Genomic DNA, 437,500 nt, shown 5'->3' on the forward strand with positions numbered 1-437,500 from the left:
GCGAGGCACCGCCGAGCCATCCCGTCCCCGGCGCAGCGCAGCGCTCCTCCCGGTCACCGCACGTCGCCCCCTACGCCCCGCTCCCACACCCCATCAGGCACAAGCACAGGGCAGACGTAAGGTGAGTCAGAGTTCCCGACAGCGTGGAAAACCGCCTCTGAGCTGCGGAAATGCCTGTGGTGGCCGCGCGGGGCCGGTACCCCAAAGACCACCCCGGTCGGAGCCCCAGTCGACACCGTGCAGGACACCCCCAAAGGGAACCCCAAAGCAGCCCGGTCCGCAGGCGGGCCGCGGAGGCGGGCCGGTGGCAGGATCGCAGCCGTCACGGGGAAGCGCCGACAGGCCGAGGGCGAGGCGTCCCGGAGGCTGAGGGGGAAGCAGGATGGGACCTGATCTTGCTGGAGTGCGGCACCATGGATGACAACCCGTCAGTGCCGTCTCCTTGCCGGCAGAACGGCGGGCGGAGGAACGGGGAGGGTGCCCATGGCACGGCATGGAAGATCACGGTGATCGTGGTTGCGGTGGCGGGTATCGCCTCGACACCACTGGTGTGGCTGCTGGACGACCCGGACACCGGGCAGCTGGTCGGCGCCTCGGTCCAGGCCGCTACCGGCATCGCCCGCCCTGCTGTGGGCCCTGCTCCAGCGGCCCCAGGCGCCGGGGCCGCAGGACACAGCCGTCGACACCGGAGCGGCCCGGGCCACCGGCGGAGCCAGCGCGAGCGGTGTACGTCGGCCCGGCGGCACCGGGGCGGTCCGCGCGGCCGAGCGGACCGGGGACGCCACCGCGCACGGCCCCGCAGCCACGCCAGCACCGCATCGACCACAGCTGACCCTCGTCATCCGCCCTTCCGTGCTCTGCTTTTTCATCCTGTTTTGTTCCGTTTTGGAGAAGGTCGTTCTGTCATGAGGTTCCGCAAGCGCCGGCCCGCGCCCGAAACCGGACCCCAGGACTACCGCGATGTGCCGGTGCCGTCGGTGACCGTCACCGACACCGGTGCCGCCGTCGCCGAGGACGGTGGTACGGCGGTGACCGGCCACCGCGGCCCGGTACCCGAGCAGAGCGGCCCCGTCGGCCAGGCCCGGTGCAGGTGGCCCGCAGCGGGTCGGCCGGCGCTTCGCACGGCAGCATCGCCGTCACCGAGCCTTGAGCGTCGGTGGCGACCTGACCGTGAACCCGGCACCGGTGCCGCGGGAGCCGATCTCCTGGCCGGTACTGATCGGCACCGTGCCGACCGAACCCTCCGCCTTCCAATCCCGCACCGATCTGCGCGAGAGGATCGACCGCGCGTGGGCCGACCACACTGCGGTGGTGCTGACCCAGGTCCTGGCCGGCGGCGGCGGGGTGGGCAAGTCCCATCTGGCCGCCGCCTGTGCCCGCCAGGCCCTGGCCCAGCGCACCGACCTGGTGGCCTGGGTCGATGCGAGCCAGGCCGACCGGCTCCTCTCCGCCTACGCCCAAGCCGCGCTCCGCGTCCACGCCCCCGACGCCACCGGCAGGACGCCGAAGCCGACGCCCAGGCATTCCTGGCCTGGCTGGCCACCACCGAGCGCACCTGGCTGGTCGTCCTCGACGACATCACCGACCCCACCGCCATCGGCCCGTGGTGGCCGCCGGCCCCGGCGGGTGGCGCCGGGCGGGTGCTGGCCACACCCGACGCCGCGACGCCCAACTGTCCCGGCGGCCGCACCGTGATCGACGTCGACACCTACACACCTGCCGAGGCCGTCGCCTACCTGCGCCAGCGTCTCGCCGACGCCGCGCGGCGCACCTGCTGGACGAGCAGGCCAGGGTGCTGGTCGAGGAGCTGGGGTGGTTGCCGCTGGCCCTGTCCCACGCCACCGCCTACATGATCAACGAAGACATACCCTGCACCGACTACCTGCGCCTCTTCACCGACCGGCAGCTGCGACTGGACCGGCTGCTGCCCGCCGGGGCCGACGGCGAGGGCTACGGGCGGCAGGTGACCACCGCGCTACTGCTCTCCCTGGACGCCGCCCAAGCCTGCGAACCCGCCGGCCTCGCTCTTCCCGCTCTGCGCCTGGCCGCCGTCCTCGACCCTGCCGGACACCCCCGAGACCTGTGGACCACCACCCCCGTCACCGAATACCTCACCACCCACCGCACCACACCCACCGAAACCGAACCCACTGGCACCGAGGCCGGGGCCGGGCCGGGGCCGGGGCCGGGGCCGGCCAGGGTGGGGAGGGCGCCGACCAGGCCGAGCTCCAGGAGAGGGTCGATGCCGGGCAGGCCCGGGCTGCACTGCGCGTCCTGCACCGCTACGGACTGCTCACCGACGACGCCCGGGCCGGAAACCGGGCCGTGCGGCTGCACGCCCTCACCGCCCGCGCCACCCGCGAAACCACCCCGACGCCGACACCCCCGCCATCGTGAGAACGGCTGCCGACGCTCTTTACGAACTATGGCCCGCAGAAGATCACAGCGACTGGGACCTGGCCGCCAGCTTGCGTGCCAACACCGACGCCCTGGCCGGTCACGCCGCGGACCACCTGTGGACCCCCGACGGCCACCCCGTCCTCCACCGGGCCGGGCGCAGCCTTCTCAACGCCGGCCTGTACGACGCCGCGGTCACCTACTGGGAACGTCTGGCCGCCCAGGCCGAGCGGGTCCTCGACCCGACCACCCCCACACCCTCAACACCCGCAACAACCTCGCCACCTCCTACCGGCAGGCCGGGCGCACCACCGAGGCCATCGCCCTGCTCGAGCAGGTCGCCGCCGACCGCGAGCGGATCCTCGGCCCCGACCACCCCCACACTCTCGGCGCCCGCGGCAACCTCGCCAGCTCCTACTGGCAGGCCGGGCGCACCAGCGAAGCCCTCGCCATCGAGGAGCAGGTCGCCGCCAGCAGCGAGCGGATCCTCGGACCCGACCACCCCCACACCCTCAACACCCGCAACAACCTCGCCACCTCCTACCGGCAGGCCGGGCGCACCACCGAGGCCATCGCCCTGCTGGAGCAGGTGGCCGCCGACAGTGAGCGGATCCTCGGACCCGACCACCCCCACACCCTCGGCGCCCGCGGCAACCTCGCCGCCTCCTACTGGCAGGCCGGGCGCACCAGCGAAGCCCTCGCCATCGAGGAGCAGGTCGCCGTCGGCAGTGAGCGGATCCTCGGACCCGACCACCCCGACACCCTCACTGCCCGCGGCAACCTCGCCGGCTCCTACCGGCAGGCCGGGCGCACCACCGAGGCCATCGCCATCGAGGAGCAGGTCGCCGCCGACAGCGAGCGGATCCTCGGACCCGACCACCCGACACCCTCGGCGCCCGCGCCAACCTCGCCACCTCCTACCAGCAGGCCGGACGCACCAGCGAAGCCATCACCCTGCTCGAACAGGCCGCTGCCGACAGTGAGCGGATCCTCGGACCCGACCACCCCCACTCTGTGGTGGTGGTAGAGGCGCTGCGGGTTTGGGTGCGGGAGGGGAAGCAGCGGGGGCGTCGGTCGTAGCGGGTGGTGGAGTGGGGGTGTCTTCGGTGAGGTCCTGGTCGAGCTGTCCCGTTTCTGCCCCGGCGCAGCGCAGTGCTCCCTGTTGCCGTGCCCTGCGTCTTCTGCCGGTGTGCCATCGCGGCGTCTGGGGCTTCGTGGGCGAGCGGGCCGGCGGACGGGCGGGGGCGCTTCCGTCGGCCCGGCGATCACCGACGACTGCGTCGGCCGGGCCCGTGTGGTGCTGTCGGACCGTTTCCCGATCAGCGTACTGACCGCCCTGCGCCGGGCCCGGCCGGCGCACCGGGCTCACTGCGGCGACAGTTGAGCCATGACCGTTCCCTCCATGGCTGCGTCGTCGGGAGACCTGCGCACCGTGCCGCGCGCAGGCACCACCCCTCACCGCACCGTCGCCTTCGACGGCGGCGCGGTGGGCAGGATTCGGCCCGCGCCGGTGCGGCGGAAACGGACTGGTGAGCGTGTAGAAAAGGCGGACGGGCCGGGGAATGCCCGGGGCCCGTTCGCCTTTTTTGTTGCTCGAATTCCTTGGGACGGAATGTCAGTAGGTGAGGTCGAGGTAGTCGATGTCGGTGAACTCCACGAGCAGGTCATGGGCGCGGCGGCCGACGTCTTGGAAGTACTGCTCCTGCAGGCCTTCGGCGACGATGTCGCGCAGTTGCTGCTCGGTCGCTCCGGTCGCCCGGGCGTGGAAGAGGCGGGCGGCGTAGGCGGGTGGGAGGTGTTGGGTGATGCGGCGGGTGCGGGCGTCGTCGGTGGTGCCGGGGGCGGCGGTGAAGCCGAACCGGGCCCGGGTCTCCACCGTGATGCCACCGGTGGTCGCGGCACGGGTGCGGGCATGCTTGCGGATACAGGGTTGCCAGTCCTTGCGGACCTCGGCCTCCAGGCGGGTGGCGACGGCCGGGGTGGGGTGCTTGCGCCGGCCGGCCAGGTAACGCTGGACGGTGCGCTGGGAGACGCCCAGGCGCTGCGCGACCGCCTTGGTGGAGCCCTTGGCCTGCTTGAGGAGGAAGCGCGTCTGCGCGGCCGCGGTCTTCGGAATCGGGCGGGTGAAGACCTCCTGATCGGCCTGGTCGAGGCTGTCGCCGATGATGCCCACGGGCAGGAGTGCTCCTTTCTTGGGGCGGCTGTGCGGCCCGCAGAGCACCGATTTCCCTCCCGGTCGACTTGGGGGGTGCTGGGAGGGGATCTTGGGGCGTCCTGCGGGCCGTCGGGCGGCTTGTCGGGGGTGGTCAGGGGTGGGGCTATGTCGACGAAGCGGGAGTAGTGCAGCTGGGCGGCCACCGTGATGGTGGCGGTGGGGCCGTTGCGGTGTTTGCCGACGATCAGGTCGACCTCGCCGGCACGGGGGGACTCCTTCTCGTAGACGCCCTCTCGGTGGAGCAGGAGGACCAGGTCGGCGTCTTGTGCGATGGCGCCGGATTCGCGCAGGTCGAAGACCATGGCCAGGCCTCGGCCCTGCCAGTCATCGCTGACCGCGTACGGGATCTTGAGGCCACGAACGGCCCATGGCAGGCTCATGCCGCATGTTCGATGATTTCGCGAAAGACAACCTGCACGGGAGACTGCGGCGGGACCGCGAGGCGCTGCTCTGGAAACTCGATGGCTTGTCTGAATACGACGCCCGCCGACCTTTGACAGCGACCGGGACCAACCTTCTCGGCCTGGTCAAACACGTGGCCACTGTCGAGGCCAGGTACTTCGGCGAGGTCTTCGACCGGCCTTCCTCGGAACCGCTGCCCCGGTGGCAGGACTCCGACGGCAGTGATCTGTGGGCGGCCGAGGACGAGACCCGCGATCAGATCGTCGGGTTCTACCGGCGCACGTGGGAACACTCGGACGCGACGATCACCGCGCTTCCCCTGGACGCCCCCGGCCACGTGCCGTGGTGGCCGGACCCTTAGAAGCCATCTCATTTGGCCCGGTAGGCTGCCGGCCGTGGTGGGAATGGTTGAGCGGCTGGTGCCGGACGAGTTGTGGGAGTTGTTCCAGCGGGTGGTGCCGGAGGCGCCGTCGCGGCCCCAAGGCGGCGGCCGGCGCCGGCACGGGGACCGTGAGGTGCTGGCCGCGATCATCTTCGTGGCGACGTCGGGCTGCACGTGGCAGCAACTGCCCGCGGCGTCGTTCGGGCCGTCCGGGGCGACGGCCCACCGCCGGTTTACCGAGTGGACCAAGGCCCGGGTGTGGGCCAAGCTGTACCGCCTGGTCCTGGACGAACTCGGCTCCCGCGGCGAGTTGGACTGGTCCCGGTGCGCGATCGACTCGGTGAACATGCGGGCGATGAAAAAGGGGACCTGACCGGTCCGAATCCTGTTGACCGGGGCAAGTACGGCTCGAAGATCCACCTGATCACCGAACGGACCGGTCTGCCCCTGTCCGTCGGGATCTCCGGTGCCAACACCCACGACAGCCAGGCCCTGATCCCGCTGGTCAAGGGCATCCCCCCGATCCGCTCCCGCCGCGGCCCGCGCCGGCGCAAGCCCGGCAAGCTCCACGCCGACAAGGGCTACGACTACCGCCACCTGCGCCAATGGCTGTCCGGGCGCGGCATCCGGCACCGCATCGCCCGCAAGGGCGTCGAGACCTCGCAGCGGCTCGGTCGGCACCGCTGGACCATCGAACGGACCATGGCCTGGCTCACCGGCTACCGGCGCCTCCACCGCCGCTACGAGCGCAAAGCCGAGCACTTCCTCGCCTTCACCAGCCTCGCCTGCACCCTCATCTGCTACCGCAGACTCGCCAAATGAGATGGCTTCTTAGACCGACAACCACTCACAACGCCGTCGATGACAACCAGCCCGCCTTGGTGACAGCTATCGTGCTTCGGCTCACATTTTCCCGTTGCTCGAATTCCTCGGGACGAAATGTCAGTAGGTGAGGTCGAGGTAGTCGATGTCGGTGAATTCCACGAGCAGGTCGTGGGCGCGGCGGCTGGCATCTTTGAAGTACTGCTCCTGGAGGCCTTCGGCGACGATGTCGCGCAGTTGCTGCTCACTCGCGCCGGTCGCCTGGGCATGGAAGAGGCGGTGGGCGTAGGCGGGTGGGAGGTGTTGGGTGATGCGGCGGGTGCGGGCGTCGTCGGCCCTGCGGGGACGGGGAGTGGTCATCGGACGGCTCCGGGACGGTCGGCGGCCAGGGCCAGCAGGACAGCGGCGGTGTCGGAGGCGGTGTCGGCCATGGCCTCCAGCGCGGCCAGGGCCCGGGCGCGCTGCTCGGTGGCGGCGCGCTCGTCGGCCTCTCGGCGGCGGGCCCGCTCGGCGCGGGTGCACGGCGCAGGGCCGCGGCGGCGGTCCAGGGCCTTGCCGCGTAGCGCGGCTTTGATCTGCTCCTGGGCCACCCGGGCTGCGGCCTCGGCCGCCGGATCCGCCGTCCGCTCCGCAGCAGGGACGGGGGCGGGCCGGCCGGAACGGCACGGCGGACAGTCATCGACGGGCCGGCCGGGTGGTACAGGCACCGCTCGCCCTCGACCGGACCGTGGGAGGACGCGGCGTTGAGGTGCCGTCCTCTGCGTCGTGCGTCAACGCACTGGGGCCGAGCCCGGCCTCGGGGCTGGTGAGGTCGTATGTTGAGGTGTCGCGTATTCGCGGCCGAAGCCAGCAGCGTCAACGATGCTGAGTGAGTGGTCAGGGGTGACCTGATCATCCCCGTCGACAAGCGCAGGGGCCGAGCGCCCGGCGTCGCCAGGACCTGCCGTGCGCTCGGCCGTGCTCCTGGCCGTGGGACGGCCGACCCTCCGCCAGGCCGAACATTACTGGTCGCCGGAGCGGCGCGGTGCTGTCATGGGTAGGGCGAGACGGCGTGGACGAGCAGGGCAGGGCCGCGGAGGCCGGCGTGCCGCACGTTGTCCGCCCGGGCGGTCCGGCTGCGGCCGCCCCGTCGCAAAGCGGAAGAGGCCGATGCCATGCTGCACCGTCGCACGGTCGGTGACGTGATGACCGAGGAGGTCGTCACCCTCCGCCCCGACACACCGTTCCAGGAGGTCGCCGCGTTGCTGGACGCGAACGACATCGTCGCGGCTCCGGTCGTCGACGACGACGGCGCCCCCGTCGGCGTCGTGTCCGCGTCCGACGTGCTGCGGCACGAGACCGGCATGCCCGATCCGCAGGGGCAGGACGGGAGCGACGAGCGCGCCTGGGGCAAGGCCCGGGCCCGGACTGCGGGCGCGCTCATGAGCAGCCCCGTCTTCACCGCCCGCGCCGACTGGACGATCCCCCGGGCCGCGCGGGAACTCCGCAAGCGGCACGTCAAGCAGCTGCCGGTGGTCGGCGACGACGGGCTCCTCACCGGCATCGTCAGCCGCAGCGACCTGCTCGACGCCTTCGTCCGCCCCGACGTCGAGATCCGCAACGAGGTCGAGCAGGACGTCCTGGGGCGCATCCTCGGCCTGGACGAGGGCACCGTCGCAGTCGATGTCCGGGACGGGGTCGTCGCCCTGCGCGGTCACGTCCCGGAACCGCGTCTCGTCCCGGTCGTCGTGGGCCTCTGCCAGGGCGTCGACGGTGTCGTCGCCGTGGATGCCCACCTCGCCGCCACCCGGACGGGCTAGAAGACTCATGAAAATCTTGGTGAGTGGCTGTCCGGCCGGAAGCCGGGCAGCCACTCCGGTCATCCGGTGGTCGTGCCGAGGTGCCAGGCGTTGTTGGTGTGGGTGAGACCGGGGTTGATCAGCCGGCGGAGACGCGGATGACTGTTCCATACCTGATTGCCCGATCGGGTGATTCACGGCGTGGTGCGCACCGGGACGGAGCGAGAGTTCAGGAAGTGGCCGTGCCGGGCGGGGTGTGGTCGTCACACAGGGCGCCCAGGAAGCGCTCGATGGGCACGTCGAAGGTGCGGGCGAGGGTGTGCCAGGTGGTGACACTGCCGGTGGTGCGGCCGTGTTCGAGGTCGATGAGAGTGCGCCGGGCAAGCCCGCTGCGGTCGGCGAGTTCGTCGAAGGTCCAACCGCGTTCGGCCCGCAGGCGCGCGAGCACGACGCGCAGCGCAGCTTCGCGCGGTCGGCGACGATGGCGGCGTAGTAGCCGGCGTTGGCCGCGGTGGGGGGTGGCCTCGATCAGTTGGTGGAGGTAGGCGGGGCAGTCGAGGCGGGCCAGGTCGCCGCGGCGCCCCAGTTCGGCGGCCACGGTGATCGGGTCGGCCGGCTCGTCCCGGCCGTCCAAACCGGTGATGGCGTCGTAGATCGTGGCGTGCGCCGGGCGGTAGAAGCCGGCGCTCCGGGAGCTTCGGTCTTTCCCGTGTCACCGGCCCTCCGGCCGCTTCCCCTCTACGGCAGGGTTCGGGTTCTGCGGCACCGGTTCGGTTCCGCACGTATGGTCGCGTCGGCATCGGCTCATGCGTCGGGTTCTCGCAGTTCGGTTATCTCACGGTCCCCGACCGTGATGCAGGTGAGCCGGGACGGCGCTTCCTCGTAACGCCAGTTGTCCGGGTCCGACAGGACGGAATCGACCTCGGGCGGTGGAATCTCCCGGCCCTTCAGGTCGGCGGGCCACTCCTCTCCTTGGAAGAGCTTGAGGAACCCCCGGGAGGACCACTGGGAGATCAGCCTGCGGAAGACCGGGATGTGCTCGGTCCACTCCTTCTCGTCCTCGCTGCGGGTGTAGTCCGCCAGGATCATCCACAGCGACGACGCCTCACTGGCGTTGACGTACAGGCAGTACTCCTCGTCCGACCAATCCACGACCTGCCTCCAATTTCTTCCTGCAGCGCGCCCCTTCCGGAAGGTGGCCCCTCCGGAGCCCCGTCCCTTCGTGGGGCGGGCGAAGCAGCATCCACGATCATCCCGGCAATGGTGAGGCAGCCGTCGACGATGCCCACGGGCAAGGGGTACTTCCTTCCTCGGGCTGGTTGTACGGCGTGCGGGGCGACAGTCTCCCTCACGGCTGTCCTGGGAAGGGACCGGGCCACCCGTAGCGATGTCGCCGGCGAGCAGGGCGGCGATCGTCCGGCGCGGCCGGGTGCGCGGCTGGTTACGGGTGGGGCTAGGAGCGGCGCAGGCGGCGGATTGCGGCGCGCAGGAGGAAGTAGAGGGCGGTGGCGGTGGCCCACAGGGCGAGGAACTGCCAGGCCGCCTTCGGGTCTTGCTGGTCCCAGACGATGGCGGTGACGGCGGGGCCGCCCAGCCACCATGTGATCAGCAGGATTCCGAGGAGTCCCTGCAGGAGGTGCTCCAGGAGGTCGGCGAGGAGCTCTTTCACGGTCGTGTCCTCCGTGCGGTCTTGATCGGGGGCGGGATAGTGGGGGTGACGGCCGTGGTTGTGTGGTGGCCGGGTGGGAGACTGAGCGGCCGTGATTGCGCCTTCCTCTCCTCGCCTGCATCAGGTCGAGGTCGTCGATGCGGCCGTGCGCGCCCTGGAGACGTCCACCGGCACGGTGGTTCCGGTGGTGGGGAATTTCCGGGTGGGTCAGCCGTCCAGCCCGGCTTCCCGTTTGCGTCGCCGCAGCGCGTGATCGCTGAACAGGTGCCGGCCGCGGTCGAGCAGCTCGCCCACCTCCGCGTCCCCGCACCGCACCTGCGCCGACGGATGCCAGCGCTGCACGGACTGCCTGGCCCAGGTGCGCAGCTTCACGTCCGAGTCCTCCAGCAGCCCGACCGCCGCTCGCAGCGCCACGACCCCGCCGTGTGCGTCGAGGAGCCGGAACGCGGCAACCCGGACATGCCGCGGGTACTCGGCCCCGGTGCGCTCCAGCAGCCGGCCGATGGGCAGTTGTTTCGTCGACGGCAGCAGGGCGACGGTTGTCTCGCGGACGACCGTGGGGGTCGGGTCGTCGAGCAGCGGCCACAGCCGTTCTGCGTCTGCGAGGTCCAGTGCTCGCAGCCCGGCCACCGCCTGCGCTCGCACTCCGGCTGCCGGGTGTGCGAGCAGCGGCCGCAGCAGACCGGCGTCCGCGCGGTTTCCGCACTCGGCCAGCCCGATGACCGTACCGGGCGGCAGCCCGGGGTCATCGGGTGTCGCGCACCGCTGCCAGTACCAGGGCGCCGGGTCGTCTCCGTGTTGTCGTACCACGTAGCGGGCGCAGGCGCGTACCAGTGCGGAGCGGTCGGCGAGGAACGGCTCCGCCTGCTTCGGTCGTCCCGCCCGCCGCAGCGCGGTGACGCCGGCCGAACGCGTGCGCGGGCTGCGTGCGGTCAGCAGGGGCGTGAGCACTTCGTCGTAGGTGCTGTCCTCGTCCTGCAGGGATGTGAGGGCCGCGGTGGCGCACAGGTCCTGGACCACCGTGTCCTCGTCCCGGGCGGCCGCACGGGCCAGCTCGGCGGGGCGGAGGAGCTGGTGCTCGACGGCCAGCCGGTATCCGAACCGCCTCACGAGGCGGTCGGGGTGGGCGAAGAGAGCGGTGAGCCCCCCGTGAGGTGCCCGGCTCAGGACCTTTCCGAGCAGCTCGACACCGAAGGTGCCCCGGTCGCGGCGGCCGACGCGCAGGATCAGCGGCGCGAGATCGACGGCGGTGTGCGCGTCCAGGACCTGGCGCAGCAGCTTTTGGGCGTGCTCGCGCACGGGTTCGGCCCAGTCGGCGCAGCGGATCACGATCAGCGGCAGCAGGGCGGGGTGCTGCGCCGCCCTGCGCACCGCTTCCTCGCGGATCCGCCCGTCCCGGTGGCACAGGGCGAGGGCGAGCCGGGACTCGCCCAGTTGTGTCAGGTCGGCGGGCAGCGGGGCGGTGTGTTCCCACTCCGGCAGGGGTTGCACCCGGTACCAGGCCACTTCCCGCGCTCCCGCGTCCAGCGCAAGCCAGTCACCGGGGTCGGCGACGACCAGCGCGTCCCGCAGCGGCGCACCTTCCGCCAGGCGCGCCGCCGCCGCTGTCCCGCCCCTGCGGTCCTCACGCATCCCCGCCCCCGCTCCTCCGGCCGTACCGGGGATCGTAGGGCGCGGGCTGCGCGCGGGTCGCGTGAAATATCGCCGGTGACCTTGTCGTGGTGCGCCCGGCCACCCGTAAAAGCCTAGGCCGTGTTGTGTAACGTGCCTCTCTGCCGGGTCGGCCGTCCGGGGAAGTCTCGGGCGGCTAGCCAGAGGATGAGGTCGTGGGCGATTTCGCCGATGTTTGTGTCGGTGGTGACCTTGTGTTCGCGTCGTGCGCTGTCGCGCAGGACGGTTTCGTAACCGCCTTCGTCGAGGACGGCCACGGAGGCGAACCAGGCGGGGTCGTCCTCGTCGGGCTGGATGACGACGAACGTGTTGTCGGAGTCGTTGAGTTCGCTGATCAGGTCGAACAGGGCATCTTCGGACGGGTCGTCGACATGGTCGCCGTTCTCCTGTCGGCGCAGTAGTACCCGGCGGCCACTGGACCTCTCCCCACGGTGTGCTGTCGACCGGCGTCGCCAGCATGCCATGGCTTCGTGTGCGGCGTGGCAGTTCCCTCTCGCGCCGGGACGAGGCGGGACGGGGGTTCAGGGCCGGGGGTTCAGGGCGGTGCAGGGCCCGGTGCGATGCCGGGTGTCGTCGGGGTGGGCGCTGCGGGTGCAGTCGGGTGAGGGCGTGGGGGGCTTCCTTGGCGGTGCCGGTGCTGCTCGATCCCGGTGAGACGCCGGAGGCGATGCTGACCTCGAACAGCTACGACGGGCCGGCGCGGCTGCTGGCCGCGTCGCGCGCCCACGACGCCCGGGTGGTGGAGGTGTCGCCCCGGCTGCAGGTCGCCGCCGGTGGCACCTTGGAGTCGGCGGAGCCGAGGTGCGGCAGGTGCCAGGGGCCTTCCCCCGGGGTGTGGTGGCACGGGGTGGTGGCTGTGGGCTGTCGGTCGGGCGAGGATGGTCCTCATGCGGCTTCCTCGCTCTTCCGATCCTGAACTGCTCGGTCTCATCGACCGTTACGTGAACCCGGCCGTGGGAGGAGTCGTGCGCTACTTGGGCCTGCTGCACGGCAACTTCGCACGGTGCCGGGAGGCCGACCGGACCGTTTTCCTTCAGGCGCTGGGGGTGGCAGCGCGTCGGACAACCGACGAGGAGCTGGAGGTTTTGCTGCAGAGCGAGTGGCGCTCGCGTCTGACCGCGGCCTGGTTGATCGGTGTCGACCGGCGCGCGTACTTCAGCGATGTCCTCGGTGACCTGCTGCTGGACAGCCAGTTGTGCTTCAGCGGTCAGGGCTGTGCCTTCGCGCTGGCCCGGTTCGGCAGCGCCGAGGACGCCGTATATCTGACTACCTACCTGGACCGCTGCCTGCGTAGGCCCGACTGCCGGTACGACCAGCACTGGGCCGTCAGCGCGCTGGCGCACATCGACAGCCGCTCGGGCACCGACCACGCGGCCGGTTTCCTCTCCCCGGCGGGCTGTGGCAGCAGTGGGCCCACGCCCAGCCCTCCCCTGCCGAACCCGCGGACCGGCGCGTCGACGGGCTGTGCGCCCTGGTGGACCGGTACACAGCGCTCCCCCGGTAGGGACGCCGCCGCAGCCACCGGCACCGACCGTGACCCGCCCACACCTTGCCCGGAAGCCGACGACCGGCCCGCCGTCGTCGACACGGCGGGCCGGTCGCCGGCTTCCGGGCCATGTGCGGCGCAGGTAGCGGGCTGCGGTGCGCAGGAGGAAGTAGAGCGCGGTGGGGGTGGCCCACAGGGCGAGGAGTTGCAGGGCCGCCTTCTGGACCTGCTGGTCCCAGGCGATGACAAGGACACGGCGGCGGACGGTTCCCTCGTCGAGCGTTCCGCGGAAAGACCCCAGTGCCTGTGCCGAGGAAGCCCGGTTCAGCCCCGACGCCGTCCCGACATGTGGCGCTACACCGCGTGCTCCAGTCCGCCACGGTCGTGCCCGAGGTGGTCCGCGGCCTGCTCGTACACCTCGCGCAGCTGTGCGTACTCCGTCACCTCGACGCCGGCCCCGCGGGCGAACACCCGCAGGTGCACGTCCACCGCGACGCCGGACCGGCCGGCCAGGGAGCCGAGGTGGTCGACGGTCTTCGCCCCGACCCCGTGGACCGCGCACAGCCCGGACCGATGGGCCTCCTCCTCCAACCACGCGCGCAGGTGGTCGCGGGTGTCGACCTCCGCCAGAGCCAAGTGCTCGGCCAGGGCCGTGACCATGGCCGGCTTGCGGGCATTGGCCAGGCGCAGCACGGTACCGAGATCCTCGGTGGCCAGACGTGCGCGGAAGCCGGTGACCGCGTGCGAGTCAGGCCACGCGGCCTGCAGTACGACGATCCGCAGCCGCACCACAGCCTCGCAGCGCAGGCCGGACTGGAAGACCGCGTCGCAGAGCACAGCACCCATGTGGGTCCAGCCCCCGGCGGGCGGAAAAGGCCCGTCGGCGAGGGCGGCCCGGACATGGGAGGCGAGCTTGAGGGCGGGATCCGGCGCAGTCATGGCGGCAGGACAGGAGTGCAGCAGGGCGTTGGGGGCTCGTTCCCGGGCTCTCGCGGTATCCGCCTTCCGGGCCCGGCCAGGCAGAGCCTGCGGTCGGGCCCGGCCGGGGGGCGCACAGGCGGCGAGGGGTTAGGCGGCGCACGGCCCGAGGGGTGGGAGGTGGAAGACTGGGCGGCTGTGTCTGCGCATCGTCTTCGCCCCCACCAGACCGAGGCCGTCGACGCGGCCGCCCGCGCCCTCCAACTGCCCACCGGCACGACTGCCCCGGCAGCAGGATTGCGGGCGCAGGTGGTCGCCGCCTGCGGAACGGGCAAGACGCGGATCGCCGCAGGGGTGGCCGAGCGGTTGCGAGCGAGTCGGGTGCTGGTTTTGGTACCGACGCTGGATCTGTTGACCCAGACGGTGGCCGCGTGGCAGGAGGCCGGCCGTGGCGGGGCCGTGGTGGGGGTGTGCTCGCTGCGCGGGGACACCGGGCCGGGCTTCCCCTCCACCACGGACGTCGGAGAGCTAGTGGCGTGGTGCAAGGGCCTAAAGCGGGTGACGGTCTTCGCCACCTACGCCTCCCTCGGGTTGGGCACCCTGGAGCGCGCCCACCGCGCCGGGCTGGAGGCGTGGGACCTGGTCGTCGTCGATGAGGCGCACCGCACGTCGGGGACGGCGGGCAAGCCGTGGGCTGCGGTGCACGACCAGCAGCGGGTGTCGGCGGTGCGCCGGTTGTACATGACCGCTACGCCGCGGTTGTGGGAGCCGGACGGGGACTGGGCCGGCGGTTCTGGTTCGGACGGCGGGAACGGGGCGAGCGCGCCGGAGGGTCGTCTGGTGGCCTCGATGGACGACGAGGCCGTGTTCGGGCCGGTGGTCTACGAGTTGTCGCTGTCCGAGGCGATCGAGCGGGGGCTGGTGGCGCCGTATCGGGTGATCTGCGTGGACGTCGCCGACCCCGCCTGGCAGGCCGCCGTCGCGTCGGGTGCGGACGTGCGGTCGGTCCAGGTGCGCGGGGCGCGGCTGGCGGCGGTGCAGACCGCGGTACTCAAGGCTGCGGCGGAGTACGACCTGGGGCGGGTCTTGTCGTTTCACCACCGCACCGCGGAGGCGGAGGCGTTCGCCGCCGGGCTGCCGGCGGTCGCCGAGCAGCTGTGGCGCCGGGAGCCGGGGCTGTACCCGAAGCCGGGTGGGACGTGGGCGCGGTGGTTGTGCGGGGAGCACGATCCGGCGTGGCGGCGGCAGGTGCTGGGTGAGTTCGAGACCGGCCTCACCAGTGAGGGTGATGTCGTCGAGCGGTGCGTGCTCTCGTCGGTGCGCGTGCTCGGGGAGGGCGTGGACACGCGGGCGTGTGACGCGGTGGCGTTCGCGGACGTGCGCGGCTCCATGCCGGACATCGTGCAGGCCGTGGGGCGCGCGCTGCGCATGCAACCGGGCCAGGACAAGGTCGCAAGCCTGGCCGTGCCGGTCCTCCTGGGCCCCGGTGAGACGCCGGAGGCGATGCTCACCTCGAACAGCTACGACGGGCTGGCCCGGCTGCTGGCCGCGCTGCGCGCCCACGACACCCGGGTGGTCGAGGCCCTGGCCGCACCGCAGGCCGCCGGCCGTACGGCCGGAGTCGACACAAAGGGACAGGAGGGTCAGGAGCAGGACGACGACCGGGGTGAGGGCGAGGGGCCGCGCGTGGGCCGGCCCGCCCGCGAACTGCTGGCCTTCTCCACCCCCCGGAACCCGGCGCTGCTGGCCCGGTTCGTCACGTTGCGGGTCCTGCGCCCGGAGCGCGCCGCCTGGCGGCGCGGCCTGGCCGCCGCGGTGGCCTACCACGGCGAGCACGGGGACCTGCGCGTGCCCTACGGGCACGTCGATGCGGAGGGGTTTCCGGTGGGGCGGTGGGTCGCCGAGCAGCGGCGGGCGCACGGCGCCGGGCGGCTGCCGGGCGGGCGGGTGGCCGAGCTGGAGGCGCTGGGCATGGTGTGGTCCCACACCGACGTCGCGTGGCAGGAAGGGCTGGAGGCGGCCCACAGATGGGCCGACCAGCACGGGGTCGGACTGGCCGCCCCGGCCGACGCCGTGTGGCGCGGCTACCCGGTGGGGGTGTGGCTGAAGAACCAGCGTGCTGCCGCGCGCACCGCCGACCAGATCACCCGGCGGCTCGAGGCCGGCCTGCCCGTCGACGGACACGCCGGCGCGCTGACCAAGGAACGCCGGGAGCAGCTGGAGGAGATCGACCCGGCCTGGTGCCCGGCCTGGCCCATCTCCTGGCAGCGGGCCTTTGTGCTGGCGCGGCAGTGGCGCGAAGCCGGCGGCGACCTGGCCGAGATCACGCCCGGGCAGACCGTGGGCGGTGAAGACCTCGGACGGTGGATCCGCGCGCAGCACACCGGGTGGGACAAACTCGCCGCGGCGCAGCAGTGGATGCTCGAACACGTCCTCGGCCTCGACCCCGACAGCGAGGAGAAGCAAGGGTCGCGTCGGACGTCGCACGCGGACAAGTTCGCGACCAACCTCGCCGCCGCCCGCCAATACCACGCCCGCGAGGGACACCTGCGGGTACCCCGCAAGCACATCGAGACCCTGGACGGCGTTGACGGGGGCGAGGGCCAGGCGGTCAAGCTCGGGGTGTGGATCAGCAACCAGCGCAGTCGGCGGGCCAAGCTGCCCGCCGAACGGGTCGCCGCACTGGACGAACTGGGCATGCGATGGGCATAGCACGTTGCTGGTGGCCCGGCGGCGGAAGAGGCAGTCGGGCTCACCACCTATGAGCTCATAACAAGATCTTGTTGAGGTGTCCTGGTCGAGCGTGGCAGGGGCTGATGCAGCCGCTCGCGGCCCTTTTTTGTATCCAGTTCACCGGGCAAGCCCTCCGGGGCGTCCTGCCCGGTACCGATCCCATCGGATGAACCAGGCATCATGATCCGGGCTCCTCGCCGTGCTTGGCACACTGCGGAGAGCCTGGAAGGCTCGCCCCTGATAAGTGATGCCAGGTGTGAATGACGGAGGCAGATCATGGACGCAGACGCGGGTTCGCTGGACTGGGCGAGGGCCTGGATGTGCGCTACGTTCACTCGCGGTCTCGCCCCCGAGGAGGTGTTCGTCCGCTACGGGGCCGATCCGAAGCAGGCGCGACTACTCGGCTGGGATGCAGCCTCAGAGCTACCCTCAGGTGAATCGGGTGACGGGATGGTCTCGCTGCTGCGGGCCGGCAGGATCGGTGGATGGGCCTTCTGCGTCGAGGAGGACGGCAGCATCGGCTTTGGGGAAGAATCGCTCGCTGCGCTGTCTCGGGGAACTGAGACGTACAGCGTGGCGACTACCGAGGGGATCGGCGTCTTCCAGTACTGGCGCGACGGCGAGTGCGTCGAGTACTTCGAGCCCGGCATGGAGCACAGCCGGTCCGAACCGCTCGGCCACTGGTGGGATCGAGTGGAAGAGGCGCTCGCCGCACACAAGGGTGAGGGCGCCGGGATGGCACCGGTGGTGGCGCTCGTACTCGACCACCTCGGCATTACTCTGGACGATGCGGCCCTCGCCGGGCCTTGGCCCAGCCTGACCCTCGCCGAGGACGACGCACCAGCAGCACCCCTGACCAATACCTACGCGGGTGAGGGGCCGGTTCCGCCTGGGACCGTCCTGGATTTCGGGCCTTCAAGTGGACTGTCCTGAACGGCAGGATCGCCTTTCGCCGCCCTGGACCACGACCAGCGCCTGGCCAACGTGCCGGGTGGCGACCGGAGAAGGACAGCGACACGGCGACCGGTCCGAGGGCAAGGCCAACGCGTATCAGCCCGGAGATTTCGTAACGCGATCAGATCCGGCCTTCTTGAGTCGTCTCCAGCAGATCAAGCCGCAGGCGAGTGAGACGAAGGCGTCGTGGAGTTCGGTGCGGCGTTCCCAGCGGACGGCGAGGCGTTTGAAGTGGTGGAGCAGGGCGAAGGTCTGCTCCACCACGTAGCGGAGCTTGCCCAGGCCCTTGATGTTCGGTGATCCCTTGCGGGAGATGACGGGCAGGATTCGCCGGTGACGCAGCTCGTCGCGGTTGGGGTTGGAGTCGTATCCCTTGTCACCGAGCAGGGCGTCAGGTCGGCGGCAGGGCCAGCCGGGGCGGCCCGCGACGGGTGGGATGCCGTCGACCAGGGCGAGGGTCTGGGTGACGTCGTTGACGTTGGCCGCGGTCGTGATGACTTTGAGCGGGGTGCCGCGTCCGTCGCAGATCAGGTGGTGTTTGCTGCCTGTCTTCCGCCGGTCGACCGGCGACGGACCGGTGTCGGCGCCCCCTTTTTCGCGCGGATGTGGGAACCATCCACGCACGCACGTGACCAGTCGAGTTCGCCGGCCGCGTTCAGCTCCACGAGCAGGACCCGGTGGAGCCGGTCGAAGACTCCTGCCTTCTGCCACCGGTCCAGGCGGCGCCAGCAGGTCTGCCCCGAGCCGAACCCCAGCTCCATCGGCAGGAGTTGCCAGGCTATGAGCTCGTAACACGATCTTGTTGAACTGCCCTGGTAGGCCGTGCCCGGTGTGACGATTCGGCCGTTCGAGAGGGTGTGACTACCCGGCCGTGGATCGTGGACGATGACCTGTGGGCGCTGATCGAGCCGCTCCTGCCACCCTGGCCCGAGAAGGCTCCCGGTCCACGGCCCGTGCCGGACCGGCTGTGCCTGCAGGGCATCCTCTACGTCCTGTACAACGACATCGCCTGGCAACTGCTCCCCCTTGAGCTGGGGTTCGGCTCTGGTCAGACCTGCTGGCGGCGCCTCGAGCGCTGGCAACAGGCCGGAGTCTTCGACCAACTGCACCGCGTCCTGCTCGCCAGGCTGCACGCGGCCGGCGAGCTGGACTGGTCCAGAGCATGCGTCGACGGTTCCCACGTCCGCGCCAAAAAGGGGGAGCCGACACCGGTCCGTCGCCGGTCGACCGGCGGAAGACGGGCAGCAAACACCACCTGATCTGCGACGGACGCGGCACCCCGCTCAAGGTCATCACCACCGCGGCCAACGTCAACGACGTCACCCAGACCCTCGCCCTGGTCGACGGAGTCCCACCCGTCGCCGGCCGCCCGGGCCGACCCCGCCGGCGCCCCGAGGCCCTCCTCGGAGACAAGGGCTACGACTCCAACCCCAACCGCCGCGAACTGCGCAAACGCCGGATCCTGCCGGTCATCTCCCGCAAGGGCAGGCCTAACATCAAGGGCCTGGGCAAGCTCCGCTACGTCGTCGAGCAGACCTTCGCCCTCCTCCACCAGTTCAGGCGCCTCGCCGTCCGCTGGGAACGCCGCACCGAGCTCCACGACGCCTTCGTCTCCCTCGCCTGCAGCCTCATCTGCTGGAGACGCCTCAAGAAGGCCAACTCATGATCGTGTTACGAGCTCTATGGCTTGTCCTCTTCGCATGGGTCGGCTGGCGTCGGCGCACGCACGGCGGCGGGGGCGCACCGGCCGTTGAGGCGTGGGACGAACTTTTCCATCCGTCACAGCGACACGTCCGACAAGAGCGGGAACGCCAACTCGTCCTCCAGGACGACGCCGACTCCGGTGCACCGCCCAGCTCTGTCGACCTCGACTCCGGCAAGGTGTTCATCCGCCCCGGGCAGGGCTGCGCGAGCAGGCATGACGCGTCCTGACGGCCCGCCACGTGACCTTGGCCGGGGCATCGACGTGCTGCTTGCCGGTCGGCGAACTGTCTCCAAGTCCTGATCTTGGAGGTGGTCGTGGGACGTCGACCGAGTGTGTTCGTCCGGCCGGTCGGCATGGAGGAGGGTCGGAGACTGCAGCGGATCGTCCGGACCGCGAAGGACCCGGTCCGGCTGCGCCGGGCGGTCGTGGTGCTGATGTCCGCCCAGGGCCGGACGGTCAAGGACATCACCACGCTGATGCAGGTCGGTGAGGACTACGTGCGCGATGTCGTCCACACGTTCAACGGGCGGCGGTCAGGCTGTCGCCGATGACACCCGCCGGCGAAGGGAGGCTCCTTCCCTGGGACGGCTGTAGGACCACAGGGCGTCGGGCTCCCTCAGCGCCTCCGGGAAGGGCCGGGGGCGGTCCCCCGGTCTCGTGCCGGCGGCGGACCGTCACGCGTCTTTTCCCTGACCGGCGGGAAGGCGGTCGACGGCAGGCGACGGCCGCCCCCGCCGGCACGAGACCGGCACCCAGCATCAGGCGGGCGCGCCTGGAGACGCCCGCTCGGCAGATTTTTTCGGGGAGGTGTCGATCCGGCCGCCCCCCCGTTCGTCGTCATGGTGTGCGGCGCCCCGCCGTGCGAGGGAACAACAGGACCTGACAGGAGTCGGACCGTGAAGTACATGCTGCTGATCAATGCCGCTGCGACGGACGAGGAGGGTGCGGCCGCGGAGTGCGGTGTCGAGGACTGGATGGTCTACGACAAGGAGATGAAGGACGCGGGGGTCTGGGTTTTTGGGGAGTCGCTGGCCGATCTGGTCACTTCCACCACGGTCCGGGTCGGCCGGGACGGCGGGCGGACCGTCACCGACGGGCCGTTCGCCGAGACCCGGGAGGTGCTCGGCGGCTTCTACGTCATCGACGTGCCGGACCTGGATGTCGCACTCGACTGGGCCGCCCGCTGTCCCGGCGCGCGCGGCAGCGGGTCGGTCGTGGTCCGTCCGGTCGCCGAGTTCGGGGCCTGACCGTGGAGGACGAGGAAGCCACCGACGAGGAGGGCACCGGGGCCGGGATGCCCGCCGGGCCGGGGCGCGCGTCGTCGGCCCGGTCGTCCGTGGAGTCGGTGTTCCGTGAGGAGCACGGCCGGCTGCTGGCCTCCCTGGTCCGCCGCTTCGGCGATCTCGACCTGGCCGAGGAGGTCGCCTCCGAGGCCGTGGAGGCGGCCCTGGTGCACTGGCCGGTCCGGGGCGTCCCGGCCAGGCCCGGGGCCTGGCTGCTGACCACGGCGCGGCGCAAGGCCGTGGACCGCTTGCGGCGGGACCAGGCGTACGCCGCCCGCCTGGCCGTGATGCAGGTGGAGACGGACCGGGCCGCTCCCGGGCCGCCCGCGGACGGTGACGGGGGCCTGCCCGACGACCGGCTGCAGATGTTCTTCACCTGCGCCCACCCCGCCCTCGCGGCCGAGGACCGCACGGCGCTGACCCTGCGCTGCCTGGCCGGGCTCACCACGCCCGAGGTGGCGCGGGCGTTTCTCGTGCCCACCGCGACGATGGCCCAGCGGATCGTCCGGGCGAAGAAGAAGATCCGCCAGGCCCGTATCCCGTTTCGCGTGCCCGGGGCCGACGAACTGCCCGAACGGCTGCCCGGGGTCCTGCAGGTCGTCTACTCGGTCTTCACCGAGGGGTACGCGGCCAGCTCGGGCCCACAGCTGCAGCGGCTCGACCTTACGCAGGAGGCCGTCCGGCTGGCGCGGATCCTGCGCCGGTTGATGCCCGCGGAGCGGGAAGTCGCCGGCCTGCTCGGGCTCATGCTGCTGGTCCACGCGCGCAGCGCGGCCCGGACCGGTTCCAACGGCGAGCTCGTACTGCTCGAGGACCAGGACCGCGGCCGCTGGGACCGCACGATGATCGAGGAGGGAAGCAGCCTGGCCCGCTTCGCGTTGAGCGGCGGACCGCCCGGCCCGTACGGGGTGCAGGCCGCCATCGCCGCCCTCCACGACGAGGCCACCGGCCTGGCGACCACGGACTGGCCGCAGATCACCGCGCTCTACGACGTGCTGCTCCGGCTCACCTCCTCCCCCGTCGTCGCCTTGAACCGGGCGGTGGCGGTGGCGATGCGTGACGGGCCGCAGGCGGGCCTGGCCCTGCTCGACGAGCTGGCCGACGAACCGGAACTGCGCCACTACCATCCCTGTCCGGCCGCCCGGGCGGACCTGCTGCACCGCCTCGGCCGCCTGCCCGAGGCCGCCACGGCCTACCGGCAAGCACTCGACCTGGTGGGCACCGAACCCGAACGGGCCCACCTGAGACACAGGCTGGACACGGTCCTGGCGGCCGGGCCGGACAGCGAAACCGGCACCTGACGGCACGACACCCCGACCGCCGGGGCGACGTGCGTCACCTGTCCGTGCCGGGCCGCCGGGGCGCACCGCCCCCGGCGGCCGGGCACGGAACCACAAGTGAACCTGCACCCTTTTCGGCCGCGTCCCGGCGAAGCGCCCGCGGCGCACCGCCTCACGGCGGTCGGGCCCGCTGCCCGTGCCGCCCGACGTCAGCAGCGGACCGCCCACGGTGCCGGTCCGCGCAGGCGGCGACCGCGGCGGCTGCCCGGATCGTGGTGCGGGCAAGTGCCGTGGTGTGTGCTGCGGCTGCGCCGTTCGTCAGGTCGATCCGGGGTGGGCGCGGCGGCGGCGGAATGTCGCGCGGTACTCCCCCGGCCGCCGGCCCGTGTGTCTGACGAAGATGCCGGTGAACGCCCCGGAGTCGCGGTATCCGACGTCGGCTGCGATGTCGGCGACGGTCCTGTCGGTCGTCTCCAGCAGGTGTTCGGCTCGGCGCACCCGGGCCGTCTGCAGGTACGCAAGTGGTGTCCGGCCGGTTTCCTCACCGAAACGACGGAGCATGGTCCTCGTGCTCACGTGGAACTCCCGGGCGAGGGCGGGCAGGTCGTAGCGGGCGCCGAGGTTCTGGTCGAGCCACCGTTTGACGCCGAGCGAGAACTCCCTGCCCACCGTGGGCAGGAGTTCCGGGTCGACGTAGGGAGCCTGTGTGGAGCGCGCATCGTCCACGAGCGCGATACGCGCGGTGCTGCGGGCGACGCGGTGGCCGTCGTGCTCCCGGACGAGCTGCAGGGCGAAGTCGTACATGGCGCTGAAGGCGGCTGTGGTCGTCACTCCCCGGTCGGTCACGACCAGGTGCTCCGGGCGCAGGCGCACGTCGGCGTACCGGTCGGTGAACCGGTCCGCGAACAGCCAGGACGTGGTCGCTTCGCGCCCGCGGAGCAGTCCGGCTTCGGCGAGCAGGAAGGCGCCCACGCAGATCGACACGACAGCGGTCCCGGAGGCCGCCTGTGATCGGATCGACGCCGTTTCCGGCTCCAGGTTCGCGAGTGTCGTGTCGAGGTCGAGCGTGGGCGAGAGTTCGAAGCCCGGCACGATCAGCACGTCCACCGGGCGGATCGCCGAGACGTCGAGGACCGAGCCGCCGGATGCGGTCACACGCCGTCGGGGCGAGACGACCGACGTCTCGTAGGTCGGTTGGACGGCCCCTTGCGCCGCGGCGACGTGAGTCGCCATCACCAGGAGGTCGGGGACTCCGAACACCTCCGAGGCGAAGCAGCCGGGGTAGGCCAGCACACCGATTCGCAGCGGGCTCATGCGGTTCCTCCGGCGTCTTTGAACGGGTGGCGGTATCGCCGGGACATGTGGCGATGTCGCCGCTTCTCAGGAGGGCGGCTGCTCGCCATGATCTCGGTCATGACAATCATGCGGGGGCAGAACGACCCCTTGGACGACTTCCTGCGGAGGACCGTCGGCGTCGACGGCGTCGAGAAAACCGTGTACGTCGCCGGGTCGGGGCCGGGCGTCGTCATCATGCCCGAGATGCCGGGGATCAGCCCCGACGTCGTGCGGTTCGCGCGGTGGGTGCGCGATGCCGGCTTCTGCGTGTACCTGCCCTCTCTTTTCGGTGTCGACGGTGCTTATCCGCTCGCCGAGGCGGGCGAGGCCGTCGTTCGACGCGCCTGTGTCAGCGCCGAGTTCCGGGCGTTCGCCGGGGGCGGCACCAGCCCCGTCGCCGCATGGCTGCGCGGCCTCGCCCGCCTGGCGCACGCCGAGTGCGGCGGACCCGGCGTCGGCGCCGTCGGTCTGTGCTTCACCGGCAACTTCGCCCTGACCATGGCGCTCGAACCCGCTGTCGTCGCACCGGTGGTCAACCATCCGTCGCTTCCGCTCGACGACCCCGGCGGTCTGGAGATCAGCGACGAGGACGCCGCTGCGGTGGCTGAACGCGTAGCGCGAGACGGGTTGAAGGTTCTCGCCTACCGCTTCGAGGACGACAGGTGGTGCACCGGTCAGCGGTTCGCGGCCTACCGGGCGCTGCTCGGGGAAGCGTTCGACGGCCGCGTGATCCAAGCCGGGACGGCGAGCACGAACCCCCCGCCGTTCTTCCGCGACGTCGTCGGCTGCGCCCACAGCGTCGTCACGGCGCACCTGGTCGACCAGGACGGTCACCCCACCGTGCAGGCCCGGAACGAGATCATCGCCTTCCTGGCCGAGCGGCTCGGGACGCAGCCGGAATGAGCCCCTGCCGCCCCGGCGGCCGGCAAGGCGACAGGGCGACAAGGATCCGTCGTTTCCCGATGCGATCCGGCCCTCGCCCCGGGGCCGCCCGGCACCGCCCCCTCGGCGACCGCTGGGGGCTGTCCCGTGAGCGGCTGCCGGCGTGCCGGGTGACCTGCGTGTTTGTCCGGTCGGTCGGAGAGAGTGGGGTGGTGGAGGGGGCGGTGCCGGGCACCGCGTGACGGACGACGCCGCCCGGAGACGGCGGTCGCGCAGGGTCCTTCCGGCTCTTCGCCCGGGCGAAGGCGTGCTCGCCTGAAGGGGGGACAGCGCTCAGGACGGGTGGTGCGCGCGCACCAGCAGGGTGTCGGCGGCGCGCGGCCCGCCGGTGGTGGCGGGCAGCACGTCGGTGGTGATCCTGGTGAACCCGGCCTCGCCGAGCAGTTCGGTCCACATGTGCGCCTGGAGTACCCAGCGGTGCATCGTGGCCGTCTCGCCGTCCGGCGTTCTCGCCGGGACGTCGGTGGGCCTCGCGTCGGGGCGGGCGGGCGCCCCGCCCAGGTGGTGGGCGAGGGTTGCGAACACCAGCCGCCCGCCCGGTCGCAGCGCGGCGGCCGCCGCCGGCAGCAGTTCGCGCGGGTCGGTGAAGTCCACGGCGCCGAAGACGCTGTAGAGCACGTCGCAGGTGCCGGTCGTCGCGTGCAGGTGGGACACGGCGTCGGAGGCGATGATGCGCAGGCGTGGCGCGAGGTGGGCGTACAGGCCGGTTGCCGTGGCGTGCTGGGCCGGTGAGGCGTCGACCGCGGCGACCCGGGCGGGCCGGTGGTGTGCCGCCAGGTGCGCGGCGTGCCGGGCCGTCCCGGCGCCGAGGTCGCCCACGTGCCGGCCGGTCAGGTCGCCCAGGACCTCCGGGCCGGGCCCGGCGTCCTGGCCCCAGTTCCAGTAGAAGGCCGGGGGGACGGCGCGGTCACTGCCGTCGCGGGTACGGCCGTAGTGGTGCCAAAGGTCTGGGGCGCGGGTGGTCACCCGCCCCATCCTGGCGGCCTGCCGCCCGGCTGCGGGCCGGTACGGGGAAGTTTCACCCGGGCGCATCTCGGGCCCGGCCCGGTTCGGCAGTTTCGGGGGCACCGGATGCCCGGCCGCCCGCCCGGACCGTGGGACCGTGCTCTCGCCGGCCAGAGGCGTTTTTCGCTTGCCCGGGCGCCTGTCGGGCAGTCAGCTCCTCGAAAGCGCGGGTTTAGGGTACGGCGCATGCAATCGCTGATCACTGCCGTTCTCGAACACGACGAGGCCGTCGACTTCCTGGCCTGGCCCGGCGACTTCGACCTCGACCTCGACCGGGGAGACCATGTCGAGGAGGTCCACCTCGCGTCGGGCGCGGCGCTGGAGGGCTTCGCGGGTGACGGGGCCGGGGGTACGTACTTCTTCTGCGGCGAAGGCGGCGAGGAGCGGCCGGTGCTGTATGCGGATTCCGAGGGCGGTGCGGCTCTGGTCGCGATCGGCTTGCCGGAGCTGCTGCGGCTCCTTCTGGTCGCGCCCTGGTGGCGTGACTGTCGCGCATTCACCGGGGAGGAGAGCCGGGAGCTGGCTGCCGACTACCTGGAGGACATGCCCGACCTGGTGGTTCGGCGGGACCGTGCGGCTGAGGCTCTCGGTATCGACCTTCCCTCCGAGGCCGAGGTCCTGGCCCGCCTGCACGAGGTCGCCACCCGGGCGGGCAGGGATTTCGTCCTGGTCTTCACGCCGGAGAACACGCCGTACACGCCACTCGTCAGGAGCTGAGTGGCATGCCCCTGTCGTCGTCGTTCCGAGGCCGTCGTTCGACGGGGCCGTGCGGCGTGGTCCTCGCCACGATGCGTGCGGGCCGCGGGCAGGCGTCCGGGCGGTCCGGGGGCAGCGCCCGCGTTGCCCCCGGAGGGGCGGATAGTGTGGGCCCGTCAGCGAAGATCGCAGGGAGACGGAGCACATGGCGGACATCGTGGAAACGGCGGCACGGAAGGTCTTCGAGCGGTACGACGTGGACGGGGACGGCCTGGTCACCGCGGACGAGTACCGGAAGGTCGTGACGGAGCTGGAGGGCTCCGCGATCACCGAGTCCGAGGCCCGGGAGCTGATCGATTCACTCGACACCAACGGTGACGGCCGGATGTCCTTCGAGGAGTTCTGGGCAGCCATGAACCGTTGACACCACCGGGCCCGGTACGCGAGCGTGCCGGGCCCGGCCGTTCCGCGTACCGTCGCGGGCGCTCCGGCCGGTCCGTGTCAGGCCGCGGTCTCCCGGTGGGCCCGGTGGGGTCCGGCGGTGGCCAGGTCCGCCGCTCGCCGGACCGAGTCGGCGGAGGCGGCCAGCAGCGGCAGCCGGACGGCCGGGCTGGGGATGCGGCCCTGGGCGTGCAACACCCCCTTGATCACGGTCGGGTTCGGCTCGGCGAAGAGCGCGGCGGACAGCCGGGCCAGCTCGGCCCCCAGCCTGCGGGCCGGTCCGGCGGCGTCGCGCCGCCACAGCGAGATCAGCTCGGCGTAGTCGGCGGTGCGGACATTGGCCGACGCCAGGATGCCGCCGCGGGCGCCCGCCGCGAGCAGCGGCGAGATGACGGCGTCGTCGCCGCCGAGCACCGCGAAGTCCGGTGTCGGCGAGCCGAGCAGTTCCATCGTGGCCGCGTCGACCGCCCCGGTCGCGTACTTGACCCCGACGACCTCCGGCAGGTGCCCGAGCGCTTTCAGCGTGCTGGTGCCGACGGGCTGGCCGGTGCGGTACGGGATGTCGTAGACGACCAGCGGCAGGCCCCCGTGTTCGGCGAGCGCCGTGAAGTGCGCCAGCGTTCCCGCTTCGCCGGGCCGGGTGTAGGGCGGTGTGGGAACCAGGGCCGCCGCGACGTCACCGCGCTGGGCGAGTTCTTGCAGCAGCGTGACGGCGGCGGCGGTGTCGTTGGTGCCGACGCCGACGATCAGCGGAGCTGCGTGTGACCGGCAGACTGCCGAGCAGATGCGGATCACGGCCCGTTTCTCCTCGGCGGTCAGCGTGGCCGCCTCCGCGGTGGTGCCCAGGGCCACGAGTCCGCGGGCGCCGCCGGCCGACAGCGCCTCGTCGGCGAGCCGGGCGAGCGCGTTCGGGGAGAGGCGCAGGTCGTCGGTGAACGGGGTCACCAGGGGGACGAAAAGGCCGGTGAGGTTCGCTTCGGGCTTCATGGGGCCAGCCTGACCGACACGAACCCAGTAGATCCAGTTCATGTTTCTTCGCCCATGCGTAAGCTTGCCTTATGATCGATGTCCGACGTCTCCGCCTGCTGCGCGAACTTGACCGGCGCGGCACCGTCACGGCCGTGGCCGAGGCGCTGGCCTTCACCGCCTCGGCCGTCTCCCAGCAGTTGGGCGTGCTCGAGCGCGAGGCGGGCGTGCCCCTGCTGGAACGAAGCGGCAGACGGGTGGTGCTCACACCCGCGGGCCGCGCCCTCGTCGCCCACGCCGACGCCGTCCTCGAACGCCTGGAACTGGCGGTCTCAGAGCTGGCCGGGGCACGCGAGGGCATCGGCGGGCCGCTGCGGATCGGGACGTTCCCCTCCGGCGGTCCCGCGATCGTGCCCGCCGCGCTGGCCGAACTGGCCCGGCGGCATCCCGCGCTGGAACCGATGGTGCAGGAGATCGACTCGGCGCGGGTCTCCGACGGCCTGCGCGCCGGCGAACTCGACGTGGCCCTCGTCCACGACTACGACTTCGTACCCGCGTCGCCGGACACCGCGGTCGACCAGGTGCCCCTGCTGGAGGAACCGGTGTATCTGGCCACGGGCGGCGCCACCGACAGCGCTCCCGCGACCGGCCCCGCCGCCCGCGGCGACACGCTGGCGGAGCTGCTCGGACCGTGGGCCGCGTCCCCGTGGATCACGGCCCGGAGCGGCACGACCGGCCACGCGATGGCCGTACGCGCCTGCCAGGCGGCCGGCTTTCAGCCGCGCATCCGCCACCAGGTCAACGACTTCCGTACCGTCCTGGCACTGGCCGCCATCGGGCAGGGCGCCGGATTCGTGCCGGAGATGGCCACCGCACACGCCCCCGAGGGCGTGGTCCTGACCCGGCTTCCCCTCTTCCGCCGCTCCAAGGTCGCCTTCCGCGCGGGCGGCGGCACGCACCCGGCGATCGCGGCGTTCGTGGCGGCGGCGCGAACAGCGGTGGGCGGCCTGTGCATGCGCAGCCACGCCTGCAAGTCGGGGTAGGCGGCGATGCTGCTCCTGCAGTCGTGGGCGTGCGCGCGATGTGGCGTTGGGACACATGGCTGACAGTGCACCGCCTCCCGACCGGCGAGAAGTGTTTCCGTAGACTCGTTCCGTCACGGCGGCGAACGTCCGCGGAAGGGGTCGCAAGAGGTGCGAGCAGCCTTGCTGACGGTCACTGGTGTGAGCCGCACCTTCGGTGAGCTCGAGGCGCTGAGAGCCGTCGACCTGGAAGTCGCCGCGGGTGAACGCGTGGCGCTGCTGGGGCCGAACGGCTCGGGGAAGTCGACCCTGCTGCGCATCGTCTGCGGCCGGGACCGGCCCACCACGGGCACCGTCGTGTTCGACGGCGAGCCGATGACCGAGGACGACGTGCGGGTACGCGCGCGGGTGGCGGTCGTCGGCGACGCGCCCGGCTGCTACCCCGACCTGACGGTGCGGCAGCACCTCGAACTGGTCGCCGTGGCGCACGGTGTGCCCGAGGACCGGATCGGCGAACTCCTGTGTGACCACCGGCTGGCGGACCGCGCGGACTCGCTGCCCAGCGCGCTGTCCTCCGGGCAGCTCCAGGCGATGCTGCTCGCGTCGGCGCTTCTGCGCCCCGCGACCTGCTGGTCCTCGACGAGCCGGAGCAGCGGCTCGACCCCCGGGCGCGCGGCCGCCTCGCGGACGTGCTCCGGGCGGAGAGCGACAACGGCACGGCGGTGCTGTTCGCCACTCACCACCGTGAACTGGCGCGAGTGGCGCACCGCGTGATCGTCATGGAGGACGGGGGCCTGGTCGCGGACGGCAGTCCGGACGAGGTGCCGGCGGGGGCGGACGCGTGAGCCGTACGTCGTCAAGGACGAGTGCGGAGGTGGGCAGAGGCCCGGCCGGCGTGGACCGGACCGCCGAGGCGACGGCGTGGTTGCGGGCCCGCCGCGGCGCCGACCGCGTCCGCCGGTTCGTCTACGTCGCCTATGTCGTCCTGCTGTTTCTGCTCGGCTGGTACGGCATGTACGCCATCGGGCTCTTCCACGAGATCGGCCACCGCCGGCCGCTGGCGGAGTTCGCCGGGACCATCGCCCGCGCGCTGCCCTCCGGCCTGGTCTTCGCCGCCTTGGCCGGGCTCTTCGTCACCCTGCGCGACGCCCTGTGGCGGGGGCCGGTGACGCTGCCCCGGCCCGACGTCGACTGGCTGCTCGCGCTGCCGGTCCGGCGTCGCCCGGTGCTGCTGCCCTGGTTCGCGCTCTCCGCCGGAATCTGGGTGCTCGCCGCGCTGCTGCTCGGTTTCGCCGGCGCCCTGCTCGTCGCGGCGGCCGACCTCGGCCGGATCGGCGTCCTGGCCGCCGCCTCCCTGGGCCCGGCGGTCTGCCTGGCACTGTTGGCCGTGGTCGGGGCGGCCGTGGTCGAAAGGTCCCGGAAAGCCGCCGACCGGCTCCACCGGGCCACCCCGGTCCTGCTGCTCGCGGTGCTGCTCAGCGCCGGGCAGGCGGTGGCCGCGGTGCTGGGTCACCGCGTGGAGGTGCTGGAGACGATCGAACTGTGGTCCGGCCCGTGGGGCTGGGCGGCGCAGCCCGTCCTCGCCGCCGCGGGCCGGTCCGCCCCTTTGTGGCCGGTCGCGCTCGCCCTGCTGGTGGCGGCCACGGCGGCCGCTCTCGCGTGCGCGGGGAAGATCGTGGCGGGCGTGCCCGTCGGCGTGCTGCGGGCGCGGGCCCGGGCCTCGGGCGGCGTGCTGGCCGGATTCCTGACCGCGGACATGCGCTCGGCCCGGCTCTCCATGACGAGCGGCCCGGAGATCCGCGGCCGTGGCCGTGTCCAACGGTGGGCCGCGCGGCTGTCCCCGCCGCGCTCGCCCGGCCTGCTCGTCGCCTGGCGTGACGCGATGGCCCTGCTGATGGAACCCAGGCGGCCCGGCCTGACGGTCCTGCTGCTCGTGTCGGCCGGCGCGGCGGCCGGAGCCTCTGCCGAAACCGGGGGCGGGACGGCGTACCTCGCAGCGGCGGTGGCCGCGCTGCTCGGCTACTTCGCCGCGTCACACCTGCTGGAGCCGGCCAGGCTGGACGGCGACGACGTGCGGCGCACGGCGTGGTCGCCCCGGCCCTACGAGGCCATGGCCCTGGAACACGCACTCGTACCGATGCTCGTGCTCGCCGTCACCGGGTGCCTGCTTGCCGTACCAGTCGCGCTGTGGGCCCACCTCGCGGCGCCACTGGTCGTGCTGGCCGCCGCACCGGTGCTGGTCGCCGCCGGGCTGTTGAGCGCGTACCGATCGCCCGTGCCCATCTGGATGCTGTTCAGCGGCCCCGTGCTCGGCGAGGCCGGCCCGCTCCTCGCGATGCTGTGGTACGCCGTCGGCCCGATCGTCGGCGTCGCAGGACTCACCGTGCTGCTCGCCGCGCCCTTCCCGGTCGGGATCCCGCAGCCGGTGGAACCGCTGGGCCGCCTGGCCGCGTGCTGGGTCCTGGCCCTTGCGCTGTTCCGCTGGGTACGGGGACGCGCCCGCAAACGCGCCCGGCCGTAGCCGGCGGGCCGAGCGGCCCGCGGCCGGAGCCGGCGGGGACATCGCGGACCGGCCGGTCGCGGCCCGGAACACGCCGGCCGTCACACCGTGGACCTGGATGCACCGGCACGGGACGGCCCGCTGCCCGAAGGCGACGGGCAGGACGCGCCGGGACGGGTCATGTGGGGGTGCGGCGGTACATACGGCCGAGGGCGCGGGCCTCGCGGCGGCGGCCCGTGGCGGCAAGGCGGCGGACCAGGTTCCTCCTGACCATGGCGAGCTGCGGCCCGTACTCCTCGGGTCGACGGCGGCGAGGCGGGCGGTGACCTCGGCCGCCCGTTCGGTGGCCGGGACGGACTCCGTGTGCTCCCCCTCCCACCACAGCGCGTCGGCCAGCCGGATCAGCGCGTAGGCGTAGTCCGGTTCGTACGCCACGGGGTCGAGCGCGGCCAGTCGGGCGTTCACCTCTGCGGCCTCCCGCAGGGCGGTCGGGTCGTGGAGACTGCCGGGCCGCTCGCTGTCCGCAGCAGTCGGACGGTGCAGGTCCAGCAGCAGCGCGAACTGCGGGCCGTGGGTCGCGAGGTCGGCGGCGGCGAGACAGCGGTAGAGGGCGAGCTCCACGTCGTACAGCACTTCCGTGGCCTGCGGGCCGTACGTCTCGCGGTGCTCGGCGCGGTGCGGCTCGGCTGCGGCGCCGAGCCGGCCGGTCAGCGCCGCGGCCTCCCGCTCGTCGGTCAGCGCTGCGGTCTCCATCCCGCAGGCGCGCCGGACGGCTGCGCTGGTTTGCAGGGCGCCGGCGAGCCCGGCCTCCAGCGCGGCCGGGTTGGCGCGCGCCCGGCGGCGGTCGATCTCCACGGCCTGCTCGATAGCCGCGAGGGCCTCCTCGCGCCAGCCCTGCGGCGGCAGCAGCTCCGGGGTCGGCGCGCCGCCGGAGCGGAGGTGCCAGGTCAGCACTTGCTCCGCGCTCTGTCCCTGCTCGGTCAGCATCGAGGCCAGGTTCTCGAGGCCGATGGCGAGCGTGCCCTCGTGGGCCGCGGGCCGGTCGGCCGCCAGCCGCCGCAGCATCGCCACCGCCTGCCGCGTCGCGTCGATCGCCGCCTCTGTGCGGAGCGCGGCGGAGAGGTCGGAGCCGTGGTTGAGCAGGGCGACGGCCAGGGCGCCCTGGTGCGCGGCGGGGTCGGCCGTGGCCAGCCGGTGATAGCGGACCAGCGCCTCCGAGCCGGCCTGGAGGGATTCCAGCCAGCGGCCGGCGTGCTTGAGGAGGTTGCCGTAGTTGGACAGGTGGAGGGCGAGGTCGGCGGCGTGTCGGCCCACCGGCTCGGTCAGCCGTCGGCGGCCGATCTCCACCGCCCGCTCCATTGCGGCGACGGCCTCGTCGGTCCGCCGCTCGTAGTCGTAGCGCAGGCTGAGATTGTTCAACGCGAGGGCGAGGTCGTGCTCGTACCGGTCGGGATCGGCGCGGGCCAGCGCCTCGTAGCCGGCCACTGCCCGCTCGGCCGCGGCCAGGCTCTCGGCGTAGCGGCCGGCGCCGGCCAGGCTCCAGCCGAGGTTGCGGTGGACGGCGGCCCGCTTCGCGGGGTCGTCGGTGGCTGCGAGCAGGTGATCGGCCAGCCGGACGGCGAGCACGGCCGCCGCCGGGTCGAGGTCGGCGTCGTCCCGGTTCGGCAGGTGGGCGGCGACCGCGTCGAGTACTTCGACGTCGAGGTCTGCCAGGGCGGCGATCGTGCCGAGCGCACCGCCGCCGGCGGCCACGGCCAGCCACGGCGCCTCGCGCAGCAGCGGATCGAGGTACCCGGTGCGCACGTGCGGCCACCGGTCGGCGGCGGCGGCCACAAGGGTCAGGGCGCGCGGTGTCCACGGGGCGGTGGGCGCGCCGGGGGTGTGCGGCAGCAGCGCGCGGAGTACGGACGGCGCCCAGTCGCGGGCCGGGTAGTCGGCGAAGTGGCCGGGCAGGGTGAGCGCGACGAAGTCCTCGGCCAGCCGGTCGGGGGTCAGCGGCTCCAGCTCCGTGGGCCGCGCGGGGTCGGCGGGCGGGTAGTGGGCGGCGTGGTCGGCGAGCGCCCGCTCGGGATGCCGCGGCCCCCGGCGCCCGACGACGTCAGTGCGGCTGCGCCGGTGCCGGGCGCCACGGGGCCGGTGAGGGCGGCGGTGAAGACGATCCGGTTCATCGCGTCCGGCGGCGTCGCGCCGGACGCGGTGTCCGGGGCGGATTCGGCGGAGTGGCGGCTCCACCGCCGGGCCCACTGCCGCTGCTCCCGGTCCAGCAGGTAGGTAGTCAGGCCGGCGGCGTCCCGCGGGGGTCGGCGCCCGGCCCGGTGCGCGTCCACGGCCACCAGCGCCGCCATGTGCACGGTCAGGGTCAGTCCGAAGTCCGGGCCGTGCAGCGGCACGGGGGAGGCGATCCCGGCGGCGGTCGGCAGTCCGTGGCGGGCGGCGAAGCTGTCGCGGGCGGCGCGGAACATCCGGGCCCGCTCCCCCGATCCGGCTGCCGCGTCCGGGCGGTGGTGCTCCCGCGGGTGCGGGTCGTCGGGGGCATCGGCGGGTCGTCGGGGTTGTCCGGGGCATCGGCGGGGAGGGATGGCAGCGGGTGGCCGGCGGTGGCGGCCTGGAGGTCGGCGAGGGTGGCGCGGACCGCCGGCCACATGTCGGCGGTCCGGCCGATCAGCAGCAGCCGGGTCGGCAGGCCGGGGCGGTGCAGCAGGGCGTTGCTGAACAACCAGGTCAGGTGCGGCAGCGGCCACTGGTCGGCGTAGTCGACGACCAGCAGCAGGCCGACGGCGCCGTCGGTGGTCAGGTCCTGGCTGCCCGGTGGGGGCAGCACACTGCCGGGCCCGTGCACCGCGTTGACGACTTTCCAGCCGTCCGCGAGCGACTCCCGGGCGAACCGGGCGGCGAGCCGGGTCTTGCCCTGGCCGCCCGGTCCGTGCAGCCAGCGGGCGGCCAGCCGACGGTCCGTCAGCCGCCATGCGTGCAGGGCCGCGAGGTCCGCCGCGCGGCCGGTGAAGGGAACGATCTCGTGCCGGGCGCTCAGCATCCGGCTGGGCAGCTCCCGCAGCCACGCATCGTCGGCGGACGGTGCGGCCCGCCAGTTCTCCAGGATGTAGACGGGCTGACCGTCACCGAAGACGTGCAGGTCGGCGCCGATCACCCCGTACGCGAATCCGCCTTCCGCGCGTACCGTCTGCCGGGAGCCGGGCCGCCGGACGGCGGGCCGGTCACCCGGGCCGGCCGGTCCCGCCCGTCGGGCCGGAGCCGGCACCGGGCGCCGACGGGAGGTGGACGTGGACGCTGCTGCCGGGCCCTGCGCGCCGAACGCCGTGCCGCCGGCGTGCGCGGTGACGTGCTGCACCCAGTTCTGGGCACCGGGCGGCAGGTCTGCGGCAGCGTCCTCCACCAACAGCCGCAGGTCCTCGCCGGCCTCGGGGTGGTCGTGGAGCAGCGCCGCGAGCCGCCGGGCCCACGGCCGGACCAGGTCCTCGCGGGCCGCCTGCGGGTCGGGGTCGTCGACCACCAGGCTTGCGTCGCCGTCGAGTTGGGCGCCGACCGTCGCCGGCTCGTCCGCGCCGCGGCGGCGGAACAGCTCGGCGGCCCGGCTGCGGGTGACGTCCCACGCGGAGGTGGCCATGGCGGCGACGATCGTCGTCGCACCGGCCATGGCCAGCACACTCATCGGGTCGCTCATCAATTCTCCTGTTCCCCCGGGAGATCGGGTGGCAGTCTAGCTGGGCGCGCGGCGGCATTCGTGCGGATCGGGAGCACAGCACGGGGACGGGCGGGGCGGGGACGGGGACGGGGACGGGGACGGCGGATGGAACGCACTGTCTGGGCGGACGCCGAGCGCATCGACCGGCAGGCCGTCCGTTATCTCGACGGGGGGCATGCCGAGCCGCTGCGCCGGCTGGTCTGCTCGGTGCCGCTGGCCGACGGGGTGCGGCTGGCGAAGCGGCTGCCCGCCCCGCCTCCGGACGGGGCGCCGTCCCTGCTGGCCGCCGCCGACGAGCGGGCGGTCCGCGACGCGGTCGACGCGGCGGCGCTCGCGGTCCGCACCGACCACGGGGGGCTGCCGGGCGCGACGCGGTCGTTGTCGTTCGGTGTCGGGGACCCGGTGCTGACGGTGACCGTCTGCGAGGAGCCCGGCGTCACGCGGGTCCTGATGCTCGACGGCGGCACCTGGCGCGATGTCTACCGCGGGGAGCGGAAGCACCACGCCGTGGGCTGCGTGGACGCGGAGAACGTCGTCGCCGTCCGCGACGACCCGGCGGAAGGGCTGGCGCTGGTGCACTACGCGGCCGGCGCGGAGAAGACGGTGATGACCGGACGGGTACTTCTGGGTACCCGTCCGGCGGGCACCGCGGCGGGCTTCGTCGCGGGCAGCGGGCTCTCTCCCGCGGTCGTGGTGGCCGGGCCGGACCGGCAGCCGGACATCATGGACCTCGCGCCGTTCGGCCTGGAGACCGCCGCCCGGCTGGCGGTGGACCCCGCCGGGAGGGCGGTCGCGTTCGGCGGCAGCTCGGCGGTGGTGGTGACGGACGCGCGCATGGAGCACCTGGTGGCGCGGAACGTGGTGCCGCCGCCGTACGCCCCCGTCCGCGACCTGGTCTTCACCGGCCCCGACACGCTGGTGGCCGGCGGGGCGGCCGGCGGCCTCAGCCGGTGGCGGATCTCCCCGCACGAGGCGCTGGCCCTGGAGGCGATCGCCGAGACACCCGCGCTCGGCGGGCTGTTCGCCGTCCCGGCCTGGGGCGTGGTCGGAGGCCGCGCGGGCGGTGAGCACCGGTACTTCGCCCCGGACACCCTGGTACCTGTGGCCGCGCCGCGGCCGCTGCTGGACGCCGGGTGGAACCCGCGGCTGGTGCACACCGTCGCGGGATCGGCCGACGGCCGGTTCGCGGTCGTGGACGGCTTCCTCGACCCGGGGCCCGACGGCGTGCCCGCGCGCACGACGGCCCTCTACGACTTCCACCCCCGTTGGCCCGTCTGCTGCGCCCCGTGGGATCGCTCGACGAGTCCGACCTGACGGCGGTCGCCGATGCCGCCGCCCCCGGCTCGGGGGTACCGCACCGCGAGACCCTCGCCCGCTGCACGCCGTCGCCACCGCCGCCCGCAGCGGGCGGTGAGCCGGCGGGGCCGTGCGGGCGGCGACCGGCCTGATCGGCGCTTCCTGGGCCCGGCCGGCTCGCCGGCACCGGCGCAGCGGTCGTCACCGGTCTGCCCCGCCGCTGGTGCCTGCTGATCATCTGCACGTCCCTGTGCGAGCGCCTGGCCTTTGCCGCCCCGGGCTTCCTGCCCACCCCGTGGGCGGCGGCCACCTTCCTCGCGGTCCTGGGCGTCGGTGTCGCCCGTTCCAGCGACGTGGCGCTGCCGACCTTCGTGCAGACCCGGACGCCGGCCGGCGGCAACGACGCCGCGCCCGCACCGGCCGGCTGACGCCGGCGCGGGCGCGGCGTCCTCGAGAGGGATCAGGCGGGGCCGGTCTGCCGGACACCGCGCCGCCACACATCGGCGATGCGGCTGACGGCGGTGATGTCCCGGGTCGGGTCGCCGTCGACCAGCAGCAGGTCGGCGCGCAGTCCGGGGGCGATGCGTCCTCGGTCGGTCAGCCCGAAGTGCCGGGCGGGCAGGCTGGTGGCGGAGGTGAGCGCCTCTTCGGCGCCGAGTCCGGCTTCGGTGAGCAGGCGCAGTTCCCGGTGCATGCCGGTGCCGTGGGCGGGCGTGAACGGGGTGACGTCGGTCCCGGCGAGCAGGGGCACACCGGCTTGGCGCAGGGCCCTCAGTGCGCCTGCGGCGTTGTCCGGGCTGCCGGGGCGGGCGCAGTCGGCGGTCGGGGTGTGCCCGGCGGTGACGGCTTCGAAGTAGGCGAGGGTGGTGACGACGAAGACGTTCCGGGCCCGGGCCCGTTCGGCCAGTCGCTGCGAGGCCGGGTGGCCCGGCGGGAGGTCGGTCCACACGTGGGCCAGGCCGTCGACGCCGGCGTCGAGTGCGGTCCCGGCCTCGGACGCGGTGATCGCGTGGGCGACGACTTTCAGTCCGGCGTCGTGCGCCGCCGCAGTGAGGGCGGCGGCGGTCTGCGGGGTCATGGTCGGAAGGCGGGTGCCGTGCACGGTTCCGTCGTCGATGACGATCTTGAGGTAGTCGGCTCCCTCGGCCAGCCGGGCCCGGACGAAGGCGGGTGCCTGCGCGGGGTCGCAGATCGAATCGATCACCGTGTCGCCGAGGCCGTCGAGGACGGTGCCGGCCAGGCTTCCAGCAGTTGGGTGGGGTGCCCGCCGGGTGCGGTGGCCAAGGTGCCCGCGCTGCGCAGGTCGGCCACGTCGTCGTTCTCGGCGGCCAGGCGCCGCTGCCGGGCGAGCAGCGTGGGGAGGCAGAACATGTCGAGCTCGGTGGTGACCCCGTACCGCAGTGCCTGGGCCAGACTGCCGTCGAGGACGTGGGTGTGGGCGTCGATCAGCCCCGGCAGGAGTGTCCTGCCCGTGCCGTCGACCACGGTGCCGGCCGGCCCGCCCGTGTCGGCGTCGGGGCCGGGGCCGGGACCCGTGCCGGGGTCGACCGCGGTGATCAGGCCGTCCTCGATCGTCACGTCGGCTTTCGCGACGGTTCGCTCGCCGTCGAACATCCTGACGTCGCGGATCAGTGTGCGCATCAAAGGCCTCCTCGCCTGGGGGTCGTGCGTTCTCGGACGCCATCGAAGAGGGGGGCCGGGCGGCGGTTGTGACATCCGCACAGAGAGCTGTGGCGTGGATCACATCCGGGGTGTTCGTGTCACACTCGCGGTGCACGGGGCTCTTCTGTCACGGCAGACGAGGAGGCACACCGTGGTACCGACCGCACCGAACACGACCGGCGACGCCGTCACCGAGCAGTTCCTCGACCATCGCAGGCTGCTGTTCTCGGTGGTCTACAACATGCTGGGCAGCGTCGCCGACACCGAGGACGTCCTCCAGGAGGTGTGGCTGGCCTGGTCCGCCAGGCTCCGGGGCCAGGACGCCGGGCCGGTCGGGAACCCCCGGGGCTCCCTGGTGCGGATCGCGGTGAACCAGCGCTGGCCCGCCGCGCGGACATCAACCGCCGGCAGGAGACCTACGTCGGCCCCTGGCTGCCGGAACCGCTGGTCGCCGCCGAGGACGACGTCGTCGGCGCCGCCGAACCGGGCGAATCGCTGTCGACGGCGGTGCTGGTGGTGCTGGAAACCCTGTCGCCGCTGGAGCGGGCGGTGTTCGTGCTGCACGAGGTGTTCGGGTTCGGGCATCCGCAGATCGCGGACATCCTGGGCCGCACGCCGGCGGCGGTCCGCCAGCTCGCGTCCCGCGCGCGCCGTCACGTCCATGCCCGCCGTCCCCGTCACCGGGCCGCCCCGAAGGTCCACGCCCAGGTCACCGAGCGGTTCGTCGCGGCCGCCCTCGGCGGCGACCTGCGGGCCCTGCTGGAGGTACTGGCGCCGGAGGTGACCTTGTGGACCGACGGCGGCGGCAAGGGGCCCGCGGCCGGCCTGCGCCCCGTGCACGGCCGCGACCGGGTGGCCGCGCTGCTGGTCGCGGTCGCCTCGGCGCCGTCCCTCGGCGGGCTGGACGTCCGCCACCGGCAGGCCCGGCGGCCCGTGCGCCGTGGTCTTCTCCGAGGACGGCCCGCTCGCCGTGGTCATGGTGGACCTCGCGCCCGACAGCCACCGGATCACCGGGGTCTACTCGGTCACCAACCCGGACAAGCTCACCGGGATCCGCTGAGCGCGGCACCGTCGACCGCCCGTGCGGCACGAGGCACGGTGCCCCGGTGCCGCGCCGCCCGGGAGGACCGCGGCGTCCCAGGACGGGCGGCGCGGCGACGGCCCTGCCCGGGCGGCGGCCGACGTGCTCCGGCCCGCCTCTTCTCCCCTCCGGCCCTCTCGGGGCGGAGTCAGTACGAGATGTCGATGTAGTCGATGTCGGTGAACTCCACCACCAGGCCGTGGGCGCGGCGTCCGGCGTCCTTGAAGTACTGCTCCTGCAGGCCTTCGGCGACGATGTCGCGCAGCTGCTGCTCGCCCGCGCCGGTCGCCCGGGCGTCGAACAGGCGGGCGGCGTAGGCGGGCGGGAGGTGCTGGGTGATGCGGCGGATGCGGGCGTCGTCGGTGGTGCCGGGGGCGGCGGTGAAACCGAACCGGGCGCGGGTGGCGACGGTCATGCCGCCGGCGGTGGCCGCCTGCCGACGGGCCCGCTGCCGAACGCGGGGCTGCCAGTCCTTGCGGACCTCGGCCTCGAGCCGGGCCGCCACCGCCCTGGTGGGGTGCTTGCGCCGGCCGGACAGGTAGCGCTGGACGGTGCGTTGGGAGACGCCCAGGCGCTGCGCGACGGCCTTGGTGGAACCGCCTTCGCGTTTGAGCAGGAAGCGCATCCGGGCGGCTGCGGTCTTCGGGATCGGGCGGGTGAAGGCGTACTGGTCGGCGGCGGTCAGGCTGTCACCGATGATGCCCACGAGCAGGGGTGCTCCTTCCTCGGGTTGGCTGCACGGCCCGCAGGGGGCCTGTCCTCGGCCCGGCCGCCCGGGCGCAGGGCCCGGCGGGCGCCCGACGGGCCGTCCGGTCACGTGGAAGAGGGCGCCGGCGAGCTGTCGGCCGGTGGGACGGCGTCAGCATAGTCGGCCGGTGGCCGCGAGCCGGGCGGCAACGGCAGCGGCCACGCCCGCGGCCGCCCGGCTCGCGGCAGGGGGCCGCCGCCGGCGCGGGGCGCCCGGGGGCGGGAGGCCACTGGTTCAGGGAGCGGGCGCTGGGCGGGCGGTGCGAGCAGGGCCGATGGGGTTGACCCTCGACCTGGTGCAGGCTGCACGGTTCCGGGGTGCAGGCGCCCTTCGCGGGCCCTGCGGCAAAGCCCACCCGGCGCCCGCGCCCCGACCCCTTGGAGACGTCCCATCAGCAACACCGAACAAATCGGGGAGAGTCCGGCCGCAGCCGGCACCGGGCCGCGCCCCGGCGGCCCGGGCGGCCCGTCGCCGCTGCCCCGTGCGTATCTCGTCTGGCTGTCGGGGGCGCTGGCGTCCCTCGCCGGCGACTCCGTGCTGTACTTCGCGCTGGGCTGGGCCGCGAGCGCGCACGGCGGATCCGTGGCGGGCATCGTGCTCACCGCGATCGTCCTGCCCCGCGTGGCGCTGCTCCTCGTGGGCGGCGCGGTCGGTGACCGGCTCGGCGCGCGCCGCGTGATGATCGCCGGGGACGCGGCGATGATCGCCGTGTCGGTGCTGCTGGCCGCGCTGGCCCACCGCCTGGGTGCCGAGCCCTGGCTGCTGATCGGCGCCGGTGTCGCCGTCGGCTGCGTGGACGCCTTCTACCTGCCTGCCTCGGGGTCGATGCCGCGGCGCCTCGTCAGCAAGGAGCAGCTGCCGCGCGCACTCGCCCTGCGCCAGGTCGGGGCGCAGGTCGTCACTGTGGGCGGCGGCCCGCTGGGCGGTGTCCTCGTGGGGTTCGCAGGGCTGGCCGGGGCGGCGCTGGTCGACGCCGTCACCTTCGTCGTCGTCCTCGCTGTGCTGATCGTGGTCAGGCCGCGTCAGGACGTGCCGGCGGCCCCGGCCGAGAAGCACGTGCTGCGGGAGGCGGCCGACGGCGTGCGGGTGGGCCTCGGCGATGCGGTGCTGCGACCGGGACTGCTGCTCGTCGGGGCGGCGGCCGGGTTCTTGCTGCCCGTGGTGCCGCTGCTGCTGCCGCTGCTCGCCCGCGACCGGGAGTGGGGAGTCGGTGTCGCCGGCCTGGTGGTGAGCGCCCAGGGCGCCGGGATGATCGCGATCACGCTCGGCGTTGCCCGGCGAGGCCCGCTGGGACGTCCCGGAACGCTCGCGGCGTGCGGCCTGACGGTGGCGGGATCCGGCGTGCTGGCGCTCGCCGTGGCACCTGCCGGCGGCGCGGTCCTCGCCGCGGGGCTGGTGATCGGACTCGGCAACGGCCTGTTCGCGTCGCACATCGGCCCGTTGATCGCGACGGTCGCGCCCGAGTCCCACCTGTCGCGGATCCAGGCCCTGCTGGCGCTCGCGCAGAGCCTTCCTCTTCTTGTCATGAACAACGCCCTCGGCAGTCTCGCGGGCCTTGCCGGGACCACCGTCACCGTCGTGGTGTGCGCGATCGCGGTGACCGGCACCGGCCTGCTGGCCCTGCTCTCCCGCCCGCTGCGCACCGCCCGCACCGCCACCGGCCCGGCGTAGGACGGAGGACCTGCGCCCCGGCGCCCCGGCGCCGGCCCGCCCGCCGTGTCTCCTGTCAGGAGCAGAGGTGCGCAGGCGGGCCCTGGGCCGGGCAGTGCCCGAGGACGCCGACAGCGAGCGACCCGGGCTTTGGACCGCGCCCCCCGCCCCCGGGGTCGGGGGGCGGGGGGCGGGACGGGACAGCGGCGGCCGGGCCGGGCCGCCGGGCTCACACCGGTGCCCCCGCCGCCGCGTCCGCGGCAGTGCCGTTCTCGTCCTTCGCCCCGGGCGCCGGGGGCGGTGCCGGCGGGGTGCGGACCAGCAGCGCGACCAGTACGGCCAGTACGCCCAGCACCGCGCCGACGCCGAACCCCCACCGGACGCCGGCGGCCAGCGCCTCTGTGGCGCCGGCGCCGCCGGCCGCCGCGGCGGCGGCCCGCCCCGACATGACGCTGATGACCAAGGCGGTGCCGGCCGCGGCCGCGACCTGCTGCAGCGAGCCCAGGACGGCCGAGCCGTGCGGGTACAGGTGCGGCGGCAGCACGGACAGGCCGGAGGTGAACACCGGGGTGAAGACGAACGCCAGGCCGGCGCTCAGGGTCACGTGCAGGGCGAGCACCAGCCACGGGGAGGTCTGCTCGCCCACGAGGGCGAACAGCGCCAGGCACAGCGCGGTCGTCACGGCGCCGGGCACGACCAGGCGCGGCGCGCCGAACCGGTCGTAGAGCTTGCCGACCTGCGGTCCGAGCAGGCCCGTCGCCAGGCCGCCGGGGATGAGCAGCAGCCCGGTGTGCAGCGAGGTCAGGCCGCGCACCTCCTGCAGGTACATCGGCAGCAGGATGAACGCGCCCATCAGCGCCATGAACGACAGGCACACCAGGGCGAGAGACACGCGGAAGTGACGGAAGGACAGGGTGCGCAGGTCCAGCAGGGGCGCGGAGGAGCGTTGCAGTGCCACCTGCCGCCACCCGAACAGGGCCACCAGCACGGCGCCCGCCAAGGTCGTGGCCAGGGGCGGTATCGGGGCCCGGGCGCTGTCTGCCGCACCGAGCCCGCTCAGGCCGTACACGAGGGCGCCGAAGCCCGCTGCGGCCAGGAGGGCCGAGGGCCAGTCGATCGGGGTGGCCCGCGGCTCGCCGATGTTGACCAGCTTGCGCATGCCGAAGAAGGCCATGGCCGCCGTGATGGGCAGCACGGCCAGGAACAGCAGCCGCCACGTCCCGAGTTGGAGCAGCACGCCCGAGACCGCCGGGCCCAGGGCGGGCGCGACGGAGATGACGAGGGTGACGTTGCCCATGACCCGGCCGCGGTCCTGCACGGGCACCAGGGTCATCAGCGTCGTCATGAGCAGCGGCATCATGACGGCGGTCCCGGCGGCCTGGACCACGCGGGCGGCCAGCAGCACGGAGAAGGCGGGCGCGGCCGCGGCGAGCGCCGTGCCGGTGAGGAACAGCGCCATGGCCAGGCCGAAGGCACTGCGGGTCGAGACCCGTTGGAGGAACCACCCGGTCACGGGGATGACAACGGCCATGGTGAGCATGAACACCGTGGACAGCCATCCGGCGGCCGTGGCGGTGACCTCGAAGTCGTGCATGAGCCGCGGGATCGCGTTGACCATGATCGTCTCGTTGAGGAGGACGACGAAAGTCGACAGCACGAGGACCCGCAGCACGGCGGTGACGTGGGCGGGAGGCAGAGCGGGCGCTGCGGGCGGTGAGGGCATGGTGCCTTCCGTCGTGGGATGTCCTGCACAAGCGGTGGTCACGCCGGCGGGCCACGGCAGTACGGAGAGGCTCACCGGCGGTACCCCGATCCTGTCGGAGGCCACTGACACGCTCAAACCAATTTGCCGGTCCCCGGCCGGGGACCGGCGGTCACGGGCGGTTCCGGCCGGGCGGGCGGGCGTACGGGGCCGGGAGGCCGGGGCCGGCGGCGCAGGTCGTTGACGCGGACCGTCGGCGCGGGCCTGCCCGATTCACCGTGCCGGGAGGTCGCCGCGGCTCAGTGCAGCTTCTTCCGCTGCGCCAGCATGGCGACGAACTTCTCGATGCGGGCCGCCCGGGTCTCCGGCTTCTTGGCGTCCTCGATCCGGTACAGGACCGCGTACCTGTTGCGGCTGTCCAGGGCGGCGAAGAAGTCGCGGGCCTCGGGCGCCGCGTCCAGTGCGGCCCGGAGGTCGTCGGGCACCGTCGCCCTGCTCTGCGCCGCGTACGCCGCCTCCCAGCGGCCGTCCACCTTGGCCTTCTCGACCTCGCGCAGGCCGGCGGGCCGCATCCGTCCGCCTGCGATCAGCCGGGTGGCCTTCTCCCGGTTCACCTTCGACCACTTGCTGCCGGGGCGCCGCGGGGTGAAGCGCTGCAGCCAGTGCTGCTCGTCCAGCTTCTTCTTCTGCCCGTCGATCCAGCCGTAGCACAGGGCCGACTCCAGTGCGTGCGCGTAGTCCACTCCGTCGATCCCGGAGCCGTTCTTCGGGATCTGGAACCAGACGCCCGGTACGTCCCCGTGGTTCTCCTCCAGCCACTTCTCCCACTCCTCCTGCGTGGCGAAGAACAGGACCGGATCCGGTGTTTTCCGTGCTCCAGACATGGGCGTCATGAAATCCCAGCCTCGGTACCGGGTCAACAACCGCGCCGGCAGGGGCGCGTGCCCGTTTCGGGGCGGCGGGCCGGCCGGCCGGGCCGGGCCGCCGGGCCCGGACACCGAACCGGCAGGCGCCGGACGGCGTGCGCGTCCTCGACGTGGACGCGCACGGATCGCCGGTCACCCCGGGGCCGGGGCGGAGGACGTGAAGGGCCGGGCGTCCTGGCGGCAGACGGTGTCCCGGGGCGGCAGCGCGCCGGTGAGGACGTAGCGGACCTCGTGCCGGCCGACGCAGGTGCTGGGGTTCAGCAGCGTGGTGTGCCCGTAGCCGCGGACGGTGATCAGGCGGGCGTTCCCCAGGTGCCGGGTCGCCGCCACCCCCGCCGGGTAGGGGGTCGCCGGGTCGTGGGTGGTGTTGACGGTGAGGACGGGGACGGTCGAACGGTTCCACGGTCCCGTGTAGGGGCGGGCCGCCCGGGCGGGCCAGGTCGCGCACGGTTCGGGCAGCCAGGTCCAGTACCCTGCGACATCGCCCGACCGGGCCCGGGCGTACCGCTCGAACCGGGGGTAGAGCGACGGGTCGCGCGGGTTGGGGCTTTCCGAGCACTCCACGGCGAGCGGCGGTTCCACCTCCGGGTACGACGGTTCCCGGTTCGTCCCCGGCAGCCCGGGGAGCCGGGGGGCCCGCGGGGCGCCGTCGGAGTCCCCGCGGGGAGGTGTGCGGCCCTCCCACAGCGCCTGGAGGTTCTGTGCCAGTTCGCTCCACCCGGGGTCGACGACGTACAGCCCGTTGACGACCGCCGCCACGGTGGCCGCGTAGGTCCACTCCCCCCGGGGGCGCTCGCGCAGACGCCGCAGCAGCTCCTCGTACTTGTCCCGGGTGGCCTGCGGGGTGCCGGCCGAGAAGGCGCAGTGGTCGCGCGTCGTCCGGCCGCACAGTTCGAGGAAGCGGGACAGGGTCCGGGCCGAGCCGGTGTCGGCCGTCTGCCGCAGTTCGGTGGGCAGTTCGGGATTCATCCGCACCCAGCGGACCGGGTCGACGTTGCCGTCCAGGACCATGGCCCGGACCTTGCGGGGGAAGAGGTTGGCGTAGGTGGCGCCGAGGAACGTCCCGTAGGAGACGCCCAGGTAGCTGAGCTTCCGGTCGCCCACCGCGCGGCGCAGGAGGTCCAGGTCGCGGGCGGTGTCCGCGGTGGAGACGTGCCGCAGCAGGGTGGGGGCGCGGCGTTCGCAGAGCCGGCCCAGTTCGGCGAAGGCCGAGGTCCAGGCCTTCTGCTCACGGGCGCCGACGGGGAAACCGTCCGGGACCCGCTCGGCCCAGGCCGTGAACTCCTCCGCGGAGCGGAAGCACCTGACGGCCGTCGAGCGTCCGACACCGCGGGGGTCCCAGCTGACGATGTCGAACCGCTCGCGGAGCTCGCGGGGGAAGAGCCCGTACGCGGCGGGCAGCGCCGCCGTCCCGGCGGCCGCGTTCCCCGGTCCGCCGGGGTTGAAGAACAGCGAACCGACGCGGCGGTCCGGGTCGGTCGCCCGCCGCCTGATGACGGCCAGTTCGATCGTGCGCCCGTCCGGGCGCAGATGGTCGAGCGGAACCCTGGCCGTCGCGCACGAGAAGCCGGGCGCGTCCGCACAGGGGCGCCAGGCCAACGGGGGCACGGTGACCGGTGCGGAACGCCGGGCCGCGGAGGCCGGGGCGGACGCGGGTACGGCGCAGGCCACGGCTGCCGCCACGGCGACGCCCTTCCACCACAGGCCCTTTCGGGGAGCTGACATGCGTGACCCTTCCCGGACATCGGCTCTCGGGCACTCCGCCCTCGCGCACAGCCTGTACGCGCCGGGCGGCCGGTGCCCGCCGAGGTGATCCGTACAGGCGCCACCGGGCGCCCGTACGGATGAGCCGGACGGTCCGCCCGCGCGGGACGGTGTGCGGACCGGGCGGGGTCCGCGCCGGGGGCCCGACAACGGCCGTGCTGCCGGTCCGTGCCGACGGCTCGCGCTGCCGGAGGTCAGGCCGTTCCTGCCGGCGTCACTTCCCGGGCGAGCACCGCGTGGACGTACTCACTGCCCCAGCCGCGCGGGAGGCCTCAACCCCCTTCCAGTACCGCCCGGAGCACGTGGCGGGCGTTGCGCGCCATCGCGGGGTTCGTCCTTCGGTAGTACGGCAGAGCGATCAGCGCCTGCGAGAGAGTCCGCCCCCGGCCGCGCCGCCAGGTCGCGTCGTCCACGCCGAGCGCCTCGCGGAAGACCTCCCTCGCGCCGGCCGGCAGCAGGTTCCAGGCCGGGAACAGGTCGCAGGCCGGGTCGCCCACGCCCATGCACCCGAAGTCGATCACCGCGGCCAGCCTGCCGCTGTCGACGAGCAGGTTGCCCGGCATGAGGTCGGCGTGCAGCCACACCGGCGGCCCGTCCTCGCCGGGGGCCCGCAGCGCGTCCTCCCACACGGCGGTCGCGGCGTCGCAGTCGACGCCCTCCTGCGGAATCCCCCGCAGCTCCTCGATCGCCGCCCGGGTCTGCGCGTCGAGCGAGGCGACCGGCCCGCCCCGGTGGGCCCGCGGCGCCCCCGGCAGGGTGATGCTCCGCATCGCCGCCACGAACCCGGCCAGGTCCTCGGCCAGTTGCACGTGATCGCCCGGCGCGCCCTCCCGGGGGTTCTCCCCCGGCAGCCACCGGTGCACCGACCACGGCCACGGGTACCCCTCGGCGGGCTTCCCCGTCCCGAGCACCTCAGGGACGGCCGTGGGCAGCCGGAGTGCGAGGCGGGGCAGCCACTCCTGCTCCGCCGTCACGTCCGCGGCTCCGCCCGCCGTGAGCGGCAGCCGTACGGCCATGCCTCCGCCCAGCCGGTACACGGCGTTGACCGTGCCGCCGGACGGGAACCGCTCCACCGTCTCCCCCGCCCACTGCGGGAACTGCCCGGCGACCAGCCGCCGTACGAGGTCGTCGTCGACGGGGTACGGGCCGGGCCGCGTCTGACCTGTACTCATGGGGCGCCATCCGACCGCCGGACGGCGGTGGGCGTCAAACACTTTTCCGGCCGGTGCCGGTGGGCGGGCCGGTGCCGGCGGGCGGGCCGGCTCCCGGTGGGTCCGGCTCAGGTGTTGATCAGCGCCTGGAGTGCGTCCCCGTAGCGGGCGGTCAGGAGTCCGCGGTCGGCGGCCAGCAGGACGGGGTCGTGGACGACGTGCAGGGAGGTGAGCAGGCCGCCGATCTGCGCGGCCACCAGGTGGGCGCGTACTTCGGCGTCCTCGGTGCCGAGGCGGCGGACGAGGGGTTCGGCGATGCCCTGCCGGATCGTCTCGCGCAGGGCCGTTTCGACCTCGCTGCGGTCGGAGGCCTGGAAGAGCGCGGCGAGCGAGGTGACCGCCATCTCCCCGGCCCGGGAGGAGGGCAGGGTGACGATGTGCTCCACCAGGGCCCTTCCCAGTCCGTCCAGCGGTCCTTCCATGACCCGGGCCGCCGCCAGGTCGACGGTCATGGTCTCCAGGAAGAGCCTCTCCTTGGAGCCGAAGTGGCGGACCACCAGCGCGGCGTCCACCCCGGCGCGCGCGGCGATCGCCCGGATGCCGACGGCGTCGAAGCCCTCACGGGAGAAGAGTTCGTGGGCCGCGTCGTGGATCGCCTGCCGGGTCTGGGCGGCGGGCCGACGGGGTCTGGAGGCACGTGGCCGCTCGGTCATGCAGAGATCCCCCTTACGCATGTCAGTTAAGTCATCATAGATGACTTACGATGTCATCACTGTTGACAAAGGACCGGAAGGAGCAGGCGATGAACCGCCTCGAGAACAAGGTCGCGATCATCACCGGCGCCGGCAGCGGCATCGGCAGGGCCGCAGCCGAGCTGATGGGCCGCGAGGGCGCGAGGGTCGTGGTCGCCGACCACAACGCCGCCGGGGCCGAGGAGACCGCCCGGGCCGTCGAGGCGGCGGGCGGCCGGGCCCTGCCGGCCACCGTCGACGTCACCGACGACGGCTCGGTGGCCGACATGGTCGCGCAGGCGGTGCGCGAGTTCGGCCGCCTCGACGTGCTGTGCAACCACGTGGGCGGCACCGACCCCCGCAAGGACCTGGACCTGCTGCGCCTGGACATGGCCGAGTTCGACCGGGCCGTGGCCCTGAACATGCGCAGCACCCTCCTGGGGTCGCGGCACGCCGTCCCCCACATGATCCGCGCCGGCGGCGGGTCCGTCATCAACACGGCGTCGGTCGCCGGGCTGGTCGGGGACGTCCTGCAGATCTCCTACGGCGCGGTGAAGGCGGCCGTCGTCAACATCACCAAGTCGATCGCGGTGCAGTACGGCCCGCAGGGGATCCGCTGCAACGCTGTGGCCCCCGGCGCGGTCATGACGCCCGCCCTGCAGGACAACCTGCCCGCCGACGTCGTCGCAGCGCTCGAGGAGGCCAACGCCCTGCCCTACCTGGGCCGACCGGAGGACATCGGCCACACCATGGTCTTCCTCGCCTCCGACGAGTCCCGCTACCTCACCGGCCAGCTGCTGGTCGTGGACGGCGGCATGACCGTGCAGTCCCCCGCCGTTCCCGGGCGGCGCGCCATGCTCCCGGGATGATCCCGCCCGCAGGGGCGGCCGCTCAGTCCCCCTGCGCGGGCCGCCCGGGCGCCAGGTCGCTCCATATGTGGTGGCTCACGGCGACGGCCCGGGCCTCGTCGCGCCCGGCGAGGGCGTCGATCAGCTGCTCGTGCAGACCCACCGAGGCGCGCGCCGCCTCGGTGGAGAAGCGCAGGCACTCCAGCCGGCGCAGCAGCGGGGTCCAGCGGCGCACGGTCTCGGCCAGCGCGCGGTTGCCGCAGACCTGGATGGGCACCGCGTGCAGGGCGTCGTCGGCCGCCATCGCCCCCATCGTGTCGCCGGTGTCCACGGCCGCCGCGAAACGGGCGTTCTCCGCGCGCATCCGCTCGACCGCGGCGGCGTCCATGAGGGGCAGGGCCTCTCTCACCGCCATCTCGTGCAGGGTGCGCACGAGGGCGAGCGCGTCCGCGACGTCGCGCTCGGCGACGGGCGCCACCCGGGTGAAGCTCTGGGGCTTGGACTCCACCAGCCCCTCGGTGGCCAGGCGGGCCAGCGCCTGGCGCACGGGAGCGCGGGAGAGGCCGAGCCGCTCGGCGAGCTCGCCGTCGTTGAGGCGGCTGCCCGGGGCCAGTTCGCCGGAGACGATCGCGGCGAGCAGGGCGTCGTAGGCCCGGTCGCGCAGCAGGCGCCTGGGCACCGGTTCCAATGCGGTCACGGAGGTGATCCTACCCTTGGACCTCAACTAACATTTCAGATGTCAGTTCGTGGCGAGAGTGAGTGGGGCCCTTCATGACGACCGGTACGCCGACACCGGGGAAAAGCACCGGGCCCGCCGCCCGCGGCCCGGCGCGGCCGATGCTGCTGGGCATCGCGGCGGCCGCCGGCTTCGCCGCCACGTTCGTCCTCAACCGCTCGATGAGCGTGCAGGGCGGCTCGTGGATGTGGAGCGCGTGCCTGCGCTTCCTGTTCATGCTGGGGCCGCTGGTGCTGCTCGTCGCACTGCGCGGCGGCCTGCGGCCCGTGCTGCGCAGCCTGGGGTCGCGGCCGGGACTGTGGCTGCTGTGGTCGACCGTGGGGTTCGGGCTGTTCTACGCACCGCTGACGTGGGCCGCGGACGCGGGGCCGGGCTGGCTGACTGCGGCCGCCTGGCAGCTGACGATCGTGGCCGGGATGGGCATAGGGGCGGCGTCCGGGCAGGGCCTGCCCCGCCGCACCCTGGCCGTCTCGGCCCTGATCGTGGCCGGGGTGATGCTGACGCAGGTCCCGCACGCCGGGGACACGGGACCGGCCGCCGCGCTGCGGGTGGTGCTGCCCGTACTGGTCGCCGCCGTCGCCTACCCGCTGGGGAACCGCCGGCTGATCGGCGTGGACGGCCTGGACGGGGTGCAGCGCACCTTGGCCATGACGATCGGCTCCCTGCCCCTGTGGCTGCTGACGGCGGCCGCGGCCGGCGCCGTTGCCGGCGCCCCGCCCGCCGCGCAGGTCGCGCAGTGCCTGGTCGTCGCCCTGCTCTCCGGCGTGGTGGCCACCACCTTGTTCTTCCGGGCGACCGACCGCGCGCGGGGAGACTCGGCCGCGATGGGGGCGGTGGAAGCCACCCAGGCCGCGGAGGTGCCGTTCGCCCTGCTGGCCGAGGTGCTGCTGCTCGGCGCCGCAGCGCCGGACCCGGTGGGGTGGACGGGCCTCGCCCTGGTGCTGGCCGGTCTGACCGCGCACGCCCTGCAGCCCCGCCGCCCGGCACCGCCCGGCACCCCGCCGGGCCCCGGCGGCCCCGGCGACCCCGGTGACCCCGGCGGCGGGACCGTGTGGCCCGGGCGCCGCCCGGCCGCGGTGGGTGCGCCGTAGGGCCTGTCCCGCACATGGTCACCGGGCCGGTTCGCGGGGCCGGAGGGCCGGTCCCGACGGGCCGCGGCAGGCGCTGCGGTGCGGCCGGGCCCTGGGACCGGAGGGCCGGGAGCGGTGGGGGCTCTCAGACGTCGGCCCGGGGCCGTGCCGGGTCGAGGTGGTGCACGGCGGTCCGTTCGGCGTGCGGGGCGAGCAGGTCCCGCAGCTCGTCCGCGGCGGTCTCGAGGAGGTGGCCGTCTCGGCCGGCACGGAGGGTCTCGAGGAGGAAGACGACGCGGGTGGAGTCCTCGGTGACGCGGGTGCGGTGGGCGTCGCGGTGGTTCCAGTGGCGTGTCAGGACGCCTTCGTCGTCGGCGTAGACGATCTCGCCGGGCCCGGGGGTCTCGACGGTTCCGGGTTCGCCGAGCGGGGTGAAGGACTCGGTGCCGTCGGCGTGGCGGACGAAGACGTCGCCGGCGACGTGGTCCAGGTCGAAGGCGCCGGCGGGCAGGCCGTGGCGGACGGAGACGGCGTTGTAGGAGTCGACGGCCGGGTTGATGCGCGGCAGGGCCCCCTTCTTCGCGAGGCGGCGGCCGAGAGCGTCGACGCTGGGGCGGACACGGCGGGGGTTGGTGCCGAAGGAGCGGTAGGCGGTGTGCCACGCCTCGATGCGGGGGTCGGTCTCGTCGGCGGGGCTCCAGGTGCCGTCGGCGAGCTGCCGCTCCAGTTCCTCCACGGCGGCGGCCGTGCGGGGCCAGGATTCACGGCCGCGCAGGCCGTTGGCGGTGACCAGGGCGACGAGGGTGTCGGGGAAGGCCTCCGCGACGGCGGCGGCGAGGTGGAATGCAGTCATGGGAGGGGGCTCCGTTTCCTGGCGTCGGGATCCGGGGGGGGCGGGACTTCCGGGGTCGGGGGATCCGGTGGTCAGGGCTTCCAGGGGCCGATGCGGTCCAGGCGACGGCGCTGCTGGTGCGCGGCGGGGACGTCGAGGCCCCGGCCGCGTTCGGCGAGGTGGTCGGCGACGGCGGTGCGGTGCTCGACGGGCTTGTGGTCGTCGTACTTGAACTTGGCCCGTACCTCGGTGACCTCCAGGCGGAGGCCGCGGATGCCGGGCAGCATCCGGCCGTAGGGCGGCCGGTCGGCGGCGACGGGGGCGTGGTCGCCGTCGGGCTGGAAGTGGGCGAGCTGGCGGCGCAGCAACTCGGCCTTGGCCTCGGGATCGTCGACGACGTGGGCGCGGCAGGTGAACTGGACGGCCGTGTAGTAGCTGGTGGGGACGCCGTCGGCGGGCGGGGCGCCGGCCCCGGCACGCCAGGGGCCGGGCACGAAGGCGTAGTCGCCGAAGACGGTGAAGAGGACGTGCGGGTCGTTCTCGATCGCCTTCCAGACCGGGTTGGGCCGGGCGAGGTGGATCAGGAGGCGGTCGCCGTCGCCGGCGAAGTGGGTGGGAACGGCGACGGGCGCCCCGCCGGGCGGTCCGTTGACGCTCAGGAGGCCGAAGTCGTGGCCTTCGGCGATCCAGGCCTGCCATTCGGCTTCGTCCAAGGAGGCGTCCCAGGGCTGGATGAACATGCGGTTCTCCTTGCGGGGCGGTGGTACGGCGGGCGGTGGCACGGCGGGCGGTGTGGCTCAGGTGAGGGCGAGGAGGCCGACGGCGACGGCGGCGGTCCCCAGGCCGACGGCCTGGCCGCGGTGGATGCGCTCGGCGAGCACGCCGCGGGCGAGCAGGACCGTGCCGGCGGGGTATAGGGCGGTGATCACGGCGACGACGGCGAGGTCCCCGCTGCGGGCGGCGAGCAGGAACAGCAGGTTCGCCACGGAGTCCAGCACGCCCGCGGCGGCCGACACCGCGTACGCGGGCCGCTCGGGGCCCAGCCTGCGGTGCATCACCGTCGCCGCGGCCAGGGTGACCGCCGAGGAGACCGCCCGGCCGACGATCAGCGGGGCCACGCCGCTGTCGGACGGCGCCCGGTGCAGGAAGACCAGTTGCAGGGCGATGGCGGCACCTGCCCCGAGGGCCGACAGCAGCGCCGTGCGCGACGGGCGCGCGGACGCGGCACCGTGCCCGGCGCTGATCAGGACCACCGCCGCCAGCGCGAGCGGCAGCCCCACCAGCCCGGCGGCGGTCAGGCGCTCGCCCTGCAGCAGGCCCACACCGACGGGCAGTGCGGCGGACAGCAGCGCGGTCACGGGTGACAGTACGTTCATCGGGCCGATGGCGAGAGTGCGGTAGAGCAGGGCGAACGCGGCGGCCGAGGCGACCCCGGACGCGGCGCCCCAGCCGAGGGCGCCGGCGCTGAACGATGCGCCGAGGACCGGCCACAGCAGCAGCTCGACCGCGAGGGAGGCCGGGGCCGCGATCATCACGGTGCGCAGCACGTGAGCCCTGCGGGCGCCCAGGCCGCCGAGGAAGTCGGCGCACCCGTAGGCGAGCGAGCTGCCCAGGGCCAGCAGCAGAGCGATCACGTCACACCCCTCGGTGATTCAACAGAACGACCAGAACGTACAACAGACCGACCGACTTGTGTCAATCAAGCGACCGAGCGGTACATTCCAGTGGTCCCCCCGCGAGGATGGTGATCGGATGGCCGAGACAGAGGCAGCCCTGCGGACGCTCGCGCACAACGTCAGGGCGGCCCGCACCCGCGCCGGCCTGTCCCTCGACGAACTCGGCCGGCGCGCCAGGGTCAGCAAGGGCGCCCTGGTCGGGCTGGAGAAGGCCCAGGGCAACCCGAACCTGGCCACCCTGGTCCGGCTGGCCGACACCCTCGGTCTCCCGGTGTCCGCCCTGATGGAAGGACCGGCCGAAGAACGCGTCCGCGTCGTGACCGCCGGGAGCGTCGCACCGTTGTGGACCGGGGCGCAGGGCGGCGAGGCCCGCCTCATGCTGACGACCCCGGGCCCGGCCCCGGTCGAGGTCTGGCGCTGGAGGCTGGAACCGGGCGAGGAGTACCCCAGCCACCCCCACCAGGCCGGGGTCGTCGAAACCGTCAGCGTCACCTCCGGCCGGATGACCCTGATCGTCGACGGCGCCGAGCACACCGTCGAGGCGGGGCAGACCGCCGCCTTCGACGGCGACACCCCCCACGCCTACCGCGGCGCGGGAACCGACACCTGCCACCTGGTCATGACCGTCCACCTGCCGCCCGGCCCCACCTCAACGGCCTGACCCGCACGGGGCCGTCCTTGCGGGCACGATCACGCTCCGGGCATGCTGCCGTCAGGCGTCGGCGTGCCGGCGGCCGTGCACGGAACGGGGCGGGGACGGGGCAGGGACGGGGCAGGGACGGGAGACGGACGATGTGCGTGATGGACGCGGCGACCAGGGAAGCCTCCGTGGCCCTGTTCCTCCGGGAGCACCCGCACCTGGAGCGGCCCGGCCGCGGACATCCCGCGCTGCGGGGCTGCGCCGAGGTCGACTGGTCCCGCATCCCCGGGTGCCCCGCCGGGACGCCGGCCCTGTTCCGCGGCCTGCTCGACCGAAACGCCGCCCCCGAGGCCAAACGGCTGCTGACCAACGTCCTGATGGACGGCGTCTTCCGCATGAGCCCGGCCATGCCGGCCGCCCTGCCGTTCCTGCTGCGCCTCGCGGCCGATCCCGGGGTCCCGGTGCGGTCGGAACTGCTCGACGTCGTGCTGGTCGCCGCCGAACTGTCGCAGCCCGTCGACGCGGACGACGAGCGCGCGGTGCTGCTGCTCGGCAGCGAGGACGAGCGCCCGGAACGCGAGCGGTGCAGGGCCGCGTTCGCCGGGCACGCCTCCTCACTGCACGCCCTGCTGGACGCTGCGACGCGGGACGGGCTGCTCAGCGCAGACGACCGCGCGGCCCTCCTGTCCGCCGCAGGGCCGCACTGACGCCCTCCTCTCCCCGTGCGGCGCCCGGCCCCGGTCGAGCAGGGCCGTGCCGGGCTGCGCGGGCCGTGCCGGGCTGCGCGGGCCGTGCCGGGCCGTGCTGCGCGGGCCGTGCCGCGCGAACCGGGCCGCGTGGGCTGCGCCACATCCGCCGCCCGGGGAGAATATTGAATGTTTGACGGTGGTTCCCCTGGTCGTACCCCCTCCGTCCCACGGGAAGGCCGCACCGATGACCGTCGCCAAGGATCCCCGGCCGGTCCGCGACCCGCGGACGCCGGCGGCAACGTCACACTCCCTGACCTGGCCGCTGCCCCGGGGCGCCGACGCGCCCGCCCGCGCCCGGCGGCTCACCCGCAAGCTCCTGCGGGACTGGGGCCTGGACGACGAGCACACCTGGCGCGCCGAGGCCGTCGTCTCCGAGATGGTCGCCAACGCGGTCACCCGCAGCCGGCCCGACCTCAACCTGACCTGGCAGCTCGTCCGCAAGGCGGGGCGGCCCTCGATCCGCGTGGAGATCTCCGCCGGAGGCTCCGCGGCCGTCTCCTCCTGTTCCGAGCACGGCCCCGGGCATCCGGTCGTGACCGCGCTCGCCCCCCGTTGGGGCACCGCCGCCCAGGACGACCGGCACGGATGCATCCGCTGGGCGGAGATCGACCCCGCCTGAGCACTCCCCCCGCCCCGTCCCGCCCCGCGGGGCGGGACGGTCCGCCGGGCGGCTGCGGCCCACCGCCCTCGGGGCAGGTGGGCCGCAGCCGCCCGGGAACGTCCCCGCGGTCGGCCGGCCGTCAGCACTGGAGCGGCATCGTCCAGCAGTTGGACCCGGCGGGCCTGCCCGAGAGGCGGTCGGTCGGCCAGGAGATCGCGTCGCCCTGATCGGTGAGGAGGGGGTGAGGCGGTTGGTGAGCGCAAGCCGACAGCAAGCTATTACCTCAGGTACCCCGTCGATCGATCGCGCTACGGCAACTGTCGTTCCGGCCGCCCGGTTCACCCCGGGAGGCCTTTCCGCGACGGGGCGGAGGGCCAGTCCAGCACCGTCAACTCGGGCCACTGCCGTCGCCAGCGGGCCGCCTTGGTCTCGTAGACCTCCCGCGGGGCGAGCACCGGATTCGGGCGCACGACGAGGCCGAAAACGTCGGAGAGCCCGTGCGGTGCGTAGATCCGCCACCGGCCCCCGGGCTCCAGGCGCACCCCCAGGCAGCAGGTGGTCGCGACGAAGCAGTCGATGGCCGACTCCGCGGACACGTGCGGAGCGCACGCGACCCCGAACTTCCGCTCGTACCACAGGTGGACCCGGGCCTCGTTGCGGATCTCGACCTCGGCGGGCAGGCCGCCGAAGACCTCCCTCCCCGCCCGGATCACCGCGTCCTCCGCCTCCCAGGACAGGTCCCCGTCGTCGAAGTAGAAGACGTCGTAGTCCTTGATCCCACTGGCGGGAGGCCTGCCGGTGACGACGTTCCACACGGTCTGGAACAGGCACCCTCCCGTCAGGTACCAACCGGGCAGCCCCATTGACGCGGCCCGGTCCAGCACCTCCAGCAGTACGTCGTTGCGGGAGAGCGCCGACTTCAGGGCGGCGGTCCGCTCGTCCGGGGAAAGGTGTCCTGCCACCTCCCGTACCTACCACGCGGCGTACCGGCTTCGCTGCGGAACCAGCGTCGGGGAACTGGGGCTCCGGCCCTGCCCCGGACGACCGGAGGAGGCCCCGGAGAAGGCCCCGGAGCCTTCCCCTCCCGCGGGGCGGACCACCCCGCCGCACGCCCGGCAGGACCGTCGGGCCGTCAATTCCCTTGACCCGAAAGCCCCTTGGGGATACGAAACGGCCAGAGGTGAGAAGTCTCACGAAAAGCCGCTTCCATTCGGAATTCCGCTCCCCCGTCGGTCAGGATCTTCACCGACGACAAGCCCTCGCCACCCCGGCGGGGCGGTCCGGGTGGACGCCGAGTCCTGCCGCCGCCCGGACGACCGGTCGACAGACTGCGGATCGGCAGGAGTGGAGGACCCGGCAAGACCGGGGCGGGAGCACCACGGCCGCCCCTTGGGGTGAAGCCGCGTCAGCGGCCGGGCGACTTCGCCGCCCGAATCCGACAGGTCATCCTTCACAGGCGGACGACGAAGGGTTGCGCATGACCGCGCAGAACCATGTCCCGTCCCTGCTGTCCCGGGCCGGCACCGTCCCGGCCCTGGCCCTCACCGCCCTCGCCGGCACGATGCTGCTGCCCGGCGCCGTGCCCGAAGCACGGGCGGCGACCCCCGGTCACGCCGCCGAGGCGCTGAGCGTGGCGGCCTCGAAGAAGGGGTCCCCCTACAAGTACGGAGCCGCGGGCCCGTCCCGCTTCGACTGCTCCGGCCTGACCCTCTACTCCTACAAGAAGGCCGGCAAGACGCTGCCCCGCACCGCGCAGCAGCAGTACAACAAGACCCGCCACCTGTCGGCGGCCGACCGCCGGAAGGGCGACCTGGTCTTCTTCCGCTCCGGCGGGAGCGTGTACCACGTGGGCATCTACGCCGGGAACCACAAGATCTGGCACTCGCCGAAGGCGGGTTCGGTGGTGAAGCTGGAGCGGATCTGGTCGAAGTCGGTCTCCTACGGCCGCGTGCGCTGACCGTTCCCGCCTCGCGGCGGCCCGGCCGTGCGGCGGCCCGCCGGAGGGCTCGCCGCACGGCCCGGGGACGGCTCCTCACTTCGAGGAGGGGCCGACCTCGTCCGGCGTCAGCGGCGCACGGGTGACGGCGGACCCTGCCTCGAACTGCTCGGCTCCGGCGTTCGCGACCGCCGGCCGGGTGCGCCCGTTGATGTCGGTGCTCACCTGCGGGAACGGGCCCGGCGCCCGTTCCACCGCCGGGATCTTCAAGGAGTCGCGGGTGAGCCGCAGCACCCCTTGCGCGTCGGCCTCGAGCCGGGGGTCGGCCTGCACACCCCCGGAGGCGGGCAGGTCGCCCCGCTGCTTCGTCGCCACGTTGCCCCTCCAGGTGAACCCCTCGGCGGCGGGCACCTGCACGGCCTTGTCCTCGGAGACCAGGATGTTCGCCGCCACCGTCGCCTTCGACGGCGGCACCTCACCGCTCTTGACCCGCAGGGCGGCCTGGCCGCCGGTGGCGACGACGGTGTTGTGGACGATCAGCGTCCGCCGGGCGGGCAGGTGTGCCCGGTCGTTGTCCCCCGGTCCGACGATCAGCTGGCCCTCGCCCTGGATGTGGTTGTTGAACACCTCGTGGTCGTCGCCGTAGACGCGGATGCCGGCCGTGCCGAGCAGGAAGTTGCCGCTGACCGTGGTGCCGTTGCCCGAGCGCAGCACGATCGATCCGCGCTTCCCGCCGGTCACCGTGTTGTTCCGGACGGTGTTGCCGGAACACTTGACGGAGACGACCTCGTCGTCGCCGCTCGCCTCGAGGAAGAGGTTGCCCTCGATCACCGCGTTCGCGACCGCGGGCCCCTTCACCCCGTAGCCCAGCCGGATGGCCTCGCCGCCGTTGCTCCCGCCGTACCGGTGGTCGTGGAAGAGGTTGCGGTCCACGCGCACGCGCCGTGCGACGGTGTCCCCCGGGCCGTTGATCTGGAGGAAGACCCCCTGCGCGGACTTGCGGCGGAAGGTGTTGCGGTCGACGCGGGTGTCGTCGGCCTCCACCAGCAGCCAGCTGTTCTTCGTGCCGGGTTCGTCGAGCTCGAAGAGGTTCCGGGTGATCCTGATGCGCCGGGCGGTGTGCGCCACCGTCAGCGGGGTGCTCTGCCGGAACTGGAAGCCCTGGATCACCAGGTGCTCGGCCCCGGCGAAGGCGAAGCTCGCCCTCCCGTCGAAGACCGCCTTGCCGCGGCGGGCCGAGGCTATGGTGACGGGGGCCTCCTCGGCGCCGGAGACCCGCAGCGTCACGGGCTTGTCCCAGCGGTAGTTCCCCGGGGCCAGCTCCACCCGGTCCCCCGGTGCGGCCCCGGCGAGCGCCTTCGCCAGCGCCTCGGCGCTCTCCACCACGACCCGCCGGCCGGTCGCCGTCGCGCTCGCCGCGGCGTCCTCCTGCGCGGACGGAAGTGTGGTCATCGCAATCCCCCTGTTGTCTGTCGCTCTCGCCGCGGACACGCCTCGCGGCGGCCTGCGGCAGCGGTTCGGTCCGGTGCGGGCGATGTGCACCGGCTGTCGGACGGAGCCATCCTTCTCCGGCCCGCCGACGTCCCGCTAACGTCCGCCGGGGCACCACCGAAAGGGGGCCGGGCACAGACAGTGAAGACGCCCGCCCCGGTGCCCGTACAGCCGGCCTTGGCCGCAGGACCGTTGCACGGGCACGGGAGTACGGGCGGCCGCACTCGCCCTTCACCACCCGAGAGGGCGGCCGTTCCCCCCGGGCCCCGGAGCCTCAGCCGCCGGCCAGGGCGCTGTCCAGGAGAGGGAGCAGGCGGTCCCAGTGGCGCTTCAGCCCGGAGGCGCTGAAGGCGTCGGTGTCGGGCATGGTGAAGCCGTGGACGGTGCCGGGGTAGATCTCGGAGGTGTGGTCGACACCTGCGGCGTCCAAGGCCCGGTTGAGCTCGCCGAGGGCCTCGGGGGTCATGTCGCCTTCAGCGTGGCCGAAGTGGACCCGGGCGGTGAGTTCGGAGAGGAGACCGGGGCCGTCGGCGCCCACGGGGCCGTGGAATGCGGCGACGGCGGCCACCCTGCCGGGGTGGGCCGCGGCGGTGCGCACCGCCAGGAGACCGCCTATGCAGTAGCCGGTCACCGCGACCGGACCGGCGCCGACCTCGGGCCGGGTGGTGAGGAACCCGAGGTAGGCGTCGGCGTCGCTGAGGACGCGTTCGGCGGTGTGCGCCTCGATCAAGGGCATCAACCGGGCCATGACCCGGGGCCGGACTTCTTCTCCGATGTGCTCGGGCAGTTGGATCACAGGTGCCGGGCCGTGCCGGTGGAAGATGTTGGGGACGAGCACGTAGTACCCGTGCCGGGCCAGTTCGTGGGCCATGTCCCGCAGCACGGGACGGATGCCGAAGCCGTCCGCGTACATCAGCACCCCCGGGTGCCGCTCGCCGTGGTCGGGGAAGGCGGCGATTGCATCGGCCTGACCGTCTGCGGTGGGGATCTGCAGCATCTCGACGGGCATGAGTCCTCCTGTCGTGGTTGACGTGTCGAACGCGTGGTCAACACGACGGAGGCGGAGCTCGCGCGGCAGCGCCAGATCCTCGATCGGTCAGCGGGCCCGTATCGACCCGTACGGCGCTCAGGAGAGCACCGGGTCGCCGATCCGTGTGCGGCGCGATGCCGTCCCGGTGGTCATGGCCGCACAGCGTAGCCCACCGGGCCGACGCCGGCGTACAAGTCCACCGTGCGGCCCGCGAGGACGGCCTCGGCCGGTACTTCGGGCCCCGCCCCCGGTCCGTGCGCTGCCCGTGGGGGGAACACCTGCCCCGCGGCTGCACGGCCCCCGGCGCGCTTCGAAACCCTCCCCCGTTCCGGGCGGGCATCCCGGCGTTGCGTCCCGAATGCTGTTCGAAGCCCGTCGCCCGCGAGAGCACGGCGCGGATTCCGAGCACCTACACGGTGCCGTCCTTGATGTGGCGGGCGGGGTTGTGGCCGTTCTCGAGCAGGTCGACGGCCCACAGCATCGGCCCGGTGCCCTCGTGCTTGACCATGCCGGGGCTGACGCCGAGGCGGAAGGTCCCGGGCAGCGGCCTGCCGTCGGGGGTGTGCGGGAGGAGGTCCAGCGGAGAGGGGCCGGAAGAGGGGTAGACGACGCAGTCGGAGAGGACGGCGAGCGGGAAGAGCCCGGCCGTCTCGGCGAGCCTGCGCATCTTGCGGTGCATGCCGGTGCGGGCGGCGGCGATCACCGCGGCGCGGATGTCGGGACGCCAGGTGGGGCGCTCCAGTGCGGACCAGCGCTGCCCGGGGCGGTAGCCGGCGCCCTGGGGCCGTTCGCGGAGCTTGCCGATGCCGCCCTTGACGGTGGCCTTGATCGCGGCCAGGACCGCGGCGGCGACCGGGTCGGACTGCTTGTGGGTGCGCATGGCGGCGAGGAAGGCCCCGGGCTCCAGGTCGGGGGTGACTCCGAGGTCGGCCATGGTGGCCAGGTAGGCGGCGCGCAGACGGTCGTACCAGGGGTCGAGGTAGGGGCCGGCCTCGGGACGGATCCACGCCTGCAGGGGCCGGACGTCGGCGCCGAGCTCGACCGCGTAGGCGAGCGTGGGGGTGGCGTACCAGGCGGGGCCTTCGGGGCGTCGGCCGTGGGGGGTGAAGGGACTGGGCAGGCGGGGGTCGAGGTCGATGCCGGAGAGGTCCGCGTACCAGGCGCCGGGGGTCTTCCTGTCGAAGACGGGGCGGTGGACGTGGAGAGGGGCGCCCAGGCCGACGGTCAGCCGGGAGGCGGCCGCCAGGAAGGCCGCGTTGACGTCCAGGCCGACGGCGAAGGGCTCGAGGCACTCGGCGTCGGAGAGCAGGCCGGGTTCGCGGATCCACTCGTAGGCCTCCTCGTCGAGGACCTCGGCCTCGGAGCGGCCGGCGGCGACGGGGTGCTCGTCCGGGGCCTCGCAGGGGGCGGGGTCGACCGGCGCGGTCAGCGACCCGGTGACCGGCCCGGACGTCCAGGCGCCGGTGGCGCGGTCGCGGACGGGCCGGGTGGGCGGGCGCAGCGCGGTCATCAGCTCCAGGCCGGTGACCGCGGTGGAACCGCACGGGGTCAGCACCCGGGCCGCGTAGGCGCCCAGGGCCCTGGCGAGGTCGGGGGCGGGAAGGGTGCCGGCCGCGGGCCAGGCCCGCTCGTCCAGGGCCCCCCAGGGCAGGACGGCGAGCTGCACGCACAGGCGGCGGCGCCCGTCGGCGGCGCGGTAGACCCGCGCCCACGGGCCGAAGCCGCGGCGGGTCAGCTGCCACTTCGCGCGGGCGAGCTGCTTGACCGCCTTGTGGTCCTCGGGCAGGCGCAGTCCGCGGCGGTCGGCGAGGACGGACGGCAGGCCCAGGCGGCCGGCGGCGGCCTCGGTGACGACCAGCAGCGGGTCGGCGTCCCGTCCGTGCGGGTGCAGCCGCGGCGCTCCCAGCGCGGTGGTCTCCTCCAGCGCCCACCGGACCAGCTCGGGCAGCGCGGTGTCCGGGCAGCGGAGGGTCCGGCCGTCGACCAGATGGGCGATGCCGTCACCGTCGAGGACGGCCAGCGGCCCGTTGGCGAAACGCGGATCGGCCGGGGCCGGCGCGGCGGCCCGCCCCGCCGCGGCGGCCTTTCCCACCGGGCGCCCGGGGCGCCCGGGTCCGGACGGGGGTGAGGTCCGCGCACGGCCGGATGCCGTCGCGGGCCGGGACGCCGGGCGCGTCGGCGCGGCCTCCACGGCGGGGGCCGGGACGGCCGTGGCAGGCGCGGCGGGGGCCGGGGCCGGGGCGGTCGTGGCGGGGGCAGGCGCGGCGGGGGCCGGGGCCGGGGCGGCCGTGGCGGGGGTGGGCGCGGGTGGCGCGGGTGCCGCGGCCGGCGCGGGGTAGCGGGCGGCCAGGCCGTCCAGGAGTCGGATGTAGGCCTCGCGTCGCGGGGGTCGCGGCTCGGCCTTGCCGCTCTCCCAGTTCACGACCGTCGCGCGGCGCACCCCCAGCGCTGCGGCGATCTGTTCCTGGGTCAGACCGGCGGCCCTGCGCAGGCGTTCCCGTTCGGCGGGGGGCGGCAGGTCCGGCTGGTCGACGCGGGCGAGCAGCGCGTCCACCGACGCGAACAGGTCAGGGGCGGCCCCGGTTCCGGCCTCGGACATGCAGCACCTCCACGCGCCAACTGTACGTCGGACCGTACCCCGGAACGTACTTCTCCCCGCCGTGTCCGCACGGGCGCGCCCCGGAGAAGGACGAGGGGGCGGGCCGCGGCCGCCAGTCATGGTCCGCGCAGGCGCCGTGCGGCTTCGCCGACGCCCTTCCCGGGGACGGCGGTTGCCGCCTGCAGCGAGCCCACGGCCCGCCGTCCCGGGGCAACCGCCCTTCGCGGGAACCGTGTTCGCCGCGGGCCCGGTCTCCGGGTATGCGCCCGGCGCTCCCGCCCGTTCAGTACCGTTTCCCCGGGACCACCCGTCCCCGGCCGGACCGCGCGCCGGGTACGCGGGGGTCACGGCCGAGGATCCGGACGGCTCGACGCGCAGTGAACACCGGGCGCCGCCGCGGCCGGCGCCGTAACGTTCCTCCAGCGGAAGGATGCCTCAGTGGCCCAGGGAAAACTGTTCGCCGTCAGCGACCAGCACGTGGCGCACGAGGAGAACCGCCGGATCACCGAGTCGCTGCGTCCGGATTCGGACGAGGACTGGCTGGTCGTCGCCGGGGACGTGGGCGAGAAGTTCGAGGACGTCGGGTGGGCGCTGGAACTGCTCGCCGGCCGTTTCGCCAAGGTCGTCTGGGCGCCGGGCAACCACGAGCTGTGGACGCGCCCCCGTGACCCGGCCGCCCTGCGCGGGGTCGAGCGCTACGAGGCCCTGGTCGGAATGTGCCGTGCCCTGGGCGTGCTGACCCCGGAGGACCCGTACCCGGTGTGGCACGGGCCCGGGGGGCCGGTCACCGTCGCCCCGCTGTTCGTGCTCTACGACTACTCCTTCCTCGCGCCCGGGGCGCGCACCAAGGAGGAGTCCCTGCGCACGGCCCACGACTCGGGGATCGTGTGCACGGACGAGTACCTGCTGCACCCCGACCCGTTCCCCTCGCGGGACGCCTGGTGCCGTGCCCGGGTCGCGCTGACCGAGCAGCGGCTCGCGGCCGTCGACCCGGAGCACCGGACCGTCCTGGTCAACCACTATCCGCTGGTGCGGGAACCCACCCGGATCCTGCGGCACCCCGAGTTCGCCCAGTGGTGCGGCACGGAGCTGACGGCCGACTGGCACACGCGTTTCCGCGCCGAGGCGGTCGTCTACGGCCACCTGCACATCCCGCGGAGCACCCGGCACGACGGGGTGCGCTTCGAGGAGGTCTCGATCGGCTATCCGCGCGAGTGGCGCTCCCGCCCGCCACGCGGACCGCTGCGCCAGATCCCCCCCCACCCCGTGCGGGGGGCGGCGGCATGATCGAGGAGATACTGCCCGGGAGCGTCGCCTGCGCCTCGGCGTTCGGAGACCTGCCGCCCGGGACCGACGGCGGTCTCCTTCCCGCCGAGGCCGCCGCGGTGTCCCGCGCCGTGGCCAAGCGGCGGGCGGAGTTCACCACGGTGCGCGTCTGCGCCCGGCGGGCGCTGAGGGCCCTCGGCCTGCCCGGCGTCGCCCTGGTGCCGGACAGGCGCGGCGCGGTCGCCTGGCCGGAAGGCACCGTCGGGAGCATGACCCACTGCTCCGGCTACCGGGCGGCGGTCGTCGCCCGGACCGGGGACGCGGTCTCGCTGGGCATCGACGCGGAGCCGGACCTGCCGCTGCCCGAGGGGGTGCTGGAGGTCGTCTCCCGCGGACGGGAGCGCGAAGGGCTGGCCGCCCTCGCCGCCCGCCGCCCCGACGTGAGCTGGGACCGGCTGCTGTTCAGCGCCAAGGAGTCGGTGTTCAAAACCTGGTACCCCCTGACGAGGAAGGAACTCGACTTCCAGGAGGCCGAGTTGGAGATCGACCCGGATTCGGGGACCTTCACGGCCCGGCTGCTGGTCCCCGGTCCGGAGGTGGCGGGGAGCCGCGTCGGCGTGTTCCCGGGCCGGTGGCTGGCGCGCAACGGCCTCGTCGTGACCGCGATCGCGCTGCCCGGCCCGGCCGGAGGGCCCGGCCCGCGCACCGACACCGACCGGGCGGGGACGGGGGACACCGCGCCCTGACACCGGCGCCTCCGCCGGTACCGGCGCTTCCGCCGTCGCCGGGCGCCCCGCGCCCCGGCTCGGCTCACGAGCTGCGGCGGGGCCTGCCGCGCTTGGTGTTCCCGGACCCGCGGGAACCGCTGCGGGGCTTCGCGCCGGTGGACCGGCCCGCCGCCTGCTTTCCCGCCGGCTTGCGGCCCCGGCCTGCCCGGTCGGCGTTCTTCTTCGGCTCCTCGGGAGCCGTGCGGCGGCCCCGGGTGCTGTTGACGGTCCGCCCGCGGACGATCCCGATGAAGTCGTCCACCAGGTCGGTGGTCGCTTCCTCCGGCCACGAGAGCGCGACGCCCGACTGCGGCGCGTCCGTCACCGGCCGGTACGTGAGGTCCCTGCGGTGGTGCAGCCGGGCGAGCGACTGCGGGACCACCAGGAGTCCCACCCCCGCCGCCACCAGTTCGACGGCGTCCGCCGTGGTGGCGGGCCGCTCGAACGCCGGTCGCCCCGGCGGGTGCTCCCAGTCGAGCGTGTCGTCGAGCGGGTGGAGCGCGATGTCGTCCGCCAGGTCCTCGACGGACACCTCGTCCGCCGCGGCCACGAAGTGGTCCTTGGGGATCACGACCACGGTCGTCTCGGTGTAGAGGGGGATAGCGCTGAGACCCGTCCGGTCGGTCGGCAGCCGCAGGAGAGCCGCGTCCGCCCCGCGTGCGCGCAGCAGGTCCGACGCCCCGTCGGCGGGAACGGGAACGAGGACCAGCGGTACGTCGGGCAGGCGCTCGTTCCAGATCCGCACCCATTTGGCGGGTGTGGCCCCCGGAACGTACGCGAGCCGGAACGAGGGGGATTCTTCCGAGCCTGTCACCGCGCCAGGCTACCCGCCGTGGTCGGAGGCCGCGCACACGCTCGATATCCTTGGCCCCATGAAGTCGCAGCAGACCGCCCAGACGATGAAGCCCGCCACCGCGGCGAAGAAGCTGGGTGTGTACCTCCGGGCCACCCCTGCAGAGTTCCAGGAGGGCACCGTCTCGCGCACCGAGCTCGCTGCGCTCCAGACCGACCCGCCGGAGTGGCTGCGCGAGTTGCGGCGCAACGGCCCCCACCCCCGCCCGGTGGTCGCGGCCAAGCTGGGCGTCTCCATCTCCGGTCTCGCGCGCGGCGGGATCACCGAGGCGCTCACCACCGCGCAGATCGACGCGCTGAAGGCCGAGAACCCGGAGTGGCTCCAGAAGGAGCGCGCCACCCAGGCCGAGGTCCGCAAGGAGACGGCGCGCCTGAAGAAGCGGAACGCGGAGCAGCAGGAGCAGTCCTCCCCGACGCGTTCCTGACCCCCCGGGAGGGCCTGACGGGCTCCTCCCCCTTCTTCCGTGATCCCGCGGCCGCCGGTGACCCCCAGAGGGTCCCGGCGGCCGCCGGTCGTCCGGCGGCGTCCCGGTGCGGGGCGGCTGCGGACGGGACCGCTGCCCGGGGCGGTCCGCCCCGTAGTGGCCGAGGAGCATGTCGACGCCGCTGGTGACGAGGCGGTCGGTGAGGTCGTCGTCGATCGTCGTGCCGTACTGCCCGAAGACCATGTGCGGGTGCACCAGCAGTGCGTAGAGCTGGATGATCGCGGTCTCCAGGTCGGGGATGTCGAGGCGCCCTCGGTCGACGAGGGCGCGCAGTGCCTCGGCGACGGCCGCGTGGTGGCCGGCGGGGCCGTGGTCGCGCCAGGCGTCGCCCAGGCCGGGGAAGCGGTGGAGTTCGGCCGCCACCAGGGTGCGCAGGGCCGCCACCTCGTGGTCGGTGCGGACGGCGTGGACCCAGGCGCGGGCGACGTCGGTCAGGGCGGCGCGCAGGTCCTCGGCCTCGGCCAGCCGGGCCAGGGCGGCCGAGCCCGCTTCACGGGCGAGAGGCTCGTCGAGGGCTCCCGCGACGACGGCGGTGAACAGGGACTCCTTGCTGCCGAAGTGGTTGTGGACGGTCACCTTGGACACGCCCGCCTCGGCCGCGATGGCGTCCATGCCGACGCCGAACCCCTCCCGGAGGAACAGCGTGCGGGCCGCCGTGGCCGCAGCCACCGGCATCGGCGCGGTCTTCGTCACGGCCACCGCCACGGCGTTGGCCGCGGCCAGCCACGGGGAGGCGGGCCTGGCCTCGGGCGTCGTCAACACCTTCCACGAGGTGGGCGGCTCGGTCGGCGTCGCGGTCGTCTCCACGGTCGCCGCGGCGGGCTTCGAACGGGGCTCGGCCGCCGGATTCGCCGACGCGTTCGCGGTGTGCGCGGCGGCCGCCGCCGTCGCCGCGGTGGCGGCCCCGGGAATCGTCCCGCCCGGCAGGCCGCAGTACTCCGGCGGCCCGCACGCGCACTGACCGGGGGCCGCGGAGGAATCGCGCCACCGGGCGCGGTGGCCGCGACCAGGTCCGATTCCGTTGTGGTTGAAACCGGCTTCTCTGGGCAGAAAACGCCCTAACCGGTGTCGCCGTCGCCCCGCCCCTACCGGTCCTCATTGCGGTTGCGGGCCCCGGGAACCGGTGAACGTGCGGCTGCGCCCTCCGGAAGGAGGAGGGCGCGGCCGCCCCCACTGCCGCAGGAGGCACGCGGTGCGGATCCTCGTGATCGACGCCCATCCCGACGCCGGGAGCTACTGCGACGCCCTGGCCCGCTCCTACGTGGAAGGGGCCCGCTCTGGCGGGCACGACGTGCGCTGCCTCCGCCTCCGGGACATGCGGTTCGACCCCGTCCTCCACGGGGGGTTCGCCTCCCCGCAGCCCCTGGAGCCGGACCTGGCCCGGGCCCGGGACGCCGTCCGGTGGTGCCGGCACCTGGTGATCGTGACCCCCTGCTGGTGGTGGTCCGTCCCCGCGCTCCTCAAGGGGTTCGTCGACCGTGTCTTCCTGCCGGGCTTCGGCGTGGACTACCTGGAGGGGTTCCCGTACGTCCGCAAGCTCCTCAAAGGGCGCTCGGCCCGCGTGGTCTACACCCAGAACGCCCCGCAGTGGCTCGCGGTCCTCGCCCGCGGGGACCTGTTCTGGAAGTACGTGCGCCGCGCCTTCCTGCGGCACTGCGGTTTCCGCCCGGTCCGGCGCACCGTGGTGGCCGGCCCGGGGAGGGCGTCCGCTGCGGAGCGGGAGGAGTGGCTGCAGAAGGTCCGCCGGCTGGGCGTGCGGGGCCGTTGAGGGCCGCTCCGCCCCGGCCGGGCGCCGCGCCCCCGGCGGGAACGGGTCCGCCCCGGCCGGCGGGGTGCCGGCCGGGGCGGACCCGGTGCGGGTGGAGGGGAGGCCCGCCGTGCGGCGGGCGCTCCCCGCGCGGGCGGCGCAGGGGCCCGACGGCTCCTGTCCGCCCGCGTGGCCGCGTCAGCCGAGGGTCGCGACGGCCTGGTTGAAGGTCTTCGACGGACGCATGACGGCCGAGGCCTTGGCCGGGTCGGGCTGGTAGTAGCCGCCGATGTCGGCCGGCGAGCCCTGGACCGCGATCAGCTCGTCGACGATGGTCTGCTCCTGCGCGGCCAGCGTCTCGGCGAGCGGGGCGAACGCCTGCGCCAGCTCCGCGTCGTCGGTCTGCCCCGCCAGCTCCTGGGCCCAGTACATGGCCAGGTAGAAGTGGCTGCCGCGGTTGTCGATGCCGCCGATCCGGCGGGTGGGCGACTTGTCCTCGTTGAGGAAGGTGGCGGTCGCCCGGTCGAGGGTGTCGGCGAGGACCTGGGCGCGCGCGTTGCCCGTGGTCTGCGCGAGGTGCTCGAAGCTGGCCGCCAGCGCGAAGAACTCGCCCAGGCTGTCCCAGCGCAGGTAGTTCTCCTTGACGAGCTGCTGGACGTGCTTGGGGGCGGAGCCGCCGGCGCCCGTCTCGAACAGGCCGCCGCCCGCCATGAGCGGCACGACGGAGAGCATCTTGGCGCTGGTGCCCAGCTCCAGGATCGGGAACAGGTCGGTCAGGTAGTCGCGCAGCACGTTGCCGGTGACCGAGATGGTGTTCTCGCCGCGGCGGATGCGCTCCAGGGAGAACTTCGTGGCCTCGACCGGCGACATGATCTCGATCTGCAGGCCCTCGGTGTCGTGCTCGGGCAGGTACGCCTCGACCTTCTTGATCAGCTCGGCGTCGTGCGCGCGGTTCTCGTCGAGCCAGAACACCGCCGGGTCGCCGGTGGCGCGGGCGCGGGTGACGGCGAGCTTGACCCAGTCGCGGATCGGGTCGTCCTTGGTCTGGCACATGCGGAAGATGTCGCCGGCGGCCACCGCCTGCTCCAGCACGACGTTGCCGTCCTGGTCGACGGCGCGCACGGTGCCGGCGGCCGGGATCTCGAAGGTCTTGTCGTGGCTGCCGTACTCCTCGGCCTTCTGCGCCATCAGGCCGACGTTGGGCACCGAGCCCATCGTGGACGGGTCGAAGGCGCCGTTGGCGCGGCAGTCGTCGATGACGACCTGATAGACGCCGGAGTAGCTGCTGTCCGGCAGGACCGCGAGGGTGTCGGCCTCCTGGCCGTCGGGGCCCCACATGTGGCCGGAGGTGCGGATCATCGCCGGCATGGAGGCGTCGACGATGACGTCGCTGGGCACGTGCAGGTTGGTGATGCCGCGGTCGGAGTCGACCATCGCCAGCGCGGGGCCCTCGGCGATCTCCGCCTCGAAGGACGCCTTGATCGCGTCGCCCTCGGGCAGCGACTCCAGGCCCTTGAGGATGGCGCCCAGGCCGTCGTTCGGGCTCAGGCCGGCCGCGGCGAGGGCCTCGCCGTAGGTCTCGAAGGTCTTCGGGAAGAAGGTGCGCACCACGTGGCCGAAGATGATCGGGTCGGAGACCTTCATCATCGTGGCCTTCAGGTGCACCGAGAACAGCACACCCTCCTCCTTGGCGCGGGCGACCTGCGCCGCCAGGAACTCGCGCAGCGCCGCCGCGCGCATCACCGACGCGTCGACGACCTCGCCGGCCAGCACGGGCACGGACTCGCGCAGCACGGTGGTGGAGCCGTCCTCGGCGGCCAGCTCGATGCGCAGGGAACCGGGCTCGGAGACGACCGCCGACTTCTCGGTGGAGCGGAAGTCGTCCGCGTCCATGGTCGCGACGTTCGTCCTGGAGTCGGCCGACCAGGCGCCCATGCGGTGCGGGTGCGTCTTGGCGTAGTTCTTCACCGAGGCGGGGGCGCGGCGGTCGGAGTTGCCCTCGCGCAGCACCGGGTTGACGGCGCTGCCCTTGACCTTGTCGTAGCGGGCGCGGATCTCGCGCTCCTCGTCGGTCTTGGGGTCGTCCGGGTAGTCCGGGAGCGCGTAGCCCTTCTCCTGCAGCTCGGCGACGGCGGCCTTCAGCTGCGGGATGGAGGCCGAGATGTTCGGGAGCTTGATGATGTTGGCCTCGGGCGTCTTGGCCAGGTCGCCGAGCTCGCCGAGGGCGTCGGCGACGCGCTGCCCCTCCTCGAGGTACTCGGGGAAGTGCGCGAGGATCCGCCCCGCCAGGGAGATGTCCCGGCTCTCCACGGTGACCCCGGCCTTCGAGGCGTACGCCTCGACCACCGGCAGGAACGAATACGTCGCCAGGGCCGGGGCCTCGTCAGTGTGCGTGTAGATGATGGTCGAGTCAGTCACCGGGTGCTCCGCTCCACGTCTGCAACATTGCTCGACATCAAGATATCTCCTACTCGATCTCCGCTCGACAGGACTCCGCCCCCGAGGCGGAAAAACGCTTCTTCCGCCCGCGCCCGCCCGGCGGCGGAACCGGCGGTAACGTGCACCGTGTCATGCCCCTGCCCTTCTCTCGTACGACGGACGGGGGCCCGTCGCGGCCGCAGCCGCCCCCGAGAAGGGCCGACGATGCACCCGAGAGTCTCCGAATCGACAGAGGTGGCGGTGCCGCCCCGCGTCGTGTACGACGCGGTGGCGGACGTGGGCGCCATGGGCCGCTGGAGCCCCGAGTGCACAGGGGCCGACGTCGAGGGCACCGGCGCCGGGGGCACCGGTAGCCCGGAGGTCCGGGTCGGAACGCGCTTCGCCGGACGCAACGCCTCCGGCCGGGTCCGGCGCTGGTCGACCGACTGCACCGTGACCGCCGCGGTCCCCGGGGAGCGGTTCGCCTTCCTCGTGCGCGCCGCCGGCCTGCGCGTCGCCGTCTGGGAGTACCGGTTCGAGCCCGCCGACTCCGGCCGGGCGACCGTGGTCACCGAGACCTGGACCGACCAGCGCGGGCGGCTCATGCACGTCGTCGGCCGGCTCGTCACGGGCGTCCGCGACCGGGCCGCCCACAACCGCGCCACCATGAAGGTCACCCTCCGCCGCCTCAAGGAGGAACTGGAGAGGGAGCACCGGCCGTCCTGACGGGGAACCACCGCACCCGCGCCGGCCGGCTCCGCGGCCCGGCCGGCACCGCGGACGGGCGGGCTCCTCGCGGACGGGCGGGCCCCGCCCGCGACGGTCTCACGCCGGGCCGGACCACCTGGCCAGCGCGGCCGGCAGGCCGTCCGGGCCCCCGTCCGGGGAGGCCCAGCAGACGTGGCCGTCGGGGCGGACGAGGAGGGCCGCCGCGTCCAGTCCGTCGGCGTCGGCGGAGCGCACGCGGAGGACCCGTCCCGCCCACGGCCCGGCGGCCCCGCCGAGGCCCGGCGCGGCGCCGGGCAGTTCCAGCAGCAGGCCGCGGCCGTCGGCCAGCAGTCCGTACAGGCCGGTCTGCCGCCCGTCCACGACCAGGTCGGCGTCGGGGACGCGGGCGCCCAGCAGCGGGTGCGGCGGGGAGCCCGGCACGGGGTAGGAGACGTCCAGCCCGGTGACCGCGCCGGTGGCGTACCGGTTGCCCCCGGGCAGCCGCAGCAGGTCGGTGACGATCTCCCGCAGGGCGACGGCGTCGTCGTCCCGGGCCGCCATCAGCAGCCCCTGGGCCCTGGTGTTCCGCAGGACGCGGGCCCCGACCGGGTGCCGTTCGGCGTGGTAGCTGTCCAGCAGGTCGTCCCCGGCCCCGTACCGCACGGCGGCGGCCAGTTTCCAGCCGAGGTTGAAGGCGTCCTGCATGCCCAGGTTGAGGCCCTGGCCGCCGGTGGGCAGGTGGATGTGGGCGGCGTCGCCGGCCAGGAAGACCCGGCCGGTGCGGTAGCGCTCGGCCTGCCGGGAGGCGTCGGTGAAGCGGGTGGCGTGGCGCACCTCCTTCAGCCCCGCCCGGCCGCCGTAGAGCGCCGCCAGGGCTTCGGCCACCTCGGCCGCGGTGACCGGTTCGGCCCGGTCGCGCCGCTGCTGCGCGGGCCCGGAGAACATGAAGCGGTGCACCCCTTCCCGCAGTGGCAGCATCATCCCGCGCACTCCCCCGCCGGCGCGGGCGGCCTCGCCGACGGAGCGCAGGGCGCCGGGGCGGGCCTCGGACGGGACCTCGGACAGCACGACGTCCGCCGCGACCATGACCACCGTGCCGGGGGTGCCGGGGGTGCCGGGGAAGGGAGTGCCCAGCAGCTTGCGGACGGTGCTGCGGCCCCCGTCGCAGCCGACCAGCCAGCGGCTGCGGACGGTGCCCGGGCGTCCGCCGGGGCCGGTGAAGGCGGCGGTGACGCCCTCGGCGTCCTGGGCCAGGCCGGTCAGCGCGCAGCCGCGCCGCACCGGGACCCCGTTCCCGGCCGGCCCGTCCTCCAGGAACTCCTCCAGGAACTCCTCGACGCGGTTCTGGCCGACGGGAACGGCGCCGGGGTGCCGGGTCCTCCATGGGGTGGTGTCCAGCGGCACCGGCAGCCCGGCGAAGTGGAGGGCGGTCGGGAAGAGGCCCTCGTCGCGGGCGAGCAGGGGCACGAGCAGACCGCGCATCCGCAGGATCTCGGCGGTGCGCGGCTGGAGGCCCAGGGCCCTGGACTGCCCGTTGCGCCCGGTGCGCCGTTCGAGCACGGTGACCCGCACTCCGGCCAGGGCCAGTTCGGTGGCGAGCAGCAGCCCCGTCGGGCCTGCTCCCACCACGGTCACGTCCGTGTCGGCCGTCGCGGTCCTCGCGGTCTTCGCAGTCGTACCCGCGGTCGCGCCGTCGCCCATGTCTCCTCCTCGGTCGGGAGCAGCCATCCAAACATTTACCGAGTCAATAAAACAACCCGGTAAAGAAATTTCTCCGGTTCATGCGCGGCTAGGATCACCCCATGGACACGGCCACCGACGCACGCGGCGGGACGGGCGGACTGCGGGAGCGCAAGAGGCTGCGGACACGGCAGGCGATCTCCGACGCCGCGATCCGCCTCTTCCTCTCCGAAGGGTTCGAGACGGTGTCGGTGGCGCGCGTCGCGGACGCGGCGGAGGTCTCCAAGCCGACCCTGTTCAAGTACTTCCCCACCAAGGAGGACCTGGTCCTCCACCGCTTCGCCGACCACGAGGACGAGGCCGCGCGCACGGTGCGCGGCCGGCCCGCGGACGTCCCGCCGCTGGACGCCCTGCACCGCCACCTCCTCGGCGGGCTGGAGCGGCGCGACCCGATCACCGGGCTGTCCGACCGGCCCGAGGCGGTGGAGCTCTCCCGCCTCCTGCTCGCGACCCCCTCCCTGGTCGCCCGCCTGGCCGACTACACCGCCCGCACCGAGGCCCTGCTCGCCCACGCCCTGGCCGAGGCCGTCGGCGCCGGTCCCGACGACCTCGCCTGCCGCCTGGCGGCCCGTCAGATCGTCGGGACCCAGCAGCTCCTGGGCATGGACAACTGCCGGCGCGTCTCCTCCGGCATGCCCCTGGACGCGGCGCACCGGGAGGCGGTGGCGGACGCCGACCGGGCCTTCGCCCTCCTGCGGGACGGCCTCGGCGGCCTCCTCGGCCGGTAGGGCGGGCGAGTCGCGGCGGCAAACCGCAATGCAAAAAGGGCGGAACAGGCAGTTTTTCCGCGCTTTGCCGCCCCGGCCACGGATGCTCCGGCCGTGCTCACCACCGCCGATTGAGTACTCGTACTCAGGCCCGCCGCCCGCCCCGCGGCGATGCTTTGGCCATGCAGAGTCAGAGCGCAGACGTGGGCGGGCCCCCGAGGGTCGGCATCACCGCCGTCGGCTCCTGCCTTCCGGAACGGGTCCTGACCTCCCGCCGGTTGCAGGAGGAGGTGGCCGGGGCCAGCGGACTGCCCCTGCCCCCGGGGCTGTTCGAGAGGGCCACCGGGATCCGCACCCGCCGCGTGGCCGCGGAGGACGAGTACGCCTCGACCCTGGCGGTGGGGGCCGCCCGCACCGCGCTGGACCGCGCCGGGCTCGACCCGCTCGACGTGGACCTGCTGGTGTTCGCCTCGGCCACCCGCGACGTGGCCGAACCGGCCACCGCGCACATCGTGCAGGCCGAACTGGGCGGCCGGGCGCACGCGCTGGACGTGACCAACGCCTGCAACAGCTTCGTCAACGGCATCGACACCGCGCGGGCGATGATCCTGGCCGGCCGCGCCCGCCGGGCGCTGGTGGTAACCGGGGAGACGCCCGGCCGGGCGGTGCGCCGCAACCCCGGCAGCCTCGCGCAGCTCCGCGACGGGTTCGCGGGCTACACCTTCGGCGACGCGGGCGCGGCCGTCGTCCTCGAGCCCGTGGGCCGCGGCGGCATCCTCGACGTGGACGCCGAGACGCACTCCGAGCACTGGCGGGTCGGCGGGATCCCCGGCGGCGGTTCGCGCCACCCGCGCGGGGACGAGCACACCTACTTCCACGGCGACGGCGGCGAACTGCGGGCGGTCTTCGAGAAGGTGGGCACCTCGGTGCTGGACCGGGTCCGGCACCGCACCGGCCTGGACTGGGGCGACTTCCGGCACGTCCTCGTCCACCAGGTCACGGTGCCCTACCTGGAGCGGTTCGCGGAGGTCACCGGTGTTCCCGAGGACCGGCTGGTGGTCACCGTCGCGGAGCTGGGCAACGTCGCCAGCGCCTCCCTGGGGGTGCAGCTGGACCGCGTGCACGCCGGGCTGCGCCCCGGCGACCGGGTGCTGTTCGTCGGCCTCGGCGGCGGGGTCAGCATCATGACGATGGTCTGGGAGCAGGCGTGAGCGCGCTGTGGGTGGTGGTGCCCGCCCACCAGGAGGAGCAGCGCATCGGCGCCACGCTGGAGGCGCTGGCCGCCCAGACCGACCGGGACTTCGCCCTGGTGGTCGTGGACAACGCCTCCACCGACGGCACCGCCGGCATCGCGCGGGAGTTCGCCCGCACCGCGCCGTTCCCGGTGCACGTCGTCGGCGAGCCCGACAAGGGCGTGGGCTGCGCCGTCGACACCGGGTTCCGGTACGCGATCGGGCGCGGTGCCGTGCTGCTCGCCCGCACCGACGCCGACTGCCTGCCGCACCCCGGGTGGACGGCCGCCGCCCGGGCCGCGCTGGAGGCGGGTGCCGCAATGGTGTGCGGGCGCATCGACGCCCGCCGCGACGAGCACGGGCCGCTGGGCAGGGCCGCGTTCCGGGCCCTGGTCGCCGCCGCCGCGCTCTTCGGCCGGCTGCGGCCCGCCCACCGGCGCCGGCACGGCTACCTGGCGCCGTACCGGATGCACGCGGGCAACAACATGGCGATCACCGCCCGGCTGTACCTGGACGTCGGCGGCATGCCGCGCCGCCCCTCCCCCACCGACCGGGCGTTCCTGAACCGGGTGCGCCGCCGCACCGCCTCCATAACCCGCTCCAGGGCGATGGTCGTGGAGAACTCCACGCGCCGCCTGCGCGCCTACGGGATCGCCGGAACCGCCCGCTGGTACCTCGACGGGGGCAGTGGCCGCCACGGGGAGGACCCGCGCTGATGCTCGCCTCCCTCGCACACACCCTCCGCAGGAACGCCCACCGGCCCGCCGTCCTGGGCACGACCCGCACCGGGGCCGTGCGGACCGCGGCCACCTGCGGCGAACTGGCCGACCTCGCCGACACCTGCGCCGCCGCCCTGCACGCGCGGGGCGTCGAACGCGGCGGCACGGTCGCGGTGGCGGTGCGGCCCGGGCCGCGCGCCCTCGCCGTGATGCTCGCCGTGCACCGCCTCGGGCTGCGGGCCGCGGTCCTGGACCCGGGGGCGGGCCCCGACGTGCTGCGGGCCCGGCTCGCCCTCGCCCGCCCCGACGTGGTGCTCGCCGACGCCGCCGCGCAGGCCGTCGCAGGGTGGGCGCGGCCGCTGGCCCGCCGCGCCCGGCTCGCCCTCCCGGACCTGTCCGGTCTGGGGCCGGTGGCCACGGTCGGCCCCGGCTGCCCGGCTGCGCCCCCTCGCTGGAGGGGTCCGCCCGGGCGGCCGTCCTGCCCCCGCCGGTGGACGGGGACGGGGACGCCGTCATCGTGTTCACCTCCGGCACCACGTCGCGGCCCCGCGCCGTGGTGCACTCCCGGTCCGGGCTCGACGCCGGCATGGCGCAGGTCGCCGGCCTGGTGCGGCCCGCGGCCGGGGAGCCGGTGCTCGGCGGCACTTTCTTCGTGCTCGTCCCCTCCCTGGCGAGCGGCGCCCCGGTCGCACTGCCCGCCCGGTCGCCCCGCGTCCTGGCCCGGCAGCTGCGGCGGCTGCGGCCGCAGGCCGCCTACCTGACCCCGCCCCAGCTGCGGGCCGCACTGGCGGCCGGCGCCGGGTTCACCGGGCGGGTGTGGACCGGTTCCGCCCCGGCGAGCGCCGACCTGCTGACCCGCGTCAAGGCCGCCGGGGCCGACGAGGCGTGGGGGGTGTACGCGCTCACCGAACTGTTCCCCGCGGCCGCCGTCGAACAGGCGGAGAAGGCCGCGTTCACCGGGGACGGGGACCTGGTCGGGGAACCGCTGCCCGGCGTCGGGATGAAGTCCGGACCGGCCGGGGAGCTGATGCTGTCCGGGCCGGCCGCCCGGCACCGCTACCTCGGCGAGGAGCCCGACCCCTGGGTGCGCACGGGCGACCGGGCGCGTCCGGACGGCGGCAGGATCGTGCTCGAGGGCCGCTGCAAGGACATGGTGCTGCGCGGCGCGGAGAACATCTACCCGGGCCTGTACGAGCCCGCCCTGCACGTGCCCGGCGTCGAACTCGCCCTGCTCGTCGGGGTGCCGGTCGGTGACGGCGACGAACGCCTGGTCGCCGTGGTGCAGCCCGCCCCGGGCGCCGACCGCGCCCGGGTGCGCGCCGCCCTGGCCGGCCCGCTGGCCCGGATGGGCACCGCCCGCCCGGACGCGCTGCTGCTGGCCGACGTCCCGCTGGCCGGCCGTTCCCGCAAGCCCGACCGCGCGGCCGCCGCCCGGCTGGCGGCGGCCCGGCTGGGCGCGCCCGGGAGAACCCGGTGAGCGCGGCCCGCCGGCGCGACCGCCGGGTCTACCTGAGCGCCCACCCGGTGCTGTTCGCCCTGCTGGCCGCGGCACGCCGGCGCCCCGCGGTGCGGCTGGGCGGGACCGTGCTCGTGCACGGGAGCGAGGCGTACCGGCAGGTGCTGACCCGGGTCCCGCTGGACCGCTCCGCGGCGGGCACCACCGGCGGCGCCGGCCGGCAGCTGTCCGGCGGAGGGGTGCTGTTCGACCAGGACGGCGGAGGCCACCGCGACTCCCGCCGGGCCGTGTCCGACGGCCTCGGCGCGGCCGGGGTGGAGCGGCTGCGCCCGGTGTGGCGCGAAGTCCTCGGCCGCCGGCTCGCCCCGCTGGCCGCCGGCCGCACCGTCGACCTCGTCCCGGTGGCCCGGGAACTGGCCGGGGCCACGGTCTGCGCGCTGCTGGGGACGGACGCGGACCCGTCGGCCGTCGCCGGCGCGGCCGCGGACGCGGCGGCCGCCGCCGTGCGCGACCACCTGCCCGGGCCGCGCCGCCCCGGGACGGCCCGGGCCGCCGCGCAGGCCGCGGCCCGGCTGACGTCCCTCCTCGGCCCGGTCGGCGACGGCCGCGACGGAGACTGCGGGGAGGGCGGGGACGGGGACGGGGAGGGCGGTGCGGGACTGCGGGCGATGCTCGCCGTAGCCGCGGTCAGTACCACCGCCGCCGCCCTGCCCCGTGCGGCCGCGTGGTGCGCCGACGCCGGCTGGTGGGGCCCGGCCGCCGACGACCGGCTGCGCCCGGCCCTGGTGTCCGAGCTGCTGAGGGTCACCGCCCCGTCCCCGCTGCTCCCCCGGGTCGCCGCGGCCGGTGCCGAGGCGGGCGGCTGCCCGGTGCGGGCCGGGGACCGGCTGCTGCTGGTCGCGCGGCACGCCGCGCTCGCGCACAGCCGCGGGCCCGACCCGTACCGTCCGGCCCCTCCCGCCGTCGCACAGCTGGTGTTCGGGGCCGGCCCGCACGCCTGCCCCGGCGCCCGCCTGGCCCGGGCCCAGCTCGACGACACCCTGGCCGCACTGGCCCCGCACCGGCCGTCCGTGGTGCGCGCGCGGGCGGACCGCGCCGCCGCGCTGCCGGGCTGGCGCTCCCTGACCGTCCGGGCGGGCACCGTCCGGGCGGGCACCGCCCGCGCACCCCTGGAGGACCGTTGATCCGGATCGCCGTGACCGGGGCCGGCGGCTTCTGCGGCTCCCACGTCGCCACTGCCGCGGCGGCCTCGGGCGCCGACGTGGTGTGCGTGGGACGCAGACCGGGCCCGGTGGGGCGGCACGTGCCCTGGGAGGCCTCGGCCGACGTCCCCGACCTGGGAGGCGCCGACGTCGTCGTGCACTGCGCGGCCGCCGTCGGCGACCCCGTACCGGGCTCGCCGGCCGAGGCGTCGATGCGCGCGGTCAACGTCGACGGCACGGCACGGCTGCTGCGGGCCGCCGCCGGACGCCCGGTGGTGTGGGTGAGCAGCGCGAGCGTCTACGCCCCGGGGCCGAAAGGCGGACGGGTCCGCGAGGACCACCCGGTCGGCGGGCACCTGAACGCGTACGGCCGCACCAAGGCGGAGGGCGAGGCCCTGGCCCTCGCGGCGGGCGCGGTGGTGCTCAGGCCCCGTGCCGTGTACGGCACCGGCGACCCGCACCTGGTGCCCCGGCTCCTCGCCGGGGTCCGGGCGGGCCTGCTCCTGCTGCCCGGACCCGACACGGAGCTGAGCCTGACGGCCGTGGAGAACCTCGCCTACGCCTGCCTGGCCGCCGCCGGCTGGCCGCCGGGCGCCTACAACATCGCCGACCCGGCCCCCTACCGGCGCGACGATGCCGTGCGCGCCGTGCTGCACGCCCACGGCGTGCGGGCGCGGATCCGGCACCTGCCGGTGCCGGTGGCGGTGGCCGCGGCGACGGCGGCGCAGGCGCTGACGCGCCTGCGCCCGCACTCCGGGCCCGCACTCACCCGCTACGCCGTCGACCAGCTCGCCCACGGCGTCGTCCTGGACGTCGGAAAGGCCGAGAGCCGGGGCTGGACGGCGCGCCGCGGCCTGGCCGACCACCTCTCCGCGGTGCGGAATTCCGGCACCTGACCCGGCCCCGCCCGGCGCGGACCCCGCCCCGCCGGCCCGTGGGCAGGGACCCCGGCGGCGGTCCTCCGGCCGGACAGGAGAACCACGTGCCGCGGCCGGAGGATGGGAGGAGTTGCGCCGGGCACGTCGGACGTGCCGGGCACGTCGGGCGTGCCGGGAGGACACCTCGTCCGGGAGGAGGGCCGGGCCGTGGGAACGGTGGGACCCCCGCACGGCGGCACGCCGGTCTCCGGGAACACCGCCGCCGTCCCGCCGCCCCGGATGGGGCCGTGGCGGTTCGTGCTGGCCTTCGGAACCGTGAGCCTGCTCGCGGACTTCGTCTACGAGGGCGCCCGCTCCGTCACCGGTCCGCTCCTGGCCCGGCTGGGCGCGAGCGCCGCCGTGGTCGGGGCTGTCACCGGGGCCGGTGAGGCCGCGGCCCTAGTGCTGCGGCTGGCCTCCGGGCCCCTGGCCGACCGCACCCGCCGCTTCTGGGCCTGGACCGTCGCCGGATACGCGCTGTCCGTACTGACCGTGCCCTTCCTCGGCCTGGTCTCCACCCTGTGGGCGGCCGGCGCCCTGGTACTGGCCGAGCGGGTGGGCAAGGCGGTCCGCTCCCCGGCCAAGGACACCCTGCTCTCCCACGCCACCGCCGCCACCGGCCGCGGCCGCGGGTTCGGCGTCCACGAGGCGATGGACCAGATCGGTGCCCTGATCGGCCCCCTGGTGGTGGCCGCGGTGCTCGCCGCCGGCGGCGACGACTACGGCCCGGCGCTGGGCGTGCTGGCCGCTCCGGGAGTTCTGGTCCTGGGCCTGCTGGCGTGGCTGCGGTGGCGGGTTCCGGACCCCGCCTCCTACGAGACCGCCCCGGCCCCTGCCCCTGCCGGGGCTCGGGCCGGGGCCCCCGGGGCCGAGGCCTCCGAGGCCCCGGCCGGCGGCGCGCCCGACGCCGCGGCGGCCCGTACCGGCCCCCTGCCGCGGGCCTTCTGGGTCTTCGCCGCCTTCACCGCCATGACGACGGCGGGCTTCGCCACCTTCGGCGTGCTCTCGTTCCACCTGGTCGAACGCGATCTGCTGTCTCCCGCCGCGGTGCCCGTGGTGTACGCCGCCGCGATGGGCGTCGACGCTCTCGCCGCCCTGGCCGTCGGCTGGGCCTACGACCGTCTCGGCCCCCGGGTGCTCGTGGTGCTGCCACTGCTGTCGGCCGCCGTGCCGGCCCTGGCCTTCTCCGACGCCCTCGTCCCGGCGGTGCTCGGCTCCCTGGCCTGGGGCGCGGCCACCGGCGTGCAGGAGTCCACCCTGCGGGCCACCGTCGCTGATCTGGTCCCCTCCGGCCGCCGGGCCACCGCCTACGGCCTGTTCGCCGCCGTCATGGGCGCCGCCGCCGCGGTCGGCGGGACCCTGGCCGGCGTCCTGTACGAGAGGTCCGTCCCCGCGCTGGTCACCGTCACCGCGTCCGTGCAGGCCGCGGCCCTCCTGCTGCTCGCCGTCCTGCTCCCCCGGCGCCGCACCGGACGGCGGTGAACCCGTCCCCCTCCCCGTGCGGATTCCCGCGGGCAGCCCGGCCGCGATGCCCCCGCCGGGTGACCGGGGTGCCGGGAGACCGGGGTGCCGGATGTGCGCTGGATCGCACCGATACCCGGTTGACGCACCGGCGATCGCAAAGAGAAGCTTCTCAGCAAGATATTCACGTCGAGACGGCGGTGCGCGGGAATCCGGCGGGGATCCGCGGCGTTCCCGTCACCGCGGCCGGGGGTGCCCCCTCGCGCACCGTCCCACGAGCGCGAGGGTCGAACCGATGAACGTCCTGCTGTCCCTGCTGACCCGAGGCGCCGCCGCGGGTGGCGCGGCCGGCCTGGTCAGCGGGGTCTTCTCCTATCTGCTCACCGATCCGGTCAGTGGTCGCCCGGGGTCCTCGGCGGCCGCCGGGAGCCCCCACGGGCACACCGGGATCCTGATGACGGGCACCGTCACCGGCCTGGTCCTCGGCGTGCTCTTCGCCGCCGTCTACGCGCTGCTGCACCGGCGCGACCCGGACAGGGCGATCTGGTCACGGACCCTGCCCCTGGCCGCGGCGGGCTTCGCCGCCGTCGGACTGCTGCCGTTCCTGTGGGACCCGGCCGGCCCGCCGGGCGCGGGCGGCCGGACGCCTGCCGGCCCGGGCGCCGATGCGTGGCCGACCGCGGTCGCCGTGGGGCTGGTCACCCCCGTCCTGGCGCGGTTCCTGCACAGGCTGATGGCCGAGTCCGGCCACGGCGCCACCGTGCGGCGGCTGGCCGTGGCGGCGGTCGTCGTCCTCGGCCTCGGCACCCTGTTCGCGTTCCCGGGCAGCCCGGCGGTGGGCGTCCCGGCCGACGCGCTGCGGGACTTCCGGGTGCTGTCACTGTCCGCCACCGCCGTGCTGTGGGCCGGGCTGGGCCTCGGCTTCGGCGCCCTGGGCCTGCGTTCGGCGCGCACGCGCACCGCACGCGCCGGGACGGCCGTCCCCACCGGGGACTGAACGACCGCAGGTCCGCCCCCGAATTCCGCCTCTGTCAGATACCCCCGACCGGCCACGCAAGAGCCGTCGAACCGGTGGGCGGCATCGGTACGGTCAGCACCTGCGATGCCACCACGCCAACTCCGGGTCTTCTGCCGGCTCGTGATGCGTTCGCCCGAGGAGCACCGCGTCCAGGCGCTCGACCTGCGCCCGAAGTTCACCGGCGGCCCTCGGCGGAAGCATGAACAGAGCATCCTGCATGCTTGTCCCGGGCCCAACCCGCGCCGCAACAGAGGCAGGTGAACTCCGCCTCCCATTGTCTCAACCGGCGCCTCGTGCCGTGGACGCGCACGGACCACACGCTCAGCGCCACCGCCACGACGCCCGGAGACAATCGTTCCCGTTCGAGCACACGGACAGCGGCATTCGCCGCTCCCGACAGATCTGGGACATCCCGATACCGCACCCAGGGTCTGCCCCGGTCGCGTTCCCGCGGCCGAAGTGAAGCCGGTGTTCTACGAGGCACGACCCCTTCGGATGCAAGTCATGGGCGGCATCCTCCCACAGCCCAAGATCGGCCGGACAGAACCTGGTACTCCGGCCGTAGATCATCATGCGCCCTGGTCCTGGGGCTGTCTGCCGCCGGCGGAAACTCAGGTGGCCTCAGCGCACGATCCGGATAGAGTCGGGCGGTGCCCGAGCTGAAGCTGCTGCATGCCGACCACGCCCCGGCGGTCCTGGCCTTCGAGCTGGCGAACCGCACCTACTTCGCTGCCTCGGTCCCCGACCGCGGCGACGACTTCTTCGACCGGTTCACCGACCGGTACAACGCCTTGCTGGCCGAGCAGGAGGACGGCATCTGCGCCTTCTACGTGCTCGTCGCCGAGGACGGCTCGGTACTCGGCAGGTTCAACCTGTACGACTTGGAGGACGGCACTGCGAGCCTCGGCTACCGGGTCGCGCAGCGGGTCGCCGGCCGCGGCGTGGCGACCGCGACCGTCGAGGAGCTTTGCCGGCTGGCGGCGGCGCGGCACGGGCTGCGCACACTACGGGCGGCCACCTCCCACGACAATGTTGCGTCCCGGAAGGTGCTGACCAAGGCCGGGTTCGGCCCGGTCGGCCCGGCCGCCCCGGCCGATCTCGACGGCCGGTCAGGCACCTGGTACCAGCGCGACCTTCAGCCGTAGCCCCTGCCCGCCGGCAGGAAGCGTTCGAGAGCCTGATGGGCCGGGCGGACCGGGAACTCCCGGGGTGCCGTCCACCTCGTCCGTGCGGGTCTGCGCGGGCACGCGGCGGTGGACCGGGAGCGGTACGTCCCGTGCCTCGTGGACGTGCGATCCGCACCGCTGCCGGGCCGCGGGACCGGGCGAGGAGACCGCCTTCGCCACCGAGCCGGACCCGGCAGCCCGCATCATCGGCCGGTTTTTCGACGCCGGGCACCGCGTGGGCCGGGCCTCGGGCGACGAGGTCCACGGCGACAGCCCGAAGCTGCGAACCGCATTGGAAGAGCGCCGGGTCGGCCACGTGCTCACCGTCGCCTGCTCACACGAAGTCACCACCGGCGCGAGGCTGTTCACGACACCGGTCGTCCGGCCCGTGCACGACGCGGCCCACCGGCCCGCCCGGCCCGCCCGGCGACGCCGCCACCGAGCCCGAGCTGGCCATCACCGACGGCAAGCCGCGAATCAGCCATAGGACCACGATCCACGGCTGGAGTACCAGGTCGTTTCTCCCAACTCTTGGGCGTGGAGGCACGAAGGGCTTCGCCGTGCTCGTACGATTTACGACGTGGCATTCATGAGCACCCCGCACTGCTGCTTCCTTTGATCGGAAGGCGCTGAGGGCGATGCCGGACGGCGTCGCCCTCCTCGGTGTGCCTGCTGCGTGAACCACGTCCCCACGCTGCCCGTTCCTTCCCGAGGCAGCGACGCTCTGAGCGCGCGTGCAGGCACGGCCCCTTCCCCTCACCCCTTGCCTGGAGTGCCTCGTGCCCGTGTCGCTTCCCCCTGCCCTTGATCTGTCCCTCGACCTGCTGCGTTGCCCGGCGTGCCGTACGCTCCGCCTGCACCCCGGCCGCGGCGCCCTGCGTTGCGCGGCGGGCCACGCCTTCGACATTGCCCGCCATGGCTATGCCGGCCTGCTGACGGGCACCCGCGCCGCCAGCGGCGACGACGCGGCCATGGTCCGGGCCCGGGAGCGGTTCCTGTCCACCGGCGCCTACGCGCCCGTCCGCGAAGCCGGAGCCCGTCTGGCGGCCACCGCCGTGCCCGAGCAGGCCACGGTTGTGGACGCGGGATGCGGCACGGGCTACTACCTGGCCGGCGTGCTCGACCAACTGCCCGGCGCCCGTGGGCTGGGCCTGGACACATCGGTGCGCGCACTGCGCTCGGCAGCCCGCGCCCACGACCGGGCCGCCGCGGTGGCCTGGGACGTCTTCCGTCCCTTCCCGCTGGCCGACGGAGTGGCCGATGTCGTGCTGAACGTGTTCGCACCGCGCAACCCGGCCGAGTTCCACCGCGTACTGCGCCCGACCGGCCGACTGATCGTGGTCCGACCCACCGGTCGGCACCTGGCCGAGCTGCGCGGCCGGCTGCCTGCCATGGTCACGATCGACCCGGCCAAGGAGCAGCGCCTGCACCGGGCGCTGAACCCCTTCTTCGAGGCCGTCGTCACCGAACAGGTGGAGTACTCCGCGACCCTGGCCAGGCCGGATGCCCTGGACCTGGTGGCGATGACGCCGAGCGCCCGCCACGTAAACCGTTCAGACCTGAACGATGACAGCCTCCTGCCCGATCGGGTCACCGTCTCCGTGCTGGCCACCGCCTACCAACCCCGGTGACCACGAGCAGGCGCATGCGCCTGCTGACCGACGGGCAATGAGCACGCCCGGAGCCCTGCCTTCCCCCCCGGCGCGGGGAAGGCAGGGCGCCCGTTCGCCGACCACCGTCACATCGTCGAAGGGCTCACCCACCGGTACCGCACCGGCATCCCCTGGAGAGATCCGCCCCGCGAAGCATTCGAGCCCTGCCGGACGGTACGGAAGCGCCCTGCAGGTGGGCGGCTGACGGCACCTGGGACACGGCGCTCGCCCAACTGACCGCCCAGGCAGGCTCGATCAACGGGCTCGACTGGACGGTTCCGGTCGACTCGACGATCAACCGGGCTCACCGACACGCCTCGAACACGGCCCGGCCGGAGAAGGACACCAGCGGCGTCACCTGCCGCAGCAAGAGCGAAGCTCCTGCCACCGAAGGCGAGCCGGCCGGTCACGCCACAGGCCGACCCCGGCGAATTTCAGGGCAGGGCGCGCTGTTGGGGCTTCAGTCGAGCCGGTTCGCTTCACTCGGTCATCCAACCCGACGTCACCGGACGACATCAACGCCACCGGACGGCCGCGGACGGATCCTGCTTCTCTTCCTCGTCCGCGGCCGCACAGTGGAGGGCTCTCGGCCGGGCCCCGCCGCCTTCGGGCCGTCGCGCACGGCCCGTGTCAGGCTGTGGCGGGCTCCGGTTCCTCCTTCGTAGCCGGCGGGTGCAGGCGCCCGGTGCGGTGGAGGCCGTACAGTGCGGACGCGCACACCAGGCCCAGCGCGAGGAGCGCGAGCCACGGCAGCGCGGGCAGGCCCGCGGTCCGGGCGGCGTCCAGGGCCGCCCCGGTGAGGAGGTTGCCGACGGTGATGCCGATGCCGCAGACGGTGTTGTACAGCCCGTAGTGGGTGGCGACGAGACGGTCGCCGGAGAGCCTGACGACGGTGTCCATCTCGAACGGGTAGGCGATCATCGTTCCGGCCGCCAGCAGGAGGGCGGCGAGCACGGGCGGAACGGCCGCGAGCAGCCACCGTGCCGCTCCCCCGTCCGGCACGGGCACCGCGGTGGCGAGCAGCAGGGGCACGAACGCCGTACCCATCGTGAGCAGCCCGAGGGCGAGCGCGCGGCCCGGTTCCGTACGGGCCCTGCACCAGGCGGTCACCCTGGTCTGGAGGAGGATCGTGCTCAGGCCGGACACCGCGAAGAGCAAAGCCACCGCGCCCGTGCCGAAGGGGCCCTCGCCGCCCAGGCGCCGCACTTCCAGCGGAAGGGCGAGGTAGATCTGGAAGGTCATCACGTAGGAGCCGGTCATGGCCGCCGAGAACAGCAGGAACGGCCGGTTGGCCAGGATGCCGCGCCACTGCGCCAGGACGCCCGGCCGTCCTTCGTCCCTCCCCTCCTTCGCCCCGTCCGCCCGGCGGGCGGGCAGGGCGCGGATCTGCACGGCGCTCAGCAGCGCGAAGATCCCGGCCGCCACCAGGCAGGTGACGCGGAAGTCGATACCGGTCAGCGCCATGCCCACCAGCGGCCCCAGCAGGATTCCCGCCTGGTAGAAGACGTTGAACAGCGCGAACGCCTCGACCCGCCGCTCCCCGGAGTCCGCGGCGAGGTACGCCCTGACGGCCGGGTTGAACAGGGCCCCGGCCAGACCGGTGGCCGCGGAGGCGGCCAGCAGGGCGGGCAGCGAGTCCACGAGCCCGAGCGCGGCGAACCCGGCGGTGCGCAGCAGGCACCCGGCGACGATCATCGGTTTGCAGCCGAGCCGGTCGGCCAGGGTGCCGCCGACCAGGAACATCCCCTGCTGGCTGAAGTTCCGCACGCCCAGCACGAGGCCGACGGTCCACCCGGCCATTCCCAGCGTGCCCGACAGGTGCGCGGCCAGGTACGGCATCAGCATGTAGAAGCCGAGGTTGATCGTGAACTGGTTCACCATCAGGAGCTGGACGCTGTGTTCGTAGGAGCGCACCTGCGCGAGGATCCCCCTCACCGGTCCCCCTCCGCCCCGGCCCGGGCCGGGGTCCCGGCCGCTCCCGGCCGTTCCGCGGCGCGGGCCTGTTGCCGCGCGCCGGACGGCGCGAGCGGGTCGACCACGGTGGTGCACCGCGTCCAGCGGGTGACCTCCTTCTCGTCCGGGCGGCCGATCTCGTCGGGTTCGTCGGCCGGCGGCGGGGCGAGCAGCCCGTGGGCGGCGCAGTAGTCGTCGTCGTAGACCGTGCCGAGGTAGCGCTGCGGACCGTCGGGGAAGACCGCCACGATCCGGGTGTCCGCGGGCAGGGTGCGGGCCAGCCATCCGGCGACCAGGGCGACCGCGCCCACGCTCCACCCGCCGGTGGCGTAGTGGGATGCTGCGAGTCGGCGGCAGGTCAGCACGGCCTCGGCGGGTGCCACCCAGTGCACCTCGTCGAACCGGTCGTAGGCGACGTTGCGGGGGTGGATGCTCGACCCGAGGCCGCGCATCAGGCGGGTCCGGGCGGGCTGGCCGAAGATCGTCGAGCCGACGGTGTCGACCCCGACGAGCTTCAGCCCGGGGTAGAGCGTCCGAAGGACGCGGGAGACGCCGGCGGAGTGCCCCCCGGTGCCGACGCTGCACACCAGCACGTCGATGTGGCCCAGGCCGGAGGCCAGTTCCAGTGCGAGCGGGGTGTAGGCGGCGGTGTTGTCGGGGTTGTTGTACTGGTCCGGGCACCAGGAGCCGGGGTGCCTCTCCGTCAGCTGCGCCACGCGGTCGCGGCGGGCCTGCTGCCAGCCGCCGGCCGGGTGCGGCTCGGGGACCACGTCGACCCGGGCCCCGTACGCGGCCAGTAACCGGGTCATGGACCGCTCCATACCGGGGTCGGTGACCAGGGTGACCGGGTGGCCGTGGACCATTCCGGCGAGGGCGAGGCCCAGGCCGAGGGTGCCGCTGGTGGACTCGATGATCCTGGCGCCGGGGCGCAGGTCCCCGCGGGCGCGGGCCCGCTCCACCATGTGCAGTCCGGCGCGGTCCTTGATCCCGCCGGGGTTGAATCCTTCCAGCTTCGCCCAGAATCCGCGGCCGGAGGGGGTGAGGGGTTCGGAGATCCGCAGGAGCGGGGTGTTGCCGACCAGGCCCGCCGGACCGGACGCGTCCTGAGCGGGCCCGGCGGGAGGGCCTTGGCGGTGCGGGCGTGCGGGCGAGGGGGGTGTGGGGGTGGTGGAGTGCATCATGTCGCTCTCGGTCGCTGTACGGGGTGCGGGGTGTGGTGCGCGGGGTACGGCGCGCGGGGTGCGGGGTGCGTCGGCTCGCGCCGCGGCGACCGGGATCCGCGGTCGCGCCGGCGGGGCCCGCGTCCGCCTGCGGCGGAGGTGGACGGGCACGTCCCTGCCCGTCCTCTGCGCCTTCGGGCCCTCCTCCGGGCGCACACGCGCGCCCTGGTCCGCCGGCGCCCTCCCGGACGCGGTGGCGGGCGGGGCCGAGGGGACCGGCTTTCAGGCTCGGAGATCTCGGGCCCGTGCCCGCCCGGCGGCGCCGAGCGGCCGTCGGGCAACCGGACGGGCGCGGGCAACCGGACGGGCGCGGGCAGGCAGGGCCGTGCCCGGGGCCGGAGGGCCGGGGGCTGCGTCGGGCCTAGACCTGAAGGACTGTCGAGTCTCTCGGTGGCGCGGGGTCAGCAGGGGCGTCGGCCGGAGGCCGGAGCGTGCGGGCCCGGTCGGGCGGGGGCGCGACGAACTGAAGGGGCGTCGGGCGGGGGACGGGGAGGTCGGCGCTCTGCTGGGGCTTGTCGGACAGGCAGTTCTGCGCCGCGTGGCCCGCCTCGCCGTCGTGGTGGCGCGGCGGGCCGGTCCGGTGCCGGCCGTCGGGGTGCGCGGCGTCCGCGTCGTGCACCGTGGTGTCCGCCGTGTCGTGTGCCGCGGTGTCCGCGTGAGCGGAGGCGGTGGCCGTTGCGGCCGTTGCGGCTGCGCCGGCGGCCACGTGGGTCGCGACGCTCTCGCCGCTCAGGCTGTGCGCGTACAGCAGTCCCAGCAGCAGCGTTCCCCACCACAGCAGGCGCAGTGGCCCTGCTGTCCCCGGGCGGGGGCGCAGCAGGCGGGGAGCCCGCCGGACCGTGATCATGCCGTGATCGTAACGTCCCTTTCCTCCCGTCACACGCGGATCACCCGAACAGTGAGTGAACTGTTCGGTGCGGAAAGTCACCGAATCCCTCCGCAGTCCGGGCGACGGCAGGTGAGGGTTCCGTCACCCACCGCCGCTGCGCCCCGGGGGCTTCCCGCCCTTCCGGCCGGTGCCGGAAGGATTTTCCCCGCGAGTTCCCGGGGCCGGCCGCCGACCCCCGCGGCAGGGCCGGCCGTGGAATCGGCGCAGGAACTTCCCTGCTGAGCAGGCGGGTTGTGTTGCGGGTGGTCGAACTGCCGGGCGGGGAGGCGGTCCTGTCGCATAGCATGGCCCGCCGCACGGGCCCCACCGTTCTCCCCCGGCCCTCAACGGCCGGGTGCCGCTTCGACCGCGCGCCGAAGGCGCCTGCGGACCGGGCCCTGCCCCCCGGAACGGACGGCGGCCGTCGAGGCGGCGCGGCCGCCCGTCCCCGCCTCGACGTGGTCCCGGCCCCTCGACGTGATCCCGTCGCCCTTCGACATGCTGGAGTTTCCTTTTGTCCTCCTTGCCCTCCTTGCCCTCCTCGTCCTCCGACCGAGGCACGTCACCGCGGCCGGTCGGCCGCGGAAGGCCGGGGTGCGGGGTGAGGGCGGCTTCCCCGTCCTCGGCTGCCGTGCTGGCGGCGCTGCTGGACCGGTCGCTGGTGCAGATCGCGGACGCCTCCGCGGACGCCCGGGGCTTCGACCGGGAGACCGTCCGCGCCGTGGCGGACGTGTGGGACAACAACACCTTCCCCCTGTTCGGCGCATTGTCCACGGGCGGGACTGCGGCCTGAGCCGGTACGGCCCGGGCCGGCCGGCGTCAGGCGGCGGTGATGACGAGGGCGGCGCGGTCGTCGTCGTTGGCCTCGCTGCCCTCGGTGAAGGCGCCGAGGGCGCGGGTGACGGCGTCCAGGGCCGCCCGGGCGGTGGTGGGCCGGGGCTCGCACGCGGCGAGGGCCGCGGCCAGCCCCCGCTCGTCGAAGAGCACGCCTGCGGCGGAGCGGGCCTCGGTGATGCCGTCGGTGACCGTAACGAGGCTGTCGCCCGGGCGGAGGACGACGCGTCCGGGGCGCAGCACGGGGTCGGGCGTGACGCCCAGGAGCATCCCGGGGACGTCCAGGATCTCGGTGGTGCCGTCCGCGCGGTGGCGCAGGGGCGGTGTGTGGCCGGCGCGGACGAAGTCGGCGGTGAGCAGACCACCGGTGCGCGCGAGTTCGCCGTAGACGAGGGTGACGAAACCGGTGCCCTGGTGGGGGGAGCGTTCCAGCAGGGCGGCGTTGACCGCCCGGGCGACGGCGACGGGATCGTTCAGGAGGCGGGCGGCGGCGCGGGCGGTGTGGCGGACCAGGCCGGTGGTGGTGGCCGCCAGGGCTCCGCGTCCGCAGACGTCTCCGACCATGAACGCCCAGCGGTCGTCGCCGCGTTCGAACACGTCGTAGAAGTCGCCGCCGATCTCCAGTCCCTCGCCGGCCGGCTCGTAGAAGGCGGCGAGGGTGGCGCCGGGGAGGGACGGCAGTTCGGGCAGGAGCAGGCCCGCCTGCAGGTCCCGGGCGAGCCGTACGCGCTGCGCGTACTGGCGGGCGTTGCGGGCGCTGGCGGCGGCTCGGCGGGCGAGTTCCTCGGCCAGGGCGACGGTGCGGCCGTCGGCGGGGCGCCCGGCGGTGGCCAGGAGGGTGAGGGTGCCCAGGATGCGGCCGCGGTCGGTGAGCGGGACGCACAGGTAGCCGGTGACGCCGAGCTCCTCCCACGGGCCGGGGCCGGCGGGGGCGCGGCGGCCGATCTCGGTGGTGCCGGAGGCCAGGACGCGGGCCACCGCGCCGTCGGCGTCCCCGGCCGGGGAGCGGGACGCCAGGAGGTCCTCCTGCGCGCGGGTGGGCGCCGCGGCGGCGACCCGGCGGACCCGTCCGGCCTGCAGCACGTCGACCGTGCACAGCGGGGCGAGCGCGGGGACCGCCAGCCGGGCGAGGCGCTGCAGGGTCTCGTCCACGTCGAGGTCGCGGGCCAGGACGGTGCTGGCCTCCAGGATGAAGGCGAGGTCCTGGCGGGCGGCCCGTTCCTTGGCCTCGGCCGCCGCGCGTGCCCGCTCGGCGCGGTGGCGTTCGACGGCCAGGGCCGCGGTGCGGGCGAAGACCGCGCTGAGCGCGAGGTCTTCCTCCTGGGGTGCGCGCGGGGCGCGGTGGTACATGGCGAAGGTGCCCAGGAGTTCGCCGTCCGCGGTCAGTATCGGCGTGGACCAGCAGGCGGCCAGGCCCGCCGCTTCCGCCAGGTTCCGGAAGTCCCGCCAGCGCGGGTCGGTGCGGATGTCGGTGACGACGACCGGTTCGCGCCGGTGGGCGGCGGCCCCGCACGAGCCGACGTCCTCGCCGACGGCGACGCCGTCGATGCCGCGGTTGTAGAAGTCCGGAAGGCTCGGGGCCACTCCGTGCCGCAGGTGGCGCCCGTCGGGGTCGGCCAGCAGGACCGAGACGATCACCCCCGGCGAGAGTTCCTCGATCGTGCGGGCCATGCCCTCCAGCACCTGCTCCAGGGGCTGGTCGCGGGCGATCTGCTCCAGCAGGGCGCGCTGCTCGGCGGCCAGCCGCTGGGAGCGCTTGACCTGCGTGGTCTCCACCCCGAGGACGGTGATGCCGACGACGTTGCCCGCCTCGTCGCGGCGGGGGTCGTAGGTGAAGTCGAAGAACGCCTCGCGGGCCGCCCCGTCGGCGCCCAGCACGACCCGGGCGTCCCCGGCGGTGTGCGGGCGGCCGGTGCGGTACACGGTGTCCATCAGGTCGATGAAGCCCTGGGCGGCCAGTTCCGGCATCAGTTCGCCGATCGGCCGCCCCGTCCGGCCGCCGTCGACGCCGACGGCCCTGAGGAACGCGGGGTTGGCCGTCTCCAGTACGTGCGCCGGCCCGGTCAGCAGGGCGAACACCGCGGTGGAGCGGCCGAACAGGGCCCGCAGGTCGTCCCCGCGCCAGCGTCCCCCGGCCGCCCCCGCGGGCAGCATCGGCGACTCCTGTGGTGCCGTCATCCTTCAGCCGCCTCTCTGGCCCCGCGCGTCGTCCGCCGGGTCGGGGACGACTCCCACGCTGCCACAGCCTTCCCCGGTTCCGGAAAGGGAGACCTCGGCGGGACGGGCCCGGCGGGAACGGCGGTCCGGCGGGTCCGGGGGGAACGGCGGCTGCGACCGGGGGCTCCTACCCGTGGTCGTAGACGGTGACGGCGACACCGCGGGCGCACAGGGTGCGTTCGACGATCGGCCCGATCAGCTCCCACCTGCCGCCGGCGAGGCCGCAGCCGATGCGGGGCATGTGCACGGAGGCTCCGTGGGCGAGTGCGTGGTCGGCGACGGTGCGCAGGCACTGCTCGACGGCGTCGTAGCGGATGGGCGGACCGCTGCTCCCGGTCTTCATGCCGTGCTGCGCGACCATGTTCGCGACCTGGACGTCGGGGCGGACGCGGACCAGCTGCACCGCCCCGAGGGCGAAGTCGTTGCCGGCGCGCCCGCGGTGCCACCGGCGGTACTCGCGTTCCGGTTCGGGCCAGCGGCGCGAGAGCGCGACGACGAACCCCCTGCCCCACCCGCCGCGGTCGTTGCAGATGTGCGCGATGATCTTCTGGCCCCCGGCCAGGGGGCAGGTCGCGTCCCCCGCGACGGTCTCCAGTGGTTCCACGGCTCCATGCTGGTCCGCCCGGCCCCGCTCGTCCAGCCGTTTCCGCCGGTGCGCGGGCGGGCGGCGGGCGGCGGGGGCCCAAGCACGGACGGCGCCCGGTCCTGCAGCAACTTCGGCCACAACCAAATCCGTTGTCGCCGGTCTCAGTAATCGGAAGACTCGTTCGGGGCCGGCGGCAAGGACGACGCCGGCGGCCGTTCCGCTTCATCGACCCCGGGGGGACCCATGACGCTCAGCATGCCCGGACGCGCTCTCACCCGCTTGACGGTCGTACTCGTGCTGGCCCTGGCGCTGGCGACCGGTACGACCGGGTGGTGGACGGGCGCCGTCGCACACGCCCGGACCGTCGAGTCCGGATCGCTCGACTTCGCCGGTGACGCCGGCGACTGGATCAGCGGTGGGCAGTCCTACTCCTACTCGACCACCTCGCAGGACCGCTTCGACGTCTCGGGCAGTGCGGACAACCGTGTCGTCTCCCTGTCGGTCGACGGGGCGAACGGCGACTGGTGGTACCTCGACCTCGCGGCACCGTCCGGCAGCACCCTGACGCCGGGCGAGTACACCGACGCGGCCCGGTACCCGTTCAACGAGGGTGACCGGCCCGGGCTCTCCCTGTCCGGCAACGGGCGCGGCTGCAACACCCTCACCGGCTCCTTCACCGTCCTGGACGTGGAGTTCGGGCCGAACGGGTACGTGCAGACGCTCCATGCCACGTTCGAGCAGCACTGCGAGGGGGGCACCGCCGCCCTGCGCGGCGAGGTGCGCGTCGGCAACCCCTCCCCGCCCGCAGAGCTCGGTCTCGGTCTCGACGTCGCGACGGACGGCGGGGCGAGCACGCTGAACGGCAACGCGACCGTGCACGGCACGGTCAGCTGCAACCAGCCGGTCCGGGTGACCGTTTCGGGCAGCGTCACGCAGGTGGCGAAGAAGACCCTCGTCAAGGGCTCGTACTCCACGGCGGTCTCCTGCGAGCCGGGCACCCCCGCCGCGTGGACGGCGGTCGCGGTCCCCTCCGGGAGCGCCCCGTTCATCAAGGGTGACGCGGAGGTCGCGGCACGCGCCTCCGCGACCGACCCGAACTACGGCGGAACCGTGACGGTCGACCGGACCGTGGCGGTCAGCCTCGACAAGGCCTGAGCCGCGCACGCGCACCGTCCCTGCGGGGCGGGCCGCCCCGGGACGGGGCCGGCCCGCCCCGCAGGCCCCGGGGGCGGGCGTCCGGCCGGCGGTCAGGCCAGTTCCAGCACCAGCTTGCCGGTGTTCTCGCCGCGGAAGAGCATCTGCAGGGTCTCGGGGAAGTCGTCCACGGTCCCTTGACCACGTGCTCCTTCACCTTGATCCGGCCCTCGCCGATCCAGCCGGCGATCTCCTGCGCGGCCTGCGCGTAGCGCTTGGCGTAGTCGAAGACGACGAAGCCCTCCATGCGGGCGCGGCGCACGAGCAGCGTCAGGTAGTTCGACGGGCCCTGGACCGGCGTCTCGTTGTTGTACTGGCTGATCGCGCCGCAGATCACGACGCGGGCGTGCATCGCCAGGCGGGTCAGGGCCGCGTCGAGGATCTCCCCTCCGACGTTGTCGAAGTAGACGTCGATGCCGTCGGGGGTCTGCTCGCGCAGCGCCCGCCTGATGTCGCCGGCGCGGTAGTCGATCGCCGCGTCGAAGCCGAGTTCGTCGGTCAGCAGGGCGCACTTCTCCGGTCCCCCGGCGATGCCCACGACCCGGCAGCCCTTGATCTTGGCGATCTGGCCGACCATGGTGCCGACCGCGCCGGCCGCGCCGGAGACCACGACGGTCTCGCCCTCCTTGAGGGCGCCGACGTCGAGCAGGCCGAAGTAGGCGGTCATGCCGGGCATGCCCAGCGCACCCAGACAGGTCGAGGGCGGGGCGAGGGAGGGGTCGATCTTCGTCGCGCCCCTGCCGTCGGAGACGACGTGCTCCTGGACCCCGAAGGTGCCCACCACGAAGTCGCCGGGGCTGTAGCCGGGGTGGTTGGAGGCGGTGACCTCGACCACCGATCCCGCGCGCATGACCTCGCCGATGCCGACGGGCGGCAGGTAGGAGGGGCGGTCGTCGAGCCAGCCGCGCATCGCGGGGTCCAGCGAGACGAAACGCGTCCGGCCGGCGAACTGCCCCTCCCCCGGCTCCTCGGCGGGCACTGCGGCGTGCTCCCAGTCCTCCGGCCGTACGTCGCCCACGGGGCGGGAGGCCAGGCGGATCTGGCGGTTGATCGCTGACATGAAGACTCCTGATCGCTGGTGACGCAGAGCAGCGTACCGACCAGTAGGTACGGGCCGTCGGTGATGCGCGTCACATCGTGCGGTGCGGCCGGGCGGCCGCGATGTCGTCGCCGTTCCCGGTCAGCAGCGCGCGCAGCCGTACGAGCTGCCGCTCGCGCCGGGCCGGGGATTTGGTGCACCCGGTGCAGAGGGCGGCGCGCAGGCGGCCCGCCGGGGCCGGGGCGCGCTCGGCGGTGAAGCCGGTGCCGGTGGGCGTGGTCGTGATCGTGGTCGCGGCCGCGCCGGCGGTCGTCGTCGCGGTCGCGTCCCGTCCTGTTCGGGCGGAAGGCGGAAGAGGGGATCAGCGGGTGGCGGCCGGGGCGCCGAGCAGTCCGGCCAGCAGGGCGTCCGCCGCCGGGTCGAGCAGCCGCTCGCCGTCGGGTGCGGACTCCAGGCCGAGGACGAGGGCGATGCAGATGTCGGCCGCCTGCGCGGGTCCGGCGGGCGCGGTGGTGCCGGCCTCGGCGAACACGCCGGTCAGCAGGTGCCGCAGCTCGTCGGTGAAGCCGTGGCAGATGTCGCCGAACAGGCGGGTCCTCTCGTCGAGGAGTTCGGCGGTGTGCGGGGAGTCCCCGGTCAGTTGCAGCACCAGGGCGAGTCTGGCCCCCAGGACGCCCTTGGCGCGGGCCGCGGGCGGGGCGTCCGCGGCCGCGGCCCGCCGGGCCCGCCCGAGCGCCCGGGCGTGCAGGCGCTCGGCGAGCCGGCGGAAGGCGTCGTCCTTGCCGCGGACGTACTGGTAGACCGCAGACCGGGACACCCCCATGGCGGTGGCGATGTCGTCCACCGTGGTGCGCCGCACGCCGTACCGGGTCAGGCACTCGTAGGCGGCGTCCAGGACCTCGGTGAGCCGGTCGGTGGCCATCGTCAGCCCAGCGCCTTGAGCAGTTCGGCGGCGAGCGGGGCGGAGGAGGCCGGGTTCTGGCCGGTGACGAGGTTGCGGTCGGTCACGACGTTCGGGGCCCAGGGCTCGCCCTCGACGTAGTCCGCGCCCAGCTCGACGAGGCGGTCCTGGAGCAGCCACTTCGCCCTGTCGGCGAAACCGGCCTGGGCCTCCTCGGCGTTGCTGAAGCCGGTCAGCCGGTAGCCGGCGAACGGCGAGCCGCCCTCCTCGCGCGCGGCGGCCAGCATCGCGGCCGGGGCGTGGCACACCACGCCCAGGGGCTTGCCGGACTCCAGGGCGGCGGTCAGCAGGCGGCCGGAGTCGGCGTTGACGGCCAGGTCCTCCATCGGGCCGTGGCCCCCGGGGTAGAACACGGCGTCGTAGTCGGCGAGGTCGACGTCCTCGAGCCGGACGGGCCGCTGCAGCTCCGCCGCGGAGTCGAGGACCTTCTCGATCCTGGCGGCGCCTTCCGGCCCGCCGTTGACCTCGGGGGCCAGGCTCGCCCTGTCGACGGTCGGCACGACGCCGCCGGGGGTGGCGACCACGACCTCGTGGCCCGCGTCCTTGAACGCCTCGTAGGGGACGGCGGCCTCCTCCGCCCAGAAGCCGGTCGGGTGCCGCGTGCCGTCCACCAGTGTCCAGTGGTCGGCCCCGGTCATCACGAACAGGATCCTTGCCATGATGGTGCTCTCCTTCCGGTGCACGCTCCGACGGATCGGGTCCGGAGCGTCAGTTCGTCGACAAGGCCGAACGTAGGCCGGGTCCGCCGCGGGGATCCAATAGGATCCTTGAGGTGAGGGATAGGAATTCCAATGGCGTGCGGGGAATGCCGCAGGGGGCGGAGAGCGTTCCGCCCGCGCCGGTGGACCTGTCCCTGCTGCGCACCTTCCTGGCCGTGCACCGGACCGGCTCCTTCACGGCCGCCGCGCCCCTGCTCGGCCTGTCCCAGCCGACCGTGACCACCCAGATCCGCTCGCTGGAGCGCCGCCTGGGCCGCCAGCTGTTCGACCGCCGGCCGCGCGGCGTGACGCCCACGCCCTTCGCCGACGAGCTCGCCCTGCAGGTCGCGGACCCGATCGACACCCTCGCGGCCGTCGCCGACCGCGGGCCGCTCGGCGGTGACGCGCCGCCGGAGCCGGTGCACCTGGCCGGGCCCGCCGAGTTCATCGGCTCCTGCGCCCTGCGCGCCCTGGCGCCGCTGATCGCGCGGGGCGTGCGGCTGCGGGTCGCCACGGGCCTGGCCGACGAGCTGCTCGACGGGCTGCGCGCCGGCCGGCACGACCTGGTGGTCTCGGCGCGGCGGCCCCGCGGCCGCGCCCTGACCGCCGTCCCGCTCGCGGACGAGGAGTTCGTGCTGGTCGCCTCGCCCGAGTGGGCCGGGCGCATCGGCCCGGACCGGGTCGCCGCGGACGGGCCCGCCGCCCTGCGCGGAGTGCCCCTGGTGACGTACTCGGAGGACCTGCCGATCGCACGCCGGTACTGGCGCCACGTCTTCGGGCAGCGCCTGACCGGGCAGCCCGCCCTGACCGTCCCCGACCTGCGCGCCGTGCTGACCGCCGTGGCCGCCGGGGCCGGCGTCACCGTCCTGCCCGGCTACCTGTGCCGGGCCGAGCTCGCCTCCGGCGCCCTGGTCGCGCTGCTGGAGCCGGAGGACCCGCCCATCAACACGGCCTACCTCGTCCAGCGCCCCGGCACCGCGGACAACCCGCACGTGGCGCTGGTCCGCGACCACCTGCGGCACGAGGCCCGCGGCTGGTGAGGAACCGGCCGGTGAGTGGTCCGCCGGCGGGCGGCGGGGGCCGGCGGGCGGGCGGCCCGCCGGGCCGTCAGCGCCCGGGGTGGGTTTGCAGGTGCTCCAGCAGCAGGCGGTCGAGCGCCTCCGGCGCCTCCTCGGGGATCCAGTGGCCGACGCCCGGGAGGGTCTCGAACCGGTAGGGGCCCTCCACCCAGTGCCCGGTCTTCCGCGCGGCGGCCGGGCCGAACGCCACGTCGTCGGTGCTCCACACGTACAGGACGGGCACGTCGACGGTGCCGATCGCGCCCTCGGGGCGGCCGGAGCGGTACCAGTTCAGCGCAGCGGTGAGGGCTCCCGGTTCCGACAGGTGCCGCAGGTACGCCTCCACGCTGCCCGGCGGGACCTTCTCCCCGTACAGGGCGCGGAGCCCCGCGGCGCCGTCGGCGAGCATGCGGTCCTCGGTCGCGGGCGTCTCGCGCCAGTCGCGCATGTACTGCGACTTCTCCTTCTGGTCCCGGTCGGTCCGCAGCGCCTCGGCCAGGGCCCCCGGGTGGGGGGTCGACACGACCGTCAGGGTGCGCAGGCGGGCGGGGTGGGCGGCGGCGGTCCACCAGGCGACCGCGCCGCCCCAGTCGTGGCCGGCCAGGTCGAAGGAGTCCCAGCCCAGTGCGTCGGCGATCGCGACGACGTCGCCCACCAGGGCGTCCATGCGGTAGTCGGCGGGCCGCTGCGGGCGGACCCCGGGCGAGTAGCCCCGCTGGTCGGGGGCCACCACCCGGTGGCCGCGGGCGGCCAGGGCCTCGATCTGGCGCTCCCAGGCCAGGCCCGTCTGGGGGAAGCCGTGCAGCAGCAGCACCGGACGCCCGCCGGGCGGTCCGGCCGCGATCGCGTCGAACACGCCCGCGGGGGTCGGGATACTCGTACGAACGGCCACGGCCCACCTCTTCATACCGACTGGTCGGTCAGCTTCCGGCGGAGGACGGGGTCCTGTCAAGTCCCGGGTCTCCGGACCGCCTTCCGGCGGCCGGCTCCCGGCGGCAGCCTCCCGTCCTCCGTCGGCCCTTCCCGGAGGCACGGGCGCGGCCGCCCGGGGCACCGCGATATTCGGTGGCGCCCCGGCGGCGGTGCCGCCTAGGCTCCGCCCCATGGCCTTCCGTCAGATCTACGGCTGACGCGCCGGGAACCGTCCCGGACCGTCCGAGCACTCCGCCGCCGACGCCCCGCTGCGCCGCCGCCGCGGCCCCGCGGTGCGCCCGCACGTGCGCACCGGACCGCCGCGCTCCCGCCCCCGCCGATCTGACCCGGAAAAGAGTGATTCCCCCATGTCCCGTCGCCGTGCCCATGTCGCGATGGTCGGCATCCCCGCGATCAGCCACGTCCTCCCGAGCATCGAGGTGATCCGCGAACTGGTCGCCCGCGGCCACCGGGTGACCTGCGCCAACGACCCGGCCGCGGCGGGCCCGATCACCGCCGCCGGCGCCGAGCTCCTCCCGTACGACTCCTCGCTGCCGGTCGCCGACAACGACTGGCCCGAGGACCCCGTCGCCGCGATGGGGGTCTTCCTCGACGACGCGATCCGGGCCCTGCCGCAGTTGCACGCCCTGTACGACGACGACCCGGCCGACCTGTACCTGTACGACATCGGCGCCTACGCCGCCCGCGCCCTCGCCGAGGCCCAGGGCCGCCCCCTCCTGCAGCTCTCCCCCACCTTCGTCGCCTGGGACGGCTACGAGGAGGAGGTCGGGGCGCAGCTGTGGCGGCTTCCGGGCGCCGAGGCGTTCCGGGCGAAGGCCGCCGCGTGGCTGGCCGGCTGCGGGGCGGTCACCACGGACGTGGGCGACTTCCTGGGCCGGCCCCCGCGGGCCCTGGCCCTGATCCCCCGTGCCATGCAGCCGAACGCGGACCGGGTCGACCCCGACGCGGTGACGTTCACCGGCCCCTGCCTCGGGCCGCGGACCGACCAGGGCACGTGGACGCGCCCGGCCGGCGCGGAGAAGGTGCTGCTGGTCTCCCTGGGTTCGGCGGCCACGCGGCAGCCGGAGTTCTACCGGCGCTGCCTGGCGGCCTACGGCGACCTGCCCGGCTGGCACGTCGTGCTCCAGATCGGCAAGTACGTCGCCCCGGCGGAGCTCGGCAGGATCCCGTCCAACGTCGAGGTGCACTCCTGGGTGCCGCAACTGGCGGTCCTGGAACAGGCGGACGCCTTCGTCACCCACGCGGGGATGGGGGGCAGCAGCGAGGGGCTGTTCACCGGCACCCCCATGATCGCCGTCCCCCAGGCCTCCGAACAGCCCCTCAACGCCGACCGCCTCGTGGAACTGGGGGTGGCGCGCCGCATCGACACCACGGACGCCACGCCCGGGGCCCTGCGGACCGCCCTGGCCGAACTGACCGGAGACCCGCGGGTCGCCCGCCGCTCGGCGCTGCTGCGCGAGCAGGTGCGGGCCGAGGGCGGCACGGCGCGCGCCGCGGACCTCGTCGAGGAGACGCTCGGCTGAGCCCGGGTACGCGTACGGGCGGGGCGGCGGCCGGTTTCCGGTCGCCGCCCCGCCCGTACGGTGCGCGAGGAGCCGGGGCCGGCCGCGCGGGCGGGCCGGCCCCGGCGGTGTCAGGAGCGGGGGGCCGGGGGCAGTACGAGGACCGTCACGCCCCGGTCCCGGTCGGCTCCGGCCGCGTCGAGCGCCTCGGCCAGGGCCGCGTACGGGTTCCGGCCGCGGGCGGCGCGGCCGCCGCCCTGCCGGGAGGGCCCGGTGGTGGCGTAGGTGTGCAGCAGGTCCTTGACCATGGTGCGGGTGTCGTCGCTGGCCGGGGCGTTGACCCCGGCGCGCTGCGCGGCGGCGGCCATGTCGGTGTCGGTGATCCGGTCGATGAGGCGGGGGTTGAGGTCGTCGCCGAACTCGGCGTAGAGGGCGAAGGCGACGGCGGTGGCCTTGCGCAGCCGGTTGTGGCGGATGCAGGTGGCACCCGGGGTGCCGACGGGATAGACGTGGCGGGCGGTCGGCAGCACGGTCACGACGGAGGTCCTCCTGGTGTCGTCCGGGAAGCGGGCGGGAATGCGTGCGGCGCGCGCCGCACGGGTGCGGCGGGGGTGGAACGGGACGGGTGCGGCGGGGGTGGAACGGGACGGGTGCGGCGGGGGTGGAACGGGACGGGTGCGGCGGGGGTACGGGGCCGCGGCCGGGCCCGGCGGATGACTGCGGCGGGCGGTTCGCAGAACCGTTCCAGCACTGTTCATTCTACTCCCAACAGCCCTTCTTTCCTACCCCTAAAGCGCCTCTGACCAGCCAAAACATCCTTCAGGGCATCAGTTTTCGCCGTTCACCGAAGAACCGCGCAAAGGACCGCGCGGGTCCGGCGTGCGTGCACGCCGGACCCGCGCGGTCCCGGAGGGGCGAGGGGTCCTCAGCGGATCACCCGGCTCGCTTCTCGGCACGCAGCTCCTGCTCGAAGGCGCGGGCGTGGCGGGCCTCGTCCGCGGCGGCGTCGGTGAACACCTCCGCGGCGCGGACGTCGCCGGCCTTGCGGGCGCGCTCGGCGAACTTCGGGTACATCACCCGGTGGGCATGGTGCTCGGCGGCGACGGAGGCCCTCAAGTTGTCGGCGGTGGTGCCCACCAGGCCGGCCTGCCGGGCCAGGCCGGCGAAGTGCTCGTTGAGTTCGACGTCGGCCAGGCCGGTGAACAGGGCGGCGACCTTGGCGTGGCCGTGGTCCTTGGCGTGTTGGGCGAACAGGGTGTAGGCGGCGTGCGCGAGAGCCTCGCCGTGCATGGCCCTGGCCAGGTTCTCCCGGGTGCGCGGGGAGGAGGCGAGCGGCATTCCTGCCGCGACGGTCTCGTGGCGGGCGGCCGACGCCGCGGGGACGTTCCCCTTGCCGGAGACGACGGCCTTCAGCGCGGCCGTAAGGGCCTTGCGGTGGTCGTTCTCGTCACGGGCGAGCTCGTCGAACAGCTCGGCGGCGGCCGTGTCGCCGTCACGGCGGGCCTGCTCGGCGAACTCCGGGTAGGAGGTGAGGGCCTCGGTGGTCTCGCCCTCGATCGCACGGCGCAGGTTGGACTCGTCGCTCCCGACGAGGTCGGCGAGGCCGGCTTCCCTCTTGAAGTGGTCGTTCAGCTCGTCCTCGGCGGTGTCGGCGAAGAGCTTGGCCGCGCGCGGCAGCTTCTCCCGCTCGGCCTGTTTGCCGAAGAAGCTGTAGGAGGCGTAGGCGAAGGCCTCCTCGCGCATCGAGGCCATCAGGTCTGCCACGGTACTCAGGGCGAGCACGCGGGAGGCGTCCTTTCCGGCCGCAGCATCCGTCCTGCCCGCCGCGCTCCCCTGCGTCCCGACGCCGGGCTTGACGGGGGAGGCGTCCTGCGGGGAACCGACGGGGGAGGAGAAGGCGGGCAGGGCGCCGCCGGCCATCGCGGCCGAGGCCACAACGAGGATCGCGAGCGCGCGAACCGATCGAACGTGCTGCATGCTGACTTCCTTTCCCGGCACCGCGACGGCGCCGGAACCGTGATGCCCCCGGCGGTACTCTCACCCGGTTGAGGAAAGTCATACGGCTACCTGCATACACCCCCGCGAAAGGGTGAAGCCGGTACGCCCGCCTGCTGCATCGCCCCAGGTCGCGCGGGAAGCCCGGGCGGCCAGGAGGCCGCGCCGGACGACGCGGGCCCCGTGCCTCACCGCCTCTTGCGCAGCCGGCTGAAGGCCTGCTTGGCCTGCTCCCGCTTCCTGGGATCGGAGGCCATCCTCCTGCCCTCCTCGGTCAGGCGGCGCCCCTGCGGGCTCCGCGCGAACTCCTTGATCCGGTTCATGATCCCGGGCACGGTCCATCCACTCCTCGACGTCGTCACCGCCCGGACGGCGGTGCGCTCTCGACCGTCCCCTACCCCGCAGAACGCGACAGGCACGCGACGGGCACCGGTTCCGCGCAGGTGTTCGGAGCGGTGGGCGGGCGGACCGGACGCACCTCCCGAAAAATCGCCGGACGTGTCCGGTGGTCTCCGGGGCAGGAGCGGCCGAGGCGGACCGCACGGCGCGGCCGCCCGGGGACAGGACGGCACCGTCGGCGTCCTGTCCCTCACGTGTCCTGTTGAGGAGAGTTCCTGTGCCCGTTTCGGTGGGAGTCGAAGAAGAGTTCCACGTCGTCGACGTGGAGAGCCGGATGCTGGTGCCGCGGGCCCGCGCGGTGCTGGACCGGCTGCCGGAGCACGGCTTCACCACCGAGCTCCAGCAGTCGATCGTCGAGGCCAACAGCGGGGTGCACGTCTCGCTCGACGCGCTCCACGCCGACCTCGCGGAGTCCCGGCGGGCGCTGGACGCGGCCGCCGCGCCGCTGGGCCTGGCCGCCGTCGCGGCCGGCACCGTGCCGCTGGCCCGCGCCGGCTCGGTGGACGCCACCCCCGACCCGCGCTACCGGCGCATGGTCGAGGAGTACCGCACGGTCGCCCACGAGCAGCTGATCTGCGGCGCACAGGTGCACGTCGACGTGCCCGACCGCGACACGGCGGTGCGGGCGATGTGCGCGGTGTCGCCGTGGCTGCCCGCCCTGCTGGCGCTGTCCGCCAGCTCTCCGTTCTGGTTCGGCTCCGACACCGGGTACGCCAGCTGGCGCACCCTGCTGTGGCAGCGCTGGCCCACCACCGGCCCGGCCGGCTGCTTCGGCTCGGCCGCCGAGTACGACGCGGCCGTGGCAGGCCTGGTTCGCTCGGGTGTGATCAGCGACCCGGGGATGGTCTACTACGACGTCCGCCCCTCGGCCCACCAGCAGACCCTGGAGCTGAGACTCTGCGACGCCTGCCCCCGCGCCGAGACCGTGGTGATGATCGCCGGGCTGTTCCGCGCCCTGGTGGTCGACGCCTGCGAGGCCGCGCCGGGGGACTGCGGCGGGGGGCGGGGCCGGCACGAGGGCCTGCGGGCGGCGAACTGGCGGGCCGCCAGGTCCGGGCTGGAGGGCGACCTGATCGATCCGGTCTCCGGGACGGCGGCGCCCGCGCCGCAGGTGGTGCGGTCGATGCTGGCCCGGCTGCGCCCGCGCCTGGAGGAGCTCGGCGACTGGGACGCCGTGTCGGAACTGGCCGAGGACGCCCTGGGCCGCGGCAGCGCCGCCCACCGCCTGCGGCGCGCGGCGGACGACGGCGGCCTGACGGCGGCCGTCGACCTGCTGGTCGACGAGACCCGCGGCGGCCGTGCCGAGGGCCGGCGGCCGCACCGCGGCGGCCCGTCCGCGAACCGCCGGCCGCGGCGCGGCCTGGCGGTGGCCCGCGGCGGCCTGCTCGGGAGCGGCGGGCAGGCCCCGGTACTGCCGGGAAGGCCCGCGGCAGTGCCCGCGACCGTGCCCGCGGCAGTGCCCGCGGCCGCGGGCGGTGCGGGCCGTCCGGGCACGGCCGCCGGCGGCCCGCACCCCCGGCCGAAGAAGCCGGCTCTGCCGCTCGGCAGGACCGTGCTCCCCCTGCACCGGGACGGCCAGGACCCCGTCCCCCGCTGACCGCTCCCGCCGGGACCGTCCCCCGCTGACCGCTCCCGCCGGGACCGTCCCCCGCTGACCGCTCCCGCCGGGACCGGCCCCCGCTGACCGCTCCCGCCGGGACCGTCCCCCGCTGACCGCTCCCGCCGGGACCGGCCCCCGCGGGCCGGTCCCGGCGGGCCGGTCCCGGCGGGGGCGGCGGCCACCGACCGCCGGCGGCGCGCGGCGGACCTGCGGATACGCGGACGCGGAGCGGGCAGGCGTCCCTGTGCGTCAGGGGCCCGGCCCGCCGCCTCCGCGCCCGCCCGCCGAGCGTCCCTGTCACCGATCGAACAAGGAGTGCACGCACATGCGCCACCACAGAGCCCCGTTCCCGTCCCGCCGGTCCGAGGCAGCCGCTTCCCCACCGCCCGCGGAACGGGCTCCGGCAGGAGGGGGTGCCGCATGTGCGGGCTGAGCGGGGAGATCCGCTTCGACGGCGGACGGCCCGACGTCGCGGCCGTGGAACGGATGACCGACCGGCTGGAGGCACGCGGGCCCGACGGCCGGGGCGTGTGGTCGCAGGGCGCGGTGGCGCTCGGCCACCGCCGGTTGAAGATCATCGACCTGTCGGAGCGCGGCGCCCAGCCGATGACCGACCCGCAGGGCCGGCTCACCGGCGTCTTCAACGGCTGCATCTACAACTACCAGGAGCTGCGCCGGGAGCTGGAGGACCTGGGCCACCGCTTCTTCTCCACCTCCGACACGGAGGTGCTGCTGAAGGCCTACCTCCAGTGGGGTGCCGGCTGCGTCGACCGCCTCTTCGGCATGTTCGCCTTCGCCGTGGTCGAGCAGGACACAGGCCGGGTGGTGCTGGCCCGTGACCGGCTGGGCATCAAGCCCCTGTACCTGACGGAGGACTCCCGCCGGCTGCGCTTCGCCTCCTCGCTGCCGGCCCTGCTGGCGGGCGGCGGCGTGGACACCTCGCTCGACCCGGTCGCCCTGCACCAGTACCTGAGCCTGCACGCGACGGTGGCCGCGCCGCGCACCGTGCTGGCCGGGGTGCGCAAGCTGCCCCCGGCGACCGTGCTGACCGTGGAGCCGGACGGCAGCCGCCACGACCACCGCTACTGGCAGCCGTCGTACACCCGCCGTCCCGAGCACGAGGGGATGGACGCCGCCGACTGGCGGGACGCGGTGCTGGAGTCGCTGCGCACCGCCGTGCGCCGGCGCATGGTCGCCGACGTGCCGGTGGGCGTGCTGCTGTCGGGCGGGCTGGACTCCAGCCTGATCGTGGCGCTGCTCGCCGAGGAGGGCCAGAAGGACCTGGCGACGTTCAGCGTCGGCTTCGAGTCGGAGGGCGGCGAGCAGGGCGACGAGTTCTCCTACTCCGACCTGGTCGCGCGGCGCTTCTCGACCGACCACCGCCAGATCATGGTCCCCTCGGACCGGCTGGCGAACGCCCTGGACAGGGCGGTGGCCGCCATGAGCGAGCCGATGATCAGCCACGACACGGTCGCCTTCCACCTGCTGTCGGAGCAGGTCTCCAAGGAGGTCAGGGTCGTCCAGAGCGGGCAGGGCGCCGACGAGGTCTTCGCCGGGTACCACTGGTACCCGGACCTGGCGGCGGTGCCGCGCGAGGAGGAGCCGGAGACGTACGCGCAGGTGTACTTCGACCGGCCGCACGCCGACCTCGCCCGGATGCTGCAGCCGCACGTCCTGGCGGACCACGACGCCTCCTCCGCCCTGGTGCGGGAGCACATGGCGGAGGACGGCGCCGAAACGGCGCTCGACGCGGCGCTGCGGCTGGACACCCACGTGATGCTGGTCGACGACCCGGTCAAGCGGGTCGACAACATGACCATGGACTGGGGCCTGGAGGCGCGGGTGCCGTTCCTGGACCACGAACTGGTGGAACTGGCCGCCGCCTGCCCCCCGAGCTCAAGCTCGCCCAGGACGGCAAGGGCGTGCTCAAGGACGCAGGCCGGCAGGTGCTGCCGCGCGAGGTCGTCGACCGGCCCAAGGGGTACTTCCCGGTGCCGGCGATCCGGCACATGGCGGGACCGGTGCTCGACCGGGTCCGCGAGGCCCTGTCGGCCCCCGAGGCCCGGGCCCGGGGGATCTTCCGGGAGTCGTACGTCTCCGAGCTCCTGGAGGCGCCCGACGCCCACCGCACCAAGCGCGGGGCGAACACCCTGTGGCAGGTAGCTTTGCTGGAGATATGGCTGCAGACGCACGGAATCCACTGACCGGGGCACGGGAGTCGCGGGCCGGTTCCGCGGCTCCCGCCACGCCCGCCTCCGCCACGCCCGCCTCCGCCGCGGCCACGTCCACGACGGCCGGGGCCTCCACGGCCGCGTCCACCGCGGCCGGGCTCCCGGGGCCGGGGCACGGTCCGTCCGGGTACGGCCCGGGCGGGCACGGCGGCCGCGTCCCCGCGACGGCCCCCGTCGCCGTGCCGCTGCCCGAGGTGCACGTGCGCCGGGACACCCCCGCGCCGGTGACCGCCCACGGCTGCTGGTACCCGGCGGCCGATCCCACCGGCCGGCAGGTCGCCTTCATCTGCAACCGCAGCGGCGTGCCGCAGCTGTGGACCGGGCCGGTGGACGGCAGCGAGGCCCGCCTGCTGGACCCGGGCCCCGACCCGGTGACGGAGGTGTCCTGGTCGCCCGACGGCCGCTGGATCGCCTACACCACCGCCCCGGGCGGTGGCGAGCACACCCGGGTGCTGTGCATCCGCCCCGACGGCACCGGCCGCCGGGTGCTGGGCGGCGCCGAACCGGGCAGCTCCGCCTACCCCGGGCGGTGGACGCGCGACGGCTCCGCCCTGGCCGTCACCGTCGCCGCCCCCGCCGTCCGCCCGTTCCCGGACGGCGGCACCGGGCACGCCCCGGGCGAACAGGCCGGCGCCCCGCCGGGCCCGCCCCCGCTGCCCCGTGCCGGGGCGCTCCCGCCCGGGTGGAGCCGCCGGGACGGGCACGCGGTGCTGCTCGGCGGCGTGCACCCCGGCGAGGTCGGGCGGGCCCGCACCCGGTGCTGCCAGTGGACGGCGCCCCGCCGCGGGGCGCCGCGCCGGGGATCGGCACGATCGCGACGCACCCCGCTCCCGGACCGCCCGCGCCGGTCCCGGGCCTCCTCGCCGGGCGGGACCCGGGGGCGGGCGCGGCGCCGGGGAGCGCGAGCTGGCCGCCTACCTGGCCGACCCCGACGGTGTGCGCTCCCCCGAACTGCTGGCCACCGAGGCCGGTGCCGCCACCTTGAGGGTGTGCGACACCACCGCGGACGGGCGGCTGGCGCTGCTGCGCCGCGGGCCCAGGGGCCGGCGCGAGGCGGTGGTGCTGCGCACCGCGAACCTGGAGACGGCGTGCGTGCTGCCGGTGGCCGACGGCGACCCGTGGATCGGGCGCTTCTCCCCCGACGGCCGCACCCTGTGGCTGCGCAGCGACGCCGACCGCGAGTTCGCGGCCCTGCTCGTCGCGGAGCTGGGGCCGGACGGGGACTGCCTGCGCCTGTCCGTGGCGGCCGAGCGGGACGGCGCGGACCTGGAGCTGCTGGCCGTCTCCGACGACGGCCGGTCGGCCGCCCTGGCGTGGAACGTGCAGGGCCGCAGCGAGCTGGAGACCGTCGCGCTGCCCGACGGGGCGGGGCGGGACGGCGTTCCGCTCCCCGCCGGACCCGTGCCGCTGCCGCACGAGGTGGTCACCCGGGTCGTCCCGGTGGAGCCCGGCGGCCCCGGGGGGCCCGGGGGCCTGCTGGCGGCCCTGTCCGGTTCCCGGCGCCGGCCCGGCGTGTGGCGGGCGCCCGGGGGCGGGCCCCCCGTCCGCACCGGCTGGTCCTCCCGCGACGAGGACGTGATCGCCTCGGGCCACCCGCCCGTGCGCCCCGAACCGGTGCGGCTGCGCGCCCGCGACGGCCTGCCGCTGGGCGGCTGGTACTACCGCGCGCCGGGTCGGGACCACGGCCGGCCGGCCCCGTGCGTGATCCACCTGCACGGCGGGCCGGAGGAGCAGGAGCGGCCGGTGTTCAACCCGCTCTACCACGAGCTGCTGGGCCGCGGCCTGGACGTCTTCGCGCCCGACGTGCGCGGGTCCTCCGGTTCGGGCCGGTCCTTCGTCGACGCCGACCTGGGCGCCGGGCGGTTCGCGGCGATCGACGACGTCGCCGACTGCGCGGCCCACGCGGTGGCGGCCGGACTCGCCGACCCCGGGCGGCTGGCGGTGATGGGCCGCTCCTACGGCGGCTACCTGACGCTGGCCTCCCTGGTGTGGCACCCGCACCTGTTCCGCACCGGCGTCGCGGTGTGCGGCATGTCGGACTTCGCGACGTTCTTCGCCGGCACCGAGCCGTGGATCGCGGAGTCGGCCGCCGCCAAGTACGGCCATCCCGAGCACGACCGGGAGCTGCTGCGCGCCCTGTCGCCGATGAGCCGCATCGAGGACCTGCGGGCGCCGCTGCTGGCCGTGCACGGCGAGCACGACACCAACGTGCCCTTCGGCGAGTCGGAGCAGGTGGTGCGGGCGGCCCGCGAGCACGGTGTCCCGGCCGAGCTGCTGGTGCTGCGCAACGAGGGGCACGAGTTCCTGCGCGAGGGCAACCGGCTGCTGTTCCGCCGCACCGCCGCGGAATGGCTGGAGCGGTACCTCAAGGGCTGAACCGCCGGCGGCGGCGCGCAGGCCGCGGCAGCCTGCCGGACCGCCGGCGGCCTGTCAGTTCCGGGAGACCGTGATCGTCGCCGCCTCGTCGTAGAAGGCCACGCAGTCCTTGATCAGGGCGACGCCCTCCAGCGGCTCCGGGTAGCCCACACCGCGTTCGCCCGGGTCTCGCCGGTGTCGCGGTCGACGAACGACCAGTACCTGGCGTCGCCCTTGAACGGGCAGTGGGTGCTCAGACCGGTGGGCTCCAGGAAGGTGAAGTCGACGTCCTCGACGGGCACGTAGAAGCGGGCGGGCAGCCCGGTCTCGGTCACCACGACCGGGTGGTCCGTCTCGGCGACGACCCTGCCGCCGATCTCCACCCTGACGTGCCGGTCCCCCGGTACGGCGTCCACTCGGTGCTGCGACTGGGGCACGGGTCCTCCTGAGCGGTGTCGGGAAAGGGACGTCCCGGCGGTACCGGTACCGACTGTACGTGCCCCCGGGCGCCCTCGCCGCGGTGTTCGCCGCGGGAGCCGCTTCGCGGCGGGCGGCGTGCCCGCGCGGGGCCGTGCCTCGGCACCCGTCACCGCCGGACGCCGGTGAACAGGGCGCCGCCCGGTGCCGGAGAGGCACCGGGCGGCGGTGGCGCGCGGGGAGCCGGTTCATCCGGTCCGGAACGCCGGGGCCCTTGCGACGTGCGGCGTCATTCCGTCCGGGGGGCCGGCGTCACGTCCGTCCGGTTCCGGACCAGGGAGGGGATCCGGCGCACCAGGCGCGTCGCCACGGCGGCGCAGGCGATGCCCGCGGCGAGCGAGGCGAGCAGCGCCAGCAGCGCGGAACGGTCCGCGAGGTGGGGGTAGACCTGCCAGTGCACCAGATAGATGTACAGGGAGCTGCTCGCCAGGACCCCCGCGGCGCGGTTGAGCACCCCCAGGCTCGGCAGGCTCGGCACCCAGATCAGCAGGACGAGCCCGGCCACGACGACCGCCTCCCGCTGCGGCTGGCCGAAGAACCCCGGGACGGTGGCCAGGACCGCGGCGGTCACCAGCAGCCGCTGCCACGCGCTGCTCGCCTTCGCCGCCGCCCAGCCCAGCGCGAACAGCCAGAAGACGACGACCGGCGTCAGGTGCGGGGCGCGCTGGTCGAAACCGGGTAGGTCGTAGCGGGTGACCAGGCCCAGTGCGGCGAGAGCCACGGGGAGGGCGAACGGGAACCGTCTCTCCGCCCGGTCCACCGCCGGGACGGCCAGGAGGGCGGTCACGACGACCAGGATGTGGACGACGGCCTCGACGAACCAGTAGTGCCAGTGCGTCCGGCCCTCGTAGGAGCCGAGGACCGTGTTGAGCAGGAAGACGTTCGCCACCTCGTACTTGTCGGTGACGAGCACCACCAGGGCGATCCAGACCGCGCTCGGCACGGCGATGCGCACGACGCTGTTCACGGCGTGCCGGACCCGCTCGCGGCGCCCCGCCGGGGTCAGGTGGAAGCGGGCGAAGTTGAAGCCCGCGAGGCCCAGCAGCACGTGGGCGCCGCCCTGCACCAGGAACAGCGGTATGTGGGAGCCGACGACGAGGACGATGGCGACGGCGCGCAGCGCGACACCGGTCTCCAGGACGCGCCGCCGGGTCGCGGGCCGCCGCGCGGGCGCCTGCGGGTCGCCTGCTGCCCCCGGGGTTTCCGCCGTTCCCCGGCCGCCCGCCGCCCCCCGGCTGCCTGCCGGTTCCGGGCGCGGCGCCGGCTCGAGGTCGCGTATCGGCAGGGTGTGCCAGTCGGCGGGCAGGTGCCCCAGCGCCTCCTCCAGCCTCAGCGACATCTCCACGTAGCACAGCGAGTCGCCGCCCAGGCCGACGAAGCTGCTGTCCTCGGTGACGTCGGTGCGGTCGAGGATCTCGGCGTAGAGCCGGCACAGCCCGGCCCGGTCGGCGGAAGCCCGCTCCCCCGGTTCCGGTTCCGGCCCCGGCCCCGGCCCCGGTTCCGGAGCAGGTTTCGCTCCCGGAGCCGGCGCGGGCGGCCGTGCTCCCCGGACGGCGCGGGGGCGCCTCCGTCCGCGGAGGCCAGCCGCCGCACGGCCCCGTAGTCGGGCTTGCCCGTGGGCAGCCGTGGCAGTTCGGGGAGGAGGTGGACGCGGACGGCCCGCCGGGGCAAACCGCACGCGTCCGCCACCGTCCGCCGGACCTGCTGGGCGTCCGCGTCGCCGGTGACGGCGACGAGGAGTTCCCCGTCGCCCCCGACGCAGTACGAGGTGATGCCGTGCCGTTCGAGCAGCACCTCGACCTGCTGCGGGTCGACGCGCAGGCCGAGGATCTTCGCGAACCGGCTGCGCCGTCCCACGATCTCGTACAGCCCGTCGGCCGCGCGGCGGGCGACGTCGCCGGTGCGCAGTTCCCGGACGGTGCGGCCCAGGCGCAGGTCGGCCGGGGTCTCGGCGTACCCCAGCATGACGTTGGGCCCCGTGTACACCAGCTCGCCCGTGCCGTCCTCGCCCGTGTCGCCCTCGCCGGGGCGGTCCGGCAGCGGCAGGAGGCGGAAGGAGCCCCCCGGCACGGGGACGCCGACGGCCTGCGGGCGGGACTCCGCCAGGTGCGGGGGCAGGTAGGCCATGCGCGCCGTGGCCTCCGTCTGGCCGTACATGACGAACAGGTCCCAGCCGTTGCGCCTGCCGGTGGCGGCGTACTCGGCCACGCGCTCCGGCGCCAGCCGGCCGCCGGCCTGGGTGACGTAGCGCAGGTGCGGCAGGTCCATACCGGCGAAACCGATGCGGTCGAGCAGGTCGAAGGTGTACGGGACGGCGGCGAACGTGGAGCCCCGGGCGCGGCGGAACAGTTCCCAGAAGCAGCCGTCGGCCACCGACAGGTCGGTGAGGACCAGCCCCGCGCCGCGCAGCAGGTGGCTGTTGATGACGGAGAGCCCGTAGCAGTAGTGCATGGGCAGGGTGGTGGCAGCGCGGTCGCCATCGCGTATGCCCAGGTACTCGGCGATGGACTCGGCGTTCGCCTGGAGGTTCTCGTGCGACAGGCGGACGAGCTTCGGCGACCCCGTCGAACCGGAGGTGCTCAGCAGCAGTGCGAGGTCGGGGTGGAGGTCGTGCGCGGAGACCGGGCGCCGCTCGCGGACCTCCCACTCCCCGCCGGACGGGAGCACCACGACGTCGGGGTCGTAGGCGGCGGTCAGCGACCGCACCGCCTCGTCGTTGTCGCCCGGGACCAGCAGGACCGGGTGGCCGGCGGCCAGCGCCGCGAGGTAGACGACGAGGGCGTCGGCGGTGTTGGCGCCGGCGAGCAGCACCAGCCGCCGTTCCTCGCCGAGGCGTTGCGCCGTGGCCGCCACCCGCGCGGCGAGCTCCCGGTAGGAGGTCTCGCCGTCACGGGTGACGAGGGCCGTCCGGTCACCGTGGGCCGCCAGGGCGCGGGCGAACGGGACCGTCTTGGTTCTGGGGAGCAGGTCGGGCGGATATGTCACCAGCGCATAGTAGGTAAGCCTTCCCTTATGAAGAAGTGAAAGTGTGCCGTCTCACCTTCGCGGACACCCCGGCCCCGCCGGCCGTCGGCGGAGCAGGGGCGGGGCCGGGGGCGAAGCCGGGACTGCGGAATCCGCCAACGGGCTTCCCGGTGGGGCAAGTCGGGCTCGGCCGGCCGGTGACCGGGCCCGCCGGACCGTCGGGGACGGCCCAGGGGGCGGCGGAAGTGGATCAGGGGGCGGCGAGGGCGCCCCCGCCCGGGAGGGGCCCCGCGTCCGTCTCCACCGTGGTGGTGACCCGCACGAGGGCGGGCGAGCGCGGGACCGAGCCGAACCCGAACCGCACGGGGGGATCGACCGGGGCGAGCGGGCCGAGGTCGCTGCCGTCGAAAGCGGCGGCGACCCCGGTCACCGGCCTCAGGTCCCGGGCTCCGTACCACTCCCGCCGCCCTCCGCCCGCACTCCCCCGGGTACGCACCCCGGGGAGCAGGCGGGCGGGGAGGTCCACCAGCGCCGCCCAGGCGGGGAGGGCGGCGAGCGGGCCGGGCACGGCGCGCAGCAGCAGCCCCAGCGGTCCGCGCCTGCCGACGGTGAAGCGCAGGTCCAGCGGGCCGGCCGCGACGGTCCAGACCGGGCCTGCCGCACCCACCACGACGGGGACGGTCCGCACCCGGTCGAAGCGGTAGGTGGCCGCGACGAAGTCCCCGGTCTCCCGGGTCGGGGCGAGCAGGAGGCGCTCCCCGTCCGCGTGCTCGACCATCACGTCGCTGAACGCCCCGAACGGCGACCGCGGCCAGTGCCCCAGCACCACCCTGGTGCCGGAGGCGGTCCCGATGCCGGCGATCCACCCGTCGAACCTCATCCGTGCGGCCCTCACGGTTCCAGGGTTCCCCGGACCGCGCGGAACAGGCAGGGCACGGAGCACGGCCGGCGACGGCTGCGCCCAGGAAGCCGCCGCGCGCTACAGCCGTGCAACCCGGCCGCGGCCCTTGTCCCGGTTCCGGCCGCGCCCGTGGCCGCGCCCGTGCCCCGGCTCGGCGTTCCCCCGCGCCGCCGCGCCGGCCGGCTCCACCGGGGGCGGCGGGGAGAACGGGTCCGTGACCGGTGCGGGCGCCGGTGCGGGCAGCGGCTCGGTGACGTCCGGGTCGGAGAACAGCGGCAGGGTCATTCGAGCACCTCTCGGGTCTGCCGCGGCCGCCTCCCGGAGGGGGAGGCGGCCGCAGTCGTGGAACAGCGCGCGGCCGCGTCCCCGGGAGGGACGCGCCCGCACCGGCATGTGCCCTACCCCGAACGGCGCGGTTCACCGCGGTGAACCGCGCGGCGTCCGCGCGGCGTTGCCCCGCGCACTGCACGGCCGACACCCGACGCCGGGAAACCTGACACAAGGTGTCCGGTTTCCGCGGTTCCCTGGGGGCATGGCAACGAACTGGTCGGAATTCCGCGCGGCGGAGCCCGTCTTCGCCCGAATCGTCGAGGAGCGGTTCCTGGGCCACCGGCACCACGTCCTCGCCACCCTGCGCAAGGACGGCTCCCCCCGGCTCACAGGACTGGAGGTGACCTTCCGCTCCGGCGAACTGTGGCTCGGCATGATGCAGGGCTCCCGCAAGGCCGGGGACCTGCGCCGCGACTCCCGCTTCGCGCTGCACGCGAATCCGGGCGGCGGCACCGGCATGGACGGCGGAGACGTGCGGGTCGCGGGACGCGCCGCCGAGGTGACCGACCCCGCGACGGTCGCCCGGTTCTCGCGGGAGGTCGGGCAGCCGGAGCCGTTCCACCTGTTCCGCGCCGAACTCGCGGAGGTGGTGCGCGTCTCGGTGGAGGGGGACGAACTGGTGGTGCAGGCGTGGCGCCCCGGCCGCGCCGTGCGCACCGTCCGCCGCGGCAGCGACGACGCCGTCCCCCGCGAAGAGGGCCGCGGCGAACCGGCCGGGCGCACCTGAGGACGGGACAGGGCGGGCCGGGCTCCCCGAGGACGTACCCGCGTCCGTCCGCACGACGCCCGGCGATCCGCTCGTCCGGCCGGTGCGATTCGCACGCGGGCCGCCCAGGGCCGGTCGCGGTGCGAGCGGCCCGGGGCGGGAGGCGGTCACCGGCCGGTCACCGAAGGTCGCCGGCGGGCGCCGCGCTACGGACGGGGGCGGCGGGACGGGGCGGCGGCCCGCTCGGGGGCCTCGGACCCCGGCCGCCCGTCGCCGTCCTGCCGGTCGACGGGCTGCTGGTCGCCGTCCTGCCGGTCGCCGTCCTGCCCGCGGGTGGCGGCCAGGGACCAGACGATGGAGACGGTGATGGTGACGACGATGACGCCGAGGGTCACCGGAATGGGCAGCTTGCCGACGGGGGTCTCGGACAGGATCAGCTTCACGCCGGCGAAGGCCAGCAGGACGGCCAGTCCGTAGTGCAGGTACTGGAAGCGCCGCAGCAGTCCGGCGAGGCAGAAGTACAGGCTGCGCAGGCCGAGGACGGCGAAGGCGTTGGCGGTCCAGACGATGAAGGTGTTGGTGGTGATGGCCAGGACGGCGGCGACGGAGTCGACGGCGAAGACCAGGTCGGTCGCCTCGATCGCGATCAGGGCCACGAACAGCAGGGTCGCCGTCCGGCGTCCGTTGATCCGGACGAAGAACCTGTCCTTGTGGAACCGCGCGTCGGTCGGGACGATCCTCTTGACCAGGCGGACCACCGGGTTGCGGTCGGGGTGGACCTCCTCGTCCTTGGAGAAGGCCATCTTCCAGCCGGTCCAGATCAGGAACGCGCCGAACAGGTAGGCGGTCCAGAAGAACACCTGGAGCAGCTCGGCGCCGACGAAGATGAAGACGAGCCGGGCGGCCAGGGCGCCGAGCACGCCCCAGAAGAGCACCTTGTGCTGGTAGGCGGCGGGGACCGCGAAGTAGGAGAACACCAGGGCGAAGACGAAGACGTTGTCGATCGACAGCGCCTTCTCGATGAGGTAGCCGGCGTAGTAGGTGCCGGCCGCGTCCCCGCCCTGCCAGGCCAGCAGCACCAGGCCGAAGGCCAGCCCGGCGGCGATCCACAGCACGCTCCAGGCGGCGGCCTCGCGGAAGCCGATGACGTGGTTGTCGCGGTGGGCGAGGAGGTCGACGGCGAGCATGAGGGCGATGCCGACGGTCAGTGCGGCCCACACCCACAGCGGGACGGCGAAGGTCAGGTCTTCCATCGGGGCACGCTCCTTCTCCCGGGCGGACACGGGAGAGGAAATACGAAGAAACGGACGAATGCCCCCATCGTCACCCGTCCCACGGGGGGCGTCAACGGTTGGGCGAAGTTTTTTTCGTCAATTGCGGAGCGTGAAAAATGGTTCGTACGATGGGGCCATGACGGCTCCCTCGTCCGCCCGCGGCAGCGACCGGTGGACCTTCCTCACCAGCCACGCCCGCGTGCTGCTGCGCATCGCCCGCGAGCCGGACGTCCGGCTGCGCGACATCGCCGCAGGCGCGGGCATCACCGAACGCGCCGCACAGGCGATAGTGGCCGACCTCGAGGCGGCCGGATACCTCACCCGCACGCGCGTCGGCCGCCGCAACCACTACACCGTCGACCCCTCAGTCGGCCTGCGCCACCCCTCCGAGGCCGACCGCCCCGTGGGCGACCTCCTGCAGGCGTTCCTCCGCCGCGAGGACGCACCGCCCGAGGACGCACCGGTCGAGGGCGCACCGGTCGAGGACGTGCCCGCCGGGAGGATCCCTGCCGAGGCGGCACCGGCTCCCGGCGGGCGGACAAGCACGTGAAGCCCCGGACGGACGAATTGCTCCTGGCCAACACCCCGCCCACCAGGAGCTTCACCTTTTACCGGGCACTCCTCGTACCGACGGGTCAACCAATCGGCCGGTCCAAAAAAGGATCATTCTCTTTTTGAGATCAAAGTTGCGGAAATTTTCAGCCAAAAATCAGCCGGAAACGTCCTGCCTGGTAATTCGCCGATACCTTAACGTTTCCTGCGCTCGGAAATTTCCGGAGCTTCGTGACCGAAGGGAACAAGATCCCATGCGCACGAGAACAAAGATCAGCGTCATCCTGGCGGCCAGCGCCGTGGCCGCATTCGGGATGGCAGGGCCGACCTCCGCGTCGACCGAACTCGAAAGCACGATCGCGGCTCAGGCACAAAAGGCAGGGTTGGACAAGAGTGAGCTGGCCGAACTGCAGCGGCAGATCGACAAGCAGATGGCCAAGACCCCCGGCGGGAAGCAGATCGGCGTCAACCAGGTCGCATGGCGCGGCGGCAAGGCCGTCATGACCTTCCCGTTGCCGGGCGAGAAGAAGGCCCGGGCTGTCGATGAACCCCTCGGCGCTCTCGGGACGCCGAACTGCAGCTACCTCTGGACGTGCCTCTACGAGCACTCCAACTTCGACGGGCGCCGCCTGACCTGGTCGGACTGCAACTTCGAGAATCTCGCCAACTGGGGCTTCAACGACCAGACCACGTCCTGGCACAACAACCAGAGCCGGGGCACGCAGACCCACGTCTACAACTGGACAGGGTCGTACTGGGCCCTGCTGTGGTCGTCCACCGCTCCGTCGTCCAGTTCCAACGTCGGCAGCGCAAACAATGACAAGGCCGATGGAATCCGGGTGTGCTGATCAGCAGCGCCGGCCGTTCTCCCGGTCTGCCGAGTAACCGGGAGAAAGACACCAGCCGTTTCACCCCCCTTGCTTTGCGTGGTCCTTCACGCCGCAGCTTTTACTCGGAGGAACTCAACAGGTGAAAGGCACCGCGCCCCTCGGGGCCGCACCCGAACCGGGTGCGGCCCCGAGGGCTGTAAAACACAGCCGGGGAGACCTGCGGAAGCCGAGCGGCAACGAAAGTGTTTCGCAGACGCATTGAGCCGTTTACAACTCGGCCCACCCGCCGGTGCAGGGGTCATCGGCTTTCAACAGGTCGACGGCCACCGAGCCCCGCATCGGCCCGGCCGAACCGTTCCCCAGCAGTTCTGCCCCGACTTCGCGGTCGAGGACCTGGAACAGGACCGAGTCCTGGCTGCTGGAGCCGGGCGCGGGCGAGGCGGGCCACCCGTCGGACGAGGACAGGCAGCGGGTCCTCGTAAACCCGGCCGGGTGTCTCCCCCACCCGGCGAGTGACCGGCAGCTCCCGTCCGGTCCGCCGGCTGCCGTGATCGGTCCCGCCGGGACTTCCGGCAACCCCGGTTGCTCGTGTCCGGAACCCGTCCGGGAGCCCGCGGGGGTCAGTACAGGCTCACGCCGTACTTGGCGAGCGCCTCGGTGACGGGCTGGTAGAAGGTCGTGCCGCCGGTCCTGCAGTCGCCGCTGCCGCCGGAGGTGATGCCGAGCGCCTTGGTGCCGTCGTAGAGCGCGCCGCCGGAGTCCCCGGGTTCGGCGCAGACGTTCGTCTGGATCATGCCGCGGACGGTGCCGCCCCCGCTGTAGCGGACGGTGACGTCGAGCGCGGTGACGGTGCCGCCGTGCGTGCCGGTGGTCGATCCGGTGCGCTTGACGGACTCGCCCACGTAGGCGTCGGCGGCGGTGAAGCCGCCGGGGCGGCTGAGGGAGGTGTTGTCGTAGCGCACCAGGGCGTAGTCGTTGCCGGGGAAGCTGGATCCGGTGGTCGGGCCGACGAGCGTGCGCTGCCCGGAGTCGGCGTACCAGGTGTCGACCACGTTGCCGCAGTGCCCCGCGGTGAGGAAGTGGGGGACGCCGCCCTTGACGACGTTGAAGCCGAGCGAGCAGCGGTATCCGTTGCCGTATATGGCGTCGCCCGCGGAGAGCAGCGGGGTGAAGACGCCGGGGGTCCGTTCCACCTCGATCGCCCCCGCGTCGGCCCCGGCCTCCTTCTCGATCCTGGCGATCTCGGCGCGGGAGACGGTGCTGTCCGCGGTCACGACGACCCGGCCCGCCTCCTCGTCCACGTGCCAGGCGATGCCTCCCACGCCGGCCCGCGTCACTGCGTCGTCCGCCCTGGCGAGCCGGGCCGCGGAGTGGTCCTGCTGGGAGGCCGCGGCGGCGCCGGGCACGGCGGCCGCGGCGATGCCCGCGACCGCGGCGAGGGCGAGCAGGCGGGTGCGCACGGTTCCGGCGTTCCGTGAAGTGGTGTGTCGGGTCGTCACCGGTCTCCTCCTGGGGGCGGGGCCTCCCACGGGTGACGGCTCGTCGGGTGCCGGGTCGGGGCACACGCGGTCCGTCCCACCGCAGGGGACCACAAATGGCGTGTCCCTGACATTTCAATGACGAGTATCGGCCACCCGCACGGCCGCCACAAGAGCGCCTGCAACAAGGGCCCTTCTCGTAGGACTCCTTCCGGCAGGATCCCTTCCGGCAGGAGCCCTTCCGGCAAAGGCCCCGGCGGAGCCGGAGACGGCCGGGAAGCCCTGCCCCCGGCCGCCGCGCACATCCCTGACCGGACGTCGGCTCCCCGACGGGACTCCATCTTCTCGACGGGGCGTCAGGGACGGTCGGCCCGCCCGGCAGGGGCCGGGGGCGCTCGGCCCGGTGGGCCGGTCGGCCCCCGGAGGGGACCTGCGGCCCCTCCTGCCAGGAGCCCGCGGACGCCAGGCTGGGGGCGTCAGGCCCCGTCGCCCGCCTCAGGAGGTACCCACCATGCCGCTTTCCGTCGTCGCCGGAGTGGACGGCTCGCGCGAGAGCCTGGCGGCCGTCGACTGGGCCGCCCGCGAGGCCCTCGTCCGCGGCCTCCCCCTGCACCTGGTGCACGCCCGGGAGTGGCAGCCGTACGCCCACGCTCCCCTCGCGGACCCCGGCGCGCCGAACCTCCGCGGCGAGAGGGCACTGCGCGAGGCGGTCGCCGGGGTCGGGCTCCGCCATCCGGGACTGGAGGTGACCGCGGAGCAGGTCGACGGCCGCCCGGAGGCCGTCCTGGCGGCGGTCGCCGGGGAGGCGGAGCTGCTGGCCCTCGGCTCGCACGGGGTCGGCGGCCTCGCCGGCCTCGTCATGGGCTCCGTGGCCCTGGCCGTCGCGGCCCGCGCCGAGCGGCCGGTCGTCCTGGTGCGGGCGGGCCGGGCGGAGGAGGACGAACGCCGGCCGGACGCCTCGGGGCTCCCCTCGGTCTCGACCCCGTACCGCGACGTGGTCCTCGGAGTGGGCCCGGCCGGGCCGTGCGAGGAGGTGCTGGAGTTCGCCTTCGACGCGGCCGCCCGGCGCGCGGCGGCCCTGCGGATCGCGCACGGCCGGGCCCCGGCCGTGCCCGCGGGGTTCGGGTACGGCGACGCGGACCCGGCGGACGCCGGACCCGGGCGCGGCCCCGGGTACGGGGAGGGCGAGGAGGCGGACGGGCTTCTGCACGTCTGGCGGCGCAAGTTCCCCGAGGTGGAGGTGCGGGAGCAGGCCGTGGTGGGCCGGCCCGGGCGGCATCTGGCGGAGGCCGCCTCCGACGCCTGCCTGGTGGTCGTGGGCAGGCGTGCGCGGCACTCGTCGGCCGGTACGCACATCGGTCCCGTCGCCCAGGCGGTGCTGCACCACTGCGCGGCCCCGGTCGCCGTCGTCCCGCACGGGTGAACCGCGCGGCGCGGGGCCCCGCCGGAGTGACCATCGCCACCTGGTTATGCAACTAGTTGCAAAACCAGGTGGCGATGGTCTAGAACTTGCGCACCGAGACTGCGCGAGGAGGCACCGGATGAGTGCGTACCCCCACCTGACGAGCCCGCTGGACCTGGGCTTCACGACGCTGCCCAACCGTGTGCTGATGGGCTCGATGCACACCGGCCTGGAGGAGGCGCCCGGCGGCTTCGAGCGGCTGGCCCAGTTCTACGCGGCCCGCGCCCGCGGCGGCGTGGGCCTGATCGTCACCGGCGGCATCTCCCCGAACGACCAGGGGCGTCCGTTCGAGGGCGGCGCGAGGATGACCACGGAGGCCGAGGCCGCGCAGCACGAGGCCGTGACCGCCGCGGTCCACCGCGAGGGCGGCCGGATCGCCATGCAGATCCTGCACTTCGGCCGGTACGCGTACCACGCCGACCTGGTGGCCCCCAGCGCGCTGCAGGCCCCGATCAGCCCCCACGTCCCCCGCGCCCTGCGCGAGGACGAGGTCGAGCAGACGATCGAGGACTTCGTCCGGGCCGCGGAGCTGGCGAAGCTGGCCGGCTACGACGGCGTCGAGATCATGGGCTCCGAGGGCTACCTGATCAACGAGTTCGTCGCGAGCGCCACCAACCACCGGCAGGACCGCTGGGGCGGCTCGTACGAGAACCGCATCCGCTTCCCCGTCGAGATCGTGCGCCGCACCCGCGAGCGGGTCGGCCCGGACTTCGTCCTGATCTACCGGCTGTCGATGCTCGACCTGGTGCCGGGCGGCTCCTCCCTGGAGGAGGTGGTCGCCCTCGCCCTGGAGGTCGAGGCGGCCGGCGCGACGATCATCAACACCGGGATCGGCTGGCACGAGGCGCGCATCCCCACCATCGCCACCTCCGTCCCGCGCGGCGCCTACGCCTGGGTGACGAAGAAGGTCATGGGCGCGGTCTCGGTGCCGCTGGTGACGAGCAACCGCATCAACACCCCCGAACTGGCCGAGGAACTGCTCGCCGGCGGCTACGCGGACATGGTGTCGATGGCCCGCCCCTTCCTCGCCGACCCCGACTTCGTCGCCAAGGCCCGGGACGGCCGCGCCGACACCATCAACTCCTGCATCGGCTGCAACCAGGCCTGCCTGGACCACACCTTCAGCGGGAAGATCACCTCCTGCCTGGTGAACCCGCGCGCCTGCCACGAGACCGAGCTCGTCCTCTCCCCCACCCGTGCCGCCAAGCGCATCGGCGTCGTCGGCGCCGGCCCCGCCGGGCTCGCCTTCGCCGTCTCCGCCGCCGAGCGCGGCCACGCGGTCACCCTCTACGAGGCCGCCGGCGAGATCGGCGGGCAGCTCAACCTCGCGCGCAAGGTGCCCGGCAAGGAGGAGTTCGACGAGACGCTGCGCTACTTCCGCGTCCAGCTGGAGCTGCACGGCGTGGACGTCCGGCTGAACACCGCCGTCACCGCGGACGACCTCGCGGGCGCCGGGTACGACGAGATCGTCGTCGCCACCGGCGTCACCCCGCGTGTCCCGGCGATCCCCGGCGTCGACCACCCCAGCGTCGTCAGCTACCTCGACGTCCTGCGCGGGGAGGCCGAGGTCGGCGGGCGCGTCGCGGTCGTCGGGGCGGGCGGCATCGGCTTCGACGTCGCCGAGTTCCTCACCGACGGCGGCGAGTCGGCCTCCCTCGACCCCGAGGCGTACTTCCGCCGGTGGGGCGTCGACACCGAGTACCGCTCCCGCGGCGGGCTGCGCGAGCCCGTCCTGCCGGAACCGCCGCGGACCGTCCACCTGCTGCAGCGCAAGACCACCAAGGTCGGCGCGAACCTGGGCACCACCACCGGCTGGATCCACCGCCTCGAGCTGCGGCACCGCAAGGTCGCCATGGTCGCCGGCGCCTCCTACGAGCGGATCGACGACGAGGGGCTGCACGTGAGGGTCGACGGCGTCGAGTCCGTCCTCCCCGTCGACACGGTCGTGCTGTGCGCCGGCCAGGAGCCGCGCCGCGGCCTGTACGAGGAGCTGATCGCGGCCGGGCACGACGCCCACCTGATCGGCGGCGCCGACGAGGCGGCCGAGCTGGACGCCAAGCGCGCGATCCTGCAGGGCACGAAGCTGGCCGCCGCGCTCTGAGATCCGCCCGGTACGGCCCGTACACCCGGCTGCGGGCCGTACCTAGGATGTGGCGCATGTCCCTCCCCCACGCGATCCTCACCGCCCTGCTCGAGAAGCCGTCGTCGGGGCTGGAGCTGACCCGCAGGTTCGACAAGTCGATCGGCTACTTCTGGTCGGCCACGCACCAGCAGATCTACCGGGAGCTGGGCAGGCTGGAGCAGGCCGGCCACATCCGCGCCCTGCCCTCCGGGCAGCCGGCCCGCGGGCAGCGCAAGGAGTACGAGGTGCTGCCCGCGGGCCGCACCGAACTGGCCTCCTGGGTGGCCGGGCGCGAGGACCCCAAGCCCGTCCGCGACCCGCTGCTGCTGCGCATGCGCGCGGCGGCCGTGGTGGGCTCGCCCGGGCTCGGCGACGAACTGCGGCGGCACCTGGAGCTGCACCGGCGGCAGCTGGCCGAGTACACCGGCATCGAGGAGCGCGACTTCTCCGACCCCGGCCTCACCGAGCAGGACCGGATGCGCCACCTGGTGCTCCGCGCCGGCATCGACCTGGAGACCTTCTGGACCACCTGGCTCGCCCGCGCCCTGTCCGAGCTGGGCGAGGAGTGACCGCGGGAGCGCCGCGCCGTCCGCCGGGAGCGCGGCGGGGACGCGGCGGGGACGCGGCGGGGACGCGGCGGGGGACGGTCAGTGGTGGCCGCGCAGGGAGGGCGGTGTGTAGCCGAGCTTCTGGTAGAGCGGGCAGTGGCCGAGCCCGCCGGTGGCCGTCAGGACGATCCCGACGAGCACCACCACGGCACCCAGGACCACGGACAGGACCGAGCCCGCGGCGGTGAGCAGGGCGATTCCGAGGGCGATCACGACCAGTCCCGCCACCAGGCGGGCCACCCTCTCGGTGCGGACGATGTTCGTGCTGCGCCGGTGGGGCGCGTGCAGCGTGGCGTGTCGGGTGTTCATGGCGGTTCCTCCCGGACCGTGCCGGCGGTGTCGCGCCTTGCCGGGCCGGGCGCGGGGCCCGCCGCCGTCCGGCGCTCCTCGTCGCAGTCCACGTTCGCGCCGCCGCGGCCGACCGCACAGGGCCTTACGTCCCCGGCCCGGGGGCCGGCCGACCCCCGCCGGCCCGGGCGTCCCCGGCCCGGGGGCCGGCCGACCCCCGCCGGCCCGGGCGTCCCCGGCCCGGGGGCCGGCCGGCCTCGGCGGAGGCGGTGCGCCCCCGCAGGGGTCATCCGGCCGCGGCCCCGGCCGGCCGCCACATCGGGTACATCCGCTCCCCCTCGTAGGGGAGGTCGAGCGGTTCCGCGCAGTCGGTGTAGCCGTGTCGCGCGTAGAGCCGGCGGCTGGCGGAGTTGCTGGCCTCCAGGTAGGCCGGGCGGCCCGCGCGGTCGAGCTCGTCGTGGTGCAGCCGGATGAGCTCCGTCCCGATGCCGTGCCCCTGGCGCCCGGGCAGGACGGCGAGGAGGGCGAGGTGGTCGTGGTCCCCGCGGTCGGCGGGGTGCGCCTCGTGCATGGCGTCGTCGAAGCGGCGGAACCGGTCCGCCCACGGGCCGCAGGCCTCCAGGAGCCGCGCGTCGTAGTCGGGGATCTCCGGCGACGGCACCGGGATCCAGACGGCTGCGGCCGACATGTCCTCGGTGACCTGTACCGTCCCGTGCCGGAGGGCGTGCCCGACGATGATCCGGAAGAAGCGGGGGAAGACGTCGTCGTGCCGTTCCCGGTCGGGCACCAGCCACTGGTTGACGTCGAGGTCGCGGAAGGACGTCGCGATCAGGCGCGCGACGTCCTCCTCCTCGCCGTCGGTCGCCTGGCGGATGTGCGTGCTGGTCACTCGGACTCCCGGTGTCGGTGGAAACGGGCCGCTGCACGGCGGCGGCCGCCCCGGAAGCCCGCCAGGGCTCCGGGGCGGCCGCGCCCCGAAGAATATGACCCCAACTCGCTTTCCCAACAGCCGGGTTGGAGTTTTCGGACAGCGGTCACCGGACAGCGGTCACGCGGTGGCCCGGACAGCCCAGGACGCCTGGAACACCCGCGACCCCGCACGGGTCGCCCTCGCCTGCACCGAGGACTCCGAATGGCGCGGCCGCGACCTGTTCCTGCGCGGCCGCGAGGAGATCGTCGAGTCCCTGACCGCCAAGGAGCGGGAACCGGGCTACCGGCTCCGCAAGGAACTGTGGGCGTGCACCGGCGACAGGATCGCCGTCCGGTTCGAGTACGAGTACCACGACGCCTCGGGACAGTGGTTCCGCGCGTACGGCACCGAGGACCGGGAGTTCGACGCGAACGGGCTGATGCGCAGGCGGTACGCCTCCGTCAACGACCCTGCCGTCGCCCCGGAGGAGCGCCGCATCGCCGTCTGACCCGGCCGCATCCGCCGGCGGGGGCCGCATCCGCCGGCGGGCCCGCGGGCGAAGAGAGGAGTGAGGGTCCTCCCTCGCCGCCCCGGCGTCCGCCGCCGGCCGGTCCGACCCGGAAGGAGCAGCGATGCACCGCAGCGGAAACGCCCGCCCCCGGGAGTCGGTCCGGGACTACCCGCGACCGCCCGTGGCCGTACCGGACGAGCGCCGGGTGGTCGTCGAATTCGCCGGCCTCGTGGTGGCCGACAGCGACCGGGCCGTGCGGGTCCTGGAGACCCACCACCCGCCTGTGTTCTACGTGCCGCGGGCGGACGTGCGCACCGATCTGCTGCGCCGGTCGTCCACACGGACCTGGTGCGAGTGGAAGGGCGCGGCCGTCCACTGGGACCTCGTCGCCGGACCCCGCCTGTCCGCCGACGCCGCGTGGAGCTACCCCGACCCCGCCCCCGGCTTCGCCGCCCTCGCCGACCGCCTGGCCTTCTACCCCTCGCGCGTCGACCGCTGCACCGTCGGCGGGGAGACCGTGGCACCCCAGCCCGGCGACTTCTACGGCGGGTGGATCACCTCCGAGGTCGCGGGCCCCTTCAAGGGCGGCCCCGGCACGAGGGGCTGGTGACCGGGACAGGGAACCGGTGAGCAGGACGGGGGCCGGCCGGCCGGAACGGGGCCCGGCGAGGACGACGACGGGAGCGGCGCATGAGCACGGCGGGTTCGAAGGTACTGGTGGTCGGCGCCACCGGTGCGGTCGGCGGCGCCCTGGCCGGCGTGCTGCACGGGCGCGGGGCGCGGCTCGCCGCGGCCGGCCGCGACGCCGGGCGGCTCGCGGAACGGGCGCGCGGCTGGGGTGACTGCCCGGCCCGCGTCTTCGACGCCTACGACGTGGACGGCTGCGCGGCCCTGGCGGGATGGGCCTGGGAGGCGCTGTCCGGCCTGGACGCGGTCGTCACCGCCGTGGGGACGGTGGCCTTCGGCCGTTCGGAGGACACCTCGGACGAGGTCCTCGAGCACTTGGTGGCGGTCAACGCCCTGGCCCCGATCGCGGTGCTGCGGGCCGCCCTGCCCCTGCTGCCGGAGGGCGGTGCGGTCGCGGCCGTCACCGGGGTGGCCGAGCGCCCGATGCCGGGCGCGGCCGACTACAGCGCGTCCAAAGCCGCCCTGAGCGCCTGGCTGACGGCCGTCCGCAGGGAGCAGCGCCGGCGCGGGGTCCACGTGCTGGACGCCCGGCTGCCGCACATGGACACCGGGTTCGCCGACCGGGCGGTGGCCGGCTCCCCTCCGCCCATGCCCCCGGGCGCCGACCTCGGCGCGGCGGTCCGCGCGGTCGTCGACGCGCTCGCCTCCGGAGCCGCCGTGGTGCGGCCGGGGGCCGGCGGGAGCCTCGTCACCGAGACGCGGGAGCGCTGACCGCCCCGCCGGGAGGGGGCGGGGCGGGCCGCGGGGGCCCCGCGGGGGCTCAGCGCACGCAATCCGCCGACACGAGGAGGTCGGGGAGGGAGGGCAGGGTGCGGGCCAGGTCCACGACCCTGGACGGCTGGGCGCCCAGCCCGGTGACCCGCAGACGGCCCCCGTCGAGGCCCACCAGAAGCTCGAGGCGGGCGAGGAAGTGCAGGCCGGCGGAGTCCATGAAGGTCACGCGGGCCATGTCCAGGTGCACCTGCCCGACCGGCCTGCTCAGTGCGTCCAGCGTCCTCTCCAGGGCGGGCCGCGCCTCGTGGTCGATCTCCCCCGCCGGGCTCAGCACGTCGGCCCGGCCCCGGTCGCTGCGGGTGTGGGTGACGGTGAAAGGAATGCGCATGGTGCTCCCTCCCGGAAGGGATCGGAGCCCACCCGCCGGCCGCCCCGGAGGAGCGGAGCGGGTCCGCGTGCCCCCGGGCGTGCCGGGAGCAGCGTGGTCCAGGAGCCGTAGGAGCACCCGGACCCCCGCAGCCGAAGGAGACGGTGCAGGTGGTGAGGTGCTGCTGCGCCGGCCGAACCGGGCCAGCTGTTCGTCCACCGTCTCATGCGGTTCGCCCGACGTGTCAACCCTGCACCGCCCGAAGGAGAATCGGCGGCTCCGCGGCCGCCGCGCGACCGCGGGCGGGAGTCCGCGGAACGGTGCCGGTCACGGCGGGGCGACGGCCGGGGCCTCAGGGCGCCGTGCCGTCCTCGGGAGCCTCCGGTTCGGGGACGATGTGGACGGCGGCCTCCTCCGCCCCGGCGGCGCCGCTGTCGATCCCGACGTCGCTGGCGAACAGTTCCGCGTCGGTGTCGGCGCGGGCGCCCTCGTCCGGGGCGACCAGTCGCCCGGCTCGCGGGCCGCCGACCTCCTCGTCGATCGGCTCGCCGTCGCCCCCGGCCAGGTCGCCGATCCCGTTGCCCTCCGGGACCGCCACGTCGGGCACTTCCCGCGACAGCCGCCGGTCCAGCGTCTCGCCCCGGTGCTGCTCCTCCGCGGTGGTGCCCCACTCGTCCGCCCCCAGGGGTTTCTCGGGCGGGGAGTAGCCCTCGTCCAGGGGCTCCACACCGCGGTCGTTCAGCGTGTCGCCGGAGTCCAGCGGGCCGGCGTCGTCGACCACGTCCTCGCCCTGGGGCTGGTAGACGTCGTCCCCCATGGTGTTGTCGCTCATGGCCACACCTCACTCACACACGGCATCGGACCGGCGGCCGGCCCACACCCGTCGCGTCTCCGGAACGGCGCCGGGCAAACCCGGCGCCCGCGCGCTCCCGGCCCCGCGGACACCCGGGGACGGTGGCCGGGGTCTCAGGCCCCTGCGCCGGAGCCGCGCAGCAGGACGCCCAGTCCGTCGGTCATCGGCAGTTCCTCGCGGGGCACCACGACCAGTTCCGCGCGGGTGCCGACGGCGGCGCGGAGCAGGGCCGCGTCGGCCGGTTCCTCCCAGCCGGAGTGCACCCCGTACGCGTTCAGCTCCGCATCCGACAGGCCGATCTGCTTGGGGGCCGTGCCGACCCACAGCCGCACGGACAGGTCCGCCGGGTCGTTGACCAGGAGTGCGTCCGCCCTGCCCTCGCGCAGCGCCTCGACGACGGCCACGAGTCCCTCCGCGGCGCCGCCGCCGCGGGCCGTGCGGGCCCGGAAAGCCTCGATGCGCGCCTGGTCCCGGGTGTTGGCGCGTCCCCGGAAGAGGTAGTCGAGCTCCTCCTCGAGCAGGGCCCTGCCGGGCTCGGCCGCCCTCCCGTCGCTCTCGATGCCGATGACCCTCTCGCGCAGGCGGCCGGGCAGTTCGCGGGTGAGGACGCCGCGCGCCCACAGGTCGCCGGAGAGCACGATCGTCTCCGCCTCCCCCCGGTCGGCCAGTTCCGCCAGTTCTCCGGCGACCGGGCCCGCCTCCTGCCGCCAGTCCCCCGCCGGCACCCGCCGGAGCGTGCGCTCGCCGGCCGCCACCCTGGCGACGGGCCACCGTCCGGTCTGGAACTCCACCTCCAGGTCCTGCTGCGCCGTCTCGCGCCCGGCCTCGGGGACGCGGCGCATCACGACGGCCGCGTACGGGATGTCCGGGGCGTGCTGCAGCGCCAGCGGCATGGCGTCGGGCACCATCGTGAACCGGGCCCTGTCGCGCGTCGGCGGCCGGGGCAGTTCCTCCGCCAGGGCGAGCCGTCCGTGTGCCGCGAAGACCGCCTGCCCGTGCGGCCCAGGCACGTCCTGGTCCGTGCCCACCGTGCGGGCCAGGGTCCCGGTGGTGGCCGGGTCGGCCCCCTGCGCCTCCAGTTCCTCCTTCAGGTGTCGCCGACGCAGTTCGATCGCCCTGTCCGGGTCCTCGACGTCCCGGGAGGTGTCGACGTACACGCAGGCGAACGGGCCCTGCCTGGCGTACAGCGGGCTGAGGAAGGTCAGTTCCACGGGTGCCTCCTCACCGGACGGCGGGGGCGCCGTCCGATCGGGCGGGCCTTTCGGCCCCGCGTTCCGGCCGTCGGGGCCGGCGCTCCGCGGCGGCCGCCGTCGGAGCCGGCGCCGCGGGCTCCCCTGCCGGGCTCTCCCGCCCGGCCCGCCGGCCACTACCCACACTACGCACGCCCGCTCCGGGCGCGAGGGCCGAAGGGCCCGGCGGCCCGCGCCGGGCGGGAGGTCGCGGGAGGGGGCGGACGGGCCGCCGCGGTCCTCCCCGCCGGCCCCGCGCCGGGTTCCGTCCGGCGCGCTACGGCGGTGCGCCCGCCGCCGCGTCGACGGCGGACCGCGCCCGGGCGTCCGGGCCCTCCGCGGGGGCGGGCAGCGGCTGCTCGGCCCAGATGACCTTGCCCCCGGGGGTGTAGCGGGTGCCCCAGCGTTCGGCTATCCGGGCGACGAGGAACAGTCCCCGGCCGCCCTCGTCCGTCGTCGCCGCGTACCGCAGGTGGGGCGAGGTGCTGCTGCCGTCGGCGACCTCGCAGACGAGGCTGCGGTCGCGCAGCAGCCGCACCCTGATCGGCTCGGAGGCGTAGCGGATGGCGTTGGTGATCAGCTCGCTGAACACCAGTTCCGTGCCGAAGGCCAGCTCCGACAGCCCCCACTCGTCCAGCTTCCCGGAGACGGCGGCGCGCATCCCGGCGACCGCGGCCGGATCGGCGGGCACGTCCCAGTCGGCGACCCGGTCCGCGCCCAGCACCTTGGTCCTGGCGATGAGCAGCGCCACGTCGTCCTTCGGGCGGGCGGGCAGGAGCGCGTCGAGCGCCGCGCGGCAGTTCTCCTCCGGTGTCCGGTCGGAGCCGGCGAGGGCCCGGCGCAGCATCTCCATGCCGACGTCGAAGTCGCGGGTGCGGTCCTCGATCAGGCCGTCGGTGTAGAGCACGAGCTGGCTGCCCTCGGCCAGGTCGAACTCGGCCGTCTCGAACGGCATGCCCCCCAGGCCCAGGGGCGGCCCGGCGGGGAGGTCGAGGAATTCCACGCCTCCGTCGGGGCGGAGGAGCGCGGGCGGGGGGTGCCCGGCCCGTGCGACGGAGCAGCGCCGCGAGACCGGGTCGTAGATCGCGTACAGGCAGGTGGCCCCGATGATGCCGGCGTCCCCGTGGGGGCCGCTCTCGTCCTGGTCGATGCGGCCGACCAGGTCGTCCAGGTGGCCGAGGATCTCGTCGGGCGGCAGGTCGAGGGTGGAGAAGTTGTGCACCGCGGTGCGCAGCCGGCCCATCGTGGCGGCGGCGTGCAGTCCGTGGCCGACGACGTCGCCCACGACCAGTGCGACGCGCGCGCCGGGCAGCGGGATGACGTCGAACCAGTCGCCGCTGACCCCGGACTGCGCCGGCAGGTAGCGGTGGGCGACCTCCAGGGCGTCCTGCTCGGGGAGCGCGTGCGGCAGCAGGCTGCGCTGCAGCGTCACCGCCAGGGCGTGCTCGCGGGTGTAGCGGCGGGCGTTGTCGATGCTGACCGCGGCGCGGGTGACCAGTTCCTCGGCCAGGGACAGGTCCTCCTCGTCGAACGCCCCGGACTCCTGCGAACGCCAGAAGTTGGCCACCCCCAGCACCACGCCCCGGGCCTGGATCGGTGCGGTGATCAGGGAGTGGACCCCGTAGTCGAGCATCCGCGACGCCCGGTCGGGGTCCTGGGCGTACCAGCCGGACGAGCCGGACAGGTCGGTCACCAGTTCCGGCCGGCCGCCGGCGAACACGCGGGCCTGCGGTGTGGAGGGGACGAAGTCGATCAGCCTGCCGAGCGGGTACAGGGGGTGGTCGGCGCGGATCCCGCTGAGGGCGGCGCGCCGCATTCCCTCGGCCCCGTCGCCCGGCTCGTCCCCGTTCAGCACCGGGTCGGCCAGGTCGACGGTGACGAAGTCGGCGAACCGCGGGACGGCGACCTCCGCCAGTTCCTCGGCCGTACGCGTCACGTCGAGGGTGGTGCCGATGCCCACCCCCGCGTCGTAGAGCAGCCTCAGGCGCTCGCGCGCCGTTTCCGCCCTGCCCGAGAGGGCCCGCAGCTCCGTGGAGTCGCGGATCGTGGTGACCGTGCCCGTCGGGCCGCCGTTGCGGTCGGTGGGGCGCTGGTTGACCGCCAGCAGCCGGTCCCCGCCAGGAGGACCTCGTCGGTGGCCGCGCGGCCGGAGGCCAGCAGTTCCGCCATGCCCGGGTCCAGGCCGGGCAGGTCGGCCACGCGCCGCCCCTCGGCGTCGGGGGGCAGGTCGAGCAGCCGCTCGGCCTCGTCGTTCGCCAGCAGCAGCCGGGCGTCCCCGTCGACGATGAGCACCCCCTCCCGCACGGCGTGCAGCACCGCGTCGTGGTGCTCGTACATCCGGGTCATCTCCACCGGGTCCAGGCCGTGGGTCTGCCGGCGGAGCCGCCGGGTCACCAGCGCCGTGCCGGCGGTGGCCAGGGCGAGGGCGACCACGCCGGTGGCGAGGATGAGCGGCAGCCGGCGGTTGACCACGCCGGAGACGCTCTCGGTCTTCATCCCGGCCGAGACCAGGGCGACGACCCTGCCGTCGGAGTCGGTGACGGGGACCACCGCCTGCACCTCGTGCCCCAGGGGGCCGTTGACGCTCTCGACGAGGGTCTTCCCCTCCAGCGACGGCCCGATGGTGCCGACGAACCTCTCGCCGATCCGGCCCGGTTGGGGATGGGTGTAGCGGATCCCCTCGGTGTTCATCACCACGATGAAGTCGACGCCGGCTTTCCTGCGCGTCTTCTCGGTGATCGGCTGGAGCACCTTGGAGGGGTCGGGCGACTCGACCGCCTGCAGCAGACCGGGCGAGTTGGCGAACGTCTGCGCGACCGCGACCGAACGGCTCCGGGCGTCCCGGTCGGTGTTGTACCGGGACTGCAGCACCAGTGCCAGCACGGCTCCGGCCACGAGCAGCACCACCACCGCCGCCTGCAGCACGAAGACCTGCCCGGCGACACTCCGCGGACCCTTGTCGGACAGTGACCGAACCGATGCGTCCCGGAATCGGCCGAAACCATCGACCACGTTGCCTTTTCTAGCACTCTCCGCCCCGCGGCGCCCACGGAAGCACCCCGTCCCCGCCCGGTGACGACGGGCAGGAGTCCGCCGGGCGGGCCGTGGCCGGCCGCCACCCGGCGGCCGGTCGAACCGGTCGCGCCGGTCGCGCCGGTCGCGCCGGTCGCGCCGGAACAAGAACGGGTCGTTCGTCCGTGCGGGACGGTCGGGAACCGCCCTCCGACAGCGGGGGCGGACCGCCGCGGGTCACCCCTCGACGCCGGTGCCGTGGCGCCCGACACCGTCCGCGGGCGCGGGCTCACGGCCAGGACGGCTCGTTGCGCGGCACCACGACCAGTTCCGGCACCACGGAGCCGGCCGGCACCGACAGCGCGTACACGACCGCGTCCGCCACGATGTCCGGGCTCTGCAGCTTGGCCGTGTCGGCGTCGGGGAAGCGCTCGAGCACGAACGGCGTGGCCATGCCGCCGGCGATCACCCCGGTGACCCCGACCCCGAGGCAGTCGCGCTGCGCCTCCTTGAACAGGGTGTGGGTGAACGCGCGCAGCCCGGACTTGCCCGCCGAGTACGGGCCGGCCTCGGTCCAGGTGCGGTTCGACGCGGTCGACAGGATGTTCACGATGTGTCCGCCGCCCCGGGCGACCATGCGGCGGTAGGCCTCCAGGCACAGGTACATCGGGCCCAGCAGGTTGGTGGAGACCACGCGCGTCACCTCCTCCGCCGACAGGTGCTCGATCGGCTTGGAGACGTCCACGGCGGCGTTGTTCACCAGGACGTCCACCTGGAGCGAGGCGGCTTCCCACTCGCGGAAGGCCGCCGCGACCTCATCGGGGTCGCGCACGTCCACAGGGGTGAACCGCACGTCCGCGCCGTCCTCGCCGAGCCGGGCGCACAGCTTCTCGGCCTCCTCGCGGCGGACGTCCACCACGTGCACGGCCGCCCCGGCCCCGGCCAGGCGCCGGGTGATGGCCGCCCCCAGGCCGCGGGCCCCGCCCGTCACCACGGCACGCTTGCCCCGCAGGTCCAACTGCACCGAACCGTCCACAGCACTCTCCTCGTCCTCCGGCGGCGGGCGGGCCCGTGCGCCCGTCCGCCGGGCGGACCGACGGCGGGGACGCGCCTTCCCTGTTCCCGGACCGTCGCGCTTCCTCGGTCCTGAGGTCCCCGAAGACGTGCGCCGCCTGTCGCGGCCGGCCGCCGGTTCAGCCGAACGCACCAAGGCGGTCGGCCCTGCCGCGGAGCCCCTCCCGCCCGCACGGCCCGGCAGCGGGCGTGCGGGGGGCCGGAGGACTCGCCGCCGGTGCGGACGGGGCCCCCGGGGCCGGGCGGGGCCGGAGGGGCGGCCCCGGTCGGGGGCCGCTCACATCCGCGGACGGGGCGTCGGCGCCCCCGCGCGGTGCCGCAGGCCGGACCAGTCCATCGCCCGGGCGACCTCGCGGTGGAGGTGCTCGGCCACGCTGCGGACCTCGGCGACGACGTCCCCGCGCTCGTGTATCAGACGGCTGTAGATCGGCGGGTGACCGGACTCGGCCACAGGTGCACTCACGGCGTTCTTCCTTCTCGTCGGTTCGGCAAGAGCCCCGTCATCCTGACAGAGACCACCGGAACCCGACGCAAGGACCACCCGCAGGACCTGGGAGGGGACCGGGACACGGAGCGGCCCCGTCGACGGGGCTTGGGTTCAAGGGGGGCGACGGGGCCGGAAGGCGCGGCCACGCCCCGGGAGGGGGCTGATGTCGGGGCGGGGCCGCGCCGAGTACGACGTTACGGCCCGGCAGGGCGGGCGTCTCGGTGGAGTGGGCCGGCCGGGTCGGCACGGGCGGCGGGCCGAGGACGCGGCCGGACGGGCCCGCCGGCCGCGGGGGATGCGTGATGACGGCGGGCCCGACCGACACGGAAAGCTATCGCACGAAATCTCTGTGTGACAAACGTGCGCCGCCCCGGGCACCCGCCGCACCGTTCGGCCGCCGCACCGGCCGCCTGCCGCGCCGGCCGCCCGCCGTCGTCCCGGGGGGGGGGCGGCCGGTGCCGGGCGGCCTGCCCGGCGGGGGCACCTGCAGTCCGGGGGCAAGTGACGCATGTCACTCCCGTCCCGCCGGGGACCGGGCGGGAAGGGGTCAGCGGCCGGCGGTACGCAGACCGGTGGTGACCAGTTTGCGCACGGCGATCACCGCGGCCGCCAGCGCGACGGAGTCCCAGGACGGGTCGCCCGCCAGGCGGAGCAGCCCGGCGGCGGTGAGGAAGTCCAGCAGGACGGCCAGCGCGGACCGGATGCTCCCCGACGCCCGGAACGCGGGCAGGACGGCCAGCAGTCCCATGGCGGTGACCGCCAGGGCCGCCGAGTGCAGGACGGCGGTCACCGCGGCGGGGTCCCGGGACGGGCACCGGCCGCCTCCCGTCCAGGGCCGCGGTCCCGCTCGCGGTCGCGTTCGCGTTCGATCTCCTCACGCTCCTGGGCGATCTCCCGGCCGAGGAAGAAGTTCAGCGCGGTACGGATCGCGGCGATCGCCGCGAGCTGCCCGATCTCGGTGAAGCTCGGTGCGACGGCCGTGCGCAGCACGTCCCCCGCGAGCTGGAACTCCAGTCCCAGGGCGAGGAAGCGCCCCAGGCTGAGCCGGATGCCGGTGAACGTGCGGGACCGCCCTCCGCCCCTGGCCCCCGCCGCGACGAAACGGGCGAACGCCCAGACCGCGCCCACGAAGATGATCACGGCGCCGGCCGCCTCCACCAGCCGGACCATCAGGTCCACGGCGTCGCGGAGCACGGACTCCGGCAGCAGTTCTTCCACGGAGATCTCCACGGCCCTGCGACTACCCCTTCCCTCGCGTCCGCACCGGCGGACGTGCGTGCCGCCGCCGTCGCCCGCCCGTTGCCGCCCCGGCCGCCGGGCACGTGACGGCGGAGCGCGGGGCGCCCGGTCCGCAAGGACGGCGTCCGGCGCCCGGCACCGGGCATCCGCGAGGAGGTGTCAGGCCTGTTCCGCCCGTTCCGCCTCTGCGGGCTTCCCGGCCTGCTCCGCCTGCCGGCGCTCGAGGCGTTCCCGCTGCGGCAGGACGGTGTACTTGGGGTCCTCGGCGGACGCCACCCCGGCGTGGAAGACCCCGAAGCGGGTGCAGGCGGACGCCGCGAGCAGCGCCGCGCCGCTCACCGCCGCCGCGGGGCGGCTGCACCGTGCGGGGAGCGCGGCGCCGAGCGCGCCGAGGGCGGTGAGCGCCCGGGCTGCGCGCATCAGCCGGCCTGCCCTGCCGTGCCGGTAGGTCTCGGCGACGACGCCGACACGGCGCTCCATGGCCCGCACCGCGGCCGTCTCCACCGCCGCGCCGAGCAGCGCGGCCCGGCGTGCCGGGCCGTTCTCCTCCGGGGGAGCGGTCATCAGTCCCATGCCCGCGGCCGCGACCGCCGCCGAGCCGGTGAAGACGAAGGGCAGCTCCCGGTAGCCCTCGTGCCACGCGGGGACGGCCGTGTCGGCGGCCAGGACCGCGGTGTAGGCGGCGACCGCGGGGCCGAGGAGGGCGGCGCCGATCGTGGCCGTGCGGCCGGTCCGGGGGAGCAGGCCGGTGACGTCCAGTACGGCGGCCGCCCCGGCGGCCGGGCCGTAGGCCGCCAGCAGCCACGAGCCCATGCTCATCGGCGAGGTGGGTTTGAACACCCGCAGCATGTTGGCGAAGCGTTCCGGGCGGCCCAGGTCGTGGACGAGTGCCGCGGCCGAGCCGGCGATCGCGACCGTGGAGGAGATCTTCAGCGCCCGCGCCGCGGTGCGGCGGCCGGTCAGGTGGCTTCCCGCCGCCAGCACCGAGCCGGCGCCGGCCAGCCCGCCGAGGAAGAAGTAGCCGGCGATGTCCCGCGCCTGCCAGGAGGGCGGGGTGATGACGGGCCTGCCGTAGTAGGAGGTGAACTCGGCCTGCGGCACCATCAGTTCCTCGCCGCGCCTGCCGCGTCGGCCGCGGCGCCCGGGCCGCAGGCCGCGGCCGGCCTCCGCCTCCCGTCCGGGGCGTTCGCCGCGGATGCCGCCCTTGGTCACGTCCGAGGTGCTCATCGGCGGGTCCTTCCGGCGGGGGCGCGGCGGGGGCCGGCGAAGACGGCGGCCAGGCCTCCGGCCAGGGCGAGGGCGGCGGCCCCGGCGTACCGCCACATGGAGGGCAGGTCGCGGGTGGTGACCTGCGGGTCCGGGGGCAGCCCGTAGACCTCGGGCTCGTCCAGCAGGAGGAAGAACGCGCCGTCGCCGCCGACGCCGTCGCCGGGGTCGTGGCCGTACAGCCGGGCGTCGGCGACGCCGGCCTCGTGCAGCTGTCCGACGCGCGCCGCGGCGCGTTCGCGCAGTTCCTCCAGCGGGCCGAACTGGATGGAGTCGGTGGGGCACGCCTTGGCGCAGGCGGGCTCCTGGCCGGCGCCGAGCCGGTCGTAGCACATCGTGCACTTGAAGGCCCGGCCGTCGCCCGGCCGCTGTTCGATGACGCCGTAGGGGCAGGCGGGAACGCAGTAGCCGCAGCCGTTGCAGATGTCCTCCTGCACCACGACCGTGCCGAACTCGGTGCGGAACAGCGAGCCGGTGGGGCACACGTCCAGGCAGGCGGCGTGGGTGCAGTGCTTGCACACGTCGGAGGACATCAGCCAGCGCAGTTCGGTGCGGCCGTCCGGCGAGGGCGGGCCTGGCGTGGTGGGGGTGATCGCGGCCTGCTCCGGCGGGGTGGCCGAGCCCTGGGCGGCCAGGGCGAGCACGTCCACGTCCGTGTGGTCCACCGCGGCCTGCGCGTGGCCGAGGGGCTTGCTCTGCTCGATGAAGGCGACGTGCCGCCAGGTGGAGGCGCCCAGGCCCCGGGTGTTGTCGTAGGACATGCCGGTGAGTTCCAGGCCGTCCTCGGGGATGGCGTTCCACTCCTTGCAGGCCACCTCGCACGCCTTGCAGCCGATGCACACGGAGGTGTCGGTGAAGAACCCGACGCGTTCGGGGTGGTCCTCGTGGCCTGCCCGGCCCGCCGGGTCCTGGTCGGACCCGTCGGACGGGGCCGGGCGGGTGAGGGAGTCGGTCATCCGCGGATCTCCATTCCGGTGTGCTCGGTGATGCCGGCGCGCTCGCGGTACTCCTGGAGGAACTCCCGCAGCCGCGGGCCGCGGGGGCGGCGGCCGGGCCGGATGTCGGCGCTGAGCGCCTTGACCTCCTGGATGTGGACGTTGGGGTCGAGCGCGACCGCCGACAGCTCGTTGGCCGCGTCCCCGCGGCTGTGCCCGTTGGGCCCCCAGTGGTAGGGCAGGCCGATCTGGTGGACGGTGCGGCCCTGCACCGTCAGGGGCGTCATCCGCTCGGTGACCATGACGCGGGCCTCCACCGCCCCGCGGGCGGTGACCACGGTGGCCCAGCCGGCGTGCTCCAGCCCCCGCTCGGCGGCCAGCTGCGGGGAGACCTCGCAGAAGAACTCCGGCTGCAGCTCGGCCAGGTAGGGCGACCAGCGGCTCATGCCGCCGGCGGTGAAGTGCTCGGTGAGGCGGTAGGTGGTGACCACGTAGGGGAACACCTCGGCCCCGGGGTCGTCCCCGCTGGGGTGGAAGCGGTTGTAGGTGCGGGAGAACACCTGCCGCACCGGGTTGCGCTGCTGCCTGCCGTACAGCGGGTTGCGCACGGGCGAGTCCTGGGGCTCGTAGTGGGTGGGCATCGGGCCGTCCGTCAGGCCCGCGGGCGCGTACAGCCAGCCCTTGCCGTCGGACTGCATGATGAACGGGTCGTTGCCGGCGAGGGCGTCCGGTCCCTTCGCGCCCTCGGGCGGGCGGTAGGACGGCGGGCGGTCGGCGATGAAGTCGGGGACGTCGTGGCCGGTCCAGCGCCCTTGTTCGGCGTCCCACCACACCAGCGCCTTGCGGTCGCTCCACGGGTTGCCGTCGGGGTCGGCGGAGCAGCGGTTGTACAGGATGCGGCGGTTGGCCGGCCAGGCCCACGCCCAGTCGGCGGCGATCCAGTCCTGTTCGGTGTGCGGCTTCTTGCGGGCGGCCTGGTTGACGCCGTCGGCGTAGACGCCGCAGTAGATCCAGCAGCCGCAGGAGGTGGAGCCGTCGTCCTTGAGCCGGTCGTAGCCGGACAGCGGCTCGCCGTCGGAGGTGCTGCCGTTGATCTCGGCGAGGACGGCCTCGGCGTCGGGCTCCTGAAGTCGCCCGACGGTCGGGTAGTCCCAGGTCAGGTCGAGGACCGGCCGGTCCATCGGGTCGGTGGAGCCGGCCAGCCGCTCCCTGATGCGCCTGCCGAGGTGGTACATGAACCACAGGTCGCTGCGCGCGTCGCCGTCGGGCTCCTTGGCGGCGAAGTGCCACTGGAGCATGCGGTTGGTGTTGGTGAAGGACCCCTCCTTCTCGGTGTGCGCGGCGGCGGGGAAGAAGAACACCTCGGTGGCGATGTCCTCGGTGCGCAGCTCGCCCGTCTCGGTCTCGGGGCCGTCCTTCCACCAGGTGGCGGACTCCACCAGGGAGAAGTCGCGCACGACGAGCCATTCGAGGTTGGCCATGCCCAGGCGCTGCATCCTGGCGTTGGCCGATCCCACGGCCGGGTTCTCCCCCATGAGGAAGTAGCCCTTGCACTCGCCGTCGATCTGGGCCATGGCGGTCTCGTAGGTGCTGTGCGAGCCGGTCAGGCGCGGCAGGTGGCCGAAGCAGTAGTCGTTGTCGGCGGTGGCCGCGTCCCCCCAGTAGGCCTTCAGCAGGCTCACCAGGTAGGCCTTCATGTTGGCCCAGTAGCCCTTCTGGGCGCCGACCGTCTCCACGAAGGTGCCGAGGTCCTCGTGGTCGTGCGCCTGCGGCACGGGGATGTAGCCGGGCAGCAGGTTGTACAGGGTGGGGATGTCGCTGGAGCCCTGGATGCTGGCGTGGCCGCGCAGGGCCTGGATGCCGCCGCCGGGGCGGCCCATGTTGCCCAGCAGCAGCTGCAGGATGCAGGCGGTGCGGATGTACTGCGCGCCGACGGTGTGCTGGGTCCAGCCCACGGCGTAGGCGAACTCGGTGGTGCGCTCGCGCCCGGAGTTGGCCACCAGGGTGCGGCAGACCTCCGCGAAGAGGTCCTGGGGGATGCCGCAGGTCTCCTCGACCATCTGCGGGGTGTAGCGGGCGTAGTGGCGCTTGAGGATCTGGTAGACGCACCTCGGGTGCTGCAGGGTGGGGTCGTGGCGCGGCTCGCCGGACAGGGCGGGGCCGCCGGCTCCGTGGGACTCGGCCCCGCCGGACTCCCCGGTGCCCCCGCCGCCGTGGGTGCGCGTCCCGTCGGGCGCGTCCCGTTCCCCGGAGGCGGCCCGCACGGGTGCGCCCTCGTACTGCCAGGAGCGGATGTCGTAGCGGCCGGTCTCCTCGTCTAGTCCGGAGAAGACGCCGTCGAGCTCCTCGGTGTCGCGGAAGTCCTCGCTGACGATCGTCGCGGCGTTGGTGTACTCCAGGACGAACTCGCGGAACTCGGAGCCGGTGCTCAGGACGTGGTTGACCAGGCCGCCCAGGAAGGCGATGTCGCTGCCGGCGCGGATGGGCACGTGCAGGTCGGCCAGGGCGCTGGTGCGGGTGAACCGCGGGTCGACGTGGATGACCTTGGCGCCGCGGGCCTTGGCCTCCATGACCCACTGGAAGCCGACCGGGTGGGCCTCGGCGAAGTTGGAGCCCTCGATGACGATGCAGTCGGCGTTCTGCAGGTCCTGCAGGAAGGTGGTGGCGCCGCCGCGGCCGAAGGAGGTGCCGAGGCCGGCGACGGTGGAGCTGTGGCACACCCGGGCCTGGTTCTCGACCTGGACCACGCCCAGGCCGGTGAACAGCTTCTTGATGAGGTAGTTCTCCTCGTTGTCCAGGGCCGCCCCGCCCAGGCTGGCGATGCCCATGGTGCGGTTGACCCGCTTGCCCTCGTGCTCCCACTGCCAGGTCTCGCGCCGGGTGCGGACCACGCGGTCGGCCACCATGTCCATGGCGGTCTCCAGGTCCAGCGGCTCCCACTCGGTGGCGTGGGGGCGGCGGTACAGCACCTGGTGCATGCGGGCGTCCCCGGTGGTCAGCTGGAGCGTCGCCGACCCCTTCGGGCACAGCCGCCCCCGGCTGACGGGCGAGTCCGGGTCGCCCTCGATCTGCACGACCTTCTCGTCCTTGACGTAGACGTTCTGCGCGCAGCCCACCGCGCAGTACGGGCAGACGGATTTGACGACCCGGTCGGCTGTCCCGGTGCGCGGACGCAACCGCCTGGTGCGTTCGGAGGCCGCGGCCGCGCCGCGCCCGGTCCGGTCCTCCCCGGTGATCTGCCGGTACACCGGCCACTCGTGGATCCAGGTGCGTACGCCCATGGCTCGTCCTCCCGGGCAGGTCGTCCGACGGGTCCGCCCCGTGCGGGCGCGGCGTGCGGGGCCCGTCACCGCAGGTGTGCGCGACCGGCCGCCGTGTTCACCGCCCCTGAGGTCCATGGAGTCGCGCATTCGCCGGACGCGCAACCGGAGGAGGCGGCGTGCGCGGGGCCGGCCCCGGCCGCGAGGGCGCGGTCGCGCCGGTTGCGTCGGTGCTGGACGAGCAGCACGCCGGGGAAACACCGCCCGCCGGAAGACCGGGGCACGAGGAGACGGACACCACGGAAACGGGGGTCAGGGACGAGCGGGACGGGGCCCGGCGTACGGGCCCCGGGCGGGCGTCAGTCCAGGGCGTCCAGGTACGTCCACAGGCCTTCCACGCGCACGAAGCGGCTGTTCTCGTGGAGCGAGAAGGCGCGGCCGCCCTCGGTGAAGCGGGCCCGGAACTCCACCGTGCCCTCGGTGTGGAACGGGCCGCCGCCGGTGCCGCCGAGGATCTCCAGGCCGGTCCAGCGCTGCCGCGGGTCGAGTTCGAGGGAGGCCGGGCGCGTGGAGGGGTGCCAGGTCCGCAGCAGGTATTCGGCGTCCCCCGCCGCGAAGGCGCTGTAGCGGGAGCGCATGAGCCGCTCCGCCGTGGGGGCCGCCTCCCGGCTCCGGTGGAGGGCGCCGCAGCAGTCGGCGTAGGACCCGCCGGATTCGCAGGGGCAGGGGCGTTCCGGGGCGGACGCCCGGGGGCGTGCGTTCTTCTTGGGCATCCCCCGATTGTCGCCTCCCCGCGGGCGCGGGCCTCCCCCGGGGCACGGGGGGAGGTCAGGGCGTGCAGGGCGCGTCGCTCCGGGCGCGCCCCCGGGTGATCACCTCTCCTATCCTGGACGGAAGGCCTGGTGATGCGGTGCGGTGCGGTGCGCGCGGCCGACGACGGGCATGCTGCGCGGAAGGGCGGAACCGATGGACCGGGACGAAGGACCGGCACAGCCGGCGGTGCCGCCGCCGGCCGCCTCCCACAGGCCCCTGTCGGCACTGCCCCCCGACGCCGACCCGGGGCGCCTCGGCGAACAGCTCGAGGCCCTGACCCGCGCCCAGGAGAGGCTGCGGGGCCTGCTGGAGGCGGTGCTGGCGATCAGCAGGGAGCTGGAGCTGCCCGTGGTGCTGCGTCGGATCGTGTCCACCGCGATGGAGCTGATCGGCGCCCGCTACGGCGCCATGGGCGTGCTGGACGAGAACGGCGAGGGGCTGTCGGAGTTCATCCCCCTGGGCCTGGAGGAGCAGGAGTACGCCGACCTGGCCGGGTCGGAGTTCCCGCACGGCCGCGGGCTGCTGGGGCACCTGATCCACCACCCCGAGCCGCTGCGGGTCGACGACATCCCCGGGCACCCGGAGTCCGCCGGCTTCCCGCCCGGCCACCCTCCGATGCGCACCCTGCTCGGGGTCGCCGTCCAGGTGCGCGACCGGGTCTACGGGAACCTCTACCTGTCGGACCGGCGCGACGGCCTGCCCTTCGACGCGCAGGACGAGGCCGTCCTGGTCGCCCTGGCCGGTGCCGCCGGGGTGGCGATCGAGAACGCCCGCCTCTACCAGCAGGTCCGGGCCGGCGCCGAGCAGTTCCAGCGGCTGCTGCTGCCCCGGCTGCCCGACCTGCGCCCGTTCGAGGCCGCCGCGGTCTACCGGCCCGCCACCGCCCCCGGCCACCTGGGCGGCGACTGGTACGACGCGCTGCTGCTGCCCGACGGCGCGTGCGGCGCCGTCATCGGCGACGTCGTCGGCCACGACATCAAGGCCGCGGCCGCCATGGCCCAGACCCGCAACATGCTGCGCGCCCTGCTCTACGACCGGCACACCCCGCCCAGCTCGGTCCTCGCCCAGCTGGACCACACCCTCCACGCGATCACCGAGAACCCCGTGACCACGGCCTGCCTGGCCCGCATCGAGCCCGCCGGCGGCGCCTGGACGCTGCACTGGAGCAGTGCCGGCCACCCGCCGCCGCTGCTGGTCGCCCCCGACGGGCGCACCGAGTACCTGCACGCCGACCCCGGTCTGCCGCTGGGCGTGGACACCGCCCTGCCGCGCCCGGACCACACCCGTCCGCTGGAGGCGGGCACCACCGTCGTGATGTTCACCGACGGGCTGGTCGAGCACCCCGGCCACTCCATCGACGCGGGTCTGGACGCCCTCGCCGCCGTCGCCGCCGCCCACGCCGGCCTGCCCCTGGACCGCCTGTGCGAGCTCCTGGCCGACCGGCACCCCAGCGACGGCCACGACGACATGGCCGTGCTGGCCCTGCGCACCCCCTCGGGCCCGCACGCCTGAGCCCTCCCCCGGGCGGCGGCGTCAGTCCAGCTGGATGCCGATCAGGCAGGTGTCGTCGTCGGTGTCGGAGCGGCTGTGGGTCAGCAGGCGGTCCAGCTGCTCCTCCAGGTCCGGGACCGGGGCGCCCGCCGCGGCGAGCAGCTGCTCCAGGGAGCGCTCCACGGAGCGGTCGCGCCGCTCCACCAGGCCGTCGGTGTACATCAGCAGGCGGTCCCCCGACTTCAGGGTGAGCTGCTCCTCCTCGTACTCGGCGTCGGGGACGGCGCCCAGCAGGATGCCGCCAGGCAGGGGCAGCGCCCCGGTGGAGCCGCCCCTGACCAGGACGGGGGGCGGGTGCCCGGCCCGGGCCCAGCGCAGGACGCCCGTCTGCGGGGTGTACAGGCCGCAGATGGCGGTGGCCGTGACCCGCTCGGTCAGGTGGTGGGCGACGGTGTTGAGCCAGCTCAGCAGCTGCGCGGGGCCGGCGCCGGTGGCGGCCAGGCCGCGCAGCGCGTTGCGCAGGACGACCATGCCGGTGGCCGCGTCGATGCCGTGGCCGGCCACGTCGCCGACGGTGAGCAGCACCTGGCTGCTGGGCAGGACCACGGCGTCGTACCAGTCGCCGCCCACCAGGTGGTCCTTCTCGGCCGGCCGGTAGCGCACGGCCACGTGCAGGCCGGACGCGTGGACCGGGGCCGGGGCGGGCGGCATGATCGCCTGCTGGAGCTGCAGGGCCAGCCGGTTGCGCTCGGCCGCGCGCTGCTCGGTGTCGGCGAGCCGGTCGCGGGTGGCGGCCAGGGCGACCTCGGTCCAGTGCTGGGAGGAGACGTCCTGGTAGGCGCCGCGGACGGCGAGCAGGCGGTCGGCCGGGTCCATGACCGGTTCGGCGACGACCCGGATGTGCCGCACGACGCCGTCCGCGCGCTGCAGCCGGAAGGCGGTCGAGGCGGGCCGGTGGTGGTGCAGCAGGGTCCGTACGAACCGGTTGATGGCCACCGAGTCGTCGGGGTGGGCGTGGTGGTGCAGCCGGGCCAGGGGGACCGGGGAGGCGGTCGGCGGCAGGCCGTGGAGGGCGTACAGCTGGCTGTTCCAGATGATCTCCCCGGTGACGGTGTTCTCCTCGAAGCCGCCGATGCGCCCCAGGCGCTGGGCGTGCTGCAGGAGGGTCGCCAGCCGGGTGGCCTCGTCCTCGGTGCGCATGCTGAGCAGCACCGAGTCGCCGTAGCGCCCGATGCCCACCGCGGCGACCGCGGTGATGGTGACCTGGTCGACCAGGGCGGTCAGGGTCATCCGTTCGGCCCGGAACGGCTCGCCGGTGGCGTGCACGCGCAGCACGTGCTCGTGGAGCCCGCCGTTGCGCGCCGCCAGGGGGTACGCCTCCAGCAGGCGCATGCCGGTGACCGCGGCGCGGCTGCGGCCGGCCAGGTCGGTGAAGTGCTCGTTGGTGTAGGCGATGCGGAAGTCGGTGACGTGTCCGCGGTCGTCGAGCACCGGCCGCAGGACCAGGGCGGGGTCGAGGAGGCCGTCGGCGAGGTCGACCAGGGGGCTCTCCGCGTTTCCCGGGACGGCCCCCTCGCCCGTCTCGGGGACGCTGCCCGGCAGCGTGTGGGCGCACAGTTCGGCCAGCGCGTCGAGCTGGCGCTCGACGACGGCGCTCAGCGGCGGCTGCGCGTAGGGCCAGCACACCTCCAGCACCCCCAGCACGCGCCCGGCGACGCGTGCCGGCAGCACGGCGCGGGCTCCGCCGGTGTCGCGGCCGCACCCGATGCCGAGGGCGCCGGCCGGCAGCTCCCCGTGCCAGTGCGGGCGGCGTTCGGCCAGGGCCCGCTGGGCCAGGGTGCCGACGCCGGGCGGGACGTAGCGCCACCGGTCCGCCTCGGCGGGCGGGAACCCGGCGTGGCCGGCCAGGGTCAGCGCGCCCCCGCGGTCCACGGCCCACACCGCCAGCGCGGTGGCGCCCAGCGGCGCGAGCGCCTGCTCCAGCAGGGACTCGGCCGCGGCCTGCGGGTCGCCGTCGAGCGAGCCGGCCTCGGCCGCCCGCATCCGCAGGGCGGCCGCGGGCGTGTGCGGGCCCTCGTCGGCGCGGAACCTCCTGGCCGGCAGGGCGTCGGTGACCGAGTCGTGGGCTGCGGCGTCGACGATGTCGGCGGCCAGCTCCAGCAGGGGCACCCGGGCGTCGGCCGCCAGCTGCTCCAGGTGCCGCGCGGCCTCGGTCGGGCCGCCGTGGCCGCGCTCGACCAGGATGCCGGTGGCGATGCCCACCAGGGTCCTGGCATCCGCGGAGTCCTGGGCCAGCGCCACGTCGTGGCGCAGCTGCTCGACGGTCGCGGCGAGCGCCTCGACGCCCCTCTCGTCCCCGCTCACCGGTTGAGCCAACGGCGCATGCAGGCCACGAGGGCGTCGGCGTCGACCGGCTTGGTGATGTAGTCGCTGGCGCCCGCCGCCAGGGCCTTCTCCCGGTCCCCCTCCATCGCCTTGGCGGTCACGGCGATGATCGGCAGGTGGGCGTGCTCCGGCATGGCCCGGATCGCGGCGGTCGCCGCGTAGCCGTCCATCTCCGGCATCATCACGTCCATCAGGATCAGCTCGACGCCGCCCTCGCGGGAGAGCGTCTCGATGCCCTTGCGGCCGTTGTCGGCGTGCAGCACCTGCATGCCGTGCAGTTCGAGGATGCCGGTGAGGGCGAACACGTTGCGGGCGTCGTCGTCGACCACCAGGACCCTCCGCCCGGCCAGGTCGCCGGACGGCTCCTCCTCGGCGGGGTACCCCTGGTGCGCGGGCGGCACCAGCAGTTCCGGCCGCGCCAGCGGCACGACGTCGCCGGGGGTCTCGGCCGCCAGGTGCAGGGCGATGCGCTCGCGCAGCTCGTCCAGGCTGGGCAGCAGCTCCAGCGGTCCCGCGTGGAGGCGTTCGCGCAGGCCGCGTTCCTGGGCGGGTTCCAGCCTCCTGCTCTGGTGGGCCAGGACGGGCACCTGGCGCAGCGCCGGGTCGCCGGGCAGCGCCTCCAGGAAGCGCAGGGCGGCGTCGTCGGGCATGTCGAGCTGGAGGACGACGCAGTGGCACGGCTCGGACGCCAGCGCGGCGGCCGCCTCCTCCGGGCCCACGACGGTGCGCACGTGGACCGGGCCGCGCGGGTCGGCGCCGCCGGGGTTGTCGGTCAGGTCGGCCACGGCGCTCTCGGCGACCAGCGACAGCAGGCCGCGCGGCCGGTCCTCGATCACCAGCAGGCGGCGCTGCGCCGGAGGGGGCACGGGCACCGGGGCCACCGCGTGCCCGGGGGCCTCGTCCCCGTCCGCGGCCGGGGAGGGCTCGCCGGGGGCCTCGAACCGGGCGACGGGCAGGTAGAGGGTGAAGGTGCTGCCCTCGCCGGGAGCGCTGGCCGCGTCGATGGCGCCGCCGAGCAGGTGGGCGATCTCCCGGCTGATGGACAGGCCCAGCCCGGTGCCGCCGTACTTGCGGCTGGTGGTCCCGTCCGCCTGCTGGAACGCCCCGAAGATCGCCTCCAGCTGCTGCTCGGCGATGCCGATGCCGGTGTCCTGGACGCGGAAGGCCAGGGCCGGGCCCTGCCCGCGCGCGCCGGGCGGCAGTTCGGCCTCGGCGGCGGGCGCGATCCGCAGCTCCACCGCGCCGGCCTCGGTGAACTTGACCGCGTTGGAGAGCAGGTTGCGCAGCACCTGGCGCAGCCGGGAGTCGTCGGTGACCAGTTCGGCCGGGACCCCGGGGGCGACGCTGATGCGGAAGTCCAGGCCCTTCTCGGCGGTCATCGGCCGGAAGGTCGCCTCGACGTAGTCCAGCAGGCGGCGCAGGGGCAGCCGCTCGGGGCTGACGTCCATCTTGCCGGCCTCGACCTTCGACAGGTCGAGGATGTCGTTGATCAGCTGCAGCAGGTCGGAGCCGGCGGAGTGGATGACCCCGGCGTACTCGACCTGCTTGGGCGTCAGGTTGCGGGTGGGGTTCTGGGCCAGCAGCTGGGCCAGGATCAGGAGGCTGTTGAGCGGGGTGCGCAGCTCGTGGCTCATGTTGGCCAGGAACTCCGACTTGTACTTGGAGGCGAGCGAGAGCTGCTGGGCGCGCTCCTCCAGCTCCTGGCGGGCCTGCTCGATCTCGAGGTTCTTGGTCTCGATGTCGCGGTTCTGCGACACCAGCAGGGCGGCCTTCTCCTCCAGTTCGGCGTTGGACCTCTGCAGTTCCTCCTGGCGGGCCTGCAGCTCCTCGGAGCGGACCTGCAGTTCGGAGGTCAGGCGCTGGGACTCGCCGAGCAGTTCCTCGGTGCGGGCGTTGGCCACGATCGTGTTGACGTTGACCCCGAGGGTCTCCATCAGCTGCTCGAGGAAGTCGCGGTGGACGTGGGTGAAGGAGGTGACGGAGGCGAGCTCGATGACGCCGAGCACCTGCTCCTCGGCGAGGATGGGCAGCACGACCAGGCCGGCCGGGTCCGCCGAGCCCAGGCCGGAGGAGACGGTGGCGTAGCCGGCCGGCAGGTCCTCGACCGCGATGGTGCGGCGGCTGCGGGCGGCCTGGCCCACCAGGGACTGGCCGAACCGGAAGCTCACCGGGCGTGCGGGGTCGGCGGGGCCGTCCGCGCGCCCGTAGGAGGCGATCAGGTCCAGCCGGGGGCCGTCGGGGCCCTCCTCGGCGAGGTAGAAGCCGCCGTACTGCGCGCCCACCATGGGGGTGAGCTCGTCCATGACGAGCTCGGCGACGACGGCGAGGTCGCGGCGGCCCTGCATCAGCCGGGAGATGTGCGCCAGGTTGGTCTTGAGCCAGTCCTGCTCCTGGTTGGCGCGGGTGGTCTCGCGCAGGGACTCCACCATGGAGTTGATGTTGTCCTTGAGGTCGGCGACCTCGCCGGACGCCTCCACGCTGATGGAGCGGGTCAGGTCGCCCTCGGCGACGGCGCTGGTGACCTCGGCGATGGCGCGGACCTGGCGGGTGAGGTTGCCGGCCAGTCCGTTGACGTTCTCGGTCAGGCGCTTCCACATGCCCGAGACGCCTTCGACCTCGGCCTGGCCGCCCAGGCGTCCCTCGGTGCCGACCTCGCGGGCGACGCGGGTGACCTCGTCGGCGAACGCGGAGAGCTGGTCGACCATCGTGTTGATGGTGGTCTTCAGCTCCAGGATCTCCCCGCGCGCGTCGACGTCGATCTTGCGCGTCAGGTCTCCCTGGGCCACCGCGGTGGTGACCTGGGCGATGTTGCGCACCTGGTTGGTCAGGTTCGTCGCCATCGAGTTGACGTTGTCGGTCAGGTCCTTCCAGGTGCCGGCCACGTTGGGCACCCGTGCCTGGCCGCCGAGCATGCCCTCGGTGCCGACCTCGCGCGCCACCCGGGTGACCTCGTCGGCGAAGGCGGAGAGGGTGTCGACCATGGTGTTGATCACGCCGGCGAGGGCCGCCACCTCGCCCTTCGCCTCGACCGTGATCTTCTGCGACAGGTCGCCGCGCGCCACCGCGGTGGCGACCTGGGCGATGGAGCGCACCTGGCCCGTGAGGTTGGAGGCCATCACGTTGACGTTGTCGGTGAGGTCCTTCCAGGTGCCCGACACCCCGCGGACGGTGGCCTGCCCGCCGAGGTTGCCCTCGGTGCCGACCTCGCGGGCGACGCGGGTGACCTCGTCGGCGAACGCGGAGAGCTGGTCGACCATCGTGTTGATGGTGGTCTTCAGCTCCAGGATCTCCCCGCGCGCGTCGACGTCGATCTTGCGCGTCAGGTCTCCCTGGGCCACCGCGGTGGCGACCTGGGCGATCGAGCGGACCTGGGCGGTCAGGTTGCCCGCCATGAAGTTCACCGAGTCGGTGAGGTCGCGCCAGGTGCCGCCCACCCCGGGGACCTTGGCCTGGCCGCCCAGGCGCCCCTCGGTGCCGACCTCGCGGGCCACCCGGGTCACCTCGTCGGCGAACGCGGAGAGCTCGTCGACCATCGTGTTGATGGTGTTCTTGAGCTCGTGGATCTCGCCGCGGGCGTCCACCGTGATCTTCTGCGACAGGTCGCCGCGCGCCACCGCGGTGGTGACCTGGGCGATGTTGCGCACCTGGGTCGTCAGGTTGCCCGCCATGGCGTTGACCGAGTCGGTGAGGTCCTTCCAGGTGCCGTCGACGCCGGGCACCTCGGCCTGGCCGCCCAGGCGTCCGTCGGTGCCGACCTCGCGGGCCACCCGGGTCACCTCGGAGGTGAACAGCGACAGCTGGTCCACCATGCCGTTGAAGACCGTGGCGATCTCGCCGAGCAGGCCGTCCCGGTCGGCGGGCAGCCGGGTGCCGAAGTCGCCGTCGCGCACGGCCGTGAGGCCGGCGAGCAGCTGTCTGAGCTCCCGCTCCGCCACCTGGTCGGTCTCCGCCGGTACCACGTCGTGCGTGGCCGTCGACCCGCCCGTTCCCGCGCCTGCCGCCTTGGTCATTACCGCCCTCTTGTCCTGGTGACCGGTTCTCGAGCGGCCGGACGGAGGGCCGGCCCGCAGGCCCCGCCCCGTCCGCGCAGGCGGGTGCCTCCGGGCATTCTTGCACGTTTGCCACTTGACAATGATTGACCAGCAAGCTTCTTCACTGACAGGACTTGTCGGCACCTGACCTTTTTGCCCTGTTCAGAGAGCCGGGGGCCGGCTCCCCTGCCGGACGGGGCATCGACCGTACCCCACCGCCAGTGACGATGATCACGGGCGGGCGCCGGGAACCGAACACCGGTCGCCCGCGTCACGCCCCTCGTGGCCGCAGGGGAGCGGCCCGCTCGACCGGGGGGAGACCCGTCCATGTTCCGTACACGTGCCGCCACTGCGTGCCGCACGCTCGCCGTCGCCGCGCTGACCGCGGCAGTACTGGCCGGATGCCGGTCCGGGGACGACGCGGCGCCGACGCCGGACGGCCCGGCGACGCCCGCCACGGCTCCGGCGGCGCCCTCCGCGGCGGCGTCCTCGGCGCCGACGGCCCCGGCCGCCACCGCCGCCCCGGCGGGCGGGCGGAGGCTGGTCGACGCCGCCGAGGCGGGGGGCCTGAAGAAGCTGACCGGCCCGGGGGCCCTGTCCGACGTACCGGTCGACCCGGGCGAAATGACCGACGGCATGAACCTCGTGGCGGGCAACTTCGCCGCCCCCGGCTCCGGGGACGGCGAACCGGTGCTCTTCGAGGGCGTCGACAACGTCCCCGAGGACACCGTCAAGCGGCGCGAACACCTGTTCCGAGGGATGCTCGACCACGTCCGGTGGGACTTCGAGCTGGGCGTGCCCGAGGCGGAGCCCGTGGACGCCGGCCCGCTGGGCGGCTCGGTGGAGTGCCTGCTCGCCTCGCTCGCCGAGGACGGCAACGTCGTCTGCGGATGGGCGGACGAGGGCACCGCGGCCGTGGCCCTGTTCCCGGACAGTACGACGGCGGAGGCCGCCGAGCGGTTCGTGGCCATGCGCGCAGACCTCGAGCGCTGAGCGGGCCCCGAGCGCTGAGCGGGCCCCGAGCACCGGGAAACCTGGAGCGCCGGGGGGCGCCGGGCCGCCGGGGGGGGGCCGGCCGCGGCGGGGACGCCGGGCCGACGAGGGCCCGGCGCCTCGTCCGTCCCCCGCCGGGGCGGCGCCGCGAGGGGGTGCGGACGGCTCCCGGAGGTCCGCCGCCGTCCCTGCGTCAGTAGTAGTGGCGGCGCCCTCCGACCGCGTGGCCCATGGCCCCGAGGATCCACAGGACCGCGCCGATGACGATCAGGATGATCCCGATGGTCGTCAGGATGCTGATGCCGGCGACGAGTCCGATGACGAGCAGGACGACTCCGAGGATGATCATGACGCCCTCCGATTTCGGGCCGTTCCCCCTTTACTCACTGTGGTCCCCGACCACCGGACCCCGCAAGCGGAGGCCGCGCCCCGCCCCGGGCCGGCCCGGGAGTCCTCCCCCGCCCGGGGCGCGGGGAACTGCTGGACAATCACCCGGGGACGACGGAACCGGCGGAACGGGCGGCGGCCGCCGGGCGGAGCCGGGAGGAAGGCGGACGCGATGACCGACGGGACGGAGCTCTCCCCCGCGCAGCGGCGGGCCGTGCTGGACTCGGACCCGCACACCGGCGAGGTGCGGGCGGCACCGGCCACCCTGGCGGCGCTGGCCGGGAAGGGGCTGGCCGTCGCGCACGGACGCCTGGGGGCGCACTACCTGAACCGGCTCGGCCTGCACGTGCGGGCCGAACTGCGCGACGGGACGCCCTCCGCGGCAACGGCCCACGAGGCCCCCGGCGGCGGCTCGTTCACCGCGGACACCGGAGACGGTCCCCCCGCGGGGGACCCGGAGGCGCGGGCCCGCGAGGTCGCCCGGGCGTGGGCGGGGCTGCTGGAGATCCGCAGGGTGGGCAACGCCGGCCGCCCGGAACCGCTGCGGGCGCCCGCCGCGTGGGAGCGTCACCGGCCGCTCCACGCCGTGGCACTGGCCCTCGAGGCCGCGGGCCTCCCCGCCTCCGCGGTCGGCGCCGCCGGACGGCGGGTCCGCGGCGGTTACCGGGTCGTCCCCGCCGACCGGCCGGAGGACGTGCGCGTGGAGTGGAGGCGGGCCGCGGGCCCGGGGCCGCAGCCGGACGCCGGGGAGCGGTTGGACTCCTGCGCACGCGTGCTCGCCGACCACGGCTGGGAGGCCGTCCGGTACCGGGGCTCCGGGGGTGTCCGGTACCTGCTGGTCTCCCCCGCGGCCCGGTGAGCCGGGGTGCGGGACGCGGCCGGGCCGCACGGCGCCCCGCGGACCGGGCGGCGCCGTGCGGCGGACTCACACCCGGGCGAGCGCGGTGAGCAGGTCGCGGTACTGCTGCAGGACGAGGCGCAGGTGCTCGGTGTCGGCGGCGCCCTCCCGGCCCTGCCATCCGTCGCTCAGGGCCCGGCGCCGTTCCTCCAGGGCCTCGGCGAGGCGGGCGGAGACCTCCCCGAGCAGGGCGTCGGCCTCCTCGACCGCGTGCTGCGGGGAGTCCACGAACCCGCCCTTGACCTGACGGAGTCTCGACTCCGCCTGTTCGAGCACGTCGTGGGGCAGGAGCCGGTCCGCTTCCGCGGTCTCCCCCGCGCTGCCGGACTGCCCGCCGGACGGCGCGGGGTCGTCCGGGTGGGCGGTACGGGCCGGCCGGGCACGCCCCTGCTCCCGGGACCGGCCGGGCCCCGGGTCCGGCACCGCTTCCCGGTCCCGGTCCCGGCCGGGGAGGTGCTCCGGGGAGGCGCTGCCCGTGGAGAGGCGGTCCGCGGAGAGGCGGTCCGCGGAGGGGCGGTCCGCGGAGGTGCGGTCCGTGCCCGTGGTGGAGGTGTGCTCGGTCATGGGGCTCCTCGGTCGGTGCCGGCGGGTCGGTCAGGCGTGGCGGTGGCTGCTGCCGGGGCGGAGGAGGCCGCCTGCGCGGTCGCGGCCGTCGTCGTCCCTGCCGCCGGGGGTCCTCCTTCCGGCGGCCTCGGTGCGCGCGCCGCGCCGGGAGGGGCCGGCGTGGTGGGCGGTGTCCGCGGGGACGGCCTCGACCAGCTCCTCGAACAGCTCGCGGACCCGCACCACGGCGGTGCGCAGTTCCTCGGTGGAGGCGCGGCCGTCCCGCGCCCGGTGGGCGACGGCCTGCGCGTCGCGGTAGCTCTGCACGGTCCGCGCGTGGCGCACGGACAGGGCGGCCATCTGCTCGTCGTGCTCCTCGACCGGGTAGCCGCGGTCGCGCATGAGGCTGCCCAGCAGGCGGTCCGCCCGGACCAGCGTCTCGGCCGGGGCGTCGACGAAGCGCTCCTGCAGGCCGGCCCACCGGGCGACGTACTGCTCGCGGGCCTCGGCGCTCAGCGGCTGCGGCTCCAGGTTCCCGTAGCGGCGCAGCCGGCCCTCCAGTTCCTTCTCCGCCGCCTTGCTGTTCCCCTCGTGCCGGGCGACGACCCGGTCGTACTCGGGGCCGAACCGCCTTCTGAGGCGGCCGGACCGCATCGCGGGCCGGGCCGCCACGAGGGCGAGGGCCGCGACGACGACCGCGGCCGCGACGACGAGGACGATGACCGTACCTGTGGACATGGAGAACCTTCCTGTGCACCGACTGTCCGTGCGCAGGGCGCGCCCGACCACGCACGCAGCCGAGGGCTGTGTGTTCCTGACGACGGTTTGACTGCTGTGCTCTGCCGGCCGGCTGGTTCATCGACTTGCCGTCATCCGCGTCCTCAAACGCGCCCGGGTCCGGGGAGGGGACTCCCCGGACCCGGTGGTGCGCGGCCGTGCGCGGTCCGGCCCGCGCGGACTACTCGCACTGCTCGCACTGCTCGTGCTGCTCGTGCTGCTCGTGCTGCTCAGGAAGGACCGGCCGGGTGGGGCCCGGCCGGAAGGGTGTCACTCGTCGTCCTCGTCCCTTTCCCCCTCCGCCTGGGAGGGTGTGGTCCGGGGGCTCTGGGAGGACTGCTCCTGCTCGGTCTCCTCCTCGCGCTCGCCCTCCGCCTGGGAGGGCGTCTGCTCGCTCATGGGGCCTCCTCGTGGGTCCGGGTCCCCCTTCTCACGTCAGCTCTGCTGCTCGCCGCCCGGCGGATCAAACGGTGCGCCCGCGGCGCGGTGCGACGGCCCCCGGCGGCGGGGGGCCGGCCGGCGGCGGGGCGGCAGCCGGTGCAGTTCGACCCCGGTGAGTTCGCCGTCCCGCACCTCCGCCGTCATGCAGGTGCAGTGCGGCTGGCGCCGGCGGTCGGTGGGGGAACCGGGGTTGAGCAGGCGCAGCCCTCCCGGGGCGGTGGTGTCCCAGGGGATGTGGCTGTGGCCGAAGACCAGGACGTCCAGGTCGGGGAACCGCTCGGCGCAGCGGCGTTCCCGGCCCGCGGCGGGGCCGGTCTCGTGGACGACGCCCAGGCGCACTCCGTCCAGTTCGGCGCGGGCCGTCTCCGGCAGCCGGGCCCGCAGGTCGGGGCCGTCGTTGTTCCCGTGGACCCCGATGAGGCGCCGCGCCCGTGCCTCCAGCAGGTCGAGGGTGGCGGTGTCCACCCAGTCCCCCGCGTGGACGACCACGTCGGCGAGTTCCACCTCGTGGAGGAGTTCCGCGGGGAGCTCCTTCGCGCGCTCGGGCAGGTGGGTGTCGGAGGTCAGGAGCAGGCGCATCCGTCCACCGTATCGCCGGGGCACGCCCGTGGCCCGGCCGTCCGCGCCGGGCCACGGCCCCGGTCCCCGGCGGGTGCGGGGCCGGGGCCGTGGCCGGGCCGGGGCCGTCAGGTGCCGGGCTTGCGCCCGTACACGAAGACGTCGTCGCCGGTCCTGAGCAGCTCCCAGTACTTCTGGGAGTCGCCGGGCCGCATGTTGACGCAGCCGTGCGAGCCGGGCGGTGACCAGACGCTGCCGCTGATGGAGTGGAAGGCCTGCCCGCCGTCGAAGAACTGGCTGTTGGGCATCGGCACGTCGTAGATCGTCGACACGTGGTTCTTGTTGCGCCAGTAGATCTTCTTCAGGCCGCGGCGGGTCTCGTAGCCGTCCCGGCCGGTGCGCACCGGCACCGGTCCCATGACCAGCTTCTTGCCGTCCTGGATCCAGCTCAGCTGACGGGTCAGGTCGACGCAGGCGATCCGGCCCTTGTCGGTGGGGCAGTCCCCCGCCTTGTTCGGTGTGCTCCCTGCCGCCTTCTGGGCCTTCATGATGCTCATGACCCCCCAGGTGACGGGGCCGGCGTAGCCGATGTTCGGGCTTATGCCGTGCCGGGTCTGGAAGTCCCTGGTGGCCCTGCAGTCCGCGGCGGACTGCCTGCCGTCCACCGGGCGGCCGAGGAAGGCCTCCACCTGGCGCTGGTACGGCCCGGTGGAGGTGGTGCACGAGGCGGCCTGGGCCGACGGGGCCAGCGCCACCGTCAGCGGCAGGAGCGTGCCCGCCAGTCCCAGTGCCGCGCCCGCGCGCACCCGTGTCGTGGTTGTTGTCGTCATCGGTTCCGCCGTCTCCCCTCCGGGGGGCGCTCGGCCCCCCGCCGTGCGGGCACCGTGCCCGCGACACCACGGGGGACGAGGGACGAGCGGGCCCCGGTTGCGGGCCGGGGCGGAGAGGGTGCCGGCCCCGGCGGGAAGCCGGGGCCGGCGGCGGTCGGGCCGGCTGCGCCCGCCCGAACGGCAGGGCGTAGCCGGCGGGGAGCCGGGCGATCAGGCGGTCGAGGAGGTCGCGGTCGGTCGGGTCGGCCAGGTCCGCGACGACACCCAGGACGGAGCTGACGTCCCACCGGGCGGTGGCGGCGGTGGCCCCGGGCCGTGCGCCGGCCGCGCCGGCGGGGGTCAGCCGGTGATCTGCCGGGGCGCGCTGCCGCCGGCGATCCGGATCTTCCGGGGCTTGGCCTGCTCGGCCACCGGGATCCTCAGTGTCAGGACGCCGGCGTCGTAGGAGGCGTCGATGCGTTCGGCGTCGAGGGTGTCGCCGAGGAACAGCTGGCGGCTGAAGGTGCCGGAGGGCCGTTCGGAGGCGATCGTCTCCGCCCCCTCGGGGGCCGGGGAGCGCCGCTCCGCGCGGACGGTCAGCACGTTGCGCTCGACGTCGAGGTCGATCGTCTCCGGGTCGACCCCGGGGATGTCGAAGTGGACCACGAACTCCTCGCCCGACCGGTAGGCGTCCATGGGCATGGCCGCGGGCCGGGAGGCGGTGCCGAGCACCTGCTGGGCGAGGCGGTCGAACTCGCGGAACGGGTCGGTGCGCATGAGCATCACGGGTCATCTCCTTCCGTGGGGTACCGAGCTGCGATGCCCTACGGCTTTTTATATAGCGGGAGGACGGAAAATTGACAAGCCCCGACTCAGGTTAGGTGAGGGCTCTGTTCACCCGCCGCAGGCCGGGGGCCGGGCCGGGCGGCGCCTTCGCACGCCCGGCCGATTCGCGCGGGGGCTGCTAGCGTTCCGGAAGGGGGCATTGCACATCCCCGCCCGTGCCCGGCCCCCGACCCCCGACCCCCGACCGCTAGGAGCCCGATCCGATGACACCCCCGCACCAAACCGCCGACATCTCCGACCCGGCGCTGGGCCAGGTCTATCGCGAGGTCCTGCGGCGCAACCCCGGAGAGGCGGAGTTCCACCAGGCGGTGCGCGAGGTCCTGGAGTCCCTGGCCCCGGTGTTCACCAGGCGCCCGGAGTTCGTGGACGCGAGGATCCTCGAGCTGGTCTGCGAACCCGAGCGGCAGATAATGTTCCGGGTCCCCTGGACCGACGACCAGGGCCGCATCCACGTCAACCGCGGCTTCCGGGTGGAGTTCAACAGCGCCCTGGGCCCGTTCAAGGGCGGGCTGCGCTTCCACCCCTCGGTGAACCTGGGCATCATCAAGTTCCTCGGCTTCGAGCAGATCTTCAAGAACGCGCTCACCGGCCTGAACCTGGGCGGCGGCAAGGGCGGCAGCGACTTCGACCCCAAGGGCCGCTCCGACACCGAGATCATGCGCTTCTGCCAGTCGTTCATGACCGAGCTGCACCGCCACCTGGGCGAGTACACCGACGTCCCGGCCGGCGACATCGGCGTGGGCAGCCGGGAGATCGGCTACCTGTTCGGCCAGTACAAGCGGATCACCAACCGCTGGGAGGCCGGCGTCCTGACCGGCAAGGGGCTCGGCTGGGGCGGCTCGAAGGTGCGCACCGAGGCCACCGGGTACGGCACGGTGCTCTTCACCGACCAGATGCTCAAGGCCCGCGGCGAGGACTTCGACGGCCAGCAGGTCGTCGTCTCCGGGTCCGGCAACGTCGCGATCTACGCGGTCGAGAAGGCTCAGCAGCTGGGGGCGAACGTACTGACCGCCTCGGACTCCAGCGGCTACGTCCTGGACGACAAGGGCATCGACCTGGCACTGCTCAAGCAGGTCAAGGAGGTCGAGCGCGGCCGCGTCTCCGACTACGCGCAGCGCCGCGGCCCCTCCGCGCGCTTCGTCCCCGAGGGCCGGGTGTGGGACGTCCCGTGCGACGTGGCACTCCCCTGCGCGACCCAGAACGAGCTCGACGGCGCGGCGGCCGCGGTGCTGGTGCGCAACGGCGTCAAGGCCGTCGCGGAGGGCGCCAACATGCCGACCACCCCGGAGGGCGTGCGCGTCTTCCAGGAGGCGGGCGTCGCCTACGGCCCGGGCAAGGCGGCCAACGCCGGCGGAGTGGCCACCAGCGCGCTGGAGATGCAGCAGAACGCCGGACGCGACTCGTGGACGTTCGAGCACACCGAGCAGCGGCTGACCGAGATCATGCAGGACATCCACGCCTCCTGCTACGAGACCGCCGCCCGCTACGGCGCACCCGGCGACTACGTCTTGGGCGCCAACATCACCGGTTTCGAGCGGGTCGCCGAGGCGATGCTCGCCCAGGGCCTGGTGTAGGACCCGCTGCGGGCCCCGGTCCGGCCGGGGCTCCGACCCGGGATCCGGCCGCAGGCCCCGGTCACCGGCCCTGCAGCCGGGCGGCCTTCTGCCTGATCTCCGGCAGCCGCTCGGCCATCTCGGCCCCCGGGCAGTCGGTCGGGTCGCCGTCGCGGTGGCCGGAGACGGTGTCGAAGACCGCCCGGGCGCCCTTGCGGTACCGGCTCATGCTGTTCGTCGAGACGAGGGCGGCCCGGCCCCGGGGGTCGACGCCGGCCAGGCCCAGTTTCCAGGCCACCAGCCGGGCGATCGCGTCGGTGAGCGCGGCCGGCACCGGGGTGCCCTCGTGGAAGGTGCCGATCGCGGCGATGCCCGCGCTGCCCTTGTTGAAGCCCTGGGCGTGCGCGCCGACCACGGGCCGGTCGGTGCCCCCGGCCCGGCCCTCGTAGACGGTGCCGCACCGGTCGACCAGGAAGTTGTAGCCGATGTCGTCCCAGTCGCGGCCCGTGGCGTGGTCCCCGTACATCGCGCGCAGCAGCGAGGGGACCTCGGCGCAGTCGTAGTCGTTGGGGTTGTCGGTGTGGTGGACGAAGACCACCCGCACGGCGTGCGCGTACTCGCCGGGCTCGTGCCGCAGCCGCTCGTCCGCCCCCCACTGCTCGCGGGAGACGATCGGCGGACGCGGGGCGGAGTGGGGGCCGGAGGCAGGGCTCCACGCGCCGGGGCCGACCACGAACTCCGTCTGCTGCAGGGCGTACGGCGTGGAGGACGGCTCGTCCGGCCCGGCCTGCTCGGCCCCGGTGCGCGCCGGGGCCCGTCCGGCGTGCGACGGCTCGGAGGTGTTCCGCACGTTCCAGCCCGCGGCTGCCGCCAGGAGTGCGGCGAGGACGGCGGCCGCGGCCGGGACGGCGGCGCGCAGGGCGCCGGGGCCGCCGACCGCCGACCGGAGGCCGGCGCGGGGACGGGGGCGGGGACGGGAGCGCGCCGCCCCCGGGGGCGGCGCCGGGCCCCGCCGGGCGGGGCCGCTCACGGACGGCTGAGCAGTGCGGCGCGGCGCAGCGCGCGGTGGACCAGGGCCTCGTGCACGTGCGGCTGGTCGTTCCACACCCAGAACGGCCCGGACTGCCCCATGGCGGCCAGCGCACGGTCGATGTGCTCCCCCGCGCGCCGGGCGGTCTCGACGTCCCCGTAACCGAGGGAGTGCAGCAGGTGCTGTGCGCCCAGGATGCACCGGCGTCCGCCGGCGGTGCGGTCCCGGCGGCCGGTGGCCGCCCAGCCGGTGCGCCGCAGGACCCGTTCGGTGAGCAGCAGGTGCTGCTCGACTGTGACCGGGCGCCGGCGCCGGGTGCCGAGCCCGGAGTGGACCCAGTGGGGCAGGCAGGCCCGCATGCGGCCGGGCAGGTCCCCGTCCGGGACCGGGAGGGCGCCGGGGGGCGGGGAGGGGACGCCCGGGGCCGCGGGGAGGGCCCCGGGGGATGCGGGGGCCGCCGCGGCGAGGGCCTCGGCGACCAGGCTCGCGGTGTCCTTCGACACCAGCGGGTGGGCGGTGGCCGCGGGCCGTCGTGCACGGGCGGGCCCCTCCCGTCCGTCCCGGGGGGCCGGGTCGCGCGGGAGGGGATCCGCGGCAGGGCCGAGGAGGGCGGCGAGGTCCGCCTCGATCTCCGCCTCGATCTCCGCGCCGATGTCCGTGCCGGCGTACTCGCCGGTGGCGGCGTCGAGGAGAGCGGGGCGGTCGAGGAGGGCGGCGTGCTGGACGTCGGCTACGGGCACGGCGTCGGCTCCCGGTCGTTCGGAGGGCGTGGACCAGACGGCGCCGGCGCGGCCGACCACCGCCGGTGGTCGTGCCGGTCACCACCTAGGTCCTATCCCGGCGGGAGCGGGAGGGGCAGCGGCGTTCGGCCGGTGGGAGCAGCACGATCACCCTCGGGCGCGCACGACCGCGGCCGCCGGGCCGGAGGGCCGGGCGGCCGCGGGGGCGCGCAGGAGCAACGCGGAGTGCCGGGTCAGCGGCCGGAGATCCGGCGGCAGCCGGCCCGCTGCTCCTCCGTCAGCCGGCCGTGCCGCTCCCCCTGTTCGCACAGTTCCGCCAGCCCCAGCGGCGGGCGGGGGGCCGGAGGGTTCGGGAGGGTCTCGCGGGGCGCGTGGTCCGGCCGTGCGGGAGCGGGAACAGCCGGCCGGGGGGCGGCGGTCCGGGAGGCGGCCGGCCGCGGCGCGGCGGGGCGGGTGGCCGTCTCCCGCGGACGGCCGGCCCGCGGGGACGGCGGGCGCGGGGCGCCGTCGTCCTCTCCGTTTTCCGCCCGCTCGTGCGCCCGGGCGGACGGGGAGCCGGAGGGCGGCCCGGCCGCGGAGGACGGCGTGCCGGCGACCGGGGAGACGCCGACCTCGACGGCGGGCGCGGGCACGGCCGGCGCGGGCACGGCGGGCGCGGTCGTCTCGGGGGGAACGACCTCGGCGCAGCCCGCGACCGCGGCCAGGGGTACGAGGGCCAGCAGGACCAGGGGGCGGCGCAGGAACATGCGGCCACTGTGGCGGGACGGGGCCCGCGGTTCACGCGCACCCGCCGCGAGTCACCCGCACGGACGACGGCGGCGGGCGCACCGGTGACGCCGGCGCCGCGGCCGGCCGCCTCCCGGACCGCGCGGCCTCCGGCGTGCCGTGCCCCGGGCGCCCGCGGCAGGGGGCGGGGTGGTGCGGGAGCGGGCCGGCTCCCCGTGGAATCCTTTGGGCGGGGGCCGGAGAACCGGCTGCCCGAGGACCTTCCCCGCCCGCGCCCGCGGACGGGGCCCGTGGAACGGCGCGTCGAACGTGTACCGGTACGAGCACCGCACCGCCAGGACGTGGTGGTGCGTCCTGCTGTCGATCCTGGTCGTCGCCTGCACCGCGGCCGCCGTGACGGCCGGCCGCCGGCACGACGCCGGGCCCGCCCCCGCGGGCGGCTCCGGCGACCGGGGCCCCGGTCGGGCGCAGGCCGACCGGGTCGCCGCGCCGCGCTGGGTCGGCACCTGGTCCGCCGCCGCCTCCGGGACCGGGCCGGACGCCCCGCGGGAGCACGGCGGCACGTCCCTGCGCAGCGTGGTGCGCATCAGCGTGGGGGGTTCCCGGGTGCGCGTGGAGCTGTCCAACGCGGCCGGGCGCGAGCCGCTGGCCGTCGCGCACGCCACGGTCGCCCTGGCCGCTCCCGAGGGCGGCCCGGACACGGAGGCGGGCACGATGCGCCGCCTGGCCTTCGGCGGCCGGCCGTCGGTGACGGTCCCGGCCGCGGGCACGGTGACCAGCGACGGGGCCGCACTGACGGTCCCCGACGGGGCGGACCTGGTCGTCACCACGTACGTCCCGGTGACGGCCGGGGGCCTGACGCACCATCCCCACGCCCTGCGGACCTCGTACTCGGCCCGCGGCGACCGTGCCGCGGACCCGTCCGGGCGGGCGTTCACCGGCCGCAGCTCCTCCTGGCGCCTCCTGGCCGGCGTGGAGGTGTGGACCGCCCGCGCCGAGGGGGCGGTGGTGGCCCTGGGCGACTCCCTGACCGACGGCATCGGCTCGACCCCGGAGGCGAACCGGCGCTGGACGGACGTGCTGGCCCGGCGGCTGCTCTCGCAGCGGCAGGGCCCCCGCTGGGGCGTGCTCAACCAGGGCATCGCCGGCAACCGGGTGCTGCCGCGCGGCACGGGCCCGGCGCCGGTGACCAACCCCAGCGGGACGGAGCGCCTGGAACGGGACGTGCTGCACGAGGCCGGGGCGCGGGTGGTGGTGGTCGAGCTCGGCCTCAACGACATCCTGATCCCCCCGCCGGAGAACCGTCCGCCCGACGCGCGGCGGATCGTGGCGGGCCTGAGGGCGCTGACGGAACGGGCGCGGGGGGAGGGCCTGCGCGTGGTCGGCTCGACCCTCACCCCCTTCGGGGGGAGCCGGGCGTGGAACCCGCGGCTGGAGGAGGTGCGGCAGGAGGTCAACCGGCAGATCCGGGCAGGGCGGGTGTTCGATGCCGTCGTCGACTTCGACCGGGCGCTGCGCGACCCCTCGCACCCCTCCCGCCTGCTCCGGGCCCACGACAGCGGCGACCGCGTCCACCCCGGCGACTCGGGCCACCGGGCGATGGCGGACGCGGTGGCGGCGGCACTGGGCCTGCTGCCGGCCGCCGCCGGCGGCGCTCCGGCCGTGCCGGTGCACGGGTCCGGGCCGTGACGGCGGGGTGCGGGCACTCCGGCCGCCAAGGCCGCGCGGCCCCGCGCGGGGCCCGGGAGCGTGCCTGTGCTCCCGGGCCCGGCGTGCTGCTGTCCCGCGTCAGTCGACGCCGTTGAGGATGTGGGGTTCGGCCAGATCGTCCTCGTACCCGGCCAGGCGGATCGGGGCCGACTTCGACCACGCCTCCAGGCTGAGCATCTTCTGCGGCTGGTCGGAGCCGGGCCGCAGGGCCGGGGCAGAGGGTTCCTCGGTGATGTTCTTGGTGGTCACCGCGCACTCCTTCGTGTCGGGTGATGCGGTCGGGCCGTCGGCGCACGGGAACGGGCGCGGGCGGACGACCGCGGTGGCTCGGGGGGACCGTGCGACGCGGTCGGCGTCGACCAGGGCGGTGCGGGGCGGCCTCGGTGATCGGCCGTGCCCGGGCGCGGTCCCCCGGGATGCCGGGGTGTGCGTCGCTCCCCTTCTCGGGGATGCCCATGGCGGACAGCCTAAGCGGCCGCTTCCTCTTTGACCATTCGGTTCGGTCCGGTCAGGTGCCACGCGGCGGTGACGGCCTTGCCGCCGGCCGCGGGGCGGACCTCCACCCGGTCGGCCAGGCGGTTGACCATCGGCCAGCCGAAGCCCCCCGTGCCGTTCAGGTCCGGGACGCGCTGCTCGGGGACCCGGGCGGTGCCGTCGAAGACCTCGACCCGCAGCAGCCCGGGGGTGGAACGCAGTTCCAGGCACCATGCGCCCCCGGCGTGCCGCACGGCGTTGGTCACCAGTTCGGAGACCACCAGCAGGACGGCCTCCGCGTCCACCGCGGGGCGGACGCGGCGCAGGAAGGCCGCGGTCCCGTCGCGCGCGTCCCCCGCGGTCAGCCCCGTGCCGTCGATCCTTCGTCCGGCCATCAGCATCACATCACCTCGCCGGCCACTCGGTGGTTCCCGGGCAGGAGGTCGTCTTCCCGCGCGGAGGCGCCGCAATCGGCCGCGGCCGTGCCGGGAGGGCCGCGCGGGCGGAACGGTTCACCCGGTCGGCGGAATCCGTACGGGGGCGGGGCCCGGCGGGGGCGGGGCCCGGCCGGAGGGCGCGGGCCGCCCCTCGGGGCCGCGGAGGCGGCCTCAGGCGCCGGCGGCCGGTTCGGTCAGCCGTACGCCGTCGAGCTCGGCGACGTAGCGGGGGCCGAAGGCGCGCGAGGGCGTGAGGGTGCCCGGTTCCAGTTCCCGCAGACGGGTGACGGCCCGGACGACGGAGTCCGCGGTCAGGTCGTAGGGGTCGGGGCCGGTCAGGGAGGCGGTGGCGGTGCGCCCGTCGGCGCGGGAGGCCCGGCCCCACACCTGGGTGCGGGTGCGGGACCGCCGCCGCTCCCCCGGGCCGGGCAGGAACCGGGAGACCGCCGCCCGGGCCAGGGCCTGCACGGGAGCGGGCCGCAGCAGGCCCTGCAGGCGCACGGCGGCCCGGGGCACGGCGGTGTAGGTGGTGATGTCGGGGATGCCGGTGGAGTGGTAGGCCGTGGAGACGTCCCCCCAGGGGACGGAGGAGACGGTGCGCGGGCCGTCGGGGAAGTCCGCGCGGATGCGGCGGCCGCCCACGGGGACGGCGGTGATGCGGCCGCCGACGCGTTCCCTGCCCCCGGCCCGGATTCCCTCGAGGGCCGTGCGGGCCGTGCCGGGGCTCATTCCGCCGCCGGGCAGGAAGGCCAGGTCGAGGCGGTCGGCGCCGGGCAGTGCCCGGGCCAGCAGCAGGGCCAGGCAGTCGGTGGGCACGACGTCGAAGCCGGCGCCGGGCAGGAGGACGACACCGGCGTCCCGCGCCTGCTCCGACATGGCGTGCAGCTGCTCGAAGACCTCGATCTCCCCCGTGACGTCGAGGTAGTGCACCCCGGTGGCCAGGCAGGCCCGGACCATGGGCGCGGCCGTGGCGGAGAAGGGCCCCGCGCAGTGGGCGACGGCTTCGACGCCGGCCAGGCCGGCTTCGGCGGCCCGTGGATCGGTCAGGTCGAACACCCGGTGTTCCAGGCCGAGTTCGGCCGCAAGGCGGGAGACGGGACCGGCGGACCGGCCGGCCAGCACCGGACGCTCCCCGCGGGCAACGGCCCTGCGGGCCACCAGGGTTCCCGTGTAGCCGTTGGCCCCGTACAGCAGCCAGGTCATCGCTCACCGACCTCCCGCCCGGGGGGCGCGGCCCGCCCGGGTGTGTGTTCCGGCCCCGCAACCTACCGCAGGGCCACCGCCCCCCGTCCAGAGCAGGAACGTTTCGCCCCAGCTTGCCGGAGTCCTCGCCTCCGCAGGGCGGCCTGGTGTCCTGCCTGCGGGAGAGGTGCGGCAGGATGGAGCAACTCGGCAAGGTCTCTTGGCAGTTGTCGAGCCCACCGACCCGTGCGATCACCTTCTCGAGGGAAAGGCCGGACGAACCGTGGATGTCCACAATCAGCGCTTACCCGGAGGCGCCGTGCTCCTGGTGGTGCGCGGTCACGCGGACCAGGCCGCGATGGACGTGCTGTCGGACGTCATCTGGCAGCACACCGCGGGGTACCGTCCGACCGTGCTGGTCGACCTCCGGGACGTGGAGAGCATCGACCGCAGAGCCCTCGACCCGCTGCTGCACGCGGCGTTGAGGCTGTACACCAGCGGCGGCAACATCGGGCTCATAGCCCCCAGCGAACCGGTGCGCGACGTGGTCGCACGCACCGGCACCGCTCCCCTGCTCCCGGCCTACGACGACGCCGACTGCGCGTTGAAGGACCTGGCGGAGCGTTCGCCGGCGCACCGCCGGTAGGCGAGCACTCGCCAGGGGGCCGGAACCACCCGTTCCGGCCCCCTTCGCGCTGCCCGGCCCGGTGCGGAGGCCGGGCCCGGGGGAACACCGGGCCGATACGCAATTGCGCTCTTGCGAACCCTTGACGCGGGGCCTGGGGCAGGAGTCCGATGATCCTGTTTCGTATGCTTCCGGCCGCAGGCGGGAAGCGCCTGCCCTCACCGCACCTAAGGAACAGCGATGCCCCTCACCCGAAGACACTTCCTCCAGGCGACGGGGCTGGCCGCGGGCGGCACGGCCCTGACCGCCTGCGGCGGCGGGCAGGCCGAGAAGACGGCGACGCCGCTGTCGGTGTACTCGTGGTGGACCGGGGGCGGCGAGGAGGCCGGCCTGAAGGCCCTGGTGGAGGACTTCAGGAAGAACAACCCGGACGTGAAGTTCGTCAACGAGGCGGTGGCCGGGGGCGCCGGCGACGCCGCCAGGAAGAAGCTGGCCTCCCGGCTGGCCGCGGGCAATCCGCCCGACACCTTCCAGGGGCACGCCGGCGCGGAGCTGAACGGCTACATCGAGGCCGGCCAGCTGGAGGACATCAGCTTCCTGTACGTGGAGGAGGGCTGGCGGCAGGTCCTGCCGGTCTCGCTGCGGTCGCTGATATCCGACGGCGCCACCTCGTACTCGGTGCCGGTCAACGTCCACCGGGCGAACATGATGTGGCACAGCCCCAAGGTCCTCGAGCGGGCCGGGGTCTCCGACGTGCCCACCACGTTCGACGCCCTGCTCGAGGCGATGGACCGGGTGAAGGCGGCCGGGGCCGCACCGCTGGCGCTCGGTGAGCAGTGGACCGTGCAGCACCTGCTGGAGACGGTCCTCCTGGGCGTGCTCGGCCCCCGCGACTACGGCAAGCTGTGGACGGGCAGGCTCGGCTGGGAGAGCGGCAGGACCCGCGACGCCCTGGAGACCTTCGACGCGGTCCTGGACTTCGGCGGCACCTACGCCCCGGGCCGCACCTGGCAGGCCGCCTCCAAGCAGCTGGCCGACGGCCGGGCGGCGTTCCAGATCATGGGCGACTGGGTCGACGCCTACCTGGGCCGCGACCTGTCCCTGACACCGAAGAAGGACTACCACTGGTCCCCGGTGCCGCAGACGGCCGGCGCCTACCAGTTCCTGTCGGACTCCTTCGTGCTGCCCAAGGGGGCCGCGCACCGCGAGGCGGCGCTGGCCTGGCTGAGGACGTGCGGCAGCCGCAGCGGCCAGCAGGCGTTCAACGTCAAGAAGGGCTCCATCCCCGCCCGCACCGACACCGACCCCGCCCCCTACGGGCCGTACCTGCAGTGGGCGCTGTCGCAGTGGCGCACCGACGAGATCGTGGGATCGCTGACCCACGGCGTGGTGGCCAAGAACGAGTGGGTGGCCGACATCGGCACGGCCCTGGGCGGCTTCCTGAAGCGGCGGAACGTGCCCGCCTTCCAGGAGGCCCTGGCCCGGGCGGCGGACAAGCACATCTGAGGGCCCCGGCCGCGGACCGGGGCGCCCCGGTCCGCGGCCGGCCGCGGCCGCCCCGGGTCAGGCCGGCGGCTCGCCGTGCCAGACGGTCGTGACGTTGCAGAACTCGCGGATGCCGTGGCCGGCCAGCTCCCGGCCGTAGCCGGAGCGCTTGACGCCGCCGAAGGGCAGGGCGGGGTGCGAGGCGGTCATCCCGTTGAAGAAGACCGCTCCGGCCTGGAGGTCGGTGGCCAGCCGCTCCTGCTCGTAGCGGTTGGCGGTCCAGGCGTTGGAGCTCAGGCCGAACGAGGTGTCGTTGGCCAGGGTGATCGCGTCGTCCAGGTCGGCCACCCGGTACAGGGTGGCGACCGGCCCGAACGCCTCCTCGTGGTGGATGCGCATGTCGGGGGTGACGTCGACGAGCACGGTGGGCTCGTAGAACCAGCCGTGCTCGCGGCCGGGGGGCCTGCGTCCGCCGCACAGGGCGGTCGCGCCCTTGGCTGTGGCGTCGCGGACCAGTTCCTCCAGGTCCTCGAGGCCCGAGCGCAGCGCGAGGGGGCCGATGTCGGTGTCCTCCTCCATCGGGTCGCCGACCTTCAGCGCCTCCATGGCCCGGGTGAAGCGGGCGACGAAGTCGTCGTAGACCTCGGTGTGGACGATGAAGCGCTTGGCCGCGATGCAGGACTGCCCGTTGTTCTGGGTGCGCGCGGTCACGGCGGTCGCCGCCGCGGCGGCGACGTCCGCGGAGGGCAGGACGATGAAGGGGTCGCTGCCGCCCAGTTCCAGGACGGTCTTCTTGATCTCGTCCCCGGCGACCGAGGCGACCGCGCGGCCCGCCGGTTCGCTGCCGGTGAGGGTCGCGGCGGCCACCCGGCGGTCGCGCAGCACGGCCTCGACGGCGCCGGAACCGATCAGGAGGGTCTGGAAGCATCCGGTGGGGAAGCCGGCCCGCAGGAAGAGGTCCTCCAGGTACAGGGCGGTCTGCGGGACGTTGGAGGCGTGCTTGAGCAGTGCGACGTTGCCGGCCATGAGCGCCGGGGCCGCGAAGCGGATCACCTGCCACAGCGGGAAGTTCCAGGGCATCACCGCCAGGACCGGCCCGAGGGGCCGGTAGCGGACGTGGGCGGCGGCGCCGCCGGAGTCCCGCACGTCGGCGGGGTCGGGGTGCTCGTCGGCCAGGAGCCGCGGGGCGTGCTCGGCGTACCAGCGCAGGGCCTTGACGCACTTGGCCGCCTCCGCCCGGGCCGCGGTGACCGGCTTGCCCATCTCGGTGGTCATGGTCCGCGCGATCTCGTCGGTGTCCGCCTCGAGCAGGTCCGCGGCCCGGCGGACCAGTCCGGCACGGTGCTCGAAGCCGGTGGTGCGGTACTCCGCGAAGGCCGAGGAGGCACGGGACAGCCGGGTCTCGATCTCCTCGGGGCCGAGTGCGTCGAAGGTCTTCAGGGTCTCCCCGGTCGCGGGGTTGACGGTCGCGACGGTCATGGTGGCGGCTCCCTTCCTGTGCCGCCCGTCGCCTGCCCAGCCCCCGGCGGATGATGTGCGGCTCAGGCCCGGTCGAGGAGTTCCCGGACGAACGCCTCGGTCTCGGCGGGCGTGGCCGCCTCGACGCACAGCCGGTCCATCACGGCCAGGTAGTGGTCGACCTCGTCGCGCTTGTCCAGGTAGAGCGCGCTGGTGAGCTGCTCGAGGTAGACGATGTCGGGAAGGTCCTGGTCCTCGAACCGCAGGAGCGTGATCGGCCCGCCCGCCGCGGCGTGGCCGCCCGCGTGGAAGGGGACGACCTGCAGGGTGACGTTGGGCTGCCGGGTGACCTCGAGGAGGTGCTTGAGCTGGGCCTGCATGACTTCATGCCCGCCCATCGGGCGGCGCAGCGCGGCCTCGTCGACGACGGCCCACAGCCTGACCGGGTCGGAACCTGTGAGCACGCGCTGCCGCTCGGTGCGCAGCGCGACGCGCCGCTCGACCTCGGCCCGGGGCGCCTTGGGGTGCCCGAGCCGGATCACGGCGCGCGCGTAGTCCTCGGTCTGCAGCAGGCCGGGGAGGAACTGCACCTCGTAGGTGCGGATGAGCGAGGCCGCGCCCTCGAGGCCGAGGTGCTGCTCGAACCAGCCGGGCAGGACGTCGTGGTACTTGTGCCACCAGCCCGGAGCGTTGGCGCGGCGGGCCAGCGTCAGCAGGGCGCCGCGCTCCTCCTCGTCGTGCACGCCGTACAGGGTCAGCAGGTCGGCCACGTCGCGTTCCTTGAAACCGACGCGGCCGAGCTCCATCCGGCTGATCTTGGGGTGGGAGGCCCGGATGGCGCCGGCCGCCTCGCTCACGGAGATGTTCCGCTCCTCGCGGAGCCTGCGCAGCTGGCCGCCGAGCACCATGCGCAGCGCGGTGGGCCCCGGGTCCTGCCGCTGCAGGTCGAGGACGCGCGCCCACTGCGGATCGCGCTCCGGAACGGCTGCGGTCATCGGACGGCTCCCTTGTCGAGACGGAGAGTGCCAGCTTCTCATCCCCGGGCGGCAGAAGTACAGACCGTCATCGCCGCCCACCTCAGCGTGCGGGAGGGCCCGCGGGCGGCGCGGCCCGCCTCAGCGGACCAGGTCGTCGAAGTCGCCGTCCTTGGCTCCGCCGACGAACGCCGCGATCTCCGCCCTGGTGTAGACCAGCACGGGGCCCTCCGGGTAGCGGGAGTTGCGCACGGCGACCTCCCCTCCGGGCAGGGGCGCCACCTCGACGCAGTTGCCGCTGGGGTTGCTGCGCCGGCTCTTGCGCCAGCTGACGTCCCGCAGCAGGTTCGCCGGGGCCCCGTTCTGTATGCGCTGCATCTGCGCTCCTTACGCGTTCATCAGGCATGACGTGGCGTCATGTACGTTCGCACGTGCATCTGTTCGTGCAGATGCACTTGCAGCAGCACGTGCGCGTAGCGGAGGATATCCCGCATGCAGGCAGATCCAGCACTCCGGAGCCCGGCGTTGCCGGAAGAGGACCCGGCCGGGTCCGGTTTCGCCGCCCACTCCGTCGGCGAGGGCCCCCGTGCCGTCCCCGACGTGCGGGAATTCGTCCGGCGCACCCTGTTCGTGTGGGGCCTGGACGAGATCGGCCACGACGTGTGCCTGGCCGTGACCGAACTCACGGCGAACGCCCTGCGCCACGGGTGCCGCGGCGCGTTGGGCCGTGCGGGCGCGCGCCCGGTGTGGGTGGGGCTGCTGCGCCAGGGGCACGGGGTGCTGTGCGTGGTGGCCGACCCGGGCCGGGGGGTGCCCCGCCTGCGGGAGCCCGACTTCACGGCCGAGTCGGGACGGGGCCTGCAGGTGGTCGCGGCACTGAGCGACAGCTGGGGCTGGACGGAGCCGGACTGCGACGGCAAGGCCGTCTGGGCGGTCTTCTCCGGAGGCTGCGCCGCCGAGGAGCCCTCCGCCCCGCGGCTGGGGTGGCCGGCCGCACTCCTGCCCGCCTGCTGACCCTCCTGCGGTGCACACGAAACCACCCGCCCCCGGCCTCCCGGCCACGGGCGGGTGGTTTCGTGTGCACCGACCGGCCCAACAGGACCGGCCAATATCTTCTGGGATCTTCTGACGAGCGGACGATCGGGCATGAATGTCGGGCACTACCGCCCGGCCGGCCCACCCCCGCTCGAAGGAGCCCCCGGATGACGACCAGTCTGGAAGCCCTGCACCGCTGCCGCCTCGCCGTGGACCTCGGCACCTCCCGAACCCGCGTGCACGTGCGGGGCGCGGGAATCGTGGTGGACGAACCGACCGTGGCCGCGGTGAACATGCGCACCGGGGGGCTGATGGCGGTGGGCGCCGTCGCCGAGCGGATGGTGGGCCGGACCCCGCCTCACATCCAGGTGATCCACCCGGTCGGCGGCGGCTCGATCACCCACCCCGGGATCGCCCGCCGCATGCTGCGCTACCTGCTGGGCGACCACCTCCCCCGCCGCCGCCCCTTCCGTGCCGCGGTGTGCACCCCCTACGGGTCCAACGAACTCGAGCAGCGGGCCGCGATCGAGACGTTGACCGGGCTGGGGGCCAGGCGCGTCGAACTCCTCGAGGCCCCCGTGGCCGCCGCGGTGGGCTGCCGGCTGCCGGTCCAGGAGGCAGCCGCCTCGATGGTGGTGGTCTGCGGTGCCGCCGTGACCGACGTGGTGATCTTCTCCCTGGGCGGAGTCGTGGCGGCCCGCTCGGTGCGGATGGCCGGCGACGCGCTCGCCCAGGCGGTGGCCCGGCACGCCCAGACGGACCACTCGGTCTGGCTGCCCGCGCGCTCCATCCGCCAGATCCTGAGCGACCTCAGGACCGCCGAGGGGTCCCAGGAGGAGATCCAGGCGTGGGGGCGCGACATGGCCACCGGGATGCCGCGGTGCGTGGGACTGAGCCCCAAGGAGGTCAACACCGCCCTGGAGGCGCCGGTCAACGCGATCGTGGAGGCGATCTCGGTGGTGCTGCACGACTGCCCCCCCGAGCTGTCGGGCGACCTGCTCGACCGCGGCATCGTGCTCACCGGCGGCACCGCGCTGATCCGCGGGCTGGAGGAGCGCCTGAGCGAGGCGACGGGGCTGTGCGTGCACGTCCCCGAGCGTCCCCTGACCTGCACGGTCGAGGGGCTGGGGGCGCTCACCGAGGGCGCGGTCGCCCAGCAGCACACGGCCGCCGTGGCCTGAGACGGACCGGTGCCGGCGCTCCCGGGCCGGGGCGCCGGCACCCGGCCTCGGCGGTCCGGGGGACGGCCGTGCCCCGCGGGCGCGGTGCGCGGACGGGCGGCACGGACGGGCAGCGCGGACGGGCGTCGCTCAGGCCCTGCGCCACCAGGTGGCGCGCACGGCCTTCCCCCTCCAGGGCAGGCGCACCACCTCGATGCGGTCCGCGAGTTCGTGGACCATGTGCCAGCCGAACCCGCCGGTGCCGTGCTCCATGTCCGGCAGCCGCGGGCGGGGCATTCCCCGTCCGCGGTCCCGCACCTCCAGCCGCACGTCCGACGCGTCCGCGTGCAGCCGCAGGTTCCACACTCCCCCGCCGTGGCGCACCGCGTTGGTGACGAGTTCTGAGACGGTCAGCAGGACGGCGTCGCCGTCCACCCAGCCGGATCCGGCCCGCGCCAGGAGGTCCGCGGCGGCGCGGCGCGCGTCCCCGACCCCGCGGCCGTCCCCGGACAGCCGCAGGGTCGCGGGCGGTGCCGTGGCGGTCAACATGCTCATGGTGTTCGCTTCCGTTCCCCCGTGCGGATCTTCCTGCGCGGTGCTCCCCCTGCCCTGTGCCCGGCGGGAACCCCGGTCAACCCTGCACCGGACCGTTCTTCCTCCGGCGCGGGCATACCGGAGCGGAGGGCACGGGCACGTCCAGGCCGTCCTCCGGCCCGCCGCCGCCGAAGGCCGCGGCGACGAGGGCCGGGTACGGGCCGGCGCCGGCCGCCGCGCAGGCGGCGTCCGCGGCCAGGCGGTGCCACACGGCCGCGCGGGCGAGCATCGCGTGGTCGCCGCCGGGGACCACGAGCCGGGCGACGTCGGCGCCCGCGGCCCTGGCCCGCCGGGCGAAGCACAGCGAGGCCTCCGGGCCGGTCACCCGGTCGCGGCTGCCGTGGACGATCACGACCGCGGCGCCGGACAGGTGGGCCACGGGTTCGCCCGCCGGTGTCCACGGGGCGAGGACGACGGCGCCGGCGACCTGCGGGTCCCCCGCCAGGCGCAGGGCGGTGCGGCCGCCCATGGAGTGGCCGAGCAGCACCACCGGCAGCCCGGGCAGGCGCGCCCGCAGTTCCGCCAGTGCCTCCCGGGCGTCGTGCACCGGGTCGCTGCGGTCGCGGTTCCAGCCGCGCACCCGGTAGCGGACGGAGGCGAGGGCGAGGGACCCGCCGTGCGGGGAGCGGCGCACCGCGGACAGGAAGGGACGCATCCGCAGGGCGGCGGCGTGCCAGGGCCTGCTCGGCCGCACGGAGTGCTCCCTGCCGCCGTGGAGGACGAGGAGGACCGCCGCGGGGCGGGCGGGGACGCGGTGGGTGCGCAGGCGACCGGAAGCGGCGCGGGCCCCCGGACCGTCGGCGGGTTTCGGCATCGTCACACCCAGGGGTTCGGAACCGGGCCGTTCCCGGATCGGAACGCGGGACCGCAGCGGACCCCCGTGCCGCTGCGGCCCTGCGTCCTCCCCCGTGGCCGCGGCATCCCCCGGTGCCGCGGTGGTCCGCCGACGGGGCCGCGGTGTCCGCGCCCGGCGACGTGCAGTCAGAATGACGGGGAGTGATAAACAAACGATGAACGCCTCCGGGGCCGGGGCCGGCCCCGCCGGAGGCGGTTGGGTTCCGGGCGCCCGCCCGGGCCCGGGGTCTCGGACATCCAGGGGAGCAGCGACATGCCGTCAGCATCGGCCGGGGCGGGCCGGGGAAGGACCGACTGGCGCAGGTTCGCGGTGGTGACGGTGGTGTCGGTCTCCGCCTCCGCGGCGGTCCTGACGGGCATGGGGGAAGGAGCCCTGGCCGCATCCTTCCAGGTTTCGGGGCAGTCGTTCGCGGTTTCCTTCGACCACCTCACCGGCGAGGGGTTCCAGCAGTACGCCGCCGTCGACGCCGGGGCCGACGGCGCCGTGCACCCGGTCGCCCAGACGGGCATCCGGCGGATGACGGCGCGGCGGATGTGCCAGTCCGTCGCCGTTCCGCTGCCGGCCGTGGGGGACGTGGTCCTGCGGATGACCGCCGGCGACAGAGGGGAGCCGGTGACGGCCAGGAACCTGGTGGTGGACACGGAGACGCTGCGGGCCGAGGCGGAGTTCACCGGTGTCGAGATCGGCCGGGACGCCGGCACCGTGCGCGAGCTGCCCGGGGGGACGGGGCCGGCGGGGGCGTTCGCGCAGCGCGCGGACCGGGTGGAGATGTCCCACCTGCGGCAGCGGGCGCGGGCGGCCACCGCGGGGACCTTCCTGCTGCCGGACCTGAGCATGCGCACCGGCACCGACGTGCCCGAGTGCCGGTGACCCCGCCGGACGCGGCCCGGGGAGGAGGCAGGGCCGGGGTCAGCCGCCCCGGAGCCGGCGACCGACGGCCCCGAGGCCCTCGGCGAGCAGCGCGAGCTGGTCGCGGGTCAGCACGTCGATGAGCGCCTCGCGCACCGCCGCCACGTGTCCCGGCTCCGCGTCGCGCAGCTTCTCCCGCCCCTGCTCGGTCAGTCCGGCGATCACGCCGCGGTCGTCGGTGGGGCAGCTGCGGCGCCGCACGAACCCCGCCTTCTCCAACTGGCCCACCTGGTAGGACAGGCCGCTCTTGGAGGTCACCAGCAGGCCGGCCAGCTCGGTCATGCGCAGTTCGCCCCGGGTGCCCCGGAGAGGTGCACGAGGATCTCGTACTGCGGGTGGGAGAGGCCCGCGTCCTCCTTCAGCTGCTGCTCGACGCGCCGGGCCACCAGGTGGCTGGCGGCCAGGAAGCTCGTCCAGACCGCCATCTCCCGGTCGTCCAGCCATCGGGGTTCCGTCATGCGTCGATCCTACCCATGTTGTTCAAATTCGAATCACCAGGTACGGTCACCCCCATGAGTGATTCGAATTTGAACAACAAGTGGGTCGTCGACTCCGGACTCCTGCTGCTGCGCCTGGCCCTCGGCACGACGATGTTCCTGCACGGCGCGCAGAAGCTGTTCGGCTGGTTCGGCGGAGGCGGCATCGAGGGCACCGGGCAGTTCTTCGCCATGAGCGGCTACCCCGCCGGCACGGCCATGGCCGTGGTCGCCGGACTGGCCGAGACCCTCGGCGGCCTCGGACTGGTCCTCGGCCTGCTCACCCCCCTGGCCGCGGCGGCCGTGGTGGGCACGATGATCAACGCCGTTGCCGTGAAGTGGTCCGGCGGGTTCTTCGCGCCCGCCGGGGTGGAGTACGAGCTGCTGCTGGCCGCGGCCGCCGCCGCGCTCGCCCTGACCGGTCCGGGCGGGTTCGCGGCCGACCGCGCCGTGCCCCGGCTGCGGGGCGCCGCCCCCGCCTTCGCCGTCGGCTCCCTGGCGCTGGGCGTGCTGTCGGCCGTCGCCGTCCTGCTGGTCCGCGGCTGAACCGCGGGCGCCCCGGCGCCGCCGGTGCCGCGGGGGTGGACCCGCGGCGGGCGGCGCCGGGGCTGCGGACCGGGGTCAGGCCACCGCGGGGGCGTCGGGGACGTCTCCCCCGCGCCGGCGCCTCTTGGCCCGCGGCACCGGCGGCAGCAACGGCTCCTGCCCCGTGCCGCGCACGCTCCCGGCGGGCGGGGCGGGCGGGGCGGGCGGCCCCGTCGCCGCCGCGGGGAGCGCCGCGGGCGCCCGGTCGCCCATCACGGCCTCGCGCAGCCTCGCCGCGTCCACCGGGAGGTCGCGGCGCCAGGCCATGGCCACCACCGGCACCATCAGGGCGAGTCCGCCGTGCAGCACACAGGTGACGGACATCACGACCTCGGTGCCCTCGGCGTGCGGGACGAGCCGGAAGGCGTACTCGGGGACCTGGGTCCCCAGGGGGGTCCACATGCGACGGCCCCGGAACGCTATGGCCTCGGGCGGCAGGTAGGTGGAGCAGACCAGCACGCTGTCGCGGTGGCGCCCCGGGAAGCGGAACGCGTACTCGGCGTCGCGGCCGGGCCGCACGTGCTCGGACGCCACCCTGTCGACCCCGGAACTCCACAGGGCGAGGTTGCGCGCGTCGGCCAGAAAATCGAAGACCTCGTCGGCGGGCCTGGGAACGACCACGCTGGTGGACACCGTCGGCATCTCGTACCTCCCCGGCATCGATGCGCCCGGCTCTCCTGGGCCGGCCCGGGCGGACACCGCTCCCGCGGGACAAGCACACCCTCTCGCGGACGAACGGCCGACTCCGGGACTGCTGCGGCGGCGAACCACGTTGTTCGGCACCTCATCGAACAGCTTCCGCCCCCGGCCCCGGCGTGTCCTGGCGCAGAGGGCCGTACGGGTGACAACCGGTCGGACGCACCCGCACGGCATGACGCTGCGTGACGTCCGTGGTGCCCGGCCGCGCCCGGCCGGGCCCGGCCGCTCACCCGCCGGCGGCGCCCTTGCCCTGGACGCCCCGGTGCGCGGGGCGCCGTCCGGGGGGCTGCTTGGGCTCGGGGAGCACCGGGAGGGGCGGCAGCGGCCTCGTGACGGGCTCCTTGTCGTCGACCGTCAGCGTCTCCCCGTAGTGCGCCATCTCCAGCGGCTCGCCGTCGAGGAGGAAGTACGAGGCCTCGCCGGGGGTGATCTCCACCCGCAGGTGCCGGTCGAGCACCGTCATGCGGAAGCACAGGCGGGCGAGGCGCTCCGGGAGCCGGGGCCGGAAGGAGAGGGCCTGCCCGTAGTGCCGCATCCCGCCCAGGCCGGCGACCAGCGCGATCCAGCTGCCGGCCAGCGAGGCGACGTGCAGGCCGTTGCGGGTGTTGCTCTCCAGGTCCTTGAGGTCCATCATCGCCGCCTCGCCCAGGTAGTCGTAGGCCAGGCGCAGGTGGCCCACCTCCGCGGCGATGACCGCCTGGCAGCAGGCGGACAGCGAGGAGTCGCGCACGGTCAGCGACTCGTAGTAGGCGAAGTTGCGGGCCTTCTCCTCCGGGGTGAAGGCGTCGCCGCGCAGGTACATGGCCAGCACCAGGTCGGCCTGCTTGACCACCTGCTTGCGGTACAGGTCGAAGTAGGGGAAGTTCAGCAGCAGCGGGTACTGCTCGGGCCCGGTGCCGGCGAAGTCCCACACCTGGTGGCGGGTGAAGCCGGCCGACTGCTCGTGCACCCCCAGCAGCTCGTTGCGCAGCACCGTCATCCGGTCGGCCGCGTCCCGCCAGTCGGCGGCCTCCTCGACGTCGACCTCCATGGCCGCGGCGAGGTCGGGGTGGCGTTCGGCCGCCTCGGCTGCCGCGCGCAGGTTGGCCTGGGCCATGAGGTTGGTGTACAGGTTGTCGTCGGCCACGGCGCTGTACTCGTCCGGCCCGGTCACACCGTCGATGTGGAATCCGCCGCGGTGGTCGTGGTGGCCCAGGGAACGCCACAGCCGGGCGGTCTCGACGAGGATCTCCAGGCCCGTCTCGTACTCGAAGCGCATGTCACCGGTGGCCGAGACGTAGCGCACCACGGCGTCGGCGACGTCGGCGTTGACGTGGAAGGCCGCGGTCCCGGCGGGCCAGTAGGCCGAGCACTCCTCGCCGGTGATGGTCCGCCAGGGGAACGCGGCGCCCCGCAGCCCCAGCTGCCGTGCGCGCTCCTTGGCGGTGGGCAGGGTGGCGTGCCGCCAGCGCAGCGCCTGCGCCACCGCGCCGGGCGCGGTGTAGGTGAGCACCGGCAGCACGAAGGTCTCCGTGTCCCAGAAGGAGTGGCCGTCGTAGCCGGAGCCGGTCAGGCCCTTGGCCGGGATGGCGCGCTCCTCCGCACGGGCCCCGGCCTGCAGGACGTGGAAGAGGGCGAACCTGACGGCCTGCTGTATCTCGGCGTCGCCGTCGACCTCCACGTCGGCCCGGCCCCAGAAGTCGTCCAGGTACGCGCGCTGGGCGGCCAGCAGGCCCGACCAGCCCGTGCTGCGGGCCGCGGCCAGGGCCGCGTCGGCCTGGTCGCGCATGGCGGGCAGGGACCGGGTGGAGGACCATCCGTAGGCGACGAACTTCTCCAGCCTCAGGGCCTGTCCGGGCTCCAGGACCGAGGTGACGGTGAAGCGCGCCACGTCGTCGGTGGCCTCCGTGGAGGAGCGGGTGCTCTGGGGGCCCTCCACCGTGTGGTCGGCCGCGACGGCGATCCGCTGGCCGCTGCGCCGCGTGGAGTGGATCAGCTGCAGGCGGGTGTCCTGGGCGAACCGCTGCTCGGCCTCCAGGGGCGACTCCAGTGCGGCGGCGACCCGCGGGTCCCCTCCGGCCTCGGGCATCTGCTCGTTGGCCACCAGCTCGGACTGGACGACGACCCGGGCCTCCCCGTCGAGCGGCTCCACCTCGTAGGCCAGGGCGGCGATCGAGCGCTGGGTGAAGGAGACCAGGCGCGTGGAGCGCACCCGCACAGTGCGCCCGGCCGGCGAGGTCCACACCGCGGTGCGGTGCAGCACCCCGGCGCGGAAGTCCAGGACGCGCTCGTGGAAGTCCAGGCGGCCGTAGCGCAGGTCGAACGGCTCGTCGTCGACCAGCAGGCGCACCAGTTTGCCGTTGGTGACGTTGATGACGGTCTGCCCGGCCTCCGGGTAGCCGTAGCCGGCCTCCGCGTAGGGCAGGGGGCGCAGTTCGTGCACGCCGTTGAGGTAGGAGCCGGGCAGTCCGTGCGGCTCGCCCTCGTCGAGGTTGCCGCGCCAGCCCACGTGGCCGTTGGAGAGCGCGAAGACGGACTCGCTCTGGGGGAGGACGTCCAGGTGCAGGGTGTGCTCGCGCAGACGCCAGGCCTCGCAGTCGTACGCCGGGTCGGTGATCATCCGCGGTCCTCCATCAACTCGGAGAGGTCCTTGACCACAGTGTCCGCGCCGTGCTCGCGCAGCGCCTGTTCCTGCCCGGTGCGGTCCACCCCCACGACCAGCCCGAAGTGCCCGGCCCGGCCGGCCTCCACCCCCGCGAGGGCGTCCTCGAAGACGACGGCCTCCCCAGGGGCGGCGCCGAGCCGGCGGGCGGCCTCGAGGAAGGTGTCCGGGCGGGGCTTGCCGGGCAGCCCCAGGCGCGCCGCGACGAGGCCGTCGACACGCTCCTCGAACAGGTCCTCGATCCCGGCCGCGGCCAGGATCTCGCGGCAGTTGGCGCTGGAGGAGACGACCGCGCGGCGCAGTCCGGCGTCGCGGACGGCCCTGACGTAGGCCACGGAGCCGGGATAGGTCTCGACCCCGTCCTTCCTGATCCGCTCCAGCAGCAGGACGTTCTTCCGGTTGCCCAGGCCGTTGACGGTGGGCCGCTCGGGCGGGTCGCCGGGGTCCCCCTCGGGCAGGACGATGCCCCGGGAGGCGAGGAAGGTGCGGACACCGTCGGCCCGCGGGCGCCCGTCGACCCACCGGTCGTAGTCGTGGTGCGCGTCGAAGGGCCGCCGGTCCCCCGCGCCCCACCCGGCCAGGAACTCGTCGAACATCTGCTTCCAGGCGGCGGCGTGCGCGACGGCGGTGCGGGTGAGCACCCCGTCGAGGTCGAACAGGCAGGCCCGCACGGCGGCGGGCAGCCCCGGGCCGCCGCTCACGGCGTCCGGCCCCCCGCTCTCCCGCCGTGCGGGGGCCGTGCCGTCCGCCCCGGCGGCGGGTCCTGCGCCGCCCGGGGGCCGGCCCGACGGGCGGCCGCGGGCGGTGCGGGCGGTGCGGCGGGCACCTTCCTCACCCCTTGGCCAGCAGGGCCGCGCTGTGCTTGCGGACCTGCTCCGGCGTCAGATAGGCGTCGGTGTACTCGAAGTCGTGCAGTGCCGCGGGCCGGCGGGCCAGGAACCCGGTGCGCACGAAGTCGTCCCCGGCGGTCGCGTTGAGCAGCCAGTTGGCCAGGGTGCGGTACTTGGCGGCGCCGGTGGGCAGCGCCATCAGGTGGTAGCCGCGGGCCACGGCCTGCGCCGGGACGCCGGTCATCTCCACGCCCAGCGGCTTGGAGACCGCGTCCTTGCCCCCCAGGTCGACGACCAGGCCGAGGTCGTGGTGGTGGTAGTCGCCCAGGGGCAGGCCCCGCAGGGCGGCGACCACGTTGTCCGCGGCCTTCTTGCCCTGGCGGTGCGCGTGCTGGGCGGTCGGCGGGCAGATCGCCCCGTCGTTCTTCGCCAGGTCGGGCACGGCCGCCGCGTCGCCGAGGGCGAACACGCCGTCGGCTCCGGGGACGGTCATGTCGGCCTTCACCAGCAGCCGGCCCTTGACCGTCTCTCGCTCCAGGGTGGCCATCAGCGGGCTGGCCGCCACGCCGGCCGTCCAGATCAGGGTCCGGCAGGGCAGCACCCGGCCGTCCGTGAGGGTGACGGTGTCCTCGGTGACCTGCTGCACCGAGACGCCGAGGGAGATCTCGACGCCGCGCCGCTGCAGGAGCTCCATCGCGGTCCTGCCGAGCTTGTCCCCCAGCTCAGGCATGAGCTTGGGCGCGATGTCCACGATGTGCCACTTGATCAGTCCCGGGTCGAGCCGGGGGTAGCGGCGGCAGGCCGCGCTGGTGAGGCGCTGCAGGCAGGCCGCCGTCTCGGTGCCGGCGTAGCCGCCCCCGACCACGACGAACTGCAGGCGGGAGGCGCGTTCGGCCTCGTCCTGGCTGGCGGCGGACAGGTCGAGCTGGGCGATCACGTGGTCGCGCACGTAGACCGCCTCGGCCAGGGTCTTCATTCCCCGGGCGTGCTCGTCGAGCCCGGGGATGTCGAAGGTCCGGGTGATGCTGCCGGGCGCGAGCACCAGGTGGTCGTAGTGCACCGGGACCACCTCGTCGGTGATCTTGCGGACCACCACGACCTTGGCGGCGGTGTCCACGCCGATCGCCCCGCCCGGCACGATCGAGACGCAGCTCAGGAGGCGGCGCAGCGAGACGGCCACGGACTGCGGCGTCACCACGCCGGCCGCGAGGTGCGGCAGCAGCGGCAGGTACAGGCTGTAACTGAACGGGGACACGAGGATGATCTCGGCCTCGTCCCGGGACAGTTTGCGGGCGAGGCGGCGGGCGCACGCCACAGCGGCGAAGCCCCCTCCCACCACGACGATCCTCGGTCGCGCCATTGAGCCCTCCCTCGTAGAGCGGGTGCCGTCCCGCGGGACGCGCATGTCGGTGACGGGGGCCGGGCCGGTGCGGACCACGCCCGCACCGGTTCGTGCGCCCCGCCACTGCTCCGCTACCCGGGCTCGCCGGGGGAATTCCCTCGTCCTGCCCGGTTTTCCCCCGGTGCGGCCGCCCGGTCCGGAATCCTGGGGCCATGACGGACACCACCGGAACACGGGAAGGCTCGACGGGGGACGCCCTTGGGGGGAACCCGCTGTGGGGCGACGACTGGCCGCGGGTGCGCGCACTGTGGTCCCTGGACGAGACGGTGCTGCACCTCAACCACGGGTCGTTCGGCGGCGTGCCGGCCGCCGTGCGGGAGGAACAGGACCGGCTGCGGGCCGAGGCCGAGAACAACCCGGACGCCTGGTTCCGCCGGCTGCCCGCCCGGATCGCGGCGGCGCGCACGGAGCTCGCCGGGGTGTGCGGCGCCCCCGTGGAGGCGTTCTCCCTGGTGCTCAACGCCAGCGCCGGGACGACCTCGGCGCTGGCCTCGCTCCCGCTGCGGGAGGGGTCGCACCTCCTGCTCACCGACCACGCCTACGGGGCGGCGGCCATGGCGGCCGCCCGGTTCGCCCGGGCGCGGGGGGCGTCGGTGCGCCGGCTCGAGGTGCCCCTGGACGCCCCCGCCGAACAGGTGCTGCGGCTGCTGGAGGAGGCGGTGGACGAGCGCACCGGCGCCGTGCTCATGGACCAGGTCTCCTCGGCGACGGCCCGGACGTTCCCGGTGGCCGGGGCGGCCGCGGTGTGCCGGGAGCGCGGGGTCCCGCTGCTGGTGGACGGGGCCCACGCGCCCGGGATGCTGGACGGCCCGGCGGACTGCGGGGCCGACTTCTGGGTGGGGAACCTGCACAAGTGGGCCTGCGCGCCGCGCGGCACCGCGGGCTTCGCGGTGTCCGGGGAGCACCGCGGGCGGGTGCGCGGGCCGATCGCCTCCTGGGGCGAGGAGGAGCCCTACCCCGCGGCGTTCGACCAGCAGGGGACCTGGGACGCCACGGGCTGGCTGACGGCCCCGTTGTCGGCCGCCCTGCTGGGGGGCCTGGGGTGGGAGCGGGTGCGGGCGCACAACGCGGCCCTGGCCGAGTACGGGCAGGCCGTGGTGTGCGAGGCGCTGGGCACCGCCCCCGCGGGTCGCCGATCCGGCTCCGTCGATGCGGCTGGTGCCGCTGCCGCCCGGAACGGCCGGCACGTTCGAGGCCGCCCGGGCCCTGCAGTGCGCGCTTGTGGAGCGGGCGGGCTGCGAGACGGCGGTCACCACGTGGAACGGGCGCGGGTTCCTGCGCGTCAGCGCCCAGGTGTACAACCGGCCGGGCGAGTACGAGGTGCTCGCCCGCGGCCTGCGGGAGGTGCTGTCCTGAGCAGCCGCCGGGGTGACGGGGCGGGGCCCGACCGCCGGGAGGACGGGGCGGGGCCCCGCGGCCGGGCACCCGGGTGAGTTGATCCTTCAACGACATGCGCGGCGGCCCTAGGCTGGCACGGAAGGAGCCGCGGCGGCCGCTTCACGCGGCGCCGCGGGCCGCGCCGTCCGCACGAACCGAAGGAGTCCGGCCATGGCCAAACCCGAGGGCAGGGAGCTGGAGCTGCTGCGCGAGCGCCGCGAGGAACTGCGCGGACGCTACCTGCGGGATCCGGGCGAACGGCCGGCCACGACCGCGCGCGGGGTCCACCACGTGGCCTTCATCTGCCGGGACGTGGAGGAGACCGTCCGCTACTACCAGGAGTTCCTCGGCTTCCCCCTGGTGGAACTGGTGGAGAACCGCGACTACCCCGGCTCCAGCCACTTCTTCTTCGACATCGGGCACCGCAACCTGCTGGGGTTCTTCGACTTCCCCGGCCACGACCACCCGGAGTTCACCGAGACGATCGGCGGACTGCAGCACCTGGCCCTGTCCGTGGGCCGGGAGCAGTTCGACGCGGCCAAGCAGCGGCTGGACGCTGCCGGAGTGCCCTACCTGGGGCCGGACCGGGGCGTGGAGAACAGCCTCTACCTGCGCGACCCCAACGGGGTGAACGTGGAGCTGTACGCGGAGGAGCTCGGACGGTTCGAGGGCCAGGAGCTGCTGGGGTCCTGAGCGTCCGCCACCCGTGCGGGGGCGGAGGACGCGCCCCGCACGGGCACGGGCCCGGCGGGGCGCGGGCGGGGCCGGAGCCCCTACGCGGTCTCCGCCGCCGCGGGGGCGGTGCCGGAGCCGGCCGTCCGGTCGGCGACGTCCTTCGGGCCGGGGCCGGCGCCGGGGGACGGCGGCGCCGTCCGGGAGGGCCCGGGCGTGGGTTTGACGAGGCCCAGACGGCGGGCGAGCGGTTCGGTGTAGCGGGCCGAGAGCGGCCCGATGATCACCAGGAGCAGGACGTAGGCGGTGGCCAGCGGGCCGATCCGCGGTTCCACACCGGTCGCCAGGCCCGCGATGACGATGGAGAACTCGCCGCGGGCCACCAGGGTGCCGCCGGCCCTCCAGCGCCCCGCGCTGCCGACCCCCGCCCGGCGGGCGGCGTACCAGCCGGTGCCGATCTTGGTGGCGGTCGTGACCAGGGCGAGCAGGACCGCGGGGACGATCACCGGCGGTATGGCGGACGGGTCGGTGCTGAGCCCGAAGAAGACGAAGAAGACCGCGGCGAACAGGTCGCGCAGGGGGCTGAGCAGGTTGCGGGCGCCCTCGGCGACCTCGCCGGAGAGCGCGATGCCCACCAGGAACGCGCCGACGGCCGCGGAGACCTGCAGTTCCTGGGCGATGCCCGCGACCAGCAGGGTGAGGCCGAAGACCACCAGGAGCAGCATCTCGGCGCTCTCGGAGGAGACCGCCCGGCTGATGTGGCGTCCGTGGCGCAGGGCGACGTACAGGACCGCCCCGACCGTGCCGAGGGAGACCAGCAGGGTGACGCTGCCGCCGGCCAGGCCGACGCCGGACAGGACCGTGGTGAGGATCGGCAGGTAGACGGCCATGCACAGGTCCTCGATGACCAGGATGCCGAGCACCACCGGTGTCTCCCGGTTGCCCAGCCGGCCCAGGTCGGCAAGGACCTTGGCGATCACCCCGGAGGAGGAGATCCAGGTGACGCCGGCCAGGACGACGGCGCCGACCGGGCCCCAGCCCAGGAGCAGTGCCACCGCCGCTCCCGGCAGGGCGTTGAGCACGAAGTCGACGGCACCGGAGGGGTACTGGGTCTTGAGGCTGGTGACCAGTTCCGCGGCGCTGTACTCCAGCCCGAGCAGGAGCAGCAGGAGGATGACGCCGATCTCGGCCCCGGTGGCGGTGAACTCCTCGCTGGCGTCCAGCTGCACCAGTCCGCCGTGGCCGAAGGCCAGTCCGGCGAGGAGGTACAGGGGGATCGGCGACAGGCCGAAGCGTCCGGCGATCCTGCCCAGGATCCCCAGGCACAAAATGAGGGCGCCCAGTTCGATGAGCAGTGCGGTGGTGTCGTGCACGGGCGTCTATCCTCCGGCGATGATCTCGGCGAGGGCGTCGACGCCCTCTCGGGTGCCCACGACGACGAGGATGTCGCCCGTGGCGAAGCGGAAGTCGGGGGTGGGCGAGGGGACCGCGGCGGTGCGGCGCAGGACGGCGACGATCGAGGCCCCGGTACGGGTGCGGGCGGCGGTGTCGCCCAGGAGCCGGCCGGTGTACGGGGACCTGGCGGCGACCGGGATCTGCTCGGTGACCAGGTCCAGGTCGATGCCGAGTTCGCCGAGGGGGTTGGCCGGGTCGGGCGCCAGGAGCCGTGCGAGCGCAGCTGATTCGGCGATGCTCAGCGGTACGGTCGCCTGGCAGGCGTCGTCGTCCTCGGGGTCGTGGAAGGCCAGGAAGCGGCGGCCGTCGCTGTGCACCACGACGGAGACGTGACGGCCCTCCTCGGTGACCAGGTCGTAGCGGGCGCCGACGCCCGGGAGTGCGGTGCGGCTGGGGCGGGCTGCGTGTTCCATGTCTCGGTTCTCCCGTGAGGGGGCGTGCGGGCCGGGCGACCCGGGCGGCCGGGCGGGCCGGGCGGGCCGGGCGGGTCGTCCGGCCCGCCCGCCCGGAGGTTCTTCAGGGGCCGGTGCGGGGCCGGTGCCGGGGGGTCACCCCTTCCCGGACGGCGCGCTGTCGGCCTCCCGGGAACCGAGCGGCATGATACGGGCGACCAGGGAGGACCGCCCGGAGGCCAGCGGCGACAGGACCGCCAGCAGGAGGACGTAGCCGGCGATGAACGGGGCCAGGCGCCCGTCGAGTCCGGCCGCGGCCGCCATGGTGGCCAGGATCAGGGCGAACTCCCCGCGGGCCACCAGGGTCGTGGCGATCCTCGCGGCCGGTTCGGCGCCGAAGCCGTACAGGCGGGCGGTGAAGACCCCGGACAGCAGGTTCGCGGTGATCGTCAGGAGGACGGCGACCAGCACCGGCACCATCACCGTGGGGAAGTCCCCCGGGTCGACGGCGAGTCCGAAGGCGAAGAAGAAGATCGCCCCGAAGGCGTCGCGCAGCGGGTGGACGAGGCCGCGGATGCGGTCGCCGGAGGTGGTGCTGCCGAGGACGAGGCCGACCATGAAGGCGCCGATGGCGTCGGCGACGCCGAACTCCTCGGCCACGCCCGCGACGAGCACGGCGGCGCCCAGGAAGCTCACGACCAGCAGTTCGTTGTCCCGGGTGGCGATGATCCTGCCGACGATCCCGGTGCCCCAGCGGGCGACCGCGGCGAGTACGAGCAGGAAGCCGAACGCCTTGGCGGCCTGCAGCGCCCCGGCCGCCGGGCTGTCCGCCCCGGACAGGACCGGTTGCAGGGCCGCCAGGTACAGGGCCAGGAAGATGTCGTCGATGACGATGATGCCCAGGATCGGTTTGGTCTCGGGGCTGCCGAGGCGGCCGAAGTCGACCAGGATCTTGGTCACGATCGCCGAGGACGAGATCCCGACGACCCCCGCCAGGACCAGGGCCTCGCTGGTGCCCCAGCCGAGGGCGAACCCGAAGGCGAGGCCGGCGCCGACGCTCAGCAGGAGGTAGACGCCGCCGGCCGCGAGCAGGCGGCGGCCGCCCGCCCTGAGGTCGTCGAGGTGGAACTCCAGGCCGAGGTAGAACAGCAGGAGCACCAGGCCGAGCGCGGAGAGCATCTCGAACTCGTGCGGGTCGTGGACCAGCACGTAGCCGGGGGTGTTGGGGCCGAGCAGGATGCCGGCGAGGATGAACAGGGGGATCGTCGGCAGGCCGATGCGGCGGCCGACGCGGGCCAGGAGGGCGGCCGCCACGAAGGCTCCGCCCATGGCGAGCAGGGTGTCGGCGTGCCCCATCAGCCTCCACCCCCCGGCGGCGCGCCGGGGCTGCGACGGACGGGTTCGTGGTAGGCGTGCGTGCGGAAGCGGATGGCTCCTCCTCGGGTGCGAAGGCCTTCGGGTTTACGATTACTTTACCGTAAAGCTTCCTGGCGAAGAGTTGAAGTACTGAACACGAAAAGGGGCCGACCGCGTCCTGCGACGCGGTCGGCCCCGGAGAAGCCGGGGGATGCCGGGGATGCCGGGCTCCCGCCCGGTCAGATCGGGCGCGGCTGGGGTTCCGGCTCCGGGAGCGGCGGCTCGGGCTCCGGGCCGGGCCCCGGGCCGGGCGTGGGCATGGGGGGCTCGGGCTCGGGCGGCACCGGCTCGGGCACCGGGGTGGGCACCGGGTTCGGCGGTGTCGGCGCCGGCATCGGCGGTGGTTGCGGGATCACGCCGCCGGGCGCGGGCCGGGCGGCACCGGCGGGCACGGGCCGGGCGGGCGCTGGTTCGGTGGGCACGGTGTCCTCCAGGCGCGGTCGCGTACGGGTCGCGGTGCGCCTACCCGGGGAGTTCCCGGGGATGCCGCGACCGGTCACCCGCACGGGAACGCCACCGGGGCCGGGGCGGGGCCGTCGCCGTCCGGTGCCGCCGGGCCCTACTCCTGGGGGCACAGGGTGGTCCGGGCCGCGGTGACGAAGGCCGAGGCCTTGTCCCGGCTTGTGCCGAGGGCCTCGGCCGTGCCGTCCCGCACCGTCCCCTCGTCCTCGCCGCGGGCCAGGTCCTCGCAGGCGGTGCGCGCCTGCTCGACGGACTTGTCCTCGTCCGCCGCCAGGCCGCCGTCCACCAGGCGCAGCGCGGCCAGGAACGCCTGGCGCCGCGCGTCGTCGAAGGAGGGGACGGACGAGGGCAGGGTGCTCACCGGGGGCTGCGAGGCCGGGGACGAGGCGGGCGGCCGCGGCGCGGGCTCCTGCTGCGACTCCCCCGCGCACGCGCTCGCCCCGGCCAGGGCCAGGGCGCAGACGACGACGGCGGTGGCTGCGGTTCGTTTCACAAGGTCCTCCCACGGCGGCGGACGGGTCCGGAGAGGATCGTCCCGCATCGGGGGCGGACTGCACAGCGGTACCGCGGAAGCGGTGCGCGCCGCGGCGGACCCGTCCGGGCCCGCGGCGGCGCGCACCGCCCCGGGGCGGCCGGGGTCAGCGGATCGGCATGCCCGAGATCGTGCGGGCGATGACCAGGCGCTGGATCTCGCTGGTGCCTTCGAAGATGGTGTAGATCGCGGCGTCGCGGTGCATGCGCTCGACCGGGTACTCGCGGGTGAAGCCGTTGCCGCCCAGGATCTGCATGGCGGAGGCGGTGACCCACTTGGCGGTCTCGCCCGCGTACAGCTTGGACATCGACCCCTCGGCCGCGGTGAACGGCTTGCCCGCCGTGGCCATCCAGGAGGCGCGCCAGACCAGCAGCCGGGCCGCGTCGATGCGGGTGCGCATGTCGGCCAGGGTGAACGCCACCCCCTGGTTGTCGATGATCGGACGGCCGAACTGCACCCGGGTCTTCGCGTAGTCCAGGGCGACCTCGTAGGCGGCGCGGGCGATGCCGACGGCCTGCGCGCCCACCGCGGGGCGGGACGCCTCGAAGGTGGCCATCGCGGCGTTCTTGACCCGCTCGCCGCCGCGCTGCCGCTCCCGGGCCCGGGCCAGGCGCTCGTCGAGCTTCTCCTTGCCGCCGAGCAGGCACGAGCCGGGGACGCGGACGCCGTCGAGCACCACCTCGGCGGTGTGCGAGGCCCGGATCCCGTGCTTCTTGAACTTCTGCCCCTGCGACAGGCCCGGGGTGTTCGGCGGGACGATGAACGACGCCTGGCCGCGTGTGCCCAGCTCCGGGTCGACCACGGCGACGACCACGTGGACGTTGGCGATGCCGCCGTTGGTGGCCCAGGTCTTGGTGCCGTTGAGCACCCACTCGTCCTTGGCCTCGTCGTAGACCGCGCGGGTGCGCATCGCGCCCACGTCCGAGCCCGCGTCCGGCTCGGAGGAGCAGAAGGCCGCCACCTTGACGTCGTCGGGGGTGCCGAACATCTGCGGGACCCAGGTGCCGATCTGCTCCTCGGTGCCGTTGGCCAGCACGCCGACCGCCGCGAGCGTGGTGCCCACGATGGACAGGCCGATGCCCGCGTCGCCCCAGAACAGCTCCTCCATGGCGACCGGGATCCCGAGCCCGCTGGGGTCGAAGAAGGCCTGCGCGTAGAAGTCCATGGAGTACAGGCCGACCTTGGCCGCCTCCTGGATCACCGGCCAGGGCGTCTCCTCGCGCTCGTCCCACTCGGCCGCCGCCGGGCGGATGACGTCGGCGGCGAATCCGTGGATCCAGTCGCGCACGTCCTTCTGGTCGTCGCTAAGCTCGAGCGTGAAGTCGCCCATTGTCCCCTCCACCTGCTTGTTACCTGCGGTAACAGTACCTTCTTACCGGTCGGCGAGGAATGTCAACCCGCCCACGGCCCCGGAGGGCACCACCGGCCACCGCTGCCCGGGAAGAGGTTCCGGCGACGGGGCGACGGGAGGCCGAGGCACAGCCGCATTCGACCGGTCGGTCGCAGTCGCGTTCGGTCAAAGGACTGCCGCCCGGCCGGGCCCCGCGGGTGCCCCCGGATTTCTCCACGGAACGACCGGCAATGCCCGCCGATCGCGGGAATTCGCGGGAAAACCCTGAAGGCTTTTCGGAGGCAGGCCCCGGGACGCCGGCCACCTGGGAAAACCGAGGAAATCAATGGCATTTACGCAGGTAGGAGGCATGATCACCCGGAGTGTGTTACGTTGCGCCACGTGGGAATTCGGACGGGCGGGGAGGCTCGGGTGGAGACCAGTCACCGACTGGACCAGCAGGAAGCGGCAGAGCGCCGCCGCAAGGAGCTCCTCGAGGCCGCGGACCGGGTCGTACTGCGGGACGGTCCCGAGGCGTCCATGAACGCGATCGCCGCGGAGGCCGGCATCACCAAGCCGATCCTGTACCGGCACTTCGGGGACAAGGGCGGCCTCTACCGCGCGCTGGCCATCCGCCACACCGACGCACTGCTGGCCACGCTGCGCGCCGCCCTCGACGCGCCCGCCCCCACCCGCCGCGACCGCGTCGAGGCGACCCTGAACGCCTACCTCGACGCGATCGAGAGCCGCCCCCAGGTCTACCGCTTCCTGATGCACCCGGCCGAGGGCGCGGGCGAGACCGACAAGGGCTTCGACGTGGGCCGGCACTCCGCACCGGTGCTGCGCAGGCTCGGCGAGGAACTGGCCGTCGTCATCGCCGAACGGGTCGACCTGGACGCCGAGGACGCCGCGCTGGCCCGCGTCTGGGGCCACGGGATCGTGGGCATGATGCACGCCGCCGGCGACTGGTGGCTCGGCGAACGGCCCGTCTCCCGGGAGAAGCTGGTGCGCCACCTGGCCGACCTGCTGTGGGGGCGGCTGGCCGAGGCCGGGGACCGCCCCGGCGGCCCGGTGTTCTGACCGACCCTCCCCCGCGGGACCCCGGCCCCGACTCCCGGCCCAAACTCCCGGTCCCGGCCCGGACCCCCGGTCCCGGCGGATCCCTTCGGCGGCGGCGCTCCCGTCCCCGCCGGTCCCGCCCGCCCGGCACCGGCTCAGCGGTACGGGCTTCCCGGGGCGCCCGGGAGCACCCTCTCCGAGCCCGCCCACGGGGCGCGCCGCGCCGCTCTCAGGGCACGCCTGCGGCGCAGGCCGGCGAGCCGGTCGGTGAACAGGCCGCCGTCGAGGTGGTCGCACTCGTGCTGCAGGCAGCGGGCGAAGAACCCGGTGCCCTCGACGCGCACCGGCGCGCCGGACAGGTCCTGGCCGACCACCACCGCACGGTCGTACCGGGGCGTGGACGCGCGCACGCCCGGCAGCGACAGGCAGCCCTCGGTGCCGGCGACGACGACCCCGTCGGCCTCCACCAGCCGCGGGTTGACCACGTACCCCAGGTGGCGGCGGTCCTCGTCGTCGGGGCAGTCGTGGACGAAGACCCGCACCCCTTCACCGATCTGGTTGGCCGCCAGCCCCACCCCGTCGGCGGCGTACATGGTGGCGAACATGTCCTCCACGAGCCGCGCGAGGCGGTCGTCGAAGACGGTCACCGGGGCGCAGGGCGCGGTGAGCACGGGGTCCCCCGGCAGCAGGATCGCGCGGACGGACCCGGAGCTGCCCGGGATGGCGGCGTGTCGCATGGGCGCAAGCCTATGTGCGCCCCCGGGCGGCACACGGGGACGGGTGTACGGGCGGCGTACGGCCGGAGTACGGGCGATGTACGGGCGATGTACGGGCGGAGCGGGCGGATCGGACGGCCCGGGGGCGCCCCGGGGGTGGTTCGGGAGCGGCCCCGGGACGGGCGGAAGCACGCTCCGGCACCGGAACGCGAAGTCTCCGGACGGCGCCGGGATTCGGGCAGGTGGGCCGGAGTCGATAGGCTGCTCCGCGGCGGCCGCGGGGCAGGCGGCGCCGGATGCGAGGAGGAGCACTGACGATGGCAGGCAACATGGCCCCAGGGCCGGATTCGCTGTCGCCGCGGGCCAAGCTCGCGGTGACTGCGGGCAGGACGGCGGCGGCGATCTCCCGGGCGGCGGGCCGCGGGAGCGGCTCGGTGATCGGCGGCCGCGTCGCGCTCCGGGTCGACCCGGACCTGCTGTCGCGGCTGGCCGGCCACCTCGAGGTGGTCCTGGTCTCCGCGACCAACGGCAAGACCACCACCACCAGGCTGATCGCCGAAGCGCTGCGCGCGGGCGGCAAGGTGGTCTCCAACGCGCTCGGCGCCAACATGCCCGCGGGCATCACCTCCGCCCTGTCCGGCGGCTTCGACGCCCGCTTCGGCGTCATCGAGGTGGACGAGAAGTACCTGGTCTCGGTCGCCGAGGACGTCCGCCCCAAGGCGATCGCGCTGCTGAACCTCTCCCGCGACCAGCTCGACCGCGCCGCCGAGACCCGGATGATGGCCGAGAACTGGCGCGAGGGCCTGGCCGGCACCGACGCCGTCGTCGTGGCCAACGCCGACGACCCGCTGGTGGCGTGGGCCGCGTCCTCCTGCCCGACGGTGGTGTGGGTCGCGGCCGGGCAGATGTGGAAGGACGACGCCTGGTCCTGCCCCTCCTGCGGCGGTGTGCTCCAGCGCCCGGGCGACGACTGGTTCTGCGAGGAGTGCGGCTTCCGCCGCCCGATGCCGACCTGGGCGCTGTCCGGCGACTACGTGCTCGACCCGAACGGCACCGCCTGGCCGATCCGGCTGCAGCTGCCCGGCCGGGCCAACAAGGCCAACGCGGCCTCCTCCGCGGCGGTGGCCGCCGTCTTCGGCGTGCAGCCGGAGGTGGCGCTGGAGCGGATGTACTCGGTGGCGGCGGTGGCCGGCCGCTACGACGTCGTCTCCCACCTCGGCCGCGACCTGCGGCTGCTGCTGGCGAAGAACCCCGCCGGCTGGCTGGAGACGTTCTCGCTGATCGACGGCCCGCCCGCGCCGGTCATCCTGTCGGTCAACGCCCGCGGCGCCGACGGCACCGACACCTCGTGGCTGTGGGACGTCGACTACACCAGGCTCGCCGGCCACCCGATCTTCGTCCTCGGCGACCGCAAGCTGGACCTCGCGGTGCGCCTGGAGGTCGCCGGCCTGGACTTCCGCGTCTGCGAGGACCTGGGCGAGGCGGTGCGCTCCGCGCCCGCGGGCCGGATCGAGGTCATCGCCAACTACACCGCGTTCCAGGACCTGCGCCGCCAGGTCGGCAACTGACGCCCCGGAAGGTACCGAGAGAGACCATGAGCGACTCCAGCCTGCGACTGGTGTGGATCTACCCCGACCTGCTGAGCACCTACGGGGACCAGGGCAACGCCCTGGTGGTGGAGCGGCGCGCCCGGCAGCGCCGTCTCAACGTCACGCGGATCGACGTGCGGTCGGACCAGCCGGTGCCGACCTCCGGCGACATCTACCTGATCGGCGGCGGCGAGGACCGGCCGCAGCGGCTGGCCGCCGAGCGGCTGCGCCGGGACGGCGGCCTGCAGCGGGCCGTGGACAACGGCGCGATCGTCTTCTCGGTGTGCGCCGGCTACCAGATCCTGGGGCACGAGTTCGTCAACGACCTGGGCCGCCCCGAGCCGGGCCTGGGCCTGCTGGACGTGCACAGCACCCGCGGCGAGGGCGCGCGGTGCGTGGGCGACGTGCTGGCCGACATCGACGAGCGGCTGAACCTGCCGCCGCTGACCGGCTTCGAGAACCACCAGGGCGTCACCCACCTGGGGCCCACGGCGCGGCCGTTCGCCAAGGTCAGGTTCGGCCGGGGCAACGGGACCGGGGACGGCACCGAGGGCGCGTGGAACGACACCGTCTTCGGCACCTACATGCACGGCCCGGTGATGGCGCGGAACCCTCAGATCGCCGACCTGCTCATCAAGTTGGCCCTGGACGTCAACGCCCTGCCCCCGGTCGACGAGACGTGGTACGAGGCGCTGCGCGACGAGCGGATCGCCGCGGCCACGGCGGCGACCTGAGTATGTTCCGCCTTGTAACATAACCTTCGTCAATCCATCCGGACGACGTGGTCCGGCCCCCCGGTCGAGTCGCGAAGGTAGTTGGGGCAATGCGTATAGGCGTGCTGACGTCCGGGGGCGACTGCCCCGGTCTGAACGCGGTGATCCGCTCGGTCGTGCACCGGGCGGTCGTCGACCACGGCGACGAGGTCGTCGGGTTCCTCGACGGCTGGCGGGGGCTCCTGGAGTGCGACTACCGCCCCCTCGACCTGGAGGCGGTCGGCGGCATCCTGGCCCGCGGCGGCACGATCCTGGGCTCCTCCCGCGTCCAGCCCGCCCACCTGCGCGACGGGGTGGAGCGAGCCCGGGAGCACGTGGCCGACCTGGGGCTGGACGCGGTGATCCCGATCGGCGGCGAGGGCACCCTCAAGGCGGCCCGGCTGCTCTCCGACGCCGGGCTGCCGATCGTCGGCGTACCCAAGACGATCGACAACGACATCGCCGCCACCGACGTCACCTTCGGCTTCGACACCGCCGTCGGGGTGGCCACCGAGGCGCTGGACCGGCTCAAGACCACCGCCGAGTCGCACCAGCGGGTGCTCATCGTGGAGGTCATGGGCCGGCACACCGGGTGGATCGCGCTGCACTCGGGCATGGCCGCGGGCGCGCACGCCATCGTGGTCCCCGAGCGCCCGTTCGACATCGAGGAGCTGACCGAACTGGTCGGCAAGCGGTTCGCCGCGGGCAAGCGGTTCGCCATCGTGGTGGTCTCCGAGGGCGCCAAGCCCAGGCCCGGCACGATGGCGTTCGACGAGGGCGGCAAGGACGTCTACGGCCACGAGCGGTTCGCCGGCGTGGCGCGGCAGCTGTCCGCGGAACTGGAGCAGCGCCTGGGCAAGGAGGCCCGCCCGGTGATCCTGGGCCACGTCCAGCGCGGCGGCACCCCGACCGCCTACGACCGGGTGCTGGCGACCCGCTTCGGCTGGCACGCGGTGGAGGCGGTGCACGACGGCGCCTTCGGGATGATGACCGCGCTGCGCGGCACCGACATCACCCTGGTCCCGCTCGCCGAGGCCGTGAAGACCCTCAAGACCGTTCCCGCCGAGCGCTACACCGAGGCCGAGTGCGTGCTGTGAGCGCGGGCCGCCGACGGCCTTCCCCTCAAGAACCGCCCCCGGCCGGGCCCCCGGCCGGGGGCGGTTCTAGGCTGGTGCGGGCACAAGCCCTGCGAAACGGCGCATTGCGGCGCGCACGACGGGAGAGATGACGGCCATGGACCACAGCGGGCACGGCATGCCGGGGATGGACCTGCCGCCCTTCACCCTGGGGCGGGGCCTCGCCTTCAGCCCCGACCTGTTCTGGCTCACCGGCTGCCTGGTCGCCCTGCTCCTCTACGGGTGGGCCGTGGCGCGGCTGCACCGGCGCGGCGACTCCTGGCCGGTCAACCGGACGGTCTGGTTCGTCACGGGTGTGCTGACCGTCGTGCTGGTCACCTGCACCGGGCTCAACGACTACGGCATGGTCATGTTCAGCGTGCACATGGTGCAGCACATGATCATCAGCATGCTCTCCCCCATCATGATCCTGCTCGGCTCCCCGGTGACGCTGGCCCTGCGGGCGCTGCCGTCCGCGGGCCGGGGCCGCAAGGGGCCGCGCGAGCTGCTGGTGGCGCTGCTGCACAGCCGCTACATGCGGGTGATCACGCACGCGGGGTTCACCATCCCGATGTTCATCGCCAGCCTGTACGTGCTCTACTTCACCCCGCTGTTCGACTTCCTGATGGAGAGCAGGACCGGTCACATCGTGATGATGGTCCACTTCCTGGCCGTGGGCCTGTCCTTCTTCTGGCCGATCATGGGCGTGGACCCGGGGCCGAACCGCCCGGGCCACGTGATGCGCATGCTGGAGCTGTTCATCGGGATGCCCTTCCACGCGTTCTTCGGCATCGCCTTCATGATGTCGTCCGCGGTGATGGTGGACACCTTCGCGAACCCGCCCGCCTCGCTGGGCATCGACCCGCTGGCCGACCAGCAGGCGGGCGGCGGCATCGCCTGGGCGTTCAGCGAGATCCCCACGCTGGTGGTGCTGCTGGCACTGATGGCCCAGTGGTCGAAGTCGGAGGCCCGCAGGGCCAAGCGTTCGGACCGGGCGGCCGACCGCGACGGGGACGCCGAGCTGAACGCCTACAACGCCTACCTGGCCTCCCTGGAGGCCCGCAGCCGCGACGCCGGCCTGTCCGGCAGCTCCGGCTGAACCCGGCCCCGCCCCGGCGGCACGCCCCCCGCGGCCCCGGTTCCCGCCCTCCCGGCGGGAACCGGGGCCGCGCGCTGTGGCCGCGCCGCCGTCCGCGCGCCACCATGGGAGCAGGGAGGAGGGCGACGATGCCTGTTTCCTTGAAGGCCATGACGGTGCTCACCCTGGTGACCCTGGTGGTGCTGTCGCTGTACAGCGCCGCGGTCGGCGGCAACGGCTGGCTGTGGTTCGCCTGGGTGGTGCTGGGAGCCGCCACGGCTGCCGCGGCGACGACCCCCCGAAGCTGAAGGGCGGCGCCGGCCGCGGAACACGCGGGGGCGCCGCCCGGGCCGTCAGAAGCGGAAGACCGGGCCGGTCGCGGACTCGAGCTCGCAGGCGTTGCCGTAGGTGCGCCGCCATTCGATCCTCCGGCCGCGCCAGGTGCCGGTGGCGGCGGCCGTCACCGGGTCGTGCACGGCCGTGCACATGCCCGCTCTCCCGCGCAGCGCGCCGAAGTCGCCGCGGGCCCTCTCGATCGCCGCGCACGCCCGGGCGGCCCGCGGGTGCCGGCCGCCGGGCGGCCTGCAGTCCAGCTCCACCCCGCGCCACCAGGTGCGCTCGCTTCCGGAGACGCTGAGCTGCAGGTGGTCGGCGGCCTGCGGGCCCGCGCCCGGCGCGCGGTCCGCCGCCGCGGCAGGGCCCGGGGCGGCGGGGCCGGCAGCCAGGGCGGCGAGGAGCGCGAGGGGTGCGGCGAGGGTACGGGCGGCGTTCAACGGTGCCTCCGGGCAAGAGGGCGGGCGGACGTGTGCGCCCCATGATCAGCCGCCGCGGTCCCGGGGGAACGGCTCGCGGTCCGCGTCACCCGGAAGGCCGTGCCGGTTCATCCGTCGGGCGGACAACCGGCCGGGCACCGCCGACCGGTTCGGTGGCCGCTCGCTGCGCTGCGCACCGCGAGGAGCGCGGTCCGCTGCTCACCGCGTGCGGGAGGGCGGACGGTTCGCGGGCCGGTCCGGGCAGGTGGCCCGCACGGCGCCGGTCCACCGCGGCCGCCGGGGTCACAGGAAGCGCCGGACGGGCGTGACGGCCGCCTCCAGGAGCCGCTGGGGAAGGGCGCGTCTGCGCCAGCGGCGTTCCTCGATCGGGTCGCTGAGGGCCGCGTCCTCCTCGAAGTGCTCGTCCAGGCGCGCGGTGAAGTCGTCGTCGATCACCGCGAGCATGACCTCCTCGTCGTGGTCGAGGGAGCGGCGGTTGAAGTTGGTGGAGCCGATCAGGGAGGCGATGCCGTCCACCGTGAGGATCTTGGCGTGCATCATCGTCGGCCGGTAGTGCAGGATCCGCACGCCGCAGGCGAGCAGGTCCTCGTAGAAGTTCTGGCCGGCCAGCTGGCAGACCCGCTTGTCGGTGTGCGGGCCGGGCAGCAGGATCTCGACCTGCACCCCGCGCCGCGCGGCCGCGCACAGCAGGTCGACGAAGTAGGCGTCCGGGGCGAAGTACGCGGTGGCCAGGCGCAGCCTGTGCTCCGCCGACTCCAGGACCACGCGCAGCAGTGTCTGCATGTCCTGCCAGCCGAAGCTGGCCGACCCGCGGACCACCTGGACGACGGCGCCGCCCTCCTCGCCGTCGCGGGGCACGTGCTGGACGAACCGGTCCCGGTCGTCGAACAGGTCGGGGCGGCACTCGGCCCAGTTCTGGGCGAACGCCGCCGCGATGCCGTCGACCGCGGGGCCGCGCACCTCGACGTGGGTGTCGCGCCACTCCCCCGGGTTGCGGGCGTCGCCGCACCACTCCTCGGCGATGCCGACGCCCCCGGTGAAGGCGACCTCCTCGTCCACGACCAGCACCTTGCGGTGGCAGCGGTGGTTCTGCTTGAACGGCGACAGCCACAGCGGCTTGCGGAACCAGGCGACCTCGACGCCGGCGCCGTCCATGAGGTCGAGCAGGTCCTTCTCGATCAGCCGGCTGCCGAAGCCGTCCAGCAGCAGGCGCACGCGCACCCCGCCCGGGCCCGGTCGGCCAGCGCGCGGGCGAACCGCCGGGCTATCTCCCCGCGCCAGTAGACGAAGGTCATCATGTCCACGGTGTGGCGGGCCGCCTCGACGGCGCCGAGCATGGCGGGGAAGATCTCGTCGCCGTTGCGCAGGGGGACCAAGGTGTTCCCCTCGGTCGCCGCGATGCCGATGAGCCGTTCCAGGCGGCGGCGCATGCGCTGCCGCGGGTCGCCGAGTACGGGGGCCGCGGCGCCCTGTTCCGGTCCGTTCGCCTGCACGGTGGTCATCGTCGTCGTTCCTCCTGCGGGGTCGGCCCGGTGCACGACCGGACACGGCCGCCCGGACGGGCGGCCACCAGGCACGTTCCCCAGTTCGATTTTTCCATTCCCCCCGTGCCCCGGTGTGCCCCCTGTCCGCCGGCCGGGAAGGGGTGGTTCGGGGGCCGTCGCCGCACCCACGAACCGCACCCACGAACCGCACCCACGACAGGAGAGAGCCATGGCCGGAGAACTCGCCCGCTGCCCGGGGACTGGCAGCGGGCCCTGGCGGTCGCCGCCCATCCCGACGACCTGGAGTACGGTGCCGCGTCCGCGGTCGCCGCCTGGACCGGCGAGGGCAAGGAGGTGTCCTACCTGCTGGCCACCAGGGGCGAGGCCGGCATCGACGGCCTGGAGCCGGACAGGGCCGCGCCGCTGCGCGAGCGCGAGCAGCGGGCCAGCGCCGCGGTGGTGGGGGTGTCCTCGGTGGAGTTCCTCGACCACCGCGACGGGGTGATCGAGTACGGGACCGCGCTGCGCCGGGACCTGGCCGCGGCGGTCCGCCGCCACCGCCCCGAGCTGCTGGTGACGGTCAACCACCGCGACACCTGGGAGCAGGGCGCGTGGAACACCCCCGACCACCGGGCGGTGGGCCGGGCCGCCCTGGACGCGGCGGCGGACGCGGGCAACCGGTGGATCTTCCCCGAGCTGCTGGACGAGGCGGGGCTGCAGCCGTGGGACGGGGTGCGGTGGGTGGCCGTGGCGGGTTCCCCGCGGCCCACGCACGCCGTGGACGTCACCGGCACCCTGGAGCGCGGCGTGCGGTCGCTGATGGAGCACCGCGCCTACGTCGGGGCGCTCACCGACGAGGACCCCGAGCGCTACTGCCGGGCCTTCCTGGAGGGGACCACCGGGGGCGCGGCCGGCCGGTTCGGCGGACGCCCCGCGGTGGCGTTCGAGCTCTTCCCCCGCTGAGGGCTCCCCCGCCCGCCGCCGGGCGGCCGCGGGCGGGGCGGAGGGGCGGCCGGTGCGCGGACGGGCGGGGCGCGCCGGGCGGGGCGCTCAGCGTGCGCCGGGGCGCCGGGGGCCGTCCTCGCCCCGGCCCGGGGCGCCGTCCCCGGGGGCGGGGTCCCGGCGGTGGGCGGCGATGCCGAAGCGCCGCTGTTCGCCCGGCGCGGAATCCACCGGCCGGAAGGCGGAGACGGTGCTGATCACCTGATCGTCCTCCGCCGGGTCCGGCTCCTGGAGTCGTTCCAGGTCGGAGGCGGAGACGAGGGCGACGAGCGGTTTGCCGTGGCGGGTCAGGACCACGCGCTCACCGCCGTAGACGACGCGGTTGATCAGCTCGGCGAGTTCGGCTCGGGCTTGCGTCACGGGAATCTCGTGGGCCATGCTCCCCATCATACGTTCTGTACGTCCTGTACATTTTGACGTGCGGGGGCGGTCCTGCCCCCGCGCCAGCACCGGAGGTGCCCGATGCAGCGCCCTGCCGCCCGCCACGTCCTGCCGCAGTTCACCGAGCGCACCCCGCAGGGGGTGCGCACCCTCGACCCGTACTCCAAGCTCCTGGAGGAGCGCATCGTCGTCCTGGGGACGGTCGTCGACGACACCGCCGCCAACGACGTCATGGCGCAGCTGATCCACCTGGAGGGGGCCGCGCCGGAGCGCGACGTCTCCCTGTACATCAACTCCCCCGGCGGCTCGCTGACCGCGATGACCGCGATCCTCGACACCATGCAGTTCGTCTCCTGCGACGTCGCCACCGTCTGCATCGGCCAGGCCGCCTCGGCCGCCGCCGTGCTGCTCGCCGCCGGGGCACCGGGCAAGCGCCTGGCCACTCCCGGGTCGCGGGTGCTGATCCACCAGCCCTCCCTGGCCGAACCGGTCCGGGGGACGGCCGAGGAGCTGAGGATCCACGCCGGGGAGATCGCGCGGCAGGCGCGGATGCTGGAGGACCTGCTGGTGCGTCACACCGGCGGGAGCCGCGAGCGGGTGCGTGCCGCCCTGGAGCGGGACACCGTGCTGGACGCGCAGGAAGCACTGCGCCACGGGCTGGTCGACCACGTCGTCTCGAAGCGGTGAACCGCCGTGCTGCCCGAACTCCCTCCCCTGCCGGCCCTGACCGGCGCCGAGGCGGAGGTGATCGACCGCTTCCTGGAGGTCGTCGACCTCCTCGGAAGGGCCAACCCCGCCCGCAGCCGCGACACCTACTCGGCCCTGCGCGCCGCCCAGGCACTGCCGGGACGCGCGGCGGCGCTGCGCGACGCGCTCGAACTGATGCACCGGCGCGGGGAGCGCGAACTGCACACCGCGACCATGGCCCGCGCCCTGCGGGTGCTGGACGCGGAACGGCGCACCTCGTCGGTGACCCTCCCTCCCCCGCACCCCCGTTGAGAGCACATCAGGTAACCCTTTCGGTGATGATCGAACCGACACACCGACAACGGGAGTGCATGAATTCGCGCCCGGGAGGTTTGATCACGCGAATAAAAAAGCGCTGGTGAGAGCGGTTTCCCGTCACCCGGGAGCGGCTCGTCGCCGTCGGCCGGCCACCCGATCGGCCCGGGGGCGGACAGAAATCACCTGAATCCCCCTCCACTCGAATACGGGCACATTCACGAGCGACGATCACCAGCGACGACAAGCCCCCGTCACCACGGCGGGGCGGTCCGGGCGGACGCCGAGTCCTGCCGCCGCACCGGACGACAGATCGACACACCTCGAATCGGCAGGAACGGAGGACCCGGCACGGCGGGGCCGCCCGTGAGGGACGGCTCCTTGGGGTGAAGCCGCGTCAGCGGCCGGGCAACTTCGCCGGCCCGAACCCGACAGGCAATCCTTCGCAGGCGGATGACGAAGGGCTCGTGCATGAGTGCACGCACTGTTCTTCCCGCTCTCCCCCCGCTGCTCACCAGGGCGGGCGCGGCCTCCGCGGTGGCCGCTGCCGTCCTCGCCGGCTCCGTGCTGGTGCCCGGGGCCGCGGCCGAGGCCGAGGCGGCGGGCGTCTCGTCCAAGGCACTGAAGGTCGCGGCCTCGAAGAAGGGGTCCCCCTACCGGTGGGGCGGCGCGGGACCGAACCAGTTCGACTGCTCGGGGCTGATCCTCTACGCCTACAAGAAGGCCGGCAGGTCCCTGCCCCGCACCGCGGCCGCCCAGTACACCAGGGCCCGGCACATCTCCAAGAAGAGCCGCAAGCCCGGTGACCTGGTCTTCTTCCACGGCAGGGGCCGTGTCTACCACGTGGCCCTCTACGCGGGGAAGGACCGCGTCTGGCACGCCGCCAAGCCCGGCACTCGCGTGAAGAAGGAGAGGCTGTGGACCACCAGCGTCTCCTACGGGCGGGTGCGCTGACCCGCGGGGAGCCCCGCGGCCGGGCGGACGGGGGCGTCCCGGTGGCTCAGGAACCACCGGCGGGGGACGTCCAGGGCAGGAGAGCCCACACCGTCTTGCCGCCCCCGGCGGCCGGGGCGGCGCAGAACCTGCCCCCGGCCGCGGCGGTCAGGGTGCGGACGATCAGCAGTCCGCGGCCGTTGTCCGGGCGGTCCGGGCGGGAGGGCCTGCGGGGCAGGCGCGGGTGACCGTCGGTCACCCCGATCCGCAGCCATGCGTCGCGCTCCAGCCGGACCTCGACGGTGAGGACGGGCGAGCGGCCCCGGGTGTGCTGGACTGCGTTGGTGGCCAGTTCGGAGACGATCAGCCGCACGACGTCGGCCTCCTCGGACCGCTCGGACAGGCCCCATCCGGCCAGGACTCCCGTGACGTACCTGCGGGCCGTGCCGACCGAGGCCGGATCGCTCGGCAGGGTGACGGATGCTTCCCTGAGGTGTGCCACGGCGACGTCTCCCTCTCCCGCCGGACCCGCGCCGGGCAGGACGCGCCCGGCTCCGGGCAGCAGGTCCCGCGCTCACCGCGGACACGGGGAGGACGCGGCTCCGGACGGCTGCCCCGGCCCCGGCGTGCCCCTCATCGTGCACGCGGGGGGACCCGCCCACAAAGACACGCACACATCTGTCGCCCGATGCGGTGAACGTTGGTGTGAGCGGTCGCGCGGCGCGGTCCGGACCTCACCGGACGCGGGGCGCGGTGGCGGCCACCGTGCCCACCACCGTGCGCAGTTGGGCGTCGGTCAGGTCGGCCCGCGCGGTCAGCCGGATCCTGGAGACGCCGTCGGGGACGGACGGCGGCCGGAAGCAGCCCACGGCCAGCCCCGCGGCCCGGCAGTCCGCCGCCCAGCGCACGGCCGCCTCCGGGGACGGCGCGCGCACCGAGACCACCGCCGCGTCGGGCTCGCAGACCTGCAGCCCCTCCCCGGCCAGCATGCGCGCCGTCTCCCGGGCGACCTCCCGGGCCCGGGCGGCGCGCTGCGGCTCGGCGCGGGCCAGGCGCAGCGCGGCGAGCGCGCCGCCGGCCGCGGCCGGGGCCAGAGCGGTGTCGAAGATGAACGTGCGCGCGGTGTTGACGAGGTGGCGGATCACCCGGGCGGGGCCGAGGACCGCGCCGCCCTGGCTGCCCAGGGACTTGGACAGGGTGGCCGTGACCACCACGTCGGCGTCCCCGGCCAGTCCCGCCGCCGCGGCCGCGCCCCGGCCGCCCTCGCCCAGGACGCCCAGGCCGTGCGCGTCGTCGACCAGCAGCCCCGCGCCGGCGGCCCGGCACACCCGGGCCAGCGCGGGGAGGTCGGCGGCGTCGCCGTCGACGGAGAAGACCGAGTCGGTGACGGCCACCGCCGGCCCGCCGTGGACGGCGAACTCCTTGGCCGCCGCCAGCGGGTCGCGGTGCGGGACGACCGCGGTGCGGGCCCGGGAGAGCCGGCAGCCGTCGATCAGCGAGGCGTGGTTGTACGCGTCGGAGACGACCAGGGTTTCCGGGCGGGCGGTGAGCGCGGTGACCGCGGCGAGGTTGGCGGCGTAGCCGGAGGCGAGGACGAGGGCGGCCTCGAAACCGCAGAAGTCGGCCAGTTCGGACTCGAGTTCGGCGTGCAGTTCGGTGGTGCCGGTGACCAGGCGCGAGCCGGTCGAGCCGGCTCCCCAGCGCAGGGCGGCATCGGCCGCGGCCCGGGCCACCGCCGGGTGGCGGGTCAGGCCCAGGTAGTCGTTGCCGGCCAGGTCCAGCAGCGGCGACGCCGCGGGACGGGGCGTCAGGGTGCGCAGCAGTCCCGCCCGTCGGCGGGCCTCCGCCTGCTCGTCGAGCCAGTCGAACGGATGGGTGTGCATGACTCGTCCCGGTGGTGTGCGGCGAAGTGTTCCCCTGCAACGTAGCGCCGGGGAAACTCCGGCGGAGTGTGGCAATGTACACAGCCGTACGGGCGCGTCTTGTGCGGTCCGTCATTGGCCACACACGCCGCGCTGCGTCAGGATCACTGTCATGGATCTGCTGAACACGCTGGTGGAAAAGGGGCTGCGGCGGGAGCTGCCGACCCGTGACGAGGCGCTGGCCGTACTGGCCACCGCCGACGACGACCTGCTCGACGTGGTGGCGGCCGCCGGCCGGGTGCGCCGCCAGTGGTTCGGGCGCCGGGTGAAGCTGAACTACCTGGTCAACCTCAAGTCGGGCCTGTGCCCGGAGGACTGCTCCTACTGCTCCCAGCGCCTGGGGTCGAAGGCGGAGATCCTCAAGTACACCTGGCTCAAGCCCGAGCAGGCCGCCGAGGCGGCGCGCGCCGGGGTGGCGGGCGGGGCCAAGCGGGTGTGCCTGGTGGCCAGCGGCCGCGGTCCGACGGACCGGGACGTGGAGCGGGTCTCGCAGACCATCGCGGCCATCAAGGAGGAGAACGAGGGCGTCGAGGTGTGCGCCTGCCTGGGCCTGCTGTCCGACGGTCAGGCCGGGCGGCTGCGGGAGGCCGGCGCAGACGCCTACAACCACAACCTCAACACCTCCGAGGCCACCTACGGGGACATCTGCACCACCCACGACTACGCGGACCGGGTGAGCACCGTCCAGCAGGCCCAGGCCGCCGGGATGTCCGCCTGCTCCGGCCTGATCGCCGGGATGGGCGAGTCGGACGAGGACCTGGTCGACGTGGTGTTCGCACTGCGGGAGCTGGACCCGGACTCGGTGCCGGTCAACTTCCTCATCCCCTTCGAGGGGACGCCCCTGGCCCAGGAGTGGGCGCTCACCCCGCAGCGCTGCCTGCGGATCCTGGCGATGGTCCGCTTCGTGTGCCCGGACGTGGAGGTGCGCCTGGCCGGCGGGCGGGAGATCCACCTGCGGTCGATGCAGCCGCTGGCGCTGCACCTGGTCAACTCCGTCTTCCTGGGCGACTACCTGACCAGCGAGGGCCAGGCCGGCAAGGCCGACCTGGAGATGATCGCCGACGCCGGGTTCGAGGTGGAGGGCGCGGGAACGGTGACGCTCCCCGGTCACCGGGCGGCGTCCGGGGCCGGTGCGGGCTGCGGTGCGCACGCCGCCGGGCCGGACGAGGAGGGCGCCGGCTGCGGTGCGCACGGCGGCGGCTGCTCGCCGTGCGGCGGGGCGGCCGGTGAGCCGGGCGCCGCGGACGAGCCGGCCGCGGCGGCCGCCGCCGCTCCGGCAGCCGGGGGACGGGCCGACCTGGTCTCGGTGCGCCGCCGCGGCGCGGGCACCGACCTGCCGCCCAATGCCTGAGCCCGCCCTTCCGTACGACGGGCCGGGGGCCTTCGCCGCCCCCGGCCCCGGCCCCGCCGTCGGCGTCGGCGCGGGCCCGTCCGGCAGCACCACGGAGCAGCTGCTCGACCTGGACCGGGACCACGTGTGGCACCCTACGGCCCGATGCCCGGACGGCAGCGCCCGCTGCTGATCGAGTCGGCCTCGGGTGTGCGGCTGCGGCCGGCCGAGCCGGCCGAGGGCCACGAGGAACTGGTCGACGGCATGTCGTCGTGGTGGGCGGCGGTGCACGGCTACAACCACCCGGTGCTCAACGAGGCCGTGCGCACCCAGCTGGACCGGATGAGCCACGTGATGTTCGGCGGGCTCACCCACGAGCCGGCCGTGCGGCTGGCCGCCCGGCTGGTGGAGATCACCCCCGAGCCGCTGCGGCACGTCTTCCTGGCCGACTCCGGCTCGGTGGCGGTCGAGGTGGCGGCGAAGATGTGCCTGCAGTACTGGCGCAGCCTCGGGCGGCCGGAGAAGCGGCGCCTGATGACCTGGCGGGGCGGCTACCACGGCGACACCTGGCAGCCGATGTCGGTGTGCGACCCGGACGGCGGCATGCACCACCTGTGGTCGGGGGTGCTGCCGCGGCAGGTCTTCGCCGACGCCCCGCCCGGCGGGTTCGACGACGCCCCCGACCCGGCGTACTGCGCGCACCTGCGGGAGCTGGTGGCCCGTCACGCCGACGAGCTGGCGGCCGTGGTGGTCGAGCCGGTGGTCCAGGGGGCGGGCGGGATGCGCTTCCACTCCCCCGGCTACCTGAAGGTGCTCCGGGAGGCCTGCGACGAGCACGGGGTGCTGCTGGTCCTGGACGAGATCGCCACCGGCTTCGGCCGCACCGGCGAGCTGTTCGCGGCCGGCCACGCCGGGATCTCGCCCGACGTGATGTGCCTGGGCAAGGCCCTGACCGGCGGTTACCTGACGATGGCGGCGACCCTGTGCACCACCGGGGTGGCCGAGGGGATCAGCCGCGGCGAGGTGCCGGTGCTCGCCCACGGGCCGACGTTCATGGGGAACCCGCTGGCCGCCGCCGTGGCGTGCGCCTCGGTCGACCTGCTGCTGGAGCAGGACTGGCGGCAGGAGGTGAAGCGGATCGAGTCCGGGCTGCGCGAGGGCCTGGCCCCGGCCGCGGGCCTGCCGGGAGTGGCGGACGTGCGGGTGCTGGGCGCGATCGGCGTGGTCCAGCTGGACCACGAGGTGGACATGGCGGCGGCCACCCGCGCGGCGGTGCGGGCCGGGGTGTGGCTGCGCCCGTTCCGCGACCTGGTGTACACGATGCCGCCGTACGTCACGGGCGACGAGGACCTGGCCCGGATCTGCGCCGCCGTGGTCGCCGCGGCGCGCGAGGGATGACGGCACGGAACACGGACCGGAACACGGGACGGAACGAGGAGAGGGTGCAGGCACCATGGCAGTACTGGTGGTCACGGGGACCGGCACGGAGGTCGGCAAGACCGTCGTGACGGCGGCGCTCGCCGCGGCGGCGTGCGCCGCCGGCCGGTCGGTGGCCGTGCTCAAGCCCGCGCAGACCGGGGTGCGGCCCGGCGAGCCCGGGGACGCGGCGGAGGTCGGGCGGCTGGCCGGGCCGGTGACCACGGCCGAGCTGGCCCGGTACCCGGAGCCGCTGGCGCCGGCGACGGCGGCCCGCCGGGCCGGCCGGGAGCCGGTGCGGCCGCCGCAGGTCGCCGAGGCGGCGGAGAAGCTGGCCGCCGAGCACGACCTGGTGCTGGTCGAGGGCGCGGGCGGCCTGCTCGTGCACTTCGACGACGACGGCGCCACGCTGGCGGACGCCGCCCGGCTGCTGGGGGCCCCGGTGCTGGTGGTGGCCTCCGCCGGGCTGGGCACCCTCAACTCCGCCGCGCTGACCGCGGAGGCGCTGCGGTCCCGGGAGCTGGAGTGCGCGGGCGTGGTGATCGGCAGCTGGCCGCGGCACCCCGGGCTGGCCGAGCTGTGCAACCTGCGGGACTTCCCCCGTGCGGCCGGTTCCCCGCTGGCCGGGGCCGTGCCCGAGGGGGCGGGGTCGCTGGAGCCGGAGGCGTTCCGGGCGCAGGCCCCGTCCTGGCTGGCCCCGCGGCTGGGAGGGGTCTGGGACGCGGAGGGCTTCGAGGAGGCCCAGCTGCGCCGTCCGATGCCCTGAGGCGCCACCGGACGGGGGGAGTCCGGATGGCAGGCCGACGGCGGAGGGGGCATCGTTTCACGGGTACAGGCCGCGAGACGTGACAGGGGTGCTTTCCATGGCCGAGCATCGCGGGTCCGGGTTCCCGGAGGGCGCCGGAACCCCCGGCCCCGACGACGGCGAGGACCTCCGGGAGGCCGGGCGGGGCTTCGTCGCGGCGCAGGTTCCGGGAGCGGTCCGGGACGCGGACGGCCGGGTGGTCTGGGACGCCGACGCCTACGGCTTCCTCACCGGCCCGCCCCCGGACACCGCCGACCCGCTGCTGTGGCGGCAGGGCCGGCTCCGCTCCCGGCAGGGACTGTACGAGGTCACCGACGGCGTCTACCAGGTGCGCGGCCTGGACCTGGCCCACATGACCCTGGTGGAGTCCGGGCACGGGGTGGTCGTGGTCGACCCGCTGGGCTCCGCCGAGACCGCGGCGGCGGCGCTGGCGCTGTACCGCGGGCACCGGGGGCCGCGCCCGGTCACCGGCGTGGTCCTGGCCCAGGCGCACACCGACCACTTCGGCGGGGTCGGAGGGGTGCTCCCCCCGGGGGAGGAGGGCGTCCCCGTGCTCGCGCCCGCCGGGTTCCTCGAGCACGCGGTCTCCGAGACCGTGTACGCGGGCCCGGTGGCGGCACGCGGCGCCGTGCGCGCCTACGGCACCGTGCTGCCCAAGGCGCCCGACGGGCAGATCGGCGCCGGGCCCGGCCCGACCGCCTCCACCGGCACCCTCACCCTGGTGCGGCCCACCGTGGAGGTCGTCCGCGCCGGCCAGGAGGAGGTGGTGGACGGAGTGCGGTTCGTCCTCCAGCCCGCCCCGGGCGCCGGGGCGCCGGCCGCGACGAACTTCCTGCTGCCCGAGCGCCGGGCGCTGTTCGTGGTGGAGAACGCCGCGCACGCCCTCCAGGACGTGCCGGCCCTGTGCGGAGCCCGGGCGGGCGACGCCAGGGCGTGGGCGCGGTTCCTGGACGCGACGGTCCGGCTCCTGGCCGGGTCCGCGGATGTCCTGCTGTCCTCCCACCACTGGCCCACCTGGGGGCGGGAGCGGGTGGAGCGGCTGCTGTGCGGCCAGCGCGACCTGTTCGCCTACCTGCACGACCAGACGCTGCGGCTGGCCAACCAGGGGCTGACCGCGGCGGAGGCGGCCGAGAGGTTCCGGCTGCCGCCGCCCCTGGAGCGGCTGTGGCGCTCCCGCGGCCACTACGGCCCGCTCGACGACGCCGTCAGGGCTGTCCACCGGCGGTGGACGGGGAGCGGGGAGGACGGCCCCGCCCGCCGCTGGGGGCACCCCCCGGCGGACGCGGGCAGACGGTACGTGGAGTGCCTGGGGGGCGGCGACGCGGTCGTGGCCAGGGCCCGGGAGTACGCCGCCGCCGGCGACCTGCGCTTCGCGGCGACGCTGCTGGACCACGTGGTGCTCGCCGAACCCGGCCACTCGGGGGCCCGCGGGGAACTGGCCTCGGTCTACCGGCGGCTCGGGTACGCCTCGGCCGACGGCGGGCGGCGCAACGCCTACCTGACGGCCGCCCTGGAACTGCAGGGGGAACTGCCGAAGACCGACAGGGCCGTGGCCCCGGAGGCGGTCTCGGCGCTGGCGGTCGACCAGATCGTCGACTCTCTGGCGGCGCGGGTGAACGGGCCGCGGGCCTGGGAGATGCACCTGGTCATGGACTGGTCCCTGGTGGAGGAGTCCCGGGTGTGGCGGCTGACCCTGTCCAACGGGGCGCTGACCTCGCGCAGCTTCGCCGAGGGCGAGCAGCCGCCCGGGGCCCCGGCCGGGCTGTCCCTGACGCTCAGCCGCACCCAGCTGATGGCCATGCTGGGCGGCGCGCCGCTGGAGGGCGTCGACCTGCAGGGGGACCCGGCGATCCTGGGACGGCTGGTGTCCGTCCTGGACGCCCCGGACCTGATGCCGGGGCCGCTCGCCCCCTGACGGCCGGCCCCCGGGGCTGTTCTCGGGCCGGGGCACCCGGGCGGCCCGGGGCGGGGCGGGAGGGGCTCAGGCGGCCAGGCCCGGGAGCACCTCGGCCCCGGGGAGCCGGGCCACCGCGCTGCCCGGGAGGATCAGCTTGCCGCGCCGCAGCCCGCTGCCGACCAGGACGTACGGGGCGGCGGCCACCGCCTCGTCGACCAGCAGCGGCCATCCCCCGGGGAGCCCGACGGGGTGATGCCGCCGTACTCCATGCCCGTCTCCGCGACGGCGGCGTCCACGGGGGCGAAGGACGCCTTCCGGGCGCCCAGGTGCTTGCGCACCGTCCTGTTGACGTCGACGCGGGTGTGGGCGAGGGCGAGGCAGGCGGCCGGGGTGGTGTCCGCCCCGCGCCGGGCCGCGACGACGACGCAGTTCGCGGACGCCTCGAGCGGCACGCCGTAGGCCTCGCAGAAGACGGCTGTGTCGGCCTTGGCGGGGTCGGTGTCCACGTACAGCACGGACTCGGCCGCACGGCGGTCGTCCCAGTTCTTCAGCGCGTCGGCGACTGGCCGGGCGAGGAGGTCGCAGGCGTCCAGCGCCGTGCGGACGGTCTCGAAGTTCCCGAAGGGAGGTGTCGGGTGATCGCTCATGGGACGCACTGTAGACGCGGGGCGCACCGCCCCCGGGGCGGGTCCGGGCCGGGGCGGGTCCGGGCCGGGGCGCCGGCGGCTCATCCGGGGCCGGCGGGCGGGGTGGTCCAGGTGCGCAGCTCGTCGGCGATGCGCGGCAGGTCCGCGGTGCCGTCGTGGACCAGGCGGGCGAGGTCGCGCACCTGCTCGGGGGAGGTGGTGACCTTCAGTCCGCTCGCCACCAGGTAGGCGTAGGCGACGGCGGAGGCGTACATGGCGTTGGACCTCTCCAGCGCGGGCAGCCGTATGAGAAGTTGCAGCAGGGAGGCGGCGCGCTGGTGGGGGTCGTCGTAGACCGGCACGCCGAAGATCTCCGCCCGGTGGCGGCCGACCGCCGCGACCAGGGCGCCCCAGTCGGTCACCTGGGGGTCGCCGGGGGTGTTCCTCTCCGCGACCAGCAGCAGCCAGGCGAGGTCGATGCGCAGACTCAACGCGGACCTTCGTGCTCCCGGCCGAACTCCTCCACGAACACCGACTCGTACTGCTTCATGAAGTCGGCGGCGGCCTCGACGAAGGCCCGCCCGTTCTCGCCCGCGTCGCGCTGCACGAGCCGCTCGATGTAGCGGTTGACGCTGATGCCCTGCTCCGAGGCCCGTTCCCGGGCCGTCTCCGCCGTGGCGGCGTCCACGCGGACGTTCAGTTGCGTCTTGGCCATACCGTCACGCTAGCGCCGCCGCGCTAGCAGCGGCAAGCGGCGGCCGCGGCACGCGCCGCGGTCCGCGCCCGCGCCCGCTCCCCCCGCCGCGCCCCGTCGTCCGCGCCCGCGCCGGGGGCGGGGGCGGGGGCGGGCGCGTCCCCCCGTCCGCACTGCGGAACCCGCTCGACACCGCCGGGCAGCTCCTGCTGGGGTGGCGGGCATGGACGATCCGCCGGTTACGCGCCCGAACCGCAGTGGTCCCGTTGGACGAAGCCGCTGACGGGGTAGGCGGCCCGCACACCGGGGTCCGAACGCCCCGGACCGTCCCCGCTCCGCGTCCCCTCCCGCCCCCGACCCCTACCTCCGTCCCCGATCCCCGATCCCGAAGCCCCCTCCCCCACCGTGCGAAAGGTGTGACCGTCCCTCGATGGACGCTCCCGGCATCCGACGTCTCGCGAGCACCGCGCCCCTCACCGACGATGGGAGCGAGGTGCGACGATGACCGAGGTCCTTCTTCTCCTGCTGGCCCTGGCCCTCACGCTCGCCTGCGGCGTGTTCGTGGCGGCGGAGTTCTCGCTGACCACCGTCGAACGCAGCGAGGTCGAACGCGCCGCCGAGGCCGGCGACCGCGGCGCGGCCGGCGTCCTGCAGGCCGTGCGCAACCTGACCTTCCAGCTCTCCGGCGCCCAACTGGGCATCACCGTGACCGGCCTGGTCATCGGCATGCTCGCCGAGCCCTCCCTGGGCAGGCTGCTGTCCGGGCCGCTGCGGGCCGTCGGCCTGCCGGAGGCCGCCGCGTCCTCCACCGCCCTGGTGCTGAGCACCGCGGTCTCCACGGTGCTGCTGATGGTGGTCGGTGAGCTCGTGCCCAAGAACTGGGCCATCTCCAGCCCCCTGCCGGTGGCCCGGAGGGTGGCGCCGGCGCAGCGCGGCTTCAGCGCCGTCTTCCGGCCGCTGATCGGGCACCTGAACAACACCGCCAACCGCATCCTGCACCGGATGGGCATCGAACCGGCCGAGGAGCTGGCCTCCGCCCGCACCCCGGCCGAGCTCGTCGCGCTGGCCCGCCACTCCGCCCGGGAGGGCGCGCTGGAGGCCGACACCGCGGAGCTGTTCGTGCGCACCCTGGGCCTGGCCGAGCTGTCGGCGGAGAACGTGATGACCCCGCGGGTGCAGGTCACCGCGCTCGACGTGCGCGCCACCGCCGAGGACGTGGCCAACGCCAGCCGCGCCACCGGCCTGTCCCGCTTCCCCGTCTACCGGGGCAGCCTGGACAGCGTGGTCGGCGTCGTGCACGTCAAGGACGCGCTGACCGTGCCGGCCGAGCGGCGGCCCCGCCACCCGGTCTCCGAGCTGATGCGCGATCCCCTGCTGGTGCCCGAGTCCCTGACCGTGGACAGGCTGCTGGACCGCCTGTCCGCCCGGCACGGCATGGCGGTCGTCATAGACGAGTACGGCGGCACCGCCGGGGTCGCCACCATGGAGGACATCGTCGAGGAGGTCGTCGGCGAGGTCCGCGACGAGCACGACCCCGAGGAGCTGCCCGACCTGGTGTTCACCGGGGAGGACGAGCAGGGGCAGCGTGTGGGAGGCGGACGGCGCCACCCGCACCGACCAGGTCGGCAGGATCGGCCTGCGCGCGCCCGACGGCCCGTTCGAGACCCTCGCCGGGCTGGTGGCCCACCGTCTGGGCCGCATCCCCGGGGCCGGCGACCGGGTGGAGGCGGACGGCTGGGTCCTGGAGGTCACCGAGGCCTCCCACCACCGGGCCGGGCGGCTCCTGATGACCTCGCCGGTCCCGGGGGCCGGCACCGGGGACGACGACACCGACGACGCCGACGACGAGGACCGCCGATGACCGCCGTCCAACTGCTGATCGGTGCCCTCACCCTGGTGGTCAACGCCTTCTTCGTGGGCGCCGAGTTCGCGTTGATCTCGGTGCGCCGCAGCCAGATCGAGCCGCACGCCGAGGCGGGCGACGCCCGGGCGAAGCGGGTGCTGTGGGGCCTGGAGCACGTCTCCCACCTGATGGCCACCGCCCAGCTGGGGATCACGCTGTGCACCCTGGTCCTGGGCGTCGTGGCGGAGCCGGCCATCGCCCACCTGCTGGAACCGGTCTTCCACGCCCTGCACGTGCCCGAGGGCCTGATCCACCCGATCGCCTTCGTCATCGCCCTGTCGGTGGCCACCTACCTGCACATGCTGCTGGGCGAGATGGTGCCCAAGAACATCGCGCTGGCCGCGCCGGACCGCGCCGCCCTGCGCCTGGGCCCGCCGCTGGTGCAGCTCACCCGGGCCCTGCGCCCGGTCATCTTCGGCATCAACGCCTTCGCCAGCGCCCTGCTGAGGCTGCTGCGCGTGGAGGCCAGGGACGAGGTGTCCGCGGTCTTCTCCGACGCCGAGCTGGCCCGGATGGTCAAGGACTCCTCCGAGGCCGGCCTGCTGGACGAGCGGGCCACGGAGCGGCTGCGCGACGCGCTCGAGCTGGGGCGCAGGCCCGTCGGCGAGGTCGTCCTGCCGGCGGAGAGGGTGGTCAGCGCCCGCCTGGGCATCACCCCGACGGGCTGGAGCAGCTCGCCGCGAGCTCGGGCTTCTCCCGCTTCCCCGTCGTCGACGCCGCAGGGCGCATCATGGGCTACCTGCACGTCAAGGACGCCCTCGACGCCGAGCTGCGGGACCGCCCGTTCCCGCTGAGGGCGATGCGCCGGATCAGCCGGGTGCCCTCCTCGGCCCCCTGGACGACGTGCTCACCGCGATGCGCTCCACCAGCGCCCACCTGGCCGCCGTCACCGGCGACGACGGGCGGCTGGTCGGCCTGGTCACCATGGAGGACGTGCTCAAGGAGCTGGTCGGCCCCTCGCCCGTCGGGGACGCCCCGTGACGTCCCAGCTGGTCCTGCGGCACGTCGGCCACGGCTATCCGGGCAGGCCGGTCCTGGAGGACGTGTCGCTGACCGTGCGGCCCGGCGAGCACGTCGGGGTCATCGGGGAGAACGGCGCGGGCAAGTCCACGCTCCTGCGGCTGATCGCAGGCCGGGAGCGTCCCGACCGGGGGGAGGTGACGGTGGTGGCCGACGGCGGCATCGGCCACCTCGACCAGGTGCTCGCCCTCCCCGCCGGGGCCACCGTCCAGGACGCGGCCGACGCCGCGCTGGCCGGGCTGCGGGAGCTGGAGCGGCGGATCAGGGCCGCCGAGGCCGGCCTGGGCTCCGCCGGCGAGGCCGGGCTCGCCGCCTACGCCGAGCTGGTCACCGCCTTCGAGGCGCGCGACGGGTACCGCGCCGACGCCCGCCTGGACGCGGCGCTGTACGGCCTGGGGCTGGGGCACGTCGACCGCGGCCGGCGGATCGGCTCGCTCTCCGGCGGCGAGCAGTCCCGGCTGGCACTGGCGTGCGTGCTCGCCCCGTCCCCGGAGCTGCTGCTGCTGGACGAGCCGACCAACCACCTGGACGACGCGGCGGTGGGCTGGCTGGAGAACCGGATCCGGGGCCACCGCGGGACGGTGGTCGCCGTCACCCACGACCGGGAGTTCCTGGACCGCACCGCGCAGGTGATCGTCGAGGTGGACGGGGACCGCAGGTCGGTTGCCCGCTACGGCGGCGGCTGGAACGGCTACCTGGCGCAGAAGGCGGCGGCGCGGCACCGCTGGGAGCAGCGGTACGCCGAGTGGCGGGCCGAGGTCGAGCGGCAGAGCGCGCTGGCGGAGTCCGGCGCGCAGCGGCTGTCCGAGGGGTGGCGGATGAGCCAGCGCCCCGAGTGGGGCAGGCATCAGCGGTCGGTGGAGGGGCAGCTGTCGGGGCGCGTGCGCAACGCGCGCGAGCGGCTGCGCAGGCTCCGCGAGGACCCGGTGCCCCCTCCCCCGGCTCCCCTGCGCTTCACCGCCTCGGTCGCCGTCGGCTCTCCCGCCGCCGTCGCCGTCGGCTCCCCCGGCGGCGGTGCGGCCGCCGAGCCGCTGGTGCGGCTGGAAGGGGTGGCCGTGGGCGACCGGCTGGCCGTGGACCGGCTGGAGCTGGAGCCGGGCGGGCGCGTGCTGGTGACCGGGCCGAACGGAGCGGGCAAGACCACGCTGCTGCGGGTCCTGGCCGGTGTCCAGCCCGTGGACCGGGGCACGGCCGAGCTGCCGCGGCTGATCGGCTACCTGCCGCAGGAGATCCCCTTCGGCGCGTCGCGCCGCACCCTGCTGGAGCTCTTCGGCGAGGGACTGCCCGGCCTCCCGGAGGAGCACGCGCAGGCCCTGCTCGCGCTGGGCCTGTTCCGCGAGGAGAGCTTCGGCACCGCCGAGTGCGACCTGTCGGTGGGCCAGCGCCGCAGGCTGGCGCTGGCCCGCCTGGTGGTGCGCCCCGCCGACCTGCTGCTGCTGGACGAGCCGACCAACCACCTCTCCCTGGCCCTGGTGGAGGAGCTGGAGCAGGCGCTCGGTTCCTACCGCGGCGCGCTCGTCGTCGTCTCGCACGACCGCCGACTGCGTTCCCGGTTCCGGGGAAGGCGCCTGGCCATGCGGTCGGGACGGCTGCTGCAGCCGGCCTGATAATCTCCGGACCCCGGCCGCCACCTGCCCGTTACGCGCCCCCGCGCGTCCGCCCGCGGGCCGTCACCGGCCCCCGAACCCCCTCTGGAGCGCCCCCGGCATGCCCTTCGCCACCCTCGCCTCCGCGTCCGTCGCCGCAGCCGCCGCCTCCGGCGCCCAGGAGTCCGTCGGGGGTGGCATCGTCGGCTGGGCCGCCGGGCTGATGGAGACCCTGGGCGGCCCCGGCGCCGGCCTGATCGTCGCCCTGGAGAACGTCTTCCCGCCCCTGCCGAGTGAGCTGTTCCTGCCCCTGGCCGGCTTCACCGCCGGGCGCGGCGGGATGTCCCTGGCCTCCGCGCTGGTGTGGACCACGGTCGGGTCGGTGGTGGGGGCGCTGGTGCTGTACTGGACCGGCGCGCTGCTGGGCCCGGAGCGCACCCGGGCGCTGGCCGCCCGGATACCGCTGCTCAAGGCGGAGGACATCGACCGCAACACGGAGTGGTTCGACCGGCACGGCTCCAAGGCGGTCTTCTTCGGCCGCATGGTCCCGGTCTTCCGCAGTTTCATCTCGGTGCCGGCGGGGATCGGGCGGATGCGCATGCCGGTCTTCCTGCTGTACACGACGCTCGGCAGTGCGGTGTGGAACACCACCCTGGTGCTGGCCGGCTACTTCCTGGGCGAGCAGTGGACGCTGGTGGAGCAGTACGTGGGGATCGTCTCCAAGGTCGTGCTGGCCGCGGTGGCCGTGGCGGTGGTGGTGTGGGGCGTGCGGCGCGGCCGTTCGCTGCGTCGGGCGCGCGCGGCCCGCGAACGGCAGGAGGAGCGGCAGGAGGAGCGGCGGGAGGGGCTGCGGGAGGGCCGTCCGGAGCACGGCGGGGACCGCGAGCGGGAGCGCAGCGGGGGCCGGGGCGACTGAGACCTCCCCCACTGGGGCCTCCCCTTGCGTACCGTCCGGTCGGTACCCGCCGGTAGGATCTCAGCCGCCATGCAGACCACACCTCAGTTCACCAGTTTCGTCGCCGTGGGCGACTCCTTCACCGAGGGCATGTCCGACGAGCTGCCCGACGGCTCCTACCGCGGCTGGGCCGACCTGGTGGCCGCCCGCCTGGCGGCGCGCGCCCCGGGCTTCCGCTACGCCAACCTCGCCGTCCGCGGCAAGCTGATCGGCCAGATCGCCGACGAGCAGGTGGAGCCGGCCGCCGCCTTCGGCGCGGACCTGGTCTCACTGATGGGCGGCCTGAACGACGTGATGCGCCCGCGCTGCGACGTGGACGCGGTGTGCGCCCGCTTCGAGGAGTCGGCGGCGAAACTGGCCGCCTCCTCGGGCCGCCTGGTGCTCTTCCGCAGCGCCGACCCCACCCGGCGCAGCCCGCGCACCGCGCGGCTGATGCCGCGCATCCGACGCCTGCTCGACGTGATCGACCGCACCGCCGAGCGGCACGACGCGGTGGTGGTCCCCCTGTTCGACACCGACGTCTTCGACGACCCGCGGCTGTGGGCCGAGGACCGGCTGCACCTGTCGGCCGAGGGGCACCGCCGGGTCGCCGAGGCCGTGCTGGAGGCGCTGGGCCTGCGGCCGGAGTTCGACTGGCGCGAGCCGCTGCCCGCCGCCGCGGCGGTGCGCTGGACCGCGCAGCGCCGCGCGGACCTGCGCTGGGCGCGGGTGCACCTGCTGCCGTGGGTCGGCCGCCGGCTGACCGGGCGGTCCTCCGGCGACGGCCGCCCGCCCAAGCGCCCCGACCTGCTGCCGCTGGTCGGGGAGGACGCGACGTAGAATCCGGTCACGTGACTGCCAAGCCCCGCATCCCGAACGTCCTCGCCGGCCGCTACGCGTCCCCCGAGCTGACCGTCATCTGGTCCCCCGAGCACAAGGTGGTGCTGGAGCGCCGCCTGTGGCTGGCCGTGCTGCGCGCCCAGAAGGACCTGGGGATCGAGGTCCCCGAGCAGGCGCTCGCCGACTACGAGCGGGTCCTCGAGCAGGTCGACCTGGCCTCGATCGCCGAGCGCGAGAAGGTCACCCGGCACGACGTGAAGGCCCGCATCGAGGAGTTCAACGCCCTGGCGGGCCACGAGCAGGTCCACAAGGGCATGACCTCGCGCGACCTGACCGAGAACGTCGAGCAGTTGCAGGTCCGCCTCAGCCTGGAGCACGTGCGCGACCGGACGGTGGCCGTCCTGGCCCGGCTGGCCGGCTGGCCGCCGAGAACGCCGAGCTGGTGATGGCCGGCCGCTCCCACAACGTCGCGGCGCAGGCCACGACGCTGGGCAAGCGGTTCGCCACCGCCGCCGACGAACTGCTGGTCGCCTTCGCCCGCCTGGAGGACCTGCTCGGGCGCTACCCGCTGCGCGGCATCAAGGGCCCGGTGGGCACCGCGCAGGACATGCTGGACCTGCTGGGCGGGGACACCGCCAAGCTCGCCGAGCTGGAGGGGCGCATCGCCTCCCACCTGGGCTTCGCCCGGGCCTTCACCTCGGTCGGCCAGGTCTACCCGCGCTCGCTGGACTTCGACGTGCTCACCGCGCTGGTGCAGCTGGCCGCCGCCCCGTCCTCCCTGGCGAAGACGATCCGGCTGATGGCCGGGCACGAGCTGGTCACCGAAGGCTTCAAGCCGGGCCAGGTGGGCTCCTCGGCGATGCCGCACAAGATGAACACCCGGTCCTGCGAGCGGGTCAACGGCCTGGCGGTGATCCTGCGCGGGTACGCCTCGATGACCGGCGAGCTGGCCGGCGACCAGTGGAACGAGGGCGACGTGTCCTGCTCGGTGGTGCGCCGGGTCGCGCTGCCGGACGCCTTCTTCGCCTTCGACGGCCTGCTGGAGACCTTCCTGACGGTGCTGGACGAGTTCGGCGCCTTCCCCGCCGTCGTCTCGCGCGAGCTGGACCGCTACCTGCCGTTCCTGGCCACCACCAAGGTGCTCATGGGCGCGGTGCGCGCCGGCGTCGGCCGGGAGACCGCCCACGAGGTCGTCAAGGAGCACGCGGTGGCCTCGGCGCTGGCCATGCGCGAGAAGGGCGCCGAGCGCAACGAGCTGCTGGACCGCCTGGCCGGCGACGAGCGCATCCCGCTGGACCGCGCGCAGCTGGACGCCCTGATGGCCGACCGCCTCTCCTTCACCGGTGCGGCCGCCTCGCAGGTCGCCGAGGTGGTGCGGCGCGTCGAGGAGGTCACCGCGCGCCACCCGCAGGCCGCCGCCTACGCCCCGGGGGCGATCCTCTGACCCCGGAGGAGCTCGAGGCCGCCCGCGACCGCGTCGTCCCCGACGTGATCGCGGACGGCCTGCGCGTGCTGTTCTGCGGCATCAACCCGGGGCTGATGTCGGCGGCGACCGGTCACCACTTCGCCCGGCCGGGCAACCGCTTCTGGCCCGCCCTGCACGCCTCCGGGTTCACCGGCCGGCTGCTGAAGCCGTCGGAGGAGCGCGAGCTGCTCCCGTACGGCCTGGGCATCACCAACGTGGCGGCGCGGGCGTCGGCACGGGCCGACGAGCTCTCCCGGGAGGAGATGGTCGCCGGCGGCCGGCTGCTGGTGGAGAAGGTGCGGCGGCACCGGCCCCGGTGGCTGGCGGTCCTGGGGATCACCGCCTACCGGGTGGCGTTCGACGACCGGCGCGCGGTGGTCGGCCCGCAGGAGCTGCGGATCGGGGAGACCCGGGTGTGGGCCCTGCCCAACCCCAGCGGGCTGAACGCGCACTGGACGGCACGCACGCTGGCCGAGGAGTTCGCCCGCCTGCGCGAGGCCGCCGACGCGCAGGGCTGAGGCGCAGGGCTGAGGCGCGGGACCGGGCCGCCGGGCGGGACCACGGGGCCACGGGACAGGGAGGCCTGGGTGCGCGGGGCCGGCTGCCTCCCGGGGGCGGCCCGTCCCGTCCCCGGGAGGCGGCCGGCCCCGCGCACCCCGGTCAGGACGTCGTGCGGGTGCGCCCCGCGGCGGTCTCCTTCTTCGCCGCCGTCTCCTTCGCCGCCGTCTTCTTCTTCGCCGCGGCCTTGCCGGTGGTGCTCCTGCGGGCGGCGGTACCGGTGCGCACGGCCCCCCGCTCGGTGGGGGCGGCCCGCCGAGCGGGCTCGGCAGCCTTCCGCGGGGTGCGCCGCCGCGCGCCGGCCCCGGCCCCGGTCAGGCTGCGCTCCAGCGCGTCCGTCAGGCCCTCGGCCTTCTGCCGCGCCCGGCCGCCGGGGGCCCGCCCGGGGGTCCCGGCGCCCCAGACCTTGGTGGCGACGAGGTCCTCGACGGCCTTGCGGTAGGTGTCCGTCAGCTCGCCGATCTCGACGCCGCCGAGCTGGTCCATCAGGGCGTCGGCGAGCCGGAGGTCCTTGGGGCGGACGGCGACCGAGGTGTCGGGGACGACCCCGTCCGGCGGGCGCAGCTCGTCGGGCCACAGCATGGTGTGCAGCACCAGCACGCCGTCGCGGGCCCGCAGCAGGGCCAGGGTCTCCCTGTTCCGCAGCGCCATCCTGGCGATCGCGGCCCGGTGGGAGCGGGCCAGTGCGCGGGCGAGGAGCGCGTAGGGCCGCGAGGCCGGGGCGTCGGGCCGGGCGTAGTAGGCGCGGGCGAGCAGGACCGGGTCGACGTCGCCCTCGTCCACGAAGGCCACGACCTCGACGACGTCCTTGTCCGGCAGCGGCAGGGACTCCCAGTCCTCCTCCTCGAGGACGACGACCCGGCCGTCGGAGGTGCGGTACCCCTTGGCGATCTCGCTCTGGGGGACCTCCTTGCCCTCCTCCTCGCAGACCCTGCGGTAGCGGATGGGCGAGCCGTCCTTCGCGTGCACCTGGTGGAACCGCACCCCCTGCTCCTCGGTGGCCGGGACGAGCTGGACGGGGATGCTCACCAACCCGAAGAGGATCGACCCTTTCCAGACGGTTCTCATGCATACGCCCTTCTCCTGCTGGTTCCTCAGGATAGTTCCGGTCCCGTCCGCGGTCCTGCCGGGCGGACCGCGGCCTCCCCTCCCGGCCGCGGACCGGGCGGGCCGGGCGGACCGGGCCCGGACGGGTAGCATCCGCCTCACCCGGACGTACGAGGGCGAGGAGGGGCATTGACGCGGCTCACCGGCGGCGACCCCTCGCTGCTGCGGCGGATCAACTCCGCCGTGGTCCTGCACGCCCTGCGGGAGGCCCGGACGGCGACGCTGACCGAGCTGGCGGGCGGCACGGGGCTGTCCCGGCCCACCGTCGAGGGCGTGGTCGAGGACCTGGTGGCCTCCGGCCTGGCCGCCGAGGCGCCGACGGAACGGGAGGACGCGCGGCGGCAGGGCCGCCCCGCCCGCCGCTTCCGCTTCCGCGCCGAGGCCGGCCACCTGCTGGGGATCGAGATCGGGGCGCACCGCGTGCGGGTGGTCCTGTCGGACCTGGAAGGGCGCGTGCTGGGCCGGCACGGGCGCGCGGTGGACGAGTCCCTCCCCGCCGGCGAGCGGCTGGAGCGGGCGCGGGCCGCCGTCACCGAGCTGCTGCGCAGGTCCGGGGTGGCACGCGACTCGCTGCGGGCGGTCGGGGTGGGCAGCCCCGGGATCGTGGAGGCCGACGGGACGGTGCGGCTGTGCACCGCGCTGCCGGGGTGGAGCGGGCTGCCGCTGGCCGACCGGCTGCGCCGCTCGTTCCGCTGCCCGGTGCTGGTGGAGAACGACGCCAACGCGGCGGTGGTGGCCGAGCACTGGCAGGGGGCCGCGGCCGGGGTGGACGACGTCGTCCTGGTGCTGGCGGGCCTGAGCCCCGGGGCGGGCTCGCTGATCGGGGGCCGGCTGCACCGCGGCCACGGCGGGGCGGCCGGGGAGATCGGCGCCCTGCACCTGCTGGGGCGCGAGGACCGGCCGGAGCGGCTGCTGTCGACCACCGGGACCCCGCTGGAGCCGCTGGACGAGGCCGCGGTGGCCCGCGTCTTCGCCCTGGCCAAGGAGGGTGACGCCGCGGCGTGCGGGGCCAGGGACCGGTTCGTGGAGCGGCTGGTGCACGACGTGGCCGCGCTGGTGCTCGCCCTGGACCCGGAGCTGGTGGTGGTGGGCGGCTGGGCCGCCGGGCTGGAGCAGGTGCTCGGACCGGTGCGCGAGCGGCTGTCCCGGTACTGCCTGCGCACTCCGCGGGTGGCGCTGTCGACACTGGGCGGGGAGGCGGTCGCCACGGGCGCGCTGCGCCTGGCGCTGGACCACGTCGAGGAGCGCATGTTCCCGGTGGGGCCGGCCGCGCGGGGCGGCTGACCGCCCCTCCCGCGCCCGCCCCGGCCGGGGCGGGCGCGGGAGGGGCGGACCCGTGAGCGGGTCAGGAGGCGCGGGCGGCCTCGTGGTGGGTTATGTCCACCGCGCCGCCGTCGCCGAAGGTCAGGCGGCAGGTGTCGGCGCGGTAGGTGGAGACGGCGACCGCCGCGGTGGCCCCGCCGGCCCGGTAGCGGGTGGTGACGACGAGCACGGGCGCGCCCGGCAGCCGGTCCAGCTGCTTGGCGTCCTCGGCCCGGGCCGACCCCAGTTCGACCGCGCTCTCCGCGCCCGACAGCTCCAGCAGCCGCAGCTCCCGCAGGACGGCCGGGGCGTGCTCGGCCGGCGACAGCGCCCGCGGCAGGCCGGGGACGGAGGCGGCGGGGACGTACAGGATCTCGGTGCCGACCGTCCGGTCGCCGACCGTGCGCACCCGGCGCACGGTGTGGACGGACTCGCCGGCGGCGGTGCCCAGAGCCTCGGCGACCTGCGCGGGGGCGGCGGCCTCGGCGCAGCCGACGGTGCGCCAGCCGTCGTGGTCCGCACCGGGCCAGGTCCCGGGGGACGGCGCGACGGAGACGGCCGTGCGGGGCGGGGCAACCGTGGTGCCGACGCCGCGGCGCCGCTGCAGGCGGCCCTCGAGCTCCAGCTGCTCCAGCGCCTGGCGCAGGGTGGCCCGGGCGACGCCGAAGCGGGCGGCCAGCTCGCGCTCGTTGGGCAGGATCTCGCCCACCTCGAACTCCCGCTCCAGGGCGTCGTCGAGCACGGTCCTCAGGTGCCAGTACTTCGGCTCCTGCGCGGTCTCCGGCCTCGTGGTGGTCACCCTGTCCTCCGTCCGGGGCGCACGGACCCGCGCGCCCTCGAGGTTATTGCGCCCTTGTTTATTAAAGGTTGTTGCACTGTCGAGCGACAGTAGGGACGCCCGGGGAGTTGGTCAAGACCAATCCCCCGGAGGGGTGCGCGGGCCGGTACGGTGGGGCCGTCCCGGAGGTTCTCGCGGAAGTTGGGGTGCTCGCTTTGGCTGCTGTCACCGTCGTCACCGGCGGCTCGCGCGGTATCGGGGCCGCCGTCGCCCTGCGCCTGGCCGGGGAGGGGCACGCGGTCGGCATCGGCTATCTGCAGGCCCGGCAGGAGGCCGAGGAGGTCGCGGCGAAGGTGCGCGCGGCGGGCGCGCGGTGCGTGGTGCACCGGGTGGAGACCGCCGACGAGGAGCAGGTGGACGCGTTCTTCGACGCCGTGGCCGGGGAGCTGGGCCCGGTGACCGGGCTGGTCAACAACGCCGGGATCACCGGTCCGCTGGGGCGGTTCACCGAGACCCCGGTCGAGGTCGTGCGGCGGGTGGTGGACGTCAACGTCGTCGGGGCCATGCTCTGCGCGCGGCGCGCGGCGCGGGAGATGTCCACCCGGCACGGCGGGCGGGGCGGGGCGATCGTCAACATCTCCTCCGGCGCGGCGACCCTCGGCAGCCCCGGGGAGTACGTGCACTACGCGGCGACCAAGGCCGCGGTCGACACGCTCACCCTCGGGTTGGCCAAGGAGCTGGCCGGCGAGGGGGTGCGGGTGAACTCCGTGCAGCCGGGGATGGTGGTGACCGGTATCCACGCGGCGATGGGCGACCCGCAGCGGCCGTGGCGCGACGCGGGCCGCGTGCCGATGGGACGCCCCGGGGAGCCGGAGGAGGTCGCCGGGGCGGTGGCCTGGCTGCTCTCCCCCGACGCCTCCTACACCACGGGCGCCGTGCTGCGGGTGGCCGGCGGGCTTTGAACGGCCCGCCCCCTGACCGGTTGCCCGGCCCGTCGGCGGACCGGGTGCCCGGCCCGCCGGCGGACCGCCGGGCGGCGGGCCGCCGCCGCCCGGGTCAGGCGCGGGTGCGGGCCCGGACGCGCACCGCGGCCACCGCCAGGGGGGCCAGCAGCAGCGCGGCCGAGGCGTTGAGCCAGGAGTAGCCCGCGGTGGCGGTGATCACGCCCGCCAGCACGCCCCCGACGGCCGCGGCCACGTTCATCACCAGGTCGGACAGGCCCTGGGCGGCGGCCCGGGCGGGCTGCGGCACCGTGTCGGTCAGCAGTGCCGAGCCGGCGACCAGCCCGGCCGACCAGCCCAGCCCCAGCAGGAACAGTCCCGCCGCGCTGCGCACGTGGCTGTGGCCGGCCGTGCCGGCCAGGAGGGCCGCCAGGCCGAGCAGCACCACGGCCAGCAGGATCACCGGCGGGCGCCCGAAGCGGTCGCTCAGCCTGCCCATGACGGGCGAGAAGGCGTACATGCCGGCGATGTGGATGCTGATCACCAGGCCGATCAGTTCGATGCTCGCGCCGTGGTGCCCCAGGTCCACCGGGGTCATCACCATGATCGAGACCATCACCGCGTGGGAGATCGCGACCGCCGCCACGGCCAGCAGCGCGCCGGACGAACCGGTCACCGCCGCCAGGCCGTCCCGCAGCGTGCCGTGCTTCGCCCCGCCGGGGGCCTGCGGCTCCAGCGACCGGGCCACCAGCAGCGGGTCGGGGCGCAGCAGCAGGAAGACGCCGGCGCCCGCCACGAGGAACACCGCGGCCGCCCACAGGAAGGGCCCCGCCATGGGCGGGACGCCCAGCCCCGCGACCGAGCGGTCCGCGGGGCCCGCGATGTTCGGCCCCAGGACCGAGCCGACGGTGGTGGACCACACCACCAGCGAGATGGCGCGGCCCCGGCGGTCGGGCTCGGCCAGGTCGACCGCGCCGTAGCGGGCCTGGAGCCCGGCCGCCGACGCCGCGCCGAAGGCCGCCATGCCGGCCAGCATCAGGGGGAAGACCTCCAGCACCGCGGCCAGGACGACGACCACCGCCCCCACCGCGGCCGTCAGGTAGCCCAGCACCAGGCCGGGCCTGCGTCCCTTGCGGGCCATGAGCGCGGCCATCGGCAGTGCGGCCATCGCGCTGCCGACCACCGAGGCGGTCATCGCGAGGCCGGCCATGGCGTCCGAACCGCTCAGGTCGCGGGCGAGGAGGGCGGCGAGGGCGACGCCGGTGGCCACGCCCAGGCCCCCGAGCACCTGGCTGCCCACCAGCACCGCCGTGGTGCGGCGGCGGACGGCGGCCAGGTCCGCGGGGGGCTCGGGTATGAGCGGGGGGACATCCTGTGCGGGGGGCTGAACCGGTTCGGTCTCTTTGGTCACCCCGGCAGTGTGCCAGGCGGGCCGGTAAGGGGCACGGGTGGGTGGCGCCACCGACGCGGCCGGCCCCGGGCGGGCCTCCGCCACCCTCCCGGCCCGGTTTGTCCGTATCCGGCCCGGGCAGACGGCCCGCATGGTGCAATGGGGCTACACGATGATGACCGAGCAGGCCGGCCCGCGTCAGCTGGTGGAGGACGTCGTCCACGCCGAGCGGGCGGGTTTCGACTTCTCCGTCACCTCCGACCACTACTTCCCGTGGCTGGCCTCCCAGGGCCACGCCCCCTACGCCTGGGCGGTCCTGGGCGCGGCGGCGCAGGCGACCGACGCGATCCCGCTGATGACGTACGTGACCTGCCCGACCGTCCGCTACCACCCGGCGGTGGTGGCGCAGAAGGCGGCCACCCTGCAGCTGCTGTCCGGCGGCCGCTTCCGCCTCGGGCTGGGCTCCGGGGAGAACCTCAACGAGCACGTGGTGGGCCGGGGCTGGCCCTCCGCGGACGTCCGCCAGGCGATGCTCGCGGAGGCCGTGGAGATCATCCGCGCGCTCTTCGCGGGCGGGTACGTCAACCACCACGGCGAGTACTTCGACGTGGACTCGGCCAAGCTGTGGGACCTTCCCGAGACCGCCCCGCCCATCGGGATCGCCGTCTCCGGGGAGCAGGGGTGCGCGCTGGCCGGGCGGCTGGCCGACCTGGTGATCGCCACCGAGCCGAAGGCGGAGCTGCCGGAGGCGTTCGACCGCCACGGCGGCCGGGGCAAGCCGCGCGTGGGCCAGGTCCCGGTGTGCTACGACACGGACCGGGAGGCGGCGCTGGAGCGCGCCCACGAGCAGTTCCGCTGGTCGGCGGGCAGTTGGAAGGTCAACTCCGAGCTGCCCGGGCCGAAGTCGTTCGAGGCGGCGACGGAGACGGTGCGGCCCGAGGACGTCGCGCAGTCCGTGCCCTGCGGCAGCGACGTGGACGAGTTCGTCGAACGCGTCCGCCCCTACGTGGAGGCCGGCTACACCGAGGTGGCCCTGGTGCAGATCGGCGGCGGCCACCAGCGGCCTTTCCTGGACTGGGCGAAGGCCGAACTGCTCCCGGCGCTGCGGGAGCTGTGAGGACCGCGGACGGGGCGGTGGGCGAGGGGCGCCCCCGGGAACCGCCCCGTCCGCGCACGAAGGGCGCGGCCCCGGTCGTACCGGGGCCGCGCCCTTGATGGGGCGTGCACGGTGTCAGACCTGGCCGCGCCAGGCGCCCGTCTCGACGCCGCGCTTCTCGATCAGCTCCTTGAAGCGCTCCAGGTCGCCCTTGACCTGGCGGCGGACGAAGCCGAGCTTGTCGCCGACGGTGTCCAGCAGCCCCTCCGGGGAGTGGTCCATCTGCAGCATGACCTTGGTGCGGCTGTCGTCCAGCCGGTGGAACGTGACCACGCCGGCCTGGTCGGGCCCGGTGGTGCTCCTCCAGGCGACCCGCTCGTCGGGGATCTGCTCGGTGATGTCGGCGTCGAACTCGCGCTCCACGCCGTCGACCTTCGTCACCCAGTGGGTGCGGGTGTCGGTGACCTGGTCGACCCGCTCGACCCCCTTCATGAACCGGGGGAAATCGGCGAACTGGGTCCACTGGTTGTACGCCGTGCGCACGGGGACCGCGACCTCGATCGACTCCTCCACCTGCGACATGGGGCATTCACCTCGTTCTGTGTCAGATTCGATCCCTTGCTGACGGTTCGCGTGCCCGTGTTCGCGCGGCGGAAACCTGAATTCCCGTCAGGGGGTGCGGCCGCCGGTCACGGGAGGCGGGCCAGGGCGGCCATCGTGCGGCCGATCAGCCCGGGCGCGTCGGCGTCCCGATTTCCCTCCAGCATCCAGGTGCCCAGCTGCACGGAGTTGTCGACCACCATGCGCACGCGGGGCAGGCGCCGGTCGCGGTACTCGGTGAGCAGGGCGTCGTCGAGGGTGTCGCGGGTGGTGAGCAGTTCGGCGAGGACGAGGACGTCCTCCAGGGACATCGCGGCGCCCTGGGCGATGGTGGGCGGGCAGGCGTGGGCGGCGTCGCCGGCCAGGACGACCCGGCCCCGGTGCCAGGGGCCCTCGACCAGCAGCCGCTGGGTCCAGGTGTAGTTGACCCGCGCCGGGTCGGTGATGTGCCCGGCTATCTCCTTCCACGCGCCGCCGTACCCCTCGGCCAGGCGCCGCATCTCGTCCGCGTACGAGGCGGGGTCCAGCGCGTCGCGGCCGCGCCCGGGCTCGACCAGGTAGGCGTAGAGGGTGTCCTCGCCGGTGGGGCAGTAGCCGGCGAGGAAGCACGGCCCGCCGTGGGCGAGGTCGGTGCGCACCACCGAGGCCGGGCGCGGGGCGGGGACGCGCCAGACGCCCATTCCGGTGGGCTCGGGCCGGTCGGTGATGCCGATCGCCTCCCGTACCGCGGAGTTGACGCCGTCGGCGGCCACCACCAGGTCGTAGCGGCCGGTCGTGCCGTCGGTGAAGGCCACGTCGACGCCGGTGCCGTCCTGCTCCAGGGAGGTCACCGTGCAGCCCAGGCGGACCCCGGCGCCGCAGGCGCGCACCGCGTCGGCGAGGATCTCCTGCAGCCGGGGGCGCTGCATGCCCACGGTGGCGGGGAGGTCGTCGCCGCCGGCGCGGAGGTCGCGCTGCACGTGCACCACGGTGCCGTCCGGGGTGGTGATGCCCAGGTCGTCGAAGCCGAAGCCGTCGGCCTCGACGCGCTCCCACACGCCGACCTCGCGCAGCACCCGCAGCGCGTTGCCCTGCAGGGTGATGCCGGAGCCGGAGACGTTCCATTCGGGGTCGACCTCGACGAGGTCCACCTCGACACCGGCCCGGCTGAGCAGCACGGCCAGGCTGTTGCCCGCCGTGCCGCCGCCGACGACGAGAACGGTGCTGACGCTGGTCATGGGCTTCCTTCCCTCAGGGGCCCCATCCCCGGGGCCCTCGGTGGGCAAGTCTGCGGGCAGCCCCGGGGCGGCCCTTGGCCGGGGTCGGCAACCGTGCTTTCCGAAAAGGGCAGTTGACGGGGCCCGGCGGTGCGGGAATACGCACTTCGGGGGCGCTGTTGGACCGGTCCGGGGGCCGACCGGCGAGGGAAGGGAACCCCATGGCGAGCACCGTCGAACTCACCCGCGACAGCTTCGTGGACACCGTCCGGGGCGACGGCATCCACCTGGTCGACTTCTGGGCCGCCTGGTGCGGCCCGTGCCGGGCCTTCGCCCCGGTCTTCGAGCAGGTCGCGCAGCAGAACCCGGACGTGACCTTCGGCAAGGTCGACACCGAGCAGGAGCCGGAGCTGTCCGCGGCCCTGGAGATCAGCTCGATCCCGACGCTGATGGCCTTCCGCGACGGCGTGCTGGTCTTCTCCCAGCCCGGCGCGCTGCCCCGTCCCGCGCTGGAGGACCTGCTCTCCCAGGTGCGCGCGCTGGACATGGACGAGGTCAGGGCCCAGATCGCCGAGCAGCAGAGCTGACCGCCGGGGCCGCCCCCCGGCGCTCCTCGGTGCGGCTTGCCCCGGTGCGTCCGGCGCGCCCCGGGCCGCCGCGTCCTGCGTCCGGCCGGGGGTCACGGGCCGGGCGGACTGGTGCGAACGGCCCCCCGCAGGGCATGGTTCCGGCATGGCAGCGGTATCGGTCTCCAAGGTGACGGGGAACCCGGCGGGGCTTCCCCCGGTGAGCGTGTGGTACGAGCGGCAGGGCTCCGGCGAACCGGTGGTCCTGCTGCACGGGATAGGGCACCACCGGCAGGCGTGGGACCCGGTGGTCCCGCTCCTGGCCGCCGAGCGCGAGGTGATCGCCCTGGACCTGCCGGGCTTCGGCGACTCCCCCTCCCCCGGCTCCGGCGCGCCCCACGACCTGCCGACGGCGGTCGCGCAGCTGGGCGCGGTGTTCGACGCGCTCGGCCTGGAGCGCCCGCACGTGGCCGGCAACTCCCTGGGCGGCCTGATCGCCCTGCGGCTGGCCCAGGCGGGCCTGGTGCGCAGCGTCACCGCGCTGGCGCCCGCGGGTTTCTGGACGGAGGCGGAGCGCCGGTACGCCTACGCGCTGCTGAACGCGATGCGGCTGGGCGCCCGGTCCCTGCCGGAGACCGCGGTGGAGCGGCTGGCCCGCAGCGCGGCCGGTCGCGCCGCGCTCACCTCGGTGATCTACGCCCGGCCCGGCCGGCGCTCCCCCGGCGCGGTGGTGGCCGAGACGCGGGCCCTGCGCGAGGCCCGGGCCTTCGGGGCCACCCTGGCGGCGGGCCGGTCCCCGGGCCTGTTCAGCGGCGGCATCGAGGGGGTGCCGGTGACCGTGGCCTGGGGCACTCACGACCGGATCCTGCTGCGGCGGCAGGGGGTGCGGGCCAAGCAGGCCCTGCCCGGGGCGCGCCTGGTCCGGCTGCCGGGCTGCGGGCACGTGCCGATGAACGACGACCCGCAGCTGGTGGCCAGGGTGATCCTCGACGGCAGCCGCCCGGCGGGTCGGGCCGCCGGCCCCGGCACGGACGGGGGGACCCGGGCCGCGGCGCGTTGAGCGCGTCCGGACGGGCCGCGGCGCGCCGCGCCGGCGCCCGCCCGTGCGGTCAGCCGCCCAGGGCGGTGAGGACCTTGTCCGGGTGCAGGGGCAGGTCGCGCAGCCGCACGCCGGTCGCGTGGTGGAAGGCGTTGCCGACGGCGGCCGCCGTGCCGACGACGCCCAGCTCCCCGATGCCCTTGGAGCCCATGGGGTTGAGGCGGGGGTCCTCCTCCTCCACCCAGTGGGCCTCGATGCCGTGCACGTCCGCGCAGGTGGCCACGTGGTAGGACGCCAGGTCGCTCTCCACGAAGTCCCCGAAGGCCGCGTCCACGGTGCTGCCCTCCAGCAGCGCCATGGACAGGCCCATCGTCATGCCGCCGACGAGCTGCGAGCGGGCGGTGCGGGCGTTGAGGATGCGCCCGGCGGCGAAGACCCCCAGCAGCCGCCGCACCCGCGTCTCGCCGGTGCGGGTGTCCACCTGCACCTCGGCGAACTGCGCGCCGAAGGAGTGGCGGGCGAACTCCTCGAGCCCGGCCAGGTCCCCGGCGGTGTCGGCGCGGGCCGACAGCCCGGCCCTCGGCACGGTGCCCCCGTGCTCGCCGATGCGGGCCCGCAGGGCGCGGCAGGCCTTGTCGACCGCCCAGCCCCACGAGGCGGTCCCGGAGGACCCGCCGGCCAGCGGGGCCCGGGGCAGGTCGCTGCTGCCGATCTCGATGCGGACCGCGGCCAGCGGCGCGCACAGTGCGTCGGCGGCGATCTGGGCGAGCACGGTGCGCGCCCCGGTGCCGATGTCGGTGGCGTTGACCAGGACGCGGTAGCCGCCGTCCTCGGCGCGCGCCTCGGCCGAGGACGGCGCGGTCATCACCGGGTAGGTGGAGGCGGCCACCCCGGTGCCCAGCAGGAGGGGGCCCTCGCGCCGCACCCCCGGGCGGGGGTCCCGGCCCTCCCAGCCGAACCGGCGGGCCCCCTCGCGCAGGCACCGCGCCAGGCCACGGCTGCTGAACGGCAGGCCGCTGTCCGGCTCGGTCCCGGGGTCGTTGCGCAGCCTCAGCTCGACCGGGTCCAGGCCGCAGGCCCCGGCGAGCTCGTCCATCGCCGACTCCAGCGCGTACATTCCGGGGGCCTCCCCGGGGGCGCGCATCCACGACGGGGTGGGCACGTCCAGCCGGACGACGCGGTGCACGGTGCGGCTGTGCGGCGAGGTGTACATGACGCGGGCGGGCACGGCGGCCTGCTCCACGAACTCCTTGACCGCGGAGGTGTGGGTGACCGCCTCGTGCTCGAGGGCGCGGATCACCCCGTCGTGCCCGGCGCCGAGGCGCACCCGCTGCACCGTGGGCGCCCGGTGCCCGACGACGGCGGCCATCTGCCGCCGCGGCAGCGCCAGCTTCACCGGCCGCCCGGTGCGGCGGGCCGCCATGGCTGCCAGGACGACCTGGGGGCGCGGGGTGCCCTTGGAGCCGAACCCGCCGCCGACGTGCTCGGTGACGACGGTGACCTGCTCCTCGTCGAGGCCGAAGAGCCCGGCCAGGGTCCTGCGGACCGCGGAGGAGCCCTGGTTGGAGTCGTGCACGACCAGCCTGCCGTCCTCCCAGCGGGCGGTGGAGGCGTGCGGTTCCATGGGGTGGTTGTGCAGGGGCGGGACCGTCCAGGTGCCGTCGACCCGCACGGGCGCCCGTTCCCACGCGGCCTCGAAGTCGCCGCGCACCCGGGTGCCCGGGTTCCCGCCGTTGGCCTGCTCCGGGGCGTACAGGCCGGGGTGGTCCGCGGTGAGCACGCAGTCGTGCTCCTCGGCGGCGTAGGACAGGCGCACCGCGGCCGCCGCCTCGCAGGCCGCCTCGAAGGTCTCGGCGACGGCCAGGGCGACCGGCCAGCCGCGGTGCGGGACTCCGGGGCCCTGCAGGACCTGCAGGACCGGGTCGTCGCCGGGGTGCAGGCGGGGGGCGTCCTCGTGGGTGAGGACCGCGACCGCCCCGGGCACCGCGAGGGCGTCCGAGGTGTCCACGGAGGTGATCCGGCCCCTGGCGACGGTGGCCGGCACGGTCTGCGCCCAGAGGGTGCCGGGCGGGGTGTGCTCGGCCGCGTACCGGGCCCGGCCGGTGACCTTGTCCCGGCCCTCCAGCCGTTCCACGGAGGTTCCGAGGACGGGTCGGCGTGTGCTCATCGCGCTGCTCCCGGTGCTCCGGCCGCCAGGTGGGTGAGGACGTCGACGGCGAGGTTGCGGGCCAGCGGCACCTTGAAGCCGTTGCCCGGGAAGCCGTTGCCCGGCAGGGGCCGGGCGGCGGCCAGTTCGGCGTCGGCGGCGCGGGCGAAGGACTCCTCGGTGGCCGGGGCGCCGCGCAGCGCGTCCTCGGCGGTGCGGGCGCGCCAGGGCCGGTGGGCCAGGCCGCCGAAGGCGAGCCGCACCTCGCGCACGGTGCCGTCGCGCACGTCGAGTGCGGCGGCCGCGGAGGCCAGGGCGAAGGCGTAGGAGGCCCGGTCGCGGGCCTTGCGGTAGGCCGAGCGCACGGCCGCGGGGGCGGGCAGTTCGACGGCGGTGACCAGTTCGGCGGGGCCGGCGACGGTGTCGCGCTCGGGGTGCTCGCCGGGCAGCCGGTGGAAGTCGGTGACGGCGACCGTGCGGGCGCCGCCGGGGCCCAGCAGGTGCACCACGGCGTCGAGGGCGGCCAGGGCGACGGCCATGTCGGAGGGGTGGGTGGCCACGCAGTGCTCGGAGGCGCCCAGGACGGCCGCGTCCCGGTGGACGCCCCCGCGGGCCGAGCAGCCGCTGCCGGGGGCGCGTTTGTTGCAGGGTTTGGAGACGTCCTGGAAGTACGGGCAGCGGGTGCGCTGCAGGAGGTTTCCCGCCGTGGTGGCGGTGTTGCGCAGCTGCCCCGAGGCGCCGGCGAGCAGGGCCTGGGACAGCGCCGGGTAGCGGGCGCGCACGGCGGGGTGGGCGGCCAGGTCGCTGTTGCGCACGGTGGCGCCGATCCGCAGGCCGCCGCCGTCGGTCTCCTCCACCGCGTCCAGCGGCAGGCGGGAGACGTCGACGAGGGTCCCGGGCGCTTCCACCCCGAGCTTCATCAGGTCCACCAGGTTGGTGCCGCCCGCCAGCGGACGGGCCCCGGGGCGGGCCGCCAGGGCCCCGACCGCGTCCTCGGGCGTGGCGGGACGCAGGTACGCGAAGGGCTTCACGGCGCCACGTCCCGGACTGCGCGGACGATGCCGGGGCAGGCGCCGCACCGGCACAGGTTGCCGCTCATCCGCTCGGCGACCTCCTCCTCCGTCAGCTCCACGGGCCGGTCGGGCGGGGCCGCGGGGTCGGTGACGGCGCTGGGGCGGCCGTCGGCGGCCTCGGCGAGCACGCCGGCGGCGGAGCACAGCTGGCCGGGGGTGCAGTAGCCGCACTGGAAGGCGTCCCGGTCGAGGAACGCCCGCTGGAGGGGGTGGAGCGCGTCCCCGTCGGCCAGGCCCTCCACGGTGGTGATCCGCGCCCCGTCGCAGGCGGCGGCCAGCAGCAGGCAGGCGTTGGCGCGGCGGCCGTCGACCAGGACCGTGCAGGCCCCGCACTGGCCGTGGTCGCAGCCCTTCTTGGAGCCGGTCAGCGCCAGGTGCTCGCGCAGCATGTCGAGCACGGTGGTGCGGTTGTCCAGCTCCAGGCGGCGCCGCTCCCCGTTCACCTCCACGGTGACGGCCGAGCGGTACGCGTCCGGGAGCGCCCCGGGGGCCGGTGCCGGGGCCGCCCTGCCGTCCGTACCGGCCGTGCCGGGCCTGCCGTCCGTACCGGCCGTGCCGGGCCTGCCGTCCGTACCGGTCCTGCCGGTCCTCGTCGTCACAGCGCCACGTCCTTCGCCGTCCGCCCCGTCGGCCTCTCACGGGTCGGCTTGCCGGTGGCGCACCGGCGAAACCCCGTCCGGGCCTTTGTCCCCGTTCCGCGGCGCGGGGCGGGCGGGAGCGGCAGGATCTGTTCACCGCCGGTTCGGGCGTCCGGCACCTTGATCCGTTCGAATCGGCGCGACACCGGTCCGCCCACCTGGAAGCAAGGGGAACAAGACGATGGCGCACGATTGGGGAACGACGTCCGCGCCCGGACGCCGCACCGTACTGCGCGGGGCCCTGGCCGCCTCGGCCGTGGCCCTGCCCGCCCTGGGCGCGGTGCGCCCCGCACCGGCGACGGCGCTGTCCGGGCGGCCCTCGGCCGACTGGGGCGTGCAGGTGGGCGACGTCACCACCACCTCCGGCCTGGTGTGGGTGCGCTCGGACCGCCCCGCCCGGATGGTCGTGCAGACCGCGGCCACCGAGTCCTTCCGCGGCGCCCGTACCTGGGCGGGCCCGCTGCTGGGGCCGGACAGCGACTTCACCGGCACGACGGCGCTGCGCGGCCTGCCGCCGGGCGAGCAGGTCCACTACCGGGTGCTGCTGGCCGACCCCGACGACCCGCGCCGCACCTCCCGGCCCGTGGCCGGCACCTTCCGCACCGCCTCCGCCCGCCGCCGCGACGGGGCGCGCTTCGTGTGGTCCGGGGACATCGCCGGCCAGGGCTGGGGCATCAACCCCGACCTCGGCGGCTACCGGATCTTCGAGGAGATGCGCCGGCTGGACCCGGACTTCTTCCTGTGCAGCGGCGACACGGTGTACGCGGACGGCCCGCTGCAGCCCACCGCGGCGCTGCCGGACGGCTCGGTGTGGCGCAACGTCACCACCGAGGAGAAGTCGAAGGTCGCCGAGACCCTGGCCGAGTACCGGGGCAACTTCCGCTACAACCTGCTCGACGAGAACTTCCGCGCGTTCAACGCCCAGGTGCCCTCGGTCGTGCAGTGGGACGACCACGAGGTCGTCAACAACTGGTACCCCGGGGAGATCCTGGAGGACGCCCGCTACACGGAGAAGAGGGTCGACGTGCTGGCGGCCCGCGCGCGGCGGGCGTTCGGCGAGTACTTCCCCGTCTCCTCCCTGAACCGCCGCGGCGACGGCCGGATGTACCGGGTGGTGCACCACGGCCCGCTGCTGGACGTGTTCGTGCTGGACATGCGCACCCACCGCAACGCCAACTCGGAGAACCGGCAGACCGAGGACTCCCGCGGCATCCTGGGCGAGGAGCAGCTGGCCTGGCTCAAGCGGGAGCTGTCGCGCTCGCGGGCGACGTGGAAGGTGATCGCCGCCGACATGCCGCTGGGGCTGGTCGTGCCGGACGGGGCGGTGAACTCCGAGGGGGTCTCGCAGGGCGACCCGGGCGCGCCGCTGGGCCGCGAGCTGCAGATCGCCGAGGTGCTGCGGCACGTCAAGCACCGAAGGATCACCGGCACGGTGTGGCTGACCGCGGACGTGCACCACACCTCGGCGCAGCACTACGCGCCGGAGCGGGCCGCGTTCTCCGACTTCGAGCCGTTCTGGGAGTTCGTGACCGGCCCGCTGAACGCCGGGGCGTTCCCCGCGAGCCGGCTGGACGCCACCTTCGGGCCGGAGCGGGTGTTCGTCAAGGCGCCGCAGGTCGGCAACGTCTCCCCCGCCGGCGGCTTCCAGTTCTTCGGCGAGGCCGAGATCGACGGCGCCTCCGGTGAATTGACGGTGCGCCTGCGGGAGCTGGGCGGGGCGGTGCTGTTCACCAAGGTCCTGCAGCCCGGCCTGGTGGGCCAGTAGGGGCGGGCGGTGGCCCGGCAGCCCTGCCGGGCCACCGCCGCAGCCGTCCCGACTCCCCTGTGACCCGGTCTTCTTACGGCTCCCCCGTCGAGGTGGCGGAAGAGGCGCGGGTTAGGCTTGCGGCACGGGAGGTGGGGGTCGTGGGCCCGTTCGACTACCCCGGGGTGGGGGCGACGCGGGATCCGGCCCTGCTGCCGCCGGCGGGTTACCGGCTGCTGCGGGTCCGCACCCGGATCGGCTCCGGCGAGGGCCTGGTGGCCGCCGCCGGGCAGGCGGTCCTGGACTGGCGGATGCACCGGGCGGTGGGGGTGCGGATCGAGGCGTCCGCCCCCGTGGCCGCGCCGGGCGTGCGGGTGACGGTCGGCCTCGGGTTCGGCCCGTTGCTGCTGCGGGCCCCCTGCGAGGTGGTCTGGAGCGTGCGGGAGGACGACCGCGTCGGCTTCGCCTACGGCACCCTGCCCGGCCACCCGGAGTGCGGCGAGGAGGCATTCGTCGTCGAGCGGGACACCGACGGGACCGTCCGGCTGTCCGTCACCGCCTTCAGCCGCCCCGCCCTGTGGTACACCCGTGCCGCGGGTCCCGCCGTGCGCCTGTTCCAGCGGGCATATGCCGGACGTTGCGGGACGGTCCTGCGCGAACTGACCGGACAATTCGACGGAAAGTGAAATGAACCTCCTTTTACCCGTAGGTCACAATGCGTTCGTGGCCGGGCAACACGCCTCGTGCACGGTGGTGTCATGACCGAGATGACGCACGACCGCGCGAACCACGACCGGACCTGCCGGAACACCCACGACACCCGGGCGGGACTGCTGGCACGACTGGCCGGGCTGCGCCCGGCACGCTCACGCCGCCAGGAGGAGTCCCCGCCCCCGGCGCCGGACGGCACGGCCTCCGATACCGCGCCGGGAGCGCCCCGGGACACCCCGGCACCGTCCCGGCCACCCTGCTGAGGCTGCGCACCACCGTGCGGGACGCCCCCGGCAGCCTGGCGTCCCTGTGCGCGGTACTGGCCCGGCTCGGGGTCGACATCCTCACCCTGCAGACCCACCCGCTCTCGGACGGGACGGTCGACGAGTTCCTGGTGCGGGCCCCCCGGACCCTCTCCTGCGACGAGCTGCGGCAGGCCGTCGAGGAGGCCGGCGGCCGGGACACCTGGATGGAGAACGCCGACACGCACGACCTCGTCGACGTCCCCACCCGGATGCTCGACCTGGCCGCCCGCACCGCGCTGGACGCCGCCGAGCTCCCCCTCGCACTGCGCCGGCTGTTCGGCCGGTGCACGATCCGCTCGCTGCCGCCGCACAGGGTGCCCGGCGAGCACCCGGCCGAGGACGTCCTGGAGGACACCGTCATGCGCCTGCGCGACCCCTCCGGCGGGTCGATCACCGTGGAACGCCCCTACCTGCCCTTCACCCCCACCGAGTTCGCCCGCGCCCGCGCGCTGGTCGAACTGGACGCCCGGCTGGGCCTGCGGGTCCCCCGCGCGCGCGACGTGCTGACCCTGGCCGAGGGCAACGAGGTCACGGTGCGCCGGGGCGGCCCGGAGGACCTGGGCGCGGCCGTCGCCATGCACCGGCGGTGCTCGAGGCTGACGCTGGCCCGCCGCTACCACGGCCCGGTCAAGGACGCCGACCTCTTCCTCAAGCACCTGCTCAGCCCCCGCTTCGGGCAGACGCTGGTCGCCGAGGCCGCCGACGGCACGATCGTCGCGCTGGCCCACCTGATGTGGGACGGCGACGAGACCGAGATCGCCCTGATGGTCGAGGACGACTGGCAGCGGCGCGGCATCGGCGGAGAACTGCTGCGCCGCCTCGTCGCCCTGGCCCGCCGGGCCGGCTGCGGGAGCGTCTACGCCGTCACCCAGCACGACAACACCGGCATGGTCGCCGCCATGCGCGGCCTGCAGCTCCCCCTGGACTACCAGGTCGAGGAGGGCACCCTGGTCATCACCGCCTCCCTCGACGACCACGAGCGGCAGGGCGCCGACGAGGGCACCGGCAACGGTCTGAGCGCCGGCCCGGTCGGGGCGCGCCCCCGGTAGGGGCCGGAGCGGCCCGGCGGCAGGAGAAGGAACGGGAGCGGGGACCGGGGCGCGCCCCGGTCCCCGCTCCCGTTCCCGCCCGGACCCCGGCCCCGGCCCCGGGCTCCGGGCTCCGGGCTCCGGGCAGAGTTCTTCTCAGCGGAACGCCGATCTGCCTAGTATTCCGCGTGAGGAATTCAGGAAGACCCGAGAGCACCGCGGGCGCCCCCTCCGCCGCTGCCGGACCGGGCCAGGGGCTGGAGTCCGTGGACAACGCCCTGGCACTGCTGATCCTGCTGCGCAGGAACGGCCGTCTGCGGCTGAGCGAGGCCGCCGACCACCTCGGCGTCGCCCGCTCCACCGCCCACCGGCTGCTCACCACCCTGCGCGGCCGCGGCTTCGCGGTGCAGGGCGCCGACAAGGCCTACCGTCCCGGGCCCGAGCTCTACCGGCTCGGCATGTCGCACCGCTCCGACTACGAGCTGGTCGAGACGGCCCGCCCGCACATGCTGTGGCTCAGCGGCAAGCTGGACGAGACCGTGCACCTGGAGGTGCGGTCCGGGCCCGAGGTGCGCTTCCTGCACAGCGTCGAGGGCACGCACGTGCTCCGGGTCGGCAGCCGCGCGGGCGCCGTCCTGCCGGCGCACCTGGCCTCGGGCGGCAAGGCGCTGCTCGCCGAACTGACCGTCGCCGAACTGGCCGAGGTCTACGGTCCCGGGGGCGGGGCGCAGCCGGACACCGACCCCGAGGCGCTGCACCGCAGGCTCGCCGTCGTGCGCCGCCGCGGCCATGCGCTCAACATCGGTGAGACCGAGCGGGGCATCTCCGCCGTGGGGGCCGCGGTACGGGATCCCTGCGGGCGCGCCGTGGCGGCCCTCGCCGTGTCGGCGCCGTCGCTGCGCTTCACACGGACCCACCTCGACGAGGCCGCGGAGGTGCTGCGGGAGGCCGTGCGGCGGATGGAGGCCGCGCTCTGAGGCTCGGGGGAAGCCATGCATCGTACGGGCACGGAGGCCCGTCGCAAAGAAACAGATCCCGCTGTACCGCAGAGCGGAATTGCGGACATGTTCTGTTGCCCTGTGCGTAACCGCACTGCTTCCATCCCGTTCACCACGCAGGTTGCCGAGCGGTGCCGCAGGGACAGCGGCACCGCGCGTCGTGCCCTGCCGGCTTCCCTTCCGCCTCGTGACAGGACATGGCCGCATGACCGTCGAAGCTCAGCCGTCCGCCCTCACCCACCCGGCCCCGCCGCGCACACCGGCACTGATGTGGGCGGTCGTCGCCCTGTGCACCGCGGCGATCACCGTGGAAGGGTTCGACCTCATCGTCTACGGCGTGGCCCTGCCCGCGATGCTCGCCGACGGGTCGCTGGGCCTCGACAAGTCACTGGCCGGGACCCTCGGCAGCCTCGCCTACGCGGGCATGCTCGTGGGCGCCGTGGTCTGCGGCCCGCTCGCGGACCGGCTCGGCAGGCGGCGCCTGGTCCTCGCCTCCGGCGCGGTCTTCACCGTCTTCACGGTGGCGTGCGCGCTGGTCACCGAACCCTGGCAGTTCGGGGCCGCCCGGCTGCTCGCGGGCATCGGCATGGGCGGTGTGATGCCGTCCTGCGTGGCCCTGAGCAAGGAGTACGCGCCGCGGGGCCGTTCCGCCCTGGTGGCGACCGTGGTCCTCGCCGGCATCCCGGTGGGCGGGGTGCTGGCCGCGCTGACGGCCGCCGCGTGGGGCGGCCCGCTGGGCTGGCGCGGTCTGTTCGGCGTCGGCGCGGCCCTCTCGGCGATCATGATGACGGCCGCGTACTTCCTGCTGCCCGACTCGGTGCCTTCCCGGCCCGCCACCGGCACGACCGTCCAGGACGCCGGCCGGGACACCGCCCGGGACACCGTCCGGGACGCCGGCCGGGACACCGTCCGGAATCCGCAGGACGGCGGGGAAACCGGTGTCCGCACGATCCTGTCCGGGCCCTACGCCCGCCGCACCGTCCTGTTCATCATCGCCAACTTCGCGGTGCTGCTCTCCTGGTACGGCCTGAACACCTGGCTCACCCAGCTGATGCGCGAGATGGACTACCCGCTCGGCTCGGCGCTGCGCTTCACCCTGGTCCTGAACCTCGGCGCCGTCGTCGGCTCCTTCGCGCTGGCCGCCCTGGCCGACCGGATCGGGCCCCGCCCGGTCACCATCGGCAGCGCCGCGCTCGCCGGCCTCGCCGTCCTCGGTCTGTCGCAGGGCGGCAGCACGGTGGTGGTCCTCGGCATCACCGCACTGGCCGGGGTCGGCGCCCACTCGTCTCTGACCATGCTGAACGACTGGGTCGCGTCCAGCTATCCGGCCACGGCCCGCGCCACCGCACTGGGCTGGGCCTCCGGCTTCGGACGCGGCGGCGCGATCGTGGCACCGCTGGTCGGCGGCTGGATCCTCCAGGCCGCCCTGGGGCCGACCGTCGTGTTCCACGTGTTCGCCGCGGCCGCGCTGCTGTGCGCCGTGACCCTCCTCGCCGTCCCCGCACACCGGGACTGACACCCCGGCGGGGCCTGCGGCACGGCCGCCCCGCGCACCGGGGCGGCCGGCGGCAGTAGGGTGCCGTGCCATGGGGGCTTCGTTCGTCTTCTGCTCGGACCCGCTCGACCCGCGCCGCGTCGACCCGCACTTCGCCCGCGAGGCGCAGGCGGTGCGCGCCTCGGGCGGCCGGGTGTGCCTGGTCGACCACGACGCGCTGCTGGCCGGCGACGCCGCCGGGGCCGTGGCCCGGGTGCCCCGGGACGCCGGGCCGGTCCGCTACCGGGGATGGATGGTGCCCTCCGCCGGCTACGCGGCGCTGGCCGGCGCCCTCGCCGCACGCGGCGCGGCCCTGCTCACCTCCCCGGACGCCTACCGCAGGGCGCACGAGCTGCCCGGCTGGTACGCGGTCTTCGAGGCGGTGACCCCGCGCAGCGTGTGGCTGCCCGCCGAACCGGGCCGGGCGCCGGCCCCGCAGGAACTGGCGGCGGCGGTGGCCCCGCTCGGCGGCGGCCCGGCCGTGGTCAAGGACTACGTCAAGTCGCGCAAGCACGAGTGGCGGGAGGCGTGCTGGGTGCCGGAGCTGTCCGACACCCGGGCGCTCTCCCGGGTCGTGGAGCGGTTCGTGGAGCTCCAGGAGGACCACCTGGCGGGCGGGATCGTGGTCCGCGCCTTCGAACCGTTCACCGACGGCGGGGAGGCCCGGGTGTGGTGGGCGGACGGCGAGCCGGTGCTGGTGACCGCACACCCGGACACCCCCGGCGCACGGCCCGACCCCGGCCCCGCCCTGGACGCGCTGCGGCCCCTGGTCGCGGCCCTGGGCTGCCCCTTCGTCACCACCGACACGGCGCTGCGCGCCGACGGGGTGTGGCGGGTGGTGGAGGTCGGGGACGGGCAGGTCAGCGGCCTGCCAGGGTCCGCGGACCCGGTAGGGCTGATCAAACCGCTTATGCAGAACGCCACCGGCCAGTACAGTTCCGCGCATGCTGCGTGGAGAGCGGATTTCGCTGCACGAACTGCCGCCCGGTGAGGCCGCCGTCCTGGCCGACGGCGAGTCCGGCGACCTGACCTGGCTCGACGGCTCCCCCACCCCGGGCAGCCGGGCGGGCGCCACGATCGTGGTCCGGGCCGCCGCCGCGGGCCTGTACCGGCCGGGCTGGGGCATCTACACGATCCAACGCGCCGACGGGGTGACGGTGGGCGCCATCGGCTTCAACTCGCCCCCCGAGGGCGGCCGGGCGGAGATCGGCTACAACCTGTCCGACTCGGCCCGGGGCAACGGCTACGCCACCGACGCGGTGCGCACCCTGGCCGCCTGGGCCCTGGGGCAGCCGGAGGCGGAGGCCGTCACGGCCCTGACCGAGCCGGGCAACCTCCCCTCCCAGCAGGTGCTGGAGCGCGCCGGCTTCCGGCGCGGCCCCGACACCGACACCGGCCTGCGCTCCTACGAACTGACCGCGGCCGGCCTCCGGGCCTGCGACCGGGCCGCCTGACGGCTTCCCCCGCGGGGCCGGGACGGACGCACGACGTCCGCCGCAGCAGATCCGGCGTCTGCTGCGGCGGACACGGATCTTCCGCCGACGGCGCGGGTCACCCGCTCGATGGCTCGCGTGGTCCCCGTCCGTCCGCGACTGCGAGTTCGTAGCCCGCTTCCTCGATCGCGGTACGTACGTCTGCGACGTCGAGATCCCTGTCGCTGGTCACCGACACCCTGCCGCTGTCGACGTTCACCCTCACGGCGGTGACACCGGCCATGCGCTCGATCTCCTCGGTGACGAATGCCGCGCAGTGCCCGCACACCATGCCGGTGACGGTGTAGCCGCTCTCCGTCATGCCGCCCCCTCGTTCCCGTCGGGCGCCCCGGGGCCCGGCTGCCGGGGACCGGCATTGCCGCCGCGGGCGGGGACGGTGCGGGTGAGCATGTGAGCCCGGCGCATCCGCCCGTCGGGGGCGAACCGTCCGAAGAAGCAGACCTCGATCGCGAGATCCTTGCTGCGCTGCCGCACGTGCATGGTGTAGCGGGCGGCGATCCGGTCGCCGTCGACGATCGCCTCGTGAACCTCCATCCGGCTGCTGGGCCGGTTCTTGCGCACCGGGCGGGTGTGCGCGACGAGCTTGTCGCGATCCATCCGGTGCCCGTCGGCGATCTGGACGATGTCCGGGGTGTGGTACCTGTCGACGATCAGCGCCGGATCCTCGTCGCTCTCCAGCAACTCCTCGGTGAAGGAGGTGAAGAAGTCGGCGATGAACTGCTTGGGGTCGGCGTCACCGAGCGGGTGCATGGCACTCCTTGCAGCCTGGGACTCACGAGCCATCTCTTACACGCTGTAAGGTATGCGAGGGCCAGTAACTCTGACAAGGTGTAAGAGATGACCTCGTTCCCGGCTCGTAACCGCCGTGCCGATGCCCGCCGCAGCAGGACCGCCATCCTGGATGCCGCCGCCCGCGTCCTCAACGCCGACCCCGATGCCGGCCTGGAAGCGATCGCCACTGCCGCGGGCGTGACCCGCCAGACCGTCTACGCCCACTTCCCCTCGCGAGAGCAACTGCTGATCGCGGTCGTCGACCGGCTCACGCAGGAGGCCGTCGCCGCGATGGACGCCGCCGAGCCCGATGCCGGACCGGCCGCCGACGCTCTGCTGCGGCTGCTCGACGCGAGCGCGGGGACGCTCCGGCGCTTTCCCGTACTGCTGCGGAAGATCAGCTCACTGCCTGTCGGTCCGCAGGCGGACCACGACCGGCACACGCCCGTCGCCGACCGGATCAAACGAGTTGTTCAACGTGGCCGGCAGGCCGGGGAATTCGATGACCGGCTCCCACTCGACTGGCTGGTCACGGCAACCATCAGGCTCGCTCACGCCGCGAGCGAAGAACGAGATGCCGGCCGGCTGTCCGGCGACGAGGCGGAGGACGCCCTCCGCACCAGCCTGCTCCGCATACTTGGCGCGGCCTCAGGAGACGGCTGCCCGCCTCGGCCCCGGTGACGGTGAGCTCCGCCTCGTGCACGGCTCTCACACCGAGCCGGGCCGGGCGCCCGCGCCGCAGGAAATGACAGCGGCGGCCCCGCTCGGCGGCCCGGCCGTGGTCAAGGACTACGTCAGGTCGCGCAAGCACGAGTGGCGGGAGGCGTGCCGGGTGCCGGAGCTGTCCGACACCCGGGCGCTCTCCCGGGTCGTGGAGCGGTTCGTGGAGCTCCAGGAGGACCACCTGGCGGGCGGGATCGTGGTCCGCGCCTTCGAACCGTTCACCGACGGCGGGGAGGCCCGGGTGTGGTGGGCGGCGGGGTCCGGTCGTCCTCGGTCCGGGTCGGCGGGCGGCCCATGACCCGTCTCAGCCCGGCAGAGCGTCCTCGAGCTGCACCAGCTCCTCCGTGCTCAGCGCGAGCTCCGCGGCCCTGGCGGAGTCGGTGATGGAGGCCGGGCGACCGGCTCCCGGTATCGGGATCACCGCCGGGGAACGGGCGAGCAGCCAGGCAAGGGCGATCCGCTGCGGGCTGACACCGTGCTCGGCCGCGACGCGGTGGAAGGCGGTGCCGGCGGAGGTGGGGCCGGAGGGGCCGTCGAGGGAGCTGCGCGAGATGCCGCCGAGCGGGCTCCAGGGCAGGAAGGCCAGGCCCAGCCGGGTGCTCAGCCGCAGCTCGGGCTCGCTGTCGCGTACGGCGGGCGAGTACTGGTTCTGCACGGAGACGAGTCCGTCGCCGAGGATCCGATGCGCCTGGAGGATCTGCGTGGTGGTGACGTTGGAGATCCCGGCGGCGCGGATCGTGCCGGCGTCGAGCAGCTCGAGCAGCGCGCCGACGGACTCCTCCCAGGGCACGGCCGGGTCCGGCTTGTGCAGCTGGTACAGGCCGATCGCGTCGACCCCCAGACGCCTGGCGGATGCCTCGGCGGCCTGTTTGAGATGTTCCGGGGTGGCGGTGACGGTCCAGCTGCCGTCGCCGGGGCGGCCGCGGCCGCCCTTGGTGGCCACGAGGACGTCGGAGGTGTCGCCGCCGTAGCGGGCCAGGGCGCGGGCGATCAGCAGTTCGTTGTGACCGGTCTCGCCGGCGTGCCAGTGGTAGCTGTCGGCGGTGTCGATGAGCGTGACGCCGGCGTCGAGGGCGGCGTGGACGGTGGCGACGGCCTGCGCCTCGTCGGGGCGGTGTTCGACGGACAGCGGCATGGCGCCCAGCCCGACGGCGCTGACAGCGGTGCGGGCGATGGTGCGGTATCGCATGGCGGCTCGGGCTCCTCAGGCGGTGGGGGACGGCTCGGCGGCGAGGGCTTCGGCGACGGCGCCGGGCAGCCAGTCGGTGGTGCGGGAGAAGGAGAACCCGAGGGCCTTCGCGCGGGCGTTGCTCATGGCGTAGTGGCGGTCGAAGGAGAACGGCGAGGCCGCCTCGCCCGCGGCGACGGTCCGGCGGACGGCCTCCCGGCCCACCTGCGCGGCGGTGATCGCGACGAGGTCGTGCACATCGAGTCGGCCGTCGGAGCAGGCGTTGACCGGGCCGGTGAAGCCGGCCGCGGCCGCCCGCAGCAGCAGCTCCGCCAGTTCCTCGTAGTGGATGAAGACCGTGGGCAGCGCCTGCGCATGCACGGCGATCTCCTCGCCCCGGGTGATGCGCCCGACGTAGTGCGCCAGCCTGCCGGTGAACTCCTGCGCGCCGCCGCCGAGCACATGGGCGCTGCGCACACTGGCGCACTCGAAGCCGTCGGCGCGGGCGAGGACGGCCTCCGCCTGGCGCTTGCCCTCGGCGTAGTGCGCCTCCAGGTACGCGCCGTCGTGCCAGGGAAGGTCCGCGGCCACCGGCCAGGTGGCCGGGTCCACGATCTCCTCCGGCACCGGCGTGCCGGGAGGCACGGCCGGCAGCGCGGCGGTCGCGGGGTCGTAGACCTCGATCGTGGAGGTCATGACGTAGCGCCGGGTGCGGTCGGCAAAGGTGCGCGCGGCGATTGCGGCCTGCACCGGGGTGTAGCAGACCTGGTCCACCACGACGTCGAAGGTGCGGGAGCCGAGCACGGCCGTCAGGGCGGCCTCGTCGTTCCGGTCGGCAACGAGGTGCTCGATGCCGGCGGGCGGCGGGGTGGAGCCACGATTGATCACAGTGACCCGGTGGCCGGCCGCCCGCAGGCGCTTCACCAGGAGCTTTCCGAAGTACCGGCTTCCGCCGATGACGCAGACCCTTTGCATGCCCCCATCCTGGGGACCTATCGTCACCAGCAGAAGTACCGGCCTTCTTGACGGGTGTTAAGGAAAACTGTTGATCGATGTTCAGCGGCTCCGCGTCCTGCGGGCGGTGGCGGAACACGGCAGCTTCAACCGGGCGGCCACGGCTCTCCGCCTCACCCCCTCGGCCGTCTCCCAGCACGTGGCCGCCCTGGAGCGCAGCCTCGGCGCCCGGGTCGTCACCCGCAGCACCCGCGGCGCCACCCTCACACAAGCGGGCCGCATCATGGTCGGCGCCGCCGAGTCCGTCGCGGCAGAGCTCGAACACGCACAGCGGCAGGTCGCACAGCTCAGCACCGGTCTCACCCGACTCACCGTCGCCACCTTCACCAGCGGCGGCCGACTGCTGCTGCCCGCCGCTCTCACCCGGCTCACGGCAGTCCATCCCCGCACCGTGCTCCACATCAGGGAGGGCGAACCCGAGGACACCCTGCCGCTCGTTCGGCAGGGCGCCGTGGACCTCGCCCTCGCCTACCACTTCGACGGCCCGCTGCCCGTCGGCCCGGTCCCCGGCTCCGGCTCCGGCTCCGGCTCCGGCCTGGAGTGGACGCCGCTCCTGGAGGACCCGCTGTTCGTCGTCCTGCCGCCGGGGCACCGGTTCGCCGACCGCGACGCGCTCGACCTCGCCGAGCTGGCTGCCGAACCCTGGGTGCTCGGCTGCCTGAAGACCGAGGCGTACCTGCGCCGCTACGCCGAGCGCGCCGGCTTCGATCCGGAAGTGCGCGGGACCACGACCGACTACTTCTTCGCCCGCTCACTGGTCGCCGCAGGTGTGGGGATCTCTCTGATCCCCTCCGTCGCGCTCGCTCCGGAGATCCCCGGCCTGCACACCGTCCCGGTCACGCCGCCGGGGCCGATCCGGCACATCGGCGTCGCCGCGATCGGCCGCGGCGACCGGCCCCACGTCACGACGCTCGTCGACGCCCTTCGCGAGCAGGCGATCAGGATCTCCGGCAGGAGCGCGGTACGTCCGGAACATCCGGCCGATCCGGCCTCGGGACCGGCGTCCCGATCCGGGTAGGGGCGGACGCGGCCCCGGACGTCGCCGGACCCCGGCTCCACTCGCTGCGCTGCACGCGCAAGGTGCCCTCACCCGCGTCCGGTCCCGGCCTTCGACAAGTCGGACCGCTGCGGGCCGCGGGGCACCTTTCCAGCTTGTTTTCCAGCTTGTGACGGACAGCCACCAGCCCCGGAACCCGCGGTGGAGCGCCGAGGCCGGAGGTTCCGTTCCGGTCTGCGGCGGAGGCCCGGCACCAATGGCCACCGGAGTCGCCGGGGAGCCCGCGGCACAACCGGAACCACGGAGGCCCTCAGCGGGTCGGCTGCAGTCGACAACGCAGCACGAGGCGTCGTGCGTCCGTTCTACGTGTACGCCGTGCTCGCCAACACGCTGTTCCAGCGCGGCGTACCTGAAACAGTCCGTCCCGAGCAGCGCCCTGCCCGACGGCAGGGCGTTGCTCGTCGACGGGTCGCGCCACTGCGGCAGCTGTTCGGCCCGGACCGCAGAGGGCGCCGGGCTCAGGCGGACAGTGCCTGGCCGTCGCCGTCGACCGGGGGCGCGCAGGCGGCGGCCAGCTCGTCCAGGGACAGCCCCAGAGCGCCGGCCAGGGCCGCCACGGTGAAGAAGGCGGGGGTCGGCGCCCGGCCGGTCTCGATCTTCCGCAGCGTCTCCGCGGACACCCCGGCCGCCGCGGCGACCTCCGTCATGCTGCGCCCGCCGCGGGCCCGGCGCAGCAGTGCGCCGAACCGCTCGCCGCGCTGCCGTTCCCACGGGGTCAGAGGAGTTCTCACCATGCCCGTGATACTAATACCGGTATAAGTATTGGGTGCCGTTGCCGGACGGAACACGGAACGAGGAGTGGAGCAGGACATGGTGGAGATCAAGACCGACGCGGCGCTGGAGGCCATGCGGGAGGCCGGACGGGTGGTGGCCCGCGCGCTCGCCGCCGTCCGGGAGGCCGCGGGCGTCGGGGTGTCCCTGCTGGAGCTGGACGAGGCGGCCCGCGCCGTCCTGGACGGGGCCGGGGCGCGCTCGCCCTTCCTGGGCTACCGGCCCTCGTTCGCCCCCACTCCCTTCCCGGCGGTGATCTGTGCGTCGGTCAACGACGCCCTCGTGCACGGCATCCCCACCGGCTACCGCCTGCGGGACGGCGACCTGGTCAGCATCGACTGCGGCGCGGAACTCGACGGCTGGAACGGCGACGCCGCTGTCAGCTTCACCGTCGGCACACCCCGCCCCGAGGACCTGCGGCTGATCGGCACCGCCCGGGAGGCGCTCGACGCCGGGATCGCCGCGGCCGTCCCCGGGAACCGCATCGGCGACATCTCCCACGCCGTCGGCACCGTCGCCCGGGCGGCCCGCTGCGGCATGCCCGCCGAGTTCGGCGGGCACGGCATCGGCCGCCGCATGCACGAGGACCCCCACATCCCCAACCGGGGCCGTCCCGGCCGCGGTCTCCTCCTGCGCCACGGCATGGTGCTCGCCGTCGAGCCGATGCTCATGGCCGGCGGGCGCGACGCCTACCGCACCAACGCCGACGGATGGACCCTGCACACCGTCGACGGCAGCCGGGCCGCCCACGTCGAGCACACGGTCGCCGTCACCGAGGACGGCCCGCGCGTCCTGACCCTGCCCTGACCGGGTCGCGCCCGGCCCCGGACCGGCGACAAACCGGCGACGGGCAGCGCCGGCCGTCGAGCACGCGGGCCCGGCCGCCACCGGGCACCTGCCCGGCCGCCGGTCCCGGGACCTCCCTGCGGCCTCGCCGCCCGGGAGGCCGCCGGCGTCCCCGGAGGCCGCCGTTCCCGTTCACGTGCCGCCGGATTCCGTGCCCGCCGCACCCCGCAGGCGTATCACGGAGCCGTCGCGGCCCTTGACGACCCGCAGGCGGACGGGGATGCGCCGGCGCAGGTCGGCGACGTGGCTGACGATGCCCACCGCCCGGTCGCGTTCGCGCAGCGAGTCGAGGACGTCGAGGACCTCGTCGAGGGCCTCCTCGTCGAGGCTGCCGAAGCCCTCGTCGATGAAGAGGGTGTCCAGGCGCAGGCCGCCGGCCTCGTCGGTGACGACGTCGGCCAGGCCGAGGGCGAGGGCGAGGGAGGCGAAGAAGGTCTCGCCGCCGGAGAGGGTCGAGGTGTCGCGCTCGGCGCCGGTCCAGGCGTCGACGACCCGCAGGCCCAGGCCGGAGCGGCCGCGGCCGGTCACCCGCTCGTCGGTGTGCACGAGGGTGTAGCGGCCCGAGGACATGCGCCGCAGCCGCACGCTCGCCGCGGCGGCCACCTGCTCCAGGCGGGCCGCCAGGACGTAGGACTCCAGGCGCATGCGCAGTTCGTTGTCGCCGGCGGTCCCGGCGGTCAGCTGCGCCAGGCGGTGCAGCCGGGCGAACTCCTCGCGGGCGGGGGCGAGGCGGCGGGTGGCCGCCTCGGCCTGCTCCCCGAGCCGGTCGAGCTGCTCGCAGCGCGAGCGGGCGGCGGCGTCGGCGGTGGAGGCGGCCCGCAGGCGGTCCGCGGCCGCCTCCCAGGCCGCGCGCGCGGCGCCCGGGTCCGCGGGCGGGGCGGCGGCCGCATCGGCCAGGCCGGGCGAGGCTAGTTCCTCGGTGACGGCGGCGCGTTCGGCCCGCCACTGCTCCAGACGGGCCTGGAGCCGGTTGTGGTCGGCGTCGGGCAGGGCCGCGGCGGCCGCCTCGCCGGCGGTGCGGAACCCGGCGCGGAAGGCGGCGGCGTCGACTGCGGCGTCGGCCTCCTTCAGCCGGCGGGCCGCCTCGTCCGCCGCCCGCGCCGCCCCGGCGGCACGGGCGAGGAGGTCCGCCTCGCGGGTGAGCCGGGCGATGCGCTCGCCGATGCCGGCCGCGCCCGCCCTGGCCCGTGCGATCTCCTCGGCGAGCCCGGCGTGTTCGCGCTCGAGGAGTTCGCGGCGGGAGGTGCGGGCGGCGGCGCGCTGCTCCACGTCGCGGTGGACGCCCGTGCGGCGGGCGTGCTCGGCCTCGGCCCGGGCGAGTGCCTCGCGGGCCGCGTGGAGTTCGCGGGCGGCGGCGCGGGCGGCGGTCAGCTCCTGCTCCAGTTCCCGCTCCGCGGCGGCGAGTTCCGCCACCGCCGGGCCGGAGTGCACCGCCGTCCCGGCGGTGGCGTCCGCCGGAACACCCGCCGCAACGCCTGCCGCAGCGTCGTCCTCGCCGCGGCCCGGGGTGCCGTCCGCGGCCTCCGCCGCGGCGTCGGCCAGGGCCTGGTGCAGGGCCGCGGCTTCCCGTTCGGCCTTCTCGCGTTCGGCGCGGGCGGCGTCGTAGGCGGCCTGCGCGGCGTCCTCGTGCTCCTTGGTGACCGGGCGGGGGCCCGGCGCCGCCGGCGCCGGGTGCCGGACCGAGCCGCACACCATGCAGGCGCGGCCGTCGGCGAGTTCGGCGGCCAGCTCGGCGGCGACCGCCTCCAGGCGCTGCTCGCGCAGGTCCTGCCACCGCCCGCGGGCGGCGAGTTCGGCGTCGAGCGCCGCGCGGCAGCGGTCCTGCGCCTCGGCGGTCCTGCCGCGCAGGGCGTCGCGGCGGCGGGCGGCGGCGAGCCGCCGCCGTGCCGTCCCCAGCCGGGCGGCGAGCTGCTCGGCCAGGGCGGCGGCCTCCTGCGCCTCGTCGATGCGCCGGCGGTGGGCGCGTGCGGCCTCCTCCCAGCCGGCCTGCCACTGGGCGGCTTCGGCCAGGCGTTCCTCGTCGTCGCGCGCCTCGCGGTCCAGCCGGTCCAGTTCGGCGCCCACCTCGGCGTGGCGCCGTTCGGCCGACAGGGCGCTGCGGAGGCCGCCGAGGTCCTGCCGCCGGGCGCGTTCGAGCCCGGCCAGTTCCTCGGCGCCGGCCTGCGCGTGGGACGGGTCGAGCGCGGCCCGGGCGGCGCGTTCGGCCGCGCAGGCGGCCGTGTGCTCGTGGGCGGCGCGCTCGCGCAGGGCCAGGGCCGGGGCGACCCGGGCTGCCGCCCCGGCACGCTCCAGGCGGACGGCGTCCGCCTCGTACTGCTCGCGCTGCCGGTCCAGCTCGTCCGCCCGCTGCCGGGCCCGCCGGTGGCGTTCCTGGCGCCCCGCCAGTTCCTGCGCGTCCTCCAGGGCCCGCCGGGCCCCGGTGTGCGCGGCCTCGGCCGCGGCGAGCGCGACGGCGGCGGCCGTGCGCCGTTCGCGGGCGTCGGCGCGCAGGACGGCCGCCCACTGCAGGACGTGCGGGGCGAGGTCCGGGTGGCCGGCGGCGCGGGCCTCCTCGGGCAGCCGGTCCTCCAGTGGCTCGGCGCCCTCCCCCGCCGCCTGCCGGGCCCGGTGGGCCAGGGCCAGGAGCTGTTCGTCGCCGACGCGCACCCGGCCCTCGGCCTCCTTGCGGCGGTCGGCCAGCCAGCGTTCGACGTCGCGGAAACGGGCGGTGTCGAACAGACGGCCCAGCAGCTCGGCCCGGCGGCCCGCGTCCGCGCGCAGGAAGGCGGCGAACTCGCCCTGCGGGAGCAGCACGACCTGGCAGAACTGCTCGCGGCTCATGCCCAGCAGGTTGCCGATCTCCTCGCCGATCTCCTGGTGGGAGCGGCTCAGCGCCCGCCAGTTCCCCGTCCGCGGGTCGTACTCGCGCAGGTGGCTGACCGCCTTGTCCCGGGTGGTCCCGGTGCCCCGCTTCTTGGGGCGTTCCTGCTCGGGGCGGCGGGTGACCTCCAGGCGGCGTCCGGCCAGGGTCAGTTCCAGGACGACCTCGGTGGGGGTGCCGGGGTCGGCGTGGTCGCTGCGCAGCCGGGCCCCGGCGCCCTGCCGTGCCCCGGGGAGCCCGGCGTACAGGGCGTAGCAGACGGCGTCGAGGACGGAGGTCTTGCCCGCACCGGTGGGGCCGTGCAGCAGGAACAGCCCGGCCGAGGAGAGGGCGTCGAAGTCGACGGTCTCGGTGCCGGGGAAGGGGCCGAACGCCTGGACCGTCAGGCGGTGCAGTCTCATCGGGTCAGGCCTCCCCGGTGCGCGCGGTGCCGGCTGCCGCGGACCCGGCGCCGCGCGCCCCGGCGCCCTGCGTCCCGGCGCCCTCCGCCCCGGGGCGCACGGCGTCGAACGCGGCGTGCAGCACGGCGCGTTCGTGCTCGTCCGGCCCGGTGCCGCGCACGTGCGCGACGAAGTCCTCGGCGATCTGGCGGTCGGTGCGGCCGCGCAGCCGGGTGGCGTAGGAGGCCAGGGGGTCGTCGTCGGACCGCTCGGGGTCGAGGACGAGGCTGAGCACGTGGGGGAAGCGCTTCCGCAGCCGCGCCATGGGCTCGTGGGGCCGGTGCGGGTCGGTGACGGTGGCCTCCAGCCAGGCGTCGGCGTGGCGGTCCAGGGACGGGTCGGCCAGCAGGTCCTCGAGGCGGCCGCGGACGCGGGCCAGGCGGCGGGGCACGGGGCAGTCGACGCGTTCGGCGGACACCTCGCCGCGGGGGCCGAGGTCGACCAGCCACATGCTCTTGCGGTGGTCGGCCTCGGAGAAGGAGTAGGCCAGGGGGGAGCCGCTGTAGCGCAGCCGCTCCGTCAGGACCTGGCTGCCGTGCAGGTGTCCCAGGGCCACGTAGTCGACACCGTCGAAGACGGACGGCGGGACGGCGGCCACTCCCCCGGCGGTGATGTCGCGTTCGCTGTCGCTGGACGCCCCGCCAGCGACGAAGGCGTGGGCGAGGACGACCGAGCGGGTTCCGGCGGGACGGGCGGCGAGGTCGGCGCGGACCCGGTCCATGGCGGCGCCGAGAACCGCGGCGTGGTCGGCGCGGCGCACCCCGAACTCCTCCCGGACCATGGCCGGTTCCAGGTAGGGCAGCCCGTACAGGGCGACGTCGCCGTGCTCGTCGGCCAGGACGACCGGCACCGCGCAGCCTGCCGGGTCGGTGCGCAGGTGGATGCCGGCGCGGCCCATCAGGCCGGCGCCGACGCCCAGGCGTCGGGCGGAGTCGTGGTTGCCGGAGATCATCACGGTGGGCACGCCGAGGGCGGCCAGGCGGTGCAGGGCCCGGTCGTAGAGCGCGACCGCGTCCAGGGAGGGCAGTGCCCGGTCGTAGACGTCGCCCGCCACCACGACCGCGTCGACGCGTTCGGACCGCGCGGTGTCCACGAGGTGGTCGACGAAGGCCTCCTGCGCGTCGAGGAGCCCCACCCGGTGGAAGGAGCGCCCCAAGTGCCAGTCGGAGGTGTGGAGAATCCTCAAGAGACCACTCCGGCCCGCATGCTTGTCCTTCCCTACTGCCCCGTGGTACGCGCCGGGCGGGCGCGGGAGCGCCGCCCGGCACCGCACTACCGTAGCGGCGGCAGGCACCCGGTCCGTGCCGGTCCCCCGGATCAGCCGCCCTCAGGCCTGCCCGGGGCGGACCACGGCCACGGGGCAGTGCGCGTGGTGGAGGAGGGCCTGGCTGACCGAGCCGAGCAGCAGTCCGGCGAAGCCGCCGCGTCCGCGCGCCCCGACCACCACGAGCTGGGCGCTGCCGGAGGCGTCGATCAGTGCCTGGCGCGTGCGGGCCCGCAGGAGGCGGCGGTGCACCTCCAGGTCCGGGTGCTCCTCCCGCCGGCCCGCGAGGGCCTCGGTGAGCACCCGCTCCTCCTCGTCGCGGATCCAGTCCGCGTCGTACACCGGGGGGACGGGCAGGTCGGGTGCGCCGGGGTCCGGGGGCCTCCAGGCGTTCCAGGTGTGCAGGGCGACCAGGTCCGTGCCGCGCAGCGACGCCTCGGCGAACGCGAAGGCGACCGCGGCCGCCCCCTCCGGGGAGCCGTCGACGCCGAGCAGCACGGGCCCGGTGGGGTCCGGCCGACCGCGCACCACCATCACCGGGCAGCGCCCGCGGGCGGACAGGTGCACGGCCGTCGACCCCAGCAGCAGTCCGCTGAAGCCGCCCAGTCCCCGGCTGCCGACCACGACGAGCACCGCGTCCTTCGACTGCGCCTCCAGGACCGCCAGGGGTTCGCCGGCGACGGCCGCGCCCGTGACCTGCGTCCCCGGCACCGTGCTGCGGGCCCGCTGCACGGCCTCGGCCAGCGAGAGCTCGACCTCCTGGCGCAGCCCGCCCCCGACGGGCCCCAGGGGCGACGGGCCGAGCGGCACGTGGGTGCCCGGCCGGTCGAAGGCGCGCACCGCCTTCAGGCCGGTCCCGCGCATCCGGGCCTCGCGGGCGGCGACCTCCACCGCCTCCATGCTCGAGGGTGAACCGTCCACTCCCACCACGACCGGCGCGCTCATGCCGGTACTCCCGTCCTCGCACACGACACGGACCGGGCCCGCCGCACGCGCGGGGCCCGGCGGCGGCGCCGGCGGGCCCGTGGCGGCCGCGCAGGTGTTCCGGGGACCGCCGCGGCGCCGCCCCTCACCTGCCAGAGTCCTCCCTGCGGCCCGCCTCCGCCATCGGCGGGGGCACGTCCGGCACCGCGGGCCGGGCGTGCTCGCGGGAGGCCCGCCGCCGGTGCGGACCGAACCGGTGATTTACCAGTCCTTTACTATTCTTGTGCGGACACCGTCCCGCCGAGACAGACCAGGACCGACCGCGGTCCACCGAGAGAAGAAGGAGCAGCGGACCCGCAATGGGTGAACCTCCCAGTTCAGGCCGTGCCACGGCCGACCCCCGGCCCGTCGACCAGAGGGCGGAGGTGGCACGGTGACCGAAGTGCTGCTGCTCCTCCTCGCCCTCGCACTCACGCTGGCGTGCGCGGTTTTCGTCGCGGCCGAGTTCTCCCTCACCACCGTCGAGCGCGGCGACCTCGAGCGCGCGGCCGAGGCCGGTGAGCGGGGCGCCCCCGGTGCCCTGAAGGCCGTCAGGCGCCTGACCTTCCAGCTCTCCGGGGCCCAGCTGGGCATCACGGTGACCTCACTGGTGATCGGCATGCTCGCCGAACCGTCGCTGGCGGTCCTGCTCCGCGTCCCGCTGGAGGCCGTGGGCCTGCCCGCCGGGGCGGTCCCCGCCGTCGCCACCCTCCTGGGCGTCGCCCTGTCGACCGTGGTGCTGATGGTGGTCGGCGAACTGGTGCCGAAGAACTGGGCGATCTCCAGCCCGCTGGCGGTGGCCAAGGTGGTGGCGGGCCCGCAGCGCGCCTTCACCGCCGCGTTCGCGCCGCTGATCCGGCACCTGAACAACACCGCCAACCGCCTGGTGCGCAAGCTGGGCCTCGAGCCCCAGGAGGAGCTGGCCTCGGCCCGCACCCCCGAGGAGCTGGTCTCGCTCGCGCAGCACTCGGCCCGAGGGCGCGATCGAGAAGGACTCCGCCGAGCTGTTCGTGCGCACCCTGCACCTGGGCGAACTGACCGCGGAGAACGTGATGACGCCGCGCATCGACGTCCGGGCCCTGGAGGCGCACGCGACCGCCGCGGACGCGGCGGAGCTGGCGCTGGCCACCGGCCTGTCCCGCTTCCCCCGTCCACCGCGGCAGCCTGGACGAGGTGATCGGCACCGTCCACATCCGCGACGTCCTCGCCCTGGAGGAGGAGGACCGGGCCCGGACCCCGGTCGTCGACCTGGCCACCGAGCCCCTGCTGGTCCCGCACTCCCTGCCCGTGGACAAGCTGCTCGGGCGGCTGCGCCGCTCCCGCACCATGGCCGTGGTCGTCGACGAGTACGGCGGCACCGCCGGCGTGGCCACGGTCGAGGACATCGTCGAGGAGGTCGTCGGCGAGGTCCGCGACGAGCACGACCCCGACGAGACCCCCGACCTGGCGCCCGCCGGACCGACGGCGGACGGCCGCGCGGGAGGCGGACGGCAGCGTCCGCCTGGACCAGCTCGAGGAGATCGGCTTCACCGCCCCGGAGGGCCCCTACGAGACGCTGGCCGGCCTGGTCGCCACCCGCCTGGAGCGCATCCCCGCCCCCGGCGACCGCCTGGAGGCGGACGGCTGGCAGCTGGCCGTGCTCGACGTCGACCACCACCGGGCCGACCGGGTGCACCTGACCGCCCCGGCCGCCGCCCTGCACGAGGCGGAGGACGCCCGATGACCACGGTCCAGCTCCTGGTCGGAGCCTTCACCCTCGTCACCAACGCCTTCTTCGTCGGCGCCGAGTTCGCCCTGATCTCGGTCCGCCGCAGCCAGGTCGAACCGGCCGCGCTCAAGGGGGACCGGCGCGCCGTCACCACGCTGTGGGGCCTGCAGCACCTGTCCGCGCTGATGGCCACCGCCCAGCTGGGCATCACCGTCTCCTCGCTGGTGCTCGGCGCGGTCGCCGAACCGGCCGTCGCCCACCTGCTGGAACCGCCCCTGGAGGCCGCCGGCGTCCCCGGTGCGCTGATCCACCCGATCGCCTTCGTCGTCGCGCTGACCCTGGCCACCTACCTGCACATGCTGCTGGGCGAGATGGTCCCCAAGAACATCGCCCTGGCTGCGCCCCGCCGACCGCGCTGCTGCTCGGCCCCCCGCTGGTCGCCCTCACCCGCGCCCTGCGGCCGGTGGTCTTCTCGGTCAACGCGTTCGCCAACGCCCTGCTGCGCCTGATGAGGGTCGAGCCGAAGGACGAGGTGTCGGCGGTCTTCACCGACGACGAGCTCGCCCGGCTGGTCAAGGACTCCAGCGAGGCCGGCCTGCTCGCCCCCGAGGACGGCGAGCGCCTGCAGGACGCCCTGGAGCTGGGCACCCGGCCCGTCGGCGAGGTGATGGTGCCGCTGAACAGAGTGGTCTCCGTCGGCCACGACATCACCCCGCAGCAGCTGGAACGCGCGGCGGTCGCCGCACGGTTCTCCCGCCTACCGGTCATCGGCCCCGGCGACACGATCCTGGGCTACCTGCACGTCAAGGACGCCCTCGGCGTCACCGACCGCACCCGCCCCTTCCCCCGGACCGCGCTGCGGCCGGTGGTCCGGGTCGCCCTCGACACCCCGCTGGACGACACCATGACCGCCATGCGCGCCGCCGGCACCCACCTCGCCGCCGTCACCGGCAACAAGGGCACCGTCATCGGGTTCGTCACGATGGAGGACGTCCTGGAGGAACTGGTCGGCCCCGCGGCGGACCCGGCGGGCTGAGCGGACCCGGCGGGCCGGGAGGCGCGAACGGCCGGGGCCGGGCCCTGCGGGGCCCGGCCTCAGCCGAGGATCTTCTCCTTGGCCCGCCGGAACTCCGACTCGGAGATCTCGCCCCTGTTCTTGAGGTCGGTGAGCGTGGCCAGCTGCTCCACGCCGCCCGCGGAGCCCGCGGCGGCCTGCCGGACGTAGGCGTCGAACGCCTTCTGCTGCTCCTGCATGTGGTGGATCTCGCGCTCGCCCATCTGCCGGCCCCGCGCGATCAGGTACACGAGGACGCCGAGGAAGGGCAGGACCAGGATGAGCAGCAGCCACCCGGCCTTGGCCCAGCCGTTCAGCCTCCGGTCGCGGAAGATGTCGGTGATGATGCGGAACAGCAGCATCAGCCACATGATCCACAGGAAGATCCACATCACGGTCCAGAAGGCACCGAGCAGCGGGTAGTCGTACGCCAGGTGCACGTGGTCGGCCATCGTTCCACTTCCTGTCTGTCGCTCGCCCTCCGCGGGCCCCGCTCCTGCGGCCGGATGTGCCGGGCGGGAGGGCGCGTGCGCCGCGGGCGTCCCGGGCTCCTCCATCCTGGCCCCCGGCCGTCGCCGCGGGCACACGTTCCTCGGCCGATCGGGGGACGACGGGCCGCGGACCCGCACCCGGGGCCCGCAGGTACGGGTCCCGGGTGCGGATCCGGTCACGGGCGCGGCGCGGGTGCGGGTGCGCGGTCAGGTGGCGGTGTACTCGGTGCCGGCCATGCGCAGGGTCGCCGCGCCGGCGGTGGTGTCGGCCAGCCACGTGCCGAAGGCGCCGGCCTCGGCCGAGGGCAGCCCCACCTCTATGCGCACGCCCCGGGCCCCGTAGTGCACCGCGCGCACCGGCCGCCCCGAGGCCCGCAGGTCGTTCTCCAGCCTGCCGGCGCGCTGGTGGTCCACCTCCACCTCGGCCAGGAGCATGCGCTCCCGGGTGACGGTGCCGACCGCGTCGAGGGCCTTGCCGACGGCGCCCCCGTAGGCGCGGACCAGCCCGCCGGCGCCCAGCAGGGTGCCGCCGAAGTAGCGGGTGACCCACGGCCGCCACGTCGCGCACCCCGCGGCGCATCAGCATCTGCAGCATGGGGGTCCCGGCGGTGCCGCCGGGCTCGCCGTCGTCGTCGCTCCTCTGGATCCGGCCGTCGGCGCCGATGACGTACGCGGCGCAGTTGTGGGTGGCGTTGGGGTGCAGGGCCCGGATCTCGCGGACGAACTCCTGGGCCGCCCGCTCGGAGTCCGCGGGGGCGAGGGCGCAGATGAACCGCGATCCCTTGACCTCGGTCTCGTGCGTCCCGCGCCGTGCGACCGTGGTGTACCGCTGCGGCATGCCGTCGTCCATCGTCCCTCTTCCGCCGTTTCCGCTCCCCTCGAGCCTACGCGGGGCCGGTCCGGGGGAATCGGGCGGCGGGAACCGGTGTTGCCGCGCTTCGACAGGTGAAGGAGCAGCGGTGACGGAAACGGACCACGGAGGCGATGTGTACGCGGACGAGGCGACGGCGCGGGAGATCCTGACCGGGGCGGGCGACACCTGGGCGGTGGTCGGGCTGTCCGACAACGCCTCACGGGCCGCGTACGGGGTGGCGTCGGTGCTGCAGCGGTACGGCAAGCGGATCGTGCCGGTGCACCCGAAGGCGGAGACGGTGCACGGCGAACGGGGGTACGCCTCCCTCGCCGAGATCCCCTTCCCCGTCGACGTGGTCGACGTCTTCGTCAACTCCTCGCTGGCCGGCGAGGTGGCCGACCGGGCGGTGGAGATCGGGGCGAAGGCGGTGTGGTTCCAGCTCGGGGTGGTCGACCGGGCCGCGTACGAGCGGGTGCGGGCGGCGGGCCTGCTGATGGTGATGGACCGCTGCCCGGCCATCGACATCCCCCGGCTGGGCTGAGGCCGGGCGGGCCGGCCCTGCCCGGGGCCTCCTGCGAAGGCTCCCTGCGGGGAGCCTCCTGCGGAGGCGGCCGGGCGGGCCGGGCACCGGCGGCGGTCAGCGGCGCCCGGGCGGGGAGGCCCGGGGCCGGGTGCCGGCCCCGAACCGTTCGAGGGCGCCGAGCACGTGGCCGCGGGTCGCGGCACTGCCCAGGTGGCCCGCCTCCTCCACGACGACCAGCTCCGCGTCCTGCCACGCCCGGGCCAGCTCCCAGGCGGTGTGGAGGGGGCTGCCCATGTCGAGCCGGCCGTGGACGAGGAGGCCGGGGATCCCGGCCAGGCGGCCGGCGTCGCGCAGCAGCGCGCCCTCCTCCAGCCACGCCCCGTGGGAGAAGTAGCGGGCGCAGATCCGCACCAGCGCGAGCCGGTCGGCCGTGGGCCTGTCGCCGAACGGGTTGGAGGAGCCCTTCGTCTCGCCGGACAGGACCGCGTCCTCCCAGGCGCACCAGTCGGCCGTGGCCCTGTCCCGTACCGCGGCGTCGGGGTGCTCCGTCAGGCGGGCGTAGGCCCCGACGACGTCACCGTCGCGCGGTGTGCCCGGGGCGCCGGCGAGGAAGCGCTCCCACTCCTCGGGGAAGAACCGGCCGACGCCCCGGTAGAGCCAGTCGATCTCCGAGCGCCGGGTGGTGGTGACGCCGGAGACCACGATCTCCGTGACCCGCTGCGGGTGCTGCTCGGCGTAGGCCAGGAGAAGCGTGGAGCCCCACGATCCGCCGTACAGCAGCCAGCGGTCGATGCCCAGGTGCTCCCTGAGGCGTTCCATGTCGGCGACCAGGTGCCAGGTGGTGTTGTGCCGCATGTCGGTCGCGGGGTCGCTCGCGTGCGGAGTGCTGCGGCCGCAGCCCCGCTGGTCGAACAGCACCACGCGGTACCGGTCGGGGTCGAAGTACCGGCGCGCGCGGGGCCCGCACCCCGATCCCGGGCCGCCGTGCACGACGAGCGCGGGCTTTCCCTCCGGATTGCCGCAGACCTCCCAGTGCACGAGGTTGCCGTCGCCGACGTCGAGCATCCCCTGGTCGTACGGCTCGATCGGCGGATGCAGTTCGCCCATGGCCGGATCCCCTCCCCCTCGAATACAACAGCGCTGTTATATTACGGCACATGCCTTCCCACGCACCCGGCCCCGAACTTCTCGGCACACGGCTGCGCCATCTCCTGGAACTCCTGGACGGCGACGTCGCAGCCGTCCACGCGGACCTCGGGCTGAGCGGGGTCCGCCCGCGGTTCGTCCCCGTCGTCCGGGCGCTGGCGTCCGCGGGCCCGAGCTCGATCCGGGACCTGGCCCGGACCACCGGCGTGACCCATTCGGCCGCGAGCCAGACCGTGGCCCGGATGGCCGAGGAAGGCCTCGTCAGCCTCGCCCCCGGCCAGGACGGGCGGCAGCGCATCGTCCACCTGACCGCGAAGGCCGAGTCGCTCCTGCCGGTGCTGAACGCCGAATGGGCCGCCACCGCGCAAGCGGCCGCGGAGTTCGAGGCGGAGCTCTCGTTCCCCTTGAGCCGGCTGGTCGGGGAGGCGCTCGACGCCCTGCACCGGCGCCCGATGCGCCGGCGGATCGCCGAGGCGGCGCCCCACCTCCTCCCCCACCGCCCGGAGGAGGACACACCGGCGCCCCGGACCGGGCACGGCTCACCGCCGCAGGGTGCGAGCGGGCCGGGGAGTTGACTCCCGCCGGTCCTACCGGGGCCGGCGCGGCGGGACCGGCGACCGGACCGAACGGCACAACCTCCCTGCCCGCTCACACCCTCCACACGGCCACACCCTCCGGCGGTCACACCCTCCGCACGGTCACTCCGGCCGCGGCCAGCGCCTCGACCTGCTCCTCCGGGGCCGCCTCCTCCGTGACCACCGCGTCCAGGGCTGTGACCGGGGCGACGCGGGCAAGGGCGGTCCGGGTGAACTTGGCCGCGTCGGCGACGGCGACGACGCGGCGGGCCGAGGCGATCGCGGCGCGCTTGACCGCCGCGTCGGCGAGGTCGTAGGCGGTCAGGCCGTCGGCCGCGCCGATCCCGCAGCAGCCGACGACGGCGGTGTCGAAGCGCAGGGCCGCCAGTGACGCCTCGGCCAGGGGGCCGGTCAGCGCCAGCTCGCCCGGCCGCGGCTCCCCGCCGGGCAGCAGCAGCTTCAGCCGGGGGGCGCCGACGAGCGCGTTGGCCGCGTGCAGGGACAGGGGCATCACGGTCAGCCGGCGGTTCCGCAGGGCCCGGGCCACCTCCAGGCAGGTGGTGCCGCTGTCGACGACGACCGACTCGCCGTCGGCGATCAGCCCGGCGACCTCGGCGGCGATGCGCCGCTTGGCCTCCGCCCCCTCCTGCACCCGCAGCGCGAACGGGGGCTCCTCGCCCCTGAGCAGCAGGCTGCTGGCACCGCCGCGATAGCGCTCCAGGACCCCCTGGTCCGCCAGGACCTCCAGGTCGCGGCGGACGGTCATCTCGGACGCCCCGGTGAGCTCCGCCAGTTCCGCCACGCTCAGCCGGCCGGCCTCGCGCACGGCTTCGGTGATCCGCCTCAGTCTGTCTGCACTCGTCGCCATGCCCACATCGAACACGAGAAGCGTTCGGAAAACAACCTATCGAACACCTTACATGTTTGTTATGTTCAAAATCATGGAGAGATCGCTGCGGTACGCGCGCCTGGCCACCTTCGCCTTCTTCGCCCTCAACGGCTTCCTGATGGGTATGTGGATCGTCCACATCCCCGCGGTGGAGCACCGCGCGGGAATCAGCCACGCCGTGCTCGGCTGGCTCCTGCTGCTGCTCGGCGGCGGCGCCCTCGCGGGCATGCGGTCGACCGGGCCGCTCACCGACCGCCTCGGTGCCCGCGCGGTCGTGCCGGCGGGCGCGGTCCTGTGCAGCACGGCCCTGGTCCTGCCGGGGCTCGCCACCGGCCCCTGGACGCTGGGCGCGGCGTTGCTGGTGTTCGGCTTCGGCAACGGCTGCCTGGACGTCGGCATGAACACCCATGCCGTCCAGGTCGAACGCGGATACGGACGGCCCGTCATGTCCGCGTTCCACGCCGTGTTCTCGGTCGGAGGCGTGCTCGCCGCACTCGCCGGCGCGGGAACCCTCGACCGGGGCTGGGACGCGGCCACCACCCTCACCGGTGCGAGCGCTCTCGGACTCGCCGTCACCGCGCTCGCGTCCCGGGCACTCCTGCGTCCCGAGCCCACCGGGCGGCCCGAACACCCCTCCCCCGACGCCTCCGGCACCCCCGCCCCCGACTCCACCTCCGGGGCCGCGCCGGGGACCGGGGCCGGCCCCCGGCGCGGAGTGGCCGCCCGCGTCCGGGCCCTGGCCCTGCTGGCGCTGATGCTCATGCTCTGCGAGGGCGTCGCCAACGACTGGAGCGTGCTCGCCGTTCAGGACGTCCTGGGAGCCCCCGCCGCCACCGCGGCCCTGGCCTACGGCGCCTTCTCCACCGCCATGACCGTCGGGCGGCTGCTCGCCGACCGGGTGGCCGCGCGCCTCGGCCCGGTCGCCGTCGTCCGCCACGGCGCCCTCGTGGGCGCGCTCGGACTGGCGGTGGCCGCGCTGTCCCCCTGGATCCCCCTGGCCCTGGCCGGCTGGACGGTCTTCGGGCTCGGCCTGTCAGGCTGCGTCCCCCAGCTCTTCAGCGCGGCGGGCCACGCCGACCCGTCCGCCGCGGGTGCCAACGTCTCCCGCGTGGCCGGTCTCGGCTACCTCGGCATGCTCGCCGGACCCGCCGTCATCGGACCGCTCACCCACCTCGTCCCGCTGAACCTGACGTTCTTCCTGCCCGTGGCCCTCTGCCTGGTGGCGGCCGCCGCGGCCCCGGTCCTGCGCCCCCGGCCCGCGGAGACGGCCGGGAGCCGCGAGCCCGCCCTCCCACCGGCCTCGGGCCGATGATCCTCCCGGCTCCGCCCGGACGGCAACGGCCGGACACCGCCGGGCTCCCTACCGGCGGTGCGGGCCCGCCACCGGGTCACCGGCGCTGGAGGACGTACAGCAGGAGGGCCAGGCCGTTGAGTGCCACGGCCGCCGCCAGCAGGATGCGCAGGATGCGCAGCGCACGCGGGCTCATGCGGTCGTCCCCCTTCCTCGCCCGGCCGTCACGGTCGGGGCGCGAGCCGGGTCACGGGTCACGGGTCACGGCAGGTGCTCCGCCGGAACCTCCAGTGTGCCCGCCCGCGCGCCGGGTCCGCGCTGCGGGGCCGGGGCGTCCGGTCCGTCCTGCTGCTCCGGGTGCTCCGGGTGCTCCGGGCCGTCCTGGGGGTCTGCCGCGGCGAGCCGTTCCAGTTCCTCCTCGTCCAGCTCGGCCAGGGCGAGCAGCTGCCCCGCCGTGACGTCACGGGGCAGCGCCGCCGGGGCCGGGGTGCGCAGCGGGGGCTGCCAGCCGTCCTCCTGCGTCCAGCGGCGCACGACCTTCGCCGGGGCACCGGCGACGACGCTGTGGTCGGGCACCTCCCCGCGCACCACCGACCCGGCCGCCACGACGACGTTGCGGCCCAGGCGCGCTCCGGGCAGGATCACCGCCCCGGTGCCCAGCCAGCTGCCGGAGCCGATCTCCACCGGCGCGTGGCGCGGCCATTGGCGGCCTATCGGCTCGTGCGGGTCGTCGAAGGAGTGGTTGGTGTCGGTGACGTAGACGCCGGGCCCGCAGAAGACGTCGTTGCCGAAGACCACCGAGTGCATGGCCACCACGTGGCTGCCCCGGCCGAGGACCACTCCGTCGCCCAGCTGTATGACGGGGTCGGGGCCGAGTTCGAGGTCCGGCATGATGCCGGCGGTGAGGGTGACCTGCTCGGCGATGATGCAGCACCCGCCCATCCGGATGGCCTGCTCCCCGAAGATCGTGCCCTGGGGGAACGCCAGACGGGTGCCCTCCCCGATGCTGCCGAAGCGGTACCGCCCGGGGTGCTCGGCGGAGACGGCGCCGGCGAACTGCAGCCACCGCCAGCCGTTCTGGATCAGGCGGGCGACGGTGCGGCGGCGCCAGGCCGTCAGGGAGGAGAACAGGTTCTCGTTTCGTGGCACCCGATCACGGTACAGAGGCGGCCGCGAGCCGTCAGTGCACATCGGTGTGATGTTCACCCCGCCCGTGCCCGGAGACCGCCGTGCGGCTACGGTGCTCCCTTCGGAAGCTTCCCCGGACGCGGCCGGGCACGGTGCCCGGCACGGCGCGGCCCGGAGGACGAGGGACGAGGGGCACGGTCATGGCGGGACGGGCGTTGGTCGCGGCGGTGGGCGGGGCGGAACCCGCGGTGGACCCGGACGCGTTCACCGCGCCCGGGTCGGTGGTCGTCGGCGACGTGCGCCTGGCCGCCGGGGCGAGCGTCTGGTACAACGCGGTGCTGCGCGCGGACGCCGAGTCGGTGTCGGTCGGCGCCGGCAGCAACATCCAGGACAACTGCACGGTGCACGCCGACCCGGGGTTCCCCGCCGTCGTCGGCGAGCGCGTCTCGGTCGGCCACAACGCGGTCCTGCACGGCTGCACCGTCGAGGACGACTGCCTGGTGGGGATGGGCGCGACCGTGCTCAACGGCGCCCGCATCGGCGCCGGGTCGATGGTGGCCGCCGCGGCCCTGGTCCCCCAGGGGATGCAGGTGCCGCCGGGCTCCCTGGTAGCCGGCGTCCCGGCCAGGGTCCGCCGGGAGCTGACCGAGGACGAGAAGACGATGATCCGGGTCAACGCCGAGCACTACACCGGTCTGGCCCGCGCCCACCGCGACGCGGTCGGCGACTGACCCGGCCCGCCCCTGCCGCACGCCGTGCCCGTCGTGCCCTCCGCAGTCGCACGGCGGGCGCGGAGGGCACGGCGGGCGGGCCGGGCGGTCAGTCTGCGGTCGCGGCGCCGACGGGCTTCGGCCCCGCACCCTCCCCGGCAGGGGCGGCGGCGCTTTCCTCCCGGTCGGCGCGCGCCGCGGCGCGGCGCCGCACGTACAGCGTGGAGGCGATGCCGAACAGCACCGCCAGGGCCAGCCCCAGCCAGGAGAACCGCTTGAGCCAGGCCTCCGCGACAATGCCGACCGTGTAGATCACCGCGGTCGTCCCGGCGGCCCAGACGATGCCGCCCAGGACGTTGGCGGTCAGGAACTTCCAGTACGGCATGCGCAGTACACCGGCCAGCGGGCCGGCGAAGATGCGCAGCAGGGCGATGAAGCGGCCGAAGAAGACCGCCCACATGCCCCAGCGGTGGAAGGCCCGTTCCGCCTGGACGACCTGCACCGGCCCGAAGTGCTTGGGGAACCGTCTGGCCAGCCGGTCCAGGAGCGGCCGGCCGCCCTTGCGTCCGATGCTGTAGCCGATGGAGTCGCCGACGATGGCACCGGCCGTGGCGCAGGCGGCCACCAGCACCGGATCCACCACTCCCTGGGAGGACAGCAGGGCGGAGCTGACCAGGACGATCTCGCCGGGCAGCGGGATGCCCAGGCTCTCCAGGCCGATCACCACGCCGACCAGGACGTAGACGCCGAGCGGCGGGACGGCCTGGAGCCATTCTTGGACGTGCACCTGCGCGGGTCCTCTCTACGGCGGGGCGGCGGGACTGCGGCGGGACGGCGGTCCGCGGCGGACGGCGGGCCGGCATCCCGGGCGGAACGTCGCTTTCGTCCGCCCTTGCGCGCGCAGACCCGCAGCGTAGCCGACCGCCGGCCGCCGGCCGGAGCCCCGCCTCCCCCGTCACAGCCAGGCGGGCACGGACCGCCCCCAGCGCACGGGCGGCTGCGCCCAGGTCCTCGGCCCTCCGTCGAAGGCCAGGGGCGGCAGGGCGTGGCGGATCCGGCCCAGCTCGCTGTCGGTCTCCGCCAGCCACCGCCGCGGGTCGCCCCCCTCGCCGGAGGGGGCCGGGCCGGTTCCGATGCCGTGCATCAGCCAGGACGCCGTCCGGGCGAGGGAGAGTTGCACCAGGCGTGACCCGCCGTACTCCGTCTGGTCGGTGACGGCCCGCAGGACGGCCGCCGCCATCAGGTAGCCGGAGCCGTGGTCCAGCGCCTGGGCCGGCAGCGCCCCCGGGACGCCGTCCGGGCCGGCCTCGGTCGCGGCGATGCCGGAGGCCGCCTGGACGAGACTGTCGAACCCGCGGCGCCCCGCCCAGGGGCCCTCGGTCCCCCAGGCGCGGATCTGCACCACGACCAGGCCGGGGCGGCGCTCGGCCATGTCGTGGGCGGACAGGCCGTACTCGTCCAGCGCTCCCGGGCGGTAGCCGGTGACGACGACGTCGGCCAGGGCCAGCAGCTTCTCCAGGAGGGCCCGGTCCCCGCCGTCGGAGCGGTCCTCCAGGTCGAGCAGGGCGGAGCGCTTGCCGAACCCGGTGTCGGCGTGCTGGTCCTCGAGCTCGGGCAGCAGGGGCGAGTCGACGCGCAGCACGTCGGCACCGAGCAGGCCCAGGGTGCGGGTGGCCACCGGGCCCGCCAGCACCCGGGTCAGGTCCAGCACGCGCAGTCCGGCGGCCGGCAGCAGCGGACCGGACGGGGCGGGCGGCAGGGTCCGGGCGGGGGCGTCCGCGATCCGCTCCCGGGCCACCAGCGGCTGCGCGGCGGCCGCCCTCCCCTGCGGGTGGGCGTCCCACTCCTGCGGGGAGCGGACCGCGACCGCCAGGCCGCCGGCGGCGTACACCGCCTCCTCCACCGTGCGCGCCGGGAGGGCCTCGATCAGCTTCCCCACGACGTCCGGTCCGGCCCCGGCGGGTGCTCCGAGGGCGGCGAGCAGGCGGGCGCGGTGGTGCGGGTAGTTGGCGTGGGTGCGCACCCAGCCGTCGGCGGCCCGCCAGAACTTCGACAGCGGTGCGAAGGTGACGGCGGGCCGTCCGTCCAGGCGCAGGTGCCGTTCGCTGGTGAACGCGGTGGCCACCGCGCCGTCCTCGACCCGGACGGCGGGCACGGGGCCGCCGTTGCGGCGGGCCGCCAGTTCGGCGGCGGCCAGCGAGCAGGAGGTGACGCAGGCCCGGGCGAGGTCCATGACCGGCAGCGCCGACTGCAGGCCGTCCGCGGCTCCGCCGGCGGCAGGGGCCACGCGCCGCAGGAGGTCGGGCGGCCCGTCCAGGGCGGCCCAGGCCTGCTCCTGCGCGGTCACCGGGCTGCGATCTTTTGTCATGGGCATCATTGTGCTCCCGGCCGCGGCGGACGCTTCCGCCCGGACGCGGCATGTGTCGGGCCTCACGGCGCAGCCTTCCGCCCCACTCCCTGCCATTGAACCGCGGTCGTGGCGCACCGGCACGGCCCCGGCTGTACCGCTTGGCACAGTTTTTCTCTCCCGGGGCCGCAGGTCCGCCCTCCCCGCGGGGCGCTGTCCTCTCCCCCGCGGCGGCGCGGCGCCGCTCAGCCGATGCCGAACGCGCCGGCCGGCGGCTGCGGGGACCGCACGGCGCGGGCGTCCGGCACCGGCCGGGCCCCGCCGACGAACCGCTCCAGCGCCGGCCCGTGCTCGACCCGCGCGGGGAAGGCGTCGCCCGCCGCCCGGCGGGCCAGCGCCCCGACGGGCAGCTCCCGGTGCCCGGCGACCAGCACCACGTTGCCGAACCGGCGGCCCCGCAGCACCGGCGGCTCGGCTACCAGGCACACGTGCCCGAACGCCTCCGCCAGCCCCGCCGTCTGAGGGCGCACGAAGTCGAACGGGGCCCCGTCGGCGAGGTTGGCCGCGTACAGGCCGCCGGGGCGCAGGACCCGCGCGGCGTGCCGGGCGAACTCCAGCGAGGCCAGGCCGGCCGGGGTGCGCGAACCGTCGAAGACGTCGGCGATCAGCAGGTCGAAGGAGGCGTCCGGGAGGGTCTCCAGGACGGAACGGGCGTCCCCGACCCGCACGGTGACCGGCTGCCCGGACGGCAGGGGGAGGTGCTCGGCCACCAGGGCGGCCAGGGGGCCGTCCGCCTCGACGACGAGCTGGCGCGAGCCGGGCCGGACGGCCGCGACGTACCGGGGCAGGGTCAGCGCACCGCCGCCGAGGTGGAGGACGTCCAGCGGGCGGCCCCCGGGCGCGGCGAGGTCGGCGACGTGCCCCATCCTGCGGACGTACTCGAACTCCAGGTGCTCCGGGTCCCCGAGGTCGACGTAGGACTGCGGGGCCTCCTCGACGGTGAGCAGCCAGGCGTCCGGCCGGTCGATGTCCGGCATGAGCCTGGCCGTGCCGTAATCCGTGCGCCGCACCACCGGTACGGCCTGTTCCCACTGCTCCTCGTCCACCGGCCCATTGTCCCGCCCCGGCCCTCCCCCTGGCCGACCGCCCGCGACCGCCCCCCTCCGCCCGGACGTGCACCCCTCACCGGACCGCCCGCACACCGTCGGCGGGCCCGCACCCAAAGCATTCCGGGCAGACCTCACGAGGCGTCGTTGCAGAGTTCGGCCTTGTGGACCTTCGCACCGGTTCCGACGATCTCCATCCTCGACGATGCGGCCCTGGCGAAAGATTTCGGCGCGCTCCCCTCCTCCAGGGACGTCTGCGTGCGCATCCACTCCACTCCCCTGGTGTCGGTGAAATGCATGGAAACGGGAGCCCAAACACCTTCTTCACCGGAAAGCGTCTCCGACTCCCCTCCTTCCTCCCGGAAGTACCCCCGATGCAGTTCGGATTCTTGGTACTCGATGTGGGAACAGGGAGGGATGCTGCTCAACGACATGACCCACACCTCGCTCCGTATCTCGCCGTCGGGGCTTTTTCCGGTGATCTCAACGGCGATGCTCGCGCGGGGAACCGGGTCGGGCGACCTGTTCAGTATGTGGAGGGCCCCCGACCCGTCACCCGCGGAGGGGAGCGTTCCCGTACCACCCCACTTGAAGGCGGAACCGCCGCCGCCCCAGTACGTCACCTTCGCCGCTTGATTCCGGACCCGGCGGACGTCTTCTTCTTCGGACTGGGACAGTTGGTCTTTTGCCGTCTGCTGACTCCAGTACGTGGCGACGGCCTGAGCCCAGAGCCCTCCTACGGCAGCAACGGCGGCGAGCACCGTCCCGGCAACGGCGACGACGTGCGTCCAGCCGACCCGCCGCGCCCGTTGCCAGGCGTGTCGCACTTGCGAGGTCCCGGCGTCGGAAACCGCCTCAAAACGCTCCTTGCGCAGCCGTGCTCGGATGCGGTTCGGAGCCGACCGTTGCCGTGCGAGACGCAGTCGGCTCTGTCTCTGTGATCCGTTGGTCACTGGTCCCTCCCGATGCGTCAGAGGTTTCGACCTTGATCATCCATGACTTCCGGTGGCCCGGTGACCCCTTTGACGAGAGGCGGGCGGGGCGCGCGGGGGCGTGTGAAGGTGCGCACATCCCCTCGGCGGCGGCGCGCCGGGGCGGTTACGCTCCCTGAATGCCCGACCACGCCGTGACGGTCCGCCCCGACGACCTCGCCGTGCCGTTCCGCCCCGGGCCGGCAGGGCTCGTTCGCGCGGACGGGCTCGGTGCCCGCTGTTCCCGCGCCCTGCTCTCCCCCTGGTCACGGCTGGCGCTCCTCGTCACCCTGTTGGCCGCCGCGGCGTCCTCGGCCGTGGTGTGGGAGCCGCAGCGGCTGCTGTCCGGCGACGCGGTGCTGTGGACCGGTCCCGCCGCGCTGGCGCTGTTCGCCCTCGTCTACGGACTGTGCACCCTCGCCTTCGTCCCCAAGCCGCTGCTGAACGTGGCCGCGGGGGCGCTGTTCGGCACCCAGGCCGGGCTGCCGCTGGCCGTGGCGGGCACGACCCTGGGCGCCTTCCTGGCGTTCGGGCTGGGCCGCGCCCTGGGGCGGGACGCGCTGCGGCCGATGCTGCGGGGCAAGGTGGCGGCCGCGCTGGACCGGCAGCTGAGCCGGCACGGCTTCCGCAGCGTGCTGCTGATGCGCCTGCTGCCCGGGGTGCCGTTCGCCGCGGCGAACTACGGCGCGGCGCTGTCCTCGACGCGCTGCGCGCCGTTCCTGGTGGCCACGGCGGTGGGCGTGGTGCCGAACACGGCGGCGTACGTCCTGGCCGGAAGCCGTGCCGACACCCCGGGCTCCCCGGTGTTCTGGATCTCCCTGGGCGCGATCGCCGTCACCTCCGTGCTGACCGCAGTGGCCGGGTGGCGCGCCCACGTCCGGCACCGCCGCGCCCGGACGGCCTGACCGGCCCCGGACGGCCCGACCTCCCGGACGGCCCGACCGCCCCGGACGGCCCAATCGGCCCCGTGCGGCCGCGCCTCCGTGCGCCGCCGCGGTCAACGGGGCGGCGCCGGCCCGGCGCCGCCCGCACCGCCCCGCCGCTCCTCGGGAACCCCGGCGGGACCCAGCGTCACGCCGAGCCAGCTCGCCCATCCGACCGGCTGCAGCGCCCAGTAGCTGATCGCCCGGTAGAGGAAGGTGGCGGCGAACGCCTGCCCCGGGGGCAGGCCTTGGGCGACCAGCAGCGCCGACAGGCTCGCCTCGACGATCCCCAGGCTCCCGGGGGTCAGGCGCAGGCTGCCCGTGACCTGCGTGAGGGCGTACGAGAGCAGGAGGCCGTGCCAGGGCACGGCGATGCCCAGCGCCCACAGGACGGCCGCCAGGCACGCGCCGTCGAACACCCAGTTGCCCAAGGAGTAGGCGAACGGCCGCACCCACGGCAGGAACCCGGGCTGTACGCTGCGGGCCCGGCCGGCCAGGCGCACCAGTGCCGTCTCGGCCTCCCGGACCCGCCGGAACCGCCTCCCCAGGGCGGTCACCGCGTTGTGCACCGCACGGCGGGAGCCCGCGAACCGGAACAGGCCCAGGACGAGGGCCGCCGTGCCGGCCACCGCCGCCAGCAGGCCGAGCACCGGGCGCACGAAGGCGTCCGGCCCGGTCGAGCCGGCCGCGAGCACACCGGCCACCAGGAGGACGAACAGGCTGACCACCGCCAGTGCTCCGGCCACCGCCAGCACGGCGGCCGCGAGCGCCTGTTCCACGCCCCGGCGGCGCATCTGGCGGAAGACCCACGCCGTCGCGAAGGCCGCCCCGCCCGGCAGGGCGCCGGCCACGGCGTTGGCTGCCGCGACGACGGCGGTCGTCAGCCCCATGCCCCACCGGACGCCGCCGGTCCGCAGCAGCCAGCGCTGCACGGCGGCGAAGCACACGACGGACACGGCCTCGCACGCCGCGGCGAGCAGCAGCCCGGGGCGGCTGACCTCGGTGACGATGCGGTACGCCTCCACCAGTTCGCGGTGCCTGGACCGGGCGACCAGCACTGCGGCCGTCAGGAGGACGGCGGCACCCAGCCACCGCACCGGGCCGAGCCACCGCAGCGGGCCCGGCCGGGCGGGCCGGGCCTGTTCGGGCCCGTCGTTCGCAGCCCGGTCCCCCGCAGGTCGCGGCACGGCGGGTCACCTCCGGGGGTCGTCGGCGCGCGACGCGGACGGGCGGGGACGGCCGCGGGGTCCTCGGGACCGCGAGCCGGCCCCGGGCGGGGCCGGGCCGGACCGGTGGCGGGTGAGGGCGAGGAGCGCGACGTCGTCGGTGAGCCCCCCGGCGGCGTGCCGGTCGAGGTCGGCGAGGAGTGCGTCCAGGACGCGGCCGGGGTCCGGCGGGAGGGGGCGGGACAGCGCGGGGACGGGGTCGTAGAAGGTCCCGTCGCGGTCGCGGGCCTCGGTCACTCCGTCGGTGAACAGCACCAGGACCGCGTCCTCCGGCAGGTCGTACCGGTCGACCGTCACCGGGGCCCTCGGGCCGCCCAGGTCGGCGAGGCCCAGGGGCAGCGCCGGGACGGCCGGCTCCAGCGGGCGCACCAGGCCGCGGTGGACCAGCAGCGGCGCGGGGTGGCCCCGGTTGACCACGCGCAGCACGGTGCCGCCGACGGGCAGCTCGGCGACGACCGCGGTGGCGAACGTCTCCCCCTCCGCCCCGTCGGGCGGGGTGTTCAGCCGCCGCATCCGCTCCTCCAGGCGGCGGACCACCGCGGGCAGGTCGGGCAGGTGGACGGCGGCCTCGTCGAAGGCGCCGAGCAGCGCGTTGACGGCCCGGACCGCGCCCAGGCCCTTGCCCCGGACGTCGCCGATCATCAGCCGCACGCCGTGGCGGGTGGCGTGGACGGCGTACAGGTCGCCGCCGACCGCGGCCTCGCGGGCGGCGGCCTGGTAGCGGGCGGCCACGGTCAGCGGCCCGACCCGGCCGGCCGGGGCGGGCAGCACCGCGCGCTGGACGGCCTCGGCCACCTCGCGGGCGGTGCGCAGCTGCTGCCGGTCGCGGGCCATCACCCGGTTGAGGAAGACGGCCAGCACGGTCAGCACGACGATGCTCGCGAAGGGCACGGCCTCGGAGGCGCTGAACAGGTCCCTGCCCTCCAGCACCACGTCGAGCAGGCCGGTGACGACCGCGGCCGCGCCGACGGCGAGGGTTCCGCGCCGGGAGAGGACGGGCGCGGCCATCACGGGGGCGGCCGCCAGCAGCGGGAAGGTGCTCACGTCCGGCGGAGTGAGCAGGTCGAGCCCGAGCGAGCCGACGAGCACCGCGGCGGGCAGCCACCGGAGCCACCGCTTCCCGGTGGGCGTGCCGTCGTGTCCCATGGCCCCGCGTTCCCTCGACGACCTCGAAGAGCCCCGGCTTCCAGTCTGGGGCGGCTCCCCGGCCCCGGCGACCCGGGCGGGCCGTGCGGGAGGCCCCGCGCGGTCCTCCTGCGGCTGCGAGGGGCCCGCCCCTGCCGGACAGTGGGAAGTCCGGTGCGGATGCCCCGCGGAGTACGGAGGTGCACGTGGGCGAGACGGTGAAGACCGGGCGGACCGGCACGGCCCCCGACCCGGAGGAGCGCGTCGAACTGCTCCTGCGCGACCTGCGCACCTCCCGCTCGGGGCTGTCCTCGCGGGAGGCCGAGCGCCGTCTGCTCCACCACGGGCCGAACGAGCTGCAGCGCCGCGGCGGACGCCGCTGGCCGAAGGAGCTGGCGCGGCAGGTCACCCACCCGCTGGCCCTGCTGCTGTGGGTCGCGGCGGCGCTGGCGTGGGTGGCGGGGATCGCGACGGTGGCCGTGGCGATCGTCGTGGTGATCGTCGTCAACGCGGCGTTCGCGTTCGTCCAGGAGGCGCAGGCCGAGCGGGCGGTCGAGGCCCTGGCCGCCTACCTGCCCCACCGCGCGAAGGTGGTGCGCGACGGCCGGGAGGAGGAGGTGGAGGCGACCCGGCTGGTGCCCGGCGACCTGCTCGTGATCGAGGAGGGGGACCGCGTCTCGGCGGACGCGCGGCTGATCGACGGCGGCGTCGAGGTCGACCTGTCGTCGCTGACCGGCGAGTCGGTCCCGGCCTACCGTTCCGCCTCCCTCGCGGACACCGGGGTTCCGCTGATCCAGGCCCGCGACCTGGTGTTCAGCGGCACCACGTGCACCGAGGGCGAGGCGCGGGCCGTGGTCTTCGCCACCGGGATGCGCACGGAGCTGGGGCGGATCGCGGCGCTGTCGGAACGGGTCGGGCGGGAGGAGAGCCCGCTGGAGACCCAGGTGCGCAAGGTGGCGTGGCTGATCGCGCTGATCGCCGTGGTCATCGGCGCGGCGTTCACCCCGGTGGCGGTGTTCGCCGCCGGCCTGTCGCTGGAGCAGGCCGTGGTGTTCGCCGTGGCGCTGCTCGTGGGCAACGTGCCCGAGGGCCTCCTGCCCGTGATCACCCTGGCCCTGGCGATCGGGGTGCGCGGCCTCGCACGCCGGGGGGCGGTGGTCAAACGTCTCAGCGCGGTGGAGACCCTCGGCTCCACCGACGTGATCTGCACGGACAAGACCGGCACGCTCACCGAGAACCGCATGCGGGTCACAGCGGTGTGGACCGACCCCGGGAGCAGCCGATCGGCACCCCGGCCGGCCCGGGGAACACCGGTCCCGGCAGCGCCGGTCCCGACAGCGCCGCCGTCCGGGCCCTGGCCGAGGCCGTGGCCGCCTGCAACAACGCCCACGCCGACGCCGGGGACGGCACGCTCGGGGACCCCACGGAGGTGGCGCTGCTGGAGGCCGCCCGGGCCCTGGGAGAGCCCCTCGACCCCGCGCGGCGCGAACGGCAGCGGCGCCGCCACTTCCACTTCGACCCCGTCCTGAAACTCATGTCGACCGTCGACGAGCGCGACGGCGCCGTGTGGGTCCACACCAAAGGAGCCCCGGAGGCGCTGCTCCCCCTCTGCACCGCCGTCGCCGAACCCGACGGCGGAACGGTCCTGCTCACTCCCGAACGCCTCCGCCGCGTCGAGGAACGCGTGGACGCCTACGCCCGGCAGGGGATGCGCGTCCTCGCCGTCGCCCGGCGCCGGCTGGAGCCGGGCCGCCCGCTGCCCGACCGGCGGGAGGAGGCCGAGCGCGGCCTCACCCTGCTCGGCCTCACCGCCATGATCGACCCGCCCCGCCCGCAGGTGGCCGACGCGGTCGCCCACTGCCGTGCCGCCGGCATCCGGATCATCGTCGTCACCGGCGACCACCCGCTGACCGCGGCCGCCGTCGCCCGGCAGGTGGGCATCACCGGCGACCACCCCACCGTCGTCAACGGCGAGGACCTCGACGCCATGAGCGAGGACGACCTCGACGCGCTGCTGCGCGGGCAGCGGGAACTGATCTTCTCCCGCAGCTCGCCGGAGGCGAAGCTGCGCATCGCCGACGCGCTGCGCGCCGAGGGGCACGTGGTGGCGATGACCGGGGACGGGGTCAACGACGCCCCCGCCCTGCGCCGCGCGGACATCGGCGTCGCCATGGGCCGCTCCGGCACCGACGTGGCCCGCGAGGCGTCCACCATGGTGCTCACCGACGACGACTTCGCCACGATCGTCGCCGCCGTGCGGGCGGGCCGCCAGGGCTACGACAACATCCGCAAGTTCATCTGCTACATCTTCGCCCACTCCACCCCCGAGATCACCCCCGCCGTGGTCTTCGCCCTCAGCGGCGGCGCCGTGCCCCTCCCGCTCACCGTCCTGCAGCTGCTCGCCTTCGACGTCGGCACCGAGACCCTGCCCGCCCTGGCCCTCGGCCGCGAACCCGCCGAACCGGGCCTGATGAACCGGCCGCCGCGCAGGCGGACCGAGAGCATCATCCGCGCTCCCATGCTGCTGCGCGCCTGGCTCTTCCTGGGCGTGATCTGCGCGGCCCTGGCCATGTCCGGCTTCTTCTTCGTCCTGCTGCGCGCCGGATGGCGGCCCGGCGACCCCACCGGCCCCGGGGAACCCCTGAACCACGCCTACCGGCAGGCCACCACCATGACCTTCCTCGGCATGATCACCGGGCAGATCGGCACCGCCTTCGCCGCCCGCACCGAGCGGGTCTCCCTGCGCTCCATCGGCGTCTTCTCCAACCGTCTGCTGCTGTGGGGCATCGCCTTCGAGCTCGCCCTCGCGGCCCTGTTCATCTACACCCCGCCGTTCCAGTCCCTCCTCGGCACCGCCGCCCTCACCCCCGCCATGCTCGCCCTCACCGTCCCCTTCCCCTTCGTCGTCTGGGGGGCGGACGAGATCCGCCGCTGGCTGCTGCGCCGCCGCGCGGCGGACGGCCGGACGCCGCCGGAAGGACTCGCCGCGTGACTCCCGGGGGCCGGCGCGTCCGGGAGGACCGGCGGATCCGGCAGGCCGCCGCTCACCCTTGTGCACCGCTGCGACGGTGAGCGGGGACGGCAGATGGTTCCGTAGTGGCAGCACTGTGACAGCACTCGAGTTCCGGCGGTCCGCCAGGAGGTACGAAGGATGAAACGTCGATCCGGTGGGGGCCCTGCCGTCCGGTCCCTCGCAACCCTCGCGACGGGCCTGGCCGTGGCGGCGGTGCTGCCGATCGCGGCGGCCTGTTCGAACGACGGCGGGAACGGCGGGGGCGGGGGCGGTTCGGGCAGCCCGAGTGCTTCGGGCAGCCCCGGCGCCTCCGCGTCCGCCGGTGTGCTCACCGCGGCGGGGGCGAGGAGCGCGCTGATCACCGAAGCCGACCTGGGGTACGGCTGGAACGAGGAGAAGGGCGCGGCCGGCTGGCGGGACTCCCTGCCCGTCGGCAAGGTGGACGTCGCGGAGTTCCTCGACGACAAGGCGAGCGCGGCCGTCTGCCAGAAGTTCGTCGACGCCCTCTACACCGACGAACTCCTGGGCAAGCCGTCCGGGGCGAGTGCCCTGACCGGTTTCTCGGACGCCGACCGGGCCCGGATGCTCTACCAGGTCGCCTCCTACGACCGGAACCGGCTGGACGACTCGATGGCCTGGCTGAGGACGGTCCCGTCGGCGTGCGACCAATTCACGATCACGGGCGACGGCGGGGGGAAGCGGACCGTCCAGGTCGTCGAGGCCCCGCTGCCGAAGACCGGGGACGCACGGCAGGGGCTGAACATGACGGTGAAGGGCACCGTGGACGGCGAGCCCCTGACGTTCACGGCGGACATCGCCGCCGTGCGGGTCGGCTCCAGCGCCATCACCGTCACCAACGGCGGACTCGACGGCGTCGAGCCCGGCTCGACCCGGCAGGCGGTCGAGCAGGGCACCCGGCGGCTCGAGGCCGTCCTGGCCGGCAAAACCCCTCCCGAGCAGCCCCCCGGGCCGCAGGACTGAAGCACGCCGGGGCCGCACGCCGGCACGGGGCACCCCTTTCGGCGACCCTCCCGGCCGGGGCCCTCCCGCCCCGGCCCCCGCCCGGCCGGCGGCCCCGCCGGCCGGGCGGGTCACCGCTCGGCGGGGCGCCGCTCAGTGGCCTCCCGCGGAGGACACGGGCAGGCGCTCGGTGAACGTCCTGCCGCCGTCGCGGGACTCGTAGACCCCGTCCTGCGTGGCGGCGAGGACGTGCTCGTCGTCGACGGCGGTCAGTGCCTGGGGCTGCCCGCCCGGGACGGTGCCCGCCTTCCGCCAGGTGGCGCCTCCGTCGGCGCTGCGGTGCAGGCCGCCGGCCGGGTCGACGCCGTACAGGGCGTCGGCGGCGGGCCACGACAGGAAGGCCAGCACCTGCCCGGAACCGGCGCCGAAGGTCCGGCCGCCGTCGGTGCTCCCGGCGACGCCGTCCTCGGTCGTGGCCAGCACGACGTCCCGGTCCTTCGGGCTGACGGCGATGTCCGTGGCGGCGATCTCGGCGCGGGTGTCCCAGGTGGTCCGGTCGGTGCTGACACGCAGGAGGCCGCGGGTGCTGTCGTAGCCGTAGACGGTGCCGTGCGCGTACTTCAGTGAGTGGAAGTCGGCGGCGCCGCCCAGCGAGAGGGTCTTCCAGGTCCTGCCGGAGTCGGTGGACCGGAGCAGGCCCCGGTTGGCGTGGCCGCCGCTGCCCTCCGCGGGGTGGCCGCTGCCGAGGAAGGTCTTCGGGCCGATGACGGTGAAACTCATGTAGTCGGCCGTGTCGCCGACCCGCTCGGCCTCGCCCGTCCGCGCCACGGCGATGACGCCTTCGTGGGTGGCGACGTACAGGCGTCCGTCGGCCGGGTCGATGCCCAGCCCGTGGACATGGCTGACGGCGAGCCCGCCGGGGCCGCCGTCCGGCTCGGCGGAGGCGTCGGGGCCGGAGGAGCAGGCGGCCGTAACGACCGCCAGAACGGCCGCGGTGACGGCTGCGGCCGCGCGGGAACGAATCTTCATGCTGAGGACCTCTCGGTGGCGGCCGTCCTTGCGGCACCCTCGGGGTGCTCGGCCGTCGTGGTCGGGAACATCGGGGCGAAGCCCCTGCCGGACCCTTTCGTCGGCCCGGCGCGGCCGGGGCCGTACGACCGGCGGCCGCGGCACGCGCGGCAGCGGCGGACACGGCCCGGTCCCGGCCTATGTCCGCAGGAGTTGCAGCTCGGCGAGCGACAAGGACGCGCGGCCGCCCTCCGGTGCGGCCGCCGTGGACGGGCGGCCGTCCGCCGGTTCCCCCGCCCGGCCGGTGGGGTCGGGGGCCGGGCGGGAAGGACCGGGCCCGTGCCCACGGCTCCCGAGGAGCACGTCGCATCTGCGTGCTCCGCGTGCCCGCGGTCGTCACCGCCGCCGCAGGCGGATTCGGCGTTCGGGAGCGCCGGGTCCGCGTGGTGCGCGGCGGCCGAGGAGCGGGAGGAGTGGTCGCCGGTGACGGCGGTCGCCCCGCCCGGCGCGAGGCCGTGCATGCCGAACAACCCGACCAGCAGCCCGAGCACCAGCAGCGCCGGCCACCGCCTCGGCGGCGACGGCACGCGGCGGGACTGTGCACGGACTGTCACGGTCCCCATGCTACGGAACCCGCCGGCCCCGCCGGCGAGCGGGTACGTCGCCGGAGCAGGCCCAGGGTCCCGGCGACGGTGAACATCACCGCGGCGAACAGCACCAGTCCGGCGGCGGCCCCGGAGCTGTCGGTGTCGGGGTTGGGCGTGCCGGGCATGGCGGTGCCTCTTCTCACCGGGCGGTCCTGTCCGTGTTCCGCGGCCGGCCGGGCGGAGGCGGCAGGGGCGTCCGTGTGCGGTCGTCCCCGCCGCTGCCCGTCGGGCCGAGAACGGTCAGTGCAGGATCCTCTCCTTGGCGCGCCGGAACTCCTCCTCCGACAGGTCGCCCCTGGAGCGGATCTCGGAGAGCTTGGCGAGTTCCTCCGCCTCGCTGAGGGGCCGGCCCGCGGTCCCGGCGGTCCTGCGGATGTAGGCGTCGACCTCCGCCTGCCGGGCCCGGGCGTGCTGCACTTCGCGCGCGCCCATGTTCCTGCCCCGGGCGAGGAGGTAGACGAAGACGCCGAGGAAGGGCAGGACGAGGACGAAGACGAGCCATCCCGTCTTGCCCCATCCGCCCAGGGCGTCGTCGCGGAAGATGTCGGTGATGACCCGGAAGAGCAGGAAGATCCACAGGACCCACAGGAAGATCCACATGGTGGTCCAGAATGCTCCCAGGAGCGGGTAGTCGTAAGCCAGGTACGTGGAGCCTTCCATTGCCTTCTCCCGTTTCCTTCGGTTTCGGCCCGTCCGACCGGTGCGGATGAATCCTCGGCCGGGCGGTTCGTCATGGGCCCTTCCGGCGGAGGGGACCGCGGTGCCTCCGCCTCCCCTCTCAACCGCCGGGGCCCGTGTCGCGGTCGGAGCCCGTGTCTCGGTCGGGGGGTGCGCCGGGGGGGGGCGTGCGGCGCCGGTGCCCGTCGCGAGGCCGGTACGGGACGGACCCGGCCCGTCGGCCGCCGCGGCGAGGACGCCCAGGACCACCAGCGCGAGCAGGACCAGGCCGAGAACGAGCGCCACGAACGCAGGTGTGGGGTAGTTGCGCAGGATCAGGGCGAGCGCGCCGAGCGCGATGACGGCGCCGGTGGTCCAGCCGCGGTGCGCCTCCAGCCAGCGGCCCGCGCCGTCGGTGCGCAGGCCGGAGCGGGCCGCGGCCCGGCCGAGGGCGCCGGTGCCCCGGGCGGCTGCCGAGCGCAGGGCACGGGCGGCGCGGTCCGGCCCGTACAGGTAGGCGGTCAGCGCGGTGAGCACCGCGACGACGAGGATCGTGAGGGTGCTCTGGCGCAGGAAGCGCACGAGGGTGTCGTAGATGGCGGTGGCCGCGTCCCGGGGCAGCGTGGTGGGCGGTACGGAGTTCACGTAGACCTGGCGCATCACCGCGAGGCCGGCGAGCAGGAGGAGCATCATCACGCCGATGCCGATCGCGGCCGCCAGCAGCGCGGCCCGGTGCCTGGGCGCCGTCCAGACGGCCAGGGCGGCCAGGGCGATCGTCACGGGGGGCAGCCAGGGGCCGAGGACGTTGATCAGCTGCATGGCGGTCTGGGCCTGGCTGAGCTTGTCGGTCTGCAGCAGCGGAATCGTCCGGTCGACGTCGGGGATGTTCGCCGCCCTCTCGTATCCCGCGTCGACCAGCCGCCGCTGGACCTCGTCGACGACGGTGCCCAGGTCCAGTACGACGGTGTCTCCCCTGGCCTGGACGGCGCTGGTTCCTTCGCCGGTGAGGGTCTTGACCACGGCGGCGTGGGCGCGGCGGTTGGCGTTCTCCCAGAACTGGGGGAACCGGTCGCCGGTCACCACCTTGGTCACCACGTTGTCGACGGCTGCGGCCAGGGCGTTCTTGAGCGGGCCGGCCAGGGCCGGGACGTTGTCCACCACCCTGGGGGGCGCGTCGGCCCGTTCCAGGGCCTTGGCGAGGGCGGCGGTGAAGGCGTCGACGTCGACGTTGTCGACCACCCGGTCGGTCAGCCGGTCGGAGACCGCATCCTGCACCGCGGGGTCGGTGGCGAGCGGCGCGACGGTTTCGACGTACCGGTCGACGTCGGAGATCTGCGAGTCCATCCATGCGGCCACGACGGCGACCGGTGAGAGCAGGAAGGCCAGCGCCAGCAGCACGGACGCGAACGTCCAGCGCAGTCGGCGCCGGTTCCTGTCCGCGGTCTCGCGCAGCCGCTCGTCCTCCGCGCGTCCGGGCGCGCTCGGGGGGCGCGGCCCGCCGGGACGGTCGCGGTCGGCGGGAATCTCGGACGGATCCACGGTTCCTCCCTTCGCCCAGGACTGCGCGGGGCTGCCGGCTTCCGGCTCGCGGACGCAAGGGTCCGGCCGCGGCTGCCGTCCCGCCCCTCGGGGGATAAGGAGTGCGTGTCACGGGACGCGCCGTACCGGACGGCGGCCGTCCGGCGGTGCGTTTTCCCGCCGGTGCCGCCGGCGTGTTCGGTGTCGTCGGGAGGAGCCCTCGCCGACGGCACCTTCATGGTCACCCTCTCGGTCGGCGACCGCCAGGCGGGGGCGGGGCATCGGCCCCGGATCACCCGGTCGGACGAACGCGCGCCCCGGGCCGTGCCCGGGGACAGTGGAACCCGAGGGGGATCCGGCGCAGTCGCCCCTGTGCGGGCCCTACCGGGGTGGAGGAGCCATGGGTGAGGAACCACGTCCGTACGGCCGCGCGGACCGGCGCCGGGCTGCCCGTCTGGCACTGGCGGCAGGGACGGGCGCGGTGCTCGTCCTGCTGGTGTTCGCCGGGCTGCGGAGCGTCGTGCTGGTGGGTGCGGGAGTGGCCGGACTGGCGCTGACGGCGGCCGGGGCGTGGTGGGTGCTCGCCCGCTCCGGCCCGGTGCGGGCCCTGGCCCTGGTCATGGTGGTGGCCGCGCCGACCACGGTTGTTGTCCTGTACATGTCTGCCGGACTGTTGTGGGTGGTGCTCGTCTCGCTCGCCCTGTGGGTTCTGGCCCTCCGCACGGGCAGGGCCGCATTGGCGGAGGACGTCGAACCGGCGGGGGCGCGGGAGGTTCCGGCGGCTCCTCCCCGGCGGCCCTTCCTGATCATGAACCCGCGTTCGGGCGGCGGGAAGGTCGGCAGGTTCGACCTGGTGGAGAAGGCCGAGGCCCTCGGGGCCGAGGTCGTGGTGCTCGACCCCGACCGTCCGCAGGACGTGGCGGAGCTGGCGCGACGCGCCGTCGCCGACGGCGCGGACCTGCTGGGGGTGGCCGGCGGGGACGGCACGCAGGCCCTGGTCGCCGGCGTGGCGGCGGAGCACGACGTCCCGTTCCTGGTCGTCTCCGCGGGGACGCGGAATCACTTCGCGCTGGACCTGGGCCTGGACCGGGACGACCCCTCGACGTGCTTGGAGGCCCTCGCCGACGGCGTCGAGTTCCGCGTCGACCTGGGCCTGGCCGACGGGCGCGTCTTCGTCAACAACGCCTCCTTCGGCGCCTACGCGGCCGTGGTGCAGAGCCCGGCATACCGCGACGACAAGGTTCGCACCACCTTGCGGACGCTGCCGGACCTGCTGGCCGGCGAGAGCGGCCCGCATCTGGTCGTGCGGGTCGGCACCGTGACGATCGACGGCCCCCAGGCCCTGCTGGTGAGCAACAACCCCTACCGGACGGACGACCCGGCGGGTCTGGGGCGCCGGGAACGACTGGACCGGGGCGTGCTTGGGGTGCTGGGCGTCAGGGTCGAAAACGCGAGGCAGGCGGCCTGGCTGCTCCGCGGTGGGCACGCGCCCGGGCTGACTGCGACGACCGCCCGCGAGGTCGTCGTCGAGGCCGACGCACCGACCGTTCCGGCCGGGATCGACGGGGAGGCCCTGACCCTGCCGGTCCCCGTGCGCTGCCGGATCGCACCGGGTGCCCTGCGCGTACGGGTCCCCCGCGACCGCCCCGGCGTGCCGCCCGTGAAGCCGCCGATGGACTGGCGCAGGGTTCGCCGACTGGCCCTGACCACGGTGCGCACCGCAGCCGGGCGTGAGGCCGGCAGGTCGGCGCCGACTCGTGGCGGGCCGTGACACCGGACCGCCGCGGCCACGGCCGGGGGCCCGAGCTCCGGCGAACCCCGGAACCTGCCGGAACGTTCCACGGGCCTGCCGGGCGGCACGCGGAGTATTCCACGGCCCTTTGGGCAAAGATCGTGAAAGGTCACGATCGGCGAGCTTTGCTCCTTTCCTCACTCTTTGCTCGCCCGAGGACGCCTGGTACGGCCCCGGTGGAGGTGGCGGATGACGAGACGCTGGCGGCCTCTGCTGATCCTGGGGACCGCACAGTTCCTGATGGTGCTGGACACCTCCGTGATGAACGTGTCGATCAGCCAACTGGTCGAGGACTTCGACACCGAGGTGACCGCGATCCAGTCGGTCATCACCCTCTACACCCTGGTCATGGCGGCCTTCATGCTCACCGGCGGCAAGCTGGGGGACATGTTCGGGCGCCGCCGCGTCTTCGGTGTCGGGCTGGTCGTCTACGGCACGGGGTCCGCAATGACCGCGCTGGCCCCCACCCTGGGAGTGCTCACGCTCGGATGGTCGGTGACCGAGGGGCTCGGCGCGGCCCTGGTGCTCCCGGCCCTGGCGGCCCTGGTGGCCGGAACCTACCGCGGCCGGGACCGGTCCGTCGCCTACGGCGTCATCGGCGGGCTGGCCGGGGCGGGCATCGCACTGGGGCCGCTGATCGGCGGGTGGGTGACCACCTACCTGACCTGGCGGCTGGTCTTCGCCGCCGAGGTCGTCGTGGTCGTGGGCATCCTCGTCCTCCTGCGATGGGTCGAGGAACCCCCGCGGCCGGCGGGCCGGCCGCGGCTCGACACCGTCGGAGCGCTGCTGTCGGTCACGGGGCTGGCGCTCATCGTCCTGGGGGTCCTGCAGAGCAGCGCCTGGGGGTGGCTGGAGCCGCGCAACCCCCCGTTCACCGTCCTCGGCTTCTCCCCGACCCTGTTCGTCGTCTGCGCCGGCGGCATCCTCTTGAGGCTGTTCCACGACTGGGAGCGCCACCGGGAGGCCGAACAGCGGGACCCGTTGGTGCGCTTCTCCCTGTTCGGCATCCCGGCGCTGCGGTCCGGCCTGGCCATGCTGCTCGGCCAGAACCTCATCCTCCTGGGCCTGTTCTTCGTCATCCCCCTGTACCTGCAGGTCGTCCAGGGCTACACCGCGTTCCAGACCGGCCTGCAGTTGCTGCCGGCGTCGGTCACCATGTTCGCGACCGCCATGAGCGGCCCGCTCGTCGGGCGGGCCGTCGGCCCCCGGGCAGTGGTGCGCATCGCCTTGGGCGTGCTGCTCGGCTCCGTGCTGTGGCTGCTGGCCGGCATCGAGCCGAACATCGACACCGGACAGTTCGCCGGGGCGATGGCGGCGATGGGAGTGGGTATGGGACTGCTCGCCTCACAACTGGGCAACATCGTGCAGTCCAGCGTCGGGGAGGCGGAGCGGAGCGAGGTGGGAGGGCTGCAGTACACCGCCCAGAACCTGGGCTCCTCCCTGGGTACCGCGCTCATCGGCGCCATCCTGATCGGCGCCCTGGTGAACGTGTTCACCGCCCGGATCACCGAGAACCCGCAGATCTCGGACCAGGTGCGCCGGCAGACCGGGGTCGCGATCGCCGGCGGCGTCAGCTTCGTCAGCACCGACCACGTGCGCGAGGCCGCCGAACACTCCGGCCTCCCCCCGGCCGAGGCGGACGCCTACGTGGACGCCTACGCCCAGGCCCAGCTCCACAGTCTCAAGGCCGCCGTCCTGGCCGTCGGCGGGATCACCCTCGTCAGCTTCGCGTTCACCCGGCGGCTGCCCGTCGAGCCCCTGACCCCGCGAGTGCGTCCCGCAGCGGCGGAGCGCTGACTCACCCGCGGGAAAGACGGCGGTAAAGAGGAGCCGCGGCAACCCCGATCCCCGCCACGGGGAAGGAGGGCGCGCCGAAGGCGACCGAGCCGCACGACAAGCCCGGTGCTCCCGGTGCTCCGGAAGGACAGCCGGCCTGCCTTCCCCGGACGCGGGCAAGCCCGGCGCCCCGGGCCCACAGGCCCCCCGGGGCTGCGGCCCCCGGGGAACACCGCGGTCGGCGCCGCCCTAGGCTGGTCGCATGGACGACGCTTCCACCGGCGGGAACGACGGCTCGCTGCCGCTGATCGCGGTGCTCACCGGGGCCGGGATCAGCACCGACTCGGGGATCCCGGACTACCGCGGCCCGCAGGGCGTGTGGCGGAGGAACCCGGAGGCCGAGCGCCTGGTCACCTACCAGGACTACATGGCCGATCCCGAGGTCCGGCGCGCCTCGTGGCTGGCGCGCCGCGACAATCCGGTCTGGCACGCCGAGCCCAACGCCGCACACCGGGCCCTCGCCGACCTGGAGCGGTCCGGGGTCCCGGTGAGGATCATCACCCAGAACGTGGACGGCCTGCACCAGAAGGCCGGCTCCGACCCCCGCAAGGTCCTCGAGCTGCACGGCACGCTGTTCGCCGTGGTCTGCACCTCCTGCGGTGCCCGCAGCACCATGCGCGAGGCGCTGGACCGGGTGGGGGCCGGGGAGCCCGACCCGGCGTGCCGGGCCTGCGGCGGCGTCCTGAAGTCGGCGACGGTGATGTTCGGGCAGGCCCTGGACGGCGAGGTGCTGCGGACCGCGGCGCACGTCGCGCAGGTCTGCGACTGGTTCCTGGCCGTCGGCAGCTCGCTGCAGGTCGAGCCGGCCGCGTCGCTGTGCCGGGTCGCGGCGGAGGCGGGCGCGAGGCTGGTGGTGGTCAACGCCGAGCCCACCCCCTACGACGACCTGGCGGCCGAGGTGGTCCGCGAGCCCATCGGCACGGCCCTGCCGGCCCTGCTGGAGCGCATCGCCGGTTGAACGGCGCCTCCGCGGGCCGGGACACGGCGGTGCCCTCCGGGACCTTCCGGGTGAACACGGGGCAACAACGCCGCATACGGAGCATGTACGGACCACCCGCGCGGAGGAGCCCGCCGGCGAAGGCCATAGAGTGCAATCCCTGCGATGCCCGCTCCACGATCTCTTAAGGACATGTGCACCCGGCCATGAGTTGGTTTGAGTCGTTCATTCTCGGACTGGTCCAGGGACTGACCGAGTTCCTCCCGATCTCCTCCAGCGCGCACCTGCGGCTGACCGCGTCGTTCGCCGGGTGGTCGGATCCCGGGGCGGCCTTCACCGCCATCACCCAGATCGGCACCGAGGCGGCCGTGCTGATCTACTTCCGCCGGGACATCGGGCGGATCGTGCTCGCCTGGTTCCGTTCCCTGCGCGACCGGGAGATGCGCCGCGACCCGGACGCGCGCATGGGCTGGCTGGTGATCGTCGGCAGCATCCCGATCGGCGTGCTGGGGCTCGCCTTCCAGGACACCATCGAGGGCCCGTTCCGCGACCTGCGGCTGATCGCCACCACGCTGATCGTGCTGGGCCTGGTGCTGGGCTACGCCGACTACCGCGCGGCCCAGCAGGAGAAGGGCGGGCGGCACCGGGCGGTCGTGGAGCGCAAGGAGCTGCACCACCTGAGCGTCAAGGACGGCCTGATATACGGCATGTGCCAGGCGATGGCGCTGATCCCGGGCGTCTCCCGCTCCGGCGCGACGATCAGCGGCGGCCTGTTCATGAACTACAGCCGCGCGTCCGCGGCCCGCTACTCCTTCCTGCTGGCGATCCCGGCCGTGCTGGCCTCGGGCGTCTTCGAGCTCAAGGACGTGGTCGAGCACCCGCACATCGACTGGGGGCCGGTGCTGCTGGCGACCGCGGTCGCGTTCGGCGTCGGCTACGCGGTCATCGCCTGGTTCATGAAGTTCATCACCACCAAGAGCTTCATGCCGTTCGTCATATACCGCGTGCTGCTCGGCATAGTGGTGTTCGTCCTGGTCGGGCTGGGCGTGCTGGACGCGGAGGCGGGCGCGACGGTGGGGTAGCCGCGGCCCCCGTACGACGGCGGTGCCCCCGGGTCCTCGACGGCCCGGGGGCACCGCCGTTCCGCGGCCCGGCGGCGGGCCGGTCGCGGCGGCGGGTCAGGCCCAGTACAGGCCGCGGGCGCGGCGGGTGTCGATGACGGCGGCGGCGGTGTCGTCCGGGGCGGCCGGGAAGTACGCGACCTCGAACTGCAGCTTCTCCGCCGCCCTGATGGACCCCTTGCCGGGGAAGTCCAGGAAGGACTTGCCGCCGCTCGTGCCGCGCTCGACGATGCCGCCGGTCCAGCGGCTGCCGTCCGCGCGCAGGTGGAAGAAGCGGCCCTGCACCGTACCGCCCGCCGGGGCCGTCAGGGTGAGCTGCACCAGCACGTCGTAGACCGTCGCGCCGGTCAGCAGGGTGGTCCTCTCCACGGGCAGGGTGGTCCACCCGCCCGGGGCCAGCTTGCGGTTGTCGGCGTCGTACAGGCCGATCGTCTTCGGCACGGGGTCCTCCTCGGCGTCGGGGGGGCCGTCCAGGCGGTCGCCGATCCGGGTGCGCATGGACGACATGGTGAAGCCCTTGGGGTCGACCTTGCCGGGCTGCCACTCCAGGTGGCCGATCACCGACCGCTCGGACCAGCCGTGGGCGCGGCAGACCGCGGCGGAGGCCTTCTCGATCGCCTCCAGTTGCGCGGCGGGCCACGGGTCCCTGCCGTCCCCGAGGTTGACGCACTCGAAGCCGTAGAACCGGGCGTTGCCGTCGGTGTTGGCCTCATTGTCCGCGGGCAGGGTGGCGGCCTCGTTGATCACGGCGCGCAGCACGTCGTCGTCGCCCAGGCCGGCGTGGTTGGCCCGCCCGTTGCCGACCAGGTACACCGTGCCGTCCTTGGCGATGACGCCGTGGCACAGCGGGCCGGGCAGCGAGCTGTGCCCCTCGTAGCACAGGCGCACGGAGGCGTCGGTGCCCTCGGTGACGGTGTGGTGGATCATCACCCCGTGCACCGGGCCCCACGCGCCCTTGCTGTTGCGGTTGTTGGTCCGCCAGGAGCGGTACTCGACGACCTTCAGGCCCTCGGCGCGCAGCGCCGCGACCAGCCGGTCGGCCGACAGTGGAGTGGCCATCACGCCTCCCGGGGCCGTCGGCGGGCGCGGACGCCGCGCGGCGGTCCGCCCGGTGACGGGTTCGAGGTGTTCGCTGTCATCGCCAGGCCTCCGTGGGGTCGAGGCCGCGCTCTCGGTGGCGCCGCCGGTCGGAGTCGGGATCACAGGGATCCTTCCCGCATTCGGAGCCTTTCGATCCGCCTCGCCGGAAGTTCCCCGCCGGCGCCGGGGCCGGTGCCGGGGCCGCCGCGCGGGGCGCGTGCGCCGCGGCGCACCCGCGGCGGCGGGGCGACCCTCCGACGGCCGGTCACGTGGCGGCCCGGGCCGCCTTCCCGACCCGCCGTCGGGCGGCCGTCCTCCGTCGCCGGGGCACGGAGCGTCCCGCTCCACGGTGTTCGGGGAGCGGGCCGCCGACGGTACCGTGACGGGCGGTGCCGCCGTCAGCCGAGCAGCCGGCCGCCCGAGGCCCCCCAGGGGGTGGCCGAGCGCGATGGCGCCGCGGGTGTTGACGGTCCCCGGGCCGATGCCCCACGCGTCCACGCAGGCCAGGGACTGGACGGCGAACGCCTCGTTCGGCTCGACCGCGGACACTCCGCGGCCCGCGATGCGTGCGACGGGGTCCAGTCCGATGCGGTCGGCCGCGTCCGCGGTGCCGAGGAGCAGGGCCGACGCTCCGTCACTCAGGGGTGAGGCGTTGCCCGCGGTGATGGTCCCGTCCGGGCGGAACGACGGCTTGAGCGCCGCCGATTCGGCCTCGTCGGTGCCGGGGCGGACGGTCTCGTCGCGGGTGAGTTCTGCGGCCGGGACGACCAGGTCGTCGTAGAACCCGTCGTCCCGGGCCGCTGCCCGATCCCGGCCGGGTCGAGGCCGGGGGTCTTGGACAGCACGCCGGTCAGGGCGGTGGCGGCCAGGTCGTCGGGGCGGACGCCGGCCGGCGCGCCGTTGAAGCGGCCGAACGGCGTCCGGGACGCCGCGTAGAGGTAGGCGCCGGTCACTGTGCAAGACCTCCGGCGAGCGCCGCGGCGCCCGCGCCGGCGCCGTCCTTCTCCGCGGCGTCCTCCTCCGCGCCGTCCTCGATCGCGGCCGAGGCGAGCGGGACGGGGGTGAACATGGGGGGCTCCTCGTCCGGGGTGAGCGCGGTGGGGCCGTACACCCAGTCGGTGAAGTGGTAGTCGTAGGTGTCCCGCGCCCGCATGATCGCGTTGCGCTGCAGCCGCTCGACCCCGCCGAGGTGCCACAGCTCGCCCCAGGCGCGCCCGGTCGTCAGGATCCGCCGGCAGTGCTCGACGCGGACCGCCTCGTAGGCGGCCAGGGCGGCGTCCCAGTCCGGCCGGACGTCGCCGTCGGCGGCGGTGGCGGTGGCGGTGGCGATGGGGGTGGCGGCGTGGCGGGCGTAGTGCTTGGCGAGCACCCAGCCGTCCTCGATCGCCATGATCGCGCCCTGCGCCATGTACTGCAGCGGCGGGTGGGCGGCGTCGCCGAGGAGGGCGATGCGCCCGTGCACCCAGGTCTCGATCGGGTCGCGGTCGAGCATCTGCCACCAGCGGTCCCGCCACATCAGCGGGATGCCCTTGCGCACGGTGTCGCAGGTGCCGGCGAAGGCCGCGTCGAGCTCGTCGGGCGTGCCCCAGTCCTCCTGGCCGGCCAGGGCCTTCGGGGACTCGAACACGGCGACCTGGTTGAACATCTCGCCGCCGCGCAGCGCGTACTGGACGAAGTGGCAGCGGGGGCCGACGTGGACGGTGACGTCCTTCTCCGCGACGCCGTTCTCCCGCACCTGCTCGATCGGGACGGCGGCCCGGTAGGCGACGTAGTCGGAGCTGACCACCTCGTCGCCGACCAGCTTGCGCCTCGCCACGGAGTGGAGTCCGTCGGCGGCGACGACCAGCGGCGCCTCCTCGGTCCGGCCGTCCTCGAGGCGGACCCGGGCCCCGGTCCCGGTGTTCTCGTAGTCGACGACCTTCCGGTCGGTCAGCAGCTCCACGTCGGCCCTGCGGCAGGCGCGCAGGAAGATGCCGTGCAGGTCGCTGCGGTGGATGACCATGTAGGGGAAGCCGTAGCGCCGCTCCAGGTCCCGCAGGTCGAGCCGGGTCAGCTCGCGGGAGTCGACCGCGTCGCGCATGACGATGTTCTCGGGGAGCACGCCCAGGCTCTTCGCCTCGTCGAGCAGGCCGTACTCGTCGAGGATGCGGGTGCAGTTGGGGGCGATCTGGATGCCCGCGCCGACCTCCCCGAACTCCTTGGCCCGCTCGAGGACGCGCACGCGCAGCCCCTCCCGGGCGAGGGCGAAGGCGGTGCTGAGGCCACCGATGCCGCCCCCGACGACGATCACGTCGGGCTTGCCGCCGGTGGAGGGTTCTGCAGGGTTCATCATCTCTTCCTCGGGAGTAGCAGGAGCCGCGGGGAGGGGTTGCGGGGGTCGCCGCGGGCGGGTGTCAGAGCCAGGCGGCCAGGGCCGGGGCGGGTCCGCCGTCGGGGGCGGTGGGGCCGCCGTCCCGTCCGGTGAGGTAGGCGGTGATCCTGTGGAGTTCCCCGGCGAGCGCGACCGGGTCCCCCTCGCCGGGGAGCTCCCAGCGGTCGCCGGTGTCCGTCGCCTCCAGGGTGAGGGCGGGGCCGGGGGCGGCGCCGCGCTTGCCGACGACGTCGTCGCACAGGGCGGCGAGGAAGTCTGCGGGCAGGTCGGCGAAGGACGGGCCGGCCGCCAGGTCGACCGCGTGCACGCACACCTCGCGCGAGCGCATCCACGGCAGTTCGGTCGCGGGCACGGTCCGGCCCTGCGCCGTCACGACGGACGACTTCCACTGCTCGTCGCCGAGCGCGGCCATCCCCTCCTCGAGGGCGTCCGCGGAGCGGCGCAGCCAGGCCGTCAGTTCGGCGGCCGGCATGCGGGCGCCGCACTCGATCCCGGCGGCGCGCTCCTCGGGGGAGGCGTACATCGGGGTCGGCTCGCCGGTGGCGGCCCAGTGGACGAGGTTGGACAGGGCGTCGGCGTTGGCCGCGACGTGGGCGACCACGTGCTTGCGGGTCCAGCCGGGCAGGGCGCTGGGGGCGTCCAGCCCGGCGTCGTCGAGGTCCGCCGCGCCGACGAGCAGGCCGGTGCCGAGCCGCGCCCAGCGGCGGGCGTCGTCGAAGGTCCGGGGCATCAGGCGGACTTCTCCTCTGCGACCTTGTTCTCCAGGCGCCCGAGGCCGTCGATCTCGGCGACGACGGTCTCGCCGCCCGTGAGGTAGCGCTGCGGCCTGCGGGCGTGGCCGACGCCGCCGGGGGTGCCGGTGGCGATGATGTCGCCGGGGTTGAGGCGGACGATCGTGGAGACGTACTCGACCAGGGCGACCGGGTCGAAGAGCAGGTCCGCGGTGGTGTCGGACTGCATGACCTCGCCGTCGACGGTCAGGCGGACGTCGAGGGCGGGGCGGACGCCGCCCGGCAGTTCGTCGGGGGTGACCAGGTACGGGCCGACGGGGGTGGTGGAGTCCCACATCTTGCCCTGGAGCCACTCGCGGGTGCGGAACTGCCAGTCGCGGCAGGTGATGTCGTTCAGGACGGTGAACCCGGCAATGGCCTGCTCGGCCTCCTCGCCGCGGGCGCGGCGCACGGGCGCGCCGACGACCACCGCGAGCTCGACCTCCCAGTCGAACTGCTCGGTCTCGTGCGGGCGGACGATGTCGTCGCCGGCGCCGACGAGCGCGTCGGCGAACTTGGCGAACAGGGTGGGGTACTCCGGCAGGTCCCGGCCCATCTCCTGGATGTGGTTGCGGTAGTTGAGGCCGACGCACACCACCTTGGACGGCCGCGGTACGACGGGGGCGAAGTCGGCGCCGGCCGCGGGGTACACGGTGGCGGTCGCGGGGGTCGCGGCGGCGGCCTTCCCCGCCCAGTCGTCCTGGGCGAGCAGGGTGCCCACGTCGGGGGTGCCGAGGTCGACGAGGACGTCGCCGTCGAGCTTCACGGCCCGGGTCGTTCCGTCGATCCGGACGGTCGCGAGCTTCATCGGGTGGTGGTTCCTTCCACGTGGGTGCGGTTGAGCCGGAGGGCCTCGAAGACCGGGGAGTCGCTGAACCGGAAGAGGTCCAGGGCCCCGGAGTCGGAGTCGGTGGAGCCGGCCTCGGAGCGGATCGAGAGCGGCTGCCAGGAGGGGACGACGAACAGGTCGCCGCGGGTCACGGTCCAGGACGTCTCCCCGACGGTGACGGTGCCGGAGCCGTCGAAGACCTGGTGGACCGACGATCCGGTCTCGCGCACCGGCGCGGTCTCGGCGCCCCGCGCGATGCGGTGCATCTCGGCCCGGACGGTGGGCAGCACGTCCGCGCCGGTGGCCGGGTCGCTGAACCGGACGGCGGCGTGGCCGGGCTCGACGGTGCCGCCGAAGCCCTCGGCCTCCAGGGCGAGCTGGTCGGCCAGGGCGCGGTCGGTGTGCTCCCAGCGGTAGGCGAGCAGCGGCGAGCCGGGGCCGGTGGTGCCGGCCGAGAGGGGCCGCAGGCCGGGGTGGCCCCACAGTCGCTCGGAGCGCGAGCGGTCGGGGGTGATCCGCTCGGCGTCGCTGATCCCGTCCCGGCCGAACTCGAAGAACTGGGTCTCGGTGGCGTACTGGAACGGGATGTCGAGGCCGTCGATCCAGGCCATCGGCTCGGAGGTGGCGTTGTGGTGGGCGTGCCAGTTCCACCCGGCCTGCGGGAGGAAGTCGCCGCGCCGCATGGCCACCGGGTCGCGTCCGACGACCGTCCACACGCCCTCGCCCTCGACGACGAACCGGAAGGCGTGCTGGGTGTGCCGGTGCTCCGGGGCGTCCTCGCCGGGCATGAGGTACTGGATGGCCGCCCACAGCGTCGGGGTGGCGAACGGCCTCCCGCCGAGGGAGGGGTTGGCCAGTGCGATGGCGCGGCGCTCGCCGCCGCGGCCGACGGGCACGAGGTCGCCGGCCCGGGCCGCCAGCTCCCGCAGCCGCTCCCAGCGCCACAGGTGCGGCACGGCGCGCGAGCGCGGGTGGGCCGGCATCAGGTCGCCGATCTCGGTCCACAGCGGGACGAGCAGCTCGCTCTCGAAACCCCGGTACAGCTCTTCGAGCGCCGGGGTGACCTCGGGCCGGTCCTCCCCGGAGACGGCCTGCAGGCGCACGGGGGATCCCGTGGCGGCGTCTGTGGTGGTGGTGTCAGTCACGGGTTCAGCATGCGTTGCGTTCTCTGTGAAGACATGTAGATTCTGTGGAGCAGAACAAGGGGAGCTCCGTTGGACAAGCCGCTCAAGACGCCGCCGCCGTACGCGATCGCCAGCGTCGACCACGCCCTCAGGACGGCGGCCATGCTGCAGCTGGAGGGCGGGCTGACCGTCTCGCAGGTCGCCGAGCGGCTGGGGGTGGCCCGGTCGACCGCGCACCGGCTGCTGGCGATGCTCGTCTACCGGGACTTCGCGGTGCAGGACGAGAACCGGGTCTACCACGCGGGCCCCGTGCTCGAGCTCGCCGCGCACTCCCGGTCGCAGGTGTCCCTGCTGCGGGCCGCCGCCCTGCCCCACCTGCGCAGGCTGGTCGACCTGCTGAACGAGACCGCCAACCTGAGCATCCGCACGGGCGACACGGTCCGGTTCATCGCCAGCGCGGAGTGCACTCAGGCGCTGCGCGTCGGCTCCAGGGAGGGCATGGTCTTCCCCGCCCACCGCACGACCGCCGGCCTGCTGCTCCTCGCCGGGCTCACCGACTCCGAGCTGGACGAGGTGTACGCCCCCGAGCGCCACCTCGACCGCCCCGGGGACCGCCCGGACCCGGCGGTGCTGCGCACCGAGCTGGCGCGCGTCGGCCGCAGCGGGTTCGCCGTGAACAAGGAACGCTCCGAACGCGGGCTCGTCGCCGTGGGGGTCCCGGTGCGCGGCAGGGACGGCACCGCGCAGGCGGGCCTGTCCGTGTCCATGCCCGGCGTGCGCTACGAGCCGCGCCGGCTCGAGTCGCTGGTCGCGACCCTGGAGGCCGCGGCCCGCGCCCTGGAGGCCGACCTCGCGACGGCGTACTGATCCGGGCGGCAGTGCCGGGCCGGGAGCGCCGGGCCGGGGGCACGGCCCGGCGCCGGGCGGTCAGCCGGCCGGGGTCGCGCCCGTCCCGGTCCACTCGTGGTAGGGGAGGCGCTTGATCTCCAGCACCTCGCCGAGGACGCCCCACTCGTTCTTGCCCATGCGGGTCAGCGGGCGCAGCTTGGTGATCTCGGGGTGGTCGCCGTCCAGCACGGCCTCGGAGACCGCGGCGTGCACGACCCGGCCGAAGACGACGGTGGAGTCCCCCAGCAGCACGGTGCTGTGCAGGCGACACTCCAGGGCGACCGGGGAGGCGGCCACCCTCGGCGGCCGCACCTTCCTGCCGGGCTCGCGGGCGATGCCCACCGCGTCGAACTCGCTCACCCCCGGCGGGAAGTCGGTGCCGGTGGCGTTGATCTGCTCGAACAGGTGCTCCGGGGCGAAGTTGACGGTGAACTCGCCGGTGGCCTCGATGTTGCGCAGGGAGTCCTTGCGGCCCACCGAGCTGAACTGGACGACGGGCGGGCTCGCGCAGGAGATGGTGAAGAACGAGTGCGGGGCCAGGTTGTCGACGCCGTCCGCGGACGTGGTGGACACCCAGGCGATGGGCCGCGGCACGACCGTCGAGGTCAGCAGCCGGTGGACCGCGGTCGCGTCCATGGCATCGGGATCGAACTCTTTTCGCATGCGGCCAGTATCCCGGCAGCCCGTTGCGCGGGCACCGGCGGGCGCGGCCGCCGCCCCGGCCTCCCGGAAGAGGCTGGTTTGACAGCCTTGAATATTCGCCCGCATGGTTGCTTCACGTCATTGAAGTTTTCAGATTGTCCGAATCGGTCCGGTCGGCGCCGGCCGGCACCACCGGCCCGGTACGCCGGACCGCCCGCGCGGCGCGGAGGGATCCTCCGTCCTGCGCCCCACACCCCGGAGGGAAACCGAACATGCGCGTCGAGGTATGGAGCGACATCGCCTGCCCCTGGTGCTACGTGGGCAAGGCCCGCTTCGAGAAGGCGCTGGCGGCCTTCCCGCACCGCGACGAGGTCGAGGTGGTGCACCGCTCCTTCGAGCTGGACCCGAACTTCCCCAAGGACGACGTCGGCCCCGTCGTCCCCCTGATCGCCAAGAAGTACGGCATCACGGAGGAGCAGGCGCAGGCCAACGAGCGCAACATCGGCGCGAACGCCGCCGCGGAGGGCCTGGAGTACCGCGCCGAGGGCCGCGACCACGGCAACACCTTCGACATGCACCGCCTGCTGCACTTCGCCGGGGAGCGGGGCCGGCGGGACGAGCTGATCTCCCTCCTCTACCGCGCGAACTTCGCCGGGGAGCGCTCCGTCTTCGGGGACGACGCCCACCTGGTGGAGCTGGCGGCCGCCGCCGGCCTCGACGCCGACGAGGCGCGCGCGGTGCTCGCCGACCCGGACCGGTACGCCGACGAGGTGCGCGCCGACGAGCGCGAGGCCGCGGCACTGGGCGCGACCGGCGTGCCGTTCTTCGTCCTCGACCGCAGGTACGGCATCTCCGGCGCCCAGCCCGCCGAGGTGTTCGCCCAGGCACTGGCCCGGGCCTGGGACGAACGCGCACCGCTGAAGACGATCGCCGACCCGGCGCGGCCCGGCGACGACGCGTCGGTGTGCGGCCCCGACGGCTGCGCGGTCCCCGGGCAGTCCTGACCCCCGCCCCCTCCCCCGGGCCGATCCTCCCCCGGGCCGCCGCAGCAGCCGGCGGCCCGGCTGGCCGCCCCGCGCCGGACAGGGCCCGCCTCTGCGCAACGTGAAATTGTAGGGTGGGACCACACATCCGTGGAGGGGAATCCATGAGCGAGCCCAGAAGCCGCCCACTCGTCTCGGTCCAGGCCCACCTGCGCGACCAGGTGGCCAACGCCCTCCGTGCCGCGCTGATCGCGGGCGAGCTCCAGCCCGGGGTCGTCTACTCCGCCCCCTCCCTCGCCTCCGAGTACGGCGTCTCCGCGACCCCCGTCCGCGAGGCCATGCTGGAGCTGGCGCGCGAGGGGCTGGTGGAGGCCGTGCGCAACAAGGGCTTCCGCGTGACCGAACTGTCCGAGCGGGACCTGGACGAGTTCACGGAGCTCCGCTCCCTGATCGAGATCCCGACCGTCGGCCGGGTGACCCGGTCGGCCGCGCGGGAGCAGCTGGAGGCACTGCGCCCCGTCGCCGAGGAGATCGTGGCCGCCGCGAAGGCCGGGGACCTCATCGGCTACCTGGAGGCGGACCGCCGCTTCCACCTCGGCCTGCTCTCCCTGGCCGGCAATGCCCGGCTCGTCGAAACGGTGGGCGACCTGCGCAAGCGCTCCCGGCTCTACGGCCTCGCCGACCTCGCGGAAGCAGGCGCGCTGGTGGCCTCCGCCCAGGAGCACACCGAACTGCTGGACATCATGCTCACCGGCGACGCGGAGGCCGCCGAGGCGTACATGCGCCGGCACCTGGCGCACGTGCGGTCCCTGTGGGCGGCGCAGCAGCAGGGGAAGCTCCGGAAGAACCCGCAGGTCCGGGAGCCGGGCGCCCGCTGACCGGGCCGCGGGCCGCCGACGGCCCGCGCACGGCGGGAGGCGGCGGTCACCGCAGGCCTTCCTCCGTGATCAGGCCGTCGCGCAGTTCCAGGACCCGGTCGGCGGCCGCGATCAGGCCGTCGTCGTGCGTGGCGACCAGGGCGGTGACGCCCTCGCCCGCTACGACGGCGCGCAGGAGTTCCGTCACCGCCGCGCGGGTCTCCGCGTCCAACTGCCCCGTCGGCTCGTCCGCGATCAGCAGCGCGGGCCGGTTCGCCAGCGCCCGGGCGACCGCCACCCGCTGCTGCTGGCCCCCGGAGAGCTCCCCGGGGCGCTGCTCGGCGTGGTCGCCCAGTCCGACCATCTCGAGCAGGAGCCGCACCCTCTCCTCGCGTTCGCGCCAGGGGGTCCGGCGCAGCCGCAGCGGCACGCCCACGTTCTCGGCGGCCGTCAGCACCGGGACGAGGCCGAAGGACTGGAATACGAAGCCGATGCGCTCGCGCCACAGGGCCGACAGTTGCTTCTCGCTCAGCCCGGTGAGCTCCACGCCGTCGAGGAGAACGCTTCCGGAGTCGGGCCGGTCGAGGCCGCCGACCAGGTTGAGCAGCGTCGTCTTGCCGGCCCCGGAGCGCCCTCTGACCGCGACGAGCTCGCCGCGCGGGACGTCGAGGTCCACCCCCCTCAGGGCGCGGACCGCGGTGCGGCCGCTGCCGTAGGTGCGCACCAGGCCGCGGACGGTGATCATCGTCTCCGGTGCCGGGCCCGGGGTGCTCCCCCGCCGGGCGGGGGTCTTCGCGTCGTGCGTGGCGGACATGCCCGTCATCTCCTTCCGAGGCAGGGGGGGCGCCGGCGCGGGCCGGTCAGTCGTCACCGGAACCGCCCGGACGGTCGGTGACGCGGTCCGGACGGTCGGCGACGCGGTCCGGGTGGACGGCGATGTGGTCCGGCCGGAGCGCGAGCCGGACCCGTTCCGCGATGCCCAGGGTCTCGGTGAACCCCCGGGGCAGCTGGAGGCGGCCGGCCCGGTCGACCGTGGCGTACTCCTGGGTGACGACGCGCTCCGCACCGTGCTCGTCGACCTCGGAGCGGAGCACCACCTCGGACGCGGCCCGCCCGTTGCGGACGGCGATCGCGCGGCGGACGGAGGAGGCGACCGCGGCGTCGTGGGTGACCACCACGACCGTGGTTCCCAGTTCCTCGTTCGCGGTCCGCAAGGAGGCGAGGACCTGCTCGGCGCCGGAGGAGTCCAGCTCGCCCGTGGGCTCGTCCGCCAGCAGCAGGGACGGCGAGTTCGCCAGGGCCACCGCGATCGCCGTGCGCTGCTGCTCGCCCCCGGACATGTGCCGCGGCAGGCGGTCGCGGCAGTGGCCGACGCCGAGCAGGTCCAGCAGCTCCCGGGCGCGCGCAGTCCGCTCGCGCCGACGCGTCCTCCTCCCGGCCAACTGCATCGGCAGCAGGACGTTCTGCTCCGCCGTCAGGTACGGCAGGAGGTTGCGCGAGGTCTCCTGCCGCACGAAGCCGACGACCTCCCGCCGGTAGCGCAGCCGTGAGGCGGCGTCCATGGCCAGCAGGTCGTGTCCGCCGACCCTGGCGGCACCGGCCGTCGGCACGTCGAGCCCCGCGAGGATGTTCAGCAGCGTCGACTTCCCGCTTCCTGAGGCCCCGACGAGGGCCGTCAGCTCGCCGTGCCCGATGAGCAGGTCGAGCCCTTGCAGCGCCTGCACCTCGACCCCCTCGGCGGTGAAGATCCGCACCAGCCGGTCGCAGACGACCAGCGCGTCCTGCCCGTAGCCGGGGCGTTCCCGGGCGGCCTCCGCACGTTGTTCCAGGTCCGCCAGCGTCGCCGGCACCGTCCGCTCCGTCACGTGTGCTCCTCGGTTCTCAACTCCGTGCCGGGGCCCCGCAGACCGCTCAGCCAGGTCTGGAGCGCCAGTACCGTGCAGGCCAGCACCAGCACGCCCGCCGGCGGCCACAGGAGCGTCCCCGGGTCGGGTGTCAGAACGGCCTGCACCGTGGCCCCCTTCCCGCGGGCGTCGGCGCTGAAGGCCAGGGCGGTCAGGTCCACGCCCGGGCGCAGCAGCAGGACGGCGGCGAGGCCGGTCAGGATCCCTCCCGCGGCCGCCAGCACGATCGGCGGGAGGGCTTCGAGGAAGGCCAGCGCGTGGGCCTGCCGCCGGCTCGTGCCCATGGTCCGCAGGCGTGCCAGCAGCGCCCGGCGGCCGGGGGCCGTCCGGAGCAGGGCCAGCAGCAGGGCCAGCGCGCCGTACCCGGCGCAGGCGGCGACGGCGGCGAGGTAGAGGAGCCGCGCGCCCGTCTGCAGCGGGGTGCTCTCGTACCGGGCCAGTTCCTCGGAGTACAGCTTCACGGCGAGGCCGGTCCCGGCCCCGCGGGCCGCGTCCCGCAGTCGCGCGCCGTCGAGGTGCGCGCCGCCGACCAGCAGCACGGTCGGCTCGGTGCCGTCGGTGCCGTCGGTGCCGTCGGTGCGGCCGGGGCCGTCGGGGCGCGACCGTGCCAGGGAGGCGGCCGAGACGACGGCGAAGTCCCCCTCGACGGCGGGTGCGGCGGCACGGACGGCCGCGGCGCGGATGCCGACGGACCCCGAGTCCGTCGCGACGGTGGCCGCCCCGCCGCCGAGGTCCTCGGCCAGGCCGGGCGAGACGACGGCCGGCAGCGGGCCGGTGCCGCCGTACCGGCCCAGGGCCGCCGCGGGGAAGCCGCCGCCGTCCGGCCCGGTGCGGGCAGCCAGCCGCGCGTACGAGGAGGGGTCGACTGCGACGAGGGCGAACGGGCGCGAGAAGCCGGCCGTGCGCAGCCCGTACTCGACGCGGACCGCGGCCGCCTCCTCCACCCCGTCCACCCGGCGGATCCGGGCCGCCAGCCCTTCCGGCAGCGAGGCGGGGGCCTCGATCCGGGCGTCGGCCCCGACGGCCGCCCGTGCGGCGCGTGAACGGCCGTCGGCAACCCCGGCCAGCACGGAGCCGCCGAACGAGGCGACCGTGAGGGCGACCAGCACGGCCGCCAGCGGCATCACGGCCGCGGCGGGGGCGCGGCCGGCACGGACGACGGCCAGGTGGACGACCGCTCCGGACAGGCGGTCCGTGGCGCGGGCGAGCAGCCGCAGGGGAATCGGGTGGATCCGCCGCAGCAGCAGCGCGGCCGCCGTGGCGATCAGGACCGGGGCGGCGGCGGTCAGCACGCCCGCGGACGCGCCGCTGCGGGACGCGGCCAGTGCGCCGGCCACGAGGACCACCACCGTCAGCTCCACGACCACGCGCCGGCGGGAGGGGCGCGCGGCGGTGAGGTCCTCGCGCGCGGCCGCCCACGGTGTGCGGTGGGCGACGACGGCCCGCAACGGCAGCGCCAGGCAGGCCGTGGCGGCCACCGCGGCACCCAGGAGGAGCGCCGCCGCCCACCGCCGGGACGGCACCAGCAGCAGGGCGCACAGCACGCCCGCGGCGGCCGCGGGAACGGCGACGACCGCGGTCTCGGCGGCCAGGAGGCGTGCGATGCCGGGCAGGCTGCCGCCGCGGGCGCGCAGCAGTGCCGTCTCGGTGCGGCGGCCGGCGGCCGCCAGCCCGCCGGCCATGAGCAGGACGACCGCGGCGACCGAGGCGACGCCGACGGCGGCGACGAGCACGAGTGGTCCGGCGGCCCGCCGCTCCGCGGCGAAGGCCGCCAGCAGGGCGTCGAGCCCGTCGCCGTCGACGACCGCTCCCTCCACGGGCGAGCGGGCCTGGAGCCGGGCCGCGTCCGAGCCGCCGCTCAGCGAGGCGAGGGCCCGCTGCGCTGCGGGGACCTCGTCCGGGGTCAGGTCCTCCAGCCGCAGCGGATGGTGCCAGAAGGCGACCGCTCCCCCCTCCAGGCGCAGCAGCGCCTCCCGGGCCCCGCCGCCGGACAGGAGCCCGAAGTGCCAGTAGCCCCTGGGATCGCCGCGGCCGGGCACCCACACCATGGCGGGGCCGCGCACGACCGGCACGGCCGTCCACAGCGCCGGCCGCGGGCCACGGGGTTCGACGGTCCCGGTGATCCGCACGGTCAGGGGCGCGCCGTCGACGGTCGCCAGGCGGACGGACGACCCGGCCTCCAGGCCCATCACCTCGGCGGTGCGGGCGGTGAGCACCGCCTCGACGACGTCGTCGCCCGGGGCCTCGGCGGGCAGCCGGCCGGTCACCGTCCTCAGGCCGGACAGCACCTCGCGCGGTGGGACGACGACGGTGGCGCGCGGGTCGAGCTGCGCCGGCCGGGGCAGTGCGCGGCCGAGCGTCGGCGCCGGGGTGCCGTTGCGCACCCCGTGCACGTCCGCGCCCGGCTGCGGCACCACCGGCGGGCGGACGACGTCGCGGAACGCCTCGGCGGTCGCGGCGAGTTCCGCGTCCGAGGGGACCGGGCTCCGCCCCGGCGAGGCGTCCCGGGCGAGGACGTCGGCGGTGACGGTCACGCTGCGCCGGTCGGCCTGTGCCCGTGCCAGCGCCTCCCGGAGCGCGCCGCTCTCGTAGGAGTCGACCGCGCGGGGCAGGGCGGCGAGGAGGAACGCGGTGACCATCACCAGTACCCCCGTCGCCAGGGCCTGCCCCGGCGCGGCCCGCAGCCGGGCGCGGATCCAGGGCACGGCGCCGGGCCCGGCCTCCCGGGGACGCGCGGCTCGGCGGGCCCTGCGGGCCGCGCCTTTCTCCGGGGCGGGGACGGGCACCTCAGGACGCTCCTTCCCGCAGGGCGGCGGCATCGGGGCGACGGCCGACGGCGGCCGCGGCGATCAGGGGGACCACGGCCACGACGGCCGCCAGGACGGCGACGAGACCGGGCGGGAGGACCACGACGGCCTCCGGGACGGGGCGTGCGGCGCCGTCGGTCAGGACGGTCAGCGGCACGAGGAGGTGGGCCAGGAACGTACCGAGCACGACACCGGCGGAGACCGTCGCCGCGGCCAGCAGTCCGTACTCGGCGGCGACGGCGGCCCTGATCCGGCGGTGGCGGACGCCCAGGGCGCGCAGGACGGTGAACTCGTCCGCGCGTTCGCGCAGGGAGCCGAGGGCGGCGACCGCGAGGCCCGCGGCGGCCAGGGCCGCCGCGGCCGTGGCGACGGCCGGCAGGGCCGCCCGCGGTCCCGCCCCGAGCGGGTCGGTGGCCGACTCGTGCGCCCGTTCGTCCCGGACGAGCAGCGAGACGCCGTCCGGCCGGGCCCGCAGCACGGCGGCGACCGACCGGGCCTCACCAGGTTCGGCGGCCAGCCACCACTCGCCGGGCCGGAGCCCGCCGGCGGAGCGGGCGAGCAGGGCCCGGTTGACGGCGTCCAGGTCCAGCAGCACCGCTCCCCCGGCGGCGTCGGGTCCGTGCGTCGGCGCGGTCGGCAGGCTGCGCACGGAGCCCGTGACGCGCACGGTGAGCCGGGCCCCGGGGATTTCGAGGACGGCCGTTCCGCCGACCCCGGTCCCGGTGGCCTCCAGGAAGGCGTCGGTGGCGACCGCGGAGATCTCGGCCCCCCGCCCGGGGCGGGCCCCGGCGCCGAGGTGTTCTCCGGGCCGGTGGCGGCCCGCAGGGTCACCGTGCCCAGGGTGCGGTCGAGGCCTGCCGGGACGGGGGGTTCCGCCCCGGTGCCGTAGGCCGCGCGCAGGACGGCCCCCGCACCGCCGACGACGGGGGTCCCCGCCTCCGCGGCCGTCCGCCCGCTGCCCGGCGAGGGGCGGAAGTCGGGGTCGTCGACCGTCGCCTCGGCGGCCCACCGCGCCCGCGGCGGAACCGGGACGTCCTCGACGCCGCCCTCGGCGGTGACGGCCCGCAGCGCGGTGACGGTCAGCCGGCGCTGCTCCGGCTCCTGCGGCAGCGGACGGCTCGCCCGCAGCTGCGTCAGCCGCAGCGGCCCGGCGGGGGTGCCGAACGGGCCGGCCGCCCCGGAGAGGTCCAGCCGCAGCACGCGGGCCTCACCGTCGGCGGCCAGATCACCTGCGGCGAAGGTGTACGGCACGCCGTAACGGTCCTGGACGACAGCGGTGAGGCTTTCGGGCGCCGGGCCGCGGACGCGGCGGCCGTCGGCGCCCGCGGCCTCCAGGCGGACGGTGATCCGCAGCTGCCGCGCACCGTCCGGCAGGACGAAGCCCTCCGCGGCGTCCGCGCGCGGACGGCCCGGGTGCAGCGGTTCGAGAAGCTGCCGCAGCGGACGGTCCGCCTGGTCGTGCCGCATCCGCACCACTTCCGCCGCGCGGGCCGTGTCCATCGCCAGCACGGTGGCCGTGCGGCCGCCGGGCAGCGCCACCTGCGTCCGCGCCGCCGGGGTGAGCGCCTCGATGCCCGGCACCGCGTCGTACACCCCGCCCTGTCCGAACCCGGGGGTCGTGGTGCCGGTGACCCGCAGGTCGGCACCGGTCTCGAAGTCGGCCCGGTCGGCCAGGGAACGGTCCCGGCTCGCGCCCTGCCCGGCGGAGAGGGTGATCGTCGCCACGGCCAGCACCCCCAGCAGCAGCGTGCCCGCGAACCGCCCCGGCCTCCGCGCCGCCTGCCACCGCGCCAGGGCCGGCCCCCGGGACCGCCGCGCGGACCACCCGGCCAGCCGGGCGGCCGGCGGCAGCAGCCGGACCACCAGTACCGCCCCGGCCAGCAGGCAGCACGCCGGAACCGCCACCAGCAGCGGGTCCGCGCCCGGAGTACCGCCGTCGGCCACCTCCTGCGACGCCTGCCAGTACGTCACCGCCGCGACGGCCAGCAGCGCCACGTCCGCCCCGGCCCGCACCGCGGCGTTGAGCGCCGGCCGCCGGACCCTGACCGTGCCCTCGTCGGCGGGCGCACCCCTGCGGCGCAGTTCCGGCGCGACCAGCGCACCGACGCACACCCCGGCGGCGGCTGCGGCCAGGGCCCAGGACGTGCCGGACACCGGTCCGGCGACCCGCAGGCCCGCCACCGCCTGCGACCCGTGCCCGGCCAGACGTACCAACGGCCCGGCCAGCACCACGGCCGCCGCCGCGGCCGGGGCCACCAGGAGCAGCGCCTCACCGACCGCCACCGCGGCCAGCTGCCGGCGCGACGCCCCGCGGGCCCGCAAAAGGGTCCTCTCCGCCGAGCGTTCCCCGGCCAGCACCCCGGCGACCAGCAACAGCGCGACCCCCGCCAGGACCACCAGCTGCAGTGCGCCGGCCAGCAGTGCGGAACGGCTCGCCGCCAGTGACCGTTCCACCTCGGACAGCAGGCCGGGCAGGCCGGTGGCCACCTGCACGCCCTCGCCCTGCTCCCCGCCGTCCAGCCGCTCGGCCGCCTCCTGCGCGCCCGCGCGCAACCGGTCGACGTGCCCGGCCGTCGCCGTCGAGAAGTCCGCGCGCGCCTGCCAGGACCTCTCCGCCGGGGCGACGCGCCCGGAGGCGAACACCGAGGGGTCGGTGAGCAGGGGCCCGTAGGTCGTGAAGACGGAGAAGCCGACCCCGCGTCCGCCCAGCGGGTCGAGCCTCCAGTACAGCGCGTCCCGGTCGGCCGGCCGGTAGACCCCGGTCACCCGGATCCGCAGGTCCGGGCCGCCGCGCCGGTCGGCGAGGACCACCCGGTCCCCGGGGCCCACCCGCAGCCGCCGCGCCGCGGCCTCGGGCACGGCTACGGGGACGTCCTCCCCCGCCGAGGGCCGGCCGGGAACCTGCCCGGACACCATCTCCACCCGGGAGGTGTCGAGCGTGGCCAGCCTTGTCAGGTCCGGGCGGTCGTCACCGGCCGCGGCCGCACCGCCCCCGTCGCCGCCCGGGCCGTCCGCGTCGTCCGGGGTGCGCGTGCCGCTTCCGCCCGGCAGTTCGAAGGGGCCCGAACGGGTGCTGGACCCGACGTGCACCGGCAGCCCGCCGTAGGCGGCTTGCGCGGCCGCGCGCACGGCTGCGTCCAGTTCCTCCAGGTCCCGCCCCTCGACGTCCGCGTCCACTTCCAGCAGCGCCCGCGACGCCGACCGGTCCCCGAGGGCACGACGCACACCGGCGTCGGCGACCGCATCGCCGTACGCCCCGAGCGCGGCCAGTACACAGCTCGTCAGGACCACGGTGAGCAGCGCGACCGCCAGCAGCGACCGGTAGGCGCGCGCCCTGAGCAGGACGAATCCCGTCACCCCGACCCCCGTTCGAGCGGCGTCCCCGTCCCCGGGCCGCCCGTAGTGTTGTGCGAGGTTAACGAACCGACCGTTCGAACGTCCAGAACTTCCTTGTTCCTCGATGCAGCCGGGGGCCTACGACGGCCGCGGGCCTCCCGCCGCCTCCGGCCGGTGCGCCCGCCGGTGCGCCCGCCACTCCGGGGCGAGGACCGACCAGACCTCCATGTCGTGCCGCTTCCCCCTGTAGAGGTAGCTCTCCCGCAGCACGCCCTCCCTGGTCATCCCCAGCCGCCGGGCGACGGCGATGCTCGGCCCGTTCGCCGACGAGACGTGCCACTCGACGCGGTGGATGCCCCGCTCCTCGACGGCCCAGTCGACGAGCACGCGCACGGCCCTGGTCACCAGTCCCCTGCCGGCCGCGGACGGCTCCAGCCAGCAGCCCGCCTCGGCGACGCCGTTCTCCACGTCCATCGTCCGCAGGAGGACCCCGCCGACCAGCTTGCCGTCCACCCGGATGCCGTGGACGCACCCGGCGTCGGCGGCGGCCTTCTCCGCGTACGCCCGCAGGTACGAGCGGCTCGACTCCAGGTCCGTGACGACGTCCGGCAGCCCGACGTACTGCCCGATGAACTCCCGCCCCCGGTCCATGTGGGCCAGGAACTCCTCCGCCTGCCACGGTTCGAGGGGGCGCAGCTCCGCGCCGTCGTCGCCCAGGGATGTCGCGTACATCGTCGTCCTCGTCGTCCTTCGTCGCCGGAGCCGGTCCGCACTGCGACGGGATCCTCCCACGGCGGGGCGCGGGCGTCCGCGGAATACGGCCGGCGGATTCCCCACCTGCCGATTCCCACCTGCCGATTCCCACCTGCGGTTTCCGCACCGAACCAGGTACGGGGAGGCCGCCCTTCCGACATGATCGCCTTCATGCCGGACACTTCATCGATGACGTACGCACGGGTGGGCGCGGTCCTCCACGGGATCGGCATGATCTCCGAGGAGAGGATGCGCGGCGTCCTGGAGGAAGCCGCCTCCTACGCGCACGAGGAACTGGACCACTACGAGGCGGCCTGCGCCCTCGAGGAGTTCGGCGTGGCGGTCTCGGTCCACGCCGACGACATCGACTCCATCCACCACGACTACGCGTCCCTGCTGGACGATGCCCTCCGGGTCGCCGGCAACAAGGTCGCCATCACCGACGTGCGGCTCGTCGAGGGCGAGGGCCCCCTCGAGAACGGCCGTTTCGACAAGCTGGAGTTCCGGCGCAACGGCAGGCTCGTGTCCGTCCCCGCCGAGCACTTCGCGGACGACTACTACGACCAGGGGGCGGCCTGCGACGCCGTCGCCGAGACCGCCGCCGACGACGACCCCCGCGCGTGGCACTGGGTCGAGTTCGAGCACAAGCCGCACGCCGGCCACGACAGCATCATGGTCCTCGCCACGCCGGAGCAGCTGAAGGCGCTGCACGAGCACCTGGGTTTCACGTTCCCCGACTCGGACGGCTGGCAGGCCCCCGCGGACCCGCCGACGGTGCGCCGCGCCCGGGGTGACATACAGCGAAACGATCCGGGGGCGCCCGGCCCCCGGTGACCGGACCGGGCGGCCCCGGCGGGGCGCCGGCCGCCGCTACCCGGCGGCGTGGACGACGGCGAACAGGGCGCGTGCCGCGGTGCCGTCCGGCATCAGCCAGCCGGCGGTGACGTCGCCCGGGGCCTGCCCCGCGGGGGCGGACGGCTCGTCCCGCAGCGGTTCGAGGACGCGGTTCACCCGGAGGGTCAGCCGGCCCGGCCCGGTGGCGGCGCCCCGCGCGTGGACGTCGGTGCCGTGCGGCCCGTCGGTGACGTCCGTGACCTCGGCGGGACTCAGGGGCCCGGCTCCGGTGAAACGGGCGGTGACGGTCGGGTCGGGGGTGTTGCTGATGCTCTGCTGCTGCGGCTCGGCCTCGCCGTCGAGGAGGGCGAACAGCCGGGCGAGGAGGACCGGGTCGTGGACGCCGTCGTAGATCCACCGGCGGCCCAGCACGCCGTGCTCGGAGGTTCCGACGAGCGCGTGCTCGGCGCCGTCGAGCGGGGCCCCGCGGTAGGTCAGCGGCACCTGGTAGGCGACGGGCCGGTCCCCGGACTCGTCGACGGCCACCATGAACTCGATGCCGACCTCGCCCTGCGGGTCGTCGAGCCGGAAGCCGCCGGCCCGGGCCAGCCGCGGTTCACCGCCCGCGCCGAGGTACCAGGGCCGCCCGGGGAGCCACGGGGCGAGGAGTTCCAGCTTGGTGGGCTTCATCGTGGTGCGGTGGATGACGGACATGTCGCAGTGCCTCTCCCGTTTTTCACGCGTCCCGTGGGTGCGTGGTCATCCTGCCACCCGGACCGGGCCTCCGTGCCCGAACGGGAGGTCTCAGCGGACCGGCCGGTCTCCTCGGCCGGGCGGTCCGGCGGTGTCCGGGGCGGCCGTCCGCGACCGGGCGCCCGCCGCGCCCCGCTCCGTGGCCGCTCCCCGCTCCGTGGCCGCGTCCCGCTCCGTGGCCGCGGGCGCGGCGCGGCCCGGACGGGTGCGCACGGCGGCGCCGGCGCAGGCGATCACGGCGAGACCGCCGAGGACGGTGGGCCAGGTGATCCGTTCGTTCAGGAGCAGCGCGGCCCAGCAGATGCTCATCACCGGCTGGACGAGCTGCGTCTGGCCGACCTGCGCCATCGGGCCGGCCGCGAGCCCGCGGTACCAGGCGAAGAAGCCGAGGAACATGCTCACCGCCCCGAGGTAGGCGAACGCGGCCCACTCGGCCGGGGTGCCGGTCGGGGGGTGCTGCGACATCGAGACGCCCGCGAGGACGGCCATCACCGGGGCGGAGAGCACGAGCGCCCAGGAGATGGTCTGCCAGGCGCCGAGTTCGCGGGCGAGGAGCCCGCCCTCCGCGTAGCCGGCGCCGGCCGCGACGACGGCTCCGAGCAGGAGCAGGTCGGACCGGTGGAGGCCGCCGGGTCCGCCGCCCCGTACCGAGGCGAACGCGACCGCGGCGATAGCGCCGACGGCCGCCGCGGCCCAGAACGGGGCCGGGGGGCGTTCGTGCCCGCGGAGCACGGCCGCCACCGCGGTCGCGGCCGGCAGGAGTGCGATCACGACGGCGCCGTGGGCGGCCGGGGCGGTGGTCAGCGCGTAGGAGGTCAGCACGGGGAAGCCGACGACCACGCCGGCGGCGACGACCGCCAGCCGGAGCCAGTGGGCGCCGCGGGGCGGGCGCTGCCCCGTGGCCGCCAGCGCGGCGGCCGCGAGCAGCGCGGCGACCACCGCGCGGCCGGATCCGACGAACAGCGGCGACATCCCGCCGCCCCCGACGGCGACCCGGGTGAACGGGACGGTGAACGAGAACGCCGCGACCCCGAGCAGGCCCCACCGGAGACCGGTGCGGGAGGTGGATAGCACCGGTGTCGCATGACGGGTAGCGCTACTGTTGCTCTTCATGGACAACGGTAGCAGTTCGAGGATCGTCGCCGGGCTCCGCGCGTGGATGGAGACGGCCGCGCCGGGCGCGAGGCTGCCGTCCACACGGGCGCTGACCGCGCAGTACGGAGCAAGCCCGGTCACGGTGCAGAAGGCACTGCGGACCCTGGCCGCGCAGGGGGCGGTGGAGACCCGGCCCGGCGTGGGGACCTTCGTCCGCGCGGTCCGCGCGGCCCGCCCGAACGACTACGGGTGGCAGACCGCGGCGCTCGGGGCGCCGCGGAACCGCGTTCCGCAGCTGTCCACGGCGCTGCGGACCGTCCAGAACGACGTGATCGCGCTGCACTCGGGCTACCCGGACCGGGAACTGCTGCCCGAGCGCCTGGTGCGGGCCGCGTTCGCCCGTGCGGCCCGCGGCGACACCGCCGTCGGCCGCCCGCCGGCCGCGGGACTTCCCGAGCTGCAGGCGTGGTTCGCGGCCGAGCTCGGCGCCGCGGCGCCGGCCGGGGTCGCGCCGCCGTCGCCGGGCGACGTCGTCGTGTTCCCCGGCAGCCAGAGCGGCCTCAGCACCGTCTTCCGCGCCCTCGTCGGCGCGGGCCGCCCGCTGCTGGTGGAGTCACCGACCTACTGGGGGGCGATCCTCGCCGCCGCGCAGGCGGGCGTGCGGCTCGTGCCCGTCCCCAGCGGGGCGCACGGCCCCGACCAGGACGAGCTGGCGCGGGCGTTCGAGCAGACCGGGGCTCGGGCCTTCTACGCCCAGCCGAACTTCGCCAACCCCACCGGCGCCCAGTGGCCGCCCGGCCTGGCCGACCGGGTCCTCGGCATCGTCCGCGAGCACGGCGCATTCCTGATCGAGGACGACTGGGCGCACGACTTCGGCATCACCGCCGACCCGGTCCCGGTCGCCGCCCGGGACGACAGCGGGCACGTCGTCCACCTGCGTTCCCTGACCAAGAGCGTCTCCCCGGCCGTCCGCATCGCCGGGGTGGTCGCCCGCGGCCCGGCGCGGACGCGTCTCCTCGCCGACGCCCAGGCCGAGTCCGTGTACGTCAGCGGCGTCCTCCAGGCCGTCGCGCTCAACGTCGTCACCCAGTCCGCCTGGCGCACGCACCTGCGGAGCCTGCGTCACCGGCTCGCCGCCCGCCGGGACCTCCTCGTCGGAGCGCTCCGGGAGCACGCCCCCACCGCCCGCGTCGAAGCCGTGCCGCAGGGAGGGCTGAACCTGTGGGTCCGGCTGCCGGACGCCACCGACCTGGCGCGGCTCGTCCGGGACTGCGAGGAGGCCGGAGTCGTCGTGGCCCCCGGCAACGAGTGGTTCCCCGCCGAGCCGACCGGTGCCTACCTCCGGCTCAACTACTCGGGGCCGAATCCCGGCGCCTTCCCGGACGGCGCGCGCGTCATCGGGCAGGCACTCGCACGCCGGCAGGGGCGGTAGCGGTCGCGGCGGGCGCGGGCCCGCCGCGGCGGCTACGCGTCGGCGCCGGCCGGCGAGGCCGTGCGGCGGACCAGGTCCCGGAGCCCGGCGGTGGCCTGCCGGTGCAGGCCGCCGCCGAAGGTGACCCGCGAGGCGCCGAGCCTTCCCAGGCGGGCCGGCGCCGGGCCGCCGGGGAGGCACAGGGCGTTGACCGGGACGCGGAGGCCCTCGGCCAGGTCGGGCAGCACCTCGGCCGGGGCGAGGATCGGGTAGACGACGTCCGCGCCCGCCCCTGCGTACAGCCGGCCGCGGCGGACCGCCGACTCCACCGAGCCGTCCCCGTGCAGGAAGGTGTCGACGCGGGCGTTGATCACCAGGCGGCCGGCGGCCGCCGCGCTCACCTCGGCGAGCCGGTCGGCGTGCTCCCGCGGATCCTCGAGCTCGCCGGTGGCCGGATCGGAGTCCTCCAGGTTGCAGCCGACGACGCCCGCCTCCAGGAGCCGTTCGACGATCTCTGCGGGGGCGAGCCCGTACCCGGCCTCGATGTCGGCGGTCACCGGCACGTCCACCGCGCGGACGATCCTGCGCAGAGCGGCGAACATCTCGTCGGGCGGGGTGTGCTCGCCGTCCTCGTACCCCAGCACCGCGGCGACCGCCGAGCTGGAGGTGGCCAGGGCGGGGAAGCCGCCGTCGGCGAAGGCCCGGGCGCTGACCGCGTCCCAGACGTTGGGGAGCACCAGCGGGTCGTCGGGCTCGGCTCGGTCGTGCAGCGCCCGGAACGCCTCGGCGCTCGTCCTGGCAGGCATCAGTCGTCTCCCACAGTCGTCGGGCGCTCGTCGCCCGGGTCCGTCCGGCGGAGGCAACTCTGCACGCCTCCGGGCCGTCCGGAGAAGATCTGGGATGCTTCGGGTCGGCGCACTGCCGTGAGGCGGGGGATGCACACGCATGCGCGCCGCAAGGAACCGGACTCCCCGGGCACCGGCCCGGGGCCGCTGCCGGCACCGGTGCACAGAAAGGATCGTGGCATGTCCAGCGACCGCCTCATGCGCATCCACAGCGCCGAGTTCAAGGCCATGGCCGAGCGGGTCCTGCGGGTCACCGAGCTCACCTCCCGCCTGAACGTCCTGCCCTTCGAGGACGAGGCGGGCAAGGCGGAACTGTTCGAGCAGATCCTCGGCAGGCCGCTGCCCCCGAGGGTCACGATCTATCCGCCCTTCTACACGGACCACGGCCTGAACCTCGACCTCGCCGAGCGCGTCTTCATCAACCAGAACTGCACGTTCCTGGACTACGCCGGTATCCGGCTCGGCGAGCGCGTGATGATCGGACCGAAGGTCACGTTCATCACCAGCGGCCACCCGGTCGATCCCGGGGAGCGGCGGCTGTACCTCACCGGCGCACCCATCGACGTGGCGGAGAACGTGTGGATCGGTGCCGGTGCCACGATCCTGCCCGGCGTCAGCATCGGCCGTGACGCCGTGGTCGCCGCCGGCGCGGTCGTGGCCGACGACGTCCCGCCGGCAAGCCTGGTGACCGGCAGCAAGGCGACCGTGCACCGGAGCTGGTGACGGCCCCTTCGACGCCACGCCGGATCCGGCTGCGGGCAGCCACCGCGTCCCGCGGCCCGGGCCCGGGCAGTCCCGGGGCCGGGCCGTCCCGGAGCCGGGCCGTCCGCGCCCCGGGCCGCACGGCGGCGGGTCAGTCGAAGTCGAGCTCTCCGGTGCGGGTCCTCTTCAGTTCGAAGAAGTCGGGGTACGCGGCCAGGGTGCGGGCGGCGTCGAAGAGGCGCGCGGCCTCCTCGCCCCGGGGGATCGAGTTCAGGACGGGCCCGAAGAAGGCCACGCCGTCGATGTGGATGGTGGGCGTGCCCACGTCCTCGCCCACCGGGTCCATGCCCTCGTGGTGGCTCTTGCGCAGCGCCTCGTCGTACTCCTCGCTGTCGCCCGCGGCCAGCAGGTCCGCCGGCAGGCCGACCTCGGCCAGCGCCTGCGCGGCGACCTCCGCGAAGTCCTTGCTGCCGCCGTTGTGGATGCGGGTACCGAGCGCGGTGTAGAGGGCGGGCAGCACCTGCTCGCCGTGCTCGAGCCCGGCGGCGGTGCAGATGCGGACCAGGGACAGCGAGTCGTCGACCAGTTCGCGGTACCAGTCGGGCAGTTCCCGGCCCTCGTTGAGCACGTACAGGCTCATCACCCGGAACCGCAGGTCCAGGTCGCGGTGCTTTTGGACCTCGAGGATCCAGCGCGAGGTGATCCAGGCGAAGGGACAGACCGGGTCGAAGTAGAAGTCGACCCTGGCAGGGCGGTCGGTTGCAGCCGTCATGCAAAGGCTCCTGTGGTGTTCATGGTGAGGTGTTCGCCGTCGGCCTGCTCACCATAGGGCGCCGACGGGGCGTTCCTCCTGCGGATTTGACGCTTGATCACTTGTATCCGGTCGTCCCGTCCTGCCTCCGCCCCGCTCCTGCCCCTGCCCCTGCCCCAACTCCCGCTTCCGCCGTACGGATCCGGCCACACCCGCGGCGGGACGGAAGCGTTTTCGGCCACGCAGGGAAGGATTCGAGCCACTGTCATATGCCTGACAGGACAACGGTGCTGGTGGAACCGATGATGTTGCTGCGCCGACCCGGCCGGAACCGTGCGTGTCACGGCGCGCGCGCCCTGTACGGACGGCCACAACCGTCCCGAGGAGGGCGCACATGCCCCTGGAACCGACCCGCCGCAATGCTCTGCACGGCTTCGCCGCGATGGCCGTGGTGATCGGCTTCGACCCCCTGAACCGCCTGTGGGTCACCGACGACGGCCGGCAGGAGGGGGGCGCCCGCCGGGCCGCCTCGGCCACCCTGGAGGCGCTGCCCCCGCTCGACGGGACGCTGCTCGTCGACGAGGCGTCGCTGGCCGCGGCGGCGGACGACTACGGCCACATCGTGCACCGCACGCCCTCCGCCGTCCTGCGCCCGGGGTCGGTCGCCGACATCGTCGCGATGGTCCGGTACTGCAACACCCGCGGCCTGAAGGTCGCCCCCAGGGGCCAGGGCCACACCACCTACGGCCAGGCCCAGACCGAGGGCGGCCTCGTCGTCGAGACCTCCCCCCTGGACCGGATCGGCCAGGTGAGCGGGAACACCGTGACCGTCGGCGCGGGCGCCCTGTGGAGCTCGGTGGCCAAGGCCACCCTGGCCCACGGCCTCACTCCCCCGGTGTTCACCGACTACATCGAGCTCTCGGTCGGCGGGACCCTGTCCGTCGGCGGCCTCGGCGGGCAGACCCACCGCCACGGCTCCCAGCTCGACACCGTGACCGAGCTGAAGGTGGTCACCGGCGCCGGTGAGCTGATCACCTGCTCCCCCACCCGCCGCGCCGACCTGTTCCGGGCCGTCCTCGGCGGGCTCGGCCAGTGCGCGATCATCGTCGGCGCCACCCTCCGACTGGTCACCGCACCCGAGACCGTGCGCCACTACCAGCTGCCCTACTCCGACCTGGAGACCTTCCTGGCCGACCAGCGCCGGCTCGTCACGGAGGGCCGCTTCGCCTACGTCGAGGGGCAGGTCTCCGCCGCCGAGGACGGCTCCTTCAGCAAGTACGTGCTGGAGGCCGTCGCCTACGGTCCCCCGGCCGGCCCGGCCCCCGACGACACGCAGCTGCTGGCCGGCCTGCGCCACGACCCCGCCGGCGCGCAGATCGCCGACATGGGCTACTACGCGTTCCTCGACCGGCTCGCGGCGGGCGTGGCGGCCCTGAAGGAGGCGGGGCTGTGGGACTGGGCCCACCCGTGGCTCAACGTCATGCTGCCCGGCGACTCCGCCGCCCCCCTGGCCGCGTCCCTGCTCCAGGACCTCGGCCCCGACGACGTCGGCCCCGGCGGCGTCGTCCTGCTCTACCCGCTGCTGCGCGAGCGGCTGCGCCTGCCGATGCTGCGGACCCCCGACGACCCGGTCCCCTACCTGATGTCGGTGCTGCGCTCCTGCCCGCCCGGCGACAAGGAGACGGTCGACCGCCTGCTCGCGGCCAACCGCACCGCCTACGAGACGGTGCGCGACAGCGGCGGCCTCCAGTACCCGGTCGGCTCGATCCCGTTCACCGCCGCCGACTGGCGCGACCACTTCGGGTCGGCGTGGCCGCAGCTGGCCGCCGCCCGCAAGTGCTACGACCCGCGCGGCGTCCTCACCCCGGGCCAGGGCGTCTTCTGACGACACCCGGCCCCGGCCGGGTGCGGCCCCTGAACGAGCCGCGCCCGGCCCCGCCCCCGCCCGCCGTCCCCGCCTCCCCGCGCCCGCCGGCCCCAACGCCACGGGGCCGCGGGGCCACGGGGCCGGCAGGCGCGGGGAGGCGAAGTCCGCATTGCCGACGGTGACAGCGCGTCCGTTCGCCCGCACGCCGTGCGGTAGTGTGGCCGTCCCACGCAGTGAACGCACCGAGGAGGTGAGCCCCATTACCGCTGCAGCAGGCCGGGCGCTCCCCCCTCACGGCCGTACGGTCCCTCAGGCGTAGGCGACCGCGGAGCGCCCTTCGACGTCCCGAAAGGCACTCATGCCGGCTTCGCCGTCACTTCTCACCCTCCCGACCGTCATCGCCCGGCTCCGGGCCGCGGGCTGCGTCTTCGCCGAGGACGAGGCGCGGTTGATCCTCTCCGCGGCACGCACCCCCGGTGAACTCGCCTCCGCGGTGGACCGGCGCGTCGCCGGACTGCCCCTCGAACACGTCCTGGGCCGGGCCGAGTTCCGCGGCCTGCGGATCCTCGTGGACCCCGGGGTGTTCGTGCCCCGCCGCCGCACCGAGTTCCTCGTCGACCGGGCCGCCGCCCTCGCGCGGCCGGGGGCCGTCGTCGTCGACCTGTGCTGCGGCTCGGGCGCGCTGGGCGCGGCGCTGGCCGCGGCCGTGGACTGCGTCGAACTGCACGCCGCCGACATCGACCCCGCAGCGGTGCGGTGCGCCCGGCGCAACGTCGTCCCCGCCGGGGCCGCGTGTACGAGGGAGACCTGTACGAACCGCTGCCCGCCGCGCTGCGGGGCCGCGTCGACGTCCTGCTCGCCAACGTGCCCTACGTGCCCACAGGCGAGATCGGGCTGCTGCCCGCGGAGGCCCGCGAGCACGAGGCCCGGGTGGCGCTCGACGGCGGCGAGGACGGACTCGACGTCCTGCGGCGGGTGGCCGCGCAGGCGCCGCAGTGGCTGGCGCCGGGCGGCAGCCTGCTGTTCGAGACGAGTGAGGGCCAGGCACCGGCGGCCGCGGAGACCGTCGCCCGCAGCGCTCTGGTCCCGCGGGTGGCCGTCGACGAGGAGCTGCACGCCACCGTCGTCGTCGCGACCCGGCCCGGCGCCGGCGGAGCCTGCACCGACGTGCCCGGCGCCGTGCGCGGTCCGGGCACTCCGCACGGCGGCTGACCCGCCGGGACCGCGGCGAGGTCCTTGGGCCGGCGGGCCGGACACTCAGCCCGCCTGCCCCGCCGGGGTGGTCGGGAGCAGGTCGTTCACCCGCGGACGCGGGCGGCCACCGGTCTCCTCGGAGCGGCGTATGCGGTCGGCCGCCCACGGCGTCGGGTTGTCGTGGACCGGGCGGGTCATGCGGCGGACACCCCCGCGTGCGTCCGGTGCAGGGTCGGCGTCTCGGCCTCGTCCAGCAGCGCGCGGGCGAAGTCCCCGGGCGTGATCAGGCTGTCGGCGGCCGCCGGGGCGACCGCGTAGCCCCCCGAGGGCTCGCCCTCGCGGTCGAAGTCCCCCGCCGGGCTCAACACCACCCAGTCCAGCGCCTGCGGCGCCGCCGCCCGCAGCGCCTCGGTGCCGGCTGCGTGGCCGACGTAGAACTCCCGCCACTCCTGCGGGTACCCGGGAGTGTCCATCAGCAGGTCCCCGGACGCGGTGGGCAGTACGGACGCCAGCCCGACCGACACCAGCCGCTCCACCCCGGCCGCCGTGAGCCCCTCTGCGAGAGCCCGGGCGGCGGCGGGGAAGAACTCCCCGGGGCGTGCCCCGGGTTCGTACACGGCGACGATCGCCGCGTCGTGCCCGGCCGCGAGCCGCGCCACGGCCGCCGGGTCCGTCACGTCCCCGTCGGCCCGCCGGGCAGCGGTGACGTCGTGGCCCCGCCGCCGGGCCTCCGCCACGGCCTCCCGGCCGACTCGTCCACTCGATCCGAACACGATGATCCTGCGGTTCTTCGATTCCATGGGCGGGAGCCTAGGCAAGTGGCTGGTTTCCGATCGGATACCGCCCTACGGTGTGGACCATGACCGAGCCGGAAGCAGAACGGGCGCCGCTGGACCCGGAGATGTTCGACCCCGTCTGCCCGTCGCCGCTGGCGCCGTTCCGCGTGGGCGACAAGTGGGCACCGATGGTCCTCCGGTGCCTGCAGGACGGCCCGCGCCGGTTCTCGGAGCTCAAGGTCCCGCTGGGCGGCGTCACGGCCAAGTCGCTGACCCGGTCCCTGCGCGGCCTGGAGCAGGCCGGTTTCGTCGCACGGGAGGAGCACGGGGGAACGGAGCGCCGCGTCGAGTACTCCCTGACCCCGCTCGGCCGGGGCCTGCTGGGGGCGCTGGACGCGGCCTGCGAGTGGACCCGGGAGCACTGGGACGAGCTGATCGACGCGCAGGAGGCAGGCCTTTCGGGCACCGCCGGTCGTTGACCGGCCCGGGACACGGTCGCGCGCCCGCACCCACTGCCCTGCCCTCCGGATCGGCCCACGACAGCCTCCCTTCACGTTCCGGGACCGGGCCGCACCGCGGCGGGCGGCGGCGTCACCCACCGCGGCCGGGATCTCGTGCCACTCCTTTATGAGCAACGGACTCCAGCGACCGGGACGGCGAAGCCGCGGACCGCCAACGGCGACCGGACCTCGCGGACCGCGTTCGAGATGGTGGAACGGTCCGCCACGTACAAATCGGCGAGCGCCGCATGCGGCAAACCGAGCCGCAAGTGCACCAACGCAACCAGCAGCCGGTCCGCGAAGACCAGCCGCCGCTTCGGTCCGGCACCTGCCGCCCGACGTCGGCCCTGGCCATGCCGCCGGCGCAGCGCCGGCTCACGGGCAGCCTCCCGACGCGGAGCAAGCTCTTCGAGCAACTCGCCGAAGTGTGCACGGGAGACCCCGGACAGGGCAGGACGGGAACAGGCCGCACGGGCCCGGGCAAGCGTCACGACTCGCCCAACCCGTGCGGTCCTTCTCGTGTCACGGGCAGGCCGCGACCGCAAGTCCTACGACTGTGCCGGCCATACCACCGCTTGGGCGACGATGACCCTCTCACCGTTGAAAGCGACAGCAGGGCCTTCGTGCAGTTCGTAGCCAAGAGCCATCGCTTCGCTCACACGATGGCAGAACGAGGCATCGTCCGGGCCGGTCAAGACTCGGTAGATGGGCAATCCGTCTGGTGGTGTACTCATGCAGAGGAAGATCTCATGCGCGCCCGTCCACCGAGCCAGGCGGCCGGCCTTCCCCGGGCCAATCGCTCCCAAAGTCGTTGGCCGCCATCAACGAGTGGCTGCGACCAGCACTTTCGAAACGCACCCCGGCAGGATCCGGTCCTCCGGTGCCAGACTCCACGGCCGGCCCTTGCGTACCGGGTTCACGCCCTCGCGCCGCATCGCAGTGACCGGCTTGCCGAACTGCCGCGGGTTCAGCCCGGTGAACGGGGATTTCCAGGACGGCTCCGACGACGTGACTGCATCAGTCACCACGGGATCACCTCATTCGTGACCAACAGTTACCGGATAACCCTTAAACTCCCCCCGTGAGCACGGAACCGCGTATCGCCTGGCGGCAGTCCACCCTCCGGATCATCCGCGTCCACCCGCCCTACGGCGCCCCCTACGACCAGCACACCGTCCGCCGCGCGCCGGCCCACGACCCGGTGCGCGCCCGCGCCGTCGTCGCCGGACTCCCCACCGTCGCCACGGTCGCCGAAGAACTCGGACCCGTGCTCCGCCGGCACACGGGACACCCCCAGGACATCGGCGACCTCGACCACGTCACCGTCGGCTGCTGGGGTGACGTCGTCCAGATCTGCGACCCGGCCTTCGGCGAGGACGGAATCCTCTCCACCAACCTCGACGACGCGTTCGACGCCCAGGTCGAGGCCCACCCCGAGGCCCGCATCACCGCCGTCTGCGAGATGTACTCGTTCGAGAGCTACGGCAAGTACCTCGCCCACGTCCCCGGACAGCCCCGCCTCTCCGCCGACGGCTGGCACGACCAGTACGTCACCGGCGACCCCGCGCAGCTCCTGCGGGCCGTCGGCGTCGACCCCCGCACCTCGGGCGTCGAGTACCTCGGCACCGGTGAGGACGATCCCTTCGTCGGCACCGAGTACCTCGACCTCCTCGCCCGCGGCCTGCACTCCGTCTACAGCAAGGAGAACCTGGCGGTGTCCGTCTTCAGGGTCACCCGCACCGAGGACGTCCGGGACTCCCTCGCCGACGTCTGGCTCCGGAAGGACTGAAGCCGGCGAACGGCTGCCCCGGGAGCCCGCGAGCGGGTAGGTTCCGGCCGTGGTCGACGACTGGCGGACGGACCGGATCGGCAGTGCTCTGCGGGGCGAGAACCCCACCGTCCTGCGGCGCTTGGACGCGGGGTTCGCGGTGATCGGCGATGTGCAGTTCCTGCCGGGTTACTCGGTGCTCCTGGTGGACGACCCGGCGGTGGAGAGGCTGTCGGACCTGCCCAGGGACAAACGACTGGCGTTCTTGTCGGACATGGACCGGCTCGGAGAGGCGGTCGAACGCGCCTGCCGCCGTTCGGACACGGCGTTCCGCCGGGTCAACCTGGAGATCCTGGGCAACACCGACGCGTTCCTCCACGCCCATGTGTGGCCCCGGTTCGAGTGGGAGCCGCCCCACCTGGTCGGCAGACCCGTGTGGCTCCATCCGCGCAGCAGATGGGGCGACGCGCGGTTCGCGCTCGGCCCGCGGCACGACCCGCTGCGCGAGGCGATCGGCTCGGAGCTGGACCGGCTGCGCCCGGCGCGCTGACGGCGGAGCGGTCACGGATTGCGTCTTCCCGAGGGCCCGGCACGGCCTGCGCGCGCCGGGAACCGCGCCGCGCCGCCCGGGGTCCCGCCCCGAAGGGCGCCCGCACGGGCATCGTGGTCCTCGCACGCGTGCGAGTCCGACACCGCGTCGTCCGCCCTGCGTGCACGGGCGCGGGCGCGGGCGCGCCGAGCAGAGTGAAGCGAAAGGGGCCGTTCCGCATCATGGAAGCAGACGTCACACCCGGTCAGGGCGAGGACACCCGCGGGATCCTCGTCGTCACCGGCATCTCCGCCTCCGGGAAGTCCACCGTCGCGCAGGCGCTCGCCGAGCGCATGACCCGGTCCGTGCACGTGCGCGGTGACCTCTTCCGCCGCATGGTCGTCCGGGGGCAGGTGCACATGACGCCGGACGCCCCGCCCGAGGCCGTCGCCCAGCTCCGGCTGCGCCACCGGCTGACCGCCACGGTGGCGGACGCCTACTGCGGGGCGGGGTTCACCGTCGTCGTGCAGGACGTCCTCCTCGGGGAGCACCTGACCGACATCACCCGGGCGATCCGGAGCCGTCCGTTGGCGGTCGTCGTGCTGGCGCCGGACCCGGCCGCCGTCGCGGAGCGCGAGGAGCGCCGCGGGAAGACGGGGTACGGCCCCTACTGGACGCCGGCCGACCTGGACGAGGAACTCCGCTGCAACACGCCCCGCATCGGGCTGTGGCTCGACACCTCCTCCTGGACGGTGGACGAGACGGTGGACGAGATCCTGAAGCGGGCCTGGACCGAGGGCCTGGTCCCCTGACGCCTTCCCGTCCGGCCGGGCCGCCGCGGGGAAGCGCGAGGAGACCCCGCAGGCTCCCCGCGGAGGCCGGACGCCGGGGGCGGGGCAGCGACCCGCCCCCGGCAGGGCCACGCGGGGCCCGCCCCCGGCAGGATTACGCGGGGCCCGCGCCCGCGGAGGCGGGGAAGCGTTCCCAGACGCGGTGGCGGGCCAGGAGGCCGGTGACCTCCTCCAGCACGGCGTCCGCCGAGGCGCCGACGACCACGCCGGGCGCCGCGGGCGGGCAGGCCGCCGCGACGAGTGCCCGCTCGGCGTCCGCCCAGCCGCCGACCGGCTTGGCGTGCCGGTACGCCTCGGCGAGCATCAGCAGCACGCGCGGGTCGACGGTGCCGGGACCTGCCGTGCCGTTGCCGGCCTTGGCGTCGCGCGAGCCGTGGGCGTCCGCGCCCGATCCGGGGGTGCCGGCCAGCAGGATCGCGTCGAACTCGACCGACCGGGCGGTGGTGAAGGTCCGCTGGACGGTGACCGGGTCGCCGCTGTCGGCCCCGAGCACCCCGCCGGCCGGGGCCACGACCAGCGGCACCATGCCGGCGTCGAGAACCGCCTGCCGCGCCGAGCGCACCGCGTCCAGGTCGCTGCCCCCGTCGGCGACGATGCCGATGATCCGGCCCTGCACCGGCCACTCCTTCCCCACCTGGGACAGGGCGGGGCTCGGCACGGCCTCCGGCAGGGGGCCGGACGGCTGCGGGGCGGGCAGGCCCAGCCCTTGGGCGACCTTCTCGCACAGTTCGGGGTCGATGTCGGCCAGCACCCGCAGGGTGCGCTCCTTGACGGCCTGCTCGTAGCACTTGCCGAGTTCGAAGGTGTAGGCGGCGATCAGGTGTTCGCGCTCGACCGGGGTCAGGCTCAGCCAGAACATCCTGGGCTGGCCGGTGTGGTCGGCGAACGACGCGGGCGCCTCGCGGACCTTGGCCGAGGCGGGGATCTCCCGGGGCACCTCGACGTACCCGCCGGCGTCCGCCCCGGCGGTGAACGGGCATCCGCCGTCGAGGGAGTTGGGCCGGTAGGGGGCGGTGCCGGTGTGCACGGCGGTCTGGTGCATGCCGTCGCGCAGCATGTCGTTGACCGGGGCGTGCGGCCGGTTGACCGGGATCTGGGCGAAGTTGGGGCCGCCGAGCCGGCTGATCTGGGTGTCGAGGTAGGAGAAGAGCCGCCCGGCGAGCAGCGGGTCGTCGGTGATGTCGATGCCGGGCACCAAGTGGCCCGGGTGGAAGGCGACCTGTTCGGTCTCGGCGAAGTAGTTGGTGGGGTTGGCGTCGAGGGTGAGCAGGCCGATCGGCTGCACGGGGGCGAGTTCCTCGGGCACGATCTTCGTCGGGTCCAGCAGGTCGATGCCCTCGAAGGTCTGCTCGGGGGTGTCGGGGAAGGTCTGGATGCCCAGTTCCCACTGGGGGTGGGCGCCGCTCTCGATGGCGTCGGCGAGGTCGCGGCGGTGGAAGTCGGGGTCGATGCCGTTGATCAGCTGCGCCTCCTCCCAGGTGAGGGAGTGCACGCCGAGCTTCGGCTTCCAGTGGAACTTCACCAGCGTGGTCCTGCCGGCGTCGTCGACCAGGCGGAAGGTGTGGACGCCGAAACCCTCCATCATGCGGTAGGAGCGCGGGACGCCCCGGTCGCTCATGTTCCACATCGTGTGGAACGTGGCCTCGGTGTGCAGGGAGACGAAGTCCCAGAAGGTGTCGTGGGCGCTCTGCGCCTGCGGGATCTCCCGGTCCGGGTGCGGCTTGCCCGCGTGGATGATGTCGGGGAACTTGATCGCGTCCTGGATGAAGAAGACCGGGATGTTGTTGCCGACGAGGTCGAAGGTGCCCTCGGAGGTGTAGAACTTCGTGGCGAACCCGCGGGTGTCGCGCACGGTGTCGGCCGAGCCGCGCGACCCCAGGACGGTGGAGAAGCGCACGAACACCGGGGCCTCGACGTCCTTGCGCAGGAAGGCGGCCTTGGTGACGCTCGCGGCGGTGCCGTAGCCGCGGAAGACGCCGTGCGCCGCGGCGCCCCGGGCGTGCACCACCCGCTCGGGGATCCGCTCGTGGTCGAAGTGGGTGATCTTCTCGCGCAGGTGGTGGTCCTGGAGCAGGACCGGGCCGCGGGGCCCGGCCTTGAGCGAGTGGTCGGTGTCCGGCAGCCGCGCCCCCTGGGCGGTGGTGAGGCGGTCGCCGCCCTGGGCACGCGGGCGCGGGCCGTCCTGCGGGGTGCGTCCCGTCGCGGACCGCAGCCCGGGCGAACGCTGGTCGGGCTTGGGCGGCAGCGGACCGTGCGGCTCGACGGGCTCCTCCACCTGCGCAGCCCGGGCCCCCGGGCGTCCGGGGACCCCCTCCGCCGGGCCGTCTTCCCGGCCCTCCCCGCCGGTGACCTTGTCGACGAGGTTCCTGACCGCCTTGGGCTCTTCCACTGTTCCTCCGGAGGCGTGGGGGTGTCGTGCACGTACCGCAGATCCGCCTCACCACTCCCCGCCCCGCCAAACAGGCACCCCGCGCGGCGCAACCGCCGTTCCCCCTCACGGCGCAACCGGGCGCCCCGCCCGCCCGGAAACGACCGGGGGCACCGCCTCAGCCGGGGACGGCCGCCCCCGACGGCTCCAGCCGCACCAGGCGCACGGAGACGTGCGGCGGCCGGGAGAACGCCCGCACCGCGGGCACCGGGGACGAGGCCCGCATCCGCGTCCCGCCGTCCACCTCCACGATCTCCGCGTGGTCCTCGAACTCCAGCCCCCACGCGGCGACCCGGGCGTCCACCCGCTCCCCGTACTCCTGCACCACCGCGAACAGGCGCGGCGCCGTGTCCAGCACGAGTTCGCCGACCAGGCCGGCGAACTCCGCCTCCCCGCACAACGGCGCACCCACCTGCTCCCGCCGCTCCCCCAACTCCCCCGCACCGCCGCTGTGTCCGTCGACCGACATGATGAACTCCTCACTCTGGGAAACGGATCCGTTGCCCTGCGTGCGGATATGCTTGCACGGAAGATGCACTCAGAAAAATGGACTTCCATTTTTCACCGTAAGGACTGACACCGCAGGAGAGGTTGATGGCGATGCAGGATGTCGGCAACGGGTCCTCCGTGGTACGGCGTTGGCAACTTGCCGCCACCATGAAGGAGATGCGCGAGAAGGCCGACCTCACCCAGGACGAGGCGGTCGACCGCCTGCGGAAGAGCGGCGGCCGCTGGTCGCACGCGAAGCTCTCCCGGATCGAGAACCGCGTGCACCGCCTCAAGCCCCGGGAGGTGGAGCAGCTCCTCGACGTGTACGGGGTCTCCGACACCGCGCGCCGCGAGGAACTGGTGCGCATGGCCGCCGAGTCCAAGGACAGAGGATGGTGGGTCCGCTTCGGGGCCGATCTCCCCGACGTGACCAAGCCTCTGCTCAGCATGGAGGACGGCCTGGTGCAACTGCGCGACTTCCAGAACCAGCTCGTACACGGCCTGCTGCAGACGTCGGACTACGCGCGTGCCGTGATGACGGCCGTCAACCCCGGCCAGGATTCGCCCGAGGAGCTGGAACGGCGGGTGGCCGCCCGCATGATCCGGCAGCACGTGCTGCGCAAACAGCCTCCTCCCCGCATGCACTTCATCCTGGACCAAGGCGTCCTGGAGCGCCCGGTCGGAGGGTCGTCGGTCATGCAAGGACAGCTGCTGAAGCTGCTGGAACTGACGGCCAGTCCGAACATCACCATCCAGATCCTCCCCGTCGAAGCGGGAGGCAGCCCGGGACTGGTCGGCCCCTTCTCCCTCCTGACCCTGCCCGACCCCATCCCCGACATCTGCTACGCCGAAGGCCCGGCCGGTACCTTCTATCTGGAGGACCGCGAACACGTGCGAACCTGCACACTGCGGTTCGGAATCCTCACCGAACTGGCGCTCTCCCGCGCCGAATCCGTCAAGGCGATGAACAGGGCGATGAAGAGATATGAGTGAGCGGCAAGAGACCGAGAAGGCAGACATACCCCGGGCGGACGCCCCCGCAGGGCCCCACTGGCGCAAGAGCAGCTTCTCCACCGGCGGCGGGAACGGCGGGGGCGACTGCGTCGAGGTCGCCGCGTTGCCGGACGGGCGGATAGCCGTGCGCAACAGCAAGCGCCCCGAGGCCGGGACGGCGTTCTTCACCCGCTCTGAGATGGCGGCCTGGGTCGCGGGCGCCAAGGCCGGCGAGTTCGACGACCTCACCTGAGCCCGAACACCCCGCAGCCCCGCGGCGCCGGGCGGAGCGCGCGGACCACGGCGGCAAACCGTAAAGAGAAAAGGGCGAAACGGACAGGATTTCTACGTTTTGCCGCCCCGGTTGCCACCCCGGTTCTTCGGTGGCGGCCGCGGCGGCAGGGTGCCCGGCGGGGGTGCGAACCGGCCCGCCCCCGGCTCGCACCCCCGCCCCGTACGCGAACCTGCGGCGCCTTCGGTGCGGCGTTGCAGCCCTTCGGGCCGTCAGGCCGACGCGAGGGTACGCGCGTCCCCGGAAACACCCGCTCAACTCCGTTGAGTGACCGTGGCTATACTCACCCCCCACAGCGTGTACGCGTCAAATATCACCACCTTCCACCCTGCGCGGACACAAGAAGACATGAAAGACATGGGGGACACGGCATGTCGACCGGGACGGAAATCGAGGATCCGGCAGCGCTCAACCGTGCGGGAAGCGGCGCACGCGACCTCGCGGGGCAGACGCGAACCGCCGGCGCCCATCCGGTGGACGAGACGCGCTCGGCATCCCGGGACTTCGGCGCCGGCAACTGGGACGGCAAGCTGGGCGGGACGCTCGCCGACCTGGCGGAGGTCTGGTCGGCCCAGGTCTCCGCGCTCGCGTCCGACTGCGACAGACTCGCCGACCAGTGCGGCGGTTCGGGGCTGCTGTACCAGAACACCGAAACCGCGAACACGCAGAACATGCTCTCGCTGTCGGCCGAGCCCTCGCCCTTCGGCTGAACCGGGCCTTTCCGTCCGCCGCCGCGCCGGCCCGACAAGAATCACGACTCCACGGGGGAATCGCCCAGCTCATGCCGACGTACGAGCACCTGTACCACCTCAATCTCGGCAACCTCAAAGCGGCCGCTGCCCGCTGGGAGGACACAGCCGACAAGTTCAAGGGGCTGCACACCACATACGGCAGCCAGGTCTCCCGCCCCTTCCGGCAGGCCGGCTGGGTCCAGCCGTTCCTGACTGCGACCAAGGCCGACAGCGACGTACGCGCCGCCCAGCAGCAGTTCGAGAGCGCCCACAAGGAGGCGAACGGCATCGCCGGCGTCCTCGCCTCACTGCACGCCGAGCTGAAGAAGGCCAAGGACGACCTCCACCACCTCGCCGACGTCGAGGCCAAGGAACAGGGCCTCCACGTCGGCGCCGACGGCACCGTCACCCCGCGCGACGACCTCTCCCGGAACACCGCCGCCCGCCACGACCCCGACGGCCAGACCGCCATCCGCGAACAGCAGGAAGCCTGCGAGGCGTTCGTCCGCCGTATCGAACGCGTCCTGCAGCGCGCCGCCGACGCCGACGAGACCGCCTGCTGGGCGCTGCGCCGCGATCTCGGCGGAAGCCGAAGCGACTTCAACCCCAAGGTCGTCACCTCCCTCGCCGACGCCGACTCCACCCGCGCGGCGGAGGCGAAGAAAAAGAAGGACGACGGCACGAAGGACGACGGGTGGGTCGCCGAAGGCGAGGCCGAGGCGTCCGGGCCCGGTGTCGGGTCGTCGGCCAGTGGGCCCGACGCCAAGACCGGCAAGCTGGGCGAGGCCGAGGCGCACGCCGACCTGGGCCGCGCGAGCGCGGAGGGCAAGCTCACCAACGGCCCGATGCAACTCGCCGGGGACGCCGAAGCCTACGTGGGCGCCAAGGCATCCGCTGCCGGCGGCGTCACCAACGAGGGCATCAGGGGCGAGGCCGGCGCCTTCGCGGGCGCCGAGGCCTCGGCCGGCGGCCGCGCCGACGTCGGCCCCGCCGGAGTGTACGGACGGGCGGAGGCCAAGGCGGGCGCCGAGGTCGGCGTCAGTGCCGGGGTCGGCCGCGACGGGGTGCAGGCGGGCGCGGAGGCGTTCGCCGGCGCGAAGGCCGGTGTCGCGGGAGGCGCGGACATCGGGGGCATCGGCGTGGGCGCGACGGCCGAGGGATGGGCCGGTGTCGGAGCCGAGGCCGAGGCGTCCCTCGGCAAGGGCAATGACGGCAAGTGGCACATCGGCGCGCACGCGGGCGTCGCCCTCGGGCTCGGCGGCCAGGTAGGTTTCGAGTTCACCGTCGACCCGGGGAAGGTCACCGACACCGTGGGCGATGCGGCCGACGCCCTGGGCGATGCGGCCGGCGCGGTCGGCGACGCGATCGGCAGCCTGTTCTGATGCACCTCTTCACCGCCCCACTGCCGCAGTAAGGAAGGCCCGAGATGCCCACGACCCTGCCCGTGCCGATCGAGTTCGAGCTTCCGGAAGGCTGGCGCGCCGCACCGCCGGACGACGTCGGCGCACCGGGTGCGGCGTTCGTCGCGCTGCACCCGCTGCCCGACGACGGATTCACCGCGAACATCACGATCGACGGCGAGTACCGCCCTGACGGGGCGACGCTGTCCGAGATCGCCGACGCCTCCGTGGAACGCCTGCGCCGGGCCTCCATGTCGGTCGTGGTCACCGGCCACCGCGAAGTCGGCTCCGCGGATGCGCCCGGTTTCACGCAGACGCTGGCCGTCTCGGGAATCGTCGGCGGCGTGCACCGCGACCTCGTCCAGTCGCAGGTGTACCTCTCCCTGCTGGACGTCGCCGATCCCCGCAAGCGGGTGGTGATCCGCCTGGTCCTGACCGCCACCGCGTCCCAACACCCTTCCGTCCTGGACGACTTCCAGGAATTCGTGCGGACGGTCCGTCCGGACGACGGCGCGGCTTCGTAGTGCGGGCCGCGGAAGCGGCGGACCTCGCACTGTCCATCCGACTCCTCATAGGTTGATCTCATGGGACTCTTCGACAAACTGACCGGAACCAAGCACCCCGCCGACGGTGTCGCCCCGCGGTCCGCCGCCGAGGTCCACGCGGCCCTGCTCGGCCTCAACCGCCCCGACGTCCCGTACGCCGTCCGGGACGGCCGTGAGGAAGAGGCCGACCTGGTGGCCGAGTGGCGCATCCTGGAACCGGCCTGGCAGATGTTCTTCAGCCGCGAGCAGGTGAGCCGGGTGTGGCAGGTCCGCATGCGCCTGGTCCCGGAGAAGCACGAGGTCCGCTCCCTCGACCAGCAGTACGAGGTCACCTGGGTGAACGGCGTCGCCAGCCTGTCCGTCTCGTCCGAGGTCCAGCGCGGCCAGGTGCGGACGGTCTCGACGCGCCGGGTGATCGGCGGCGGCGGGGACGACCCCGGCTCGACCGAGACGTTCAGCTTCGACAGCGCCGACCTGAAGAACCCCCTGCAGGAGACCGTCCTGGGCATGGGGTGGACCTGGCGCGGAGTCGTCTTCGGCAAGCTGTGAGACCGGCCGACGAGGCGGACCGGGGCGGCAAACCGTAGAAGGAAAAGGGCGAAACGGACGGATTTTCTGCGTTTTGCCACCCCGGTTCCGCCGGGGCGTCAGCCGGGGGCCGGGCGGTCGGCGGGTTCGGGGTCGCCGTGTTCACCGAGCCAGCGGGCGAGCCTGCCGCGCCGGCCGATCGCGCGGATCCGCCGCTCGGCGGCCTCCCGCACCGCGGGGGTGGTGATCAGGAGGAGCTCGTCCCCCTCGCGCAGCACGGTGTCGCGGGCGGGGACCATGGCTGCGCCCTCGCGGACGACCAGGGTGACGGCGGTCGGCGGCGGCAGCCTCAGCTCGAAGACCGCCACCCCCGACAAGCCCGATTCCGCGGGGACGGTCACGGTGAGCAGGTCGGCGTCGAGCACGTCCAGCGGGGCGGTCTCCACCTGGACGTCGCGCATCGCCCCGGGCCGGGTCAGGCCGAGGCGCCGGGCGGCGGCGGGCAGGGTGGGCCCCTGGAGCAGGGTGAAGGCGACCACCAGGACGAACACGATGTTGAGCAGGCCGTCCGCGCCGGCCACGCCCGACACGACGGGGAAGGTGGCGAGCACGATCGGCACGGCGCCGCGCAGTCCGGCCCAGGAGATGAACGCCTGTTCGCGTCGGGGCACGCGGAAGGGCAGCAGGCAGAGCGCGACCGAGACGGGGCGGGCCACCAGCAGCAGGAACAGGCCGATGACGAGGGCCGGTACGACCGCGGAGGGCAGTTCGCCGGGGGTCACCAGCAGGCCGAGCATGACGAACAGCCCGATCTGGGCGAGCCACCCGGCTCCCTCCGCGAAGGACCGCGTGGCGGCACGGTGCGGCAGCTTGGAGTTGCCCAGCACCATGGAGGCCAGGTAGGCGGCGATGATGCCGCTGGCGCCGGCCGCCCCCGCGGCGGCGAAGGCGACGATGCCGAAGCCCACGGTGGCCAGCGGGTACAGGCCCGTGGCCGGCAGGGCGATGTGCCGCAGCGCGACGGCGCCCAGCCTGCCGGTCACCAGCCCGAGCGCGCCGCCCGCGGCCAGTTGGTAGACGAGGTTGCCCGCGATGTCCAGCGGGGCGGGCGACTCGGTGGCCGCGGTGCTGAAGACCATCACCAGGATGATGGTGGGGGCGTCGTTGAAGCCGGACTCGGCCTCCAGCAGACCGGTGACCTTCTGCGGCAGGGGCAGTGACCGCAGCACGGCGAACACCGCGGCGGCGTCGGTGGAGGAGACGATCGCGCCGAGCAGCAGCGCCAGGTTCCAGTCCATGCCCAGCAGCCAGTGCGCACCGGCCGCGGTGACCGTCACGGAGATGCCCACGCCCGCGGTGGCGAGGATCCCGGCGGGCAGCAGCAGCCGTCTGACGTCGCTCCACCGGGTGCTCAGGCCGCCCTCGACGAGGATGACGCCGAGGGCGGCCGTGCCCAGGGCCTGCGCCATCCGGGCGTCGTCGAACTGCAGGCCGATCACGTCCTCGCCCAGGACCACTCCGACGGCCAGGAACAGCAGCAGGCTGGGCAGTCCGATCCGGTGGGCGGCGCGGGCGGCGGCGATGCTGACCAGCAGCACGGCGCCGCCCACGAGCAGTACCAGGTAGAGGTCCTCCAACCTCACCGGGCCGCTCCCCCGGGCGGCCCGGTGGTCCGGCCGGCCGCTTCACCGGCGGCTCCGGGAAGCCCTGCACCGCGGGTGGTCGCGATGAGGGTCGAACAGGTGCCCGGCGGCCCCTGCCAGGACCAGGCCCAGTGCGACGAGCAGGCCCTGCCCGACGACGAGGCCGGGCAGCAGCACCGCGACGGCGAGCGCCAGCACGGACCAGGCCGGCCCGCGCCGGTACTCGCGCGGGCTGCACGGGCGGCCGTCCGCCAGGGCGCGGGTGAACCGGGGGTCCTCCCGTCGCACGAGGTCCTCCAGCCCCGCCAGCGACTCTTCGTCGGACCGGCCCACGGCTCACCCTCCTCCTCCGAGGGGCGGCAGGTGTCCGCGCCCGTCCGGGCGGTGGCTGCTTTTCCGCGGGTCACGTTCTCCTCCTCGTCCGGCGGCCGGCCGGTGCGGCGTCGGCGGCCGACGCGGCACCGGCGGGGGAACGACCGCCACGACAGACGGCGTCAGGTGCACGGAGGGCAGGGCGCCCCGGCCGGCGCGTCGCTGTCGCGGGCCGGGCTGCGGGCCGCGCTCCGGCCCCCGCGCGTCCTGCCCTTCTCCCATCGTTGTCGGCCGCCCGGGCTCCGGCCATCGGGCCCGACACCCATCTTTCGAGGTGGACGACGTGCAGTTCCGCCCGCCGTCGGCGCGGTCGGGTCACGCACCCGTACCCGCCCGCGGCCGGTTCCGTCCGTCCCCGGCCGGTCAGGGCGCCGGCGCGGGTAATCCGGGTGCGGTCCGGCCGCCCCGCGTGATACTCGACCCGCATGGACGACGTGATGACGGCACGGCTCGTGCTTCACCCGATCAGCCCAGCGGAGGCCGAGCGGGTGGTGGCGGGGCGACCGGGCGACGGCGACCGGTGGGCCCCCGGATACCCCGCCGAGGGCGACGTGTCGGGAGCCGGGCGCCTGCTGAGGGCCTGCACGGAGACCGGCGACCCCCGGCCGTTCGGCACCTACGAGATCCGCCTCCGCGAGGACGGGTGCGCCGTCGGCGGTGTGGACTTCCTCGGTCCCCCGGACGAGGACGGCGTCGTCGCGATCGGCTACAGCCTGGTCCCCTCCGCCCGTGGCAGGGGGTACGCCTCCGAAGCCCTGCGCGCACTGCTGCACCTGGCCCGGGAGCTCGGTGTCAGCCGTCTGCGGGGGGACGCCGACCACGGCAATGCCGCCTCCCAGCGCGTCATGGCCGCGGCCGGCATGCGACTGGTCGCGGAGGACGAGCGGGTGAAGTACTACGAGATCTCCTGGGACGGCCCGGACCGGCAGGAGGACCCGTCGGAGGACCAACCGGAGGGCCCGTCGGAAGGCCCGTCGGAAGGCCCGTCGGAGGGCCGGCCGCTCTCCCGGTGACACCGGCCGACGCACACGACTCCCTCCCGGCCACCGCGCGAGGGCTCCGGCCGCGTTGCGGGCTCCCGCCCGCAAGGGGACACGCGGCCCCGACTGCGTCCGGGGGCGTCCGGGGGCAGCGCGGTTGCGCGGGATGCCGGGTATGCCCACCTGTGCCACGGTGGAGGTGCGGTACCGCCGTCCGGGCGAGAGCCGGACGGCGGCCGGTCCTCCTCACCCCCTAGGAGAACGACATGGCCAGTCATGTCAGCGGAGCCGGAGCTCGTGCCGGTGCCGCGTCCAGGACCGCCACGACCGGCGGGGTCACCGGCGGGCGGGTCGCGTTCGCCGCGACCGTGATGGTCATCGGCGGCCTCATGCACCTGCTCGCGGGCATCGCGGCGATCTCCAACGACTCGGTGTTCGTCACCAGCGGCGAGACGGCGAACTACGTCTACGCCTTCAACCTCACCGGCTGGGGCTGGGCCCACGTGATCCTCGGCGTCTTCGTCGCCGTCGTCGGTTTCGCCCTGTTCAGCGGGGCCACCTGGGCCGTGTACACCGGTGTCGCCCTGGCGGGTCTGGCCGCGATCGCCGACTTCCTGTGGCTGCCCTACACCCCGGTGTGGGCAACGGTGCTGATGGCGCTCAACATCTTCATCATCTGGGCCCTGGTCACCGGCCAGCAGACCGCCCAGCGGGAAACCTGATCCGCGGACCGGGCCCGGACGGTCCCGGCCCCGGGCCGGGCGGCCCTGCCCCAACGACCCCAACCCTCAGTCGGCCGTGCCCCGCACCGTTCGCACGACACCGTTCGCACGGCACCTTCCGTGGGACGGGCAGGACGCGGGGCGGGCACGGGCCGCGACCCCATCGGAAGGTGGGTGACTCATGGCCGAGAAAGCCGAGACATCCGGCAACGAGCACAGGTCGGGGCTGATCGGCGAACTGGCTTCGGAGTTCGCCGGCACCATGGTCCTCATCCTCTTCGGCTGCGGCGTGGTGGCGCAGGTCGTCGCCGGCGGCGCACTGACCGACGGGGGGCTGGGGAACCACGACTCCATCGCCTGGGCGTGGGGGCTGGGCGTGACCTTCGGCGTGTACGTCGCGGCGCGCCTGAGCGGCGCCCACATCAACCCGGCGGTCACTCTCACCCTGGCCGCGTTCAAGGGCTTCCCGTGGCGCAAGGTGCTCCCGTACACCGTGGCGCAGACGGCCGGGGCGTTCGTGGCGGCGCTGCTGGTGCGCTGGAACTACACCGAGGCGCTGGCCGCGGCGGACCCCGGGCACACCACCAAGACCCAGATCGTGTTCTCCACGCTCCCCGGTAACGGGGCCACGTCCATCCCGGTCACCGAGTGGGGCGCCCTGCGCGACCAGGTGATCGGCACCGCGATCCTGCTCATGCTGGTGCTCGCGGTCACCGACATGCTCAACACCCCGCCGCAGGCCAACCTCGGCCCGTTCGTCATCGGCCTGATCGTGGTGGCGATCGGCATGGCCTTCGGCACCAACGCCGGGTACGCGATCAACCCCGCCCGCGACTTCGGCCCCCGGCTCGCCAGCTTCCTCACCGGCTACGGCGGGGCCTGGCGGGACCAGTACGGGAACTTCTACTTCTGGGTGCCCATCGTCGGCCCGTTCGTCGGCGGACTGGTCGGCGGACTCGTGTACAAGGTGCTGGTCAGCAGGTTCCTCCCGGCGGCCGGGCCGCAGGAGGTGGGCCGCACCCCGACGCCGGACGAGTGACCCGGGCCGGGGCTGCCCGTACGAGTTGAGGACGAGAGGCGGAAGAGATGCCGGAATTCGTCGGCGCGGTTGACCAGGGGACCACCAGCAGCCGCTTCATGATCTTCGACCACGACGGCAACGAGGTGGCCAGGCACCAGCTGGAGCACGCCCAGATCCTGCCGCGCCCGGGATGGGTCGAGCACGACCCGGTGGAGATCTGGGAGCGCACCAACAACGTGATGCAGAACGCCGTGCGGACCTCCGGCCTGGACGCCTCCGACCTGGCCGCGATCGGCATCACCAACCAGCGCGAGACGACGGTGGTGTGGGACCCGCGCACCGGCCGCCCGTACTACAACGCGATCGTCTGGCAGGACACCCGCACCGACTCCATCGCGGCCGCCCTGGAACGCGACGGGCACGGCGAGGTGATCCGCCGGAAGGCGGGGCTGCCGCCGGCCACGTACTTCTCCGGCGGCAAGCTGAAGTGGCTGCTGGAGAACGTCGACGGGCTGCGGCAGGCGGCCGAGCAGGGGCACGCGGTGTTCGGCAACACCGACAGCTGGGTCCTGTGGAACCTCACCGGCGGCCCGGACGGCGGCGTCCACGCCACCGACGTGACCAACGCCAGCCGCACCATGCTGATGAACCTGGAGACCCTGGACTGGGACGACGAACTGCTGGAGATCTTCGGCGTCCCGCGCACGATGCTGCCGCGCATCCACTCCTCCTCGCACCCGGAGGCGTTCGGGCGCACCCGCACCTCCCGGCCGCTGCGCACCGCCGTGCCGGTCACCGGGGTGCTCGGCGACCAGCACGCGGCGACCGTGGGCCAGGTGTGCTTCCTGCCCGGGGAGGCGAAGAACACCTACGGCACCGGCAACTTCCTGGTCCTCAACACCGGCACCGAGCTCGTGCGCTCGCAGCACGGGCTGCTGACCACGGTGGCGTACCGGTTCGGCGACGAGCCGGCGGTCTACGCCCTGGAGGGCTCGATCGCCGTCACGGGGTCGGCCGTGCAGTGGCTGCGCGACCAGCTGAAGATCATCAAGCACGCCGCCGAGAGCGAGTGGCTGGCCCGCACCGTCGAGGACAGCGGCGGCATCTACTTCGTGCCGGCCTTCTCCGGCCTGTTCGCCCCCTACTGGCGCTCCGACGCCCGCGGCGCGATCGTGGGCCTGGCCCGCTACCACACGGACGGCCACCTGGCGCGGGCCGCGCTGGAGGCCATCTGCTACCAGAGCCGCGACGTGGTGGACGCCATGGAGCAGGACTCCGGGGTGCGCCTGGACGTGCTGAAGGTGGACGGCGGGGTGACCGCCAACGACCTGTGCATGCAGATCCAGGCGGACGTCCTGGGCGTTCCGGTCAGCCGCCCGGTCGTGGCCGAGACCACCGCGCTGGGCGCCGCCTACGCGGCCGGACTGGCCACCGGCTTCTGGCAGGACACCGACGAGCTGCGCTCCCACTGGCAGGAGTCCAAGCGCTGGGAGCCGCAGTGGAGCGAGGAGCAGCGCGAGGAGGGGTACGCGGGCTGGAGGAGGGCCGTGGAGCGCACCCTCGACTGGGTGAAGGTCGGGTGAGGGTCGCCCGACCGGCGCAGCAGCGGCCCCCGTGGACACCGGTCCCGTGGACGCCGGTCCCGTGGACGTTCCGCCGGGCCGTGCGCCCTGTCGGCCCGGGCGCGCCCGGGCCGGCAGGTGTGGGAGCGCCCGGCCGGGGAAGCCGCGCCCACAAGCTGCACCCCACCACGTACGAGAGCACTGCCCGGCCGGGCCGGGCGGGCGGAACGGATGCCCATGACCAGCGGTTACAGGGGCCCCGAGGACTACGGTCGGGACCCGCTCGGAGACTTCCTCGCACGCTTCTTCGGCTCCACGCCGTCGGGACAGCGGCCCGGCCCGCGGTACCTCGACTTCAGCCGGCTGATGAGCGCGCCGGCCCGGCAGCTCTTCTCCGACGCGGCCTCGTACGCCGCCCAGCACGGCAGCGCCGACCTCGACACCGAGCACCTGCTGCGGGCCGCGCTCGCCGCCGAGCCGACCCGCTCGATGGTCTCCCGGGCCGGGGCCGACCCCGACACGATCGCCGCCGAGATCGACCGGCAGGCCGGTGAAGGGCCCCCGCGCAGCTCCATCGCCGTGACGCCGGCCGTCAAGCGGGCCCTGCTCGACGCCCACGACATCGCCCGGTCCTCCGGCGCCTCCTACATCGGCCCCGAGCACGTGCTGACGGCGCTCGCGGCCAACCGGGACTCGGCGGCGGGGCAGATCCTCAACGCGGCCCACTTCGGCCCGCGCCCGGCCCCCGCCTCCGGCGGGACCCCGGCCGCCGCGCCGGGCGCCGAGCAGCAGCCCGGCCCGAGCGGCCGCAACACCCCCAACCTGGACAAGTTCGGCCGCGACCTGACCGACCAGGCCCGCCAGGGCCGCATCGACCCGGTGATCGGCCGCGAGGAGCAGATCGAGCAGACGATCGAGGTCCTCGCCCGGCGGGGCAAGAACAACCCGGTGCTCATCGGCGAGGCAGGGGTCGGCAAGACCGCCGTGGTGGAGGGCCTGGCGCAGCGCATCGCCGACGGCGACGTCCCCGACCCGCTGCTGGGCCGGTCCCTGATCCAGCTCGACCTGTCCGGCATGGTCGCCGGCACCCGCTACCGCGGGGACTTCGAGGAGCGGATGACGGGGCTGATGGACGAGATCCGCGCCCACTCCGAGGAGCTGATCGTCTTCATCGACGAGCTGCACACCGTGGTGGGGGCCGGCGGCGGCAGTGAGGGCGGCCCGATGGACGCGAGCAACATGCTCAAGCCGGCCCTGGCCCGCGGCGAGCTGCACGTCATCGGCGCCACCACGCTCGAGGAGCACCGCCGCTACATCGAGAAGGACGCGGCGCTGGCCCGCCGCTTCCAGCCGATCATGGTGCCCGAGCCCACGCCCGGCGACGCCGTGGAGATCCTGCGGGGGCTGCGCGACCGGTACGAGGCGCACCACCAGGTCCGCTACACCGACGAGGCGCTGCTGGCCGCCGTGGAGCTGTCCGACCGCTACCTGACCGACCGCTACCTGCCCGACAAGGCGATCGACCTGATGGACCAGGCCGGCGCCCGGGTCCGGCTGCGCTCGTCGACCAAGGGCACCGACGTGCGCGCCCTGGAGCAGGAGGTCGAGCAGCTGGCCCGGGACAAGGCGCAGGCCGTGGCGGCCGAGGACTACGAGGGCGCCACCCGGCTGCGCGACCGCATCGCCGAGGTGGAGAAGCAGATCGAGGAGGGGAGCCGCAGGCCGCAGGGCGGCGGCGGCCGGGTCGCCGAGGTCACCGTCGAGGACATCGCCGACATCGTCTCCCGGCAGACCGGGATCCCCGTCAGCAGCCTCACCCAGGAGGAGAAGGACCGCCTGCTCGGCCTGGAGGAGCACCTGCACCACCGGGTCGTCGGCCAGGAGGAGGCGGTCACGGCCGTGGCCGACGCGGTGCTGCGGTCGAGGGCCGGCCTGGCCAGCCCCGACCGCCCGATCGGTTCCTTCCTGTTCCTGGGGCCGACCGGCGTCGGCAAGACCGAACTGGCCCGGGCGCTGGCGGAGGCGCTCTTCGGCAGCGAGGACCGCATGGTCCGCCTCGACATGAGCGAGTACCAGGAGCGGCACACCGTCAGCCGGCTGGTCGGCGCTCCCCCCGGGTACGTCGGGCACGAGGAGGCCGGGCAGTTCACCGAGGCGGTGCGCCGCCACCCGTACTCGCTGCTGCTGCTGGACGAGGTGGAGAAGGCGCACCCGGACGTCTTCAACATCCTGCTGCAGGTCCTCGACGACGGGCGGCTGACCGACTCCCAGGGCCGCACCGTCGACTTCACCAACACCGTGATCGTGATGACCAGCAACCTCGGCTCGGAGGCGATCACCGGACGCGCCGGGACGCTCGGGTTCGGCTCGGTCGGCGAGGAGGCCGACGAGGAGGCGCGCCGGGAACGGGTGCTGCGCCCGCTGCGCGAGCACTTCCGCCCGGAGTTCCTCAACCGCATCGACGAGGTCGTGATCTTCCGCCGGCTCACCGACGAGCAGCTGCGGCGGATCACCGACCTGCTGCTGGACGAGACCCGGCGGCGGCTGCACGCCCAGGACGTGGACGTCGTCTTCACCCCGGAGGCCGTCGACTGGATCGCCCACCGCGGCTACCAGCCCGAGTACGGCGCCCGCCCCCTGCGCCGCACCATCCAGCGCGAGGTCGACAACCGGCTCTCCAGGATGCTGCTGGGCGGGGAGCTGAAGCCGCACAGCCGCCTGCGGATCGACACCGAGGACGGACGGCTGGCGTTCCGTCAGGACGCCGGGCCCGTGGGTGGGGACGCGGGAGGGGACGGCGGGGAGGCGGGCGGCGCCGCTCCCGCGAACCCGCGGAGCGGGTGACCCGGTTGCCCTGACGGACGTACCGCCCCGGCCCCACCGGCCGGGGCGGTCTTCTTTACCCACAGCCCAACTCCGCCGTTAGAGAGGACAGTTGACGCTCCGACCGGTAAAGAAGGTGCCTCAAAGCGCACAGGTCACCCGAAAGGCGCATTGTGCCGGGGCGTTCGGGTACGCGACATTCCCAGAAGCCCTCCGGGCCGCGCATCGCCGGTCCGGCACGACCGCGAACGGAGGACCGAGTGATGAACTGGCGCGACCACGCCGCCTGCCGTACCGAGGACCCCGAGCTGTTCTTCCCCGTGGGCAGCTCCGGATCCGCCCTGCTGCAGACCGAGCGGGCCAAGAAGGTCTGCCGGAGCTGTCCGGCCAAGGATCCCTGCCTGGAGTGGGCCATGACGCACAGCCAGGAGTCGGGAGTGTGGGGCGGCACCGACGAGGACGAGCGGCGCGCGCTCAAGCGACGAGCCGCGCGCCGCAGTTCGTAGCCCGGGCGCCGCATCGGTCGGCCGTCGGGAACTTCCGTCCGCCGTCGGCCGTGACGGGGGCCCGTCGGCGGCACCGCGGCCACCGATGTCCCGGATCCGGCCGCAACCCCGGCCCCGGCCCGGACACTCCTTGAACACGGTTCCTGACTCCGGGTCGGGCTCCGACCCTTGACTGGTACATACCAATCCGGTTGAGTGCCCCGTGCGACCCCCACCGCACGAAGGAGCTGATCGGATGTCAGGGAAGCGCATGGCGGCCTCTGCCGCCGCCGTGACCGCCGCCGTGGCCGTGGCGAGTGCACTGACGGTCTTCCTGCCCCTGCCCTCCGCCGCCGCGGCGGACTGCGCGGCGGCGTGGAGTTCCGCCACCGCCTACCAGGGCGGCGCGACCGTCTCGCACGGCGGCCGCAACTGGTCGGCGAAGTGGTGGACGCAGAACGAGACGCCCGGCGGGTCCTCCGGCGTGTGGGCGGACCGGGGAGCCTGCGGGACCACGTCCCCCGACCCCGACCCCGACCCCGATCCCTCGGGGTTCGTCGTCAGCGAGGCGCAGTTCGAGCAGATGTTCCCGAACCGGAGCGCCTTCTACACCTACAGCGGCCTGACCGCGGCGCTGAACGCGTACCCCGGCTTCACGAACACCGGCAGCGACACCGTCAGGAAGCAGGAGGCCGCGGCCTTCCTCGCCAACGTCAACCACGAGACGGGCGGGCTGGTCCACGTCGTCGAGCAGAACCGGGACAACTACCCGCACTACTGCGACAACAGCCTGCCCTACGGCTGCCCCGCCGGGCAGGCCGCCTACTACGGCCGCGGACCGATCCAGCTGAGCTGGAACTTCAACTACAAGGCGGCGGGTGACGCGCTCGGCCTCGACCTGCTGCGCGACCCGTACCTGGTGGAACGGGACTCGGCCGTGGCCTGGAAGACCGCCCTGTGGTACTGGAACACCCAGCGCGGCCCGGGCCGGATGACCCCGCACGACGCCATGGTCGGCGGCCACGGGTTCGGGGAGACGATACGCAGCATCAACGGCGCCCTGGAGTGCGACGGGAGGAATCCGGCCCAGGTGCAGAGCCGGATCGACTCCTACCAGCGGTTCACGCAGATCCTGGGCACCACTCCGGGCGGCAACCTCAGCTGCTGAGGGGCCGTTGCGGAAAAGGACCGTTGCCCGGACCCGCCCGGCCGGGGCCGGAGAACACCGCGGCTCCCGCCCTCCGCTCGGGGAGGGCGGGAGCCGCGGTGCCGCTCAGGCGAAGATGTTGTACTGGTTCCAGCCGGTGCCGATCTTCACCCGGTCGGCGAAGATCCCGCTGGAGGCCTTGCCCGTCCCCGGGTACAGGTAGAGCGTGCCGCCGGAGGTGCGGGCCACGAAGTCGGCCCGGCCGTCGCCGGTGACGTCGCCGGGGGCGGCGAAGGCGTTGTAGGAGTCCCAGTCGCGGACCTGGATGCCGCGCTCGAACGGGGCGGACGCCTTCCCGGTGCCCTTGAGCAGGTAGACCGCTCCCCCGCTGCCGCGGGCGATCAGGTCGGGCCTGCCGTCGCCGGTGAAGTCGCCCTTGCCGCGCAGGGAGTTGAAGGTCCCGTAGCCGGTCCCGGCGGTGATGCGGGTGCCGTAGGTGCCGTTGCCCCTGCCCGGGTAGACGTAGAGCGTGCCGCCGGAGGTGACGGACAGCAGGTCGGGCAGCTGGTCGCCGGTGACGTCGCCGGGGGTGATGATCCGCTTGCGCGTCGACCAGTCACTGGCGATCTTGGTGTTGGTGTAGGTGGAGCTGGTGGCCGTGCGGTGCCGCCAGTAGACGGCCCCGGTGGACCTGCTGCGCAGGATGAAGTCCTGGTGGCCGTCGCGGTCCATGTCGGCCTGGAGCACCATGTTGTAGGCGCCGAAGTCGCCCACGTAGGTGCGGGTGGAGGAGAAGCCGCTGCCGGTGGAGTTGTACCGGTAGGCCTTGCCGCCGGTGGCGGCGCGGACCAGCAGGTCGGCCTTGCCGTTGCGGGTCAGGTCGGTGTCGTCCACCCGCGGCTTCACCTTGGACGCGTAGCTGGACACCTTGGTGAACACGTCGTAGGAACCGGAGACGTTGCACGAGGTGGTCTGGGTGCCGACGCCCCAGGAGACGACGCCGACGACGCGCCCGCCGGCCACCAGCGGGCCGCCGGAGTCGCCGGGGCAGGTGCTGATGCCGGTCGCGTCGCTGCCGGTGCCCGGCTCGCCCGCGCACAGCATGGCGCCGGGCCGGAAGGTGCCCTCGCCCAGGATGCCGTCCAGGGCGGTGGCGCACTCGGCGTCGGCGTTGATCGGCATCGACGCCTTGAGCAGCGTCGGGGACAGCTTCCCGGTCTCACTGTCGGCGCTGGTCATGCCCCACCCGTAGGTGGTGGCGGCGGTGCCGGGCGTGTACAGGGCCGCGTCCGCGCTGTCGGCCACGGGCAGCGTGGCGTAGGGCAGCGGCTTGGCCAGCGTCAGCACGGCGATGTCGTTGACGATCGTCGCGTCGTCGTATCCGGAGCGCACCCAGCTGCGGGTGACGTCGACGGCCGTCCCGGCGCTGTTGTCCGCGCCGCCGAGGAGCTTGCCGGTTCCGCCGAGCACCAGGCCGTAACGGCCCCAGTCCTGCCGGTTGCCGTTGCCGTCGTGCAGGCAGTGGGCGGCGGTGAGCACCTTGTTGGGCGCCACGAGCGTGCCGCCGCAGGTGAAGTAGTACTGCCCGTCGCGGTTCCAGTCGAACAGCAGCTGGACCATCCACGGCGCGCTGCTGAAGGAGGCGGAGGTGCCGCCGACGATCTGCGGAGTGACCTCCGCGGTCTCCTGCGGGTCCGCGACCGTGAACCCCTCGGGCACCTTGAAGGCGGGCTCGGTCTCGGACGCCTGCGAGGCCGCGGCGAACACGCCGCCGCCGACGAGTGCCAGCACGAGGCCGGCGGCCGGTATGAACCGGCGCACTGATCTCACTCGGGTCCCCCCTGGAGAAGAAATGTGAGCGGTGATCGTAGCCGGTGGGCGGAGGGCGGGATGCAGCCGGGGGGACGGAAGGTGTCCGCGGGGTGCACGGCGGCGGGCCGGGGCCGGGCGGGGAGCGGGCGGCATTTTCTGTTTTGCCAATTGACAACACGTCATCCTCCTCCTAGGTTCCTGCCGTGTCCGAGACAAGAGGGCGGGGACGCCCCCGCAAGGACCCCGAGAAGCTGGCCCGCTGGACGCCGCCGGAGGGCTGGTCCCGGCTGGTGGCGTGGGTCTCCCCCGAGGAGAAGAAGGCCCTCAAGCACGTCGCGGTCGAGGCGGAGGTGTCGGTCGCCGATCTGGTGCGTTCCCTGGCGGGCGGGCTGGCGGCCGGGGTGATCGACGTGGAAGAGCTCGTACGACAGGTCCGGAAGGGCAGGCAGGTCATGGAGAAGATCCCCACGCTGTTCGAACGGGACAGCCGCTTCCGGGTCGTCGACCGGCCCCGCGCCGAATGCGCGTGGGTCTTCGAGGGCGAAGGTACCCCGACCGAGAAGCTCGACGGCACGAACGTCCGGATCACCGTCCGCTCCGGCCTGCTCGTACGGGTGGAGAAGCGCCGCAACCCCAGCAAGTCGCAGAAGCTGCAGGGCATCGTCGACGGCTGGTACGTCGACACGGACGAGCAGGCGGCCGAGGACAAGTGGATCCTCGCCGCCGCCCGCAACACCGACGTCTCCGGGTGGCCGGACGGCGAGCACCCCTGCGAGGCGCTCGGCCCGCGGATCCAGGGCAACCCGCTGGCGCTGGACGACCACCTGTGCGTGCCGTTCAACCTCGAGGTCCCGGCCTACCGGGACGTGCCGCGCAGCTACACGGGGCTGAGGGACTTCCTCGCCGAACTCGAGAGCCGGTACGCCCCGGGGCACCTGGCCGAAGGGATCGTCTTCCACCATCCCGACGGGCGCCGCGCCAAGATCAAGCGCAAGGACTTCCCGCGGACCGCCTGACGCCCACCGCGCCCCGCCGCCCACCCCCCGGCGGAGCGACCGGGCCCGGAGGTCGTGGCGCCGAACCGGTTTCGAAGAGCCCCGGGCGGTCATCCGGTGGGAAGCAGGAGAAACCGGGCGGTGGGCACCGGTGCCCACCGCCCCCCCGGCGAGCGCAAGGAGCACCGGCGATGACCACCCAGCAGAGTTCGGCCCATGTCGGCGTCCACCTCGTCGGCTGCACGCAGCAGGACGCGGACGCCGTGTTCGACACCCTGGAGGCGGCCTTCCCCCTCCCCCTCGACCCGCACACGCACGGCACTCCCGTCGCGCGCCCCGACCCCGAGCGCCCGACGGTGTGGTCGATGTCGTTCGACGTGCGGTTTCCCGGCAGGGCCGCGACTCCCCCCGAGCGGCTGGACTGCCCCGTCGTCGTCGACCTGTTCGGCAGCAAGCCGCCCGTCGACCGGGTGCGCGAGGCGCTGGCGCGGGTGTTCTCCGTGGAGGACCTGGGATCGGTCCCGGGCGACCAGGAGATGGAGGCCCGGTTGCGCCTGTCCCCGCTCGGCCGGGAGCAGTAGGGGCGCACCCGGCCTTCCCGGAGCCTTGCCCGGGGCGGCGCAGGGGCGGAGGCCGGCACCGGTGACCGGTGCCGGCCTCCGCCCCTGCCCGTCCCGGTCAGTCCGCGGCCGGGCCGGCGTCCCCGCTGTGGGAGAGCTCGACCAGGAAGCGGTGGCACTGGGCCGCCCGCCGGGAGTCCTCCTCCATCACGCTGCGGAAGAACTCCGCGATCTCCTGCTTGCCCGCGTTCTCCGCGTCGCGCACGTACTGGCCGTAGTCGTGCCCCGCCTTCAGCGCGTGGTACTGCACGGACACCAGGTCGTAGGCGACGTCGCTGAATCCGGTCTCACCCGTGGCCATGGCTCTCACCCCTTTGCCGTACCGGTCTTCCCGGTCCCGTCCGGCTTCTGCCGCGCCCCGCCGACCGCAGGGCTCCCGGCGCTCTTGCCCAGTGGCCGACATTTCATGACGACAGGGGTGATTCACCCGTTCGTGCGCGGGAAGGAGTCCGGACGCGATGAGGCACCAGAGGCAGACGGGCCCCCTGCGGGGCCGGCTCCCGGTAACGGCCAGGGCTCGCGAGCGGTTCTTCCGCCACGGCGAGTCCCCGGCCGGCGGCGAGGTGCGCGAGGAGATCCTCGCCTCGTGGCGGCGTTCCCGGCTGCTCGGGATCGACCAGGACGCCCCGGTCATCCCCACCGAGTCCGACCTCGACCCCGACACCCGTCTGATCCGGGCCTCAAGGCCCGCCCTGGAGTGGCTGTACGGGCATTTCCGCGGGGCCCCGGTCACCGTGGTGCTCGCCGACTCCCGGGCGAGGATCGTGTACCGGGTGGGCGCTCCGGGGGCGCTGGAGCTGATGGACGCCGCGGGGCTGGTGCTCGGCGCGAGCAGCGACGAGCAGTTCATGGGCACCAGCAGCGTCAGCATGGTGCTGAGCACCCAGGAGCCGTTCACCGTCGTCGGCGAGGAGCACTTCGTCCACGGCCTGCAGGTCCTGACCTGCATGGCCTCACCGGTCCGCAACCCGATCGGCGGAGGGCTGGAGGGAGCGGTCAACCTCTCCGTCCCGTCCCGTCTCGCCGACCACCGGATGGCGCTCGCCCTCCACGAGGCCACCGGGCGCATCGAACGCCGACTGCTGGAGCTGAGCACGCAGCGCGAACGCGCCCTGGTCGAGGATTTCCTGCGCTCACGGACGCGGAGCGGCCACACCGTGCTGGACCTGGGCACGGGCCGGCTGCTGCCCGGTGCGGCCGGGGAGCGCCCCGTCAGCGCGGCCGAGCACTCCCTGCTGCTGGAGAAGGCGGCCGAACTGCTCTCCGCCGGGCGGACCGCCCTGCTCGACGTGCCTCTGCCCGGCGGCCGGACGGCCGTGCTCCGCCGCCGCCCGCTGCGGCACGGCGAGGTCGAGGGCGCCACCGTCGAGGTCGGCTTCCGGGACCGGGGCGGCCCGCGCTCCGTGCCCCTGGCCTCCCCGCCCGGGGGCGGCCCGCAGGTGCCCCTGCTGACTCCGGCCGGCGTCCCGGCGGCAGCGGTGGGGGCAGGGCCGGAGGAGGAGGCCGCCGCGGGGACGGACGCGCGCACCGGTGCCCCGGCCGCGGAGAGCGGGGCGGACCGGGCGGACAGGGCGGAGAACGGGGCGGACAGGTGGCTGCTCATCGTCGGGGAGTCCCGCGCGGGCAGGCTCGCCCTGGAGGCACGCAGGCGGCTGTCCCTGCTCAACGAGGCCGGGCTGCGCATCGGCACCACCCTGGACGTGCGGCGCACCGCGGAGGAACTGACCGAGGTCGCCGTCCCGCGGTTCGCGGACGTCGCCGTGGTCGACCTGATGCAGGGGGTGGAGCAGGGGGAGGAGCCCCCGCCCGGGGGGACCGCCGTCCGGGGGGCGGTGCGGCGCAGCGCGGCCGGCGCCGAGGGGGCCCCGGAGGCCGCGGCGGCCTGCGGCGTCGGGCAGGTCTTCCGCCTCCCCTCCGGCAGCCCGCAGGCCCGGTGCCTGGCCGCCGGGCAGCCCGTCCCGGACTCCGCGCTGCACATCCCCGGCACGACCCCGAACCCGCTCGGGCGGCCCGTCGCGCTCCTCGGCGAGGGCCTCCACTCCTGTCTGGCCGTGCCGCTGCGGGCACGCGGCACGGTGCTGGGCGTGGCGGTCTTCTACCGGCGGGGCAAGGACCGGCCGTTCGAGGAGGACGACCTCGCCCTGGGCGGCGAGCTGGGCGCCCGCGCGGCGGTGGCGGTCGACAGTGCCCGCCGGTTCACCCACGAGCGGGAGACCGCCCTCGCCCTCCAGCGCAGCCTGCTGCCGACCTGCCTGCCCCGGCTGAGCGGGGTGGAGGTGGCGAGCCGCTACCTGCCGGCCCGCGGGGCCTGCGGCGTCGGCGGCGACTGGTTCGACGTGATCCCGCTGCCGGGGACGCGGGTCGCCCTGGTGGTCGGGGACGTGGCGGGCCACGGCGTGCACGCGACCGCCACCATGGGGCGGCTGCGCACCGCCGTGCACACCCTGGCCGACCTCGACCTGCCTCCCGAGGAGGTACTGGCCCACCTGGACAGCCTGGTCAGCCGCCGGCCCGCCGGCGACGACGGGGAGGACGCGGCCGTCGGGGCCACCTGCCTGTACCTCGTCCACGACCCGGTGTCGCGGCGCTGCACCGCGGCCCGCGCCGGGCACCCGCCGCCCGCCGTGATCCCTCCCGGCGGCGGGCGCCCGTACCTGCTGGACGTGCCCGCCGGGCCGCCGCTGGGCCTGGGCGGGCTGATGCCCTACGAGGCGTTCGAGGCCGAACTCCCCGGCGGCAGCCTGCTGGCCCTGTACACCAACGGCCTCACCCGGGCCAGGGACCGGTACGCGGTGGACCGGGAGGAGCGGCTGCTGGACGCCCTCGGGCGGCCCGCCCCCTCCCTGGACGCCCTGTGCGACAGCACGATCGGCGAGCTGCTGCCCGAGGAGGCGCGCGAGGAGCAGCGCGACGACATCGCGCTGCTCGTGGCCCGCCCCCGCGCCCTGGCCGACGAGAAGGTGGCGGCGTGGGAACTCCCCTCGGACCCGGCCGTGGTCCGCACGTCCCGCGCCCTGGTCGCCCGGCAGCTGCGGGACTGGGACCTGCCGTACCTGGAGGACAGCACCGAGCTCGTGGTCAGCGAGCTGGTCACCAACGCCGTGCGCTACGGCGGGGACGGGCCGGTCCGGCTGCGCCTGCTGCGCGACACGACGCTGATCTGCGAGGTCTCCGACACCAGCAGCAGCTCGCCGCGGATACGCCGCGCGGGCACCACCGAGGAGGGCGGCAGGGGCCTGTTCCTGGTGGCCCGGTTCTCCCAGGACTGGGGCGCCCGCTACACGCCCGGGGGCAAGACCGTGTGGGCCGAGCAGTCCCTGTCCGCCTCCCGGGGGCCCGGCACCCTCGACGAGGACTCCCTGCTGGACCTGTTCGACACCGACGCCCCGGCCGCCTGACACCGGGGGCCCGACGCCGGGCCGCCCGGCACCGGGGACCCGGACGGCCCGGACGGCCCGGACGGCTACGGCGCCGGGGCGCCGACTCCCCCGCCGGCCCCGGGCTGGGGGCCGTCGCCCGCAACCGGGACCGGAGTCTCCGGGGAGGCCGCGGGAGACGGGACCGCCGGGGTCTCGGCGCCCCTGTCCGCGGCCCCGGTTCCCGGTCCGGCGTGCGTTCCCGGTTCGGCGTACTGGTCCGCCTGCATGCGGAACAGCTCCCGGTACAGGCCGCCCGGGAGCGCCATCAGCTCCCGGTGGGTGCCCTGTTCGACCAGGCGGCCCCGGCGCAGGACGCAGATGGTGTCCGCGTGCTGGACGGAGGCGAGCCGGTGGGTGACCAGGACCACGGTCCTCCCGGTGCCGGCCAGCCCCCGGATCCGGTCGAAGGTCTCGATCTCCGCGCGGGGGTCCAGTGCGCTGGTGGGCTCGTCGCAGATCAGGACGGGGGCGGAGCGGTAGTGGGCGCGGGCGATGCCGAACCGCTGCCACTGCCCGCCGGAGAGTTCGTGGCCGCCGCGGAACTGCCGGGCCAGGAGGGTGCGCCAGCCCTTGGGGAGGGTGGGCAGGACCTCGTCCACGCCGGAGTAGGCGGCGGACTCCTCCAGGCGTTCGCGGTCGCCGGGGCGGGAGGGCAGGCCGATGACGACGTTGGACTCGGCGGTGAAGGGCCAGCGCTGGAAGTCCTGGGTGACCAGGGCGACGCGGGAGAACAGGTCGTCGCGGTCGGCCTCGGCCGCGTCCACCCCGTCCCACAGGACGCGGCCGGAGTCGGGGCGGTAGAGCCCGGCGAGGAGCTTGGCCAGGGTGGACTTGCCGGAGCCGTTCTCCCCGACCAGCGCGACCACCTTCCCCGTCTCGACGGTCAGGTCGACCTCCCGCAGCGCGGGGCGGTCGCTGCCGGGATAGGTGAAGGTGACGTTCTCGAAGCGGACGTGCCGGGGACGCTCGGGCAGGGGGTGCCCGCCCTCGGGGATCGTCCGCCGGCCGGCCTCGGCGATCAGCCGGTCCAGGTCGCCCACGAACAGGCTCTCCTCGTACAGGCGGTTGACGTGCTGGACCAGCGCGGCCAGGCTCGACGAGCCGGTCCTGATCGCCAGTACGGCGGTGCCGGCCACGGAGATCTCCATGGCCCCGGCCAGCAGGAGCGCGGCCAGGGCGCCGTAGGTGGCCAGGGACGCCGCGCCGGCCATCGCGGCCGCGGCCAGCTCGGTGGCCGCCCGGTGCCGGGCCAGGCGGGTCTGCTCGGTCTCCGCGGTCTCCGACATCGTGCGGTAGTGGCCGAGCAGGAACCGCCCCACCGCGTGCACCCGCACCTCCTGGGCCGCGGTCCGCTCGGTCAGCAGGTGCCCCAGGAGGCGGGCGGCGCGGGTGTGCTCCATCCACGTGTGGGTGCTGACGTACCGCTGCCGGGCCACCCGCAGCGCGCCCCAGGTGCGCGGCAGGGCGATCAGGACCAGCAGGGGCAGCAGCACCGGGTGCAGCACGCCCAGCACTCCGGCGGCGGCGACGAAGGCGATCAGGCCGTTGAGGGTGGAGACGCAGTGGCCCACCATGTACCGGCAGGACGCGGCCCCGAACTGGGCGCCGTCCAGGAGGCGGTGGAACTCGGCGTCCTCCACGGCGCCCAGTTCCACCCGGGTGGCGCACTCGAGGTACTGCTCGGTGGCCAGCCGTTCCACCTTCGGCTCGACCCGGCCCGTGCCGGCCACCGACGCGCAGGCCAGCAGCGTGGTGGCCACCGACGCGGCGGTGGCCAGGACCAGTGCGGGCAGTGCGGTGTGCAGCCGTTCGGCGATCGGGCCCGCGGCGAACAGCGCCCGCAGCACCTCGTTGGCGGCCAGCAGTCCGACGGCCTGCGTGACCCCGCGGCCCAGCTCGGCCGCGCCGACGAGCAGCAGGGCGTTGCGGTCGGCCCGCCAGGCCAGGCGCACCGCGCCGCGCACCATCGCGGGCAGCCGGCGGGCCACCGTCACCAGGCCCAGTCGGAGGAAGGCCTGTTCGTGCCGGGCCCACCGGGTGTCGTAGCGCAGCGGGCCGCCGAACAGCGCCTCCTCGCTCGTGCTGGTCGTGCGCTCCGTCGCCGGGCGCCGTTCCCGTCGTCTTCCCGTCCGTCCCACGGTCGTTCCCCCTTGTGGTGTCGAGCGGCAGCGTCGACGGGACAACGAGCCGCCCGCCGGATCGTCACCCTCCCGGGGGACGGCGCGGAGCGGGGGCCGGGGGTTTCGCGGCCGCGGTCCCCGCGGGGGCGGGGCCGTCCCCGGCCGGGCCCGCGGCAAGGAGCCGGGCCGCGTTGTCGTGGCAGACCGCCCGCAGCCAGTCGTCGCCGAGGCCGAGGCGGGCGAGGGAGTCCAGGGCGTGGGCGTAGGGGTAGGGGATGTTGGGGAAGTCGGTGCCGAGCAGGATGCGGTCCCCAAGGTCCGCCAGGCGGTGCAGGGCGTCCCGGGGGAAGGGGGCGGCCGCCTCGGTGAAGTCGGTGAAGGCCATCGTGGTGTCCAGGTGGACGCCGGGGTGGCGGTCGGCCAGGTCGAGGAAGTCGGTGTACTCGGGCATCCCCATGTGGGCGACGACCAGGCGCAGCCGGGGGTGGCGGGCCGTCAGCCGGCGCACGGGGCCTGGCCCGGTGTGCCGCCCCGGCACGGGGCCGGAGCCGCAGTGGGTGACGACCGGCACGCCGGCCTCGGCCAGCAGGCCCCAGACGGGGTCGAGGAGCGCGTCGTTGGGGTCGTAGCCGCCGACCTGGAGGTGGGCCTTGAAGACGCGCGCCCCGTCGTCGAGGGCCGTCCGCACGTACCCGGCGGCGCCCTCCTCGGGGAAGAAGGTGGCGGTGTGCAGGCAGTCGGGCGTGCGGGCGGCGAAGTCCGCGGCCCAGGAGTTCAGCCAGGCTGCCATGGCCGGCTTGTGGGGGTAGAGCATGGAGGTGAAGACCCGGACGCCGAAGCCGCGCAGGATCTCGACCCGCTCCTCCTCCGCGGCCCGGTAGGTGATGGGCCAGGTGCGCCCGACGAGGGGGCCCGCGGCGTCGAAGTAGTCCCAGACCTTGGCCAGGACCCGTTCCGGCATGAAGTGGGTGTGCACGTCGATCAGGCCGGGCAGTCCCAGCCGCCGCCAGAACGCCCGCACCTCCTCCGTGCCGCCGTCCGCCGCCGTGCCGCAGCCCGCCACCGTGCCGCCCGCCCCGTCCGCCGCTGTCATCGCGTCCACCTCCGTGACGGCGATCCTCTCAGAGGGCGTCCGGCAGGGGGATCCCGGCCGCACCGTCTGGGCAGGGACGGGCGGGACGCTCTAGAGTTCGCCGGTGCCGGACGGCGGAGGGGGACGACGTGGGCGACGTGCCGTTGATCGAGTTGAGGATTCCGCGGGGAGCACTGCCCCGGCGGATGCTGATGGCGTTCCTCGGGATCTGCGGGGGGTGCGGGGCTCTCGCACTGCTGCTGAAGGCGTCGGGCCTGCCCGGCGGTAGAACCGCGGGCGCGCTCGCCCTGGCCTTCCTGCTCGCCTCCGTGGGGGCCGCGGCCGCGATGCGGGGCGACGACCCCGCGTTCACCGCGGACGGCGTCCGCCTGAAGGCCTTCGCCTGGGACCGGGGTCAGGTCCTCGTGCCGTGGTCGGAGATCGACCGCGTGTGGATCGGCCGGTTCAGGGGCTACGACTACCTGTACGTGCTGCCGCGGGACCCGGAGCGCCACGTGCGCGCGGGCGGCCTCCTCCGCGCCCGCATCATGGCCCGCGTCGCGGCCGACCGGGGCAGCGCCCTGCAGATCCACCTCCCGGCGGACGGCCTTCCTCCGGACCGTGTCCGTACCGCGGTCGAGGAGTTCAGCGGGGGGACCGTGCGCCTCGGCCCGGCCCCTCGCACCGCCCGGGCGGGGTCTCCGAACCAGCCCGGGCGGCGGACCACGGTGTCGTGGTCCGCCGCCGTGGACCGTTCGACGCCGCGGCGGGTTCTCCGCAGCGGTCGTGCCGGGGTCAGCGGCTGCCGTGGAGCGCGAGGAAGGGGGCGATCCGCGGGCGGCCGATTCCGTGACGGATCTGCGTGATGTTGGTGTACGTCCGCCTGTCGACCGTCACGGGAGCGGAGCTTCCGCCGTTCACGGTCCGGTGGGCGAGGCGGGACAGGTCGTCCCACGCGGTCTGCAGTTCGACTCCGAAGTTGCCCAGGTAGTCCGGGTTGTTCGGGTCGGTCGTGTCGTGTCCCACGTTGATGGAAGCGGCGATGCGGTGTTCGATCCAGCCGAAACGGGCGGCTTCGGCGGTGGCACCGATGAAGTAGGCCAGGGTGCTGCGGTAGTGGTACCGGTTCTCGTAGGAGAAGTGGCTCAGGGAGTCCATGCTCATCTGCATGGTCAGGGCGTTGTAGTGGAAGGCGCCGCGAACCTCGTTGGGGTCCAGGGTGCCGTAGTTCCCCCGGTAGATGCTCGTGAAGAGCGGCGGGTTCGTGTGTCCGTAGTGGTTCTGGATCTCGCGCGCCAGCGGGAGGTCGGCGTCCGAGAACCTCCAGTTGTGACCGCGGTTGGTGAAGCCGAGGAGGTACAGGTTGTCCACGCTGAAGTACAGCCTCACGTGGGACTGGGCGGGGCTGCCGTACTCGTTGGTCCAGACGCGGACTTCGATGACGCGGTTCGTGTTCGTCCGCGTCGGGGTGTCGAGCATGTCGCCGCCGCCGGCCCCGGCCATCTGGTGGCCCGAGGCGGCACGGAGCTGCGCGATCATGTCCCGGTACCGGACCGCACGGTCCGCGCCCGCGCTGCCGCCGTCACCGGCGTCGTAGCCCTCCATGTGCCAGTCGATGACGGTGTACCGCCGACTGGTCTCGGCATGGGCCGGCACGGTGCCGACGGACACCAGGGCGCAGGTGGCGAGGAGGGCCAGTAACAGAGCGCCCAGGCGTCTGCCCGCGCGGCGTACGACGGAGATCGGATTCATCTGTGGCTTCCCTGAGGTGGTCGGCGCGGGCCCACGTGCTGGTGCGGGGGCTCCGCGGAGAGAGGAATGACGGCTTCTCGGACGCCGGTGGCCCCGGTTCCTCGTCCGCGCCTCGAGCCAACCCGACGGAACGAAGGCAGAACAGGAATTCTCCCCGGCAGAATCAGAGCCGGGCATACTTCTGCCGGACGGTTTCGCCGTTCCTGCCGGGGCCACGTCGATCGGGGGGCGCACAGATGGACACCGGGACACCGGCCGGTGGCGGCTTCGGCGCGCACCTGCGCGCGTTACGCACCGGCGCGGGGCTGAGTCAGGAGGAGCTGGCGCAGACCGCGGGGGTGAGCGTGCGCGGGCTGTCGGACATGGAACGGGGCCGTTCCCGCGGTCCGCAGCGCCGGACCGTGCAGGCCTTGGCCGCCGCCCTGCGCCTGGACCCCGCGGCCGCCCGGGAGTTGGAGCGCCTCGCGAGTCTGGGCCGCCCCCGCCCGGCCGGCGTGAGGGCCGCACGCCCGGCCGCCGGGCCCGTCGGCGCTTCCGGCGCCACCGCCCCGAAGACGCAGTCCCCACGGGCGGCCGTGCACCACACGCTCGCCCTCCCCCGTGACCTGAGTGACTTCACTGCGCGCGGCGCGGCCCTCGACCGGCTCCTCGCCCTGGTGGAAGACATCGACCCGGCCTGTCCGCCGGTCGCAGTGATCTGCGGGCAGCCGGGGCTGGGCAAGACCAGCTTCGCCGTGCACGCCGCCCACACGCTCGCCCCGCACTTCCCCGACGGGCAGTTCGCCCTCGACCTCCGCGGCATGGACCCCCGTCCCGTCTCCCCACGCGACGCGCTCGCCCGGCTGCTGCGCTCCTCGGGAATCCCCGAGAACGCGGTCCCCGCCGGCACCGAGGACCGCGCCGGCCTGCTGCGCTCCGTCCTGCGCGAGCGGCGCGTGCTGCTCCTCCTCGACAACGCCGCCGACGAGGACCAGGTCCGCCCCCTGCTGCCCGGCCGCGGCCCCTCGCTGACCCTGGTCACCAGCCGCCACGCCCTGGCCGGCCTCGAAGCCGTCCACCGCACCGAACTCGCACTGCTGCGCCGCGAAGAAGCCGTCGAACTGCTGACCCGGATCATCGGGCCCGAGCGCGTCCTGCGCGAGGCACAGGCCGCCCGTGACCTCGCGGACCTGTGCGGGCACCTGCCCCTGGCCGTCCGCATCGCCGCGCAGCGCCTCGCCTCCCGCCCGGGCGAGAGCATCGCCAAACTCGCAACCCGGCTCGCCGCCCAGGACGACCGCCTCGACACCCTGCGGGCCGGCTCCCTCCAGGTCCGGGCCGCCTTCGCCCTGTCCTACCGGCAACTGGACGAAGACACCCGAACCGTCTTCCGCCGCGCCGCCCTCGCCCCGGGGCCCGACTTCGGCCCCGAGACCGCCGCCCTCCTGGCCGGCCTGCCCCCGCGCCGGGCCGCCCGCTGCCTGCAGAACCTCACCGACGCAGGCCTCCTCCAGCCCCACCCCGCCTCCGACCGCTACCGCTTCCACGACCTCCTCCGCCTGTTCGCCACCGAACAGGCCGCCGAAGAGGACACGCCGGCCGACATCGCCCTCGCCCACGCCCGCACCGACGCCTGGATGCTGCGCCGCGCCACCGCGGCAGCACAGCTCTTCAACCCCGACCACCAGGCCGACAACCCCGACGGCGACCCCGACCCGGCCACCGCGCCCACCGGCCACGAACAGGCCCACGCCTGGCTGGAGGCCGAACGGGCCCAGTGGCTCGCAGCACTCCACCGGGCCCGGGCCGCCGGCCGGCACCAGCAGGTCCTCGACACCGCCGAGGCGATGCACTGGTTCTCCGACCGCGTCCTGCACTGGGAACTGTGGGCCGAGGTCTTCCAGCAGGGCGTCGAATCCGCCCGCGCCCTGGGCAGCGGACGCGACGAGGCCGTGCACCTCAACTACCTGTCGTGGGCACACAGCTCGTGCCTCCACGACCACACCACCGCCCTGGCCACCGCCCGGACCGCCCTGGACGTGGCACGCGCCGTCGACGACCGGCTCCAGACCGGCTGGGCCCTCAACTACGCGGCAACGGCGCTCATCGGGCTCGGGCGCACCGACGAGGCCATCGCCCATCTCCACCGGGCCGCCGACTGCCTCAGCGGGGAGAACGACACACAAGGCCGCTTCGCCGAGCTGTCCGTCCTCAACACCCTCGGCCGGCACCTGCGCCGGAGCGGCCGGGCTGCCGCGGCCCTCGCCGTCCACCGGCGCAGCGAAGCCCTGTGCCGGGAGGACCTCCCCGGACAGCCGCACGAACTCCTCGGCCTCTACCTGGCGTCGGCCCGGCAGCACATCGGCAACGACCTCGCCGCACTCCACCGCTGGAACGAGGCCGAAGCCCCGCTGCGCCACGCCGTCGCCCGCTTCGAAGCAGCCCGGATGCCCGCCTGGAGCGAGACGGCCCGCCTCGACCTCGGCATCGCCCTGCGCCGCCTCGACCGGATCGAGGAAGCCCGCGAAACCCTGACCGCCGCCCACGCCGGCCTCAGCCGGCTGAACAACCCCCGCCGGTTCGAAGCCGCCGACCACCTCCGTGCCCTGACCGTGTCCGACCCCGCAGCCCCGCACGCCGGCACCGTCTGAAGCGTGCCGCAGAAGGCCGTGTCCGGGCAGGCCGTGTCCGGGCAGGTCGGGGCGGGGTTTCGGTCGGTCCGGTCACGCGGTGGGGCGGGCGGGGTTGGCACACGGCCGGCCGGGGCCGACGCGGGGGCGCGGGCCGAGGCGGGCGGCGGGGAGACCGCCCGCATCCCGACGGGCGCCTCCGTATTCCGGTGGCGGGCGGGGTCCCGCCGGGGGCATGATCGCGCGCATGGCCTCAACGGTGACGAACATAGCGATCGACTGTGCGGACGCCTACCGACTGGCGCAGTTCTGGGCCGAGGTGACCGGGCATCCGCTCGACCCCGAGGACGGGCCGGGCAGCGAGGAGACCGAGATCATGCTGCCCGGCGGCCCGGCCCTGTACTTCAACCAGGTCCCGGAGCCCAAGTCGGTCAAGAACAGGCTCCATCTGTGCCTGCGCCCCGACACCTCGCGGGACGCGGAGGTCCAGCGGCTGCTGGAACTGGGCGCCACCCTGGTCGCCGACCGCCGCAAGCCCGACGGCTGGGGCTGGGTCGTTCTCGCCGACCCGGAGGGCAACGAGTTCTGCGTGCTGCTGGCCGAGTCGGAGCGGGCCGCACTGTCCTCGTGACCCCGGCACCCGTCCGCTGCCACGGCGTGAGCCCCGCGGGAAGTGCCGCCGCAGTGCCGGGCCACCGCCCGGGCGGCCGGCGGCCCGTGCTCACGAGCCGTACCCCTCGGGGGCCTCGACCGCGTGCTCGGCGGCGCGGCTGACCTCCTCCCACGCCGCCCAGGTGGCCGCGCGCCTGCGCGAGACGTCGAGGGCGAGGTCGTAGGCGGTGCCGCCGAGCAGCAGCCGCAGCGGCGGGTCCTCGCTGTCGACGAGCTTCATGACGGCCTCGGCGGCGAGGTGCGGCATGCTGTCCGACGACCCCTCGGCGAACTGCTTCTCCAGTTCGGCCCGCAGCGGCGCGTACTCCTCCATCGGCTCGGTGGCGGCCAGTCCCGTGGTGTACAGGTCCGTCCAGTAGCCGCCGGGTTCGACGACGGTGAGCCGGACGCCGAAGCCCGCGGCCTCCGCGGCGAGGGCCTCGCTCATCCCCTCCAGGGCGGCCTTGCTCGCGCTGTACATCCCGGTGAGGGGGAAGCCGGCCAGCGCGCCGATGCTGGAGATCTGCAGGATGTGCCCGGACCTGCGGGCGCGCAGGTGGGGCAGCACGGCCTGGGCGACCCACAGGGCGCCGAAGAAGTTGGTCTCCATCTGGGCGCGGGCCTCGGCCTCGGTGAACTCCTCGACCATTCCCATGGCGAGGAAGCCGGCGTTGTTCACGACGACGTCGAGCCGGCCGAAGTGCCGCACCGCCTCGTCGACGGCGGCGTGCACCGCCGCGCGGTCGGTGACGTCCAGCGGGAGGGCGAGCAGGCGGTCGCCGTGTTCGGCGGCCAGTGCTTCCAGGGCGCCGGCGGTGCGGGCCGCGGCGGCCACGCGGTCGCCGGCGGCGAGCGCGGCCTCCGCGAAGGCCCGGCCCAGGCCCCGGCTCGCCCCGGTGACGAACCAGACACGGCCGGCGGGCGAGGGGGTTGCGACGGACATGGGCATGGACGACCTCCCGAAGAGACATTGCGAGACGGTACGTCTCGTCTTGTTGGCGTCAACATACCCGCCCCGCCCCCGGGAAACAAGACGGTCCGTCTCGTCTTTTCCCGTCGGTACGATGTCCCGCATGACGACGCGGCGCAGAACCCCCGACGCCACCCGGCGCAGCCAGGCCACCCGGCGGGCCATCCTCACCGCCGCGCTGGAGCTTGCCGGGGAGGTCGGGTACGAGCGGCTGACGATCGAGGGCATCGCCGCCAGGGCCGGTGCGGGCAAGCAGACGATCTACCGCTGGTGGCCGTCGAAGGGCGCGGTCCTGTTCGACGCGCTGCTGATGCTCAGCGAGGGTCAGGGGGACGAGCCCGCGGAACTGCCCGACACCGGCGACCTGGAGGCCGATCTCAAGACGGTGCTCCGCGCCACCGTCGACGAACTCAACGACCCGCGCCGCAGCGAGCCGATGCGCGCCCTGGCCGTCGAGACCCTCCTCGACCCGGCCCTCGCCGCCGACTTCGCCGAGCGGCTGGACGAGCCGGTCAGGCAGATCAAGCTCCGCCGGCTCCGCCGCGCCCAGCAGGCCGGGCAGCTCGCCCCCGACGCGGACCTCGACGTGGCCGTGGACATGATCTGGGGGCCGCTGGAAAGGCGCTGGCTGCACCGCCGGGGCCCGCTCACGGCCGGATTCGCCGACGCCGTGGTCGAAACCGCCCTGGACGGGCTGCGCCGGCGGTGACCAAGGGGATCCGAACGTCGTCGGCCCGGACCGGGCCGCGTGACGCCGGGTGCGGCCACGAGCGGTGAGGCGGCGAGCGGTGGGGCGGCGAGCAGCCCCGTACGCGCGGGCCGGTGTCCGTACCGCGCCGGGTGCGCCCGCGGCGACGACGCGGGCGCCGAGCCGTCAGGCGGGCCGGACGGTGACGGTGCAGAGGCGCTTGGTGGCCCGGGTCAGGGCTACGTACAAGTCCCTTTCCCCACCGGGGCGGGCTGTGACGATTTCCTCGGGGTCCACGACGACGACCCCGTCGAACTCCAGGCCGCGTGCTTCGGACGCCGGCACGACGCGTGCCCGGTGAGCGATGCCCCGGACCGTCAGCTCGCCCGTCCTGGTGTCCGCGCAGATCACTCCCAGGAGCTCGCCCGGGTGCGCGGTGCTCTGGGCGCGGAGTTCCCGGACGACGGCGGCGACCAGCCCGTCCGGAGAGGTGGTCACGGTGCGGGGGCTCTCGCCGCTTCGCAGTGACCGTGTGCGCCTCTGGTCCGGAGCGATCCGCGTGAGCAGGTCCCGGACGCTCTCCAGGATCTCCTGCGTGGTGCGGTAGCCGACCGTCAGGTTGTGCAGTTTGAACCGCGGTCCGACGTGGGGGCCCAGTGCTTCCTTCCAGTCGCGTGCTGCCGCGACCGGGCCTGCCTGGGCGAAGTCGCCCACCAGCGTCATCGCCCTTGCCGGGCAGCGGCGGACGATCATCCGCCACTGCATGGCGGTCAGTTCCTGCGCCTCGTCGACGACGACGTGCCCGTACGTCCGCCCGGGAGGGCCGTCGACCAGACTCGCCGCCTCGTCCAGCAACGGCACATCGGCATCGGTCCACGGGTCGTCCGAACCGCGCAGCAGAAGGGACCGCTCCTGCGCGGTCAGGCCGGGCAGGTGCTCGGCGAGAGCGTCGGGGTCCGTCAGGAGCGCCTTCACGAGGTCGCCGGGTAACAGCCGCGGCCACAGCACCTCGACCGCCCGGTCGACGCCGGCGTCGTCGAGGAGATCGGCCCGGACGGCGTCCAGGTCCAGCTCGTGGACCGGACCCGGGTCGGCCGCACCTTCGGCACGGCGCCGGGCGGCTCCGGTGAACCGGTCGAGGTCGATGCCCGTCATCCTTTCGGCATCGGCGTCGATCTGCTCCAGGAGGTCGACCATGCCTTGTTGCATCGCGTCGGTGACGGCGTCGACCAGGAGCTCTTTGAACACCTGGCGCGCGGGATTGTGCCCCGGTACGGCCGTCACGGCGGCGTCGCGTGCCGCGGCGACCTCCTCGCCGGACAGGCGGACCGGTTCCCGTCCGACACGCACGGTGAAGTCACCGGCGGGGGCCCGGTGGGCGCGCAGCAGGCCGGCCAGGGCGTCGGCGAGGTCGGTGCTGCCCTTGAGCCGCGCCGTGCCGAACGGGTCCACCGCGTCCGTGGACACTCCGGCCAGTTCTCGGCAGGTCGCCAGAACGACGTCGTTCTCCCCGAGCGAGGGGAGGACCTGGGAGATGTAGTCGAGGAACCGGGCGTTCGGGCCCACCACCAGGACACCCTCCTCCGCGGCGCGCGGGAACGCGTACAGGACGTAGGCCGCCCGATGCAGGGCAACCACCGTCTTGCCGGTGCCGGGCCCGCCCTGCACCACGGTCACCCCGCGGTGGGCGGAGCGGACGATCTCGTCCTGCTCGGCCTGCAGCGTCGCGACGGCCGCGTGCATCCTGCCCGTACGCCGCGCCGACAGGGCCTCGGTCAACGGGCCGTCCCCCACGACGTCCCCGTCGGTCGGGGCGGTCCCGTCCAGCAGTTCGTCGCTCACCGAGACGACCGTGCGCTCCTCGAGGCGCAGGTGCCGGCGCCGCCGCAGACCCATCGAGTGGGCCGGTGTCGCCTCGTAGAAGGGCCGCGCCGCGTTCGCACGCCAGTCCACGAGCAGGGGCAGGTCGTCCTCTTCCGTGTGCAGTCCGATCCGCCCGATGCGCAGGACCGTGCCGTCCGTCCGGTCGATGCGCCCGAAGACCAGTCCCTTTTCGGCGCCCTCCAGCCGGCCGATTTCCTCGGCCAGACGCTCGGCGGCGATTTCTCTCTCGTACGCCTCACCGGCGCTTTCCGCCGGGGCCTTCAGTACATTCGCCCGGTGCGCTCGCGCCTCGGAAAGCCGCTCGGCGAGCAACTCGCACAAGGAGGACACATAATCCTGCTCCGATTCAACCGCACGCACAGCGGGGTCATTCGTTTTCGCCAACAGGAGACTCCTTCGATTCGGGCAACACCATACGGCCGAATTTCTCCGGAGGTAAGTCTTGACTTACTTGGCGAAGCCGCGTCTCCACGGCCGAATCCATGACGGCCGACCGTACGGCGCATCGGGAAGACCCAAGCTTCCGCGTGGGCGAATCCCGCGCTTCCGAGCGCGAGAGCAACAGTCCCGGCGCACAGGGAAACCGCTGCAAGAACACGACGCACGGGAACATCCTCGGGTCGAATCGGTCGGGCAACCAGCCAATTGGATCCCCGTTCGGCACCCTGCCGTCGGCATTCCCCCGATTGCGGGCACGTCACGCTCACCGTCACCAAGGGCACTCAACGGCTGAGGAACACGGGACTCCCGGTTATGCGGGGTCGCCGGTTCGCCGTCCCAGGGAGGCGTGCACCGCGCGGTGCACCGCGCGCGCCAGCCGGGCGCCCCACACCGAGCGCGGGCCGGCGAAGAGTTCCGGGGCCTCTCCGGGGGCCGGGGTGCGCGCGGCGACGCACACCGCGTCGGTGGGGGTGCCCGAGCAGTGGTGGCCCGCCTCCAGCAGCGCCTGCACCTTGGCCTCGGTGGCGGTGGCCACCGCGTTGACCAGTGCGGCGTCCGCCAGGGGCGCGGGGACGGCCACGACGATGTTGATCGTGCCCGGGTCCGGCACTCCGGGGGCCCCGGGGCCCGGGGCGGCGGCCCAGGCGGTGACGCCGATCCCGGCGGTGGCCACCGCCCGCACGCCCTCGTCCTCCGCCTCCCCGTACTCCCCCACGTGCGCGGCCGTCATCAGCCCCACGCCGGGGCCGGCCGCCCCCGCGGACCGGGCGATCCCGGCGAGGTGCTCGGCCGGGTCGGTGCGCGCGTAGCCGGGCCGCACCTGGGCGTTGAGCACCCAGGCGCGCTCGCCCAGGCCCCCGCCCAGGACGGCGCTGCTGACCATCCGCCAGCCCGGCCCGGCCCGCCACAGCAGGGCGTCCCAGCTCCCGCCGTCCTCGGTGCGGGTCAGGTGCTCCACGCGCAGGAGCGGGTCGGTGGTGACGGTCATCAGGGCTCTCCAGGGGTCGGTCCGCGCCGACCCTACCGGCCGCCGGGACGGGCACACGGCGGTGGGCCCGCGCCGCGGCGCGGGCCCACCTGTGACGCGGGCCCTCCCCGTGCCCGCCCGGTCCGTGTGCGCCCCGGACTGTGTGCGCCCGGCCCGTGTGCGTCCGGGTGGGAGGAGGGCACGTCCGGGCGGTGTCAGCCGGGCCAGGTGCCGGTCAGACGGCGCACGCCGGCCGCGCCGCCGCGGTCCACGGCGGCCTTGACCACACCGAATATCAGGCCCTGGAGTCCCGCGGCCACGAGCACCTCCGTCCAGCCGCGGTGCTCGTCGGTCGCGTCGGGGGCGTCGTCGTCGTGGCCGGCCATCTTCCACACCTGCTTGAAGAGCGCGCCGGCCAGGGCGCCGCCGGCCGCGCCGAGCACCATGCCGACCGGCTTGTAGAGGATCTTCCCGGCCATCAGCCCTCTCCCCCGCCGCGACGGCGCACGCCCAGCAGGAGGACGAGGGCCGTCACCGCCACCGCGGCCGACAGGGCCGGGTTGCGGCGGCCGGTCGCCACCGCCTGCGCGGCCTTCTCCCGCACCGGTTCAGGGGCGCGGTCGCGCACCGTCGTTCCCAGCACGGCGGCCCTGTCCGCCGTCTGCCGGGCGGCCTGCGAGACCTTCTCACGCACCGGCTCGGGGGTGCGCCGGCGTACCGAGTCGGCGGTGCGACCGGCCTGTTCCCTCACCTGCGTGCGCGCCCGGGCGGCCATCCCGCGGGCCCTGGCCCGCACGTCGGTCTTCGCGGCCAACTCCTCCACCGTCCCGCCCAGTTCCCGGCGGGTCTCCTCGACCCGGCGGCGCAGGTCCTCCGGGGTCGGAGTCGTCGTGCCGTTCTCGTGCCGTGCGTCCGTCATCGGTGCGCCCTCTCCCTGATCTCCGCCATGTCCGCCTTCGCGCTGTGCAGTGCCTCCTCGGGAACCGGGGGCGAGGCCCGGTCCACCTCCTTCTTCCCGAGCGCGCCCATCACGGCGGCCGCGGCGAACAGAAGGACCGCGACGATCGCGGCCGCCGCCCACCAGGGCACGGCCAGGGCCAGTGCGGCGATCACCGCGGCCACGGCCGCCTGGGCCCCGAACAGCGCGGCCGTCCCGGCTCCGCCGAACAGCCCTCCGCCCCGGCCGAAGCGCTTGCCCTTGTCCTTCATCTCCCTCTGCGCCAGGCGCAGTTCGGCCCGGACCAGTTCGGTCAGCTGCTCCGAGGCCCGGGAGACCAGTTCGCCCACCGGGCGTTCCGCGCCCTCCCGGGCCGTGCGCCCTCCTACCGGCTCGCTCACCGTCACCATCCTTCCCTCGTGCGGCACACGGGGCGGCTACCCCTGCTCCCCCGCCTCATTCGGGCCTTCCGGACGGCACGCACCGCCCTGCGGCGGGTCCGCCCGCGGGCGGACTGCCGCGCCCGCGGGCGGGTACGCGCAACCTGTCGGTCCGACCCCGAGGAGGACCGTTGCGACTGCGTTCCACCAGCCCGGACGACCCCGGCCTCACCCGCAGGCGGCACGGCCGCGGCTTCCGCTACCTCGACGCCTCGGGCAATCCCCTGCGCGACCGGGCCGAGCTGGAGCGGATCAGGGGCCTGGCCGTCCCGCCGGCCTGGGAGGACGTGTGGATCTGCGCCCGGGCCGACGGGCACCTGCAGGCCGTGGGCACCGATGCGGCCGGGCGCCGCCAGTACCTGTACCACCCGCAGTTCAGGGCCGAGCAGGAGCAGGCCAAGCACGACCACGTCCTGGAGGTCGCCGCCGCCCTGCCCCGCATCCGCGAGGGCGCCGAGGCGGGGCTGGGCGAGCGGGGGCTCACCCGCAACCGTGTCCTGGGAGCGGCCGTGCGCCTGCTCGACCTGGGGTTCTTCCGCGTCGGCGGCGAGCGGTACACGCAGGAGAACCAGAGCTACGGGCTGACCACCCTGCTGCGCGAGCACACCCGGTGCGGCCGGGGCGAAGTCGCCTTCACCTACCCGGGCAAGCACGGCAAGGAGCAGGTGCGGGCCGTGGCCGACACCGCGACCTGCCGGGCGGTGACCGCGCTGGTGCGGCGGCGCGGGGGCGGCGACCGCCTCCTCGCGTACTGGGAGCGCCCCGAGTGGCACGAGGTGACCGGGGAGGAGCTCAACGCCCACCTGCGGGAGCCCGGCCGGGTGGAGATCAGCGCGAAGGACTTCCGCACCTGGCACGCCACCGTCCTGGCCGCGGTGGCCCTGGCCGTCTCCGCGCCCGCGGCGGGCAGCGAGGCCTCCCGGCGCCGGGCCGTCGCACGGGCCGTCCGGGAGGTGTCCGAGTACCTCGGCAACACCCCGGCGGTGTGCCGCGCCTCCTACATCGACCCGCGGGTGGTGGAGCTGTACGAGGAGGGCGTCACGATCGCCCCCGCGCTGCACCGGCCCGGCGAGCAGGGGGCGTTCGGCGTCCCCGCCACCCAGGGGGCCGTCGAGGAGGCCGTGCGGCGCATGCTGCTCACCGGCCGTCCCCCGGCGGGCCGCTGACCGGCGGGCGCGGGGGCCGCTCGGCGCCCTCGTCGTGGAGGACGGGGCACCCGGAGGGGAAGGTACCGAGCTCGGCGATGCGGTAACCGTCCGGGTAGCCGCGGACGTTGGGGTTCTGCCGGGCGTACCGGGGGCGTCTGCGCGGGGGCATCAGGCGCACCGCCCTGCCGCGCAGCCGCAGGGCCGAGCGGACGGCCCGCCGCAGCGCGGCGGAGGGCGCCGGGTAGCCGAACGCCTCGCGCAGGGCGTCGTCCATCAGGCACAGGGACGCCTTGCGCATCGCGGTGCCGAGCGGCCCGGGGTACCAGGAGGCGAACAGGTCCAGGGTGGCGTCGGAGACCGCCCGGCCGCCGGCGTCGAAGGCGAAGTGGCGGCGCTCGTAGTCGTCGAGGAGCCGCTCGAACCCCGCGTAGTCGTCGGGGACGTCCGGGATGTTCATGCGCCGGCCCAGAGCGCGGTAGTAGTTGGTGGCCGCGCGCACCTCGTGCTCGCTGTAGGGGCGCCAGCCGTAGTCGTCGAGCCAGCGCTTGGGCACGACGACGAAGGTGGCGAGGACGTAGCGGAAGTCGTCGTCGGGGATGTCGTAGTGGCGGTGCATGCGGTTCATGCGCCGGATCGCCTCGCGCCCCGGCACGGAGTCGAAGCCGTGCTCGAGGACCGCGTCCAGGATGAGGGCGGTGTCGTCGTAGCGCTTCTGGGTCCGCCCGGTGAACTCGCCGGTCCCGGCGAGGAGCCGGCCGATGCCGGGCACGGCGTAGGTGCGGTAGAGGGCGAAGCCGAGGGCCTGGACGGTGTCCCAGGGGAATTCGTGGGCGCTGCTGATCCGGTAGATCTCGTGGAAGTCGCGGTCGGGGTCGAGCCGCCTGATGCGCTCGAGCCACTCGTGGCGTCGCACGGTCCCCCCTCCGGGCCGTCCGGGCCCTCAGCTCCCGCTCCGGGGCTCCGGGGCCCCGGGACGTGCCGGTCCCTGTGCCTGCCGTCCACACGGTAGGGACACCCGGGGTGGAGGTCAACGCCCCCTGTGGGGAGGGCCGTCCGCGGGTGCTCCGTCACGTCGGCCCGCAGCTTCAGCAGGGTCGGCATGAACTGCGGGTCTTCCGTGTCCATGCCGTCCAGCCGGGCGAGGACCTCCTTGGCGGCCCTCTCCTCCCCCGGGCGTCCGGCGGCCACGTCGCGCTCGGCGTCCGGCGGCGCGCGGGGCGCGGGGCGGCGTCCGGAGCGAGGAGAGCACTGCGGTCAGAGGACGCGCAGGCCCAGCGCCGCGCAGATCACAGCCGCCTGGTCCGGCTCGATCACCGCTCCCGACAGCTCCACCGTCAGCGGGTCGAGGGCCGAAAGGTCGCTGCCCCGCAGGTCCGTCCCGGCGAGCTTCGAACCGTGCAGCATGGCGGCCGACAGGTCGCAGGAGGTGACGGACGCCTTCTCCAGGCGTGCCGCCGTCAGGTCCGCCTCCCGCATCCGCACTCCGTCGAAGACGGCCCGACGCAGATCGGCGCCGGGCAGACCGACGAAGGACCAGTCCCCGCCGTGCACTTCGAGGAGGGTGAAGGCCGACCGCTGGAAGAGGCTGCCGACGAACTTGCAGTCGGTGAAGACCGTGTCGAAGAAGGTGCAGCGGTGGAACGTGCAGTTGGTGAAAGCGGCCCCGGTGTGGCGTGAGGCGTTGAACCGCACCCCGGAGAAGGTGCACTCGTCGAAGACGGCCCCCTCGTCCACGGCCTCGGTCAAGTCGGTGTCGACGAACGAGCAGCGGGTCCAGGACTGCCCGGACAGGTCACGGCCGTACCAGTCCTCGTCCCCGATCACCCGTTCCCCGTCCGGCACCGGGGGGCGGGGGGAAACCGGATCGATGTTCGCGCGTGCGGGTCCGACGGGCATGGGCCCCAGTCTCGGGCCCCGGCCTCGGGCGGGGCAACCGGGTTGCCACGGGGCGCCCGTCGGAGAGGGCGGCGTGCCCGCCCTCAGGCGTACTCCATGACGATCACCGCGGTGGTGCCGGGCTCGAGCGCCTCGAAGACGTGCGGGGCGTCGCCGGGATAGGTGACGTAGTCGCCGGGGCCGATCTCGACCGGCTCCCCGGCCGGGCCGGCCAGCGCCCGGCCGGCGCCGAGCACGACGTGCTCCACGGTTCCGGGAAGGTGCGGTTCGGACAGCCGCGGCCTTCCGGGGTGCACCTGCATGCGGTAGAGGTCCCGCCGGGCGTGGAGCGGGCAGGAGGCCAGCAGCGTGGCCGCGTAGTCCGCCTGGTCCGAACGGGTGGCCGGGCCCTCGCCCGCACGGATCACGTGCACCCTCGGCCGCGGCGGGTCGACCAGTCGGCCGAGCGGCACGCCGAGCTCGACGGCCAGGGCCCACAGCGTCTCCACGTCCGGGGTGCCGGCGCCCGACTCCAGCCGGGAGAGCGCGGACTCGGCGATTCCGGCCCGCCCGGCCAGTTCGGCCACGGACAGGCCGGCGCGCTCGCGTTCCCGGCGGACCGACGTCGCGATCAGTGCGGCCAGGTCGAGGTGCGGCCTCTCCCCGCCCGGTGAACCGTTGCCCATCTGCCAGCTCCCAGGGTCGTGCCGTGCGGCCCGGCGGACACCGTCCGCCGTGTTCGCGGCGGTAGCCGCCCGTTCGCTCCCGCGGTCCCGGGCGCGGTGCACCCGGGGTTCCTGCTCCGTCCACCCGGGGGCGGCGCGGGCCGCTTCGGCGTCCTACGGGGTCGCCGGGGGCTGCCGGCGGCCCCTCCTGCTCACCGGGCGCACTTCGCCCCGGCCGTCCTGGCCCTCGCCGCCCCGGCCCTGACCGCCTTGGCCTTGGCCGCCTTGGCCTTGGCCGCCTTGGCCCTCGCCGCGGACGGCGCGGCGCCCCGGGCCGCCTTGGCGCCGACCGGGACGGTGACGCGCACGGCCTTGGCCTTCGCCACTGCCGGCGCGGCGGCCCGCGCCGCCGTCGCCCTCGCGGCGCCCGGGGCGGTGACCCGGGCGGCCTTCGCGGCCACCGGGGCGGTGACGCGGGCGGTTCCCGCGGCCAGCCGCACCTCGCGGCGGGCGGTGCGCGCGGCCTGCTGCGCCTCGCGGCGGACCGCCCGCGCGGTGTGCCGCGCCTGCCAGTTCAGCGACGGCTTGCCCGCGGTGTCCACCGAGGCGAGCAGGAGCCCTCCGAGCATGGACAGGTTCTTGAAGAAGTGGATCTGCTGCTGGGCCCGTTCCTGCGGGTCCTCGGCCTCCCAGAACCGGTGGCCGGCCAGCGTGGTGGGGACCAGCGTGCCCGCCAGGACGAGCGCGGAGAGCCGCGGGAACCTGCCCAGGGCAAGGAGGCCCCCTGCCACCACGTGCACGGCGCCGTTGATGCGGACCGCCTGCTCGGGGTCGGAGGGCACCAGGGAGACGTTCGCGGCCAGCGGGTCGATCACGCGCTTGGCGGCGGGGGCCATCATCTCGGGATGCTTGAGGGAGTTGATGCCGCCGTATACGAACATGGAGGCCAACAGGGGCCTGGCCAGTCGTCGTACTGTAGTCATGCACCAACCGGTACCCGGCCGCGGTGCCCCCATGCCGCTCCGCGCCCGGACTGCGCCGACCGGGTGACGCCGTACCGGGGCCCGCTCACGCCTCACCCCAGGAGCGTGGCGACGGGCGGCCGCGGTGACTGGTGGCCCCCGCTGGCCAGCATCCGCACTTCTCCCCTGCTGCTGATCTCGGCCCGCACTATCCCGGTGTCGTCGCAGTAGACCGGGTGCCCGCCCGGTCCCGTGGCCTCCGTGCGGTGCACCACCACGGTGTCCCTGCCCGCGTCGGACCCGAGCCCGGGCTGCTCGAACACCAACTCCACCCGCTCGGCGTGATCCATGGCAATTCACCCATCTCAGATACAAGGGACAAACCCCTTTTTCCATGATGCACCCGAACGGAGGACGGGCCCTTGCGGCGGCACGGAGGGGCCGCGGCACCGCGGCAGGGCCGGACGGGGGGCGGGGGCGAGCGGGGCGTTAGGCGCCCCGGGGGCTGGGCACGCGCATGGCGGGTGCGCCGGGAACCGGCGCACGATCCGTGCACACCGGAAGGACCTGCAGCGATGGGACACGGCGGAGACGTCATCGACGAACTGACCACCGACCACCGGGAGGTGGAGGATCTCTTCGGGAAGATCGAACGCCTTCCCTCCGGGGACGGGCGGCGCAAGACCTACGTGGACCAGGTCACCATGGAACTGGTGCGCCACTCGGTCGCCGAGGAGGAGTACCTGTACCCGGCCGTGCGCAGGAGCGTCACCGGCGGCGGGGACATCGCCGACAAGGAGCTGGAGGACCATGCCTCCGCCGAGCGGATCATGAAGGACCTCGAGGGCCGCGGCGCGGACGACCCGAGTTCGACCGCCTCGTCGGCGAGCTGATGCGCGAGATCCGGGCGCACATCGCGGACGAGGAGGGAAACCTCTTCCCGCAGCTGCGCGCCGCGGCCGGGCCCGGGGACATGGAGGAGCTGGGCGAGAAGGTGCGGCGGGCCAAGAAGACGGCACCGACCCGCCCCACCCCACCGCCCCGGACAAGCCCCCGGCCAACAAGCTCCTCGCGCCGGGCGCCGGCCTGGTGGACCGGGTGCGCGACGCCCTCAGCGGCCGCGGCAAGGAGGGCTGAGGACCGGCGCGGCGGCGCGGCGGTGCGGCGGTGCGGCGGGGGACGCCGGAGCGCCCCGGACCGGCCGGCGGAGGAGTCCTGGACGGATGAGGGCGGACGAGGTCGACACCGTGCTGCAGGAGGCACTGCAGCGCCTGGCCCTTCTCGCGGAGGCCACGACCGCGCTGTCGAGCACCCTGGACGTGGAGGAGGGCCTCCGCCGGTTGTGCCGCATCCTGCTGCCCAGGCTGGCGACTGGTGCGCGGCGGACCTGCTGGACGAGCGCGGGCGGCTGCACCGGATGGTGGTCGCCCACCGCAACCCGGTGCGCCTGCCCACCGGCCACCTCGAGGGGCGCATGCCCCCGGTCCCGGAGTCCTCCTCCGACCCGCTGGCCCGGGTGCTGCGCGGCGCGGGGCCCCTGCTGCTGGACCGGGAGTCCCTCACGGAGGAGGGGAGGAGGCGGACGGCGCGCCGCACTCCGCCCAGCGCGAGCTGTTCGAGCGGTTCGGCACCCGCACGGCGGTCGTCGCGCCGCTGCGCGCCCGCCGCCAGGTCCTCGGCGCGCTGCCCCTGGGCCGCAGCGGCCCGGCGCCGCCGCTGACCGCCGACGACCTGCCACTGGTGGAGGACCTGGCCCACCGCACCGCCCTGGCCGTGGACAACGCGCGCCTGTACGCCTCGGTGCAGGGCATCGCCGAACGCCTGCAGCGTTCGCTGCTGCCCGAGCTGCCCCACGTGGACCACCTGCAGCCGGCAGCCCGCTACACCCCGGCCCGCAGCACGGCGGAGGTCGGCGGCGACCGGTACGACAGCTTCGTGCTGCCCGACGGGACCACCTCGATGATCATCGGGGACGTCGCCGGCCACGACCTGCCGACGGCGGTCGCCATGGCCCAGCTGCGCAACATGCTGCGCGCACTGGCCTGCGACGGCGCGAGCCGCCGGGGGAGATCCTGGCGCGCCTGGACGCGATCAACGACAGCCTGTACGGGGGGCGCACCGCCACCTGCGTCTTCGCCCGCATCGAGGGCCCGGAGGCGGGCCCTGGCGGCTGAACCACAGCAACGCGGGCCACCCGCCCCCGCTGCTGGTCACCCACGACGGGGACCCCGCTACCTGCAGGAGGGCCACGGCATGCTGCTCGGCGTGGAGCCGGGCACCGCCCGCCCCAGCGCGACCACGCCGATGCCGGAGCGCCCCACCCTGCTGCTGTACACCGACGGCCTCGTGGAGCGGCCGGCGAGAGCCTGGACCACAGTCTGGCCCGGCTGCGGGCAGCACGCCGCCGCACTGGCCCGGGAACCGCTGGACGTCTTCTGCGACGAGCTGCTGAAGGGCCTGTACGAGGCCGCCGTCGACGACGTGGCGCTGCCGGCCCTGCGACTGCCGCCGACCGGGGCGGGGGCCGGCGCGGGGCCGAGCGGGGGCCGAGCCCGGGCCTCTCCCCTGTCCCCCGAATGCACCAGCCGAAAGTCCTTTTTGGATGGTTTTCCGGACACGGGGCACCTGGCTGGGGACACTCCCTCCCTGAAGGAGCTCTCTCCATGATCGTCAAGAAGTTGCACGACAAGGGCGTCACCAGCGAGCACGCCTACATGGCGGCATTCGCCTCCATCGGGCTGTCGATCCTGTCCTGGGCCGGCTCGCTGAAGGCGGAACCCCGGCCTCGACCGCGCCGACCGCTGGGGCATCTTCGTGGGCGAATGGGCCCCGACCTTCTTCGGCCTGGGGATCGCCCTGGCCCAGTACGAGCAGAAGGAAGCGCCCTTCGGCACCACTCCGTGAGGCACCGGCCGCAGACCGCTGCGAGCAGGCCCTTCCGGGGCGCGGGGCACGGCCCCGTGCCCCGGAGGGCGTCAGCCGCTCCCCCGACGGCGGCCAGGCCCGCCCCGACCGTCCGCCGGGCGCGGGGCAGGCCGCGCAGCAGGCCCTCCAGCAGCCGCAGCCCGGCGGCGAGGGAGGCCGTCGGAAGGCCGCGGGCGGAGAGGACCGCCGCGGTCCAGGCGACGAAGTCGGTGAACAGCCGCTCGTCGTCCACGTACAGGGACGCCGCGAGGAAGTCGACGATGTGCGCCAGGTCCTCCGCGGTGCTCTCCCACTGGCGGGAGGTGCACGAACGCGTCCCGGGCAGTTCCTCGCGCAGCGCCTCCAGGGCCTCCGCGACCAGCCGGGAACGGGCCTCGGCCACCCGCACGTACTCCCGGCCGGCCAGGTGCCCGGCCTTCCCGTCCGCCGGCCGCACGGGCGGCGGCCAGTCCCGCTCCAGCCGGTCGGCGGCGTCCGTCGCGCTCGCGGCCCAGGCGTCGGCCCCGAGCAGTCGGGCGTAGCGGCCGTCGGCGCCGAAGCCCGGCCCGCCGCCAGCACGGGCACCCCCGGCCCGGCAGGCGGTGATCGCGGCGTGCGCGGCGGGCAGCCGGGTGGGGATCGAGCAGGACAGGGCCACGGCGTCCGGTCCCGTGGCGTGCAGGTACTGGACCAGGTGCTGCGGCGGCACGTGCGCACCGAGGAAGTCCACCCGCCAGCCGCGCAGGCGCAGCGTCTCCGCGACCAGCCGGGCGGGCAGCGCGTGCCACTCCCCGTCGACGCAGGCCATCGTCACGCGCCCGCGCCGCGGGGCGGCACGGGCGGCCGGGTGGACGGACAGCGCGGCGATCGCGCGGTCGCTGACGGCGCTGGCCGCGTGCTCCCGTGCCACGGAGAGGCGGGCGGCCGCCCACTCCTCGCCCACCCTGGCCTGCGCCGGGGCGATGACGTCCAGCAGCACCCGTTCCGGGGGCAGGCCCGCCTCCAGCGCCCGGTGGACCAGGGCGACGGCCGCTTCCTCGTCGGCCGCCGTGGCCGCGTCGAAGAACTCCCGCACGAGATCGTCGTGATCCTGCCGGGCCGGGACCGCTTCCGGGTGCGGTGCCGGGCCCGGGTGCGGTGCCGGGCCCGGGCCCGGGGGGAAGGCGGCGCCGTCCGTCATGCCGTGTCTGCTCGGGCCGCGGGCGCGCGGGGGCCGGCGGGCGGGCGCGGGCGGCGGGGCGCGCCGATGCCCAGCAGCACGATGTCGTCGTGGTCGTTGCCCGCCAGCCACTGGGAGACGGCCACCCCCGCCCGTTCGACCACCGCCCCGGCCGGCATGTCCGCGCATCCCTCCAGGGCCGCGCGCAGCCGCTCCTCGCCGAACATCTCCCCTCCGGCGGGCCCGCCCCTGGCCTCGGTGACGCCGTCGGAGAACAGCAGGCAGGTCTCCCCCGGCTCCAGCACCGTGGTCCAGGTGGTGGCGGTGACCAGGGGCACCGCGCCCACCAGGGTCCCCCGGGTCGGGGCCTCCTCGACGGTGCCGTCGCGCCGGACCAGCAGCGGCGCCGGGTGCCCGGCCGCCGTCAGGCGCAGCAGGATCCCGCCGCCGGGCCGGTCCCCGTCCGGCGCCCGCGGGGTGGCGCCGGCCAGCACCAGGGTGGCGAACCGGTCGTCCTCGCCGTCCTCCGCCCCCTCCTCCAGCAGTGCGCCGTTCAGGTGCTGGAGGAGGCGCTCGTGGTCGTCCTCGACCCGGCGCAGCGCGGCGAGGGTGTTGCGGATCTTGCCCGTCAGGACCGCCGCCTCCGGGCCCTTCCCGCAGACGTCCCCGAGGACCACGGCGGTCTCCCCGCCGGGCCGCGGGGACGGGTGGACGTCGTAGAAGTCGCCGCCGATCAGGTCCGCCGCCCGGGCCGGACGGTAGGAGGCGGCGAGGTCGATCCCGGCGGTGCTCCTCAGGACCGGGGGCAGCAGGTTGCGCTGCAGGACGGTCATGGTCTCCGTCCGGTCCTCGTACAGGGCCGCGGCGGAGATCGCGCCGCCGGCGCGGGCGGCGAAGACGCGGGCGAACACCTCCTCCTCCGCGGTGAAGGCGCCGTTGCCGGGGCGGCGCACGAGGAGCAGCGCCCCCACCGGGGCGCCGCTCCCCGGGAGGGGGACGAGCAGCGCGGAGCCCGCGGCGCCGAAGCCGTCGGGGAGGAGGCGGGCGGGGACCCGTCCGGCGGCGAGGCAGCGCGAGGGCGCGGGCGGGAAGCGGGCCAGCGCCTCCGCGATGCCGGGCAGCGCCAGTTCCGCCCCGGGCACCGCGACCGCGGCCGGCCGGCCCCGTCCGCCGACCACGGTCGCCTCGGCGCCGTACGCGCGGGAGGAGGTGATCACCGCGGCGGCGTCCGCCAGCTCCGCGGCCAGTTCGGCGGTGGCCGCCACGGACCTGCGCCGGTTCAGGGAGGCCAGCAGCCTGGCCGAGGCCCGGTCCAGGAACTCCATCCGCCCGTGCTCGTCGTCCGGGTGCCGTCCGGCCGCGTCGCGGGGGGCGGCGTCGACGAGGGTCCAGGCCCGGAAGCCTCCGGGCAGGGCGGTGGAGCGCGCGGTGGCCGTGCGGCCGGCCAGGTCCCCCCGCACCTCGACCGGGCCGTCGCCCGCGGCGGCGGCGAGCTCCTGCCCGCGGGCGAGCCAGGCGGGAACGGTGCCGGGGCCGAGGACGGTTCCCTCCTCCAGGCCGGGCAGCAGCGCGGCGGCCGCCTCGCCGACCAGGACCGCCCGGCCGGCGCCGTCGCAGACCACGACCGGGGAGGGGCCCCGGCGCGCCAGGGCCTCCAGCACCTCCGGAGCGGGCCGCACGGTGCTGCGGGAGGGCGGCACGGCGGCCGCGTGCGGCGCCCGGAGGGCGGGGAGGCGGGGTTCACGGTGAGGAGGGGTGCGGCCGCCGGACGCGGTGCGCCCCCGTCCCTCCTCTCGGAAGGTGGCTGCGGGAGGCCGGTGACCGGCTCTCTCCGGCAACGGTCCCCCGCCACCGCGCGGATTGCAAACGACACCGGCGCGGGGGCGGCCGGAACCCGGGAGTTCCCGCCCGTCCGGGAGCACGTCCGGGAGCGCGTCCTCCGGGGGGTCCGCCGGATCCGTCACGGGGCGCTTCCCGCGGGCCGGGGGCGCACGGACGGGCGCAGGCGCGCCCTCACCGCGCCGTACCGCTGGTTTCCCGTACCAGGAAAATACGCCCACCCGGCGGGGACGACACACGGTCGGGGCCGGGCGGCGGTACGGGCACGGCGGGCGGGGCCGGCTCCGGGCGGGGACGCCGCGCCCCGGCCCCGCCCGGGCTACTTCCCCCGCGGCAGGCGGATCCGCGACCACCACCCCGTCGGCCGCGGCGGCGGGCCGGATTCCGGCAGGACGCGGCCGTGCGCAGTGTCCTCCCCGAGCTCTGCCGGGACCGTGGCGGCGGCGGGGCGGGGCCGCGGCTGCGGCAGGCGGAGGCCGCCCGCGAGGGTCGGCGGGCGGGCGGCGAACGCGACGGGCAGTTCGACCAGCCGGCGCGAGACCCACGAGGAGGCCCGGGCCGGCTCCTCCTCCCCGCCCTCCGGGGCGACGTCGGGCAGCCGCAGGAGCAGGGTGTCCACGGCGGTGTCGGTGACGGCCCGGCCGATGTCCTGGCCCGGGCACTCGTGCGGGCCTCGGCTGAAGGCCAGGTGGGAGCGGTTCCCGTGCATGGGCGTGCCGCGGTCGGGGCGCACGGCGGGGTCGACGTTGCCCGCCGCCAGCCCGAGGAGGAGCATGTCGCCGGCCCTGATCGGCTGCCCCGCGATCTCGGTGTCGCCGGTGGCCCAGCGCGCCGGGCAGATCATCAGCGGCGGCTCGTCCCACAGCACCTGCTCGACCGCGTCGGGGACGGTCATGCGCACACCGGCCAGGGAGGCGCGGAAACGCCGGTCGGTGAGCACCATCCGCAGCGTGTTGGCGATCAGGTTGGTGGTGGTCTCGTGGGCGGAGAGCAGCAGCAGCCGCAGGTGCTGCACGACCTCCTCGTCGGTGAGGCCGGCGGGGTGCTCCATCAGCCACGAGGCCAGGTCGGCCCCGGGCGCGGCGCGTTTGCGTTCCACCAGCAGCCGCAGGGTCTCCAGGATGTAGCGGTCGCCCTCCAGCGCCTCCCGCGACCCCATGATCAGTTCCAGGCTGGCCCGCACCAGGCGCGGGCCGTCCGCCTCGGGCATGCCGAACAGGCTCGTCATGACGAGCATCGGCAGCTGCTGCGCGTACTCGCCCATCAGCTCGGCCCGGCCCCGGGCCGCGAAGCCGTCGATCAGCCCGTTGGCGAGGCGGTGACCCGGCGGCGGATGCCGCGGCGGTCGAAGCGCTCCATGCTCTCGGTGAGCGCCCGGCGCAGCCGTTCGTGCTCCTCGCCGTCGGCGAACGTGCACACCGGCTCCCAGCGGACGACCGGCAGGATCGGGGAGTCCTCGGGGACCCGCCCCTCCTTCCAGTCCCGCCACCGGCGCGAGTCCCGGGAGAACCGGGTGGGGGTGCGGGCGACCTCCAGGTTCTCCCGGTAGCCCAGGACCAGCCAGGCGGGCAGGTCGCCGTCGAGGAGGACGGGGGCCACCGGGCCGTACTCGGCACGCAGCCTCTCGTACAGGCCCATCGGGTCGGTTCCCGCCTCGGGCCCGTACAGGCGGGCCGGTTCGGGGCCGGCCGGGCCGGAGCCGGCGTGGGCGGGGCATCCCGGGGGCGGGGCGGGCGCGGGGCCGGCGCGGAAGGGGTCGGGCGGCGGGGCGGTCACTGCGGCTCCGGGGTGACGGTGAGGGAGTGGAGGTAGCGCATCAGCGCCATCAGGACGTCGCGGCTGGAGGAGCGGTCGCGGGCGTCGCACTCGACCAGGGGCACGTAGTCGGGCAGGTCCAGGGCGGTGCGCAGCTCCTCCACCGGGTACCGGGGCGCCCCGGGGAAGGTGTTGACCGCGACCACGAAGGGGACCCCGCGGTCCTCCAGGCGGCCGATCACGTCGAAGCTGACCTCCAGGCGGCGGGTGTCCACGAGCACCACGGCGCCCAGCGCGCCGTCGAACAGGCCGTTCCACAGGAACCAGAAGCGCTCCTGGCCGGGGGTGCCGAACAGGTAGAGCACCAGCCGTTCGTCGATGCTGATGCGGCCGAAGTCCATCGCCACGGTGGTCTCGGTCTTGCGCTCCACCCCGGCGACGTCGTCCACGCCGACCCCGGCCCGGGTCATCGTCTCCTCGGTGGTCAGCGGACGGATCTCGCTCACCGAGCCGACCAGGGTCGTCTTGCCGACCCCGAAGCCGCCCACGACGACGATCTTGACGGCCGCGGCCGCCGAGGACGGCAGCGCGTCCTCACACCGCGGACCGGGCAGGGTGTCAGAGCCTTTGAAGTCCATGCATCACCGCCTCGAGGAGTTCGGCGTCGGGCAGGGAGGCAGCCGGGATCGGCGCCCGGGCCTCCACCCTGCCGTCCGCCAGGAGGTCCGCGAGCAGCACCGTGACGGCGCTGGCCGGTAACCGCAGGTACGCGGAGATCTCCGCGACGGACAACGGGTAGTGGCACATCCGCACGATGGCGGTGTGCTCGGGCTGTGCGCCCGGCTGGGGCTCGGACCGGGACACGACGAGCGTGACCAGGTCGAGCGCGTCCTGCTCGGACGTGCCGCTGCGGCCGCCCGTGATCACGTACAGCCGCTCGGGGCTGTTCTCCTCCCAGTCCTGTGCCGGTCCGCTCATGCGGCCGGCCCGTCGGCCCTGGGCGGACTGCTCAGGTGCTGCCCGATGCGGGCCACCAGGTCCCTCATGCGCTGCCCCATCAGCCCGGCGTCCACCCCCTCGTCGGCCAGGACCGCCAGGTAGGCCCCGGCACCGGCCGCCATGAGGTAGAAGAAGCCCCCGCTGATCTCGATGACGACCATGCGCATGCGTCCGTCGCCGTGCGGGAACTCGGCGGCGACCGCCGCCGAGAGGCTCTGCAGGCCCGCGCAGGCGGCGGCCAGGCGGTCTGCGGTGTCGTCGTCCGTGCCGAACTGCGCCATGCGCAGGCCGTCCGAGGACAGCAGCACCACGTGCCGGGTCTGCGGAACGCTGCTCGCCAGGTCCTTGAGCATCCAGTCCATGTTGGGCCGCTGCTGGGTCACTGCTACTCACTTTCGTCCAACGTCTCGTCACCGTTGCGGTGCACAGGGGTCGTCGACGGCTCGCCGGAGACGCCGCTCTGGAAGGCGGACAGCCACAGGCCGGGCTGCACCGCGGGCTCGGAGGGGGCCGCCTCCTGCACGGCCCGGCCGGGCGCGGCGGTGCGTCCCAGCGCCGGGCGGGGCCGGGGGGCGGACTCCCGGCGGCGGCCGGGGCAGGCCGCCCCGGTCCGCTCGGTCACCACGGACTCCTGCCGCACCGGGCCGGTGGGGGCCGGTGCGGGGTCCGCGGGCGCCGGCGGGGCGGACCGCAGGGCCGTGGAGCGGGGCGGCGCGGTCCGCACCGCCCCGGCGGGCGCCCTGCCGCCGTGGGTCCGCCCGGGGCTGCGAGGTGGGGCAGCGGGGCGTGCGGGAGCGCACCGGCGTGGCCGCGGGGCATGCCGGCGGGCGCGGCGGACGCGGTGATCTGGTCCTGCGGGATCACCAGGACCGCGCGGACGCCCGCGTACGCCGAGGGGCGCAGGGAGACCTGGAAGTTGTTCGTCTCCGCGAGCCGGCCCACCACGGCCAGGCCCAGTCGCGGGGTCTCCCCCAGGTCGGTGATGTCCAGTCCGGACCAGGCCCGGGTGAGCACCCGCTCGGCCCTGGCCGCGGCCTCCTCGGTCAGGCCGACGCCGCCGTCCTCGATCTCGACGGCCACCCCGGACTGGATCTCGGTGGCGGTCAGGTGGACCCGGGTCTGCGGCGGCGAGTAGCGCGTGGCGTTGTCCAGCAGCTCCGCCAGGGCGTGGATCAGCGGTTCGACCGCGGGCCCGACGACGGCGACCTCGGCCACCGAGTGCAGCTCCACCCTGGTAGTCGATGATCCGCGACATGGCGCCGCGCAGCACGCTGAACAGCGGCACGTTCTGGCTCCACTGGCGGCCCGGGCGGGCACCGCCAGGACCGCGATGCTGTCGGCCAGGCGGCCGATCAGCGCGGTCCCGTGGTCCAGGTGCAGCAGGTCGCCGAAGACGTCCGGGTCGCGTCCGTGGCGGTCCTCCATCTCCCGCAGGTCCTGCGCCTGCTGGTGGACGATGGCCTGCACCCGGCGGGCGATGTTGACGAAGGCCCGCTGCGCGGACTCGCGCAGGTCCTCCTCCGCGGTGACGGCCTCGAGCACCGAGCTCAGCACCGCGCGGTGTGCGGCGGCGAAGGCCGGGCCGGAGCCGCGTCCGATCTCGTCGTCGAGCTCCTCGAGCACCCGTTCCGGGGTCGCCCCCTGCCGGAGCCTGTCCAGCGCCTCGGGCAGGAGCACGTCGGCCAGCCGGACCGCCTCGGTCTCCTGCCGGTCCAGACGCCGCCTCAACTCCGCCTCGCGCTCGGCCTGCCGGTGGCGCAGGGCCGCCAGGGCCCGCCCCCGGCGCGCGGCCTCGGCCGCGACGACGGCCGTGGCCGCCGTCGCCACCGCGCCGCACCAGGCGACCGCCGCCCCCGCCCCGTCGGGCACGGCCGTCGCGGCGACGAACGCGGCGACGGCGGTCACCAGCGGAGGGAGCAGCCAGACGACGGCGGAGGGAGGCCGTTGGGCTCCGGGGGAAGATCCAGCGCGAACCATCGGCATCCTCGAACAGATTGGTACGAACAGAACATCGGCCGGCGCACGGCGGCGCCGGCGCCCGCAACGGCGCCGGGCCGGCACCGGGACACCGGCCGGTCGCGGCGGGCCGGGAACGGCCCCGGACGCGCCTGCGGCGGCGGGGCACGGAGCCCGGCCCCGCGGGGCGCACGAACGGGCCCGGCCGCACGGACTGCGACCCGCCCATCCAGGAGTCACCTGACGTGATCACTCCAACGCTTTGCGCCACAAGGAGCATAGCCGTTTCCGAAGTGCCGGGGGCAAGTTCTTCATACTCTCCGAACTGCACGAATGTCTGATTTTCTTGATGTGCCGAAGTGCCACGAAATGCCGTTCGAAGAAGGGCTCGTACGGCGCGAGGAGGAGACTGGAACGCACACCGGGTAACCGGCGGCCGCCGGACGGGAGTGCCGGCCCGGTGCGCGGGCACGGTCAACGGGCGGGCACCGCCGGACGGCGGACGCGTGCAGCGGCCCGGCGCGGGCGGACGGGCGGACGGGCGGACGGGCGGACGGCGGAGGAGGCGCGGGATGCGGGTGGCCACCGAGGACGGCAGCGGGACCGGGGGATCCGGCGGACCCGGCCCCGGCGAGCCCCGCCGTCTGCTCCCCCGCCCGTTCCGGAAACCCTCCCGAAGTCCCTCCCGAAGGCCCTCCCGCAAGAGCTCCCGGCCGCCCGGCGGTCCGGCCGGGGGCGGCGCCCGGCGCTGCGCGGCAGCCGTCGTGGCGGGCGCCCTGCCGGCGCTCGCCTTCCCCGCGCCGGCGCTGTGGTGGTGGGCCTGGTTCGCCCTGGTCCCGCTGCTGCTGCTGGTGCGTTCGGCCCCCACCGGCCGGCGGGCCGCGCTGACCGCGTGGCTGGGCGCGGTGGGGTTCATGGTGTCCGTGCACCACTGGCTGGCGCCGAGCCTGCACGTGTTCGTCGTGGTGCTGGCCGGGCTGCTCGCCCTGCTGTGGGTGCCGTGGGGATGGCTGGTGTGGCGGCTGCTGCACGGCGCGCCCCCGCCCGGGCGGGCCCTGGCCGCCGTCCTCCTGGTCCCCTCGGCCTGGTCGCTGGTGGAAACGGCCCGCTCCTGGGAGGGGCTGGGAGGCCCGTGGGCCCTGCTGGGGGCGAGCCAGTGGCAGGTCCCTCCCGCCCTGGTGCTGGCCTCGGTGGGCGGGGTGTGGCTGGTCGGTTTCCTCGTGGTGGCGGTCAACACCGCCCTCGCCGTGCTCGTCGCGGTCCCCGGGGCGCGCCGCCCGGCGCTGGCCGCGCTGGCGGGCACGGCGGTACTGGTCTGCGCGACGTGGGCGTGGGCGCCGCGCCCGGCGGAGACCGGCCGCACCGTGCGCGTGGCCGTGGTCCAGCCGGGGGTGATCGACGGGCCCGTGGCCCGGTTCGACCGGGGCGAGGAGCTGACCCGGGGCCTGGCCGGGCGCGGGGTCGACCTGGTGGTGTGGGGGGAGAGCAGCGTCGGTTTCGACCTGGCCTCCCGTCCCGACCTCGCCGCGCGACTGGCCCGTCTCTCCTCGGCGGTGGGGGCGGACGTCCTGGTCAACGTCGACGCCAGGCGGTCGGACCGGCCCGGGATCTTCAAGAGCTCGGTCCTGGTCGGCCCGGACGGACCCACCGGCGACCGGTACGACAAGATGCGGCTGGTGCCGTTCGGCGAGTACGTGCCTGCCCGCCCGCTGCTGGGCTGGGCCACCTCGGTGGGCAAGGCCGCGAAGGAGGACCGCCGCCGAGGGAAGGAGCCGGTGGTCATGGACTCCGGGGGACTGCGGATCGGCCCCCTGGTGTGCTTCGAGTCGGCCTTCCCCGACATGAGCCGGCACCTGGCGGCCTCCGGCGCGCAGGTCGTCGTCGTCCAGTCGGCGACCTCCACGTTCCAGAAGAGCTGGGCGCCGCAGCAGCACGCCACGCTCGGCGCGCTGCGGGCCGCCGAGACCTGGCGCCCGGTGGTGCACGCCACGCTCACCGGGGTGAGCGCGGCCTACGGCCCCGACGGCCGGCCGGTGGGGCCGCCCCTGGGCACGGACCGGTCGGCGGCAGCGGTGTACGAGGTGCCGCTCGCCTCCGGCACCAGCCCCTACGTCCGCTTCGGGAACTGGGTTCCCGTGCTGTCGGCCTGCGCGCTCGCGGCGGCGGGGGCCGTGGCCGCCCTGCGCCGCACCCGCCGGTGACCCGCACCGCCCGCCCGGCCGCCCCGCGCATCCCCGGGGCCCGGCCCGGGCGGTCCGGCAGGCCCTGCCGGCGCGGGGCAGCCGACCCCGTCGGCACTGGTGCAGCCGGTTGTTCCCCGCCGACGCCGACCACTCCTCCGGTCAGCGGGCCGCGGGAGGGCTCCAGTCGGCGATGCCGTCGAGGCCGCGCAGCGCCAGGTCCGGGGCGAGCCGGCCGGCCGCCGCGAACAATGCGGTGCGCGCGGCGACCGCGGGTGCCGAGCGCAGGGCGGTCAGCCGGGCGATGCGTTCGGAGCGCCGTACGACGGCGGTGGTGCGGGGCAGTCGCAGCGCGGTGTGGGCGGCCAGGGCCGCGTCGAGGTCGGTCTCCGCGTCGCCCGGCCCCACCAGGTGGGCCAGGACGACGGCGTCCTCGACCGCCTGGCACCCGCCCTGCCCCAGGTTGGGCGGCATGGCGTGGGCGGCGTCGCCGATCAGCACGGTGCGGCCCACGTGGTGGGCGGGCAGCGGCGCGGCAGCGGAGTGGACGTCGTGCCGCAGGACCGTTCCGGAGCCCATGGCGTCGATCAGGGCGGGGACGGGGTGGTGCCAGGAGCCGAAGAGGCGCCGCAGCGCGTCCCGTTCGTCGGGCTCGCTCCCGCCCTCGGGGACCGCGGCGGTGGCGTAGCAGTAGACGCGCCCGTCGGCGAGCGGAATGCTGCCCCACAGCCGGCCGCGCCCCCAGGTCTCGTGCGGTTCGAAGGGTTCGGCCGGCGGCTCGACCACGGCGCGCCAGCTGGTACTGCCGGTGTAGCGGGGGCCGGGGTGGCGGGGGAAGAGCTGCTGCCGGACGCCGGAGTGGATGCCGTCGGCGGCGACCACCAGGTCGGCCTCCAGCTCGCCGTCCGCGGTGCCGACGACGGCGGGTTCCGCGCCGCCGCCCGGCCGGACGGAGAGCGCCGGCACCCCGGTGCGCAGGGTTCCCGCGGGCAGCAGGCCGGTCAGCAGCGCGACCACGTCGGCGCGGTGCACGACGACGACCGGCCCGCCGAACCGCTCGGCCGCCGCGGCCTGCGAGGAGCGCGAGATCCAGCGGCCTCCGGGCAGCCGCAGTCCGGCGCTGCCGTGGAAGGAGGCCATGGCGCGCACCCGGTCCCCGGCCCGCCGGTCCCCGCCGAGGGTGTCCAGGCAGCGCTGCGCGTTGGGGGCCAGGGCGATGCCGGCGCCCACCGGCTCCAGGGCCGGGGCCCGTTCCAGGACGGTGGTGCGCCACCCGCGTTCGCACAGCGCGGCGGCCGCGGTGAGCCCCCCGATCCCGGCACCTACGACGACGGCACGGCGTGCGGCCATGGCAACCCCCTTTTCACTACACCTGTAGTGACAATGTACTACAGGTGTAGTGAGAAGGTAGGTTCTTCCCATGGCACCCGCCCGCGCCGACCTGCCCCGCACCGGTCCCTCCCCCCGCACCGGCCCGTCCCCCCGCGCCGCTCTCGTGGCCGACACCGCCCTGGCACTGATCGCCGAGCGCGGACTGCGCGGACTGACCCATCGCGCGGTCGACGAGGCCGCCGGCCTGCCCCAGGGCTCGACCTCCAACCACGCCCGCACCCGCGCCGCCCTCCTGGAGACCGCGCTGCGCCGCCTGGCCGACCTGGAGGCCCGGATGTTCTCCCCCCGGGACGCGCACCCGGCCCCCGACCCGACGACCCCCGACGGCCTGCACGCCTCGGCCGGCCTGCTGGCCGACGCCCTGCACCGGTCGATGACCGAGGGCCGGCAGCTGCTCCTGGCCCGGTTCGAACTGGCCCTGGAGGCCACCCGCCGCCCCGAGCTGCGCCGGGCGTACGACGACCTGGGCCGCGGGTTCCGGGACTCGCTGGAAGCGGTGCTGCGCGCCGCCGGCTCGCCGGACTCCGGGCGCCACGCCCGGTCGCTCGTCTCCTGGTTCGAGGGCGTGCTGTTCCACTTCACCGCGGGCTCCTCCTCGGCCCGGCCCCCGGACCGGGAGGAACTGCGCACCGGGGCGGCGGAGGTCCTGCGCGGCATGCTCCGGCAGGACGTGCGGGACGGGCAGGACGGGCCCGGCTCACCGGACGGGCCCACCGCTTAACCGGTGGCGGCGGCCCCCTGCGTCCGGAAGACTGACCGGCCATGACGACTGATCAGCGCATCGATCCGCCCTTCATCGCCGACGAACGCCCCATGCTGGAGAACTGGTTGGAGTACCACCGTCAGACCCTGGCGGTGAAGTGCGAGGGGCTGACGCCCGAACAGCTGCGGCTGCGCTCGGTCTCCCCCTCGTCCCTGAGCCTGCTGGGCCTGGTGCGGCACATGGCCGACGTGGAGCTCAACTGGTTCCGCAGGGTGCTGGGGGGCGAGGACGCCTCGCCCCTGTTCTGGAACGACGAGCACCCGGACGGCGACTTCGACCTGGTCGACGACGCCGAGGCGGACGAGGCGTTCGCCACCTGGAGCGCGGAGTGCGAGCGGGCCCGCGAGATCGCCGCGAAGCACTCGCTGGACGACACCGGCCTGCGGCGCGGGGAGCCCGTCTCGCTGCGCTGGATCTACATCCACATGATCGAGGAGTACGCCCGGCACAACGGCCACGCCGACCTGCTGCGCGAGCGGATCGACGGCGTCACCGGAGACTGAGGCCCCGGCGGGCCCGCTCCGGACCCCGCCCGTCCCGCCGCGGGCCTCACCCGTAGCGGGCGGCGAGCACCGCGACCGCGCCCGCCACCGCCTCCCGCAGTTCCGGCGGCCCCAGCACCTCCGCCTCCGCCCCCAGCCCCAGCAGGTCCCCCACCGCCACGGCGGGCTTCTCCACCTCCAGCTCCACCCGCACCCACCCCTGCGCGTCCGGCTCCCCGGCCCCGGCCGCCGCCCTCTCGCCGGCCTCGCCGAACTTCACCGGCAGCAGGCGCAGGGCGCCCGGGGACACCCGAAGCCGCGCCGTCCCCCGGAGCATCCGTGCCCGCAGCTCCTCGGCCGCCGCGTTCCAACTGGCGGCCAGGTCGAAGCCGGCCGGCCGGTCGAAGGTCCTCTCCAGCATCCGCGCGGACAGCACCCGCGAGACCCGGTAGGTGCGCACGGCCTCCCCTCCCCGGGCCACCAGGTACCAGTTCCCGGCCTTGAGCACCAGTCCGAGCGGATCCACCTCGCGGCGCGCCTCCCCCTTCCAGCTCCGGTAGTGCAGCTCCAGGGCGCGGTCCTGCCAGACCGCCTCCGCCACCGTCGCCAGGTGGGGCGCAGCGTCGGCGCGGCGGAACCAGGCGGACGCGTCGAGGTGGAAGCGCTCCTGGACGCGCAGTGCGCGCGAGCCGAGTTCCTCCGGCAGCGCGGCCAGCAGTTTGAGCCGCGCGGTGGCCATGCCCGCGCCGAGGCCGAGTTCGGCGGCGGCCGCGGGCATGCCGGCCAGGAACAGGGAGCCGGCCTCGTCGCGGGTCAGCCCGGTCAGCCGGGTGCGGTAGCCGTCCACGAGCCGGTAGCCGCCCTCCGGGCCCCGCTCGGCCAGGACCGGGATCCCCGCGGCGGCCAGGGCCTCGACGTCCCGGTAGACGGTGCGGACCGAGACCTCCAGTTCCCCGGCGAGGGCGGCGGCGGTCGTCCGGCCGCGGTTCTGGAGCAGCAGCAGGAGGGCGATCAGGCGGTCGGCGCGCATGGTCCGCATTCTGCTCCGCCGTACCTGACAGGGGGTGTCAGGTACGGCGGGAACCATGGTCCGGGCCGGGCCGCGGGGCCCGGCCCGGACCACGAGAGGGGCGCTGCACCATGACCGGGCAGACCGCCGGCAGCTTCAGCTTCGCCGATTGGAAGGAGGAGAACGTCGTCGCGGCCGAGGGCGGGGCCGGGATCGCCCGCGCCTCGGTCGTCAACGTCTACTCCGGGACGATCGAGGCACGGGGGGCCTGCGAGTACACGATCGTCTACCACCGCGAGGGCGGCACCGACGGGGTGTTCGCCGGCCACGAGCGCCTGTCCGGCAGCATCGCCGGGCGCAGCGGCTCCGTGGTGCTCGAGCACCGGGGCACCTTCGAGGGAGACACCGTGCACTGCACCGTGTCGGTGGTTCCGGGGACCGGCAGCGGGGAGCTGGCCGGCGTCACCGGCACCGGGGGGTTCACCGCCCGGCACGGCGAGGAGTCGATCCCCTACGCCTTCGAGCACTCCCTGGGCTGACGGCCCGCAGGGGCTGACGGCCCGCAGGGGCTGACGGTCTGCGGGGGCTTCCGGCTTCCGCGTCCGCCCGCTCCCTCGCCGCTCCCCGCCCGCGGCGGCCGTTCCCGGCCGCCGCGGGCACGGTCCGGCTCAGTCGGCCAGGTTCGGGATCCGCCAGTCGATCGGAGTGTGGCCCTGTGCCTCGATCGCCTCGTTGATCTGCGTGAAGGGCCGGCTGCCGAAGAAGCGCTTGGCGGACAGCGGCGAGGGGTGGGCGCCCTGGACGACGGCGTGCCGCTCGGTGTCGATCAGCGGCAGCTTCTTCTTGGCGTGGTTGCCCCACAGCACGAACACCGCCGGGTCCTCGCGGTCGCTGACCGCGCGGATCACCTCGTCGGTGAACCTCTCCCAACCCTTGCCCTTGTGGGAGTTGGCCTCGTGCGCCCGCACCGTCAGCACCGTGTTGAGGAGCAGGACGCCCTGCTTCGCCCACGGCATCAGGTAGCCGTTGTCCGGGATCGGCAGGCCCAGTTCCTCGTGCATCTCCTTGAAGATGTTGCGCAGCGACGGCGGGATCCGCACGCCCGGGCGCACCGAGAAGCACATGCCGTGGGCCTGGCCGTTGTCGTGGTACGGGTCCTGGCCGAGGATCACGACCTCGACGTCCTCGTACGGGGTGGCCTCCAGCGCGGAGAAGACCTCCCCCCGGGGCGGGAAGACCTCGTGCTCGGCGCGCTCCTTCTCCACGAACTCGGTGAGCTGCTTGAAGTACGGCTTCTCCAACTCCTCGCCGAGGACGGGCAGCCACGATTCGGGCAGGATGCTGGGCACGTCAGGGACCTCCGGGTGCATGTGCTGTGCGACACCGCAGAACCTACCGGGGGCCACCGACAACGCCCGAATCCGCAGGCAGGTGCTGCGGATCCGGGCGCAGGCGCGGGGTGCGGGGCCGGAATCAGCCCACGCCGGCGTGCAGGAAGATGCCGCCGTCGACCACCAGGGTCTGGCCGGTGATCCAGCCCGCCTGGTCGGAGAGGAGGAAGGCGGCTGCGCCGCCGATGTCCTCGGGCACGCCGAGCCGCTTCATCGGGTAGGCGGCGGCCGCCGCCTCCTCGTTGTCCTTGTACAGGGCCTCGGCGAACTTCGTCTTGACCACCGCCGGGGCGATGGCGTTGGCCCGCACCGACGGGGCGAGCTCGACGGCCAGCTGCTGCGTGAGGTTGATCATCGCGGCCTTGCTGACGCCGTACAGGCCGATGAAGGGCGAGGAGCTGATGCCGGCGATCGAGGCGATGTTCAGGATCGCCCCGCCGTTCTCCTTCTGCCAGGCCTTCCACGCCTTCTGGGCGAAGCCGAGGGCGGAGACGACGTTGGTCTCGAAGACCTTGCGCGCCACGTCCGGGCTCTGGTCGACGATGGGGGCGAAGACCGGGTTGGTGCCGGCGTTGTTGGCCAGGTAGTCCAGGCGGCCGAATGCCTCCAGGGTGCGGCCGATCGCCTCGTCCTGGTGGGCCTCGTCGTGCGCCTTGCCGGCCACGCCGATCACGCGGTCGGGGCCGAGGCGCTCGACGGCCTCCTTGAGGGAGTCCTCGTTGCGTCCGGTGATGCACACCCGGTCGCCGCGGGCGACCAGGGCCTCGGCTATGCCGTACCCGATGCCGCGGCTGGCGCCGGTGACGAGGGCGACGCGCCCGCTGTCCGTTGCAGTCATGATGGGGAGGTGTCCGTTTCTCAGTTGAGCGGGCCGCCGGCCACGTACAGGACCTGGCCGGAGACGAAGCCGGCCGCCTCGCCGGTGAAGAAGGCGATGGCGTTGGCGATGTCCTCGGGGCGTCCGACGCGCTGGACCGGGATCTGCGTGGCGGCCGCGGCCTGGAACTCCTCGAAGCCCATGCCGACGCGCGCCGCGGTGGCCGCGGTCATGTCGGTGGCGATGAAGCCGGGGGCGACGGCGTTGGCGGTGATGCCGAACTTGCCCAGCTCGATGGCGAGGGTCTTGGTGAAGCCCTGGAGGCCGGCCTTGGCGGCGGAGTAGTTGGCCTGGCCGCGGTTGCCCAGCGCGGAGCTGCTGGAGAGGTTGACGATCCGGCCGAACTTGGCGTCGACCATGTGCTTCTGCACGGCCTTGGTCATCAGGAACGCACCGCGCAGGTGGACGTTCATGACCGTGTCCCAGTCGGAGGCGCTCATCTTGAACAGCAGGTTGTCGCGGAGCACGCCGGCGTTGTTGACGAGGATCGTCGGGGCGCCGAGCTCGGCGGCGACCCGGGCGACGGCGGCCTCGACCTGCTCGGGGTCGGAGACGTCCGCGCCCACGGCGAGGGCCCGGCCCCCGGCCGCGGTGATCTTCTCGACGGTCTCCTTGCAGGCCGCCTCGTCGAGGTCGAGGACGGCGACGGCGTGGCCCTCTGCGGCCAGGCGCACGGCGGTGGCCGCGCCGATGCCTCGGGCCGCACCGGTGACGATCGCTGTGCGCTGCTCGGTGGTGGACATGGGACTCCTCGCCCTCTCGTGCTGCTCATGCGCCGTTCGTGAACATGAGCGACCGCTTAGTACGTCTGGATGCCGAAACCGTAGAATCCCGCTGATCGGGTGTCAACGCCATCGCCGCCGGTGTGGCTCACCGCACGAGCAGTTCCAGCAGCCGGCGGCCTCCGCCTCGGGGTCGGCGGTGAGCCCGGTGTGCACCGGCCCCGGCTGCACGACCGTGCTGCGCGGCGCGGTGAGCCAGCGGAAACGCCGCCCCGGGTCGTCGCCCGCGGCCTGCCCGGCCCGCTCCCCGCCCAGGCACACGCCCTCCACCGCGCACAGCGCCGCCCGGACCCCGGCCACGTCGACGGCCGGGTCCAGGGCCAGCAGCCGGGCCTCGTCCAGATGGGTGCGGGCGGTGACGAACGAACGGGCGCGGCAGTAGAGCAGCACCCCGGCGTTGATCATCTCGCCCCGCTCCACCCGCGGCACCACCCGCAGCAGCGCGTACTCGAAGACCTCCCGGCCCCCCTGCCGCCCCGCGGCACCTCCCGCGTCCACCCGCACCGTCTCCGCCCGCACCGTCTCCGCCCGCACCGTCCCGGCCCGCACCGTCCCGGCCCGCTCCGTCTCCGCCCGCTCCGCCGCGGCTCCCGCCGCCGGCGCCCGCCGTGCTCCCTGTCCCCCGCTCACCGGGCGGCCTTCCCTTCCACCCACACGCGCAGCCACTCCGGCGGCCGCGACCTGCTCTCCCGCCGCTCCCCCAGGACGATCCGCCCGCCGACCGAGGCCGCCCGCTCCTGAAGGACCTCGACATAGGCGCGGCGCACCGCGTCGGGGCCGTCGAACCCGGGCTCGTCGGCCAGCCACACGTCGGGGACGTCCGCGACCACCTCGGCCAGCAGGTCCCCGGTGACCTTCGGCGCCAGCTCCTGCTCCGCGGCGGCCAGGTCCGGGGAGAAGGGGGCCAGCGCGTGGTCGGAGGCGTCGTACGGCTTGGCCGAGGCGGAGTGCGCGGTCGGCCAGTTGTGGTGCCAGATCATGCTCGCGCCGTGGTCGATCAGCCACAGGTCGCCGTGCCACACCAGCATGTTGGGGTTGCGCCAGGAGCGGTCGACGTTGCCGATCAACGCGTCGAACCAGACGACCCGGCCCGCCAGGACCGGGTCGGCCCCGAAACCGGCCGGGTCGAAGCCGAGCGAGCCCGGCAGGTAGTCCATGCCCAGGTTCAGCCCCCCGCTGGCCCGCAGCAGGGCCTGCACCTCCTCGTCGGGCTCGCCCAGCCCGACCACCGGGTCCAGGTGGATGCCCACCAGCTCCGGCACCCGCAGGCCCAGGCGCTGCGCGAGGCGGCCGCAGACGACCTCGGCGACCAGGCTCTTGCGGCCCTGCCCGGCCCCGGTGAACTTCATGACGTAGGTGCCCAGGTCGTCGGCCTCGACGATCCCGGGCAGCGATCCGCCCTCGCGCAGAGGCGTCACATAGCGCGTGGCGGTGACTTCGGGAAGCATTTCCCCAGGCTATCCGGCCTCGCGGCCCTTCGGTCCACGGTCGGCTCCCCGCCTTCGTCGGCGGCCGGGGCGGGGCCGTGGTGCCGTACGCGGGCCGGCTGCGGCCGTGTGCGGGACGCCGGTTGCGGCCGTGTCCTCCGTTGCGGTCACGGGCCCGGGGAGGCCGTCGGGCGGGGGCGGCCGTACGCGACGGCCACCCCCGCCCTCGGCGGAGCTCAGCGACGGCGCTCGCGCGGTCGCGGCACCTCCATCTCCCTCGGCTGCGGTCCGTCCCCGTCCAGGACCCGCTGCCAGGCCTCGCGGTAGAGCTCGGCGACGGGGCGGAGGGGCGCCACGACGCCCAGGACGGGATCCCCGCCCTCGACCAGGTCGTACATCGGCAGTTTCCACTGCTCCAGCGGCAGATGGGGGTTGGGGAGCCGGGTCCAGCCGCCGGGCAGGAACAGCGAGCGTCCGGCCCTGGGGCGGCTGCCCTCGACGACGAGGCCACCGGCGGCGAGCTCGGCGCGGGCGGCCCGCAGTCTCGCCGTTCCGCCGCGCCGCTCGCCCCAGCCGGTCCAGCGGGCGGTGTTGCGGTCGGTGGGGTCCGGCATGGCGAGCAGCATCAGGTAGAGGACGGCGGCGTCCTCACCGGTGCCGTGCCGCCCGGCCACCTCTGTGACCAGGTCGGGCACGGACCGGGCGGGGTCCTGCGGCCACCAGAGGCCGTCCGCGTCGCGCCCGCCCGCCACCGGGTCCCCGGGGTCGGCGAGCAGTTCGGCGAACGTCCGGGCGTGGACCAGGCGCAGCGCCGTCTCCACGGCGTTCGGGCGTTCGCCGGCGGACACCGCCGTCAGGTGCGGGTCGGTTCCGGCCGCGTCCAGCAGCGCGGGCCGGACGGCGGGGAACGGGGGGAGGGTCCCGGTGCCCAGCACGACCGCGCCGTACCGCACGAAGCCGTCGCCGGTCTCCGTGGGGTCCCCGGCGGCCTTCCGGTACGCCTCCCAGTCGGTCGACTCGCGGTCGAGACCGATCAGCAGGCCGGGGTGGGCGAGCCGGTCGCGCAGCGCGCCCAGCACTCCGGGCAGGACGGCGCGGACCGGGTCGCCGGAGGGGAGACGGTGGGCGAGCCGGGCTGCCAGGGCCACCGAGCCCTTGAGGACGGCGCCGTCGAAGCCGGGTGCCTGCTCGACCGGTTCCAGGCAGCGATAACCGAACTTCCAGGTCAGGTCCGAGGTCAGCCCGGCCGCGGCGGCCGGGTCGAGGAAGACCCGCAGTGTCGCGGCCGGTGCCAGCCCCGGGGACGCCACGGAGAGGACCGCGTCGTGGAGGATCTCCTCGGGTAGGGGGGTGCGCCGGCCCAGCCGCTCGTTCCAGACCTCCGCGGCGCGGGCGGCGTCGGGACCGTGGGTCCACAGCCGGGACGGCTCGGCGGGAAGCAGGGCCGCCACGACGGCCTGCCGGGCGGCCGCGTCGAGGGACTTCAGCTCCTCCTTGGCCACCCGCGCGTCGGCCGGCTTCACCCCGATCGTCCTCAGCGTCGCGGAGGGCACCGCCTCCCGCTGGTCGTCGATCCTGGGCAGGCCCGCGACGACTAGCCGCGCCATGGTCGGGGTGACACCGGTGAGCCGCGCGAACTCCTCGGCGGCCGCCGGGAACCAGGGCGCCGGGCCGCGCTCGGCGAGCTCGGCGCGGAACCTCGCCACCCAGCCGGCCGGCCGTGCCGTCTCCGGCACGAACGGCCGCTCGGCGAGCAGCGTGGAGGGAGCGGGGGCCTCGAAGCGGCCGGACGGGTCGTGGAAGAGCGCTCCGCAGTGCTTGCCCGTGGGTTCGTCCACGTGCAAATCGGCGAGGAAGGAGTACGACCGGTGGGGGAAGACGAGGAAGGCGCCGCCGTCGAGGTTCAGCACGGTGTCGTCCGTGTACCCCTGCACCGCGTCGGGCCCCTCGAACAGGCTCGCGTCCAGCCGCAGCCGGACGCACCGCCAGTGGTCCGGGTTCAGGTCCGTGAGGTTCTGCGCGTCGCACTCCGCGAGGAACGCGTCCAGCGCCTGCCGGTGCTCCTCCACGACGGCTTCCGAGCCGGCCCGCAGGGCCAGTATCTCGGGCAGCACGGGCAGCGCCAGGAGGTCCAGGGACTCCAGCGACCACTGCTTCTCCAGCTCGGCGTGGGTCCGCTCTGCGGGAACCGACCGCCCCTCGCCCCGCATGGACCGGCCGATCAGGCCCGGCAGTTCGAAGAGCCGGTAGAAGCAGTCGTGGTACCTCCCCCCGGAGTCTCGCCCGGTCAGGCCGACGCCGTTCAGCGCCGCCTCGAGCAGGCTGTCGCCCGCCTTGGGCCGCGGCTCGTCCGGGACGGCGACGGCGGTCGCGGCGTCGAGCCGGGCGCGCACGGCGTCCAGGGTGCGCTGCTGCTCGGCGGCGAACCGCACCACCCCGGCGATGCCGGCGCGCAGCGCCTCGTGGCCGACCTGCGGCAGCAGGGTGCGCACCAGGGCGGGCACCTGCTCCGCGGGCCGCGCGGCCGGCTCCGTGCCCGGCCCGTCCTGGTTCCCGGTGTCCCGCGGCTCCTCCTCCACGGCCGCGGCCAGAAGCGCCGCCGCGGTGTCCTCGCCGATCCGGCGGAGCGCCGCGGAGCCCTCGGGGTCGCGGGTCCGGAGCAGGTGCCAGTAGCGCAGGGGCGGCATCAGCGGGGTGCCTGCGGTGAAGGCTCCCGAGCCGTGGTCGTCACGGACTTCGGCGACCACCGCGCCGGCCGGGTCGACCAGTTTGACGTTGCCGTGCTTCCAGGTCACCGCGAGGAGCCGGTCGGTGCCGGGGAACCTCAGGGCGTGGCGCGGGAGCTCTTCCGTGTCGTACGGCACGACGACCGAGCGTCCGGACAGGTCCTCGCCCCGCAGCGAGCCGTCGGGCAGCCTGACCACCCGCCAGCCGAGCACGCCGTCCACCGGACCGCACACCGGCCCCTCCGCGGCCGAGGGGGCGGGATGCAGCCAGGCGGTCTCCAGCCGGCTGCCCTCCGGCGCGCCGGCCAGGGCTCCGCCGATCCATTCGGGGGCTCCGGGTGCGCCAGTCGTGTCGCCGACCGGGTCGTAGGCCCGCCAGATCAGGGAATCGCCCTCGTGGTCCTGCACCCAGTACGACGTCCCGTCGCCCAGGACCTTCCGCCGCAGCGGGACGACGGTGTCCCCCCGGCGCAGCACGCCGTGGCCGGTGGTGCGGCCGCCGCCGGGCAGCGGAAGCGAGACCGGGGCCATGTCGCCGCCGCGTCCCAGGCGCCCGTCCACCGTGGTGACGCAGGAACCGAAGCGGTGGTCGACCGGTTTCGGCGGAGCGTCCGAGGTGTGGTGCCAGTAGCCCTGCATGCCGGACCGGTAGGACTGCCACCAGACGAACAACTCGCCGTCCACGTAGTGGCAGTCGACGCTGTTCCAGGATTCCCTGACGACTTCGGCCGGGAGGCGTGTCCTGTGGGTGAGGAGCGTGCCCTCTGCGCCGATCACCCGCATCTGTTCGCGGTCCAGGACGACGAGATGGGGCCAGGCCTCGGCGACGTGGATCTGCGTGGCCGCGTCGTGCGGTGCCATGGCCTCGATGGCCTCGTCCCAGGCGGGCCAGCCCAGCTCGTCGAGGATGCCGGTGCGCAGGGCACGGACGAGAGCGGGTGCGAGCCCGACGGACAGTGCCTCCCGGACCTCGTCCTCGGCGACCGCCAGTACCTCGCCCGGCAGGGAGGACAGCACTGTCAGCGCGCCGGGGACCCCGGGGAGTGCGCTGTCGAGGTGGCTCCGGCACACCTCACCCGCCCATGCCGCGAGCATCGGCCGCCCGCCGGGGGACCGGGCCAGTAGGACGAGGGTCCGCTTGTCCCGTTCCCAGGTCGGACAGCCTTCCTGGAACGCCTGCTGGAAGCGGCCGTCGGCCTCCAGCGCGACGAGATCACGCCGCTGCTCGGCGCAGGCCCATGCGTAGAGGCCGAGGCTCTGGCAGGGGTGGGGCCGGGCCACCGGTACGCCCAGGGACAGCAGCTGGTCGAGCAGGTTCACGTCACCGACCGGGGGAGGCAGCATGTCTCCGGCCGCTTCGAGTTCGGTGCGCAGCGCGCCGGCCATGCGGTCGACGAGCGGGTACAGCTCCGCCGGGGCGGTGCGGTTGCAGTCGGCTGCGCACAGTCCGCAGACTCTGCGCAGCCATCCGGCCGCACCGTCGGGGGCACGCTCCTCCGCGGGCAGCGTGACGTCGCACAGTCCGGCCGCGGCCCCCGTCTGCTCCAGCAGGTCGAACCACTGGCCCAGCTCCGCCGGTTCCCAGCCCGTGGGCAGCAGCCGCAGCAGGGTGCCCCGGACGGCGGGTTCCTGCCGGGCCAGCCGCAGGAGGGCCTGCCGGTGGGCCTTCCACCAGCCGGGCGGCGCCTCGACCGTGCCGGGCAGCGCCAGCATCTCGCGCAGGTAGGCCGTCTCCTCCGCCTGCGCGTTCTTGCCCGCGGCCGCCTTCGCCAGTCTGCGCAGGTCGCCGGCGCCGGGGCCGGACGGGGGCACTCCGTGCGCGGCCAGCCGGACGAAGAGCCCTCGCAGGTGCCGGAACGCCGTCGCGGCCGGGACCCGGGAGGACAGCCCCTTGGCGTAGCCGGAGAGGACCTTCGCCGGCACGGCGCCGGCGAGGGCGAACTCCAGGAAGACGGCGTCCGTGCGGGCCTCGTCGAACGGCAGCGCGTACGCCGTCTCGGCCTTGCGCGCGTTGACGAACATCAGGGACGCGTAGGACTGTTCACCGGCGGCCAGGAACACCCGGCCCGCCTGCTCGTAGAAGGTCGGCAGGAAGTGCGGTACGGAGCCCGCGAGCCGTTCACCGATCGACTCGTAGGCGGCGCGGGCCTTCTTCGGCCGGGATCTCACCGTCCGCGCGACCTCGTCCATCTCCTCGACGAGGGACATGGCCAGGTGGCCGTCCGCGGGTGACGGGCCAGGATCCACTCGGGGAAGCCGAGGGCCCGGTGCTGCCCGACCCCGACCTCCACCGGCTCGCCCTCGGGCACCAGGCCGAGGAAGCCGGATCGCGGGTCGCCCGTGCGGTCCTCCGCGATCAGGCGTACGACGATCCGCCCGTCCAGGCCCGGGTGACGGTAGGCCTGGGTGAACACGGGCACGGCCCGGTCCCCTCCCCCGGCGGTGCCCGGTGGCAGGACCGCGCCGGCCCGCAGCAGCTCCGCCACCTGCTCCGTCGCCCCGTCCGCCCCGTCGTGAGCCGCACCGTCGTGTGTCGCCCCGTCGTGTGTCGCCCCGTCGCTCATGCTCGCGTGCCTTTCGTGGGTGTGGGTTCCGCCGCGCCGTTCACCGGCCGCCGTCCTCGGTGACGGGGCGGCCGGCGTGCAGGGCCGCAGCCATGCGCATGCCTTCGGACCAGGCGACGGGGCCGACCTCGGTCAGCGGGAGCGGCCGCTGCTGTGCCTCGTCGATCCAGGTGAGGTCGCCGGTCCAGGCCCGTTCCTCGGGGTAGGGGGTGCTGAGGGCGACCGAGGCGGTGACCGTGCGCCCGGCCTCCCGGACCCGGTTCGTGACGCTCTTGCCGGAGGCCTTGTAACCGAGGGACGCGGCGCGGGAGGCGAGGTGGGACCACCAGCGGTACTCGGCGCCGGCGAATTCGCCGACCGAGTGGGCGGCCATGTCGATTCCGGCGGGCTTGTGCCAGGTGGTGCGGTGGATCTGCTCGACGCCCTGCACCACGCCCAGCCCGTCGGCGAGGAGGCGCAGCTTCTCCAGGTCCGGGAGGAGGACGGGGTGGGGGAGGGTGACCGTCCGGGGGGCCAGGCGGACGGTCCCGCCGTCCGGGTTCACCACATGCAGTTCGCCGGACTCGCCGACGTCGCGCAGGAAGCCGGCCCCGCCGGGGCCGTCACCGACCACCACGACGTCGCGCAGCGCCGCCCGCCACGCCTCGTCGGGCCAGACCCGGGCCAGCAGGCCGGTGGGCACCGGCAGCGAGGACACCATCCAGGTGGTGACCTGCGCCGCGCACTCCGAGGCGTGCCGGTCCAGCCACTCGGCGAACCGCTGGAGTTCGATCACTTCGGGACGGTCGCGTATCTCCGCGGGCAGGTTCGGCTCCTGTCCGCGTCCCTGCCCGGCCGGGGACTGCGCCGACGTCGGCCGGGCCACCACCCTGCCGTCCACCAGAGCGACTTCGTAGGTGTCGCCCGCTGCCAGCCAACCCATGGGGTCTTCGCCTCTCCCACCGTTCGGAAACGGCACAGGCCGTCCGGGCGACCCGGACCGGGCCGCCCCGCTGTGACGTTGATCGAAAGACTAGGGACACCCACCGACAGTCCTGCTCACCGCGGTCCGCCGCGCACACGAGGACGGCGGGCCCCGCTCCGGCAACGCGGAGGCGTACGGACGGGGCAACGGCTGGAAGCCGCCCGACCGGCACCTCGCGCCGGTCCGCGGCACGGTGACGACCGCATCGAAGTTCGGCCCTGCCGGGCGTTCGGCCGCAACTCGGGACCGGGGCACGTCCGCGTGGACGCTCCGGGTCGGGCAAAGGCCCCACGCGCAGGCTCCGGCCGCCGGTCGGTACTCAGCCGGCCGGGTCCGTCAGGGACGCGGCCACCGTGGCCCCCAGCTCCCAGCACGCCTCCAGGTCCGCCCTGCCCGGTTCCCCGGTGACCGTCACCGGCTCGGCCACGCGGCGCCAGCCGAGGCCGGTGGTGACGGCGTCGATGCCGCGCAGCGCGCCGGTGACGTCGTTGCCGCCGTGCACGAAGCAGCCGAAGGGCCGGCCGCGGGTGGAGTCCAGGCAGGGGTAGTAGACCTGGTCGAAGAAGTGCTTCAGCGCCCCGGACATGTAGCCGAGGTTCGCCGGGGTGCCCAGCAGGTACCCGTCGGCCTCCAGGACGTCGCTCGCGGTGGCGGCGAGGGCCGCCCGCCGCACCACGTGCACCCCTTCGATCCCGGGCGCGGTCGCGCCGGAGACGACGGACTCGAACATCGCCCGGCAGTTGGGCGAGGGGGTGTGATGCACGATCAGCAGGGTGGCCACACCCGTACCCTGCCCGCCCGCGCCCGACCGCGCAAACCCCGGGCGGCCGCGGGCCCCGGTCAGCCCGGTCCCGGGGGCACCGTTCCGAACTCGCCCGGCGGGCGGGCGGTCGTGAAGGCGCGGGCCGCCCACCTCTGGAGGTGCGGGGCGCGGGCCAGCAGGTCGCGGTGGGCGCGGGCGGCGTGGTGGTGCAGGACCTCGACCACGGGCGCCCCGACGGCCTCCCGGCGCCAGACGAGCAGGTACCGCTGCCAGAGGGGGTCCCCGGCCAGCGGCTTGACCAGGACCCCTTCGGCGGGGCGCACGGTGGGCTGGACGGCGGTCACCCCGAGGCCCTTGGCGATCATCGACTGCAGCTGGTCGAGCACGTGGAACTCGTGCGTGCGGGCGGGCAGGAATCCCGCGGCCCGGCAGGCGTCGTAGAAGGCGCCGGGCCACCCCGCCCCGTCGTCGGAGGTGACGAACCAGGTCTCCTCGGACAGCTCCTCCAGCGGGACCTCGGCGCGGTGTGCCAGCGGGTGGCCGGCCCCCAGCGCCACGAAGACCGGGACGGTGCTGAGGGCGCGGTGCGCCAGGGCGGAGGAGTGCCGCACCGGAAGCCCGGGGTAGTCGACGCCCAGCGCGGCGTCGAGTTCACCGGCCTCCAGGAGCGCGAGGAGTTCGCCGGTGGCGTACACGCTGCAGACGGAGACCTCGAGGTCCGGGCAGGCCCGGCCGAGGGCGTCCAGCAGCGCAGGCACCACCGGTGTGTTGGTGACGCCGAGCCGGAGCGGGCCGGCCGCCGCGGCCGGGCGGCCCGTGCTCCCCCGCCCGAGTGCGTCGGCACGGGCCAGGATGTCGCGGGCCTGGCTGACGACCTGCGCCCCGTAGGCGGTCAGCTCCATGCCCGTGCCGCTGCGCACGAACAGCCCGTCGCCGAGCAGCCGCTCGATCCGGCGCAGCTGCGTGCTCATCGCGGGCTGGGTGAACCCCAGTGCGGCCGCCGCCCGTCCGACGCTCCCGAAGTCGGCGATCGCGCACACCACTCGCAGGTGGCGCAGCTCCAGTTCCATCCCCACACCTCGCTGGGCGGCAGAAACGGCACTCATTATGCGCGCGGTCCGGCGGGCACGGCACTCGGCGGTACCGGCCGCCGGAGCCGGCCGCCGGAGCCGTACGTCCCGTCGGCCCGGCCGGTGCCGCCGCGTGTTATGCCCGGCCCGCTCGTTCTCCTATGCCCCGACCCGTTGTCCCGGAGGAGCCGGCCGTGGAAATCTCCACTTCGCGGCCCGTTCCGCCGAGGTGGAGCGGGTCCGCTCCCTGCGACCCCGGCATCCCCGTGGCGCGTCGCCCGCCGCAAGGGGTGATCGTGCGCCGCATTGGCCGTGGCGTCCGGTGAACGCCGAAACGCCTCGTCACCGAGGAGGGACACCATGCCTCACACCCGGGTCGGCTTCACCGTCGAAGCGACGGCGGCCGCGGTTCGCAGCGCCCGTCACCGTGTCTCCGCGGCGGTGAGGTCGTGGGGCGTGCCGTGCGACGGCGACATGTTCCCCCGTCTGGAACTGGTGGTTTCGGAACTGCTCACCAACGGCCTTCTGCACGCGGACGGTCCCATGACCGTCGAGGTGGCCCTGGAGCAGGGTCTCCTCGTCGTCGGAGTCCTCGACGGCAGCCCGGCGTTACCGCAGCCCCGTGAGGCGGAGGCCGGCGACGAGCGCGGGCGCGGCCTCGCCCTCGTCGATGCCCTCTGCCTGCTCCGGGGTGCTGAACCCACCGCGTCCGGAAAGCGCTGCTGGGCGGTTCTTCCCGTGGCGGCGGCACCCGGTCCGGCCGACGGCGGTTCGCCGGGCGGCGCCCAGGACGACGGCGTCCCGGTGGATTCCGCGCGCTGGTCGGTGACCCCCGCCGGGACGAGGCTGCTGTCGATCCTGTTCCCGGCACCGTGACGCCGCGGTTCCCGGGGACGTGACGCGGACCGTGCGCACCGGTCCGCGCGAGACGGTCCGTACGGGGCGGCCCGTGCGAGAAGAGCGCAATGCGCAAGGAGGTACGTCCATGACCGATTCGACCCAGGAGGCGGCGGTGACCGCGGAGGCGGACGAGAACAGGCAGCGGAAGAACGGCCTGTACGGGCGGGTGAGTGCCGAGCTCGCCGAGAACATGAAGCGGGGCTGGGCGGACACCGAGCGCCGCGGCCTCGAACCGGTCGCGCAGGCGGAGTACGCCGCGCGCCGCCGGGAGGCGCTGTCCGCCCGCTTCCCCGGGGAGCTGCTGGTGGTCCCGGCCGGCAACGCGAAGGTCCGCGCCAACGACACGAACTACCCCTTCCGGCCCTCCTCGGACTACGTCTACCTGACCGGTGACCAGTCCCAGGACGCCGTGCTCGTCCTGGAGCCCGCCGGGCACGACGGGCGCGACGGGCACCGGGCGACCCTCTACCTGCTCCCGCGGTCCGACCGCGAGAACGGCGAGTTCTGGCTCGACTACCACGGCGAGCTCTGGGACGGCCGCCGCAACAGCCTCGAGGAGAACGAGCAGCTCCTGGGCCTGCCCTGCCGCGACGTGCGCACGCTCGCCGACCGGCTCGCCGCGGCCGCCGGCCCGGTCCGCCTGCTGCGCGGCCACGACGCAGGCGTCGACGCCGCCCTCGCCGGGACGGCGACGGCCGGGCACGACGACGAGTTCCGCTCGTTCCTCTCCGGGATGCGCCTGGTCAAGGACGAGTTCGAGATCGCCGACCTGCGCTTCGCCTGCGAGGCCACCGTGCGCGGCTTCGAGGACGTCGTCCGCACCCTGGGCACCGACACGCCGACGCCCGAGCGCCTCGTGGAGGGCACGTTCTTCACCCGCGCACGGATCGAGGGCAACGACGTCGGCTACGCGTCGATCTGCGCGGCGGGGCCCCACGCCACGACCCTGCACTGGGTCCGCAACGACGGCGAGGCCCGCCCCGGCGACCTCCTGCTGCTCGACGCCGGCGTGGAGACCCGCAACCTCTACACCGCCGACGTCACCCGCACCCTGCCCGTCGACGGCCGCTTCACCCCGGTCCAGCGCAGGGTCTACGAGGCGGTGCACGCGGCGCAGGAGGCCGGCATCGCCGCGGTCAAGCCGGGCGCCGCGTACCGGGACTTCCACGACGCCGCCCAGCGGGTCCTGGCCGAGCACCTGGCCGCCTGGGGCCTGTTCGGGGACCGTTCGGCGGACGAGGCCTGGGAGCTCGGGCTGCAGCGCCGCTGGAGCCTGGCCGGCACCGGCCACATGCTCGGCCTGGACGTCCACGACTGCGCGAAGGCCCGGACCGGGATGTACGTGGACGGAACGCTGGAGGCGGGCATGGTGCTCACCGTCGAGCCGGGCCTCTACTTCCAGTCCGACGACCTGACCGTCCCGGAGGAGTACCGCGGGATCGGCGTGCGGATCGAGGACGACCTCCTGGTCACCGAGGAGGGCAACGAGAACCTCTCGGCCGGCCTGCCGCGGACCGCGGACGAGGTGGAGGCCTGGATGACCCGGCTGCGCGGCTGACGTCTTCTCGCCGGTCCCGCCCCGCGGGACGGGACCGGCCAGGGGCCGGCCGCACCACGAGGTGCGGCCGACTGCGGTGCACCGCGGTCCGCGCCGGGGCGCGGCCGACCACGACACTCAGGGAGTCATGCGATGGAAGAACAGGGCGGCCCGCGCGGTGCGGGCGAGGACGACCGCGACGCACCGGCCGCGGAGGCCGGCCCCTTCCGGGGCGGGTGGGCGGACACGGGCCCGAGGCTGCCGCCCGTGCCGGGGGCGGCGTGGGCGGCCGGGCGGCGCTCGGCGTTGTCCGAACGGTTCCCCGGCGAGCGGATCGTCGTCCCGTCCGGCGGGCTGAAGGTCAGGAGCAACGACTTCGACTACGCGTTCCGGCCGCACTCCGCGTTCGTCCATCTCACCGCCGAGCAGGGGACGCAGGCCGTCCCCGACTCCGTCCTCGTCCTCGAACCCACCGGGACCGGGCACGCGGCGACCCTGTTCACCCGGCCGCGGTCGCCGCGCGACGGCGGCCCGAACGGTGCGGAGTTCCACAGCGACCGGCAGCACGGCGAGTTCTGGACCGGCCGGCGCCGCACGCTCGCCGAGACCGCGGACGCCCTGGGCGTCGAGGCCGCCGCGCGCGACGACCTGGAAAGGGCCCTCGGCGGGAACGTCCCGACCCGGGTCCTGCGGGGCGAGGACGCGCACGTCGACGCGCTGGTGCCGCCCTCGCCCCGGGCCGACGCCGAACTGCTCTCCTTCCTGTCGGAGTTGCGGCTGGTCAAGGACGAGTGGGAGATCGACCAGCTGCGCGCGGCCGTGGACTGCACGGTCGCCGGGTTCCACGACGTCGTCGGCGAACTGCCCCGTGCCACGCGCCTCGCGCGGGGAGAGCGGTGGATCGAGGGCACCTTCAACCGGCGTGCCCGGCTGGGCGGTTACGGCCTGGGCTTCGAGACCATCGCGGCGGCCGGGGCGCACGCCTGCGTCCTGCACTGGACGCGCAACGACGGCCCGGTCCGGGAGGGAGACCTGCTCCTGCTGGACGCGGGCGTCGAGGCCGACTCCTTCTACACCGGGGACGTCACCCGGACACTGCCGGTCGGCGGACGCTTCGGCGACGTCCAACGGCGCGTCTACGACCTGGTGTTCGCCGCCCAGTCGGCGGGGATCGCCGCGCTGCGCCCCGGCGCCCGGTACGGCGGCTTCCACGACGCCGCGATGCGCGTAATCGCCGAGGGCCTCGACGCCTGGGGCCTGCGGCCGCACGGCAGCACGGCCTCGACCCCCGTGTCCGAGCTGTACCGCCGGTACACCGTGTGCGGAACGGGCCACATGCTCGGTCTGGACTGCCACGACTGCGCCGGTGCCCGCCGCGAGACCTACCTGGACGGTGTGCTCGAGGCCGGACACGTCCTCACCGTCGAGCCCGGCCTGTACTTCCAGCCCGACGACCTGACGGTGCCCGAGGAACTGCGCGGCATCGGGGTGCGGATCGAGGACGACTTCGTCGTCACGGCCGACGGGGCCGTGTGCCTGTCGTCGGGCCTGCCGCGCAGCGCTGACGACGTGGAGGCGTGGATGGCGTCCCTGCGCTGAACCCGTCCGGTGCGCGGGCACAGCCCGCGGAACACGCCCGGTCCGTACCCGGTCCGTACCGAGCGCCCTCCCGGAGGCACTGGGGCGCCGCCGGACCTTTAAGCAACGTGACATTGTATAGTGGGAGGACTTTGGGCTGGCCACACGGAGGAGCGACGATGCCTCATCTCGAACCGCGGGCGATCTCCGTCCAGGCCAATCTGCGCGACCAGGTCGCCAACGCGCTCCGGGCGGCTCTCATAGCGGGCGAGCTCCGCCCGGGTGTCATCTACTCCGCGCCCACCCTGGCGGCGGAACTCGGCGTCTCCGCCACCCCGGTGCGCGAGGCCATGCTGGACCTGGCCAGGGAGGGCCTGGTCGAAGCGGTGCGCAACAAGGGGTTCCGCGTCACGGAGATGACCGACCAGGACCTCGACGAGTTCACCGGGATCCGCACCCTGATCGAGGTCCCCACCGTGGGCCGCGTCGCCGCGTCGGCCGGCGTCGAGCAGCTGGAGAGGCTGCGTCCGCTGGCGCAGCGGATTGTCACGGCGGCCCGGGGCACGACGTCCTCGAGTACCTCGAAGCCGATCACCGGTTCCACCTGGAACTGCTCGCCCTGGCCGGCAACCACCACCTCGTGGAGGTGGTGGCCGACCTGCGCAAGCGGTCGCGCCTGTTCGGACTGGGCAGCCTGAACGAGACGGGGCGCCTGGTCGCCTCCGCCCAGGAGCACGTCGAGCTCCTCGACCTGATGGTGGCCGGCCGGGTCCAGGAGGCGGAGGACTGCATGCACCGCCACCTCACGCACGTCCGCACCCTGTGGGCGGACGGCCGGACGGACGCCGAGGACCGCGGACCGGCACTCCGGTCCGGCGTCCGGTAGGTCTCCCCGGCGTCCGACAGGTCACCCGCCCGCTCCGGGAGGACGGCGCCGCGCGCGGCGGTCCGGGCGGCCGCACCGGCGCGCGTACGGCCGCCGCACACCGTGCCGTCGCTCCCCCGGCCGCCGCGCACCAAGCCGTCGTGCACCAAGCCGCCGCGCGCCGGGCCGCCGCGCGCCGGGCCGCTGAAGGCGTTGCGGCGACGCCTCCCCGGGCGGTTCGGCGGGCTCGACCCCTGTCGCGTTCTCCCCGTTCACCGGCGCGCGTTCCCCCTGCTCACCGGCGCGTCCTCCGCGATCGGGGGTCGCGCCGAACTCGGGTCGGACACAGCTCGGTAACGAGATGCCGCAACCCTTGGCTATAAAATTTCACATTACTATGTTACCGGTCACACCTCACGGGACGGATCATCCGCCCCGCCTAGCAAGGAGTGACCATGGCCCGTCAGAGCCGTGCCCTGTCCGCCTCGTTGAGTGCCTCGCTCGCACTCGCCCTGCTGAGCGCCTGTGCGGGCCAGGCGGCCGAAGGCGGTTCCGAGGAGCGCGCGAGGCCCGGTGTCGCCACCGGGACGATCATCGGCGGCACCCCGAAGAAGGGCGGCACGCTCACCGTGCTGTCCAACCAGGACTTCGGCCACCTGGACCCGGCACGCAACTGGGTGATGCCGACCATGGACTTCGGCACCCGCCTGCTCTACCGCACGCTGACCACGTTCAAGGCCGCCCCGGGCAAGCGCGGCAGCGAGCTCGCCCCCGACCTCGCCACCGACCTCGGCAGGCCCTCCGACGGCGGCCGGACGTGGACGTTCACGCTCAAGCCCGGTCTGAAGTACGAGGACGGGACCCCGATCAGGGCCCGGGACATCAAGTACAACGTCGAGCGCTCCTTCGCCCCGGACCTGGTCGGAGGCCCCGACTACGCCCAGCGGTACCTGGACGGCGCCGAGGGCTACACCGGGCCGTTGGAGGGCGAGCACCTGAAGTCGATCCGGACCCCCGACGACCGCACCATCGTCTTCTCCCTGCGCAGGCCGGTCGCCGAGTTCTCCTACACGGTCACGCTGCCCACCTTCTCCCCCGTGCCCAAGTCCCGGGAGAAGGGCGTCCAGTACGACCTGCGCCCGTTCTCCTCGGGGCCGTACCGGATCGAGAGCTACGCCCGGGGCAAGAAGCTGGTGCTGGTGCGCAACCCGCACTGGGACCCGGCCACGGACACGGTGCGCAAGGCCTACCCCGACCGGATCGTCGTGCAGCAGGGCCTGAAGGGCGGCCAGATCGACGACCGCGTCATCGCCAGTGCGGGCGCCGACGCCTCCGCCGTCGAGTGGTCCGACATGCAGCCGGCCAGCATCGCCAAGGTGCTGCCGCGGCCGGAGGTCAGGAAGAGGCTGTCCGCCGAGCAGACCGGCTGCACCGACATGCTCGCCCTGAACACCTCCCGTCCGCCGTTCGACAACCTGAAGCTGCGCCAGGCCATGCAGTACGCCGTCGACAAGTCGGCCCAGGTGACCGCCGCCGGCGGTCCCGCCCTCAACGACGTCGCCACCGGCTACCTCCCGCCGGCCCTCACCGGCGGGCGTGCCGTCGACTCCCCCTACGGGACGTCGCCCACCGGTGACGTGAAGAAAGCCGGGAAGCTCCTCGCCGAGGGCGGAAAGCCCGACGGCTTCTCCACCACGATCACGGTGTCGACGGGCGACAAGACCCGGGCCGAGGCGCTCCAGCAGAGCCTGTCCCGGGTCGGCGTCCGCCTGCGGATCCAGAGCGTCGACCCGTCGGTCTACTACGACACCATCGGCGACACGAAGAACGCGCCGGACATGGCCATCAGCGGCTGGTGCCCCGACTACCCCTCGGGTTCGACCTTCCTGCCCTTCGTGTTCGACGGCCGGACCATCAAGGAGAAGGGCAACCAGGGCAACGTCTCCCAGTTCCGCGACGAGGCGGTGCAGAAGCGCATGGACGAGATCGCCGCGATGTCCGACGCCGAGAGCGCCGACAAGGCCTGGATCGACCTCGACTCCGTCGTCCTGCGCAAGTCGCCGGCCGTCCCGCTGCTGTGGAAGCGCAAGCCCCTGCTGGTCGGCGACAACGTCGCCGGGGCGTTCGGCCACCCCGCCTGGACCGGTCAGTTCGACTTCGCGGTGATCGGTCTGAAGGACCCGTCCAGGAGCAAGGGCTGAGGACGAGGACCGTGACGATCACACCGAACACCACCGCGCGGACCGGGCCGTCGGCCCTGCCCGAGCACCCGTTGCGGGCCGCGTTGCGCAAGCTGTGGGGCGACCGGGGCAGCAGGGCCGCCCTGATCGCCGTCGCACTGCTGGTCCTGGTCGCCCTGACCGCGCCGCTGCTCAGCCGGCTGGGCGGCTGGTCGCCCACCGCCTTCGACAGCAGCGCCATCGACCCCTACCTCGGCGGCATGCCCCGCGGACCGCTCGGCGGCGTCAGCGCCGAGCACTGGCTGGGGGTGGAGCCCGCCACCGGCCGCGACCTGTTCGCGCGGGTCGTCCACGGGGCCCGGGTCTCGCTGCTGATCGCGTTCGCCGCGACCGCGATCGTCGTCGTGGCGGGAACCGCCGCGGGCATCGCGGCCGGCTACTTCGGGGGCCGCGTCGACACCGTGCTGAGCCGGCTCATGGACCTGACCATGTCCTTCCCCTCGCTGATCTTCATGATCGCCGTGATGTCCGTGGCCCAGGACGTCAACCGGGTCGTGCTGATGACCGCCGTGATCGGCGTCTTCGGCTGGCCCGGCATCGCCCGCGTGGTGCGGGGCGAGACCCTCTCCCTGCGGCACCGCGAGTACGTCGAGGCGGCCCGCGTGGCCGGCTCGGGGTCGTGGCGCATCCTGACCCGGGAGATCCTCCCCAACATCTCCGGGCCCGTCATCGCCTACACCACGCTGCTGATCCCCGGAATGATCAGCACGGAGGCCGCACTGAGCTTCCTCGGGGTGGGCGTGCGCCCGCCGACCTCCTCCTGGGGCCAGATGATCGCCGAGGCCGTCACCTACTACGAGACGGACCCCATGTACTTCCTCGTCCCGAGCACCTTCCTCTTCGTCGCGGTGCTGGCCTTCACGGTGCTGGGCGACGCCCTGCGCGACATCCTCGACCCCCGGGGAGGCCGCTCGTGATCGCCTACCTGGTCCGCAGGTGCCTCGGCGTGGCCGGCGTGCTGTTCGCCATCTGCGCCGTCACCTTCGTGATCTTCTACCTCCTGCCCGCGGACCCGGCCGCGGCCGCCTGCGGCAAGACGTGCAGCCCGGAGCGGCTGGCCGAGGTGCGTCACTACATGGGCCTGGACCAGCCGGTGTGGCGCCGGTTCGCCGACTACCTCGTCGGCATCTTCGCCGGGCGGGACCTGGGTACCGGGCCGCACGCGCTGCACTGCGGCTTCCCGTGCCTGGGCTACTCCTACGAGAACGCCCTGCCGGTGTGGGACCTGCTGATGGACCGCCTGCCCGTCTCCGCCTCGCTCGCCCTCGGCGCCGCCTGCATGTGGCTCGTACTGGGCCTGGGCGCCGGGGTGACCGCGGCCCTGAAGAAGGGCGGGCTGCTCGACCGGACGCTCATGGTCGGCGCCGTCGCCACGGCCTCGCTCCCCGTGTACTTCACGGCCGTCGTGCTCATCTACGCCCTGGTCCGCGTCGGCGGGCTCCTGCCCTACCCCACCTACACCCCGCTCACCGCCGACCCGATGGGCTGGGCGGCCAACCTGCTGCTGCCCTGGACCGCGCTGGCCCTGCTCTACGCCGCGATGTACGCCCGCCAGAGCCGCAGCTCCATGATCGAGGCCATGGACCAGCCCTTCATCCGCACCGCCAGGGCGAAGGGCATGCCCGGGCGCGTCGTGGTGGCCAAGCACGGTCTGCGGTCCGCGATGATGCCGGTGCTCACCATCTTCGGCATGGACCTCGGCGCCCTGCTCGCCGGGGCCGTCATCACCGAGTCCGTCTTCGGCATCCCCGGGGTGGGCCGGCTCTTCTACGACGCCCTGCAGCGCTCCGACCAGCCGGTCGTGCTGGGCGTCACCCTCCTGGCCGCCTTCTTCATCGTGGTGGCGAACGTCGTCATCGACCTGTTGTACGCCGTCGTCGACCCGAGGGCGAGGAGCTAGCCGTGCCGTCCACCACCGCAACCGAAGCACCCCTGCTGCGCGTGCGCGACCTGTGCGTGCGGTTCGACACCCCGGCCGGAACCGTCCGGGCGGTCGACGGGGTCTCCTTCACCGTCGAGGCCGGCCGCACCCTCGGGCTGGTCGGCGAGTCCGGGTCCGGCAAGTCCGTGACGTCCATGGCCGTCATGGGCCTGCACCGGCAGGCCCGGGTCGACGGATCGATCACCCTGAACGGGCAGGAGCTCCTCGCCCTGACCGACCGGCGGCTGAGCCGGCTGCGCGGCCGGCGCATGGCCATGGTCTTCCAGGACCCGCTGTCCGCGCTGCACCCCGCCTACACGGTCGGCGAGCAGATCGCCGAGGCGCACCGCCGCCACTTCGGCACCGGCCGCCGGGCGGCCCACCGGCAGGCCGTGGACATGCTCGGCGAGGTCGGCATCCCGGAACCGGCCCGCAGGGCGAGGGAGTACCCCCACCAGTTCTCCGGCGGCATGCGGCAGAGAGCCGTGATCGCCATGGCGCTGTCCTGCGAACCCGAGCTGCTCATCGCCGACGAGCCCACCACGGCCCTCGACGTCACCGTCCAGGCCCAGATCCTCGAACTCGTCGCCCGGATCCAGGAACAGCGGCGGCTGGGCGTCCTGATGATCACCCACGACCTGGGCGTGGTGGCCCGCGTCGCCCACGACGTGCTCGTCATGTACGGCGGGCGCGCCGCCGAACAGGCCCCGGTCGACGACCTGTTCCGGCAGCCCGCCCACCCCTACACCCGCGGCCTGCTCGACTCCCTGCCGCGGCTGGACGACCCGACGACGCCCCGCTGCGCGCCATTCCGGGCAGCCCGCCCTCGCTCGCCGCGCCGCTGCCGGGGTGCGCCTTCGCCCCGCGCTGCGCCCGGGCGGCCGGGGCCGACGAGGCCGTCCGCCTGCGCTGCGCCGACGAGCGTCCCGGGCTCGCGCACCACGCTCCGGGCCGGTTGGTCGCCTGCCACCTGCCCCTGGGCGCTCCCGCGAGCCCCGCGCCCCGCAACGGCACCCGAATCACGGCCGAGGAGCCCCGATGAGCCACCCGAACGCCCCGGCCCCCGCGGAGCGGACCGGCACCGCGCTGCTGTCCGTGCGCGACCTGACCAAGACGTTTCCCGGCCGGCGGCGCCTCGGCCGCCCCTCCGCCCCGGTGCGGGCGGTGGACGGGGTGAGTTTCGACCTGGCGGCGGGCGAGACGCTGGGGCTGGTCGGCGAGTCCGGATGCGGCAAGTCCACCACCGGCCGGATGCTCGTGCGGCTGCTGGAGCCGACCGCCGGCACCGTCGCCTTCGACGGCCGGGACATCACCCACGTCGCGCAACGCCGGCTCAGACCGACGCGGCGGCACCTGCAGATGATCTTCCAGGACCCGTACGCGTCCCTCAACCCCCGGCAGACCGTCGCCCGCATCGTCTCCGAGCCGCTGCTGATCCAGGGCAGCTCCGTGGCGGCCGCGCGCCGGAGGGCCGCGGAACTGCTGGACCTGGTGGGCCTGGACCCGGAGCACCTGGACCGCCACCCGCACCAGTTCTCCGGCGGACAGGCCCAGCGCATCGGAATCGCCCGCGCGCTGGCCACCGGTCCCCGGCTCGTCGTCGCCGACGAGCCCGTCTCCGCGCTCGACGTCTCCGTGCAGGCCCAGATCGTCAACCTGCTGGAGCGCCTGCAGCGCGAGCTCGGCCTCACCCTGCTCTTCGTCGCCCACGACCTGTCGGTCGTCAAGCGGGTGTGCGACCGGGTGGCGGTGATGTACCTCGGCCGCATCGTCGAGATCGGCGACAAGCGGGACGTGTACGAGGCGCCGGCCCACCCGTACACCCGGGCGCTGCTCTCAGCCGTCCCGCTCCCCGACCCCGTCGCGGAGCGGCGTCGCGAACGCATCGTGCTCCTGGGCGATCCGCCGAGCCCGGCCGCGCCGCCCAGTGGCTGCAGCTTCCATCCGCGGTGCCCCAAGGCGCAGGAGATCTGCCGCACCCGGCGGCCCGCCCTGGCGGTCGTCGGGTCCGGGGCCCGGGAGGCGGCCTGCCACTTCCCCGAGAACGGCTGACCGAACGGCCGTCTCCCCCGGGCCCGGGGGAGACGGCCGGGGGCGGGGTCCGGAGGTTCCGGGCCCCGCCCCTTCCGCGTTCACCGGACCGCATTCCCGCCGTGCGGGCGGCATCACGGCCCCGGGACACCGATCGGCAACTTTCAGTTCCGCCCGACGACTTCCCCAGGACATGCCACATGTGCAATGGTACATGTCACAAGTCGTGGCCATGTCAATGCTGGCACCGGCCGTGCCCCCGTCGACTCCACGGCACGGCCCTTCCGATCCACGACTCCCTCGTCCCGCGGACCGCGCACCGCGTGGTCCGGACCCTCCTGGGAGGCGCAGTGAAAAAATCCCTCGTCCGGCGAAGTCTGGGAGCGGCGCTGCCGCTGGCCCTGACCCTCGCCATGGGCTCAGGCCTGCTCGCGCAGCCGGCCGGCGCGCAGACGCGGACCTCCGTGTCCGCCGTGTCGGCCGCACAGGCCGCGGCGGGAGGCGGGAAGCAGTCCGGTCCCCCGCCCGCGGCGCAGTCCGTCACCGCCGACGTCGAGCACGTCGGCAAGGGACGGCTGAAGGCGTCCGAGCTCCCGCCGCTGGCAGCGAGCAAGGACGCCCTCAAGAAGGCGTACGGCCAGCCGGAGAAAACGCCGCTCCGGCCCTCCGAGTCGGCCAAGAAGGCGGGCAGGGGGAAGGCCGGGAAGACGGCCGCCGCAACGGCCGCCGCGTGCAACGTCTCCGACTTCACCGGCCGCACCGGCAGCGCACTGGTCCAGCAGATCAAGGCGTCCACGACCGACTGCGTCAACACGCTGTTCAAGCTGACCGGAAGCGACGCGTACAACGCCTTCCGGGAGTCCCAGATGACCTCCGTCGCGTACGCGCTGCGCGACGGCTCGGCCTCCTACCCCGGCGACTCCACCACGGGCATGCCCCAGCTCGTGCTCTACCTGCGGGCCGGCTACTACGTCCACTACTACAACCCGGACGCCGTGGGCCCCTACGGCAGCTCCCTGCGGACCGCGATCCGCTCGGGCCTGGACGCCTTCTTCGCCAGCCCCCGCTCGCGGGACGTCAGCGACGCCAACGGCGAGACGCTCGCCGAGGCCGTCACCCTCATCGACAGCTCCGAGGAGAACGCCCGCTACATCTACGTCCTCAAGCGGCTGCTGGCGGACTACGACTCCTCGTGGAACAGCTCCTGGTGGATGCTCAACGCGGCCAACAACGTCTACGTCGTGACGTTCCGCGGCCACCAGGTGCCGGCGTTCGTGACGGCCGTGCAGTCCGACCCGAGCCTGATCGACGCGCTGTACAACTTCGCCTCCGGCCACCTCGCGCTCCTGGGCACCGACCAGTCGTACCTCACGTCGAACGCCGGACGTGAACTCGGCAGGTTCCTCCAGCACTCCGCCCTGCGGAGCAAGGTCCGCCCGCTGGCGACGGGGCTGCTGAAGTCGAGCTCGATCACGGGACGCACCGCACCGCTGTGGGTCGGCGTGGCCGAGATGACCGACTACTACGACAAGGCGAACTGCTCCTCCTACGGCACCTGCGACCTGCAGGCGCAGCTGGCGGCGGCCGTACTGCCGGTGACCTACGCCTGCAGCTCCAGCATCACCATCAAGGCCCAGCAGATGACCTCGGGCGAGCTGTCCTCCTCCTGCAACAGCCTGCGCAACCAGGACGCCTACTTCCACAACGTCGCCCGGGACAGCGGTCCCGTCGCGGGAGACCGCAACGACACCATCGAGGTCGTGGTCTTCGACTCCAGCACCGACTACCAGACCTACGCCGGCGCCATGTACGGCATCGACACCAACAACGGCGGCATGTACCTCGAGGGCGACCCGGCCGCCGCCGGCAACCAGCCCCGCTTCATCGCCTACGAGGCAGAGTGGCTCCGTCCGGACTTCCAGATCTGGAACCTGAACCACGAGTACACCCACTACCTCGACGGCCGCTTCGACATGTACGGCGACTTCGGCGCCAACATCACCACCCCGACCATCTGGTGGATCGAGGGCTTCGCGGAGTACGTCTCCTACTCCTACCGGGGCGTCCCCTACACCGCGGCGATGACCGAGGCCGGCCGCAAGACCTACGCCCTGAGCACGCTGTTCGACACCACGTACAACAACGACACCACGCGCATCTACCGCTGGGGCTACCTCGCCACCCGGTACATGCTGGAGAACCACCGCGCCGACGTGGACACGGTGCTCGGCCACTACCGTTCCGGCAACTGGAACGCCGCCCGCGCCCACCTGACCAGCACCATCGGCACCCGCTACGACAGCGACTGGTACACCTGGCTGGCCGGCTGCGCGGCGGGCACCTGCGGAGGGAACACCAACCCGCCCGGCAACCAGGCCCCCACCGCCGCGTTCACCAGCTCCGCGCAGGGCCTGAAGGTCACCTTCACCGACGAGTCCACCGATCCCGACGGCACCATCGCCTCCAGGTCCTGGAACTTCGGCGACAGCACCACCTCGACCGCCGCCAACCCCGGCAAGACCTACGGCGCCGCCGGCACCTACACGGTGAAGCTGACCGTCACCGACGACAAGGGGGCCACCGCCACCGCCACGAGGACGGTCACCGTCAGCAGCGACGGCGGCACCCTCACCGAGTGCACCGGCACCGACACCAGGGAGCTGGGCCAGAACTGCCGGCGGAGCAACCAGTCCGCCACCACCGGGAACTACGCCTACCTCTACCTCTACGTCCCGGCCGGCACCACCCAGCTGAAGATCACCACCTCCGGCGGCACGGGTGACGCCGACCTGTACTACAGCCACAGCGGCTGGCCCAGCACCAGCAGCCACACCCAGCGCGCCACGGGTGCCGGCAACAGCCACACCCTGACCGTCAACAACCCGCCGGCGGGGGCCAACTACATCAGCCTGTACGCCGTGAGCAGTTTCGGCGGAGTCACCGTCAGCACCAGCTACTGACGGCGCGCCGCGGGAGCGACAGCTCCCCCACGGCCCGGGGCGGCTCCCCCCGCCCCGGGCCCCGGCGGCCCGGCCCGGCGCACCACCGCGGCCGGGAGGCCGCCGAAGCCGTGCGGCCCGGGGCCTGCTCCTTCGAGCAGGCCCCGGGCCGCACGGCTTCTCCCCTCCGGTCCCGACCCCTTCCCGGCGCCGCCGGAAGGGGTCGGGACGGACGTCCACCGGGACTCACGTCCTCCCGCCGCCGCCCCGCCGGTACGCCGCGACGGCCACCACCAGGTCCTCCCACGCCATCCCGCTGGTCTTCACGACCATCGGACGGTCGGCGCGGACGGCCGCCCCGCGGCCGAGCAGCTCGGCCATGGTCACCAGCGACCCCGGGTCGAGCAGGCCCTCCCGCACCGCGAGGACGACGTCCCCGGCCTCGCGGAGCGCGACGTCGCGGCTCTCGACGACGACCGTCGCGCGTCCCACAAGCGCACCGTCGAGCTCGCGCACCGACGGCTCGTGGGACCCGACGGCCAGCACGACCGCCCGGTCGCGCACCAGGCGCCCGTCAAGGACCGGTTCGCGGGCCGAGGTCGCCGTGACGACGACGTCCGCGCCGCGGACGCGGCCGGCGACCGCCGCGTCGTCGGCCGCCAGGTGGCGGTCCGCCCACGCCGGGGCCGCGCCGCCGCGGCGGGTGACGGCCGTGACGTCGGCGACCGGTACGTGCGCCCGGACCGTGTGCACGTGCCCCTCGCCCTGCGGGCCGGTGCCGAAGACCACGAGCCGCAGCCCCCGGGGGGAGGAGTCCGCGAGGGCCCGCAGCCGGTCCAGGCAGGCCGCGACCGCGACCGCGGGCGTGCGCAGGGTCGTCAGCGCGACCCCGTCGAGGATCGCGACGGGGGTCAGCGTCGCACTGTCGTGCAGGAGGTAGGTCGCGTTGATCCGCCGCAGGCCGCGCGCGGCGTTGCCGGGGGCGACCGTTGCGACCTTCACCCCGAACCAGCCGCCCGCCTCCGCCGGCATGAGCAGCCCCTGGCCGTTGGCCAGGGGGAGGACGGCGCGCGGCACGTCGCCGTCCGGGTCGAGCCCGCCGGCCAGTGCGTCGCGGATAGCGGCGACGGCGGCGACGGGCCCGAGGGCGAGGACGTCCTCTGCGTCGAGCATCACGGTCATCGCAGCACGAACCCGGGGACGAGGGTGTCGCGGGCGTCGACGGTGAAGCGGCAGGTCCCCACCGCGTGGGCCGTGCCCGTCACCGCCGGGACCACCGCCGGGACCCCGTGCGCCGTGGTCCGTCGCGCGATCCGGGCGCGGAAGACGGAGCCCACCACGGACTCGTGCAGCAGTTCGTCGCCGGGGCGCAGCTCCCCGGCGTCGGCGAGCAGGGCGACCCTGGCCGACGTGCCCGAACCGCACGGGGACCGGTCGACCTCGCCGTCGGCGAACACCGTGACGTTGCGCTGGTGCAGCTGCCGGCTGCCGTCGGCCCGGAGCTCCGGAGGGCGGACCTCCTCGGTGAGGATCGTCCCGTAGACGCCGGAGAGCCGGGTGTCGCCCGGGTGTTCGGCGGCGCCGGCGGCGTCGAGTGCGTTGCGGATCTCGCGTCCCACCGCGACGAGGTCCGTGACGTCCTCCGGCCGGACCCGCAGGCCCACCTCCCCGGCCGGCAGCACGGCGTACATCGCGCCGCCGAAGGCGATGTCGACGGTGACCGTCCCGCGCGAGGTCGCCACCTCGACGCCCCGGGCGTGGACGTGGCTGGCGACGTTGGTGAACGTCACGTCCTCGACCAGGCCCGAGACGGTGCGGACGCCCGCCGTGACGCGGCCCGAGGGGACGTCGACCACCACGTCGGTCACCCCGTCGGCGGGGGCCGGGACCAGGCCCGAGGCCACCGCCCAGGCGCCGAGGGCGATCGTGCCGTGGCCGCACGCCGTCGAGAACCCGTCCTTGTGCCAGAACAGGACCCCCAGGTGGGCGCCGGCGTCGTCCGGCGGCACCAGGAAGCCGCCGTACATGTCCGCGTGCCCGCGGGGCTCGCTGCACAGCAGCGCCCGCACCCACTGCACGTGCGCGCTCTGCGCCGCGACGATCCGCCGCTCGGCGACGGTGAGCCCGCCGCCGGTCACCTCGGCGGGGCTGTCCCGCACGATCCGGAACGGTTCGCCGCCGGTGTGCCAGTCGATCGTTTCGATCGGCTCGGTCGTTGTGCTCATTCGCCTCACACTCCCAGGTATGCCTCGACGACCCGCGGGCCGACCGCGGATCCGGCCGGCATCACGCGGCCGGGCCCGAGGACGAAGCCGCAGCCGGCGGCCTTCGACGCGACCCGCGCGTTCGGCCGGGCGGGGGGGCGCCGACGCCCGCGGCGAAGGCGCACTCCCGTGCCGCGGCCCCGGGATCCGGCCCGGGGCCGCGGCGGGCGCACGACCCGCCCGCGCACCGCCACACGTTGTATCGTGTGACATTTCATGGGCGGTGGCGGTCGGCCCCGTCGTGCGGAGGGCTTTCCGGCGCCCGTGCCGAACGCGCGGGCCCCGGCCGTTCCCGTGTGCCGCGCGGGCGGCGCACGGGGTCGCTCAGAAGCTGAAACCCGCCGGGTAGGGGTCCGACGGATCGAGCAGGTACTGCGCGGTACCGGTGATCCAGGCGCGGCCGGTGACGGACGGCAGGACGGCCGGCCGGCCGCCGACCGTCGTCTCCCCCAGGATCCGTCCGACGAACCGGGAGCCGATGAACGACTCGTTGACGAAGTCCCGGCCGACCGGCAGCTGCCCGCGTGCGTGCAGCTGCGCCATCCGGGCGCTGGTGCCCGTGCCGCAGGGCGACCGGTCGAACCACCCGGGGTGGATCGCCATGGCGTGCCGGGAGTGCTCCGCGGTCGACCCGGGGGCCTCCAGGTAGACGTGGTGGCACACGTCGATCTCCGGGTTCTCCGGGTGCACAACCGGGTTCTGCGTGTTGATCGCGTCCATGACGGCCAGTCCGGCGTCGAGCAGCCGCTGCTTCTCCGCCCGGTCGAAGGGGATGCCGAGGTCCTCGGTCCGGACGAAGGCGTAGAAGTTGCCGCCGTAGGCGATGTCGTACCGCACCTCCCCGTACCCGGGGACGTCGACGACCTGGTCGAGCGCGTGGCAGTACGACGCGACGTTCTCCAGGGTCACCGACTCGGCGCGGCCGTCGCGGACCCGCACCCGGGCCGTGACCAGTCCCGCCGGCGTGTCGAGCCGCACCAGGGTCTCCGGCTCGACGGCCTCGACCATTCCGGTCTCGACGAGGACCGTGGCGACGCCGATGGTCCCGTGCCCGCACATCGGCAGGCAGCCGGAGACCTCGATGAAGAGCACGCCGAAGTCGGCGTCCGGCCGGGTCGGGGGCTGCAGGACGGCCCCCGACATCGACGCGTGCCCGCGCGGCTCGCACATCAGCAGGGTGCGCAGGTGGTCGCGTTCCGCGAGGAACCGCTGCCGCCTCTCGAACATCGTCGCCCCGGGGAGGACGCCCACGCCCCCCGTGATCACGCGGGTCGGCATCCCCTCGGTGTGCGAGTCGACGGCGTGGTAACAGACGGTCGAGCGCATCGTCACTTCACCCCGGCGTCGACGAGGGCCTGGGTGGCGGCGCGCACGACGGCCTCCGTCTCCGGGTCGAGCGGCTGACGCGGCGGGCGGCAGGCGCCGCCGCGGCGGCCGATCATCTCCTGGCCGAGCTTGATGGCCTGGACGAACTCCGTCTTGCTGTCCCACCGCAGGACCGGGTGCAGTTGGCGGTAGAGCGGCAGCGCCGTCTCCAGGTCACCGGCGACCGACGCGTTGTACAGCGCGAGGCAGGCCTCGGGGAACACCTGCGGGTAACCGGCGACCCAGCCCTTGGCGCCGGCGAGGCCGACCTCCAGGAGGGTGTCGTCGGTGCCGATCATGAGGTCGAGCCCGGGCGCGAGCTCGGAGATCTCGTAGCAGCGCCGCACGTCGCCGGAGAACTCCTTGACGCCGACGACGAACCCCTCGGCGTGCAGCTTGGCCAGCAGTTCCGGGCGCAGGTCGACCTTGGTGTCGACGGGGTTGTTGTACGCGGTGACGGGCAGGCCGACCGAGGCCACCAGCTCGAAGTGCTGGAGGACCGCGCGGTCGTCGGCACGGTAGGCGTTGGGCGGCAGGCACATGACGGCCTGGCAGCCCGCGTCCTTGGCGAACTGGGCGTGCCGCTTGGCCTCGAGACCGCCGTATGCGCCGACGCCCGGCATCACCGTGAACCCCTCGGGGGCGTTCGCGACGGCCGTCTCGACGACGCGGTCGCGCTCCTCGTGCGTCAGCGTCTGGTACTCGCCCAGCGACCCGTTGGGCGCGACGCCGTGCAGGCCCTGCTCGGCGAGCCAGGCGACGTTCTCCCCGTAGGCGCCGAAGTCGATCGTGAAGTCGTCGTCGAACGGCAGGCCGGTCGCGACGATGACGCCGTGCCAGGGCTTGCGGATTTCAGTCATGAGCACTCCTTGTCGGTCTTCACTGTCGGTCTTCACTGTGGTCCGCCGGTTCCGGCGGCTGTTCGTCCAGGTCGGCGAGCGCACCGAGGGTGACGGGCGTCGCGACGAGTCGTTCCGCGGGCACGTAGGCCCGCTCCCGTGCCACGAGGCAGTGCACGGCAGGCCCGCACATCCGCCCCTGGCACCAGCCCATACCGGCCCGGGTCAACTGCTTGACCTGCCGGTGGTCGTGTGCGCCGCCGTCGGCGCAGGCGGCGCGGACCGCTCCCGCGGTCACCTCCTCGCAACGGCACACGACGGTGTCGTCGGTCAGCCACGAGGACCACGCCGGGGGGATCGGGTGGGCCAGGCCCATCGCCCGGGCGAAGGCGCGCTGCCGGTCCACCGCGGCGCGCACCGCGGCCGTGCGGGCCGTGCGGGCCGTGCGCCTCCTCCCCGGCGCGGGCGCCGCGCCGGAATCGGCGAGCACCGACTCCCCGGCGAGGCGTCCCTCGGCGGCGGCGAGTGCCGCCCCGCCCACGCCGCACGCCTCGCCCGCGGCGTAGAGGCCGGGGACGGTGGTGCGCTGCCCGGCGTCGACGGCGACGACCGCGTTGCCGTCCGCCGAGTCCGCGAGTTCGCAGCCGAGGGGGAGGAACAGGTCGAGCTGCGGTGCGAAGCCCCAGCCGACGCCGACGGCGTCGACCTCGACCCGGCGCTCCGTGCCCGGGCGCGGGCTGCCGTCGGGGGCCAGCGAGGCGATCCGGACCGACGTCACCCGGTCGTCCCCCTCGGCGGCGACGATCGCCGTGCGCGGGCGGACCCGGACGCGGTGGCGCACGAGCGCGGCGGCGTACCCGGCGCCCTCGGCCCACTTGCCCGGGTTGCGCAGCAGCGCGCCCGGGTGCCGCAGCCACGCCCGCGGGTCGGCCGCCTCGCACACCGCGACCACCTCCACCCCGCGCGCCGCGAGGCCGGCGGCCACCGGCAGCAGGAACGGGCCGGTGCCGCCCAGCGCCACGCGGCTCCCGGCCGCGACCCCGCCGCCCTTGAGCAGGGCCTGGAGGCCGCCGACGGTGAGCACTCCCGGCAGGTCCCAGCCGGGGAACGGCAGTTGCCGGTCGTGGGCCCCGGTCGCCACGAGGAGCCCGGGGGCGCGCAGGACCACGGCGGTCTCCCGCGGCGCCTCCCGCCGGTCGACCGCGTGGACCGCGAATCCGCCGTCCTCCCGGACGGCGGACCACACGTGGTGCGCCGTCCGCAGGTCGAGCCGTCCCGCCGCCCTGCCCTCCTCCAGCGCCGCGCACAGGGCGCGGTACTCGCGCAGTCCGTGGTGCAGGTCCTCGGTCGGGATCGCCGCCCGGGCGTGCTCCGGCGGGTGCCGCCAGTACTGGCCGCCGACGGCGGTGCCGGAGTCCACCAGGGCCACGCGCAGCCCCCCGGCCAGGGCCGTGACCGCGGCGGCCGCTCCGGCCGGTCCCGCGCCCACGACGACGAGGTCCGCCGGCTCACTCATCGCCGCCCTCCCCGGTCGTGACGGTCGTAGCGGTCGTGACGGTCGCTCCCGGACGCGACGGCACCAGGCAGGCGCGCTGCCCGCCGACCCCGTCGATCGTCACGAGGCAGTCGAAGCAGACGCCGATGCCGCAGAAGACTCCGCGCGGGCGGCGCCCGGTGCGGGTGGTGCGCCAGGCGACCCGGCCCGCGGCGACGAGGGCCGCGGCGACGGTCTGTCCCTCGACGAACGGCAGGGGCTCGCCGTCGACGGTGATCTCGTTCACTCGGGTGCACCTCCAAGGGTGAGGAAGCGGTCGGGCAGAAGGGCGGTGTGCGCGGCCGGATCGGCGCCGCGCCACGGACGGCCGAGCAGGTGGGCCGTCACGAGCGCGCCGGTCGCGGGGGCGAGGCCGATGCCCGCCCCCTCGTGGCCGCACGCGTGGACGACCCCCGGCACCCGCGGGTCGGGGCCGACGACCGGCAGGTGGTCCGGGCAGTACGGCCGGAAGCCGCGGTAGGCGCGGATCAGGTGGACTCCGCGCAGGAAGGGGAACAGCGCGCACGCCTGCGCGGCGAGCCTGGCGACCACGGCGGTGTTCATCGCCCGGTCGAAGCCGACGCGCTCCCGGCTGGCACCGATGAGGATCGTGCCGCCGCGCGTGCCCTCCACGACGCACGAGGTCTCCAGTCCGGCGTCGGACGAGGCGACGTTCGCGACGTAGTCGGCCGAGTAGACCTTGTGCCGGACCATCGGCGGCAGCGGTTCGGTCACCAGGACGAAGCCGCGGCGCGGAAGCACCTCGACGGGCGCTCCGAGCCGGCGGCCGACCTCGCCGCCCCAGGTCCCGGCGGCGTTGACCACGGCGTCGGCGGGCAGGACGTCGCCGGACGCCGTCCGGACGCCGGTGATCCGGCCGTCCCGGCCGGTCACCGCGCCGGTGACCTCGCCGGTGACCTCGCCCGTGCGGAAGCGCGCGCCGCGCCGCACGGCGGCGCGCAGCAGCGCGGCCGCCGCCAGGACCGGCTGCACCTGGGCGTCCTGCGGGTAGTGGACGCCGCCGGGGATCCCGGGCGCCAGGTGGGGTTCGAGGTCCCGCACTCGGTCGACCGGCTCGGTGCGGACGCCGGCCGCCTCCTGCCGCGCGGCGAACTCCCGGAGCGCCGCGAGGCCCTCGGGGCTGCTCGCGACGACCAGGCCGCCCTTGGACTCGAGTTCGAAGGAGTCGGGCCCGAGCTCCTCCCCCGCCTCGTCCCACAGCGTGCGGCTCAACCGCGCCAGGTCGAGTTCGGGGCCGGGTTCCTTGTCGGAGAGGAGGATGTTGCCCTCCCCTCGACTTGTCGTGCCGGCTCCGACGGGTCCGCGGTCGACGACCGTGACGTCCATGCCCGCCGAGGCGGCGTGGAAGGCGCACGCGGCGCCGACGACGCCCGCTCCCACGACGACGACCTTCGAAGTCACCGGCTCCCCCTCTGTGAAATGTCACATGCCATTACTTAGGCTATACACCCGAGGGGTCCTGGGACAACGCCGAGTCCGGCGTGACATCGTTGAGACCTGAACGAAGGTGGAACTCTGTGAACCTGACCGGAAACTCGATCGTGGCCGGCCGTGACGTCCCCGGTACGGGCGAGGCGTGGCGCGGCGTCGCGGCGGCGACGGGCGAGCCCATGGGCCCGAACCTGCGGGACGCCTCACCGGACCACGTGGCGCGGGCGGCGGAACTGGCCGCCGCGGCCGCACGCGACTACCGCACCCTGCCCGCGCACCGGCGGGCCGCGTTCCTCGACGCCTGCGCGGAGGAGATCGAGGCCCTGGGCGACGACCTCCTGCGGCTCGCCGCGAGCGAGTCCGGCCTCCCGCTCGACCGCCTGACCGGTGAACGCGGGCGCACGTGCGGGCAGTTGCGCATGTTCGCCGCCCTCGTCCGGAGCGGGGACGCGCTCGGTGTCCGCGTCGACCCCGCGCTCCCCGGGCGCCGGCCGCTGCCCCGGGCGGACCTGCGTCTGCGCAAGGTGCCCGTCGGCCCCGTGGCCGTCTTCGGCGCGAGCAACTTCCCGCTGGCCTTCTCCGTCGCCGGCGGCGACACCGCGTCCGCGCTCGCCGCGGGCTGTCCCGTCGTCGCCAAGGCGCACCCGGCCCACCCGGGCACGTGCGAGCTCGTCGCCCGCGCCCTCACCGCCGCCGCCGGGCGCACCGGCATGCCCGCCGGCGTCTTCTCGCTGCTCGTCGGCCGCGGCACCGAGGTGGGGCTGGCGCTGGTGCGCGACCCGCGGATCGCGGCCGTCGGGTTCACCGGTTCCCGGGCCGGCGGGCTCGCCCTGGTAGAGGCGGCGAACTCCCGGCCCGTGCCCGTTCCCGTCCACGCCGAGATGTCGGCGGTCAACCCGGTGATCGTCCTCGACGGCGCCCTGTCCGACCCCGTGCCGCTCGCCACCGCGTACGTGGGGTCGCTGACCAACGGCGCGGGCCAGTTCTGCACGAACCCGGGCCTGCTGCTGCTGCCGTCGGGCGACGCGGGCGACGCCTTCCTCGCGGCCGCGGCCCGGGCCGTGGCGGAGGCGACGGGACAGGTCATGCTCACCCCGGGCATCGCGAGGGCCTGCGTCGAGGGAGTGGCGCGGTGGGCGGCCACCGGGGGCGTCTCGGTGGTGGCGCAGGGCGCGCCCGGCGACGGCCCGTACGCGCCGGCCCCCGTGCTCCTCGAGTGCGACGCGTCGACCTACACGGCCCACGAGGACCTGACCGGAGAGGTGTTCGGCGCCGCCGGGCTCGTCGTGCGGTGGTCCGGGACCGACGAGCTCGTCGCCCTGCTCGAACGCGTCGAGGGGCAGCTGACGGCCACCCTGCACGGGACGGACGCCGACCTGGCGACGGCCGGGCGGATCCTGCCGGTGCTGGAGGAGCGGGCGGGGCGCATCCTGTGGGGCGGCTGGCCGACGGGGGTCGAGGTCTGCCACGCCGTGGTGCACGGCGGCCCGTGGCCCGCCACGTCCTCGCCCGGCACGACCAGCGTCGGGACCCTGGCGGTCGAGCGCTGGCTCCGGCCCGTCTCCTACCAGTCGTTCCCCGACGCCCTCCTGCCCGAGGAACTGCGCACGGACAACCCCCTGGGCGTCACCCGGCTCGTCGACGGCGTGCTCGAACCGCGGCCGAGGTAGCGCCACCGCCGCGCCCTCCCCGGGAGCCGCGGCGGTCCCCGCCCCGTGGGCGGCCGGCGCAGGGCCCCGAGGGGCCCGCGGACGGAGGGCACCGGTCACGGCGGACCGGTGCCCTCCGCCGTTCCCGGCCGCGGGAGGCCGGCCCGGTCCCTGCGTGCCCGGCTGCCGTTTCGCGCCCCCGGGCGGTACGCGGCCGGCGGGCACGGGAGCGCCGGCGGGACACTCTCCCGGAACGAAGGAGGACTACGTTGTCCGTCACGACTCCCGACCCGGCCGAGGCCCGGGCGAACCGGCCCCTGCAGCCGGGCGGAAGGAAGAGCTCACCGGTGTACGCGGCCCTGGACATCGGCGGGACGAAGATCGCGGGGGCCCTGGTCGACGAGGGGGGATCCGTCGTGCGGCGCGCCGAACTGCCCACACCGGCACGCGAGTCCGCCTCACGGCTGGCCGGGACCGTGCATGCGGTGATCGACGAACTGGCCGCAGGCCCCGCCTGGGCCGCGGTGCGCGGTCTGGGGATCGCCAGCGCGGGCCCCGTCGACACGGCGGCGGGCACGGTGAGCCCCGTGAACATCCCGAACTGGCGCGCGTTCCCGCTGGTGGAGAACGTGCGCGCACACCCGGCGCTGTCCGGCGGCATCGAGCCGGTGCTGCTGGGCGACGCCGTGGCGGTGGCGGCCGCCGAGCACTGGCGCGGTGCCGCGCAGGGGGTCGGCAACGCACTGTGCATGGTCGTCTCGACCGGGGTGGGCGGCGGGTTCGTCCTGAACGGCCGGCTGCACCCGGGCCCCTCGGGCAACGCCGGGCACATCGGCCACGTCACCGTCGACATGGACGGCCCGCCCTGCCCGTGCGGCGCACGGGGATGCCTCGAGGGGTACGCCAGCGGCACCGCGATCGCCCGCTGCGCCGTACAGGCGGGCTGGACGCCTCCGCCCGGTACGGAACCGACGGCCGCCGCCGTCGCCGCCGCGGCACGCGAGGGCGACGGACGCGCCGTGGCCGCCTACGACCGGTCCGCCCGGGCGCTGGCCGCCGCGATCGCCGGGAGCGCCACGCTGCTGGAGATCGAGGTGGCCGTCATCGGCGGAGGCGTCGCCCAGGCCGGTGACGTCCTGTTCGTCCCTCTGCGCCGCCACCTGAGGACCTTCGCGACCCTCGGCTTCACCCGCGGGCTGGAGGTGCGGCCCGCCGCGCTGGCGCGGGACGCCGGGCTCGTCGGCGCGGCCGCCGAAGCACGCCGGCGGGACCGCGCGTCCGGCGTCCCGCCCGCCGTCCGGTGAGGAGCACGGGGGCCCCCGCCGGCCCGTCGAGGACGGCTCGACCGGTCGGTGCCGGGCGGCGCCGGTCGGTGCCGGTCGGTGCCGGTCGGTGCCGGTCGGTGCCGGTCGGCGGGCCGCCTTCGGACGGGAGGCGGCGCAACGGACGGTTGACGCCCCGACGGTTGACGCCCCGGAAGGTGCGCGCCCGGGGGCAGGGCGTGACGGGGCCGGTGATCCTGCCGATGCGTACGGCCGCGGGGCGGGGCCACGATGCGGGCTGTCGTCGAACGGCGACTCCCCTGCGACCTTGGAGAAGACTCCGTGACGTCTCTGCCCTCCTCCGCCCCCGGACAGCGCCGCGCCGGCTCCCGCGTCGGTCGCTCCGCCACCGAACTGGCCGTGGCCCTCGCCCTGGTCGGCGGCATCACCGGCGCCGGCGCCGCCACCGCCGACGCCGCGGAGAACCCCTACGAGCGCGGCCCCGCCCCGACCGTCTCCAGCATCGAGGCCCTGCGCGGCCCGTACTCGGTCGCCGACACCAGCGTCTCCTCCCTGGTCAGCGGTTTCGGCGGCGGCACGATCTACTACCCGACCAGCACCGCCGACGGCACCTTCGGCGCCGTGGTCGTCTCCCCCGGCTACACCGCCTACCAGTCCAGCATCGCCTGGCTCGGCCCGCGCCTGGCCTCCCAGGGCTTCGTCGTCTTCACCATCGACACCAACACCACGCTGGACCAGCCGGCCAGCCGCGGCGACCAACTGCTGGCCGCCGCGGACTACCTGACCGGGCAGAGCTCCGTCCGCAGCCGGATCGACCGCAACCGGGTCGCCGTCATGGGCCACTCCATGGGCGGCGGCGGCAGCCTGGAAGCGGCCAAGGACCGGCCGAGCCTGAAGGCCGCGATCCCGCTCACCCCCTGGAATCTCGACAAGACCTGGCCCGAGGTGACCGTTCCCACCCTCGTCGTCGGCGCCGAGAACGACTCCGTCGCCCCCGTCGCCACGCACTCCGAGCCGTTCTACCAGAACCTGCCGGCCACGCTGGACAAGGCGTACCTGGAGCTGAACAACGCGAACCACTTCGCGCCCAACAGCAACAACACCACGATCGCGAAGTACAGCATTTCCTGGCTGAAGCGCTTCGTGGACGACGACACCCGCTACGAGCAGTTCCTGTGCCCCGCGCCGAGCCCCGACTACTACATCGAGGAGTACCGGGACACCTGCCCGCACTCCTGAGCCGGGCGGCCTCCGCGTCGTCCCCCGCGGCACGCCCGGGACGGAGCGCGACGCCGCCGGCGGCGGCCGCCTTGCACGGCGGCCGGCGTCGGCGGCGCCGCCGTACGCGTGCGCGGGGGCGTGCGCGGGGGCGGGGGCGGGGGCGGGGACAGTGGCGGGGACGGGGCGCGCGTCCGCCCGGGGCCGGGGCGGGCATCGGCGGCACGGGTGAACATCGGTGTGACCCGGCGTCACCGGGGGCAACGGTCAGTAACGACCTCGGACACCGCCGGACGGCACCCCCGCCGCCCGGTGTCCCCCGACCTCGCACACAGGGAGACCCGACATGGCCGACACTCACCGCACCCCCGCCGGGCCCGCCTCCCGCCGCACCGTGGTGGCGGCCGCAGGAGCGGCGGGGCTGACCGCCGCCCTGGCGGCGTGCGGCGCGACGGAGGAGCCGACGGTGCGGAGCGCCGACCCGGCGGCCCCCGAGCAGCCGCGGGCCGGCCGGGCCCCCGCCCCGGCGAAGTCCCCGGCCGGCGGTGGGACCGGGACGAAACTGGCGAAGACCTCCGACATCCCGGAGGGGGGCGGAAAGATCTTCGAAGACCGGGGCGTGGTCGTCACCCAGCCCGCCGCCGGCCGGTACAAGGCGTTCTCCTCGGCGTGCACCCACCAGGGGTGCGCGGTCACCGACGTGGCGGACGGCACGATCAACTGCGCGTGCCACGGCAGCAGGTTCAGGATCGAGGACGGCAGCGTCTCGGCCGGGCCCGCCACCGAGCCCCTGGAGCCCGCCGGCAAGGTGACGGTGGAGGGCGACTCCGTCGTGATCTCCTGACCGCGGCACGCCCCCGCCGCCGCGGGGCCCAGGCCCCGCCGGGTTCCGGTTGATCCGCCGGGCCCCGGCGCCCGGCGGATCAGCCGGGGCCGCCGGACGTTTCCGCGGCCCTCTCCCCCGCCCGCCGCAGGACGTCCACCACCGCGCGGACCGACGGGCGGCGGTCGGTGTCGGCGCGCCAGACGGCGTAGACGTGACGGCTCATGGGGTGCCGCACCGGCAGCACCCGCACCCCGTCGGGCAGCGGGCCGCGTCCGAGCCGGGGGGCGACCACCACGCCGAGGCCGGCCGCGACCAGGGCGAGCTGGGTGTGGTGCTCGGCCGCCGCGTGCTGGACGCGCGGCTCGATCCCCTTGCTCCGCAGGGTGAACAGCAGCCAGTCGTGGCAGAACTCCCCGGAGGGCCACGAGATCCACTCGTCGTCGGCGAGTTCCTCCAGGGCGACGTCCGCCCGGCCGGCCAGCCGGTGGTCCGCGGGGACGACCACGTCGGCCGGGTCGTCCAGCAGCGGCGCCTTGGCCAGGTCCCCGGGCAGCGCGAGCGGACGGTTGTACCAGTCCAGGACGACGGCCACGTCCAGGTCGCCGCGCTGGAGCCGGGTGAGCGCCTCCTCCGGTTCCGTCTCGCGCAGGCGGGGCCGCAACTGCGGATGCTCCCGGCGCAGTTCGACCAGCACCTGCGGGAGGAGCCCGCGCGCGGCCGTGGGGAAGACGCCCATGACGACCTCCCCGACGGCGGCGCCGCGGTGCGCCTCCAGGTCGGAGTGCGCCAGTTCCACCTGGGAGAGGATGCGCGCGGCGTGGCCGGCCAGCAGCCGCCCGGCGTCGGTGAGCCGTACCCCGCGCCCGTTCCTGGCCAGGAGTTGCTGACCGGTCTCCCGCTCGAGCTTGCCCATCTGCTGCGAGACCGCGGAGGTCGTCACGTGCAGGACGTCGGCCGCGGCGCCGACCGAGCCGTGGACGGCGATCGCGTGCAGGGTCCGCAGGCGCTCCAGGTTCATCACCTAAGCGATGCTACGCGTTCACCGACATGTTTTCTCACTTGTCCTAAGAGATCCGGGGCGTCAGAGTTGCCCCCATGACCGCACCCGCCGCACCCGGAGGCGCAGTTCCCGCTCCGGCCTCCCCCTCCTCGCCCGCCCCGCTCCGGCCATCGCCGGTCCGGCGGTGGCCGTCTCCCCGCCCGCGCCGCGCCGGGGCAGGGCGCTCGACTGGCGGATCTCCTTCGCCGCGCTCTCGCTGATCTGGGGCTTCAGCTTCCTGCTGATCAAGGTCGGCGGGGAGGGATTCGCCCCGCTGCAGGTGACGCTGGGCCGGCTGGCCCTGGGCACCGCGGTCCTGGTCGCGGCGCTCGTGCTCAGGCGGGAGAGGTTCCCCAGGGGGCTGCGCACCTGGGGGCACCTGGCCGTCGCCGCCTTCCTGCTGAACTCCCTGCCGTTCTCGCTGTTCGCCTACGCCGAGGAGACCATCCCCTCGATGCTGGCGGGCATCTGCAACTCCACCACGCCGCTGTTCAGCATGGTGCTGTCGCTGGTCGCCCTGTCCGAGGACCGGCCGACCCGCCGCCGCGCGGCCGGCCTCGGCCTGGGCTTCGCCGGCGTACTGACCGTGCTCGGCGCCTGGCAGGGCTTCTCCGGACACGACGCGGCGGGCACGGTGATGGCGCTGGCCGCGTCCCTCAGCTACGCCGTCGGCTGGATCTACGTACGGCGCTTCCTCAGCGGCACCGGTCACTCCAGTCTGTCGATGTCGTCCGCCCAGTTGACCCTCGGCACCCTCCAGCTCGCCCTGGTGACGCCGCTGTTCACCTCCGTGCCCGACAGCTTCCCGCTGCTGCCGGTCCTCGCGGTGGTCGCCCTGGGCGCACTGGGCACCGGCCTGGCGTTCCTTCTGCAGTACGGGATCGTCGCGGAGGCCGGGCCGACGGTCGCCACGATGGTCACCTACCTGATCCCGGTGGTGGCGACGGCGGCCGGCGTGCTGCTCCTCGGCGAACCGCTGGGCTGGAACGAACCGGTGGGCGCCGTGATCGTCCTGATCGGTGCCGCGCTCGCCCAGTCCCGTCCCAGGCCTGCTCCCCCGAAGTCCTCCTGACGCCCCGCCGGCCCGCCGGCCCGGCCCGGACCGGAGCGCCCCCGGCCCGTCGGCCCCCGTCGGTCCCGCCCCGCCCGGCCGGGGCCGACGGGTCAGCCGAACCGGCCGGGCCCGGACGGCCGGACCGCGTCGGCCACCGCGTCCGACAGCGGCTCGACGTCGGCGGCGTCCAGCCCGGAGACCGTCAGGCGCAGGCCCGGCGGCGAGGCCAGCCGGAAGCGCGCCCCCGGGGCCGCCACCCATCCGCCGGCGAGCAGCCGGGTGACCGCACCGGTCTCGTCCGCCACCGGGACCCAGACGTTCATGCCGCTGCGGCCGCGGGCCGCGATCCCGCGGCGGCGCAGGCCGCGCACCAGTGCGTCCCGCCGGGCGGAGTAGGAGGCGGCCACCGCCCGCGGGTCGACCGCGCCGGACTCCCACAGGTGCACCACCGCGGTCTGCAGCAGCCGGCTGACCCAGCCGGGGCCGAGGCGGTGGCGGCCGGACACCCGGTCCACGGTCACCGGGTCGCCGGTGAGCACGGCCAGCCGCAGGTCCGGCCCGTAGGCCTTGGCGGTGGAGCGGACCAGCGCCCAGTGCCGGGTGGCCCCGGCGAGGGGGTGCAGCGGCTGCGCGACGATGTCGTGGCCGTGGTCGTCGTCGATCACCAGCACCTCGGGGTGGCGGGCGAGCACGGCCCGGAGCTCGGCCGCGCGCTCCGGCCCGATCGCCGCGCCCGTCGGGTTCTGGGCCCGGTCGGTGACGATCAGCGCCCGGGCGCCGTCGTCCAGCGCGCGGGCCACGTCCTGCGGCAGCGGCCCGTCGTCGTCCAGCCCGACGGGCACCGGCCGCAACCCGAGCGCCGGGACCAGGTCGAGCAGGCTCCCCCAGCCCGGGTCCTCCACGGCCACCGCGTCCCCGGGGCGCAGGTGCGCGGCGAGCACCCTTTCAATGGCGTCCAGTGCGCCGGAGGTCACGGTGACCTGCCCGGGGGGCACGCCGTCGGCCTCCAGGCGGGCACGGGCGGTCCGGGCCAGGTCCGGGTCGACGGCGGAGCAGCCGTACAGGGCGGGGGCCTCGGCGTGGCGCGCGGCGGCCGCGGCCAGTGCGGCCCCCAGGCCGGGCAGCAGCCGCGGGTCGGGGTTGCCGTCGGCGAGGTTCCGGGCGCCGGGTGGCACCTCGATCCGCACCTGGTCGCGCGCGACGCTGGCGGGGCGGGCCCGCACCCGGGTGCCGCGGCGGCCGGCCGTCTCCACCACGCCCCGGTCCCGCAGCAGGCGGTAGGCGGCGGCCACGGTGTTGGGGTTGACGCCGAGTTCGGCGGCCAGTTCGCGCAGGGGCGGCAGAGCCCGGCCCGGCTCGAGGAGTCCCTCGCCGACCGCGCGTTCGATGTCGGCCGCGATCTCCGATGCGCGCCGACCGGTGAACCGATATCCTTCTAGCACAAAAAGCAGTATGCACTATTACGAAAGAGGTCGCAATGTCCGCCGACACTGCTGCGCCGTACGAGCCCACCGCCCGCACCGTCCCCACCCGCAACGGCCGACGCGCCTCCTACGACCGCGACCTGGTGCACTCGGTCCTCGACGAGGGCTGGGTCTGCCACATGGGCTTCGTCCGCGACGGCGCCCCGGTGGTGCTGCCGACGCTGTACGCCCGGGTCGGCGAGCGGCTGTACGTGCACGGCTCGACCGGATCGCGCCCCCTGCGGGGCGCGAGCGGGGAGCAGGGCCTGCCCGTGTGCCTGACCGTCACCCTGGTCGACGGCATCGTCCTGGCGCGCTCGGCCTTCCACCACTCGGTCAACTACCGCTCGGTGGTCGTGCACGGCACCGCCTTCCGGGTCACCGACCCCGCCGAGCTGGCCGAGGCCCTGGACGCCCTGGTCGACCACTCCGTCCCCGGCCGCAGCCGCGACTGCCGCCCGGCCGACGCCAAGGAGCTGGCCGCCACCGCCGTGATCCGCCTCGACCTGCGCGAGGTCTCCGCCAAGGTCCGTTCCGGCGGCCCCAACGACGAGCCGGAGGATTTGGACCTGCCCCACTGGACCGGTGTCCTGCCCGTCACGACGTCCTACGGCGCCCCCGTCCCCGCGGACGACCTCGACCCCGCCGTCCCCCTGCCCGACTACCTGGCCGCCCGCTGACCCGCGGGGCCGTCGGGACGGCACCGCGGCCGCGGCCGGCTCCACCGCGTCGCCGCCGCAGTACATCAGCTGCGTCCCCGCCCTCAGGTCCGCGGCGGGAAACGCGGTGCCCGGCGGGCCACCGGCGCACCCTCGCCACCGCGACGCCCGGCGGCGGCCCGCAGGTCCCCCTACGCGGCGGCCGCAGCGTCCGCCGCACGGCGCGCCCCGGCGGCCGAACGCGCTTCGGCCAGCCCCAGCGCCGTCACCGAGCCCAACAGCACCGCGGTGCCGACCACGGTCCCCGCGCTCAGGCGCTCGCCCAGCAGGACCACCGCGATCAGGGCCGCCGTCGCCGGCTCGACCAGGGCGATCACCGAGGCCGTCGCGGCCCGCACGACCGTCAGTCCCGCGAAGTACAGCCCGTAGGCGAGCGCTGTCGGTACAGCGGCCATGTAGACCAGCAGCCACAGTGTCTCGGCGGGCCGGCGCACGGACGGGAGGAGCCCCTCCGCGACGGCGAGCGGCAGCAGGCAGACGGATCCGACCACGAAGGACTCCAATGCCGCGCGGTAGGGGTCGGTTCCCGTCCCGCCGCGTCCGGACCGGCGAGTCAGGAGGGTGACGCAGGCGTAGCCCGCGGCGGACACCAGCGCGCAGGCGACGCCCGACGGACGGACGGTCCCGCCGTCCCCGTCCCCCAGGATCAGGACCACCAGCCCGGCCAGGGCGCCCGCGACGGCGAACGCCCCGGACCGGCCGAGGCGCTCCCCCATGGTCAGCCGTGCGCCGGCGGCGACGAGCAGCGGGCCGGAGCCGAGGGTGACGACGGTGGCCACGGCCAGACCGGTCTCCACGACCGCCGCGAAGTAGGCGGTCTGGAAGATCGCCAGTCCGAGGCCGACCGCGAGCACGTGCGGCCACCTGCGGCGGTAGGGGGTGACGGAACCCCGCGGCCGCGGACCGCGGCCCGCGGCGAACGCCAGCAGCAGCACGGCGCCCCCGGCGCACCGCCAGAAGGACAGTGCCACCGGCCCGGCGTCACTGGTGCGGGCCAGCAGGGCTGCCGCCGCGCCCGCGGTGCCCCAGGCCGTGGCGGCGACGGTTACGCAGATCAGACCCCGGGCTGCGGACAGGGTCGTCGAAGGTACGGATACGGACACGAGTGTTCTCCCGCGAAGGTGGAGGAGCGGTCGCCGACGATCCGGTTGCGGGCAGCGACGACGTGCTCGGGGCGCGGACCGCGCCCCGGGCCGAGTCCTTCGGGGTCTCGCCGCCCGCGCTACGCGGGAGGCGGCAGAACAGTCGAATGCATGGTCGGCACCCTAGGCCCCCCGGGCCCGGCGGACAACTGCCTCGGGCGCCGCGGGTCCCGCGGGCGAGCGGCTCGGAGAGCCGGGTGCGACGCGTTTCCCGGGCGCGGTGCCGCGCGGCGGCTCAGGCGCGGCCGGGACGCTCCGCCCGCGGCTCGCCCCCGACGGCCGCCCCGGCCTCCGCCCTCCCCGCGTCCTCGGGGAGCGGCTCCACTGTCGGGGCCGTTCCCGGGACGGCGGTCTGCGCGACGGCCGCGCCCGCGAGCACCAGCACGCCGCCCACGACCTGGGGCGCCGACAGGTGCTCCCCCAGGAGGACCCAGGCCAGCACCGTGGCGATCACCGCCTCCAGGCAGGCGACCACCGCCGCCACCTGCGGTGAGAGCCGCCGCACCGACAGCACGCCGGTCAGGTAGGCGACCACGGTCGCCACCAGGACCACCCAGGCCACCAGCAGCACGGCCGGCACATTCTTGTCGCCGAGCGCGGCCCGGCCGGCCAGGACCGTCCAGTCCATCTCCCAGGGGCGGGCGACGACGGTGAGCAGCGCCGCACCGACCAGGAGCCCGTGGGCGATCACCGCCGTCGGGTCCACGGCGTCCTCGCCGCGACCGCCGTGGTCGGAGAGCACGAAGTAGCCCACCTGGCAGCCCGCCGCGCCGAGCGCGAACAGCAGGCCGAGCACGTCGAAGGCCAGGCCCGACCAGACCTCGACCACGCAGGCGAGCCCGGCGACGGCGAGGACCACGCCCAGGGCGGCGGACCGGGTGACGTGCCGGCGCTGGACGAAGCGCACCCAGCCGAGCACCAGCGCCGGCGCCAGGTACTCCACGAGCAGGGCCACCCCCACGGGTACGCGGGAGATCGCGGCGAAGTAGAACGCCTGCACGCCGGCGACCGCGAGGAGGCCGAAGCCGGCCAGCAGTCCCGGGTTGCGCAGCAGCGCCCTCCTGTGGCTCACGGCCACCGGGAGCATGACCAGCGCGGCGCCGGCCACCCTGAGCCAGACCACGTGCAGCGGGTCGAGCCCCGCACCGATCAGCGGCTTGGCCGCCACCCCCGAACCGCCGAACGCGAAAGCCGAGGCCAGGGCCAGCGCCAGCCCCGATCCCCTCCCCTGAGTACCGTGCATCGGGCCATCCTCGCACCCCGCCCCGGCGCCCCCGCCGCACACCCCTCGTCCCGCCGCCCGGGGCCGCGGAGGGCGGGGTGCGGACGGCGGGGTGCGCGGGTGTGCGCGGGTGTGCGGCTGCTCAGGGCCAGAGCAGGCCGCGCGTCCAGCCGTCGCCCTCCCGCAGGTAGCGCAGCCGGACGTGGTGGCGGTCGGCGGAGCCCTGCCAGAACTCGATCTCGTCCGCCCGCACCGTGCAGACCGTGTGGTCGGGCGGCACCGCCAGGGGGTCGGCCTCGAGGTGCTCGCGCGCCCTGGCCCGCGCGTGCTCGTACTCGCGGGCCCCGGACAGGGGTGCGCTGGTGCGTCCGGTGAACGCGGCCTCGCGGGAGGCGGGGCTGCGGCCGAGGAAGTCCTCGCGGGCGGTTGGCTGCGGTGCGGTCTCCACCCGTCCCGTCACGCGGACCTGGCGGCCCTGGGCCGGCCAGTACCAGGTGAGCGCGGCCCGGGGGTTGTCCGCCAGTTCCCTGCCCTTGCGGCTGGCCGAGCTGGTGGCGAAGACGAACCCGCAGTCCTCGACGTCGACGTCCCTCAGCAGCAGCACCCGGGCGGAGGGCCGCCCCTGCCGGTCTGCCGTGCTCAGCGTCATCACCTGGGGTTCGCCCGTACCCGCGTCCAGCGCCTCGCCGATCCAGCGGACGAACAGCTCCCCCGGCCTCTCCGGTGCCCGCCCGGTGTCGAACGGGGGCAGCGGCCCCGCCAGCGCGGGCGCCCGCAGCAGACGGCTCCTCAACGACTCGTCGGCTTCCATGCCACGATCCTCACACACCGCCCGGCCCCGCCGGACCGAGCAGTCCACCGGGTGCGGAGCGGCCCTCTCCTGCCGGTGGGCCAACGGCTATATTCGCAGGTCATGAGGATCCGTATCGTCGACGCGTTCACCGACCGCCCCTTCGCCGGCAACCCGGCGGGCGTGGTCCTGCTGGAGGAGGACCGCTTCCCGGACGACGCCTGGCTGCAGCGGGTGGCAGCCGAGGTCAACCTGTCGGAGACCGCCTTCGCCCACCGCGTCCCGCAGGACCCGGAGGCGGACTGGGCCCTGCGCTGGCTCACCCCGTCCACCGAGGTGGACCTGTGCGGGCACGCCACCCTGGCCACCGCCCACGTGCTGCACACCACCGGCGCGGCGACCGGCACCGTCCGCTTCACCACCCGCGGCGGGATCCTCACCGCGACGGCGGAGCCGGACGGCACGATCGCCCTGGACTTCCCCGCCGCCCCGCTGACCGCCGTCGACGTCCCCGGGGACTTGGCGGACGCGCTGGGCGCCGAACCGCTCTCCGCCCACGACACCGGCCCCGTGGTCGGGGACCTGCTGGTCGAACTCGCCGACGAGAGGACCGTGCGCGGTCTCGACCCGGACCTCGCCGCCGTCGCCCGGCTCTCCCACCGGGGCGTCATCGTGACGGCCCGGGCCGGGGAGCCGGGTTGCGGCTACGACTTCGTCTCCCGCTTCTTCGGGCCCGCGGTCGGCGTCCCCGAGGACCCGGTGACCGGCAGCGCCCACACCGCCCTGGCCCCGTTCTGGGCGGCCCGGACGGGCCGCACCGAGGCCGTCGGCCTGCAGGCCTCGGCCCGCACCGGCCTGGTGTCCACGGCGCTGCGCGGCGACCGGGTGCACCTGCGGGGCACGGCGGTGACCGTGGTCGACGGCGAACTGCTCGCCCGGCCCTGACCGCCGCGGGGACGGGACGGCCGGTCGCCCCCTCCCCCGGTCCCGCCCCCTCCCCCGCCTCCGTCCCCGGCGCGTGCGCTCAGGAGGGGACGGGGAGCCAGCCGACCCTCCCCGCCAGCAGTGCGTAGCCGGCGAAGGCGACGACGTCGATGAGGGCGTGGGCCGCCACCAGCGGGCCGACCCGTCCCCAGCGGCGGTACAGCAGGACGAAGACGACGCCCATCGCCATGTTGCCGACCATCCCGCCGACGCCCTGGTAGAGGTGGTAGGTGCCGCGCAGCACGGAGGAGGCCGCCAGCGACCGCCCGGGGCTCCAGCCCAGCATGTCCAGGCGCCGCAGCAGGTAGCCGACGACGATCACCTCCTCGAGCACCGAGTTCTGCACGGCGGAGGCGATCAGCACCGGGAACTTCCACCACACCTCGGGCAGGGCCTCGGGCACCACCGTGAGGTTGAACCCGGCCGCCCGCATGCCGAGGTAGAACAGCAGCCCGGTGCCCCCGACGCCCGCCGCCAGGGCCGCGCCCCGCCTCAGGTCGCCCAGGGGGCGGCGCAGGTCGAAGCCGATCGAGGAGGCCGAGGCTCCCTCGCGCAGCAGCAGGTGCAGGACGAGCGCGACGGGCACCAGCGCGGTGGAGATGCCGAACAGCTGCCAGGCCAGGTCCAGCCAGGGCCGGCCCGGGGCCCGCGACCCGTTGAGGGTGGCGGCCTGGTCGGCGAGCCCGCCGGGTCGGGTGAGCGAGCCGGTGAAGCTGATCAGCGAGGAGACCGCGCTGGCGCCCAGCGAGAGGCCGAGGACCAGCAGGAGTTCGGTGCGCAGCACGCGCCGGCCGGGACCGGCCGCGGGTTCGAGCGTTGGCGTCGTCACAGGAGACACCCTGCCCCACGGTCCCGCGGACCGGGAGCGCGGGGCACGGCGGCGCGGGCCGGGCCGGTCAGGCGGACGGCCAGGCGTGCACGGGCTCCCCGGTCCGCATCAGCTCGCAGTAGCGCCTGGTCATCGCGGCGAGCGCCTCGGTGCGGCCGAGGCCGAGGTCGTCGACCGCGTGGTGGAAGTACGCGCTCTGCCAGGAGGCCCCGTTGGTCCTGCGGCGGCAGCGCTCCTCGATGATGCCGAGGTAGTGGTCGCGGTCGACCGGCTCGACCCCCCAGGAGTCGAGCCCCGCCGCGGCCATCGGCAGCAGGTCGTCGAGGACGAGCCTGACCGCCGGGACCTCGGCGAGCCCGCCGCCGCGGCCGGACCGGGGCCAGCGCAGGACAGTGTCGATGCCGTCCCGGCAGGCGGTGTCGAAGTTGTCGGCCGCGACGGCGAACGGCAGCCTGGCCCACACCGGGCGCTGGGACTCGGCGAGGGTGCGCACCAGGCCGTAGTAGAAGGCGGCGTTGGCGATGACGTCGTCGACGGTGGGCCCGGCGGGCAGCACGCGGTTCTCCACCCGCAGGTGCGGGGCGCCGTCCGCCACGTCGTAGACGGGCCGGTTCCACCGGTAGATCGTGCCGTTGTGCAGGGTCAGTTCCTTCAGCCTCGGCACCCCGCCCTGCCCGATCACCCGCAGCGGGTCCTCTTCGTCGCAGATCGGCAGCAGCGAGGGGAAGTAGCGCACGTTCTCCTCGAACAGGTCCAGGGCGGAGTCGATCCACCGCTCGCCGAACCAGGTCACCGGGCGCACGCCCTGGGCCTCCAGTTCGGGCGGCCGGGTGTCCGTGGCCTGGCCGAACAGCGGCACCCGGGTCTCGCTCCACAGCTCCTTGCCGAACAGGAACGGCGAGTTGGCGCCCAGGGCGACCTGCACCGGGGCGATCACCTGGGCGGCGTTCCACACGGCGGCGAACCGGGCGGGAGTGACCTGCAGGTGCATCTGCATCGAGGTGCAGGCCGCCTCCGGCGCGATGGAGGGCGAGGCGTACACGAGCCTCTCCACGCCGTCGATGTCGAGTGCGATGTTCTCCCCGCGGGCGGCGAGGATCCGTTCGTTGAGCAGGTGGTAGCGGTCCACCCGGGAAAGGTTGGCGGACACCAGGTCGTCCGCCGTGAGCGTGGGGAGAATGCCGACCATCACGATCCGCGCTTCGCACTCCTGCGCCTTGCGGTCGGCATAGGCCAGGCCGATCCTCAGTTCCTCGGCCAGTTGGTCGAAGACCCGCCCCGAGAGCCTGTGCGGGGCGATATTCACTTCGATGTTGAACTGGCCGAGCTCGGTCTGGAAATCCCGGCTCGCGATGCGCTCGAGGACTTCGTGGTTCATCATGCGCGGCATGCCGGAGGAATCCGCCAGATTCAGCTCGATCTCCAGGCCCATGAGATTGCGCGGCCGGTCGAAGCTCTTCTCCTCCAGCATCCTCTCCAGCCCGGCGAGGCAGAGTTGCAACTTGCGCCGGTAGCGCTGCCGGTCGGAAAGATCGAAGCCTGTGGCGGCGACCTTCTCCCCCATGGAAGCGTCCCTCCTCGCGTGGACCGTGCCCGGATGATGCCCGGCCCGTGAGATCGATAACGCCCCGCATCTGCCCCGAACGGGGTACTGTCACACCAGGAGGCTTCCGGCACATTCCCCGGGCACGCACGCCGCCCCCGGAACCGCGGGAATATCCCGGAGGAAAATCACCGGTTGGAACCAGCCGGGCGGCTTCCTGGGAAAACGGCGGCCCCGGGCCCCCGGAACCGCCGGGCACCTGGGGAAACCCTCTCCGGAGCAAAGTCCGGTTTCCTGCTTGTACGACACGGCGCGTGTCGCTAGACGAAACACCCCGGGAACACACGTCGTATAGGATTCGGCGCACCCGGCGGAAATCCGCTTGGACTCCGGCGCCAGTGGGCAGTACCTGTCCTGCACCCCGTGCCGCGTGATGCCGACAGCGACGTCCGCACCCGCACCACCCCGCAATTCCGCACGTCTGGGCTCCTACGCGAGAGGCGACCCGTCATGCCGCTGCATGTCCCCGTAGCACCCGCATCCGCACTGCACAGTGTCCGTACGGCGCTGGGCTCGTCGGCCGGCGCACCGGAACACGCACTTCCCGTCCACGTCCTGCACCTGGGCACCGCCCGGGGCGGGCTGCCGCACGCCGAGCGCACCGGATGGCAGTTCCTCGTCCGCGACGGCGAGCGCGTCGTCGCGGCGGAGACCGTCCGCTCCGCCGACGGCTGGGCGTTCTCGCACGTCAGTGAGGGCCCCTTCGTGTCCTCCACCGTGCGCGCCCTGCGCCAGGCCGAGGCCCTGGCCGGCCAGTACGAGCCGCGGGTGCTGTCGGTCCCCGGGCTGTACATGGTGGCGCTGTGGCTGCACAGCGACGCCGCGGGGGACGACACCGCCCCGGGCGAGGCCGACCTGCTGGTCCCCCTCGCCCCTGCCCCGCCCGGCATCGCCGCGCACCGCCCGCACCGGGTGGCCGACCTGATCCCGGTGCTCAGCCTGCGGTTCGCCCCGGCCCCCTCCGGGCCCCTGCTCACCACCCCCGCGTAGGGCCCGCACCGGCCCCGTCCGGCCGCTGCGGGCCGGCCCCGCGGCGGCCCCGCCTCGCGCGGCGGCCCGCGGCGCACGGATACGCCCCTCCCACCGTCCGGCGGGAGGGGCGCGCAATGCGTTCCGGGCCCCCCGCCGGCCCGTTCCGGCCCCCCGGGGACCACCCGGGCGGGCGGTGCGCCGACGGGCAGCCACCCACACGGGTGACGCGTTCTGGCTCCACGAGGAGAGCTCACCGGAAATGCCTGCGGAAACGCGGCCGGGAGGCAACACTGGGACCGTTCCAGCTATGGGGGGAGGCGGCCGTGCCGAACGGGTCCGACCGTGCCACAGACCGAAACCAGCGAAAGACGCCCACGCCCATGTGCCAGCACCAGCCACAGTGTCCCACCGCGGAGTCGGCCGACCGGGACGCCGCCCACGTCGTGGTCCGCCATCCCGAGCAGGGCTGGAGCCTGCTGTGCAACGGCGTCCTGCTCTTCGACGACACCGGCGAGCTGCTCCCGGACGGACGGATCATCGCCCCGCACCGCGCGCCCGCCGGCGCCTTCACCGCGGCCTGACGCCCCCGTCCCGGCCCGGTGAGGGGCCGGGACGGGGGTGCCGCCGGTGTCAGGAGTCGTACTCCTCCATCGGGGGGCAGGAGCAGACCAGGTTGCGGTCGCCGTAGGCGCCGTCGATGCGGCGCACCGGGGGCCAGTACTTGTCCGCCGGCGTGACGCCCGCCGGGAAGACCGCCTCCTCGCGGGAGTAGGGGTGGTCCCACTCGGCCGCGCCGATCGTCGCGGCGGTGTGCGGGGCGTTGCGCAGCGGGTTGTCCTCGGCGGTCCACTCCCCCGAGGCGACCCGGTCGATCTCCGCGCGGATGGCGATCATCGCCTCGCAGAAGCGGTCCAGCTCCGCGAGGTCCTCGCTCTCGGTGGGCTCGATCATCAGCGTGCCGGCGACCGGGAACGACATGGTCGGGGCGTGGAAGCCGTAGTCGATCAGCCGCTTGGCCACGTCGTCCACACTGACCCCGGTCGCCTTCGTCAGCGGCCGCAGGTCCACGATGCACTCGTGCGCGACCAGCCCGTTCGGACCGGTGTAGAGCACCGGGTAGTACGGGGCGAGCCGCTTGGCGACGTAGTTGGCGCCGAGCACCGCCACCTGCGTGGCGCGCCGCAGCCCCTCGCCGCCCATCAGGCGCACGTACGCCCAGGAGATCGGCAGGATGCCGGCCGAGCCCCACGGCGCCGCCGAGACCGGACCCACCCCGGTGGCCGGGCCCGCGGTGGGCTGCAGCGGGTGGTTGGGCAGGTAGGGCGCCAGGTGGGCGCGGACCGCGACCGGGCCCACCCCGGGGCCGCCGCCGCCGTGCGGGATGCAGAAGGTCTTGTGCAGGTTCAGGTGGGAGACGTCCGCGCCGAACCTGCCGGGCCGGGCCAGGCCCACCAGGGCGTTGAGGTTGGCCCCGTCGACGTAGACCTGCCCGCCGGCGTCGTGCACCGCGGCGCACACGTCGGTGATGTGCTCCTCGAACACGCCGTGCGTGGACGGGTAGGTGACCATGAGCACGGCGAGCTCGTCGCGGTGCTTGTCGATCTTGGCGTGCAGGTCCTCGAGGTCGACGTCGCCGTTCTCCCCGGTGGCGACCACGACGACCTTCATGCCGGCCATCACGGCGCTGGCCGCGTTGGTGCCGTGCGCCGAGGAGGGGATGAGGCAGACGGTGCGCTGCTCCTGGCCGTTGGCGCGGTGGAAGGCGCGCACCGCGAGCAGGCCCGCGAACTCGCCCTGGGACCCGGCGTTGGGCTGGATGCTGACCTTGTCGTACCCGGTGACCTCGGCGAGCCGCTCCTCCAGCTCGCGCACCAGGGTCAGGTAGCCCTCCGCCTGCTCGACCGGGGCGAAGGGGTGCATCTCCCCGAACTGGGGCCAGGTGATCGGCTCCATCTCGGTGGTGGCGTTGAGCTTCATCGTGCACGAGCCGAGCGGGATCATGCCGCGGTCCAGCGCGTAGTCGCGGTCCGCCAGGCGCCGCAGGTAGCGCAGCATGGCGGTCTCGGAGCGGTGCTGGTGGAAGACCGGGTGGGTCAGGTAGTCGCTCGTGCGCAGCAGCCGCTCGGGCAGCGCGTCGGGGGTGGCCGCGTCCAGCTCGTCGACGTCGGCCTCGACGCCGAAGGCGCCCCAGACGGCCCGGAGGTGCTCGCGGCCGGTGGTCTCGTCGCAGGCGATGCCGACGGTGTCGTCGTCGGTCAGGCGCAGGTTGACGCCGGCCGCGCGGGCCGCCTCGACGACCTGGGCGGCGCGTCCGGGCACCCGGGCCGTCACGGTGTCGAAGAACTCCCCGTGCACGACCTGCACGCCGCCCGCCCGCAGACCGGCGGCCAGGACCGCCGCGTACCGGTGGGTGCGGCGGGCCGTGGCGGCCAGGCCCTGCGGGCCGTGGTAGACGGCGTACATGCCCGCCATGACGGCGAGGAGCACCTGGGCGGTGCAGATGTTGCTGGTGGCCTTCTCCCGGCGGATGTGCTGCTCGCGGGTCTGCAGGGCCAGCCGGTAGGCGCGGGAGCCGTCGGCGTCGACCGAGACGCCGACCAGACGGCCCGGCAGGCTGCGGGCGTACTTGTCGCGCACCGCCATGAACCCGGCGTGCGGGCCGCCGAAGCCCATGGGCACGCCGAAGCGCTGGCTGGAGCCGACGGCGATGTCGGCGCCCAGCTCGCCCGGCGGGGTCAGCAGGGTCAGCGCGAGCAGGTCGGCCGCCATGGTGACGACGGCACCCAGCCCGTGGGCCTGCTCGATCACCGGGGCGAGGTCGCGCACCGCGCCGCCGGCCCCGGGGTACTGCAGGAGGACACCGAAGACGCCCCGGTCCTCCAGCCCCGCGGGGAGGCCCTCGGAGAGGTCGGCGACCAGCACGTCTATGCCCTGCGGTTCCGCCCGGGTGCGCACCACGGCGACGGTCTGCGGCAGGCAGTCGGCGTCGACGACGAAGAGGCCCTGCGAACCGGCGGGCGCCTTCGTGCGGCACACCCGGCGGGACAGCGACATCGCCTCCGCCGCGGCGGTGCCCTCGTCCAGCAGGGAGGCGCCGGAGGTGGGCAGGCCGGTCAGGTCGGCGACGACCGTCTGGAAGTTGATAAGCGCCTCGAGGCGGCCCTGGGAGATCTCCGGCTGGTACGGGGTGTAGGCGGTGTACCAGGCCGGGTTCTCCATCACGTTGCGCAGGATCACCGGCGGGGTGAAGGTGCCGTGGTACCCCAGGCCGATCATCGGCTGGAGGACCTGGTTGCGGTCGGCCAGGGAACGCAGTTCGGCGAGCACCTGCTCCTCGGTGCGCGCCTCGGGCAGGTCCAGGGCGGCGGCGCTCTTGATGGCGTCCGGCACGGCGGCGGCGGTGAGCTCGTCGAGGGAGCCGTAGCCGACCTGCGCCAGCATCTTGGCCCGCGCCGCGTCGTCGGGGCCGATGTGGCGCTGCTCGAACGGCGTGCCGCGCTCCAGCTCGCTCAGGGGAATCCGGTTGGCGGTCATCTGCGAAAGGCCTCCTGGTCGTCGCGACCTTCGAGGGGCACCACGGCGCGGGTGCCCGGACGGCCTCCCCCTCTGTCATCTCAACCTGAGAGTTTCACCGGGCCGCCGGGGGCGGTCCGGTTTTCACCGTCGGTGAGGAAGGGTTCCGGCAGTACCGCGTCCGACGCCCGCCCTGCTTTCCAGAGTGACCTCGCCCGTGCGGTACGGATGCCTGAGAGATTCCGGGGAGGATTTGCTCCTTCGGCGCCCCCGCCGGTGGTCGACGAGGGACTCTCCCGCACAGGGTCAGCAGCCTGATTCGCAGCCTACCAGCGAGGATGCCTCCGCAGCCGTGCCCCGTCCCGCCCTTTCAGGTCGACAGGGAGGGAAAAGTGTCTTTTCGTAGGTTCCGTCACACCGCACGCGATCAGCTGGAGGAGCCGTGCAGACGGACATCGATCCGCGCAGCCTCATCGGGCGCAAGGCGTACGACCGCAACGGCGCCAGGCTCGGCGTCGTCGACGAGGTCTACCTGGACGACGCCACCGGCGAGCCCGACTGGGCCGCCGTGCGCACGGGACTGTTCAGCCGGGACGTCCTGGTCCCCCTCGAGCCCAGCGAACTGGTCGGGGAGGAGCTGCGGGTGCCGTTCGAGAAGGCGCTCGTCAAGAGCGCACCGGACTACGGCGTCGGCCGCCACCTCTCCCCCGAGCAGGAGATGGAGCTCTACCGCCACTACGGCATCGACGTCATGGGGGCCGAGCCCCCCTCCGCGCCGGACCGGGACTTCGGGACCCTGGCCGGGAATCCCCGGACGGCCGGGTCGGAGGCGGCCGGAGCGGGCGCGCCCGCTCCCGAACCGCCCCGGCCCGAGGCCGCCCCGGGCCCGGAGACGCCCCGCAGCGACCACATCTGAGGCCGCGCCGGACCGGCTCACCGCTCCGGCGGCGGCAGCACTCCGGGGGCCAGGGGCAGCGGGTCCGCCGGCTCCAGCTCCGCGTCGTCGTCGCGGAAGGTCCTGACGCGGCCGGGCGGCGAGTCCGGCTCCTCGAAGCGCACCGTCACCCTGCCCAGGCCGCTGCCCTGCACCCAGCCGTGCCCGTGCCGGGCGTGCCGCACGTCCCGGCCGGGCCACCAGCGCCCGCCCGCGGAGCGGACCGCGCCGCCGGGGGCGGACGGCGGTGCGGCACCGGCGCCCGGGCCCCCGCCGTCCGAGCCGCCGCCGGACCCGCCGCCGCTCCCACTGCCGGCTCCGCCGCCGCTTCCGGGAGTTCTCCGCTCCCAGCCGCCGCGGGGCCGCCGGGCCCCGCGACCGCAACGGCCGCACCGTCCGCACCGGTGCCGCCGTCGGCGCTCCGGGCCGCCGCGGCCTGCGCGAACAGGTCCTCCTGCGTGAAGTCCGCCAGGCCCGCCACCCCCACCCCCAGCAGCCGCACCCCTCCGGTGGTGTCCACCCCCTCCAGCAGCCGCTGCGCCGTCTCCGTGACCACCGCCGGGTCGTCCGTCGGCGCCCGCAGGGTGTCCGAGCGGGTCAGGGTGGAGAAGTCGTACCGGCGCACCTTGAGCACCACCGTGCGGCCGGACCGCCCCGCGTCGCGCAGGCGCCGCACGCACCGCTCGGCGAGCCGGGAGACCTCGGCCCGGACCTGCGCCCGGTCGGTGAGGTCGACTTCGAAGGTGTCCTCGGCCGAGACCGACTTCGCGTCCCGTTCGGCCACCACGGGGCGGTCGTCGCGCCCGGTGGCCATGGCGAACAGCGAGGCGCCGTGGGCCCTGCCGAGGAGGCGGACCAGTTCGGCCTCCCCGGCCTCCTCGACCTCGGCGACCGTCGCGATGCCGGCCCTGCGCAGGTGTTCGGCGGTCGCCGGCCCGACCCCGGGCAGGGTACGGACCGTCAGCGGGCCGAGCAGCGCCCGCTCGGTGCCCGGCTCGATGACCACGAGCCCGTCGGGCTTGGCCCGCTCCGAGGCGATCTTGGCGAGCATCTTGGACCCGGCGACGCCCACCGAGGCCGCCAGCCCCGTGGCCAGCCGGATGTCGCGCCGCAGCTCCCGGCCGATCCCGCGCACCGCCTCGACCACCTCGGCCGGCTCCAGCCCCGCGAGCCGGGAGCCCTCCCCGCCCGCTTCCAGGTCCACGAACGCCTCGTCCAGGCTCAACGGCTCCACCAGGGGGGACAGCTCCCGCAGCCGCCCCATCACCGTCTCGCTCACCCGCCGGTACAGGTCGAACCGGGGCGCCAGGTACGCCGCGTTGGGACACAGCCTCCTGGCCTGCGCCGTCGCCATCGCCGAGTGCACGCCGAACCGGCGCGCCTCGTAGGAGGCCGTGGCCACGACCCCCCGCGGACCGATCCCGCCCACGATCACCGGCCTGCCGCGCAGACTGGGTTTGGACGCCTGCTCGACGGCCGCGTAGAACGCGTCCATGTCCAGGTGCAGGATGGTCGGCACACTTCTCACACGCCGATGCTGCCGCATCGCACCGACAACCGCCGCGCAGGGCGGCCAGGGGAACGCTCCCCGGTCAGACCGCGCGGTTGCGCCGCCTGGCCAGTTCGTCGCCCGGGTGGAAACCGACCAGCGTCTCGCCGGTGTCCACCTGCTCGCCGTGCAACTGGGCCAGTGCGTTCTCCACGTCCCGCCACACCACCCCGACTGCGATGCCGAAGACGCCCTGGCCGCCCTGGAGCAGGTCGACGACCTGGTCCGGCGAGGAGCACTCGTACACCGTGGCGCCGTCGCACATCAGGGTCATCCGGGCCAGGTCCGGCGGTTCGCTGTCGCGCAGGTGCCGCACGGCGGTGCGGATGTTCTGCAGGGAGACGCCGGTGTCCAGCAGCCGCTTGACGATCTTCAGGACCAGAACGTCCTGGAAGCTGTAGAGGCGGTGGGCGCCGGCGCCGCGCTCGGGGCGCACGCTCGGCTCGACCAGCCCCGTACGCGCCCAGTAGTCCAACTGGCGGTAGGTGATTCCCGCGGCCGCGCAGGCGGCCGGTCCGCGGTAGCCGACCGCGGCGCGGTCGTGCCCGCAGGCCGTCCGCCGGTCCTCGTTGCCGGCGGGGGGCCGGGGCGTGCAGCGGTCCGCGACACTGCGGACCGGTGGGGGGCCGCTCGCGGCCATACCGTCGCCGGTACTTCTCACGCCGACCTCCGTCCGTCCGACCTTGCTCCTCGACGGTAGGCAGTCACGGGGGGTGCGTCAACGATCGCCACGCTCACCACGCCGAGTGATACCACCCCCAAGAGTGGTTTACCGTGACTCGACGCGTGGAACGGATTACTGGTTGCTCGTCCCGAAGTCCTCGGGCGAGATCTGGTCCAGGAACTCCCGGAACTTCTCGACCTCGTCCTCCTGCTCGTCCGGGATGGCGATCCCGGCGTCGTCGAGGACCTCCTCGCTGCCGAAGATCGGCGTACCGGTGCGCAGCGCCAGTGCTATCGCGTCGGACGGACGGGCACTGACCTCCACCCCGCTGGCGAAGACCAGCTCGGCGTAGAAGACGCCCTCCCGCAGATCCGTGATCCGGACCTGGGTGAGCTCTTGGCCCACGGCCTCGAGGACATCCTTGAAGAGGTCGTGCGTGAGGGGGCGCGCAGGCGTCATCCCCTGCTGTGCGAACGCGATGGCGGTCGCCTCCCCCGGACCGATCCAGATGGGGAGGTACCGGTCGCCACCGACTTCTCGCAGCAGCACGATCGGCTGGTTGGAAGGCATTTCGACCCGGACACCCACGACGTCGAGCTCGTTCACACAGCAACCCTAGGCCGTGCCCGTGGGGTTTGGGTAGTCGAGCCCCGCCGTCCGCGCCTGCGGGCGACCCCTGCGGGCGACCCCGGAAGGCCCGCACGGCCGCCGTACGGCCCTCGGGCAGACCCTGCGGCGGGCCGCCGGAACCCGGTACCGCAGGAGGGCCGTCAGGCCGTCCGCATCCGCAGTCCGGCCCGCACCAGCGCCGCGTGCAGCCGCGTCGACAGGGCTGCGATCTCGCGGGCCGTGGCCTCCGCGTGGGCCCGGGTCTGCGGGTTCCGGTGGCGGCGCAGCGGCGCCACCACCTGCTCCACCAGGCCGACCTCCCGGTCCGCGGCGGCCTTCACGGCCCGCAGGTGCCTGGGCCCGATGCCGAACCGGCCGAGCTCGGCGACCAACTGGGCCACCTTGACCACGTCGGAGTCGTAGCGGCCGTCCGGCCCCGGCCCGAACAGGCCGTAGGACTCCCACTCCTCCAGCTCCGCCTCGCCGACCCCGACCGCGGCGAGCAGCTCCTCGCGCCCGACCCGGTAGACCGCTCCGGCCTGCGGGCACTCCTCGCCCGCCGGCTCCTGCGGCTCGCCGGGGGCGGGAGCGGGCAGACGCACCGGCTCGCCGCGGTCCAGGGCGTCCAGGTGCTCGCGGATGACCTTCAACGGCATGTAGTGGTCGCGCTGCATCCGCAGCACGTATCCGAGGCGCTCCAGGTCCTTCTGGCTGAACTTGCGGTAACCGGACGGAGTGCGCCGGGGCTCCACGAGGCCCTCCGTCTCCAGGAAGCGGATCTTGGAGACGGTGACCTCGGGGAACTCGTCGCGCAGCAGGTTGAGCACTGCGCCGATGCTCAGCAGACTTCCGTCCGCGGCGGCGGTGCCGTTGCCGGCACCGCCCGACGGTGTACGAAGCATGGACCTTCCCTGACGGGTCAGACGCCCCGCTGGCTCGCGTAGAAGACCAGCCGGTACTTGCCGATCTGGACCTCGTCGCCGTTGGCGAGCGCCGTGGAGTCGATCCGCTCCCGGTTGACGTACGTGCCGTTGAGGCTGCCGACGTCGCTCACCGTGAAACCGCCCGCTCGCGCCGGAACTCCACATGGCGGCGGGACACCGTCACGTCGTCGAGGAAGATGTCGCTCTCCGGGTGGCGGCCCGCCGTCGTCAGGTCGCTGTCCAGGAGGAAGCGGCTTCCCGAGTTGGGGCCCCGGCGCACCACCAGCAGGGCCGAACCGGCCGGGAGCGCGTCCACGGCGGCCTGCGCCTCCGGGGACAGGGCCGGCACCGTCTGCCCCTGTACGTCGGCCTCGTACGCCTCCAGCCCGGAGATCGAGATGGTGGACGTCGTCTCCGAGGCCCGCTCCGCCGGGGCTCCGGCGCGCAGCGGCGCGCCGCAGTTGGAGCAGAAGCGGCTGGCCTCCGCGTTGCGGTGACCGCACCTGGTACACACCGGCATGGACTCGGCCTCCTGCCGCGGCTCGCCCGCGGGAGCGTTGGACGCATACGCGGTGGAGCCGAACTCTCCACCGGTACTCGAGGTTGATGATTCCTCGGAACCTATGCGCCCGGCACCGGCAGGGTCAACGGAAACCGCGCCGGGAGACCCCGGAGTGTCACCGCTCGGAGTAACCCTCTCGTCACGGAACAGCGGCTTGCTCTCCCCCTCACCCTCCTGGGCCCGGTGACGGCCTGACGCACCGTCGGACTCCTGGCGAGCACTCTTGCCGAACAGCTTTCCAAACAACTTCACGGGCGATTCCCCTTGAACGACACAGACCCGCCCGTGGGGCAGGACACACCCTCATCAATGCCTTGATCGGCCACGCCGGCCTGCCGGAGCACCGCTCCGGTCATCACACAGTCTCCACCACGCACCGCTCCACGGCTGCGGCGACCCCCCGCAACCCGATGCCCCTGACGAGCACCTTTCACACCTGTGCGCCTCACTCCGTCGACGACCGAGCGTAGTCAGGCTGCTCCGCGGCACGCAAGGCGTCCACAACGATCTTGTTCGCACGTCGCACCGACACCACGGCCTGCTCCTTCTCCAGACTCTGAACGACCCCTCCCGGGATGTTCAACGCCGGTTCCAGGTCCTGCGGATTGCCGATGACCTCGAACCGGTACGGCTCGGACACCGCACGCCCGTCGATCCTCACCCCGGAGTCGAGGTCGTCGGAGAAGTAGGTGTCCGCCACGACGCGCACGTCGTTGATCTGGATCGCCTCCGCCCCTGCCGCCCGCAGCTCCTGCAGCGTGTTGAGCAGCATATCGGCCTCGACGGTCCCCGCACGGTCGTTGATCGTCAAAGTGATCCCCGGGCCCTGCGCCGCGACCGTCCCCGCCAGCACGCCGAGCTCCCGGGCCTTCTGCTCGGTCTGCCTGCGGGCCTCCTCGGCCTGGTCGGAGCTGTTCTCCAGTTCCGTGCGCTGGTCCTCCAGGCGCCGCTCCTCGTCCTCCAGGCGCCGGGCGCGGTCGTCGACCTCGTCGAGCAGCCGGACCAGGTCCTCCTGGCGGGCGCCGCGCAGCACACTGTCGTCGCTGGTGGACCGGACCTGGATGGCCAGCCCGAGTCCCAGGACGAACAGCAGCAGGGCGACGATCAGCTGGGCCCTGGTCACCCTGGGCGGCCACAGCGCGGCCTTCAGGCGCTGCCTGCCGGTCACCCCGGACGGAGCACTCCCACGCCCGGGCCCGCCGGGACCGTCGGGACCGCCAAGGCCGCCGGCCTGCGCCCCGGGCCGGCCGGGGACGGGCCCCGGGCTCGCGGGGGGCAGCGGCCCCGGACCCCGGCGGGCCTGCGGGCCCGCGGCACCCGGCGGCAGAGCCGCCCGGGGAGCCCGGTGCGCTCCCGCGGGCCCCGGCGCCCGGCCGGGCTGCCGGGGAGCGGGGCCGCCACCCGGCCCACGTCCGCCCCCCTGCACACGCCCGGCCGCCGGGCCCCGCCCGCCCTGCGGGCCCCTCGGCGGCTCCCCGGCCCGCCCGGGGCCCTCCTGCGGGACCGCCCGCTCCTGCTCGTTCCTGCCTTCGTCCCTGTCCCGGTCGCCCATCGCCCTCACGCCCTGAAGACGTGCCGGCGGATGGCCGCGGCATTGGAGAAGATCCGGATTCCGAGCACCACGACCACCCCGGTGGACAGCTGCGAGCCCACGCCCAGCTTGTCGCCGAGGAAGACGATCAGCGCGGCGACCACGACGTTCGACAGGAAGGACACGACGAAGACCTTGTCGTCGAAGATTCCGTCCAGCATCGCCCGCAGGCCGCCGAAGACCGCGTCGAGCGCGGCCACCACCGCGATGGGCAGGTACGGCTCCACCACGTCCGGCACCACAGGCCGGACGACGAGCCCCACCACGACTCCCACGACGAGGCCGAGTACCGCGATCACGATGTGCCCTTCCCTGTGTCCCCAGTGTCCCCTGCGTCCCCGGAACCGCCGTCGCCCCGTCACCGCCGCCTTTTCCGCCGCCACCGTCGGGAGCCACCGGTTCGGCGGAGCGCACGTTCAGGCTCGGCGCCGCGGGCAGTTCGAGTTCCGCGCGGGCCGCGGTGCTCACCCGCACTCCGTAGTTCTCCTCCAGCACGTGCAGGTGCCGCCCGCCCGCGCTGTCCCGGAACCTGTCGGCGAGCCGCTGCCCGTCACCGATCGCGAGCACCTCGTACGGAGCGCCAGCGGGCGGTTGTCGACCAGTATGGCGTCACCGGCGGCCCTGATCGCCGACAGTGCCGTCAGCCGCTGGCCGTTGATCGCGACCGCCTCCGCCCCGAGGCCCACAGCCCGTTGACCACCCGCTGCAGGTCCCGGTCGCGCACCCGGCCGGAGTCGGAGAAGCGCTGCTGCCCCGGGGGCCGTCGTCCCCGCCCCCGGAGCCCCTGGCGTCGTCGACGAACCCGCTCGGACACCCTGGGCGCCGACGGACGACCGGCGGTGGTCACGGAGACGGCGCAGCGGCTGCTGGAGGGGGTGGACACCACCGGAGGGGTGCGGCTGCTGGGGGTGGGGGTGGCGGGCCTGGCGGACTTCACGCAGGAGGACCTGTTCGCGCAGGCCGCGGCGGCCCGGAGCGCCGACGGCGGCACGGTGCGGACGGTGCGGCCGTTGCGGTCGCGGGGCCCGGCGGCCCCGCGGCGGCTGGGAGCGGAGAACTCCCGGAAGCGGCGGCGGAGCCGGCAGTGGGAGCGGCGGCGGGTCCGGCGGCGGCTCGGACGGCGGGGGCCCGGGCGCCGGTGCCGCACCGCCGTCCGCCCCCGGCGGCGCGGTCCGCTCCGCGGGCGGGCGCTGGTGGCCCGGCCGGGACGTGCGGCACGCCCGGCACGGGCACGGCTGGGTGCAGGGCAGCGGCCTGGGCAGGGTGACGGTGCGCTTCGAGGAGCCGGACTCGCCGCCCGGCCGCGTCAGGACCTTCCGCGACGACGACGCGGAGCTGGAGCCGGCGGACCCGCTGCCCCTGGCCCCGGAGTGCTGCCGCCGCCGGAGCGGTGAGCCGGTCCGGCGCGGCCTCAGATGTGGTCGCTGCGGGGCGTCTCCGGGCCCGGGGCGGCCTCGGGCCGGGGCGGTTCGGGAGCGGGCGCGCCCGCTCCGGCCGCCTCCGACCCGGCCGTCCGGGGATTCCCGGCCAGGGTCCCGAAGTCCCGGTCCGGCGCGGAGGGGGGCTCGGCCCCCATGACGTCGATGCCGTAGTGGCGGTAGAGCTCCATCTCCTGCTCGGGGGAGAGGTGGCGGCCGACGCCGTAGTCCGGTGCGTCTTGACGAGCGCCTTCTCGAACGGCACCCGCAGCTCCTCCCGACCAGTTCGCTGGGCTCGAGGGGACCAGGACGTCCCGGCTGAACAGTCCCGTGCGCACGGCGGCCCAGTCGGGCTCGCCGGTGGCGTCGTCCAGGTAGACCTCGTCGACGACGCCGAGCCTGGCGCCGTTGCGGTCGTACGCCTTGCGCCCGATGAGGCTGCGCGGATCGATGTCCGTCTGCACGGCTCCTCCACTGATCGCGTGCGGTGTGACGGAACCTACGAAAAGACACTTTCCCTCCCTGTCGACCTGAAAGGGCGGGACGGGGCACGGCTGCGGAGGCATCCTCGCTGGTAGGCTGCGAATCAGGCTGCTGACCCTGTGCGGGAGAGTCCCTCGTCGACCACCGGCGGGGGCGCCGAAGGAGCAAATCCTCCCCGGAATCTCTCAGGCATCCGTACCGCACGGGCGAGGTCACTCTGGAAAGCAGGGGGGCGTCGGACGCGGTACTGCGGAACCCTTCCTCACCGACGGTGAAAACCGGACCGCCCCCGGCGGCCCGGTGAAACTCTCAGGTTGAGATGACAGAGGGGGAGGCCGTCCGGGCACCCGCGCCGTGGTGCCCCTCGAAGGTCGCGACGACCAGGAGGCCTTTCGCAGATGACCGCCAACCGGATTCCCCTGAGCGAGCTGGAGCGCGGCACGCCGTTCGAGCAGCGCCACATCGGCCCCGACGACGCGGCGCGGGCCAAGATGCTGGCGCAGGTCGGCTACGGCTCCCTCGACGAGCTCACCGCCGCCGCCGTGCCGGACGCCATCAAGAGCGCCGCCGCCTGGACCTGCCCGAGGCGCGCACCGAGGAGCAGGTGCTCGCCGAACTGCGTTCCCTGGCCGACCGCAACCAGGTCCTCCAGCCGATGATCGGCCTGGGGTACCACGGCACCTTCACCCCGCCGGTGATCTGCGCAACGTGATGGAGAACCGGCCTGGTACACCGCCTACACCCCGTACCAGCCGGAGATCTCCCAGGGCCGCCTCGAGGCGCTTATCAACTTCCAGACGGTCGTCGCCGACCTGACCGGCCTGCCCACCTCCGGCGCCTCCCTGCTGGACGAGGGCACCGCCGCGGCGGAGGCGATGTCGCTGTCCCGCCGGGGGTGCCGCACGAAGGCGCCCGCCGGTTCGCAGGGCCTCTTCGTCGTCGACGCCGACTGCCTGCCGCAGACCGTCGCCGTGGTGCGCACCCGGGCGGAACCGCAGGGCATAGACGTGCTGGTCGCCGACCTCTCCGAGGGCCTCCCCGCGGGGCTGGAGGACCGGGGCGTCTTCGGTGTCCTCCTGCAGTACCCCGGGGCCGGCGGCGCGGTGCGACCTCGCCCCGGTGATCGAGCAGGCCCACGGGCTGGGTGCCGTCGTCACCATGGCGGCCGACCTGCTCGCGCTGACCCTGCTGACCCCGCCGGGCGAGCTGGGCGCCGACATCGCCGTCGGCTCCAGCCAGCGCTTCGGCGTGCCCATGGGCTTCGGCGGCCCGCACGCCGGGTTCATGGCGGTGCGCGACAAGTACGCCCGCAGCCTGCCGGGCCGTCTGGTCGGCGTCTCGGTCGACGCCGACGGCTCCCGCGCCTACCGGCTGGCCCTGCAGACCGCGAGCAGCACATCCGCCGGGAGAAGGCACCACCAGCAACATCTGCACCGCCCAGGTGCTCCTCGCCGTCATGGCGGGCATGTACGCCGTCTACCACGGCCCGCAGGGCCTGGCCGCCACGGCCCGCCGCACCCACCGGTACGCGGCGGTCCTGGCCGCCGGTCTGCGGGCGGGCGGCGTGCAGGTCGTGCACGGGGAGTTCTTCGACACCGTGACGGCCCGGGTGCCCGGACGCCGCCCAGGTCGTCGAGGCGGCCCGCGCGGCCGGCGTCAACCTGCGCCTGACCGACGACGACACCGTCGGCATCGCCTGCGACGAGACCACCGGCCGCGAGCACCTCCGGGCCGTCTGGGGCGCCTTCGGCGTCGAGGCCGACGTCGACGAGCTGGACGCGGCCACCCCCGACGCGCTGCCCGAGCGGCTGCTGCGCACGAGCGACTACCTGACCCACCCGGTCTTCCACCAGCACCGCTCCGAGACCGCCATGCTGCGCTACCTGCGGCGCCTGGCGGACCGCGACTACGCGCTGGACCGCGGCATGATCCCGCTCGGCTCGTGCACGATGAAGCTCAACGCCACCACCGAGATGGAGCCGATCACCTGGCCCAGTTCGGGGAGATGCCCCCTTCGCCCGGTCGAGCAGGCGGAGGGCTACCTGACCCTGGTGCGCGAGCTGGAGGAGCGGCTCGCCGAGGTCACCGGGTACGACAAGGTCAGCATCCAGCCCAACGCCGGGTCCCAGGGCGAGTTCGCGGGCCTGCTCGCGGTGCGCGCCTTCCACCGCGCCAACGGCCAGGAGCAGCGCACCGTCTGCCTCATCCCCTCCTCGGCGCACGGCACCAACGCGGCCAGCGCCGTGATGGCCGGCATGAAGGTCGTCGTGGTCGCCACCGGGGAGAACGGCGACGTCGACCTCGAGGACCTGCACGCCAAGATCGACAAGCACCGCGACGAGCTCGCCGTGCTCATGGTCACCTACCCGTCCACGCACGGCGTGTTCGAGGAGCACATCACCGACGTGTGCGCCGCGGTGCACGACGCCGGCGGGCAGGTCTACGTCGACGGGGCCAACCTCAACGCCCTGGTGGGCCTGGCCCGGCCCGGCAGGTTCGGCGCGGACGTCTCCCACCTGAACCTGCACAAGACCTTCTGCATCCCGCACGGCGGCGGCGGCCCCGGGGTGGGCCCGGTCGCGGTCCGCGCCCACCTGGCGCCCTACCTGCCCAACCACCCGCTGCAGCCCACCGCGGGCCCGGCCACCGGGGTGGGTCCGGTCTCGGCGGCGCCGTGGGGCTCGGCCGGCATCCTGCCGATCTCCTGGGCGTACGTGCGCCTGATGGGCGGCGAGGGGCTGCGGCGCGCCACGCAGGTGGCGGTGCTCGGCGCCAACTACGTCGCCAAGCGGCTCGCCCCGTACTACCCGGTGCTCTACACCGTCCGAACGGCTGGTCGCGCACGAGTGCATCGTGGACCTGCGGCCGCTGACGAAGGCGACCGGGGTCAGTGTGGACGACGTGGCCAAGCGGCTGATCGACTACGGCTTCCACGCCCCGACCATGTCGTTCCCGGTCGCCGGCACGCTGATGATCGAGCCCACCGAGAGCGTACCAGTCAGCTCCACCGGTTGCCCGGCTTCCACATCTGGCCTATCAACCCAGTCGTCTACTGGGAGCCTTACCCCCTCACGGGGTGGGAGCCCTCATCTCGAAGCAAGCAGGCTTCCCGCTTAGATGCTTTCAGCGGTTATCCCTCCCGAACGTAGCCAACCAGCCATGCCCTTGGCAGGACAACTGGCACACCAGAGGTTCGTCCGTCCCGGTCCTCTCGTACTAGGGACAGCCCTTCTCAAGACTCCTACGCGCACAGCGGATAGGGACCGAACTGTCTCACGACGTTCTAAACCCAGCTCGCGTACCGCTTTAATGGGCGAACAGCCCAACCCTTGGGACCGACTCCAGCCCCAGGATGCGACGAGCCGACATCGAGGTGCCAAACCATCCCGTCGATATGGACTCTTGGGGAAGATCAGCCTGTTATCCCGGGGTACCTTTTATCCGTTGAGCGACGGCGCTTCCACAAGCCACCGCCGGATCACTAGTCCCTACTTCGTACCTGCTCGACCCGTCGGTCTCACAGTCAAGCTCCCTTGTGCACTTACACTCAACACCTGATTGCCAACCAGGCTGAGGGAACCTTTGGGCGCCTCCGTTACCCTTTAGGAGGCAACCGCCCCAGTTAAACTACCCACCAGACACTGTCCCTGATCCGGATCACGGACCCAGGTTAGACATCCAGCACGACCAGAGTGGTATTTCAACGACGCCTCCACACGCACTGGCGTGCATGCTTCACCGGCTCCCACCTATCCTACACAAGCCGAACCGAACACCAATATCAAGCTGTAGTGAAGGTCCCGGGGTCTTTCCGTCCTGCTGCGCGAAACGAGCATCTTTACTCGTAGTGCAATTTCACCGGGCCCGTGGTTGAGACAGTCGAGAAGTCGTTACGCCATTCGTGCAGGTCGGAACTTACCCGACAAGGAATTTCGCTACCTTAGGATGGTTATAGTTACCACCGCCGTTTACTGGCGCTTAAGTTCTCAGCTTCGCCCGTCCGAAGACGAGCTAACCGGTCCCCTTAACGTTCCAGCACCGGGCAGGCGTCAGTCCGTATACATCGCCTTACGGCTTCGCACGGACCTGTGTTTTTAGTAAACAGTCGCTTCTCGCTGGTCTCTGCGGCCACCACCAGCTCAGGGCGCAAAGCCCGTCACCGGCCGTGGCCCCCCTTCTCCGAAGTTACGGGGGCATTTTGCCGAGTTCCTTAACCACGGTTCACCCGAACGCCTCGGTATTCTAACCTGACCACCTGAGTCGGTTTAGGGTACGGGCGCTTCGCTGCTCGCTAGAGGCTTTCTCGACAGCATAGGATCATCCACTTCACCACAATCGGCTCGGCATCAGGTCTCACCTGCATGGAGGACGGATTTGCCTATCCTCCGGGCTACAACCTTACCCCGGGACAACCACCGCCCGGGCTGGACTACCTTCCTGCGTCACCCATCGCTCACCTACTACCCCCTCGGGCCGGCGGCTCC

At 74.7% G+C, this 437,500-nt stretch carries 378 protein-coding genes, 1 rRNA gene, 45 pseudogenes and 3 riboswitches (1 of these 427 cut by a window edge); of the genes and pseudogenes, 193 read left to right on the plus strand and 231 right to left on the minus strand.

Annotated features, from left to right (window positions below):
- Nucleotides 1-1,146: 1,146 nt before the first annotated feature.
- The 4 genes and pseudogenes from GQS52_RS26900 to GQS52_RS27130 all read left to right on the plus strand — a co-directional run.
- Nucleotides 1,147-1,695 carry a hypothetical protein gene (locus tag GQS52_RS26900; protein WP_220472717.1) on the plus strand — a complete coding sequence of 183 codons (549 nt, stop codon included), beginning with the start codon at nucleotides 1,147-1,149 and terminating at the stop codon, nucleotides 1,693-1,695.
- A 387-nt stretch (nucleotides 1,696-2,082) separates the two neighbouring features.
- Entirely contained in the window at nucleotides 2,083-2,397 is a 315-nt protein-coding gene (locus GQS52_RS26905; protein ID WP_220472718.1) for a hypothetical protein, read from the plus strand.
- A gap of 28 nt (nucleotides 2,398-2,425) precedes the next feature.
- Nucleotides 2,426-3,222, plus strand: a pseudogene (locus tag GQS52_RS26910) (tetratricopeptide repeat protein); the annotation flags it as partial.
- Between the two features lie 120 nt (nucleotides 3,223-3,342).
- Nucleotides 3,343-3,477 (plus strand): annotated as a pseudogene (locus GQS52_RS27130) (tetratricopeptide repeat protein); the annotation flags it as partial.
- A 535-nt stretch (nucleotides 3,478-4,012) separates the two neighbouring features.
- Here GQS52_RS27130 and GQS52_RS00010 read toward each other — a convergent pair.
- Nucleotides 4,013-4,570 (minus strand): helix-turn-helix transcriptional regulator, encoded by a 558-nt coding sequence (locus GQS52_RS00010; RefSeq protein ID WP_182311065.1) that lies wholly within the window; start codon nucleotides 4,568-4,570, stop codon nucleotides 4,013-4,015.
- A gap of 143 nt (nucleotides 4,571-4,713) precedes the next feature.
- A pseudogene (locus GQS52_RS00015) lies at nucleotides 4,714-4,914 on the minus strand (DnaB-like helicase C-terminal domain-containing protein); the annotation flags it as partial.
- 83 nt (nucleotides 4,915-4,997) lie between these two features.
- Between GQS52_RS00015 and GQS52_RS00020 the strand changes: the two are divergent.
- Nucleotides 4,998-5,372 (plus strand): annotated as a pseudogene (locus GQS52_RS00020) (DinB family protein); the annotation flags it as partial.
- A 46-nt stretch (nucleotides 5,373-5,418) separates the two neighbouring features.
- A protein-coding gene (locus GQS52_RS00025) for an IS5 family transposase (RefSeq protein ID WP_182316116.1) occupies nucleotides 5,419-6,218 on the plus strand; the annotation gives its coding sequence in 2 pieces (ribosomal slippage) (nucleotides 5,419-5,758 and nucleotides 5,758-6,218; 801 coding nt in all).
- Between the two features lie 120 nt (nucleotides 6,219-6,338).
- Here the strand turns inward: GQS52_RS00025 and GQS52_RS00030 are convergent.
- Nucleotides 6,339-6,551 (minus strand): annotated as a pseudogene (locus GQS52_RS00030) (XRE family transcriptional regulator); the annotation flags it as partial.
- 23 nt (nucleotides 6,552-6,574) lie between these two features.
- Complete coding sequence (locus tag GQS52_RS00035; RefSeq protein ID WP_182311066.1) at nucleotides 6,575-6,808, minus strand: hypothetical protein; 234 nt, start codon at nucleotides 6,806-6,808, stop codon at nucleotides 6,575-6,577.
- Between the two features lie 564 nt (nucleotides 6,809-7,372).
- Here GQS52_RS00035 and GQS52_RS00040 point away from each other — a divergent pair.
- A complete protein-coding gene (locus GQS52_RS00040) occupies nucleotides 7,373-8,017 on the plus strand; it encodes a CBS domain-containing protein (protein WP_182311067.1) in 645 nt (214 codons plus the stop codon).
- A gap of 208 nt (nucleotides 8,018-8,225) precedes the next feature.
- On the opposite strand, the gene GQS52_RS00045 is transcribed toward GQS52_RS00040, so the two are convergent.
- The 7 genes and pseudogenes from GQS52_RS00045 to GQS52_RS00075 form a co-directional block, all read right to left on the minus strand.
- Entirely contained in the window at nucleotides 8,226-8,453 is a 228-nt protein-coding gene (locus GQS52_RS00045) for a helix-turn-helix transcriptional regulator (protein ID WP_182316117.1), read from the minus strand.
- Between the two features lie 114 nt (nucleotides 8,454-8,567).
- Nucleotides 8,568-8,630: pseudogene (locus GQS52_RS27135) on the minus strand (hypothetical protein); the annotation flags it as partial.
- Nucleotides 8,631-8,800: 170 nt separating this feature from the next.
- Nucleotides 8,801-9,148 carry a hypothetical protein gene (locus GQS52_RS00055; RefSeq protein WP_182311068.1) on the minus strand — a complete coding sequence of 116 codons (348 nt, stop codon included), beginning with the start codon at nucleotides 9,146-9,148 and terminating at the stop codon, nucleotides 8,801-8,803.
- Between the two features lie 301 nt (nucleotides 9,149-9,449).
- The gene (locus GQS52_RS00060) at nucleotides 9,450-9,665 is read right to left on the minus strand and encodes a hypothetical protein (protein WP_182311069.1); all 216 of its coding nucleotides are present in this window, start codon (nucleotides 9,663-9,665) and stop codon (nucleotides 9,450-9,452) included.
- 207 nt (nucleotides 9,666-9,872) lie between these two features.
- Nucleotides 9,873-11,297, minus strand: a complete 1,425-nt coding sequence (locus GQS52_RS00065) for a hypothetical protein (protein WP_259370469.1) — start codon at nucleotides 11,295-11,297, stop codon at nucleotides 9,873-9,875.
- A gap of 113 nt (nucleotides 11,298-11,410) precedes the next feature.
- Nucleotides 11,411-11,751 (minus strand): annotated as a pseudogene (locus GQS52_RS27140) (hypothetical protein).
- Nucleotides 11,752-13,176: 1,425 nt separating this feature from the next.
- Nucleotides 13,177-13,761: a hypothetical protein gene (locus GQS52_RS00075; RefSeq protein WP_182311071.1), complete on the minus strand. Its 585-nt coding sequence runs from the start codon at nucleotides 13,759-13,761 to the stop codon at nucleotides 13,177-13,179.
- A 177-nt stretch (nucleotides 13,762-13,938) separates the two neighbouring features.
- Between GQS52_RS00075 and GQS52_RS00080 the strand changes: the two genes are divergently transcribed.
- Both GQS52_RS00080 and GQS52_RS00085 read left to right on the plus strand, forming a co-directional pair.
- Complete coding sequence (locus GQS52_RS00080) at nucleotides 13,939-16,452, plus strand: DEAD/DEAH box helicase (protein ID WP_259370470.1); 2,514 nt, start codon at nucleotides 13,939-13,941, stop codon at nucleotides 16,450-16,452.
- Between the two features lie 297 nt (nucleotides 16,453-16,749).
- Nucleotides 16,750-17,406 (plus strand): DUF6461 domain-containing protein, encoded by a 657-nt coding sequence (locus GQS52_RS00085; RefSeq protein ID WP_182311073.1) that lies wholly within the window; start codon nucleotides 16,750-16,752, stop codon nucleotides 17,404-17,406.
- Nucleotides 17,407-17,523: 117 nt separating this feature from the next.
- Here the strand turns inward: GQS52_RS00085 and GQS52_RS00090 are convergent, their stop codons facing one another.
- On the minus strand, nucleotides 17,524-18,051 hold the full coding sequence (locus GQS52_RS00090) for an IS5 family transposase (protein WP_182311074.1): 528 nt from the start codon (nucleotides 18,049-18,051) through the stop codon (nucleotides 17,524-17,526).
- 233 nt (nucleotides 18,052-18,284) lie between these two features.
- Here GQS52_RS00090 and GQS52_RS00095 point away from each other — a divergent pair.
- From GQS52_RS00095 to GQS52_RS00115, 5 genes are all read left to right on the plus strand, one after another.
- Nucleotides 18,285-19,093 (plus strand): IS5 family transposase gene (locus GQS52_RS00095; RefSeq protein WP_259370471.1). Its coding sequence is split into 2 segments (ribosomal slippage): nucleotides 18,285-18,618 and nucleotides 18,618-19,093, totalling 810 coding nucleotides; the frame shifts between segments, so codons are not numbered across the junction.
- Nucleotides 19,090-19,359 (plus strand): DUF6191 domain-containing protein, encoded by a 270-nt coding sequence (locus tag GQS52_RS26915; protein ID WP_220472720.1) that lies wholly within the window; start codon nucleotides 19,090-19,092, stop codon nucleotides 19,357-19,359. The genes GQS52_RS00095 and GQS52_RS26915 overlap by 4 nt, the downstream gene beginning before the upstream one ends.
- 87 nt (nucleotides 19,360-19,446) lie before the next feature.
- A complete protein-coding gene (locus GQS52_RS00105; protein ID WP_259370472.1) occupies nucleotides 19,447-19,683 on the plus strand; it encodes a helix-turn-helix domain-containing protein in 237 nt (78 codons plus the stop codon).
- 345 nt (nucleotides 19,684-20,028) lie between these two features.
- On the plus strand, nucleotides 20,029-20,379 hold the full coding sequence (locus GQS52_RS00110; RefSeq protein WP_182311076.1) for a YciI family protein: 351 nt from the start codon (nucleotides 20,029-20,031) through the stop codon (nucleotides 20,377-20,379).
- 47 nt (nucleotides 20,380-20,426) lie between these two features.
- Nucleotides 20,427-21,716, plus strand: a complete 1,290-nt coding sequence (locus tag GQS52_RS00115; protein ID WP_182316119.1) for an RNA polymerase sigma factor — start codon at nucleotides 20,427-20,429, stop codon at nucleotides 21,714-21,716.
- 297 nt (nucleotides 21,717-22,013) lie between these two features.
- Here the strand turns inward: GQS52_RS00115 and GQS52_RS00120 are convergent, their stop codons facing one another.
- On the minus strand, nucleotides 22,014-23,009 hold the full coding sequence (locus tag GQS52_RS00120) for a helix-turn-helix domain-containing protein (protein ID WP_182311077.1): 996 nt from the start codon (nucleotides 23,007-23,009) through the stop codon (nucleotides 22,014-22,016).
- 87 nt (nucleotides 23,010-23,096) lie between these two features.
- Here GQS52_RS00120 and GQS52_RS00125 point away from each other — a divergent pair, with 87 nt between their 5' ends.
- Nucleotides 23,097-23,933, plus strand: a complete 837-nt coding sequence (locus GQS52_RS00125) for a dienelactone hydrolase family protein (RefSeq protein ID WP_259370473.1) — start codon at nucleotides 23,097-23,099, stop codon at nucleotides 23,931-23,933.
- A gap of 312 nt (nucleotides 23,934-24,245) precedes the next feature.
- On the opposite strand, the gene GQS52_RS00130 is transcribed toward GQS52_RS00125, so the two are convergent.
- Nucleotides 24,246-24,947, minus strand: coding sequence for a class I SAM-dependent methyltransferase (locus GQS52_RS00130; RefSeq protein ID WP_182311078.1), 702 nt, complete (start codon nucleotides 24,945-24,947; stop codon nucleotides 24,246-24,248).
- Between the two features lie 216 nt (nucleotides 24,948-25,163).
- Between GQS52_RS00130 and GQS52_RS00135 the strand changes: the two genes are divergently transcribed.
- Together GQS52_RS00135 and GQS52_RS00140 are read left to right on the plus strand one after the other, a co-directional pair.
- Complete coding sequence (locus GQS52_RS00135; RefSeq protein WP_182311079.1) at nucleotides 25,164-25,694, plus strand: hypothetical protein; 531 nt, start codon at nucleotides 25,164-25,166, stop codon at nucleotides 25,692-25,694.
- Nucleotides 25,695-25,878: 184 nt separating this feature from the next.
- The gene (locus tag GQS52_RS00140; protein ID WP_182311080.1) at nucleotides 25,879-26,097 is read left to right on the plus strand and encodes an EF-hand domain-containing protein; all 219 of its coding nucleotides are present in this window, start codon (nucleotides 25,879-25,881) and stop codon (nucleotides 26,095-26,097) included.
- Nucleotides 26,098-26,174: 77 nt separating this feature from the next.
- On the opposite strand, the gene GQS52_RS00145 is transcribed toward GQS52_RS00140, so the two are convergent.
- Nucleotides 26,175-27,101 carry a dihydrodipicolinate synthase family protein gene (locus GQS52_RS00145; RefSeq protein ID WP_259370474.1) on the minus strand — a complete coding sequence of 309 codons (927 nt, stop codon included), beginning with the start codon at nucleotides 27,099-27,101 and terminating at the stop codon, nucleotides 26,175-26,177.
- A gap of 71 nt (nucleotides 27,102-27,172) precedes the next feature.
- Between GQS52_RS00145 and GQS52_RS00150 the strand changes: the two genes are divergently transcribed.
- Together GQS52_RS00150 and GQS52_RS00155 are read left to right on the plus strand one after the other, a co-directional pair.
- The gene (locus GQS52_RS00150) at nucleotides 27,173-28,123 is read left to right on the plus strand and encodes a LysR family transcriptional regulator (RefSeq protein ID WP_182311082.1); all 951 of its coding nucleotides are present in this window, start codon (nucleotides 27,173-27,175) and stop codon (nucleotides 28,121-28,123) included.
- 150 nt (nucleotides 28,124-28,273) lie between these two features.
- A pseudogene (locus tag GQS52_RS00155) lies at nucleotides 28,274-28,947 on the plus strand (ABC transporter ATP-binding protein).
- Between the two features lie 1,187 nt (nucleotides 28,948-30,134).
- Here GQS52_RS00155 and GQS52_RS00160 read toward each other — a convergent pair.
- Nucleotides 30,135-32,834 carry a tetratricopeptide repeat protein gene (locus GQS52_RS00160; RefSeq protein WP_182311083.1) on the minus strand — a complete coding sequence of 900 codons (2,700 nt, stop codon included), beginning with the start codon at nucleotides 32,832-32,834 and terminating at the stop codon, nucleotides 30,135-30,137.
- Nucleotides 32,835-32,961: 127 nt separating this feature from the next.
- Nucleotides 32,962-34,284, minus strand: a complete 1,323-nt coding sequence (locus tag GQS52_RS00165; protein ID WP_182311084.1) for a hypothetical protein — start codon at nucleotides 34,282-34,284, stop codon at nucleotides 32,962-32,964.
- 126 nt (nucleotides 34,285-34,410) lie between these two features.
- On the opposite strand from GQS52_RS00165, the gene GQS52_RS00170 reads away from it, so the two are divergent.
- Entirely contained in the window at nucleotides 34,411-35,619 is a 1,209-nt protein-coding gene (locus GQS52_RS00170; protein ID WP_182311085.1) for a hypothetical protein, read from the plus strand.
- 442 nt (nucleotides 35,620-36,061) lie between these two features.
- On the opposite strand, the gene GQS52_RS26920 is transcribed toward GQS52_RS00170, so the two are convergent.
- Nucleotides 36,062-36,805 (minus strand): amidohydrolase family protein, encoded by a 744-nt coding sequence (locus GQS52_RS26920; protein ID WP_220472721.1) that lies wholly within the window; start codon nucleotides 36,803-36,805, stop codon nucleotides 36,062-36,064.
- Nucleotides 36,802-37,242 (minus strand): hypothetical protein, encoded by a 441-nt coding sequence (locus tag GQS52_RS26925; protein WP_220472722.1) that lies wholly within the window; start codon nucleotides 37,240-37,242, stop codon nucleotides 36,802-36,804. The genes GQS52_RS26920 and GQS52_RS26925 overlap by 4 nt, the downstream gene beginning before the upstream one ends.
- Nucleotides 37,243-37,504: 262 nt before the next feature.
- On the opposite strand from GQS52_RS26925, the pseudogene GQS52_RS28295 reads away from it, so the two are divergent.
- A pseudogene (locus tag GQS52_RS28295) lies at nucleotides 37,505-37,579 on the plus strand (hypothetical protein); the annotation flags it as partial.
- Between the two features lie 913 nt (nucleotides 37,580-38,492).
- Here GQS52_RS28295 and GQS52_RS00185 read toward each other — a convergent pair.
- Entirely contained in the window at nucleotides 38,493-39,050 is a 558-nt protein-coding gene (locus tag GQS52_RS00185) for a helix-turn-helix transcriptional regulator (protein ID WP_259370475.1), read from the minus strand.
- A gap of 516 nt (nucleotides 39,051-39,566) precedes the next feature.
- Between GQS52_RS00185 and GQS52_RS00190 the strand changes: the two genes are divergently transcribed.
- The gene (locus GQS52_RS00190; protein ID WP_182316122.1) at nucleotides 39,567-40,763 is read left to right on the plus strand and encodes an MFS transporter; all 1,197 of its coding nucleotides are present in this window, start codon (nucleotides 39,567-39,569) and stop codon (nucleotides 40,761-40,763) included.
- A gap of 208 nt (nucleotides 40,764-40,971) precedes the next feature.
- On the opposite strand, the gene GQS52_RS00195 is transcribed toward GQS52_RS00190, so the two are convergent.
- The 5 genes from GQS52_RS00195 to GQS52_RS00215 form a co-directional block, all read right to left on the minus strand.
- A complete protein-coding gene (locus tag GQS52_RS00195) occupies nucleotides 40,972-42,465 on the minus strand; it encodes a DHA2 family efflux MFS transporter permease subunit (protein WP_182311086.1) in 1,494 nt (497 codons plus the stop codon).
- Between the two features lie 278 nt (nucleotides 42,466-42,743).
- Entirely contained in the window at nucleotides 42,744-43,337 is a 594-nt protein-coding gene (locus GQS52_RS00200; RefSeq protein WP_182311087.1) for a YdeI/OmpD-associated family protein, read from the minus strand.
- Between the two features lie 165 nt (nucleotides 43,338-43,502).
- The gene (locus GQS52_RS00205; protein ID WP_259370476.1) at nucleotides 43,503-45,095 is read right to left on the minus strand and encodes an alpha/beta hydrolase; all 1,593 of its coding nucleotides are present in this window, start codon (nucleotides 45,093-45,095) and stop codon (nucleotides 43,503-43,505) included.
- 311 nt (nucleotides 45,096-45,406) lie between these two features.
- Complete coding sequence (locus GQS52_RS00210; protein ID WP_182311088.1) at nucleotides 45,407-46,306, minus strand: aminoglycoside phosphotransferase family protein; 900 nt, start codon at nucleotides 46,304-46,306, stop codon at nucleotides 45,407-45,409.
- 107 nt (nucleotides 46,307-46,413) lie between these two features.
- A complete protein-coding gene (locus GQS52_RS00215) occupies nucleotides 46,414-46,998 on the minus strand; it encodes a TetR/AcrR family transcriptional regulator (RefSeq protein ID WP_182311089.1) in 585 nt (194 codons plus the stop codon).
- Between the two features lie 89 nt (nucleotides 46,999-47,087).
- On the opposite strand from GQS52_RS00215, the gene GQS52_RS00220 reads away from it, so the two are divergent.
- Nucleotides 47,088-47,885, plus strand: coding sequence for an SDR family NAD(P)-dependent oxidoreductase (locus tag GQS52_RS00220; RefSeq protein ID WP_182311090.1), 798 nt, complete (start codon nucleotides 47,088-47,090; stop codon nucleotides 47,883-47,885).
- A 22-nt stretch (nucleotides 47,886-47,907) separates the two neighbouring features.
- Here GQS52_RS00220 and GQS52_RS00225 read toward each other — a convergent pair whose 3' ends face one another.
- The gene (locus GQS52_RS00225; RefSeq protein WP_182311091.1) at nucleotides 47,908-48,561 is read right to left on the minus strand and encodes a GntR family transcriptional regulator; all 654 of its coding nucleotides are present in this window, start codon (nucleotides 48,559-48,561) and stop codon (nucleotides 47,908-47,910) included.
- Between the two features lie 74 nt (nucleotides 48,562-48,635).
- On the opposite strand from GQS52_RS00225, the gene GQS52_RS00230 reads away from it, so the two are divergent.
- Nucleotides 48,636-49,691: a multidrug resistance efflux transporter family protein gene (locus tag GQS52_RS00230; protein ID WP_182311092.1), complete on the plus strand. Its 1,056-nt coding sequence runs from the start codon at nucleotides 48,636-48,638 to the stop codon at nucleotides 49,689-49,691.
- Nucleotides 49,692-49,815: 124 nt separating this feature from the next.
- Here GQS52_RS00230 and GQS52_RS00235 read toward each other — a convergent pair whose 3' ends face one another.
- The 3 genes from GQS52_RS00235 to GQS52_RS00245 form a co-directional block, all read right to left on the minus strand.
- A complete protein-coding gene (locus GQS52_RS00235; RefSeq protein WP_182311093.1) occupies nucleotides 49,816-50,523 on the minus strand; it encodes a phenylalanine--tRNA ligase beta subunit-related protein in 708 nt (235 codons plus the stop codon).
- Between the two features lie 71 nt (nucleotides 50,524-50,594).
- Nucleotides 50,595-51,242, minus strand: coding sequence for an FMN-binding negative transcriptional regulator (locus tag GQS52_RS00240; protein ID WP_182311094.1), 648 nt, complete (start codon nucleotides 51,240-51,242; stop codon nucleotides 50,595-50,597).
- Nucleotides 51,243-51,299: 57 nt separating this feature from the next.
- The gene (locus GQS52_RS00245) at nucleotides 51,300-52,136 is read right to left on the minus strand and encodes an EamA family transporter (RefSeq protein ID WP_182311095.1); all 837 of its coding nucleotides are present in this window, start codon (nucleotides 52,134-52,136) and stop codon (nucleotides 51,300-51,302) included.
- 118 nt (nucleotides 52,137-52,254) lie between these two features.
- Here GQS52_RS00245 and GQS52_RS00250 point away from each other — a divergent pair, with 118 nt between their 5' ends.
- The 4 genes from GQS52_RS00250 (at nucleotide 52,255) to GQS52_RS28160 (ending at nucleotide 54,395) form a co-directional block, all read left to right on the plus strand.
- On the plus strand, nucleotides 52,255-52,839 hold the full coding sequence (locus GQS52_RS00250) for an XRE family transcriptional regulator (RefSeq protein ID WP_182311096.1): 585 nt from the start codon (nucleotides 52,255-52,257) through the stop codon (nucleotides 52,837-52,839).
- Nucleotides 52,840-53,006: 167 nt separating this feature from the next.
- The gene (locus tag GQS52_RS00255; RefSeq protein ID WP_182311097.1) at nucleotides 53,007-53,525 is read left to right on the plus strand and encodes a hypothetical protein; all 519 of its coding nucleotides are present in this window, start codon (nucleotides 53,007-53,009) and stop codon (nucleotides 53,523-53,525) included.
- 226 nt (nucleotides 53,526-53,751) lie between these two features.
- Nucleotides 53,752-54,186: a hypothetical protein gene (locus GQS52_RS00260; RefSeq protein WP_182311098.1), complete on the plus strand. Its 435-nt coding sequence runs from the start codon at nucleotides 53,752-53,754 to the stop codon at nucleotides 54,184-54,186.
- A 77-nt stretch (nucleotides 54,187-54,263) separates the two neighbouring features.
- A complete protein-coding gene (locus GQS52_RS28160) occupies nucleotides 54,264-54,395 on the plus strand; it encodes a hypothetical protein (protein ID WP_275946495.1) in 132 nt (43 codons plus the stop codon).
- 111 nt (nucleotides 54,396-54,506) lie between these two features.
- On the opposite strand, the gene GQS52_RS00265 is transcribed toward GQS52_RS28160, so the two are convergent.
- A complete protein-coding gene (locus tag GQS52_RS00265; protein WP_259370477.1) occupies nucleotides 54,507-55,130 on the minus strand; it encodes a nucleotidyltransferase family protein in 624 nt (207 codons plus the stop codon).
- 515 nt (nucleotides 55,131-55,645) lie between these two features.
- Between GQS52_RS00265 and GQS52_RS00270 the strand changes: the two genes are divergently transcribed.
- Complete coding sequence (locus GQS52_RS00270) at nucleotides 55,646-56,125, plus strand: C40 family peptidase (protein ID WP_182311099.1); 480 nt, start codon at nucleotides 55,646-55,648, stop codon at nucleotides 56,123-56,125.
- A gap of 75 nt (nucleotides 56,126-56,200) precedes the next feature.
- On the opposite strand, the gene GQS52_RS00275 is transcribed toward GQS52_RS00270, so the two are convergent.
- The 3 genes from GQS52_RS00275 to GQS52_RS00285 all read right to left on the minus strand — a co-directional run bounded on the left by GQS52_RS00275 (nucleotide 56,201) and on the right by GQS52_RS00285 (nucleotide 61,224).
- On the minus strand, nucleotides 56,201-57,556 hold the full coding sequence (locus GQS52_RS00275) for a polysaccharide lyase 6 family protein (RefSeq protein WP_182311100.1): 1,356 nt from the start codon (nucleotides 57,554-57,556) through the stop codon (nucleotides 56,201-56,203).
- A 313-nt stretch (nucleotides 57,557-57,869) separates the two neighbouring features.
- Nucleotides 57,870-58,604 carry a dienelactone hydrolase family protein gene (locus GQS52_RS00280; protein ID WP_182311101.1) on the minus strand — a complete coding sequence of 245 codons (735 nt, stop codon included), beginning with the start codon at nucleotides 58,602-58,604 and terminating at the stop codon, nucleotides 57,870-57,872.
- A gap of 430 nt (nucleotides 58,605-59,034) precedes the next feature.
- Nucleotides 59,035-61,224 (minus strand): helix-turn-helix transcriptional regulator, encoded by a 2,190-nt coding sequence (locus GQS52_RS00285; RefSeq protein WP_182311102.1) that lies wholly within the window; start codon nucleotides 61,222-61,224, stop codon nucleotides 59,035-59,037.
- Nucleotides 61,225-61,662: 438 nt separating this feature from the next.
- On the opposite strand from GQS52_RS00285, the gene GQS52_RS00290 reads away from it, so the two are divergent.
- Together GQS52_RS00290 and GQS52_RS00295 are read left to right on the plus strand one after the other, a co-directional pair.
- Nucleotides 61,663-62,511 (plus strand): metallophosphoesterase, encoded by an 849-nt coding sequence (locus GQS52_RS00290; RefSeq protein WP_182311103.1) that lies wholly within the window; start codon nucleotides 61,663-61,665, stop codon nucleotides 62,509-62,511.
- A complete protein-coding gene (locus GQS52_RS00295) occupies nucleotides 62,508-63,236 on the plus strand; it encodes a 4'-phosphopantetheinyl transferase superfamily protein (RefSeq protein ID WP_182311104.1) in 729 nt (242 codons plus the stop codon). Before GQS52_RS00290 ends, GQS52_RS00295 begins: the two co-directional genes overlap by 4 nt.
- Nucleotides 63,237-63,300: 64 nt before the next feature.
- Here the strand turns inward: GQS52_RS00295 and GQS52_RS00300 are convergent, their stop codons facing one another.
- On the minus strand, nucleotides 63,301-64,071 hold the full coding sequence (locus GQS52_RS00300) for a LysR family substrate-binding domain-containing protein (RefSeq protein ID WP_182311105.1): 771 nt from the start codon (nucleotides 64,069-64,071) through the stop codon (nucleotides 63,301-63,303).
- A gap of 58 nt (nucleotides 64,072-64,129) precedes the next feature.
- Between GQS52_RS00300 and GQS52_RS00305 the strand changes: the two genes are divergently transcribed.
- Nucleotides 64,130-64,534: a DUF5997 family protein gene (locus GQS52_RS00305; RefSeq protein ID WP_182311106.1), complete on the plus strand. Its 405-nt coding sequence runs from the start codon at nucleotides 64,130-64,132 to the stop codon at nucleotides 64,532-64,534.
- A gap of 159 nt (nucleotides 64,535-64,693) precedes the next feature.
- Here the strand turns inward: GQS52_RS00305 and GQS52_RS00310 are convergent.
- A pseudogene (locus GQS52_RS00310) lies at nucleotides 64,694-65,269 on the minus strand (TetR/AcrR family transcriptional regulator); the annotation flags it as partial.
- On the opposite strand from GQS52_RS00310, the gene GQS52_RS00315 reads away from it, so the two are divergent.
- On the plus strand, nucleotides 65,205-65,555 hold the full coding sequence (locus tag GQS52_RS00315) for a hypothetical protein (RefSeq protein ID WP_259370478.1): 351 nt from the start codon (nucleotides 65,205-65,207) through the stop codon (nucleotides 65,553-65,555). The pseudogene GQS52_RS00310 and the gene GQS52_RS00315 sit on opposite strands and share 65 nt — an antisense overlap.
- A gap of 231 nt (nucleotides 65,556-65,786) precedes the next feature.
- Entirely contained in the window at nucleotides 65,787-66,362 is a 576-nt protein-coding gene (locus GQS52_RS00320) for an NAD(P)H-dependent oxidoreductase (protein WP_182311107.1), read from the plus strand.
- 177 nt (nucleotides 66,363-66,539) lie between these two features.
- Here GQS52_RS00320 and GQS52_RS00325 read toward each other — a convergent pair whose 3' ends face one another.
- Nucleotides 66,540-68,759: an NADP-dependent isocitrate dehydrogenase gene (locus GQS52_RS00325; RefSeq protein WP_182311108.1), complete on the minus strand. Its 2,220-nt coding sequence runs from the start codon at nucleotides 68,757-68,759 to the stop codon at nucleotides 66,540-66,542.
- Nucleotides 68,760-68,984: 225 nt separating this feature from the next.
- Between GQS52_RS00325 and GQS52_RS00330 the strand changes: the two genes are divergently transcribed.
- Entirely contained in the window at nucleotides 68,985-69,485 is a 501-nt protein-coding gene (locus GQS52_RS00330; RefSeq protein WP_182311109.1) for an SRPBCC family protein, read from the plus strand.
- Between the two features lie 99 nt (nucleotides 69,486-69,584).
- On the opposite strand, the gene GQS52_RS00335 is transcribed toward GQS52_RS00330, so the two are convergent.
- Nucleotides 69,585-71,168: an FAD-dependent oxidoreductase gene (locus tag GQS52_RS00335; protein ID WP_182311110.1), complete on the minus strand. Its 1,584-nt coding sequence runs from the start codon at nucleotides 71,166-71,168 to the stop codon at nucleotides 69,585-69,587.
- A 101-nt stretch (nucleotides 71,169-71,269) separates the two neighbouring features.
- Here GQS52_RS00335 and GQS52_RS00340 point away from each other — a divergent pair, with 101 nt between their 5' ends.
- From GQS52_RS00340 to GQS52_RS27160, 13 genes and pseudogenes are all read left to right on the plus strand, one after another.
- On the plus strand, nucleotides 71,270-71,935 hold the full coding sequence (locus GQS52_RS00340; protein ID WP_182311111.1) for a TetR/AcrR family transcriptional regulator: 666 nt from the start codon (nucleotides 71,270-71,272) through the stop codon (nucleotides 71,933-71,935).
- A gap of 161 nt (nucleotides 71,936-72,096) precedes the next feature.
- The gene (locus GQS52_RS00345; protein WP_182311112.1) at nucleotides 72,097-73,125 is read left to right on the plus strand and encodes a ketoacyl-ACP synthase III; all 1,029 of its coding nucleotides are present in this window, start codon (nucleotides 72,097-72,099) and stop codon (nucleotides 73,123-73,125) included.
- Nucleotides 73,122-73,862, plus strand: coding sequence for a glycosyltransferase (locus GQS52_RS00350; RefSeq protein ID WP_259370479.1), 741 nt, complete (start codon nucleotides 73,122-73,124; stop codon nucleotides 73,860-73,862). The genes GQS52_RS00345 and GQS52_RS00350 overlap by 4 nt, the downstream gene beginning before the upstream one ends.
- Nucleotides 73,862-74,131, plus strand: a pseudogene (locus tag GQS52_RS27150) (AMP-binding protein); the annotation flags it as partial. The gene GQS52_RS00350 and the pseudogene GQS52_RS27150, both read left to right, overlap by 1 nt.
- A gap of 224 nt (nucleotides 74,132-74,355) precedes the next feature.
- Nucleotides 74,356-75,342 (plus strand): AMP-binding protein, encoded by a 987-nt coding sequence (locus GQS52_RS00355; RefSeq protein WP_259370480.1) that lies wholly within the window; start codon nucleotides 74,356-74,358, stop codon nucleotides 75,340-75,342.
- The gene (locus GQS52_RS00360) at nucleotides 75,339-76,505 is read left to right on the plus strand and encodes a cytochrome P450 (protein ID WP_182311113.1); all 1,167 of its coding nucleotides are present in this window, start codon (nucleotides 75,339-75,341) and stop codon (nucleotides 76,503-76,505) included. The genes GQS52_RS00355 and GQS52_RS00360 overlap by 4 nt, the downstream gene beginning before the upstream one ends.
- Complete coding sequence (locus GQS52_RS00365; RefSeq protein WP_182311114.1) at nucleotides 76,502-77,419, plus strand: NAD(P)-dependent oxidoreductase; 918 nt, start codon at nucleotides 76,502-76,504, stop codon at nucleotides 77,417-77,419. The genes GQS52_RS00360 and GQS52_RS00365 overlap by 4 nt, the downstream gene beginning before the upstream one ends.
- A 189-nt stretch (nucleotides 77,420-77,608) precedes the next feature.
- Nucleotides 77,609-78,922, plus strand: coding sequence for an MFS transporter (locus GQS52_RS00370; protein ID WP_259370481.1), 1,314 nt, complete (start codon nucleotides 77,609-77,611; stop codon nucleotides 78,920-78,922).
- Between the two features lie 274 nt (nucleotides 78,923-79,196).
- A complete protein-coding gene (locus tag GQS52_RS00375; RefSeq protein ID WP_182311115.1) occupies nucleotides 79,197-79,898 on the plus strand; it encodes a CbtA family protein in 702 nt (233 codons plus the stop codon).
- 671 nt (nucleotides 79,899-80,569) lie between these two features.
- Nucleotides 80,570-81,064: a GNAT family N-acetyltransferase gene (locus GQS52_RS00380; protein ID WP_182311116.1), complete on the plus strand. Its 495-nt coding sequence runs from the start codon at nucleotides 80,570-80,572 to the stop codon at nucleotides 81,062-81,064.
- A 39-nt stretch (nucleotides 81,065-81,103) separates the two neighbouring features.
- Nucleotides 81,104-81,443: pseudogene (locus tag GQS52_RS27155) on the plus strand (transposase); the annotation flags it as partial.
- Nucleotides 81,444-81,864: 421 nt separating this feature from the next.
- The gene (locus GQS52_RS00385; RefSeq protein WP_182311117.1) at nucleotides 81,865-82,716 is read left to right on the plus strand and encodes a methyltransferase domain-containing protein; all 852 of its coding nucleotides are present in this window, start codon (nucleotides 81,865-81,867) and stop codon (nucleotides 82,714-82,716) included.
- Nucleotides 82,713-83,105: pseudogene (locus GQS52_RS27160) on the plus strand (transposase); the annotation flags it as partial. The gene GQS52_RS00385 and the pseudogene GQS52_RS27160, both read left to right, overlap by 4 nt.
- Before the next feature lie 262 nt (nucleotides 83,106-83,367).
- On the opposite strand, the gene GQS52_RS00395 reads toward GQS52_RS27160, so the two are convergent.
- The 3 genes from GQS52_RS00395 to GQS52_RS00405 all read right to left on the minus strand — a co-directional run bounded on the left by GQS52_RS00395 (nucleotide 83,368) and on the right by GQS52_RS00405 (nucleotide 86,757).
- On the minus strand, nucleotides 83,368-84,672 hold the full coding sequence (locus tag GQS52_RS00395) for an MFS transporter (protein WP_182311118.1): 1,305 nt from the start codon (nucleotides 84,670-84,672) through the stop codon (nucleotides 83,368-83,370).
- Nucleotides 84,669-85,868, minus strand: coding sequence for a PLP-dependent cysteine synthase family protein (locus tag GQS52_RS00400; RefSeq protein WP_182316126.1), 1,200 nt, complete (start codon nucleotides 85,866-85,868; stop codon nucleotides 84,669-84,671). Before GQS52_RS00400 ends, GQS52_RS00395 begins: the two co-directional genes overlap by 4 nt.
- Nucleotides 85,869-86,271: 403 nt before the next feature.
- The gene (locus GQS52_RS00405; protein ID WP_182311119.1) at nucleotides 86,272-86,757 is read right to left on the minus strand and encodes a hypothetical protein; all 486 of its coding nucleotides are present in this window, start codon (nucleotides 86,755-86,757) and stop codon (nucleotides 86,272-86,274) included.
- A gap of 622 nt (nucleotides 86,758-87,379) precedes the next feature.
- Here GQS52_RS00405 and GQS52_RS00410 point away from each other — a divergent pair.
- Nucleotides 87,380-87,571: a hypothetical protein gene (locus GQS52_RS00410; protein ID WP_182311120.1), complete on the plus strand. Its 192-nt coding sequence runs from the start codon at nucleotides 87,380-87,382 to the stop codon at nucleotides 87,569-87,571.
- A 26-nt stretch (nucleotides 87,572-87,597) separates the two neighbouring features.
- Here GQS52_RS00410 and GQS52_RS00415 read toward each other — a convergent pair whose 3' ends face one another.
- Nucleotides 87,598-89,790 carry a SpoIIE family protein phosphatase gene (locus GQS52_RS00415; protein WP_182311121.1) on the minus strand — a complete coding sequence of 731 codons (2,193 nt, stop codon included), beginning with the start codon at nucleotides 89,788-89,790 and terminating at the stop codon, nucleotides 87,598-87,600.
- A gap of 166 nt (nucleotides 89,791-89,956) precedes the next feature.
- Nucleotides 89,957-90,433, minus strand: a complete 477-nt coding sequence (locus GQS52_RS00420; protein WP_182311122.1) for a macro domain-containing protein — start codon at nucleotides 90,431-90,433, stop codon at nucleotides 89,957-89,959.
- 261 nt (nucleotides 90,434-90,694) lie between these two features.
- Between GQS52_RS00420 and GQS52_RS00425 the strand changes: the two genes are divergently transcribed.
- On the plus strand, nucleotides 90,695-91,570 hold the full coding sequence (locus tag GQS52_RS00425; protein ID WP_259370482.1) for a hypothetical protein: 876 nt from the start codon (nucleotides 90,695-90,697) through the stop codon (nucleotides 91,568-91,570).
- A 92-nt stretch (nucleotides 91,571-91,662) separates the two neighbouring features.
- Here the strand turns inward: GQS52_RS00425 and GQS52_RS00430 are convergent.
- From GQS52_RS00430 to GQS52_RS00440, 3 genes and pseudogenes are all read right to left on the minus strand, one after another.
- Nucleotides 91,663-92,669, minus strand: a pseudogene (locus GQS52_RS00430) (NADP-dependent oxidoreductase).
- A gap of 340 nt (nucleotides 92,670-93,009) precedes the next feature.
- Nucleotides 93,010-93,570 (minus strand): helix-turn-helix domain-containing protein, encoded by a 561-nt coding sequence (locus tag GQS52_RS00435; RefSeq protein ID WP_182311124.1) that lies wholly within the window; start codon nucleotides 93,568-93,570, stop codon nucleotides 93,010-93,012.
- A gap of 2 nt (nucleotides 93,571-93,572) precedes the next feature.
- Nucleotides 93,573-94,268 carry a type 1 glutamine amidotransferase domain-containing protein gene (locus GQS52_RS00440; RefSeq protein WP_182311125.1) on the minus strand — a complete coding sequence of 232 codons (696 nt, stop codon included), beginning with the start codon at nucleotides 94,266-94,268 and terminating at the stop codon, nucleotides 93,573-93,575.
- Between the two features lie 146 nt (nucleotides 94,269-94,414).
- Here GQS52_RS00440 and GQS52_RS00445 point away from each other — a divergent pair, with 146 nt between their 5' ends.
- Nucleotides 94,415-95,347 (plus strand): LysR family transcriptional regulator, encoded by a 933-nt coding sequence (locus tag GQS52_RS00445; protein ID WP_182316127.1) that lies wholly within the window; start codon nucleotides 94,415-94,417, stop codon nucleotides 95,345-95,347.
- Nucleotides 95,348-95,414: 67 nt separating this feature from the next.
- Here the strand turns inward: GQS52_RS00445 and GQS52_RS00450 are convergent, their stop codons facing one another.
- A complete protein-coding gene (locus tag GQS52_RS00450; RefSeq protein WP_259370483.1) occupies nucleotides 95,415-96,257 on the minus strand; it encodes an alpha/beta hydrolase in 843 nt (280 codons plus the stop codon).
- A gap of 388 nt (nucleotides 96,258-96,645) precedes the next feature.
- Between GQS52_RS00450 and GQS52_RS00455 the strand changes: the two genes are divergently transcribed.
- Nucleotides 96,646-97,821: a macrolide family glycosyltransferase gene (locus tag GQS52_RS00455; RefSeq protein WP_182311127.1), complete on the plus strand. Its 1,176-nt coding sequence runs from the start codon at nucleotides 96,646-96,648 to the stop codon at nucleotides 97,819-97,821.
- Nucleotides 97,822-97,931: 110 nt separating this feature from the next.
- Here GQS52_RS00455 and GQS52_RS00460 read toward each other — a convergent pair whose 3' ends face one another.
- The 3 genes from GQS52_RS00460 to GQS52_RS00470 form a co-directional block, all read right to left on the minus strand.
- On the minus strand, nucleotides 97,932-98,336 hold the full coding sequence (locus tag GQS52_RS00460; RefSeq protein WP_182311128.1) for a hypothetical protein: 405 nt from the start codon (nucleotides 98,334-98,336) through the stop codon (nucleotides 97,932-97,934).
- A gap of 397 nt (nucleotides 98,337-98,733) precedes the next feature.
- On the minus strand, nucleotides 98,734-99,777 hold the full coding sequence (locus tag GQS52_RS00465; RefSeq protein WP_259370484.1) for a ferritin family protein: 1,044 nt from the start codon (nucleotides 99,775-99,777) through the stop codon (nucleotides 98,734-98,736).
- A gap of 206 nt (nucleotides 99,778-99,983) precedes the next feature.
- Entirely contained in the window at nucleotides 99,984-100,130 is a 147-nt protein-coding gene (locus tag GQS52_RS00470) for a hypothetical protein (protein WP_182311129.1), read from the minus strand.
- Between the two features lie 281 nt (nucleotides 100,131-100,411).
- Here GQS52_RS00470 and GQS52_RS00475 point away from each other — a divergent pair, with 281 nt between their 5' ends.
- From GQS52_RS00475 to GQS52_RS00490, 3 genes and pseudogenes are all read left to right on the plus strand, one after another.
- The gene (locus GQS52_RS00475; protein ID WP_182311130.1) at nucleotides 100,412-101,791 is read left to right on the plus strand and encodes a glutamate--cysteine ligase; all 1,380 of its coding nucleotides are present in this window, start codon (nucleotides 100,412-100,414) and stop codon (nucleotides 101,789-101,791) included.
- 423 nt (nucleotides 101,792-102,214) lie between these two features.
- A pseudogene (locus GQS52_RS00480) lies at nucleotides 102,215-103,998 on the plus strand (N-acetylglutaminylglutamine amidotransferase).
- Nucleotides 103,971-106,401 (plus strand): annotated as a pseudogene (locus tag GQS52_RS00490) (prolyl oligopeptidase family serine peptidase). The pseudogenes GQS52_RS00480 and GQS52_RS00490 overlap by 28 nt, the downstream one beginning before the upstream one ends.
- Before the next feature lie 54 nt (nucleotides 106,402-106,455).
- Here the strand turns inward: GQS52_RS00490 and GQS52_RS27165 are convergent.
- The 6 genes from GQS52_RS27165 to GQS52_RS00515 form a co-directional block, all read right to left on the minus strand.
- A complete protein-coding gene (locus GQS52_RS27165) occupies nucleotides 106,456-106,551 on the minus strand; it encodes a DUF427 domain-containing protein (RefSeq protein WP_259370485.1) in 96 nt (31 codons plus the stop codon).
- Nucleotides 106,515-106,817 carry a DUF427 domain-containing protein gene (locus GQS52_RS00495; protein ID WP_259370486.1) on the minus strand — a complete coding sequence of 101 codons (303 nt, stop codon included), beginning with the start codon at nucleotides 106,815-106,817 and terminating at the stop codon, nucleotides 106,515-106,517. The genes GQS52_RS27165 and GQS52_RS00495 overlap by 37 nt, the downstream gene beginning before the upstream one ends.
- A gap of 269 nt (nucleotides 106,818-107,086) precedes the next feature.
- Complete coding sequence (locus tag GQS52_RS27170; protein WP_346268267.1) at nucleotides 107,087-108,292, minus strand: acyltransferase family protein; 1,206 nt, start codon at nucleotides 108,290-108,292, stop codon at nucleotides 107,087-107,089.
- Nucleotides 108,187-109,842 carry an AMP-binding protein gene (locus GQS52_RS27175; protein ID WP_182311133.1) on the minus strand — a complete coding sequence of 552 codons (1,656 nt, stop codon included), beginning with the start codon at nucleotides 109,840-109,842 and terminating at the stop codon, nucleotides 108,187-108,189. Before GQS52_RS27175 ends, GQS52_RS27170 begins: the two co-directional genes overlap by 106 nt.
- A 229-nt stretch (nucleotides 109,843-110,071) precedes the next feature.
- Nucleotides 110,072-110,716 (minus strand): hypothetical protein, encoded by a 645-nt coding sequence (locus tag GQS52_RS00510; protein WP_182311134.1) that lies wholly within the window; start codon nucleotides 110,714-110,716, stop codon nucleotides 110,072-110,074.
- A gap of 84 nt (nucleotides 110,717-110,800) precedes the next feature.
- Nucleotides 110,801-111,007: a hypothetical protein gene (locus GQS52_RS00515; protein WP_182311135.1), complete on the minus strand. Its 207-nt coding sequence runs from the start codon at nucleotides 111,005-111,007 to the stop codon at nucleotides 110,801-110,803.
- A gap of 247 nt (nucleotides 111,008-111,254) precedes the next feature.
- Here GQS52_RS00515 and GQS52_RS00520 point away from each other — a divergent pair, with 247 nt between their 5' ends.
- Nucleotides 111,255-111,779, plus strand: coding sequence for a pyridoxamine 5'-phosphate oxidase family protein (locus GQS52_RS00520; protein WP_182311136.1), 525 nt, complete (start codon nucleotides 111,255-111,257; stop codon nucleotides 111,777-111,779).
- Between the two features lie 185 nt (nucleotides 111,780-111,964).
- Here GQS52_RS00520 and GQS52_RS00525 read toward each other — a convergent pair whose 3' ends face one another.
- Entirely contained in the window at nucleotides 111,965-113,011 is a 1,047-nt protein-coding gene (locus GQS52_RS00525) for a TerC family protein (RefSeq protein ID WP_182311137.1), read from the minus strand.
- 157 nt (nucleotides 113,012-113,168) lie between these two features.
- Here GQS52_RS00525 and GQS52_RS00530 point away from each other — a divergent pair, with 157 nt between their 5' ends.
- Both GQS52_RS00530 and GQS52_RS00535 read left to right on the plus strand, forming a co-directional pair.
- The gene (locus tag GQS52_RS00530) at nucleotides 113,169-113,582 is read left to right on the plus strand and encodes a helix-turn-helix domain-containing protein (protein ID WP_182311138.1); all 414 of its coding nucleotides are present in this window, start codon (nucleotides 113,169-113,171) and stop codon (nucleotides 113,580-113,582) included.
- A 256-nt stretch (nucleotides 113,583-113,838) separates the two neighbouring features.
- Nucleotides 113,839-114,432 (plus strand): peptidase inhibitor family I36 protein, encoded by a 594-nt coding sequence (locus tag GQS52_RS00535; RefSeq protein WP_182311139.1) that lies wholly within the window; start codon nucleotides 113,839-113,841, stop codon nucleotides 114,430-114,432.
- Nucleotides 114,433-115,034: 602 nt separating this feature from the next.
- Here the strand turns inward: GQS52_RS00535 and GQS52_RS00540 are convergent.
- A complete protein-coding gene (locus tag GQS52_RS00540; protein ID WP_182311140.1) occupies nucleotides 115,035-115,913 on the minus strand; it encodes a S1 family peptidase in 879 nt (292 codons plus the stop codon).
- Between the two features lie 490 nt (nucleotides 115,914-116,403).
- Here GQS52_RS00540 and GQS52_RS00545 point away from each other — a divergent pair, with 490 nt between their 5' ends.
- From GQS52_RS00545 to GQS52_RS00555, 3 genes are all read left to right on the plus strand, one after another.
- A complete protein-coding gene (locus GQS52_RS00545) occupies nucleotides 116,404-117,315 on the plus strand; it encodes a universal stress protein (protein WP_182311141.1) in 912 nt (303 codons plus the stop codon).
- A 118-nt stretch (nucleotides 117,316-117,433) separates the two neighbouring features.
- On the plus strand, nucleotides 117,434-119,455 hold the full coding sequence (locus GQS52_RS00550; RefSeq protein WP_182311142.1) for an NADPH-dependent 2,4-dienoyl-CoA reductase: 2,022 nt from the start codon (nucleotides 117,434-117,436) through the stop codon (nucleotides 119,453-119,455).
- 56 nt (nucleotides 119,456-119,511) lie between these two features.
- Nucleotides 119,512-120,045, plus strand: a complete 534-nt coding sequence (locus GQS52_RS00555; protein ID WP_182311143.1) for a PadR family transcriptional regulator — start codon at nucleotides 119,512-119,514, stop codon at nucleotides 120,043-120,045.
- A 78-nt stretch (nucleotides 120,046-120,123) separates the two neighbouring features.
- Here the strand turns inward: GQS52_RS00555 and GQS52_RS00560 are convergent, their stop codons facing one another.
- Entirely contained in the window at nucleotides 120,124-120,393 is a 270-nt protein-coding gene (locus GQS52_RS00560; protein ID WP_182311144.1) for a DUF2892 domain-containing protein, read from the minus strand.
- A gap of 265 nt (nucleotides 120,394-120,658) precedes the next feature.
- Nucleotides 120,659-121,261: a GNAT family N-acetyltransferase gene (locus tag GQS52_RS00565; protein WP_182311145.1), complete on the minus strand. Its 603-nt coding sequence runs from the start codon at nucleotides 121,259-121,261 to the stop codon at nucleotides 120,659-120,661.
- A 166-nt stretch (nucleotides 121,262-121,427) separates the two neighbouring features.
- On the opposite strand from GQS52_RS00565, the gene GQS52_RS00570 reads away from it, so the two are divergent.
- From GQS52_RS00570 to GQS52_RS00580, 3 genes are all read left to right on the plus strand, one after another.
- A complete protein-coding gene (locus GQS52_RS00570; protein WP_259370487.1) occupies nucleotides 121,428-121,790 on the plus strand; it encodes a nuclear transport factor 2 family protein in 363 nt (120 codons plus the stop codon).
- A gap of 124 nt (nucleotides 121,791-121,914) precedes the next feature.
- The gene (locus tag GQS52_RS00575) at nucleotides 121,915-122,403 is read left to right on the plus strand and encodes a DUF427 domain-containing protein (RefSeq protein ID WP_182311147.1); all 489 of its coding nucleotides are present in this window, start codon (nucleotides 121,915-121,917) and stop codon (nucleotides 122,401-122,403) included.
- Nucleotides 122,404-122,483: 80 nt separating this feature from the next.
- Nucleotides 122,484-123,191, plus strand: a complete 708-nt coding sequence (locus GQS52_RS00580) for an SDR family NAD(P)-dependent oxidoreductase (protein WP_182311148.1) — start codon at nucleotides 122,484-122,486, stop codon at nucleotides 123,189-123,191.
- A gap of 49 nt (nucleotides 123,192-123,240) precedes the next feature.
- Here the strand turns inward: GQS52_RS00580 and GQS52_RS00585 are convergent, their stop codons facing one another.
- From GQS52_RS00585 to GQS52_RS00640, 12 genes and pseudogenes are all read right to left on the minus strand, one after another.
- The gene (locus GQS52_RS00585; protein WP_182311149.1) at nucleotides 123,241-123,582 is read right to left on the minus strand and encodes an STAS domain-containing protein; all 342 of its coding nucleotides are present in this window, start codon (nucleotides 123,580-123,582) and stop codon (nucleotides 123,241-123,243) included.
- Between the two features lie 331 nt (nucleotides 123,583-123,913).
- Nucleotides 123,914-124,393, minus strand: coding sequence for a DUF5709 domain-containing protein (locus GQS52_RS00590; protein WP_182311150.1), 480 nt, complete (start codon nucleotides 124,391-124,393; stop codon nucleotides 123,914-123,916).
- Between the two features lie 134 nt (nucleotides 124,394-124,527).
- The gene (locus tag GQS52_RS00595; RefSeq protein WP_182311151.1) at nucleotides 124,528-125,625 is read right to left on the minus strand and encodes a hypothetical protein; all 1,098 of its coding nucleotides are present in this window, start codon (nucleotides 125,623-125,625) and stop codon (nucleotides 124,528-124,530) included.
- Between the two features lie 295 nt (nucleotides 125,626-125,920).
- A pseudogene (locus tag GQS52_RS00600) lies at nucleotides 125,921-128,610 on the minus strand (SpoIIE family protein phosphatase).
- Between the two features lie 334 nt (nucleotides 128,611-128,944).
- Complete coding sequence (locus GQS52_RS00605; RefSeq protein ID WP_182311152.1) at nucleotides 128,945-129,691, minus strand: SDR family oxidoreductase; 747 nt, start codon at nucleotides 129,689-129,691, stop codon at nucleotides 128,945-128,947.
- A 315-nt stretch (nucleotides 129,692-130,006) separates the two neighbouring features.
- Entirely contained in the window at nucleotides 130,007-130,192 is a 186-nt protein-coding gene (locus GQS52_RS00610; protein ID WP_182311153.1) for a hypothetical protein, read from the minus strand.
- Nucleotides 130,193-130,763: 571 nt separating this feature from the next.
- Nucleotides 130,764-131,006 carry a DUF1622 domain-containing protein gene (locus GQS52_RS00615; RefSeq protein ID WP_182311154.1) on the minus strand — a complete coding sequence of 81 codons (243 nt, stop codon included), beginning with the start codon at nucleotides 131,004-131,006 and terminating at the stop codon, nucleotides 130,764-130,766.
- Nucleotides 131,003-131,386: a DUF1622 domain-containing protein gene (locus GQS52_RS00620; protein WP_182316129.1), complete on the minus strand. Its 384-nt coding sequence runs from the start codon at nucleotides 131,384-131,386 to the stop codon at nucleotides 131,003-131,005. The genes GQS52_RS00615 and GQS52_RS00620 overlap by 4 nt, the downstream gene beginning before the upstream one ends.
- A gap of 228 nt (nucleotides 131,387-131,614) precedes the next feature.
- Nucleotides 131,615-132,682, minus strand: coding sequence for an NrfD/PsrC family molybdoenzyme membrane anchor subunit (nrfD, locus tag GQS52_RS00625; RefSeq protein ID WP_182311155.1), 1,068 nt, complete (start codon nucleotides 132,680-132,682; stop codon nucleotides 131,615-131,617).
- A complete protein-coding gene (locus tag GQS52_RS00630) occupies nucleotides 132,679-133,677 on the minus strand; it encodes a 4Fe-4S dicluster domain-containing protein (RefSeq protein ID WP_182311156.1) in 999 nt (332 codons plus the stop codon). Before GQS52_RS00630 ends, nrfD begins: the two co-directional genes overlap by 4 nt.
- Nucleotides 133,674-136,937, minus strand: coding sequence for a formate dehydrogenase (gene fdh, locus GQS52_RS00635; protein WP_182311157.1), 3,264 nt, complete (start codon nucleotides 136,935-136,937; stop codon nucleotides 133,674-133,676). The genes GQS52_RS00630 and fdh overlap by 4 nt, the downstream gene beginning before the upstream one ends.
- 338 nt (nucleotides 136,938-137,275) lie before the next feature.
- Entirely contained in the window at nucleotides 137,276-137,689 is a 414-nt protein-coding gene (locus tag GQS52_RS00640; RefSeq protein ID WP_182311158.1) for a YchJ family protein, read from the minus strand.
- A 193-nt stretch (nucleotides 137,690-137,882) separates the two neighbouring features.
- Here GQS52_RS00640 and GQS52_RS00645 point away from each other — a divergent pair, with 193 nt between their 5' ends.
- Complete coding sequence (locus GQS52_RS00645; RefSeq protein WP_182311159.1) at nucleotides 137,883-139,241, plus strand: GAF domain-containing SpoIIE family protein phosphatase; 1,359 nt, start codon at nucleotides 137,883-137,885, stop codon at nucleotides 139,239-139,241.
- 21 nt (nucleotides 139,242-139,262) lie between these two features.
- Here the strand turns inward: GQS52_RS00645 and GQS52_RS00650 are convergent, their stop codons facing one another.
- Together GQS52_RS00650 and GQS52_RS00655 are read right to left on the minus strand one after the other, a co-directional pair.
- Nucleotides 139,263-141,584 carry a SpoIIE family protein phosphatase gene (locus GQS52_RS00650; RefSeq protein ID WP_182311160.1) on the minus strand — a complete coding sequence of 774 codons (2,322 nt, stop codon included), beginning with the start codon at nucleotides 141,582-141,584 and terminating at the stop codon, nucleotides 139,263-139,265.
- Nucleotides 141,581-145,615: a HAMP domain-containing protein gene (locus GQS52_RS00655; protein WP_182311161.1), complete on the minus strand. Its 4,035-nt coding sequence runs from the start codon at nucleotides 145,613-145,615 to the stop codon at nucleotides 141,581-141,583. The genes GQS52_RS00650 and GQS52_RS00655 overlap by 4 nt, the downstream gene beginning before the upstream one ends.
- 348 nt (nucleotides 145,616-145,963) lie before the next feature.
- On the opposite strand from GQS52_RS00655, the gene GQS52_RS00660 reads away from it, so the two are divergent.
- Entirely contained in the window at nucleotides 145,964-146,629 is a 666-nt protein-coding gene (locus GQS52_RS00660) for a hypothetical protein (RefSeq protein ID WP_182311162.1), read from the plus strand.
- A 193-nt stretch (nucleotides 146,630-146,822) separates the two neighbouring features.
- On the opposite strand, the gene GQS52_RS00665 is transcribed toward GQS52_RS00660, so the two are convergent.
- Nucleotides 146,823-146,978 (minus strand): DUF6131 family protein, encoded by a 156-nt coding sequence (locus GQS52_RS00665; protein ID WP_182311163.1) that lies wholly within the window; start codon nucleotides 146,976-146,978, stop codon nucleotides 146,823-146,825.
- Between the two features lie 210 nt (nucleotides 146,979-147,188).
- Between GQS52_RS00665 and GQS52_RS00670 the strand changes: the two genes are divergently transcribed.
- A complete protein-coding gene (locus GQS52_RS00670) occupies nucleotides 147,189-147,875 on the plus strand; it encodes a hypothetical protein (protein ID WP_259370488.1) in 687 nt (228 codons plus the stop codon).
- 66 nt (nucleotides 147,876-147,941) lie between these two features.
- On the opposite strand, the gene GQS52_RS00675 is transcribed toward GQS52_RS00670, so the two are convergent.
- The 6 genes from GQS52_RS00675 to GQS52_RS00695 all read right to left on the minus strand — a co-directional run bounded on the left by GQS52_RS00675 (nucleotide 147,942) and on the right by GQS52_RS00695 (nucleotide 151,825).
- Complete coding sequence (locus GQS52_RS00675) at nucleotides 147,942-148,478, minus strand: hypothetical protein (protein WP_182311164.1); 537 nt, start codon at nucleotides 148,476-148,478, stop codon at nucleotides 147,942-147,944.
- A 30-nt stretch (nucleotides 148,479-148,508) separates the two neighbouring features.
- Nucleotides 148,509-149,195 carry a hypothetical protein gene (locus tag GQS52_RS00680; protein ID WP_182311165.1) on the minus strand — a complete coding sequence of 229 codons (687 nt, stop codon included), beginning with the start codon at nucleotides 149,193-149,195 and terminating at the stop codon, nucleotides 148,509-148,511.
- A 309-nt stretch (nucleotides 149,196-149,504) separates the two neighbouring features.
- Nucleotides 149,505-149,633 (minus strand): hypothetical protein, encoded by a 129-nt coding sequence (locus GQS52_RS27180; RefSeq protein ID WP_259370489.1) that lies wholly within the window; start codon nucleotides 149,631-149,633, stop codon nucleotides 149,505-149,507.
- Between the two features lie 36 nt (nucleotides 149,634-149,669).
- A complete protein-coding gene (locus tag GQS52_RS00685; RefSeq protein WP_182311166.1) occupies nucleotides 149,670-150,254 on the minus strand; it encodes a metallophosphoesterase in 585 nt (194 codons plus the stop codon).
- A 107-nt stretch (nucleotides 150,255-150,361) separates the two neighbouring features.
- Nucleotides 150,362-151,063, minus strand: a complete 702-nt coding sequence (locus tag GQS52_RS00690) for a L,D-transpeptidase (RefSeq protein WP_182311167.1) — start codon at nucleotides 151,061-151,063, stop codon at nucleotides 150,362-150,364.
- Nucleotides 151,064-151,402: 339 nt separating this feature from the next.
- The gene (locus GQS52_RS00695; protein ID WP_182316131.1) at nucleotides 151,403-151,825 is read right to left on the minus strand and encodes an Hsp20/alpha crystallin family protein; all 423 of its coding nucleotides are present in this window, start codon (nucleotides 151,823-151,825) and stop codon (nucleotides 151,403-151,405) included.
- Between the two features lie 266 nt (nucleotides 151,826-152,091).
- Here GQS52_RS00695 and gdhA point away from each other — a divergent pair, with 266 nt between their 5' ends.
- A complete protein-coding gene (gene gdhA, locus GQS52_RS00700) occupies nucleotides 152,092-153,462 on the plus strand; it encodes an NADP-specific glutamate dehydrogenase (RefSeq protein WP_182311168.1) in 1,371 nt (456 codons plus the stop codon).
- A gap of 61 nt (nucleotides 153,463-153,523) precedes the next feature.
- Here gdhA and GQS52_RS00705 read toward each other — a convergent pair whose 3' ends face one another.
- The 3 genes from GQS52_RS00705 to GQS52_RS00715 form a co-directional block, all read right to left on the minus strand.
- Entirely contained in the window at nucleotides 153,524-154,471 is a 948-nt protein-coding gene (locus GQS52_RS00705; RefSeq protein WP_259370490.1) for a peptidoglycan recognition protein, read from the minus strand.
- Nucleotides 154,468-155,211 (minus strand): hypothetical protein, encoded by a 744-nt coding sequence (locus GQS52_RS00710; protein ID WP_182311169.1) that lies wholly within the window; start codon nucleotides 155,209-155,211, stop codon nucleotides 154,468-154,470. The genes GQS52_RS00705 and GQS52_RS00710 overlap by 4 nt, the downstream gene beginning before the upstream one ends.
- A gap of 233 nt (nucleotides 155,212-155,444) precedes the next feature.
- On the minus strand, nucleotides 155,445-155,957 hold the full coding sequence (locus tag GQS52_RS00715) for a hypothetical protein (RefSeq protein ID WP_182311170.1): 513 nt from the start codon (nucleotides 155,955-155,957) through the stop codon (nucleotides 155,445-155,447).
- 289 nt (nucleotides 155,958-156,246) lie between these two features.
- Between GQS52_RS00715 and GQS52_RS00720 the strand changes: the two genes are divergently transcribed.
- Nucleotides 156,247-157,626, plus strand: coding sequence for an SGNH/GDSL hydrolase family protein (locus tag GQS52_RS00720; protein WP_182311171.1), 1,380 nt, complete (start codon nucleotides 156,247-156,249; stop codon nucleotides 157,624-157,626).
- Nucleotides 157,627-157,725: 99 nt separating this feature from the next.
- On the opposite strand, the gene GQS52_RS00725 is transcribed toward GQS52_RS00720, so the two are convergent.
- The 3 genes from GQS52_RS00725 to GQS52_RS00735 all read right to left on the minus strand — a co-directional run bounded on the left by GQS52_RS00725 (nucleotide 157,726) and on the right by GQS52_RS00735 (nucleotide 159,761).
- On the minus strand, nucleotides 157,726-157,896 hold the full coding sequence (locus GQS52_RS00725) for a hypothetical protein (protein WP_182311172.1): 171 nt from the start codon (nucleotides 157,894-157,896) through the stop codon (nucleotides 157,726-157,728).
- Between the two features lie 218 nt (nucleotides 157,897-158,114).
- On the minus strand, nucleotides 158,115-158,516 hold the full coding sequence (locus GQS52_RS00730; RefSeq protein ID WP_259370491.1) for an ATP-binding protein: 402 nt from the start codon (nucleotides 158,514-158,516) through the stop codon (nucleotides 158,115-158,117).
- A gap of 213 nt (nucleotides 158,517-158,729) precedes the next feature.
- Entirely contained in the window at nucleotides 158,730-159,761 is a 1,032-nt protein-coding gene (locus GQS52_RS00735) for a saccharopine dehydrogenase NADP-binding domain-containing protein (RefSeq protein WP_182311174.1), read from the minus strand.
- Between the two features lie 298 nt (nucleotides 159,762-160,059).
- Here GQS52_RS00735 and GQS52_RS00740 point away from each other — a divergent pair, with 298 nt between their 5' ends.
- Both GQS52_RS00740 and GQS52_RS00745 read left to right on the plus strand, forming a co-directional pair.
- A complete protein-coding gene (locus GQS52_RS00740; RefSeq protein ID WP_182311175.1) occupies nucleotides 160,060-160,386 on the plus strand; it encodes an STAS domain-containing protein in 327 nt (108 codons plus the stop codon).
- A 219-nt stretch (nucleotides 160,387-160,605) separates the two neighbouring features.
- Nucleotides 160,606-161,871 (plus strand): ABC transporter substrate-binding protein, encoded by a 1,266-nt coding sequence (locus GQS52_RS00745; protein ID WP_182311176.1) that lies wholly within the window; start codon nucleotides 160,606-160,608, stop codon nucleotides 161,869-161,871.
- A gap of 57 nt (nucleotides 161,872-161,928) precedes the next feature.
- Here the strand turns inward: GQS52_RS00745 and GQS52_RS00750 are convergent, their stop codons facing one another.
- The 3 genes from GQS52_RS00750 to GQS52_RS00760 all read right to left on the minus strand — a co-directional run bounded on the left by GQS52_RS00750 (nucleotide 161,929) and on the right by GQS52_RS00760 (nucleotide 164,660).
- On the minus strand, nucleotides 161,929-163,329 hold the full coding sequence (locus tag GQS52_RS00750; protein WP_182311177.1) for an NADP-dependent succinic semialdehyde dehydrogenase: 1,401 nt from the start codon (nucleotides 163,327-163,329) through the stop codon (nucleotides 161,929-161,931).
- 62 nt (nucleotides 163,330-163,391) lie between these two features.
- Nucleotides 163,392-164,303: a helix-turn-helix transcriptional regulator gene (locus GQS52_RS00755; RefSeq protein WP_182311178.1), complete on the minus strand. Its 912-nt coding sequence runs from the start codon at nucleotides 164,301-164,303 to the stop codon at nucleotides 163,392-163,394.
- A 120-nt stretch (nucleotides 164,304-164,423) separates the two neighbouring features.
- Entirely contained in the window at nucleotides 164,424-164,660 is a 237-nt protein-coding gene (locus GQS52_RS00760; protein ID WP_182311179.1) for a DUF397 domain-containing protein, read from the minus strand.
- Nucleotides 164,661-164,774: 114 nt separating this feature from the next.
- On the opposite strand from GQS52_RS00760, the gene GQS52_RS00765 reads away from it, so the two are divergent.
- Together GQS52_RS00765 and GQS52_RS00770 are read left to right on the plus strand one after the other, a co-directional pair.
- Nucleotides 164,775-165,296, plus strand: coding sequence for an ATP-binding protein (locus GQS52_RS00765; protein WP_182311180.1), 522 nt, complete (start codon nucleotides 164,775-164,777; stop codon nucleotides 165,294-165,296).
- 188 nt (nucleotides 165,297-165,484) lie between these two features.
- A complete protein-coding gene (locus GQS52_RS00770) occupies nucleotides 165,485-166,498 on the plus strand; it encodes a rod shape-determining protein (RefSeq protein WP_182311181.1) in 1,014 nt (337 codons plus the stop codon).
- A 129-nt stretch (nucleotides 166,499-166,627) separates the two neighbouring features.
- Here the strand turns inward: GQS52_RS00770 and GQS52_RS00775 are convergent, their stop codons facing one another.
- Nucleotides 166,628-167,032, minus strand: coding sequence for an ATP-binding protein (locus GQS52_RS00775; protein ID WP_182311182.1), 405 nt, complete (start codon nucleotides 167,030-167,032; stop codon nucleotides 166,628-166,630).
- A 76-nt stretch (nucleotides 167,033-167,108) separates the two neighbouring features.
- Nucleotides 167,109-167,885: an alpha/beta fold hydrolase gene (locus tag GQS52_RS00780; RefSeq protein ID WP_182311183.1), complete on the minus strand. Its 777-nt coding sequence runs from the start codon at nucleotides 167,883-167,885 to the stop codon at nucleotides 167,109-167,111.
- Nucleotides 167,886-168,179: 294 nt separating this feature from the next.
- Here GQS52_RS00780 and GQS52_RS00785 point away from each other — a divergent pair, with 294 nt between their 5' ends.
- Nucleotides 168,180-168,797: a DUF6230 family protein gene (locus GQS52_RS00785; RefSeq protein WP_182311184.1), complete on the plus strand. Its 618-nt coding sequence runs from the start codon at nucleotides 168,180-168,182 to the stop codon at nucleotides 168,795-168,797.
- A gap of 39 nt (nucleotides 168,798-168,836) precedes the next feature.
- Here the strand turns inward: GQS52_RS00785 and GQS52_RS00790 are convergent.
- Nucleotides 168,837-169,294, minus strand: a pseudogene (locus GQS52_RS00790) (MarR family transcriptional regulator).
- Between the two features lie 54 nt (nucleotides 169,295-169,348).
- Here GQS52_RS00790 and GQS52_RS00795 point away from each other — a divergent pair.
- Nucleotides 169,349-169,858: a DoxX family membrane protein gene (locus GQS52_RS00795; RefSeq protein WP_259370492.1), complete on the plus strand. Its 510-nt coding sequence runs from the start codon at nucleotides 169,349-169,351 to the stop codon at nucleotides 169,856-169,858.
- A gap of 75 nt (nucleotides 169,859-169,933) precedes the next feature.
- On the opposite strand, the gene GQS52_RS00800 is transcribed toward GQS52_RS00795, so the two are convergent.
- The 4 genes from GQS52_RS00800 to GQS52_RS00815 form a co-directional block, all read right to left on the minus strand.
- On the minus strand, nucleotides 169,934-170,539 hold the full coding sequence (locus GQS52_RS00800; protein ID WP_182311186.1) for an SRPBCC family protein: 606 nt from the start codon (nucleotides 170,537-170,539) through the stop codon (nucleotides 169,934-169,936).
- 283 nt (nucleotides 170,540-170,822) lie between these two features.
- On the minus strand, nucleotides 170,823-173,195 hold the full coding sequence (locus tag GQS52_RS00805; protein ID WP_182311187.1) for a glycosyl hydrolase family 65 protein: 2,373 nt from the start codon (nucleotides 173,193-173,195) through the stop codon (nucleotides 170,823-170,825).
- Entirely contained in the window at nucleotides 173,192-173,938 is a 747-nt protein-coding gene (locus tag GQS52_RS00810) for a beta-phosphoglucomutase family hydrolase (RefSeq protein WP_182311188.1), read from the minus strand. Before GQS52_RS00810 ends, GQS52_RS00805 begins: the two co-directional genes overlap by 4 nt.
- A gap of 130 nt (nucleotides 173,939-174,068) precedes the next feature.
- Nucleotides 174,069-175,427, minus strand: a complete 1,359-nt coding sequence (locus GQS52_RS00815) for an NAD(P)/FAD-dependent oxidoreductase (RefSeq protein WP_182311189.1) — start codon at nucleotides 175,425-175,427, stop codon at nucleotides 174,069-174,071.
- Nucleotides 175,428-175,621: 194 nt separating this feature from the next.
- Here GQS52_RS00815 and GQS52_RS00820 point away from each other — a divergent pair, with 194 nt between their 5' ends.
- Together GQS52_RS00820 and GQS52_RS00825 are read left to right on the plus strand one after the other, a co-directional pair.
- The gene (locus GQS52_RS00820; RefSeq protein WP_220472723.1) at nucleotides 175,622-176,902 is read left to right on the plus strand and encodes an aminotransferase class V-fold PLP-dependent enzyme; all 1,281 of its coding nucleotides are present in this window, start codon (nucleotides 175,622-175,624) and stop codon (nucleotides 176,900-176,902) included.
- Nucleotides 176,903-177,017: 115 nt separating this feature from the next.
- Nucleotides 177,018-177,539, plus strand: coding sequence for a VOC family protein (locus GQS52_RS00825; RefSeq protein ID WP_182311190.1), 522 nt, complete (start codon nucleotides 177,018-177,020; stop codon nucleotides 177,537-177,539).
- Nucleotides 177,540-177,619: 80 nt separating this feature from the next.
- Here the strand turns inward: GQS52_RS00825 and GQS52_RS00830 are convergent, their stop codons facing one another.
- From GQS52_RS00830 to GQS52_RS00850, 5 genes are all read right to left on the minus strand, one after another.
- Nucleotides 177,620-178,891, minus strand: coding sequence for a cation:proton antiporter (locus tag GQS52_RS00830; protein ID WP_182311191.1), 1,272 nt, complete (start codon nucleotides 178,889-178,891; stop codon nucleotides 177,620-177,622).
- A 6-nt stretch (nucleotides 178,892-178,897) separates the two neighbouring features.
- On the minus strand, nucleotides 178,898-179,386 hold the full coding sequence (locus GQS52_RS00835) for a TrkA C-terminal domain-containing protein (protein WP_182311192.1): 489 nt from the start codon (nucleotides 179,384-179,386) through the stop codon (nucleotides 178,898-178,900).
- Between the two features lie 135 nt (nucleotides 179,387-179,521).
- Nucleotides 179,522-180,694: a cation:proton antiporter gene (locus tag GQS52_RS00840; RefSeq protein ID WP_182316133.1), complete on the minus strand. Its 1,173-nt coding sequence runs from the start codon at nucleotides 180,692-180,694 to the stop codon at nucleotides 179,522-179,524.
- 646 nt (nucleotides 180,695-181,340) lie between these two features.
- Complete coding sequence (locus GQS52_RS00845) at nucleotides 181,341-181,736, minus strand: DUF732 domain-containing protein (RefSeq protein ID WP_182311193.1); 396 nt, start codon at nucleotides 181,734-181,736, stop codon at nucleotides 181,341-181,343.
- Nucleotides 181,737-181,881: 145 nt separating this feature from the next.
- Nucleotides 181,882-183,105: an acyl-CoA dehydrogenase family protein gene (locus tag GQS52_RS00850; RefSeq protein ID WP_182311194.1), complete on the minus strand. Its 1,224-nt coding sequence runs from the start codon at nucleotides 183,103-183,105 to the stop codon at nucleotides 181,882-181,884.
- A gap of 432 nt (nucleotides 183,106-183,537) precedes the next feature.
- On the opposite strand from GQS52_RS00850, the gene GQS52_RS00855 reads away from it, so the two are divergent.
- Nucleotides 183,538-184,185: a TetR family transcriptional regulator gene (locus GQS52_RS00855; RefSeq protein ID WP_182311195.1), complete on the plus strand. Its 648-nt coding sequence runs from the start codon at nucleotides 183,538-183,540 to the stop codon at nucleotides 184,183-184,185.
- 134 nt (nucleotides 184,186-184,319) lie between these two features.
- On the opposite strand, the gene def is transcribed toward GQS52_RS00855, so the two are convergent.
- Nucleotides 184,320-184,901 carry a peptide deformylase gene (def, locus tag GQS52_RS00860; RefSeq protein ID WP_182311196.1) on the minus strand — a complete coding sequence of 194 codons (582 nt, stop codon included), beginning with the start codon at nucleotides 184,899-184,901 and terminating at the stop codon, nucleotides 184,320-184,322.
- A 296-nt stretch (nucleotides 184,902-185,197) separates the two neighbouring features.
- Between def and GQS52_RS00865 the strand changes: the two genes are divergently transcribed.
- The 5 genes from GQS52_RS00865 (at nucleotide 185,198) to GQS52_RS00885 (ending at nucleotide 189,722) form a co-directional block, all read left to right on the plus strand.
- Nucleotides 185,198-186,448: a MurT ligase domain-containing protein gene (locus tag GQS52_RS00865; protein ID WP_182311197.1), complete on the plus strand. Its 1,251-nt coding sequence runs from the start codon at nucleotides 185,198-185,200 to the stop codon at nucleotides 186,446-186,448.
- Between the two features lie 26 nt (nucleotides 186,449-186,474).
- Nucleotides 186,475-187,203 (plus strand): glutamine amidotransferase, encoded by a 729-nt coding sequence (locus GQS52_RS00870; protein WP_182311198.1) that lies wholly within the window; start codon nucleotides 186,475-186,477, stop codon nucleotides 187,201-187,203.
- Between the two features lie 89 nt (nucleotides 187,204-187,292).
- Nucleotides 187,293-188,318, plus strand: coding sequence for a 6-phosphofructokinase (locus GQS52_RS00875; RefSeq protein WP_182311199.1), 1,026 nt, complete (start codon nucleotides 187,293-187,295; stop codon nucleotides 188,316-188,318).
- Nucleotides 188,319-188,454: 136 nt separating this feature from the next.
- Entirely contained in the window at nucleotides 188,455-189,435 is a 981-nt protein-coding gene (locus GQS52_RS00880; protein WP_182316134.1) for a cytochrome c oxidase assembly protein, read from the plus strand.
- 128 nt (nucleotides 189,436-189,563) lie between these two features.
- Nucleotides 189,564-189,722, plus strand: a complete 159-nt coding sequence (locus GQS52_RS00885) for a hypothetical protein (RefSeq protein ID WP_182311200.1) — start codon at nucleotides 189,564-189,566, stop codon at nucleotides 189,720-189,722.
- A gap of 45 nt (nucleotides 189,723-189,767) precedes the next feature.
- Here GQS52_RS00885 and GQS52_RS00890 read toward each other — a convergent pair whose 3' ends face one another.
- A complete protein-coding gene (locus GQS52_RS00890) occupies nucleotides 189,768-190,187 on the minus strand; it encodes an SSI family serine proteinase inhibitor (protein WP_182311201.1) in 420 nt (139 codons plus the stop codon).
- Nucleotides 190,188-190,469: 282 nt separating this feature from the next.
- Nucleotides 190,470-191,617 (minus strand): annotated as a pseudogene (locus tag GQS52_RS00895) (phospholipase D-like domain-containing protein).
- A 303-nt stretch (nucleotides 191,618-191,920) separates the two neighbouring features.
- On the opposite strand from GQS52_RS00895, the gene GQS52_RS00900 reads away from it, so the two are divergent.
- Nucleotides 191,921-192,634: a PIG-L deacetylase family protein gene (locus GQS52_RS00900; RefSeq protein WP_182316135.1), complete on the plus strand. Its 714-nt coding sequence runs from the start codon at nucleotides 191,921-191,923 to the stop codon at nucleotides 192,632-192,634.
- Nucleotides 192,635-192,721: 87 nt separating this feature from the next.
- On the opposite strand, the gene GQS52_RS00905 is transcribed toward GQS52_RS00900, so the two are convergent.
- On the minus strand, nucleotides 192,722-193,051 hold the full coding sequence (locus GQS52_RS00905) for a type II toxin-antitoxin system Phd/YefM family antitoxin (RefSeq protein ID WP_182311202.1): 330 nt from the start codon (nucleotides 193,049-193,051) through the stop codon (nucleotides 192,722-192,724).
- Between the two features lie 84 nt (nucleotides 193,052-193,135).
- Between GQS52_RS00905 and GQS52_RS00910 the strand changes: the two genes are divergently transcribed.
- The 3 genes from GQS52_RS00910 (at nucleotide 193,136) to GQS52_RS00920 (ending at nucleotide 195,010) form a co-directional block, all read left to right on the plus strand.
- The gene (locus tag GQS52_RS00910) at nucleotides 193,136-193,741 is read left to right on the plus strand and encodes an ATP-dependent Clp protease proteolytic subunit (RefSeq protein WP_182311203.1); all 606 of its coding nucleotides are present in this window, start codon (nucleotides 193,136-193,138) and stop codon (nucleotides 193,739-193,741) included.
- A 6-nt stretch (nucleotides 193,742-193,747) separates the two neighbouring features.
- Nucleotides 193,748-194,053 (plus strand): hypothetical protein, encoded by a 306-nt coding sequence (locus GQS52_RS00915; RefSeq protein WP_182311204.1) that lies wholly within the window; start codon nucleotides 193,748-193,750, stop codon nucleotides 194,051-194,053.
- Between the two features lie 314 nt (nucleotides 194,054-194,367).
- A riboswitch (cyclic di-AMP (ydaO/yuaA leader) is annotated at nucleotides 194,368-194,523 on the plus strand.
- Between the two features lie 4 nt (nucleotides 194,524-194,527).
- Complete coding sequence (locus tag GQS52_RS00920; protein ID WP_182311205.1) at nucleotides 194,528-195,010, plus strand: C40 family peptidase; 483 nt, start codon at nucleotides 194,528-194,530, stop codon at nucleotides 195,008-195,010.
- A 46-nt stretch (nucleotides 195,011-195,056) separates the two neighbouring features.
- On the opposite strand, the gene GQS52_RS00925 is transcribed toward GQS52_RS00920, so the two are convergent.
- Both GQS52_RS00925 and GQS52_RS00930 read right to left on the minus strand, forming a co-directional pair.
- A complete protein-coding gene (locus GQS52_RS00925; protein WP_182311206.1) occupies nucleotides 195,057-195,491 on the minus strand; it encodes an ATP-binding protein in 435 nt (144 codons plus the stop codon).
- Between the two features lie 232 nt (nucleotides 195,492-195,723).
- The gene (locus tag GQS52_RS00930) at nucleotides 195,724-196,872 is read right to left on the minus strand and encodes an 8-amino-7-oxononanoate synthase (RefSeq protein ID WP_182311207.1); all 1,149 of its coding nucleotides are present in this window, start codon (nucleotides 196,870-196,872) and stop codon (nucleotides 195,724-195,726) included.
- Nucleotides 196,873-197,023: 151 nt separating this feature from the next.
- Between GQS52_RS00930 and bioB the strand changes: the two genes are divergently transcribed.
- The 4 genes and pseudogenes from bioB to GQS52_RS00950 all read left to right on the plus strand — a co-directional run bounded on the left by bioB (nucleotide 197,024) and on the right by GQS52_RS00950 (nucleotide 202,377).
- Nucleotides 197,024-198,262, plus strand: a complete 1,239-nt coding sequence (bioB, locus tag GQS52_RS00935; RefSeq protein WP_182311208.1) for a biotin synthase BioB — start codon at nucleotides 197,024-197,026, stop codon at nucleotides 198,260-198,262.
- A gap of 100 nt (nucleotides 198,263-198,362) precedes the next feature.
- A pseudogene (locus GQS52_RS00940) lies at nucleotides 198,363-199,639 on the plus strand (adenosylmethionine--8-amino-7-oxononanoate transaminase).
- Nucleotides 199,640-199,694: 55 nt separating this feature from the next.
- The gene (gene bioD / locus GQS52_RS00945) at nucleotides 199,695-200,423 is read left to right on the plus strand and encodes a dethiobiotin synthase (protein ID WP_182311209.1); all 729 of its coding nucleotides are present in this window, start codon (nucleotides 199,695-199,697) and stop codon (nucleotides 200,421-200,423) included.
- Between the two features lie 97 nt (nucleotides 200,424-200,520).
- Nucleotides 200,521-202,377, plus strand: a complete 1,857-nt coding sequence (locus GQS52_RS00950; RefSeq protein WP_182311210.1) for an alkyl sulfatase dimerization domain-containing protein — start codon at nucleotides 200,521-200,523, stop codon at nucleotides 202,375-202,377.
- Nucleotides 202,378-202,443: 66 nt separating this feature from the next.
- On the opposite strand, the pseudogene GQS52_RS00955 reads toward GQS52_RS00950, so the two are convergent.
- From GQS52_RS00955 to GQS52_RS00965, 3 genes and pseudogenes are all read right to left on the minus strand, one after another.
- A pseudogene (locus tag GQS52_RS00955) lies at nucleotides 202,444-203,006 on the minus strand (YbaK/EbsC family protein).
- Nucleotides 203,007-203,086: 80 nt separating this feature from the next.
- Nucleotides 203,087-203,476: a fic family toxin-antitoxin system, toxin component gene (locus GQS52_RS00960; protein WP_182311211.1), complete on the minus strand. Its 390-nt coding sequence runs from the start codon at nucleotides 203,474-203,476 to the stop codon at nucleotides 203,087-203,089.
- Entirely contained in the window at nucleotides 203,473-203,700 is a 228-nt protein-coding gene (locus tag GQS52_RS00965; RefSeq protein ID WP_182311212.1) for a toxin-antitoxin system HicB family antitoxin, read from the minus strand. Before GQS52_RS00965 ends, GQS52_RS00960 begins: the two co-directional genes overlap by 4 nt.
- A 480-nt stretch (nucleotides 203,701-204,180) precedes the next feature.
- Between GQS52_RS00965 and GQS52_RS00970 the strand changes: the two are divergent.
- The 7 genes and pseudogenes from GQS52_RS00970 (at nucleotide 204,181) to mug (ending at nucleotide 211,945) form a co-directional block, all read left to right on the plus strand.
- A pseudogene (locus GQS52_RS00970) lies at nucleotides 204,181-205,540 on the plus strand (hemolysin family protein).
- Nucleotides 205,537-206,563 (plus strand): annotated as a pseudogene (locus GQS52_RS00975) (hemolysin family protein). Before GQS52_RS00970 ends, GQS52_RS00975 begins: the two co-directional pseudogenes overlap by 4 nt.
- Nucleotides 206,560-208,209 (plus strand): ribosomal protection-like ABC-F family protein, encoded by a 1,650-nt coding sequence (gene abc-f, locus GQS52_RS00980; RefSeq protein ID WP_182311213.1) that lies wholly within the window; start codon nucleotides 206,560-206,562, stop codon nucleotides 208,207-208,209. The pseudogene GQS52_RS00975 and the gene abc-f overlap by 4 nt, the downstream one beginning before the upstream one ends.
- A gap of 100 nt (nucleotides 208,210-208,309) precedes the next feature.
- Nucleotides 208,310-209,104, plus strand: a complete 795-nt coding sequence (locus tag GQS52_RS00985) for a DedA family protein (protein ID WP_182311214.1) — start codon at nucleotides 208,310-208,312, stop codon at nucleotides 209,102-209,104.
- Between the two features lie 69 nt (nucleotides 209,105-209,173).
- Nucleotides 209,174-209,962 carry an SGNH/GDSL hydrolase family protein gene (locus GQS52_RS00990; RefSeq protein ID WP_182311215.1) on the plus strand — a complete coding sequence of 263 codons (789 nt, stop codon included), beginning with the start codon at nucleotides 209,174-209,176 and terminating at the stop codon, nucleotides 209,960-209,962.
- Nucleotides 209,963-209,973: 11 nt separating this feature from the next.
- Nucleotides 209,974-211,406, plus strand: a pseudogene (gene purB / locus GQS52_RS00995) (adenylosuccinate lyase).
- The gene (gene mug, locus GQS52_RS01000; protein ID WP_182316136.1) at nucleotides 211,403-211,945 is read left to right on the plus strand and encodes a G/U mismatch-specific DNA glycosylase; all 543 of its coding nucleotides are present in this window, start codon (nucleotides 211,403-211,405) and stop codon (nucleotides 211,943-211,945) included. The pseudogene purB and the gene mug overlap by 4 nt, the downstream one beginning before the upstream one ends.
- A 142-nt stretch (nucleotides 211,946-212,087) precedes the next feature.
- Here the strand turns inward: mug and GQS52_RS01005 are convergent, their stop codons facing one another.
- A complete protein-coding gene (locus tag GQS52_RS01005; protein WP_182311216.1) occupies nucleotides 212,088-213,053 on the minus strand; it encodes a Ku protein in 966 nt (321 codons plus the stop codon).
- Nucleotides 213,054-213,221: 168 nt separating this feature from the next.
- On the opposite strand from GQS52_RS01005, the gene GQS52_RS01010 reads away from it, so the two are divergent.
- Complete coding sequence (locus GQS52_RS01010) at nucleotides 213,222-214,376, plus strand: ROK family protein (RefSeq protein WP_182311217.1); 1,155 nt, start codon at nucleotides 213,222-213,224, stop codon at nucleotides 214,374-214,376.
- Nucleotides 214,377-214,437: 61 nt separating this feature from the next.
- Here the strand turns inward: GQS52_RS01010 and GQS52_RS01015 are convergent, their stop codons facing one another.
- The gene (locus tag GQS52_RS01015) at nucleotides 214,438-215,193 is read right to left on the minus strand and encodes a GntR family transcriptional regulator (RefSeq protein ID WP_182311218.1); all 756 of its coding nucleotides are present in this window, start codon (nucleotides 215,191-215,193) and stop codon (nucleotides 214,438-214,440) included.
- Nucleotides 215,194-215,387: 194 nt separating this feature from the next.
- Here GQS52_RS01015 and GQS52_RS01020 point away from each other — a divergent pair, with 194 nt between their 5' ends.
- Nucleotides 215,388-216,134 carry an SDR family oxidoreductase gene (locus GQS52_RS01020; protein WP_182311219.1) on the plus strand — a complete coding sequence of 249 codons (747 nt, stop codon included), beginning with the start codon at nucleotides 215,388-215,390 and terminating at the stop codon, nucleotides 216,132-216,134.
- A 94-nt stretch (nucleotides 216,135-216,228) separates the two neighbouring features.
- On the opposite strand, the gene GQS52_RS01025 is transcribed toward GQS52_RS01020, so the two are convergent.
- Nucleotides 216,229-217,470, minus strand: a complete 1,242-nt coding sequence (locus GQS52_RS01025; RefSeq protein ID WP_259371011.1) for an MFS transporter — start codon at nucleotides 217,468-217,470, stop codon at nucleotides 216,229-216,231.
- 184 nt (nucleotides 217,471-217,654) lie between these two features.
- On the opposite strand from GQS52_RS01025, the gene GQS52_RS01030 reads away from it, so the two are divergent.
- Nucleotides 217,655-218,620 carry an LLM class F420-dependent oxidoreductase gene (locus GQS52_RS01030; RefSeq protein ID WP_182311221.1) on the plus strand — a complete coding sequence of 322 codons (966 nt, stop codon included), beginning with the start codon at nucleotides 217,655-217,657 and terminating at the stop codon, nucleotides 218,618-218,620.
- A gap of 114 nt (nucleotides 218,621-218,734) precedes the next feature.
- Here GQS52_RS01030 and GQS52_RS01035 read toward each other — a convergent pair whose 3' ends face one another.
- Nucleotides 218,735-219,181 carry an SRPBCC family protein gene (locus GQS52_RS01035; protein ID WP_182311222.1) on the minus strand — a complete coding sequence of 149 codons (447 nt, stop codon included), beginning with the start codon at nucleotides 219,179-219,181 and terminating at the stop codon, nucleotides 218,735-218,737.
- A 107-nt stretch (nucleotides 219,182-219,288) separates the two neighbouring features.
- On the minus strand, nucleotides 219,289-220,416 hold the full coding sequence (locus GQS52_RS01040) for an FAD-dependent oxidoreductase (RefSeq protein ID WP_182311223.1): 1,128 nt from the start codon (nucleotides 220,414-220,416) through the stop codon (nucleotides 219,289-219,291).
- Nucleotides 220,417-220,616: 200 nt separating this feature from the next.
- Between GQS52_RS01040 and trxA the strand changes: the two genes are divergently transcribed.
- Both trxA and GQS52_RS01050 read left to right on the plus strand, forming a co-directional pair.
- A complete protein-coding gene (trxA, locus tag GQS52_RS01045; RefSeq protein WP_182311224.1) occupies nucleotides 220,617-220,982 on the plus strand; it encodes a thioredoxin in 366 nt (121 codons plus the stop codon).
- Nucleotides 220,983-221,127: 145 nt separating this feature from the next.
- The gene (locus tag GQS52_RS01050; protein WP_182311225.1) at nucleotides 221,128-222,021 is read left to right on the plus strand and encodes an alpha/beta fold hydrolase; all 894 of its coding nucleotides are present in this window, start codon (nucleotides 221,128-221,130) and stop codon (nucleotides 222,019-222,021) included.
- Between the two features lie 49 nt (nucleotides 222,022-222,070).
- Here GQS52_RS01050 and GQS52_RS01055 read toward each other — a convergent pair whose 3' ends face one another.
- From GQS52_RS01055 to GQS52_RS01065, 3 genes are read right to left on the minus strand one after another with little or no spacing between them, the layout of a single operon-like run.
- Nucleotides 222,071-224,167: a xanthine dehydrogenase family protein molybdopterin-binding subunit gene (locus GQS52_RS01055; RefSeq protein WP_182311226.1), complete on the minus strand. Its 2,097-nt coding sequence runs from the start codon at nucleotides 224,165-224,167 to the stop codon at nucleotides 222,071-222,073.
- Nucleotides 224,164-225,177, minus strand: a complete 1,014-nt coding sequence (locus GQS52_RS01060; protein ID WP_182311227.1) for a xanthine dehydrogenase family protein subunit M — start codon at nucleotides 225,175-225,177, stop codon at nucleotides 224,164-224,166. The genes GQS52_RS01055 and GQS52_RS01060 overlap by 4 nt, the downstream gene beginning before the upstream one ends.
- Nucleotides 225,174-225,668, minus strand: a complete 495-nt coding sequence (locus tag GQS52_RS01065; protein WP_259371012.1) for a 2Fe-2S iron-sulfur cluster-binding protein — start codon at nucleotides 225,666-225,668, stop codon at nucleotides 225,174-225,176. Before GQS52_RS01065 ends, GQS52_RS01060 begins: the two co-directional genes overlap by 4 nt.
- 370 nt (nucleotides 225,669-226,038) lie before the next feature.
- Between GQS52_RS01065 and GQS52_RS01070 the strand changes: the two genes are divergently transcribed.
- From GQS52_RS01070 to GQS52_RS01100, 8 genes and pseudogenes are all read left to right on the plus strand, one after another.
- Nucleotides 226,039-227,622: an alkaline phosphatase D family protein gene (locus GQS52_RS01070; protein ID WP_182311229.1), complete on the plus strand. Its 1,584-nt coding sequence runs from the start codon at nucleotides 226,039-226,041 to the stop codon at nucleotides 227,620-227,622.
- Nucleotides 227,623-227,762: 140 nt separating this feature from the next.
- Complete coding sequence (locus GQS52_RS01075) at nucleotides 227,763-228,287, plus strand: DUF1990 domain-containing protein (protein ID WP_182311230.1); 525 nt, start codon at nucleotides 227,763-227,765, stop codon at nucleotides 228,285-228,287.
- Nucleotides 228,288-228,359: 72 nt separating this feature from the next.
- Nucleotides 228,360-228,575 carry a hypothetical protein gene (locus tag GQS52_RS27185; RefSeq protein WP_259371213.1) on the plus strand — a complete coding sequence of 72 codons (216 nt, stop codon included), beginning with the start codon at nucleotides 228,360-228,362 and terminating at the stop codon, nucleotides 228,573-228,575.
- Nucleotides 228,566-229,666, plus strand: a pseudogene (locus tag GQS52_RS01080) (GNAT family N-acetyltransferase); the annotation flags it as partial. The gene GQS52_RS27185 and the pseudogene GQS52_RS01080, both read left to right, overlap by 10 nt.
- A 167-nt stretch (nucleotides 229,667-229,833) precedes the next feature.
- A complete protein-coding gene (locus GQS52_RS01085; RefSeq protein WP_182311232.1) occupies nucleotides 229,834-230,622 on the plus strand; it encodes an IclR family transcriptional regulator in 789 nt (262 codons plus the stop codon).
- A gap of 226 nt (nucleotides 230,623-230,848) precedes the next feature.
- The gene (locus GQS52_RS01090) at nucleotides 230,849-232,159 is read left to right on the plus strand and encodes an aromatic acid/H+ symport family MFS transporter (RefSeq protein WP_182311233.1); all 1,311 of its coding nucleotides are present in this window, start codon (nucleotides 230,849-230,851) and stop codon (nucleotides 232,157-232,159) included.
- A gap of 70 nt (nucleotides 232,160-232,229) precedes the next feature.
- Nucleotides 232,230-233,168, plus strand: a complete 939-nt coding sequence (locus tag GQS52_RS01095) for an ATP-grasp domain-containing protein (protein WP_182311234.1) — start codon at nucleotides 232,230-232,232, stop codon at nucleotides 233,166-233,168.
- Nucleotides 233,122-233,631 carry a GNAT family N-acetyltransferase gene (locus GQS52_RS01100; protein WP_182311235.1) on the plus strand — a complete coding sequence of 170 codons (510 nt, stop codon included), beginning with the start codon at nucleotides 233,122-233,124 and terminating at the stop codon, nucleotides 233,629-233,631. The genes GQS52_RS01095 and GQS52_RS01100 overlap by 47 nt, the downstream gene beginning before the upstream one ends.
- Nucleotides 233,632-233,728: 97 nt before the next feature.
- On the opposite strand, the gene GQS52_RS01105 is transcribed toward GQS52_RS01100, so the two are convergent.
- A complete protein-coding gene (locus GQS52_RS01105) occupies nucleotides 233,729-233,971 on the minus strand; it encodes a heavy-metal-associated domain-containing protein (protein ID WP_182311236.1) in 243 nt (80 codons plus the stop codon).
- Nucleotides 233,968-234,420, minus strand: a complete 453-nt coding sequence (locus GQS52_RS01110) for a nuclear transport factor 2 family protein (protein WP_182311237.1) — start codon at nucleotides 234,418-234,420, stop codon at nucleotides 233,968-233,970. The genes GQS52_RS01105 and GQS52_RS01110 overlap by 4 nt, the downstream gene beginning before the upstream one ends.
- Before the next feature lie 87 nt (nucleotides 234,421-234,507).
- Here GQS52_RS01110 and GQS52_RS01115 point away from each other — a divergent pair, with 87 nt between their 5' ends.
- Both GQS52_RS01115 and GQS52_RS27190 read left to right on the plus strand, forming a co-directional pair.
- Nucleotides 234,508-235,122 carry a TetR/AcrR family transcriptional regulator gene (locus tag GQS52_RS01115; protein ID WP_182311238.1) on the plus strand — a complete coding sequence of 205 codons (615 nt, stop codon included), beginning with the start codon at nucleotides 234,508-234,510 and terminating at the stop codon, nucleotides 235,120-235,122.
- 73 nt (nucleotides 235,123-235,195) lie between these two features.
- Nucleotides 235,196-235,414: pseudogene (locus tag GQS52_RS27190) on the plus strand (ATP-grasp domain-containing protein); the annotation flags it as partial.
- Between the two features lie 54 nt (nucleotides 235,415-235,468).
- On the opposite strand, the gene GQS52_RS01125 reads toward GQS52_RS27190, so the two are convergent.
- Both GQS52_RS01125 and GQS52_RS01130 read right to left on the minus strand, forming a co-directional pair.
- On the minus strand, nucleotides 235,469-236,353 hold the full coding sequence (locus GQS52_RS01125; RefSeq protein WP_182311240.1) for an aldo/keto reductase: 885 nt from the start codon (nucleotides 236,351-236,353) through the stop codon (nucleotides 235,469-235,471).
- Between the two features lie 15 nt (nucleotides 236,354-236,368).
- A complete protein-coding gene (locus GQS52_RS01130; protein WP_182311241.1) occupies nucleotides 236,369-237,307 on the minus strand; it encodes an NAD-dependent epimerase/dehydratase family protein in 939 nt (312 codons plus the stop codon).
- A gap of 70 nt (nucleotides 237,308-237,377) precedes the next feature.
- Between GQS52_RS01130 and GQS52_RS01135 the strand changes: the two genes are divergently transcribed.
- On the plus strand, nucleotides 237,378-238,364 hold the full coding sequence (locus GQS52_RS01135) for a LysR family transcriptional regulator (protein ID WP_182311242.1): 987 nt from the start codon (nucleotides 237,378-237,380) through the stop codon (nucleotides 238,362-238,364).
- Between the two features lie 497 nt (nucleotides 238,365-238,861).
- Here GQS52_RS01135 and GQS52_RS01140 read toward each other — a convergent pair whose 3' ends face one another.
- A complete protein-coding gene (locus GQS52_RS01140) occupies nucleotides 238,862-239,137 on the minus strand; it encodes a helix-turn-helix transcriptional regulator (RefSeq protein ID WP_182311243.1) in 276 nt (91 codons plus the stop codon).
- A gap of 76 nt (nucleotides 239,138-239,213) precedes the next feature.
- Between GQS52_RS01140 and map the strand changes: the two genes are divergently transcribed.
- Nucleotides 239,214-239,981 (plus strand): type I methionyl aminopeptidase, encoded by a 768-nt coding sequence (gene map, locus GQS52_RS01145; protein ID WP_182316137.1) that lies wholly within the window; start codon nucleotides 239,214-239,216, stop codon nucleotides 239,979-239,981.
- Between the two features lie 171 nt (nucleotides 239,982-240,152).
- On the opposite strand, the gene GQS52_RS01150 is transcribed toward map, so the two are convergent.
- The 3 genes from GQS52_RS01150 to GQS52_RS01160 form a co-directional block, all read right to left on the minus strand.
- The gene (locus GQS52_RS01150) at nucleotides 240,153-243,281 is read right to left on the minus strand and encodes an SMC family ATPase (RefSeq protein WP_182311244.1); all 3,129 of its coding nucleotides are present in this window, start codon (nucleotides 243,279-243,281) and stop codon (nucleotides 240,153-240,155) included.
- Between the two features lie 4 nt (nucleotides 243,282-243,285).
- A complete protein-coding gene (locus GQS52_RS01155; RefSeq protein WP_182311245.1) occupies nucleotides 243,286-244,506 on the minus strand; it encodes an exonuclease SbcCD subunit D in 1,221 nt (406 codons plus the stop codon).
- Nucleotides 244,507-244,647: 141 nt separating this feature from the next.
- A complete protein-coding gene (locus GQS52_RS01160; RefSeq protein WP_182311246.1) occupies nucleotides 244,648-245,529 on the minus strand; it encodes a universal stress protein in 882 nt (293 codons plus the stop codon).
- Between the two features lie 412 nt (nucleotides 245,530-245,941).
- On the opposite strand from GQS52_RS01160, the pseudogene GQS52_RS01165 reads away from it, so the two are divergent.
- Nucleotides 245,942-247,270, plus strand: a pseudogene (locus GQS52_RS01165) (hemolysin family protein).
- Nucleotides 247,267-248,291, plus strand: a pseudogene (locus GQS52_RS01170) (hemolysin family protein). Before GQS52_RS01165 ends, GQS52_RS01170 begins: the two co-directional pseudogenes overlap by 4 nt.
- Nucleotides 248,292-248,350: 59 nt before the next feature.
- On the opposite strand, the gene GQS52_RS01175 reads toward GQS52_RS01170, so the two are convergent.
- Both GQS52_RS01175 and GQS52_RS01180 read right to left on the minus strand, forming a co-directional pair.
- On the minus strand, nucleotides 248,351-248,761 hold the full coding sequence (locus GQS52_RS01175) for an SHOCT domain-containing protein (RefSeq protein WP_182311247.1): 411 nt from the start codon (nucleotides 248,759-248,761) through the stop codon (nucleotides 248,351-248,353).
- 246 nt (nucleotides 248,762-249,007) lie between these two features.
- A pseudogene (locus tag GQS52_RS01180) lies at nucleotides 249,008-249,638 on the minus strand (YigZ family protein).
- A 148-nt stretch (nucleotides 249,639-249,786) separates the two neighbouring features.
- Here GQS52_RS01180 and GQS52_RS01185 point away from each other — a divergent pair.
- On the plus strand, nucleotides 249,787-250,194 hold the full coding sequence (locus tag GQS52_RS01185; protein WP_182316138.1) for a CoA-binding protein: 408 nt from the start codon (nucleotides 249,787-249,789) through the stop codon (nucleotides 250,192-250,194).
- Between the two features lie 96 nt (nucleotides 250,195-250,290).
- Here the strand turns inward: GQS52_RS01185 and pip are convergent, their stop codons facing one another.
- Entirely contained in the window at nucleotides 250,291-251,283 is a 993-nt protein-coding gene (gene pip / locus GQS52_RS01190) for a prolyl aminopeptidase (protein WP_182311248.1), read from the minus strand.
- 50 nt (nucleotides 251,284-251,333) lie between these two features.
- Between pip and GQS52_RS01195 the strand changes: the two genes are divergently transcribed.
- On the plus strand, nucleotides 251,334-251,897 hold the full coding sequence (locus GQS52_RS01195; protein ID WP_182311249.1) for a MarR family transcriptional regulator: 564 nt from the start codon (nucleotides 251,334-251,336) through the stop codon (nucleotides 251,895-251,897).
- Nucleotides 251,898-252,003: 106 nt separating this feature from the next.
- Here the strand turns inward: GQS52_RS01195 and GQS52_RS01200 are convergent, their stop codons facing one another.
- Entirely contained in the window at nucleotides 252,004-252,765 is a 762-nt protein-coding gene (locus GQS52_RS01200) for a DeoR/GlpR family DNA-binding transcription regulator (RefSeq protein WP_182311250.1), read from the minus strand.
- A gap of 73 nt (nucleotides 252,766-252,838) precedes the next feature.
- Between GQS52_RS01200 and GQS52_RS01205 the strand changes: the two genes are divergently transcribed.
- The gene (locus GQS52_RS01205; protein WP_182311251.1) at nucleotides 252,839-254,098 is read left to right on the plus strand and encodes an MFS transporter; all 1,260 of its coding nucleotides are present in this window, start codon (nucleotides 252,839-252,841) and stop codon (nucleotides 254,096-254,098) included.
- Nucleotides 254,099-254,488: 390 nt separating this feature from the next.
- Here GQS52_RS01205 and GQS52_RS28165 read toward each other — a convergent pair.
- Nucleotides 254,489-255,226 (minus strand): annotated as a pseudogene (locus tag GQS52_RS28165) (acyltransferase); the annotation flags it as partial.
- A 179-nt stretch (nucleotides 255,227-255,405) separates the two neighbouring features.
- Here GQS52_RS28165 and GQS52_RS01215 point away from each other — a divergent pair.
- Nucleotides 255,406-255,936: a gamma carbonic anhydrase family protein gene (locus GQS52_RS01215; protein WP_182311253.1), complete on the plus strand. Its 531-nt coding sequence runs from the start codon at nucleotides 255,406-255,408 to the stop codon at nucleotides 255,934-255,936.
- Between the two features lie 88 nt (nucleotides 255,937-256,024).
- On the opposite strand, the gene GQS52_RS01220 is transcribed toward GQS52_RS01215, so the two are convergent.
- The 4 genes from GQS52_RS01220 to GQS52_RS01235 all read right to left on the minus strand — a co-directional run bounded on the left by GQS52_RS01220 (nucleotide 256,025) and on the right by GQS52_RS01235 (nucleotide 260,195).
- On the minus strand, nucleotides 256,025-256,702 hold the full coding sequence (locus GQS52_RS01220; protein WP_182311254.1) for a DedA family protein: 678 nt from the start codon (nucleotides 256,700-256,702) through the stop codon (nucleotides 256,025-256,027).
- 168 nt (nucleotides 256,703-256,870) lie between these two features.
- A complete protein-coding gene (locus tag GQS52_RS01225) occupies nucleotides 256,871-258,283 on the minus strand; it encodes a CoA transferase (RefSeq protein ID WP_259370493.1) in 1,413 nt (470 codons plus the stop codon).
- A 224-nt stretch (nucleotides 258,284-258,507) separates the two neighbouring features.
- Complete coding sequence (locus tag GQS52_RS01230) at nucleotides 258,508-259,299, minus strand: fused MFS/spermidine synthase (protein ID WP_182316140.1); 792 nt, start codon at nucleotides 259,297-259,299, stop codon at nucleotides 258,508-258,510.
- Nucleotides 259,300-259,502: 203 nt separating this feature from the next.
- A complete protein-coding gene (locus GQS52_RS01235) occupies nucleotides 259,503-260,195 on the minus strand; it encodes a hypothetical protein (protein WP_182311255.1) in 693 nt (230 codons plus the stop codon).
- A gap of 284 nt (nucleotides 260,196-260,479) precedes the next feature.
- Here GQS52_RS01235 and GQS52_RS01240 point away from each other — a divergent pair, with 284 nt between their 5' ends.
- Nucleotides 260,480-261,244 (plus strand): TVP38/TMEM64 family protein, encoded by a 765-nt coding sequence (locus GQS52_RS01240; protein WP_182311256.1) that lies wholly within the window; start codon nucleotides 260,480-260,482, stop codon nucleotides 261,242-261,244.
- 92 nt (nucleotides 261,245-261,336) lie between these two features.
- Here the strand turns inward: GQS52_RS01240 and GQS52_RS01245 are convergent, their stop codons facing one another.
- Entirely contained in the window at nucleotides 261,337-262,449 is a 1,113-nt protein-coding gene (locus GQS52_RS01245) for a lysylphosphatidylglycerol synthase transmembrane domain-containing protein (protein ID WP_259370494.1), read from the minus strand.
- Nucleotides 262,450-262,455: 6 nt separating this feature from the next.
- A complete protein-coding gene (locus GQS52_RS01250; protein ID WP_182311257.1) occupies nucleotides 262,456-263,634 on the minus strand; it encodes a PP2C family protein-serine/threonine phosphatase in 1,179 nt (392 codons plus the stop codon).
- Nucleotides 263,635-263,819: 185 nt separating this feature from the next.
- Between GQS52_RS01250 and GQS52_RS27205 the strand changes: the two genes are divergently transcribed.
- From GQS52_RS27205 to GQS52_RS01265, 3 genes are all read left to right on the plus strand, one after another.
- On the plus strand, nucleotides 263,820-265,142 hold the full coding sequence (locus GQS52_RS27205) for an HAD-IC family P-type ATPase (protein ID WP_182311258.1): 1,323 nt from the start codon (nucleotides 263,820-263,822) through the stop codon (nucleotides 265,140-265,142).
- Nucleotides 265,043-266,605, plus strand: a complete 1,563-nt coding sequence (locus tag GQS52_RS27210) for an HAD-IC family P-type ATPase (protein ID WP_259371013.1) — start codon at nucleotides 265,043-265,045, stop codon at nucleotides 266,603-266,605. Before GQS52_RS27205 ends, GQS52_RS27210 begins: the two co-directional genes overlap by 100 nt.
- Before the next feature lie 159 nt (nucleotides 266,606-266,764).
- Nucleotides 266,765-267,607: a hypothetical protein gene (locus GQS52_RS01265; RefSeq protein WP_182311259.1), complete on the plus strand. Its 843-nt coding sequence runs from the start codon at nucleotides 266,765-266,767 to the stop codon at nucleotides 267,605-267,607.
- Between the two features lie 132 nt (nucleotides 267,608-267,739).
- Here GQS52_RS01265 and GQS52_RS01270 read toward each other — a convergent pair whose 3' ends face one another.
- From GQS52_RS01270 to GQS52_RS26945, 4 genes are all read right to left on the minus strand, one after another.
- The gene (locus GQS52_RS01270) at nucleotides 267,740-268,615 is read right to left on the minus strand and encodes a F510_1955 family glycosylhydrolase (RefSeq protein ID WP_182311260.1); all 876 of its coding nucleotides are present in this window, start codon (nucleotides 268,613-268,615) and stop codon (nucleotides 267,740-267,742) included.
- 177 nt (nucleotides 268,616-268,792) lie between these two features.
- Nucleotides 268,793-268,957: a DUF6153 family protein gene (locus GQS52_RS28300; protein ID WP_346268211.1), complete on the minus strand. Its 165-nt coding sequence runs from the start codon at nucleotides 268,955-268,957 to the stop codon at nucleotides 268,793-268,795.
- A gap of 247 nt (nucleotides 268,958-269,204) precedes the next feature.
- Entirely contained in the window at nucleotides 269,205-269,384 is a 180-nt protein-coding gene (locus GQS52_RS01275) for a hypothetical protein (RefSeq protein ID WP_182311261.1), read from the minus strand.
- Between the two features lie 97 nt (nucleotides 269,385-269,481).
- A complete protein-coding gene (locus tag GQS52_RS26945; RefSeq protein WP_220472816.1) occupies nucleotides 269,482-269,901 on the minus strand; it encodes an SHOCT domain-containing protein in 420 nt (139 codons plus the stop codon).
- Between the two features lie 1,915 nt (nucleotides 269,902-271,816).
- On the opposite strand from GQS52_RS26945, the gene GQS52_RS01285 reads away from it, so the two are divergent.
- The 4 genes from GQS52_RS01285 (at nucleotide 271,817) to GQS52_RS01300 (ending at nucleotide 277,063) form a co-directional block, all read left to right on the plus strand.
- The gene (locus tag GQS52_RS01285) at nucleotides 271,817-273,187 is read left to right on the plus strand and encodes a diacylglycerol kinase family protein (protein ID WP_182311263.1); all 1,371 of its coding nucleotides are present in this window, start codon (nucleotides 271,817-271,819) and stop codon (nucleotides 273,185-273,187) included.
- Nucleotides 273,188-273,397: 210 nt separating this feature from the next.
- Entirely contained in the window at nucleotides 273,398-275,005 is a 1,608-nt protein-coding gene (locus GQS52_RS01290) for an MFS transporter (protein ID WP_182311264.1), read from the plus strand.
- Between the two features lie 241 nt (nucleotides 275,006-275,246).
- Nucleotides 275,247-276,002 (plus strand): Sir2 family NAD-dependent protein deacetylase, encoded by a 756-nt coding sequence (locus GQS52_RS01295; RefSeq protein ID WP_182311265.1) that lies wholly within the window; start codon nucleotides 275,247-275,249, stop codon nucleotides 276,000-276,002.
- Nucleotides 276,003-276,187: 185 nt separating this feature from the next.
- Complete coding sequence (locus GQS52_RS01300; protein ID WP_182311266.1) at nucleotides 276,188-277,063, plus strand: undecaprenyl-diphosphate phosphatase; 876 nt, start codon at nucleotides 276,188-276,190, stop codon at nucleotides 277,061-277,063.
- 96 nt (nucleotides 277,064-277,159) lie between these two features.
- Here GQS52_RS01300 and GQS52_RS26950 read toward each other — a convergent pair whose 3' ends face one another.
- The 6 genes and pseudogenes from GQS52_RS26950 to GQS52_RS01325 form a co-directional block, all read right to left on the minus strand.
- The gene (locus GQS52_RS26950) at nucleotides 277,160-278,161 is read right to left on the minus strand and encodes a peptidoglycan recognition family protein (protein WP_220472724.1); all 1,002 of its coding nucleotides are present in this window, start codon (nucleotides 278,159-278,161) and stop codon (nucleotides 277,160-277,162) included.
- A gap of 498 nt (nucleotides 278,162-278,659) precedes the next feature.
- Nucleotides 278,660-279,142: pseudogene (locus GQS52_RS26955) on the minus strand (hypothetical protein); the annotation flags it as partial.
- Nucleotides 279,132-280,514: an FAD-dependent oxidoreductase gene (locus GQS52_RS01310; protein ID WP_182311268.1), complete on the minus strand. Its 1,383-nt coding sequence runs from the start codon at nucleotides 280,512-280,514 to the stop codon at nucleotides 279,132-279,134. The pseudogene GQS52_RS26955 and the gene GQS52_RS01310, both read right to left, overlap by 11 nt.
- Nucleotides 280,515-280,575: 61 nt before the next feature.
- Nucleotides 280,576-281,283 carry a maleylpyruvate isomerase family mycothiol-dependent enzyme gene (locus tag GQS52_RS01315; protein WP_182311269.1) on the minus strand — a complete coding sequence of 236 codons (708 nt, stop codon included), beginning with the start codon at nucleotides 281,281-281,283 and terminating at the stop codon, nucleotides 280,576-280,578.
- Complete coding sequence (locus GQS52_RS01320) at nucleotides 281,283-282,131, minus strand: fumarylacetoacetate hydrolase family protein (protein WP_182311270.1); 849 nt, start codon at nucleotides 282,129-282,131, stop codon at nucleotides 281,283-281,285. The genes GQS52_RS01315 and GQS52_RS01320 overlap by 1 nt, the downstream gene beginning before the upstream one ends.
- The gene (locus GQS52_RS01325; protein WP_182311271.1) at nucleotides 282,128-283,297 is read right to left on the minus strand and encodes a cupin domain-containing protein; all 1,170 of its coding nucleotides are present in this window, start codon (nucleotides 283,295-283,297) and stop codon (nucleotides 282,128-282,130) included. Before GQS52_RS01325 ends, GQS52_RS01320 begins: the two co-directional genes overlap by 4 nt.
- Before the next feature lie 69 nt (nucleotides 283,298-283,366).
- On the opposite strand from GQS52_RS01325, the gene GQS52_RS01330 reads away from it, so the two are divergent.
- The gene (locus GQS52_RS01330; RefSeq protein ID WP_182311272.1) at nucleotides 283,367-284,143 is read left to right on the plus strand and encodes an IclR family transcriptional regulator; all 777 of its coding nucleotides are present in this window, start codon (nucleotides 283,367-283,369) and stop codon (nucleotides 284,141-284,143) included.
- A 60-nt stretch (nucleotides 284,144-284,203) separates the two neighbouring features.
- Here the strand turns inward: GQS52_RS01330 and GQS52_RS01335 are convergent, their stop codons facing one another.
- Nucleotides 284,204-284,827 (minus strand): flavin reductase family protein, encoded by a 624-nt coding sequence (locus GQS52_RS01335; RefSeq protein WP_182311273.1) that lies wholly within the window; start codon nucleotides 284,825-284,827, stop codon nucleotides 284,204-284,206.
- A 251-nt stretch (nucleotides 284,828-285,078) separates the two neighbouring features.
- Here GQS52_RS01335 and GQS52_RS01340 point away from each other — a divergent pair, with 251 nt between their 5' ends.
- Together GQS52_RS01340 and GQS52_RS01345 are read left to right on the plus strand one after the other, a co-directional pair.
- The gene (locus GQS52_RS01340; RefSeq protein WP_182311274.1) at nucleotides 285,079-285,810 is read left to right on the plus strand and encodes a DsbA family oxidoreductase; all 732 of its coding nucleotides are present in this window, start codon (nucleotides 285,079-285,081) and stop codon (nucleotides 285,808-285,810) included.
- Nucleotides 285,811-285,953: 143 nt separating this feature from the next.
- A complete protein-coding gene (locus GQS52_RS01345; protein WP_182311275.1) occupies nucleotides 285,954-286,667 on the plus strand; it encodes a GntR family transcriptional regulator in 714 nt (237 codons plus the stop codon).
- Between the two features lie 46 nt (nucleotides 286,668-286,713).
- Here the strand turns inward: GQS52_RS01345 and GQS52_RS01350 are convergent, their stop codons facing one another.
- From GQS52_RS01350 to GQS52_RS01370, 6 genes and pseudogenes are all read right to left on the minus strand, one after another.
- A complete protein-coding gene (locus GQS52_RS01350; RefSeq protein WP_259371014.1) occupies nucleotides 286,714-287,391 on the minus strand; it encodes an ABC transporter ATP-binding protein in 678 nt (225 codons plus the stop codon).
- 115 nt (nucleotides 287,392-287,506) lie between these two features.
- Nucleotides 287,507-288,511, minus strand: coding sequence for an ABC transporter ATP-binding protein (locus tag GQS52_RS01355; protein WP_259370495.1), 1,005 nt, complete (start codon nucleotides 288,509-288,511; stop codon nucleotides 287,507-287,509).
- Nucleotides 288,508-291,336, minus strand: coding sequence for an ABC transporter permease (locus GQS52_RS01360; protein ID WP_182311277.1), 2,829 nt, complete (start codon nucleotides 291,334-291,336; stop codon nucleotides 288,508-288,510). The genes GQS52_RS01355 and GQS52_RS01360 overlap by 4 nt, the downstream gene beginning before the upstream one ends.
- Before the next feature lies 1 nt (nucleotide 291,337).
- The gene (locus tag GQS52_RS28305) at nucleotides 291,338-292,366 is read right to left on the minus strand and encodes an ABC transporter permease (protein ID WP_346268268.1); all 1,029 of its coding nucleotides are present in this window, start codon (nucleotides 292,364-292,366) and stop codon (nucleotides 291,338-291,340) included.
- A 1,136-nt stretch (nucleotides 292,367-293,502) separates the two neighbouring features.
- A pseudogene (locus GQS52_RS28310) lies at nucleotides 293,503-294,273 on the minus strand (FtsX-like permease family protein); the annotation flags it as partial.
- 558 nt (nucleotides 294,274-294,831) lie between these two features.
- Nucleotides 294,832-295,425 (minus strand): GNAT family protein, encoded by a 594-nt coding sequence (locus tag GQS52_RS01370; protein WP_182311279.1) that lies wholly within the window; start codon nucleotides 295,423-295,425, stop codon nucleotides 294,832-294,834.
- Between the two features lie 210 nt (nucleotides 295,426-295,635).
- Between GQS52_RS01370 and GQS52_RS01375 the strand changes: the two genes are divergently transcribed.
- On the plus strand, nucleotides 295,636-296,280 hold the full coding sequence (locus GQS52_RS01375; RefSeq protein WP_259370496.1) for a hypothetical protein: 645 nt from the start codon (nucleotides 295,636-295,638) through the stop codon (nucleotides 296,278-296,280).
- 36 nt (nucleotides 296,281-296,316) lie between these two features.
- Here GQS52_RS01375 and GQS52_RS01380 read toward each other — a convergent pair whose 3' ends face one another.
- Both GQS52_RS01380 and GQS52_RS01385 read right to left on the minus strand, forming a co-directional pair.
- The gene (locus GQS52_RS01380) at nucleotides 296,317-296,994 is read right to left on the minus strand and encodes a 1,4-alpha-glucan branching protein (RefSeq protein ID WP_182311280.1); all 678 of its coding nucleotides are present in this window, start codon (nucleotides 296,992-296,994) and stop codon (nucleotides 296,317-296,319) included.
- Between the two features lie 90 nt (nucleotides 296,995-297,084).
- On the minus strand, nucleotides 297,085-298,107 hold the full coding sequence (locus tag GQS52_RS01385; RefSeq protein ID WP_259370497.1) for a DMT family transporter: 1,023 nt from the start codon (nucleotides 298,105-298,107) through the stop codon (nucleotides 297,085-297,087).
- Between the two features lie 37 nt (nucleotides 298,108-298,144).
- On the opposite strand from GQS52_RS01385, the gene GQS52_RS01390 reads away from it, so the two are divergent.
- Nucleotides 298,145-299,560, plus strand: coding sequence for a PLP-dependent aminotransferase family protein (locus GQS52_RS01390; protein ID WP_182311282.1), 1,416 nt, complete (start codon nucleotides 298,145-298,147; stop codon nucleotides 299,558-299,560).
- A 32-nt stretch (nucleotides 299,561-299,592) separates the two neighbouring features.
- On the opposite strand, the gene GQS52_RS01395 is transcribed toward GQS52_RS01390, so the two are convergent.
- Complete coding sequence (locus GQS52_RS01395) at nucleotides 299,593-300,345, minus strand: isocitrate lyase/phosphoenolpyruvate mutase family protein (RefSeq protein WP_182311283.1); 753 nt, start codon at nucleotides 300,343-300,345, stop codon at nucleotides 299,593-299,595.
- A 219-nt stretch (nucleotides 300,346-300,564) separates the two neighbouring features.
- On the opposite strand from GQS52_RS01395, the gene GQS52_RS01400 reads away from it, so the two are divergent.
- Nucleotides 300,565-301,107, plus strand: coding sequence for a DapH/DapD/GlmU-related protein (locus tag GQS52_RS01400; RefSeq protein WP_182311284.1), 543 nt, complete (start codon nucleotides 300,565-300,567; stop codon nucleotides 301,105-301,107).
- Nucleotides 301,108-301,237: 130 nt separating this feature from the next.
- Here the strand turns inward: GQS52_RS01400 and GQS52_RS01405 are convergent, their stop codons facing one another.
- Entirely contained in the window at nucleotides 301,238-301,858 is a 621-nt protein-coding gene (locus GQS52_RS01405; protein ID WP_182311285.1) for a DsbA family protein, read from the minus strand.
- A gap of 373 nt (nucleotides 301,859-302,231) precedes the next feature.
- On the opposite strand from GQS52_RS01405, the gene GQS52_RS01410 reads away from it, so the two are divergent.
- Both GQS52_RS01410 and GQS52_RS01415 read left to right on the plus strand, forming a co-directional pair.
- A complete protein-coding gene (locus GQS52_RS01410; protein WP_182311286.1) occupies nucleotides 302,232-303,722 on the plus strand; it encodes an FAD-binding protein in 1,491 nt (496 codons plus the stop codon).
- 340 nt (nucleotides 303,723-304,062) lie between these two features.
- A pseudogene (locus tag GQS52_RS01415) lies at nucleotides 304,063-304,916 on the plus strand (putative protein N(5)-glutamine methyltransferase).
- 45 nt (nucleotides 304,917-304,961) lie between these two features.
- Here the strand turns inward: GQS52_RS01415 and GQS52_RS27215 are convergent.
- Nucleotides 304,962-305,096, minus strand: coding sequence for a hypothetical protein (locus tag GQS52_RS27215; protein WP_259370498.1), 135 nt, complete (start codon nucleotides 305,094-305,096; stop codon nucleotides 304,962-304,964).
- Complete coding sequence (locus GQS52_RS01420; protein ID WP_182311287.1) at nucleotides 305,093-305,698, minus strand: NAD(P)H-binding protein; 606 nt, start codon at nucleotides 305,696-305,698, stop codon at nucleotides 305,093-305,095. Before GQS52_RS01420 ends, GQS52_RS27215 begins: the two co-directional genes overlap by 4 nt.
- 59 nt (nucleotides 305,699-305,757) lie before the next feature.
- Between GQS52_RS01420 and GQS52_RS01425 the strand changes: the two genes are divergently transcribed.
- Nucleotides 305,758-306,153 carry a helix-turn-helix domain-containing protein gene (locus GQS52_RS01425; protein ID WP_182311288.1) on the plus strand — a complete coding sequence of 132 codons (396 nt, stop codon included), beginning with the start codon at nucleotides 305,758-305,760 and terminating at the stop codon, nucleotides 306,151-306,153.
- Nucleotides 306,154-306,299: 146 nt separating this feature from the next.
- Here the strand turns inward: GQS52_RS01425 and GQS52_RS01430 are convergent, their stop codons facing one another.
- The 3 genes and pseudogenes from GQS52_RS01430 to GQS52_RS01440 all read right to left on the minus strand — a co-directional run.
- On the minus strand, nucleotides 306,300-306,665 hold the full coding sequence (locus GQS52_RS01430) for a transposase family protein (protein ID WP_259370499.1): 366 nt from the start codon (nucleotides 306,663-306,665) through the stop codon (nucleotides 306,300-306,302).
- A 57-nt stretch (nucleotides 306,666-306,722) separates the two neighbouring features.
- A complete protein-coding gene (locus GQS52_RS01435) occupies nucleotides 306,723-306,908 on the minus strand; it encodes a DUF1737 domain-containing protein (RefSeq protein WP_182311290.1) in 186 nt (61 codons plus the stop codon).
- A gap of 129 nt (nucleotides 306,909-307,037) precedes the next feature.
- A pseudogene (locus GQS52_RS01440) lies at nucleotides 307,038-307,199 on the minus strand (IS5/IS1182 family transposase); the annotation flags it as partial.
- A 56-nt stretch (nucleotides 307,200-307,255) separates the two neighbouring features.
- Here GQS52_RS01440 and GQS52_RS01445 point away from each other — a divergent pair.
- From GQS52_RS01445 to GQS52_RS01455, 3 genes are all read left to right on the plus strand, one after another.
- Complete coding sequence (locus GQS52_RS01445; protein ID WP_182311291.1) at nucleotides 307,256-307,963, plus strand: DUF6333 family protein; 708 nt, start codon at nucleotides 307,256-307,258, stop codon at nucleotides 307,961-307,963.
- Nucleotides 307,964-308,012: 49 nt separating this feature from the next.
- Nucleotides 308,013-308,492 (plus strand): diadenosine tetraphosphate hydrolase, encoded by a 480-nt coding sequence (locus GQS52_RS01450; protein ID WP_182311292.1) that lies wholly within the window; start codon nucleotides 308,013-308,015, stop codon nucleotides 308,490-308,492.
- Between the two features lie 221 nt (nucleotides 308,493-308,713).
- Nucleotides 308,714-309,283: an AAA family ATPase gene (locus GQS52_RS01455; protein ID WP_182311293.1), complete on the plus strand. Its 570-nt coding sequence runs from the start codon at nucleotides 308,714-308,716 to the stop codon at nucleotides 309,281-309,283.
- 133 nt (nucleotides 309,284-309,416) lie between these two features.
- On the opposite strand, the gene GQS52_RS01460 is transcribed toward GQS52_RS01455, so the two are convergent.
- On the minus strand, nucleotides 309,417-311,597 hold the full coding sequence (locus tag GQS52_RS01460; protein ID WP_259371015.1) for a catalase: 2,181 nt from the start codon (nucleotides 311,595-311,597) through the stop codon (nucleotides 309,417-309,419).
- A 271-nt stretch (nucleotides 311,598-311,868) separates the two neighbouring features.
- Nucleotides 311,869-312,219 carry a hypothetical protein gene (locus tag GQS52_RS01465; protein ID WP_220472725.1) on the minus strand — a complete coding sequence of 117 codons (351 nt, stop codon included), beginning with the start codon at nucleotides 312,217-312,219 and terminating at the stop codon, nucleotides 311,869-311,871.
- A 125-nt stretch (nucleotides 312,220-312,344) separates the two neighbouring features.
- Here GQS52_RS01465 and GQS52_RS01470 point away from each other — a divergent pair, with 125 nt between their 5' ends.
- The 6 genes from GQS52_RS01470 (at nucleotide 312,345) to GQS52_RS01495 (ending at nucleotide 316,749) form a co-directional block, all read left to right on the plus strand.
- A complete protein-coding gene (locus GQS52_RS01470) occupies nucleotides 312,345-313,232 on the plus strand; it encodes a helix-turn-helix transcriptional regulator (RefSeq protein WP_220472726.1) in 888 nt (295 codons plus the stop codon).
- A complete protein-coding gene (locus GQS52_RS01475; RefSeq protein WP_182311295.1) occupies nucleotides 313,225-313,485 on the plus strand; it encodes a DUF397 domain-containing protein in 261 nt (86 codons plus the stop codon). The genes GQS52_RS01470 and GQS52_RS01475 overlap by 8 nt, the downstream gene beginning before the upstream one ends.
- Nucleotides 313,486-313,895: 410 nt before the next feature.
- The gene (locus GQS52_RS01480; RefSeq protein ID WP_182311296.1) at nucleotides 313,896-314,234 is read left to right on the plus strand and encodes a hypothetical protein; all 339 of its coding nucleotides are present in this window, start codon (nucleotides 313,896-313,898) and stop codon (nucleotides 314,232-314,234) included.
- Between the two features lie 71 nt (nucleotides 314,235-314,305).
- A complete protein-coding gene (locus GQS52_RS01485) occupies nucleotides 314,306-315,637 on the plus strand; it encodes a hypothetical protein (RefSeq protein WP_182311297.1) in 1,332 nt (443 codons plus the stop codon).
- A 44-nt stretch (nucleotides 315,638-315,681) separates the two neighbouring features.
- Nucleotides 315,682-316,179: a hypothetical protein gene (locus tag GQS52_RS01490; RefSeq protein ID WP_182311298.1), complete on the plus strand. Its 498-nt coding sequence runs from the start codon at nucleotides 315,682-315,684 to the stop codon at nucleotides 316,177-316,179.
- Nucleotides 316,180-316,239: 60 nt separating this feature from the next.
- A complete protein-coding gene (locus GQS52_RS01495) occupies nucleotides 316,240-316,749 on the plus strand; it encodes a hypothetical protein (RefSeq protein ID WP_182311299.1) in 510 nt (169 codons plus the stop codon).
- A 98-nt stretch (nucleotides 316,750-316,847) separates the two neighbouring features.
- Here the strand turns inward: GQS52_RS01495 and GQS52_RS01500 are convergent, their stop codons facing one another.
- Complete coding sequence (locus GQS52_RS01500) at nucleotides 316,848-318,371, minus strand: potassium/proton antiporter (RefSeq protein WP_182311300.1); 1,524 nt, start codon at nucleotides 318,369-318,371, stop codon at nucleotides 316,848-316,850.
- A 42-nt stretch (nucleotides 318,372-318,413) separates the two neighbouring features.
- The gene (locus GQS52_RS01505; RefSeq protein WP_182311301.1) at nucleotides 318,414-318,704 is read right to left on the minus strand and encodes a DUF3040 domain-containing protein; all 291 of its coding nucleotides are present in this window, start codon (nucleotides 318,702-318,704) and stop codon (nucleotides 318,414-318,416) included.
- Nucleotides 318,705-319,168: 464 nt separating this feature from the next.
- Here GQS52_RS01505 and GQS52_RS01510 point away from each other — a divergent pair, with 464 nt between their 5' ends.
- The 7 genes from GQS52_RS01510 (at nucleotide 319,169) to GQS52_RS01540 (ending at nucleotide 327,504) form a co-directional block, all read left to right on the plus strand.
- Nucleotides 319,169-319,756, plus strand: a complete 588-nt coding sequence (locus GQS52_RS01510; protein WP_182311302.1) for a GNAT family N-acetyltransferase — start codon at nucleotides 319,169-319,171, stop codon at nucleotides 319,754-319,756.
- A 233-nt stretch (nucleotides 319,757-319,989) separates the two neighbouring features.
- Nucleotides 319,990-320,445 (plus strand): hypothetical protein, encoded by a 456-nt coding sequence (locus GQS52_RS01515; RefSeq protein ID WP_182311303.1) that lies wholly within the window; start codon nucleotides 319,990-319,992, stop codon nucleotides 320,443-320,445.
- A 181-nt stretch (nucleotides 320,446-320,626) separates the two neighbouring features.
- On the plus strand, nucleotides 320,627-321,484 hold the full coding sequence (locus GQS52_RS01520) for an MIP/aquaporin family protein (protein ID WP_182311304.1): 858 nt from the start codon (nucleotides 320,627-320,629) through the stop codon (nucleotides 321,482-321,484).
- Nucleotides 321,485-321,531: 47 nt separating this feature from the next.
- Complete coding sequence (gene glpK, locus GQS52_RS01525; RefSeq protein WP_182311305.1) at nucleotides 321,532-323,049, plus strand: glycerol kinase GlpK; 1,518 nt, start codon at nucleotides 321,532-321,534, stop codon at nucleotides 323,047-323,049.
- 216 nt (nucleotides 323,050-323,265) lie between these two features.
- Nucleotides 323,266-325,872 (plus strand): ATP-dependent Clp protease ATP-binding subunit, encoded by a 2,607-nt coding sequence (locus GQS52_RS01530; RefSeq protein ID WP_182311306.1) that lies wholly within the window; start codon nucleotides 323,266-323,268, stop codon nucleotides 325,870-325,872.
- A gap of 239 nt (nucleotides 325,873-326,111) precedes the next feature.
- Nucleotides 326,112-326,357, plus strand: coding sequence for a WhiB family transcriptional regulator (locus tag GQS52_RS01535; protein WP_275946448.1), 246 nt, complete (start codon nucleotides 326,112-326,114; stop codon nucleotides 326,355-326,357).
- 250 nt (nucleotides 326,358-326,607) lie between these two features.
- Nucleotides 326,608-327,504, plus strand: a complete 897-nt coding sequence (locus GQS52_RS01540) for a glycoside hydrolase family 19 protein (RefSeq protein ID WP_220472818.1) — start codon at nucleotides 326,608-326,610, stop codon at nucleotides 327,502-327,504.
- 105 nt (nucleotides 327,505-327,609) lie between these two features.
- Here the strand turns inward: GQS52_RS01540 and GQS52_RS01545 are convergent, their stop codons facing one another.
- The gene (locus GQS52_RS01545; protein ID WP_182311309.1) at nucleotides 327,610-329,304 is read right to left on the minus strand and encodes a trypsin-like serine protease; all 1,695 of its coding nucleotides are present in this window, start codon (nucleotides 329,302-329,304) and stop codon (nucleotides 327,610-327,612) included.
- 194 nt (nucleotides 329,305-329,498) lie between these two features.
- Between GQS52_RS01545 and GQS52_RS01550 the strand changes: the two genes are divergently transcribed.
- Both GQS52_RS01550 and GQS52_RS01555 read left to right on the plus strand, forming a co-directional pair.
- A complete protein-coding gene (locus GQS52_RS01550) occupies nucleotides 329,499-330,311 on the plus strand; it encodes an RNA ligase family protein (RefSeq protein WP_182311310.1) in 813 nt (270 codons plus the stop codon).
- 170 nt (nucleotides 330,312-330,481) lie between these two features.
- Nucleotides 330,482-330,871 (plus strand): hypothetical protein, encoded by a 390-nt coding sequence (locus tag GQS52_RS01555; RefSeq protein WP_182311311.1) that lies wholly within the window; start codon nucleotides 330,482-330,484, stop codon nucleotides 330,869-330,871.
- Between the two features lie 97 nt (nucleotides 330,872-330,968).
- Here the strand turns inward: GQS52_RS01555 and GQS52_RS01560 are convergent, their stop codons facing one another.
- Complete coding sequence (locus GQS52_RS01560; protein ID WP_182311312.1) at nucleotides 330,969-331,211, minus strand: acyl carrier protein; 243 nt, start codon at nucleotides 331,209-331,211, stop codon at nucleotides 330,969-330,971.
- A gap of 157 nt (nucleotides 331,212-331,368) precedes the next feature.
- Between GQS52_RS01560 and GQS52_RS01565 the strand changes: the two genes are divergently transcribed.
- Entirely contained in the window at nucleotides 331,369-334,308 is a 2,940-nt protein-coding gene (locus GQS52_RS01565) for a SpoIIE family protein phosphatase (RefSeq protein WP_259370500.1), read from the plus strand.
- A gap of 65 nt (nucleotides 334,309-334,373) precedes the next feature.
- Here the strand turns inward: GQS52_RS01565 and GQS52_RS01570 are convergent, their stop codons facing one another.
- Nucleotides 334,374-336,467, minus strand: a complete 2,094-nt coding sequence (locus GQS52_RS01570; RefSeq protein WP_259370501.1) for an ABC transporter ATP-binding protein — start codon at nucleotides 336,465-336,467, stop codon at nucleotides 334,374-334,376.
- Nucleotides 336,468-336,531: 64 nt separating this feature from the next.
- Nucleotides 336,532-337,542, minus strand: a complete 1,011-nt coding sequence (locus tag GQS52_RS01575) for an amidohydrolase family protein (RefSeq protein ID WP_182316148.1) — start codon at nucleotides 337,540-337,542, stop codon at nucleotides 336,532-336,534.
- A 128-nt stretch (nucleotides 337,543-337,670) separates the two neighbouring features.
- Here GQS52_RS01575 and GQS52_RS01580 point away from each other — a divergent pair, with 128 nt between their 5' ends.
- Nucleotides 337,671-338,387: a hypothetical protein gene (locus GQS52_RS01580; RefSeq protein ID WP_182311313.1), complete on the plus strand. Its 717-nt coding sequence runs from the start codon at nucleotides 337,671-337,673 to the stop codon at nucleotides 338,385-338,387.
- On the opposite strand, the gene GQS52_RS01585 is transcribed toward GQS52_RS01580, so the two are convergent.
- Complete coding sequence (locus GQS52_RS01585) at nucleotides 338,317-339,273, minus strand: ribosome-inactivating family protein (protein ID WP_182311314.1); 957 nt, start codon at nucleotides 339,271-339,273, stop codon at nucleotides 338,317-338,319. The genes GQS52_RS01580 and GQS52_RS01585 overlap by 71 nt on opposite strands.
- A gap of 236 nt (nucleotides 339,274-339,509) precedes the next feature.
- Here GQS52_RS01585 and GQS52_RS01590 point away from each other — a divergent pair, with 236 nt between their 5' ends.
- Together GQS52_RS01590 and GQS52_RS01595 are read left to right on the plus strand one after the other, a co-directional pair.
- Complete coding sequence (locus GQS52_RS01590; protein WP_182311315.1) at nucleotides 339,510-341,903, plus strand: helix-turn-helix domain-containing protein; 2,394 nt, start codon at nucleotides 339,510-339,512, stop codon at nucleotides 341,901-341,903.
- Between the two features lie 226 nt (nucleotides 341,904-342,129).
- Entirely contained in the window at nucleotides 342,130-342,513 is a 384-nt protein-coding gene (locus GQS52_RS01595; RefSeq protein WP_182311316.1) for a VOC family protein, read from the plus strand.
- A gap of 90 nt (nucleotides 342,514-342,603) precedes the next feature.
- On the opposite strand, the gene GQS52_RS01600 is transcribed toward GQS52_RS01595, so the two are convergent.
- Nucleotides 342,604-343,476 carry an SDR family NAD(P)-dependent oxidoreductase gene (locus tag GQS52_RS01600; RefSeq protein ID WP_182311317.1) on the minus strand — a complete coding sequence of 291 codons (873 nt, stop codon included), beginning with the start codon at nucleotides 343,474-343,476 and terminating at the stop codon, nucleotides 342,604-342,606.
- 130 nt (nucleotides 343,477-343,606) lie between these two features.
- Here GQS52_RS01600 and GQS52_RS01605 point away from each other — a divergent pair, with 130 nt between their 5' ends.
- Nucleotides 343,607-344,212, plus strand: a complete 606-nt coding sequence (locus GQS52_RS01605) for a TetR/AcrR family transcriptional regulator (RefSeq protein WP_182311318.1) — start codon at nucleotides 343,607-343,609, stop codon at nucleotides 344,210-344,212.
- 165 nt (nucleotides 344,213-344,377) lie between these two features.
- On the opposite strand, the gene GQS52_RS01610 is transcribed toward GQS52_RS01605, so the two are convergent.
- From GQS52_RS01610 to GQS52_RS01630, 5 genes are all read right to left on the minus strand, one after another.
- Nucleotides 344,378-346,405 (minus strand): AAA family ATPase, encoded by a 2,028-nt coding sequence (locus tag GQS52_RS01610; protein ID WP_182311319.1) that lies wholly within the window; start codon nucleotides 346,403-346,405, stop codon nucleotides 344,378-344,380.
- Between the two features lie 421 nt (nucleotides 346,406-346,826).
- Nucleotides 346,827-347,504, minus strand: coding sequence for an adenosylcobinamide amidohydrolase (locus GQS52_RS01615; RefSeq protein WP_182311320.1), 678 nt, complete (start codon nucleotides 347,502-347,504; stop codon nucleotides 346,827-346,829).
- Between the two features lie 194 nt (nucleotides 347,505-347,698).
- Nucleotides 347,699-347,965: a DUF4235 domain-containing protein gene (locus tag GQS52_RS01620; RefSeq protein ID WP_220472820.1), complete on the minus strand. Its 267-nt coding sequence runs from the start codon at nucleotides 347,963-347,965 to the stop codon at nucleotides 347,699-347,701.
- On the minus strand, nucleotides 347,962-348,402 hold the full coding sequence (locus GQS52_RS01625; RefSeq protein WP_182311322.1) for a DUF3618 domain-containing protein: 441 nt from the start codon (nucleotides 348,400-348,402) through the stop codon (nucleotides 347,962-347,964). Before GQS52_RS01625 ends, GQS52_RS01620 begins: the two co-directional genes overlap by 4 nt.
- Entirely contained in the window at nucleotides 348,399-348,821 is a 423-nt protein-coding gene (locus tag GQS52_RS01630; protein ID WP_259370502.1) for a phage holin family protein, read from the minus strand. The genes GQS52_RS01625 and GQS52_RS01630 overlap by 4 nt, the downstream gene beginning before the upstream one ends.
- A gap of 170 nt (nucleotides 348,822-348,991) precedes the next feature.
- Between GQS52_RS01630 and GQS52_RS01635 the strand changes: the two genes are divergently transcribed.
- Nucleotides 348,992-350,026 (plus strand): DNA topoisomerase IB, encoded by a 1,035-nt coding sequence (locus tag GQS52_RS01635; RefSeq protein ID WP_182311324.1) that lies wholly within the window; start codon nucleotides 348,992-348,994, stop codon nucleotides 350,024-350,026.
- Here GQS52_RS01635 and GQS52_RS01640 read toward each other — a convergent pair.
- The 5 genes from GQS52_RS01640 to GQS52_RS01660 form a co-directional block, all read right to left on the minus strand.
- A complete protein-coding gene (locus GQS52_RS01640; protein ID WP_182311325.1) occupies nucleotides 349,998-350,921 on the minus strand; it encodes an oxygenase MpaB family protein in 924 nt (307 codons plus the stop codon). The genes GQS52_RS01635 and GQS52_RS01640 overlap by 29 nt on opposite strands.
- Nucleotides 350,922-351,262: 341 nt before the next feature.
- Complete coding sequence (locus GQS52_RS01645; protein WP_182311326.1) at nucleotides 351,263-351,904, minus strand: pentapeptide repeat-containing protein; 642 nt, start codon at nucleotides 351,902-351,904, stop codon at nucleotides 351,263-351,265.
- A gap of 83 nt (nucleotides 351,905-351,987) precedes the next feature.
- Entirely contained in the window at nucleotides 351,988-352,569 is a 582-nt protein-coding gene (locus GQS52_RS01650; protein ID WP_182311327.1) for an XRE family transcriptional regulator, read from the minus strand.
- 191 nt (nucleotides 352,570-352,760) lie between these two features.
- Complete coding sequence (locus GQS52_RS28315) at nucleotides 352,761-353,531, minus strand: DoxX family protein (RefSeq protein WP_182311328.1); 771 nt, start codon at nucleotides 353,529-353,531, stop codon at nucleotides 352,761-352,763.
- 92 nt (nucleotides 353,532-353,623) lie between these two features.
- Nucleotides 353,624-353,860 (minus strand): DUF6296 family protein, encoded by a 237-nt coding sequence (locus GQS52_RS01660; RefSeq protein ID WP_182311329.1) that lies wholly within the window; start codon nucleotides 353,858-353,860, stop codon nucleotides 353,624-353,626.
- 225 nt (nucleotides 353,861-354,085) lie between these two features.
- On the opposite strand from GQS52_RS01660, the pseudogene GQS52_RS01665 reads away from it, so the two are divergent.
- The 4 genes and pseudogenes from GQS52_RS01665 to GQS52_RS27230 all read left to right on the plus strand — a co-directional run bounded on the left by GQS52_RS01665 (nucleotide 354,086) and on the right by GQS52_RS27230 (nucleotide 356,414).
- Nucleotides 354,086-354,647 (plus strand): annotated as a pseudogene (locus GQS52_RS01665) (hemerythrin domain-containing protein).
- Between the two features lie 205 nt (nucleotides 354,648-354,852).
- The gene (locus GQS52_RS27225; protein WP_259370503.1) at nucleotides 354,853-355,230 is read left to right on the plus strand and encodes a hypothetical protein; all 378 of its coding nucleotides are present in this window, start codon (nucleotides 354,853-354,855) and stop codon (nucleotides 355,228-355,230) included.
- 20 nt (nucleotides 355,231-355,250) lie between these two features.
- The gene (locus GQS52_RS01670) at nucleotides 355,251-356,177 is read left to right on the plus strand and encodes a SpoIIE family protein phosphatase (protein ID WP_259370504.1); all 927 of its coding nucleotides are present in this window, start codon (nucleotides 355,251-355,253) and stop codon (nucleotides 356,175-356,177) included.
- Nucleotides 356,174-356,414 (plus strand): annotated as a pseudogene (locus GQS52_RS27230) (hypothetical protein). Before GQS52_RS01670 ends, GQS52_RS27230 begins: the two are co-directional and overlap by 4 nt.
- Nucleotides 356,415-356,910: 496 nt before the next feature.
- Here the strand turns inward: GQS52_RS27230 and GQS52_RS27235 are convergent.
- From GQS52_RS27235 to GQS52_RS01705, 8 genes and pseudogenes are all read right to left on the minus strand, one after another.
- Nucleotides 356,911-357,594: pseudogene (locus tag GQS52_RS27235) on the minus strand (cobalamin-dependent protein); the annotation flags it as partial.
- Entirely contained in the window at nucleotides 357,591-359,273 is a 1,683-nt protein-coding gene (locus tag GQS52_RS01680) for a GAF domain-containing SpoIIE family protein phosphatase (protein WP_259370505.1), read from the minus strand. The pseudogene GQS52_RS27235 and the gene GQS52_RS01680, both read right to left, overlap by 4 nt.
- Before the next feature lie 458 nt (nucleotides 359,274-359,731).
- A pseudogene (locus tag GQS52_RS01685) lies at nucleotides 359,732-361,050 on the minus strand (cytochrome P450).
- A gap of 134 nt (nucleotides 361,051-361,184) precedes the next feature.
- A complete protein-coding gene (locus GQS52_RS01690; RefSeq protein WP_182311331.1) occupies nucleotides 361,185-361,805 on the minus strand; it encodes an ATP/GTP-binding protein in 621 nt (206 codons plus the stop codon).
- Nucleotides 361,786-362,145, minus strand: coding sequence for a DUF742 domain-containing protein (locus tag GQS52_RS01695; protein ID WP_182311332.1), 360 nt, complete (start codon nucleotides 362,143-362,145; stop codon nucleotides 361,786-361,788). The genes GQS52_RS01690 and GQS52_RS01695 overlap by 20 nt, the downstream gene beginning before the upstream one ends.
- A complete protein-coding gene (locus tag GQS52_RS01700; protein WP_259370506.1) occupies nucleotides 362,142-362,549 on the minus strand; it encodes a roadblock/LC7 domain-containing protein in 408 nt (135 codons plus the stop codon). The genes GQS52_RS01695 and GQS52_RS01700 overlap by 4 nt, the downstream gene beginning before the upstream one ends.
- A 2-nt stretch (nucleotides 362,550-362,551) precedes the next feature.
- Entirely contained in the window at nucleotides 362,552-362,788 is a 237-nt protein-coding gene (locus tag GQS52_RS27240; protein WP_259370507.1) for a hypothetical protein, read from the minus strand.
- Nucleotides 362,785-364,143: an ATP-binding protein gene (locus GQS52_RS01705; protein ID WP_259370508.1), complete on the minus strand. Its 1,359-nt coding sequence runs from the start codon at nucleotides 364,141-364,143 to the stop codon at nucleotides 362,785-362,787. The genes GQS52_RS27240 and GQS52_RS01705 overlap by 4 nt, the downstream gene beginning before the upstream one ends.
- A gap of 743 nt (nucleotides 364,144-364,886) precedes the next feature.
- Here GQS52_RS01705 and lnt point away from each other — a divergent pair.
- A complete protein-coding gene (gene lnt, locus GQS52_RS01710; protein WP_259370509.1) occupies nucleotides 364,887-366,323 on the plus strand; it encodes an apolipoprotein N-acyltransferase in 1,437 nt (478 codons plus the stop codon).
- Nucleotides 366,324-366,464: 141 nt separating this feature from the next.
- On the opposite strand, the gene GQS52_RS01715 is transcribed toward lnt, so the two are convergent.
- Nucleotides 366,465-367,652 carry an FAD-dependent monooxygenase gene (locus tag GQS52_RS01715; protein ID WP_182311334.1) on the minus strand — a complete coding sequence of 396 codons (1,188 nt, stop codon included), beginning with the start codon at nucleotides 367,650-367,652 and terminating at the stop codon, nucleotides 366,465-366,467.
- A 70-nt stretch (nucleotides 367,653-367,722) separates the two neighbouring features.
- Between GQS52_RS01715 and GQS52_RS01720 the strand changes: the two genes are divergently transcribed.
- Both GQS52_RS01720 and GQS52_RS01725 read left to right on the plus strand, forming a co-directional pair.
- Nucleotides 367,723-368,415, plus strand: a complete 693-nt coding sequence (locus GQS52_RS01720) for a TetR/AcrR family transcriptional regulator (RefSeq protein WP_182311335.1) — start codon at nucleotides 367,723-367,725, stop codon at nucleotides 368,413-368,415.
- Between the two features lie 41 nt (nucleotides 368,416-368,456).
- Nucleotides 368,457-368,960, plus strand: coding sequence for a DinB family protein (locus GQS52_RS01725; RefSeq protein WP_182311336.1), 504 nt, complete (start codon nucleotides 368,457-368,459; stop codon nucleotides 368,958-368,960).
- A 46-nt stretch (nucleotides 368,961-369,006) separates the two neighbouring features.
- On the opposite strand, the gene GQS52_RS01730 is transcribed toward GQS52_RS01725, so the two are convergent.
- A complete protein-coding gene (locus GQS52_RS01730) occupies nucleotides 369,007-369,969 on the minus strand; it encodes a YafY family protein (RefSeq protein WP_182311337.1) in 963 nt (320 codons plus the stop codon).
- Between the two features lie 110 nt (nucleotides 369,970-370,079).
- Here GQS52_RS01730 and GQS52_RS01735 point away from each other — a divergent pair, with 110 nt between their 5' ends.
- Nucleotides 370,080-370,487 (plus strand): DUF3224 domain-containing protein, encoded by a 408-nt coding sequence (locus GQS52_RS01735; protein WP_182311338.1) that lies wholly within the window; start codon nucleotides 370,080-370,082, stop codon nucleotides 370,485-370,487.
- A 129-nt stretch (nucleotides 370,488-370,616) separates the two neighbouring features.
- Here the strand turns inward: GQS52_RS01735 and GQS52_RS01740 are convergent, their stop codons facing one another.
- The 10 genes and pseudogenes from GQS52_RS01740 to GQS52_RS01780 all read right to left on the minus strand — a co-directional run bounded on the left by GQS52_RS01740 (nucleotide 370,617) and on the right by GQS52_RS01780 (nucleotide 382,512).
- Nucleotides 370,617-371,297: a uracil-DNA glycosylase gene (locus GQS52_RS01740; protein WP_259370510.1), complete on the minus strand. Its 681-nt coding sequence runs from the start codon at nucleotides 371,295-371,297 to the stop codon at nucleotides 370,617-370,619.
- A gap of 124 nt (nucleotides 371,298-371,421) precedes the next feature.
- The gene (locus tag GQS52_RS01745) at nucleotides 371,422-372,177 is read right to left on the minus strand and encodes an SDR family oxidoreductase (RefSeq protein WP_182311340.1); all 756 of its coding nucleotides are present in this window, start codon (nucleotides 372,175-372,177) and stop codon (nucleotides 371,422-371,424) included.
- Between the two features lie 20 nt (nucleotides 372,178-372,197).
- Nucleotides 372,198-372,959, minus strand: a complete 762-nt coding sequence (fabG, locus tag GQS52_RS01750; RefSeq protein WP_182311341.1) for a 3-oxoacyl-ACP reductase FabG — start codon at nucleotides 372,957-372,959, stop codon at nucleotides 372,198-372,200.
- A gap of 127 nt (nucleotides 372,960-373,086) precedes the next feature.
- A pseudogene (locus tag GQS52_RS01755) lies at nucleotides 373,087-373,496 on the minus strand (DUF3037 domain-containing protein).
- 128 nt (nucleotides 373,497-373,624) lie between these two features.
- The gene (locus GQS52_RS01760) at nucleotides 373,625-374,446 is read right to left on the minus strand and encodes a HipA family kinase (protein WP_182311342.1); all 822 of its coding nucleotides are present in this window, start codon (nucleotides 374,444-374,446) and stop codon (nucleotides 373,625-373,627) included.
- A gap of 215 nt (nucleotides 374,447-374,661) precedes the next feature.
- Nucleotides 374,662-379,398, minus strand: coding sequence for a DNA-binding protein (locus GQS52_RS01765; protein ID WP_346268212.1), 4,737 nt, complete (start codon nucleotides 379,396-379,398; stop codon nucleotides 374,662-374,664).
- Complete coding sequence (locus GQS52_RS28320) at nucleotides 379,317-379,715, minus strand: hypothetical protein (RefSeq protein ID WP_346268213.1); 399 nt, start codon at nucleotides 379,713-379,715, stop codon at nucleotides 379,317-379,319. The genes GQS52_RS01765 and GQS52_RS28320 overlap by 82 nt, the downstream gene beginning before the upstream one ends.
- Nucleotides 379,716-379,755: 40 nt before the next feature.
- On the minus strand, nucleotides 379,756-380,637 hold the full coding sequence (locus GQS52_RS01770) for a DUF4132 domain-containing protein (RefSeq protein WP_182311343.1): 882 nt from the start codon (nucleotides 380,635-380,637) through the stop codon (nucleotides 379,756-379,758).
- 361 nt (nucleotides 380,638-380,998) lie between these two features.
- A complete protein-coding gene (locus GQS52_RS01775) occupies nucleotides 380,999-381,460 on the minus strand; it encodes an NAD(P)H-dependent oxidoreductase (protein ID WP_182311344.1) in 462 nt (153 codons plus the stop codon).
- Nucleotides 381,461-381,519: 59 nt separating this feature from the next.
- Complete coding sequence (locus GQS52_RS01780; protein ID WP_182311345.1) at nucleotides 381,520-382,512, minus strand: LysR family transcriptional regulator; 993 nt, start codon at nucleotides 382,510-382,512, stop codon at nucleotides 381,520-381,522.
- Between the two features lie 360 nt (nucleotides 382,513-382,872).
- Here GQS52_RS01780 and GQS52_RS01785 point away from each other — a divergent pair, with 360 nt between their 5' ends.
- From GQS52_RS01785 to GQS52_RS01830, 10 genes and pseudogenes are all read left to right on the plus strand, one after another.
- The gene (locus GQS52_RS01785) at nucleotides 382,873-383,388 is read left to right on the plus strand and encodes an ATP-binding protein (protein WP_182311346.1); all 516 of its coding nucleotides are present in this window, start codon (nucleotides 382,873-382,875) and stop codon (nucleotides 383,386-383,388) included.
- Between the two features lie 109 nt (nucleotides 383,389-383,497).
- Entirely contained in the window at nucleotides 383,498-384,970 is a 1,473-nt protein-coding gene (locus GQS52_RS01790; protein ID WP_182311347.1) for an aminopeptidase P family protein, read from the plus strand.
- Nucleotides 384,971-385,102: 132 nt separating this feature from the next.
- Nucleotides 385,103-386,548 carry an aminopeptidase P family protein gene (locus GQS52_RS01795; RefSeq protein ID WP_182311348.1) on the plus strand — a complete coding sequence of 482 codons (1,446 nt, stop codon included), beginning with the start codon at nucleotides 385,103-385,105 and terminating at the stop codon, nucleotides 386,546-386,548.
- Nucleotides 386,549-386,706: 158 nt separating this feature from the next.
- Nucleotides 386,707-387,413 (plus strand): annotated as a pseudogene (locus GQS52_RS01800) (GntR family transcriptional regulator).
- A gap of 434 nt (nucleotides 387,414-387,847) precedes the next feature.
- Complete coding sequence (locus GQS52_RS01805) at nucleotides 387,848-389,593, plus strand: ABC transporter substrate-binding protein (RefSeq protein ID WP_182311349.1); 1,746 nt, start codon at nucleotides 387,848-387,850, stop codon at nucleotides 389,591-389,593.
- A 56-nt stretch (nucleotides 389,594-389,649) separates the two neighbouring features.
- The gene (locus tag GQS52_RS01810; RefSeq protein ID WP_259371016.1) at nucleotides 389,650-390,549 is read left to right on the plus strand and encodes an ABC transporter permease; all 900 of its coding nucleotides are present in this window, start codon (nucleotides 389,650-389,652) and stop codon (nucleotides 390,547-390,549) included.
- Nucleotides 390,546-391,532 (plus strand): ABC transporter permease, encoded by a 987-nt coding sequence (locus GQS52_RS01815; RefSeq protein WP_182311350.1) that lies wholly within the window; start codon nucleotides 390,546-390,548, stop codon nucleotides 391,530-391,532. Before GQS52_RS01810 ends, GQS52_RS01815 begins: the two co-directional genes overlap by 4 nt.
- Nucleotides 391,533-391,534: 2 nt before the next feature.
- Nucleotides 391,535-392,595: pseudogene (locus GQS52_RS01820) on the plus strand (ABC transporter ATP-binding protein).
- The gene (locus tag GQS52_RS01825) at nucleotides 392,592-393,605 is read left to right on the plus strand and encodes an ABC transporter ATP-binding protein (protein ID WP_182311351.1); all 1,014 of its coding nucleotides are present in this window, start codon (nucleotides 392,592-392,594) and stop codon (nucleotides 393,603-393,605) included. The pseudogene GQS52_RS01820 and the gene GQS52_RS01825 overlap by 4 nt, the downstream one beginning before the upstream one ends.
- 329 nt (nucleotides 393,606-393,934) lie before the next feature.
- Entirely contained in the window at nucleotides 393,935-396,544 is a 2,610-nt protein-coding gene (locus GQS52_RS01830; protein ID WP_182311352.1) for a collagenase, read from the plus strand.
- Between the two features lie 225 nt (nucleotides 396,545-396,769).
- Here GQS52_RS01830 and GQS52_RS01835 read toward each other — a convergent pair whose 3' ends face one another.
- The 7 genes from GQS52_RS01835 to GQS52_RS01865 all read right to left on the minus strand — a co-directional run bounded on the left by GQS52_RS01835 (nucleotide 396,770) and on the right by GQS52_RS01865 (nucleotide 403,947).
- Complete coding sequence (locus tag GQS52_RS01835; protein ID WP_182311353.1) at nucleotides 396,770-397,705, minus strand: ornithine cyclodeaminase family protein; 936 nt, start codon at nucleotides 397,703-397,705, stop codon at nucleotides 396,770-396,772.
- Nucleotides 397,702-398,748, minus strand: a complete 1,047-nt coding sequence (locus GQS52_RS01840) for a proline racemase family protein (protein WP_182311354.1) — start codon at nucleotides 398,746-398,748, stop codon at nucleotides 397,702-397,704. The genes GQS52_RS01835 and GQS52_RS01840 overlap by 4 nt, the downstream gene beginning before the upstream one ends.
- A 363-nt stretch (nucleotides 398,749-399,111) precedes the next feature.
- A complete protein-coding gene (locus GQS52_RS01845) occupies nucleotides 399,112-400,113 on the minus strand; it encodes a proline racemase family protein (protein ID WP_182311355.1) in 1,002 nt (333 codons plus the stop codon).
- A 2-nt stretch (nucleotides 400,114-400,115) separates the two neighbouring features.
- A complete protein-coding gene (locus GQS52_RS01850) occupies nucleotides 400,116-401,012 on the minus strand; it encodes a dihydrodipicolinate synthase family protein (protein WP_182311356.1) in 897 nt (298 codons plus the stop codon).
- Between the two features lie 19 nt (nucleotides 401,013-401,031).
- Nucleotides 401,032-402,507: an NAD(P)/FAD-dependent oxidoreductase gene (locus GQS52_RS01855; RefSeq protein ID WP_182311357.1), complete on the minus strand. Its 1,476-nt coding sequence runs from the start codon at nucleotides 402,505-402,507 to the stop codon at nucleotides 401,032-401,034.
- A complete protein-coding gene (locus tag GQS52_RS01860) occupies nucleotides 402,500-402,772 on the minus strand; it encodes a (2Fe-2S)-binding protein (protein WP_182311358.1) in 273 nt (90 codons plus the stop codon). The genes GQS52_RS01855 and GQS52_RS01860 overlap by 8 nt, the downstream gene beginning before the upstream one ends.
- Nucleotides 402,769-403,947: an FAD-dependent oxidoreductase gene (locus GQS52_RS01865; RefSeq protein WP_182311359.1), complete on the minus strand. Its 1,179-nt coding sequence runs from the start codon at nucleotides 403,945-403,947 to the stop codon at nucleotides 402,769-402,771. The genes GQS52_RS01860 and GQS52_RS01865 overlap by 4 nt, the downstream gene beginning before the upstream one ends.
- Before the next feature lie 116 nt (nucleotides 403,948-404,063).
- Between GQS52_RS01865 and GQS52_RS01870 the strand changes: the two genes are divergently transcribed.
- From GQS52_RS01870 to GQS52_RS01885, 4 genes are all read left to right on the plus strand, one after another.
- Nucleotides 404,064-405,647, plus strand: a complete 1,584-nt coding sequence (locus tag GQS52_RS01870) for an aldehyde dehydrogenase (NADP(+)) (RefSeq protein WP_182311360.1) — start codon at nucleotides 404,064-404,066, stop codon at nucleotides 405,645-405,647.
- Between the two features lie 296 nt (nucleotides 405,648-405,943).
- The gene (locus GQS52_RS01875; protein WP_182316152.1) at nucleotides 405,944-406,930 is read left to right on the plus strand and encodes an ROK family protein; all 987 of its coding nucleotides are present in this window, start codon (nucleotides 405,944-405,946) and stop codon (nucleotides 406,928-406,930) included.
- Nucleotides 406,931-407,302: 372 nt separating this feature from the next.
- Nucleotides 407,303-408,148 (plus strand): alpha/beta hydrolase, encoded by an 846-nt coding sequence (locus tag GQS52_RS01880; RefSeq protein WP_259371017.1) that lies wholly within the window; start codon nucleotides 407,303-407,305, stop codon nucleotides 408,146-408,148.
- 325 nt (nucleotides 408,149-408,473) lie between these two features.
- Nucleotides 408,474-408,971, plus strand: coding sequence for a Rieske (2Fe-2S) protein (locus tag GQS52_RS01885; RefSeq protein ID WP_182311362.1), 498 nt, complete (start codon nucleotides 408,474-408,476; stop codon nucleotides 408,969-408,971).
- A 79-nt stretch (nucleotides 408,972-409,050) separates the two neighbouring features.
- Here GQS52_RS01885 and GQS52_RS01890 read toward each other — a convergent pair whose 3' ends face one another.
- Complete coding sequence (locus GQS52_RS01890) at nucleotides 409,051-409,974, minus strand: LysR family transcriptional regulator (RefSeq protein ID WP_182311363.1); 924 nt, start codon at nucleotides 409,972-409,974, stop codon at nucleotides 409,051-409,053.
- Between the two features lie 163 nt (nucleotides 409,975-410,137).
- On the opposite strand from GQS52_RS01890, the gene GQS52_RS01895 reads away from it, so the two are divergent.
- On the plus strand, nucleotides 410,138-411,064 hold the full coding sequence (locus GQS52_RS01895; RefSeq protein ID WP_259370512.1) for a DMT family transporter: 927 nt from the start codon (nucleotides 410,138-410,140) through the stop codon (nucleotides 411,062-411,064).
- 92 nt (nucleotides 411,065-411,156) lie between these two features.
- Here GQS52_RS01895 and GQS52_RS01900 read toward each other — a convergent pair whose 3' ends face one another.
- Nucleotides 411,157-412,488, minus strand: coding sequence for an aminotransferase class I/II-fold pyridoxal phosphate-dependent enzyme (locus GQS52_RS01900; protein ID WP_182311365.1), 1,332 nt, complete (start codon nucleotides 412,486-412,488; stop codon nucleotides 411,157-411,159).
- A 35-nt stretch (nucleotides 412,489-412,523) separates the two neighbouring features.
- Between GQS52_RS01900 and GQS52_RS01905 the strand changes: the two genes are divergently transcribed.
- Nucleotides 412,524-413,189, plus strand: a complete 666-nt coding sequence (locus GQS52_RS01905; RefSeq protein ID WP_182311366.1) for a pyridoxamine 5'-phosphate oxidase family protein — start codon at nucleotides 412,524-412,526, stop codon at nucleotides 413,187-413,189.
- Between the two features lie 170 nt (nucleotides 413,190-413,359).
- Here the strand turns inward: GQS52_RS01905 and GQS52_RS01910 are convergent, their stop codons facing one another.
- The 3 genes from GQS52_RS01910 to GQS52_RS01920 all read right to left on the minus strand — a co-directional run bounded on the left by GQS52_RS01910 (nucleotide 413,360) and on the right by GQS52_RS01920 (nucleotide 416,403).
- Nucleotides 413,360-414,331 (minus strand): DMT family transporter, encoded by a 972-nt coding sequence (locus GQS52_RS01910; protein ID WP_182311367.1) that lies wholly within the window; start codon nucleotides 414,329-414,331, stop codon nucleotides 413,360-413,362.
- Nucleotides 414,332-414,605: 274 nt separating this feature from the next.
- Complete coding sequence (locus GQS52_RS01915; RefSeq protein ID WP_182311368.1) at nucleotides 414,606-415,613, minus strand: EamA family transporter; 1,008 nt, start codon at nucleotides 415,611-415,613, stop codon at nucleotides 414,606-414,608.
- A 121-nt stretch (nucleotides 415,614-415,734) separates the two neighbouring features.
- The gene (locus GQS52_RS01920) at nucleotides 415,735-416,403 is read right to left on the minus strand and encodes a pyridoxal 5'-phosphate synthase (protein ID WP_182311369.1); all 669 of its coding nucleotides are present in this window, start codon (nucleotides 416,401-416,403) and stop codon (nucleotides 415,735-415,737) included.
- A gap of 102 nt (nucleotides 416,404-416,505) precedes the next feature.
- Between GQS52_RS01920 and GQS52_RS01925 the strand changes: the two genes are divergently transcribed.
- Entirely contained in the window at nucleotides 416,506-417,327 is an 822-nt protein-coding gene (locus tag GQS52_RS01925) for a PhzF family phenazine biosynthesis isomerase (RefSeq protein ID WP_182311370.1), read from the plus strand.
- 79 nt (nucleotides 417,328-417,406) lie between these two features.
- Here GQS52_RS01925 and GQS52_RS01930 read toward each other — a convergent pair whose 3' ends face one another.
- Both GQS52_RS01930 and GQS52_RS01935 read right to left on the minus strand, forming a co-directional pair.
- Nucleotides 417,407-418,195 (minus strand): CPBP family intramembrane glutamic endopeptidase, encoded by a 789-nt coding sequence (locus tag GQS52_RS01930; protein ID WP_259370513.1) that lies wholly within the window; start codon nucleotides 418,193-418,195, stop codon nucleotides 417,407-417,409.
- A 67-nt stretch (nucleotides 418,196-418,262) separates the two neighbouring features.
- Nucleotides 418,263-419,759: a glutamate-cysteine ligase family protein gene (locus tag GQS52_RS01935; protein ID WP_182311372.1), complete on the minus strand. Its 1,497-nt coding sequence runs from the start codon at nucleotides 419,757-419,759 to the stop codon at nucleotides 418,263-418,265.
- Between the two features lie 489 nt (nucleotides 419,760-420,248).
- On the opposite strand from GQS52_RS01935, the gene GQS52_RS01940 reads away from it, so the two are divergent.
- Both GQS52_RS01940 and GQS52_RS01945 read left to right on the plus strand, forming a co-directional pair.
- Nucleotides 420,249-420,788 carry a hypothetical protein gene (locus GQS52_RS01940; RefSeq protein ID WP_182311373.1) on the plus strand — a complete coding sequence of 180 codons (540 nt, stop codon included), beginning with the start codon at nucleotides 420,249-420,251 and terminating at the stop codon, nucleotides 420,786-420,788.
- A 362-nt stretch (nucleotides 420,789-421,150) separates the two neighbouring features.
- Nucleotides 421,151-421,351, plus strand: coding sequence for a DUF5999 family protein (locus GQS52_RS01945; protein WP_182311374.1), 201 nt, complete (start codon nucleotides 421,151-421,153; stop codon nucleotides 421,349-421,351).
- Nucleotides 421,352-421,400: 49 nt separating this feature from the next.
- Here GQS52_RS01945 and gcvP read toward each other — a convergent pair whose 3' ends face one another.
- On the minus strand, nucleotides 421,401-424,304 hold the full coding sequence (gcvP, locus tag GQS52_RS01950; RefSeq protein ID WP_182311375.1) for an aminomethyl-transferring glycine dehydrogenase: 2,904 nt from the start codon (nucleotides 424,302-424,304) through the stop codon (nucleotides 421,401-421,403).
- A gap of 189 nt (nucleotides 424,305-424,493) precedes the next feature.
- A riboswitch (glycine riboswitch) is annotated at nucleotides 424,494-424,592 on the minus strand.
- A gap of 133 nt (nucleotides 424,593-424,725) precedes the next feature.
- Between gcvP and GQS52_RS01955 the strand changes: the two genes are divergently transcribed.
- Nucleotides 424,726-425,199 (plus strand): PRC-barrel domain-containing protein, encoded by a 474-nt coding sequence (locus tag GQS52_RS01955; RefSeq protein ID WP_182311376.1) that lies wholly within the window; start codon nucleotides 424,726-424,728, stop codon nucleotides 425,197-425,199.
- A gap of 17 nt (nucleotides 425,200-425,216) precedes the next feature.
- Here GQS52_RS01955 and GQS52_RS27245 read toward each other — a convergent pair.
- From GQS52_RS27245 to GQS52_RS01995, 9 genes and pseudogenes are all read right to left on the minus strand, one after another.
- A pseudogene (locus GQS52_RS27245) lies at nucleotides 425,217-425,423 on the minus strand (DNA polymerase IV); the annotation flags it as partial.
- The gene (locus tag GQS52_RS01960) at nucleotides 425,345-426,745 is read right to left on the minus strand and encodes a DNA polymerase IV (RefSeq protein ID WP_259370514.1); all 1,401 of its coding nucleotides are present in this window, start codon (nucleotides 426,743-426,745) and stop codon (nucleotides 425,345-425,347) included. The gene GQS52_RS01960 and the pseudogene GQS52_RS27245, both read right to left, overlap by 79 nt.
- Nucleotides 426,746-426,809: 64 nt before the next feature.
- Nucleotides 426,810-427,427, minus strand: coding sequence for a MerR family transcriptional regulator (locus tag GQS52_RS01965; protein ID WP_182311377.1), 618 nt, complete (start codon nucleotides 427,425-427,427; stop codon nucleotides 426,810-426,812).
- A gap of 135 nt (nucleotides 427,428-427,562) precedes the next feature.
- On the minus strand, nucleotides 427,563-428,036 hold the full coding sequence (locus GQS52_RS01970) for a bifunctional nuclease family protein (protein ID WP_182311378.1): 474 nt from the start codon (nucleotides 428,034-428,036) through the stop codon (nucleotides 427,563-427,565).
- Nucleotides 428,037-428,200: 164 nt separating this feature from the next.
- Nucleotides 428,201-428,941 (minus strand): MerR family transcriptional regulator, encoded by a 741-nt coding sequence (locus GQS52_RS01975; RefSeq protein WP_182311379.1) that lies wholly within the window; start codon nucleotides 428,939-428,941, stop codon nucleotides 428,201-428,203.
- 17 nt (nucleotides 428,942-428,958) lie between these two features.
- Nucleotides 428,959-429,482 (minus strand): annotated as a pseudogene (locus GQS52_RS01980) (FHA domain-containing protein).
- A gap of 487 nt (nucleotides 429,483-429,969) precedes the next feature.
- Nucleotides 429,970-430,851 carry a DUF881 domain-containing protein gene (locus GQS52_RS01985; RefSeq protein WP_259371018.1) on the minus strand — a complete coding sequence of 294 codons (882 nt, stop codon included), beginning with the start codon at nucleotides 430,849-430,851 and terminating at the stop codon, nucleotides 429,970-429,972.
- A 230-nt stretch (nucleotides 430,852-431,081) separates the two neighbouring features.
- A complete protein-coding gene (locus GQS52_RS01990) occupies nucleotides 431,082-431,414 on the minus strand; it encodes a small basic family protein (RefSeq protein ID WP_182311380.1) in 333 nt (110 codons plus the stop codon).
- Nucleotides 431,415-431,508: 94 nt separating this feature from the next.
- Nucleotides 431,509-431,857: pseudogene (locus GQS52_RS01995) on the minus strand (DUF881 domain-containing protein); the annotation flags it as partial.
- 58 nt (nucleotides 431,858-431,915) lie between these two features.
- On the opposite strand from GQS52_RS01995, the pseudogene GQS52_RS27250 reads away from it, so the two are divergent.
- Nucleotides 431,916-432,441 (plus strand): annotated as a pseudogene (locus GQS52_RS27250) (DNA polymerase IV); the annotation flags it as partial.
- 85 nt (nucleotides 432,442-432,526) lie between these two features.
- On the opposite strand, the gene GQS52_RS02000 reads toward GQS52_RS27250, so the two are convergent.
- Nucleotides 432,527-432,997, minus strand: coding sequence for a PRC-barrel domain-containing protein (locus GQS52_RS02000; RefSeq protein ID WP_182311381.1), 471 nt, complete (start codon nucleotides 432,995-432,997; stop codon nucleotides 432,527-432,529).
- A gap of 131 nt (nucleotides 432,998-433,128) precedes the next feature.
- A riboswitch (glycine riboswitch) is annotated at nucleotides 433,129-433,227 on the plus strand.
- Nucleotides 433,228-433,414: 187 nt separating this feature from the next.
- On the opposite strand from GQS52_RS02000, the gene GQS52_RS26960 reads away from it, so the two are divergent.
- Nucleotides 433,415-433,675 (plus strand): hypothetical protein, encoded by a 261-nt coding sequence (locus tag GQS52_RS26960; protein ID WP_220472727.1) that lies wholly within the window; start codon nucleotides 433,415-433,417, stop codon nucleotides 433,673-433,675.
- 77 nt (nucleotides 433,676-433,752) lie between these two features.
- Here GQS52_RS26960 and GQS52_RS27255 read toward each other — a convergent pair whose 3' ends face one another.
- Nucleotides 433,753-434,019 (minus strand): hypothetical protein, encoded by a 267-nt coding sequence (locus tag GQS52_RS27255; protein ID WP_259370515.1) that lies wholly within the window; start codon nucleotides 434,017-434,019, stop codon nucleotides 433,753-433,755.
- A gap of 65 nt (nucleotides 434,020-434,084) precedes the next feature.
- Here GQS52_RS27255 and GQS52_RS27260 point away from each other — a divergent pair, with 65 nt between their 5' ends.
- Nucleotides 434,085-434,687, plus strand: a complete 603-nt coding sequence (locus GQS52_RS27260; protein WP_259370516.1) for a hypothetical protein — start codon at nucleotides 434,085-434,087, stop codon at nucleotides 434,685-434,687.
- A 367-nt stretch (nucleotides 434,688-435,054) separates the two neighbouring features.
- On the opposite strand, the gene GQS52_RS27265 is transcribed toward GQS52_RS27260, so the two are convergent.
- Nucleotides 435,055-435,294 (minus strand): hypothetical protein, encoded by a 240-nt coding sequence (locus GQS52_RS27265; RefSeq protein WP_259370517.1) that lies wholly within the window; start codon nucleotides 435,292-435,294, stop codon nucleotides 435,055-435,057.
- Between the two features lie 692 nt (nucleotides 435,295-435,986).
- A 23S ribosomal RNA gene (locus GQS52_RS02010) occupies nucleotides 435,987-437,500 on the minus strand (it continues 1,569 nt past the right edge of the window).

Source organism: Streptomyces sp. SCUT-3, from assembly GCF_014083985.1.
GTDB lineage: Bacteria > Actinomycetota > Actinomycetes > Streptomycetales > Streptomycetaceae > Streptomyces_H > Streptomyces_H thermolineatus.

Coding starts and splice junctions, on each gene's coding strand:
- GQS52_RS00535 (WP_182311139.1), top strand. CDS start 113,839: ATGCGCACGAGAACAAAGATCAGCGTCATCCTGGCGGCCAGCGCCGTG.
- map (WP_182316137.1), top strand. CDS start 239,214: ATGGTGGAGATCAAGACCGACGCGGCGCTGGAGGCCATGCGGGAGGCC.
- GQS52_RS01215 (WP_182311253.1), top strand. CDS start 255,406: ATGGCGGGACGGGCGTTGGTCGCGGCGGTGGGCGGGGCGGAACCCGCG.
- GQS52_RS00530 (WP_182311138.1), top strand. CDS start 113,169: ATGACGGCTCCCTCGTCCGCCCGCGGCAGCGACCGGTGGACCTTCCTC.
- GQS52_RS00670 (WP_259370488.1), top strand. CDS start 147,189: ATGACCGACGGGACGGAGCTCTCCCCCGCGCAGCGGCGGGCCGTGCTG.
- GQS52_RS01455 (WP_182311293.1), top strand. CDS start 308,714: ATGGAAGCAGACGTCACACCCGGTCAGGGCGAGGACACCCGCGGGATC.
- trxA (WP_182311224.1), top strand. CDS start 220,617: ATGGCGAGCACCGTCGAACTCACCCGCGACAGCTTCGTGGACACCGTC.
- GQS52_RS01565 (WP_259370500.1), top strand. CDS start 331,369: ATGAGGCACCAGAGGCAGACGGGCCCCCTGCGGGGCCGGCTCCCGGTA.
- GQS52_RS01005 (WP_182311216.1), bottom strand. CDS start 213,053: ATGAGAACCGTCTGGAAAGGGTCGATCCTCTTCGGGTTGGTGAGCATC.
- GQS52_RS00730 (WP_259370491.1), bottom strand. CDS start 158,516: ATGGCCGGACGAAGGATCGACGGCACGGGGCTGACCGCGGGGGACGCG.
- GQS52_RS01590 (WP_182311315.1), top strand. CDS start 339,510: ATGGACACCGGGACACCGGCCGGTGGCGGCTTCGGCGCGCACCTGCGC.
- GQS52_RS00250 (WP_182311096.1), top strand. CDS start 52,255: ATGGCCGAGACAGAGGCAGCCCTGCGGACGCTCGCGCACAACGTCAGG.
- GQS52_RS00865 (WP_182311197.1), top strand. CDS start 185,198: ATGGCAGGCAACATGGCCCCAGGGCCGGATTCGCTGTCGCCGCGGGCC.
- GQS52_RS01290 (WP_182311264.1), top strand. CDS start 273,398: ATGACGAGACGCTGGCGGCCTCTGCTGATCCTGGGGACCGCACAGTTC.
- GQS52_RS00875 (WP_182311199.1), top strand. CDS start 187,293: ATGCGTATAGGCGTGCTGACGTCCGGGGGCGACTGCCCCGGTCTGAAC.
- GQS52_RS01410 (WP_182311286.1), top strand. CDS start 302,232: ATGCCCCTGGAACCGACCCGCCGCAATGCTCTGCACGGCTTCGCCGCG.
- GQS52_RS00820 (WP_220472723.1), top strand. CDS start 175,622: ATGACGGACACCACCGGAACACGGGAAGGCTCGACGGGGGACGCCCTT.
- GQS52_RS00280 (WP_182311101.1), bottom strand. CDS start 58,604: ATGCCCGTCGAGATGCTGCAGATCCCCACCGCAGACGGTCAGGCCGAT.
- GQS52_RS00455 (WP_182311127.1), top strand. CDS start 96,646: ATGTCCCGTCGCCGTGCCCATGTCGCGATGGTCGGCATCCCCGCGATC.
- GQS52_RS01270 (WP_182311260.1), bottom strand. CDS start 268,615: ATGAAGATTCGTTCCCGCGCGGCCGCAGCCGTCACCGCGGCCGTTCTG.
- GQS52_RS01030 (WP_182311221.1), top strand. CDS start 217,655: ATGGTGCAATGGGGCTACACGATGATGACCGAGCAGGCCGGCCCGCGT.
- GQS52_RS01370 (WP_182311279.1), bottom strand. CDS start 295,425: ATGTACGCGACATCCCTGGGCGACGACGGCGCGGAGCTGCGCCCCCTC.
- GQS52_RS00435 (WP_182311124.1), bottom strand. CDS start 93,570: ATGGCCACCGACCGGCTCACCGAGGTCCTGGACGCCGCCTACGAGTGC.
- GQS52_RS00125 (WP_259370473.1), top strand. CDS start 23,097: ATGATCTCGGTCATGACAATCATGCGGGGGCAGAACGACCCCTTGGAC.
- GQS52_RS26950 (WP_220472724.1), bottom strand. CDS start 278,161: ATGGCCACTCCACTGTCGGCCGACCGGCTGGTCGCGGCGCTGCGCGCC.
- GQS52_RS01295 (WP_182311265.1), top strand. CDS start 275,247: ATGGACGACGCTTCCACCGGCGGGAACGACGGCTCGCTGCCGCTGATC.
- GQS52_RS01735 (WP_182311338.1), top strand. CDS start 370,080: ATGACCGGGCAGACCGCCGGCAGCTTCAGCTTCGCCGATTGGAAGGAG.
- GQS52_RS01720 (WP_182311335.1), top strand. CDS start 367,723: ATGGCACCCGCCCGCGCCGACCTGCCCCGCACCGGTCCCTCCCCCCGC.
- gdhA (WP_182311168.1), top strand. CDS start 152,092: ATGACACCCCCGCACCAAACCGCCGACATCTCCGACCCGGCGCTGGGC.
- GQS52_RS00765 (WP_182311180.1), top strand. CDS start 164,775: ATGCAGGCAGATCCAGCACTCCGGAGCCCGGCGTTGCCGGAAGAGGAC.
- GQS52_RS01745 (WP_182311340.1), bottom strand. CDS start 372,177: ATGACTGCAACGGACAGCGGGCGCGTCGCCCTCGTCACCGGCGCCAGC.
- GQS52_RS00800 (WP_182311186.1), bottom strand. CDS start 170,539: ATGCCGACGGTGTCCACCAGCGTGGTCGTTCCCAGGCCCGCCGACGAG.
- GQS52_RS01070 (WP_182311229.1), top strand. CDS start 226,039: ATGGCGCACGATTGGGGAACGACGTCCGCGCCCGGACGCCGCACCGTA.
- GQS52_RS01405 (WP_182311285.1), bottom strand. CDS start 301,858: ATGACGGCTGCAACCGACCGCCCTGCCAGGGTCGACTTCTACTTCGAC.
- GQS52_RS27255 (WP_259370515.1), bottom strand. CDS start 434,019: ATGCCCTGCGGTTCCGCCCGGGTGCGCACCACGGCGACGGTCTGCGGC.
- GQS52_RS01915 (WP_182311368.1), bottom strand. CDS start 415,613: ATGCACGGTACTCAGGGGAGGGGATCGGGGCTGGCGCTGGCCCTGGCC.
- GQS52_RS00985 (WP_182311214.1), top strand. CDS start 208,310: ATGCCCTTCGCCACCCTCGCCTCCGCGTCCGTCGCCGCAGCCGCCGCC.
- GQS52_RS00735 (WP_182311174.1), bottom strand. CDS start 159,761: ATGACCTGGCTGCTGTACGGGGCCAACGGCTACACGGGAACCCTGGTG.
- GQS52_RS01475 (WP_182311295.1), top strand. CDS start 313,225: ATGAGTGAGCGGCAAGAGACCGAGAAGGCAGACATACCCCGGGCGGAC.
- GQS52_RS01770 (WP_182311343.1), bottom strand. CDS start 380,637: ATGGGTTGGCTGGCAGCGGGCGACACCTACGAAGTCGCTCTGGTGGAC.
- GQS52_RS00630 (WP_182311156.1), bottom strand. CDS start 133,677: ATGACCGACTCCCTCACCCGCCCGGCCCCGTCCGACGGGTCCGACCAG.
- GQS52_RS26960 (WP_220472727.1), top strand. CDS start 433,415: ATGACCGCCAACCGGATTCCCCTGAGCGAGCTGGAGCGCGGCACGCCG.
- bioB (WP_182311208.1), top strand. CDS start 197,024: ATGGATCTGCTGAACACGCTGGTGGAAAAGGGGCTGCGGCGGGAGCTG.
- GQS52_RS01725 (WP_182311336.1), top strand. CDS start 368,457: ATGACGACTGATCAGCGCATCGATCCGCCCTTCATCGCCGACGAACGC.
- GQS52_RS01510 (WP_182311302.1), top strand. CDS start 319,169: ATGGACGACGTGATGACGGCACGGCTCGTGCTTCACCCGATCAGCCCA.
- GQS52_RS00445 (WP_182316127.1), top strand. CDS start 94,415: ATGCCGCAGGGGGCGGAGAGCGTTCCGCCCGCGCCGGTGGACCTGTCC.
- GQS52_RS00120 (WP_182311077.1), bottom strand. CDS start 23,009: ATGAGCCCGCTGCGAATCGGTGTGCTGGCCTACCCCGGCTGCTTCGCC.
- GQS52_RS00400 (WP_182316126.1), bottom strand. CDS start 85,868: ATGCACTCCACCACCCCCACACCCCCCTCGCCCGCACGCCCGCACCGC.
- GQS52_RS01490 (WP_182311298.1), top strand. CDS start 315,682: ATGCCCACGACCCTGCCCGTGCCGATCGAGTTCGAGCTTCCGGAAGGC.
- GQS52_RS01310 (WP_182311268.1), bottom strand. CDS start 280,514: ATGATGAACCCTGCAGAACCCTCCACCGGCGGCAAGCCCGACGTGATC.
- GQS52_RS00440 (WP_182311125.1), bottom strand. CDS start 94,268: ATGGCAAGGATCCTGTTCGTGATGACCGGGGCCGACCACTGGACACTG.
- GQS52_RS01095 (WP_182311234.1), top strand. CDS start 232,230: ATGGGGGCTTCGTTCGTCTTCTGCTCGGACCCGCTCGACCCGCGCCGC.
- GQS52_RS01585 (WP_182311314.1), bottom strand. CDS start 339,273: ATGAATCCGATCTCCGTCGTACGCCGCGCGGGCAGACGCCTGGGCGCT.
- GQS52_RS00210 (WP_182311088.1), bottom strand. CDS start 46,306: ATGAGTACAGGTCAGACGCGGCCCGGCCCGTACCCCGTCGACGACGAC.
- GQS52_RS01560 (WP_182311312.1), bottom strand. CDS start 331,211: ATGGCCACGGGTGAGACCGGATTCAGCGACGTCGCCTACGACCTGGTG.
- GQS52_RS00685 (WP_182311166.1), bottom strand. CDS start 150,254: ATGCGCCTGCTCCTGACCTCCGACACCCACCTGCCCGAGCGCGCGAAG.
- GQS52_RS01285 (WP_182311263.1), top strand. CDS start 271,817: ATGGGTGAGGAACCACGTCCGTACGGCCGCGCGGACCGGCGCCGGGCT.
- GQS52_RS00795 (WP_259370492.1), top strand. CDS start 169,349: ATGAGTGATTCGAATTTGAACAACAAGTGGGTCGTCGACTCCGGACTC.
- GQS52_RS01690 (WP_182311331.1), bottom strand. CDS start 361,805: ATGGACTTCAAAGGCTCTGACACCCTGCCCGGTCCGCGGTGTGAGGAC.
- GQS52_RS00550 (WP_182311142.1), top strand. CDS start 117,434: ATGAGTGCGTACCCCCACCTGACGAGCCCGCTGGACCTGGGCTTCACG.
- GQS52_RS00695 (WP_182316131.1), bottom strand. CDS start 151,825: ATGCTCATGCGCACCGACCCGTTCCGCGAGTTCGACCGCCTCGCCCAG.
- GQS52_RS01520 (WP_182311304.1), top strand. CDS start 320,627: ATGGCCGAGAAAGCCGAGACATCCGGCAACGAGCACAGGTCGGGGCTG.
- GQS52_RS01575 (WP_182316148.1), bottom strand. CDS start 337,542: ATGACAGCGGCGGACGGGGCGGGCGGCACGGTGGCGGGCTGCGGCACG.
- GQS52_RS01855 (WP_182311357.1), bottom strand. CDS start 402,507: ATGAGTGAGCCGGCGGACCTCGTCGTCGTGGGCGCGGGACCGGCCGGA.
- GQS52_RS00520 (WP_182311136.1), top strand. CDS start 111,255: ATGGCAACGAACTGGTCGGAATTCCGCGCGGCGGAGCCCGTCTTCGCC.
- GQS52_RS01795 (WP_182311348.1), top strand. CDS start 385,103: ATGGAAGAACAGGGCGGCCCGCGCGGTGCGGGCGAGGACGACCGCGAC.
- GQS52_RS01600 (WP_182311317.1), bottom strand. CDS start 343,476: ATGTCCGTCGCAACCCCCTCGCCCGCCGGCCGTGTCTGGTTCGTCACC.
- GQS52_RS00240 (WP_182311094.1), bottom strand. CDS start 51,242: ATGTTCATCCAGCCCTGGGACGCCTCCTTGGACGAAGCCGAATGGCAG.
- GQS52_RS00645 (WP_182311159.1), top strand. CDS start 137,883: ATGGACCGGGACGAAGGACCGGCACAGCCGGCGGTGCCGCCGCCGGCC.
- GQS52_RS01110 (WP_182311237.1), bottom strand. CDS start 234,420: ATGCACCCGCTCGGTGACGCCGACCCCAAGCAGTTCATCGCCGACTTC.
- fdh (WP_182311157.1), bottom strand. CDS start 136,937: ATGGGCGTACGCACCTGGATCCACGAGTGGCCGGTGTACCGGCAGATC.
- GQS52_RS00200 (WP_182311087.1), bottom strand. CDS start 43,337: ATGACGCCCATGTCTGGAGCACGGAAAACACCGGATCCGGTCCTGTTC.
- GQS52_RS00085 (WP_182311073.1), top strand. CDS start 16,750: ATGGACGCAGACGCGGGTTCGCTGGACTGGGCGAGGGCCTGGATGTGC.
- GQS52_RS01435 (WP_182311290.1), bottom strand. CDS start 306,908: ATGAGTACACCACCAGACGGATTGCCCATCTACCGAGTCTTGACCGGC.
- GQS52_RS00580 (WP_182311148.1), top strand. CDS start 122,484: ATGAGCACGGCGGGTTCGAAGGTACTGGTGGTCGGCGCCACCGGTGCG.
- GQS52_RS01595 (WP_182311316.1), top strand. CDS start 342,130: ATGGCCTCAACGGTGACGAACATAGCGATCGACTGTGCGGACGCCTAC.
- GQS52_RS00585 (WP_182311149.1), bottom strand. CDS start 123,582: ATGCGCATTCCTTTCACCGTCACCCACACCCGCAGCGACCGGGGCCGG.
- GQS52_RS01090 (WP_182311233.1), top strand. CDS start 230,849: ATGACCGTCGAAGCTCAGCCGTCCGCCCTCACCCACCCGGCCCCGCCG.
- GQS52_RS00835 (WP_182311192.1), bottom strand. CDS start 179,386: ATGGAACACGCAGCCCGCCCCAGCCGCACCGCACTCCCGGGCGTCGGC.
- GQS52_RS00235 (WP_182311093.1), bottom strand. CDS start 50,523: ATGACTGCATTCCACCTCGCCGCCGCCGTCGCGGAGGCCTTCCCCGAC.
- GQS52_RS00545 (WP_182311141.1), top strand. CDS start 116,404: ATGCCGCTTTCCGTCGTCGCCGGAGTGGACGGCTCGCGCGAGAGCCTG.
- GQS52_RS00930 (WP_182311207.1), bottom strand. CDS start 196,872: ATGCACACCCATCCGTTCGACTGGCTCGACGAGCAGGCGGAGGCCCGC.
- GQS52_RS00375 (WP_182311115.1), top strand. CDS start 79,197: ATGAACGTCCTGCTGTCCCTGCTGACCCGAGGCGCCGCCGCGGGTGGC.
- GQS52_RS01340 (WP_182311274.1), top strand. CDS start 285,079: ATGCGCGTCGAGGTATGGAGCGACATCGCCTGCCCCTGGTGCTACGTG.
- GQS52_RS01300 (WP_182311266.1), top strand. CDS start 276,188: ATGAGTTGGTTTGAGTCGTTCATTCTCGGACTGGTCCAGGGACTGACC.
- GQS52_RS01790 (WP_182311347.1), top strand. CDS start 383,498: ATGACCGATTCGACCCAGGAGGCGGCGGTGACCGCGGAGGCGGACGAG.
- fabG (WP_182311341.1), bottom strand. CDS start 372,959: ATGTCCACCACCGAGCAGCGCACAGCGATCGTCACCGGTGCGGCCCGA.
- GQS52_RS00905 (WP_182311202.1), bottom strand. CDS start 193,051: ATGGCCCACGAGATTCCCGTGACGCAAGCCCGAGCCGAACTCGCCGAG.
- GQS52_RS00345 (WP_182311112.1), top strand. CDS start 72,097: ATGCAGAGTCAGAGCGCAGACGTGGGCGGGCCCCCGAGGGTCGGCATC.
- GQS52_RS01695 (WP_182311332.1), bottom strand. CDS start 362,145: ATGAGCGGACCGGCACAGGACTGGGAGGAGAACAGCCCCGAGCGGCTG.
- GQS52_RS00135 (WP_182311079.1), top strand. CDS start 25,164: ATGCAATCGCTGATCACTGCCGTTCTCGAACACGACGAGGCCGTCGAC.
- GQS52_RS01400 (WP_182311284.1), top strand. CDS start 300,565: ATGTCCAGCGACCGCCTCATGCGCATCCACAGCGCCGAGTTCAAGGCC.
- GQS52_RS01705 (WP_259370508.1), bottom strand. CDS start 364,143: ATGGTTCGCGCTGGATCTTCCCCCGGAGCCCAACGGCCTCCCTCCGCC.
- GQS52_RS00330 (WP_182311109.1), top strand. CDS start 68,985: ATGCACCCGAGAGTCTCCGAATCGACAGAGGTGGCGGTGCCGCCCCGC.
- GQS52_RS01940 (WP_182311373.1), top strand. CDS start 420,249: ATGCCGCTGCATGTCCCCGTAGCACCCGCATCCGCACTGCACAGTGTC.
- nrfD (WP_182311155.1), bottom strand. CDS start 132,682: ATGAGCACCTCGGACGTGACCAAGGGCGGCATCCGCGGCGAACGCCCC.
- GQS52_RS01175 (WP_182311247.1), bottom strand. CDS start 248,761: ATGGCCGACCACGTGCACCTGGCGTACGACTACCCGCTGCTCGGTGCC.
- GQS52_RS00870 (WP_182311198.1), top strand. CDS start 186,475: ATGAGCGACTCCAGCCTGCGACTGGTGTGGATCTACCCCGACCTGCTG.
- GQS52_RS01240 (WP_182311256.1), top strand. CDS start 260,480: ATGCCCGACCACGCCGTGACGGTCCGCCCCGACGACCTCGCCGTGCCG.
- GQS52_RS01730 (WP_182311337.1), bottom strand. CDS start 369,969: ATGCGCGCCGACCGCCTGATCGCCCTCCTGCTGCTGCTCCAGAACCGC.
- GQS52_RS01825 (WP_182311351.1), top strand. CDS start 392,592: ATGAGCCACCCGAACGCCCCGGCCCCCGCGGAGCGGACCGGCACCGCG.
- GQS52_RS00965 (WP_182311212.1), bottom strand. CDS start 203,700: ATGGCCAAGACGCAACTGAACGTCCGCGTGGACGCCGCCACGGCGGAG.
- GQS52_RS00295 (WP_182311104.1), top strand. CDS start 62,508: ATGATCGAGGAGATACTGCCCGGGAGCGTCGCCTGCGCCTCGGCGTTC.
- GQS52_RS01835 (WP_182311353.1), bottom strand. CDS start 397,705: ATGACCGTGATGCTCGACGCAGAGGACGTCCTCGCCCTCGGGCCCGTC.
- GQS52_RS00275 (WP_182311100.1), bottom strand. CDS start 57,556: ATGACCACACTTCCGTCCGCGCAGGAGGACGCCGCGGCGAGCGCGACG.
- GQS52_RS01320 (WP_182311270.1), bottom strand. CDS start 282,131: ATGAAGCTCGCGACCGTCCGGATCGACGGAACGACCCGGGCCGTGAAG.
- GQS52_RS27215 (WP_259370498.1), bottom strand. CDS start 305,096: ATGACCCGCCCGGTCCACGACAACCCGACGCCGTGGGCGGCCGACCGC.
- GQS52_RS01375 (WP_259370496.1), top strand. CDS start 295,636: ATGACGTACGCACGGGTGGGCGCGGTCCTCCACGGGATCGGCATGATC.
- GQS52_RS00885 (WP_182311200.1), top strand. CDS start 189,564: ATGCCTGTTTCCTTGAAGGCCATGACGGTGCTCACCCTGGTGACCCTG.
- GQS52_RS00910 (WP_182311203.1), top strand. CDS start 193,136: ATGCAGCGCCCTGCCGCCCGCCACGTCCTGCCGCAGTTCACCGAGCGC.
- GQS52_RS00785 (WP_182311184.1), top strand. CDS start 168,180: ATGCCGTCAGCATCGGCCGGGGCGGGCCGGGGAAGGACCGACTGGCGC.
- GQS52_RS01935 (WP_182311372.1), bottom strand. CDS start 419,759: ATGGGGGAGAAGGTCGCCGCCACAGGCTTCGATCTTTCCGACCGGCAG.
- GQS52_RS01225 (WP_259370493.1), bottom strand. CDS start 258,283: ATGACAAAAGATCGCAGCCCGGTGACCGCGCAGGAGCAGGCCTGGGCC.
- GQS52_RS01115 (WP_182311238.1), top strand. CDS start 234,508: ATGACCTCGTTCCCGGCTCGTAACCGCCGTGCCGATGCCCGCCGCAGC.
- GQS52_RS00220 (WP_182311090.1), top strand. CDS start 47,088: ATGAACCGCCTCGAGAACAAGGTCGCGATCATCACCGGCGCCGGCAGC.
- GQS52_RS00770 (WP_182311181.1), top strand. CDS start 165,485: ATGACGACCAGTCTGGAAGCCCTGCACCGCTGCCGCCTCGCCGTGGAC.
- GQS52_RS00145 (WP_259370474.1), bottom strand. CDS start 27,101: ATGAAGCCCGAAGCGAACCTCACCGGCCTTTTCGTCCCCCTGGTGACC.
- GQS52_RS28320 (WP_346268213.1), bottom strand. CDS start 379,715: ATGAGCGACGGGGCGACACACGACGGGGCGACACACGACGGTGCGGCT.
- pip (WP_182311248.1), bottom strand. CDS start 251,283: ATGGGCGAACTGCATCCGCCGATCGAGCCGTACGACCAGGGGATGCTC.
- GQS52_RS00515 (WP_182311135.1), bottom strand. CDS start 111,007: ATGACCCTGCCGCTGTTCTCCGACCCGGACGTCACCGAGCCGCTGCCC.
- GQS52_RS00750 (WP_182311177.1), bottom strand. CDS start 163,329: ATGACCGTCGCGACCGTCAACCCCGCGACCGGGGAGACCCTGAAGACC.
- GQS52_RS01205 (WP_182311251.1), top strand. CDS start 252,839: ATGGAGAGATCGCTGCGGTACGCGCGCCTGGCCACCTTCGCCTTCTTC.
- GQS52_RS00655 (WP_182311161.1), bottom strand. CDS start 145,615: ATGACCAAGGCGGCAGGCGCGGGAACGGGCGGGTCGACGGCCACGCAC.
- glpK (WP_182311305.1), top strand. CDS start 321,532: ATGCCGGAATTCGTCGGCGCGGTTGACCAGGGGACCACCAGCAGCCGC.
- GQS52_RS01515 (WP_182311303.1), top strand. CDS start 319,990: ATGGCCAGTCATGTCAGCGGAGCCGGAGCTCGTGCCGGTGCCGCGTCC.
- GQS52_RS26945 (WP_220472816.1), bottom strand. CDS start 269,901: ATGGAAGGCTCCACGTACCTGGCTTACGACTACCCGCTCCTGGGAGCA.
- GQS52_RS00690 (WP_182311167.1), bottom strand. CDS start 151,063: ATGACGACAACAACCACGACACGGGTGCGCGCGGGCGCGGCACTGGGA.
- GQS52_RS01040 (WP_182311223.1), bottom strand. CDS start 220,416: ATGACCAGCGTCAGCACCGTTCTCGTCGTCGGCGGCGGCACGGCGGGC.
- GQS52_RS00555 (WP_182311143.1), top strand. CDS start 119,512: ATGTCCCTCCCCCACGCGATCCTCACCGCCCTGCTCGAGAAGCCGTCG.
- GQS52_RS28315 (WP_182311328.1), bottom strand. CDS start 353,531: ATGACTACAGTACGACGACTGGCCAGGCCCCTGTTGGCCTCCATGTTC.
- GQS52_RS00990 (WP_182311215.1), top strand. CDS start 209,174: ATGCAGACCACACCTCAGTTCACCAGTTTCGTCGCCGTGGGCGACTCC.
- GQS52_RS01150 (WP_182311244.1), bottom strand. CDS start 243,281: ATGAGACTGCACCGCCTGACGGTCCAGGCGTTCGGCCCCTTCCCCGGC.
- GQS52_RS01160 (WP_182311246.1), bottom strand. CDS start 245,529: ATGAGCGCGCCGGTCGTGGTGGGAGTGGACGGTTCACCCTCGAGCATG.
- GQS52_RS01265 (WP_182311259.1), top strand. CDS start 266,765: ATGAAACGTCGATCCGGTGGGGGCCCTGCCGTCCGGTCCCTCGCAACC.
- GQS52_RS00760 (WP_182311179.1), bottom strand. CDS start 164,660: ATGCAGCGCATACAGAACGGGGCCCCGGCGAACCTGCTGCGGGACGTC.
- GQS52_RS00465 (WP_259370484.1), bottom strand. CDS start 99,777: ATGCAGCACGTTCGATCGGTTCGCGCGCTCGCGATCCTCGTTGTGGCC.
- GQS52_RS00340 (WP_182311111.1), top strand. CDS start 71,270: ATGGACACGGCCACCGACGCACGCGGCGGGACGGGCGGACTGCGGGAG.
- GQS52_RS01920 (WP_182311369.1), bottom strand. CDS start 416,403: ATGGAAGCCGACGAGTCGTTGAGGAGCCGTCTGCTGCGGGCGCCCGCG.
- GQS52_RS00665 (WP_182311163.1), bottom strand. CDS start 146,978: ATGATCATCCTCGGAGTCGTCCTGCTCGTCATCGGACTCGTCGCCGGC.
- GQS52_RS00335 (WP_182311110.1), bottom strand. CDS start 71,168: ATGGGCGACGGCGCGACCGCGGGTACGACTGCGAAGACCGCGAGGACC.
- GQS52_RS01050 (WP_182311225.1), top strand. CDS start 221,128: ATGGCAGCGGTATCGGTCTCCAAGGTGACGGGGAACCCGGCGGGGCTT.
- GQS52_RS00805 (WP_182311187.1), bottom strand. CDS start 173,195: ATGATCACCGACCCGGCGTACGACTGCGAGGCCTGGCGTCTGCGCGAG.
- GQS52_RS26915 (WP_220472720.1), top strand. CDS start 19,090: ATGATCGTGTTACGAGCTCTATGGCTTGTCCTCTTCGCATGGGTCGGC.
- GQS52_RS00745 (WP_182311176.1), top strand. CDS start 160,606: ATGCCCCTCACCCGAAGACACTTCCTCCAGGCGACGGGGCTGGCCGCG.
- GQS52_RS01555 (WP_182311311.1), top strand. CDS start 330,482: ATGACCACCCAGCAGAGTTCGGCCCATGTCGGCGTCCACCTCGTCGGC.
- GQS52_RS01615 (WP_182311320.1), bottom strand. CDS start 347,504: ATGACCGTCACCACCGACCCGCTCCTGCGCGTGGAGCACCTGACCCGC.
- GQS52_RS00405 (WP_182311119.1), bottom strand. CDS start 86,757: ATGATCACGGTCCGGCGGGCTCCCCGCCTGCTGCGCCCCCGCCCGGGG.
- GQS52_RS01975 (WP_182311379.1), bottom strand. CDS start 428,941: ATGCTTCGTACACCGTCGGGCGGTGCCGGCAACGGCACCGCCGCCGCG.
- GQS52_RS00590 (WP_182311150.1), bottom strand. CDS start 124,393: ATGAGCGACAACACCATGGGGGACGACGTCTACCAGCCCCAGGGCGAG.
- GQS52_RS01315 (WP_182311269.1), bottom strand. CDS start 281,283: ATGCCCCGGACCTTCGACGACGCCCGCCGCTGGGCGCGGCTCGGCACC.
- GQS52_RS01625 (WP_182311322.1), bottom strand. CDS start 348,402: ATGACGGACGCACGGCACGAGAACGGCACGACGACTCCGACCCCGGAG.
- GQS52_RS00130 (WP_182311078.1), bottom strand. CDS start 24,947: ATGGGGCGGGTGACCACCCGCGCCCCAGACCTTTGGCACCACTACGGC.
- GQS52_RS00115 (WP_182316119.1), top strand. CDS start 20,427: ATGCCCGCCGGGCCGGGGCGCGCGTCGTCGGCCCGGTCGTCCGTGGAG.
- GQS52_RS00315 (WP_259370478.1), top strand. CDS start 65,205: ATGCCGACGCCGAACCCCTCCCGGAGGAACAGCGTGCGGGCCGCCGTG.
- GQS52_RS01335 (WP_182311273.1), bottom strand. CDS start 284,827: ATGCGAAAAGAGTTCGATCCCGATGCCATGGACGCGACCGCGGTCCAC.
- GQS52_RS01945 (WP_182311374.1), top strand. CDS start 421,151: ATGTGCCAGCACCAGCCACAGTGTCCCACCGCGGAGTCGGCCGACCGG.
- GQS52_RS00205 (WP_259370476.1), bottom strand. CDS start 45,095: ATGTCAGCTCCCCGAAAGGGCCTGTGGTGGAAGGGCGTCGCCGTGGCG.
- GQS52_RS00525 (WP_182311137.1), bottom strand. CDS start 113,011: ATGGAAGACCTGACCTTCGCCGTCCCGCTGTGGGTGTGGGCCGCACTG.
- GQS52_RS00560 (WP_182311144.1), bottom strand. CDS start 120,393: ATGAACACCCGACACGCCACGCTGCACGCGCCCCACCGGCGCAGCACG.
- GQS52_RS01805 (WP_182311349.1), top strand. CDS start 387,848: ATGGCCCGTCAGAGCCGTGCCCTGTCCGCCTCGTTGAGTGCCTCGCTC.
- GQS52_RS01195 (WP_182311249.1), top strand. CDS start 251,334: ATGCCTTCCCACGCACCCGGCCCCGAACTTCTCGGCACACGGCTGCGC.
- GQS52_RS00680 (WP_182311165.1), bottom strand. CDS start 149,195: ATGTCCACAGGTACGGTCATCGTCCTCGTCGTCGCGGCCGCGGTCGTC.
- GQS52_RS00415 (WP_182311121.1), bottom strand. CDS start 89,790: ATGACGGCACCACAGGAGTCGCCGATGCTGCCCGCGGGGGCGGCCGGG.
- GQS52_RS01605 (WP_182311318.1), top strand. CDS start 343,607: ATGACGACGCGGCGCAGAACCCCCGACGCCACCCGGCGCAGCCAGGCC.
- GQS52_RS00075 (WP_182311071.1), bottom strand. CDS start 13,761: ATGACTGCGCCGGATCCCGCCCTCAAGCTCGCCTCCCATGTCCGGGCC.
- GQS52_RS01495 (WP_182311299.1), top strand. CDS start 316,240: ATGGGACTCTTCGACAAACTGACCGGAACCAAGCACCCCGCCGACGGT.
- GQS52_RS01530 (WP_182311306.1), top strand. CDS start 323,266: ATGACCAGCGGTTACAGGGGCCCCGAGGACTACGGTCGGGACCCGCTC.
- GQS52_RS00140 (WP_182311080.1), top strand. CDS start 25,879: ATGGCGGACATCGTGGAAACGGCGGCACGGAAGGTCTTCGAGCGGTAC.
- GQS52_RS01760 (WP_182311342.1), bottom strand. CDS start 374,446: ATGCTTCCCGAAGTCACCGCCACGCGCTATGTGACGCCTCTGCGCGAG.
- GQS52_RS01715 (WP_182311334.1), bottom strand. CDS start 367,652: ATGGCCGCACGCCGTGCCGTCGTCGTAGGTGCCGGGATCGGGGGGCTC.
- GQS52_RS00285 (WP_182311102.1), bottom strand. CDS start 61,224: ATGTCCGAGGCCGGAACCGGGGCCGCCCCTGACCTGTTCGCGTCGGTG.
- GQS52_RS00215 (WP_182311089.1), bottom strand. CDS start 46,998: ATGACCGAGCGGCCACGTGCCTCCAGACCCCGTCGGCCCGCCGCCCAG.
- GQS52_RS00640 (WP_182311158.1), bottom strand. CDS start 137,689: ATGCCCAAGAAGAACGCACGCCCCCGGGCGTCCGCCCCGGAACGCCCC.
- GQS52_RS01465 (WP_220472725.1), bottom strand. CDS start 312,219: ATGTCGGTCGACGGACACAGCGGCGGTGCGGGGGAGTTGGGGGAGCGG.
- GQS52_RS00815 (WP_182311189.1), bottom strand. CDS start 175,427: ATGGCGCGACCGAGGATCGTCGTGGTGGGAGGGGGCTTCGCCGCTGTG.
- GQS52_RS00260 (WP_182311098.1), top strand. CDS start 53,752: ATGACCGTCGCCAAGGATCCCCGGCCGGTCCGCGACCCGCGGACGCCG.
- GQS52_RS00230 (WP_182311092.1), top strand. CDS start 48,636: ATGACGACCGGTACGCCGACACCGGGGAAAAGCACCGGGCCCGCCGCC.
- GQS52_RS01380 (WP_182311280.1), bottom strand. CDS start 296,994: ATGTCCGTCATCCACCGCACCACGATGAAGCCCACCAAGCTGGAACTC.
- GQS52_RS01480 (WP_182311296.1), top strand. CDS start 313,896: ATGTCGACCGGGACGGAAATCGAGGATCCGGCAGCGCTCAACCGTGCG.
- GQS52_RS01125 (WP_182311240.1), bottom strand. CDS start 236,353: ATGCGATACCGCACCATCGCCCGCACCGCTGTCAGCGCCGTCGGGCTG.
- GQS52_RS01425 (WP_182311288.1), top strand. CDS start 305,758: ATGACCGAGCCGGAAGCAGAACGGGCGCCGCTGGACCCGGAGATGTTC.
- gcvP (WP_182311375.1), bottom strand. CDS start 424,304: ATGACCGCCAACCGGATTCCCCTGAGCGAGCTGGAGCGCGGCACGCCG.
- GQS52_RS00825 (WP_182311190.1), top strand. CDS start 177,018: ATGGCCAAACCCGAGGGCAGGGAGCTGGAGCTGCTGCGCGAGCGCCGC.
- GQS52_RS00660 (WP_182311162.1), top strand. CDS start 145,964: ATGTTCCGTACACGTGCCGCCACTGCGTGCCGCACGCTCGCCGTCGCC.
- GQS52_RS01390 (WP_182311282.1), top strand. CDS start 298,145: ATGGACAACGGTAGCAGTTCGAGGATCGTCGCCGGGCTCCGCGCGTGG.
- GQS52_RS01350 (WP_259371014.1), bottom strand. CDS start 287,391: ATGATCACCGTCCGCGGCCTGGTGCGCACCTACGGCAGCGGCCGCACC.
- GQS52_RS00040 (WP_182311067.1), top strand. CDS start 7,373: ATGCTGCACCGTCGCACGGTCGGTGACGTGATGACCGAGGAGGTCGTC.
- GQS52_RS01395 (WP_182311283.1), bottom strand. CDS start 300,345: ATGCCTGCCAGGACGAGCGCCGAGGCGTTCCGGGCGCTGCACGACCGA.
- GQS52_RS01470 (WP_220472726.1), top strand. CDS start 312,345: ATGGCGATGCAGGATGTCGGCAACGGGTCCTCCGTGGTACGGCGTTGG.
- GQS52_RS00165 (WP_182311084.1), bottom strand. CDS start 34,284: ATGAGCGACCCGATGAGTGTGCTGGCCATGGCCGGTGCGACGACGATC.
- GQS52_RS00715 (WP_182311170.1), bottom strand. CDS start 155,957: ATGTTCCTGCGCCGCCCCCTGGTCCTGCTGGCCCTCGTACCCCTGGCC.
- GQS52_RS00780 (WP_182311183.1), bottom strand. CDS start 167,885: ATGCCGAAACCCGCCGACGGTCCGGGGGCCCGCGCCGCTTCCGGTCGC.
- GQS52_RS00675 (WP_182311164.1), bottom strand. CDS start 148,478: ATGACCGAGCACACCTCCACCACGGGCACGGACCGCACCTCCGCGGAC.
- GQS52_RS00305 (WP_182311106.1), top strand. CDS start 64,130: ATGAAGTCGCAGCAGACCGCCCAGACGATGAAGCCCGCCACCGCGGCG.
- GQS52_RS00150 (WP_182311082.1), top strand. CDS start 27,173: ATGATCGATGTCCGACGTCTCCGCCTGCTGCGCGAACTTGACCGGCGC.
- GQS52_RS01130 (WP_182311241.1), bottom strand. CDS start 237,307: ATGCAAAGGGTCTGCGTCATCGGCGGAAGCCGGTACTTCGGAAAGCTC.
- GQS52_RS01420 (WP_182311287.1), bottom strand. CDS start 305,698: ATGGAATCGAAGAACCGCAGGATCATCGTGTTCGGATCGAGTGGACGA.
- GQS52_RS01100 (WP_182311235.1), top strand. CDS start 233,122: ATGCTGCGTGGAGAGCGGATTTCGCTGCACGAACTGCCGCCCGGTGAG.
- GQS52_RS00840 (WP_182316133.1), bottom strand. CDS start 180,694: ATGGGCGGAGCCTTCGTGGCGGCCGCCCTCCTGGCCCGCGTCGGCCGC.
- GQS52_RS01780 (WP_182311345.1), bottom strand. CDS start 382,512: ATGGAACTGGAGCTGCGCCACCTGCGAGTGGTGTGCGCGATCGCCGAC.
- GQS52_RS01035 (WP_182311222.1), bottom strand. CDS start 219,181: ATGTCGCAGGTGGAGGAGTCGATCGAGGTCGCGGTCCCCGTGCGCACG.
- GQS52_RS01485 (WP_182311297.1), top strand. CDS start 314,306: ATGCCGACGTACGAGCACCTGTACCACCTCAATCTCGGCAACCTCAAA.
- GQS52_RS01345 (WP_182311275.1), top strand. CDS start 285,954: ATGAGCGAGCCCAGAAGCCGCCCACTCGTCTCGGTCCAGGCCCACCTG.
- GQS52_RS00755 (WP_182311178.1), bottom strand. CDS start 164,303: ATGACCGCAGCCGTTCCGGAGCGCGATCCGCAGTGGGCGCGCGTCCTC.
- GQS52_RS01645 (WP_182311326.1), bottom strand. CDS start 351,904: ATGCCCGTCGGACCCGCACGCGCGAACATCGATCCGGTTTCCCCCCGC.
- GQS52_RS01925 (WP_182311370.1), top strand. CDS start 416,506: ATGAGGATCCGTATCGTCGACGCGTTCACCGACCGCCCCTTCGCCGGC.
- GQS52_RS00880 (WP_182316134.1), top strand. CDS start 188,455: ATGGACCACAGCGGGCACGGCATGCCGGGGATGGACCTGCCGCCCTTC.
- GQS52_RS26925 (WP_220472722.1), bottom strand. CDS start 37,242: ATGCGCACACTGATCCGCGACGTCAGGATGTTCGACGGCGAGCGAACC.
- GQS52_RS01660 (WP_182311329.1), bottom strand. CDS start 353,860: ATGGATCACGCCGAGCGGGTGGAGTTGGTGTTCGAGCAGCCCGGGCTC.
- GQS52_RS01650 (WP_182311327.1), bottom strand. CDS start 352,569: ATGGGCAACGGTTCACCGGGCGGGGAGAGGCCGCACCTCGACCTGGCC.
- GQS52_RS00620 (WP_182316129.1), bottom strand. CDS start 131,386: ATGGTCCGGCTGGTGGAGGCGGCCGGCGCCGTGATCATCTTCGTGGGC.
- def (WP_182311196.1), bottom strand. CDS start 184,901: ATGCGACACGCCGCCATCCCGGGCAGCTCCGGGTCCGTCCGCGCGATC.
- bioD (WP_182311209.1), top strand. CDS start 199,695: ATGGCAGTACTGGTGGTCACGGGGACCGGCACGGAGGTCGGCAAGACC.
- GQS52_RS27185 (WP_259371213.1), top strand. CDS start 228,360: ATGACCGAGATGACGCACGACCGCGCGAACCACGACCGGACCTGCCGG.
- GQS52_RS01540 (WP_220472818.1), top strand. CDS start 326,608: ATGGCGGCCTCTGCCGCCGCCGTGACCGCCGCCGTGGCCGTGGCGAGT.
- GQS52_RS00575 (WP_182311147.1), top strand. CDS start 121,915: ATGCACCGCAGCGGAAACGCCCGCCCCCGGGAGTCGGTCCGGGACTAC.
- GQS52_RS00950 (WP_182311210.1), top strand. CDS start 200,521: ATGGCCGAGCATCGCGGGTCCGGGTTCCCGGAGGGCGCCGGAACCCCC.
- GQS52_RS01885 (WP_182311362.1), top strand. CDS start 408,474: ATGGCCGACACTCACCGCACCCCCGCCGGGCCCGCCTCCCGCCGCACC.
- GQS52_RS01850 (WP_182311356.1), bottom strand. CDS start 401,012: ATGACTGAAATCCGCAAGCCCTGGCACGGCGTCATCGTCGCGACCGGC.
- GQS52_RS00920 (WP_182311205.1), top strand. CDS start 194,528: ATGAGTGCACGCACTGTTCTTCCCGCTCTCCCCCCGCTGCTCACCAGG.
- GQS52_RS01055 (WP_182311226.1), bottom strand. CDS start 224,167: ATGAGCACACGCCGACCCGTCCTCGGAACCTCCGTGGAACGGCTGGAG.
- GQS52_RS01905 (WP_182311366.1), top strand. CDS start 412,524: ATGTCCGCCGACACTGCTGCGCCGTACGAGCCCACCGCCCGCACCGTC.
- GQS52_RS01200 (WP_182311250.1), bottom strand. CDS start 252,765: ATGGCGACGAGTGCAGACAGACTGAGGCGGATCACCGAAGCCGTGCGC.
- GQS52_RS01105 (WP_182311236.1), bottom strand. CDS start 233,971: ATGACGGAGAGCGGCTACACCGTCACCGGCATGGTGTGCGGGCACTGC.
- GQS52_RS00775 (WP_182311182.1), bottom strand. CDS start 167,032: ATGAGCATGTTGACCGCCACGGCACCGCCCGCGACCCTGCGGCTGTCC.
- GQS52_RS27180 (WP_259370489.1), bottom strand. CDS start 149,633: ATGAGCGAGCAGACGCCCTCCCAGGCGGAGGGCGAGCGCGAGGAGGAG.
- GQS52_RS00170 (WP_182311085.1), top strand. CDS start 34,411: ATGGAACGCACTGTCTGGGCGGACGCCGAGCGCATCGACCGGCAGGCC.
- GQS52_RS00270 (WP_182311099.1), top strand. CDS start 55,646: ATGACCGCGCAGAACCATGTCCCGTCCCTGCTGTCCCGGGCCGGCACC.
- GQS52_RS01845 (WP_182311355.1), bottom strand. CDS start 400,113: ATGCGCTCGACCGTCTGTTACCACGCCGTCGACTCGCACACCGAGGGG.
- GQS52_RS01785 (WP_182311346.1), top strand. CDS start 382,873: ATGCCTCACACCCGGGTCGGCTTCACCGTCGAAGCGACGGCGGCCGCG.
- GQS52_RS00065 (WP_259370469.1), bottom strand. CDS start 11,297: ATGCGTGAGGACCGCAGGGGCGGGACAGCGGCGGCGGCGCGCCTGGCG.
- GQS52_RS01250 (WP_182311257.1), bottom strand. CDS start 263,634: ATGGGACACGACGGCACGCCCACCGGGAAGCGGTGGCTCCGGTGGCTG.
- GQS52_RS00195 (WP_182311086.1), bottom strand. CDS start 42,465: ATGCCCTCACCGCCCGCAGCGCCCGCTCTGCCTCCCGCCCACGTCACC.
- GQS52_RS00850 (WP_182311194.1), bottom strand. CDS start 183,105: ATGGGCGACTTCACGCTCGAGCTTAGCGACGACCAGAAGGACGTGCGC.
- GQS52_RS01840 (WP_182311354.1), bottom strand. CDS start 398,748: ATGAGCACAACGACCGAGCCGATCGAAACGATCGACTGGCACACCGGC.
- GQS52_RS01140 (WP_182311243.1), bottom strand. CDS start 239,137: ATGGTGAGAACTCCTCTGACCCCGTGGGAACGGCAGCGCGGCGAGCGG.
- GQS52_RS01230 (WP_182316140.1), bottom strand. CDS start 259,299: ATGCCGGACATCGACCGGCCGGACGCCTGGCTGCTCACCGTCGAGGAG.